General features: G+C 39.4%; 345 protein-coding genes, 3 tRNA genes and 1 riboswitch (1 of these 349 cut by a window edge). Of the genes, 194 read left to right on the forward strand and 154 right to left on the reverse strand.

The genetic code is table 11. The annotated features are described in order from the left end of the window. Positions 1–528, forward strand: partial view of an McrC family protein gene (locus NE848_RS05935; protein ID WP_252111422.1) — the 3' end only. 723 nt of this gene lie to the left of the window's left edge; the window shows 528 of its 1,251 coding nt (coding positions 724–1,251); its start codon lies off the left edge, out of view; the stop codon is at positions 526–528. Positions 529–667: 139 nt separating this feature from the next. Continuing rightward, a complete protein-coding gene (locus NE848_RS05940) occupies positions 668–1,198 on the forward strand; it encodes a CIA30 family protein (RefSeq protein WP_252111424.1) in 531 nt (176 codons plus the stop codon). A 77-nt stretch (positions 1,199–1,275) separates the two neighbouring features. Here NE848_RS05940 and NE848_RS05945 read toward each other — a convergent pair whose 3' ends face one another. Then, positions 1,276–2,391, reverse strand: a complete 1,116-nt coding sequence (locus NE848_RS05945; protein WP_252111426.1) for a DUF2914 domain-containing protein — start codon at positions 2,389–2,391, stop codon at positions 1,276–1,278. 377 nt (positions 2,392–2,768) lie between these two features. On the opposite strand from NE848_RS05945, the gene NE848_RS05950 reads away from it, so the two are divergent. The 3 genes from NE848_RS05950 (at position 2,769) to NE848_RS05960 (ending at position 7,400) form a co-directional block, all read left to right on the forward strand. After that, entirely contained in the window at positions 2,769–6,179 is a 3,411-nt protein-coding gene (locus NE848_RS05950; RefSeq protein WP_252111429.1) for a T9SS type A sorting domain-containing protein, read from the forward strand. Continuing rightward, a complete protein-coding gene (locus NE848_RS05955; RefSeq protein ID WP_252111431.1) occupies positions 6,176–6,871 on the forward strand; it encodes a glycoside hydrolase family 78 protein in 696 nt (231 codons plus the stop codon). Before NE848_RS05950 ends, NE848_RS05955 begins: the two co-directional genes overlap by 4 nt. 178 nt (positions 6,872–7,049) lie before the next feature. Further along, positions 7,050–7,400 (forward strand): hypothetical protein, encoded by a 351-nt coding sequence (locus NE848_RS05960; RefSeq protein ID WP_252111434.1) that lies wholly within the window; start codon positions 7,050–7,052, stop codon positions 7,398–7,400. A 475-nt stretch (positions 7,401–7,875) separates the two neighbouring features. Here NE848_RS05960 and NE848_RS05965 read toward each other — a convergent pair whose 3' ends face one another. Together NE848_RS05965 and NE848_RS05970 are read right to left on the reverse strand one after the other, a co-directional pair. Beyond that, positions 7,876–8,694 (reverse strand): helix-turn-helix domain-containing protein, encoded by an 819-nt coding sequence (locus NE848_RS05965; RefSeq protein WP_252111436.1) that lies wholly within the window; start codon positions 8,692–8,694, stop codon positions 7,876–7,878. 206 nt (positions 8,695–8,900) lie between these two features. Continuing rightward, complete coding sequence (locus NE848_RS05970; protein WP_252111438.1) at positions 8,901–9,749, reverse strand: universal stress protein; 849 nt, start codon at positions 9,747–9,749, stop codon at positions 8,901–8,903. Positions 9,750–9,967: 218 nt separating this feature from the next. On the opposite strand from NE848_RS05970, the gene NE848_RS05975 reads away from it, so the two are divergent. Beyond that, entirely contained in the window at positions 9,968–10,387 is a 420-nt protein-coding gene (locus NE848_RS05975; protein ID WP_252111440.1) for a Cif family virulence factor, read from the forward strand. Positions 10,388–10,423: 36 nt separating this feature from the next. On the opposite strand, the gene NE848_RS05980 is transcribed toward NE848_RS05975, so the two are convergent. Continuing rightward, complete coding sequence (locus NE848_RS05980; RefSeq protein WP_252111442.1) at positions 10,424–11,176, reverse strand: potassium channel family protein; 753 nt, start codon at positions 11,174–11,176, stop codon at positions 10,424–10,426. A 267-nt stretch (positions 11,177–11,443) separates the two neighbouring features. On the opposite strand from NE848_RS05980, the gene NE848_RS05985 reads away from it, so the two are divergent. Together NE848_RS05985 and NE848_RS05990 are read left to right on the forward strand one after the other, a co-directional pair. Beyond that, a complete protein-coding gene (locus tag NE848_RS05985) occupies positions 11,444–11,779 on the forward strand; it encodes a hypothetical protein (RefSeq protein WP_252111444.1) in 336 nt (111 codons plus the stop codon). A gap of 92 nt (positions 11,780–11,871) precedes the next feature. Beyond that, the gene (locus tag NE848_RS05990; protein ID WP_252111446.1) at positions 11,872–12,327 is read left to right on the forward strand and encodes a hypothetical protein; all 456 of its coding nucleotides are present in this window, start codon (positions 11,872–11,874) and stop codon (positions 12,325–12,327) included. A gap of 145 nt (positions 12,328–12,472) precedes the next feature. On the opposite strand, the gene NE848_RS05995 is transcribed toward NE848_RS05990, so the two are convergent. Continuing rightward, positions 12,473–12,835: a hypothetical protein gene (locus NE848_RS05995; RefSeq protein ID WP_252111448.1), complete on the reverse strand. Its 363-nt coding sequence runs from the start codon at positions 12,833–12,835 to the stop codon at positions 12,473–12,475. Positions 12,836–13,133: 298 nt separating this feature from the next. Between NE848_RS05995 and NE848_RS06000 the strand changes: the two genes are divergently transcribed. Continuing rightward, positions 13,134–13,472: a hypothetical protein gene (locus NE848_RS06000; RefSeq protein ID WP_252111450.1), complete on the forward strand. Its 339-nt coding sequence runs from the start codon at positions 13,134–13,136 to the stop codon at positions 13,470–13,472. A gap of 8 nt (positions 13,473–13,480) precedes the next feature. Here the strand turns inward: NE848_RS06000 and NE848_RS06005 are convergent, their stop codons facing one another. Next, a complete protein-coding gene (locus NE848_RS06005) occupies positions 13,481–14,251 on the reverse strand; it encodes a LytR/AlgR family response regulator transcription factor (protein WP_252111452.1) in 771 nt (256 codons plus the stop codon). Then, the gene (locus NE848_RS06010) at positions 14,232–15,401 is read right to left on the reverse strand and encodes a sensor histidine kinase (protein ID WP_252111454.1); all 1,170 of its coding nucleotides are present in this window, start codon (positions 15,399–15,401) and stop codon (positions 14,232–14,234) included. The genes NE848_RS06005 and NE848_RS06010 overlap by 20 nt, the downstream gene beginning before the upstream one ends. A 189-nt stretch (positions 15,402–15,590) precedes the next feature. Here NE848_RS06010 and NE848_RS06015 point away from each other — a divergent pair, with 189 nt between their 5' ends. The 7 genes from NE848_RS06015 to NE848_RS06045 all read left to right on the forward strand — a co-directional run bounded on the left by NE848_RS06015 (position 15,591) and on the right by NE848_RS06045 (position 25,121). Further along, the gene (locus NE848_RS06015; RefSeq protein ID WP_252111456.1) at positions 15,591–18,032 is read left to right on the forward strand and encodes a TonB-dependent receptor; all 2,442 of its coding nucleotides are present in this window, start codon (positions 15,591–15,593) and stop codon (positions 18,030–18,032) included. 253 nt (positions 18,033–18,285) lie between these two features. After that, positions 18,286–20,742 (forward strand): TonB-dependent receptor, encoded by a 2,457-nt coding sequence (locus NE848_RS06020; RefSeq protein ID WP_252111458.1) that lies wholly within the window; start codon positions 18,286–18,288, stop codon positions 20,740–20,742. A gap of 396 nt (positions 20,743–21,138) precedes the next feature. After that, entirely contained in the window at positions 21,139–21,336 is a 198-nt protein-coding gene (locus NE848_RS06025) for a hypothetical protein (protein ID WP_252111460.1), read from the forward strand. 108 nt (positions 21,337–21,444) lie between these two features. After that, positions 21,445–21,855, forward strand: a complete 411-nt coding sequence (locus NE848_RS06030) for a Fur family transcriptional regulator (protein WP_252111462.1) — start codon at positions 21,445–21,447, stop codon at positions 21,853–21,855. Between the two features lie 58 nt (positions 21,856–21,913). Next, a complete protein-coding gene (locus NE848_RS06035; protein ID WP_279343988.1) occupies positions 21,914–22,294 on the forward strand; it encodes a DUF3703 domain-containing protein in 381 nt (126 codons plus the stop codon). Next, entirely contained in the window at positions 22,281–24,269 is a 1,989-nt protein-coding gene (locus NE848_RS06040; RefSeq protein ID WP_252111465.1) for a heavy metal translocating P-type ATPase, read from the forward strand. Before NE848_RS06035 ends, NE848_RS06040 begins: the two co-directional genes overlap by 14 nt. An 84-nt stretch (positions 24,270–24,353) precedes the next feature. After that, positions 24,354–25,121, forward strand: coding sequence for a LexA family transcriptional regulator (locus tag NE848_RS06045; protein ID WP_252111467.1), 768 nt, complete (start codon positions 24,354–24,356; stop codon positions 25,119–25,121). Between the two features lie 172 nt (positions 25,122–25,293). On the opposite strand, the gene NE848_RS06050 is transcribed toward NE848_RS06045, so the two are convergent. The 3 genes from NE848_RS06050 to NE848_RS06060 form a co-directional block, all read right to left on the reverse strand. Further along, positions 25,294–25,605 carry a hypothetical protein gene (locus NE848_RS06050; RefSeq protein ID WP_252111469.1) on the reverse strand — a complete coding sequence of 104 codons (312 nt, stop codon included), beginning with the start codon at positions 25,603–25,605 and terminating at the stop codon, positions 25,294–25,296. Positions 25,606–25,638: 33 nt separating this feature from the next. After that, positions 25,639–25,872: a hypothetical protein gene (locus tag NE848_RS06055; protein ID WP_252111472.1), complete on the reverse strand. Its 234-nt coding sequence runs from the start codon at positions 25,870–25,872 to the stop codon at positions 25,639–25,641. 106 nt (positions 25,873–25,978) lie between these two features. Further along, positions 25,979–27,202 (reverse strand): 3-deoxy-D-manno-octulosonic acid transferase, encoded by a 1,224-nt coding sequence (locus tag NE848_RS06060; RefSeq protein ID WP_252111474.1) that lies wholly within the window; start codon positions 27,200–27,202, stop codon positions 25,979–25,981. A gap of 94 nt (positions 27,203–27,296) precedes the next feature. Between NE848_RS06060 and NE848_RS06065 the strand changes: the two genes are divergently transcribed. Continuing rightward, entirely contained in the window at positions 27,297–28,430 is a 1,134-nt protein-coding gene (locus NE848_RS06065) for a DegT/DnrJ/EryC1/StrS family aminotransferase (RefSeq protein WP_252111476.1), read from the forward strand. A gap of 3 nt (positions 28,431–28,433) precedes the next feature. Then, positions 28,434–29,717, forward strand: coding sequence for a metal-dependent hydrolase family protein (locus NE848_RS06070; protein ID WP_252111477.1), 1,284 nt, complete (start codon positions 28,434–28,436; stop codon positions 29,715–29,717). Positions 29,718–29,839: 122 nt separating this feature from the next. On the opposite strand, the gene fabD is transcribed toward NE848_RS06070, so the two are convergent. The 5 genes from fabD to NE848_RS06095 form a co-directional block, all read right to left on the reverse strand. Then, positions 29,840–30,721 (reverse strand): ACP S-malonyltransferase, encoded by an 882-nt coding sequence (gene fabD, locus NE848_RS06075; protein WP_252111479.1) that lies wholly within the window; start codon positions 30,719–30,721, stop codon positions 29,840–29,842. Between the two features lie 93 nt (positions 30,722–30,814). Continuing rightward, entirely contained in the window at positions 30,815–31,315 is a 501-nt protein-coding gene (locus NE848_RS06080; RefSeq protein ID WP_252111482.1) for a pyridoxamine 5'-phosphate oxidase family protein, read from the reverse strand. A gap of 96 nt (positions 31,316–31,411) precedes the next feature. Next, entirely contained in the window at positions 31,412–32,317 is a 906-nt protein-coding gene (locus tag NE848_RS06085; RefSeq protein WP_252111484.1) for a fructosamine kinase family protein, read from the reverse strand. After that, on the reverse strand, positions 32,259–32,741 hold the full coding sequence (locus NE848_RS06090; RefSeq protein WP_252111486.1) for a dihydrofolate reductase: 483 nt from the start codon (positions 32,739–32,741) through the stop codon (positions 32,259–32,261). Before NE848_RS06090 ends, NE848_RS06085 begins: the two co-directional genes overlap by 59 nt. Before the next feature lie 7 nt (positions 32,742–32,748). Then, positions 32,749–33,207, reverse strand: coding sequence for a 2TM domain-containing protein (locus NE848_RS06095; protein ID WP_252111489.1), 459 nt, complete (start codon positions 33,205–33,207; stop codon positions 32,749–32,751). Positions 33,208–33,269: 62 nt separating this feature from the next. On the opposite strand from NE848_RS06095, the gene NE848_RS06100 reads away from it, so the two are divergent. Both NE848_RS06100 and NE848_RS06105 read left to right on the forward strand, forming a co-directional pair. Further along, entirely contained in the window at positions 33,270–34,346 is a 1,077-nt protein-coding gene (locus tag NE848_RS06100; RefSeq protein WP_252111492.1) for an aminotransferase class V-fold PLP-dependent enzyme, read from the forward strand. Positions 34,347–34,547: 201 nt separating this feature from the next. Further along, on the forward strand, positions 34,548–34,838 hold the full coding sequence (locus NE848_RS06105) for an isoamylase early set domain-containing protein (RefSeq protein ID WP_252111494.1): 291 nt from the start codon (positions 34,548–34,550) through the stop codon (positions 34,836–34,838). Positions 34,839–34,899: 61 nt separating this feature from the next. On the opposite strand, the gene NE848_RS06110 is transcribed toward NE848_RS06105, so the two are convergent. The 11 genes from NE848_RS06110 to NE848_RS06160 form a co-directional block, all read right to left on the reverse strand. Beyond that, positions 34,900–35,181: a DUF427 domain-containing protein gene (locus NE848_RS06110; RefSeq protein WP_252111496.1), complete on the reverse strand. Its 282-nt coding sequence runs from the start codon at positions 35,179–35,181 to the stop codon at positions 34,900–34,902. A gap of 16 nt (positions 35,182–35,197) precedes the next feature. After that, positions 35,198–36,166, reverse strand: coding sequence for an L-histidine N(alpha)-methyltransferase (locus tag NE848_RS06115; protein ID WP_252111498.1), 969 nt, complete (start codon positions 36,164–36,166; stop codon positions 35,198–35,200). Positions 36,167–36,178: 12 nt separating this feature from the next. Then, on the reverse strand, positions 36,179–37,342 hold the full coding sequence (gene egtB / locus NE848_RS06120; RefSeq protein ID WP_252112113.1) for an ergothioneine biosynthesis protein EgtB: 1,164 nt from the start codon (positions 37,340–37,342) through the stop codon (positions 36,179–36,181). Positions 37,343–37,440: 98 nt separating this feature from the next. Continuing rightward, on the reverse strand, positions 37,441–37,851 hold the full coding sequence (locus tag NE848_RS06125; protein WP_252111500.1) for an energy transducer TonB: 411 nt from the start codon (positions 37,849–37,851) through the stop codon (positions 37,441–37,443). A gap of 22 nt (positions 37,852–37,873) precedes the next feature. Beyond that, positions 37,874–38,251: an energy transducer TonB gene (locus NE848_RS06130; RefSeq protein WP_252111502.1), complete on the reverse strand. Its 378-nt coding sequence runs from the start codon at positions 38,249–38,251 to the stop codon at positions 37,874–37,876. 27 nt (positions 38,252–38,278) lie between these two features. Then, positions 38,279–39,103 carry a thymidylate synthase gene (locus NE848_RS06135; protein ID WP_252111504.1) on the reverse strand — a complete coding sequence of 275 codons (825 nt, stop codon included), beginning with the start codon at positions 39,101–39,103 and terminating at the stop codon, positions 38,279–38,281. Between the two features lie 129 nt (positions 39,104–39,232). Beyond that, a complete protein-coding gene (locus NE848_RS06140) occupies positions 39,233–40,210 on the reverse strand; it encodes a YihY/virulence factor BrkB family protein (RefSeq protein WP_252111506.1) in 978 nt (325 codons plus the stop codon). A gap of 131 nt (positions 40,211–40,341) precedes the next feature. Next, on the reverse strand, positions 40,342–42,048 hold the full coding sequence (locus NE848_RS06145) for a NupC/NupG family nucleoside CNT transporter (RefSeq protein WP_252111508.1): 1,707 nt from the start codon (positions 42,046–42,048) through the stop codon (positions 40,342–40,344). 12 nt (positions 42,049–42,060) lie between these two features. Next, positions 42,061–42,687: a bifunctional nuclease family protein gene (locus NE848_RS06150; protein ID WP_252111510.1), complete on the reverse strand. Its 627-nt coding sequence runs from the start codon at positions 42,685–42,687 to the stop codon at positions 42,061–42,063. A gap of 84 nt (positions 42,688–42,771) precedes the next feature. Beyond that, entirely contained in the window at positions 42,772–43,740 is a 969-nt protein-coding gene (locus tag NE848_RS06155; protein WP_252111512.1) for an electron transfer flavoprotein subunit alpha/FixB family protein, read from the reverse strand. A 50-nt stretch (positions 43,741–43,790) separates the two neighbouring features. Beyond that, entirely contained in the window at positions 43,791–44,537 is a 747-nt protein-coding gene (locus tag NE848_RS06160; RefSeq protein ID WP_252111514.1) for an electron transfer flavoprotein subunit beta/FixA family protein, read from the reverse strand. 305 nt (positions 44,538–44,842) lie between these two features. On the opposite strand from NE848_RS06160, the gene NE848_RS06165 reads away from it, so the two are divergent. From NE848_RS06165 to NE848_RS06180, 4 genes are all read left to right on the forward strand, one after another. Further along, positions 44,843–45,820, forward strand: coding sequence for a pyruvate dehydrogenase complex E1 component subunit beta (locus tag NE848_RS06165; protein WP_252111516.1), 978 nt, complete (start codon positions 44,843–44,845; stop codon positions 45,818–45,820). Between the two features lie 59 nt (positions 45,821–45,879). After that, positions 45,880–48,372: a DUF5686 and carboxypeptidase-like regulatory domain-containing protein gene (locus NE848_RS06170; protein ID WP_252112115.1), complete on the forward strand. Its 2,493-nt coding sequence runs from the start codon at positions 45,880–45,882 to the stop codon at positions 48,370–48,372. A gap of 68 nt (positions 48,373–48,440) precedes the next feature. Continuing rightward, positions 48,441–48,953: an inorganic diphosphatase gene (locus tag NE848_RS06175; RefSeq protein WP_252111518.1), complete on the forward strand. Its 513-nt coding sequence runs from the start codon at positions 48,441–48,443 to the stop codon at positions 48,951–48,953. 132 nt (positions 48,954–49,085) lie between these two features. Continuing rightward, entirely contained in the window at positions 49,086–51,494 is a 2,409-nt protein-coding gene (locus NE848_RS06180) for a sodium-translocating pyrophosphatase (protein ID WP_252111520.1), read from the forward strand. Positions 51,495–51,549: 55 nt separating this feature from the next. Here the strand turns inward: NE848_RS06180 and NE848_RS06185 are convergent, their stop codons facing one another. Then, complete coding sequence (locus NE848_RS06185; protein WP_252111522.1) at positions 51,550–52,038, reverse strand: hypothetical protein; 489 nt, start codon at positions 52,036–52,038, stop codon at positions 51,550–51,552. Positions 52,039–52,319: 281 nt separating this feature from the next. Here NE848_RS06185 and NE848_RS06190 point away from each other — a divergent pair, with 281 nt between their 5' ends. Continuing rightward, positions 52,320–52,571 carry a DUF7218 family protein gene (locus tag NE848_RS06190; protein WP_252111524.1) on the forward strand — a complete coding sequence of 84 codons (252 nt, stop codon included), beginning with the start codon at positions 52,320–52,322 and terminating at the stop codon, positions 52,569–52,571. A 178-nt stretch (positions 52,572–52,749) separates the two neighbouring features. Then, positions 52,750–53,787: an App1 family protein gene (locus tag NE848_RS06195; RefSeq protein WP_252111526.1), complete on the forward strand. Its 1,038-nt coding sequence runs from the start codon at positions 52,750–52,752 to the stop codon at positions 53,785–53,787. 80 nt (positions 53,788–53,867) lie between these two features. Here the strand turns inward: NE848_RS06195 and NE848_RS06200 are convergent, their stop codons facing one another. From NE848_RS06200 to metK, 10 genes are all read right to left on the reverse strand, one after another. Next, the gene (locus tag NE848_RS06200) at positions 53,868–54,536 is read right to left on the reverse strand and encodes a sterol desaturase family protein (RefSeq protein ID WP_252111528.1); all 669 of its coding nucleotides are present in this window, start codon (positions 54,534–54,536) and stop codon (positions 53,868–53,870) included. A 13-nt stretch (positions 54,537–54,549) separates the two neighbouring features. Next, a complete protein-coding gene (locus tag NE848_RS06205) occupies positions 54,550–55,164 on the reverse strand; it encodes a deoxynucleoside kinase (RefSeq protein ID WP_252111530.1) in 615 nt (204 codons plus the stop codon). Positions 55,165–55,323: 159 nt separating this feature from the next. Next, positions 55,324–55,674: a DUF6122 family protein gene (locus NE848_RS06210; RefSeq protein WP_252111532.1), complete on the reverse strand. Its 351-nt coding sequence runs from the start codon at positions 55,672–55,674 to the stop codon at positions 55,324–55,326. Positions 55,675–55,686: 12 nt separating this feature from the next. Then, positions 55,687–56,022, reverse strand: a complete 336-nt coding sequence (locus tag NE848_RS06215; protein ID WP_252111534.1) for a DUF202 domain-containing protein — start codon at positions 56,020–56,022, stop codon at positions 55,687–55,689. A 2-nt stretch (positions 56,023–56,024) separates the two neighbouring features. Further along, entirely contained in the window at positions 56,025–57,833 is a 1,809-nt protein-coding gene (locus tag NE848_RS06220) for an SLC13 family permease (protein ID WP_252111536.1), read from the reverse strand. 88 nt (positions 57,834–57,921) lie between these two features. Further along, on the reverse strand, positions 57,922–58,857 hold the full coding sequence (locus tag NE848_RS06225; protein WP_423748001.1) for a threonine ammonia-lyase: 936 nt from the start codon (positions 58,855–58,857) through the stop codon (positions 57,922–57,924). Between the two features lie 62 nt (positions 58,858–58,919). Then, positions 58,920–59,369 carry a universal stress protein gene (locus NE848_RS06230; protein ID WP_252111540.1) on the reverse strand — a complete coding sequence of 150 codons (450 nt, stop codon included), beginning with the start codon at positions 59,367–59,369 and terminating at the stop codon, positions 58,920–58,922. 19 nt (positions 59,370–59,388) lie between these two features. After that, complete coding sequence (locus NE848_RS06235; RefSeq protein ID WP_252111542.1) at positions 59,389–60,318, reverse strand: 2-hydroxyacid dehydrogenase; 930 nt, start codon at positions 60,316–60,318, stop codon at positions 59,389–59,391. A gap of 21 nt (positions 60,319–60,339) precedes the next feature. Continuing rightward, positions 60,340–61,704: an acyl-CoA dehydrogenase family protein gene (locus tag NE848_RS06240; protein WP_252111544.1), complete on the reverse strand. Its 1,365-nt coding sequence runs from the start codon at positions 61,702–61,704 to the stop codon at positions 60,340–60,342. Between the two features lie 115 nt (positions 61,705–61,819). Beyond that, the gene (gene metK / locus NE848_RS06245; protein WP_252111546.1) at positions 61,820–63,082 is read right to left on the reverse strand and encodes a methionine adenosyltransferase; all 1,263 of its coding nucleotides are present in this window, start codon (positions 63,080–63,082) and stop codon (positions 61,820–61,822) included. Positions 63,083–64,033: 951 nt separating this feature from the next. On the opposite strand from metK, the gene NE848_RS06250 reads away from it, so the two are divergent. The 18 genes from NE848_RS06250 (at position 64,034) to NE848_RS06335 (ending at position 85,949) form a co-directional block, all read left to right on the forward strand. After that, positions 64,034–65,326, forward strand: coding sequence for an O-acetylhomoserine aminocarboxypropyltransferase/cysteine synthase family protein (locus NE848_RS06250; RefSeq protein WP_252111548.1), 1,293 nt, complete (start codon positions 64,034–64,036; stop codon positions 65,324–65,326). A gap of 67 nt (positions 65,327–65,393) precedes the next feature. Next, complete coding sequence (gene thrA / locus NE848_RS06255) at positions 65,394–68,774, forward strand: bifunctional aspartate kinase/homoserine dehydrogenase I (RefSeq protein WP_252111550.1); 3,381 nt, start codon at positions 65,394–65,396, stop codon at positions 68,772–68,774. Next, positions 68,774–69,937 carry a trans-sulfuration enzyme family protein gene (locus tag NE848_RS06260; RefSeq protein ID WP_252111552.1) on the forward strand — a complete coding sequence of 388 codons (1,164 nt, stop codon included), beginning with the start codon at positions 68,774–68,776 and terminating at the stop codon, positions 69,935–69,937. Before thrA ends, NE848_RS06260 begins: the two co-directional genes overlap by 1 nt. 33 nt (positions 69,938–69,970) lie before the next feature. Then, positions 69,971–70,387 carry an RrF2 family transcriptional regulator gene (locus NE848_RS06265; protein WP_252111554.1) on the forward strand — a complete coding sequence of 139 codons (417 nt, stop codon included), beginning with the start codon at positions 69,971–69,973 and terminating at the stop codon, positions 70,385–70,387. Positions 70,388–70,503: 116 nt separating this feature from the next. After that, positions 70,504–70,755, forward strand: coding sequence for a DUF2061 domain-containing protein (locus tag NE848_RS06270; RefSeq protein WP_252111556.1), 252 nt, complete (start codon positions 70,504–70,506; stop codon positions 70,753–70,755). A gap of 2 nt (positions 70,756–70,757) precedes the next feature. Next, positions 70,758–71,387: a phosphoadenosine phosphosulfate reductase domain-containing protein gene (locus NE848_RS06275; protein ID WP_252111558.1), complete on the forward strand. Its 630-nt coding sequence runs from the start codon at positions 70,758–70,760 to the stop codon at positions 71,385–71,387. 11 nt (positions 71,388–71,398) lie between these two features. Then, entirely contained in the window at positions 71,399–72,298 is a 900-nt protein-coding gene (gene cysD / locus NE848_RS06280; protein ID WP_252111560.1) for a sulfate adenylyltransferase subunit CysD, read from the forward strand. A gap of 58 nt (positions 72,299–72,356) precedes the next feature. Next, a complete protein-coding gene (locus tag NE848_RS06285) occupies positions 72,357–73,601 on the forward strand; it encodes a sulfate adenylyltransferase subunit 1 (RefSeq protein ID WP_252111562.1) in 1,245 nt (414 codons plus the stop codon). Positions 73,602–73,765: 164 nt separating this feature from the next. Beyond that, positions 73,766–75,859, forward strand: coding sequence for a HEPN domain-containing protein (locus tag NE848_RS06290; RefSeq protein ID WP_252111564.1), 2,094 nt, complete (start codon positions 73,766–73,768; stop codon positions 75,857–75,859). Beyond that, positions 75,825–76,643 carry a uroporphyrinogen-III C-methyltransferase gene (gene cobA, locus NE848_RS06295; protein ID WP_423747995.1) on the forward strand — a complete coding sequence of 273 codons (819 nt, stop codon included), beginning with the start codon at positions 75,825–75,827 and terminating at the stop codon, positions 76,641–76,643. Before NE848_RS06290 ends, cobA (NE848_RS06295) begins: the two co-directional genes overlap by 35 nt. Positions 76,644–76,727: 84 nt before the next feature. Beyond that, positions 76,728–77,321: a precorrin-2 dehydrogenase/sirohydrochlorin ferrochelatase family protein gene (locus tag NE848_RS06300; RefSeq protein ID WP_252111566.1), complete on the forward strand. Its 594-nt coding sequence runs from the start codon at positions 76,728–76,730 to the stop codon at positions 77,319–77,321. Further along, positions 77,314–78,378, forward strand: coding sequence for an NAD(P)/FAD-dependent oxidoreductase (locus NE848_RS06305; protein ID WP_252111568.1), 1,065 nt, complete (start codon positions 77,314–77,316; stop codon positions 78,376–78,378). Before NE848_RS06300 ends, NE848_RS06305 begins: the two co-directional genes overlap by 8 nt. Before the next feature lie 94 nt (positions 78,379–78,472). Then, positions 78,473–78,895 (forward strand): OsmC family protein, encoded by a 423-nt coding sequence (locus NE848_RS06310; RefSeq protein WP_252111570.1) that lies wholly within the window; start codon positions 78,473–78,475, stop codon positions 78,893–78,895. Between the two features lie 150 nt (positions 78,896–79,045). After that, positions 79,046–79,147: riboswitch (SAM riboswitch) on the forward strand. Between the two features lie 47 nt (positions 79,148–79,194). Then, complete coding sequence (locus NE848_RS06315) at positions 79,195–80,211, forward strand: homocysteine S-methyltransferase family protein (RefSeq protein WP_252111572.1); 1,017 nt, start codon at positions 79,195–79,197, stop codon at positions 80,209–80,211. 4 nt (positions 80,212–80,215) lie between these two features. Then, positions 80,216–82,894, forward strand: a complete 2,679-nt coding sequence (gene metH / locus NE848_RS06320) for a methionine synthase (RefSeq protein WP_252111574.1) — start codon at positions 80,216–80,218, stop codon at positions 82,892–82,894. Positions 82,895–83,083: 189 nt separating this feature from the next. Next, a complete protein-coding gene (gene metF, locus NE848_RS06325; protein WP_252111576.1) occupies positions 83,084–84,037 on the forward strand; it encodes a methylenetetrahydrofolate reductase [NAD(P)H] in 954 nt (317 codons plus the stop codon). 56 nt (positions 84,038–84,093) lie between these two features. Continuing rightward, complete coding sequence (locus NE848_RS06330; RefSeq protein WP_252111578.1) at positions 84,094–85,197, forward strand: acyloxyacyl hydrolase; 1,104 nt, start codon at positions 84,094–84,096, stop codon at positions 85,195–85,197. Then, a complete protein-coding gene (locus NE848_RS06335; RefSeq protein WP_252111580.1) occupies positions 85,194–85,949 on the forward strand; it encodes a head GIN domain-containing protein in 756 nt (251 codons plus the stop codon). The genes NE848_RS06330 and NE848_RS06335 overlap by 4 nt, the downstream gene beginning before the upstream one ends. 31 nt (positions 85,950–85,980) lie before the next feature. On the opposite strand, the gene gldA is transcribed toward NE848_RS06335, so the two are convergent. Continuing rightward, the gene (gene gldA, locus NE848_RS06340) at positions 85,981–86,898 is read right to left on the reverse strand and encodes a gliding motility-associated ABC transporter ATP-binding subunit GldA (RefSeq protein WP_252111582.1); all 918 of its coding nucleotides are present in this window, start codon (positions 86,896–86,898) and stop codon (positions 85,981–85,983) included. Positions 86,899–87,235: 337 nt separating this feature from the next. Between gldA and NE848_RS06345 the strand changes: the two genes are divergently transcribed. The 4 genes from NE848_RS06345 to NE848_RS06360 are packed head-to-tail and all read left to right on the forward strand — an operon-like array spanning position 87,236 to position 91,164. Continuing rightward, positions 87,236–88,063, forward strand: a complete 828-nt coding sequence (locus NE848_RS06345; RefSeq protein WP_252111583.1) for a prephenate dehydratase — start codon at positions 87,236–87,238, stop codon at positions 88,061–88,063. Continuing rightward, on the forward strand, positions 88,060–89,205 hold the full coding sequence (locus tag NE848_RS06350; protein WP_252111585.1) for a pyridoxal phosphate-dependent aminotransferase: 1,146 nt from the start codon (positions 88,060–88,062) through the stop codon (positions 89,203–89,205). Before NE848_RS06345 ends, NE848_RS06350 begins: the two co-directional genes overlap by 4 nt. Next, positions 89,202–90,086: a prephenate dehydrogenase gene (locus NE848_RS06355; RefSeq protein WP_252111587.1), complete on the forward strand. Its 885-nt coding sequence runs from the start codon at positions 89,202–89,204 to the stop codon at positions 90,084–90,086. The genes NE848_RS06350 and NE848_RS06355 overlap by 4 nt, the downstream gene beginning before the upstream one ends. Then, a complete protein-coding gene (locus NE848_RS06360) occupies positions 90,076–91,164 on the forward strand; it encodes a bifunctional 3-deoxy-7-phosphoheptulonate synthase/chorismate mutase type II (protein ID WP_252111589.1) in 1,089 nt (362 codons plus the stop codon). Before NE848_RS06355 ends, NE848_RS06360 begins: the two co-directional genes overlap by 11 nt. A 51-nt stretch (positions 91,165–91,215) precedes the next feature. On the opposite strand, the gene NE848_RS06365 is transcribed toward NE848_RS06360, so the two are convergent. Then, on the reverse strand, positions 91,216–91,863 hold the full coding sequence (locus NE848_RS06365; protein WP_252111591.1) for a hypothetical protein: 648 nt from the start codon (positions 91,861–91,863) through the stop codon (positions 91,216–91,218). 86 nt (positions 91,864–91,949) lie between these two features. Here NE848_RS06365 and rsgA point away from each other — a divergent pair, with 86 nt between their 5' ends. The 10 genes from rsgA (at position 91,950) to NE848_RS06415 (ending at position 102,504) form a co-directional block, all read left to right on the forward strand. Next, on the forward strand, positions 91,950–92,900 hold the full coding sequence (gene rsgA / locus NE848_RS06370; RefSeq protein ID WP_252112119.1) for a ribosome small subunit-dependent GTPase A: 951 nt from the start codon (positions 91,950–91,952) through the stop codon (positions 92,898–92,900). Next, positions 92,900–93,352 (forward strand): D-aminoacyl-tRNA deacylase, encoded by a 453-nt coding sequence (dtd, locus tag NE848_RS06375; RefSeq protein ID WP_252111593.1) that lies wholly within the window; start codon positions 92,900–92,902, stop codon positions 93,350–93,352. The genes rsgA and dtd overlap by 1 nt, the downstream gene beginning before the upstream one ends. 53 nt (positions 93,353–93,405) lie before the next feature. Next, the gene (locus NE848_RS06380) at positions 93,406–95,325 is read left to right on the forward strand and encodes a DUF3857 domain-containing protein (RefSeq protein WP_252111595.1); all 1,920 of its coding nucleotides are present in this window, start codon (positions 93,406–93,408) and stop codon (positions 95,323–95,325) included. A gap of 5 nt (positions 95,326–95,330) precedes the next feature. Then, positions 95,331–97,376: a DUF3857 domain-containing protein gene (locus tag NE848_RS06385; RefSeq protein ID WP_252111597.1), complete on the forward strand. Its 2,046-nt coding sequence runs from the start codon at positions 95,331–95,333 to the stop codon at positions 97,374–97,376. Further along, positions 97,342–97,668, forward strand: coding sequence for a nucleotide pyrophosphohydrolase (locus NE848_RS06390; RefSeq protein ID WP_252111599.1), 327 nt, complete (start codon positions 97,342–97,344; stop codon positions 97,666–97,668). Before NE848_RS06385 ends, NE848_RS06390 begins: the two co-directional genes overlap by 35 nt. Further along, positions 97,668–97,922 carry a hypothetical protein gene (locus tag NE848_RS06395; RefSeq protein ID WP_252111601.1) on the forward strand — a complete coding sequence of 85 codons (255 nt, stop codon included), beginning with the start codon at positions 97,668–97,670 and terminating at the stop codon, positions 97,920–97,922. The genes NE848_RS06390 and NE848_RS06395 overlap by 1 nt, the downstream gene beginning before the upstream one ends. Before the next feature lie 28 nt (positions 97,923–97,950). Next, a complete protein-coding gene (gene aroA / locus NE848_RS06400; RefSeq protein ID WP_252111603.1) occupies positions 97,951–99,177 on the forward strand; it encodes a 3-phosphoshikimate 1-carboxyvinyltransferase in 1,227 nt (408 codons plus the stop codon). A gap of 75 nt (positions 99,178–99,252) precedes the next feature. Continuing rightward, entirely contained in the window at positions 99,253–100,308 is a 1,056-nt protein-coding gene (queA, locus tag NE848_RS06405; RefSeq protein WP_252111605.1) for a tRNA preQ1(34) S-adenosylmethionine ribosyltransferase-isomerase QueA, read from the forward strand. Between the two features lie 117 nt (positions 100,309–100,425). Beyond that, a complete protein-coding gene (gene rlmN / locus NE848_RS06410) occupies positions 100,426–101,469 on the forward strand; it encodes a dual-specificity RNA methyltransferase RlmN (RefSeq protein ID WP_252111607.1) in 1,044 nt (347 codons plus the stop codon). Between the two features lie 57 nt (positions 101,470–101,526). Continuing rightward, on the forward strand, positions 101,527–102,504 hold the full coding sequence (locus NE848_RS06415) for a polyprenyl synthetase family protein (protein ID WP_252111609.1): 978 nt from the start codon (positions 101,527–101,529) through the stop codon (positions 102,502–102,504). A gap of 47 nt (positions 102,505–102,551) precedes the next feature. Here the strand turns inward: NE848_RS06415 and NE848_RS06420 are convergent, their stop codons facing one another. The 4 genes from NE848_RS06420 to NE848_RS06435 all read right to left on the reverse strand — a co-directional run bounded on the left by NE848_RS06420 (position 102,552) and on the right by NE848_RS06435 (position 105,313). Continuing rightward, the gene (locus NE848_RS06420) at positions 102,552–102,809 is read right to left on the reverse strand and encodes a hypothetical protein (RefSeq protein WP_252111611.1); all 258 of its coding nucleotides are present in this window, start codon (positions 102,807–102,809) and stop codon (positions 102,552–102,554) included. A 78-nt stretch (positions 102,810–102,887) separates the two neighbouring features. Then, positions 102,888–103,100, reverse strand: a complete 213-nt coding sequence (locus NE848_RS06425; protein WP_341482777.1) for a hypothetical protein — start codon at positions 103,098–103,100, stop codon at positions 102,888–102,890. Between the two features lie 84 nt (positions 103,101–103,184). Next, positions 103,185–103,436, reverse strand: a complete 252-nt coding sequence (locus NE848_RS06430) for a DUF4130 domain-containing protein (protein WP_252111615.1) — start codon at positions 103,434–103,436, stop codon at positions 103,185–103,187. Positions 103,437–103,615: 179 nt separating this feature from the next. Further along, on the reverse strand, positions 103,616–105,313 hold the full coding sequence (locus NE848_RS06435) for a sulfatase family protein (RefSeq protein ID WP_252111618.1): 1,698 nt from the start codon (positions 105,311–105,313) through the stop codon (positions 103,616–103,618). A gap of 93 nt (positions 105,314–105,406) precedes the next feature. Here NE848_RS06435 and NE848_RS06440 point away from each other — a divergent pair, with 93 nt between their 5' ends. From NE848_RS06440 to NE848_RS06490, 11 genes are all read left to right on the forward strand, one after another. Beyond that, positions 105,407–108,145 carry a helix-turn-helix and ligand-binding sensor domain-containing protein gene (locus NE848_RS06440; RefSeq protein WP_252111620.1) on the forward strand — a complete coding sequence of 913 codons (2,739 nt, stop codon included), beginning with the start codon at positions 105,407–105,409 and terminating at the stop codon, positions 108,143–108,145. 228 nt (positions 108,146–108,373) lie between these two features. Further along, positions 108,374–111,382, forward strand: a complete 3,009-nt coding sequence (locus NE848_RS06445) for a SusC/RagA family TonB-linked outer membrane protein (RefSeq protein ID WP_252111622.1) — start codon at positions 108,374–108,376, stop codon at positions 111,380–111,382. Positions 111,383–111,394: 12 nt separating this feature from the next. Further along, positions 111,395–112,975, forward strand: coding sequence for a RagB/SusD family nutrient uptake outer membrane protein (locus tag NE848_RS06450; RefSeq protein WP_252111624.1), 1,581 nt, complete (start codon positions 111,395–111,397; stop codon positions 112,973–112,975). Between the two features lie 11 nt (positions 112,976–112,986). Continuing rightward, the gene (locus tag NE848_RS06455; protein ID WP_252111626.1) at positions 112,987–114,717 is read left to right on the forward strand and encodes a LamG-like jellyroll fold domain-containing protein; all 1,731 of its coding nucleotides are present in this window, start codon (positions 112,987–112,989) and stop codon (positions 114,715–114,717) included. A 257-nt stretch (positions 114,718–114,974) separates the two neighbouring features. Next, positions 114,975–116,327: a glucoamylase family protein gene (locus NE848_RS06460; protein WP_252111628.1), complete on the forward strand. Its 1,353-nt coding sequence runs from the start codon at positions 114,975–114,977 to the stop codon at positions 116,325–116,327. Between the two features lie 30 nt (positions 116,328–116,357). After that, positions 116,358–117,737, forward strand: a complete 1,380-nt coding sequence (locus NE848_RS06465) for a glucoamylase family protein (RefSeq protein WP_252111630.1) — start codon at positions 116,358–116,360, stop codon at positions 117,735–117,737. Beyond that, the gene (locus NE848_RS06470; protein WP_252111632.1) at positions 117,727–118,527 is read left to right on the forward strand and encodes a carboxylesterase family protein; all 801 of its coding nucleotides are present in this window, start codon (positions 117,727–117,729) and stop codon (positions 118,525–118,527) included. The genes NE848_RS06465 and NE848_RS06470 overlap by 11 nt, the downstream gene beginning before the upstream one ends. Positions 118,528–118,531: 4 nt before the next feature. Continuing rightward, the gene (gene bglX / locus NE848_RS06475) at positions 118,532–120,778 is read left to right on the forward strand and encodes a beta-glucosidase BglX (RefSeq protein WP_252111634.1); all 2,247 of its coding nucleotides are present in this window, start codon (positions 118,532–118,534) and stop codon (positions 120,776–120,778) included. 20 nt (positions 120,779–120,798) lie between these two features. Continuing rightward, positions 120,799–122,604: a family 43 glycosylhydrolase gene (locus tag NE848_RS06480; protein WP_252111636.1), complete on the forward strand. Its 1,806-nt coding sequence runs from the start codon at positions 120,799–120,801 to the stop codon at positions 122,602–122,604. A 38-nt stretch (positions 122,605–122,642) separates the two neighbouring features. After that, the gene (bglX, locus tag NE848_RS06485) at positions 122,643–124,916 is read left to right on the forward strand and encodes a beta-glucosidase BglX (RefSeq protein ID WP_252111638.1); all 2,274 of its coding nucleotides are present in this window, start codon (positions 122,643–122,645) and stop codon (positions 124,914–124,916) included. A 245-nt stretch (positions 124,917–125,161) separates the two neighbouring features. Continuing rightward, positions 125,162–126,676, forward strand: coding sequence for a sulfatase family protein (locus tag NE848_RS06490; protein WP_252111640.1), 1,515 nt, complete (start codon positions 125,162–125,164; stop codon positions 126,674–126,676). Positions 126,677–126,723: 47 nt separating this feature from the next. On the opposite strand, the gene NE848_RS06495 is transcribed toward NE848_RS06490, so the two are convergent. The 3 genes from NE848_RS06495 to NE848_RS06505 are packed head-to-tail and all read right to left on the reverse strand — an operon-like array spanning position 126,724 to position 131,396. Beyond that, complete coding sequence (locus NE848_RS06495; protein WP_252111642.1) at positions 126,724–129,300, reverse strand: glycoside hydrolase family 2 TIM barrel-domain containing protein; 2,577 nt, start codon at positions 129,298–129,300, stop codon at positions 126,724–126,726. A gap of 9 nt (positions 129,301–129,309) precedes the next feature. Next, a complete protein-coding gene (locus NE848_RS06500; protein WP_252111645.1) occupies positions 129,310–130,491 on the reverse strand; it encodes a CehA/McbA family metallohydrolase domain-containing protein in 1,182 nt (393 codons plus the stop codon). Next, positions 130,488–131,396: an alpha/beta hydrolase gene (locus NE848_RS06505; RefSeq protein WP_252111647.1), complete on the reverse strand. Its 909-nt coding sequence runs from the start codon at positions 131,394–131,396 to the stop codon at positions 130,488–130,490. The genes NE848_RS06500 and NE848_RS06505 overlap by 4 nt, the downstream gene beginning before the upstream one ends. A gap of 104 nt (positions 131,397–131,500) precedes the next feature. Between NE848_RS06505 and NE848_RS06510 the strand changes: the two genes are divergently transcribed. Together NE848_RS06510 and NE848_RS06515 are read left to right on the forward strand one after the other, a co-directional pair. Beyond that, on the forward strand, positions 131,501–131,950 hold the full coding sequence (locus NE848_RS06510; protein ID WP_252111649.1) for a GatB/YqeY domain-containing protein: 450 nt from the start codon (positions 131,501–131,503) through the stop codon (positions 131,948–131,950). A gap of 13 nt (positions 131,951–131,963) precedes the next feature. Continuing rightward, positions 131,964–132,037: transfer RNA gene (locus tag NE848_RS06515), tRNA-Arg, on the forward strand. Positions 132,038–132,257: 220 nt separating this feature from the next. Here NE848_RS06515 and NE848_RS06520 read toward each other — a convergent pair. Further along, positions 132,258–133,850 carry a glycoside hydrolase family 32 protein gene (locus NE848_RS06520; RefSeq protein WP_252111651.1) on the reverse strand — a complete coding sequence of 531 codons (1,593 nt, stop codon included), beginning with the start codon at positions 133,848–133,850 and terminating at the stop codon, positions 132,258–132,260. A gap of 1 nt (position 133,851) precedes the next feature. Next, positions 133,852–135,174, reverse strand: a complete 1,323-nt coding sequence (locus NE848_RS06525; RefSeq protein WP_252111653.1) for a sugar porter family MFS transporter — start codon at positions 135,172–135,174, stop codon at positions 133,852–133,854. 254 nt (positions 135,175–135,428) lie between these two features. Between NE848_RS06525 and NE848_RS06530 the strand changes: the two genes are divergently transcribed. Further along, entirely contained in the window at positions 135,429–135,791 is a 363-nt protein-coding gene (locus tag NE848_RS06530; RefSeq protein WP_252111655.1) for a hypothetical protein, read from the forward strand. A gap of 59 nt (positions 135,792–135,850) precedes the next feature. Here NE848_RS06530 and NE848_RS06535 read toward each other — a convergent pair whose 3' ends face one another. The 9 genes from NE848_RS06535 to tamL form a co-directional block, all read right to left on the reverse strand. Further along, positions 135,851–136,846: a YpdA family putative bacillithiol disulfide reductase gene (locus tag NE848_RS06535; RefSeq protein WP_252111657.1), complete on the reverse strand. Its 996-nt coding sequence runs from the start codon at positions 136,844–136,846 to the stop codon at positions 135,851–135,853. Next, positions 136,833–137,495 carry a ribulose-phosphate 3-epimerase gene (gene rpe, locus NE848_RS06540; RefSeq protein WP_252111659.1) on the reverse strand — a complete coding sequence of 221 codons (663 nt, stop codon included), beginning with the start codon at positions 137,493–137,495 and terminating at the stop codon, positions 136,833–136,835. The genes NE848_RS06535 and rpe overlap by 14 nt, the downstream gene beginning before the upstream one ends. Before the next feature lie 55 nt (positions 137,496–137,550). Continuing rightward, positions 137,551–137,952 carry a BLUF domain-containing protein gene (locus NE848_RS06545; RefSeq protein ID WP_252111661.1) on the reverse strand — a complete coding sequence of 134 codons (402 nt, stop codon included), beginning with the start codon at positions 137,950–137,952 and terminating at the stop codon, positions 137,551–137,553. A gap of 202 nt (positions 137,953–138,154) precedes the next feature. Continuing rightward, the gene (locus tag NE848_RS06550; protein ID WP_072552879.1) at positions 138,155–139,018 is read right to left on the reverse strand and encodes a sigma-70 family RNA polymerase sigma factor; all 864 of its coding nucleotides are present in this window, start codon (positions 139,016–139,018) and stop codon (positions 138,155–138,157) included. A gap of 251 nt (positions 139,019–139,269) precedes the next feature. Continuing rightward, complete coding sequence (locus tag NE848_RS06555; RefSeq protein ID WP_252111663.1) at positions 139,270–141,486, reverse strand: polyribonucleotide nucleotidyltransferase; 2,217 nt, start codon at positions 141,484–141,486, stop codon at positions 139,270–139,272. A gap of 237 nt (positions 141,487–141,723) precedes the next feature. Beyond that, complete coding sequence (gene rpsO, locus NE848_RS06560) at positions 141,724–141,993, reverse strand: 30S ribosomal protein S15 (RefSeq protein ID WP_252111666.1); 270 nt, start codon at positions 141,991–141,993, stop codon at positions 141,724–141,726. A 110-nt stretch (positions 141,994–142,103) separates the two neighbouring features. After that, a complete protein-coding gene (gene accD / locus NE848_RS06565; protein WP_252111669.1) occupies positions 142,104–142,961 on the reverse strand; it encodes an acetyl-CoA carboxylase, carboxyltransferase subunit beta in 858 nt (285 codons plus the stop codon). A 79-nt stretch (positions 142,962–143,040) separates the two neighbouring features. Beyond that, positions 143,041–144,108: a class II fructose-bisphosphate aldolase gene (fbaA, locus tag NE848_RS06570; RefSeq protein ID WP_252111671.1), complete on the reverse strand. Its 1,068-nt coding sequence runs from the start codon at positions 144,106–144,108 to the stop codon at positions 143,041–143,043. 43 nt (positions 144,109–144,151) lie between these two features. Continuing rightward, the gene (gene tamL, locus NE848_RS06575) at positions 144,152–146,722 is read right to left on the reverse strand and encodes a translocation and assembly module lipoprotein TamL (protein WP_252111673.1); all 2,571 of its coding nucleotides are present in this window, start codon (positions 146,720–146,722) and stop codon (positions 144,152–144,154) included. A gap of 37 nt (positions 146,723–146,759) precedes the next feature. Here tamL and NE848_RS06580 point away from each other — a divergent pair, with 37 nt between their 5' ends. After that, complete coding sequence (locus NE848_RS06580) at positions 146,760–147,500, forward strand: TrmH family RNA methyltransferase (protein WP_252111675.1); 741 nt, start codon at positions 146,760–146,762, stop codon at positions 147,498–147,500. On the opposite strand, the gene porT is transcribed toward NE848_RS06580, so the two are convergent. Beyond that, positions 147,487–148,194, reverse strand: a complete 708-nt coding sequence (gene porT, locus NE848_RS06585; protein WP_252111677.1) for a type IX secretion/gliding motility protein PorT/SprT — start codon at positions 148,192–148,194, stop codon at positions 147,487–147,489. The two genes, NE848_RS06580 and porT, sit on opposite strands and share 14 nt — an antisense overlap. A gap of 4 nt (positions 148,195–148,198) precedes the next feature. Continuing rightward, the gene (gene ubiE / locus NE848_RS06590; protein ID WP_252111679.1) at positions 148,199–148,927 is read right to left on the reverse strand and encodes a bifunctional demethylmenaquinone methyltransferase/2-methoxy-6-polyprenyl-1,4-benzoquinol methylase UbiE; all 729 of its coding nucleotides are present in this window, start codon (positions 148,925–148,927) and stop codon (positions 148,199–148,201) included. Positions 148,928–149,059: 132 nt separating this feature from the next. On the opposite strand from ubiE, the gene trkA reads away from it, so the two are divergent. Then, positions 149,060–150,409 carry a Trk system potassium transporter TrkA gene (gene trkA / locus NE848_RS06595; protein ID WP_252111681.1) on the forward strand — a complete coding sequence of 450 codons (1,350 nt, stop codon included), beginning with the start codon at positions 149,060–149,062 and terminating at the stop codon, positions 150,407–150,409. Continuing rightward, positions 150,409–151,905, forward strand: coding sequence for a TrkH family potassium uptake protein (locus NE848_RS06600; RefSeq protein ID WP_252111683.1), 1,497 nt, complete (start codon positions 150,409–150,411; stop codon positions 151,903–151,905). Before trkA ends, NE848_RS06600 begins: the two co-directional genes overlap by 1 nt. A gap of 55 nt (positions 151,906–151,960) precedes the next feature. On the opposite strand, the gene NE848_RS06605 is transcribed toward NE848_RS06600, so the two are convergent. Beyond that, positions 151,961–153,151, reverse strand: a complete 1,191-nt coding sequence (locus NE848_RS06605) for a pyridoxal phosphate-dependent aminotransferase (protein ID WP_252111685.1) — start codon at positions 153,149–153,151, stop codon at positions 151,961–151,963. A gap of 163 nt (positions 153,152–153,314) precedes the next feature. Between NE848_RS06605 and rsmG the strand changes: the two genes are divergently transcribed. Then, a complete protein-coding gene (gene rsmG / locus NE848_RS06610) occupies positions 153,315–153,944 on the forward strand; it encodes a 16S rRNA (guanine(527)-N(7))-methyltransferase RsmG (RefSeq protein WP_252111687.1) in 630 nt (209 codons plus the stop codon). Between the two features lie 2 nt (positions 153,945–153,946). On the opposite strand, the gene NE848_RS06615 is transcribed toward rsmG, so the two are convergent. The 3 genes from NE848_RS06615 to pruA form a co-directional block, all read right to left on the reverse strand. Next, positions 153,947–161,410, reverse strand: a complete 7,464-nt coding sequence (locus NE848_RS06615; protein ID WP_252111689.1) for a LamG-like jellyroll fold domain-containing protein — start codon at positions 161,408–161,410, stop codon at positions 153,947–153,949. A 136-nt stretch (positions 161,411–161,546) separates the two neighbouring features. Further along, positions 161,547–171,749: an Ig-like domain-containing protein gene (locus NE848_RS06620; protein ID WP_252111691.1), complete on the reverse strand. Its 10,203-nt coding sequence runs from the start codon at positions 171,747–171,749 to the stop codon at positions 161,547–161,549. 297 nt (positions 171,750–172,046) lie between these two features. Then, on the reverse strand, positions 172,047–173,690 hold the full coding sequence (gene pruA / locus NE848_RS06625; protein ID WP_252111693.1) for an L-glutamate gamma-semialdehyde dehydrogenase: 1,644 nt from the start codon (positions 173,688–173,690) through the stop codon (positions 172,047–172,049). A gap of 138 nt (positions 173,691–173,828) precedes the next feature. On the opposite strand from pruA, the gene NE848_RS06630 reads away from it, so the two are divergent. Further along, positions 173,829–174,548: an NRDE family protein gene (locus tag NE848_RS06630; protein WP_252111695.1), complete on the forward strand. Its 720-nt coding sequence runs from the start codon at positions 173,829–173,831 to the stop codon at positions 174,546–174,548. Here the strand turns inward: NE848_RS06630 and apaG are convergent. From apaG to NE848_RS06645, 3 genes are read right to left on the reverse strand one after another with little or no spacing between them, the layout of a single operon-like run. After that, entirely contained in the window at positions 174,533–174,919 is a 387-nt protein-coding gene (apaG, locus tag NE848_RS06635) for a Co2+/Mg2+ efflux protein ApaG (RefSeq protein ID WP_252111698.1), read from the reverse strand. The two genes, NE848_RS06630 and apaG, sit on opposite strands and share 16 nt — an antisense overlap. A gap of 1 nt (position 174,920) precedes the next feature. Next, entirely contained in the window at positions 174,921–176,009 is a 1,089-nt protein-coding gene (locus NE848_RS06640; protein WP_252111700.1) for a DUF3667 domain-containing protein, read from the reverse strand. 14 nt (positions 176,010–176,023) lie between these two features. Further along, positions 176,024–177,277 (reverse strand): type IX secretion system plug protein, encoded by a 1,254-nt coding sequence (locus NE848_RS06645; protein WP_252111702.1) that lies wholly within the window; start codon positions 177,275–177,277, stop codon positions 176,024–176,026. A gap of 160 nt (positions 177,278–177,437) precedes the next feature. On the opposite strand from NE848_RS06645, the gene NE848_RS06650 reads away from it, so the two are divergent. Genes NE848_RS06650 through NE848_RS06685 form a run of 8 tightly spaced genes read left to right on the forward strand, consistent with a single transcriptional unit; the run spans position 177,438 to position 184,833 of the window. Further along, entirely contained in the window at positions 177,438–178,781 is a 1,344-nt protein-coding gene (locus NE848_RS06650; protein WP_252111704.1) for a Na(+)-translocating NADH-quinone reductase subunit A, read from the forward strand. A 14-nt stretch (positions 178,782–178,795) separates the two neighbouring features. Beyond that, positions 178,796–179,977: an NADH:ubiquinone reductase (Na(+)-transporting) subunit B gene (locus tag NE848_RS06655; protein ID WP_252111707.1), complete on the forward strand. Its 1,182-nt coding sequence runs from the start codon at positions 178,796–178,798 to the stop codon at positions 179,975–179,977. 2 nt (positions 179,978–179,979) lie between these two features. Next, positions 179,980–180,723 carry a Na(+)-translocating NADH-quinone reductase subunit C gene (locus NE848_RS06660; protein ID WP_252111709.1) on the forward strand — a complete coding sequence of 248 codons (744 nt, stop codon included), beginning with the start codon at positions 179,980–179,982 and terminating at the stop codon, positions 180,721–180,723. Between the two features lie 2 nt (positions 180,724–180,725). After that, positions 180,726–181,472: an NADH:ubiquinone reductase (Na(+)-transporting) subunit D gene (locus NE848_RS06665; RefSeq protein WP_252111711.1), complete on the forward strand. Its 747-nt coding sequence runs from the start codon at positions 180,726–180,728 to the stop codon at positions 181,470–181,472. 30 nt (positions 181,473–181,502) lie between these two features. Next, positions 181,503–182,117, forward strand: coding sequence for an NADH:ubiquinone reductase (Na(+)-transporting) subunit E (gene nqrE, locus NE848_RS06670; RefSeq protein WP_252111713.1), 615 nt, complete (start codon positions 181,503–181,505; stop codon positions 182,115–182,117). Positions 182,118–182,132: 15 nt separating this feature from the next. Further along, on the forward strand, positions 182,133–183,419 hold the full coding sequence (nqrF, locus tag NE848_RS06675) for an NADH:ubiquinone reductase (Na(+)-transporting) subunit F (RefSeq protein ID WP_252111715.1): 1,287 nt from the start codon (positions 182,133–182,135) through the stop codon (positions 183,417–183,419). A gap of 44 nt (positions 183,420–183,463) precedes the next feature. Then, on the forward strand, positions 183,464–183,820 hold the full coding sequence (locus tag NE848_RS06680; protein ID WP_252111717.1) for a Na(+)-translocating NADH-quinone reductase subunit F: 357 nt from the start codon (positions 183,464–183,466) through the stop codon (positions 183,818–183,820). A 2-nt stretch (positions 183,821–183,822) separates the two neighbouring features. Then, complete coding sequence (locus NE848_RS06685) at positions 183,823–184,833, forward strand: FAD:protein FMN transferase (RefSeq protein ID WP_252111719.1); 1,011 nt, start codon at positions 183,823–183,825, stop codon at positions 184,831–184,833. Position 184,834: 1 nt separating this feature from the next. Here NE848_RS06685 and NE848_RS06690 read toward each other — a convergent pair whose 3' ends face one another. The 7 genes from NE848_RS06690 to NE848_RS06720 form a co-directional block, all read right to left on the reverse strand. After that, the gene (locus NE848_RS06690; RefSeq protein ID WP_252111721.1) at positions 184,835–185,602 is read right to left on the reverse strand and encodes a class I SAM-dependent methyltransferase; all 768 of its coding nucleotides are present in this window, start codon (positions 185,600–185,602) and stop codon (positions 184,835–184,837) included. Position 185,603: 1 nt separating this feature from the next. Further along, positions 185,604–186,167 carry an HNH endonuclease gene (locus NE848_RS06695; RefSeq protein ID WP_252111723.1) on the reverse strand — a complete coding sequence of 188 codons (564 nt, stop codon included), beginning with the start codon at positions 186,165–186,167 and terminating at the stop codon, positions 185,604–185,606. Beyond that, a complete protein-coding gene (gene map, locus NE848_RS06700) occupies positions 186,160–186,975 on the reverse strand; it encodes a type I methionyl aminopeptidase (protein WP_252111725.1) in 816 nt (271 codons plus the stop codon). The genes NE848_RS06695 and map overlap by 8 nt, the downstream gene beginning before the upstream one ends. 8 nt (positions 186,976–186,983) lie before the next feature. Continuing rightward, positions 186,984–187,388 carry a BT0820 family HAD-type phosphatase gene (locus NE848_RS06705; protein WP_252111727.1) on the reverse strand — a complete coding sequence of 135 codons (405 nt, stop codon included), beginning with the start codon at positions 187,386–187,388 and terminating at the stop codon, positions 186,984–186,986. Between the two features lie 52 nt (positions 187,389–187,440). Next, the gene (locus NE848_RS06710; protein ID WP_252111729.1) at positions 187,441–187,995 is read right to left on the reverse strand and encodes a TlpA family protein disulfide reductase; all 555 of its coding nucleotides are present in this window, start codon (positions 187,993–187,995) and stop codon (positions 187,441–187,443) included. 5 nt (positions 187,996–188,000) lie between these two features. Beyond that, positions 188,001–189,518: a 2,3-bisphosphoglycerate-independent phosphoglycerate mutase gene (gene gpmI, locus NE848_RS06715; protein WP_252111731.1), complete on the reverse strand. Its 1,518-nt coding sequence runs from the start codon at positions 189,516–189,518 to the stop codon at positions 188,001–188,003. Positions 189,519–189,601: 83 nt separating this feature from the next. Then, positions 189,602–190,372 (reverse strand): M48 family metalloprotease, encoded by a 771-nt coding sequence (locus NE848_RS06720; RefSeq protein WP_252111733.1) that lies wholly within the window; start codon positions 190,370–190,372, stop codon positions 189,602–189,604. 229 nt (positions 190,373–190,601) lie between these two features. Here NE848_RS06720 and NE848_RS06725 point away from each other — a divergent pair, with 229 nt between their 5' ends. Further along, complete coding sequence (locus NE848_RS06725) at positions 190,602–191,339, forward strand: murein L,D-transpeptidase catalytic domain family protein (RefSeq protein ID WP_252111735.1); 738 nt, start codon at positions 190,602–190,604, stop codon at positions 191,337–191,339. Here NE848_RS06725 and NE848_RS06730 read toward each other — a convergent pair whose 3' ends face one another. Genes NE848_RS06730 through NE848_RS06740 form a run of 3 tightly spaced genes read right to left on the reverse strand, consistent with a single transcriptional unit; the run spans position 191,340 to position 193,828 of the window. Then, positions 191,340–192,968, reverse strand: coding sequence for a L,D-transpeptidase family protein (locus tag NE848_RS06730; protein ID WP_252111737.1), 1,629 nt, complete (start codon positions 192,966–192,968; stop codon positions 191,340–191,342). Between the two features lie 24 nt (positions 192,969–192,992). Next, positions 192,993–193,274, reverse strand: coding sequence for a GNAT family N-acetyltransferase (locus tag NE848_RS06735; RefSeq protein ID WP_252111739.1), 282 nt, complete (start codon positions 193,272–193,274; stop codon positions 192,993–192,995). 2 nt (positions 193,275–193,276) lie between these two features. Continuing rightward, positions 193,277–193,828, reverse strand: coding sequence for a ClpP family protease (locus NE848_RS06740; protein ID WP_252111741.1), 552 nt, complete (start codon positions 193,826–193,828; stop codon positions 193,277–193,279). Positions 193,829–194,053: 225 nt separating this feature from the next. Here NE848_RS06740 and NE848_RS06745 point away from each other — a divergent pair. After that, positions 194,054–194,126: transfer RNA gene (locus NE848_RS06745), tRNA-Gly, on the forward strand. A 298-nt stretch (positions 194,127–194,424) separates the two neighbouring features. On the opposite strand, the gene rho is transcribed toward NE848_RS06745, so the two are convergent. Further along, complete coding sequence (gene rho, locus NE848_RS06750; RefSeq protein ID WP_252111743.1) at positions 194,425–196,053, reverse strand: transcription termination factor Rho; 1,629 nt, start codon at positions 196,051–196,053, stop codon at positions 194,425–194,427. A gap of 195 nt (positions 196,054–196,248) precedes the next feature. On the opposite strand from rho, the gene NE848_RS06755 reads away from it, so the two are divergent. After that, the gene (locus NE848_RS06755; RefSeq protein WP_252111745.1) at positions 196,249–196,659 is read left to right on the forward strand and encodes a DUF4293 domain-containing protein; all 411 of its coding nucleotides are present in this window, start codon (positions 196,249–196,251) and stop codon (positions 196,657–196,659) included. A 59-nt stretch (positions 196,660–196,718) separates the two neighbouring features. On the opposite strand, the gene NE848_RS06760 is transcribed toward NE848_RS06755, so the two are convergent. After that, positions 196,719–197,207, reverse strand: a complete 489-nt coding sequence (locus NE848_RS06760; RefSeq protein WP_252111747.1) for a metallophosphoesterase family protein — start codon at positions 197,205–197,207, stop codon at positions 196,719–196,721. Positions 197,208–197,316: 109 nt separating this feature from the next. Here NE848_RS06760 and truA point away from each other — a divergent pair, with 109 nt between their 5' ends. Together truA and NE848_RS06770 are read left to right on the forward strand one after the other, a co-directional pair. After that, the gene (truA, locus tag NE848_RS06765; protein WP_252111749.1) at positions 197,317–198,063 is read left to right on the forward strand and encodes a tRNA pseudouridine(38-40) synthase TruA; all 747 of its coding nucleotides are present in this window, start codon (positions 197,317–197,319) and stop codon (positions 198,061–198,063) included. Further along, positions 198,064–199,830: an ABC transporter ATP-binding protein gene (locus NE848_RS06770; protein ID WP_252111751.1), complete on the forward strand. Its 1,767-nt coding sequence runs from the start codon at positions 198,064–198,066 to the stop codon at positions 199,828–199,830. A gap of 2 nt (positions 199,831–199,832) precedes the next feature. Here the strand turns inward: NE848_RS06770 and cdaA are convergent, their stop codons facing one another. Together cdaA and folP are read right to left on the reverse strand one after the other, a co-directional pair. Beyond that, positions 199,833–200,606 carry a diadenylate cyclase CdaA gene (gene cdaA / locus NE848_RS06775; RefSeq protein ID WP_252111754.1) on the reverse strand — a complete coding sequence of 258 codons (774 nt, stop codon included), beginning with the start codon at positions 200,604–200,606 and terminating at the stop codon, positions 199,833–199,835. 37 nt (positions 200,607–200,643) lie between these two features. Then, the gene (folP, locus tag NE848_RS06780; protein ID WP_252111756.1) at positions 200,644–201,468 is read right to left on the reverse strand and encodes a dihydropteroate synthase; all 825 of its coding nucleotides are present in this window, start codon (positions 201,466–201,468) and stop codon (positions 200,644–200,646) included. 87 nt (positions 201,469–201,555) lie between these two features. Between folP and NE848_RS06785 the strand changes: the two genes are divergently transcribed. From NE848_RS06785 to NE848_RS06805, 5 genes are all read left to right on the forward strand, one after another. Next, complete coding sequence (locus NE848_RS06785; RefSeq protein ID WP_252111758.1) at positions 201,556–202,113, forward strand: DUF1599 domain-containing protein; 558 nt, start codon at positions 201,556–201,558, stop codon at positions 202,111–202,113. 17 nt (positions 202,114–202,130) lie between these two features. Continuing rightward, positions 202,131–203,222: a BT_3928 family protein gene (locus NE848_RS06790; protein ID WP_252111760.1), complete on the forward strand. Its 1,092-nt coding sequence runs from the start codon at positions 202,131–202,133 to the stop codon at positions 203,220–203,222. Between the two features lie 146 nt (positions 203,223–203,368). Beyond that, positions 203,369–204,121, forward strand: a complete 753-nt coding sequence (tpiA, locus tag NE848_RS06795) for a triose-phosphate isomerase (protein WP_252111762.1) — start codon at positions 203,369–203,371, stop codon at positions 204,119–204,121. A 1-nt stretch (position 204,122) separates the two neighbouring features. Next, positions 204,123–204,956, forward strand: coding sequence for a 50S ribosomal protein L11 methyltransferase (prmA, locus tag NE848_RS06800; RefSeq protein WP_252111764.1), 834 nt, complete (start codon positions 204,123–204,125; stop codon positions 204,954–204,956). A 55-nt stretch (positions 204,957–205,011) separates the two neighbouring features. Further along, a complete protein-coding gene (locus NE848_RS06805) occupies positions 205,012–205,287 on the forward strand; it encodes an ATP-dependent Clp protease adaptor ClpS (protein WP_252111766.1) in 276 nt (91 codons plus the stop codon). Between the two features lie 158 nt (positions 205,288–205,445). Here NE848_RS06805 and NE848_RS06810 read toward each other — a convergent pair whose 3' ends face one another. The 3 genes from NE848_RS06810 to NE848_RS06820 form a co-directional block, all read right to left on the reverse strand. Then, positions 205,446–206,114: a class I SAM-dependent methyltransferase gene (locus tag NE848_RS06810; RefSeq protein WP_252111768.1), complete on the reverse strand. Its 669-nt coding sequence runs from the start codon at positions 206,112–206,114 to the stop codon at positions 205,446–205,448. A 73-nt stretch (positions 206,115–206,187) separates the two neighbouring features. Further along, complete coding sequence (locus NE848_RS06815) at positions 206,188–207,519, reverse strand: RagB/SusD family nutrient uptake outer membrane protein (RefSeq protein ID WP_252111770.1); 1,332 nt, start codon at positions 207,517–207,519, stop codon at positions 206,188–206,190. Between the two features lie 18 nt (positions 207,520–207,537). Beyond that, a complete protein-coding gene (locus tag NE848_RS06820) occupies positions 207,538–210,510 on the reverse strand; it encodes a SusC/RagA family TonB-linked outer membrane protein (protein ID WP_252111772.1) in 2,973 nt (990 codons plus the stop codon). 186 nt (positions 210,511–210,696) lie between these two features. Here NE848_RS06820 and NE848_RS06825 point away from each other — a divergent pair, with 186 nt between their 5' ends. The 10 genes from NE848_RS06825 (at position 210,697) to NE848_RS06870 (ending at position 224,808) form a co-directional block, all read left to right on the forward strand. Continuing rightward, positions 210,697–211,446, forward strand: a complete 750-nt coding sequence (locus NE848_RS06825; RefSeq protein WP_252111774.1) for a DeoR/GlpR family DNA-binding transcription regulator — start codon at positions 210,697–210,699, stop codon at positions 211,444–211,446. Positions 211,447–211,560: 114 nt separating this feature from the next. Continuing rightward, positions 211,561–211,634: transfer RNA gene (locus NE848_RS06830), tRNA-Arg, on the forward strand. 323 nt (positions 211,635–211,957) lie between these two features. Beyond that, on the forward strand, positions 211,958–214,468 hold the full coding sequence (gene nirB / locus NE848_RS06835; RefSeq protein WP_252111776.1) for a nitrite reductase large subunit NirB: 2,511 nt from the start codon (positions 211,958–211,960) through the stop codon (positions 214,466–214,468). Positions 214,469–214,489: 21 nt separating this feature from the next. After that, positions 214,490–214,867 carry a nitrite reductase small subunit NirD gene (gene nirD, locus NE848_RS06840; protein WP_252111778.1) on the forward strand — a complete coding sequence of 126 codons (378 nt, stop codon included), beginning with the start codon at positions 214,490–214,492 and terminating at the stop codon, positions 214,865–214,867. A gap of 15 nt (positions 214,868–214,882) precedes the next feature. Then, positions 214,883–215,464 (forward strand): DUF4202 domain-containing protein, encoded by a 582-nt coding sequence (locus NE848_RS06845; RefSeq protein WP_252111780.1) that lies wholly within the window; start codon positions 214,883–214,885, stop codon positions 215,462–215,464. A gap of 11 nt (positions 215,465–215,475) precedes the next feature. Then, the gene (locus NE848_RS06850; protein WP_252111782.1) at positions 215,476–217,302 is read left to right on the forward strand and encodes a sensor histidine kinase; all 1,827 of its coding nucleotides are present in this window, start codon (positions 215,476–215,478) and stop codon (positions 217,300–217,302) included. 38 nt (positions 217,303–217,340) lie between these two features. Further along, positions 217,341–217,994, forward strand: coding sequence for a response regulator (locus NE848_RS06855; RefSeq protein ID WP_252111784.1), 654 nt, complete (start codon positions 217,341–217,343; stop codon positions 217,992–217,994). A 171-nt stretch (positions 217,995–218,165) separates the two neighbouring features. Then, on the forward strand, positions 218,166–219,584 hold the full coding sequence (locus NE848_RS06860) for an MFS transporter (RefSeq protein ID WP_252111786.1): 1,419 nt from the start codon (positions 218,166–218,168) through the stop codon (positions 219,582–219,584). Between the two features lie 125 nt (positions 219,585–219,709). Next, positions 219,710–223,231, forward strand: a complete 3,522-nt coding sequence (locus NE848_RS06865; protein WP_252111788.1) for a nitrate reductase — start codon at positions 219,710–219,712, stop codon at positions 223,229–223,231. Between the two features lie 134 nt (positions 223,232–223,365). Next, complete coding sequence (locus NE848_RS06870) at positions 223,366–224,808, forward strand: rubredoxin (protein ID WP_252111790.1); 1,443 nt, start codon at positions 223,366–223,368, stop codon at positions 224,806–224,808. Positions 224,809–224,922: 114 nt separating this feature from the next. On the opposite strand, the gene moaA is transcribed toward NE848_RS06870, so the two are convergent. The 21 genes from moaA to NE848_RS06975 form a co-directional block, all read right to left on the reverse strand. Next, the gene (moaA, locus tag NE848_RS06875; protein WP_252111792.1) at positions 224,923–225,930 is read right to left on the reverse strand and encodes a GTP 3',8-cyclase MoaA; all 1,008 of its coding nucleotides are present in this window, start codon (positions 225,928–225,930) and stop codon (positions 224,923–224,925) included. Then, positions 225,923–226,837 (reverse strand): bifunctional molybdenum cofactor biosynthesis protein MoaC/MoaB, encoded by a 915-nt coding sequence (moaCB, locus tag NE848_RS06880; RefSeq protein WP_252111794.1) that lies wholly within the window; start codon positions 226,835–226,837, stop codon positions 225,923–225,925. Before moaCB ends, moaA begins: the two co-directional genes overlap by 8 nt. Position 226,838: 1 nt before the next feature. After that, positions 226,839–227,279 carry a molybdenum cofactor biosynthesis protein MoaE gene (locus NE848_RS06885; RefSeq protein ID WP_252111796.1) on the reverse strand — a complete coding sequence of 147 codons (441 nt, stop codon included), beginning with the start codon at positions 227,277–227,279 and terminating at the stop codon, positions 226,839–226,841. After that, the gene (locus NE848_RS06890) at positions 227,251–228,312 is read right to left on the reverse strand and encodes a ThiF family adenylyltransferase (RefSeq protein WP_252111799.1); all 1,062 of its coding nucleotides are present in this window, start codon (positions 228,310–228,312) and stop codon (positions 227,251–227,253) included. The genes NE848_RS06885 and NE848_RS06890 overlap by 29 nt, the downstream gene beginning before the upstream one ends. 2 nt (positions 228,313–228,314) lie before the next feature. Beyond that, complete coding sequence (locus NE848_RS06895; protein ID WP_252111801.1) at positions 228,315–228,551, reverse strand: MoaD/ThiS family protein; 237 nt, start codon at positions 228,549–228,551, stop codon at positions 228,315–228,317. Between the two features lie 97 nt (positions 228,552–228,648). Beyond that, positions 228,649–229,449, reverse strand: coding sequence for a uroporphyrinogen-III C-methyltransferase (cobA, locus tag NE848_RS06900; RefSeq protein ID WP_252111803.1), 801 nt, complete (start codon positions 229,447–229,449; stop codon positions 228,649–228,651). Further along, positions 229,433–230,026 (reverse strand): molybdenum cofactor guanylyltransferase, encoded by a 594-nt coding sequence (locus NE848_RS06905; RefSeq protein WP_252111805.1) that lies wholly within the window; start codon positions 230,024–230,026, stop codon positions 229,433–229,435. Before NE848_RS06905 ends, cobA (NE848_RS06900) begins: the two co-directional genes overlap by 17 nt. Beyond that, entirely contained in the window at positions 230,023–230,361 is a 339-nt protein-coding gene (locus tag NE848_RS06910; RefSeq protein WP_252111807.1) for a winged helix-turn-helix domain-containing protein, read from the reverse strand. Before NE848_RS06910 ends, NE848_RS06905 begins: the two co-directional genes overlap by 4 nt. Then, positions 230,354–231,532 (reverse strand): molybdopterin molybdotransferase MoeA, encoded by a 1,179-nt coding sequence (locus tag NE848_RS06915; protein ID WP_252111809.1) that lies wholly within the window; start codon positions 231,530–231,532, stop codon positions 230,354–230,356. The genes NE848_RS06910 and NE848_RS06915 overlap by 8 nt, the downstream gene beginning before the upstream one ends. A gap of 386 nt (positions 231,533–231,918) precedes the next feature. After that, the gene (locus NE848_RS06920) at positions 231,919–233,187 is read right to left on the reverse strand and encodes an alginate export family protein (protein WP_252111811.1); all 1,269 of its coding nucleotides are present in this window, start codon (positions 233,185–233,187) and stop codon (positions 231,919–231,921) included. Between the two features lie 23 nt (positions 233,188–233,210). Continuing rightward, positions 233,211–234,047 carry an ABC transporter ATP-binding protein gene (locus NE848_RS06925; protein WP_252111813.1) on the reverse strand — a complete coding sequence of 279 codons (837 nt, stop codon included), beginning with the start codon at positions 234,045–234,047 and terminating at the stop codon, positions 233,211–233,213. A 17-nt stretch (positions 234,048–234,064) separates the two neighbouring features. Beyond that, positions 234,065–234,904, reverse strand: a complete 840-nt coding sequence (locus NE848_RS06930; protein ID WP_252111815.1) for an ABC transporter ATP-binding protein — start codon at positions 234,902–234,904, stop codon at positions 234,065–234,067. A 17-nt stretch (positions 234,905–234,921) separates the two neighbouring features. Continuing rightward, positions 234,922–236,028 (reverse strand): ABC transporter permease, encoded by a 1,107-nt coding sequence (locus tag NE848_RS06935; protein ID WP_252111817.1) that lies wholly within the window; start codon positions 236,026–236,028, stop codon positions 234,922–234,924. A gap of 11 nt (positions 236,029–236,039) precedes the next feature. After that, positions 236,040–237,434, reverse strand: a complete 1,395-nt coding sequence (locus NE848_RS06940) for a CmpA/NrtA family ABC transporter substrate-binding protein (protein ID WP_252111819.1) — start codon at positions 237,432–237,434, stop codon at positions 236,040–236,042. Between the two features lie 205 nt (positions 237,435–237,639). After that, positions 237,640–238,356 (reverse strand): Crp/Fnr family transcriptional regulator, encoded by a 717-nt coding sequence (locus NE848_RS06945; protein WP_252111821.1) that lies wholly within the window; start codon positions 238,354–238,356, stop codon positions 237,640–237,642. A 287-nt stretch (positions 238,357–238,643) separates the two neighbouring features. Further along, positions 238,644–239,144, reverse strand: coding sequence for a RidA family protein (locus NE848_RS06950; RefSeq protein WP_252111823.1), 501 nt, complete (start codon positions 239,142–239,144; stop codon positions 238,644–238,646). 77 nt (positions 239,145–239,221) lie between these two features. Next, positions 239,222–239,761: a GNAT family N-acetyltransferase gene (locus NE848_RS06955; protein WP_252111825.1), complete on the reverse strand. Its 540-nt coding sequence runs from the start codon at positions 239,759–239,761 to the stop codon at positions 239,222–239,224. A 30-nt stretch (positions 239,762–239,791) separates the two neighbouring features. Then, positions 239,792–240,391 (reverse strand): GNAT family N-acetyltransferase, encoded by a 600-nt coding sequence (locus tag NE848_RS06960; protein ID WP_252111827.1) that lies wholly within the window; start codon positions 240,389–240,391, stop codon positions 239,792–239,794. 55 nt (positions 240,392–240,446) lie between these two features. After that, positions 240,447–241,655 carry an MFS transporter gene (locus tag NE848_RS06965; protein WP_252111829.1) on the reverse strand — a complete coding sequence of 403 codons (1,209 nt, stop codon included), beginning with the start codon at positions 241,653–241,655 and terminating at the stop codon, positions 240,447–240,449. A gap of 130 nt (positions 241,656–241,785) precedes the next feature. Next, complete coding sequence (locus NE848_RS06970) at positions 241,786–244,995, reverse strand: TonB-dependent receptor (RefSeq protein ID WP_252111831.1); 3,210 nt, start codon at positions 244,993–244,995, stop codon at positions 241,786–241,788. A gap of 200 nt (positions 244,996–245,195) precedes the next feature. After that, positions 245,196–245,540 (reverse strand): hypothetical protein, encoded by a 345-nt coding sequence (locus NE848_RS06975; RefSeq protein ID WP_252111833.1) that lies wholly within the window; start codon positions 245,538–245,540, stop codon positions 245,196–245,198. Between the two features lie 182 nt (positions 245,541–245,722). On the opposite strand from NE848_RS06975, the gene NE848_RS06980 reads away from it, so the two are divergent. Further along, complete coding sequence (locus NE848_RS06980) at positions 245,723–246,376, forward strand: DUF2461 domain-containing protein (RefSeq protein WP_252111835.1); 654 nt, start codon at positions 245,723–245,725, stop codon at positions 246,374–246,376. Between the two features lie 9 nt (positions 246,377–246,385). Beyond that, positions 246,386–246,901, forward strand: a complete 516-nt coding sequence (locus tag NE848_RS06985) for an adenine phosphoribosyltransferase (protein WP_252111837.1) — start codon at positions 246,386–246,388, stop codon at positions 246,899–246,901. Here the strand turns inward: NE848_RS06985 and NE848_RS06990 are convergent. The 3 genes from NE848_RS06990 to NE848_RS07000 form a co-directional block, all read right to left on the reverse strand. Next, complete coding sequence (locus NE848_RS06990) at positions 246,898–247,050, reverse strand: SsrA-binding protein (protein WP_252111839.1); 153 nt, start codon at positions 247,048–247,050, stop codon at positions 246,898–246,900. The genes NE848_RS06985 and NE848_RS06990 overlap by 4 nt on opposite strands. Before the next feature lie 93 nt (positions 247,051–247,143). Beyond that, positions 247,144–249,231 (reverse strand): M56 family metallopeptidase, encoded by a 2,088-nt coding sequence (locus NE848_RS06995; RefSeq protein ID WP_252111841.1) that lies wholly within the window; start codon positions 249,229–249,231, stop codon positions 247,144–247,146. Next, on the reverse strand, positions 249,228–249,590 hold the full coding sequence (locus tag NE848_RS07000; RefSeq protein WP_252111843.1) for a BlaI/MecI/CopY family transcriptional regulator: 363 nt from the start codon (positions 249,588–249,590) through the stop codon (positions 249,228–249,230). Before NE848_RS07000 ends, NE848_RS06995 begins: the two co-directional genes overlap by 4 nt. Before the next feature lie 130 nt (positions 249,591–249,720). On the opposite strand from NE848_RS07000, the gene NE848_RS07005 reads away from it, so the two are divergent. Beyond that, positions 249,721–250,665 carry a calcium/sodium antiporter gene (locus NE848_RS07005; RefSeq protein WP_252111845.1) on the forward strand — a complete coding sequence of 315 codons (945 nt, stop codon included), beginning with the start codon at positions 249,721–249,723 and terminating at the stop codon, positions 250,663–250,665. 55 nt (positions 250,666–250,720) lie between these two features. Here the strand turns inward: NE848_RS07005 and NE848_RS07010 are convergent, their stop codons facing one another. Then, positions 250,721–251,749, reverse strand: coding sequence for a glutamine synthetase beta-grasp domain-containing protein (locus tag NE848_RS07010; protein ID WP_252111847.1), 1,029 nt, complete (start codon positions 251,747–251,749; stop codon positions 250,721–250,723). A 306-nt stretch (positions 251,750–252,055) separates the two neighbouring features. On the opposite strand from NE848_RS07010, the gene NE848_RS07015 reads away from it, so the two are divergent. Next, complete coding sequence (locus NE848_RS07015) at positions 252,056–254,242, forward strand: glutamine synthetase III family protein (protein ID WP_252111849.1); 2,187 nt, start codon at positions 252,056–252,058, stop codon at positions 254,240–254,242. A gap of 122 nt (positions 254,243–254,364) precedes the next feature. Next, entirely contained in the window at positions 254,365–255,543 is a 1,179-nt protein-coding gene (locus NE848_RS07020; protein ID WP_252111851.1) for an AIR synthase related protein, read from the forward strand. Here the strand turns inward: NE848_RS07020 and NE848_RS07025 are convergent. Next, entirely contained in the window at positions 255,540–256,190 is a 651-nt protein-coding gene (locus NE848_RS07025) for an ATP-binding cassette domain-containing protein (RefSeq protein WP_252111853.1), read from the reverse strand. The two genes, NE848_RS07020 and NE848_RS07025, sit on opposite strands and share 4 nt — an antisense overlap. A gap of 617 nt (positions 256,191–256,807) precedes the next feature. On the opposite strand from NE848_RS07025, the gene NE848_RS07030 reads away from it, so the two are divergent. From NE848_RS07030 to NE848_RS07045, 4 genes are all read left to right on the forward strand, one after another. Beyond that, positions 256,808–257,344, forward strand: coding sequence for a hypothetical protein (locus tag NE848_RS07030; protein WP_252111855.1), 537 nt, complete (start codon positions 256,808–256,810; stop codon positions 257,342–257,344). Positions 257,345–257,406: 62 nt separating this feature from the next. Next, a complete protein-coding gene (prfA, locus tag NE848_RS07035) occupies positions 257,407–258,483 on the forward strand; it encodes a peptide chain release factor 1 (protein ID WP_252111857.1) in 1,077 nt (358 codons plus the stop codon). Positions 258,484–258,583: 100 nt separating this feature from the next. Further along, entirely contained in the window at positions 258,584–259,402 is an 819-nt protein-coding gene (pyrF, locus tag NE848_RS07040) for an orotidine-5'-phosphate decarboxylase (RefSeq protein WP_252111859.1), read from the forward strand. A 5-nt stretch (positions 259,403–259,407) separates the two neighbouring features. After that, positions 259,408–260,193: an ABC transporter substrate-binding protein gene (locus NE848_RS07045; RefSeq protein ID WP_252111861.1), complete on the forward strand. Its 786-nt coding sequence runs from the start codon at positions 259,408–259,410 to the stop codon at positions 260,191–260,193. On the opposite strand, the gene NE848_RS07050 is transcribed toward NE848_RS07045, so the two are convergent. The 3 genes from NE848_RS07050 to purU form a co-directional block, all read right to left on the reverse strand. After that, positions 260,172–260,357: a Lacal_2735 family protein gene (locus NE848_RS07050; RefSeq protein ID WP_252111863.1), complete on the reverse strand. Its 186-nt coding sequence runs from the start codon at positions 260,355–260,357 to the stop codon at positions 260,172–260,174. The genes NE848_RS07045 and NE848_RS07050 overlap by 22 nt on opposite strands. Before the next feature lie 155 nt (positions 260,358–260,512). Further along, the gene (locus tag NE848_RS07055; RefSeq protein WP_252111865.1) at positions 260,513–261,211 is read right to left on the reverse strand and encodes a DUF4197 domain-containing protein; all 699 of its coding nucleotides are present in this window, start codon (positions 261,209–261,211) and stop codon (positions 260,513–260,515) included. Positions 261,212–261,311: 100 nt separating this feature from the next. After that, on the reverse strand, positions 261,312–262,163 hold the full coding sequence (purU, locus tag NE848_RS07060) for a formyltetrahydrofolate deformylase (RefSeq protein ID WP_252111867.1): 852 nt from the start codon (positions 262,161–262,163) through the stop codon (positions 261,312–261,314). 143 nt (positions 262,164–262,306) lie between these two features. On the opposite strand from purU, the gene NE848_RS07065 reads away from it, so the two are divergent. Then, the gene (locus NE848_RS07065; RefSeq protein ID WP_252111869.1) at positions 262,307–265,762 is read left to right on the forward strand and encodes a methylmalonyl-CoA mutase family protein; all 3,456 of its coding nucleotides are present in this window, start codon (positions 262,307–262,309) and stop codon (positions 265,760–265,762) included. A 400-nt stretch (positions 265,763–266,162) separates the two neighbouring features. After that, complete coding sequence (locus NE848_RS07070) at positions 266,163–267,959, forward strand: hypothetical protein (protein WP_252111871.1); 1,797 nt, start codon at positions 266,163–266,165, stop codon at positions 267,957–267,959. A 1-nt stretch (position 267,960) separates the two neighbouring features. Here NE848_RS07070 and NE848_RS07075 read toward each other — a convergent pair whose 3' ends face one another. Continuing rightward, the gene (locus tag NE848_RS07075; protein ID WP_252111874.1) at positions 267,961–268,389 is read right to left on the reverse strand and encodes a hypothetical protein; all 429 of its coding nucleotides are present in this window, start codon (positions 268,387–268,389) and stop codon (positions 267,961–267,963) included. An 83-nt stretch (positions 268,390–268,472) separates the two neighbouring features. Here NE848_RS07075 and NE848_RS07080 point away from each other — a divergent pair, with 83 nt between their 5' ends. The 3 genes from NE848_RS07080 (at position 268,473) to NE848_RS07090 (ending at position 270,874) form a co-directional block, all read left to right on the forward strand. Next, positions 268,473–268,922 (forward strand): Lrp/AsnC family transcriptional regulator, encoded by a 450-nt coding sequence (locus NE848_RS07080; protein WP_252111876.1) that lies wholly within the window; start codon positions 268,473–268,475, stop codon positions 268,920–268,922. A 212-nt stretch (positions 268,923–269,134) separates the two neighbouring features. Beyond that, positions 269,135–269,335: a DUF1328 domain-containing protein gene (locus NE848_RS07085; RefSeq protein ID WP_252111878.1), complete on the forward strand. Its 201-nt coding sequence runs from the start codon at positions 269,135–269,137 to the stop codon at positions 269,333–269,335. A gap of 108 nt (positions 269,336–269,443) precedes the next feature. Beyond that, positions 269,444–270,874, forward strand: coding sequence for a hypothetical protein (locus NE848_RS07090; RefSeq protein WP_252111880.1), 1,431 nt, complete (start codon positions 269,444–269,446; stop codon positions 270,872–270,874). Here NE848_RS07090 and NE848_RS07095 read toward each other — a convergent pair. The 7 genes from NE848_RS07095 to NE848_RS07125 form a co-directional block, all read right to left on the reverse strand. Continuing rightward, positions 270,871–272,076 (reverse strand): MFS transporter, encoded by a 1,206-nt coding sequence (locus tag NE848_RS07095; RefSeq protein WP_252111882.1) that lies wholly within the window; start codon positions 272,074–272,076, stop codon positions 270,871–270,873. The two genes, NE848_RS07090 and NE848_RS07095, sit on opposite strands and share 4 nt — an antisense overlap. 262 nt (positions 272,077–272,338) lie before the next feature. Next, on the reverse strand, positions 272,339–273,439 hold the full coding sequence (locus NE848_RS07100) for a porin (RefSeq protein ID WP_252111884.1): 1,101 nt from the start codon (positions 273,437–273,439) through the stop codon (positions 272,339–272,341). A 141-nt stretch (positions 273,440–273,580) separates the two neighbouring features. Then, a complete protein-coding gene (locus tag NE848_RS07105; RefSeq protein ID WP_252111886.1) occupies positions 273,581–274,810 on the reverse strand; it encodes an ammonium transporter in 1,230 nt (409 codons plus the stop codon). A gap of 32 nt (positions 274,811–274,842) precedes the next feature. Then, positions 274,843–275,181, reverse strand: a complete 339-nt coding sequence (locus NE848_RS07110; protein ID WP_252111888.1) for a P-II family nitrogen regulator — start codon at positions 275,179–275,181, stop codon at positions 274,843–274,845. Between the two features lie 168 nt (positions 275,182–275,349). Beyond that, positions 275,350–275,718, reverse strand: coding sequence for a fluoride efflux transporter CrcB (crcB, locus tag NE848_RS07115; protein WP_252112121.1), 369 nt, complete (start codon positions 275,716–275,718; stop codon positions 275,350–275,352). Continuing rightward, positions 275,714–276,769 carry an SRPBCC family protein gene (locus tag NE848_RS07120; RefSeq protein ID WP_252111890.1) on the reverse strand — a complete coding sequence of 352 codons (1,056 nt, stop codon included), beginning with the start codon at positions 276,767–276,769 and terminating at the stop codon, positions 275,714–275,716. The genes crcB and NE848_RS07120 overlap by 5 nt, the downstream gene beginning before the upstream one ends. A 70-nt stretch (positions 276,770–276,839) precedes the next feature. After that, on the reverse strand, positions 276,840–277,028 hold the full coding sequence (locus NE848_RS07125; RefSeq protein WP_252111892.1) for a hypothetical protein: 189 nt from the start codon (positions 277,026–277,028) through the stop codon (positions 276,840–276,842). Positions 277,029–277,074: 46 nt separating this feature from the next. On the opposite strand from NE848_RS07125, the gene NE848_RS07130 reads away from it, so the two are divergent. Both NE848_RS07130 and NE848_RS07135 read left to right on the forward strand, forming a co-directional pair. Continuing rightward, positions 277,075–277,461, forward strand: coding sequence for a nucleoside triphosphate pyrophosphohydrolase family protein (locus tag NE848_RS07130; protein WP_252111894.1), 387 nt, complete (start codon positions 277,075–277,077; stop codon positions 277,459–277,461). A 64-nt stretch (positions 277,462–277,525) separates the two neighbouring features. Next, positions 277,526–278,542: a Gmad2 immunoglobulin-like domain-containing protein gene (locus NE848_RS07135; protein ID WP_252111896.1), complete on the forward strand. Its 1,017-nt coding sequence runs from the start codon at positions 277,526–277,528 to the stop codon at positions 278,540–278,542. Between the two features lie 47 nt (positions 278,543–278,589). Here NE848_RS07135 and NE848_RS07140 read toward each other — a convergent pair whose 3' ends face one another. Then, on the reverse strand, positions 278,590–279,639 hold the full coding sequence (locus tag NE848_RS07140; RefSeq protein WP_252111898.1) for a branched-chain amino acid aminotransferase: 1,050 nt from the start codon (positions 279,637–279,639) through the stop codon (positions 278,590–278,592). A gap of 114 nt (positions 279,640–279,753) precedes the next feature. On the opposite strand from NE848_RS07140, the gene NE848_RS07145 reads away from it, so the two are divergent. From NE848_RS07145 to NE848_RS07155, 3 genes are all read left to right on the forward strand, one after another. Further along, positions 279,754–280,266 carry a DUF4920 domain-containing protein gene (locus NE848_RS07145; protein WP_252111900.1) on the forward strand — a complete coding sequence of 171 codons (513 nt, stop codon included), beginning with the start codon at positions 279,754–279,756 and terminating at the stop codon, positions 280,264–280,266. 1 nt (position 280,267) lies between these two features. Beyond that, positions 280,268–280,942 carry a tRNA (5-methylaminomethyl-2-thiouridine)(34)-methyltransferase MnmC2 gene (gene mnmC2 / locus NE848_RS07150; protein ID WP_252111902.1) on the forward strand — a complete coding sequence of 225 codons (675 nt, stop codon included), beginning with the start codon at positions 280,268–280,270 and terminating at the stop codon, positions 280,940–280,942. Positions 280,943–281,015: 73 nt separating this feature from the next. Next, positions 281,016–281,918: a TIGR01777 family oxidoreductase gene (locus tag NE848_RS07155; RefSeq protein ID WP_252111904.1), complete on the forward strand. Its 903-nt coding sequence runs from the start codon at positions 281,016–281,018 to the stop codon at positions 281,916–281,918. Between the two features lie 52 nt (positions 281,919–281,970). Here the strand turns inward: NE848_RS07155 and NE848_RS07160 are convergent, their stop codons facing one another. After that, complete coding sequence (locus NE848_RS07160; protein ID WP_252111906.1) at positions 281,971–282,639, reverse strand: YceI family protein; 669 nt, start codon at positions 282,637–282,639, stop codon at positions 281,971–281,973. 152 nt (positions 282,640–282,791) lie between these two features. Here NE848_RS07160 and NE848_RS07165 point away from each other — a divergent pair, with 152 nt between their 5' ends. The 7 genes from NE848_RS07165 to NE848_RS07195 all read left to right on the forward strand — a co-directional run bounded on the left by NE848_RS07165 (position 282,792) and on the right by NE848_RS07195 (position 289,944). Next, positions 282,792–283,385 (forward strand): nucleotide exchange factor GrpE, encoded by a 594-nt coding sequence (locus NE848_RS07165; RefSeq protein WP_252111908.1) that lies wholly within the window; start codon positions 282,792–282,794, stop codon positions 283,383–283,385. Positions 283,386–283,416: 31 nt separating this feature from the next. Then, complete coding sequence (gene dnaJ / locus NE848_RS07170) at positions 283,417–284,529, forward strand: molecular chaperone DnaJ (RefSeq protein ID WP_252111910.1); 1,113 nt, start codon at positions 283,417–283,419, stop codon at positions 284,527–284,529. 210 nt (positions 284,530–284,739) lie between these two features. Further along, positions 284,740–285,669: an ABC transporter ATP-binding protein gene (locus tag NE848_RS07175; protein WP_252111912.1), complete on the forward strand. Its 930-nt coding sequence runs from the start codon at positions 284,740–284,742 to the stop codon at positions 285,667–285,669. Beyond that, entirely contained in the window at positions 285,662–286,954 is a 1,293-nt protein-coding gene (locus NE848_RS07180; protein ID WP_252111914.1) for an ABC transporter permease, read from the forward strand. Before NE848_RS07175 ends, NE848_RS07180 begins: the two co-directional genes overlap by 8 nt. A 2-nt stretch (positions 286,955–286,956) precedes the next feature. Then, the gene (locus NE848_RS07185; protein ID WP_252111916.1) at positions 286,957–287,889 is read left to right on the forward strand and encodes a mechanosensitive ion channel family protein; all 933 of its coding nucleotides are present in this window, start codon (positions 286,957–286,959) and stop codon (positions 287,887–287,889) included. After that, positions 287,882–288,778, forward strand: a complete 897-nt coding sequence (locus tag NE848_RS07190; protein WP_252111918.1) for a DUF6268 family outer membrane beta-barrel protein — start codon at positions 287,882–287,884, stop codon at positions 288,776–288,778. The genes NE848_RS07185 and NE848_RS07190 overlap by 8 nt, the downstream gene beginning before the upstream one ends. Next, complete coding sequence (locus NE848_RS07195) at positions 288,778–289,944, forward strand: sigma-54-dependent transcriptional regulator (RefSeq protein WP_252111920.1); 1,167 nt, start codon at positions 288,778–288,780, stop codon at positions 289,942–289,944. Before NE848_RS07190 ends, NE848_RS07195 begins: the two co-directional genes overlap by 1 nt. 29 nt (positions 289,945–289,973) lie before the next feature. On the opposite strand, the gene NE848_RS07200 is transcribed toward NE848_RS07195, so the two are convergent. Next, positions 289,974–290,582, reverse strand: coding sequence for a hypothetical protein (locus NE848_RS07200; protein ID WP_252111922.1), 609 nt, complete (start codon positions 290,580–290,582; stop codon positions 289,974–289,976). A 76-nt stretch (positions 290,583–290,658) separates the two neighbouring features. Here NE848_RS07200 and NE848_RS07205 point away from each other — a divergent pair, with 76 nt between their 5' ends. The 5 genes from NE848_RS07205 (at position 290,659) to NE848_RS07225 (ending at position 295,283) form a co-directional block, all read left to right on the forward strand. Then, on the forward strand, positions 290,659–291,543 hold the full coding sequence (locus tag NE848_RS07205) for a PPK2 family polyphosphate kinase (RefSeq protein WP_252111924.1): 885 nt from the start codon (positions 290,659–290,661) through the stop codon (positions 291,541–291,543). Between the two features lie 58 nt (positions 291,544–291,601). Continuing rightward, entirely contained in the window at positions 291,602–293,023 is a 1,422-nt protein-coding gene (locus NE848_RS07210) for a M20/M25/M40 family metallo-hydrolase (RefSeq protein ID WP_252111926.1), read from the forward strand. Between the two features lie 76 nt (positions 293,024–293,099). Next, positions 293,100–294,461: an MATE family efflux transporter gene (locus tag NE848_RS07215; RefSeq protein ID WP_252111928.1), complete on the forward strand. Its 1,362-nt coding sequence runs from the start codon at positions 293,100–293,102 to the stop codon at positions 294,459–294,461. 10 nt (positions 294,462–294,471) lie between these two features. Beyond that, positions 294,472–294,702 carry a hypothetical protein gene (locus tag NE848_RS07220; protein ID WP_252111930.1) on the forward strand — a complete coding sequence of 77 codons (231 nt, stop codon included), beginning with the start codon at positions 294,472–294,474 and terminating at the stop codon, positions 294,700–294,702. Continuing rightward, entirely contained in the window at positions 294,702–295,283 is a 582-nt protein-coding gene (locus NE848_RS07225; RefSeq protein ID WP_252111932.1) for a phosphatase PAP2 family protein, read from the forward strand. Before NE848_RS07220 ends, NE848_RS07225 begins: the two co-directional genes overlap by 1 nt. Here the strand turns inward: NE848_RS07225 and meaB are convergent. Continuing rightward, positions 295,269–296,345, reverse strand: coding sequence for a methylmalonyl Co-A mutase-associated GTPase MeaB (meaB, locus tag NE848_RS07230; RefSeq protein ID WP_252111934.1), 1,077 nt, complete (start codon positions 296,343–296,345; stop codon positions 295,269–295,271). The genes NE848_RS07225 and meaB overlap by 15 nt on opposite strands. Before the next feature lie 100 nt (positions 296,346–296,445). Between meaB and NE848_RS07235 the strand changes: the two genes are divergently transcribed. Beyond that, positions 296,446–296,874, forward strand: coding sequence for an Ohr family peroxiredoxin (locus NE848_RS07235; protein WP_252111936.1), 429 nt, complete (start codon positions 296,446–296,448; stop codon positions 296,872–296,874). Positions 296,875–296,880: 6 nt separating this feature from the next. Here NE848_RS07235 and NE848_RS07240 read toward each other — a convergent pair whose 3' ends face one another. Beyond that, the gene (locus NE848_RS07240; protein ID WP_252111938.1) at positions 296,881–297,471 is read right to left on the reverse strand and encodes a DUF2911 domain-containing protein; all 591 of its coding nucleotides are present in this window, start codon (positions 297,469–297,471) and stop codon (positions 296,881–296,883) included. A gap of 170 nt (positions 297,472–297,641) precedes the next feature. Between NE848_RS07240 and NE848_RS07245 the strand changes: the two genes are divergently transcribed. From NE848_RS07245 to NE848_RS07260, 4 genes are read left to right on the forward strand one after another with little or no spacing between them, the layout of a single operon-like run. After that, entirely contained in the window at positions 297,642–298,187 is a 546-nt protein-coding gene (locus NE848_RS07245; RefSeq protein ID WP_252111940.1) for an RNA polymerase sigma factor, read from the forward strand. Further along, positions 298,171–298,782: a hypothetical protein gene (locus tag NE848_RS07250; protein ID WP_252111942.1), complete on the forward strand. Its 612-nt coding sequence runs from the start codon at positions 298,171–298,173 to the stop codon at positions 298,780–298,782. The genes NE848_RS07245 and NE848_RS07250 overlap by 17 nt, the downstream gene beginning before the upstream one ends. Further along, entirely contained in the window at positions 298,763–300,148 is a 1,386-nt protein-coding gene (locus NE848_RS07255; RefSeq protein WP_252111944.1) for a hypothetical protein, read from the forward strand. The genes NE848_RS07250 and NE848_RS07255 overlap by 20 nt, the downstream gene beginning before the upstream one ends. Before the next feature lie 39 nt (positions 300,149–300,187). Continuing rightward, the gene (locus NE848_RS07260) at positions 300,188–300,865 is read left to right on the forward strand and encodes a peptidoglycan DD-metalloendopeptidase family protein (protein WP_252111946.1); all 678 of its coding nucleotides are present in this window, start codon (positions 300,188–300,190) and stop codon (positions 300,863–300,865) included. Positions 300,866–300,961: 96 nt separating this feature from the next. On the opposite strand, the gene NE848_RS07265 is transcribed toward NE848_RS07260, so the two are convergent. From NE848_RS07265 to NE848_RS07275, 3 genes are all read right to left on the reverse strand, one after another. Then, a complete protein-coding gene (locus tag NE848_RS07265) occupies positions 300,962–301,258 on the reverse strand; it encodes a GIY-YIG nuclease family protein (protein WP_252111948.1) in 297 nt (98 codons plus the stop codon). 172 nt (positions 301,259–301,430) lie between these two features. Further along, a complete protein-coding gene (locus NE848_RS07270) occupies positions 301,431–301,904 on the reverse strand; it encodes a DUF4199 domain-containing protein (RefSeq protein ID WP_252111950.1) in 474 nt (157 codons plus the stop codon). Between the two features lie 113 nt (positions 301,905–302,017). Then, a complete protein-coding gene (locus tag NE848_RS07275; RefSeq protein WP_252111952.1) occupies positions 302,018–302,368 on the reverse strand; it encodes a DUF6249 domain-containing protein in 351 nt (116 codons plus the stop codon). 138 nt (positions 302,369–302,506) lie between these two features. Here NE848_RS07275 and NE848_RS07280 point away from each other — a divergent pair, with 138 nt between their 5' ends. Beyond that, positions 302,507–303,094 (forward strand): RNA polymerase sigma factor, encoded by a 588-nt coding sequence (locus NE848_RS07280; RefSeq protein ID WP_252111954.1) that lies wholly within the window; start codon positions 302,507–302,509, stop codon positions 303,092–303,094. Further along, positions 303,078–303,464, forward strand: a complete 387-nt coding sequence (locus tag NE848_RS07285; protein WP_252111956.1) for a hypothetical protein — start codon at positions 303,078–303,080, stop codon at positions 303,462–303,464. Before NE848_RS07280 ends, NE848_RS07285 begins: the two co-directional genes overlap by 17 nt. Before the next feature lie 377 nt (positions 303,465–303,841). On the opposite strand, the gene secA is transcribed toward NE848_RS07285, so the two are convergent. From secA to NE848_RS07310, 5 genes are all read right to left on the reverse strand, one after another. Continuing rightward, complete coding sequence (gene secA, locus NE848_RS07290) at positions 303,842–307,198, reverse strand: preprotein translocase subunit SecA (RefSeq protein WP_252111958.1); 3,357 nt, start codon at positions 307,196–307,198, stop codon at positions 303,842–303,844. A gap of 89 nt (positions 307,199–307,287) precedes the next feature. After that, positions 307,288–307,509 carry a DUF2795 domain-containing protein gene (locus NE848_RS07295; RefSeq protein WP_008272287.1) on the reverse strand — a complete coding sequence of 74 codons (222 nt, stop codon included), beginning with the start codon at positions 307,507–307,509 and terminating at the stop codon, positions 307,288–307,290. Positions 307,510–307,661: 152 nt separating this feature from the next. Continuing rightward, positions 307,662–308,234 carry a cob(I)yrinic acid a,c-diamide adenosyltransferase gene (locus tag NE848_RS07300; RefSeq protein WP_252111960.1) on the reverse strand — a complete coding sequence of 191 codons (573 nt, stop codon included), beginning with the start codon at positions 308,232–308,234 and terminating at the stop codon, positions 307,662–307,664. 283 nt (positions 308,235–308,517) lie between these two features. Beyond that, the gene (locus NE848_RS07305) at positions 308,518–308,697 is read right to left on the reverse strand and encodes a hypothetical protein (RefSeq protein ID WP_252111962.1); all 180 of its coding nucleotides are present in this window, start codon (positions 308,695–308,697) and stop codon (positions 308,518–308,520) included. 236 nt (positions 308,698–308,933) lie between these two features. Continuing rightward, positions 308,934–309,641, reverse strand: coding sequence for an ABC transporter ATP-binding protein (locus tag NE848_RS07310; RefSeq protein ID WP_252111964.1), 708 nt, complete (start codon positions 309,639–309,641; stop codon positions 308,934–308,936). Between the two features lie 100 nt (positions 309,642–309,741). Between NE848_RS07310 and NE848_RS07315 the strand changes: the two genes are divergently transcribed. Together NE848_RS07315 and NE848_RS07320 are read left to right on the forward strand one after the other, a co-directional pair. Continuing rightward, the gene (locus NE848_RS07315; RefSeq protein ID WP_252111967.1) at positions 309,742–310,461 is read left to right on the forward strand and encodes a glycosyltransferase family 2 protein; all 720 of its coding nucleotides are present in this window, start codon (positions 309,742–309,744) and stop codon (positions 310,459–310,461) included. Between the two features lie 2 nt (positions 310,462–310,463). Next, positions 310,464–311,747 (forward strand): ArnT family glycosyltransferase, encoded by a 1,284-nt coding sequence (locus NE848_RS07320; RefSeq protein WP_252111969.1) that lies wholly within the window; start codon positions 310,464–310,466, stop codon positions 311,745–311,747. Here the strand turns inward: NE848_RS07320 and NE848_RS07325 are convergent. From NE848_RS07325 to NE848_RS07340, 4 genes are read right to left on the reverse strand one after another with little or no spacing between them, the layout of a single operon-like run. Next, positions 311,734–312,549: an O-methyltransferase gene (locus tag NE848_RS07325; protein ID WP_252111971.1), complete on the reverse strand. Its 816-nt coding sequence runs from the start codon at positions 312,547–312,549 to the stop codon at positions 311,734–311,736. The genes NE848_RS07320 and NE848_RS07325 overlap by 14 nt on opposite strands. Before the next feature lie 37 nt (positions 312,550–312,586). After that, positions 312,587–312,832: a four helix bundle protein gene (locus NE848_RS07330; protein WP_341482781.1), complete on the reverse strand. Its 246-nt coding sequence runs from the start codon at positions 312,830–312,832 to the stop codon at positions 312,587–312,589. Further along, positions 312,808–312,939, reverse strand: a complete 132-nt coding sequence (locus NE848_RS07335) for a four helix bundle protein (protein ID WP_252111973.1) — start codon at positions 312,937–312,939, stop codon at positions 312,808–312,810. Before NE848_RS07335 ends, NE848_RS07330 begins: the two co-directional genes overlap by 25 nt. A 53-nt stretch (positions 312,940–312,992) precedes the next feature. Further along, on the reverse strand, positions 312,993–314,858 hold the full coding sequence (locus tag NE848_RS07340; protein WP_252111975.1) for an ABC-F family ATP-binding cassette domain-containing protein: 1,866 nt from the start codon (positions 314,856–314,858) through the stop codon (positions 312,993–312,995). A gap of 467 nt (positions 314,859–315,325) precedes the next feature. Here NE848_RS07340 and NE848_RS07345 point away from each other — a divergent pair, with 467 nt between their 5' ends. Together NE848_RS07345 and NE848_RS07350 are read left to right on the forward strand one after the other, a co-directional pair. Continuing rightward, positions 315,326–316,114 carry a polysaccharide biosynthesis/export family protein gene (locus NE848_RS07345; protein WP_252111977.1) on the forward strand — a complete coding sequence of 263 codons (789 nt, stop codon included), beginning with the start codon at positions 315,326–315,328 and terminating at the stop codon, positions 316,112–316,114. Next, on the forward strand, positions 316,115–318,583 hold the full coding sequence (locus NE848_RS07350) for a polysaccharide biosynthesis tyrosine autokinase (protein ID WP_252111979.1): 2,469 nt from the start codon (positions 316,115–316,117) through the stop codon (positions 318,581–318,583). 8 nt (positions 318,584–318,591) lie between these two features. Here the strand turns inward: NE848_RS07350 and NE848_RS07355 are convergent, their stop codons facing one another. Further along, complete coding sequence (locus tag NE848_RS07355) at positions 318,592–319,338, reverse strand: hypothetical protein (RefSeq protein ID WP_252111981.1); 747 nt, start codon at positions 319,336–319,338, stop codon at positions 318,592–318,594. A gap of 170 nt (positions 319,339–319,508) precedes the next feature. On the opposite strand from NE848_RS07355, the gene NE848_RS07360 reads away from it, so the two are divergent. From NE848_RS07360 to NE848_RS07370, 3 genes are read left to right on the forward strand one after another with little or no spacing between them, the layout of a single operon-like run. Further along, entirely contained in the window at positions 319,509–320,369 is an 861-nt protein-coding gene (locus NE848_RS07360; RefSeq protein ID WP_252111983.1) for an ABC transporter permease, read from the forward strand. 2 nt (positions 320,370–320,371) lie between these two features. Then, complete coding sequence (locus NE848_RS07365; protein ID WP_252111985.1) at positions 320,372–321,187, forward strand: polysaccharide pyruvyl transferase family protein; 816 nt, start codon at positions 320,372–320,374, stop codon at positions 321,185–321,187. Between the two features lie 12 nt (positions 321,188–321,199). Beyond that, on the forward strand, positions 321,200–322,048 hold the full coding sequence (locus NE848_RS07370) for a class I SAM-dependent methyltransferase (RefSeq protein ID WP_252111988.1): 849 nt from the start codon (positions 321,200–321,202) through the stop codon (positions 322,046–322,048). A gap of 13 nt (positions 322,049–322,061) precedes the next feature. Here NE848_RS07370 and NE848_RS07375 read toward each other — a convergent pair whose 3' ends face one another. After that, a complete protein-coding gene (locus NE848_RS07375; protein ID WP_252111992.1) occupies positions 322,062–322,955 on the reverse strand; it encodes an alpha-1,2-fucosyltransferase in 894 nt (297 codons plus the stop codon). Between the two features lie 167 nt (positions 322,956–323,122). Here NE848_RS07375 and NE848_RS07380 point away from each other — a divergent pair, with 167 nt between their 5' ends. The 9 genes from NE848_RS07380 (at position 323,123) to NE848_RS07420 (ending at position 332,053) form a co-directional block, all read left to right on the forward strand. Continuing rightward, a complete protein-coding gene (locus NE848_RS07380; RefSeq protein ID WP_252111995.1) occupies positions 323,123–324,097 on the forward strand; it encodes a glycosyltransferase family A protein in 975 nt (324 codons plus the stop codon). 228 nt (positions 324,098–324,325) lie between these two features. Continuing rightward, positions 324,326–325,075 carry a class I SAM-dependent methyltransferase gene (locus NE848_RS07385; RefSeq protein ID WP_252111997.1) on the forward strand — a complete coding sequence of 250 codons (750 nt, stop codon included), beginning with the start codon at positions 324,326–324,328 and terminating at the stop codon, positions 325,073–325,075. Next, entirely contained in the window at positions 325,072–326,343 is a 1,272-nt protein-coding gene (locus NE848_RS07390; RefSeq protein WP_252111999.1) for an ABC transporter ATP-binding protein, read from the forward strand. The genes NE848_RS07385 and NE848_RS07390 overlap by 4 nt, the downstream gene beginning before the upstream one ends. A gap of 16 nt (positions 326,344–326,359) precedes the next feature. Beyond that, the gene (locus NE848_RS07395; RefSeq protein ID WP_279343996.1) at positions 326,360–327,304 is read left to right on the forward strand and encodes a sulfotransferase family protein; all 945 of its coding nucleotides are present in this window, start codon (positions 326,360–326,362) and stop codon (positions 327,302–327,304) included. 1 nt (position 327,305) lies between these two features. Then, a complete protein-coding gene (gene gmd, locus NE848_RS07400; protein WP_252112001.1) occupies positions 327,306–328,418 on the forward strand; it encodes a GDP-mannose 4,6-dehydratase in 1,113 nt (370 codons plus the stop codon). 61 nt (positions 328,419–328,479) lie between these two features. Beyond that, positions 328,480–329,418 carry a GDP-L-fucose synthase family protein gene (locus NE848_RS07405; RefSeq protein WP_279343997.1) on the forward strand — a complete coding sequence of 313 codons (939 nt, stop codon included), beginning with the start codon at positions 328,480–328,482 and terminating at the stop codon, positions 329,416–329,418. A gap of 4 nt (positions 329,419–329,422) precedes the next feature. Then, positions 329,423–330,259, forward strand: a complete 837-nt coding sequence (locus tag NE848_RS07410; protein ID WP_252112003.1) for a glycosyltransferase family 2 protein — start codon at positions 329,423–329,425, stop codon at positions 330,257–330,259. A gap of 10 nt (positions 330,260–330,269) precedes the next feature. Further along, entirely contained in the window at positions 330,270–331,115 is an 846-nt protein-coding gene (locus NE848_RS07415; protein ID WP_252112005.1) for a glycosyltransferase family 2 protein, read from the forward strand. Positions 331,116–331,120: 5 nt separating this feature from the next. Next, complete coding sequence (locus NE848_RS07420; protein WP_252112008.1) at positions 331,121–332,053, forward strand: glycosyltransferase; 933 nt, start codon at positions 331,121–331,123, stop codon at positions 332,051–332,053. 17 nt (positions 332,054–332,070) lie between these two features. Here NE848_RS07420 and NE848_RS07425 read toward each other — a convergent pair whose 3' ends face one another. Both NE848_RS07425 and NE848_RS07430 read right to left on the reverse strand, forming a co-directional pair. Beyond that, positions 332,071–332,949: an alpha-1,2-fucosyltransferase gene (locus NE848_RS07425; RefSeq protein ID WP_252112010.1), complete on the reverse strand. Its 879-nt coding sequence runs from the start codon at positions 332,947–332,949 to the stop codon at positions 332,071–332,073. Between the two features lies 1 nt (position 332,950). Then, the gene (locus NE848_RS07430) at positions 332,951–333,688 is read right to left on the reverse strand and encodes an FkbM family methyltransferase (RefSeq protein ID WP_252112013.1); all 738 of its coding nucleotides are present in this window, start codon (positions 333,686–333,688) and stop codon (positions 332,951–332,953) included. 148 nt (positions 333,689–333,836) lie between these two features. On the opposite strand from NE848_RS07430, the gene NE848_RS07435 reads away from it, so the two are divergent. From NE848_RS07435 to NE848_RS07560, 26 genes are all read left to right on the forward strand, one after another. After that, on the forward strand, positions 333,837–334,874 hold the full coding sequence (locus NE848_RS07435; RefSeq protein WP_252112015.1) for a glycosyltransferase family protein: 1,038 nt from the start codon (positions 333,837–333,839) through the stop codon (positions 334,872–334,874). Beyond that, positions 334,871–335,710, forward strand: a complete 840-nt coding sequence (locus tag NE848_RS07440; RefSeq protein ID WP_252112017.1) for a glycosyltransferase — start codon at positions 334,871–334,873, stop codon at positions 335,708–335,710. The genes NE848_RS07435 and NE848_RS07440 overlap by 4 nt, the downstream gene beginning before the upstream one ends. Positions 335,711–335,714: 4 nt before the next feature. Beyond that, positions 335,715–336,656, forward strand: coding sequence for a glycosyltransferase family 2 protein (locus tag NE848_RS07445; protein WP_252112019.1), 942 nt, complete (start codon positions 335,715–335,717; stop codon positions 336,654–336,656). Then, positions 336,653–337,762 (forward strand): non-hydrolyzing UDP-N-acetylglucosamine 2-epimerase, encoded by a 1,110-nt coding sequence (gene wecB / locus NE848_RS07450; protein WP_341482779.1) that lies wholly within the window; start codon positions 336,653–336,655, stop codon positions 337,760–337,762. The genes NE848_RS07445 and wecB overlap by 4 nt, the downstream gene beginning before the upstream one ends. 20 nt (positions 337,763–337,782) lie before the next feature. Next, positions 337,783–338,706 (forward strand): class I SAM-dependent methyltransferase, encoded by a 924-nt coding sequence (locus NE848_RS07455; protein ID WP_252112021.1) that lies wholly within the window; start codon positions 337,783–337,785, stop codon positions 338,704–338,706. Between the two features lie 188 nt (positions 338,707–338,894). Then, on the forward strand, positions 338,895–339,527 hold the full coding sequence (locus NE848_RS07460) for an FkbM family methyltransferase (protein ID WP_252112023.1): 633 nt from the start codon (positions 338,895–338,897) through the stop codon (positions 339,525–339,527). Between the two features lie 82 nt (positions 339,528–339,609). Next, positions 339,610–340,893 (forward strand): glycosyltransferase family protein, encoded by a 1,284-nt coding sequence (locus tag NE848_RS07465; RefSeq protein WP_252112025.1) that lies wholly within the window; start codon positions 339,610–339,612, stop codon positions 340,891–340,893. Further along, positions 340,886–341,992, forward strand: coding sequence for a glycosyltransferase (locus tag NE848_RS07470; protein WP_252112027.1), 1,107 nt, complete (start codon positions 340,886–340,888; stop codon positions 341,990–341,992). Before NE848_RS07465 ends, NE848_RS07470 begins: the two co-directional genes overlap by 8 nt. 30 nt (positions 341,993–342,022) lie before the next feature. After that, positions 342,023–342,673: an acylneuraminate cytidylyltransferase family protein gene (locus NE848_RS07475; RefSeq protein WP_341482782.1), complete on the forward strand. Its 651-nt coding sequence runs from the start codon at positions 342,023–342,025 to the stop codon at positions 342,671–342,673. Then, a complete protein-coding gene (locus NE848_RS07480) occupies positions 342,651–343,295 on the forward strand; it encodes a class I SAM-dependent methyltransferase (protein ID WP_252112031.1) in 645 nt (214 codons plus the stop codon). Before NE848_RS07475 ends, NE848_RS07480 begins: the two co-directional genes overlap by 23 nt. Before the next feature lie 10 nt (positions 343,296–343,305). After that, on the forward strand, positions 343,306–344,346 hold the full coding sequence (locus tag NE848_RS07485) for an N-acetylneuraminate synthase family protein (protein ID WP_252112033.1): 1,041 nt from the start codon (positions 343,306–343,308) through the stop codon (positions 344,344–344,346). Beyond that, a complete protein-coding gene (locus tag NE848_RS07490; RefSeq protein WP_252112035.1) occupies positions 344,339–345,136 on the forward strand; it encodes a glycosyltransferase family 2 protein in 798 nt (265 codons plus the stop codon). The genes NE848_RS07485 and NE848_RS07490 overlap by 8 nt, the downstream gene beginning before the upstream one ends. Positions 345,137–345,142: 6 nt before the next feature. Further along, positions 345,143–346,276 carry a UDP-N-acetylglucosamine 2-epimerase gene (neuC, locus tag NE848_RS07495; protein ID WP_252112037.1) on the forward strand — a complete coding sequence of 378 codons (1,134 nt, stop codon included), beginning with the start codon at positions 345,143–345,145 and terminating at the stop codon, positions 346,274–346,276. A 6-nt stretch (positions 346,277–346,282) separates the two neighbouring features. Next, complete coding sequence (locus tag NE848_RS07500; protein ID WP_252112040.1) at positions 346,283–347,683, forward strand: UDP-glycosyltransferase; 1,401 nt, start codon at positions 346,283–346,285, stop codon at positions 347,681–347,683. Between the two features lie 24 nt (positions 347,684–347,707). Next, entirely contained in the window at positions 347,708–348,859 is a 1,152-nt protein-coding gene (locus NE848_RS07505; RefSeq protein ID WP_252112042.1) for a glycosyltransferase family 4 protein, read from the forward strand. Continuing rightward, complete coding sequence (locus NE848_RS07510) at positions 348,856–350,397, forward strand: glycosyltransferase family 2 protein (RefSeq protein WP_252112044.1); 1,542 nt, start codon at positions 348,856–348,858, stop codon at positions 350,395–350,397. Before NE848_RS07505 ends, NE848_RS07510 begins: the two co-directional genes overlap by 4 nt. 5 nt (positions 350,398–350,402) lie before the next feature. Continuing rightward, positions 350,403–351,413, forward strand: coding sequence for a glycosyltransferase family 2 protein (locus NE848_RS07515; RefSeq protein ID WP_252112046.1), 1,011 nt, complete (start codon positions 350,403–350,405; stop codon positions 351,411–351,413). Between the two features lie 14 nt (positions 351,414–351,427). Beyond that, on the forward strand, positions 351,428–352,498 hold the full coding sequence (locus tag NE848_RS07520; RefSeq protein WP_252112048.1) for a glycosyltransferase family 4 protein: 1,071 nt from the start codon (positions 351,428–351,430) through the stop codon (positions 352,496–352,498). A 70-nt stretch (positions 352,499–352,568) separates the two neighbouring features. Continuing rightward, positions 352,569–353,405 (forward strand): FkbM family methyltransferase, encoded by an 837-nt coding sequence (locus tag NE848_RS07525; protein ID WP_252112050.1) that lies wholly within the window; start codon positions 352,569–352,571, stop codon positions 353,403–353,405. Positions 353,406–353,416: 11 nt separating this feature from the next. After that, positions 353,417–354,217 carry a class I SAM-dependent methyltransferase gene (locus tag NE848_RS07530; protein ID WP_252112052.1) on the forward strand — a complete coding sequence of 267 codons (801 nt, stop codon included), beginning with the start codon at positions 353,417–353,419 and terminating at the stop codon, positions 354,215–354,217. Between the two features lie 3 nt (positions 354,218–354,220). After that, positions 354,221–355,330, forward strand: coding sequence for a glycosyltransferase family 4 protein (locus tag NE848_RS07535; RefSeq protein ID WP_252112054.1), 1,110 nt, complete (start codon positions 354,221–354,223; stop codon positions 355,328–355,330). Beyond that, complete coding sequence (locus tag NE848_RS07540) at positions 355,327–356,382, forward strand: glycosyltransferase (RefSeq protein ID WP_252112056.1); 1,056 nt, start codon at positions 355,327–355,329, stop codon at positions 356,380–356,382. Before NE848_RS07535 ends, NE848_RS07540 begins: the two co-directional genes overlap by 4 nt. Further along, a complete protein-coding gene (locus NE848_RS07545) occupies positions 356,376–357,743 on the forward strand; it encodes an O-antigen ligase family protein (RefSeq protein ID WP_252112058.1) in 1,368 nt (455 codons plus the stop codon). Before NE848_RS07540 ends, NE848_RS07545 begins: the two co-directional genes overlap by 7 nt. Before the next feature lie 34 nt (positions 357,744–357,777). Next, positions 357,778–358,713, forward strand: coding sequence for a glycosyltransferase family 4 protein (locus NE848_RS07550; protein ID WP_341482780.1), 936 nt, complete (start codon positions 357,778–357,780; stop codon positions 358,711–358,713). Beyond that, positions 358,710–359,720, forward strand: a complete 1,011-nt coding sequence (locus NE848_RS07555) for a glycosyltransferase family 4 protein (protein ID WP_252112062.1) — start codon at positions 358,710–358,712, stop codon at positions 359,718–359,720. Before NE848_RS07550 ends, NE848_RS07555 begins: the two co-directional genes overlap by 4 nt. A gap of 41 nt (positions 359,721–359,761) precedes the next feature. After that, on the forward strand, positions 359,762–361,156 hold the full coding sequence (locus NE848_RS07560; RefSeq protein WP_252112064.1) for a sugar transferase: 1,395 nt from the start codon (positions 359,762–359,764) through the stop codon (positions 361,154–361,156). Between the two features lie 305 nt (positions 361,157–361,461). Here the strand turns inward: NE848_RS07560 and lnt are convergent, their stop codons facing one another. Further along, positions 361,462–363,057 carry an apolipoprotein N-acyltransferase gene (lnt, locus tag NE848_RS07565; RefSeq protein WP_252112066.1) on the reverse strand — a complete coding sequence of 532 codons (1,596 nt, stop codon included), beginning with the start codon at positions 363,055–363,057 and terminating at the stop codon, positions 361,462–361,464. A 220-nt stretch (positions 363,058–363,277) separates the two neighbouring features. On the opposite strand from lnt, the gene NE848_RS07570 reads away from it, so the two are divergent. Beyond that, positions 363,278–364,024, forward strand: a complete 747-nt coding sequence (locus NE848_RS07570) for a CDP-alcohol phosphatidyltransferase family protein (RefSeq protein ID WP_252112068.1) — start codon at positions 363,278–363,280, stop codon at positions 364,022–364,024. Here NE848_RS07570 and NE848_RS07575 read toward each other — a convergent pair. Both NE848_RS07575 and lptB read right to left on the reverse strand, forming a co-directional pair. Further along, the gene (locus tag NE848_RS07575; protein ID WP_252112070.1) at positions 364,021–365,868 is read right to left on the reverse strand and encodes an asparagine synthetase B family protein; all 1,848 of its coding nucleotides are present in this window, start codon (positions 365,866–365,868) and stop codon (positions 364,021–364,023) included. The two genes, NE848_RS07570 and NE848_RS07575, sit on opposite strands and share 4 nt — an antisense overlap. A gap of 35 nt (positions 365,869–365,903) precedes the next feature. Beyond that, positions 365,904–366,644, reverse strand: coding sequence for an LPS export ABC transporter ATP-binding protein (gene lptB, locus NE848_RS07580; RefSeq protein ID WP_252112131.1), 741 nt, complete (start codon positions 366,642–366,644; stop codon positions 365,904–365,906). A gap of 77 nt (positions 366,645–366,721) precedes the next feature. On the opposite strand from lptB, the gene NE848_RS07585 reads away from it, so the two are divergent. Continuing rightward, positions 366,722–367,522: a sulfotransferase gene (locus NE848_RS07585; RefSeq protein ID WP_252112072.1), complete on the forward strand. Its 801-nt coding sequence runs from the start codon at positions 366,722–366,724 to the stop codon at positions 367,520–367,522. Here NE848_RS07585 and NE848_RS07590 read toward each other — a convergent pair whose 3' ends face one another. From NE848_RS07590 to NE848_RS07600, 3 genes are read right to left on the reverse strand one after another with little or no spacing between them, the layout of a single operon-like run. Next, the gene (locus NE848_RS07590; RefSeq protein WP_252112074.1) at positions 367,523–367,876 is read right to left on the reverse strand and encodes a carboxymuconolactone decarboxylase family protein; all 354 of its coding nucleotides are present in this window, start codon (positions 367,874–367,876) and stop codon (positions 367,523–367,525) included. 3 nt (positions 367,877–367,879) lie between these two features. Further along, on the reverse strand, positions 367,880–368,713 hold the full coding sequence (tatC, locus tag NE848_RS07595) for a twin-arginine translocase subunit TatC (RefSeq protein ID WP_252112076.1): 834 nt from the start codon (positions 368,711–368,713) through the stop codon (positions 367,880–367,882). Then, positions 368,713–369,678 (reverse strand): KpsF/GutQ family sugar-phosphate isomerase, encoded by a 966-nt coding sequence (locus tag NE848_RS07600; protein ID WP_252112078.1) that lies wholly within the window; start codon positions 369,676–369,678, stop codon positions 368,713–368,715. The genes tatC and NE848_RS07600 overlap by 1 nt, the downstream gene beginning before the upstream one ends. An 85-nt stretch (positions 369,679–369,763) precedes the next feature. Between NE848_RS07600 and recQ the strand changes: the two genes are divergently transcribed. Further along, complete coding sequence (recQ, locus tag NE848_RS07605; RefSeq protein WP_252112081.1) at positions 369,764–371,959, forward strand: DNA helicase RecQ; 2,196 nt, start codon at positions 369,764–369,766, stop codon at positions 371,957–371,959. A 70-nt stretch (positions 371,960–372,029) separates the two neighbouring features. Here the strand turns inward: recQ and NE848_RS07610 are convergent, their stop codons facing one another. The 3 genes from NE848_RS07610 to NE848_RS07620 form a co-directional block, all read right to left on the reverse strand. After that, on the reverse strand, positions 372,030–372,632 hold the full coding sequence (locus NE848_RS07610) for an outer membrane beta-barrel protein (protein WP_252112083.1): 603 nt from the start codon (positions 372,630–372,632) through the stop codon (positions 372,030–372,032). A 121-nt stretch (positions 372,633–372,753) separates the two neighbouring features. After that, positions 372,754–373,707, reverse strand: coding sequence for a transketolase family protein (locus NE848_RS07615; RefSeq protein ID WP_252112085.1), 954 nt, complete (start codon positions 373,705–373,707; stop codon positions 372,754–372,756). A gap of 34 nt (positions 373,708–373,741) precedes the next feature. Next, positions 373,742–374,587 (reverse strand): transketolase, encoded by an 846-nt coding sequence (locus NE848_RS07620; RefSeq protein WP_252112087.1) that lies wholly within the window; start codon positions 374,585–374,587, stop codon positions 373,742–373,744. A 170-nt stretch (positions 374,588–374,757) separates the two neighbouring features. Between NE848_RS07620 and tgt the strand changes: the two genes are divergently transcribed. The 6 genes from tgt to NE848_RS07650 all read left to right on the forward strand — a co-directional run bounded on the left by tgt (position 374,758) and on the right by NE848_RS07650 (position 381,515). Then, positions 374,758–375,888, forward strand: a complete 1,131-nt coding sequence (gene tgt, locus NE848_RS07625; protein WP_252112089.1) for a tRNA guanosine(34) transglycosylase Tgt — start codon at positions 374,758–374,760, stop codon at positions 375,886–375,888. Positions 375,889–375,897: 9 nt separating this feature from the next. Continuing rightward, positions 375,898–376,974: an LptF/LptG family permease gene (locus NE848_RS07630; protein ID WP_252112091.1), complete on the forward strand. Its 1,077-nt coding sequence runs from the start codon at positions 375,898–375,900 to the stop codon at positions 376,972–376,974. A gap of 97 nt (positions 376,975–377,071) precedes the next feature. Further along, positions 377,072–378,025 carry an acetyl-CoA carboxylase carboxyltransferase subunit alpha gene (locus NE848_RS07635; protein WP_252112093.1) on the forward strand — a complete coding sequence of 318 codons (954 nt, stop codon included), beginning with the start codon at positions 377,072–377,074 and terminating at the stop codon, positions 378,023–378,025. Between the two features lie 169 nt (positions 378,026–378,194). Further along, positions 378,195–379,751, forward strand: coding sequence for a replicative DNA helicase (gene dnaB / locus NE848_RS07640; protein WP_252112095.1), 1,557 nt, complete (start codon positions 378,195–378,197; stop codon positions 379,749–379,751). Then, complete coding sequence (locus NE848_RS07645) at positions 379,723–381,075, forward strand: asparagine synthetase B (RefSeq protein ID WP_423747999.1); 1,353 nt, start codon at positions 379,723–379,725, stop codon at positions 381,073–381,075. Before dnaB ends, NE848_RS07645 begins: the two co-directional genes overlap by 29 nt. A gap of 17 nt (positions 381,076–381,092) precedes the next feature. Continuing rightward, complete coding sequence (locus NE848_RS07650) at positions 381,093–381,515, forward strand: secondary thiamine-phosphate synthase enzyme YjbQ (RefSeq protein WP_252112099.1); 423 nt, start codon at positions 381,093–381,095, stop codon at positions 381,513–381,515. 53 nt (positions 381,516–381,568) lie between these two features. Here the strand turns inward: NE848_RS07650 and rplT are convergent, their stop codons facing one another. The 4 genes from rplT to thrS form a co-directional block, all read right to left on the reverse strand. After that, positions 381,569–381,913, reverse strand: a complete 345-nt coding sequence (rplT, locus tag NE848_RS07655) for a 50S ribosomal protein L20 (protein WP_131399570.1) — start codon at positions 381,911–381,913, stop codon at positions 381,569–381,571. Positions 381,914–382,045: 132 nt separating this feature from the next. Continuing rightward, positions 382,046–382,243 carry a 50S ribosomal protein L35 gene (gene rpmI, locus NE848_RS07660; RefSeq protein WP_011708523.1) on the reverse strand — a complete coding sequence of 66 codons (198 nt, stop codon included), beginning with the start codon at positions 382,241–382,243 and terminating at the stop codon, positions 382,046–382,048. A 75-nt stretch (positions 382,244–382,318) separates the two neighbouring features. Next, positions 382,319–382,867 carry a translation initiation factor IF-3 gene (gene infC, locus NE848_RS07665; protein WP_341482783.1) on the reverse strand — a complete coding sequence of 183 codons (549 nt, stop codon included), beginning with the start codon at positions 382,865–382,867 and terminating at the stop codon, positions 382,319–382,321. A 21-nt stretch (positions 382,868–382,888) separates the two neighbouring features. Further along, positions 382,889–384,841, reverse strand: a complete 1,953-nt coding sequence (gene thrS / locus NE848_RS07670) for a threonine--tRNA ligase (RefSeq protein ID WP_252112101.1) — start codon at positions 384,839–384,841, stop codon at positions 382,889–382,891. Positions 384,842–385,725 lie beyond the last annotated feature (884 nt).

The raw sequence follows: 385,725 nt of genomic DNA on the forward strand, positions 1-385,725 counted from the left end.
AAATTTATAATTCTTCAGTATGCCCCAAATATTTCATCCGGAGATGAAAAGATGCTGGCACTTCTTTTCGATATGAATTCCTTATGGGAAGAATATGTTTTGGCAAGATTAAAAAATGAAGCTAAGAACCATCCTAATCTGGATGTCTACGGCCAAAAATCTAAGAAATTCTGGCAGGGAATAACTATTAGGCCAGATATAGTAGTAAAGCTTAATGAGGATATTTTCATTATAGATACTAAATGGAAAAACATAAGGAATTCCAAGCCTTCCACTCAGGATCTTAGGCAGATGTATGTTTATAATGATTACTGGAAATCATTTAAGGCAGTATTGTTATATCCAACGGATGAAAATAGTAAAACACCTGTTTTTTCTACTTACCACGACAAAGACCATGAATGCGGAATAGGAAAGGTAAATGTTTTACAAGGTGAAAAGTTGAATCCTGAAATAGGTGAAGAAATAATTAACTGGTTTAGAATCGAGAAGCAAGATTTTCGAAAAATCACTTCTCAAATGTTGTGAACTGGATACCCTCGCCATGGTAATGATCTACGAACACCTCCTGGAACTGGTTAAAGAGCACTGACACAAAAAATTAATCCTTCCATCCCAGGATTATATTGCTTAAATTATCAGGATTGCTTTCTAAAAAAATAAAACAATGAAATACCTTTTAATCATGATCATCTTGTTTTCTGCCAGCTCATCCCTAATGCTCTTCGACTTCGGTAAGAACTCAGATCTTAGCAACTGGAGGGTGGTAGATGATGTGGTGATGGGCGGGCGATCCTCAGGGCATTTCAGTTTAAACGAGGAAGGACATGCTGCTTTTCAAGGTGAGGTTTCCCTGGCGAATAACGGAGGTTTTTCCTCTGTAGATTATAACTTCAGGAAGATAGAGACTTCCGATTATTCCAAAGTAGTGATACGGCTTAAAGGTGATGGCAAAAAATACCAGTTCAGGTTAAAGGCTGATTCTAAGGAGTATTACTCTTATGCAGCCGAATTTGATACTTCCGGAGAATGGGAAGAGGTCGAGATCGATTTTGAGGATATGTATCCCACCTACCGCGGCAGAAACCTGGACAAACCAAATTTTGATGGAAAATCCATGACCCAGGTTACATTTCTTATCGGCAACAAAAAAGAACAGAATTTCAAACTGCTACTTGATAAGATAGAATTGAAATGATCTGTATTAATTACTTAAGTTAACATGTATTTTAACTCAACGGCTGGAAAAACCCCGATAAATTGAGGAAACAGTTGTTAAAATGATTTCTTTACCATTCCTCTTTTATTAGGTTCAGCAGTGTTTTTAATCTCAAAATCCACAATACCAAGTATTAGTTCCTCTTCCGTAATCACTTCAACTTTCCATTGGCCTTCCTTAAGGTTATTTTTATAGGTATATCCACGGAAACCACGATCACGCCCACCGGCAACTTCAAAATCAATATCATCGGTAACTTCCCATTCCCCGGTTTCAGGATTGTACCATTTCCACCTGTGAAAAATGGACTTTTTTAGATCGGTAGGTGCAAAAACAGAAGTGAACACATAAACTCTTTCATCTGCCTGGCGATGAAAAGTGACGTGATGTTTACGCCAGAATACATACCATGGATTCCTCTCGTAAGTAACGATGTATTCGTTATTTATTTTTCGCACATCATGAGCCACCAAACCATTATCCATAGCTAGCGGCACTGGTGGAATAAGATTGAAATAGTAAAAAACATTGATCGTTATATAGATAGAAAGGATAAGACTGATCAGTTTTTTTAGACTTATCTGAGCTCTTGTGCCCGGGCTTGAACTGTAAATAAATGTGATGAGTGCCAGCGTACACCCCAAACTTATAAGCCCCGAAATGATAAAAATAAAGGTATTCATTTCCTTGATCAGCGTGGGAATCATAAAGGCGAAAAAGGTGAAACTTATAAAAAAATAAATACTGAACTGAAGGTATTTATTGGAGATTTTCCTTTTAAGAAACTCGTTTGCAAATAAGAGCAGCACCAGCAGTATGAAAAAAAACAAGGTTTTTGACATGGACACACTTCTGAAAAAGTAGATGACAAAAGCACTTGAAAGTGCGCCAAAGAAGAACTGTATGGCTAGCGGAAGATATTCGGAATAACGTTCGATAAAAGTACCTTCCCACTTGTCTTCATCCACGGTATTATACAAATAAAGCGTTATGGACAATAAGCTCATATGCGAGCAAAGTACCACCGTATCATAAACACGATCTATTCGGCCTAATGTCAACGTATCAAAAATAAAACCACCCATAAAAAAAAGAACGGGAGCGTACTTTTGATTGCGATAAACAAACCTTCCAAAAGCAGTATTTCTATATCTTACTAAAGTTCTTTTCATCATGTATTTAGTAGCGCCAAATTTAAGGTAAAAACTTCATCCGGATATTTGCTTTGCCTTTAATAAGAAAAACTGGACGCGACATTTTCAGAAATGGAAAATATCGCCGATGGTGGCGCTGCACTCACCGCCTATGAAAAACTTTAGTATACCGATATGCCTGAAGAGGAACGGCTGGAGATAAAAAATCCACAATAAATATAACCTGAGCTATTTAAGTTTTATTAGGCTGTGATTTTATTTTTATTCTCAACCGTAATTTAATTTTGAGGGTGAATATTTCATTTTTTATTTAGAAAATCTTAACATTTATTTATATTTATCCTGAATTAAACTTCTGCAGGAGTAATAACACCCAAACTCATTTTTAGTATGTTATGAAATATTACTTTTATCTTATTTATTTTCTCCCATTTTATCTCTTTTCCCAAAATGCAATATTATTAGAAACCAATTTGGCTAATAGCAGTACTCCGAATGATTTTGTGATGACTGACACAGGGTTTTACTTTTCGGCTCAAGATCCCGTATACGGTCGGGAATTGTTTTTTTCAGACGGTACCGTTGAAGGTACAAGAATGGTGGTAGATATTTTTGAAGGCAATCGTAATGGCCATCAGAAGAATCATGGTATTTTAAACAATAAATTGCTTTTCACAGGGAGTCCTAACTTTTCCTCTTCAAATAATTTATACATAACTGATGGGAGTGAAGAGGGTACTACTTTACTCGTTGAAGATATGCAAATACTTGAGTGGTTGGAGTATAATGGCAAAATCTATTTCAGCGGAAATTTTCAAAATACTGGATACAAACTTTGGGTCACAGATGGTACCGCTAATGGTACGCAACTTGTCATTGATCTGAATTCTGAAAATGGTGGCTCGAATCCTAGTAATTTTAAGATTTTCCGGGAGAAAATTTTCTTCACTGCTAATACCGTAGAATTAGGAAGAGAAATTTGGTATAGTGATGGAACTGGCGAAGGGACTGAAATGCTAAAAGATATAGGTCAGAATGGGAATGGGGTTTTGGAATCTCCTTTGTATGTTTTTAATAACGAGCTATATTTCATGGGTAAGGGTGCTAACAATTATTTTCAATTATTTAAAAGTGACGGTACTAGTGATGGTACGTATGAGTTGAAGACCATAAACCAGAGAGATAATGCTACACATAAACTTCAGGGAGTGGTATTGAATGAAGGATTTTATTTCAAGGCTGATGATGGCCTCCACGGTACCGAATTATGGAAAACTGACGGCTCGGAAGAAGGCACACAATTGGTAAAAGATATCTACGAAGGTTCGGGGTCTGGCTTACCTTACTCAGGCTACATGGGTGTCGATTTAATTGAATTTAACGGAAAAATTTATTTTACCGGTAGTGATAACATACATGGAGATGAGTTATGGCAAACTGATGGCACAGCAGAAGGTACAAGTTTAGTAAAGGACTTAAGCCCTGGTTCATTAGGCACCTGGCTTCCACAATTTTATAAAGTTGATGATAGATTATTTTTTGTTGCACAAGCCAGTGGGGAACCAGAATTTAGTTTATACGAAATAGACCAGAGCCATTCACAACCTGAAAGAATTAGTGAAGAGATAGTACCCTGGAATTACTCTGATGTAAACATAGAGGTAGTAGGTTTTGAATCTAAATTTTACTATGTTACAAAAACCGAAAAATATGGAAATGAACTTTTTAGATATGATCCTGTAACAGGTAAATCTTCCCTGTTTAAAGATCTTAACTCCAGATATCCAGGCTTTCCAATTGGTTTTGAATCAATAAATAACAACTTGTATTTTTCCGCTTCAAATCATTTGTTTTTAACTAACGGTTCTAAGGAAAACCTGAGGAAGATTGATAAAGTTCGATCTTCATATTACCAGCGCCAATCAGAAAAGATTGAATTCGAAAAGATGAATAATGAATTATACTTTAATGGTTTATCTGAAGGTTCTGGTATAGAACTCTGGAAAACTGATGGCACTCAAGGCGGGACGGTAATGGTTAAAGATATAAATCCCGGGCAGGAGAACAGCGTATATGAAGAGTATTTCTATAATAACTTTAAAGCGGTAGATGGTAAGTTGTTTTTTCCGGCAGATGATGGTGAGCACGGATTGGAATTGTGGATAACTGAAGGGACTGAGGAAACCACCAGAATGGTAAAAAATATCAATAGTGGCTCTTTAAATTCTTTTCCAAGCCAAATGGTCAATGTGGGGCAAACCGTCTACTTTAAGGCAAAAGACGAAAGTGGGCCGGGTTTATGGAAGACTGAGGGGACAACTGCGAGCACATCTAAAATAATTAACCTGCAAGATATTCGTTTAATGAGAGCTGTTAACGATAAGATTATTATGGCTGCAGACTATGATAATGGTCGAAATGAACATCATAATGACTTGGTAACTTCAGATGGAACCGCAGAAGGAACATCCCTTCTAATGTCCTTTCCAAACTATTTCGATACCCACGCCAGGTACTGGGCAAATAAAGGTGATTATATTTATTTTGTTCAGAGACACCCCAACACTTTGAAGCATTCTATTTATAAGACAGATGGTACGGCAGAAGGGACGGTTTTGGTTTATAACGGGGATGATCATGAAAATAGCACTCCGGAAATAAATTGGTTGAAGGTTTGTGGGAATAGCCTGTATTTCGCGATCGAAACTATTAGTCCCTATTCGGGAGTCGAACTATGGAGATTGGATGATCAGGGAGAAGTTGAAAAAGTGAGTGTTGAATCAAATAACCTTAAAAGCACTTTGGAGGGGATTGAATGTTTTGATGAAAAACTATTTTTTGCAGATAATCTCCGGGCACATGAGTTATGGTTCCATCAAGCCGGAAAAGCTACTACAGAAAGATTAGATTTTAAGGTAAATGGTAGTGTTCCGGATTCCGAATTTAAAATCTGGAATTTAACTTCAGCAGGGAATGTTCTTTATTTAATTGCACACACAGATAGATATGGGCAAGAGTTATATTCACTGGCTTTTGGTGAATTAACCAGTCTTCCCGATGAGACTTCCAATGAGTCTGAAGAACAAGAGGTGGTGAATTATAATTTATTCAGCCTTCAGGTATTTGCCGAAAGTTGTGCGGGTAAAAATAATGGAAAACTTCAAATTAAGGCTAATGAGACTGGGAGTTACCTGGCAGTATTTGATGGTCAGGAGATTGAATTTGATAACGAATTAAGCTTAGGGAGTTTAAGTCCTGGAGTATATAATATCTGTGTAAAATTCGGGAATGAATTTCAGTATTACCAATGCTATGAATTTACTATCGATGATGGGGTAAGTCTTCAGGGGGAGATTTCTGCAGTTCAGGAAAGAAATAGTAAAGAGAATAAATTTTCGGTAATAATGAGCAACGGATTAGCACCCTATACTGTTAAATTAAATAATCAAGTGTTAGGTGTATATTACTCCAATGAATTTGATCTGGGAATAAAGCAGTCTGGTGTTTTAGAAATAATCTCTAGTAAGGCCTGTGAGGGAACTTTAGAATTTCAAGTTAAAGCAGACAATAAAATTATAGCCTATCCTAATCCCGTAGAGAATATTCTTAATTTGGTGCTGCCTCAAGAGGTTTCGACAAAATTAAAAATAGAAATTAACTCAAGTTCTGGCCAGTCGCTAGAAAATTATACCATTATGCCTAATTCAAACGCCATTGAATTAAATTTTGAGCATTTAAATCCTGGAATTTATTTTATAAAATTAAAAGGCGGGGTGAATGAAACAATTAAGTTTATAAAGAAATGAGAGTAAAATTGACCTATACCATCATCGCATCTTTGTTAATATCTTGTAGCCCGTCTTCGACAGAAGATGATACCGTTGTTGAAGAAGAATCAAATTTGCCACCTACAAGCCCCACATTAATTTCTCCTGTGAATAACCTGTTGTGTACAGATGAGGTATTAAACTTTGAATGGAATATATCTTCAGATCCTGAAGATGATGCGATACAGTATGAGATTGAAATTGGCACAGATCAGCAGTTTTCAGATTTATATATGGAAAAATCTATTTCTGGCCAGAGTACAGAAGTGGAGTTGAATTCTTTTGAGAATTATTACTGGCGGGTTAGGGCAAAGGACATTAAAGGTAATGTAAGTGAATTTTCTGAAGTACGCACTCTGTCAACAGATGGAGAGGCTGAAACGAATCATCTTCCGGGTTCTCCGGAACTCATTTCGCCGGAGAATGGCACGAAAATAAGTGATAATGATATAGAACTATCTTGGGATTGTACGGACCTGGATGATGATAGTTTAACTTTTGATCTTTATCTGGGGACTTCGGAAAATCCTGATATAAAAGAACAAAATTTAGAAGGTTATTCAATTATTATCAGTTCACTACCTCCAAATACCTATTATTGGAAAGTAAACGCTAAAGATGGGAATGGCGGGATAGCTGAAGGACAACTTTGGAACTTTGAAGTGGAATAAAAGCTTTTTTACATTTCTAGTGGTAATAGTTAATTTCCCATACGTGACAGATTCTCAAAAATTCTTTTTTGCTAATCATCAATTATCATTTCCAGGTTGACCTCAGAAAATTCCCGCCATAAAACGTTAAATTTTTAACAGTATTGTTATATTTGGTAGGCCAACCAAAATTTAAACCGTGAACGACCAGAAGCTCACCCAAATGCTGCTGCATTTCAGAAAGACCAGTCTGCTTCCTGCCCTGGAAGCTGAAACCGATAAAAGGATATTCAGGGAATTGCAGCGATATTATCTTGTAAGGCTTAACTCCAGGGGAGAATGGATCATTACCAGGAAGGGGGAGGAGGCCCTGAACATGGGTGTGAAAAAATTTATCAAGGCAGAGAAATTTGAAAATCAGCTTGCAAAAGAGGCTCCCCGTCTTAAAAGACAGAAGAATATTCTCATGTTGCTGGTTGCCCTTCTATTATGCTTTTTTGTATTCCTGGTGGTAAGCAGTCCCCAAACTCTTATTGGCCTTCTGGATTAAGTGATACCGGGTTTGTCATAACAAGAGGCTGTCTAAAAAGTCTTGTGCCTGTCATTGCGAGGCACGAAGCAATCTCATGATGGTAACCAAAAGGCAGATTACTTCGCTTTGCTCGCAATGACGTCTGGAATTACTTTTTATCCAGCCTCTTTATTATTGGTGATGAATTGATGACTAATGATGAATGACCCTATTCCGAGTTTTAATTTGGTTGCACAAATTCCTTTTCATAAAACTGAAGTTGCTAACCGTAACAACAGCTTAACATTCCAGTTTATAAGGTTCAAATAAAATAATCGAAGCAATTTATTTCGGGGAGTTGCTCGCAAAATACCAGCTAGAAGGGTTTTGGAGGTATCTTATTCTAATTGGTTAATATCGAAATCAAAAATAGGGACTCTCTGGGAATAAGTCTTGTATAAATGCGACATTGTTCACTGATAATCAAACACTTATGCGTGCATAAGTATTGCTTTTATCGATTCAGCAGGTAATTGATATAGTCCATATCTAAAGTTACAATACTATTAGGGGATACCTTTAAATACTCTTTTACATAACGAGACATATGGGATTGGTCAAAATACCCGGTTTGGCTGGCAAGCTGTGACCAGGTAGTCTCCGGATTGTGTTCCAGGAAGTTGATAAGACATTTAAACCGGTAGATCTTTATATAAACCTTAGGAGACAGGCCTATCTTTTTCCGGAAGTGACGCTCAAGGCTTTTCCTGGGGTAATAAAAGCTTTCCAGGATTTCTGTAATATTTACATTCCCTTGTTTTTCATGTATATAATCCAGTACCTTTTCTAATTTCTTATCCTCCTCCCTGTGGGTGATATGTTTTCTGAAAAAATCGTTGAGTATATTTATTTGCTGTTGATTATCTGGCTGCGCTTTCAGGTTATTCCATAGAAGATCAGCTTCTTCCGGGCCCAGGAATTCAGTTAAGGCTTTGGAACTATTGGTGAGTTGTGAAAGATCATTCCCAAAAAACCGGTGCATTCCCATAGCTTTAAAGAAGACCATAATAGATTTGACTTCTCCTACCAGTTCGCCATATACGGGAGCCGTAACCTGCCCCCCTGCCACCGCATTTGCCGTAAAAAAATCCCTGTCTTCGATCCTGGCGATCACCGTGCCTTTATTTTTACCTATGTTGATTATAAAACCGCTCATTGCCAAAGGCGGCGAGAAATAGGTTTCAGTTTGGCCGTCAGGGATCTCCAGAATCCCGTAGGACGCAATAAATTCCTGAAGATCAGTTGGTGGTGTAAAAGCTAAGGGTCTTTTCATAGTATAATTTAAGCATAATCAGGATAACTCTTATTAAGATCTTCAAATTAATCTGGCTTATTATTCTTGTATAAATTGCCAGGAATGTATGGGAAGGAGGTTTTGGAACTTTAGGCTAATAGCCGTCACTTTTACAGAACCTTATGAAAAAATCATCCCGTGCTATGGTCACGGGATGATTTGAATGCTTCCGGTTTTTTGGCCGACTAGGATTTTTCCGGAAGTATAAGAAATGGAAATGAAAGATGCCTGTCTATATTCTCTACCACGGGTTCGCGGAAGATGCTTTCGGTAAAACCGTGTTTATAGTAGATCATACTTAACAGGTCCATATTATTGTTCTTTACGAATTCGGCAAGGGTACGCGAGATCTCTATATGAGTAAAGGAATACTCAAGATGTACAGGAACTTCTTCAAAATAAGATTTCAGCTCATTGAAATTTTTCCACTGTTCCTTGCTAAGGCTCCCCTCTTCACCGTCATAGACCACGGTGATCCTGGAACCAAGGCTTTTCGCTAACTGCCTTAAAAAACTGAAACTGCTCTCTTCAAACTTTCTGCTAAGATCGCTCGCGAAAGCGATATTCACGGGAGGAGTATAATCCAGTTCTCTCGGGATCACCAGGATTGGCCGGGAGATAGCCCTTTCAATCAGTTTGGTGGTATGGGTGCCATAAATACTTTGCAGCGTTCCCCTGTGTTTTTTAGTGCCCATGATCACCAGGTCTATATCCCTTTCTTTTATGAGGTTCTCTATGCCCTTTATGAGTTTCTGTTCAGAGCTTATGATCTCAAACCTTTCCTGGCCTAATTCTGAATCACGGATTATTTTATGAAGAGTTTCAGTGCAGCCTACCTGTGAACTTATCTTTAGCAGAGGTGCTTTCTTAAACTCCTCTTCATTCACGATGCTGTATACCGAAGTATGGATCTCGTCCCCATAGAAATTGGCGATATGAAATGTCGCGTCTTCCTCCTTAAAAAGTTGGGTAGCGTAATAAAGAGCGCAGTAGGCCTCTTTGGAAAAGTCGGTCGCAATAAGGATATTTTTCATGATCAAAAAGCTTAAAAAAATTAAAACTCTTCAATGATTTTCATTTTCAGCAACAAAATTAGTAGTGAAGCTCCTTTTAAAAAATGATGTTTATCATAATATTCCAGATAAATAAGGTGCAGGAAGGAGTAAAGGCCAAAAAATGAAGGTGATAATCCGATTTGTTTTAATCATTTGAAAATTAGAACTTTAAAAAGTCTGACCAATACTTTTTAAATATGAAAATGATCGTTTGTTCCCTGATGTTACTTTTAAGTTTGAGTGTTTATTCACAGAGCCGAACCACGCAAGATGTTTACAGGCATCACGAAGAAGCCCTTCTGAATAAGAATAAGACTGAAATTATGAAGGATTATGATGAGAATTCTGTAATGATTACCCCGGATGGTAAGGTGTATAAAGGATTGGAAGAGATTAGTAAAACCTTTGATTATGCCTTTGCTGAGTTCTTCCCGCAAAAAATAGAGATGCAAAAATTACATGAGGTGATTAAAGAGGAAGTTGTTTTTCTTGTGTATAAAATAATCGATGGAACTTCGGGTGAGGTAGTAACGCCATATGCCGTGGATACATTTGTTATCGAAGCCGGAAAGATAAGATATCAAACGATTGCCAGCCAGATGCCTGAAGTGGATTAAGATCATTTTTTAGTTACTGGAAGAATTTTACTCATGTCAGTTTTTCTGGTCTTCCTTCTTTTTGTTTTGTTCGCTTACAGCATCGTCATGCTCTTCATCACCGCTGGCTCCTTTTTTACGCTCTTCAAGGTTTTTTAAACCCGAACTTTCACCATAAAGAATGAGAATATCATCAACTCTTACCATGGTTTTTCCATAGGGAGCTCCTATATATTCTCCATCGGCTCTTTTGATTCCCAGAATAAGCACTCCTTCTTTATCTAACTGAAGTTCCTTTAGGGATTTCTGGTTCACCCAGTCTCCTTCTTCTACCTTTAATTCTGAAACACGGTAGTCACCTTCCAGGTTTAAAAGGCTGTAATAATCCTTTACATCCAGGTAGGTGTATTTTTTCAGAAGCTTTTCTATAAAACGGGAAAGTCTGCGATCTACAAAATCGCTGTAGGCCAGAAATATGAGAAGCCCGAACCCGGCCGCCAGCACCAGCATTTCAACCGAAAAGAAACCGGTTTCCTGCAGCGACAGAAAACTGAAGATTACAGAGGAAATAGTAGTAATCACCCCGGCATTCCCGGTAAAGATAAGGAAGGTAAGGATCTTCCTGCGAACCGGGTCCTTTACCATGAGTTCAGATTCCTTGGTGGTAAAACCTACACCCAGATATGCTGAACGTGCCTGGAATTTGGCAACCTCCTTGGAAAGCCCTGTATGTACAAAGGCAATGGTTCCAATTCTGGTAATAAGCAGGGAAATTGAAATGATGATGAGTAATGAGATTACCGCAGCCATGATCTTAATTTTTCCTGATTCTCTTTTTTAATTTAATCATTTTTTGGGAATCAGCGATCAGGGCTAAGGCACCACATTTCGTAATGCCATTTCGGGTTGAAAATAGTGGTCTGATACTTTCATTTATAGGTTTTTATATGCTTGAAACTATACAGGGGTTTTTTCCTAATTAAAGTATTTGTTTTAAATAACTGCTTTTCAGTAGTTTAATATAACTAACCAAAAAATGGAATTATGTAATATTTATTGTTTGGGTTGTTCTTATCCATGTCTTTTGGCATGACTGCCCAGAATCTTTCTGAAGACTCCGAAAAACTAAAAGCAGATCAACCTGAAATATACGAATCTATTGAGAAATATGCTTCCTCCAAGTGGTGGAACGATCCTTCAAAGAAAATTAATGAGATCAACCAGCAGGCTGAAGCATTCAGCGAACTGTGTCAGCTGGTAAAAAGGGGTTTTTCCAGGAACAGGTATTGTCTGGAAGCATTAAAGCAAAGAACAGAAGACGGAAAAAATATGAGCTTTAAAGAGGCCTCTGTTAACTGGAAAGAAGTGTTACTGGAGGCGAGACAACAGGTAGAAGTAAAGACGGCGTATTAAGCCATTCCTTCTTTAGTTAATTTCTTCACAAAGAAATTCCGGGAATCTGATTTTTAGCTTATTTAGATGCGTTTTTCTAAACCATAAATTAAATGAAAAAAGCACTTCTAATTGCCGGATTTTTTCTGCTTACCGGTAGCTATTCTTTTGCTCAGACCTTTGAGTACAAAACCATCACCGTGGTGGAATCTATCGTTCCAAACGGACTAGGACGTTCAAGAATGATAAGTTCTGAAGAAGAGCGCAATTACAAAGAATTTACCTCGCAGCGAAGCGAAGAGAACGATGAGAGAAATAAATCTGATCGCGGAGACATCAGGCTTAAGAACTTTGAAGAAACCAAACTGCTTAACTTTTTCAATATGGGCGGGATCCGGTTTCAGAACATCGCCGCTAATGATGCAGTTGTGACATCACGGCTTAACGATCTCGCCGAACAGGGATGGGAACTGGCTTTTGTGAATAGCGGTGTTGAAAGTTATAGCGGTGAAGATGATGATGGGGGTATTTATATTACCCGGTATATTTTTAAACGCTCTAAAAACTAGAAGAAGGCTGTTTGAAAAGTACGTCACTTGTCATTGCTAGGAACGAAGCAATCTTTACATAATAGGGGGTAATCTAGAAACAGATTATTTCACTTCGTTAGTAATGACATCTTGAGGTATTTTTCAAACAGCCTCTATAATATTTTTATTTCCGGTCCTTAACCTGGTGGTAGGCCATTTCATAACGGGCCATGATATCCCGCTGAACAAAATCGCCCGGTGTAAAATCTAAAAGATTAGCGGTAATAATATTGGTTTTCTCTCTCTGTCTCGGTATCTCCATAGTTACATCGTAGAACATCCTCTCCGTTAACCTGGTGTTTACATGGTACCAGTCATCATAGCGGCCGGCAGAAACAATAGAGCCTGTGGAGTCGGTTTTTACCACCACGACCCGCTCTTTTATTGTTCTCATTTTATTGCTGGTAATATCATTGCTGGTCTTTTGAAGGTTGCAACTTGTAAATACGAAAGCGGTGAAAGTAAAAAGTAATAGTAGTTTTCTCATAAGATCGGTTTTATTAAATTTTGTGAATTATTATAAAATTCCCAAAAAACATGCCGTATTGTGAATAGTTGGTGGAAATGTGGTAAATAAGATTTAATATTTCTAAAAATACCCATAATTAGGTATCGATAATTCATTTTTTAAATTAGTTTCCAGGGACTCATTTTTAAGTTTTGAAGGTCTTGTTTGCCTGAATCAGGGCATCTAAATTTTAACAAAATCAGCGATAAACAAATTTTGACACCACATTAAAAATTTGTTAATTGCCAGCCTGTTAGAGAGTTAAAATTGTGTTAAGGTGAATGCGGAAGATAAAATCTATCAGGTCTGTAGAGACGGGATGTTGGTAGCCGATGTAAGAAAAAGGTCCTCTGTGAATTTTATTAACGAACTCAGGGAGAACGAGCTTATCGTGATAAACCGAAAGGGAAAAATAAGGCTCACATCCAAAGGGAAGGTCGCCCGGAATATGGGGCTTTCAAACTACCTGGAAATGGATGAGCTGGAAAGGGAACTCCTAACCCGGGAGGTTTCTGAAATAAGATCGGAGAATAAAGGCCTTATCATGGTTCTTGGCGGATTGCTCATATCCTTTATATTTTTCCTGGGATACTGGTTTGTGAATTTCCAGAACTAAAATTTCCGTTAAAGATCCAGCCATTCTTTGAAAGCTGAAGCTTTACTGCTGCTTATAATATGATCTTTTTCTGAAGCAGGATCCAGTTTTAGCTGAAGCCTTCCCTTGAAGTAGGGGTGTACCTCTTTTACTGCCCGGATATTTACAATCAACTGACGGTTAGCCCTGAAAAATGTCTTATGATCCAGTTGGTTTTCTAATTGATCTAAAGTATAATTAACCGCAAACCTGTTACCCTTGAAGTTTACAAGTAACACGATCCCTTCTTCTGCCTGGAAATAGGCCACGTCTTTGCTGGAAATGGTCTTTATGCTCTGCCCGCTTTTTACCATAAAACGGGATTTTGTGTTATTCCCTGAATTACTCCCCATTTGGGTTTGAAGCAGGTTCTGCAGGTTCTGAAGTTCCTCACTCAGTTTATCCTGTTTTAGTTCTTCATATTTTTCGATGGCCTTTAAGATCTCTTCCTTTTTAAGAGGTTTCAGTAAATAATCAACACTGTTCACCTTGAAGGCTTCAATAGCATATTCGTTGTAAGCGGTGGTAAAGATCACGGGGGATTTTATCTCTATTTCTTTAAAGATCTCAAAACTGCTGCCGTCAGAAAGGTGGATATCACAAAATATTAGTTGCGGCATTTCATTACTGCCAAACCATGCTACTGCTTCTTCTATAGAAGCAAGTCTTGCCATTATTTTTGTGTCGGGGCGTAACTCTAAAATGATTTTCTGCAGGGCTTCTGCCGCAAAGATCTCATCTTCAATGATCACTATTCTCATAATCTTCTACTTTAAGGAGTGGAAGTTCAACCACGAATTCGTTTTCAGATTTTTGAATTTTTACCTTCTTATCGGTTAAATACTGGTACCTGTTTTGGATGTTCTCCAGTCCGGTTTTGGTGGAACTAATATTTTCTTTTCTGGGATTCAGCCCATTACTTACAACCAGGTAATCATTTTTAGTAAATATTTCGACCTTCAACGGATTGGAAGGTGTTGACCCGTTATGTTTTACGGTATTTTCTATAAGCATCTGTACTGAACCCGGTGGGAGTTGCAGGGCTAATTTATCCTCTGGTATATGAAAACTGAAATTTACCGCATCTCCAAAACGGGTTTCAAGCAAATAGGTATAGGCCCGGCAAACCTCTATTTCTTTTTTCAGGCTTATAAGCATCTCTCCACCATGGTCCAGGTAAGAACGGTAGAGGTCTGAAAGTTTTCTTATAAAATCAACCGCCTTATCCTGATCGCTGTAAACCAGTGATCCCAGTACGTTCAGGCTGTTAAAGAGGAAGTGAGGGTTTACCTGTTGCTTCAGGCTCTCCAGCTGGGCCTGGAAATTTTCTTTCTGTAACCGGGCCGAATTAAGTTTTTCTGCCTCTAACTTTCTTTTGCTTCTTTCCCTTTCCACAAAAAAATAGAAGAACAGCGCCACAATTATCTGTACAAGAAAGGAAGTTCTTAAACGTACAGGATTAAATGCATCCCAGGAAAAAAGAAAGGTGAGGGGTAAAATATTGATAAGGAAATGTAGGATTATCGCACTCGTAATAACAATTATCATCTCTATCGCTACCTTCAGAAAATGATTTAGATGGGACAGGCGAGGAGAATTGATTAGTTTGGAGAACTGCCGGTGCAGCCAGAAAAGAATGAGAAGAAAGATAAACTCTAATCCAAGTTCTGTCCATTCTAACCAGCTTGGAATTATAAGCCTGCCTAAATTATTGTAAACTACTGAAAAATAAACGATAAAAGTCGTGATAGCTGCTATCCCAACTTTTTCCAGTATCGTGCGGAAATTGGATCTCAACTTTTTTCCTTCCGGAGAATCTTTATCTGAAAGCTTTTCTTTTATAGTGTGAATTTTTCTTACCGGGTAAAAGTAAAAAATAAAATGTTTTTTATCTACTCCTGGTCTCTTCATGTGTTGCAACTTAATAGAAGGCAATTTTGTGATTTTTCATGGAATCCCTTTCCATTTCATTTATCCCAAATCCCAATTCAATAGCCTAAAATCCCGATTCATCTTTTTACGGTTTCTCACGGCGTCATCAGTGCTCATATTTGCGCCGTTAGCCAACGAAAAAACTATTAACCATAAAAATTTAAAGTGATGAAGTTGTATCAAAAAATACTATTTACGATCCTGATCTTTTTTACAGGATATACTTCCTCCGCTCAGAGTTCAGAAAGAGGAACACTTAACGGAACCCTTCTGGATCAGGAAGAAGTGACAATACCATTTGCTACCGTAGCAGTGATGAAAGCACCAGACTCTACCATTGTAACCGGATCTACGACCGATATAGATGGAAAATTTGAATTTAAAGCTCCCGAACCCGGCGATTACTTCCTTAGATTTAGCGCAATTGGTTACTCATCAACATTTAGTAGTAGGTTTCAGGTTGATGATGCCAGTTATAGCCGGGATTTTGGGGCTGTTCTTATGAAAGAAGAATCCACCATGCTCAATGAGGTGATGATTGAAACCTGGAGGCCTAAGATAACAATGGAAGGCGGGAACCTGAATGTAAGAGTGGAAGGTACTGCGCTTGCTGCGGGAAGCACTGCTTTTGAAGTTTTATCAAGGGCTCCCGGGGTGGTGGTAGACCAGGATGGGAATTTTCAGCTTAACGGAAAGAGCGGCGTGACGGTTCTTATAGATGGAAGAGAAACCTATCTTTCCCAACAGGAACTCAAAACCCTTCTTGAAAGTATGTCTGCAGAGAATATCGAAAGTATAGAAGTGATCACCAATCCGTCTGCGAAGTATGATGCCGAAGGCAGCTCCGGGATATTAAACATCAAATTGAAGAAGAATACGTTAAGCGGACTTAACGGAAGCATTTACGGTGGTTATAAGTATAATGAGATCCACGGTTACAATGTTGGTGCGAACCTGAATTATAAAAAAGGTAAATGGAATTCTTTTCTGAATATGGACCTGAGAAGAACTGGAAGGATAAGGGATCAGTACTTCGAACGTGGATTCGCGGCCGAAGGGGGGCAAACGGCTTTCCTGGCACAGGATGCAGTAGATAATAAAACATTTCTTACACCTAACTTTAGGTTGGGAACAGAATATAGTATCAATGAGAATCATACGGTGGGAGTGATGGCCGATCTTACTTACAGGGAAATGGAAAATAACTGGAATTCTGATGGGATCCTGAATGATTACATTGCGAATGAAACCACAGATATCATCGCGCTTAACAATATTCAGGAAGAATTCACCAATAAACGATTGAATGTTCATTACGATGCTAAACTGGATACTACGGGAACCAGCCTTTCTGCCAATTTAGATTATGTAAGCCTCAATAAGAGTTCGGAATCCAGCTTTAATAATACCTATTTATTCAATCAATCGAATAACGAACAGACCGAACAATTATTCAGCAACAGTATTTCAGATTACGAGATCTTCTCAGCCAGGATCGATTTCAGTACGTCATTATCTGAAAGATCAGGGCTTGAACTGGGCCTAAAGGCTAGTGATGTGGTTTCCAAAAGTGACCTGGATTTCTTTATCGAGGAGAATGGTGCCCCAACCCCCGATCCTTCAAGGAGTAATGAGTTCAGGTATAAAGAGAGCATTTATGCGGCCTATGCCAGCTTTAATAGTAAGCTAAGCGATAAATTTAATCTTAAGGCGGGGCTTAGGCTGGAGCAAACTGAAGCGAAGGGAATTTCGGCCAGGATGGATCAGACCGATGAAAGGGACTATCTGGAACTATTCCCAAGTATAAACCTTGAACAAATTGTAAGCAGGAACTATAAACTGAACTATTCATACAACCGAAGGATCCTGAGGCCCGATTATGACAGGCTTAATCCGTTTATTTTCTACATAGATCCGTATACCTATATAAATGGTAACCCAGATCTTAGGCCCCAGTTCACCAATTCTTTTCAGCTTACCCAAACCTTTTTCAGCAAATATAACCTGATCCTGGGCTATGATGTGGTGAACGATTATATAGGAGAGGTCCCAATCCAGGACCCGGAAACCAATGAGACCGCGTTTGCGATTAGGAATATGGAAAACTATACCAGTTTTAGCGCTATCCTTGTGGCTCCCTTCCAGATCCTTCCGGAATGGAACACTACGAACACAGTGATGCTTGCTGATAATCGCTACGACATAAATATTAATGGGGTAGAAGCCGAAAATGATCAGTTGTACTATATGGCCCAGTCCACCCACAGAATAAGTCTTCCGGCAGATCTAAGTCTGGAACTCAATGCTCAGTATCAGGGACCGGTAGCTTATGGGCTTTACCGTATAGAAGACCGGTTTGGAATGGACCTGGGAGTAAAAAAGAGTTTTATGGACGAGAGGCTGGATGTGACCTTAAGTGCAACTGATATATTTAAAACCATGGATGTGACAGGTGACTCTTATTTTAATGGAAATACCACGTATATCGAGAATTATATGGGGAACCGTAGTATAAACCTGAACATTCGATATAACCTCACCGGCGAAAAACCTCAGGCACAGGCAAGACCGTCTGATCTAGAAGAACTGAACAGGGCCGGAGGACAATAGATTACAAATTTGAATTAAGTCAGAGAAAGATCCCGGTAATGACCGGGATTTTTTTATGGAAGGTTTCGGGATCTACAAAATGATCAGATTGAAATACTCTTCCATATTGCTAAAGGCCTGATATTTCATTCATTAAATATCCCGGTTCATATATCATTATTCCCGCTTCATCTCTTTGGCCTTTCTCCCTGGCGGGCTTAGCTACATATTTGTGTTGTTAGCCATCAAGATTATTAACCAAAAAATTAAAAAGATGAAGTTGTATCAAAAATTACTATTAGGAATAGTTGGATGTTTGATTAGTTCTGCAGCCTTTGCCCAGGGCGGGCAGAGTAGCAGAAGACCGGTAACCGGAGCTTTAAAAGGAACTCTTATAGATGAGAAAGAGGTAAGTGTGCCATTCGCTACGGTGGTGGTTATGAGCCTCCCCGATTCTACTGTAGTAACAGGATCTACCACCGATATGGATGGTGTTTTTGAACTTAAAGCTCCGAAAACCGGAAAGTATTTTCTTAAGTTCAGTTCTATTGGATATACCACAAGCTTTACCCCTGCCTTTGAGGTGATTGGCCCGGTATTCAATAAGGATTTTGGTAAGGTGCTCCTCAAGGAAGAGGCCACTATGCTTAATGAGGTAATGGTGAAGAGCTGGCGCCCGCAGGTGAAGGTAGAGAACGGGAAAATGGTGATGAGAGTTGAAGGAACTGCTATAGCGGCCGGTAACACCGCCTATGATATGTTGTCCCGTGCTCCGGGGGTCACCGTAGACCAGTCAGGAGGATTCAGGATCCACGGAAAGAAGGGAGCATCCGTTATGCTGGATGGCCGTCTTACTTATTTAAGTTCAAAAGAACTTCAGACATTGCTGGAGGGAATGCCCGCAGAAAACATCAAGGAGATCGAGGTTATCCACACTCCTTCTGCAAAGCAGGATGCCGAGGGTACCTCGGGTATCCTTAATATCGTATTGAAGGAAAATACCATGCAGGGTTTTAATACCAGTATCTATGCCGGGTTTCGCTATGGAAAACAGAAGTTTCCAAATGCGGGAGTCAATCTGAGTCACAGAGCCGGCAAGTGGGACTCCTTTTTCAATTTAGATCTTTCTTCCAGGGGAATGTACAGGACCCAGGACGTGGTAAGAACCTTTCCGGGAACCGAAGAAGCATCGGTTTACCGGCAAAAAGGGGTGCAGGAAATCAGGAATCTTGTTCCAACCCTTCATTTAGGCTCCGATTATGAGATCACAGATGATCACAGTGTTGGGTTTATGGCAAATCTCACCTACCGGGACACCGAAAGTGACTGGAATACAAAAAGTACTCTTGGAGATCCTGTTGAGGGAGATTTTGTGAAAATTGATTCAAAGAATCATATGGATGACGTCTTTAAGAATGGCCGTTTCAACCTTCACTATACCGGAGAGCTGGATACCATTGGAACCACGCTTTCGGCCGATCTCGACTATGCCCGTTTGGAAACCGATTCAGAATCAGGTTTTACGAATCAGTACTTTTATACAGCCGATGACCGTGAGGAACAGGAAAGACTAGCCAACGATAAGTTTTCCTTTTATGATATCTATGCGGCCAGAATAGATCTCAAACTACCATTCTCTGAATCCTCTTATTTAGAGACCGGGCTTAAGGCCAGTAAAGTGGTTTCTGATAGTGATCTGAATTTCTTTCGATTTGAAGAAGGAAACTTTACACTGGATCCCGCTATTAGCGACAGGTTTAGATATGAAGAGAATATTTATGCGGTTTATGCGAGCTATAGCAATAAGATAAATGATACCTGGGATATCAAATTAGGTTTGAGAGTGGAGCAGACCGAAGGTGATGCATTATTATACAGTTCAGGTGAAACCTCTGAAAGAGATTATCTCAAATTTTTTCCCAATGTGATGATCGAGCAACATATTAGCGAGAACTACCAGTTGAACTACTCTTATAACCGAAGGATCACCCGCCCGAATTACCAGTTCCTGAACCCAGCTATTTTCTACCTGGATCCTTACAGTTATGTTCTTGGGAATCCCGATCTAAAACCTCAGATCACTAATTCCCTGAAGATCACACAGACCATCTTTAAAAAGTTCAATTTACTGCTTGGCTACGATTTTGCCCGGGATTATATGAATGAATCGCCATCTACCAATCCTGAAACTGGAGAAACTATCTTCACCACAAGAAACCTTAGACATTACAGAAGTTATAATGCAACCCTGGTAGCACCGGTGACTTTCGCTTCCTTCTGGACTTCAAATAACAATCTTGTGGTAACCCAGGAGGAATATAATATGGATATTGACGGGGAGAACCTGGATAACGATAATCTTTTTTATATGCTCCAGTCCAATCATCAGCTTAGTCTGCCAGGTGAGCTTAGCCTGGAACTGAATGGAACTTTTAGAGGTCCCGTGGCCTCAGGTATATATACCGTAGATGGTATGTGGTGGGTGGATGCCGGATTAAAGAAGTCATTTCTGGATGATAGATTAAATGCCAGTCTGAGTTTTACCGATGTTTTTAGAAGCAGGAAAATGCACGTTGAAGCCGAATATGTTGGCAATACATTTACTCTGGACCAGTATTTCTTCAACCAGGCTGTAAGCCTAAACCTGAGATATAGCTTTAATAAAGCTAAAAAAGCCGAAAAGAAATCCCGCCCGCAAAGTCTGGAAGAATTGAACAGGGCGGGAGGCTAACACATCAATTCTTCCTGATACATCTATCATCTTGAAAATCCCGGGTTTTACCCGGGATTTTTTTAAGAATTGTTTATACTTGAAATCCCCTATTTCCTGTAGCAGATCATACTTCTATATTTGGTAGCAGAAGTGTATTGATTATTATTCCAAATCCCTCCCGATTATGGTAAAAAGCTATTCAAAAATATTTCAGTTCATTTGGCTTTTATGTAGTATTCTTCTGGCAGTTTATCTCGTGCTTAAATTCAGTTCATAAGAATGCCTGTAAAAACTTTCCAGATGACGATTAACCGGCCTTTCTTCCGGCTGTATTTTAACATGCCTTAATTAAAAACATTAAAATTTTGTTGAAATGTATTACCAGCGTATTTAGCCTGGAACCTAAATTGCGGCATGAAATTTTATTATTCTGGTAAGAATCCTAATACACAAGGTGTAATTATGGTTCACGCAGACGATTGTAAGGCCCTTCCCGATGTTTTGGAGAGAATATATATTGGAATATTTGCCAATGGAAATCTTGCCATAGCATCAGCAAAGGAAAGATTTCAGCTTACTAAAGTTAAGCTATGCCAGTGCTGTAACGAATAGGCTCTATTCGATAAGATGTGGAATATTTCTTTAAATGGCCTTTTAAATAGCTAAGCTTTTTATTTTATTTCCGCTTTTCGTCCTAACTTTGTTTAACTTCTTTAAGGTATGGATGAAATAGAAAAACTTCTTAAAGAACATCATGTTCGTCCTACGGCAATGCGGCTGCTTATGTATAAGTTTTTGCATGAAAAAAGTGTTGCCGTTACCCTGAACGATATTGAATCGGGTTTCGATAAGTCTGAACGTACCACCCTTTACCGTACTATAAAAACTTTTGAGAAGAATGGTTTGGTTCATCAGATAGATGACGGAACTGGAGTTGCCAAATATGCACTTGACGAACCTGAAAAAGGAAAATCTCAGGATCTTCATCTTCATTTTCACTGTACCATCTGTAACGAAACGATTTGTCTTACCGATCATAAGATTCCACACATAAGTTTGCCAAAGGGCTTTATCACCGAAGACATGAACCTTGTACTTAAAGGGATCTGTGATAAATGCAGCGGGGATTAATGCACTTAAGTTGCATTTTTTTCAGCTTATCTTAGTCAAAAATAAAAAGAGGATTAAGATGGCTTTCAGAATGCCTGTCACTATTAAATTTCATTATCGTAAGGAAATACAGGACCATCAGGAGTATTTCAGAAAAAAGGATTATATCCGTTCCTGGAATTCTCTGGAACGAAGTCATGTACTGGGTCAGGCCTATCCTTTACAGCATACTTATTCCCACTGGTTAATGCTCAGGTTTGGATTTAAGATCAGAAATTTGAGAGAAGTGATGGGCCAGATACCAAGGTTGCTGGTGGGCGGTATTAAATCTTTCGTAGGAGTGATCCCAGTTGGAAATACAGGAGGTGCCAATGTGCCTCCACTCAGGCCAATGGAAATTGCGCCAGATCTAAAACAAATACTTAATATCAAAACAAATTCAAGCAATGTCCAATCATAATCATGGCTGCTGTAAACACCATAACGATGGTATATTTGGCGAAAGAACCGAACTGATCTTTGCTATTCTTAGCGGAGTGTTTCTTCTCACCGGTTTTTTGCTGGATACCTTTGCTGAACTCGCCTTTGTATATGTACTTATTCCTTATGTGATATCATATGGGTTTGGGGGATATTATACTCTTAAGGAAGCGATAGAGGAGGTCTCTCATGGCCGGTTCCAGATAGATTTTCTCATGCTGGTTGCGGCTATTGGCGCTGCTTTTCTGGATAAGTGGGCTGAAGGAGCCTTGCTTTTATTCCTTTTCAGCCTTGGGCATTCACTCGAACACCTGGCGATGGATAAGGCCAGGAAATCTATTGAATCCCTTACCAAATTGTCGCCCAAGAAGGCGCTTAGAAAAGAAGGAGAGGATTATGTGGAGGTTAGTATCCAGGAACTAAAGGTAGGCGATATTATAAGGATTAAGCCTAATAGCACGGTGAGTGCCGATGGCGTTATCCTTAGTGGCAAGGCGAGCATTAACCAGGCGCCTATTACGGGTGAGAGTATCCCGGTAGATAAAGAACCGGTAAAGGATCCTGATAGGGAATATGCCTCAGATCAGGAAATTCCGGAAAAGAGCAGGGTGTATGCCGGTACTATAAATGGGGATAACAGTATAGAGATCAAAGTGGTGAAAGAATCACAGGACTCAACGCTTAACCGGCTTATTACCATGGTGCAGGAGGCGCAGGATAAAAAGTCACCTACCCAGTTGCTGGCCGATAATTTTGAGAAATTTTATGTCCCTGCAGTGCTTATTCTTATAGTGCTTCTCAATTTCGCCTTTCTGGTGATTGATGAGACCTGGGGTGAAAGCTTCTATCGCTCTATGGCGGCTCTAGTAGCTGCAAGCCCCTGCGCACTTGCCATTTCTACACCTTCGGCTGTTTTAAGCGGAATTGCCCGGGCGGCCCGGGGAGGTGTTCTGGTAAAAGGTGGTAAGCCGCTCGAGGATCTGGGAACCTTAAGAGCTCTGGCCTTTGATAAAACTGGTACTTTAACCGAAGGTAAACCAAAGTTAACCGATCTGGTTCTTCTTAACGGGCAGTCCAATGATGAGTTTTTAAGAACGGTGATCGCGCTGGAAAGTTCGAGTAATCACCCTCTGGCCAAAGCCGTGGTGCGGGATGGAAAAGAGAGAATGAAGGTTGAGAATGGTATTCCTGAAGTGAAGAATTCTGAAGCTATTCAGGGTAGGGGAATCAAAGGAGAAGTAGATGGAGAACTTGTGAAAATTGGAAATCTTGAACTCTATGATCATTCCGGAGGAGTACCTTCAGAAGTGAAACAGAAAGTAGAAAGCCTGGAGAAACAAGGGAAGACCGTTATGCTCGTGCAGAATAAGGATGAATTCAGTGGAATACTTGGGCTGATGGATACTCCCCGCGATGCGGCCAGGTCAACTCTGGCTAATCTGAAAAAAATAGGGATCCAGAAAATGATCATGCTTACCGGTGATAATCAAATCGTGGCCGATGCGGTAGCTTCACAAATAGGAATCACTCAGGCATATGGTAGTTTATTGCCTGAGGAGAAGGTTGAACGTATAAAAAGACTTAAAAAGGAAGAATCAAAGATCGCCATGATAGGAGATGGGGTGAACGATGCCCCGGCTATGGCCAATAGTACGGTGGGGATCGCCATGGGAGCCGCAGGTAGTGACGTGGCACTGGAAACAGCCGATATTGCTTTGATGGCCGATAAACTGGAGATCCTTCCATTCGCCATAGCCTTAAGTCGGAAAGCACAACAGATCGTGCGCCAGAATCTGTGGATAAGTCTGGGCGTGGTAGCCCTTCTTCTCCCGGCCACTATCTTTGGATGGGCCAATATAGGTATTGCGGTGGTCTTTCATGAAGGCTCTACAATAGTAGTGGTCCTCAACGCACTGAGACTTCTTGGTTTTAAGGATCGGTATAGCAACTCATAAAAAATTTTCAGATAATTTAGTTAAATAGGATTAAATCCAATATTTTTGATTAAATTTTGGAATAATTCCTAATCATTGATATTTATGGGCACACCGGGATCTATTGAAATTAAGCACTTTAAAGAGGTGCGTGAGGAAAATAATTACACTCAGGCCGACTTCGCATCCCTTCTTGGAATCAAGAATTCTACAGCCGATATTGAAAGGGGGAGAACCAAACTATCGGGAAAAGTGGTTGCCGAATTACTGCGACAGTTTGGGATTAACCCGCTCTGGCTGTTTGGCGAAAGTGGGCAGAAATACCTTAAAATATCTAAGGGAGATGTAAGTCCTAAGGTGGTAACGGTTGACAATTCCGATAACGAGAATATCGTCCTGGTAAACCAGAAGGCTGCGGCGGGATATCCACATAATGTGCAGGATGTGGAGTGGTATAACCAACTGCCGGCATTTGATATACCCTTGCCTGAATTCCGGAATGCGACCTATCGCGGATTCCAGATAGAAGGTGATAGTATGCTTCCCGACTACAGGCCTGGGGAATGGGTGATGGGAAAGGCGGTCCCAAGTATTGAGGAAGCCAGTAATAACAGGGTGTATGTTGTTGTAATGTATGATTCGGTGCTGGTAAAGAAACTCCAGAAACTTCCTGATTCTTCTAAGGTTCTATTAATATCCTTAAATGAAGAATATCTGCCGCTCGAGATCAATGTGCACGATATTCAGGAAATATGGCAGGTGAATTCCAAGCTTACCTTTAATCTTGATAATCCATCCAATAGTGGGCTTTTCCAGGAACTTCAGCATTCTATGGAAGAACTGAAAAAGGAACTCAAATCATTTAAAAAATAAAGAGGTTGTCTAAAAAGTCTTTTACCTGTCATTGCGAGGAACGAAGCAATCTTTAAATAATTGTTGTAATCAAAAATGAGATTACTTCACTTCGTTCGTAATGACCTATGGTATTACTTTTTAGACAGCCTCTTTTTAATATAAAAGCTGTATGCTGTAAAGACGCTGCTTTTTAATAGTCGTCAGATGTCTCTTCTTCGATCTCACCTTCAACTTCTTCTGCTGCACCTTTTACAGCTTCTCCGGTTTCCTTGGCGGCATTTTTAACCGCGTCACCGGCGTCGTTGGCTGCCTGTTCAATATCTTCTCCAAGATTATTATCATCATCTACTTCATCCATGGCATCGCTCTGGTCATCCATATCGTCTGAAGCTTCTTCCATTGTATCTTCCATATCATCAGCTTTATCCTCAGCTGTTTCCCTGCATGACTGGAATATGCTAAAAGAAAGAATTAAAGTCAGCATTAAAAATAACTTTTTCATAATTGAAGTTTTAATTTAGTAGTTTGTTGATTTTTAGTTGTCGTCGCCTATTTTCTCTATTTCCTCATTGATTTCCTCATTCACTTCCTTGTCAACTTCTTTGGCCGTTCTTTCAAGGATTCCTTCTCGCTCCTCTTTAGGAGTGTCAACTTTTTTCTCAACTTCCACCTCTTTTACAATGGTTTCTTTCTCCTTGGTTTCCCGGCAGGAAGTAAGAACAGAAGCGACCATGATAAGCATGCTTGCTAAAATTGTTATACGTTTCATCTTAGTAGTTTTTGGTTATTATAGACCGAAATTACAACTAAAAGCTATTGAACGTTCTTATTTTAAGGTTTTTTAGCAATAAATGTTAATTTTTCGAAAATCCTTTTTATAGGTATTTTTCCAGAATGCGGGTGGCTCCTGTATTGCTGTTTATGAAGTGTCCGGCGATCATTCCGGTTTTTCTTCTGAAGTCTTCGTTGGTGTATAATTTGGTCATTATCGCCGAAAATTCATGCGAATCTTTCACTGAAAAAAGTCCGGCCAGTTGCCTAAGTCGCTCTGCTTCCGGAAATTTTTCAAAATTCTGGCCTATGATTATTGGGTTCCCAAATGTGGCAGGTTCAAGGATGTTATGAAGCCCTGTTGTTCCTGCGGCACCTCCTACATAGGCGATATTCGCATAGCTATAGGCCCTCCCAAGAAGACCTATCGTATCAAGAATGAGTACATCGTAATTTTTAAGGTCCTTTCCTTCTTTCTTTGAATATTTAATGAGAGGCAGTTTGATGCGTTCTTCCAGTTTTTTGATCTTTTCCGGTTTTATCTCATGGGGTGCAATAATGAACTTAATATTGTGGGATCGGTTGATAAAATCCAGGATTAGCTCTTCATCCTCCGGCCAGGTACTTCCGCAAACCACCAGCAATTTATCTTCTTTGAATTCTTCTATGAATTCAATTCGGTTATCGGCTTCTATCTGTGCAGCCACGCGATCAAAACGGGTGTCGCCAGCTACTGTCACGTTTGTGAAACCTATTGAATTCAGTAATTCTTCCGATTCTTTATTCTGAACAAAGAAATGTTCAAACGTCTTCAGGGAAGATCTCATCCATTTTCCGTATGGCTTGAAAAATGCCTGGTCTTTCCTGAAAACCCCTGAAACCAGAAAAGTTCTCACCTTTCTGGATTTCAACTCATTTAAAAAATTTGGCCAGAAATCATATTTGATGAAAAAGGCCATTTCAGGCTGAATGATATCCAGGAACTTTTTTGCATTCTCTTTTGTATCTAACGGGAGGTAAGTAAAATGATCTACTAGAGGATGTTTTTTCTTGTTCTTAAAACCTGAGGGAGAAAAGAAACTTACCACAATTTCGGAATCGGGATATTTATTTTTCAGCATTTTCAGCACCGGAACGGCCATTTCAAACTCCCCAAGTGAGGCGGCATGCACCCAGATATAATCATGGGATCGATCTATGGCTTTTTCCAGTTTCGGAAAAAGATCCTTTCGACCTTCGGTAAAATCCTTAAGCTTTTTGCTGAAATAGGATGCCGATTTAAGTACGGCACCGCTTAAATTGACCAATACGTTGTATACTCCCTGCACTCTAAAAAACTTCTGGTTGCTAAAATAGGCCTTTCAAATGGATTGTTAGTAGGGCCTATATTTTGTATTTTCGTACACCTGAAAAATATTGTAAATGAAAAAGATTCAAATGGTTGACCTTAAGGGTCAATATGAAGGTATAAAAAAACAGGTTAACGATTCGTTACAGGAAGTTCTTGAAGATACTTCTTTCATAAATGGGCCTCAGGTCCATGCTTTTCAAAAGGAACTGGAAGACTACCTGGGTGTTAAGAATGTGATCCCATGTGCCAATGGAACCGATGCACTGCAGATAGCCATGATGGGACTTGGCCTGAAACCTGGCGATGAGGTGATAACGGCCGATTTTACCTTTGCGGCGACGGTTGAGGTGATAGCCTTGCTTCAGTTAACTCCTGTTCTTGTAGATGTAGATCCACAGACCTTTAATATAGATCCTGAAGAGATCAAAAAAGCTATTACACCTAAGACGAAGGCTATAGTTCCCGTTCATCTTTTCGGGCAGACTGCCGATATGGAGGCGATCATGGAAATTGCCAGGGAGCACGATCTTTATGTTATTGAAGATAATGCACAGGCTATAGGAGCCGATTTTCACTCGAAAGATGGAAGAACAATGAAAGCCGGAACCATTGGTGATGTGGCTGCTACTTCCTTTTTCCCTTCCAAAAATCTTGGCTGTTATGGTGACGGTGGAGCGATCTTTACCAATAATGATGAGCTGGCACATACCATAAGAGGTATTGTGAATCATGGAATGTATGAGCGTTATCATCACGATGTGGTGGGAGTTAATTCCAGGCTGGATAGTTTTCAGGCAGCCGTTTTAAGGGCTAAACTTCCAAATCTTGATAAATACAATGACGCGAGAAAAGAGGCTGCCCAGAAATATAATAAGGCTTTTGAGGGCCAGGAAAATATTGAGACCCCGGTACAGGTTGGTGACTCCAGCACGCATGTATACCATCAGTATACTCTAAAGATCAAGGATGGCAAAAGGGACGCACTTGCAAAGCATCTTCAGGAAAAGGGAATTCCATTCGGTATATATTATCCGATTCCGTTACATCTTCAAAAGGCCTATGCCGATGATAGATATAATGAAGCAGATTTTGAAGTGACCAATCAGCTGGTGAAGGAAGTTATTTCCCTCCCTATGCACACCGAGCTGGATGAGGATCAGATCGACTACATTTCAACAAGCATTATAGACTTTTTAAATAAATAAATCATGAAAAAACTGTTCTTAGCCCTTCTGGCCATCTTTATCTTTTCAACTGCGATGGCACAGGATATTTATATCCATGCCGGGAAACTTGTCGATACAAAAAATGGAAAGGTTCTCAATGATAAGACAATCATTGTGTCAGGGGATAAGATAAAAAGTGTTGAAGATGGATTTATGGATCCGGCATCGGAAGAAGACAGTTTAATTGATCTTAAAGATAAAACTGTATTACCCGGGCTTGCTGATATGCATGTGCATATTGAGAGTGAATCGAATCCTTCGGAATATCTGCAGCGGTTTACGAATAATGAAGCCGATAACGCATTCAATTCGGTTGGCTTTTCTGAAAAAACGCTGATGGCCGGTTTTACGACAGTTCGTGATCTTGGTGGTACGGGAATTAATATTGCTTTGCGGGATGCGATCAATAAGGGGAAAGTAGATGGGCCCAGGATATTTACCGCGGGAAAGATCATTTCAACTACCGGCGGGCATGGTGATCCTACCAATGGGATGAACGATGAGATGATAGGCAATCCCGGACCTAAAGAAGGTGTGGTGAATAGCGTGGAAGACGCAAGAAAAGCGGTAAGGCAGCGATATAAAAATGGAGCTGATCTTATCAAGATCACTGCCACGGGAGGAGTTTTGAGTGTTGCGAAAAGTGGTTCCAATCCACAGTTCTTTAAGGAAGAGATAGAAGAGATTGTAAGAACAGCCAAAGATTATGGGTTTCATGTGGCAGCCCATGCGCATGGAGATGAAGGGATGCAGCGTGCCGTGAGGGCAGGAGTGAAGACCATTGAACATGGTACCTTAATGAGTGAGGAGACCATGGAATTGATGAAGGAATTTGAGGCGTATCTTGTGCCTACAATCACAGCCGGAAAAGAAGTGACTCAAAACGCCGAAATTGAAGGTTATTATCCTGAACTCGTGGTACCCAAGGCGAAAAATATCGGACCTAAGATCCAGAACACTTTTGCAAAAGCATATAAAAAAGGCGTGCCAATCCTTTTCGGAACTGATGCAGGTGTGTTTAAGCATGGGGAGAATGCTCGTGAGTTTGCTTATATGGTGGAAGCGGGAATGCCTGAGATTGAAGCAATACAGTCAGCAACTATAACACCCGCGAAGATCTTAAAAAAAGAATCTGAAATGGGACAGATAAACCCCGGATTCTTTGCAGATATCATTGCGGTAGATGAAGACCCCACTCAGAATATCGAAACACTTAAGAAGGTGAGATTTGTGATGAAGGAAGGAAAGATCTATAAGTCTGAATAAAAAATAAAAGAGGTCTAAAACTGTTAGTAGGTCATCCTGAACTTGTTTCAGGATCTTTTAGAAGCTGAACCTGGTTCAGCTTGACGAAAATTGGAAGTTTAGACCTCTTTTTATGTCGAAAATTAAATCCCGGCAGAAGAAGTTTCCATTCCTCTGTCTATTTTCTTTACCAGTCCCTGTAGAACTTTTCCGGGGCCCACTTCGATAAATTCCTTAGCTCCGTCTTTGATCATATTCTGTACAGACTGTGTCCACTTTACAGGCGCGGTAAGCTGAAAAACCAGGTTTTTCTTGATCTCTTCAGGATCGTTCACCGCAAAAGTGCTTACATTCTGGTATACCGGGCAGATAGGATCACTGAACTTTGTATTCTCAATGGCCGCAGCAAGATCTTTTCTGGCTGGTTCCATGAGAGGGGAATGAAAGGCTCCGCCTACCGGAAGTATCATGGCTCTTTTTGCTCCTCTTTCCTTCAGGTTCTCGCAGGCTCTTTCTACCGCGTTATATTCCCCTGAGATCACAAGCTGACCCGGGCAGTTATAATTTGCCGCGACGACGATTCCTTCGGTCTCTGAACAAACCGATTCTACCATTTCGTCTTCAAGTCCCAGCACTGCCGCCATGGTAGATGGCTTGATCTCGCAGGCTTTCTGCATTGCCTGGGCTCTTTGAGATACAAGCTTCAAACCGTCTTGAAAACTCAGTACACCATTAGCTACCAGGGCAGAGAACTCTCCAAGGGAGTGGCCCGCTACCATATCTGGTTTAAAATTATCTCCAAGAACCTTGCTTAAAATTACCGAGTGTAGAAATACTGCGGGTTGGGTAACCTTGGTTTCCTTGAGATCTTCGGCAGATCCCTGGAACATAGTATCTGTAATGGAGAATCCAAGAATATCGTTAGCCTGGTGAAAAAGATCCTTTGCTTCAGGAGACTTTTCATATAGGTCTGCTCCCATACCTGGAAACTGGGCTCCCTGGCCCGGAAAAACATATGCTGTCATAATTTGTTGGTTTAGTGTCCCAAAAATAGTTATAATAAAAAAGACCTCATAACAAAAGAGGCGCTACGAGGTCTTTTCCGACAAATACAGTCTTTATAGATTTAACTTTCCTTTTTCTCCTATGTCTTTATCACTTCCCATCGCGGCCATCCCTATCTTGAAAAGTGTGACATATTTATTCGATTTGGTGTCCCAGTAATAAGCTTCTTTAGGATTCACCTTTATCCCGGTTAATTTGGGATCGTCTTTCCCATCTTCAAACCATGCATCGTCTACCTTGGAATACAGATCTTCAAGTACCTCCCGGTTGGTTTCTATAAAAGCTTCACCATAGATGCTTACATATTCCATTTCGGAATTATCGGTGTATAGCAACTGGACATCCTTATCTTTTTCAATATTTTTATTATGCTCACTGTCGCTTCGGCTCAAAAACCAGATGGCTCCGTGGTCATCTACCTGTTTGGTGGTCATCGGGACCGCACTCAGTGGTTTGGAGAGCATATCGGTCACTAGAATACCCGTTTTGATATCCTCTACCAAAGATTTGATCTTTTCTCTTGCTTCCTTATCATATAAATTCTTCGTACTCATAATCAATTTTATTTGTTATGAATATACTTTACGTAGACTGGCTTTTGCGCTAATGAACTCCTAAAAAAAGAATTAGCGATGTTAAGAATTGTAAAATCAGCTGAAGCTTTTGATGATCGAAGTGACCTGGGACCTGTAACCTGCACCAAAAATATTGAGGTGAACCAGCAAATAATAGAGTTGCCATAGCGGAATCCTTTTTTCCCAGTCTGATTCCAGAGGGAATACTTCGTTATAAACCTGGAAAATCCGATCGTTGAATCCGCCGAAAAGTTTCATCATTCCAAGGTCCATTTCCCGTGGAGCGAATGCAATAGCGGGGTCGATAAGGCAGGGAAGACCTTCTGAATTCACCAGGTAATTCCCGTTCCAGAGATCGCCATGAACCAGCGAAGGCCTTTCATCAGGGATCAGCAGTTCACAGTTCTTAAAAAAACTATCGGATACATTAAGATGAAAGCCTTTTTCTTCTGCCATCTTTATTTGTGGCTGAAGTCGCATGTTGATGTAGAACTCAGCCGCGGAATCCTTACTTTCATTATACTGTGGAAGGCTTCCTATATAATTATCCTTTTCCAGTCCGAAATTTTGGGCCGTAGTTTTATGTAATTCGGCCATTTGTTCTCCGAAGCTTTCCCAGAATTTCGCATTTCTCTGTGCCGAATCTTTATGTTCTAAAATCAGATAAGCCATTTCATTGGCTATGCCGGTGGAAAAGGGTATAGGGATATCGATCACCTTTGGTTCTGCCAGCTTTTCCAGGCCAAATTTTTCTGCATCGAACATTCCAGGGAAACGGCTCGCGTTATTAAGTTTAACCACAAATTTTTCTGACTGGCCTTCCAGAAGATAGACTTCATTGATATCACCACCACTTAAAGGAGAGGAGTTTTTGTAATTTATCCCGTTTTCTTCTGCGATTTGTTTTAAAATATCTTCCAGCCTATTTCCGTTCATAAGTGAGATAAGTGAAGGCATATTTATGCTTTTCATCTTTTTCATGGAACTGTTCTTTTACCAGTTCCCATTCATTTTCATCGACCTCGGGAAAATAAGTGTCGGCATCAAAATCACCATGAACACGGGTAAGTTCTATTTTATCGGCCACATCCATTCCCATTTTATAGATCTCACCACCACCAATAATAAAAGGCTGTTCATCCAGTTTTGAAACCCGTATTGCTTCTTCAAGGGAATGTACTACGATAGTACCTTCAGGCTTATAATCATCTTTCCGGGTGATTATGACATGTGTACGGTCTGGTAGCAATTTAGGGAACGACTCGAATGTCTTTCTTCCCATGATAATATGGTGGCCAGAAGTAAGTCTTTTAAATCTTTTGAAATCGTCGGGGAGGTGCCAAACAAGATCGTTGTCCTTTCCCAGAGCATTATTTTCTGCCGCTGCGGCGATTATTGTGAGCATTTAATATCTAAGAGTTTATCGGTGTATCCGGATCTTCCGGTTCAATTCTTTTCTTGGGTTCAATTGGTTTCTGCGGGTCTTTTTTCATAGGCGATGGGTGTTCTCTTTCCACCTGTTCCTGCAGCCTGGCGATCTTCTCCTTTTGTTTTTTTACCAGCCTGTCTACCTGCTTTGCTTCCCAGTCCTTTCCCATAAAACTGTTTACTATAAAAACGTTGAAAAAATGAACCAGGAAAATAAGCAACCAGATCAGTACCGCCCACACGAACCAGTTATAACCCAGGGGTTGGAAATCTTCCTTATAGCCTATAACTACATTGAGTACAATCAGAAAAACAGCTCCGATAAGAAAAATCACAAAATGCTGAAAAAGCCTCTTTTTTTCTTTAGTTCTTTTTCTTGCATTCTCGTATAATTCGCGCTGTTCGTAATCTATTTTGGAAGTGTTTTTCTTTTTAGAAAACATAATAACAATTACATTAGTGTACTATCAAATTTACATTTTATAAAAAGAACTCCCTAAAGCTTATGGATAATTTAAGAAAAGGCTTCCCCGTCCTTGAACAGTATACTTATTTAAATACGGCCGCATCTGGTCTTTTGCCGGAAAAGGTATGGGAATTTCGCCAGGAACACGATCTTGATTTTCTTATTAAGGCAAGCCTGCTTAAGGAGAAAATGGGGGAGATCCTTACCGGCGTTAGGGAGAGCGTTGGGGATTTCTTTAATTGTGCGCCTAACCGTGTGGGACTGGTACCCAATTTTTCTTATGGCTTCAATTCGGTGCTTGAAAGTATTGACAAGCCTTCTAAATTTCTCCTTCTGGAAAACGATTATCCTTCTATTAACTGGGCGGTAGAATCCCGTGATTTTAAGGTAGTCTATGCAAAAATCGATCGGCATCTTGAAGACAATATCCTTCAGCAGATAGAGAAGGAAAAGCCAGATTTCTTTGCTTTTAGTATTGTTCAGTATATTAACGGAGTCAAGCTTGGAATTGATTTTCTGAAAAAGCTCAAGGACAAATTTCCTGATCTTATCCTTATCGCTGATGGCACTCAGTACTTTGGAACAGAAGAATTTCATTTTGATGATTCGGGAATCGATATCGCTATAAGCAGCTGTTATAAATGGATGAATGGCGGTTACGGAAATGCTTTTATGCTGTTCAATGAATCTATACAGGGTAGGATATTTCCCAAACATCTCGGTTTTGGTTCGTTGCAGGGAAAGTATAAGGCGCATGAAGGAAATTTTATCGGGAAGTTCGAGCCGGGGCATTATGATACCCTGAATTTTGGAAGCCTGAAGGTGGCCATAGATCTTATTAAGGAAAAGGGAATGGATGCAATAGAGGAGAAAATAGATCTTCTTAAGAATATGGCCCGTGAAAGATTCAGCGCTGCCGGGCTCCTGGAGGAGTGGACGGCTACCCGAAATGATTTTGCCCCTCTTTTCAATATAAAAGGTGATGACAGGCTTTTTGCCAGATTAAGAGAAAATGATATCATCACCTCACAAAGAGGTAATGGGATAAGGGTTAGTATGCATTATTTTAACTCTGAAGAGGATCTTAAACGCCTTTTTAAGGTTCTAAATATCTGATTTTCAAAAATTTTATCAGGCTTTTATTGATGAAAAATTGAAGATTTAATCCCTGATAACGTTTGCGTATTTTAAAGTCTTCCTATAATTGGCAAATTATTTTTGATATTCGAAAAAATGACTATAACTAACTGATTTTTATTGTTTTATAACTCTATATTATTTTAATTTGGAGCTTGAATTAGTATAAAAAATTAAGTCATGTCTATCACAAAACAATACCTTAAGTCTAAGCCTGAGTGTAAGATAACTTTTTGTGTTCCTGCAAAGGATGCAAGCAAAGTTGAAGTAGCCGGAGATTTTAATGGCTGGAATTCAGCTGAATTAAAAAAATATAAGAACGGTAATTTTAAGGCCCAGTTCAACCTTCCTGTAGATAAAGAATATCAGTTCAAATATATAGTAGACGGTGAATGGGTGAATGAAACGGAAGCTGATGCTTATCAGTGGAATGATTATGCAGCTTCAGAAAACTCTGTCTTAGTGGTTTAGTTAAATGGTATAATCGGAGAAGGGCCGATTTTACCAGAAATGGGTAAAGGTTACCGGAGTTTTATTCGGTAACTTTTACCTCATTGCAGAAGGCTACATGATTTTCTATGGGCCTTGCAGCATAACTTGTTTTCGGATAGTACCATGCCGCATTCCGGTTGAATTCACTATCAACTTCAATGTGAAAATAGGAAGCTTTGCCTTTCCAGGGACAACGGGTATTATGATCGCTTTTTACGAAATATTCTTTCTCGATATCGTCCATGGGAAAATAATGCTTGTTTTCAACGATGAGCGTGTTAGCACTTTCAGCAATAACGGTATCATTCCAGACGGCTTTCATGGGATGTATTTAGAGGTTACTTCCTTCTAAATATATAATTTTTAAAGCAGTTTTCCTTATCACTGAAAGAGCGTTCCACTACCAGTCCGGCTTCATCGGCCAGCCAGTTCACAATAGAATCGTCATATTTCTGAGAGATCTCGGTATGAATACTCTCCCAGGCATCAAAATTCACTTCCAGTCCCAGTTTTTTGATATTCACCTTTTGCGGAGTTTTACTAACCAGAAAACTTTTGGCAGTACCCGTTTCAGGATTGTAGGTTTCCCAGTGCAGGAATTTATCAGGGTCAAAGTTCCCACCTAATTCATTATTGATACGTACCAGCAAGTTCTTATTGAACTCTTCTGTGATCCCTGCAGGATCGTTATAGGCATCGAGTATGGCCTGAGGATGTTTTTTCTGATCAAAGCCCATGAACAGCATATCGTCCCTACTCATTGCCTTTGCAATGTTGGCCAGGAACTCCACGGCTTTTTCATGTAAAAGATTGCCAATATTACTTCCAAGGACAAGGATCACTTTTTTACGTGAATTATATTCTGAAAGCTTTTCAAGGGTTTTGAAATAAGTACCCTGCTGAACTTTTACATTTACCTGTGGAAGCTCTTTTTTTAATGAGAGCTCCAGTTCATCAAGAGCATGCTGACTAATGTCTACGGGCAAGTATTCGAATTTATATCCCTTATTTAACAGTTCCTGTAAAAGTACCTTGGTCTTTTTACCATCCCCGACTCCAAGTTCTATTAGGTCAAATCCTTTTTCACTGCTGAAGGATTCCGCAATGGCAGTCGCATTTAGCCTGAGAATATCAAATTCGCAGGCCGTAAGATAGTATTCGGGCATTTCCATGATCTTCTGGAAGAGCTTATCACCCTTCTCATCATAGATATACTTAGACAGCAGATATTTAGGATAGCTGGTAAGCCCTTTATAGGTATCCTCAGCAAAGGCCGATTCAAACATGGTTTCTGTTGGGTTTTTCATTTGATATTCAATTTATTTTACCAGCCTGAAGCCTGTAAACTGCCATCTTAGCTGTGGATGAAAAAAATTTCTATAAGTGTGCCTGGTATGCTTCGCAGAGGTGGCTACCGAGCCTCCTCGTAAAACTTTTTGATTTACCATGAACTTGCCATTGTATTCGCCCAGGGCACCATCGGGTTTAGTGTAATTAGGGTAAGGGGAGTAGGCACTTTCAGTCCATTCCCATCGGCTTCCCCATTCAAAATACTGTTGAGCGGTTTCCCATTCCTGTTCTGTAGGCAGGCGCATTCCCTTCCACTGTGCATAGGCAAAAGCTTCGTAATATGAAATATGGGTAACGGGCGCATCCGGGATCAGCTTTATCAGTCCGTTCAGGGTGTACTGATGCCACTTCCCATCTATTTTATGCCAGTAAAACGGGGAGTTTATATTGTTCTCATTTACCCAGTCCCATGCTTCTGCATGCCATAGGAGAACATCTTTATAACCACCGGCTTCTATGAATTCTATGAATTCCGCATTGGTGACAAGTTTGTTTGAGACTTCAAAGTCACAAAGGAACGTCTTATGGGCTCCTTTTTCATTGTCATAACAAAAGTCATCCGATTTATTGCCAATTTCATAGACTCCTTCAGGGACCATTAACCATTCCCTTTTAAAATCCTGGATGGGGTTTTCCTCGAACTCATCGTTATATTTCGGGAAAAGAGGATTGTTACCCAGGATGTATTTAATGTCTGTATATAAAAGTTCCTGATGCTGTTTTTCATGATGGCATCCAATTTCCACCACACTTAGTGCTTGCTCGTCCAGTTGTTGGGAATTAAGGAGTTCCAGCATGGCATTGGTAACATATTTCCTGAAATCATATATCCACGCAACGGTAGGCCTTGAAAGATTTCCGCGGTTGGTGCGTATCACTTTATCTCCCACGCTTTCATAGTAACTGTTAAACACATAGGCCGTATTATCATCAAAAAGTTTATGGGAGTCGGCGTATTTTTTTAGCACAAACTCTTCAAAGAACCAGGTGGTATGGCCTAAATGCCATTTTGGAGGGGAAACATCCACGATGGGCTGAACCACATAATCTTCGGTCTCAAGAAATGAGCATATATGTTCAGAATCTTTTCTGGTCTCTTGAAAGAGTTGGATTAATTCCTGTTGTGAAAGCATAAAAAAAGAGTGATACTTTTGGGTATCACTCAAATTTACAATTTTTTAAAAATGACCTTCCTAATCAGTAGTTAAGGTCAAGTTAAATGTATTTATGCCTAAAAAGTCAGCGGGATGGTATATTTAACCGACCTTGGCTTTCCGGCAGCATGACCCGGAGTCATTTGCGGGATTGCCATGATCATTTTTTTAGCTGCTGCGTTCACTTTCGGGTTAGCGCCTTCAACTTTTGTGACCACTACATTGCCTTTTTCAGTAACTTCCATAGAAATAGTGGCCTTTCCACGAATGTATTCTCCCTTTTCGTTTTTAGGGTACTTATAATTTTCTTTAATATGCTGCATCAGCATTTTGTTGAAGCAGGTCTTTTTATCATCACTGTCTTCACAACCCGGCCAAACAGGTGCCGTTTCCTTAATAGTTATTGTGTTACCCTTTACTTCCACATCTTCCTGGGCGAAACCGGTAATTCCTGTTAGCATTAAGGCAATGATCAAAAACTTTTTCATAACAATTCTTTATATTTTAGGTTTAGAAATTGAAGGGAACCGTAAAATTTCTCGCGTCTGGCTCACCATTCAATGTTCCTGGTTCCATTTCAGGAATCTTAAGGATCATTTCTTTGGCCGCCTGATTCACTTCTGGTTTGGCTCCTTCCACAGAATTAACAACAACCTTTCCATTCTCGTCTATTTGAAAAGAAATTGTCACTTTTCCGCGAACATACTCGCCGGCATCATTTTTTGGATATACATAATTCTCCTGTACGTGTTTTGAAAGTTTCTGGTTAAAACATTTTTTCACATTGTCGGCATCCTCACAGCCCGGCCAAACCGGAGAGGTTTGCTGTGCATTTGCGATTCCCATACCACCAAGTAAAAAACATGTGATAACTAATAACTTCTTCATAATCTTTGAAAATTTTAAAAGGTTAAACTATACCGCAACCTTGGCTTTAATGCCTGGATACGGATCATAATCCTCTAAAATAAAATCTTCAAACTTAAATCCAAAAATATCTTTGACTTCGGGGTTGATTTTCATCTTTGGAAGTGGCCTTGGTTCCCTGCTAAGCTGAAGTTCTACCTGCTCCATATGATTGCTGTATATATGCGCGTCCCCGAAAGTATGTATAAAATCTCCTGGTTCATAGCCGCAAACCTGGGCCATCATCATGGTAAGAAGAGCATAGGAAGCAATATTGAACGGAACGCCAAGGAAAATGTCGGCACTCCTTTGATATAACTGGCAGGATAACTTCCCATCAGCCACATAAAACTGAAAAAAGGCATGGCAGGGGGGAAGGGCGGCTTTTCCATTGGCTACATTCTCTGAAAATGAAACGGAAGTATCCGGTAAAACTGAGGGATTCCAGGCCGACACCAGCATTCTCCGGCTATTGGGATTGTTCTTCAGGGTATCTACCACTTCCTTGATCTGGTCTATGCCTTCGCTGTTCCAGTTTCTCCACTGGTGGCCATAAACTGGACCCAGATCTCCATTCTTATCGGCCCACTCATTCCAGATACGAACACCATTCTCCTTTAGGTATTCAATATTTGTATCTCCTTTAAGGAACCAAAGCAATTCGTGTATTATGGATTTTAAATGCAGTTTTTTGGTGGTGACCATAGGAAAACCTTCGCTCAGGTCGAACCGCATCTGGTAACCAAAAACGCTTTTTGTTCCGGTAAGTGTTCGGTCTCCTTTCTGTGCTCCATTCTCCAGTACGTGCTTCAGTAGATCGTGATATTGTTTCATTGGAAAGGCCTTTTTGCTATGAAAAATTCGAAAATTAAATTCCAATAAAAATAATAAAACATGTAAAAATTGAAGGCTGAAATTGAATGGAAAAGGGAATAGTTATCAACTTAGTATCAACGAAAATACTTAATCTTCGCAATCCTGGTCAACAGCGCATCTGTCGGCATGATAAGCCCTGCGTTCTCCCATTGGCCTTTGTTCACCGATGGTGGTGTCATATCTGGTTTGATGTTCCATTTCAGAATTTACCTCTGCTCCCATTAGAACGATAAAAGCGGTAAGGAATAGCCAGAGCATTAAGATAGCCACCGCTGCAAAGCTTCCGTAAAGGTCGTCGTAACTCCCAAAATTACTCACATACCACGAAAATAGCATTGAACCCGCAAGCCATAGCAGAGTACCCAGGATAGCTCCCCAGCTCACCCACCTAAACTGGGGACTTCTCCTGTTGGGAGCGATTTTATAAACTATACTTAGCGAAGTAATTAGGATGAGTCCGAGTATTACCCAGCGAAGCCAGGTAAGGGTTCTTTCAAGCATCTGTGGAAGACCAAGTTTATCAATTAAAAGAGGGAAAAAGATCACGATTAATAGACTTATAAGTCCAAGTACAAGCCCGCAAAGGGTAAAAAGAAGAGTGATGAGATTTTTTTTGAAAATATTACGGGTCTCTATTTCATCGTAGGCAATATTTATTCCCTGGAAAAGAGCATTTGTACCTTTATTGGAACTCCATATACTTATAAGAACACTCACTACAAGTCCCCAGCTGATCTCCTTTCTGGACTGCCGAATAACCGGATGCAGAAAGTCACTGATCATTCCAAAGGCTCTTTCAGGCAGGATGAGATTAAGCCTGGAGATCTGCTCCTCAATTTGTGAAGGATCTATAACCAGAGTATAGATGGAAATAGCAGCTACAATGGTTGGGAAAATGGCCAGGAAGAAATAGAAAGCAACTCCTGCAGAAACTATCTGAACATGATCGGCCTTCATTTCGTGCCAAACACGTTTAGCGATATCAATCCAGCCCTTAGGAGGGATCTGGTGAGGCCATTGCGCCTCTTCACCGCGGTAGAACGATTTATTTCGGTTTTCTTCCATTTTCTGAAGACAAAAAATTCTTAGTCTTAAGCCATTTTCAATATTGAAAAAAATGCTCAGGGCAATTTAGAATTTATCTACTGCCTTAAAGAAAATCAAATTAGAAAGTTTTCTAAAAACTTTTGAAAAACCTAGCCTATGATCATTCCTGCGATAGTTGCAGAAAGTAAAGATGCGAGAGTTCCCCCAATAAGTGCTTTCATTCCGAATTCTGAAAGTGTCTTTCGCTGCCCGGGAGCAAGAGATCCAATTCCACCGATCTGGATTCCAATGGAAGCAAAGTTCGCAAAGCCGCAAAGCATATAGGTAGCCATGATCACTGATTTCTCGTAAGTAAGGCTTAAAGCGTTGGCGGGATTCTTAAGATCTGCAAGCTGAACGTAACCAACAAATTCACTGGCAGCCAGTTTAATTCCCAGCAATTGCCCCATCAGCATCATGTCTTCTCTTGCTACACCTATCACCCACATAAGTGGAGCGAATATCAGCCCTAAAATAGATTCCAGGGAGAATTTGGAATAGGGGGTGTGTTCGGCCATTAAAGAGTTAAGTGATGTCCAGCCACCTATCCAGCCCAGGATGTAATTGATCATGGCGATAAAAGCGATGAAAACTAGAAGCATTGCCGCAACATTCGCAGCCAGCTTAAGGCCTTCGGTAGTTCCATTAGCGATGGCGTCTAGAATGTTTGATCCTATCTTTTCAGAAGAAACCTCCACATCGGTATTTACAGATTGCTGCTGCGGATATAATATTTTTGATACCACGATGGCCCCCGGTGCCGCCATTACTGAAGCAGCCAGCAGGTGTTTCGCAAACTGTAGGCGCATTTCTGGATCATCGCCTCCCAGGAAGCCTATGTAAGCCGCAAGCACCCCTCCTGCAACGGTGGCCATTCCGCCTACCATGACAAGAAGTATCTCAGATCTGGTCATTCTTTCCAGATAGGCCTTGATCATAAGAGGAGCTTCAGTCTGACCAAGGAAGATATTCCCGGCAACACTTAAACTTTCAGGCCCCGAAATTCCTAATAATTTGGTGAGTATCCAGGCCATTCCTTTTACAACGATCTGTATCAAACCTATATAGAACAATACAGAGGTAAGCGCCGAAAAGAAAATGATGGTTGGTAATACCTGAAACAGGAAGATAAATCCGAAACTGTCTACATCCATCATTCCACCAAGAAGAAACTCACTTCCTGCTGCTGTGAAATCAAGAATAAGAACAAAGATATTTCCAACGAATTCAAAAACCTTTTGAACGATTGTGATTTTGAGTACCCCGATTGCCAGCAATAACTGGGCGGCTAGGCCCAATCCAACGGTCTTCCAGTTAACTGCCTTACGGTTGCTACTGAAAATAAAGGCTATTACGATAAGAAGTATCATCCCTATGACACCTCTAAAAATGCTGGAAGAAGTTATTCCCTGGCTCGGGACCATGGTTTTAGCAGTCTTTGCAGGGATAACTTCGTCTGCCGACTGGTCTTTCACCTTTAGATCGAATACCAACTTATTGGAGGCGATGGTCATGGTAGAGTCGCTAAGACCGGTTACTCGAAGGTTTTGTATAGTATCTTTAGGGGTATTGTAAAATAAAACCAGAAGTTTATTCTGGTAAAGATAATCTCCTGAAGCAAGGGTGTCCTGGCCGGAATCACTTAAAAAATGAAATCTTCCTTCTTTGAAATTAATTTCTCCAGCATTGCCAAATATAGCCTGTTGACTAAGGCTGTCTGCCTGAGGTTCAAGTTGCCAGTTTTTTGAAATACTTTGAGAGAATGCTGATGTAATAGAAAATAGGATCAGCAATAGGCAACACCAGAATTTGTTCATTTTCGGGGGGAATTATTTTCTTTTAGAAATCTCGTCCCTGATTCGGGCCGCTTTTTCATAATCTTCCTGACTTACAGCTTGCGAAAGTAATTCTTTTAATTCTTCCAGCGACATTTTTTTATAATCGGTGGTGTCTTCAGACTTCATTTCGATCTCTTCTTTTAGAAGCTCTTCCTCTATGATGTCCTCTTCTTCTTTTTCCTCTTTTTCGCGTTGTTTTTCTTCGGCCTTCAGATAGATACCGGCCTTGTCAAGAATATTTTTATAGGTGAATATTGGCGCATTGAATCTTAGAGCCAGTGCAATGGCATCACTGGTTCGGGCATCGATGATCTCTTCAATTCCATCTCTTTCGCAAATAAGGCTGGAATAAAAAACACCGTCTACCAGTTTATGTATAATAACTTGTTTTACCACAATCTCAAACCTGTCTGAAAAGTTCTTGAACAGGTCATGAGTAAGTGGCCTTGGCGGTTTTATCTCTTTCTCCAGGGCAATGGCAATAGATTGTGCTTCAAAAGCCCCGATCACAATTGGCAGCTTTCTTTCGCCTCCTACTTCGTTGAGGATTAAGGCGTAAGCACCGTTTTGTGTTTGACTATAAGAAATTCCTTTAATATTCAGTCGCACTAAACTCATACTACAATAAGTTAAAAAGGCTGTCTAAATAAGGACAATTCGCCAGATTTAGACAGCCCTTTTATGGGGCACAATTTATGAAAATTATGCGTTTTTCTCTTTAAATTCCCTCAATTTTTCATTCAGTTTAGGCACAACCTCAAAGGCATCTCCAACCACCCCGTAGTCTGCCGCCTTAAAAAACGGGGCTTCCGGGTCGTTGTTGATCACAACTTTTGTTTTTGCCGCATTGATACCCGCCAGGTGCTGAATAGCTCCTGAAATACCAACAGCGATATAAAGATTGGAGGCAACTGGTTTTCCGGTCTGGCCAACGTGTTCGCTGTGAGGTCTCCAGCCCATGTCGCTAACCGGCTTGGAGCATGCGGTGGCAGCACCAAGAATTTCGGCCATTTCTTCGATCATTCCCCAGTTTTCAGGTCCCTTTAATCCTCGACCTCCTGAAACCACTACTTCGGCATCTGCAATGGTCACCTTATTGGTGGCCTTGTCCACAGATTCAACATTAACTGAAAAGTCTTCATCAGACAGCTGAGGGCTGAAGTCTTCCGCTGCCGCATCTCCCTGAGTTTCCTTAAGTCCGAAAGCATTCTTCGCCAATCCTAAGATCTTAACATCGGTATTGATCTTGGTGAAGTTAAAGGCCTTATTGGTAAACGCGTTTCTTTTTACAGTAAAGGGATCGGCGCTTTCTGGTAAGGCTACTACATTGGAAGCATAACCTGCTTCAAGCTGAACGGCTAAAAGAGGAGCAAGGTATTTACTGTCTGCGCTCTGGCTTAGAACAACTACTTTGCTACCTTCTTTCTCTGCTGCCTGTTTAATAGCATCGGCATATGCTTCAGCATTGAAGTTTGAAAGTTTATCATTGCTCACTTTAAGCACTTTATCCACTCCGTAAGTTCCCAGTTCAGAGATGTCTTCAGCATTGAAAGTGATCGCGGTCACACTGGTTCCCAGCATTTCTGCAACTCCTTTCGCATATGAAGCCACTTCATACGAAGCTTTTTTAAATTTTCCTTCTTCTGATTCTATATATACTAAAACTGACATTTTTCTTCTGATTTTAGGTTTGAAATTTAATGAGCCTTGTTCTTAATTACTTAAATAACCTTAGCCTCGTTATGAAGCAGGTCTATGAGTTCATCAAGATTTTCTGGATCCACTAACTTAACCTCTCCTTTTGGAGCAGGTTTTTCAAATTTCACCGCTTCAGTTTTGGGAGTGGTCTCAGATGGCTCAACCACGTTCAACGGCTTTTTACGGGCCTGCATGATCCCTCTCATATTTGGTATGCGAAGATCGCTTTCTTCTACCAGTCCTTTCTGTCCGCCAATTACAAGAGGAAGTGAGGAAGTTAAGGTTTCCTTTCCGCCATCTATCTCACGAATGGCTGTTGCCTTGTCTCCTTCAACTTCAAGGCTTATACAGTTGTTTACAAAATTAGCATCTATAAGCCCTGCAAGCATCCCAGGAACCATTCCTCCGTTATAATCAATAGACTCTCTGCCGGCGATTACAAGATCGTAGCTTCCTTCTTTAACTATTTTCGCAAGTTCCTTTGAAACCTGGAAACCATCTGTTGGTTGAGCGTTCACTCGAATAGCACTGTCGGCACCTATGGCCAGAGCTTTTCTAAGGGTAGGCTCGGTTTCAGCACCACCAACATTTACAACATCTACGCTTGCGCCTTGTTTTTCCTTGAACCACATTGCTCTGGTAAGACCAAATTCATCGTTTGGGTTAATTACAAATTGAACTCCGTTAGTATCAAATTTGCTATCCCCGTCGGTGAAATTGATTTTTGATGTAGTGTCAGGCACATGACTAATACATACTAAGATTTTCATATATAAAGTTCTTTTTTTAATAAAACGATTTCGCTGACGAAGGTAAGTAATTTTAGTCAAAAAAAGCTATGCATGCATAATAAATTTTACATTGTTCCCCAATTGAGTTTTAATATGATTCTTAGCGGATTATCTCTTTAATTTATTATTAATAGTGCGAACATTTGAATGTATAATTTATCCTGATACGTCGCGGGCCCCCTTAGTTCTTTGGCAGTTGGGAAAATTTTAATCGGCAAATATGGTTTTTACCTTATTGAATTACTATTTTTGCCTTGCAGGAATAAAAAATAACATAATACATAATGAGGACAATTCAATTTAGAGAGGCTGTTGCCGAAGCTATGAGCGAAGAAATGCGTCGTGACGAAAGCATCTATTTAATGGGAGAAGAGGTAGCCGAGTATAACGGTGCATATAAGGCTTCTAAAGGGATGTTAGACGAATTCGGTCCGGAACGCGTTATAGATACTCCAATCGCTGAACTTGGTTTTGCAGGTATAGGTGTTGGGTCAGCTATGAATGGTAACAGGCCAATCATTGAATTCATGACCTTCAATTTCTCTCTGGTTGGAATTGACCAGATAATTAACAATGCTGCTAAAATGAGGCAGATGAGCGGAGGGCAGTTTAATATTCCTATTGTATTTCGTGGACCTACAGCTTCCGCGGGTCAGTTAGGAGCAACTCACTCTCAGGCCTTTGAAAGCTGGTTTGCGAATACCCCTGGATTAAAAGTGATAGTGCCTTCAAATCCTTATGATGCAAAAGGCCTGCTTAAAGCAGCGATCCGTGATGACGATCCGGTGATCTTTATGGAAAGTGAGCAAATGTATGGGGATAAAGGTGAGGTTCCTGAAGATGAATACGTGATCGAAATTGGAAAAGCCGATATAAAAAGAGAAGGGGATGATGTAACCATCGTATCTTTTGGAAAGATCATTAAGGAAGCATACAAGGCTGCAGATCAACTTGCGGAAGAAGATATCTCCTGTGAGATCATAGACCTTAGAACCATTCGTCCGATGGATCATGATACCATCCTGGAATCTGTGAAAAAGACGAATCGTCTGGTAATTCTGGAAGAAGCATGGCCATTCGGAAATGTAGCTACTGAAATCACCTATCAGGTTCAGTCAAAAGCATTCGATTACCTGGACGCTCCAATTGTAAAACTTAATACGGCCGATACCCCGGCGCCATATTCTCCGGTTCTTCTGAAGGAATGGTTGCCAAACAGCGATGATGTTGTTAAAGCTGTTAAAAAGGTAATGTACAAGTAAGACTATTCAACTTATATTTGAAACTTCATCTTTATGGTGAAGTTTTTTTTTATCCATATATGAACAGGCGTTTCTCTTTATTTCTTCTTTTAAGCTTTTGCTTGAACCTTGTTCATGCCCAAACCAAGGTTGGTGGACGGGTTATTGATAATAGCGGCAAAACGGTTCCTTTCGCCAATGTGATCTTTGAAAACTCTTCTTCAGGAACCACTACCAATGAAATAGGCGAGTTCTATTTGCAGTCAGATAATGACTATGAAGCCATAGTGGTTTCATTTCTGGGATACAAGACACAGAGGGTTCCCCTGGAATCTTCAGTAAATCTTGATCTGGAAATTATCCTTGAGGAGGAGGCCTCAAGTCTTGATGAAGTTTTTGTCTACCGCGGCAAGACCTCCAAAAAGAATAACCCCGCAATTGATATTCTGAAAAAAGTATGGGCAAACAGGAGAAAGAATGGAGTGAAGGCCTTTAAGCAATATTCATATAAGGAATATGAAAAACTTGAATTCGATCTTAATACCATAGACAGCGCGGTTATTAATAACCGGATCTTCAACGGGATGGAATTTATCTTTAATTATGCCGATACCAATAATGTTACGGGGAAGACCTATTTACCGGTGTTCATTAATGAATCGGTCTCGAGGATCTATGGTGATAATGAATTAGGAAGAAATAAAGAAGTTCTCATAGGAAACAAGAATTCTGGTTTTAGTCAGAATCGCAATCTGATTGATGCGGTAAAGGATATCTATGATGACTACGATATTTATAAAACCTATATCAAATTCTTCGATAAAAGTTTTGTAAACCCAATTTCGACCACGGGAATCGATACTTATAATTATATACTTTCAGACAGTGCTTATGTAGATAATAAATGGTGCTATAATATTATCTATTATCCCCGCCGTGAGAATGAACTAACTTTTAGAGGAAATTTCTGGGTGAACGATACTACCTGGGCCGTAAAACATATCAATCTGGAGTCATCACGTGATGCCAATATCAACTGGGTAAAACAAGTGTATATAGAACAGGATTATGAAGTGCTGAATGATTCGATTTTCCTTATCACCCGTGATTTCTTTATGGCCGATTTTGGGCTTACTAAAAAGAAAGGTTCCAGGGGAGTCTATGCCAAAAGAACGATGCTTTTTGATGAATACGAATTCAATAAAGAAAAGCCGGAATCATTTTACCAGCAACAGGTATATGATCCCCGCCCCCAGGTTTATGATAGAAGCGAGGAATTCTGGGAGGCTAATCGGCTTGAAGAACTCAATAAGGATGAGCAGGGTATCTATGTAATGCTGGATAGTTTAACCAAAACTAGGGCTTTCAAAAGAATCTATGATATCGCGACCATTGCAGAATCTGGTTATGTGGAATTTGATGGATGGGATTACGGTCCTGTATATTCCACCTTCGGATTCAATGATGTGGAAGGCATGCGGGTGAGATTTGGCGGAAGGACATATTTTGGACAAAACGATCCATGGAGGATCGAGGGCTACGGAGCTTACGGATTTAAGGATGATAAATTCAAATATGGTATTTCAGGGAAGGTATTGATAGATCCTAAGTCCAGGCTTATAATTTCGGGAGGAAACCGGAGGGATGTGGAACAACTTGGGACCAGTCTTACAAATTCCACCGATGTGCTTGGTCGCAGTCTTGCTTCTTCATCGCTCATTAATGTTGGTGATAATGATAAATTGAGCTCTATCAACCTCAGTACATTCTCCATTTCTATGGAGCCGGTTAAAAACCTTACTTTCAGGGTTGGTGCAAATTACAGGGAGATAAGTCCCGCTTCTCCGGGCTTTAGTCTGGATTATTATGTAGATGAAGAGAGAACGGTTACCGACACTGAGATCAATCAAACGGAGCTTTCCACCATTCTCACTTTTACCCCGGGCAGAAAGGTTTCAGGCTATGGAGTGGAGCCTAATGTGGTTAACGAGGAAGACTTTCCTACCTTTTTTCTGAATTACAGTTTAGGCGTAAAAGATGTTTTTAATAGTGATTTCAATTATAAGAAATTACAGTTCTTTTATAATCAGCCTTTGCTAATTGGGGGGTTAGGGAGATCCAATCTGAGCATTGAATCGGGCAAGACCTTCGACCCGGTACCCCTGGGATTATTGAGTGTAGTACCTGGAAACCAGACCTATTTTGGTATTTACAATACATTTCCCACGCTGGATTATTATGAATTTGTGACCGATTCGTATGTTTCGGCACATTTTCACCATAATTTTAATGGCAGGTTCTTTTCCCGAATTCCGTTGCTCAGAGAACTCAATTTAAGGGAGCTGGTAGGGATTAGTGCAGTATGGGGGGATATATCGGAAGAAAGCAAAAAGCTGGATGCCTCAGGAATTCAGCTGCGAGCTCCCGATTCCGATCCCTATTATGAATATTATTTTGGTATAGGAAATATTCTTAAAATTTTACAGATCGAGGCTCACTTCAGGGGGAATTATTTTCAGAATCCCGATGCAAGGTCCTTCGCCATTATCGCCGATTTCGGATTTCACTTTTAGTTAAGGAATTTAAAGGTTGAAATTCACTATCTTTGCAGCCCTAAAATTAATGTTGTAAATAAAGAAAAATGTCTGAGACTTTTGATGTAATGATCGAAATCCCAAAAGGGAGTAGAAATAAATACGAATACGATTTTAAACTAAAGAAAGTTCGTTACGACAGGATGATCTTCTCTTCGATGATGTATCCTGCAGATTATGGTTTTATTCCAAATACACTTGCGCTTGATGAAGACCCGCTGGATGTACTTGTGTTGGTATCAGAGCCTACATTCCCGGGAATAGTGATGGAAGTAAAACCAATTGGGGTTTTTCATATGGCCGATGAAAAAGGACCTGATGAAAAGATCATCTGTGTCCCGGTTTCCGATCCTATCTGGAACAGGCTTAACGACCTGAAGGAGCTTAACGGTCACATGCTTAAGGAAATTGAGCATTTCTTTAAGGTATATAAGGATCTTGAAAGAAAGAAAGTTGATACCGGAGATTTTGGTGATGCCGGTGAGGCTAAAGAGATCATTAGACAGTGTGTAGAGCGCTTTGAGAACTTTGAAGGAGATAAATCCCGGTTCGGTATATAATCGGAATTTTTACCAGAATATTTTAATACTCTAAAAGCAATAACCTTAAAAAGTTATTGCTTTTTTAATTATTGCCGATTTTACTACATTAGCGGGCATTAATAATTTATTAACATAATTAACCTAGCTAATATGGAAGCAATAATGATTTATATGCCTGCTGTTCTGGCAATAATCGGACTCATTTTTATGTGGGTCAAAAGATCCTGGGTGATGAAACAGGATGCCGGTGACGGAAAAATGAAAGATATTTCATCGCATATCTATGAAGGCGCGCTCGCCTTTTTAAAAGCAGAATATAAATTATTGACATTTTTCGTGATCGGTGCGAGTATCGCTCTTGCGGCGATCGCTTATTTTGTTCCAACTACTCATTATCTAATTATTGTTGCCTTTATTTTCGGGGCATTCTTCTCGGCTCTTGCCGGAAATATGGGAATGCGAATCGCAACCCAGTCAAATGTAAGAACAACCCAGGCTGCCCGAACAAGTCTGCCAAAAGCGCTTAATATTTCCTTTGGTGGTGGAACCGTTATGGGACTTGGTGTTGCAGGTCTTGCGGTTTTAGGTCTAACCGGTTTTTTTATTCTCTTCTTTAATTATTTTATGGGAGGTGAGTGGACGAATACAGAGCAAATGACCATTGTTCTTGAAACCCTTGCCGGATTCTCCCTTGGGGCCGAATCTATTGCTCTTTTTGCCCGTGTAGGAGGAGGTATTTATACAAAGGCGGCCGATGTGGGTGCTGATCTTGTAGGTAAAGTTGAAGCCGGGATACCTGAAGATGATCCGCGTAACCCCGCCACTATTGCCGATAACGTTGGTGATAATGTTGGTGACGTTGCGGGGATGGGCGCCGACCTTTTTGGAAGTTATGTGGCAACTGTGCTTGCCGCGATGGTTCTGGGTAACTATATCATAGAAGATATGGGAGGCGATATCACTTCATCAGGTTTTAATGGAATCGGTCCAATCCTATTACCTATGGCTATTGCCGGGGCAGGGGTTATCATTTCCATCATAGGAACCTTACTTGTAAGAATAAAATCAAACGACGCTAAAGAAGCTGAGGTTCAGAAAGCTCTTAATATTGGTAACTGGTTCTCTATCTTTTTAGTGGCTGTAGCCAGTTATTTTCTGGTAACCTGGATGCTTCCTAAAGAAGCGATGACCATGGGCTTTTTTACAGGCGGGGAGGCCGGTTTCGAATTTAAAGAAATCGAAGCTATAAGAGTGTTTTATGCCACGCTTGTAGGTATTATCGTTGGAGGTGTAATATCTGCGGTGACCGAATACTATACTGGACTTGGTAAAAAGCCTGTTCTGGGCATCGTTCAAAACTCCAGTACGGGAGCTGCCACAAATATAATTGCCGGTCTTTCTACCGGGATGATCTCAACTTTTTATTCAATTCTATTATTTGCCATAGCCATCTGGGCTTCCTATGCATTCGCAGGTTTCTACGGGGTGGCACTTTCAGCTTCGGCCATGATGGCCACAACGGCTATGCAGCTTGCTATTGACGCGTTTGGACCTATTGCCGATAATGCTGGTGGAATTGCTGAAATGAGTGAACTGCCACCGGAAGTTAGAGAAAGAACCGATATTCTTGATTCGGTAGGAAACACGACCGCAGCTACCGGTAAGGGATTTGCGATCGCTTCAGCGGCGCTTACCTCGCTGGCCCTTTTTGCGGCCTACGTGACTTTTACTGGAATAGATGGGATTAACATCTTTAAAGCACCGGTACTTGCAATGTTATTTGTTGGTGGAATGGTGCCGGTGGTATTCTCAGCCCTTGCAATGAGTTCTGTGGGTAGAGCTGCGATGCAAATGGTTCGCGAAGTGAGAAGACAGTTCAAGGATATTCCGGGAATCATGGAAGGAACAGGAAAACCGCAGTATGATAAATGTGTGGAGATCTCTACTCAGGCAGCTTTAAGAGAGATGTTATTACCTGGAGTAATAACAATAGGTTTCCCTATTCTTATTGCATTCCTTCCAATGCTTTTTGGATACGAAAAAGTGCTAATTGCTGAAATGCTTGGAGGTTATATGGCCGGTGTAACGGTTAGCGGTGTATTATGGGCTATTTTTCAGAATAATGCCGGTGGAGCATGGGACAACGCAAAAAAGTCTTTTGAAGCTGGTGTGATGATCAATGGAGAGATGACCTATAAAGGTTCTGATGCTCACAAAGCGGCGGTGACCGGTGATACGGTTGGAGATCCGTTCAAAGATACTTCAGGGCCGTCTATGAATATCCTTATAAAGCTTACCTGTCTGATTGGCCTTGTGATCGCTCCGATCCTTGGTGGACATACCGAGGGCGATATTCCTCATGATTCTGAGGCTACAGCCGTGTATGAAAACCGGGAGGAACATAGCAAAGAAATTAAGGTGGAAATGTCTTCTGAAAATGATAAAACGGTTGCGCATGTTGAAGTGATCACTACCAAAAATGGTGAAACGAAATCTGAAAAAAATACTTTTACAGGTACCGAGGCTGAAGTAAAGGCTAAAATAGAAGCTTTGAAGTAAATTTTTGCTTTAAACACTTAAAAATAGAATCCCCCGCAATGCGGGGGATTTTTTATTATCCTACAGGAAATTTCATCACTCCTGTATTATTCATTTCACTAAGGTTTGTCTTTACCTTATGTTTGTGTGCCAGTAATACCTCTCTTACGCGGGCGTGATTTATTCTGGAAAGATATTTATGATATTTTTTAAAACTCTTTACTTCCCTTTTATATGCCCTCGCATATGTGTGTTTCATTTTGTACTTCAGATATAATTGGGATAACTCGCAACGCTGGCGTTTATAAAATGCCAGAAGCTTAGGATCCTTTATAGGTGAAATCTCAATCTTTACCTGCTCGATCTTTTCATCGATATCTTTAAGGAACTTTTGCTTTTGCTGGTGTAGTTTGCGATAAAAGTTTTTTAAGATCAGCCGATCCTCTTTATCGAACGCGATTTTATATATAAATGCGCTCTTATAATTCATTACTCTTAATTTCTCCAGATATTCAATGGTCCTTTTTTTCTCATGTAAACGCATACATTCCCCCCTACTTTTCAATTTTGCGTTAGTGAATTTTTTGGAAAATTAAATTTATAATACAAGTACATAATTCAATAGGATTTTAACTTATTTAACCCCTTATTATCATAAAATGCTCATGTGTCTAAATTAATTATTAATTAACTCATTTAAGAAAAATTCTTATAGATCCTTTTTATTCATAATGAAGACTTAATAAAGATGAATTCTGGCGTTAAAAACCAGTTAATCGGTCCTTTATTTTTTAAAGTATCTGGCCTAAATCGTAGCTTTAAGAGGATAACCATAAAACAGGAATTATGAGTAAAGATCATGGGCCACAGATTAAAAATGATGAGCAATATGAAGAATTGCGTGATAAGGGAATGAGCAAGGAAAAAGCAGCTCGAATTGCAAATGACCCGAAATCTGGAAAGAAAGGAGGCCGCGCCGATAAGTATGAAGAAAGGACCAAAGAAGAGCTCTATCAAAAAGCCAAAGAGGTAGGAATAGAAGGGAGGAGCGAGATGAGTAAAAAGGAGCTTATAAAGGCTCTTCGTGACCGGAATTAATATTGTATAGGAAAGAGAAATCATCCATGTTCAAAGTCGCACCTAAGAGTTTTAAAGTGGCAAAGTGCTCGAGTCCGTCCCTGAATGAACTTTAGATATTAAAAAATTTATAAAACTCAGCCCGAAAACATTCCCTCTTAGGAATAAAAACTAACTTGAGCTCAAAGCTTGTGTTTTAATGATCAAACGTTTTAAGAAAATCATTGGCCGGTACCGTAATCTGGAACAGGTCTATGTGGTCCCTTATCGAAGTTACGGTACGTTTTCTCATCTGTATGTAAAAGGAAGAGCTCTTGACAATGAACCTCTAAAAATTGTAAAAGACCAGTCTTTTTTTAAAACCATAAAGAACACCTATAAGCAGTTCGATAGTTTTGAAATTCCCGATGCTTTGATTGAACTTATTGTTCCGGGAAAGACCAATCTAAAGGAATTGACCAATGATGAAGGTTATTTTCTATTTGATAAGACCATAGATGAAAACCTTTCTGAATATGCTAATGACGAAGGTTGGGTGGAATATGAAATTTACTATCGGAACGAATTAGAGAAACGAACCGAGCTTCTGGCTAATCCATTCAGGGGTGAATTCCTTGTTCCCCCGATCGATGCCGAATTTGGGGTGATAAGCGATATAGACGATACCATCCTCCACACCGGGGTGACCTCCTTTTTAAAATGGCGTTTGCTTAAGAATTCACTTCTGACCAATGCATACAAGCGTATTCCGTTAAAGGATGCACCAGATCTGTATCAAAAACTTCATAAGGGAAAGAGCGGGAAAAATAAGAACCCGATGTTTTACTTAAGTAACAGTCCGTGGAATCTATATGAATATCTGAAACTTTTCCTGGATTATAATAAATTTCCAAAAGGCCCTATTCTACTAAGGGATCTTCGAACACCTTTTGAAAGTACGTTAAAACCTGAAAAACCGCATAAGCAAAAGGAGATCACCAATATCCTCAAAACATATCCTGATCTTAAATTTATTCTTATTGGGGATAGTGGAGAGCATGATGCCAGTATCTATACCGATATCGCAGCCCAGTATTCCGATCGTATCCTGGCCATTTATCTGAGAAGTGTAAAGCACAAAAGAAGAATGGGGCGGGTGAGAAGTCTTATTGATAATTTTGATACCGTTCCTGTTCTGCTGGCCGAAAACTCAAATGAGGCCGAAATGCATGCTCGTGAAAACGGATTTATTCAGTGATATTAAAAAAAGAACCCGGAAATTCCGGGTTCTTTTTTGTCTGAAAATTGTAATATTTTACTCGATCGAAGTTGCAATGACTAACTAGGATCTATACTCGTTCCCACTTTAGCGCGTTCACTTTTGGGTGACTTCCTGGGCATGGTTCTGAAAATATGATCCCACAGAGGGGAAGATACTCCAAAAGCCCTGTCTGGCTCCCTGTAATGATGAATGCTATGATGATGCCATAAGGTCTTTAAAAAGTTATTAGGCACCTTGAATGCATGCACCGAATAGTGTACAGCAAGATAGCCGGCGTAGCCGATAAGAAACCCTGCCAAAAAACCGAAAACATAATCTCCAAGTACAGCACGATAAATGATAAAAAGTACCGTAGCGATAATAAGACTTAATACCGGCGGCATGGCCAGTCTTGATTTATCCTTTGGATAATCATGATGCACACCGTGCATGGTATAGGATATCTTTTGTCTTCTGGGTGTTGTTGCAGGAATATGGTATAGATATCTGTGCATTACATATTCCACAAGGGTAAAAAAGAAAAGACCAGCAAAAAACAATAGAATCATTTCAGGCACTTCAAAACCCTTTTCTATGATCCCGTAATAGATTAAGGCGGCGGCAATTGCTCCGAAAATTATTAACGGGATAGATATATGGGTACGTGTTAGTTTTTCAAGGATGGGGTTGTTAAACAACTTTGGGGATCCTTTATGCTTTGGTCTTTTTAGTTTTGTAGATTCCATAATTTCAGTACGTTTAAAAAAGTCCGTGTAGCTCTCCATCGATTCGGCTAATGATATCACCAAGATCTTCCGGTTTATCTACAAAGTTAATATTATCAACATCAATAATGAGCAAATTTCCTTTATCATAATCATGCACCCAGGCTTCATATCTTTCATTAAGACGGCTCAGATAATCTATAGAGATCGAATTCTCGTAATCCCGGCCACGGCTATGAATCTGTGATACCAGGTTAGGGATACTGCTTCTTAGATAAATAAGAAGGTCGGGCCCCTGAACCACACTTTCCATGAGATCGAACAGAGATTTATAATTCTCAAAGTCCCTGTTTGTCATTAGTCCCATGGCATGCAGGTTGGGAGCAAAGATATAAGCGTCTTCATATATGGTCCTGTCCTGGATTATCTTTTTTCCACTCTCTCTTATCTGAAGAATCTGCCTGAATCTGCTATTAAGAAAATATATCTGAAGATTAAACGACCATCGCTCCATTTTGTTGTAAAAATCCTCCAGATAGGGGTTTTCAAGAACATCCTCGAACTGGGGCTCCCATTTGTAATGTTTTGCTAGTAATTTAGTTAGAGTGGTTTTTCCTGCACCAATGTTTCCTGCGATGGCTACATGCATAATAAATATTTTACTGCCCTGGTTAGATTAGGTTGATTGTAGTTTAGGTTTTTTGCGGGAGTAAAGATAATAGATTTAAGATAAAACATGGGTTCAAGGGAAAGGCAGAATAGTTAAAAATAGTTATTTTTTGCCATTACAAATTAGGTATGCCACTTCTTAAAATATATCCTGAAGACAGGGTGCGCATCGGGCATAGGTCCAGATACAATCAACAAAATCGGTAAACATATGAAAGAAGAGACCTATGAATATTATTCTCAGGACTTTGTGTTTTACGAAGATCATTCCCAGAACATACGCGGTAATTGCCAATTCGGAATGCAGAGGATGAAATCCAATTCCACATCTTTCCGGATCAAAAATGGGATCGGCCAGCAGATGATCAAGATCTACCAGCATGGTAGCTGCCAGGATTAACCAGTATTTTAGCCAGTTTTCTTTATCATAAACATAGGCAATGATTCCAATAACCAGAAAGTGAAGAGAGTAGTGAACTATTTGCTGCACCTTATCTGGTTTTTATTTTTTATTTGAATCATCCTCATCATTATTGTCGTCCCGCAGTAATTTATTAAGTTTTCTTTCAAGGGCAATATATCTGGAAACACCTACGAGCAGGAATAGAACACAAATAAATAAAGCTAAATAGCCTACCCACATTAAACTGATGCCCTGATACTGCTTAATTTGAAGTAAAGCAAGGCCGCTTATCAATAAATATATGGAAGCCCTTATGTATGAGAGTAAAGTTCTTTCATTTGCAAGTTTCGTACGCTCCAGAGCCAGATGTTCCCGGATGATTTTTTCATCTATAAGTCTTGTTTTGAATGGGTTATGTAGTTTTACTTTTCTCATAATTAAAAAGGAAAAAATATTGGGATCAAAAATGATGCTGCGATCCAGACTATAAAGTTAAGAGGTGTTCCGAACTTTAAAAAATCCCGGAACTTATAATTTCCCGGGGCGTATACCATTGTATTCACGGGATAGCTCACGGGAGTCATAAAAGTAAGGGAACAGGCAAACATGACTCCTATAAGAAATGGCTTCTCGCTAACCTGCATTGCGGCAGCCAGACTTATCACAATGGGCGTCATTAAAGCCGCCGCAGCTTTGCTGGATAAAACGTTGGTAGAAAGAAATGTGAACAGGAAAATCAGGCTTAAGGTCCATCTAGGATCCATACCTCCCAGTGACTCATAGATATATTGCGAAATAATATCAGAACCGCCAGTTTTTTCCAGTGCTTTTCCCATTGAAAGTACCCCGGCCACCATAAAGATCACTTTCCATTCTATTGCTTCATAGGCCTCCTGGGGTTTTAAGATGGTAAGTGTGACGAGTAAAAGACTCCCAATCATGGCACTTATCAATATCGAGGTAATATTGAAAGCGGCAGCACTTACAACACCTATAACAATTAAAAGCGCGGGAATTGCCTTTTTATAGTTCACTCTTCTTCCCTGGTATTCGGAAAGGGTGACGATAAGTTTTTCTGAAGTGAGCAGGGAAATAGCTTTTTCAGAAGCAAAGAGCAGCATCATATCCCCTTCTTTTAAAACAACATTTGAGACGTCTTCGGTAATGGTTTCTTTTCTATGCCTTATAGCCAGGACCGATGCATAATAGGTGCTCCTGAAATTGAGTTGTTTTATGGATCGCCCGGCCAGTTCTGAGCCATAGGGGATCATTACCTCATAGATCTTCTTTTCTTCATTAGGAGTGGGTACTTTTTTAGGATCTATCTTATCATTAACTTCAGCTTCATGAATATTCTCCTTATCTCCTTTTACCGAAAGTCCTCTTTGCATTTTTAATTTGGCAAGGTTCACAGGGTCTACCAGAATCCTTAGAAGGTCGCTTTCCCTAAGTACTGTTTCTCCATTGATCTCATAAACGCGGTAATGTTTCCTTTTGATCCGCAGTATCTGGACCTTATAATCATTCACCAGTTTAGATTGCGAGATAGATTGATCTACATCAAGACTATCCTTATTCAGCTCTATTTCGGCCATATATTTTTCAGCCTGTTTTTTTAAACCCACGCCTTCCGGCTGGCTGCGTTTTGGAAGAAATAAAGGAGCCAGTAGGATAATGTAGGTCATTCCAATAGCCAATAAACAAAGTGCCAGGAAAGAGAACTCAAACATCCCGAAGCCTTCAGAACCAAGCTTTTCGGCATAACTACTAACAAGGATATTTGTGGAGGTTCCTACGAGGGTGCAGGTTCCGCCAAACAATGCCGAGAAAGAAATGGGGATCAGCAATCTCGAAGGACTTATCCCAGCTTCCCGGCAAACCAGTAGTGCAACGGGGATAAGTATAGCCACTACCGCAGAATCATTGATGAAGGCCGACAAAACTGCCGCGGTACAGCAGAGCGACAGAAGGGCTAAGAAATAATTGATCCGGGCGATCTTTATAAGCTTGGCACTTAAACCGTCAATGATACCCGATTTGAATACACCTGCGCTTACAACGAACATACAGCCAAGTGTAATAGTGGCAGGATGATTAAAACCCGAGAACCCCTCTTCAGGACTTAGCACTCCTGAGACAATGAACAGCGCCATGATGATAATGGAAGTAGTATCTATCGAAAAATAATCGCGAACAAAGAGAATGATCCCAATGATAATTATCGCGACGGTTAGATAGAGCTCCATTTAAACCAAGTTTAGTTTAAATATACAGTAAGTTTCTATCCAATAAAAGGCCTGTTATTCAAAAAAGTCTAAAAACTAGGAGGTTATGTTAGAATTCTAATCTTTGAAGGTCTACATTTCCTCCAGAGATTATGATGCCTACTTTTTTGTTTTTAAAATTTTCCTTTTCCCTTATAATTGCGGATAGAGCCACTGCGCTTGAGGGCTCCACGATGATCTTCATCCTTTCCCAGATAAGTCTTAGAGCCGATTTTATTTCATCTTCGGATACTCTGATGATTTTGTCCACATTTTCCAGGATGATGGGAAAATTAATATCTCCAAGATTGGTCTTAAGACCATCGGCTATGGTATTAGCGGTTTCATTGGTTTCAATTTTTCCACTTTGCATGGACCTCCAGGCATCATCAGCCTCCATTGGTTCGGCCCCTATACATTTACAGCTATTGCCAAAATATTTTACGGCAAGAGCACTTCCGGCAATGAGTCCGCCACCGCCTACAGGAGTGATCACATAATCAAGGTCGGGATGATCCTGTAGAAGTTCAATGGCCGCGGTTCCCTGTCCCAGGATCACTTCCAGGTCATTGGAAGGATGTATAAAAGTTGCGCCTGTGCTTTTTTCAATTTTAGAAGCGGTTTCTTCCCTGTCTTTTAAGGTAGATGGACATTCTGTGATCTGCCCGCCATAAGTTCTTACGGCAGCTTTTTTTACTTCAGGAGCATTGTTGGGCATCACAATATAAGCCGGCACATCCAGGCTTTTGGCAGCAAGGGAGAGTGCCTGGGCGAAATTTCCTGAAGAGTGAGTGACCACGCCTTTTTTTCTCTTCTCCTCGCTCAGACTCATAATGGCATTTGCCGCGCCTCTCATCTTGAAGGCGCCCATCCTCTGAAAGTTTTCACATTTAAACCATAGCTCAGCCCCCGTAATTTCATTTAAAAGGCGTGATTTCATTACAGGAGTGCGGTGAATATAAGGCTGCAGTTTTTGCTGAACATTCTCCAGCTTAAGCTTAGTGATTTCCAAAATTCTTAAGTTTTGGATGAAGTTAAAAATTCTGCTGAATATCCTGGAATTATTTTTTAACCTTCATCTATAGGAATTGTAAGCATTGGAATCTCGGCTTTTTTGATAAGCTCCATGGAGACACTCTCCTGAAGGAGATTATGAAGAAAACTATGTTTATGTGTTCCCACAATTAACAGGTCTATATTCAGTTTTTTAGCCTCTTCCAGAACGGTTTCTACCGTAGATCCCTGGATAAGCAAGGCTTCCGATTCTATATCTTCATTGATGAAATTTTTGCATACTTCCTGCAAATTTTGATGCTCTTCACGATACTCCTCGGCTTTGATGTCTCTTATGTACTGTGGCCCTGGCTCGTAACCAACAAAATCGGGTTCAGGATCTGCTACATGCAGCACCCAGATCTTGGAATTGAATTTTTCAGCCAGACCTTCAGCATAGACCATTAGTTCACCTATACTGTCATTAAAATCGACAGCCACCATGATGTTCTTTAACGTATCCATCCTTAAAAAGTTTTAATTATCAATAACCTTTATCTATTTCGACCCTGTATTTCAGGGGCTCGTCCTCTTTCATTCTTTCGTAATTCTCTACGATTTGAGGCACCACAGACTTAGGATTGGTAAGGCTGGCAATATGAGGCGTTATGTTGATCTTTGGGTGTTCCCAGAAGGGATGTTCATCGGGTAATGGCTCTTCCCGGAATACATCCAGCGATGCTCCCGAAAGATGGCCACTGTCTATCATTTCCATCAGGTCATGCTCTACAAGATGCTGACCTCGAGCTACGTTTATAACGTAAGCACCTTCAGGAAGCATATCAAACAAATCGGCATTGAGTATATTTTCGGTATTCTTGGTTAATGGGAGCAGGCATACCAGGATTTCAGAATTCTGGAGAAAATCTTCGAGCTGTTCTTTGCCATGAAAGCTGGTTACATTTTCACAGTCTTTTTCTGTTCTTGACCAACCATGGATTTTGAAACCATTTTTATAAAGTTTATCGGCTACCGCATTTCCCAGGACTCCAAGTCCCATAATACCGATTTTTGTATCCTTTGGCCGTTGATACTGGAAGCGATCCCATTTCTTTTCTTTTTGTGATTTGGTATAGTAGTGCAAGCCTCTTATATGATTCATTACCTGGCTAAGTACAAAATCGCTCATGTCTTCGGTAAGCATATCATCAATAACCTTGGTGACCTTTACACCATCGGGCAGGCCACTGTCGCTTAAAATATGATCTACCCCTGCACCCATACTTGCGATTACTTTTAGATTCGGATAGTTTTTGAACAACCCACGCGGATGATTCCAGGTGAGCGCAAATTCCACTTCTTCATTATCATGATCCTCAGGATAGACATAAATATTCATTCCCGGATGCTGGTTCCTCAATTCATTTACCCAATTCTCCGGATCCTTTCCGGGACATACAATTAATACTGACATAAAATTTCTTTCGTTTTCATTTTAACTAACAAAGGCACTGTAGCCTGTAATGGCACGGCCCACAATTAGTGAGTTTATTTCTTTCGTTCCTTCATAACTATAGATGGCCTCGGCATCTGCCACGAATCTTGCGACATCATATTCGAGTAGAATTCCATTGCCTCCCATGACTTCCCTGGCACGGCTAACAATATCTCTCATTCTCATACTGCAATAAACTTTGGCAAGGCTGGCATGCTCATCGGTTAGCATTCCCTGATCCTGCATTTCAGAAAGCCTGAAACATAGGGTTTGCATAGAAGTGAGGTTAGATAACATCTCTACCAGATGGTCCTGGATCAGTTGAAATGAGGCTATTGGCCTACCAAACTGCTCTCGTTTTTTAGTGTATTTCAAAGCGCTCTCATATGCCCCCCTTGAGCATCCTACAGCCTGCCAGGCTACACCAGCTCTCGTCATACGAAGTACATTGGCGGTGTCTTTGAAGGAGTTTGCATTCTGAAGACGATCACTCTCCGAAACTTTGCAATCTTTTAAGGTAATAATGGCATTCTGAACTATTCTCAGCGCCATTTTATCCTTGATCTTTTCGGTTTTAAATCCGGGATTTTCCTTCTTTACAAGAAAGCCTTTCACCCTGTTCGAATCCAGGTCCCTCGCCCAGATGATAGTTACATCGGCGAAAGTGGCATTCCCTATCCATTTTTTCTGGCCATTCAAAATCCAGTTCTCACCATCAAATTTACAGGTGGTCTCCAGTCCGCCGGCCACTCCTGAACCTACATTTGGTTCGGTGAGCCCGAAGGCTCCTATTTTTTCCAGTTTCTGCATTTTAGGCAGCCATTCCTGTTTTTGTTCCTCACTTCCACAGAGGTAGATTGACCCCATTGCCAAACCACTGTGAACGCCAAAAAAAGTAGATACTGAAACGTCTACACGTGCTAACTCCTGAGCGACAATTCCCTCCATTAAGAAAGGAAGATTAGGGCATCCATATCCTTCATAAGGCACTCCCACAATATCTATTTCTCTGAATTTTTCTATGATCTCAAAGGGGAATTGGTCTTTTTTCCAGTATTCGTTTACCAGAGGTCGAATTTCATCTTCCATAAAATTTCGGACCTTCATCTGGATTTCCCTTTGCTCCTCGGTTAATTTCAGATCAAGATTATAAAAATCACCGTCGATGGGAGGGAGGTCATGCTGACCTTTTCTACGTTTGGTTTTTAACATTTTCATCAAACCAGCCAGTTGGCGGTCATCTAATTCTCCAAGCGTTTTCATAGCATCGGCCAGATCTATTTTTTTATTGATCTTCGCCAGCTGATCCATGTCTACCGACTTTAAAAGGCTGATGGTGTTTTTTACTTTTTTGAATAAAGACATAGGAAAACCCTCTTGGTGAGTTTTAAAAGTAGGAATTAATAAAGCTCACAGCTGTTAAGGTTTTCCGAAGAAATGATAAAAAAAGGCCGCACAGTGGCGGCCTTAAGAAATTTTATTAATTGTTGAGGGGAATGACCTCCTTTATTTTATCTACATAGTCCAGTTTCTCCCAGGTAAATAATTCCACATCTTTGGTGATCCTTCCGTTATAAGGACTTTCAAATACCTTGGTTACCTTTCTTGGCTCTTTTCCCATATGGCCATAAGCCGCTGTTTCGCGATAGATTGGACTTCTTAGCTTTAAGCGGTCCTCGATAGCAGCCGGTCTCATATCGAAAATTCCCCTTACTTTCTCAGCTATCTGCCCATCTGTAAGATCGGTGTTCTTTTTTCCGTAAGTGTATACCGAAATAGAAGTAGGTTCAACTACTCCAATCGCATAGGAAACCTGAACAAGTATTTCGGGAGCCACTCCTGCGGCTACAAGGTTCTTGGCAATATGCCTGGAAGCATATGCGGCCGAGCGGTCTACTTTAGAAGGATCCTTTCCTGAAAAAGCACCACCACCGTGAGCTCCTTTACCACCATAAGTATCCACTATGATCTTTCTACCGGTAAGTCCGGCATCTCCATGCGGTCCTCCTATCACGAACTTTCCGGTTGGATTGATATGATAAACAATATCATCATTAAACAATTTCTGAACATATTCAGGTAATTGCTCTTTTACTCTGGGAATCAGGATCTCGATTATATCTTTCTTGATCTTTTTCAGCATGGCCTCATCATCCTTATCAAAATCATCATGCTGAGTTGATACTACTATAGAAACGATTCGCTGAGGTATATTATCGTCGCTGTATTCAATAGTAACCTGGCTTTTGGAGTCGGGACGAAGATAATCTATCACCTTTCCTTCTCTTCTCAGTTTCGCAAGCTCAATAAGTATCTTATGAGAGATATCAAGAGCCAGAGGCATGTAGTTTTCAGTTTCACTGGTAGCATAGCCGAACATCATTCCCTGATCACCGGCACCCTGCTCATCTTTATTACCACGATCCACTCCCTGGTAAATATCCTGGGACTGTTCATGTATCAAAGAGATCACCCCACAGGAATCACCGCTAAACTTATAGGTTCCTTTCGTATAACCAATATCATTGATCACATCTCTCGCGATATTCTGAACATCCAGATAGGTGTTGCTTCTAACTTCCCCGGCAAGTACAACCTGCCCTGTAGTTACAAGGGTCTCACAGGCTACCTTGGACTCTTCATCAAAGGCCAGGAAATTATCCAGTAAGGTGTCGCTTATCTGGTCTGCGATTTTATCGGGATGTCCTTCAGATACACTCTCCGAAGTAAATAAATAAGCCATTCAATTCCTTTTTTTAAGTTTATACGAACGGAGAAATTTGACGTGAAAGGCTAATTAGGAGTGTAAAAAACTACTGCTTTAGCATTTTAGCATGTACAGCAAAACTTTGCTGTACATTTTAGGGTTGCAATCAGTCAAATCTGTCCCTTTCAATATTTCGCTACAAATGTATGAAAATTAGTATGACAGCAAATCGATTTAACGCCAAATTATATAATCCTTTTTTCCAGATTAATTATTTTTACATCACTACGCTTTAAATTATTAATGATAATGGCGTTGCGCTTTGCCCGTAATGGGCTCGCTTCGGGCTTTCGGGATTCGCTTCGCCTTTACCTCCCAGGAATTGGGAGGTCGGAATTTCAATTTTAAAATTCGCGGGAGCGAGGGGGAGAGCTCAAACAATTCGCTCAATCCCTAAAGCAATCCTTTTGAAGAAAAATAAAAAACCTTGGGCTAAATTCCGAAATTCTTGAAATATCGATCAAAAAATTAAATTTCAATAATTCTTTTGTAACCGCTTGGAAATTAAAAATCTGTGTCGTTATCTTTGTAAAGACAAAAAAAAGAAAATGGTCAGAATTATGTGTAATATGATGTGTATGATGGGGACAGGGTCCGCAGCGCACTCTATTACATGAATCTGAAACAAGATAATACTGTAAAAAGCCGCTGCCAACCGCAGCGGTTTTTTTATTGAATACCGAATACTGAAAAAGAAAAATTGCAAACCAGCCGAAAGGCCTGAAAATTTAAAATGATGGTAACAGCTAAATTCCAAAATATGATGATCTGTCGCATGATGATGCACATGTGTATGTGTCAAATGGAAAGCTATTACCAAAAACGAAGAATTTAATTAGTTATAGAGTTCAATTCTGGTCCCCTTGGTAATAGCAAATAATCAAGGGGACTTTTTTTAACCAATAACAACATTAAATTTTTCAAATCATGAGTACACAAAAATTTTCAACAGCAGCATTACATGCAGGACACGATGTAAAGATCAACGGTGATACCAGAGCCGTCCCTATCTATCAATCCACATCATATGTTTTTAAGAATTCAGATCACGCGGCCGATCTTTTTTCCCTGGCCGAACCTGGTTTTATTTATACCAGAATAAATAATCCTACGAATGACATTCTGGAGCAAAGACTGGCAGCCCTAGAAGGTGGGATCGCTGCCGTAGTGACCGCATCGGGAACAGCTGCGACAAATACAGCTTTATTAACCTTACTGAAAGCAGGAGATCATATCGTTTCATCTAACAGTTTGTATGGTGGAACCTATAACCTGTTTAAGAATACACTCCCACGATTAGGGATTACTACAACATTTGTAGATCCTTCAGACCCTTCAAATTTCACCAAAGCAGCAAAAGATAATACACGTGTATTCTTTGCCGAATCTATAGGTAACCCAAAACTTGATGTACTCGATCTTAAAGGAATTTCTAAGGAAGCTAAGGCATTTCAGGTTCCTTTTATTGTAGATAATACGGTGGCAACTCCTTATTTACTGAACCCTATAGAGCATGGAGCCGATATTGTGATTCATTCACTTACTAAATACATCGGCGGGAATGGAACATCTTTAGGTGGGGTGATCATTGACGCTGGGAAATTTAACTGGGCAAACGGCAAGTTTCCTGAATTTACCGAGCCTTCACCCGGCTATCACGGGATAGTTTATCATGAAGTGCTTGAAGAAGCGGCATTTATTGCAAAGGTTCGTATTGAAGGTTTACGTGATCATGGGGCGGCACTTAGTCCGTTCAATGCCTTTCAGATTCTTCAGAGTCTGGAAACATTAAAGGTGAGAATAAAAGAACATAGTAGCAATGCACTGAAGCTGGCTAAATGGCTGGAGAAACAGGAAGAGGTTGAATGGGTTAATTACCCCGGTCTTGAAAGCAGTAAATATCATGAGCTTGCTAAGGAATACCTGACTGAAGGGCAAAGCGGGGTACTTACGTTTGGAGTAAAAGGTGGATATGAAGCAGCCAAAACAGTGGTTGATGAAACCGAAATATTCTCGCTTCTGGCAAATATCGGGGATACAAAATCCCTGATTATTCATCCGGCAAGTACCACACATCAGCAGCTGACTGAAGAGGAGCAAGCCTCAACCGGGGTTACTCCAGATCTTATAAGGCTTTCTGTTGGGCTGGAAGATATAGAAGACCTTCAAGATGATCTGAAGGAGGCCTTCTCAAAAATTAAGAAAAAGGCACTGGTATAAATTGTTGGTTTGGTTAGTGAATCCGGGAAGAGAACAAAAGGCTCTTCCCGGATTAAATTAAAAGAATATGCTCGATAAAATAGTCATAGAAGATTTTAAAAATTCTGCCGGAACGGTTCAGGATATTAAGCTTTCGTATGAGGTCTTTGGTCAGCCTTTGTATTCGGCGCCGGTAGTACTGATTAATCATGCCCTTACCGGAAATTCAAATGTGGCTGGAGATGACGGCTGGTGGAAGGAAATCGTTGGTGAGAAAAAATGTATCGACACCAGTAAATACACCATTCTGGCTTTCAATATTCCGGGAAATGGCTATGACGGATTTATCATTGAAAACTATAAAGATTTTGTCGCCCGTGATATCGCGAGTATTTTTCTTCTTGGCCTGGAAGAATTGAAGATCCCAAAACTGTTTGCCCTCATTGGTGGTTCCCTTGGAGGCGGCATTGCCTGGGAAATGGCTGCGATCAATCCGTCGATTACTGAAAATTTAATTCCTATCGCTACCGACTGGAAATCTACCGACTGGCTGATCGCTAACTGCCAGGTGCAGGAGCTATTTCTTAATAATTCAAAAAATCCGGTTCATGATGCCAGGATGCACGCAATGTTATGTTATCGCACGCCCGAATCATTTAAGACCCGCTTTAAACGTAGTACCAATGAGGAGCTGCAGGTTTTTAACGTGGAAAGCTGGTTACTGCATCATGGAAATAAACTGCAGGAACGTTTCCAGATAGGGGCGTACAAATTGATGAATCAGCTGTTGAAAACTATCGATGTTTCTCGTGGCAGGCCGGAACTGGATAAAATTCTGGAGCAAATTCAGGCTAATATTTGCATTATCGGGGTAGATTCCGATCTATTCTTTACTGCGGAGGAGAACCGTGAAACACATCGTCAATTAGCGCAAAGCAGCAATAAAGTGACCTATAGTGAAATTCATTCTGTGCATGGTCATGATGCTTTTCTCATTGAAGCTAAACAGGTGGAGCAGATCATTTCGGGAATTTTTCAGCAGGGCAGTAAGTTGAAGATCGTGAAATTCGGTGGGAAATCCCTGGCTAACGGAAATGGAATCAACGCAGTTCTTGATATCATCGAGAATAAAATCGAAAACCAGGAACGAATAGGAGTGGTGGTTTCGGCGAGAGGAAAAACGACCGATCAGCTGGAAGACCTGCTGGAACTGGCTGCCTCAAATCATGATTATAAGGCGGCCTTTCAAAAATTTAAAAAATATCAGACAGGCGGTTATGAGGCATTAGATTTTTCCGAAGAATTTAAAAACATTGAAAATATCCTGGAAGGTGTTCGATTGCTGGGTGATTATAGTCTTAAAGTAAAAGATCAGCTACTGGCGCAGGGAGAAATCCTGGCGGCCAAATTCATAACTGAGGTACTACGGCAACGAGGCCACCAGGCGCATTTTACCGATTCCCGTAATCTATTAAAAACCGATGATAAATTTGGAAGTGCCCAGCCACTTGAAGCGATTTCCAAAGAATATTTTCTGAAACATTTTGAACTGTATAACGGGCAAACGGTGAATATCATTACCGGGTATATCGGTTCCACAACGGATGGTGAAACCACAACTTTAGGTAGAAACGGAAGCAATTATTCCGCAGCACTAATTGCCAATTATCTGGATGCCGAAGAGTTGCAAAATTACACTCATGTTGACGGGATTTATACTGCAAACCCAGACCTGGTTCGAAATGCGCAACGTATCGAAGAACTTTCCTATAGTGAAGCCAACGAACTGGCCAATTTTGGAGCAACGATTCTTCACGCTAAAACGATTATTCCGCTAATTGAAAAGAATATTCCGCTCCGAATTTTAAATACCTTCAATAACGATAATCAGGGAACTTTAATTACCGCCAAACCCACAAAAGAAGGGATCAAGTCGTTATCGGTTTTGGAGCACACTTCATTGCTCAACCTGGAAGGCCGTGGACTTTTGGGAAAACCAGGTGTCGATGCCCGGATTTTTCGAGCGCTTGGAGACAACGGGATTAGCGTTAGCATCATTTCACAGGGCTCTTCAGAAAGAGGTATCGGCCTTGTGGTTGACGCACAAAATGCGCATCGTGCGGTGAAAGCGCTGGAAAGGGAATTTGAAAGTGATTTTTATTCTAAAGACGTCAATAAGATCTCGGTTGTAGATGATGTTTCTGTAATATCTATCGTGGGGCAGGACCTGAGCACTTTTCACAAACCTTATAACGCGCTTATCCGGAACCAGATCGTGCCGCTACTTTTCAATAATACTGTTACCGGAAACAATGTGAGCCTGGTGGTGAAAAAAACACAGCTACATAAAGCGCTGAACGTTATTCACGGGGAGATTTTCGAGGTATATAAAAAGATCAATATAGCCATTTTTGGCCATGGAAATGTGGGCGGAACCCTTATCGAACAGATTCTGGATTCGGCGACTTCGATCGAAACACGCAAGAAGATAAGACTGAATGTTTTCGCAGTGGCCAATTCCCGAAAACTAATACTGGATTCCGAAGGAATTTCTACAGACTGGAAAGAAAGGCTACAGGTTTCAGAAGAAGAATCTTCGGTATCTGAAGTTATTGATTACTCGAGGCTGCATCACCTGGAAAATCTAATTGCGATTGATAATACGGCCAGCAGGGAATTTGTCAGGCATTATCCGGAATTGGTTAAAAATGGTTTCGATCTCATCTCATCCAATAAAATAGCCAATACTTTAGATATACAGTTTTATAATGATCTGCGGGAAGATTTAGAGAAAAATCAGAAACGATATTTTTATGAAACCAATGTGGGGGCGGGGCTTCCACTTATAGATACCATCAGAATTCTGCATCTATCAGGAGAAAATATTACCAGAATCAGAGGTGTCTTTTCGGGAACCTTAAGTTATCTTTTCAATACTTTTTCTTCAGAAGACCGGCCTTTTAGCAGTGTTGTGAAAGAGACGATCGAAAAAGGTTTTACTGAACCCGACCCGCGAGAAGATTTGAACGGAAATGATGTAGGCAGGAAACTGCTTATTCTGGCAAGGGAACTCGATTTGCAGAATGAATTTGAGGATGTAAAAATTAAGAATTTAGTGCCGGAACACTTAAGAGGTGGAGATGCCGATGACTTTATTTTCAATTTGGAAAAACTGGATGAAACCTATCAAAAAATAAAAGAACAACAGGAACCTAATCATGTTTTGCGATTTATAGGCGATCTCTCCGGAGATTTACAACAGGATAAGGGCGAGCTGGAAGTCAAGCTTGTCTCTGTTCCGGCAGATAGCACTCTCGGTCAGGTGAAGGGAGCCGATTCGATCTTTGAGATTTATACCGAATCTTATGGAGACCGGCCAATTGTGATCCAGGGAGCAGGAGCAGGAGCCGCCGTTACCGCAAGGGGTGTATTTGGGGACATTTTAAAATTATCAGAAAAAATAGCTTAATGGAAAACTTTGAAACTATAGCAGTAAGAACGCAGACTGAAAGAACGCAGTTTCTGGAGCATTCAACTCCTTTATATCTCACTTCAAGTTACGTATTTGAAGATTCTGAAGATATGAGGGCAAGCTTTGCCGAGGAGAAAGAGCGTAATATTTACAGTCGGTTTACCAATCCCAATACTTCTGAATTTGTGGAAAAGATCTCGAAAATGGAAGGAGCCAAAGCGGGTTATGCGTTTGCCACGGGAATGTCGGCTGTTTTCTCCACCCTGGCAACACTGCTAAATAGTGGAGATCATATCATTTCGGCGAGAGCTGTCTTTGGTTCAACTCATAGTCTGTTCACCAAGTTTTTTCCGAAGTGGAATATTTCACACAGCTATTTTAATGTGAATGAAGTTGACAGGATTGAGAGCTTGATCAGGCCTGAAACAAAAGTGATTTTTGCGGAAACTCCCACCAATCCGGGTGTGGATATCCTGGATTTGGAGGTACTTGGAAAAATTGCCAAAAAGCATGATCTGCTATTGGTGATAGATAATTGCTTTGCGACCCCATATCTTCAGAATCCGATAAAATTCGGAGCTGACCTGGTGATACATTCGGCAACCAAACTTATAGATGGCCAGGGAAGAGTGCTTGGAGGAGTTACTGTAGGAAGTGAAGAGCTGATTAGGGAGATCTATCTGTTCAGCAGGAATACCGGGCCGGCGCTTTCACCCTTTAATGCATGGGTTTTGTCTAAAAGTCTTGAAACCCTGCCGGTAAGACTGGACAGGCATTGCGAAAATGCATTAAAAGTTGCAGAATTTCTTGAAACTGAAAATAACGCAGAAAATGTAAAATATCCTTTTCTGAAATCGCATCCGCAGTATGAGATCGCGAAAAAGCAGATGAAACAGGGAGGAAATATCGTTTCATTTGAAATAAAAGGAGGAATTGAAGCCGGGCGAAGGTTCATCGATAAACTTGAGCTTTGTTCGAGATCGGCAAACCTGGGTGATACCAGGACGATAGTGACGCATCCGGCATCTACAACTCACAGCAAATTATCTAAGGAAGAACTGGAGGCCGCAGGGATTTCTGAGGGTTTGGTGAGGGTTTCGGTAGGGCTGGAATCTGTAGAAGATATTATTAACGATTTAAAAAACGCATTGAACAATTAAAGGAAGCAGAAGGAATATTTTTATATTCGTCTTATGCTTTCAAAAAAGACCAAGTACGGAATTAAGGCGCTGGCCTACATTGCCAGAAAAAAGGACAGGAAACCGGTCCAGACTTCAGAGATCTCCGAAAGTGAGAATATTTCACAGAAATTCCTGGAAAGTATTCTGCTTGAATTAAGAAAATCGGGGTTCCTGGGATCAAAAAAGGGTAAAGGAGGAGGTTATTATCTCATCAAAGAACCGGAAGAGATAAAAATGACCGCAGTTATCCGGGTTTTGGAAGGGCCAATCGCGATGGTCCCCTGTGTAAGCCTTAATTATTATGAGAAATGTGATGATTGTCCAGACGAGAATCTCTGTGCGGTTCACAAGCTCATGATCCAGTTAAGAGACGCTTCTTTAAACATACTTGGCGAAAATACATTGAAGGATATTGCTACTCCTCAATAATCCGAAATGTTAAAATAAGATATTTATTAGTGAAATAGTTGGTTGTTAGGTAATTCAAGTATAGTTTTGTCTAAAACCTAGTAAACCGATAGGGTAATAGAGAAATGATAACAGGAATGTTTATAAACCAGTCAAAAGCCACGGATACTTTTAAGAAAGACAGAGCTTCAGAGAAGCCTCTTAGGAGTATAGCCAAGACAGTGAGCTGGCGAATCGTGGGGACTTTAGATACTATAGGAATATCCTGGTTGCTTACAGGACAGATAGAAACCGCACTGGCAATAGGTTCGGTAGAATTGGTGACTAAGATGATCCTGTATTTTGCTCATGAAAGAGTTTGGAACGTGATAAATTTTGGGAGAGATTAGTTATGAAAAAGTATACAGAACAGGAATTAAAGATATTAAATGAAAAATTCAGGCAATCGAAGCCTGAAGAGATCATAAAATGGGCTCTGGCCGCAAGTGATAAGCCGGTGGTAACAACTAATTTCAGGCCTTATGAAGCAGTTATTCTCCATGCCTGTGTAAGTGAAGATCCTTCCATTAAAGTGATCTGGTGTGATACGGGTTATAACACCCCACAAACTTACAGGCACGCCAGCGAAGTTATAGAGCAATTACATTTAAATGTGAAGCTTTATATACCAAAGCAAACAGCGGCGTACAGGGATGCTTTTTTTGGAGGAATTCCGGAAATAAACAGCCCAAAACATGAAGAGTTCACTCGTCAGGTAAAACTGGAGCCTTTTCAAAGAGCTATGGCACAACAGCAGCCGGATCTTTGGTTTACCAATTTGAGGAAAGGCCAGACAGCTTTCAGGGACAGTATCGATATCCTTAGTTACAGTAAAGATGGTTTGTTAAAGGTTAGTCCTTTTTATCACTGGAGTGACAAGGAACTGGATGTATACTTGGCAGAAAAAGGATTGCCAAATGAATTCAAATATTTCGATCCAACTAAAGTATTAGGAAACAGAGAGTGTGGTTTACACGCTTAAAAAAGAATAAAATGGGAGCAGTATTAAATCAAAATACCTTAGAAAGCGAAGCGGTCTATATCTTTCGTGAAGTGGTGGCGCAGTTTGAGAATCCCGTGCTGTTATTTTCTGGAGGAAAAGACTCTATCACGCTCGTAAGACTGGCGCAGAAGGCCTTTTTTCCGGCTAAGATACCTTTTCCGCTTCTGCATATAGATACCGGTCATAACTTTCCTGAAACCATAGAGTTTAGGGATAAACTGGTAGAAGAACTGGGGCTTCAGCTTATAGTTAGGCATGTGCAGGATGATATTGATAGTGGGAAGGCGATCGAAGAAAGCGGAAAATACTCCAGCAGGAATTCCTTGCAAACAAACACGCTGCTGGATGCCATCGAGGAATTCAAATTCGATGCCTGTATAGGAGGAGCCCGTCGTGATGAGGAAAAAGCCCGAGCCAAGGAAAGGATCTTTTCAGTAAGAAATGATTTTGGAGAATGGGACGAGAAGAACCAGCGTCCAGAGGTATTTGATATGCTCAACGGAAGGATAGAAATTGGACAGAACGTAAGGGTCTTCCCGATTTCCAACTGGACAGAACTGGATGTATGGAGTTATATAGCCAGCGAAAGGATAGAAATTCCATCCATCTATTATGCTCACGATAGGGAGATTTTTGAACGGGATGGTCTTCTTTGGTCTGCCTCTGAATTCGTTTACAGGGAAGAGAATGAGATTCCTGTAAAAAGAAGGGTTAGGTTTAGAACAGTGGGAGATATGACGTGTACCGCGGCGGTTGAGTCAAATGCCGATAGCATAGACAAGATCGTGCAGGAGATAAGAGAATCAGCGATCTCTGAAAGAGGAGCAAGGATTGATGATAAACGATCTGAAGCCGCAATGGAAACCAGGAAACAACAGGGTTATTTCTAGGGTAAAAAAGAATATCAGCCTGAACACGGTTCAGGATATAATTCGATAAAAGAACAAAATGGAAGTTTTAAAAATAGCAACAGCAGGAAGTGTAGACGACGGGAAAAGTACCCTCATTGGGAGACTGCTTTACGATACCAGATCGCTTACATCAGATAAGCTTGAATCAATAGAGGTAAGTAGCCGTAAGAAAGGGCTTGATTACCTTGATTTCTCCCTTGCCACCGATGGACTGGTGGCCGAAAGAGAACAGGGAATCACTATAGATGTAGCTCATATATACTTTTCAACCAAAAAGAAAAGCTACATCATCGCCGATACTCCAGGACACGTGGAGTATACCAGGAATATGGTTACGGGAGCATCGACTTCTCAGGCATCCATAATTCTTATCGATGCCAGGAAAGGTGTGATCGAGCAGACTTACAGGCACTTCTTTATCAATAATCTTTTAAGGGTAAAAGAAGTGATCGTAGCTGTGAACAAGATGGATCTTGTGAATTATTCAGAAGATGTTTTCAATGAGATCGTTGCTGATTTTCAGGAACTGAGAAGCCGAAGTGAATTCAGGGAACAAAACGTCACATTTATTCCGGTAAGTGCTCTTTGGGGTGAAAATATAGCAGAGAAGTCTTCAGCAATGTCATGGTACGAAGGAGATACGGTACTAGAGCATCTTGAGGCAGTCAAAGCTGAAGATTTTGAAGAGGAAAGTCAGGCAAGGTTTGCAGTTCAAACGGTGATTAGGCCAAAAACTGATGAATACCATGATTATCGGGGATATGCAGGCAAGATAAGTGGTAGTAGTTTAAAAGTTGGCGACGAGGTAACCGTTTTGCCTTCCCTTACAACTTCAACGATCAAGGATATTCACTTCTTTGATGAAAGTTTTGAGGAGGCTCCCGCCGGTAGTTCAGTAACTATTAGCCTGGCCGATGATATCAACGTGGCTCGTGGAGATATGTTGGTAAAGTCTGGCGAGGTTCCGCAGCAAACAAAATTGTTGGATGCTACGGTTTGCTGGATGGATAATAAAGCCCTGCTTCCTGGAAATAAATATGTGTTACAACATAATACCAACGGAATACTGGCGAAAATTGACCGGATCGAAGGTCATGTAGAAACCAATTTTGGGGGAGTAACCCAGGCCGATTCTCTGAAACTGAACGAAATTGGCAAGGTGAGCATTAAATTAAGTAAGCCAATCTTTGCCGATAATTTTGAAAAGAACAAAGCCAACGGAAGATTCATTCTGGTAGATACACAAACAAACACAACTGCCGGAGTAGGATTTATAAAATAAGAAAAAGAAACAATAGTGAACTGGTTGATTATGAACATCATGCAAATTATGTGTATGCGCTATTCGCCTCACACTTAGAAGTCTTATTTATAAAACGAATTATAAAAAAGTCCTTTTAAGTGCGATACCTAAAAGGACTTTTTTCATTTAAACAATTATTAACCATGCAAAGTTTTAGAACCGAAATTGAAAACCCAGTTGTTGAACAGGACATTCTGGATTTAGAGAAAAAGATCAGGTTGTTCCGGGAAGGAAAAGCCGATGAAGAGAAATTCCGAAGCCTTCGTCTTGCGCGTGGGGTTTACGGACAGAGACAGGCTGGTGTACAAATGGTTCGTATAAAACTGCCGTTTGGAAAAGTGACTTCAGAACAGTTACACAGAATTGCCGATGTTTCTGATGAATATTCCAAAGGGAGGTTACATATTACTACCCGGCAGGATATCCAGATCCACCATGTGAGTCTGGACCGCACACCAGAGCTGTGGGCTCAGCTGGAAAAGGATGATATCACGCTTCGTGAAGCTTGTGGAAATACTGTACGAAACATTACAGCGTCTCCTACAGCCGGTATTGATCCAAAAGAGCCTTTTGATGTGTCACCATACGCTCATGCGGCTTTCAGTTTTTTCCTTAGAAATCCGATCTGCCAGGAGATGGGAAGAAAATTCAAAATCTCATTTTCTTCATCTGAAGAAGATACGGCGTTGAGCTATATCCATGACCTTGGATTTATTGCAAAGATCAAGGATGGAAAACGAGGCTTTAAAGTATTACTTGGCGGCGGACTGGGTTCACAGCCAAGACACGCAGATAAACTTTATGATTTTCTCCCCGCAGAAGAGATCATTCCGCTGATCGAAGGAGTATTGAGGGTATTTGACCGACACGGGGAAAGAGCAAAAAGATTGAAGGCAAGAATGAAATTCCTTATAAAGGATATTGGAAAGGAAGCTTTTATGGATCTGGTTGCAGAACAGCAAACGGCCCTGTCTAAAAGACAGCCTGAGTTCGAAATTGAAAAATTCGAGGTGGAACCTCCTTTACAGGATGTTGAGGTGCCTGCAGTTGAGATTGAAGACGAAAAAGAATTTGAGCTTTGGAAAAGTACGAATGTTATTTCTCAAAAGCAGGAAGGATTGTTCGCGGTAGGAGTTCGAGTTCCGTTAGGCGATTTTTATACCGGGGGAGCAAGACAACTGGCCGATCTGGTTAAGAAATATGCCGGAAATGAGATAAGGCTTACTCTTAGACAGGATATTCTAATCCGTCATGTGAGGGAAGAATTTTTGCCATTTTTTTACTCTGAACTTAAAAAGCTTGGCTACGCCGAGACCGGTTATAATAAGACGGTAGATATCACCGCCTGCCCCGGTACCGATACCTGTAATCTTGGAATTGCGAGCAGTACGGGAATAGCAGATGTGCTGGAAGATGTGCTTAAAGAAGAATATCCGCAATTTGTGAATGGTAAGGATATCACTATTAAAATAAGCGGATGTATGAACGCCTGCGGCCAGCATAATATGGCCGAGATCGGATTCCAGGGAATGTCAATAAAAGTAGGGAAGACAGTCGCTCCTGCACTTCAGGTATTACTTGGAGGGGGAACCCTTGGTGACGGGAAAGGGCGTTTTGCCGATAAGGTGATAAAAATTCCTAGCAAAAGAGGCCCGGAAGCTTTAAGGATCCTGCTCGATGATTTTGAAGTGAATTCAGGAAGCGAAGAGAAATATGCTGATTATTATGATCGTAAGGAAAAGACCTATTTCTATGATCTTTTAAAAGACCTGGCAGATACTTCCAATCTCACCGAAAGCGATTTTGTGGATTGGGGTCACGAAAAACCTTACATCAAAGCCGTGGGAGTAGGAGAATGTGCGGGAGTTGTGATAGATCTTATTTCAACATTGCTTTTCGAAAGCGAGGAGAAGATAGATAATGCGAAAAGTGCTCTCGAAAGAAAGGCCTGGGCAGACAGTATTTATCATTCCTATACATCTATCGTGAATTCAGCCAAGGCATTATTACTGGCTGAAGATGTGAAGACCAACACTCAGGCCGGGATCATTTCACAGTTTGATGAATTGTTCGTGGAGTCTGGTAAAATTGAATTGTCAACTTCTTTTAAGGAGTTCGCATATCAGTTAAATGAAAATGAGCCTACCGAGGCTTTTGCAAAAAAATATTTAGAAGATGCGCATGTATTCTTAAAGAGAGTAGATGCATATAGAACGAAGGAGGTACAACATGTATAGTATACCAAGATTAAGTGTAGTAGGGGCAGGTCCGGGAGATCCTGAACTAATTACCATAAAAGCTGTGAATGCCTTGAAAAGTGCAAAAGTGGTACTTTACGATGCTTTGATCAACAGGGAATTGCTGGATTATGCACCGCAGGCCGAGCATGTTTTTGTAGGGAAACGAAAAGATAAGCATCGTTATTCTCAGGATGAGATCAACGAGTTGATAGTTAAATATGCCCTGGAAAGAGGCCATGTGGTAAGATTAAAAGGGGGTGATCCTTTTGTCTTCGGTAGAGGATCAGAGGAAATCACCTATGCCAGAAGTAAAGGTCTGGAAACCGAAGTGGTTTCAGGGATCACTTCTTCTGTGGCTGTTCCTGCAAATGTGGGAATCCCATTAACGCAAAGAGGAACCTCAGAAAGTTTCTGGGTCATCACCGGTACTACATCTCAAAGGAAACTTTCGGATGATGTCCGCCTGGCCGCCCAGTCCACAGCAACAGTGGTCATTCTAATGGGAATGAGTAAGATCGCTGAGATCGCTGAGGTTTTCAGCCGGTGTGGAAAAGAAGATACCCCGGTTGGAATTATCCAGAACGGAACTACGGTGAATGAAAAATCGGGCTTCGGTACCATCCAGAATATTGTGGAGGTTGTAAATAACAAGAAGCTCACCGCTCCGGCAATAATTGTCATTGGAGAGGTGGTGAAGGAGGCGAATGCCTTACAAAAGGTATATCAGAATGTGAATACCATTCCGGGGCAAACAAAATTTCTAAATGCCCGAGCTGTATAAAATAAAAAAACGTCATCCTGAACTTGTTTCAGGATCTATTAGAAGCTGAAACAAGTTCAGCTTGACGAGATGAGAAAAATTGCTATGAAAGAGAGAAATGAATTATATCCGGTTTTTTTAAAGGTCAGCAAGCTCAATATTCTGGTAGTGGGCGGTGGAAATGTGGGGCACGAAAAGCTACATTTTTTACTAAAATCCAGCCCGAATGCCAATGTTGAAGTCGTCGCCAAATGGTTTCTACCAGAAACTGAAGAATTAGCACTTAAACATGGGGTGAAGCTGACCAAAAGCCGGTATAAGCGAAAATTTTTAAAGAAAAGGCACGTGGTCATCGCGGCCACCAATGATGCCAAGCTTAATAAAAGAGTGCACCGGCATGCTAAAAAACGCTATTTACTGGCCAATATAGCCGACACCCCAGAATTATGTGATTTCTACATGGGTGGAATAGTAAATAAAGGCCACGTCAAAATAGCGATCTCTACCAATGGGAAATCGCCAACTACAGCCAAGAGGTTACGGCAGTTCTTTGAGGAAGTGATCCCAGAGAATGTGAACGAAATGGTAGAGAACCTGAATGAATATCGAAAAACAATAAAAGGCGATTTTGAAGCCAAAGTAAATCAGTTGAATAGTTTAACAGAATCCTTAATCGAAAAAAAAGAAAAAGATGATTAAAACAGACATCCTGATCATAGGAGCAGGACCAACGGGATTGTTCACCGTATTTGAAGCGGGACTTTTAAAGTTGAAGACACATTTAATAGATGCCTTGCCACAGCCTGGTGGGCAATGTTCAGAAATATATCCAAAGAAGCCCATTTATGATATCCCGGCATTCCCGGAGATACTTGCGGGAGACCTTGTTAATAATCTGATGGAGCAGATAAGACCATTTTCTCCAGGCTTTACTTTAGGCGAACGTGCAGAGACCCTGGAAAAACTGGATGATGGAACTTTTATCGTTACAACGAATAAAGGAACACAGCATCATGCACCGGTGGTTGCAATAGCAGGCGGACTGGGATCTTTTGAACCGAGGAAACCCCCTATTACGAATATTGCCGATTATGAGGATAAGGGAGTTTCATATTTCATTAAAGATCCTGAAGTATATCGTGATAAGAGAGTGGTGATCGCCGGTGGAGGTGATTCTGCTTTAGACTGGGCAATTTACCTCGCCGATGTTGCGGCTGAAGTTGCTCTTGTGCATAGAAGAAGAGAATTCAGAGGAGCTTTGGATTCTGTTGAGCAGGTTTCAGAATTAGCTAAACTTGGTAAGATAGATCTTATCACCAATGCCGAGGTAGTTGGTCTAAGAGGAGAGGAGAAACTTGAACAAGTGGTGATTCGTCATAAAGATGAAGCCCGTGGAGAGGAATTCAGAGATGTTGATGATTTCATTCCTCTATTCGGCCTTTCGCCAAAGCTGGGACCAATAGGAAGCTGGGGACTGGAAATTGAAAAGAATGCCATCAAGGTGGATAATTCTTATGATTACCAAACCAATATTCCCGGGGTGTATGCCATTGGAGATGTGAACACCTATAAAGGAAAACTGAAACTGATCCTGTCAGGATTTCATGAGGCGGCGATCATGTGCCAGAGTGCTTACCAGAGAATCCATCCAAACAAGAAATTTGTATTGAAATATACTACTGTTGGTGGGGTGCAGGGATTCGATGGAAGCAAAAAGGAAGCAAAAAAAGAAGTTGTACAGAGTATAGGAGTCTAAATAATTGGGGTTATTTTGAGAATTTCCCTCCATTATGGAGGGAGAGGCTCCTGTTCGGCAAGGATTTTTTCTAACTTTGCCAAAAATTATTTCAATGAAGATCAGTTTAAGAAGAATCAATGACAGCTACCTCTTTGAAACTAAAAACGAAAGAGGGGATATTGTATTACTGGATAATAAATCTGAAGAGGATCCGAGAGGTTCAAGTCCTATGGACATGATACTTCGGGGAATCGCAGGTTGCAGTAGTATAGATGTGGTCATGATACTTCGTAAACAACATCATGAACTACAGGATCTCCGGGTTGAGGTAGAAGGTTTCAGGGAAGACGGAGCGATCCCAAATGTCTTTAAAAAGATACATTTAGAATTTATCCTGGAAGGTGATGTACCCCCTGCAAAAGCTAAAAGGGCTGTGGAACTTTCGATGGATAAATATTGTTCGGTTGCAAAGATGCTTGAAAAAGCGGCAGAGATCAGTTATTCAGTTCAGCTGAATGGAGAAAAAGTGGATTAATAATTTAGTTAAAGAGTAAAAAGGGAAGAGTGATTAGAAAATTTAATTTTATGCGGTAATTTTTTACTTCTTTAACTCATTTCCTCTTTAACTTATTTGCATTTCGCCTGCTTCGCCCTATATTTGCTGTTATAAGTTCATTGTTTATTACCGTTATCAAGAAAGGTTGAGGGAATAGACCCGTTGAAACCTTAGCAACCCTCCTGAGTGAGAAGGTGCTACATTCTACCGATGTAATTGGATAGATAACACAGACTTCTTTTCTGTCTTCTTTTTTTGATAACGTTATTCAAGTAAATATGTCAAAAATAGAAGAGTTACTCTCAAAAAAAATATTGATTCTGGATGGTGCCATGGGGACTATGCTTCAGGAATATAAATTCTCTGAAGAGGATTTTCGTGGAGAAAGATTTGCTGACTGGCCCGTATCACTGAAGGGTAATAACGACTTACTGTCAATTACCCAGCCTGAAGCTATTGCTGAAATCCACAGAAAATATTTTAAAGCTGGTGCCGATATTGTGGAAACCAATACATTCTCTAGCACTACAATTGCCATGGCCGACTATAAAATGGAAGAACTCGTGCATGAGCTCAATTATGAATCGGCAAGGATCGCAAAAAAAGTAGCTCAGGAACTTACTGAAGAAAATCCTGATAATCCAAGATTTGTGGCCGGAGCGATGGGGCCCACCAATAAAACTGCCAGCATGTCTCCAGATGTAAACGATCCCGGTTTTCGTGCTATTTCTTTTGTTGAATTACAGGAAGCGTATAAGCAACAGGCAAAAGCGCTGATCGAAGGAGGTGTGGATGTTCTACTAGTGGAAACTGTTTTTGATACGCTGAATGCCAAGGCAGCTCTATTTGCTATTGACGAACTTAAAGAGGAACTCAATACTGATATTCCGGTAATGGTGAGTGGTACCATCACCGATGCTTCGGGTAGGACACTCTCGGGTCAGACTGCTGAAGCATTTCTGATCTCGATCTCCCATGTCCCGCTTTTAAGTATTGGTTTTAACTGTGCTCTGGGCGCTAAACAGCTAACACCTCACCTGGAAGCGGTTGCCCGGAATACCGAATTTGGTGTTTCTGCATATCCTAATGCAGGGCTTCCAAATGCTTTTGGGGAATACGATCAGGATGCCAGTGAAATGGCGGCACAGATAAAAGAATACCTGGAAAAGGGACTGGTTAATATCCTGGGAGGTTGCTGCGGAACGACTCCAAAGCATATCAGCGCGATCGCTGAAATCGCAAAAGATTATGAGCCCAGGCCGATCAAAAAGAATCCTGAACTTCAAAGCGCTTAGGTATATGTCACAAATAAGACCATTAAAGTTATCGGGGCTGGAACCTCTTGTGATCACTCCTGAAAGCAACTTCGTGAATGTAGGGGAGCGTACCAATGTCGCAGGTTCAAGAAAATTCCTTAGGTTAATTAAAGAGGAAAAATTCGATGAAGCTCTTGATATAGCACGTGAACAGGTGGAAGGCGGAGCGCAAATCATCGATATCAATATGGATGACGGGCTTATAGATGGCAAGGAAGCCATGGTTAAATTCCTGAATCTGGTGGTTGCTGAACCTGATATTGCACGTGTGCCTATTATGATAGACAGTTCTAAATGGGAAATTATAGAGGCAGGACTCCAGGTGGTTCAGGGAAAATGCGTTGTAAATTCGATCAGCCTTAAGGAAGGAGAGGAAGAATTCATAGAACATGCGAAAAAGATAAGACGTTACGGCGCGGCCGTGATCGTAATGGCCTTTGATGAGGTGGGCCAGGCCGATAATTACGAGAGACGTATAGAGATAGCGAAACGCTCGTACGATATACTTACCAAAAAGGTGAATTTTCCGCCCGAGGACATCATTTTTGACCTGAATATATTCCCGGTGGGAACCGGAATGGATGAGCATAGGAGAAATGCCATCGATTTTATTGAAGGTACGCGCTGGGTGAAAGAAAACCTGCCTTATTGCAGTGTTAGCGGGGGAGTTAGTAACGTTTCTTTCTCCTTCCGCGGCAACAATCCCGTTCGGGAGGCAATGCATTCGGTATTCCTTTATCATGCGATAAAGGCAGGAATGAATATGGGAATCGTGAATCCCAGCATGCTGGAGGTGTATGATGAGATCCCGAAAGACCTGCTGGAGCATGTGGAAGATGTGATATTCGACAGAAGGGATGATGCTACAGAGAGGCTACTGGCATTCGCCGAGAATGTAGTTGGCAAGAAAAAACAGAATAAAGTTGATCTTTCCTGGAGGGAGAATCCTTTGCAGGATCGAATCACCCATGCCCTGGTAAAGGGAATTGACACTTATATAGTCGAGGATGTTGAAGAGGCCCGCCAAAGATCAGACAGGCCTTTGGATGTCATCGAAGGGCCTTTAATGATAGGAATGAATGTGGTGGGCGACCTGTTTGGAAGCGGGAAAATGTTCCTGCCCCAGGTAGTGAAATCTGCCAGGGTGATGAAGAAAGCGGTGGCTTATTTGCTGCCATATATCGAGGCTGATAAATCTAATGTTCGCCAGTCTGCCGGAAAAGTTTTAATGGCCACGGTAAAAGGTGACGTACATGATATTGGTAAGAATATCGTAGCCGTGGTACTTGGTTGTAATAATTACGAGATCATAGATCTCGGGGTAATGGTACCACCGGAAAAGATCATAGAAACTGCCAAAAAGGAGAATGTGGATGCCATTGGGCTTAGCGGACTCATAACACCTTCTCTTGATGAAATGGTGTACCTGGCCAAAGAGATGGAGCGGCAGGAATTTTCGGTGCCCTTGCTTATAGGTGGAGCAACGACTTCTAAAGCTCATACCGCGGTGAAAATAGATCCGCAATACAAACATGCGGTGGCTCATGTGAATGATGCTTCTCGTGCCGTGACCGTTGTGGGTGATCTTTTAAAAGAAAGCACCCGAGAAAAATATAAAAGCGATCTGAAGCTTGAATACGATAAATTCAGGGAGAATTTCAAGAAGAGAAGTAAGGTTAAATCTTTTCTGAGTATAGAAGAAGCAAGAAAGAATAAATATCAGATCGACTGGGAAAGCACCTCAATTGTGAAACCTGAGAAATTAGGGATTCAGGTAATCGAGGATTTTGACCTTAAAAAACTTGAAAATTATCTGGACTGGTCTCCGTTTTTCAGAAGCTGGGACCTTCATGGTCGTTATCCCGACATTCTTAAAGATGAAAAGGTGGGCGAACAGGCACAAAGTCTGTTCAATGATGCCCAGGTGCTTTTGAAAAAGACTCTGAACGAAAAATTATTGAAAGCCAAAGCGGTCTACGGACTTTTTCCTGCGAATTCTATAAATGATGATGACATTGAGATAAGCTATCAGGATAATTCAGAGGAGAAGCAGGCAATTTTCAGAACACTGAGGCAGCAATTGAAAAAGCATGGTGGAAAGCCAAATTTCGCGCTTTCCGATTTTGTAGCTCCCAAAGAGAGTGGAATTCAGGATTATATGGGTTGTTTCTGTGTGACCACAGGTTTCGGGACCGAAGAGCTTGCTGCAAAATTTGAAAAGGATCATGACGATTATAATTCGATTATGATCAAGGCACTTGCCGACAGGCTGGCTGAAGCTTTTGCCGAATATTTGCATAAAGAGGTAAGAACTGAGAAATGGGGTTATGCGGCAGATGAGAATTTAAGCAATGAGGAGCTTATTAAGGAGAGTTATAAAGGAATTCGACCGGCGCCGGGTTATCCTGCCTGTCCCGATCATCTTGAAAAGCTCACGATCTGGGATGTCCTGAAAGTGGAAGAAAAGATAGGAGTGAAGCTTACGGAAAGCTTGGCCATGTGGCCCGCAGCCAGTGTAAGTGGATATTATTTTGCGAATCCTGAATCGAGATACTTTGGAGTCGGAAAGATCAAGGAAGATCAGGTGAAGGACTTCGCCGAAAGAAAAGGAATAAGCTTGGAGAAAGCCGAGAAATGGCTGAATCCGAATATAGCTGATTAAGTTCGGAAGCAGACCTCACAGGTTTTCGAAACCTGTGAGGTCTAAGAAAAAGATAGAGAGTAAGAGCGTTAGGGATTGCAGCGGCATCCTTTACCTGTAATGCTGAGCTTCACGAAGCATAAGGTAAAAGATACAGCGAAAAGCCCGGGCCCGCAGGGCAACGCCCATAAACAAAGAATTATAGTTTTAATGAAAGTAACAGAACACATCAAAAAAGCCAACGGTAAAACCTTATTTTCCTTCGAGATCATTCCGCCGAAGAAGGGGAAGAATATCCAGGAACTCTATGATAATATAGATCCTTTAATGGAATTCAAGCCGCCTTTTATAGATGTGACCACTTCACGGGAGGAGTATGTATATGTTGAAAAGGACGGGCTCCTTGACAGGCAGATCACGCGTATGCGTCCCGGGACCGTGGGTATCTGTGCCGCGATAAAACATAAATATAATGTAGATACCGTACCCCATGTGTTATGCGGTGGTTTTACCAGGGAGGAGACAGAATACCTTCTTGTGGACTGTCATTATCTGGGTATCGAGAATGTGATGGCTTTACGAGGGGATGCGATGAACCATCAGAAATATTTTGAACCTTCTGAAGGAGGACATAATTACGCCTGTGATCTAGTAAAGCAGATAAAGAACCTGAACGAGGGAAAGTATCTTCATGATGTGATCGAAGCCGATCATAAATCGGATTTCTGCATTGGGGTGGCAGGTTATCCGGAAAAGCATCTGGAAGCACCCTCCTTACAATCAGATCTTAAGCGATTAAAGGAAAAGGTAGATGCGGGTGCCGACTATATAGTAACCCAAATGTTCTTCGATAATTCGAAATTCTTCCAATTCGTAGAGGAAGCAAAAAATATGGGGATTGACGTGCCAATAATTCCGGGTATCAAGCCTATAGCGGTAAAGAGACATTTGCAGGTCTTGCCCCAGGTTTTTAAAATAGATCTACCTGAAGAGCTCATCCTGGAAGTTGAAAAGTGCAAGAACAATGCAGAGGTCAGGCAGGTGGGAGTTGAATGGTGTATTAAACAATCCAAAGAACTTGTGGATGCTGGCGTTCCAACGGTTCATTATTATTCCATGGGAAAAAGCAGCAATATAGAAAAGATAGCGGCGGCGGTTTTTTAAGCCTGATATCAAACCAAAGGTGATTTTTTTCGTAAATATGTTAGATTTGCTTTCGTATGAAAAGAATTGCCCCATGCCTGTTTTTCCTTTGCAGCCTCTTTCTTCAGGCCCAGAAAGAAAAAACTCCTAAATTTTACTCTTTTGATGGTAGTTATTTCTATGGTACCATCATGGAACATAACCGGGATATAGGGCACCTTATTACGGGGCATCCTACCGGTGTAATACTGAGCTGGAATCAGAAAACCTATGGTTTAAAGGAGTGGGAGCGACGTTATAATTATCCTGATTTTGGATATTCTTTCACCTACCAGGACATGAAGAATCAGTATCTGGGTGAGACTTATGGATTGTATGCTCATTTCAATTTCTATTTCTTTAAGAGGAATATGATGTTCAGGATCGGCCAGGGACTGGCCTATAATACCAATCCCTATGATCAGGATCGGAATTATATCAATAATGCTTTTGGCTCTCATCTATTGAGCACGACTTACCTGATGGGGAATTATCATAAACAGGATATTATTGATGGGCTTGGTTTGCAGGCAGGTATTTCGGTAATCCATTATTCAAATGCCGATTTCAAATCGCCGAACAATAGTACCAATACTTTTACTTTTAACCTGGGAGTGAATTATCTGCTTGATCATGAAAAGCATCCGGAATATGTTCCGAAAGATGAGGAAGGAAAGTATAAAGAACCGGTGCATTATAATTTTGCTGTTCGAAGTGGAGTGAACTCAACCGGGGTTGTAGGTTCTCCGCAATTGCCATTTTTAACGATTGCCGCTTATGCTGATAAGGTGATAAACCGAAAAAGCACCCTTCAGGGAGGTGCCGAGCTTATTATGTCACGTTCCCTGGAAGAATTTATCGCCTATAAAGCGGTTGCATTTCCACAACAGAATAACGATCCTGATGCGGACGCTAAACGGGTAGGGGTATTCGTAGGTCATAAACTTACTTTTAATAAAATGTCTTTGATTACCCAGCTTGGGTATTATGCATATTATCCCTACAAAAGTTATGTGGAACAGGTGTATAACAGAATAGGCCTGCAAAGAGAGATCACAAAAGACTGGTGGGCATCGGCTACCGTGAGGTCTCATGGAGCAAATGCTGAGGCAGTGGAATTTTCAATTGGGTACAGGTTATGAGAAAGTTCTTAGGATTTATAATGATATTATTGATTTCAGGTTGTAGTTCTGAAGAAGCGCCTGATTGTTTCCAGACTTCCGGGGCTATTATTCAGAAGGAAATGGAGCTCGATCCTTTTACTGAAATCATGGTGTATGAAAGGGTGAAACTTTTTATCGAACAGGGCGATGAACAAAAAGTTATTATTGAATCAGGTAAAAACCTTATCAATGATGTAAGTGTACGGGTTCAGGACGGCCGCCTTATGCTTAGAAATGAGAATGCCTGTAATCTTTTCAGGGATTATGAAATCACTAAAGTCTATGTGACCAGCCCCAATCTAACCTGGATTCAAACCAGTACCGCCAGCGCTATTGAAAGTATAGGGACTTTAAGTTATCCTGAATTATGGCTGAGATCCCTCAACCAGGAAAAGGATCCAGATATACATACTGATGGAGATTTCATTTTAGATCTCGATGTTCAGAACCTGCGAATCACAACCGATCATATTTCCAATTATTTCCTTACCGGAAAGGTTGAGAACTTCAACGCGTTCTTTGCCGCAGGGGACGGAAGGCTGGAGGCCCGGGATCTTATCGTTCAGCATTACGATATTTTTCATCGTGGAACCAATAAACTTATTGTGAATCCGCAGCAAAGTCTTAGGGGAGATATTTATAGTTATGGGGATATTATCTCAGTTAACCGACCGCCGGTTATAGATGTTACCGAACACTTTAAAGGTCGGCTTATTTTCGAAAACCCCTAAATCCCCTATAAGGGGACTTGCTTTTGATAAGTCAGGAAGAAGTTAATTCGGCAAAAAGGCTTTCCAGGTTCTTAGTTTTTTGATTAAGCTGAAGTGTTTTTAAGCCGTTATCATGAGCAAAATCAAAAACTTCAGGTCTCATATCCTTGTTTGTATTGAACAATAATTCATAAGTGAAACCTCCGGTATTTTTCGCCGAAACAAGATTAGGGATCTTCTTAAGTGCAACTTCTTCTATGCGATAGTCGAATTCAACAAAAATGATCTGTTCATTTTCGTCTCTGAGATCTTTCATTTTTTTATCGGCTACGATCCTGCCTTTATTGATAATGATCACGCGGTCACAAATCGCTTCCACTTCCTGCATGATATGAGTAGAAAGGAAAACGGTCTTCCCCGGTTTGCCATCTGGCCGGTCTTTCCCGATATTCTTTATGAGGGTCCTTATTTCTACCAGCTGATTGGGATCCAGACCTGTGGTTGGTTCATCCAGTATCAAAACCTCGGGATCATGCAACAAGGCGGCGGCCAGGCCAACGCGCTGACGGTAACCTTTGGATAATTGTTCAATTTTCTTATTGGCTTCGGGAGTCAGCCTGGTAAGTTCTATGACTTCTTCAACCCGTTTCTTCTCAATATTATAAACGGAAGCACAAAACCGGAGGTATTCCCGTACGAACATTTCAGTATATAAAGGATTGTGTTCTGGAAGGTATCCAATACGTTGCTGAATCTCAGAGACCTTATCCTTCAGATCAAGACCGTTAATTTTAGCTTCTCCTTCATCTGCAGATAGATACCCGGTGAGGATCTTCATCAGGGTCGATTTTCCGGCTCCATTCGGTCCCAAAAAACCGACAATTTCACCCCCGGAGATGTTGAAATTGACTTCATCAAGCGCTTTTTGGCTTCCAAAGTGCTTGGAAATGTTAGAAACGGTGATAGACATACGTCAAAATTAGGAATAATTATCAGGCTTACCGCTGAAAACTTTTCAATCTTCCAACGAAAATTTATATGTCCAAATTGTAATCCTCAGTAAAAAGCTATGGATTTTCCGAATATCAGAAAACTGCAAAATTTCAGAATAAAATATTTTGAAACTGAAATTTAAGCACTACTTTAGTCACTCATAATTATTGATAATGATAAAGTTAATTAGCTGGAACGCATTCTATTATTTTTATTTCTATTCTAGAGATAGGGTCGGGAATGCTATATGATTAACTGAAATAAAATTATATAAAAGTCTCGATCAAAAATCGAGACTTTTTTTTGATAGCTATATGAATAAAAAAATAGGGATTCAGGGCATTAAAGGCTCCTTTCATCATCTGGTAGCCATGGATTATTATCACAAAGATGTAGAAGTGATGGAGCATTTATCATTTCAGGAGCTTGCTCAAAAACTGGCCGCGAAAGAATCTGATGAAGCCGTGATGGCAATAGAGAATAGTATCGCCGGGTCTATTTTGCCTAATTATGCTCTTATAGATGAGTACAACTTAAGCGTGGTGGGTGAGCATTATACACCGGTGAATATGAATCTTATGGCGCTAAAAGGTCAGGAGATAGCCGATATTAAAAAGGTGTTTTCACATCCAATGGCCCTTTTGCAGTGTAAGCAGTTCTTTAAGCAGTATCCTCATATAAAACTGATAGAGGATGCAGATACAGCCGAGGCTGCTAAAAGAATCCATAATGAGGGGCTAAAGAAAGTAGCTGCAGTGGCAAGCCCCGCGGCGGCTGAAATGTATGATCTGGAGATCCTGGCAAGAGAGATACACACCATAAAGAGTAATGCGACCCGGTTTCTGGTACTGGGAACCGAACCAAAGAAACCGAATGGAGAGAAGCTGGATAAGGCCTCTATTAAATTCGATCTTAAAAGTGAAAGAGGGAGTCTGGTTTCAGTACTTAATATATTAAGGGATTGTTACCTGGATATGACTAAGATACAGTCTTTGCCAATTATTGATGAGCCCTGGAAATATTCATTTTTTGTGGATGTGACTTTTGAAAGACCGCAAGATTTTGAAAGAGCCATCGATGTTCTGAAACTAATGACCGAAGGATTAAGAATTTTTGGAATCTATAAAAACAATTTGTCATGATAACGGCAAAAAGACTTGATAATGTGCAGGAATACTACTTCTCAAAAAAACTGAGAGAAGTGGCCGAGTTACGTTCCAGGGGAAAAGATATAATCAACCTGGGAATCGGGAGCCCGGATCTTGCTCCGCCACCACAGGTGATCGAAGCATTGAATAATGCGCTTAGTTCTAATGGTGCTCACCAGTATCAGCCATATAAAGGGATTAAAGACCTAAGGGATGCGATTGCTGATTTTTATAAAGAATTTTACAACCGATCACTGAATCCTGAAACTCAAATACTACCGCTTATGGGTAGTAAGGAAGGGATCATGCATATTTCCATGGCTTTTTTAAATCCCGGAGATGAAGTGCTTTTACCAAACCCGGGTTATCCAACCTATAGTTCGGTGTCTAAACTACTTGAAGCCACTGAAAGAAATTATGAACTGAGTGAAGAAAATAACTGGCTACCCGATCTGGAAAAATTATCGAAAGAGGATTTGAGCAATGTGAAACTGATGTGGGTGAACTATCCGCATATGCCAACAGGCTCTGTGGCCCCAGAATCATTCTTTGATGAGATTACAGCCTTCGCCGAAAAACATGAAATACTGGTAGTAAATGACAATCCGTACAGTTTTATACAGAATGATGAGCCAAAAAGTATTTTGAATGAAGACAGTCTGAGCGATTATGTGATGGAACTTAATTCCCTTAGTAAAAGTTTCAATATGGCGGGGTGGCGAGTTGGTATGCTGGTAGGAAGTGAGAAGAATATCAATTCTGTGATTAAAGTGAAATCGAATATGGATAGTGGAATGTTCTATCCTGTACAGAAAGGAGCTGTTGAAGCCTTAAAGCTTTCGCAATCCTGGTTCGATGAGCAGAATAAGATCTATTCCAGGAGAAAGGAGATGATCCTTGATTTGATTGAAGAGCTTGGTTGCAAGGCTGCAGAAGATCAGGTAGGCCTGTTTGTATGGGCGAAAGTGCCTGAAGGAAAAACTTCGGAAAATATTGTGGATGAACTTCTTTATAACAAGGATGTATTCATTACTCCTGGCTTTATTTTCGGATCCCAGGGAGAAGGATATGTAAGGTTTTCCCTTTGTGCTTCAGAAGAGTTGATAGAAACGGCATTAAACAGAATAAGAAGATGAAAGTTTTTATAATAGGAACCGGGCTCATAGGAGGATCTTTCGCCCTTGACCTCAGGGAAGAGGTGGAGAAGGTGGAGATCTTCGGGATTGACCATAATGACCAGCATCTAGAGGAAGCTTTGAATGCTGGCCTCATAGATAATAAGGCAAATTTTGAGGACCTTGTAAATGCCGATCTTGTTTACCTGGCAATCCCGGTAGATGCTTCCCTTGAAATTCTTCCAAAAGTGCTGGACACCGTGAATGATAATTGTGTGGTGACCGATGCAGGATCTACAAAAGAGCAGCTTTGCAGGGAAGTGGCTTCACATCCAAAACGCCGAAACTATCTCGCAGGGCACCCCATCGCTGGTACCGAGTTTTCAGGGCCTTCAGCGGCAATTCACGGCCTTTTTAAATATAAGACCAACATAATTTGTGAAATAGAGAAGACGGCTTTTAAGCTTCAGGAAAAAGCTCTTGAAGTCTTTAATGCCATAGGAATGAGAATAAGATATATGGATCCGGTATCTCACGACCGCCATATTGCCTACGTGTCTCATTTATCTCATATAAGTTCTTTTATGCTAGGGAAGACTGTGCTAGAAAAAGAGAAGAACGAAAGAGATATTTTTGACCTGGCGGGCAGTGGTTTTGCTTCCACTGTAAGACTGGCTAAAAGTTCACCCGGGATGTGGACTCCTATCTTCAGGCAGAATAAGAAAAATGTGATGGAAACCCTCGATGAATATATTTCCAATCTGAAACATTTCAGACAATTAATGGAGACCGATAATTTTGAAGAGGTCTTCCAGGAGATGGAAAAGACGAATCATATAAAAGATGTATTAAACGGAATAACTCAGAATGAAAATTTAAAAATACTTGAAAATGGAAAATAGCAGAGAACTCAGAAAATGGCTGGATGATTTCAATTTATCTCATCCACTGGTAATTGCAGGCCCTTGTAGTGCCGAAACAGAGGAACAGGTCTTAACGATTGCACATCAGTTAAAAGACAGTGATGCAACTGTGCTTAGAGCCGGTATCTGGAAACCAAGAACAAGACCCGGAAACTTTGAAGGAGTAGGGGCTCTTGGATTAAAATGGCTTCAGAAGGCCAAGGAGGAAACGGGAATGCTGACTACTACAGAGGTGGCGAACCCTAACCATGTGGAACTGGCTTTAAAACATGATGTGGATATTCTCTGGATCGGAGCCAGAACCACCGTTTCACCTTTTATTGTTCAGGAAATTGCCGATGCTCTTAAAGGAACCGATAAGGTGGTGCTTGTGAAAAACCCGGTGAACCCGGATCTTTCTTTATGGCTTGGAGCGGTTGAAAGATTATATACAGCCGATATTAAAAATCTAGGAGTGATACACCGTGGTTTTTCGGCCTATGAAAAGACCAAATACAGAAATAATCCTGAATGGCAGATTCCTATCGAGCTTCAGAATAAGTTTCCTGATCTCCCACTAATTCTCGATCCTTCTCATATAGCAGGAAGAAGGGATATCATTTTCGATCTTTGCCAAACAGGTCTTGATCTTAATTATGACGGAATTATGGTTGAAACACACCATACTCCAGATAAAGCCTGGAGTGACGCCGCACAACAAATAACTCCTGAAACACTTATTCAAATCATGAATGATCTACAGGTTAGGAAAGAGGTTTCCGCCAGCGAGGAATTTCAAAATAAGTTGAACACGCTAAGGTCTAAGATCGATATAGCCGATAGCCAGATACTGGATGTACTTGCTAAAAGAATGAAAATTTCAGAAGAGATCGGTCAGGTTAAGAAAGACCAGAATGTAGCTATTCTGCAAACGAAAAGATGGAATGAGATTCTTGGGAAAATGGTGCTCGAAGGAGAGGAGAAGGGACTTAGTGAAGAGTTTGTATTAAGATTGTTCAAGGCTATCCACCAGGAATCTATTAACCACCAGCAAAAGATACTGGACGGTATCGGTTAGGAATAAAAAAGCTGTCCAGTACGGACAGCTTTTTTGAAGTTGAAAAAGAATTTAGTCTGTGTATCCAAGTCTTCTGGAAGCTTTTCGCATCAATTTATTGATGAGTTGGTCTGTATTGCTGCCAAGGCTTCCTGCGACTCTTTTGTTGTAATTCCATAGCAGCTCCCCGTCAGATCCATCATTAACGCTCATATTGAGGGTGGCCGCATTAGTACTTCCCCAAAAACCTACTAAAAGCCCTAATGCAATGGAAGCGCCGTCAGACATTGGTTTGTCGGTTTCGAAAGTGCCGGAGATAACGGCATCCACTCCCAGAATGGATGCAAGTGCTTCAGGCGTCACGGTTGCAGGGTCTGTTAAATCATTTTGATTCAATAAGGCATTCGTTCTCTTAGGGTCCTGGATATCAACGAAAAGGTCTCCTCTTTTCTTTCTTTTTAGAAACCAGGAGTACATAGCTGACTGAACTGATAGGCCTTCGTTCTTTTCAAGTTCTTTCAGTTGTTCCTGGCTGATCTCTTTCATTTGTTTAGGCCGAAGGCTTACATTTGCCTTAAATGGCAAAATAGCAATTACCTTATGATCTGCTGTCTTGCTTTCAAAATCGGGATGTTGGTAAAGATTGGTTTGGGCATTCAGGCTGCTCAAATTCATGGTGAATAAGATGGCCATGAACAATTTAAAAGTAAATTTGTACATAGTGATTGAAATAATGAATTAAAGCAGTAAATATATTCTTAAAAATATTAAGAAAATAATTTAAATTTTTGTTTTTATTTAACATAATGCAGGGAACGGTTTATAAATCTACAGGAAGCTGGTATCAGGTCAAGGCAGAGGATGGCGATTTTTACGAATGCCGCATCAAGGGAAAATTCCGTATTCAGGGGATTAAGAGTACCAATCCCGTTGCTGTTGGAGATAAAGTGATTTTTGATCCCGAAGATGGAGCTGAAGTGAAGACGGGCGTCATAAAAAAAATACTTGAACGGGATAATTATATTATCCGGAAATCGGTCAATCTTTCCAAGCAAACCCATATCATCGCGTCTAATATTGACCAGGTGTTTCTGCTTATCACATTAAATAATCCACCTACCTTGACCACCTTTATTGACAGGTTTTTGGTTACGGCAGAAGCTTATGATATTACTGCCATTCTTCTTTTCAATAAAGTGGATACTTATTCAATTGATGAGCTGGCCGAGGTGAAATATCTTGCTGAAATGTACAGGAATGCCGGGTATGAATGTATTGGGATTTCGGCAAAAAAAGGTAAGAATGTAGATAAGGTAAAGGAGAAAATGACCGGAAAGACAAGTATGATCTCCGGGCATAGTGGCACGGGTAAATCCACGCTTATTAATGCCATTGAACCTTCATTAGACCTAAAAACCGCCGAGATTTCGAGACAGCATAGCCAGGGGCAGCATACCACTACTTTTGCTGAAATGTTCGATCTGAGTTTTGATGCACGAATCATTGATACCCCGGGTATAAAAGGCTTTGGAGTTGTTGATATGGACAGGGAAGAGATAGGTGATTATTTCCCTGAGTTCTTTGAGCGGAAACAGGAGTGTAAATTTCATAATTGTCTGCATCTGGAAGAACCAAAATGTGCTGTAAAAGAAGCACTGGAAAATGAAGAAATAGCCTGGTCCAGGTATAAAAGTTATCTTCAGATCATGGAAGGAGAGGACGATAATTACAGAATCGATCAATATCAAACCAAATAATGAGAGCAGTATTACAAAGAGTTTCAAAGGCATCGGTAACTATAGATCATAAAGTATGTGCGGTAATACATGAGGGTCTTTTAATATTGCTGGGGATAGAAGAGGAAGATAATGAGGATGATATTGACTGGCTATGCCGAAAGATCATTAATATGAGGATCTTCAATGATGAGAATGGGGTTATGAATGAATCTCTCAAAGCGATTGATGGAGATGCTATCGTTGTGAGTCAGTTTACTCTTCATGCCAGCACAAAAAAAGGCAATCGTCCCAGTTATATTAAAGCAGCCAAGCCTGAGGTTGCAGAGCCTTTATATCTTAAATTTATCGCCAGCTTTAAAAAGGCGCTCGGGAAGGATGTGGGAGCAGGAAGATTTGGAGCAGATATGAAAGTTTCTTTGCTAAATGACGGACCTGTTACGATTATTATAGATTCTAAGGAAAAAAGTTAAAATATAGTTAATTTTTTATATATTGCGCTAGACATTTTTCCCAATTCTATTCAATGCGCAGTAAAATATTCTTCTTTTTACTGACTGTATTCTGCCCTACCATTTACAGCCAGGAAAATTATCCGGTAGATAAAATTGATTCCTCCCTTCTTGCTAATGCTGATGCCGTTATCAGGCATAATAGCCGTATAGTGGAGATAGAAGATGTTGATAAGGTCGTTGAACGCACTCACAGAGTGATCACCATACTTAATGAATCCGGAAATTCGTATGTGAGAGCGTTAGAGCATTACAATGAGAGTATAAAGATAAAAGAGCAGGAAGCGATCATTTATGACAAAAACGGCAGAGAGATAGAGAAGTACAAAGAAAAAGATTTTAAGGATCAGAGTAATTTTGATTCTTACATACTTTTTGCGGAAAATAGAATAAGTTTTCTTGATTATACTCCCAGAGAATATCCATATACTGTAGAGTACCGCAGCGAAATTGAAAGTTCTAATTCTGTTTTCATATCAGACTGGTTCCCTGTTGAAGGTTATGATATAAGTGTGGAAAATTCATCTTTTCAGTTAATTAATCCTGAAAAAATAGCCTTGAGGTACGAGGAAAGGAATTTTGATGATGCCAAAGTAGAGAGGCAAAATTCGGAATACGATCTTGATTATAGTCTGTCCGGATTTCAGGCCTATGAATACGAGATACTTAGTCCATCATTTAGATCTTTTGCTCCCCAAGTTTTAATGGCTATAAATGACTTTAATCTGGAAGGTGTAAGTGGTCATGCAACTGATTGGAAACAATTTGGCAAATGGATGCATGATAATCTGGTGGCTGGACATGATGAAATTTCATCTCAAACAATTAGTAAAATTAGCAGTCTTACAAAAGAGGCGAAGACTCTTGAAGAAAAAGCAAGAATCATCTACAAATATGTTCAGGATAATACCCGGTACGTTGCCGTGATGTATGGTATTGGAGGCTGGGAACCTGCCATGGCCAGCGAAGTGGATGAACTCGGATATGGAGATTGTAAGGGTCTTACCAATTATACTAAAGCTTTGATGAAGTCTCAAGGCATAGAATCGTATTACTCGGTAGTATATGGTGGAGAAAAGCGAAATATTGATCCCGATTTTACAAAAATGCAGGGGGATCATGTGATTCTAAATATCCCGAAAGAAGATGGTACAGATTTATGGTTAGAATGCACCAGTCAGAGAGACCCATTTAACTACCTGGGAGATTTTACCGATGATAGATATGTTTTGCGGCTCAAACCTGAGGGTGGGGAAATTATTAAAACCCCAGAGTATTCTGAGGTAGATAACATACAGAAGATCAATTGTGATATTCAGTTAAATGGGATTGGGGGCTTTCAGGCAAACTTTAGCCGGATAAGCAAAGGGGTTCATTACAATGAAATCAATCAACTACAAAGGAAACTGGAAAAGGAACAGAAAAGATATTACAAAAATGAATGGGGTAGGTTGCAAAATCTTCAGTTTAATGATATTAAATTTAAGGACGACAGGGAAAAGATAGAGATTGAAGAAAAGCTGACATTTTCAGGAGATCGCCTGGCAACTAAAGCAGGCAACAGGTTTTTGATCCCGCTCAGTTTTATCCAGCAAGGAACTATTCCGATTTCCAAGAATGACAAACGGCGTAGACCTTTTGAAATTAAAAGAGGTAAAACTTTCGAAGACAGCTTCACTTTTATACTTCCAGAGGGATTCAGTATTGAAACCTTACCGGAAAACAAGCTTTTTGTAAGTGAATTTGGCTCAATTATTTTCAAAGTTGAGGCTTCCGGAAGCGAGGAAAAGAATGAAATAAAAGTCACAAGACAATTGATTTTTAAAAAGGGAGAGTGGTCTCCCGAATCTTATCTGGATTTCCAGAATTTTATCCGGCAGGTCAATCATACTAGCAATATGAAAGCCGTAATCTTAAATACCAGTAAAACCTAAAACCCATGATCAAATTTTACATTTATTTATTCCTGATTTTTGCGGGCACTTCAGTCCACTCACAAAATTATAAGTTCGGAAAAGTATCCAGGGAAGAATTAAAATCAAAAGAACATTCGACTGATAAGGATGCAGATGCGGCTATTCTATTTAAAAAGCAGGCTATCTATTATGATTTTAACCAGAATACTGGATTTGAAATGGTTACCGATGTACATGAAAGGATAAAAATATATAATAAAGAAGGATTTGACTGGGCTACTAAAGAGATTAGCATATTTACTGGCCAATCTGATGAACATGTACAAAAAATCAAGGCGGTCACCTATAATTTGGTGAATGGAAAAATTGAAGAGGTTAAACTGGATAAGGATGATATTCATGAGGAACAGAAGAATAAGTTCAGGAAAATTACGAGGTTCACTATGCCGGCAATAACCGAAGGAAGTGTTATTGAGATCGAATACAGGATCGTTTCTCCCTATATAACACAAATTGATCCTACGCCCTTGCAGTATACTATTCCTATTGATAAGCTGGAACTGGATGTAACGATCCCTGAATTCTTTGTCTTTAGTGTTTATAATAACATGAAGGCCCCTTTCTATGTAAATATTGAACGTTCTAAGAAAGGCTTCCAGCGTACTATTAGCAAAACGGTAAGGACAGGTTGGGAAGTGGTTAAGCATGAGCGTAGAACTGGTACCTTAGACTTTATTCAGAATGTCTATTCAGTAAATAAAGAGAATATCCCGGCATTAAAAACCGAACCTCATGTAGATCATTTGCAGAACTATGCAGCTTACCTTAACTGGGAATTGCAGTACACCAAATTTCCTAACAATCCTATAGAGAATTATTCACAAACCTGGGAAGGTGTCGCCAAATCTATTTATAATGATGTTGGTCTTAAAACAGCGTTAGATAGGACTGGTTTTTTTGAAGAAGACGTAGATGCTCTTATTACTGGTATTTCAGACCCAATTCAGAAAACAGTAAAAATATTCCAGCTTGTAAAAGATAAAGTGAAATGGAACGGTTATGCGGGATTTGTGCCTGATGAAGGTACCCGGAATACCTATAAAGATGGGATGGGGAATGCTGCCGATATTAATCTTCTGCTCGCCGCTATGCTCCGATATGCCAAAGTAAATGCCAATCCGGTGCTTTTAAGTACTCCAGATAATGGAATTCCATTATTTCCAACAAGGAATGGATTCAATTACTTAATTACTGCCGTGGAACTTCCAGAAGGAATAATTCTTTTAGATGCTACTGATCCAACAGCCGGGATGAACCAATTACCCAAAAGAGCACGAAACTGGCAGGGTAGAATAATAAGGAATGAAGGAAGTTCTGATTGGGTAAATGTATTTCCATTCAATATTTCTGAAACCAGTAGCAGGATGAACGTTCAGATATCCCCTGAAGGGATCAATGGTCTGGCGTATGAAGATTTTAATGGCCTGTACGCAAAGAAATACAGAGAAGAGAACTCTTCTAAAACAAAAGAAGATATTCAGGAAAGTCTTTCAGGTAGGCATTCAAATGTAGATATCACAGATTTTAATTTAAAGAATTTTGAGAGCGTTGGATCCGATATTAATCAGAATTATAAATTTAAAATATCGAACGGGGTGGAGGTGATCGGAGATAAGATATACCTTAAACCTTTGTTTTTTGAGACTCTCAACGAGAATCCATTTAAAGCCGATGAGAGGATATATCCAGTGTTCTTTGATTTTCCATTTAGAAAAAAGCATCTGATAAATATTATGGTTCCAGAGGGATATAAAGTTGTTTCTGTTCCCGAAAGTATAATTGTAAAACTGGGTGAAGATGGGGGTGAATTCAAATATAGTATTTTGTTGAATGGAGGATTTTTAAGAATAGATTCTCAGGTTGAAATGAGCCGGGCTATTTTCAATAATGAGGAATATGAAATTTTGAAAAACTTTTATAATAAGATAGTAGAAAAACAAAATGAAACTATAGTTTTGGAGAAAACTTCTAACGATGGATCTAGCGAACGCACAGAAAGCGGTAGATAAATGGATAAATGAACACGGAGTTCGTTATTTTAATGAGCTTACCAATATGGCGCAGCTTACCGAAGAAGTAGGTGAAGTCGCCAGAATAATTGCCCGTAGATATGGTGAGCAAAGTGAAAAAGAGAGCGATAAAGATAAAGACCTGGGAGAGGAGCTGGCAGATGTTGTTTTTGTGGTTCTATGTCTTGCGAACCAGACTGGTGTGGACCTCCAGGAAGCTTTCAACAGGAAGCTGGACCTAAAGACCAAAAGAGATAAAGACAGGCATAAGAATAACGAAAAACTCAAATAATGGGCTTTAAATCTATTATTTCTCAGAAGAGATTCTGGAAATCAGTTCTTTGGCTCGGTCTTACTTTCCTGGTGTTGTACAATGTGATTTCCATGCTTTTTGAATATGGGGGCTTCGCATTTGCGGAATTTTTTGAAGAAAGAACTTCAGATGGCAAATTATTCAGGTTTATATTTGCTCAAATCCTTGCCGCATTTCTTTACGGATTCATTTTAGCCTTCGGACAGTTTCGGAGTAAGGAAAAGAAAAAGTAAATTAGCATTTCATTTTTTATCTTTTCAAATGACCCTATCAGTTTCACATACCGAACGAGACTTAAAAGGTGATTTAAAAATCACCGGTTCCAAAAGCGAATCCAACCGATTGTTGATCCTTCAGGCTCTTTATCCTGATATTCGTATCGAAAACCTTTCTAATAGTGATGATACGATAGTTCTAAAAAAAGCCCTTGAGAAGGGTGACGGAATTATTGATATACACCATGCCGGGACGGCTATGCGTTTTCTTACAGCTTATTTTGCTTCAAAAGAAGGTTGCGAAGTAGAGGTTACCGGTAGCAAAAGGATGAAAGAACGCCCTATTCGCTTACTTGTAGATGCACTGCAGCGAATGGGTGCAGATATAAAATATAAAGATGAAGCGGGTTATCCACCACTTAAGATCAGGGGCAAAAAGCTTCATGTAGATTCAATTAAACTTCAGGCGAATGTAAGCAGCCAGTATGTTTCAGCTCTTATGCTGATTGGAGCCTCTTTGCCCAACGGGCTTGAGATTATACTTGACGGAAGAATCACGTCTACACCTTATATATTAATGACCCTTGAGATTCTCCAACATGCCGGGATCAAAGGTAAATTTGATGAAGACAGGGTTTACATAGAACCGGCCGAGAAACTGGAGCCGGCTACCATTGCCGTGGAATCAGACTGGAGTTCTGCTTCTTATTTTTACAGTATTGCCGCCATCTCTGATTCTGCAGAAATAAAACTTTCCAATTACAGGGAAACGAGTCGGCAGGGAGATTCCTGTCTGGCAGAGATATACAAGCATTTTGGAGTGAGAACGGAATACGCTGGTGATAGCATAACCTTGAAAAAGAATGGGACACCACGCGCAATAAGGATTAATGAAGATCTTATAAATTCTCCCGACATAGCACAAACTATAGCTGTTACCTGCCTGGCTCTTGGAGTAGAATGTGAGTTATATGGACTGCATACTTTAAAGATCAAAGAAACCGATCGATTACAGGCCCTTAAAAATGAAATGGAAAAGTTTGGCGCAAAGGTTAATATAACTAATGATTGTTTACAGCTTTTCCCGGTAAAGAACTTAAATGAAGGCGTTCATGTAGAGACCTATAATGATCATCGAATGGCCATGGCGTTTGCTCCCCTGGCATTGAAGGTGCCATTGTTTGTGGAAGATGCAGATGTGGTCTCGAAATCTTATCCAGATTTTTGGAAAGACCTGAAAAAATTAGGCTTTAAGACTACGAAAACTACATAAATCCCAAATAAGTAGTCATTTACTTGACAACCCCTGTTTTGAGATTGTATATTTGCAGCTTTTAAAACTGGAACTATGGGAATGAAACTATCACACTTCAATTTTGATCTGCCTAAAGAACTTTTGGCTGAATATCCATCTGAAAACAGGGATGAAGCCAGGCTTATGGTTCTTAACCGGAAGGAGCAGACGATTGAACATAAAAAATTTAAAGATCTAATCGACTATTTTGAACCTGAAGACGTGATGGTTCTTAATAATACTAAAGTATTTCCTGCCAGGTTATATGGTAATAAAGAAAAAACCGGTGCAAGAATTGAGGTTTTTCTTTTAAGAGAATTAAATCCTGAAACCAAATTATGGGACGTGCTTGTAGATCCCGCCAGAAAGATAAGAATTGGCAACAAACTTTATTTTGGCGAGGATGAGAGCCTCGTAGCTGAAGTTATTGATAATACTACTTCAAGAGGTAGAACACTTAGATTTCTTTATGATGGATCTTACAGTGATTTCAGGAAAAAATTAAAGGAACTTGGACAAACCCCGCTTCCTAAATATATAAAAAGGGATGTAGAGCCTGAAGATGAAGAGCGTTATCAAACTATCTATGCTAAAAATGAAGGAGCTGTAGCTGCTCCAACGGCCGGACTTCACTTTTCTAAGCACCTTTTGAAGAGACTGGAGATCAAAGGTGTTGATTTTGCTGAAGTAACTCTTCATGTTGGGCTTGGAACCTTTAGTCCTGTTGAGGTTGAAGACCTTTCAAAGCATAAAATGGATAGTGAGGAAGCATTCATCACTAAAGACGCAACCGATGTGATCAATAAGGCAAAGCTGGAGAAACGTAGGGTTTGTGCAGTGGGAACTACCGTGATGAGAGTTTTGGAAAGTGCTGTTTCTTCTAATCAGACGCTTAATGAATTCAGCGGTTGGACGAATAAATTCATTTTTCCACCGTACGATTTCAATATCGCAAATTGTATGATCACTAACTTCCATACACCAAAGTCTACTTTACTAATGATGGTCTCGGCATTTGCAGGCCACGATTTTATGAAGAAGGCTTATGAGGAAGCTGTAAAGGAGAAATACAGATTCTATACTTATGGAGACGCCATGTTGATCTTATAATCAATGTTTTGATATACTAAAGGCCATAAGCTGATTATTCCGGTTTATGGCCTTTTTTGTAAGCATCTGAAAATAATAAGACTGAAGGTTTCCATATTAACTTCGTAATTTAGCAGCGTGAAGGAAAAGAAAAAAGATATACGGGCATTAACCAAAGAGCAACTGCAGGAATTTTTTGTATCGAAGGGGGATAAATCCTTTAGGGGTACCCAGGTTTATGAATGGTTGTGGAACAAAGCTGCACATTCTTTTGATGATATGACCAATATCTCTAAAGATACACGGCAGATGCTTAAGGATAATTTCGTTATAAACCATATTCGGGTAGACAGGATGCAGCGTAGCAGCGATGGAACCATCAAGAATGCTGTTAAACTTCATGATGCCCTAACTGTTGAGTCTGTTTTGATTCCTACCAGGTCAAGAACTACGGCATGCGTCTCTTCTCAGGTAGGCTGTAGCCTGGATTGTCAGTTCTGTGCTACCGCAAAACTCAAAAGAATGCGTAACCTGAATCCGGATGAGATCTATGATCAGGTAGTTGCAATAGATAATGAAAGCCGGTTGTATTTTGATCGCCCACTTTCCAATATTGTTTTTATGGGAATGGGTGAGCCTTTGATGAACTATAACAATGTGATGAAGGCAATTGAAAAGATCACTTCTCCGGAAGGATTAGGTATGTCACCCAAACGTATTACCGTATCCACATCGGGTGTGCCTAAAATGATCAAAAAACTGGCTGATGATGAGGCTAAAATAAAACTGGCCGTTTCTTTACATTCAGCAAGAAATGAGGTGCGTTCTCAAATTATGCCTTTTAATGAAACTTTTCCGCTGGAAGATCTTCGGGGGGCTCTGGAATACTGGTATTCAAAGACCAAAAGCAGGATCACCTATGAATACATTGTCTGGAAAGATATCAATGATACTATTGAAGATGCCCGGGCTTTGTTGCAGTTTTGTAAATATGTTCCCTGTAAGGTTAATCTCATAGAATATAATCCCATAGATGATGGTGATTTTCAGCAGGCTGCTTCAGAGGCTACAAATATGTATCAGAATATCCTGGAACAAAATGGAATCACGGTTACAGTAAGACGTTCCAGAGGAAAGGATATTGACGCGGCTTGTGGTCAGCTTGCAAATAAATCAGCTTAATTCATTATTTTTTTAGGGGCTTATCCTTCGGTATAAATATGTATATTTACGGCCTTTATGAAGGTTATCTCCCAAATAAAGCTTCCGGTAGAGAAAGAGATGGAACTTTTCGAGAAGAAGTTCTTCGAATCCATGTCTTCTAAAGTGGCACTCCTTAACCGAATCACTCATTACATTGTGAACAGAAAGGGAAAGCAAATGAGACCCATGTTTGTCTTTCTTGTGGCCAAAATGGTTTCCGATGGCAGTGTAAATGAAAGGACATACCGTGGCGCATCGGTCATTGAGCTTATACATACTGCAACCCTGGTTCATGATGATGTGGTTGATGATTCTAACCGAAGACGTGGTTTTTTCAGCATAAATGCTTTATGGAAGAATAAAATCGCGGTTCTGGTTGGTGACTACTTATTATCTAAAGGTTTGTTATTGTCTATAGATAATAATGATTTTGATTTGCTGAAGATAATCTCTGTTGCGGTAAAGGAGATGAGTGAGGGAGAATTGCTTCAGATAGAGAAAGCCAGAAGGCTGGATATTACCGAAACAGTGTATTACGACATTATCCGACAGAAAACCGCAACTCTTATTGCTGCCTGTTGTAGCCTTGGTGCGGCTTCGGTAAAACCTGAAAGCAACGAGATTGCGAAGATGCGGAGATTTGGGGAACTTATTGGAATGGCATTTCAGATAAAGGATGATCTATTTGATTACGGAACTGAGAAGATAGGGAAGCCAACAGGAATCGATATCAAGGAACAGAAAATGACGCTCCCTCTTATATTTACACTCAATAAGGTTTCCAAAAAGGAAAAGGACTGGCTGATAAATTCCGTTAAAAATCACAATAAGGATAGAGCAAGGGTAAAAGAAGTAATAGAGTTTGTTAGGAATAATGGGGGGCTTGAGTATGCAGAAAAAAGGATGAAGGAGTTTCAACGGGAAGCTTTGCTTATCCTTGAGGATTACCCTTATTCATCCTACAGGGAAAGTCTTGAGTTAATGGTGAATTATGTAATAGAAAGAGAGAAATAAAAAAAGCGAAGTTTTAACTTCGCTTTTTTTACAGGACTATATAATGCTTACGCAGCATCATCTGTTGCTTCTTCGCCATTCACGTCATCCGTTTCGTGAATCTCTTCATCTATTTCTTCTTTTACTTCCTTTTCTACTTTTTCGGCACCCTTTTTAATTTTTTCACCTGCTTCTTCAGCGCCGGCTTCAATATCCTCACCTATGGCTTTAGCAGCTTCTTCAGTTTTTTCCTGAGTGGTTTCGCGGCAGGAATAGATAGAAAGGCTAAAAATCATAGCCAGAATTAAGATTACTGATTTTTTCATTTTATTCGGTTTTAGGGTTAATTAAAAAAAGCCATTCAGAAGGTGAATGGCTTTAATTTTTATTATGCACGAAGATGATTAATTATCATCAGTTTCGTGTACTTCTTCTTCTACTTCTTGTTCCATTTCATTTTCTGCATTCTCAGCGGCATTTTCTACCTCTTCACCGGCCTCTTCAATTTCCTGACCAGCTTCTTCGGCACCGCTTTCGATATCTTCACCCATAGCCTCTACGGCATCCTCGGTTTTTTCTTCTGTAGTTTCTCTACAAGAGTAGATTGATAATGACATTGTTGCTACGGCAAATAGTAAGAATAATTTTTTCATTGTTAAAATGTTTAATTAGTTGAAGAGACAAAGTTAAACAATTTTTGATTATGCAAAAGGACTCTTTTCACTTAAATATTTCCAGTAACGTTTGGGTCCATGTTTAAGGTGAAGCCCCATGTTTGCCCGGTTTTTAATATTTATGTTATTGAAATACTCGTACCAATGCTTTCGAAAATAGGTTTCCGGTTTTTCAAAATAAACCTCATTTGCGCCTGAAATTCCCATATCATTCGGTAACTCCAAAGACACATATTCTGTTTTCATCTTGTTGTAATAGATGCCGAATTTCTTTTTCAAATTATAGGTAAGCTATTTCTGATCCTGTCAGGAACAGTAAACTTTATGTTTACGGCATCGGCAAGGGTGCTTAACTTCCCTTTGATTCTATCGAAATCCATAAAAAAAATGGAGTTTTTCCTAATTTTGGAAAAACTCCATTTTATTGCTTTTTATACAAAAGTTAATTTTAATCCGTACTATTCTTCTAAAGCAGTTTTCTTCTCTTCAGGATAGGTGTCTGGATCTTCACCGGCCAGTCTTGCAAAATTCCTGTATGCTCTTTCGACTTTCTCTTCAGGTGTAGTTTGAAATTCCTCTTCAGTAACTTCATATTTTTCCTGAAGTGATTTTAGTTTTTCATGCAATTTTTTCTGTACCTCTGCATATTCCGGATCTCCGTATAGGTTTTTTTCTTCCTGAGGATCCTTTTGCAGGTCATACAGTTCCCATGTATCAATATCATCATAAAAATGAATTAATTTATAACGGTCTGTCCTTACACCATACTGGCGCTTTACCATATGGAAAGCTGGGAAGTCATAGTAATGATAATAAACAGCATCCCTGAATTCATCATCATCTGCTTTTCCTGTCAATAAGGGTTTTAAAGATTTTCCCTGCATTTCTGAAGGTATTTCAACTCCGGCAAAATCTAAAAAGGTAGGGGCGAAGTCCAGATTTTGAGTAAGGGCATCTATAGTAGTACCCGGTTCAATCACTGGAGGATACTGCATCAATAATGGCATTGCAAGTGATTCTTCGTACATAAAGCGTTTATCAAAAAATCCTTTCTCTCCTAGATAGAAGCCCTGGTCGGTAGTATAAACAATTATAGTATTTTCTGCCAAGCCTTCATTTTCAAGGTAATCAAGAATCTTACCTACACCTTCGTCTACAGCCGTAATAGTGCCCATGTAATCATTTAGATAACGCTGACCTTTCCATTCGGCTAGCTCTTTTCCCGATAGGTTTGCATTATGGAATGCGTCATTCTTAGGACGGTAAGCCTTATTCCAGGCGTCTCGTTGCTCTTTAGTCATTCTTTGAAAGTCGCTTTTCCATGGATTATGGCGTAATGAATCACTTCCTTTAGCTACAGTCATTTTTAAATCATGACCTTCGTACATATCCTCATATATGGTTTGCAGTTGCTCCTGCGCAGCTACCTGGTTTTCATGTTTAGAAAAGTAAGTATCAGGTAATGGGAACTCTATAGAATCGTATGTGTTTATATGTCTTATAGGCGGCATCCAGTTACGGTGAGGAGCTTTATGGTGTACCATAATAAAGAAAGGCTTGTCTTGTTCGCGTTTGTTCTTTAGCCAGTCTATTCCCATATCAGTTATAATATCGGTAGTGTAACCATTTACTATGGTGGTATCATTCTTATGAATGAATTCAGGATTGTAATAGTTTCCCTGGTCATTTAAAATATTCCAGTAGTCAAATCCCTGAGGTTGTCCATGCAGATGCCATTTCCCAACAATAGCTGTCTGGTATCCCACTTCTTTCAAATATTTAGGAAGGGTGGGTTGGGAGCCGTCAAAAACTTCACCGTTCATCCGGAACCCGTTAATATGGCTGAATTTCCCTGTCAATATCACCGCCCGGCTGGGTCCACATATAGAATTAGTACAGAAGTTGTTCAAAAACTTAGCACCATTCTGCGCGATACGATCAATATTAGGTGTTGGTGCTAACTGACTAACCGGGTGACCATATGCGCTTATGGCCTGTTCTGCATGATCGTCTGCCATTATAAAAACAATATTAGGTCTTTCCTGTTTTGAAGATTCTTTTTCATTCTTCTTATCCCCTTTACAGCTAAGAATTAAAAAAGGGATGATTAGTAAATATTTTAAATAGGATCTTAAGAAAACTGATTGGCTACACATAAATTAAATTTTTTAGGAAGTGAAAATACGAAACTTTTCGTATAAAATTGTTACTTTTCACCTGCACAATAATTGCACAATCTGGTATACAATATGAAAGTTTATTCTTTTAAAAGTCTGATTTTATTGGTGTTGATGGTGAATTTTTCCCATTCGCAAGAATTGGTACCACCTATACAAAACTATACGCCGGCAGAATATTCCGCTGCAAGTCAAAATTGGGATATTTCAGTTGACGAAAGAGGAGTTGTTTATACTGCCAACAACCAGGGGTTGATGGTTTTTGATGGCTTAAGCTGGGAGCTTTTCCCATTAGAGAGCCAGTCTATTATCAGGTCGGTTTATCCTTATAACGGGAGAATATATACTGGGTCTTTTCAGGAATTCGGATACTGGGAAACCACAGAGGAGGGTTGTATGATATATAATTCGCTTACCCCGCTTATGAAGGGCCTGGACATGAATAATGATGAATTCTGGGAAATAACTTCATATCAGGATGCGATTTACTTCAGGTCTTTTGGGGGAGTATATAAATATAAAGACAATAAAATAACAAAAGTCAGGGATATGGTGTCCACAGCCCTGGCGAAATTTAATGGCAGACTCTTATTTGCGCAGCGTAGAAATGGACTGGTTTATCTTGATGATTCGGGAGCTTTACAAGCTTTAAGCGGGAACCTTGATTTAATTAAAGATGAGAGTATTATAGATATGGAGGCTTCCGGAGATACCTTATATTTAGGAGCAAGGGAAGCCCTTTATTTTTATTCAGATAATCGTTTAAAAAAGTTCTGGAACACAGCCTTAAATGCTCTAATCGCAAAGTGGGAACTCAACAATATTATAAGCGTTTCTGAAAACGAAATTGTATTTGGAACTATCAAGAATGGAATAATTCATTATAACATTAGAGAAGACCAGTTTCAGGTCTATGACCGTACCTCGGGTCTTCAAAATAATACTGTTTTAGGAGTTGCATATGCCAAAGATAGGCTGTGGCTTGCCCTGGACAAAGGGGTTGATCAGATAGACCTGAACGCTCCTATTAAATTTTACACTGATAACACCGGTGAATTAGGTGCGGTATATGATCTCCAGATTTATAAGGGTAATTATTATCTGGCTAGTAATACAGGTGTTTACATGTTTTCTGGTGGTAAACTTGAATTAATTGAAAATGCCGCTGACCATGCCTGGAGTCTGGAGGTGATTGATGATGTGCTTTACGCTAATCATAATACTGGTATCTATAAAATAGTAAACAACAAATTCATTCCGGTAGAATCTCGTACCGGAAGCTTTTCGATAAAAAAAGTTGATGGCCGTGATGATTTGTTGGTGAGTCATTACACAGGATTAAGTCTTTATAATCCTGGAAGTGGTGATATAAGAGAACTTCAAGCTGTCAATTTTCCTGTCAAGGAAGTAGTATTTGATGGTAAAGACAGAATTTGGGCGGCTCATCCTTACGAAGGTATTTATAAGCTTAATCCTAATGATTGGGAAGATATTCAGGTAGAAAAGATTCCTCCTTTAGGGAGTAATGAGAATTATAGTCCTAAGATATACAGAATCAACGATCAGGTTATAATATATGTTGATGGGGAATGGTATAAATATAACCCATTCAAGGATGATTTTGAGGATTTTGAAGAGCTTACGGCGTATGATGACTGTAGTCTTATTTTCAAAGGAGGTTCCGATTATGTGTTTATTGATTCGGAAGATGGTTCCTTGATTATTACAGATCTACGGGATAAAAAACTTTCTATTTCGGAAAAGAAGTTTAATAACAGACTGGTAAAGGGAAACGAGAATTTTATTAGGCTAAATGACTCTATTTCCTTTGTGACCTTAAATGATGGATTTGCCCGGGTTAATCTTGAGAAGCTTCAGAAAGAAATAGAAGATCAATGGATTAGCACTCCTTTTCTAAAGGAATTTTCTGATGAGGTTCAAAGATACTCACTGGATGAATCTCCTGTTATCCCTTTCCAGAATGCTAAAAATATTATTCTGAAAGCGGGGTTGCCGGTTTCGGAAGCTACTCAATTAAGATATGTTCTGGATGGGGAAGAAAAACTAACAGGTTCCTTAAATGGTGGACAGGTAAACTTTAGAAATTTGAGACATGGAGATTATGATTTACGTTTAAGTGCCATAGGTGGGCCTCTTAATCAGGTTTCAACTGAAAATTTTCATTTTACGATTGCACCGCCCTGGTATTTTTCAACCTGGATGAAGGCGATCTATGCCTTTCTGTTTATTTCGATTTTCTTTTTGATTTACTGGCTTAATCAACAAAAGCTTAAAAAGCATCAGCTTCAATTAGAAGAGAAGTTTGAAAAAGAACATACTGAAAGGTTAAATAGACTTGAAAAGCAGCAATTGATGAATGAGATTGATCTTAAAAGAAAGGAATTGGCTAATACAACGATGATGGCTGCCAAGAAAAATGAAGTCCTTATGGAGATTCAAGGGGAATTAAATAAGGATAAGAGTAAGTTCTCTAATCAGTTTCGAATAAAACACATCATGAATAAGATAAATAGTGCGGTCAAAAATAAGGATGAATGGAAGGTTTTTGAAACTAACTTTAATGAGGTTCATGAAGATTTCTTTAAGGACTTATTAGATCAATACCCTAAACTTACAAGCAAAGATTTAAAGCTCTGTTCATATCTAAAAATGAATCTTAGCTCAAAAGAAATTGCCCCACTTATGGGAATATCGGTTAGGGGTGTGGAGGTTCACAGGTATCGATTAAGGAAGAAGATGAAGCTGGAAAGTGATGTGAACTTGACAAAATTCCTAATAAGAAATTTCTAAATTAATAAGATTTTCGCTAAATAATTCCTAAAAATTACTACTACATTACTACATCATTAATAAAAAATTATCATAAAATTATACTTCAAAATAATTTTAAATATTTGATAATCAACAAATTAAATTGTACTTTCACTTGAAGTAGTAGTTGTGTACTACAACGTTTGCGTGAAAATGAGGATTGGACGTATCTTTCTAAGACAAATTAAGCAAAAACACCCAACGAGTATGAAAGTAAAATTATTCTTGGCTTGTGCAATTTTTATGGCTTTTGTGAGTCATAGTTATGCACAGCAAACTAAAACTATTAATGGTGTTGTAACCGATGCCAATGATGTACCCTTACCAGGAGCCGAAGTGAAGGTTATTGGTAAGGATATTTTTGATGTGACCGATTTCGACGGAAATTTTTCTTTGGAGAACGTTGAAGTTGGAGATGTGTTCAGAGTAACCTTTCTGGGTTTCGCTCCACAGGAAATTGAGGTAACTACAAGTTCAGATTATTCAGTAAGCCTTCAGGAGGATGCAGGGCAGCTGGATGAGGTGGTAGTTGTAGGTTATGGTACGCAGAAGAAAAGGGATTTAACCGGTTCCATATCTACCGTGGATGCTGAACAAATTGAGAAAACTCCAACCTCTAATGCTATGCAGTCTTTGCAGGGTAGGGTATCTGGAGTGCAGATTGTTAGCTCAGGATCTCCTGGTGGTTCTCCAACTGTAAGGATTAGAGGTTTAGGAACCTACCAGAACGCGACAAACGTTCTGTATGTGGTTGATGGTACCTTATATGACAATATAGATTTCCTTAATACTAAGGATATAAAGTCTATCAATATATTAAAGGATGCTTCTTCATCAGCAATTTATGGTGTAAGAGCCGCAAATGGTGTTGTGATCATTGAGACAAAATCTGGTAAACTTAATCAGAAGCCACAATTCGAATATGATGGCTATACTGGTATTCAACGTGCTCAGAATATGGTTAAAATGGCAAATACCGAACAATTTGTGACGATGGCACAGGAATCGGGCTCTCAGCCTGATGTACAGTTCGTAATGAACGCGATGCAGCGATTCGGAAGAAGCCGTATAAATCCTAATGTTCCCGCGGTAAATACAGACTGGTATGATGAGATTTTACGTGATGGTATAATTCAGAGTCATAGTATTGGTGTTACTGGAGGAGGTGACAGGGTCGCATACTCAGTGGGTACCAACTATTTTGCGGAAGAAGGTATTCTTGATATGAAGAATGAATATGAGCGATTCAATATAAGATCTAAAGTTGATGTAGACATCTCAGATAGATTTAAAGCTGGAGTTAATTCTCTTTTCAGTAATGCTACAAGATATCTTCCAGAAAATGGAGCATGGTTCCGAGCTTATCATGCCGTGCCATTGATGCCGGTAATAGACTCTCTTAATACAGAGGCTACGCCAATCCGATATTCCAATGCACAGCTGTTAGGATATAGGGGGACCCAAAACCCATTTCAGGATTTATCTTACAATGAAAACAGACAAAAGATCAGGAAACTATTAACTAGTTTATATCTTCAGTTTGATATTATTCCAGAGAAGTTGGATTTCAAAACAACTTACAGTCACAACTTTACTGCATTGGAAGCGCGAAATGTGAATCTTCCTTATACTTTGGGTAATAACTTTGAACGTAGGTCCAGTATTACCAGAACAGATAATAATATTTCCAATCAGTACTGGGATAATATTTTAACCTATAATGATGAATTTGGAGATCACGATGTAACTTTAATGGCCGGTGCCTCATATAGAGATGAAGCTACCAATTCTTTTTCAGCGACCGGGCAGGATATTGCCGGAATTCGTTTGGAATCCAGTAGATTCTTGAATTTTGCCGATCCTGAGTCGTTTAGTAATAATGTAAGAGAGATTGGAAGAAGATTCTACGGTATTTCTTATTTTGGAAGATTAGCTTATAATTTTAAAGATAAATATTTATTATATGGTACATACAGGGCTGATGGTTCTTCAAAATTTACTCAGAACCCCTGGGGTTATTTTCCATCTTTAGGTGTAGGATGGGTGATCTCGGATGAAGAGTTCATGCAGAATAACGGCGTTTTTGATTTCCTTAAGTTAAGGGCAAGCTGGGGTAAGCTGGGTAATGATAACGTTGCTGCCAGTTCTGGAGCCAATACCATTAATGTTGTAACCGCTGCCTTAGGTGATGTGCCGCGTACGGGAATAACTTCTACAAGTGTTTTCTCAAATAATACATGGGAAGTTATTGAAGAGAAGAACTTTGGTATCAATATTGAGACATTTAACAATAGACTTTCACTAGATGCCGATTATTATATAAGGGATACTGAAGACGCAATTTTACCTGTGTTTATTCCTATAATTAATACAAGCATAGATAGGAATTCCGGGGTTATCAGGAATCAAGGGCTCGAAATAAGCGCTACCTGGAAAGATAATATTTCTGAGGATTTCAGTTATACCATTGGTGGTAACTTCACTACGGTAGATAATGAAGCAATAGAAATTGAAGACGATAGAGGATATATTGATGCCGGAACTGCGGAATTCAGACAAAGAACCATAGAAGGAGAGCCACTTTTCGCTTTTTATGGTTATGAAAGGATAGGAGTATATCAGAATCAGGCACAAATTGATGCCGATCCTATTGCCGTAGAGAATAATCTTGTGCCTGGAGACCTTATTTATAAGGATCAAAATGGAGATGGAGTGATAGATGATGCCGACAGGGTAATTATAGGTTCTTTCCTACCAGATTTCACATATGGTGGTAATATTGGAATTACCTTCAAATCATGGGATTTTTCTATGAATTTCTATGGTCAGGCTGGAAATAAAATCCTGAATAGGAAAAGAGGAGAAATTATATTCACTCAGGACACCAATTTTGATGCTGATCTTGCTATTAACAGATGGCATGGAGAAGGAACAAGTAATACCTACCCTTCTTCAGCAGGATTAAGAAAAGCCTGGAACCAGAGATTAAGTAATTTCTGGGTGGAAGATGGAGACTTTTTCAGGATTCAGAATGTTCAGTTGGCCTATACTATTCAATCTGAAAAGTTGCCTACGACCAGACTTTATTTTACGGCAGAAAAACCATTTACATTCTTCGATTACAACGGATTTAATCCTGAAGTTCCAAATGGTGTAGATAGACAAACCTATCCTGTGCCGGCTACCTATACAGTAGGCGTTAACATTAAAATTTAAAAAATTTGCAAAATGAAAAAAATTAAGAATTTATTATTCCAGTGTGCATTTGCACTGTTTATGGTGGCAATGCTAAGTTCATGTCATGATAAGCTGGAAACAAGAGAGGGTCAGCTTAATACGGCTGATATAGATTATACCGCGACCGAGGATATGATCTCACCACTTATCGGTGCTTATAATGAATTTGCAACCCGGGGATGGGAGGAGCCATTACTTCTGGGAGTTCGCGGAGATGATGTGAATGCAGGTGGACTGGGAGATCAACAACCCTTCGCAGCTACCGATAAATATGAGTATACTAAGGATTACTGGATGTATAATTCCCTTTGGAATATACATTATGCAGATATTATTGATATGAATACCGCGATACTCCAGATAGAGAATTACATGGAGTTTGCTGAAGGGGATGATATTGCTCGTGGTGAGCAGTATATAGCGGAAATCAAGGTATTTAGAGCATGGTTTCATTTTAACCTTGCCAGAGTTTGGGAAGATGTATTCATAATTACATCCAATCAGCCCGAAGAAGAAATCGAAGCAGGTGTATCTACTAAAGCTGAAATCATGCAGTTCATCTCAAATGAGATGGATGATGCTATTCAACATCTTCCGGATGCCAGGCCTAATGAGCGTACTGATATTCCTGGTGGAGTTACCAAATACACCGCCTATGCTATGAAAGCATTGGCTAACCTTGAACTTGGTAATTATCAGGCAGTGGCCGATGCTACGGGTGCAATCATCAGTTCAGGTAAGTTTTCACTTTATCCAGATTTTTATCAGCTTTTCAAAAAACCTGGAGAGTTGAGTGATGAGAGTTTACTTGAAATGCAATATTCTGATTTTGGATCGGAAACAGGGGATGCTTTTTACCATTTATATGCGCCTTTTGGACCTCAGGGTTGGACTCCGGCAAGAGAGAATGCTAGTAGCGGATGGGGATTCTATGAGCCAAGTTTTAAATTCATAGAGTTTATGCTTGATCGTGATGAAACTGTTCGCTTAGAAACCAGCGTATTGTTTACCGATAGAGGTATAGCCGAAATTGAAGCTGACGGATACACAAACCTTCCATCATTTGTTTCAAATACCACAAGATCTGGTGATGTTATCAATGATTACGCACGTGCATATTTTGCAAGTGGTAAGCATTATCTGCCATCCGTTCAGTTGACTGATGGACGAAACAACTATGGAGCTGGTAAGAATATGATTGTTATCAGATATGCTGAGGTATTATTAATGTATGCAGAGGCTCTTGTTCAAGGTGCCAGTGGTGCTGGAATGTCTGCTGATGAAGCTGTTAATCTAGTTAGAGCCAGAGCTGAGTTAGACCCACTTACCGGGGTAACTCTGCAGGATGTGATGGATGAGAAATTTGCCGAGCTAGCAATGGAATGGGGAATTCGTTATTACGATATGATTCGTTTAGATATGTATGACGAATTGAGCTATGATGGCCGAACCTTTAGCGCAGATAAGGAATACTTGCCTTATCCACAGGCTCAGGTAGATGCCTTACCATTGGAAGCAACTTCAGTGGATATGAACTCTGAAATGAATACCATATTACACGAATTAAATTAATAAGAGAAAACATGAGAAATATTAATATAAAACTTTTAGGATTGTTTTCCTTCATTTTACTCTTTGCTGCTTGTGAATATGAAGGGATCGATCCTATAACACCGGTTGATCCCGGTGCAGATGCCGCAAATCCGGAAGTGACAATTTCCTCACCAGTTGAAGGTGCAACTATAAATGTATTGGAAGAAGTATCCTCTGTGACTATAAAATTTGAGGTTGAGGATGATATTGAAGTAGCCAATATTGAAGTAGCTGTAGATGGAAATACCATCGCAACAATGAACGATTTCCTTGATTATAGAATTGTAAAGGATCAGGTTGTTTTTGATAATGTTACTAATGGTGAGCATACTGTGACTGTTACTGCCACAGATATGGAAGGAAATACAACTTCTAAAACTGTTAGTTTCAGTAAAGAACCTCCTTATACTCCTAAGTTCGACGCATTGGGAGAATATATCTATATGCCTTTTGATGGGGCTTATATAGATCTTATGACCCTAAAGGAAGCCGATGTGGTTGGCGATCCTGGATTTACTAATGATGCCTTCTTAGGTAGTGCAGCATATAAAGGAGCTTCTGACGCTTATCTTAATCTTCCGTTTGATGGATCTATAGGAGAGGAGTTTACTGCTTCTTTCTGGTATAAAGTAAGCGGAGATCCTGGCAGAGCAGGAATTCTGGTGGCAGGCGATGATGCTGATGATCGTCAGCAGGGATTCAGGTTATTCAGAGAAGGAAATGCAGATGAACAGAGACTGAAATTGAACGTTGGTACCGGAACTGGTGAAAGCTGGAACGATGGAGGCGTATTAAAGGCCGATTCAGGTGAATGGGTTCATGTAGCTTTTACAGTAACTTCTTCTACGTCTACGATTTATTTTAATGGAACACCAGTTAATACAGGAAACCTTTCAGGCCCAATAGACTGGAGCGGAGTAGAAGAATTAACTATCGGTCATGGTGGAGAGACTTTCAGCTACTGGGATCATTTGTATGATAGCAGTCCTATTGATGAATTAAGATTTTTCGATCAGGCGCTTACCCAGGAAGAGATCCAGGGCCTTATCAGTGCTTCTTCTGTGACCTTAGATATGCCGTTTGATGGACAGTTTAAGGATATGGCATCTAATAGAGATGTAACGGTGGTTGGAGATCCAGGATTTGCCGGAGAAAGCAAAGAAGGTTCAAATGCCTATGCCGGAGCTGCAGGTGCTTATCTAACCTTGCCCTCTGCAGGTTTAACTAGTGAAACCTTTAGTGCTACTATGTGGTATAAATTAAATGCCACTCCAGATAGAGCAGGTATTTTAGTCATGGGACCAGAAGATACAGAAAATGCCGGGTATCCCGAAACACAAAATAAAAGAACCTCTGGATTTAGGTTTTTCCGCGAAAAAGGTGCTGATGGACACCAGAGATTTAAATTGAATGTTGGTAACGGTACCGCCGATGCATGGGTTGATGGTGGAACAGCAGCAGATGTAGCTAATGATGCGGGCTGGGTACACTTAGCATTCACAATATCTCAGAGTAAAGCCATCGTATATATAGATGGTCAGGTTGTAAAAGATGCTGATATTTCAGGTCTAGACTGGACTGGTGTAGAAATAGTTTCTGTGATGTCTGGAGCTCCTAGATTTACTGCATGGGGACACATGTCTGACCAGAGTTATCTCGATGGATTGCGTTTTTATAATAAAGTGCTTACCCAGGAAGAAATTCAGGCAATGATTCAATAGAAGAATATTAGGCTCCGGAACCATTAGGTTTCGGAGCTTATTATAATTTTCATATCAGCCTAATTACGCTCTAATTTTTTGGAAGGTTACTATTTCAAAATAGGCCTAATCCTTTAACGTCATTTTAACTGTCTATTATTTTCAATCTATTGGAAAAGGGAAACTATTGTCTTTTCTCAAGCACGAGCCAGTAAGTAAGTTTATGCTATTTTCTGAATAATGAAGAATATTATTTGGTAAGAAAACTGCAGATGATAATGAATAAAAAACCAGACATGTATAAATATCTTTATTTATTCGGATTAATACTATTTTTTTCTTGTTCCAATGATTCTGGACCGGGATATCAGGAACCTTATGTTCCCGATCCTACAGATGATGGTCAGAGCGAGGTTCCTTCCCTTAGCGATGAAGAACTTTTAGATCTCGTACAGGAAACAACATTTAACTATTTCTGGGATTTTGCTGAGCCTACTAGTGGTATGGCAAGAGAAAGATCTCAGGATGGTGCTTATGGAGGGCAGTCACCAAACCTTGTCACAACGGGAGGAACTGGTTTTGGTCTTGCCTCTTTTCCTGCTGCAGTAGAACGTGGATGGATCACCCGCGATGAGGCGGTAACAAGGCTTGAAAAAATTCTCGATTTCCTCGAGAAGGCACCTACCTATCATGGTGCCTATTCTCACTGGTATCTGGGAAGTACTGCTCAAACCAGGCCATTTAGTCAGTATGATAATGGTGGAGACCTTGTTGAAACAGCTTTTCTTATTCAGGGATTGCTTATTTGCAGGGAATATTTTGATGAAAATGATATTCAATCCCGAATTACGAAGATCTGGGAAAATGTTGAATGGACATGGTATACCAATGGAGATGATGTACTATACTGGCACTGGTCTCCCGACTACGATTTTCAAATTCATCTGCCTATTAAAGGATGGAATGAATCGCTAATAGTTTATGTTTTAGCCGCTTCATCACCTACTTACTCTATAGATAAAGTAGTCTATAAAAGCGGATGGGCATCGAATGGAGATATGGTTAAAAATAGAACCCATTATGGGATCGATCTTCCCTTGGGGCCTGCATATGGAGGTCCATTATTTTTTAGTCATTATTCCTTTATTGGCCTGGATCCAAGAACGCTCCAGGATGACTATGCGAATTACTGGAAGCAGAATACTGCACATACAATGATCAATTATGAATACTGTGTAGATAATCCTAAGAATTATCTGGGATATGGAGAAAATTCCTGGGGCCTTACCGCTTCAGATAGTCATGAAGGCTATGCGGCACATAGCCCTACTAATGATCTTGGAGTGATCACTCCAACAGCCGCATTGTCTTCTTTTCCCTACACCCCCGATAAATCCATGGCTGCTTTAAGACATTTCTATGAAGATAAGAAAAGTGAATTATGGGGGGAATATGGCTTTTATGATGCCTTTTCAGAGGAACACGACTGGGTGTCTAATGGCTGGCTTGCAATAGACCAGGGACCCATTGTAGCTATGATAGAAAATTATAGAACTCAGTTACTCTGGGATTTGTTTATGAGCAATCAGGAAGTCAAGGATGGCCTGGAAAAACTGGGATTTCTATACTAACAATTAAACATTTACTTCAATAAAATTCAAATGTTAAATAAATCAATTTCAATATTAATACTTTCAATATTCATACTTGTTGGCTGTAAGGACAATAAAAAGGGATCATCAGACTCTGATCAGGATAAATCAGCTTCAGAAATCGAAATGTCTGACGAGGCTTTGTTGGATACCGTCCAGAAACAGACATTAAAGTATTTCTGGGAGTTCGCTGAACCTAACAGTGGCATGGCCCGGGAACGTTATCATCCTGATGGCAATTACCCAAAAAATGATGAACACGTTGTAACCACTGGTGGTTCAGGGTTTGGATTAATGGGAATTGTCGCTGGAGTTGAAAGAGGTTTTATCCCAAGAGACTCTGCGGTAGCAAGACTGGATAAGATAGCCAATTTTCTTTCGAATGCACCAAGGTTCCATGGAGCATGGTCTCACTGGCTTAATGGGGAAACCGGTGGAGTTCAGGCATTCAGTGAAAAGGATAATGGTGGAGATATAGTAGAAACCTCTTTTTTGGCACAGGGCTTTATTGTAGTTAGAGAATACTTGAAAAATGGTTCAGCAAAAGAGCAAGAAGTGGCTCAAAAATATGATGAGCTTTGGAAAGGTATAGAATGGAACTGGTATACAAATAACAGGAATGGGATTATATGGCACTGGTCTCCGGAATATGAATTTCAAAAGAATTTCCTTATTCAGGGATATAATGAATGCCTCATCACTTATGTGATGGCTGCTTCATCTCCCGAGCATTCCATAAAACCAGAAGTTTATCACGAAGGCTGGGCTCGTGGTGGAGATATCACAACTGATGTAGAAGCATATGGAATTCCGCTGATCCTTAAGCATAATACCCGTGGTGATAAAGGCGGTCCTTTATTCTGGGCGCATTATTCCTATTTAGGCCTGAATCCAAAAGGCCTTACAGATAAATACGCTAACTACTGGAATCTTAATGTCAACCACACTAATATCAATTACGAATACTGTCAGGAAAATCCTGAGGATTTTGAGACTTATTCGCCTAATTCATGGGGACTTACTGCCAGCTATACTCGCAAAGAGGATGGTGGTATAGGTTATGCAGCTCATTCGCCTGATGATGATAGAGGCGTTGTTTCACCTACCGCAGCAATTAGTTCGATCCCTTATACTCCTGAGAAATCCTTGAGAGCCATGAGGTATTTCTTTACAGATCAGAATGATCTTTTATGGGGTCCTGCTGGATTTTATGATGCATTCAGTCTTGAAGGTGAACCGTGGGTGGCCGAACAATATCTGGCAATAGATCAGGGACCAATGGTTGTAATGATCGAGAATTATCGTTCAGGCCTTATCTGGGAACTTTTCATGCAAGCTCCCGAAGTACAGAAAGGACTTGAAAAACTCGGTTTTGAATATGAAAAATAGAATTAAATATTTAATGCTAATGTTTGGATCTGTCTTACTGACATTTCCACTGCTATTAAATGCCCAATCCAGGGAAGAATTTAAAAAGGAACATTTTGTTGCTGAAGGGGATACTCTGAATTACAGGATACTTTATCCTGAAGATTTTTCTATGGATGAAGAATACCCGCTGCTGCTTTTTCTTCATGGCGCTGGTGAAAGAGGAAATGACAATGAATCTCAACTGGTACATGGCAGTGATCTTTTTCTTAATAAAGAAAACCGGGAAAAATTTCCGGCCATTGTGATCTTCCCTCAGGCCCCCAAAGAAGATTACTGGGCTAAGGTAGAAGTGAAAAGGGATACTACGCCTTTTCAGTTTGATTTTAAGAATAAGGAAAAGCCCACCAGATCCCTTGATCTTGTAATGAAATTAATGGATTCTGTAGTTTCGAAAGACTTTGTGAATCAGGACCGGGTATATGTTGGCGGCCTTTCTATGGGAGGAATGGGAACTTATGAGATCATTTTCAAAAAACCTGAAATGTTCGCCGCGGCATTCGCAATTTGTGGGGGTGCTAACGAAGAAATAGCTGAAAAATATCCTAAAGGATTTAATATCTGGATATTTCATGGGGAAAAGGATGACATAGTACCACCTCGATTTTCAAAGGCCATGGCCAGAAGTATAAATCACAATGGAGGTAATGCTAAATTATCCCTTTATCCTGATGATAACCACAACAGCTGGGATTCAGCTTTGGCTGAGCCTTATTTATTGCCCTGGTTGTTCAGTAATTCGAAAAATTAATACGATGGCGCTAAAAAAGATATTAGTATTATTCCTGATATTTCTAAGCGGGTTTGCTGTTGCTCAAACGAAAAGCAGAATTCCAGAAGTGGAAGAATTATTGTCCAAAATGACCCTGGAGGAAAAATTGGGTCAGCTAAACCTGTCATCGGGGGTCGGCGATTTAAAGGTAGTTACTGCAGGAGAAGGGCCCATTGAATACATTAAACAAGGATTGATTGGAGCTTCAGGAGGTTATGAAAGTCAGAAAGCAGCAGTAAATGACTCCAGACTTGGTATTCCATTGATTTCAGGAAGAGACGTGATACATGGGTATAAGACTACCTTCCCTATACCTTTGGCGATGACCTGTATGTGGGATGTGGACAGAATTGAAAAAATGGCCCGTATTTCGGCTATTGAGGCCAGTGCGGGAGGTATCAGCTGGACTTACTCTCCTATGGTGGACATCACCCGCGATCCCCGATGGGGACGGGTAGCTGAAGGAGCCGGGGAAGATCCCTATCTGGGAAGTAAGATTGCCCGTGCATACGTGAGAGGTTACCAGGGGGATGATCTTTCAAAAGAAAATACCATTATGGCATGTGTGAAACATTTCGCGCTCTATGGTGCAGCCGAAGCAGGCCGGGATTACAATACTGTAGATATGAGCAGGATCTCGATGTTTCAGAATTATCTGCCTACTTATAAAGCTGCATTCGAAGAAGGAGCAGGTTCGGCAATGACGTCATTTAATGTTATAGATATGGTTCCCGCAACCGGGAACAAATGGCTGATGACAGATCTCCTTAGAGATCAATGGGGCTTTGATGGTTTTGTCGTGACCGATTATACAGCTATCAATGAAATGATCAATCACGGCCTTGGTGACTTGCAAACCGTTGCGGTAAAAGCACTGAAAGCCGGTGTAGATATGGATATGGTGGGACAGGGATATATAGGGACTTTAGGAAAGTCCCTTAAGGAAGGTAAGGTAACCGAGGCCGAAATAGACCAGGCCTGCAGAAGGGTTTTGGAGGCTAAATATAAACTAGGTTTGTTCGATAAGCCATTTCAGTATTTTGACGAAGAACGGGCCGAAGAGGTTTGGTTGAGTGAAGAACACCAGGCATATGCCCGGGAATTGGCGGCCAGATCTTGCGTGCTGCTTAAAAACCAGAATAATGTCCTTCCTTTAAAGAGAGAAGGAACCATTGGGGTAATAGGTCCATTGGCAAAATCCAAAGACGATATGCTGGGAACCTGGGCAGCCACTTCAGATACTACAGATATTGTGACTATTGTTGACGGGATAAGGAATGTCGCCGGGGATAAAGCTGAGGTTCTTTACGCTAAAGGTGCTTATTATACCGAAGACCCTTTCCTGATGAACAGGAAAAGAGCAAAAGACGATCAGATCTCAGTTAGTCCTGAAGATTCAAAGAGATTACTGGAAGAGGCTTCTGAAGTTGCACAAAAATCTGATGTAATAGTTGCCGTGTTGGGAGAACCCAGAAGCTGGTCTGGCGAAGCCTCCAGCCGTGCCGATATCAGCCTGCCGGAGTCCCAGAAAAGACTTCTTAGAAGGCTTATAGAAACCGGAAAGCCAGTGGTGTTGGTATTGAGTAATGGCCGGCCTTTAACTTTAAGCTGGGAAAACGAGAATGTAGCTGCAATGCTGGAAACCTGGCACGCGGGAGTGCAGGCCGGGAATGGTATAGCGGATGTGTTATTTGGTAAATACAACCCTGCCGGAAAACTTACTATGACCTTTCCACGGGAAGTAGGCCAGATCCCACTTTATTATAATCATAACCGTACCGGCAGGCCGGAAACTGAGTCTTCGAATTTTACATCACGATATCTGGATGTGCCTAATTCCCCATTATTTCCTTTTGGTTATGGTTTAAGCTACACCACCTTTAAATACAGCGAGCTTAGGCTCAATAAAAAGGAATTAAAAGCTGATGAGAGCTTAACGGCAAGCGTCACTGTAACCAATACGGGTAAATACAAAGGAGAAGAAGTGGTTCAGTTATATATCAATGACCCTGTAGCTTCAGTTTCCAGACCGGTGAAAGAGTTAAAAGGCTTTGAGAAGATTGAATTGCAGCCAGGAGAATCAAAACAGGTGGAATTCAACATCTCCACCGAAGACTTAAAATTCTATAACAGCGCTTTAAAATATGACTGGGAACCGGGGGACTTTAATATTTATGTTGGAACTAACTCCAGTGAGCTGCAGTCAGGAAAAGTAAATTGGCAATTATAAATCTGATAAGACAAAAAGAAATGAATGCTTCAAAATATATATTCGCTTTAGTAGCCATATTATTCAGTAGCCTTACAAAAGCCCAGGAAATAGTGCCTGAAACTTATATAAATCCGCTGGATATAGATTATTCCTATATGGTTTATAATTCAGCCAATAATATTTCTTATCGTTCCGGAGCAGATCCGGCGGTAATTGAATATCGCGGGGAATACTTCATGTTTGTGACACGTTCTTTTGGGTACTGGCATTCCAAGGATTTGATCAATTGGGAGTTTATTAGGCCAGAACAATGGTTCTTTGAGGGATCTAATGCTCCAACCGCTTTCAATTATAAAGATTCGCTGGTATATTTTGCTGGTGATCCCGCGGGTTATGGTAGTATTCTTTACACCGATGATCCCAAAAAAGGTGAGTGGACACCCACTGCATCAATTTCCAATAATATCCAGGATTCTGAATTATTTATTGATGATGACGGGAAAACTTACCTGTACTGGGGCTCGTCTAACGTCCATCCCCTTCGTGTGAAAATGCTGGATAAAGATGACCGTTTTCTTGAAACCGGCGTTAAGAAAGATCTTATTAACCTGGTAGAAGAAGAACATGGCTGGGAACGTTTTGGTGAAAATAATTTCCATCCCACCTTAAAGGAAGGATACATGGAGGGAGCCTCCATGACCAAGCATGATGGCAAATACTATTTGCAATATGCGGCGCCAGGAACACAATTTAATGTGTATGCAGATGCTGCTTATATTGGTGAAACTCCCTTGGGGCCTTTCAAATACATGAAAAATAACCCTATGAGCTTTAAGCCGGGCGGTTTTACTAATGGCGCAGGCCATGGAGTTACAGTGAAACAGACCAATGGTCAGTACTGGCATTTTGCGACTATGGCGCTGGCTTCTAATTCTCACTGGGAACGCCGTTTATGCATGTTTCCAACTTATTTTGATGACGAAGGCCTGATGTATACAAATACGAGTTATGGGGATTACCCTTTGTTTGGCCCCGATCATCCTACCAAAGCGGGTCAGCATACTGGTTGGATGTTGCTTTCCTATAAGGGGAAAGCCACGGTTTCTTCTTCCAAAATGCAGGTGCGGAAGAGCACCGCGACAGATGGGGATTATGATATCACCGAAATGCCTTTGGAAAAAAATAGCGAAGGTGAAATCATCTCAAAGTTGCTTACTGACGAAAGTCCTAAATCCTTCTGGGTCGCTGATGCCAATGATGATAAACAGTGGGTCGAGATCGAAATGCTGGCGCCTGGAAATATCTACGCTTTTCAGTTGAATTTTCATGATCAGGACTCAGAGATTTATACCCGTATCGATAGTTTACGACACAGGTTTACACTGGAAATCTCAGAGGATGGTAAAAATTGGAAGACAGCTGTAGACAGAAGTAATAGTTACGAAGATGCACCTAATGCCTATATCACACTTAACGAACCGGTAAAAGCAAAATATGTTCGCTATAACAATGTGAAAGTTCCGGGAAATAACTTGGCCCTATCCGAAATAAGGGTTTTCGGTAAAGGATTGGGTAAAAAACCTGCAAAAGTAAAAGGCTTCATGGTGACACGAGAGGAAGATAGAAGAGACGCTTCCTTTGAGTGGGAACCGGTTAAGGGAGCTCAGGGATACAACATTCGCTGGGGCATTGCACCAGATAAGTTGTATCAGTCCTGGTTGATTTATGATAAAAATGAACATTTTATGCGCAATCTTGATCGTGATACAAAATATTATTTCAGTATTGAAGCATTTAATGAAAATGGGATCTCAGAAAGAACTGAGGTTCAGGAAGTGAAATAAAGAAAAAACCAATTACCAATTTTTAAAGTTTAACTAAAATGAAAAATTTTAATCTGTCAGTTGCTCTACTGTTTTTTTTAGGGCTTTCCTGCCTTCAGGCACAGGAAAGAATTCCGGAAGTGGAAGAACTGCTTAAAAAAATGACCCTGGAGGAAAAAATAGGTCAGCTTAATCTTTTAACTCCAGGTGGAGGTGTGGCCACAGGTTCTGTTGTAAGTGAAGGTGTGGAGGCTAAAATAAAGGCTGGTAAAGTTGGAGGAGTTTTCGGAGTTTCGAGTCCTGCAAAAGTGAGACAGGCTCAGGAATTAGCCGTTAAAAACTCCCGTTTGGGAATCCCGCTACTTATCGGGTCTGATGTTATTCATGGATATAAAACCACTTATCCAATTCCACTTGGACTTTCTGCCAGCTGGGATATGGACCTGATCAAAGAGGGCGCCCAGATGGCCGCAAAAGAAGCTACGGCTGACGGGATTAACTGGAACTTTTCTCCAATGGTAGATATTGCCCGTGATCCAAGATGGGGTCGTATTGCAGAGGGAGCAGGTGAAGATCCATACCTAGGATCACAAATTGCAAAAGCAATGGTCCAGGGATACCAGGGAGAGGATCTTACACAGCCACACACTATGATGGCAACTGTGAAGCATATGGCATTATACGGAGCACCTGAAGCCGGTAGAGATTATAATACTGTTGATATGAGCCGACTTAAAATGTTCAATGAATACCTGCCTCCTTATAAAGCAGCGGTAGATGCCGGAGTGGGAAGTGTAATGACTTCTTTTAACGATATTGACGGAATCCCAGCCTCAGGAAATAAATGGCTTTTAACCGACCTTTTAAGAGATAGATGGGGGTTTGACGGATTTGTGGTATCAGACTATACCTCGGTCAACGAAATGATCGCACATGGCCTTGGAGACCTTCAGGCGGTTTCTGCCTTGGCAATTAACGCCGGACTGGATATGGATATGGTTGGAGAAGGCTTTTTAACTACCCTGAAGAAATCGGTCGAAGAAGGAAAGGTTACCGAAGAACAGATCACGAAAGCGGCGAGAAGAATTCTGGAGGCAAAGCATAAGATAGGCCTGTTGGATGATCCTTACCTGTATTCTGATGAAAGTAGACCTGACAAAGATATACTTACCGAAGAGAACAGGAAACTGGCACGTAAAGCCGCTACCCGTTCTTTTGTGCTGCTTAAAAAGCACAATAATACACTTCCGCTGGCCAAGGATGCCAATATTGCACTCATTGGTCCATTAGCGAATAATAAGAATAATATGCTGGGAACCTGGGCACCTACGGGAAATCCCCAATTGTCAGTTCCAATTCTTGAGGGACTTAAAAATGTTGCACCAAACGCAAATATCACTTATGCGAAGGGAGCTAATATCTCTGATGATAGCACTTTTGCAAAAAAAGTAAATGTGTTTGGCCAAAGAATACAGATCGCTGATGAGTCTCCTGAAACCCTACTAAAGGAGGCTCTTGATCTGGCTAAAAGTTCAGATGTGGTCGTGGCAGTGGTTGGTGAAGCTACTGAAATGAGTGGAGAGGCGGCCAGCCGAACCGATATCACTATTCCTGACAGCCAGAAAAAACTGATCCGTGAACTTGCAAAAACAGGCAAGCCAGTAGTATTGGTCTTAATGAGTGGTAGACCGCTGGATATTTCAGAAGAAATGGCCCTGTCGGTAAGTATTCTTCAGATCTGGCATCCTGGAGTTGAAGCAGGAAATGCAGTAGGTGATGTTTTATTCGGAGATTATAATCCCTCAGGAAAACTTACCAATAGCTGGCCTAGAAGTGTTGGACAGGTTCCAATACACTACAGAATGAAGACTACTGGAAGACCGGGACCTGAATCAGGTGAATTCCAGAAATTCAAGTCCAATTACCTGGACTCTCCTAATACTCCGCTACTTCCATTTGGTTATGGTCTTAGTTATACTACTTTCGAATACAGTGATGTTAAAGCCAGTTCTAAAGAGCTGAATGCCGATGGTTCAATAGAGTTAAGTGCTACTGTCACCAATACTGGAAATTATAATGGAGAGGAGATAGTTCAGCTTTATATAAGAGATGTAGTGAGAAGTGTAACTCCTCCCGGGAAAGAACTTAAAGGTTTCCAGAAGATAGCTCTCAAAAAGGGTGAATCTAAAACGGTAACTTTTACTATCTCTCCCGAAGACCTTAAGTTCTATAATTATGATATTGAATATGTGTATGAACCCGGTGAATTTGAATTTTTCATCGCGGGAAGTTCAGATTCTGAATTTGATGGCACTTTCACATTGAAAAAGTAATCCTTTTAGTTTTAGTTTGTTGAGCCCCGGTTGTTGATTGTGACGCCGGGGTTTTTTGTAATAATTAATATCAATAAAGGAAAAGTTATATTTATATAATGCACTTAAGCTGGCTCAGATAACCATAAGGAGATAAAACAATTTATATGAAAAATGTCCCTTCCTTTAAAATTTTGATTTTTGCGTTGATTTTAACTCTTAGCTATTCCAATAAAATATTTGCGCAAAAACAGCCCAATATTTTATTGTTAATTGCTGAAGATATAAATCCATATCTAGGATGTTATGGAGATTCAATAGCAAAAAGTCCAACCATCGATTCGCTGGCTGCTCAGGGAATAAGATTTGATAGAATGTACTCTCCTGTTGGGGTTTGTGCTCCTTCACGTTCAGCTTTGATGACTGGTATGTTTCCTACATCCATAGGGACAAATCATATGCGCACAGGAGGTGGACCGCTGGCACATCCATTCCGGATGCCTTCATACCAGGTGATTCTGCCTGAAGGAATGAAAGCTTTTACTGAATATATGAGGGCTGCGGGATATTTCTGCACCAATAACCGCAAAACAGATTATCAGTTCAAGAACCAGTTAAGTTTTTGGGATGAAAGTAGTAATGAAGCCACCTGGGAGCATCGACCTAAGGATAAACCTTTTTTCTCTGTATTTACTTATCTGGAGTCCCATGAATCTAGACTTTGGGAAAGCAAGAATGATACATTATGGGTGAAACCTGGAGAAGTGACTCCGCCACCATATTTACTGAATGATTCCATCGGGAAAAGGGATTATGCCATCATGTACAGCAATATCTATCGTATGGATCAAAGGGTGAGAAGTGAGATAGACAAAATAAAAAAAGAGGGGTTGCTGAATAATACTATTATCATCTTCATGTCAGATAACGGAGGGCCGATGCCACGGCAAAAACGTTCTCTTTATGAGAGAGGAACCAGGATCCCCTTTGTCGTGGTTTTTCCTGATGGGAGCCAAGCCGGAACTAATGATGATCGAATGTTGAATATGGCTGATATTCCGCCAACCATTTTGTCTCTAGCAGGAATTAAACCGCCAGGTCATATGGAAGGTAAGGCCTTCTTAGGTGATTATGCTGAGAATTCTGGGAGGGATTATGTGTTTTCCATCAGAGAGCGAATGGATGCTGATTATGACAAACAAATAAGTGTTCGCGATGAAAATTATCGTTATGTCCGTAACTATTTACCTCACCAGCCCGAGTATCTGGACATTGGATATAGACTGAATCTCGCCTCAATGCGTAAAATGCTGGAGATCAAAAATGATCTGAATAAGGCTCAGGCTTCCTGGTTTACTTACCCGCGACCTAAAGAAGAGCTTTATTATACTTCTGAAGATGAACATGAAATGACAAATCTGGCAGGAGATCCAGATTATAAAGATATACTGGATGAGATGCGCTTACTTGCCGATGAGGTTGAAGAAGAATATTGGCCATACAAGGATTTAACAGAGTACGAGCTTATCGATAAAATTGGCAATACCGGAGATATCCAGGTGGCTAAACCTTCTGTCAATATAGAAGGTAACAAAGTGACCTTATCTTCTTCAACTGAAGGAGCTTCATTTGTTTATCAGATAAATGGAGATGGAAATAAAGATTCATACTGGGGTTATTACATAGAACCCATTTCATTAAAAAAAGGGGATAATCTCAAAGTTATCGCTACACGGGCAGGATATGAACAAAGTGAGATGTTAGATTTCACCTTTCTCTAAATGAATCTAATGGTCTTCAACAGGAATTGATTTATCTGAAATTTTATTTATAACTTTTCCAGTTTTATTCCTGAAAGGATGGGCTTGCCACTTTCAGGATTGAACTGGATATTAATTTCATCTTTCGTGCTTATTTCATAATTCAATTCTACTGCCTGCAGGATTCCGTAATCTCTTGCAAGGTTGAGGTCCTGTTCCGCCAATTCACCATTTATAAGAATATCAAAACTTCTTACTTCGTCTGAAGTTTTATTTTGATCAGACCCCAGGTTATAGATGTTCTCTGTGGAGGCTCTTCTATTAGGTTCTGCCATTAAAAGGGAGATCCTGTATCTTCCCGCCGGGACATCAAATTTATAGGATTTCAGTCCTTCCCTCATGGTTTGATACAGAGGTTCCTTGGTGGTAACCTTGATATTGGAAGCAGTTCCCTGGAATTTACTTTTGGACTGCTGAAATACTTCGCCGCTTACATAGCCAAAGGAGTTTTCTGAAAAAGCCTGGTCGCTTATCCAGATCTCACCGGTTTCCTCATCTACAAAATCACTGTGACTGCCTACATTGATCCTAATAGGTTTATTTTGAATATTTTTGATAAGGTTGTTTCTGAATTTAACTTCAATATTTCTATGGTAATCAGCACTTCCTGAAATTGCTTTTATTGAATGCTTTCCTTCTTCCAGGTTGAGATCGAATTCAGCAATATTGTCCTTTACAATAGCCTCTTTTTCGATATTATCATCAATCTGAAGCTTTACCTTTTTGGAATTTGAGAAGACTTTCAGTTTTACCTTTTCATTTTGATCTATAAACCGTGTAGTGAAATTCTTACCGGCGATATAAACATAATCCTCTTTATTTAGCCTCGCTTTGTAGTAATGATAGATGTCTTTTGGTTCCCGGTTAAAATTCACAAGGCCTTTCTGATTGATATATGGCCGACTGTCCTGCCTGCCGGAAGAACCAAAATCGGCAAAATTCCAGGCTGCCATTCCCAGCATATAATCCCGTTCCATGATCTGATTCAGGTAACTAACATGGCTTTTTAACTGATAAGCTTCACTAAAATCCCAGGGTTTTGGCTCGTTGGTCTGTATCCTGGAATCACTTCCCGGTCCATATTCAGAAATAAGTAGTGGTCTTTCCGGATATCTATTGTGCTGTTCATCCAGGAATTTTCCAAGGTTTTCCAAACCAGGTGTATACCATCCAAAGTAGAGATTCCATCCTATTACATCTGGAATGTCGGCGATCTTAGATGTATTATATATTTCATTTTCATGAAGAGCCATTACACTTAACCTGGAAGTATCGAGTTCTTTGGTGGCAGCTTCAAGTTTTTCAGCCAGTTCCACGCTGGTCTTGATCTTAGCATTCTTATCGGCTTCACTCATGTCTCTGGTAAATACCAGTCTGATAAAGATCTCGTTCATATAACCCCAGAACACGATCGAAGGATGATTATAAAGCTGAAGTATCTGTTCCCGCTGCATGTCTATGGCATTCTGGTGATAGGCTTCGGTATCTGTCACATCATTGATCACCGGAACTTCTGTCCATACCAGTAATCCAAGTTCATCACATATTCTGTAAACATCGGGATCCTGAGGATAATGAGCCGTTCTTATGAAATTACTCCCCATATCCTTGATCATCTGGTAATCTTTCCTGTGAATTGAGTTAGGAACGGCGTTACCCATATTCTCGAAATCCTGGTGTCTGTTCGCTCCTATAAGTTTGATGGGTTTTCCATTCAGAATAAACCCTTTTTCAGGATCGGCTTTAAACCAGCGGCACCCAAAACTTGTAGAATAACTGTCCATTATTTCTCCGGAATCCGGGTCTTTCAGGTTTGCGGTGATCTCATAGAGATGAGGCTGCTCAGGAGACCAGAGTAGGGGGGCTTTAATTTCAAAATCTACAGAAAAATTAGAACCATTTTTAATATCTGGAGTCAAAGTCTTTATGAGCTTTCCATTAGGATCGGTGACTTTGATTTCAAGTTTCGGGTTCTTTTTTCCCGATCTGACGATTTCTCCGGAAAAATTCAATTTAGCAAGCTTTTCAGAGACTTCGGGAGTTTTTACCAGTAAATTTCCTGCAGCTTCTCCTTCAAGTTTAAAATGATCCTTTCCGGTAACTATTAATTCCACATCACGATATATTCCACCATAAAAATTGAAATCGGCTTCCAGTGGAGGGATATTCTGATTATGGGAGTTATCAACCAGGATTCTTACCTGATTGGCTTCTCCAAAATTCAGGTACTCCGATAATTCAAAAATAAAGGCTGTATAACCTCCGGTATGTTCACCAACCGGTTTGTCATTAATAAAAATCTGGGTATGTTGATTGGCTCCTTCAAATTTCAGGAATACAGATTTGGCTTCCCATTCTTTGGGGATAAAAACCTGTTTCTCATATGTTCCTGTTCCTCTGAAATAGTCACCTTCATTGAAAGCATCCTGAGAGTTCCAGGTATGCGGGATATTTACGGTTTCAATTTTCTCGCTATTCTCCTTCTGAAATTTCCAGCCTGAATTAACTGTTTTTACCAGGCGCTGTGCCTCGGTGCTGAAACTTACGAAGAGAACTCCGGCTAATATGATCTTAAAAATCTTCATGTTAATATTTTAATTTTTTGAAACTGGTTGGGTCCATGCTACTTCAGTATCTCCTTCCCGATAAGGATTTTTCTTAGCTTTATCTGAGATTATCTTCGCTCTCACGAACAGAACGTCATCCGGAATTTCAAAACTGGCTTTGGTTTTACTGGTCTTTTTTAATACTTCACTTGTCGTAGTACCTTTTTTCACACCAATGAACTGGATCTTATAATTCACACCAGCCTCTTCTTCAATATCTATAAAAAGTTCATTGTTTTCAAACTTCATCTCGGAGAGTTCAACACCGGTACTTGCGTAGAAATCACCTGCTTCCATAGCTTCAATGATAGAACCCGGACTAAGTTCTTCAGATCTTACTACCACCCAGCCTCTTCCGGCATTGCTGTATTTTTCTCCGAATTTATGATAGTGATGGCTATCATCTGTGGCAATTCCCAGCAGCAGTGGTTTATTCATGGAATGATAAGCGATATTTACCTGGTCCCACATCTGTTCGGTACTATCATGAATGCTATCCCCGTAATTATTCACATGGGGATGACCATTGAAAACCTCAAAGAATCTTTCACCGTCGATTTGAATGATATCTTCAGCTTTAACGGCATAAGTAAAGTTGGGATGGTTAAGGTGTTGTAAGACAGGCTCACCAGTCTCTTCTTCCTGAGCCATAATTGCATCCAGATTATTCTGAATAAGTTCAACAATTGTATTTCCTTTTTCAGGTTTAATGACCTCCTTAATGTTTATGGCGCCCATATGAACCGCTTTATCCTCGAGGTACGAGGTGACTTCTTCAGCCTTGAAGATCATGAATTTCTCAGGTTCTTCAAAAAGAGGGCGGAAATCCTTCAGCGTTTTTAGCTGAACATGTAGTCCTTTCTCATCCCTTTTTTGATTGACCCAGTCTTCTCCGTATTTATTCAGATAATCCTTAAAAGCATTTTGGTAAAGGGAGTCATTGGAAATGGTCTTCCATTTCTCTCCTTCGGCTATAATATTGTGATCTGAAAGTGCTACGAACTGATATCCATTCTTTTTATACCAATCCATGATCATTTCAGGAAATTCGTCACCATCACTCCAATATGAGTGCGTGTGCAGATTACCTTTGTACCATTGAGTATCCTGGGCTTTAAGGCCGGAAATCAAAAAGCTTATTAGTAGAAATGTTAGTAGGGGCTTTTTCATTTGTAAACAGTTGACTGAATTTTATTATTATTAAAAACAACTTCTTTGAGGAATTCAAAAACCTTAGGCAGGTGGTCAAATGGCATTCCTGAAATCTCATGACGTGCATCCTGAAAACTATAGAATAGATAAGATGCGTTTAATTTATCAAGTTTTTCCACTATGGTTTTGGAACCGTCAAGGATAATATATCCGGATTTTGAATTTTCGCAATAATGATGTGCAGCCGTCGCATATGGAACAAGAATATCATCGGTGCCATGAAAGAAAAGCCCGGGAATCGCATTTTCTTCTCTTAAATATCTTACGTCTACGATCGCCCCGGCAAGAGATATAACCGCTGAAAATTCGATATCAGAATATTTTTCTGAATCCTCAAACATAAGGTCAGGGTTATATACTGCGTTAAGAACTGCTTCCGCTCCTGCGCTGCTTCCTCCTACAATTATTTTTTCAGGATCTATATTGAATTTATCTGCATTAGTCTTCATGAATTTCGCAGCATCCATAAAATCCTCAGCGGCAAGCTGAAATGTCTTCAACTTTCCTGCGGCGTCAAAATCACATCCAAAGCCAGTTTCCTTCCCTTTCCTTATCAGGCGGTAGGAAATAAGTCCCACGGTATAGCCTTTAGCAGCAGCTATTTTTGCGAATTTTACTTCCTGTGGATTCTTAGGGCTTCCGCCCGCAAAACCTCCTCCATGCATAAAGATGATTAGCGGAGTTTTTTCGGAGTTCTTTTTTTCGGGTCGGTATATATCAATAATTAAATCTTCCCCATCTTTGGAACTGTAGATCTCCGTTTGAACAGAGCCTACTGTGTATAGACTATCAATGTATTTCTCCTGAGCTGCAATGCTTTGCAAAGTCAAAAAAGCGATGCAATAGAATAGGATCTTTTTCATGCCGTAATATAAAGTTTAGGCTTTGAATATACTTAATTTTGAAGGGATAAATAAGTGGTAATTTCAACCAGAAAATTTTATCTTCGCAACATAATTTTTGAATTATGAGTTTACAGGATAAAGTAATGGTAGAAATGAAAGCAGCGATGAAAGCTAAGGACAGTGCTAAACTGGAAGCTTTAAGAGCTGTAAAGAGTGCCATACTGTTAGCTAATACCGAATCTTCATCGAAAGACGGCCTTACAGAAGAAGAGGAACTGAAACTTTTACAGAAGCTGGTAAAGCAGCGTAAGGAAAGTGCTCAGATATATAAGGAGCAGGGCAGGGAAGACCTGGCTGAGCCTGAAATGAGACAGGCTGAGGTTATTGAGCAATTTCTCCCTGAACAGCTTAGCGAAGCTGAAATCGAAGCAAAAGTAGATGAGATCATTGCGAAGACCGGAGCTTCAGGAATGCAGGATATGGGCAAAGTTATGGGCATGGCGACCGGGGAGCTTGCAGGAAAGGCTGATGGTAAGACCATATCTACCATAGTAAGAAAGAAATTAAGTTAAGAATTTATAGAGCGGCCCAGTAGTTCAACTGGATAGAATATCAGATTTCGGCTCTGAGGGTTGGGGGTTCGAATCCTCCCTGGGTCACAGATGAATAAAAAGTCTGCAGCGAAAGCTGCGGACTTTTTAGGTTTAAAAAAGCTCCCAAAGCTTGCTTGAATGGAGTTTATTTAATCAAAAAATGCCAAACATAGTTTGGCAGACTTTGTATTCCCGAAATGGAATTTAACAGGAAGGGCGAAGCCAACTCTCCCTGGTTCACATATAAATGAAAAGTCCACAGTGAAAATTGTGGATTTTTTTGTTTTTAGTCTAATTCAATCCGATTGATCTCGAACTCCTCAATAGTAAGGTTAGCGTTTGAACTGATCGTAAACCTGGTGTAAGGCTCATTCGGAAAGAAAATTTCACTCATTACCGTAGCTCCATCATCATAAAATATTTCAATTGACGTCTTATCCAGTATGAAATGGACTTTTAGCGTATCAGATTTTGAAATCCTTGGAGCTGTAGAAGTTTTCTGAGTGAACTTTTCGTTGAAGTCTGTGATTCCCGATTTTTTTCTATTGATATAAAACTGATGATCGATCCTGTTCAAACCGAATTTCAGGGAATCATTTTGAGAATTACTAAGTATAAATTCTAGTTTATTGATCTCGTCCAAAGGTAAATTAAGAGAGAATTCATTATTCATAAGATCCTCCTCTTCTGAAGAATAAGTGTAAGTTTTTCCAGTATTCAGCTTATTTTCGGCAAAGATCACCGTTCTGTATTTATTCAGTTCTCTTACAGGTTTTGATAAGATCCTGTATTTCTCATCCATCTTTTTGAGTTCTAATTCTCTTGCAATCGTCATGGTACTTCTCCATTTTTCGGTTGGAACTTCCTGAGCGTAGAGCCAGTTGGACATCCAGCCTATAAACAGGCTACGCCCATCCTTTTGTGGAATATTAGACCAGGTAACTCCCGCATAATTGTCTTTGCCGAAGTCGAGCCAGAAACTGTGCTTTTCATCAAGATTCTGCATATACTCTTCTGGAGTGAATATGGTGCCATCAAAATCTCCGACAAAATACTGCGTGCCTGAACCACCATTATACCCTCCGGGATTAAGACTTTGAATTAATACCCATTTAATTTCATCACTTCCTTTAACCTTCATCGGGAAAAAATCGGGACATTCCCATACTCCGTTATGTGCTCCTGTAGTTTCGCCAAATTCTGAAATTTTTTCCCAGTCCTTCAAATTTTGAGATGAATAGAAATAGCTTCTATCTCTGGTAGCAAGAACCATCAGCCACTGATCGTTGATGGTATCCCTTATTACTTTAGGGTCTCTAAAATCCTGTATTCCAGGATTGGGGATCACCGGATTCTTTCTGTATTTGGTCCAGTTAAAACCTTCATCCAGGCTATAGGCTATTGCCTGGGACTGGTAATCTTTTTCTCCCTGTTTCTCTCTTTTGGGGTCATGGTATGTGTACATGGCTATTACCGTAGTTTTACCGTCTTCACTAAACCCGGAGGTGTTTTTGGAATCAACTACGGCGCTACCAGAGAAGATATAACCTTTTTCATCTGGCTTAAGAGCAATTGGCTGTTCTTCCCAAACGATCATATCTTTACTCGTAGCATGACCCCAGTGCATAGGCCCCCAAACGATGTCTTCAGGATAATATTGAAAATAGAGGTGATAAGTTCCATTTAGATAGAACATCCCATTGGGATCGTTCATCCAGTTGTTCTTCGGAGTAAAATGAAAAGACGGGCGAAATACTGATTCCTCCTCGTTTAGAGTGATTTCATTTTCTTCTCTTGTTTTATCTTCTTTGTTTTTACAGGAGATGAGAAATGCAGGTATGCAAAGGGTAAATAAAATAATTTGAAAATAATTCTTCATCTTAGTCATTATTTAAAGCTAATTCAGCCGATAATTCTTCCAGGGATTTGCCTTTGGTTTCCGGCATCATGAAAATGACGAATAATAACTGAAGCACCATCATAAATGCGAAGAAAGCAAATACGGCTCCGGCCCCGACGGTTGAAAAAAGATATGGAATTAGCGAGGGAATTATTGCGGCAAGTAACCAGTGGGTTGAAGAACCGAATGCCTGACCTGAAGCTCTGATATGATTAGGAAAAATCTCTGATATAAAAACCCAGATGACAGCACCCTGTCCTATGGCATGCGAAGCGATAAAAATGAAAAGGAATATCGGCACAAAATAACCACCCCAATTAAGAAAGAAAGCTGCAGCTACCAGGGAAAGGGATATGATATACCCGGCAGAACCTATGTACATTAGTTTTTTTCTTCCCAAACGGTCAATCAGGAATACTCCAAAAAGAGTAAATATTAGATTCACTACTCCAATTCCAATACTGCTGAGTAAGGCCGTGCTTACTCCCAGTCCGGCCTCTTCAAAGATTCTTGGAGCATAATACAGGAATGCATTGATTCCTGATAGCTGGTTAAAAAAGGCAATCAGGAAGGCAAGGATGAGTGGGAAGCGATATTTTTTCATGAAGATGTTCTCTCCTGAAATATGATTCTCTGCCTGAGTTCTGATTTCCATTATTTTATCCTGCACATTTATATCGGGATTAATAATTTCAAGCGTGGCTTTTGCTTTTTCAATTTTACCTTTAGAAATCAGCCAGCGAGGACTTTCCGGAATTGTTAAGACAAAAAGGAAATAAATAAATGCTGGAATCGCTTCAACCCCAAGCATCCATCTCCATGGTTCACTTCCTGTATTTCTTAATAAATAATTAGATAAAAAAGCAATTAAAATTCCCAGGACAATATTGAATTGATAGAGTGATACCAGTCTTCCCCGGTCTTTCTGTGGGGCTATTTCAGAAACATAAGCCGGTGCGGCAATTGTTGAGGCACCCACACCCAGACCGCCAATAAACCTGAATGCGGCAAAAATATAGGGACCGTTTACTAGAGCCGATCCAATAGCCGAGATAAAATATAAAGCTCCGATTATTAATAAGGTATTCTTTCTGCCTAAAGCATTGGTAGGAATTCCACCAAATATAGCTCCTATAACAGTTCCCCAGAGAGCCATGGCCATTACAACTGATCCGTGGATGGCGTCACTGGTTCCCCAGGCAGTCTGTAATTGTTGATCGGCGCCCGAGATAACTACAGTATCGAAACCGAAGAGAAAACCCGCCAGAGCTGCGCATATGGACCAAAGTAGAATTTTGTTCATTAACTATTGAGTATGAGTGAATTGGGTTTTAAAGGAATTATTTCAGTTAATATATGAATTATTGATAAATATTTCTATTTTTATCATCAGTCACTAATAATATTGTTGTTTGTTTGAAAAAATGAAAATAAACTTAATATTATTGCCCTACATTTTTGGTTTTTTTTAAACCTTCGCGTTAAATCTTGTATAAATAGTTTTATCAGGATGACTTAACTTCTAAATTAGCTCTCACAGTAAAAAACCTAACACCTATGGCAGCATATTTTAATACAAATCAACTAAGGAGTTCACTGCAGGAATTAGTGAAAGTATATATTTCTGAATGTGAGGAATGCAAGGAATTATCACAGGATTGCATCGATCTGATAAGGCATAATTTTCTGGCGGAGTTTGTAGTCTATAATAAAAAAGATAACACAATTGAAGTAGGAATAAATGAAACAGAAAAATTTGATGGCTATCCTGAAATTAAGATATATACTTTTCCTTTAGAGGATATTGGAAAAAAAGTAGATCACTCATTCAGGAATAATACAGAAGACCTGGAATTCTACGGAAAACTTGTAGGAAGAAGGAAGGGTATAGGTTCTAACTCTGTAGTTGTATTTGAATAAAGATAAAATGTTATTATATGAAAAGCGGTTTTAAGATATATTAAAACCGCTTTTTTTAATTAATTTATTTGATGCTTTTCTTTTTTACTGAGATGATCCATAATCATTTTCGCATGAATACGGGAATTCTCAATAAACCATTTATGGGTTTCAACTCCCCCGCATATAACGCCTGCTAAAAAGATTCCCGGAATATTGGTTTCCATGGTATCTTCATTATACCGAGGAATTTTACGACCATCTGTAGATAATTTAATTCCCATATCCTGAAGAAATCCAAAATTTGGTCGATAACCTGTAAGCAAAAGAACAAAATCATTTTCAAGGATATCTTCGCCATCGGGTGTGTCTATAACTACTTCACTCTCTTTGATTTCCTTAAGATTAGAATTGAAATAAGCTTTTATACTACCTTCTTTAATCCTGTTTATAATATCGGGTCTTACCCAGTATTTTACCCTTTCGCCAATTTCAGGTTTTCTAACCACCATGGTCACATCTCCTCCTTTGCGATAGATTTCTAAGGCAGCGTCCACAGCAGAATTACTGGCACCAACTACTAGTGTTTTTTGAGTAGCATAATAATGTGGATCATTGTAATAGTGCGAAACCTTGGGCAGATCTTCACCCGGTACACCAAGATAATTGGGGATATCATAAAATCCTGTAGCCACAATCACATTTTCAGCTAAATAATCACCTTTCGTAGTAGTAACCGTATGGGTTTTATCTGAATGTGTTTTTACTGAAGTGACTTTTTCGAATAACTTGATATTGATACTATTAGAGGTCGCAATTCTCCTGTAATATTCTAAGGCTTCTCTTTTACCAGGTTTAGGGTTATTGCTGATAAAAGGAATTTCATCCAGTTCCAGTTTTTCTGAAGTTGAAAAAAAGGTCATATTCGTTGGGTAGTGGTATAGTGAATTTACAAGGCAACCCTTTTCAAGGATAATGTAGGAAAGCTTCTTTTTTTGAGCCTCCAGGGCACAGGCTATACCAATAGGTCCTCCTCCAATAATTACGACTTCATATTTGTTTTCAGGAATTTGCAAGCTGTTTTAGGTTTTTTATGGTTTGGGGCTGGTCTTCTGCTTTAAATACAAAGCTTCCGGCTACCAGAACATCAGCTCCGGCCTTTGCTAGTTGTGCCGCATTTTTATCTGTAACACCTCCGTCGATCTCGATAAGGGTTTTAGCGTTACTCATAGAGATGATCTCTTTTAGTCTCTGGATCTTATTATATGTGTTTTCAATAAAGCTTTGACCGCCAAATCCCGGATTTACACTCATTACAAGTACTACGTCGATATCACTGATAATATCTTTCAAAAGATCTACACTTGTATGTGGGTTGATCGCCACGCCCGCTTTCATACCTTCGGCCTTGATCGCCTGTAAAGTTCTATGTAAATGCGTACAGGCTTCATAATGAACAGTGAGAATATCAGTACCTAGCTGGGCAAATTCCTTGATATACCTGTCTGGATCAATGATCATGAGGTGAACGTCGAGTGTCTTTTGTGCGTGTTTTGCAATTGCTTTTAAAACGGGCATTCCATAGGAAATATTAGGAACAAATACTCCGTCCATTATATCAATATGAAACCAATCTGCTTCACTATTATTAACCATTTCTGTATCCCGCTGAAGATTACCAAAATCGGATGCCAGCATAGAAGGTGCGATCAATTTTTCTTTCATTATTCTTTTGCTATGATTTGTGCAAAAATAGGAAGAAAATAATGTTATCTATAGCTTAATAGATAAAAGCCCTTAGAACATTGTTTACTGCATGTCGGGTTTTAGAGTCCAGGACCTCCAGGTGAAGATGGTAATCCTTGAGTTTTGCAGGATTGTATTTTGTGTTTTCGGTTACATAATCACTTATGTATCCATCAAAAGCTGGCTTATAGATGGGTTTTTCAAACAGTTTTATAACATTGGTGTGTCGCTCATCATGTTTAATTGTCTCGAAAAGATCTTTAACTTTTTCTTCTTCACCTTCGATTACCTGAAAGAAATTACCATCGGAAAATAAAAGGAGGCCGGTAATGTTTTTCTCGTTGTTATATTCCTCAGAACTGGTTAATATTTCCCCAACTTCTTTTTCCGACATTTCTTTTTTGGCCGTACTTACGTAACTAATTGCGTAGCGCATAACTAAGGAATTAAGGCTTTTGGGTAGGGTCAAAGCGGTTATTATATTTTGAAATTAAAGAAAATCAGATGAAAAAAAGTTAAGATAATGACAAGAAAAAACCCCGGTCATCACTCCGGGGTCATTCATCAATCAAAAAACGAACAGTTATTTTCATGACGGTTCATCACGCCGTCACTAAACTGTTGTTGCTTTAAATATTTTAACCAAGATACGTTTTTAAAATTTTACTTCTAGACGTATGCTTCAATCTTCTTATAGCTTTTTCTTTAATTTGTCTAACTCTTTCTCTAGTTAGATCAAAAGTCTCGCCAATCTCTTCTAAAGTCATAGGATGTTGGTCTCCAAGACCAAAATACAGCCTAATAACGTCAGCTTCACGAGGTGTTAAAGTTTCTAGTGCACGCTCTATTTCTGTTCTAAGAGATTCGTGCAACAACTCCTTGTCTGGGTTTGGAGACTCACCTGAACGTAAAACATCGTAAAGGTTAGAATCTTCTCCTTCCACAAGGGGAGCATCCATAGATACATGACGCCCGGAGTTCTTCATGGATTCCTTAACGTCATTGATCGTCATGTCAAGTTCTTTCGCAATTTCCTCAGCACTTGGCGGACGCTCATGTGACTGCTCTAAAAAAGCGAAAGTCTTATTAATCTTATTTATTGAACCAATTTTGTTCAATGGTAAACGAACAATTCTTGATTGTTCTGCCAATGCCTGTAGAATGGATTGACGAATCCACCATACAGCATATGAAATAAATTTAAAACCACGTGTTTCATCAAAACGTTTAGCCGCTTTGATCAAACCTAAATTACCTTCATTTATAAGATCAGGCAGGGTTAATCCCTGGTTCTGATACTGTTTTGCCACTGAAACCACAAAACGAAGGTTCGCTTTTGTAAGTTTCTCCAATGCACGGTTATCACCGGCTTTGATCCTCTGCGCCAGTTCTACCTCTTCATCAGCGGTGATCAAATCTACTTTTCCAATTTCTTGCAAATACTTGTCTAACGAAGCGGTTTCACGATTGGTTACCTGCTTCGTAATTTTCAGTTGTCTCATCTATCTTCTACTTGGATTTTAATGGTGCATAGCTCCTTGTATTTGTTTATACGTAAGAAGTGGTGAAAATGTTACAAAAACATTTGACTTTTTCTTTGATAATCAAAAATACTAGTGTTTTTTGATGCTTTTAGGAGTGTTGATTTTCTATTGGACTCCTTTAGTCGCATAAATTATAATTCCATACAAAGTTTTTTAATAAAAAAGGGCCGCTACATGGCGGCCCTTAATATATCTACAGTAACTAACTTTTAATTTCTATGCTTATCCCCGCGATTTCTGTTATCACGGTTTCGGTTGTCTTGGTTCCTGTCTGAATTTCTGTTATCGCGATCGCGATTCTCACTTCTTTCCGGTCTTGGTAACAAAGCCTTTCTGGAAACCTTCTCTTTGCGTGTTTTAGGATCGATGCCGAAATATTTCACATCGATTACATCTCCAAGGTTAACCACATCGGTCACATTATTGGTGCGTTCCCATGCCAGTTCAGAGATATGAAGCAATACTTCATTGCCCGGAGCATCCATAAATTCAACAACAGCCCCAAAATCAAGAATCTTTATCACCTTCACTTCATAAACGCTGCCTTTTTCAGGCTTAAAGGTAATAGCATCAATTTTCGCAAGGACTTTATCAATTCCTTCCTGATTTGTACCAAGAATTTCAACGATACCTTCTTCAGTAACCGGATCTTCATTGATCACGATTTCAGTTTTGGTTTCTTTCTGAAGTTCCTGAATCACTTTACCTCCCGGACCAATTAACGCGCCAATGAATTCACCAGGAATCCTTCTGGTGATGATCTTTGGAGCATGGGCTTTAACGCCTACACTTGGCTCAGAAATAGTATCGGTAAGCTTTTCAAGAATATGGAGTCTTCCATCACGCGCCTGCTTAAGAGCTTTTACTAATATTTCGTAAGAAAGCCCTTTGATCTTTATATCCATCTGGCAGGCAGTAATTCCATCGGCAGTTCCGGTTACTTTAAAGTCCATATCTCCAAGATGATCTTCATCACCAAGAATATCTGAAAGTACCGCGAAATTATCTCCGTCAGAGATCAATCCCATTGCAATTCCGGAAACCGGTTTTTTTAGCTGAACACCAGCATCCATTAATGCCATGGTTCCTGCGCATACGGTAGCCATGGAAGATGAACCGTTAGATTCTAGGACTTCTGAAACTACACGTACAGTATAAGGACAGTCTGAAGGGATCATACCTTTTAAGGCACGCTGTGCAAGGTTTCCGTGTCCTATTTCACGTCTTGAAGTACCTCTTATTGGGTAAGCTTCACCGGTTGAAAAAGGAGGGAAGTTATAATGCAGATAGAACGTTTCTTCACCTTGTTGAGTTGGAAGATCTACCTGATTTGCTTCTCTTGAAGTACCTAATGTAACGGTAGCAAGAGCCTGAGTTTCCCCACGTGTGAAGATCGCTGAACCATGAGTTGATGGCAGATAATTTACCTCGCACCAAATTGGTCTTATTTCATCAGTCTTCCTGCCATCAAGTCTAATTCCTTCCTGAAGGGTTAGATCACGGACTGCTTTTTTCTGAGCATCTGCAAAATAGCCGGAGATCATTTTGCCTTTATCTTCTAGCTCTTCTTCAGAGAACATTGCAAGGACCTCTTCTTTCAATTGAGAAAATGCCTCACTTCGTTCTTTTTTGCTAGTTCCGCTTTTAGCAATATCATAGGCTTTCTGATAGGTAGCGTCAAGAATTTTCTTTTCAACCTCTTCATCGGTTTCTGCTACTTCATACTCACGTGTTTCTTTTTTACCGAATGCTTCAGCAAGTTTCACCTGTGCTTCACACTGAACCTTAATAGCTTCATGTGCGAATTTTATAGCTTCAGCCATTTCTTCTTCTGAACATTCGTCCATTTGTCCTTCAACCATCATAACAGAATCTGCGGAGGCGCCTACCATGATATCCATGTCAGCCTCAGCTAGTTTCTCTCTGCTTGGGTTAAGAACGAACTCTCCATTGATTCTAGCTACGCGAGCTTCAGAAATTGGAGTTTCAAAAGGGATGTCAGATAATTGAATAGCTGCAGAAGCGGCTAATCCTGCCAAGGCGTCTGGCATAACTTGATCGTCATGAGACATTAACTGGATCATTACCTGAGTTTCAAACTTATAATCTTTTGGGAATAGTGGACGTAAAACGCGGTCTACTAAACGCATTACCAGTATTTCTTCACTGCTAGGTCGAGCTTCTCTCTTGAAGTAGCCTCCAGGGAACAGGCCTGCAGCGGCAAATTTTTCACGGTAATCCAGTGTTAATGGAAAGAAATCCATAGTGGTAGGAGTGTAGGAAGACACTACCGTACAAAGTAACATGGCATTACCCATTTGAACAACAACCGACCCGTGAGCCTGTTTTGCTAATTTTCCGGTTTCGAGGGAGATGGTTCTGCCATCGCCAAGATCGATAACCTCTTTAAATGTTTTTGGAATCATAATAATTTTGAATTCTAGATCTGAATAACTTCAACCAGATCATATTTAGTTAAACAAAGGTCTCCGCCATCCGGACGGCCGGGTTGTGTGTTGTGTGTAGTTGTTCGTAGGACCAATGAAAAACTATCCGCTTTAACGGATGACAATTTTATTCTGCCAGAGCAGAAAGTTTTGATAATATGCCTGAAACAGGCGAAATAAATATATAAAAAAAGGGGGCATATAGCCCCCTGAAAATTATTTTCTTAATCCAAGCTCTTTAACGATGGCACGATACCTCATGATATCTTTCTTCATCAGATAGTCTAAAAGACTTCTTCTTTTTCCTACCAGTCTAACAAGTGAGCGCTCAGAGTTGTAATCTTTACGGTTTTTCTTCAGGTGTTCAGATAAGTGAGCGATTCTGTGAGTGAACAGGGCTATCTGTCCCTCGGCAGAACCAGTATCATTCTTACCGTTACCATGCTTTTCGAAGATTTCTTCCTTCTTTTCTTTAGTTAAATACATTCCAATATTATTTAAATGATTTTTATGTATTGACAGTTTTTCTGTCAGGCGGCAAAGATACTACTAATTTGAATAATACCTACTTGAACCGCAAATTTATTTTATGTCTGTTATTTTCTTACTGGCTGATTCTGAATAAGATCCAGATAGAGGTTTACTTTGTCCTTCAATTCAGAGCGTTTAACGATGAAGTCCAGAAAGCCTTTTTCCTTTAAGAATTCAGCGGTTTGGAAGTCTTTTGGAAGGTCTTTTCCGGTTGTGTCTTTTACAACTCGTGGACCTGCAAAACCAATCAGGGCACCAGGTTCTGAAATATTAATATCTCCGAGCATCGCAAAAGAAGCAGTGGTTCCACCAGTTGTGGGGTCGGTACAAAGAGATATGTAAGGAATCTTTGCATTGGCAAGCTGGGCCAGCTTTACCGAAGTTTTGGCGAGCTGCATAAGGGATAATGCCGCCTCCTGCATTCTTGCTCCTCCAGATTTTGAAATGATCATGAAAGGAAGTTTGTTTTTAAGAGCGTAATCTGCAGCACGGGCTATTTTTTCTCCGACCACAGAACCCATACTTCCTCCTACGAATTTAAAATCCATACAGGCTATCACCAGTTCTTTTCCTTTTGATTTTCCAACCGCGGTTCTTACGGCATCCTTTAAGCCTGTTTTTTCCTGCGCAGCCTTAAGACGATCGGTATATTTTTTAGTGTCTTCAAAATCCAAGGGATCCTTCGCTGTCATTCCTTTATCAAGCTCCTTGAACTTATTGTCGTCAAAAAGTATTTTGAAATATTCGTTACTTCCAATTCTTACATGGTAGCCGTCTTCCGGACTTACATAGAAATTGCTTTCCAATTGCTCGGCATCAACAATTTTACCTGTTGGAGATTTATACCATAAGCCTTTTGGAACATCTTTTTTCTGTTCGGTAGGAGTTTGAATTCCTTTTTGTGTTCTTTTAAACCAAGCCATTTGCTTTTAATTTTTGTCTCCCAATCGTCATTTAATAAAAAAAACAGCCTTTCGTTTAAGAAAGACTGTTCTATAATTATTAAAGTGTGTTTACATTATTCAGATCTTCAAAAGCCTTTTTAAGACGGGCTTTAAAAGTTAATTCTCCTTCACGTAGCCATTTACGTGGATCATAATATTTCTTGTTTGGAACATCTTCGCCCTCAGGATTACCAATCTGAGTTGCAAGATAATCTTTTTTGCTAGCCATATAGTCGCGAATACCTTCAAGGTAAGCATACTGGAGATCGGTGTCAATATTCATTTTGATTACTCCATAGCCAATTGCTTCACGAATTTCTTCAACTGTAGAACCGCTACCTCCGTGAAAAACAAAATCGATATGATTTTTCTCCACATTGTACTTTTTAGTGATGTATTCCTGAGAATCTCTAAGTATGGTAGGCGTTAATTTTACATTTCCGGGCTTATATACACCATGTACATTTCCAAAAGCGGCAGCAACCGTAAACTGATCACTTACTTTACTAAGTTCTTCATATGCGTAGGCAACTTCTTCTGGCTGTGTATACAATTTAGAAGAATCTACGTCTGTATTATCTACTCCATCTTCTTCACCTCCGGTAATTCCTAATTCAATTTCAAGTGTCATGCCCATTTTTGACATTCTCTGAAGATATTTCTTACAAATCTCCATGTTCTCTTCAATAGATTCTTCAGAAAGGTCGATCATATGTGAGCTATAAAGAGGCTTTCCGTGTTGCTCGAAATGCTTCTCACTTGCATCCAACAATCCGTCGATCCATGGAAGAAGTTTCTTTGCGCAATGGTCAGTATGCATTATTACGGGTACCCCATAAGCTTTCGCCATTTCATGTACATGCTTTGCACCAGCTACACCACCAGCGATAGCAGCTTTTTCATTATCATTTGACAGTCCTTTCCCAGCGTTGAATTGTGCTCCTCCATTCGAAAACTGAATAATAACAGGGGAGTTCAATTCTGCAGCCGTTTCCAGTACAGCATTGATGCTGCTTGAACCAATTACATTTACGGCCGGGAGTGCAAATCCCTTCTTTTTAGCGTAATTAAATATTTCCTGAACTTCTTTTCCTGTGGCAACGCCTGGTTTAATGTTATGACTCATAGTTTTTTTGATTAGGCTTACAAAAATAATAAAATAAACTGGCTTAGAAAGGATAATTGATGCCTACATTGTAAACGGCATGGTTAAAATTGTAGTCCTTAAACCATCGATGCCCTAAAGGTTTGGCAGGATCATAGGTTTTGAATCCGATATCAAACCGGAGAACGAAAAAGTTAAAGTCGTACCTCAGGCCAAATCCCGATCCAACTGCAATGTTTCGCAGGTCTGAAAATGATTCAAAAGTGGAGGCTTCGTCTTCCACAATATCTGCCACATTCCAGATGTTGCCTACATCAATAAAAAATGCGCTGTTAAGGGAGCCCACAAGATTATACCTGTATTCAAGGTTAAAGGCAAGTTTCATGTTTGCCTCGTTGAATTCATTTCTTCCTCCGCTACTTCCCGGGCCAAGATCGTAGGCCTGCCAGGCTCTGTTATCATTAGGTCCACCTGCAAAAAAACTTCTGGCAAAAGGGATGCTGTTTGCGTTCCCGTAAGGGATTGCAATACCCGCAAATGCTCTTGCTGCAACAATATTATTGCTTCCAAGGTCCCAGTGTTTAATAATATCGATTTCCGTTTTTGCGTATTGTGAAAAGGCTACACCAAGAACTTCATAATTATCGCTTTCATTTCTATTGAATCCTGCCACCCCTGCAATAGCCGATAGAAAATTCCCGGCAGTTTCTATTTTAAAACGAAAGCGCGAGAATTCCTGATCGTAAAGGTTCTGTTTGGTGTTCCAGAGATAGGTGTAATTACTGGCAAAAATCAGGTTGTTCTCTGTTAGCCTATTTTTTCTTTCCCGTATGTTAATGATATTTTGCCTCTGATCTGCCGTAAGTCCTGTAGTACTGCCATCATTGGCATCTACTCCGTCTATAAAGTCATCGGCTCCTTCAGGAATAATAAGCTCGCCTTCTTCATTTAAAAATTCCGGCTGTGTATTTACATTACCGGTTTGTACTATTTCATTGAGTTCTTCATATGAATTTCGGTAGACATTAAAATAATTGCCTACATTCAAATTCTTTACATACTGAATATTTAAGAGGTCCAGACGATTAGTGAGTTGCTTTGAAGGGGTCCACCGGTAGTTTATAATACCAGAAAAATTCTGCTTATCCAGTCCAATATTATTCTGAGTACTAACACCTAAACTCAGCGTCGTAAAAGGGGACATATATTTCGGGATGAACTTTTCTGTGTTAAATGGAAGGAATATCCGGGGAAAGGTGAGTTTCATATCGGCTCCGATTTCTGAAATATCAAAGAATCGATTGTCGTCACTATTTCCTGCTGCATCGGTAGAAGATCCTATACTTCCACGGCCTGAAATTTCGAAATTCTCGGCTCCCCTGAAAATATTTCTTATAAGCAGAGATCCTCCAAAAGCGATCCCAAACTCCTGAATATTACTCTGTGAGATATCAAAATCAAAGCCTAAAGAGTATTTTGGTAATGGTGTTAAAAATACGTTGGTCACCAGATCGGTAGAAGTACTGTCTTCAGGATCTGGTGTGAATTGAATATTTGGATATTTAAAAATTCTGAGAGAATTCAGGCGATTATAGGTTCTGGTCCTGTTAAGATCGCTATAGATCTCCCCGGGTTTGATAAAAATTGCATCAGTTATTGCGTCCGGCCGGTAACGCATTTTGTCGAATCCGTAAAGGGTATAGCCTTCATGTCGTGCGCTGTCGGTTAAGGGGCGGTTGCGGTTTGCGTAAGTGTAATCTGTGAAGATGTTAACCTTGCTGATTTCATGTATTTTAAAAGGTACGCGTGAAATACTGTCACCAATATTATTTCTTCGATTTTTAATGATTAAAGTAGTATTAACCTTGTGATCTGTATTCACAGTATCAGCATCAAAGCTTATGTATTCCTGATCAAAATTATAGACTCCATTATTTCTGAACAGCTGAGAGAGCCTGTCTCTTTCTTCATTAAAATCAATGGTGTTGTACTGTTCCCCTGACTTTATTTCGCTACTTTCTTTGTTTAACTGATACAGGGAGTCTAAGGGTTGTGAAGAAATAGAAGTATTAATAGAGTCAATGATATATGGAGTATGTGGGGTTACATAATATTCTACCTTAGCTCTTTTATCTTTGTCCTCTAAAGGAATAATCTTGTAATCGGTCTCCACATTAAACCAGCCATTATTCCAGTACCATGATTTTAAACGGTTTTCAGATTTTTTGGTTTCTTCTTCATTTACAATTACAGGCGCCTCACCGGTTCTTCTTATCCATTCATTGAATTCTTTTCTTGAATGAATGAAACGTTCAAACTGTTTTTTTGACAGGATATTTATTAAACGTTCCTTTTTTCTTTCATTCTCCAGGTATTTTACCGTAAGGATGCTATCAATATCAGGTCTTGCAAGATTATAGAAATGAAGTCTCAAAGGAATCCCAAGGAAACTTGTGTTAGGTTCCTGGTAGAGCTGGCTGTAGATTCTGGAATCCTTTACTTCCTCGCCATTGCTAAAGATCTCATTTTCGACCAGCAGGTTTTCGTTTGGTTCCAGTCTTTTTACGGCATTACAGCTTAAAATTAAAAAGAGGGTTAAAAAAAATAATAATATTTTTGCGAAATGCCGTTTCAAATAGTAGCTATTAGAGGCTCAAAAATACATTTTTTGGATGGTTAGTAAAAACCAGATTAAGTTAATAAAAAGTCTTTCTCAGAAAAAGTTCAGAAATAAGTATGGACTATTTGTGGTGGAGGGATTAAAAGGTGTTAGAGAATTCATAAATTCTGATTACGAACTGAATTCCCTGTATACCACAGGCGAAATTTTTAATGTCCCCGGGGAACTGAGTGATAAAATCAAAGAAAAAGACCTAAGAAAAATAAGCTTTTTAAAAACTCCACAACAGGCTTTAGCGGTTTTCACAATTCCTCAGCAAAAGAATATAAATTTAAATGGGTTAGTTTTGGTTCTTGATGGTGTAAGAGACCCTGGGAATCTGGGAACTATAATCCGCCTTTGCGACTGGTTTGGAATTGAAAGTATTGTTTGCTCTGAAGATACAGTGGACTGTTATAATCCTAAAGTTGTGCAGGCCAGCATGGGCTCTCTTACCAGGGTGAATGTTTCTTATACTGATTTAAAGGACTTCTTTTTGAATAATAGAAATGTTCCGGTATATGGCGCTATGCTGGATGGTGAAAATATTTATTCAAGCAACCTTCCAGATTCTGCGTTTATTGTTATGGGAAATGAGGCTAATGGAGTTTCAGAAGAAGTGAAAAAGCTGCTTACCCGAGAAATAAATATTCCTCAATTCGGACAGGATCAGAATACGGAGAGCCTGAATGTGGCAACTGCAACTGCTATAATCCTTAGTGAGTTTAGGAGAGGAAATTCTATTGGAAAGTGAAATTTATAAAAACAGCCCGGGAAGACATTTTATCCACATTTCCAGTGTAAATACTGTTAGGGTCAGCATCCCTTATTAGTTCGTCATTAATGGCAAAGACACCTCTTATAGAAGGAGATAATTTAAAGTAGTAAAGATATAAGTCTATACCAAAGCCGATTTCATAATAATATGAATTGGTAGTCATCCTAAACTGGCCTGCACTATTATCATCCGGATTATTTTCATTGCTACTTAAGTTAAGTGAAGTCGAAACTCCTCCAACCACAAAAGGTTTAAAGTTATTCAATCGGTTAGCACTAAATTTTAGAAGCAAAGGGATATGTACATAAGTAGAGCTAATTTCCCTATATGTGTTGGCATCAGCTTTCACCGCCTGAAATCCCCTGGTATTAAAATTCACCCCCGGTTCAAGACGCAGATCAAGATTGTGGCTTAGTTTTAAATTTCCAAGTAAACCAACATTAAAACCAACTCTTTTTTCAACCCTGAAATCCTGACCTGTTACTGGGCTTGGGTTGTAGTTTATATAATCAAAATTGAAATCATAGCTGTTGAATCCCAAAAAATATCCCCAGGACCAGCGTTGCTGATCGAAATTTTGTTGATTCAATACGCTTTCACCTGAGAAAATCTGGGCGTTTGCGGCATTAAAACATAATGCCAGAAAGGTGATCATCAATATTTTTTTCATGGTATTACTTTGAAGCAATATAAATGGTTGAAACGCCAAATGTTTGAGGCAAATCTTTTACATCTATAAACCCAATTTTTTCCAAAATATTGTTGAAAGCTATACCATAGGGAAAATTTGCAGCACTTTCGCTCAGGTAAGAATATGCATTCTTGTCTTTAGAAAATATTTTGCCAATAATGGGTAAAATAAAATTTGAATATAGACGGTAGCCTTGTTTGTAGGGAAATTTTGCGGGTACCGAGGTTTCCAATACTACGAAAATACCTCCAGGTTTCAAAACTCTGAATATTTCTTCAAGTCCTTTTTCCAGGTTTTCAAAGTTTCTAACACCAAAGGCGACCGTAATTGCATCGAAAGAGTTTTCTTCAAAGGGTAAATTTTCAGAGTCTCCCTGCATCATTTCAATTCGGGAATCAAGATTCCTTTCAGAAATCTTTTTTCTGCCAACCTTCAGCATTCCTTCAGAAAGATCCAGGCCTACTATTCTGGTTGCGTTGGTCTGAGCCATTTGTATTGCAAGGTCCCCAGTGCCGGTGGCGATGTCTAAAATACTGTCAGGATTCTTTGCAGAAACAGCTTTGACCACCTTTTTCCTCCATTTCACATCGGTTCCAAGCGAAATAACCCTGTTCAGGCCATCATAATTGTCCGAAATATTATCGAACATCTGCTCAACCTGCTTCTTTTTGGAGAGTTTGGAATCCTTATAAGGCGTAACCTTTTTATCCATAAAAAAACTTTGCGCCAAAGATAACCTATATGCTTAAAATACCTTACTGATCATTAAATTTTTATCTCGAAATTGAAATTTTTCGTTTCTTGAAAATACCTTAACTTTGCCCTTTCAATTTGAAGCTGTTATATGAAAATAATTATCGCCGGTGCAGGTGAAGTAGGATTTCATTTAGCTAAATTACTTTCCTTTGAATCTCAGGACATCACGCTAATTGATCCAAACAGGGATAATCTGGCTTACGCTGATACTCATTTGGATATAAAAACGGTTAAGGGTGATGCGAGCTCTATAAAAATTCTTAAAGAAGCCCAGGTAAAGCATACCGATATGGTGATAAGTGTTACTTCTAGCGAGGCGACTAATATTACCGTATGTGTCCTTGCTAAGCAGCTTGGGGCTAAAAGAACTATCGCCAGAATTTCCAATACGGAATTTCTTGAAAATCAGGGAGAGCTTGGGTTTACACGTTTTGGGATTGATGAACTTATTTCTCCGGAGGCACTGGCCTCCCGTGAAATTGAACTTCTTTTGAATCAGTCTGCTTTTAATGACAGCTATGAGTTCGAAGATGGTGCTTTGACCATGATAGGAGTTAGTCTTTCCAGGACTGCCACTTTTGTTGGGAAAACTGTTAAGGAGGCTGCTAAGATATTTCCGGAATTGAATTTTGTTCCTATTGCTATCCAAAGATTTGGAACTCAATATACTTTAATACCCAGGGGAGATACTCAGTTTAAGGATGGTGACCAGGTGTATTTTATTACCTTGAAGAATGGGGTAGAGGAGCTCTATAAGCTTACTGGAAAGATAAGACAAGACATTAAAAATGTCATGGTTCTTGGTGGAAGTAAGATTGGAAGAAAGACGGCTCAGGATCTGTGTAGAAATAATTTTAAAGTTAAGCTGGTAGAGAAAGATCGTGAAAAAGCCTATGAGCTTGCAGATGAACTTCCAGAGACTTTGATTATAAATGGAGATGGTAGAAACGTAGAATTGCTGGAAGAAGAGAATATCCATGATATGGATGCATTTATTGCGGTTACCGGTAATTCTGAAACAAATATCATGTCCTGCCTTGTAGCTAAATCCAAAAGTGTTAAAAAAACGATCTCCCTGGTAGAGAATATGGATTATTTTCAATTGAGCCATTCTATAGGGATTGATACGCTTATAAATAAAAAACTCCTTGCCGCGAATAATATTTTCAGGTACGTTAGAAAAGGTGAAGTAGTAGCCATGACGAAACTGAACAATATGAATGCGGAGCTTTTAGAGTTTATTGTGAAACCCGAGTCACAGGTAAGTGATAAAAGAATTAAGGATCTCGATTTTCCAAGATCTGCGATAATTGGTGGAATCATTAGAAATGGCAAAGGGATGATTGCTCTGGGAGATTTCCTAATTAAACCCGGTGATAGAATAGTAGTATGTTGCCTACCCCGTTCTATCAATAAAGTAGAAAAACTTTTCTTGTAATGCCCAGACTGAATTATCAAATAATTCTTCATGTAATGGGCTTATTGCTGCTGTGTAATGGCGGCTTTATGTTACTTGCCACTTTAGTGAGCTGGTTTTACCAGGATGGAGTTACCCTGGAAATATCTACTGCAGCCCTAATCACTCTATTTGTAGGGACACTCCTAATGTTCACTACTCGAGGTCACAGTAAGGAAGTGAAGATTAGAGAAGGTTATATCATTGTAACTTTTGGTTGGATATTTATGGCGCTTAGTGGAGCTTTGCCATATGTGATAAGTGAATCTATTCCTCGCTTTACAAATGCCTTTTTTGAAACGATGTCTGGTTACACTACCACAGGGGCTTCCATATTAAATGACATTGAAACCATTCCAAAAGGGATCCTGTTTTGGAGAAGTCTTACCCACTGGATAGGTGGAATGGGAATCATTGTGCTTGCGATAGCTATTTTACCACTTTTAGGTATTGGGGGAATGCAGCTTTTTAGTGCTGAATCTCCCGGTCCCAGTGCCGATAAATTAAAACCAAGAATAACAGATACGGCGAAAAGGTTATGGTTAATCTATGTTTCCTACACACTTGCAGAAACTATTTTATTGTGGGTAGCTGGAATGACATTCTTTGATGCTGTAAATCACGCCTTTAGCACGCTTTCTACGGGAGGTTTTTCTACCAAAAATGCAAGTATTGCTTATTGGAATGATAATCCCGCAATTCAATACATAATAATCGTTTTCATGCTACTTGCAGGTAGTAACTTTGTTTTGAGTTACTTTGCATTTAAAGGAAAGATTAGCAAAGTTCTACATGATGATGAATTCAAATGGTACTTCCTCTTTATTGCAGGATTTACCGTAATATCGGCTCTGGTTGTTTATTTTCAGGCAGATGTTAGTATTTCCTCAATAGATCATCCAATGGTTTTTGGTAAATGGGAAAGCGCTTTCAGACATTCTTTGTTTCAGGTGCTGGCGGTGATTACTACGACAGGATTTGTGACTGCCGATTATACGATGTGGACTCCATTTCTTACTATACTATTTTTCGGCTTGTTCTTTCTGGGCGGCTCTGCTGGCTCTACTGCAGGTGGAGTAAAAGTGATGCGTCATCTTATCATGATCAAAAATGGTTTGATCGAATTTAAACGTACTCTTCATCCAAATGCCATTCTACCTGTTCGTTTCAATGGAAAATCGATCAGTAAGGAAATAGTCTTCAATATCCTGGGATTTTTTATCCTATACATGTTAGCTTTTATCATAGGTGCGGTAGTTCTTGCTGCTTTAGGATTGGATTTTGAAACAGCTATAGGGGGAGCAGCTTCTTCATTAGGGAATATAGGTCCTGCTTTCGGAGGTCTGAGTCCTGTTAATAACTTTGACATGTTGCCCGACTTCGGAAAATGGTGGTGTTGTTTTCTAATGCTAATAGGAAGGCTTGAGCTATTTACGGTGTTAATTATACTTACTCCGTTTTTCTGGAGAAACAGATAATAAAAAAACCGGCATTGAAGCCGGTTTTTTATTTTTTCAGTTTATCTGAATAATTCTATTCAGTCACTGCTTCTTTAATTCTTTTTAATGCTTCTTCTATCTGGGATTCACTTGCAGCGTAAGAAATCCTGATACATTCCGGATTACCAAAGGCATCACCCGTTACTGTCGCTACATTTGCCTCCTCGAGAAGGAACATACTAAAGTCGGTTGCATTAAGTATTTCATGGCCTTTTATCGTTTTGCCAAAAAATGAAGATATATTAGGAAAAACGTAGAACGCACCTTCAGGTTCAGGTGTTACGAAGCCCTCTATTCCGTTTAGAAGGTCGATAATAAGTTTCCTTCGGCTTTTAAAAGTATCGATCATATGGCTGATCTTACTTACCGGTGCTTCCAGTGCTGTGATCACTGCACGTTGAGCGATACAGTTAGCGCCACTTGTTATCTGGCCCTGCATCTTATTACAAGCCCTGGCGATATATGTAGGAGCGCCAATATATCCTATTCTCCAGCCAGTCATAGCAAATGCTTTTGAAACCCCATTTACAGTAACCGTACGGTCATACATATCTTCAAATTCAGCCATTGATGCATGTCCGCCAACAAAATTTATATGCTCATATATTTCATCGCTTACTACAATGATATCCGGGTATTTTTTCAGAACATCAGCAAGAGCTCTTAATTCCTCCCTGCTGTATACCATACCACTGGGATTACATGGAGAGCTGTACCATATCATTCTGGTTTTTGGAGTGATGGAAGCTTCTAATTGTTCAGGGGTTATCTTGAAATTGGTCTCTACAGTTGTAGGTATCTCAACAGGAACTCCTTCAGCGAGCTTAACAATTTCAGCGTAACTTACCCAATAAGGACAGGGGAGCAGTACTTCGTCACCCGGATTAAGGATCACCATAGCCACATTGGCAAGTGATTGTTTAGCTCCGGTAGAAACGACAACCTGAGACCTGTCATAAGTGAGGTTGTTGTCTCTTTTAAACTTATTGATGATCGCATCCTTTAATTCTACATACCCGTCAACCGGGGTATAGGAATTATAATTGTCATTAATCGCCTGTATCGCGGCTTCTTTTATAAAATCTGGGGTATTGAAATCTGGCTCTCCCAGACTAAGCCCAATAATATCTTTTCCTTCTTCTTTAAGTTCGCGCGCTTTCGCTGCCATAGCCAGCGTTTGCGAGGTTGCCATTGATTTGATGCGATTAGATAATTGTTCCTGCATGATTCTAAATTATTTAAATATTGCTAATGCAACTGTTTTTTTGCGCGTGCTTTACTATACTGAAAAGCAGCCTCAAAGTTAAAATATTATAAATTTCCATAGACTTTTTTGAAAAAAAATAACCATAAAAAATACCTACTTTTGAACCAAAAATTTGAGCAATTTGGAATTAATCAAGAAATATTTTCCGGAATTAACAGAAGAGCAACTTTTCAAATTTGAAAAGCTGGAAGAATTATACAAGGACTGGAATCTCAAGATCAATGTAGTATCTAGAAAAGATATTGATGAGTTATACCTGCGACATGTACTCCATTCTCTTGGAATCGCTAAAGTGCAGCAATTTAAACCAGGGTCTAAAATACTTGATGTAGGAACAGGGGGAGGGTTCCCTGGAATTCCTCTTGCTATAATGTTTCCAGAGTGTGAGTTTCACCTTGTAGATTCCATAGGAAAGAAAATAAAAGTGGTAAATGAGGTTTCTGAAGGACTTGGTCTTGAAAATGTCAAGTCGTTTAATGAAAGAGTAGAAGATCTGGATGGACAATATGATTTTATCGTTAGCAGGGCTGTGGCAGTAATGCCCACTTTTGTGAGATGGATAAAAGGGAAAATCAAAAAGACCAGTAAACATGACCGAAGGAACGGGATTCTTTATTTAAAGGGAGGAGATCTAACCGAAGAGCTCAAAGATTACCGCACTGCGGAGATCTTTGAGCTTTCCGATTATTTTGAGGAGGATTTTTTTGATACCAAAAAGGTGGTATACCTTCCATTAAAATACAAGCCTTAATTTTATTCTTTGATAATAACCTTTCTGGAGTACTGGTTTTCTCTTGTAAACACTTTTACGATATAAATTGCTGAGCTAAGTGGTCTTTCCACTTTTAAGCGAATGCTTTTTTCAGCTGGAACATCCTCAAAACTTTTAATAACCTGTCCACTCATACTGAAAAGCTGGATCTGTTCAATTTGAAGGAGATCGGGATTTGAAATGGCGATCTCTTTGGTGTCTCTTAAGTAATCTACCATTATCCGCGGATTTTCCGTCAATAAAGGTTTGTCTTTTCCAGTTTCGTCTTCAGTTCCTGGTTGGGTGAAGACGATCTCGTATTTATCATTATAAGAACCTGGAGCTTCTGTAGCCTTGAACTTTTTATCACTGAGATTATGATAAGTATCGTCCTCCTTATTATGCAGATAGATATTCACATCTTTTGTGAAATTCTCTAATTTTTCTATTTCGATGGTAAATTCATCTTCCTGTGCAATTTTGATTCCTAAAGGTAAAACCTGATTAAAATTAAAATTTGGAACTGCTTGGATTACAAATTCTGATTCTCCAATCATCCAGTACATATCTTCAGGGATATTATCTATTAGAGGAGCGTCATAACCAAGGTCAAATTCATTTGTTGTCTTGGCGTCTGCCGTTACAAGAATATGACGATTATATCCTTTTGGGGAGCTGAATTTTAAACGAATCTTATATCGGCTATCCTTGGAAAAAATTGCCTGCTTTTCCTTGGTAGGGTATTCCTGAGCTAAAAATTGTGAATTTCCAACAGATTCTTTTACGAATGCTCTTTGCTCATTTTTAAAAGTAATTGTACTCGGATTGCTGACTCCCAAAGAATTTACGAAGAAGGCCTGTGCTACCGGAATATAATTTCCTGGAATTTTGTCTCCTGTAGCTCCGTTATTATTTATTCTGGCATCACTTGAAGTAGCTGCCTGGATACCTCCAGATAAGTTATAGACGGCATAACCTCCAACATATTCCACTAAATAATGCGAGTTTTCCGGGCCAAAATGATCCCAATAATAGATGCTTCCATTGAAACTATCCAGATTTTCCTGAATGAACATGGTTGCATCTATGGCTGAGGGATATGGGTTTCCTAAAAGAAGATTCTGGCCCGAAGAAATATTTAGCGAAATATCCGCATTATTGGGTTTTCCTCTGAATGTATAATTCTGTCTGTTTGAAACAGGAACCCATCCATGGGTGCCTTTCATGGTATAACCAACTCCCGGAGGCAGAAGGTCATTTTCACTAAACCGGTGCCATTCACTATAATCATCGGCCACTCCCTGAAAAGTATAAAGCCAGTAAGTACTGATCCGGGTGTTTCCGGAGTAATTACCATCTGCCCAGTGATATTGTCCGTTAAAGGATATGGCTGCAGGAGTTTGGCCGCTACCATCCCACAAAACCTCCTTAAGCTTATAGCCTGTATTATTTGCAGTGCTGTTCCGAAGACTAACGGGCGAGCTCCAGTAGTTATAATTGAAACTGTTTTCTGTTCCCTGCTGATCTATATCAATATAACCTGTACTTGCTTCTTCCAGAATACTGCCTTCGGTTTGAACTAACTGGGACTGACCTTCCAGGTTGATATAACCGTTCAGCTTCAGGTAAGTAGTTACAGTAAGGCCCTGACCGGTACCGGAGGAAACGTTTCCATCTACTTTTAACTCTCCAGAATCAGAAAGTAATCCGAGCAGATAAATGTCTTCTGAACCAGAGTTAATGTTATGGGAGATTCTGGCGATATTCCAGTTAATATATTCACCATTAATACCCTTACCATTTGGAACATCCCACCAGTTCTCATTTTCATTGCCAATATTGGTGTCCCATGTAGATCTGCTGCGCCAACTTCCTGTCGTTTCCGAAATATAGGGAAGGGGTGCTGTATTTTTTTGGTTTGTTTCAATATTCTTTAAAATTCCATTCACAGGGGTATTTGAAATATCCGGGGTTTCACCGTTAATTATTTCGCTTGGGAATAGGCGATAGTAGCCTTTTAGGTTTGACCATGATAGGGAGTTTGGAACGTCCATAGGCAAAACTTCTCCTTTTGTATTTCCTCCATTGTTTTCAACCCTTTGGTTCATCATGAATCTTAGCTGCTCAACAGTTAGAGCAGTATTCCAAATTCTTAATTCTTCCATCCAGCCATGGAAGTAGTTTTTAGGCACATCGGGAGTTGCAGAATCGTAAATCGCTCCAAGTATAAAGGATGCTGAAGTTGATGCTGGATTGGAAGCTGAACTGTTGCCAACCCTGATTCCATCCACATAAAGTTCTAAACTGGAATTTTTGTAAATCACCGCTAAATGATACCACCTGTCAGTTCCAACCTTGCTGGAGGTAGAAACCGAACTACTTCCCCATCTAAAGGTTGGGGCACCGTTGTTAATAATGAGATCAAAACCACCATTATTCATATTTGAATAGTCCCTTTTGGAAAGGACGGTTCTAACTCCATTTACAGATTTTGGTTTTACCCAAACTTCAATGGAAAATGAGCCTGAAGATAGAGGGTAATTATCTCCCATGATAACATGATCGTCTACTCCATCAAAATCAAGGGTGCTACAGTCAGCGGCAAAAGTAACCGTCATATCACTTGTGGTGGCACAGGTTCCATCTGGATGAGAAATCGTCCACCTTAGGTTATAAGTGCCATTAGTTCCGGTAAATTCAGAATTAGGATTGGTGGGTTCTGCTATGGTACCTCCTGTTCCGGAAACAATTGTCCACTCACCGGTTCCTGTCACAGGAGTGTTTGCTTCAAGGGTGGTTGTATTGAATCCACAACCATGTGTTTGATTTTCTCCTGTCTCGGCTACCGTTAGTTCTTCGGGTTGAGTGATAGTCACAGTTTTAATAGCCTGGCATCCATTGGCGTCAATTACTGTAATAGTATAATCACCAGCAACCAGACCGGTAGCTGTAGAGGTAGTTTGTTCAGAAGCATCATTCCATAAATACTGGTAAGGTTCACCAGTTTCAAAAGGAGTTCCTCCTGTTGCAGTGACTGAAGCCTCCCCTGTATCTCCGTAACAAGCAGGTGTAATTACACTTGTCTCCAGTGATATTGGATTGTCGGGTTGAGTTATCGTTACTGTGGGAACCTGGTACACTAGCCCGTCATAATCTTTAACCCATACATTATAATCTCCTGCGGGCAGATTGTTAAAGGTACTTTCTGTCTGGTATCCTGAAGTTGCAGAGGTGATGCTATATTGATAAGGAGCCCTTCCTCCAGAAGCCTGAACTTCAATAGTGCCAAATTCATCTCCATAACAAAGGATCTCATTAGGAGTCGCAGTGGCATATAGTGGAGACTCAACTGTTTCCTGATTATTGGTAGAATAACATTTAGGATTTGGCCCCTGGCCACAGGACCATTTAATGTTGTTGGAAAAGGTAAGATAAATATTGTCTACAGTGATAACTGAACCACAGTCCCAATCTATAGGAATCGTTCTGGAGTTATCAGGGACTGCCTGATTTTCATAAAAACATCCATTTTTAGTATAAGTATTACTTTCTCCGGTAAGAAGGTTCGTAACTGTATATGTTAATTCAGCATATAGAGAATAACGTTCTGTCTGGCTGCTCAGATTCATATGAATATACTTCTGTACGCCATCGCTACAGTTTGTTACCGTTGTTCTGTTGCCGTCATAGTCTCCTACGTAGTATGAGTTAACCACAAAATCGTCTGATCCACAGTTATCCCTGTAACATTCTCCAACGAATTGTGTGTAATTGAATTCCTTGGAAACATTTTCAGAATCGGTAACCGTCAGTATAATATCTTTATTTCCGGTAGTGGCATATTTAACCTCGTGTGAACCAGGACCGGTTGCGGATGAAGGAGTGGAATCGCTTCCGAAGCTCCATTGGTAAGTATATGGGCCTACACCGCCACGAGCGGTTAGGTCTTCTACTTCAAAATATGAAGTTCTGATAAGGTCTTCCTCATTGTCTGAACAAATAGAGGTAGGGATTATTGTGGCATCTATAGTTTCAATAATCGTAAATTCTTCAATATAGGAACAACCCTTGGTATCGGTTATAGTTAATTCATAATCTCCCGCCGGCAAATTGGTAGCGGTTTTGGTGGTTTGCAGCACTGTCGAATTACCTGAAGCTCTCCATTCATAGGTATAACCTGGGGTGCCACCTGAGCCATTAGCAGTAGCGGTTCCTGTAGCAGAACCATAGCTTGTAGTTCTGGTTGTAGTTATGGTTGCGGTTACTGGAGCCGCGGGTTGTGTGATTTGTACTGAGCTTAAAACAACTTCGCAATCAGTATAATCTGCATCTCTTACGTATATGCTGTAAGTACCACTGCTTAAATTTTGTATAGTTGTGTCTGATTGCCATGAGGTTCCATCAACACTATATTCATAGTTTCCATGTCCCCCTGTAACCTGGGATAGAGTTACACTTCCATCTGATCCTTCAAAACAGCTAACATTCGTTTTACTAATAGAAGCACTTAACTCATTTGGTTGTGATACTGAAATTGTTTTTTGCAGGGCACAGTCCTTACCGTCTTTAACAAAGATTGTATAATTTCCTGCTGTTAATCCGGTAAATGTAGTTGAAGTGGTAAAGTTTGTGTTATCCAGGGAATATTGATAATTACCATTCCCTCCAGACATTGTCCCTACCGTAATGGTTCCGTCAGCTCCTCCAAAGCAGGTAGCCTCGGTGCTGCTAGGATCTGTCATGCTTAAGGGGTCAGGCTCTGTAATTTCTATGGTTTGTACTGTTTCACAGTTTTTGGCATCCTTTATTTTTAGATAATGAATTCCAGCACTTAGGTTGTTAAATGTTTTTGAAGAAGTAAAAGTGCCTTCATCCAAGGCATATGAGTAAGAGGCAGTTCCTCCCGATGGAGTTCCTGCTATAATTGTTCCGTCATTGCCTCCATTACAACTTACATGAGTAATACTGGCTTCAGTAAAAATTAAAGGTTCTGGTTCACTAATAGTGATAGTTTCTGAAGCTTCACAGCCTTTGTTGTCCCTTACTGTGACGGTATGATCCCCAGCTGAAAGCCCTGTAAAGGTTTTTGAAGTTGAAAAGGTTCCCCCGTCTATGCTGTATTGAAAACCAGAGTTACCTCCTGAAACTGTTCCTGCGGTAACGGTTCCATCTGAACCTCCATTACATGATACAGAGGTTGACGTGGAACCTGAAATACTTAAAACGTCTGGTTGAGTTACAGTTACTTTTTCTGTAGTTTCACAGCCCTTATCATCTTTAACTGTAATAATATGGTCGCCTGCTGTTAGACCGGTGAAGGTCGTGGTGGTTGAAAAAGACCCTCCATCAATACTGTATTGATACCCTGAGTTACCTCCTGAAACATTGCCAACGATAACAGTTCCATCTGAACCTCCATTACATGAAACAGGAGTGGAAGTGGATGCTGAAAGGCTTAATACCTCTGGTTGAGTTACAGTTACAGTTTCAGTTGATTCACAACCTTTGTTGTCCCTTACAGTAATTATATGGTCACCCGCGGCAAGACCAGTAAATGTGGTAGATGAGGAAAAAGCTCCGCTATCAATTTTATATTGAAACCCAGAGTTACCTCCAGTTACTGTACCTACTGTAATTGTTCCATTAGATTCTCCATTACATGATACAGGAGTGGAAGTGGAACCTGAAAGGTTTAAAACTTCCGGCTCAGTAACCGTAATGGTTTCAGAGCTTTCACAAGAATTATCATCAAGGACGGTAATAGTATAAGTTCCTGCTGCTATATTTTCAAAGGTCTTAGAAGCCTGGTAACTTCTTCCTGTAATCTTATACTGATAAGGGGATGTTCCCCCACTTATATCCCCGGCAGTTATGGTTCCTGTACTTTCACCAGAACAATCAGGTTCCTGAAAAGAGGAATTGGAAATTTCCAGTGGATCTGGTTCGGTTACGGTAACGCTTTCTGAAGCCGTACAACCACTGGCATCTTTCACTGTAACTGTATAGCTTCCGGAAGAAAAACCAGTAAATGTCTGCTCAGATTGATAACTTCTACTATTTACTTTGTACTCATAAGGAGGAGTACCTCCAGTTGCCGTACCGGCAATAATTTGGCCGTCTGAAAGTCCATTGCATCCGGGTTCTACCACTGAAGATCCGGTCAAGGCCAGGGCTTCAGGTTCTGTAATTGTAATAGTTTTGGATGCAACGCAATCATTTGCGTCTTTTACATAAATGGTGTGGTCTCCTGCACCGAGACCATTGAAATTCTTTCCATTCTGATAAGAGCCATTATTTAACTTATACTGATAACCTGAAGTGCCACCTGTAACATCTATAGAAATAATAGACCCATCCCTGTTTCCTTTACAGGTAGGTTTTGAATAATCGGTATTATTAATGACTAATTCATCAGGTTGTGAAATGGTTAAAGTCTGAGAAGTTGTCTGGCAGCCTTTATTATCCCTTACAGTAATGATATAATTACCAGATGGAAGATTATTGAAAGTTGTGGATGTTTGCCAGGAAGTTCCATTAATGCTGTATTCATATCCTGAATTTCCTCCGGTTACGGTTCCAGCAGTTAAAGTACCATTACTTTCTCCATTACAAAGTACATCAGTGACAGTTGATCCAGATATATTTAAAGACGCAGGTTCATTAACAGTAATGTTTTCTGAAGCCTCACATCCTTTTGCATCTCGCACTTTTATTGTATATGAATTAGCTGAAAGGCCGGTAAAAGATTTTGAAGTTTGCCACGAAGTACCATTAATGCTGTATTCATATCCTGAATTTCCTCCAGATACTGTTCCTACTGTAATTGTTCCATTGCTTTCCCCATTACATAAAACATCAGTTGATGTAGATCCGGATATTGTTAATGGTGCGGGTTCCTGAATAGTTATTATTTCTGAAGCTTCACAGCCTTTACTGTCGCGAACTCTGAGGGTATATGAATCAGCAGGAAGATTATTGAAAGTTTCGGATGCTTGCCAGGAAGTTCCATTAATGCTGTATTCATATCCCGAATTTCCTCCGGTAACGGTTCCGGCCGTTAAAGTACCATTACTTTCTCCATTACAAAGTACATCGGTAACCGTTGAGCCTGAAATTTGAAGTTCATCCGGTTGACTGACTTCAATAGTGATTTCTCCGGTATTCCCATCATTATCACTAACCTGAAGAGTGTATGTTCCCGCATATAAATTGCTTATATCTTCAGTAGAATTACTGTAAGAGTTAGGCCCAGACCAGGTATAAGAATAACTAGAATTACCACCGGTTACTGAAACTTTTATAGCACCGTCATTTCCACCAAAGCATGAAACTGGCGTGATCTCATCAGAAGTTACTGTAAGACCAGCCGTTGAACTTTTGGTTGAAGCTATAATAAAGCTAAGCGTGAAAACAAGAAGAAAAATTAATAATCCCCCGGTTTTCACCGATGAGGTAATTTTATGCATAGGCTACCAATGGTTTGATTTTCATCGGTAAAAATACACATAAAATCGATAAACGGTAAAAAAATCAAGTTTTTTTTAAATTAAACCGCTATAAACCAGTAAAGTAATTCTGATTGTAGGAAATTACCTCAATATTTTATTTTACAATGATCTTTTTATCGCAATATGCATTTTCGCAAAATACTTTTACGATATAGATTCCAGACCTAACAGGTCTCATTCCCAATAAAATTTCTTTTTCGGTTGGAAGCCCGTCAAATTCCTGGATGAGCCTTCCATTCATGTCAAAAATCATCACTCCCGATACCTCCAGTAGATCCTCGTTACTGATCTTAATTTGTCTGCTAAAATGACTGTAACTAACTCCAACCAGACCATCTACCAATGGAAGATCAGTTGGGATTTCAGTTATAGGATCTGGATTAGAGGCCTCCTCTTTCTCATTGAAGAAGACTATCTCAAACCTGTCATTGTTCTTTCCTGGCTCTGCAGTGCTGATATAGGGACTTGTGATTAAATCATGAATTGTATCAAGTTTTTTATCTTTTAAATAGATTGGCTTACCTGCCGTCCAGTTTTCAGTACTGTCCAGCTGAATTGTAAATTCTCCTTCCTCATCAATCTTAACTCCCAGAGGTAATACCTGATCTTCTTCAAAATCGGGGACTGCCTGGATAACATATTCCCGCTCATTAATAATCCAGTACATATCTTCTATATTATTATCTGCCAGGGGAGCATCATAACCTATATCATAACCATTCGTAGTTTTATCATCTTTAGTTACCAGGATTTGCCTGTGAATAGATTTAGGAGATTTAAATTTCAGCCGGATCTTGGCGCGGGAATCTGTGGTTGTAAATTGCGTTCTTTCTTTAGTGGATTGTGTTGCACTTTTAAAATTGTTATCGGCAATCATAAAAGTGGACGGATCCTCACCATTAACTGACACACCTTCTCTTACCCCAATACGTTGACTATTCTGAAATACAACAGGCCCTGATTGAGCAGCATAATTATCGACTTCAGAATTTGTGTCTCCATTGGTTAAGAGGAAGAATCCCTGCGCCACAGGAATATAGCGACTAGGTATTTTTGTGCCAGAGCTATTGTTGTCGTTAATACGAGGATCAAGTGCTACACCAGGAACGCCCCCGGCCAGGGAATATGCAGCATAACCTCCAATATATTCTTCCAAGTAGTGGGTCTGCCCTGCAAAGTGATCCCAGAAATATAATACTCCGTTAAATATATTTTGAGTATTATTTCCGGTTGGAGCTGCTAAATTGTCTAATATGAAACTGTCGGCATCCATTGCGGATGGATAAGGATTTCCCAGTAAATAATTCATGTTAGGATCTATTTGCCGGGTAAAACTGCCATTATGAGGTTTGCCTTTAAAAACATAGTTCTGGGTGTCAGTGACCCCAGCGGTACCTGAAGTACCCTTCATTGTATATCCCTCTCCGGTTTGTATACTTCCGGTATTGTCAACATGTCTCCATTCGCCATAGACATCAGCGGTTCCTCTAAAGCGCCACATCCAATACGTACTTAAAATAATGGGACTTGTCCTTGGTCCATGATCTGCAGCATGATATGTTCCCTGCCAGTTGGGGGTCACCGGATTTGAAGAATCTGTTCCATCCAATAGTATACCTCCAATCGTATAATCTTCATTAACACCACCAACTCCCTGTGGGCTTACCGGGCTACACCAATAATTATAATTATAACTGCTTTGGGTTCCCTGTTGGTCCCTTTCCAGCCAGCCTGCGCTTGCAGGCTCCAGAATACTTTCCTGATCCTGCAGTAATTGAGACTCTCCCACAAGATCCATATTTCCATCCAGAAGTAAGTAATGAGTAACCCTTATGAATTGCCCGGAATTTGTTTCATCTTGAGGTCCTGCCGGATTTGCAATGGTTAATTCTTTGTCTACTGTTTCAGATTTGAGACCTAAAACAGTTATATCCTTGGCCTGAGAAGTTATGTTATGAAAGGTTCTCACAATATTCCAGTCAATAGGATCACCTGTAACGCCATTCGCATTTGGAATATCCCAAACAGTTGGACGTAACCATGTAGTTACATTTGTCCACTGGCCATCTACAGCTGATAAATATGGTAAAGGAGCGGTATTCTTTTGATGAGTCGTCATATTTCTCAGTATTCCTGAAATGGAGTTAATAGCCAAGTCGGGAGTTTCACCATTTTGTGGCATCAATGCGGGATCATATGTAATTGGACTTGCTGCCCCAAGTGGATCGGGTTGGGAAGATATGAGCCTGTAGTAACCCAGTAAGTTATTATAAGTTAAACCTCCGGGAACAGGTATTGGAATTTCAACTCCCATATTTCCTGCATTCTGCAAGTGCTGATTCATCATAAACCTGATCTGGTCCTCTGTCAATTGAGTATCCCATATCCTTAGTTCTTCAATCCAGCCTGAAAAGTAATTGTCAGGCTCTGTGGTATCTCCGTTATACCTGCCACCTATTATAAAGTTGTTTCCTGTTCCAGTAGCACTTCCTGTACCGGCAGTTTTGTCTGTAATTTCAATTCCGTCTATATAAATAGTTGCGCCATTGCTGTTAAAAACAACTGCCAGGTGGTACCATCTTCCATCAGGGCTAATTCCTTTATTAGAAGTAAGGGTCTTACCATAATATTTTAATACAGGTCTATAGTTTGCGTTAAGGAATAATTCATAATTCTCTGTTGAGAAAATAGTAGCCACTTTTCCAGATCCGGGTCCATTTTCTGATTCAGGTCTTACCCAGGCCTCTATCGTTTGTGCTGTTGAATAACTGTCACTAATTACTACATGGTCATCCACCCCGTCAAAATCAAGGGTAGTACAGTTATCTGAATAGAACGAAACATCTTCATATGTGATTGTACATGGATTGTCTTCATCAGGTGTGATTTCCCATCTTAAGGTATAATCTCCCGCCACCGGCGGGTCGAATACGACGTTGGCATCGTTAATAGAGGGTGAAAAATGACTAGGGTCGAATGTATAACCATCGGGCGACTCTATTACTGCCCACGCAAGTGTCGATGAGTCATCGGCCGGGAATTCTGTAATCTCACCCTGAACTCCTCCGGTAAGGGTACCCGTTAACTGGATTTCACTATAACCACAACTTCCTACAACTGCAGTAGCGGTTGTGGTATAACTGTCAAATGCGTAGACGCTGATGGTTTTCCAGTTTTCAACTACAGGGCATTGCTGGCCTGTACTGTCAAAGGTAAGTCTAGTACGTATTTCGAAATCATTCCACCCTATCAGAGTTGGAGTCCATTGCTCAGTATCATTTGTTCCAATTACAACAGGATTTTCAGGGTCAGTATAGTCTGTCCAGGTTAAATCTACATTGGTGGGTTCAACAGGAAGACTAATTGCGTCAACTGCCCATACATCCCCGGGGTTGATTCCCTCGTATCTGAATCTAATTCTCAAATTGTCAAGGCTTTCATATGCAGTTAAATCTAGAACTATCTTATTTTTAGGCCTGGAGCTAACTGTACCATCACCAAAACTTTCATAGTTTCCGCTTGATCCATCCTGCGCATCTGTAGCTTCTAATTCAAATAATATATTTTCTTCATTATAAGTTTCACCTCCATCTGTAGATATCTCTACATAGATGGCGGCTCCTGGAGTGAGGTTATATGCTGTATCAAAAGTGAGAACAGGACTGTCTACAGCAAATAAATTGAAAACAGAAGTTTCGAGAGTGGATGGATTCGGACCTGAAACTATCGCAAAACCTTTGTTTCCTTCATCTCCGGCACTGGAATCCCAGTTTTGGGTGTATAAAGATCCGGTATTAAGATTAGCAGTAGTCAATGGTAAAGGATTCGTTCTAAGCCATATTGCGGCTACCCCGTTATCGGCACTTGAATCAAAATTAGATTCTACCCCATTTTTATCTTTAATCCTCCAGCCTTTGTTGGTAATTGAGGAGTAATCAAAAGCTCCTGCTTCCATTCCTTCACCGGTTCCATAACCTGTACTTCCGCTAAGAGTAACTTCATCCCCTATACATACCACCCCTGGAGTCACTGTTACAGGATTAGGAGCGATGTCTGAGGATACAATACCTAAAGTGGCGCTTTGGGAAATGGCATTAGGGGTACAGGCACCGCTTGATATTTCTACTTCGAAGATGGTAGATTGATTAATACCAAGGCTTCTTATTATATCGGGGCTTAAAGTAGTACCGGTAAAGGTTGAGCCTCCGGCTGTGACCGTAGACCAATCAGTGGCAGAACCTTCTTTATATCTCCAGCCTACTATTTCACCTACCTGACCCGTAAGGCTTAACGGAATATTATAATCCGGTCCAGGGTTCGAACAGGTTTCTACCGTTCTTCCAAAACCATCAAAAGCTAATTCGCCTCCAACCGGTACGGGATCTAGGTTTATACTCCATTCGTTTGAAAAAACTTCATCACAAACACCATTGGTAACTACAACCCGATAAGAGGTAGGCTCAGTTAATCCGCTAAATTGATGATTTGCATCAGGCGTATCTTCATTTATCGCAGTCCACGTAGTTGAAGATTCGGGTTTATATTCCCACCTGGTTATTGTGCCTGAATATCCTGTTAAATTTAAATCACCTGTAGGATTGCTAAAGCATACGCTTTCTGGTCCGTCTAAAGTACCTGCAATGGGTTGAGGATCTACATTTATGGTAATTTCTTCCGTGTTTACACATCCCTTGCCACTGGTAGCTGTTACAGTATAAGTAGTGGTTTCTGTAGGGCTGAAGTTTTGTGCTGGCCCGGTTAAAGCAGATCCCGTATTACCGGTCCAGTCCCAGCTGTAAGTAGTGGAGGAATCGCTATCATTCGCATCTGAAGCCGTCAATGTTATTTCATCCCCTTCGCAAATAGTATCGTTTCCGGAATTAGTGATACTTATATTCGGAAGATCATTAATGCTAACAATAATTTGTACTCTATCACTTTCGCATGTGGTGATGTTGTTTGTTTGACTTACCCAGTAATTTATAGTTCCTGCCGCAGTGGTTTGAGGCGTGGGAGCAGAATCTAAGGGTGTGGAACTGGTTTCAGAATCGTACCATACAATTGTATGGTCGGAACTTGCGGTTGCGCTTAGGGCAGAGGCAGTTGCTCCCAGGCAATACTCTACATTCAGTTCTTCTGAAGTAAGTGGAGGAGTAACAGGAAGATCGTGAACTGTAACGACGATTTGAGCCTGCTGACTTTCACAATAAGCGTCTTTTTGAGTTACGAAATAAGAAGTGCTCCCCACAACATCCGTGGCAGGTGTAGGAGTTTCGCTTAATTCATTACCCAGGCTATCATACCAGGTTAAAATGGCTCCTTCTTCTGCCGTGGCGGTTAAAGCTTCTGCAGTATCTCCAATACAATATTCTATTGGGGTGGAGACAATTGGAGCATTTGGTAATGGATCAACGTCCAGATTGAATGAATTGGATATAGCTTCCGGACAGGTAAAGTTATTTGCACTTCCATCTATTCTAACCGCATAGGATGCCTGATCGGCAGAGGTAATATTATTTATGGTTAGAATTCCCTCATAAACCTTTTTGCCTTGTAAACCTGGGTCGTTTGCAAGTTCTTCTGAAGTGGGGTCTCTTTCGATAAGGCTGGGTTGCATATTGCTTTGGTTAGCCGGATCTACCGGAGTGCCATCTGCATATATCCATTCAAAGGTGAGAGGGTCTCCATAGGCGTGTGCCACAAATTTAAAATCCACACTTGCATTGGTATTATCACATACTCTTACGTCTTCTGCGGGTTCTATAATTTTGATATCCTCATCTACATTTAAAGTTACCGTCTCAGACTGAACCTGAGTACTTTCAGTTGGAGTACATGCATTTGTTCCTCCTACCATTACATAATAGTCACCTGCATCCTCTGAAGTGGCTACAGGCAGAGTTAGTGTAGCCGAGGTAGCTCCTGTTATTGGACCTCCATCTTTGTACCATTGGTAAGTTAAGCCGTCGCCGGTTGCGGAAACCGAAAACTCTGCATCATTAGTAGAACAAATACCCAGGTTAGAAGGTTGTGAGGTGATTAGGACTTCCTCATAAATAGAAATACCCAGTGTGGTTACTTCCTCTTCACATCCTCCATAGGCGGGAATGGTATAAGAAATAGTATACTCTCCGGCGGTTTCATTGCGGGGAGTAAATTCCCCGGTTGTAGCATCTATATTTATACCATTAGAAGTAAATATACCTCCAGTATATACACCGGTTCCAGTAAGCTGAGGTGTGTAAGACTTGTTATCGGCTGTACAGAATTCTGTTTGATTATCAGTAAATGATAAACTCACGTCTGGATTTGCTGCTACTGTAATTATTGCTGATGGCAATGGTGCTGCAAAACTTTTCGAACATGTTGGGTCATCAGGATAAGCCACCGATATAAGTTCATAGGTGAAATCTGTATCTGAATTATTTGTAGCATATAAAATGCCGGTATCTAAAGTGGCTGCTCCATTTGAATCCAGTGAAATGGTCTGTGGATTAGTATTGTTGTTATTAAGAATATAGGTAACAACCGCATTGGCCGTACCATTGGAGAAGTAGATCTCGGCACTGCTACCTTCACAGATCTGGGCATCACCGCTAATTTCAACTGTAGGAGTTTCTCTAACAACTACACTGGCAGCTTCTGAGATAGTAGTAGCACATTCATAATCAGCAGGCCCGCTGATTTCCACGTAATAGTCTCCGGAATCCCCTGGAGTTACATTATTAAGTGGGAGACTGCTCGAATTTGCTCCGGAAATAGCGCTGCCAGAACCGGTAGTTCCTTTGAACCATTGATAGGAATAGGTATTGTCAATGGGAGATCCACCTACTGTAGCTACCACGTCTATGGAGGTTGATCCGTTTTCGCATAAAGTTATTGATGCTGGCTGAGTATCTATTACAATGTCCTGGTCAACCGTCAAAGCAACGGAGGTTGAACTTACTGATGAGCAGGGAGAAATCCCGCTTACTACAACAATATAATTTCCGGCATCAGACGTGTTGACTCCACTGAGGTTTAAGATCGAATTAGTTTCGCCGGCAACTTCGTTTCCCTGGCTGGCAGTTTCTTTATACCATTGGTAACTTAAACCATCTCCTGTAGCGCTAACTTCGAATTGGGCATCAGAGCCCTCACAGACACGAATGGCTTGTGGCTGGGTGGTGATATTTACCTGCTCATAAATTGTAACATCTGTGGTTACAGGAACATCTGAACAGCCACCACTTCCTGTAATAGTGTAAGTGACAGTATAAGTTCCCGGACTTACGTTCTGAGGAATGAAAGAACCATCTGTGCTTATTTTGGTTCCAAGGTCACCGGTTGCTGAGAAGGTTCCTGTCTCCCAGCTTCCAATACCATTAGAATAAGTGACTGTTGCAGGTCCGGTTTCGGAATTACACTGCTCGGCATAGCTTATATCCACTGATGGAACTGGATTAACAATAATAGTTGATGATCCCGATATAGTTTTTGAACAATTGGGTGCTGCAGTATATTGCACACTTACCAAGGAATATGTGGTATCCGAACTAAGATTCGCAGTGGTTATTGTTTGGCTACCTGAATCTCCTATCTGGATAGTCTGGTTACTCCCGGACCCAATCTTATAGGTAACTGTGGTGTTAGGTGTAGCCGTAAATGTAACTTCAGCAGTCTGTCCGTCACAAACCTCAGTTGTCGCCGAAATTGAAGCAGTGGGATCGGGTCTGAAATTAATAATCATTTCATCTTCTCCCGGGTCACAAGCTCCTACGGGGGCTTCTGTGTTGATAGTAATTACTACCTGGGATAAATTGTTAATATCAGCCTGGCTGGGAGTGTATGTGATGCTGAAGTTACCTACCTTTCCATTCGGAACACTACTGAATGTACCTGAACCGGAAGTGGAAGGGAATATTTTTAGTTTACTTCCGTTAAAGTCAACATTACCGCTAATGGTAATTGGGCTTATCTGTTTACAAACAGTCTTATCTTCTCCTGCATTGGTCACTACATAATCAGATAGGGTAATATTATCATAGCTTTGAGCTGTGCTATTTCCACAAATATTTACAGCCTCAACATATATAGATTCGTTAGTAGCATAATCTGCACTGGCAGTTACTGTAACTGTAATAGCCTCGGTGCCTTCTCCGCTTGTTATTTCCCAACCTGTTGGGAGTATCCAGTTATAAGTGTCAGCTCCTGTAACGGGGTCTATATTAAAGGTTATTCCTTCTGCCGGGGGACAAATAGGGGTGTTACTGGTTCCATCCCATAAGCTGGAACTTATATTTCCCGGTTGAGGTGGAACATCATCAATACTTTCTATTGCAAGGACAATAGTGGAACTTTGTCCACAGTCATTTTCAGCATATACACTAATGTTACCATTGGTTGTTCCTGCTGATACCGTAATTGAGTTGCTTCCCTGTCCTGTATCAATATTCCAGCCTGAAGGGACTGTCCAGGTATAGGAAGTAGCATACTGGATGCTTGGAATTGAATATATAAGACCAGTTGCATTATGACATACGCTGGTTTCCCCTGTAATGGTTTCACTTCCTGTAATTGGAGCAGGATCTTTCACAAAGACATCATATGTGGCCGTTACACTACCACAGTCATTACTTGATCCTGTGAACTGCACCTGTCCGTCATTTCCTATTTGCCCGGCGGTTACGGTAATCTGGTTGGTTCCGCTTCCGGCTGTAATACCCCAGCCTGAAGGAACCTGCCAGCTGTATGTATCAATTTTAGTATCTGTTGGGACGCTAAATATTATTCCCGTTTCTCCGGGACAAAAATTTGCTGAGCCATTAGTTTCGGTGATAGCCGTTGCATCCGGAGTACCATTATCAACGCTAATAGTTTTAGACGAAGCGGTACTTGATCCGCATTCATTTTTGGCAATCACTTCCAGGATTTGATCTCCAACCGTAGTAGAATTAAAGATAAAACTTGTGCCTGTTATTCCGTCTGCTGTATTTCCATCCAGTATCCATTCATAACTGTCTGCATACTGTACATCAGCGATACTATAAACAGCATCTACCCCGGGACAAACCAGGGCATCGCCAGATATGCTTGCAGGCTGGCCTGGTGTAGGTTCATTAATTGAAAGGCTGGTTGAGGATTCATCGCTATCAAGACAGTCGTTTGTTGAGTAAACGCTTACTGTTCCATTTTGTCCATAGTTGCCAGCGGTCACGGTAATCTGGTTGCTACCCTGCCCATTAGTGATGGTCCATCCGGAAGGAACCGTCCAGGTATAGGAATTTACATTTGGATCGTTGGTTACCGATAAAGTGATTTCATCCCCTTCGCAAATGAGACCGGGATCTGAAATTGCACTAGGAATTGTAGGTTTGCCTGGCCCGACATTTACACTTAAGCTGGCGTCTGAACTCTCCCCACAATCGTTGACAGCTCTAACCTTAATTATTTTATTATTTCCTACTGCTCCAGTGTTAACATCAATACTGGTAGAAGTACTTGATCCGGTCCATCCTGAAGGAAGAGTCCAGATATAAGAGGTCGCTCTGTCTACAGGAGCTATGGAGAAAGTTGATCCGGATGTGTTCGGACATATTTCGGAAGGTCCGGTTATAGCTCCAGGCTGAACTGGGATAGCGTCTTTTACTGAAATATTGATAATATTACTTTCAACGGTATTATTTGCATCGGCATCTCCATCTATAGCACAGGCTTTGTTAGATGTCATTAATAGCTGGATGCTGTCTCCATCATTGAACTGATCCCATGAAAAGCTTGATGAGGTACCTCGTTCTGTACCATTAACTGTCCAGCTATATCCAGGGTTGCTTCCCTGGTTTGAGAGAGAGGCGGTAAAATTTATTGTTTCATTTGGGCAAATCTCTGTTTTGTTAGAAGATATTGAGGCGGTAGCAGTTACCACCTGGTTTACGGTTATGGTTTGAGATGTATTACTGTAATATATTTCTTCATTTCCACCCTGACAGAAAATAATACTAAGTCGGAATCTGGAATTGTTCTGAACGTTTGAATAATTGTTTAAAATTGCTGAATTTGCTCCTGGTAGATCGGTCCAGGATCCTGAGCCCACCTGTACCTGCCATTTATATTTCTCACTGGTTCCTCCATCGAGATCTACAGTGGAAGTGAAAGAGATAGTTTCGTCTGAACATATATTACTTGATCCCTGGAGGCTAATAGAAGCCGTAGCAGAAGTATTTGGTCCTGTAGCGCACTGAGCATTAGCTTTAAATGCATTAAAGCCAGTCGTGGTGAAGATTATGTAGACTACTAAAAAAAGTAATTTTTTCCCCATAGTTGCCAGGTTTAAATAATACAATAGTCATGTAGGGGTAGAATGGTGGGGGCTAAAAAAATTGTTGGGGCAATAATTTTGGCTAAGACATATAAACTGTTGGGGAGTAATGAATTAGCAGATAAATTTAAATGAAAAAACCGAATAAACGCTAAATTTTCGCTGAAAAACAGGATTACTCGGTGAAATTGTAGGAAAATTCTATAAACTAATTTATGAGGCTGATTATTAGTGTATAACAAAAAAACCGCCGGATATCCGGCGGTTTTTTTGTTAATTAAGTAGGATTCCTACATTTTATTCACCCAAAAAAGGATAACGATAGTCTGTTGCAGGAACAAATGTTTCCTTGATCAATCTTACCGAAATCCATCTCATTAGGTTCATTTTAGATCCGGCTTTATCATTTGTACCACTGGACCTTGCTCCTCCAAAGGGCTGCTGACCTACAACTGCACCTGTTGGTTTATCGTTGATATAGAAATTACCTGCAGCATTTTGTAGCAGATCGGTTGCCTGCGCAGCAGCATAACGGTCGCCAGATAAAATCGCACCCGTTAATGCATAAATGCTTGTGTTATCTACAGTTTCGCAAATATCTGCCCACTTCTTCTCATTAAAGTTCTTATCGTCATAAACATAGATAGTAACTACCGGTCCAAAAAGTTCGGTTTCCATGGTAGTATAATGAGGATCTGTAGTTAGAATAACTGTTGGCTCTATAAAGTAACCCTTGGATTTATCATAATTTCCTCCAACTACGATCTCAGCATTTTTATCTTTTTTGGCCTTGTCAATATAGCTGGCAAGTTTGTCGAAAGCACCTTCGTGGATAACTGCATTGATGAAATTACCCATATCTTCTGGCGATCCCATTTTGAAGGACTTAACATCCTCTACGACGAAATCCTTGATCTGTGGCCAAAGACTTTTTGGAAGATAAACCCTTGATGCGGCACTACACTTTTGTCCCTGGTATTCGAATGCACCACGTGAAATAGCTGTAGCAACCTGTTTAGGGTTAGCAGTTGGATGCGCAAGGATGAAGTCCTTACCACCTGTCTCTCCTACAATTCTAGGGTAGGATTTATATTTTCTAATGTTCTTTCCAATCTTCTCCCAGATACCTTTGAATACATCTGTACTTCCTGTAAAATGAATTCCGGCAAAATCAGGGCTTGCCAGAACCGTATCGGTTACCATTTCAGGATCTCCGTTTACCATATTGATAACTCCGTCAGGAACGCCAGCTTCTTTGAAAACTTCCATAAGAACCTGAGCTGATAGCATCTGGCTGTCACTAGGTTTCCATACTGTTACATTTCCCATAAGGGCTGCACTTGATGGCAGGTTTCCGGCAATAGCTGTAAAGTTGAAAGGTGTAATGGCATATACGAAGCCTTCAAGCGGCCTGTATTCTACACGATTCCAGTTGCCGTCTGAAGAAATTGGCTGTTCATTGTATAGTTCACTCATGAACTCTACATTGAATCGCAAAAAGTCACAGATTTCTGCAGCAGAATCGATCTCAGCCTGATAAATGTTCTTTGACTGACCAATCATGGTCGCGGCGTTCATCTTTTGTCTGTAAGGTCCTGAGATTAAATCGGCAGCTTTTAGAAAAATAGCAGCACGTTGTTCCCATTCTAGCTTTGCCCATTTTTTTCTGGCTTCCAAAGCTTCTTCAATGGCTTTTTCTACATGCTTTTTCTTTGCAAGATGGTAGGTTCCGGCTACATGTTTATGATCGTGTGGAGGGTTGATAGTTTTTGTGTCTCCGGTCTTTATTTGTTCAGATCCAATATAAAGAGGAACTTCAGTATTGGCATTCCAAAGATCTTTGTAAGTAAGTAAAACTTCTTCTCTTTCTGGGGTTCCCGGTGCGTAACTTTTAACTGGTTCGTTAACGGCTACGGGAACGTGAAAAAATCCTTTTCCCATAATATAAAATTTGCTTTTTTCGTTTGTTTTTAATTCCGCTAAAGGTAAAAAAATTAAGTGGTTTTGAATAACAAGCTAGACCTCTTCACGAAAGCTTAACTTTTTTCGTAATTTTCCTTAAAATTTTGACCTTTATTCATGTGTACCATCACTTTAATACCCCATCCTGACTCGCTGAATGGTTTTGTTTTAACATCTAACAGAGATGAGTCTGTAAGTAGAATTTCATTACCGCCCCAAATGGAAGTCTACAGATCTAATAAATTATACTTTCCTAAGGATAAAAAGGCAGGGGGGACCTGGGTAGGTGTGAGCGATAATTTAAGATGTGTCTGTCTCATGAATGGAGCTGAAAAGCCTCATATAAGAGAAAGTAATTATCGACAGAGCAGGGGAGTGGTTGTAAAGGAATTCCTGGCGGCAAAAAAGTTAAAAAAGATTTTGAAGGAATACGATCTGGATAATATAGAACCTTTTACTATGATAATAGTAGACTGGTATAATGGTTTGGTTTTTAATGAGCTTATCTGGGATGGTAAGGAAAGAAAGATTTCCAAACTTCCTATAAAGGAGCATATCTGGTCTTCTTCTCCTCTTTACACTGAAGAAATGAAAAGTTTACGTAAAGAATGGTTTGATGAACTTAAACAATCCAAAGGCTTTTCAGCTGAATCTCTACTGGATTTTCATCAGAATGCCGGCGAGGGGAATAAGGAATCTGATCTTATTATAGATCGTGGTTTTTTGAAAACACAGAGCATTACCCAGGTGCATAATACCCGAAACGGAATCAAATTCTGGTATAAGGATCTTATACGTAATGAAATTACCGAGGAATATATTCAGTTCAGCGCATAAGGAGCACTCAATTTAAATGAAGGGATCTTTACTTTGAAATTACGTGTAGAAGTGAAATTTATCATATTGTAGTGACCGCTCATTGCTCCAAAAGGGCCGGTAAGAAGACATCCACTTTGATATGTATGGGATTCCCCCGGTTTTAGCACTGGTTTTTTTCCAATAACTCCTTCTCCTGATACAGTTTCTGTTTCATTCAAGGCATCTTTGATCTTCCAGAAACGGGACTTTAATTGCACCCAGTCGTTACTTTGATTTTCAATGGTTATCTGGTAGCCAAAGGCAAAATGCATCCTGTAGTTCTTATAGAACATTCCTTCAAAGTGGGTTTCCACTGAAATCTTAATGCCTCTCGTAACTTGTTGAATCATATTAGTATATGGAAAAAGATGCGAGCAAAGATAATATTGCAGCTATTATCGCTAAAATAAAAAATATCAGGTTTAGTAGTATAAATTTTAGAATGGTTTTAACACGGCCCTGCCCATAAAAATTTCGCATTCCTTTATATAGATAGAACAGAAATATAAAATTGGCAGCAGTAACGGCCCAGTTCCCTCCTACTATCATTTCAATAAGTAAAGCGATTCCATATAATACAAAGAACATGGTTTGAATATGGAACGCAAAGATGAGATGTTCCATATAATTGAAAGAGCGGCGTAAATATAAAAGCCATATAAATAAGGCAAAAACAGGGAGATAGAAGAAGATTATAAACGGGAGCTTGCTCACGAAATAATCAAAGAACAATCCTGGATTATCCCTGAAGGTTCCGGCGTCAACCGCTTTTTTATAAAGCCAGTGATTGTATCCCGAATGTTCGTGATGTAAACTGTCCATTGCTCTCTCGGGATTACGGATTTCGGTTTCGTCCTGGAAGGCATAATAGAGGTCTATCTTTTTTCCCAATGCGCTATATGCGCTCATGGTATCAATTTCTTCTTGAGACACATATTTATCTTTATATGTCTTTGGAGTAGTGTCTATTTTGATGCTATCCAGGCCTACTTTAGGAGAGGTTACTATCTTATTTATGGAATCAAGCCCGGCCTGGGGAGGGGTCGGAATAATAACTCCGGGCTGCTGATTAAGATTGTCCCTGTTCAAATCGTTTAGTTCGTTTCCAAAATTGAAGGTGATCCCAAAAAGTAAAAAGAAAAGGATCGAGGCGCTCAGGTAGAAACGGAAAGGATTCGCATAATGCATTCGCCTTCCGTTTATATAATCCTTGGAGATTTTTCCGGGCTTAAAAAGCAGGACTCGAAGTGTTCGCTGAAATCTTGAATCATAAGCAAATACCCCCGAAAAGAATTCTGTAAAAAGATCATTGAAACTTAATTTCTTGGTGCTGTTCATCTGTCCGCACCTTGAGCAAAACCGGTCGGTAAGTTTCAGGGGATGACCGCAATTAAGACATTCGTCACCCCTGTATTTCATTAAAGAACGTTTGATCTTCATTCTTTTGATATAAGTTAGTTGGTAATAGTTCTTGAATTAGCCGCTCCTGCACCTATCAATCTGTCGTAGCGAGCCCCGGGATTATGATAGTAAACAAGGATAATATAGACATTTTCGGTCTCATCAAAATTTCCGCTTATAAAGCCCTCATTAAGGCTGCCGTCCTTATTTAAAAGTACATATTTATAATTATAGAATCCCTGCTTGAATAAACGAGCTGTTTCATAATAGCCGGTTGCCTCATTATATTTCATCAGGGTGCTTTTATCAAGTTCAAAATTATTGAAGCCTCCATAGAGATGTATTTCTGCTTTGTCTATAGGGTCATAATTTTTTAGCCGGAAGTGTATCCAGACATATTCGGCCTCAATATCAGAATTCTGCGCCTGGATGTTCCTCACTACAAAGCCCCCGTTAATATCGGGATTGTAGGTGTAAGGCTCATCACTCCTGGTGAAATCTGTAAACAGGAAGTGGTGATATAATTCATCCATTTCTACAGCAGCTATATCTGCCGATGTAGACCTCAGGTCTTTATTATCGAATTGAAAAAATTCGTTTCCACCCCAAAAAGATGATTCTGTATCGTACCTGTAGATAAGTTCATTCCCGATGGTGTATTGTGGTTTTAGATCATTTATAGCCAGTTTTAGATTATAATTCTGAATGACACTAACTTTTACATTTTGCTCGGGATTCTTTAATAATAGGTCTGGAGAATTTATGCTGAAATTTACTGTTTGTTTTTCATCTATATATTTAATCTCTCTCGAACGTTTTACTTTGGCACTCACCTGAGCTATAGGTTCATAAACCATAAATTTTCGGGAAAAAACCAGTTCACGATTAGAATTAAAAATACTTATAAGATAGTTTCCTGAAACCTTTAATGCCTTTACATTATTATTGGGAATTGCTAATTCATAATGTGTATAAGGTTGCAGGGTGTTATAGGCATTTGTGTACTGGGTTATTCTTACATCATCAAACCCATCGATATATTCATTTTTTGTGAGCTGGCTGGGTGTCCAGTCAAAATTGAAATGCTGAATTGTATAATAATAATCTGCTTCGTCTCCAATAACATCATCAAAACTTAAGCTAAGTCTACCTCCAAGTCTTACGATGGGGTTGCCCGAATTTTCATTTGAGTCACCGTTAAAAATAACCGTCCTTATAAAAGTTGGAGGAGGGGTTTCTTCGATAGCTTGAGCAAAGATCGAGGGAGTTGCAACTCCTAAAAACAAGAATAATATAAAAGCTCTCATATAATGTATAATGAACAAAGTTAGAAGAATTATGCTTTTTTTGTGAATTTATTTTAACAGTTACCCTCCGTAAAATTCTTACAATTGTTGGGATAAATGGAGTGAAAATTCATAAATTTGCACGACTTTAAACTAAAAATTTTAACATACACTCCATCCTATGTCAAAAGACATTCGAATTAAAAGAGGATTGACTCTGCGATTAGAAGGGGAGGCGGAAAAAGAGCTGATCAAGGCTCCAAGATCTAAAACTTACGCGATCAAACCGCCAGATTTTCACACTGTAGTACCGAAAATGGTTGTAAAAGAAGGAGCAAAGCTTCTTGCCGGTGATGAAATTTTCTATTCAAAATATACAGATCAAATTCGCTTCACTACACCTGTTAGCGGTGTGCTAAAAGAAATTAAACGAGGAGATAAAAGGAGAATTCTGGAAGTTATTATCGAAGCAGATCCTGAAAATGTTTACCGTGATTTCGGTAAAATGGATGCGGCGAAAGCCGATGCTAAAGATGTAAAAGAAAGGATTCTTGAAAGTGGTTGTGGTGCTTTTATTTACCAGCGACCTTATGATATAGTTGCAGATCCGGCAGATACGCCAAAGGCGATCTTTATTTCTGCAGCAACTACCGCTCCTCTAGCCGCAGATAAAGGTTTTATAATTAAAGATAAAATTGAAGCTTTCCAGGAAGGGATCAATGCGCTAAGAAAACTAACCCCAGGGAAAGTTCATTTATGTGTTGACGATTCTTCTGCTGAATACCTGAAAAATATCCAGGGGGTAGAGCTTCATCATGTTAAAGGTCCTCATCCGGCGGGCAATGTTGGTATTCAAATCCATAAGATCGATCCGATTAATAGGGGAGAGCGTGTATGGACTGTTGGAGTAGAGGATGTTGCCATAATTGGTAATGTATTCCTTACTGGGGAATACAGAGCAGAGCGAACCATTGCTGTTACTGGAAGTGAGGCGGAAAATCGTAAATATTTCCAGGCGATTATCGGAGCCAATGTAGCTGATTTTATCGGAGAGGTTTCAGACAGTGTTCGTATTATTTCTGGTGATGTTCTAACCGGGACACAGCTTTCTAATGGTCAGCATATTTGTTTCCATGATAACGAAGTGACCATGATCCCTGAAGGTGACAACTACAGGTTATTTGGTTGGTTGCCTTTTACCTATAATAACATACATTCAAATTCAAGAACATCTCTTTCCTGGTTATTCCCTAATAAAAAGTACACACCTACCACAAACCTTAACGGTGAGGAGCGTGCTTTGGTTGTGACTGGTGAAATGGAAGAGGTTCTGCCAATGGATGTTTATCCTATGCAGCTTATAAAAGCCTGTATGGCTGGGAATATCGAAAAAATGGAGAATCTCGGAATCTACGAGGTGGCTCCTGAAGATTTCGCATTGGTAGAATACGTTAATACTTCAAAACTGGAGATTCAGGAAGTTATTAGACTAGGTTTGGACTTAATGATCACCGAAGTAGGTTAAAAAGCTGAAGAACTATGGAATGGATTAGACAAAGATTAGATAAAATAAAGCAACCTTTTCAGAAGGGAAGAAAATATGAAAAGTTCGCTCCGGCCATCAACGCCTTGGATACTTTCTTATTTACTCCTAATCATACTACTAAAAAAGGTGCACATATTCGAGATGCCGTAGATCTTAAAAGAACCATGATCACTGTAGTACTCGCTCTGGTTCCTGCCCTTATTTTTGGAATGTGGAACGGAGGTTACCAGTATTACACTCAGCTTGGAGAGTCTTTTACTTTCTGGGATGCGATTGGACATGGAGCCTTAAAGATTATACCTATGATCGCTGTTTCTTACGCGGTGGGTCTGGGAATAGAATTCGCATTTGCGATTTTCAGGGGTCATGAGGTGAATGAAGGTTACCTGGTAACGGGACTTCTTATACCCATGATCATGCCTATAGATATTCCACTTTGGATGGTGGCTTTATCTGTGGTTTTTGCAGTGCTTATCGGAAAAGAGGCTTTTGGAGGTACTGGAATGAATATTCTTAACCCTGCACTTACAGCACGTGCATTTGCATTCTTCGCATATCCTACCTATATGTCTGGTAACACGGTATGGGTGAGCAATGCGTCTGAAGTAGATGCAGTTTCAGGGGAGACCATTCTGGGTAAACTGGCTGCAGGAAACGAGGTGGGTTATTCAGCAATGGATATGTTCAATGGGGTAATTCCGGGATCGATAGCCGAAACCTCTGTAATATGCATCCTGGCAGGAGCCCTGCTACTTGTGCTTACTAAGGTGGGGAGCTGGAGGATCATGCTTAGCGCTATTCTTGGTGCGGCTGCAATGGGACTTATCTTCAATGCACTACCTTCGATGGGGCTTGAAGGAAATGATCTTACCAATTTCCCTTGGTACCTTCATTTAGTAGTGGGTGGACTTGCCTTTGGTATCGTGTTTATGGCAACCGATCCTGTATCTGCGGCTCAAACCATGAAAGGTAAATGGATCTATGGGTTTTTGATAGGTTTCTTCTCGATAATGATACGTGTATTCAACCCTGCATATCCTGAAGGAGTGATGCTTGCGATCTTATTGATGAACGTATTTGCGCCGACAATTGATCATTATGTGATTGAGGCTAATGTGAAAAGAAGAAAGAAAAGACTTGAAAAAGCTAATACTCAGGTAGAAACAGCAGTTTAGTTATGGAAGAGAAATCAGTAAACAAAACGAACAGTAACGGTTATACATTCATGTTTGCCGTCATTATGGTAATTGTGGTGGCTTCGGTGCTTGCATTTGCTGCTACCTCACTGCAACCTACCCAACGTGAGAACGTTCGTAAAGAAAAGATGCAAAACATCCTTGCCACCGTTGGTATAGAAACCGATCGCGATGGAGCGCAGGAGTTATATGATAAATATATTGTAGAAGAATTGGCTTTAGACCAGAATGGTGAGGCTGATGAATCTATAAACGCATTTGAGGTAGATCTTGCCAAGGAGTTGAAAAAACCAGTGGAAGAACAGGTTTTTCCGCTTTATGTAGCTGAAGTGGAGGGAGAGAAGTACTACGTAGTACCTCTTAGAGGAAACGGGCTGTGGAATGCCATCTTCGGTTATATCTCTCTCAAGGATGATGTGAATACCGTTAAAGGTGCAACCTTTGATCACCTTGGAGAAACTCCTGGTCTTGGTGCCGAAATTACCAAAGAATGGTTCAAGGAATCTTTTGAAGAAGAAAAGATATTTGATGAAAACGGAAATCTTGTAGGAGTATCGGTTGTCAAAGGTAATATCGATGCGTCTGATAAGAATGATAATAAGGTTGATGCTATCTCTGGTGCGACAATTACTGGTGATGGAGTTTCAAATATGATTTCAGAGAGATTGAAAAGGTATCTGCCTTACTTCAAGAAACAAGGAGAAATTAAAGTAGCAATAAATTAATTATGGCTAAAGAGAAAAAATACAACTCTGCAAAAGAGGAAGAAAAGAAGCAGGAGATGATCCTTTTTCTTTCAGATTCTGAAGAAAAAGAGAGCTTTCTTTCTAAGGCGAACAGAAAGTTATTATCAGATCCTTTAGATGACAATAACCCTATTACAGTACAGGTTTTAGGTATCTGTTCTGCGCTTGCGATTACGGTTCAGCTTGAGCCGGCAGTGGTTATGGCAATAGCGGTAATGGCAGTAATGGCTTTTAGTAACATGATAATTTCCATGTTGCGGAATATGATCCCGAGTCGTATCAGGATCATCGTTCAGCTGGTTGTTGTGGCATCGCTGGTAATTTTGGTAGACCAGATCCTGAAGGCTTACGCTTATGATGTGAGTAAACAGCTTTCGGTTTTCATCGGGCTTATCATTACTAACTGTATAGTGATGGGACGTCTTGAAGCTTTTGCTCTTGGTAACGGTGTTTACAAATCTTTCCTTGACGGAATCGGGAATGCTGCCGGTTACGGTTTGATCCTCATTATCGTTGCTTTCTTCAGAGAACTTTTAGGTTCCGGAAAATTATTCGGATTTGAGGTTCTTGGTCACCAGGGAGCGACATTAGCTGAATCTACCGGGCTTTATGCTCTGGGTTATGAAAATAACGGTTTAATGCTCTTATCTCCAATGGCACTTATTGTAGTAGGTGTTATCATCTGGGTGCAGCGTTCAAGAAACCGTAAACTAATCGAAGAAAACTAACAGCTTCACGGCTAAAAAGTATATTAAGAAATGGAATTAGTTAATCTATTTGTTAGAAGTATATTCATAGAGAATATGATATTCGCCTATTTCCTGGGAATGTGTTCCTACCTGGCGGTATCAAAAACTGTAAAGACAGCTGTTGGTTTAGGTGCTGCGGTGATTTTCGTACTTGCGATCACTGTACCAATTAACTTTTTACTGGACAATTATTTGTTGAAGCCAGGAGCCTTAAGCTGGCTTGGTGCAGAATATGCCAATATTGACCTTAGCTTCCTTAGTTTTATCATGTTTATTGCAGTTATTGCATCTATGGTTCAGCTGGTAGAAATGGTTGTGGAAAAATTCGCACCGGCATTATATGGTGCACTGGGAATATTCCTTCCGCTTATTGCAGTAAACTGTGCCATCCTGGGTGGTTCTCTTTTCATGCAACAGAAGGATTTCGGAGGAATATCAGAAGCCATAACATATGGTCTTGGTAGTGGAATTGGATGGTTCCTTGCTATTCTTGCGATCGCTGCCATTAGAGAAAAAATTGCATACTCAAATGTTCCTGCACCTTTAAAAGGTCTTGGTATTACCTTTATCATTACCGGATTGATGGCGCTTGGATTTATGAGTTTTATGGGAATTAAATTATAATCGAAAAGAAGGATTATGACAGTTATTATAGCGAGTGTAGTAGTATTCTTAGTTCTAATTTTGTTATTGGTATCCGTGCTACTTGGAGCCAAGGCAAAACTGGCACCATCTGGTCCTGTAACTATTAATGTTAATAATGAAAAAGATATTGAAGTAGGTTCAGGTGGAACTTTACTTTCAACTCTTGGAGATAATAAACTTTTTCTTCCTTCTGCCTGTGGTGGAGGTGGAACCTGTATCCAGTGTAAGTGTATCGTAAAAGAAGGTGGTGGAGCAATCCTTCCTACCGAAGAGCCGCACTTTACTAGAAAAGAGATCGCTGATGGTTGGAGACTTGGATGCCAGGTAAAGGTAAAGCAGGATATGAAGATCCAGATTCCGGAAGAGGTATTTGGTATCAAGAAATGGGAAGCTACCGTAGTTAGAAATTATAACGTGGCGTCGTTCATCAAGGAATTCGTTGTTGAGATTCCTGAAGATATGGACTACAAAGCGGGTGGATACATTCAGATTGAAGTTCCTAAGTGTGAGGTGAAATTCGAAGATATGGATATCACTGCGCACCCAGAAGAACATGATACTCCAGATAAGTTCCAGGCCGAGTGGGATAAATTCAAATTATGGCCACTTGTAATGAAGAATCCTGAGACAGTGGAGCGTGCATACTCTATGGCTTCTTACCCTGCAGAAGGGCGTGAGATCATGCTTAACGTGCGTATTGCTACTCCACCATGGGATAGAGCAAAAGACACCTGGATGAGTGTAAACCCTGGTGTTGCTTCTTCTTATATCTTTAGTTTGAAGAAAGGTGATAAAGTTACAATTTCAGGACCTTACGGTGAATTCTTTATCAACGAAAGCGATGCTGAAATGCTTTACGTTGGTGGTGGAGCCGGAATGGCACCGATGAGATCTCACCTGTACCATCTGTTCAGAACTTTGAAGACCGATAGAAAAGTTACTTACTGGTACGGTGGTCGTTCTAAGCGTGAATTGTTCTATACTGAGCACTTCAGAGCTTTGGAAAGAGACTTCCCTAACTTTAAGTTCTACCTGGCCCTGTCAGAGCCGATGGAAGAAGATAACTGGAAAGTAAAATCCAGTCTTGATGATGAGGGAGATGGATTCGTAGGCTTTATTCACCAGGTAGTAATAGACAATTACCTGTCTCATCATGAAGAGCCAGAAGAGATCGAACTATATTTCTGTGGACCTCCATTGATGAACAAAGCTGTTCAAAAAATGGGAGAGGATTTTGGAATCCCACCAGAGAATATCCGCTTCGATGATTTCGGAGGATAATAAAAACAGAATCCCGCTTCGGCGGGATTTTTTATCTTTGAGCCATGCCTAAACTTAATAGACAGGAATTGCATAATCTGGCGATGAATATCGTTGGGAAGGATCTGGAAGATCATGGTTATGAATTTCTAGGAGTTAATTCAGAACTCAAGAAGAACCCCCAGTTCGTTGCCTTAAAAGATCAGAAACTTCATTTTGTGATCGTAAGGGCTATTGAATATCCTGATGATCCATCTGCATACGATCCGGTATTCTTTAAAGAGATCAAGGAGCACGCCGATAAATTCAACGCTCGTACTTTTTATGCCGCGGTTGGGCTGGCAAATTCCAGTGATTATGATAAGCCAGTGACCAGCGAAGAAGATTACGTGGTTAACTATTCCGGTTGGAAAGAGATCTAATTATGAAAAAATTATCAGGCTTATTTATTGTCATCATCTTATTGGTTTCGTGTGCCAAAGAAACTGAACAAGCTAAAAGGTTCAGCGGTGAGGCCCTGGGAACCACTTATTCTGTTCAGTTTTTTTCAGAAAATGATTTGAATTTTGAAAAGGCCATGGATAGTATAATTGATGAGATCAATACTTCCATGAGCACCTATACCACGAAATCTGATATTTCCAGGATCAATCGGGGCGATTCTACGGTCAAGGTGGACGAACATTTCAGGAAGGTCTTTAAGGCTTCAGAAAAGATATTTAAGGAAAGCAATGGTTTTTTTGATCCTACTGTAGGTGTGCTTGTAAACGCCTATGGTTTTGGTCCGGAGAAAAGGCTGATGGAAATTGATAGTGTCACTCTTGATTCTTTACATGCTCTTGTAGGCTTTGATAAACTAACTTTAAATGCAGACAACACTATTGGCAAGGAAAACCCTTTAATTTATCTGGACTTCAATGCAATTGCGAAAGGATATGCTATCGATGTAATTGCTGAATATTTAGAGAAGAATGAAGTTGAGAATTACCTGATAGAACTTGGAGGGGAATTAAGGGCAAGAGGTAATAATCTTACTAATTCATCAGAGTGGATTGTCGGGATTGATGATCCATTACAAATGGAAGGGAACAGAAGTTTATACGCGAAGTTAAAACTTGAGAATACCGCGATGGCTACTTCAGGAAATTACAGAAAATACAGGGTAGATTCTCTGAGCGGTGAGCGATATGTTCATACAGTCAATCCATTAACAGGTAAGGCTGAAAAGAGTAATCTGCTAAGTACTTCAGTGCTTGCAGAAAATTGTATGCTGGCCGATGGCTATGCAACCGCTTTTATGGCACTCGGTCTGGAAAGGTCCAAAGAAATGTTGAATCATTTGAATGGAGTGGAAGTTTATATGATCTATTCCGCAGAGAATGGGGATGTGGAAGTATTTTCTAGTCAGGGCTTCGAAAAACAGCTTGTAGAGTAAACTATTTCTTTCTGCACACAGGAATTATTTCTCCAGCTGCCAGTCTGTAATGATCAATCTGTTCTGGGGTAAGTTGCGAGGTGTAATCTACCTCTTCAACGTCAAAACCTATTTGTCTTAATTTCTCAAAGTAGTCTCTTCCGTAGACTCTTACGTGGTCATATTGACCAAAGATCTTTGCGCGTTCCCGGGGGTCTGTAATGGAATCGTCCTGGAAAGTCTTTTCTCTGTTAAGGTCCTGTGGAATCTGTAAAATTGCGGTTCCTCCCGGTTTCAGGATACGATATAGTTCCTCCATGGCCTTACGATCATTGGGAATATGTTCCAGAACGTGGTTGCATAAAATAAAGTCGAAACTCTCATCTTCAAAAGGAAGATCGCATATATCTGCCTTTACATCGGCTAACGGAGAATTGAGATCCGTGGTAGTGTAATTCAAATTCGGAAGCTTTCGGAAGCGCTTATAAAAAGCCTGTTCCGGTGCAAAATGTAGCACTTTGAGATCACTACTGAAAAAAGCGGTTTCGTTCTTCAGATAAAGCCATAGGAGTCTGTGCCTTTCCAGTGAAAGGGTAGAAGGGGAAAGAACATTTTCCCGCTGTTCCTCGTAACCATAAGGTAAAAACTTCCTGAAACCGCTTCCATCAATAGGATCGGTATATCGTGTACCCTTAAGATAAATCTTTAAAAACGGCCTTACCAGGTAACTAATTCTTATAAGAACCGGCCTGGGAATACTATTTAAGGCCAGTTTAAAAAGATTACTCATTCTATACTTCGATATCTCCCCAGTTTTCACCCGATTTGATGCGATACAATTGCATCTCGGAAACGCCGAATTGTTTGGCGAGTACTCTTATACGGGTCTTTCTTTCGGGATCTAAAAGTTTTTTCTTTAGGATAACTGCCTGAGCATAGGTCAACTTGGAATAAGAAGTGACTTTTCGAAGTTTTCTCTTCCTTTTGTTCTCCTTTACTTTAGGACTGTTGTACTGATGTTGGACCCATTCGTCTTTGGTGGCCCAAGCCAAATTAGATACGCGATTGTCGTTTTTCACGAAGTTCTTGTGAATTACGTACTGATCGCCTTCTTTCTTTTCTAAAAACATCTCTGCGATGACACGATGAATGTAATACGTTTTGTGTTTTCCATTCTTCAATTTAACCGCGAAGTTTAAATATCCACCTACTTTTCCGCCTTTCATTAGTTCGCCTTCCGGATTTTTCAGATAACTGATCATTCTTCCGAAATTTGAGACTTTGTAGACAAAGCGGTCTTCCCAGGAATCTTTGTGTAGGGTCTTCCAGATTTCCTGTCTGTAACTTTTAATCATAAACTTTTGCTCTAAATTCGTCTTCTTCTTTGGTATTAATTTTTAATGATTCATAAATGTATTTAAATGTAGATAGTAATTCGGGTTTACCGTCTACAAGAGCCACATTATGCTCAAAATGAGCACTTGGCTTGTTGTCGGCGGTTAGTATTGTCCATCCGTCAGGTAGTTGCTTTATCCGTTTTGTTCCCATATTGATCATGGGTTCTATGGCAACAACCATCCCTTCGATGAATTTTTTGCCTCTCCCACGTCTTCCGTAGTTAGGCATTTCAGGGTCTTCGTGCATGGTGCGACCAAGGCCGTGGCCTACAAGCTCTCTAACCACGCCATACCCGTGTTCTTCTGTGTACTTTTGTATGGCATAGCCTACGTCTCCAACACGATTTCCCGCTTTGAACTCTCTCATTCCAATATAGAGAGATTCTTTAGTAACTTCCAGTAATTTCTTTACCTCAGGAGCTACCTCGCCTACTTCAAAAGTGTAGGCATGATCGCCGTAGAAACCATTCTTTATTGCACCACAGTCTATAGAGATAATATCTCCTTCCTTAAGTGGTGTTTTGTTCGGGATACCATGTACTACCTGGGCATTCGGACTCATACAGAGTGAGTTGGGGAAATCGTAAAGTCCTAAAAAACCAGGTTCGGCTCCGTGGTCACGAATAAATTCTTCGGCCATTTTATCCAGTTCCAGAGTCGTCACTCCCGGTTTGATCTCAGGAGCTAATATTCCAAGTGTTTTGGAAACGATTAGCGCACTTTCGCGCATTAATTCTATCTCTTCTCTGGATTTAGGTATAATCATATTCTTCTCTAAAATCTTCCAAATAAACCGGATCTTTTCTTTTTCTTTCCGTTCTTCTCCGGTTTGTTATTCGTTAAACTCTGGTATATTTCTCCCCAGCCTTTTAAGCCTCCAAGATTACGGTCATCGATAAAAATATCAGCCAGGATTTTTCGGCTTATTGTTTCATCATATTCCTCCTCTGGATAGCTTTTGTTCACCGCGTAGAATTCAAGTCCATTCTTCTGGCAGAATTCAACGGCTTCTTCCAGCCGATCACCATTCCGATAGGTCCATAAGATAAGGCGATGCCCTTCATCCTGCAATTTTTTTAAGGATTCAAAAGCAAAAAGTATAGGCTTTCCAATTTCGGGGAATCTGTTCTCTACTATAGTCCCGTCAAAATCAACTGCTATCGTAAGAGAATTGGGCATAATGCGAAATTAGTTAATATTTTCTAATTTAAGTCTTTAGCTTTGATATAACTTAGTCTGCGTAGGAATTTTTGTACTTTTTCCCGCTAACGATCCTTGCGATATCATCTTCTATACTTTCTTCCTGCGGATATTCCACAAACCGGTTCACTTCCTTTCCATCTTTATAGAAAATGATAGTTGGTACATGATGCACATCGAGCTCTTTCTCAATGTTAGAAGGAGTGGCTTTATTGTGATCTACGGCCACCATTTCGAGCTTATCGTAATTATAATTGGCCTTATCAAGTAGTTTCAGGAATTTTGGAACCTCTCTTCTGCTATCGCCACACCAGGTTCCCATAAGTAATTTTATATCATAATCACTTATATTCTCCTTAATACTGTTCATTGAATCATCATTTGGCGAAAATCTTTCATATTCTGGTTCAAACCAGGTGACAAAAGGTTTTTTCTTCAGGTCTTCCTTCTTGAATTCTCCAAGAAGCATATCCTTCTGGATTTCGCTCACTTCAATTTCCTCAGCTTCATATTCACTGGTATTTTTATTTATGGTATTTCCACAGCTTAGGGTTATGACCGCAAGCAGGATTAGAATCTTTTTCATAAATCTTAAATTAGAGGATCTTCGGTCATTAAATCTGGTTTCTCAATGCCCATTAACTTAAGAACGGTTGGGGCAATATTTCCTAGCTTGCCATCCTTAATGCTTTTCACATCCTTGTCCATAAGAATTAACGGTACCGGGTTGGTTGTATGTGCGGTATTAGGACTTCCGTCCGGATTTTTCATTACTTCACTGTTCCCGTGGTCTGCAATAATTATAACTGAATATCCTTTTTCAAAAGCGGTTTCGGCAACTTCTTTTGCACAGGTATCCACAGTTTCACAGGCCTTCACAGCTGCATCAAAATCGCCAGTATGACCCACCATGTCTGGGTTGGCAAAATTAAGGCAGATAAAATCAGCCGATTCTTTTTCTATTTCAGGAACAATCTTATCCTTGATTTCAGCAGCACTCATTTCTGGCTGAAGATCATACGTAGCCACCTTTGGCGAATTGCACATGATCCTTTTTTCTCCTTTGAATTGTTCTTCCCGCCCGCCGGAAAAGAAGAAAGTCACATGAGGATATTTTTCTGTTTCAGCGATCCTTATCTGTTTCTTTCCTTCATATTCAAGCACTTCTCCAAGAGTAGCCTTAATATTGGACTTTTTGAAGATGATATTAATATTTTTAAAAGTGTCATCATACTTTGTCATGGTAACATAGTATAATGCCAGCTTCTTCATATTGTATTCTGGAAAATCATCCTGAGATAGTGCCTGGGTAAGCTGTCTACCTCTGTCTGTCCTGAAATTGAAATAGATCACCACATCCTTTTCACTCAATTTGGCCACAGGTTCTCCATTATCATCGGTAAGTACTATTGGTTTTATGAACTCATCGCTTACATTATCGTCATAACTCTCCTGGATTGCTGCAAGCGGATCGGTGGTTTTCTTTCCTTCACCGTGAACAATCAGGTCGTATGCCTGTTTCACACGTTCCCAGCGTTTGTCACGGTCCATCGAGTAATATCGGCCTATTATTGACGCTAATTTCGAATTTGTTTTTTCAAGATGTGGAAGAAGGTCTTCGATAAAGCCTTTACCCGAATGTGGATCCACATCCCGTCCATCTGTAAAGGCATGCACATATTTGTTCTTTACACCCAGTTCTTCGGCAGCAGATAAAAGGCCTTTTAGATGATTTATATGAGAATGTACACCTCCATCGCTAACGAGTCCCATGAAGTGCACAGGTTTATTATTCTTGACCGCATAATTAAAGGCTTCTTCCAGAACGGGTTCATCCTTCAAAGTATCTTTCTCTACGGCCATGTTTATTTTTACCAGATCCTGGTAAACCACACGTCCCGCTCCCAGATTCATATGTCCAACTTCACTGTTTCCCATCTGGCCTTCAGGGAGGCCTACGTTCATTCCATCTGTTCTAAGTGTGGCATGTGGAAATTTCTCCGGAAGAGAATCCATAAAAGGAGTGTTAGCCTTTGCAATGGCCGAAACTTCTTCATTTTGAGTAATTCCCCAGCCATCCAGTATCATTAAAAGGACTTTCTTTTTCATTATAGCTAAAACAATTTTGGGCGTTAAAGATAAAAACATTTCGCCGCAATGCCAGAATCCGTTTCTATAATCTTTTATTAAAACTAGCGATAATGCTCTATGGCTTCCCGAATTTTTTCAATTCTGTTCTCTGGATCGGGATGGGTGCTTTGAAATTCGGGAACCCTGTTAGGTCCAGCGGCCTCTTTCAGGATCTCCATAACCCTGATCAGAGCTTCGGGTTCAAAGCCTGAGTCCAGCATAATCTTTACTCCAAGATTGTCACTTTCAAGCTCATCACCACGCCCGTATTTCATGTTGACCAAATTGGCGAAGACTGCTGCAGCCTGGGTGGCCTCATGGCTATCAGAGCCTATCGCAACCCCGGTAAGTACGGTATTGGTGAAACCCTGTTGGGCCATTCTTTCAGCCGAATGCCGACCTATTACCTGACCTATCTCATGAGCCAGCACACCAGCCAGCTGATCTTCATTCTGTAATCTTGAATAAAGGGCATAGGTTATAAAAACAGGTCCTCCGGGCAGGGCAAATGCATTAATTGTTTTAGGATCTGAAAGTACATAGAATTTAAATTCATAAGGAGCGCTGGAAGCTATGCTGTTCTGCACCAGCTTTTGCCCTACCTCCCTAACAGTTTGCTGAGCCTCATTATCTGGATGCAAGCCTCCGTATTCATCTAACATAATAGGGGTGCTTTGTGCACCCAGAGCGATCTCTTCTTCCGCCGTTATATCCACATACTGGGTTTCGCCGGTATAAGGATTTTCTTCTGCCGAAGAACAGAATTTGATGATCCCGAAGATCACTATGGCGGCTCCAATTCCTAGTCTTAACAAATTTTTTCCAATTCTCATATAGGGTATACTTTAAAACTTTAACATTTATATTTTCCGAAAAGTAAAATAATAGGTGGTTTGATGCGTTGATGGAATACACCTGATTTTTGCCTTAGGTAGCTTATAAAGAGCCTATTAAAAGTTCAAATTGTTAAAATTCATGATTTTTTCAAATTAATCCCGAATTTTTGTATGTTGGCAGGACTTTTGGTTTTTATTAACAAAAAATTAGATAAAGCTGAATTATATGAAGTACCGAATCCTTACTGTTGTTGGAGTGTTAATTTTCTCATTCGCCTTCAGCAGTACCGATGAAATCAATTATTCTAACAATTCCGAAATCACTACGGAACTCTCTGTTGAAACCAAAACTGAAAAGACCTTTAAGGAAAAAGTCGCCGATCTGTATCAGACTTTTTCATTAAATAATTCCGCTATGCCGAAGCTTCCTGTATTTGAAAAGGCAATGAACGGATATTTAAAACTGGAAAAAGAAGGTAGAGTTTCTAATCCATTACTTACTATTATTGACTTCGATCTTTCTTCAAAGCAAAAAAGAATGTGGATCCTTAATATGGATACACAGCAGGTAGTGTTCAATACTTTTGTAGCACATGGAAAGAATACAGGTGTTGAATTCGCTAAAAATTTCTCTAATAAAGTGAATTCACATCAAAGCTCTCTTGGGTTCTATGTAACCGGAGAAACTTATTATGGTAAGAACGGACTTTCTCTGTTTATCGATGGAATGGAAAAAGGATTTAATTCTAATGCACGTAAGCGTTATGTTGTGATCCATGGAGCCAATTATGCAGAGCCTGAGTTCATTCAAAGAGTTGGGAGGCTTGGAAGGAGTTATGGTTGCCCTGCCGTTCCAAATAAAGTGGCGAAGAAACTCATAAATACCATCAAGGGAAAATCTGTGGTTTATATCCACAAGAATAACGAGAATTATCAGAAAACATCTGAATACCTGAATAGTTAATTAACCTGCTGGTTTTAACTGTTCCCACAACTTGTTGTCAAGATTATAGATATCATCGATAAATTTGGTGGTATCTTTTTCATTTATAACGGTCCAGTAAAAATGATGGACCTTTACCACCTGGGTTACGGGAATCTCTGTGATCTTTCCTGATTTGATGATCTCTTCTATCTTTTCATCATCATATTTTTCCTGGTCGCTTAAAAGATATTTTGCAAGGTCAAGAGCATCCTGCACTCTAACACAGCCTGAGCTTTGGGCTCTCGCATTTTTCTGAAAAAGATCTTTTGAAGGGGTGTCGTGCAGATAGATCATATACTCGTTAGGATAGATGATCTTTACCACCCCGAGTGGATTGGATGCACCGGGTTGCTGACGGTAGGTGTAGGAAAGAGGTTTTGATGATGACCAGTCTACAGTAGAAGGATCCACTAAATTTCCATCAGAATCAAAAACTCTGAGGCCTTTTTTTCTAAGGTAGTTTGCATCTCTTCTCATTCCGGGGATCACATCGTTCTTTTTAATAGTAGGAGGGATGGTCCAGGTGGGATTGTAAACTATGTAACCCACCTCATCTGAGAAGACCGGGGTTTTTCTTACCTGGGTGCCCACCATGGTCCTGTGCGACCTAATTGTATCTCCATTTTTAACCACACTTAATTTATAGTGCGGGATATTTATGATAATATAATGCTCTCCCAGATCTCTTGGGTACCATCGCCATCTTTCAAGATTTACAAGTATTTGGTGGTATCTATCCCTACGTGTAAGATTGAGATTTTTAATGGTAGTGCTGCCAAGTAGCGCATCGACCTGTAAACCGTGATCCTGCTGAAAGGCTTTTACGGCATCCTGTAATTTTAGATTGTAATTGGTGTTTGTGGAGTCTACATTCTCCTTAAAATATCCAAGCTCGGCAAGGCGTTTGGCTACCAGCTCAATCCTTGCATCTGATTCTCCCGGTCTGATAAGCTTTCCATCGGGTATTTTGGTGATAGAATCTTCTTCGATACCCGCTCTTTTGAATTTTTTCAATGCTTTTTTGAGATCGTGATACACTATATGCTTAGGCCTTACCGAATCGAGGGCCTTCTGGATATCTCCTTCAGAAATAGCCTTTTTTAATAGTTCTTTGGAATCTATTTCATTTAAAGGTGTTCCCCAAATTTCATATAGGTCTTTCGGGTTAAGTTTTCCTGTTGCCAGGTCTTCTGAAAGTTTAAGGAAAGCATCTGTGAGTAGGATTTCCAGGAAGGTATTTTCCTTTTTTGAATTAGTGTCCAGCGAGCTAAGCAATTCCTGAAGGATATCCCCATGATAATCTTCGAAAAAAAGACCTTCGTTTTCTATATTTTCTATATTTCTGTACAGATCTTCCCTTAATTCCCTTTGATTCCAAACAGGACTATAATCGTTTTCCTTATAGAATGATGCTACTGCAGAGAGATTATATAATTCCGGTTCAGCTTTGTCTTCATCAAAAAAATCCTCAATTCTGCCAGGTTTGGTAATAGAGGTGATTTCTTCTACTTCATTTCTTTCCTCAATGCCTGGAGCTTTCTTTTCATTTTTACATCCAGATAGCAGGATTAAATAAAAAAGACAGGATATTAAAACCGGGGCTCGCATATAATATTTTTTCAAAAAAATATGCTATGAGGCCCTTACGTCCTGGTAATCATTCTCATCAAACTTGATCTCGGCAAATGGACAGAGCGGATCTATTTTTAAACTGTGTTCCCTTGCAAACTCCACGCTTCTTTCCACCAGCCTGGAGCCAATACCCTGGTTTTCCAGCTCCCTTTTAACTTCGGTGTGGTCTATAGTGAGAACATTATCTGAGTTCTTATAGTAAGTAAGTTCGGCGATAAGGCCTTTGTCATTTTCAATATAGAACATCCCTCGCCGGTTGTTTTCTTTATGTTTAATTTCCATTTCTATTTCTTAAAAATCCCATCAACAATTCCATAATCCATAGATTCTTCAGCATCCATCCAGTAATCCCGGTTAAAATCCTTAAGCACTTTTTCTACGCTTTGTCCGCAGTTTTCAGACAGTATCTTTGCGCTAAGGTGTTTGGTCTTCAGGATTTCGTTTGCTGCGATCTCGATGTTAGAAGCCTGACCTCGGGCCCCTCCGCTTGGCTGATGTATCATCACTTTTGCATGAGGCTGAATGAACCTTCTTCCTTTCTTTCCCGCGGAAAGGAGTATGGAACCCATAGATGCAGCAAGTCCTGTACATATCGTGGAGACCGGTGAATCAAGGCTCATGATGGTATCATAGATAGCAAAACCATCTGTCACAAAACCTCCCGGGCTGTTTATAAAAAGCTGAATTTCGTCATTTCCATCCAGGTCTAGATATTCGAGGCGGTCTATCACGTATTTTGCCGTTTTATCATTAACCTCTCCCCACATATAAATCTTTCTTTTCTCTAATAATTTATTGTCGATTAAATCCTGAATCTTTCCGGTTTTATTTTTCATGAAATCCATTTATATGTTTTTAATTTTCGAAGTCGTAGCTAAAAATAGGACTATTTTGTTAGAAAATAGAAAGGAATAACCGCCATTTAACAAGATTTTAAATGAAGAAAATATTTATGAGATGACCCTGGTTTTGGAAACAATTTTTCATTGCCAGACATTTTGAAAAAAGCTGCAAAATTTTTTGGAATTTGAAAAAGTTTCAGATTATATTTGCAGGCACAGGCGGGAGTAGCTCAGTTGGTAGAGCGTCAGCCTTCCAAGCTGAATGTCGCCGGTTCGAACCCGGTCTCCCGCTCTAAAGACTTCATTGCGAAATGAGGTCTTTTTTTATGCCTGAATATCAATGAAAATTGGGGTTAAGGGTGAGAAGCCTGTCCTGAGTGAAGGCGAAGGGAACCCGGTCTCCCTCTCTGGATGGCATCTCAAAACACTGGATTTCGTCAAGCTGAACTTGTTTCAGCTTCTAATCAATACTTATTTTCAATTTTTTGAGATTCTGAAATAAATTTTGAATGACGTTTGAAGGTGATTATAGAAAATAACAAAGCCACGCTTTTTGGGCGTGGCTGTCAAAGTAGGGTTTAACAGTCTATCTAACCGTTCATGGAGATTAGAAACTCTTCGTTATTTCGGGTGCTTTTGATCTTATCATTGATAAATTCCATAGCTTCCACAGGATTCATATCTGCAAGATATTTTCTAAGTACCCACATACGTTGAATTGTGTTGTCGTCTAAAAGAAGATCGTCTCTACGCGTGCTTGAAGAAACAAGATCGATGGCAGGGAAGATCCTTCTGTTGGAAATTCTTCTGTCTAACTGAAGTTCCATATTACCGGTTCCTTTGAATTCTTCAAAGATGACTTCATCCATCTTCGAGCCTGTTTCAGTAAGCGCAGTGGCTATTATAGATAACGAGCCTCCGTTCTCTATATTACGCGCAGCTCCAAAGAATCTTTTTGGTTTGTGCAATGCATTCGCGTCTACACCACCACTCAATACCTTACCACTGGCAGGTTGTACGGTGTTATATGCACGTGCAAGTCTTGTAATGGAGTCAAGTAGGATCACCACATCGTGACCACACTCAACCAGTCTTTTTGCCTTTTCAAGTACGATATTCGCTACTCGAACGTGCTCATGAGCTTCCTTGTCAAAAGTTGAAGCTACAACTTCACCTTTTACATTTCGCTGCATATCTGTAACCTCTTCAGGTCTTTCATCAATAAGCAGGACGATCTGGTAAACTTCAGGATGGTTTGCTGCAATAGCGTTCGCAATATCCTTAAGCAACATGGTCTTTCCAGTCTTTGGCTGGGAAACGATCATTCCACGCTGTCCTTTTCCTATAGGAGCGAAAAGATCCATTACCCTTGTGGAAATTGAACTTTGCTTTTCGGCAATATTGAATTTGTCCTTAGGGAAAAGAGGAGTAAGGTGCTCAAAAGAAACACGATCTCTCACTACCTGCGGATCAAGGCCGTTGATCTTATTTATCTTGATAAGAGGGAAATATTTTTCTCCTTCCTTGGGAGGTCTTATCTGTCCCTGAACTGTATCACCTGTCTTAAGACCGAAAAGTCTTATCTGAGATTGTGATACATAAATATCATCTGGAGAAGTAAGGTAATTATAGTCTGAACTTCTCAGGAAACCGTAGTTGTCCTGCATGATATCCAGTACTCCCTCACTTTCTATGATGGCGTCAAATTCATAATCGGGCTCACGGTAACGGTTTCTGTTGTCGCGATTCCCGTTATTCTTTTTATCGTTGCGGTTGTCGTTGCGATTATCGTTGCGGTTATCGTTGCGGTTATCATTTCTGTTATCGCTTCGTCCCCGATTGTCTTTTTTGTTGGACTGACTTCTGTCACGGCCACTTTTGCCTGAACCCCGGTTGTCATCTTTTTGAGAAGGATGAGAGGTGTCTTTTCCTGAAGGCTTAGTAGATTGAGAGGACTTGGAAGAATCTGCAGACTTTGGAGGTCTTTTGTCGCTACCAACTTTTGCTTTGGCTGGTCTTTTCGGCTTCTCATTCGCCGATCCCTCATTTTCTTCGGTGAGTACTTCTTTCACTTTTTTTGGATTTGATGCCTGGTAATCCAGAATCTGATACACCAAATCTAATTTTTTTAAAGTCTTGTACTTAGGAACGTTAAGCGTTTGAGCAATTTCCTTAAGTTCAGGAAGCTTTTTAGCTTTTAATTCTGAAATTTCAAACATGAATGCGTTAAAATAATTTTTTTCGTTTGGGTTGATTTTAAAACTTCTCGAAGAAGAACAAAAAGTTTTGGAGACTTAAGTAACCAACGTTGAATGGGTTACGAAATGTTCTTGCAATAATACAACTTTATTTTAAACTTTTACACAGGAATTCTAAAAAGAATCTTTTATTTTTGTGCCGCAACACTAAAAACTATGCTTCAAAGAATACAAACTATTTACTTGCTTTTAAGTATCATAACGAGTGCAGGACTTATATTTGTATTTTCACTTTGGGAGAATTCTGCGGGTGAGCCTGTTTATGCCCAGGACCAGCTAATCGCGTTTGGGATGTTTCTTGCCTCTGCAGCAATTTCATTAGTGAGCATTTTTATGTTTAAGAATAGAAAACTCCAGTTTGTACTGGGGCGTCTAAATATAATATTGAACCTTTTTTTACTAGGAGTGTTTGTTTATTGGTCTCTAACTTTACCTGGAGAAATAGATATTTCAGAGAAGGGTATTGGGATGTTCATCCCGGTTGTTTCTATCGTTTTTCTTGTTCTGGCTAACAAGGCCATCAAAAGGGACGAAGATCTCGTAAAATCTGTAGACCGATTACGATAAGCCTATCATCTTAGTAGTATTAGTGCGTGAAAAACCCGAAGTTTTAGCTTCGGGTTTTTTTATTCCAGTTCTATAACTTCAAGGTCTTTTATATCCTTTCCCTCAATTTTAAATCGGAGCATTGTTCTTTTTTTATGAAAACCCTTTTTGCCTGCCGCTCCAGGGTTCATATGGAGCAGGTTTAGGTTCTTGTCATTCATCACTTTTAAAATATGTGAGTGACCAGAGATAAAGATCTTTGGAGGGTTTCTTTTTATTTCCTCTTTAATCGCCGGGGAGTATTTTCCGGGGTAACCGCCAATATGGGTGATCCACACATCCACATCCTCACAGTTAAACCTGTTATTCAGCGGAAATTCTTTTCTAATGGTCGCATTGTCAATATTTCCGTATACAGCCTTCAAAGGTTTTAATTCCTTTAGCTTATCGGTTACATCCAGACTTCCTATATCGCCTGCATGCCATATTTCATCTGCTTCACCGGCATAATGCAGTATCCGCTCATCCATATGGCCATGAGTATCACTTAGGAGAAGTATCTTTTTCAAATCTCAGATATTTTTAAATTTCGTTTAACAAAGGATGACTTTGGAAAGACTTTTTCCTTGGCATAATTGCCTTATCTTTGCATTTCGCTAATATAAAAATAAAGCGGACTTGAGGTATTTTATAGAACTCTCATATTTTGGAAAGGCTTATCATGGGTGGCAGAATCAGCCAAATTCGATAAGCGTTCAGGAGGTTCTGGAAGAAAACCTTAGCAAGGTCCTGCGTAAGTCGGCAGAGATCGTTGGAGCTGGAAGAACAGATGCGGGAGTGCATGCCAAACAGATGTTTGCTCATTTTGATCATAATGAAGTCCTGGATGAAGCATTACTGAAGTATAAGCTGAATTCCATGCTTCCTAAAGATATAGCCATTGCTGATATTTTTAAGGTTAGGGAAGATGCCCATGCCAGATTTGATGCGATATCCCGAAGTTACGAATACCATATTGTACAGGAAAAAGATGCTTTTGAGCAGGATTTCGCCTGGTTATTGAGACAGAAGATTGACCTTAAAAAGATGAATGAAGCGGCTTCAATATTGAAAGCTTATACTAATTTTAAGTGTTTTTCAAGGAGTCGTACAGATGTAAAGACTTATAATTGCAGGATTGAGCAGGCCGAATGGAAAAAGGAGGATAATAAGTTGGTTTTTCATATTACTGCCGACAGATTCCTAAGAAATATGGTTCGGGCTATTGTAGGGACACTTATCGAGATAGGCCAAAACAAATATCCTGTATCTCAAATGCACAAGATCATTGAGAGTGAAGACAGGGGAGAAGCGGGAGCGTCAGTCCCTGCTCATGGATTGTATTTAACCAGGATCATATATCCTGAAAACATTAGATTGAAATAGATGGCATCAAAAACCGGAAATGCGTTCGATATGGATCTGTTTAAGCGTTTGCTTAAATACACCAATCCTTATAAACGAATCTTCTATTTCGTTGGGATTGCCGCAATTCTGGTTTCCCTGTTTGCAGTATTGCGCCCCATACTTCTGCAACAGGCCATCGATGAGGCCCTAATGCCTGCCGATTTCGATAGTTTGATATACTATGTTAGCCTGATGCTTGGCGTACTGATGCTGGAAGTGCTTTTTCAGTTCTGTTTTATTTATTACGCTAACTGGCTCGGGCAGGAGGTAGTACGTGATATAAGAGTGAAGCTCTTCAAGCATATGCTTGGCTTCAAGATGAAGTATTATGACAAGTCTGCCGTTGGCCGTCTTGTTACCAGGGCGGTGAGTGATATTGAAACAATCGCCAGTATATTTAGCCAGGGGTTATTTATGATCATAAGTGATCTTCTCAAGATGCTTGTGGTGCTTGGAGTAATGTTCTATAAGAGCTGGGAGCTTACTCTGCTTGTTCTTACGGTTCTTCCTTTCATTTTGTATGCTACACGCGTGTTTCAGAAAAAAATGAAACTGGCTTTTGAAGAAGTAAGAACTCAGGTGGCCAATCTGAATACTTTTGTTCAGGAACGAATCACCGGGATGAAGATCGTTCAGCTCTTTACCCGGGAAAAAACCGAATATGCTAATTTCAAGGAAATCAATGATAAACATAGAAAAGCCTGGGTGAAGACGGTTTGGTATAACTCCATATTCTTCCCTATAGCTGAAATGTCAACTTCTATCACCATAGGTTTGATCGTATGGTTTGGTGGATTAAGAGTAGTGGCCGGGGATGAAATGTCGCTGGGTATCATAGTTGCTTTCATCGAGTTATCCCAGATGCTTTTCAGGCCTTTGAGACAGATAGCAGATAAGTTTAATACCCTGCAAATGGGAATGGTGGCGGCAAATCGTGTTTTTGGTATCCTTGATACAAAAGCCAGTATTGAAGATAATGGAAATCTTGAGGTGGATAATCTTAAAGGTGAAATTGAATTCAGGGACGTCAGGTTTAGCTATGTGGAAGATGAAGAAGTTCTGAAAGGAGTCTCCTTTAAAGTTTATCCGGGAGAAACGGTTGCTATTGTTGGAGCAACGGGTGCAGGTAAATCCACGATCATCAATCTGCTTAGTCGTTTTTATGAGATCAACAGTGGTTCTATACTGGTTGACGGTATTGATATTAAGGATATCCAGCTTAGATCACTGCGTGCTCAGATAGCGGTGGTATTGCAGAATGTATTCCTGTTTGCAGATACAATTCTTAACAATATTAATCTTGATAACCCGGATATTTCTGAAGAGGATGTGATCACTGCCGCTAAACAAATAGGGATTCATGAGTTCATAAGTTCACTGCCTAATGGATATCATTATAATGTAAAGGAAAGAGGGGCGATGCTTTCTTCCGGACAGAGGCAGTTAATATCTTTCCTGAGGGCTTATGTTAGTAATCCCAGTATCCTGGTTCTGGATGAAGCTACATCATCGGTAGACTCATATAGCGAGCAGCTTATCCAGGAAGCTACCGATAAAATTACTGAGGGACGAACTTCTATAGTAATTGCACACCGTCTTGCCACGATCAAAAAAGCCGATAAGATCATCGTGATGGATCAGGGAGAGATCGTTGAAATTGGAAACCATCGTGAATTACTTCAAAAAGCTGATGGTTATTATAAGAAATTATATGAGGTGCAGTTTAAAGCTGAAGAGGCTTTATAGGTTTAGTTAACGTCTTCCTTGATTTTTTCCTTCAGCTCATCTAAAGTTTCAAACATAATGAACTGTCCATCCTTGATATAGGAGGTCTGTCCGGTTTCTTCACTTACCACCAGGGCCAGTGCATCGGTTTTTTCGGTAATTCCAACCGCGGCTCTATGTCTTAAGCCAAATCTCAAAGGAATTGAACGGTCATTAGATACAGGCAGAATAACTCTTGTAGCTGTAATTTTATTTTCCTCGATGATCATTGCTCCATCGTGCAGCGGACTGTTCTTAAAGAAAATTGACTCGATAATGGGTTGGTTGAGTTCTATTTTCATTTTGTCCCCTGTATTCTTTACAAAATCGAGTTTGCTACTCTTTTGAATTACCATTAAAGCACCTGTATAGGTTTTTCCCATGGCCTCGCAGGCATTCACAATGGCATCGACATTTGTTTTAGAATCGAAATCATCACGACTGAACTTAAAACTTTTGAAGAACCTGCCTTTCTGGGTGAAGTTCGTAGAGCCAATCATTAAAAGGAACTTCCTGATCTCCTGCTGGAATACCACAATAAGTGCAAATACACCAACCCCTATGAATTCACCAAGCACACTGCTTAATAATTCCATCTGGAGTAACTGGGTGAGTAAGAATGCAAGGTAAATAACTACGATACCTATAAAGATGTTCACCGCTGCCGTACCGCGCACCAGTTTATACACATAGTATAGCAGGAGGGCTACAAAAACAATATCCAGGATATCGAGAATTCGAAGATCTATGATGTCCAAATTGCTGGGGTTTTATGTAAAAATAGAAAATCTAAAATTAGTTTGTCAATTCACTTGTTATTTTGATGCATTCTAGGGCTTCTTTCACATCGTGAACTCGTAAAATATTTGCTCCTTTCATTAGCGCGATGGAATTTAAAACCGTTGTTCCGTTTAATGCTTCAGCGGCAGAAATACCTAGTTTTTTCCAGATCATACTTTTTCTTGAAATTCCTACCAAAACAGGTAAGTCAAGATTTTTAAAAAGTTCCAGTTTCGAAAACAGTTGGTAATTCTGATCTATATTTTTAGCAAAGCCGAATCCGGGATCTATAATTATATCATTGATACCTAGATCTCGTGCGGCTTTGATCCTTTCCGAAAAATAGAACAGGATATCGTTTTCCAGGTCTTCATACTGATTGAGATCTTTCATTGTCTGCGGGGTGCCTTTCATATGCATCATGATATATGGAACTTTATGTCTGGCAATTACGGACAACATATCTTTATCTAACCTGCCCGCAGAGATATCATTGATAATATCCGCACCCGTCTCGATACTTTTTGAGGCAACTTCAGCCCGGAATGTGTCGATAGACAGTAAAGCTTCCGGGAAATTTTTCCGAATCAGTTCAAGGGCGGGAATCATTCTTTTCAATTCTTCTTCAACCGGGATATCATCGGCTCCCGGCCTGGAACTGTAGGCTCCCAGGTCAAGAAAATCAGCGCCTTCATTCAGCATTTTTTCAGCACTCTGAAGAATTTCCTTTACGGATGTAGATCGGCTTCCGCTAAAAAAAGAATCGGGGGTAATATTGATTATTCCCATGATCCTGGGTTGAGAAAGATCTACCAAATTTCCTCTGCAATTGATAAACATGCTAATTATCGAGTTTAGGACAGCCGGAGAAATAACTTTGACTATCTGAAATATTTGCCCGAAATTTACGCAAATTAGAACTACTTCATGCAGGATACCTCAAAACAATATGACGCGGTAATTGGAGTTTGCCGCAGTTTGTTCCTAAATAAGATGAAAGATTATGGCTGTGCCTGGAGAATTTTAAGGCTGCCGTCACTTACCGATCAGATCTTTATAAAAGCTCAACGTATAAGACAGCTTCAGGAAAGCGAGGTGCGCAAAATTGAAGAAGACGAAAAATCAGAATTTATCGGTATCATCAATTATTCGGTAATGGCTCTTATCCAGTTAAAGAAAGGAATAGCCGATCAACCGGATCTTACTCCCGATGAAGCCATTTCCCTGTATGACGAAAATATAGCCGAGACCAAGGAATTGATGATGAACAAGAATCACGATTATGGAGAGGCCTGGCGTGATATGCGTATCAGTTCTCTGACAGATCTCATTATTCAGAAACTTTTAAGGGTAAAACAAATTGAAGATAATAAAGGTAAGACCCTGGTTAGTGAAGGGATCGATGCTAATTACCAGGATATGATAAACTATTCGGTCTTCGCGATGATACATTTTATGGAGGCTGAGGAAAAAACAGCTACTTAATAAATTCAAAATAACAAATGAAAGCGATTGTAAGTATAGCCAGGATTCTGGTAGGAGTTCTTTTTATTTTTTCAGGCTTTATAAAACTGAATGACCCAGTAGGTTTTTCTTATAAGCTTCAGGAATATTTCAGCGAACCGGTACTGGATATACCATTTCTGATTCCCTTTGCCCTTATCATCGCTATCGTAATCGTGATCTTTGAACTCGTTTTAGGGATTATGCTTTTGATTGGCTATGCACGCAAATTTACCAGCTGGAGCCTGTTGCTCATGATTATTTTCTTTACTTTTTTAACCTTTTACTCGGCATATTTCAATAAGGTAACAGATTGTGGTTGCTTTGGGGATGCTATCCCTTTGACGCCCTGGGAATCCTTTTATAAGGATGTGATTCTATTCATCCTCATCCTAATCATATTCTTTAATCAAAAGCTGATCAACCCTATTTTTAATCCCAAATATCATAAATGGGTGATCTTCGCATCTTTCATAGCCTGCTTTGCTTTCTGCTATTATGTGCTGATGCATCTACCTGTTTTTGATTTCAGGCCCTATAAAGTGGGAAATAATATTCCTGAAAAAATGAAGGTGCCCGGAGGAGAAAAGGCAGAAGTGACCTATACCTGGAAATTTGAAGTTAATGGAGAAGAAAAACTTATTAAAAACAAAGGAGCTTATCCACAGGTAGATGGTGAATTTATAGGGGTTGAAACTTCACAGGAGGGAGAGAATATTATCCCGCCAATTCACGATTTTGTAATAGAGGGCGAAGAGGGAGATATTACTCAGGAGGTTCTGGAAGAGGATAAGGTCTTTTTGATAGTTGCATATAATTTAAGGTCTACGGAACTTGAGGGATACGAAGCAGTAAAGTCTCTTAGTGAAGAAGCTCTTCAAAAGGGTTATAGAGTTATAGGTTTAACCGCATCGGGTACTCAACTTCAAAATACTTTGAAGCGGAAATATGATCTCAATTTTAATTTCTATCAAACCGATGAAACTGCATTAAAAACTATCGTACGCTCAAATCCCGGTTTACTCACACTAGAGAAGGGATCTATTACCCAGAAAAAACACTGGTTTGACGCTTCTGATATTGAATTGTAAATAATTTCTGCCCGTCGTTGAAAAATCCTTAAAATATAAAGGTTTGGCTTTGGTTTAAGAGTCAGTCAGTACTCCTTTACTTATATTTGTGGTGAAGGCCGTGGAGGTATATTTCGGCCTGAGAACTTACAACCAAAATTAATATCATGAGAAAAAACATCGTAGCCGGAAACTGGAAAATGAACAATGATCTTTCGGAAACCGAAGAACTTATTAGCCATTTAAAACTTCAAATGGTGAAAGAGCCGGAGGCTACAGTAATGGTGGCACCGTCTTTTACAAATCTTTATCCCACTTTTCAGGCCTTAAGGGACACTCCCATTATCGTTGCAGCGCAGAATATGCATGAAAGTGAAAAAGGAGCATTTACTGGAGAGGTTTCAGCCTCTATGCTTAAAAGTGTGGGTGTGAATACAGTGATTCTCGGCCATAGTGAGCGCAGGGCTTATTTCAATGAAACCAATGAATTGCTTGAGAAGAAAGTAAAAGCAGCTATTGATAATGAAATGACGGTGATCTTTTGCTTTGGAGAAGAGCTTGAAGACAGGAAGAATGATAAGCATTTCGATTTAGTAGAAACACAATTAAAAGAAAGTCTTTTTCAGCTTCCAAAAAGCGCATGGAACAATATCATCCTGGCATACGAGCCGGTTTGGGCCATAGGAACCGGAGAGACGGCCAGTCCCGAGCAGGCGCAGGAAATGCATAAACACATCAGGCAACTTCTGGAAAAGAATGTTGGAAAAGAGGTAGCCGAAAATACTTCGATCCTTTACGGAGGTAGTGTAAAACCAAACAATGCCAAAGAAATTTTCGCGAAAGAAGATGTTGATGGGGGGCTTATTGGTGGCGCCAGTCTTAATGCGGTAGATTTTGTAGAGATCGTAAATTCATTCTAAAATGGGTGGGAATTACCTTGAATTTCAGTTCAAAATAGAACCGGTGCAACCGGCTTCTGAAATCCTGATCGCTGAACTGGGATATCTGGGATTTGAAAGCTTTGTTGAGAATGATGATGGTATAACCGCTTATATTCCTGTAGAGGAATATGAAGATGATCTGCTCGCAGGGGTTCATATACTACAGTCTGAAGAATTCGAGATCAGCTACACGATGAACGAGATCGAAAGATTCAACTGGAATGAAGAATGGGAGAAGAATTTCACTCCTATTCTGGTTGACGAACATTGCAGTGTAAGAGCACCTTTTCATCCTAAAACAGAAGCCGAATTCGATATCGTCATAGAACCGAAAATGTCATTTGGCACGGGTCATCACGCAACTACTCATATGATGATTCAGCATATCCTCAAGAATGAGTGGGAAGACAAAACGGTATTGGATATGGGCTGTGGAACAGGAGTACTTGCTATCCTTACGGCTATGAAAGGAGCTTCAAAAATCGATGCGATAGACATTGATAACTGGTGCTATTTGAATACACTGGAAAATATTGCCCGTAATGATTGTGAGCATATAAATGTAGAAGAAGGCGGGGCTGAATTACTTGAGGACAGGAGCTATGATATGATCCTGGCCAATATTAATAGGAACATTCTTTTAAGGGATTTGCCGGTCTATGAAAAAAGTCTTAATCCTAATGGGAGTTTATTTTTAAGCGGTTTCTATAGTGGGGATCTGCCCGTAATTGAAAAGGCCTGTAAAGAGCTTGGCTTATATTTTGTGGAAAATCTTGAAAGGAACGATTGGATAGCCGCAAAGTTTTCACGCTGAGGTTTTTATCATAATTTGTATCTTTGAATCTAAGTTGCATGAGAAAATTTTGAAGATGAGCACGAAAGAAGAATTATTAGAAAAGCTTGAAGTAAAGACGAAAGAGAAGAAGCAAAATGAGATCGTATTGTATAATGATGATTACAATACCTTTGATCATGTAATAGAGACCCTTATTTATGCCTGTGATCACACTCCTGAACAGGCCGAGCAATGTTCCATCCTGGTTCATTACAAAGGAAAATGCACCGTGAAGACCGGACCTTATGAAGATCTTAAGCCTCGTTGTTCAAAGTTACTGGATGCGGGCTTAAGCGCAGAAATACTTTAAAATCAATTTTAGTCAGATATATAAAAGAGGCTGTCTAAAAAGTAAATCCAAACGTCATTACGAACGAAGTGAAGTAATCTGTCCTTGATTACCAATTGGTAAAGATTGCTTCGTACCTCGCAATGACAGATAAATGACTTTTTAGACAGCCTCTTTTTTTAACTCTTTTTCAGAACGAAGATAATTGACGCTGGAAGATTCTGATCATTAAGTGGTTCATATAAATTTTCCAGGATAAGATCTGAACTTTTAAAGTCCGCGTGCCAGTCCTCTATTGTTCGGGCATACCAGGAATGGGAATTTCTAAAATTACCTTTCAGGCCTTTCCATGAATCCTCTATCCACTTACTTTTATAGGTTAGATCATTCTGAATAAGAAAATATGGATGAATGCTCTGGATAAAAATTTTTCCATCTTTTACAAGAGCATTTTGAAGTTCTAATAATAAGCCTGAAATATTCTTTTCATAAAGGCAGAAATTTAAAACTACCGAATCAAAAGGGGAGTTAGGAATATTTTTCCCCGATTCTATTTCTTCATAAGATAGCTTGTAAAAAGTGCCTTTGCCTTTCTTTTCGGCTTCTTTAAGCAAAGCTTTTGTAGCGTCCACTCCCGTTACCTTAAAACCCTTATCCATCAACTCTCTCGTAAGCCAGCCTTCACCGCAGCCAAGATCGAGTATTTTTGAAGCGCTATGTTTTTCAATGGTTTCAACAATAGCCTTATTTGTGATCTTTCGGGATTCGATAGCTTTATTGTCGAGTATTTTAATCCATTCTGCGGAGTTTATCTCCCACGATTTTAGTATTTCTTCAGCTTTACTCATAATCACCTAAATTAAAATAAAAAAGACCTGCTTTATTGAAAACAGGTCTTTTTCATAATCAATTAAATGAAGATCAGATTGCGGGATCTGTCGGAGTATTAGGATTGCTATTCCTTTCACTTTCAGGGAAAGGATAGAAGTTCCTGTTACGTTCTTCATCGTAATTTCTGGCAGCACCACTTGGTTCTGGTCTGTTAAACCTTCTACTGTCTTCCAGGCTCATTCCTGTAAGGAATAATTCAGCTCTTCTGTTGGTATATATCTCATCCAACAAAGCGTCCACTTCAGCAGGTCCGGAATATCCATCAAGATTAGCATCTACTTCTAAAGCGTCTGTGCCAGTAAGTACCCTGTTCAAAGCCTCGGTAGCAGCTGCTACATCTGGAGATGATTTCCGCAGGTTTGCCTCTGCTATGATAAGATCCATTTCATCTGGTAAATAAACAGGAATTGGTTCTGTACTAACATCAAAGAATCCCGCCAGATTTTCTATTGGAAGACCATTTTGGTTAACAGTGTCCAAAGGAATAAGATAGAATTCCTTGCGGTCGTCATTTTCTTCTGGTTTCAATCCTTCAGGAAGGCCAAAGTTATCCCTTGGCTTAAAGTTAGGAGCGGCGTTCTGATAAACCCTGCTCCAAATCGGATTCAAATTCTGACTGTCATAAAGAAACATGGAAGTGGAACTTTGGTCAACACTATTTGCAGCTGTAATCGCTGCATCATAGTTACCTGCAAAGAGATTGTAACGTGCAAGCATGGCCTGAATAGTATTTTCCAGATCTATATTTCCCTGGGTAATTGCCGAATTGAATTCGGCCGATACAGGAGTAGATGAAATAAGGGAAGCTGCCTCATTTAATAAACTTATCGCTGCTGCGAAACCTTCCATTCTGGGTACAAAATTAGCATTATTCTCCTGGTTGGTTTGAATCACAACATCTGTATAATTCTGGGATAAACTTCCAATTGCCATCGCTTTATAAAGCTTGGCATAAGCTACTAAACCACTCTCGGTTCCGGCCTGAAGTTCAAGATTGGGAACATTGGCTTCAATATCCTCAGCTACCTTCATCACCCGAAGCATGGTTCTCCAAAGACCTTCAACATTCGAATTGAAGTTTGGCAATTCAGTACCACCATCTTCAAGCTCTATCATATTCTGAAAAGTTGTGGTGATAGCTGCTTCTCGGGTAGTGATAGCAGGAGTTTCAATGATCCATCTTAAGCCAGTAGTTGAATATAACTGCTGCATTCCTACCGTGGCAGCAAGTATACCTTCTCTGGAGGAATAGGTTTGCTGATCGGTCGGTGCATTTGGATTGTCAAAGTTGGTTTCACAAGCCACACCTGTGACCATTAAAACCAGGACAAGTAAAATCTTTATGTTTATATATTTTTTCATATTATTCATTCTTTTTCATTAGAAACTTACGTTAACGCCAAACTGATAGGTTCTTGGAATCGGAACGGCTGCAAAATCAAATCCGCGTACATTACTTTGTCCACCAGTATTGATCTCAGGATCCCATCCGCTGTAATCATCCCATGAAATAAGATTTCTGCCTACAAGGCTTAGCTTGATCCTGTCTATGTGCTCCCATGGTTCATTGATTGAATAGCTCAGGGATAGTTCTCTTAATTTTACAAAAGAACCATCTTCCACAAACTCTTCAAATATACCAGCCTGGGCACTTCCGTAACCCTTAGGCCTGTTTCCTAACAGTTCCTCACCAACATTTGAACCACCTCCAAAGATCACATTGTCCAGTAACCTTCGGTTCCAGTTAAATACATCGAAGCCCTGTACGGCGTCAAATTGTAGTCTTAAATCAAAGTTCTTATAGCTTAGTTCATTTATAAGAGAGCCGTACCAGTCTGGATTCGGATCACCAATAACTTTAGACGATGAGCCATCTTCAGTAGTCCCTCTTACAGGATATCCGGCATCATCAAGAACTATATCTCCATTTTCATCTCTTGCATAGAATTGGCGATAGAAAACACCAAGTGACTCACCTTCTATTACGTAGTTTGTCGCAAAACTTCCTGCCAGAGCAAATTGCTGTCCTGCTACATTGGTCACTTTATTTTCATTGCTTGTATAGGTTGCGGTAAGATTCCAGGTGAAATCATCGGTTCTTACCGGGATGGCTCTTAATAAGATTTCCACACCTCTGTTCTCAAGTTTCCCTACACTTTCAAAGCGAGAACTAAAACCTGAAGAAGGCGCGAGTTCTCTGTTAAGAAGTAAATCGGTAACGTCTTGCATATAGTAAGTGAACTCCATACCTAAACGGCCTTCGAAAAAGCCTGCATCAAAACCAAATTCGGTTTCCGTTTGTCTTTCAGGTGCAGCGTCAACATTTCCGAGTTGGGTTCCTAATAATAAACTGCTTTGTCCATTAATGGAACTTGGTGCAAAATTGGTGAATCGGCTAAATGCAGGTAGGGCATTAAGTCCACCAGATTGTCCCCAGGCCGCTCTTAGTTTAAGTGTATTAAAGATATCACCTATGCCTTGTTCCCAGAAGTCTTCTTCAGAGATGATATAAGAAATACCCGCCTTTCCATAAAGCTGATCTCTTTCATCTTTACCAAAAGCAGAAGAACCATCTGTTCTAATTGCTCCGTTTACATACAGCTTATCCTTAAAGCCAAAAGACTGCTGGATGAAGCCACCCCATAAAGAGAATGGAATTCTTGTTTCACCCTGTTCAAGAATACTACCGTTACTCGCAGTCTCTACCACTGGAGGAAGGCCGGTAGCCTGGATCCCGATCCTTTCCGCTTCCTGGAACTGATAAGTTCCTCCTACCGTAGTGGTGGATGAGAGGTCATCGGTGATATTTGCCTGGTACGTCAGGTTTAGATCACTGTTATACTGAAAGTTGTTGAGGTCTGATCTTCTGGCAAAACCATCGGCATTAGGAGAGGTGTTGCCTACAGGAATAAAAGCGGTAGCCGACTGGTTATAATAGTCCATACCAAAAACATAGGAGGCTGAAAGATTATCGGTGATTTCAGCATCGAGTTTAAAGCTTGTAATAAATCGGTTGGTTTTATTTCCAAATTCGAACCTTTCAACAGCCTCAGCAGGGTTGGTACGTGGTACCAGTAATGATGTCACTGGGTATACGCCTGACTCGTTAGGAGCCGGATTTATTGAGTTTTCACTGAAAAGAAATCCTGTAATGGCACCGTAAGCAGAATTAATACCTCCGTTAGGAATATCGTTACTTACGCTTCTGGCATAGTTGAAGTCTCCAGTGACCTTTAGCCAGTCAAAAGCATCCAATACCAAATTTGTTTTGAAATTGATCCTTTCAAAATCGGTATTTTTGATTATTCCTTCATTGTTAAGGTAGGCTCCAGATACATAATATCTCATATCTTCTGAACCCCCGTTTACTGAAAGGGCGTTTTCTATTCCATAACCGGTGTCGAAGAATTCTTCCTGAAGGTCATATCTTTCCACAGGCACCGTTTCAAGATTTGTACGGTCAAAAGGATCAACCCAGGCCAGGGGAGCGGTATTGTAGTCTATTTTCTTTCTTAATTCGCTCATCTTCACACTTGAAGTGAAGTTGAACTGGGCAGGGCCCACCTTTCCTTTTTTGGTAAAGATCTGTACTACCCCGTTGTTGGCTCTTGATCCATATATTGCTGAAGCGGCAGCACCTTTAATAACCTCGATCTTTTCAATATCATCGGGGTTAATGTCTGCAAGCCTGTTTTGAGTGTTTCCTCCAATATCCACAAGTTCATTACTCGCGTTGTTCAGGATAACTCCATCAAGAATATAAAGAGGCTGGTTTCCTCCTAAACTACTGGCGCCTCGGAGTAAGACCGAGATACCGCCTGCAGGATCTCCAGAGTTTTGGGTTACCAGTGCCCCGGTAATTTTCCCCTGTAATGCCTGATCTACCTGAACGGCTGCTGTATTAGCAAGATTTTCAGCGTTTACAGAAGATATGTTGTTACCCAATGCTCTTTTATTGATCCCAACTACGTTACCGGTTACAACCACCTCATCAAGGCTTAAAAGGTCTTCCACAACCTGGAAATCATTTTGTACCTGAGTTTGACCTCCTAGAGTAATGGTGATCTTTTGTGTTTTGTGTGCTACTGAGTTCACTACTAGAGTGTACTGCCCGGGATTCAAATTTGCCGTAAATCTGTAATTTCCGTCAAAATCTGTAGAAGCACCTCTGTTAGTGTTTTCTAGAAAAACTGATACCCCCGGGACGGGTACGTTTGAAGCTCGGTCTGTTACTGTACCAGTAAATACATAATCATTGGTTTGTGCCAGTAACCTGTTGTTCTGTCCTAAGAAAAACAACAGGAACAATAGTATAGGAGCTATTGTGGCTTTCTTAAAGAAGCTTTTCCTCATGTATCAATTATTTGTGGATTAATAATAATTTTTAACGTTAATAAGATTTTTATCTGACTAATCTACAATAAAAAACTATTCAAATTGCTGTTTATTGCCGTATTTAATGTGTTAAATTGCAATTATTTGTAGTTTTTATAATTTTTTCTGCAGCTTTTTGCAGTATTTTAGTGCAAATTTCTCATAATGCTAAAGGAAGAGCGTCACCAAATCATATTAAGAAAGGTATTATTGCATAACCGTGTGCTATTAGGGGATCTGGCGGAACATTTAAACGTATCGGTAGATACTGTGAGGAGGGATGTTAAGGAACTCGATCGTGGAGGTAAACTTAGAAAAGTTCATGGCGGGGCTGTGAGTCTGGGTTATAAAATATTTCCTTATGATGAACAGGAGTTTTACCTGCATAAGAAAAAGAAGGCCATTGCTAAGAAAGCGGTGAAACTGATAAAGAATAATCAGGTTTTGCTAATAGGAGGAGGAACCACAAGTTTGGAACTCATTAATGAGATACCCTCAAAATTAAGATTAACGGTGTTTACACCCAGCTTACCGGTAGCCTGGAAACTGATGTCTTTACCTAATATTGAAGTTATTTTTATTGGAGGTAAAATATCCAGGGATTCTCAGGTTAGTGTGGGCGGTAGTGCACTAAGGTTTTTATCTGATATTAAGGCAGATATTTGTTTTCTCGGAACGGGAAATATTGATGCCGGCTTTGGCATCTCTGAAATGGACTGGGATGTGGTGCAATTAAAAAAAGCTATGATCGATGCTTCAAAGAAGACTGTACTTCTTACTATTTCAGAAAAACTGAATTCGACACAGAGCTATAAAATCTGTGATATTTCTCAGCTGGATACTCTGGTAACTGAACTAAGCCCGGATTCTGCTATTCTAAAGGAATATAGAAACCAAAAAATCGATATTCTTTAGGTTGAATCACTGTCTCAGGTTTTCACAGGAAATTTTTAAAAAAGACTTTTTTTGAATTAAAAATAAAACTTATATTTGCACCCGCTTTGTGGGACACAAAGTGAATGATTATAAGGCCTCGTGGCGCAACTGAATAGCGCATCTGATTACGGCTCAGAAGGTTGCAGGTTTGAATCCTGCCGAGGTCACAAATCAAGAAAACCCCTTCGATATGAAGGGGTTTTTTTATTACTTCCATTTTTGATAATATCGACGGGATTCAGATTTCTTAAGCCCTCCCTCCTTGATGTTAAATGCTACCCTGGGGAAAAAATTACGGTCTGTCTTAAGGTCTGGGATAATTTTATAATTACAAATATGTAATGAATCGCTGTATTTTTTATAGTACCTGAATTTCTCCTGCATATTCATTACGAAATCAAAAAATCTTTCCTTGTCAGAGTAATTTTTCTTTTACTACGTATTATTAACTAAGTATAATTACATATATTTGTTTGGTAAATACGTAGTTATGGAAAAGATAATAGTAGTTGGTAATGGAATGGTGGGATACAAATTCTGTGAGAAACTAATTGCCTCACCTCGAAGAAAAGACTTTGAACTCGTTGTGTTTGGTGAGGAACCACGTTCGGCATACGACCGCGTTCACTTGAGCGAGTACTTTTCAAAAGAACAACCCGATGAGCTTTTAATGGCTCCATTATCATGGTATCACGAAAATGATATCGAATTACGTACTTCTGAACTTATCAGGGAAATAAGACCCGATCAAAAGGAGGTTGTTACTTATAAAGATGAGATTTTTAGTTATGATCGCCTGGTGCTGGCCACAGGATCATATCCTTTTGTTCCTCCAATCAAGGGAACCGATAAGCCCGGCGTCTTTGTATATCGTACCATCGAAGACCTGGATGCCATGCGTCATTATGCTTCCCGACTTAAAAAAGAAGGAAAGACCAGAGCAGTCGTCCTGGGAGGTGGGTTACTTGGACTGGAGGCGGCAAATGCTGCCAAGGAACTGGGAATGCAAACCGATGTCGTTGAATTTGCTCCTCGATTAATGCCAAGACAACTTGATGATTCTGCAAGTAATATGCTGGAGTCCAAGATCAAAAGTTTGGGGATAAATGTTCACTTAAATAAGGCCACTTCAGAAATTGCAGGAGAAGAAGGCGTTGAAAGTCTGAAATTTTCTGACGGATCTTCTCTTAAAACAGATATGCTTATCATATCTGCTGGAATAAGACCAAGGGATGAATTAGCTAAAAATGCCGGTCTTAAAACGGGAGAAAGAGGAGGAGTCTGGGTTGATAATAAAATGCAGACCTCTGCTAAGGATATTTATGCAATTGGTGAAGTGGCTTTTTATAATGGCGGTCTTTACGGACTTGTAGCCCCTGGTTATAATATGGCTGAAGTGGCTGTTGAGCAGATCACCGGTGGTGATAAACTGATGATCGAGAGCATAGATATGTCTACTCAGCTAAAATTAATAGGGACTGAAGTTGCCAGTTTTGGTGATCCTTTTATAGATAATGATGAGGTAGCTACCATTGTATACGAGAATAAACGCTCCGGAATCTATAAACGCATCAATGTCTCCCGTGAAGGAGAAAGACTTCTGGGAGGTATCCTTATAGGGGATTCTTCAGATTATAACAATCTTTTTCAGTTGTATATTAATGCGATGAAACTACCGGAAAATCCGGAAGACCTTATTATTCCGTCCAAAGACGGGAAAGAAAGTGCCGTGGGAAGTGCCTTGGATTATCCTGATACAGCCCAGATCTGTTCCTGTGAAAGCGTTACAAAAGGAGCGATTTGCGGTTCTGTGGAAAGTGGAGATTGTGAAAGCCTTGGAGATGTGATTAAAACCACAAAAGCTGCTACAGGTTGTGGAGGTTGTAAACCTATGGTGGCCGATCTTGTAAAAGCTTCTCTTAAATCTATGGGTAAAGAGGTGAAAGAAACCATCTGTGCCCATTTCAAATTTAGCCGTCAGGAATTATACGACCTCATTAAAATTAATAGGATTAAAGATTATAACGAAGCCCTTGATCTTTTTGGGCAGGGGAATGGATGTGAGATATGTAAACCGGCCCTGGCATCTATTTTCTCCAGTATCTATATGGAAACAGCCAATAAACAGGTCACTATTCAGGACTCTAACGACCGTTTCCTAGCAAATATTCAGAAGAATGGTAGTTATTCTGTGGTTCCCAGGGTGCCCGGCGGAGAGATAACCCCGGAAAAACTTATGGTTTTAGGTAGGGTTGCACAGAAATACGATCTCTATTCCAAGATTACCGGGGGGCAGAGAATTGACCTGTTTGGAGCTCAGCTACATCAGTTACCACATATCTGGCGGGAACTTATAGATGCCGGTTTTGAGAGTGGACATGCCTATGGAAAATCCCTGCGAACGGTAAAAAGCTGTGTGGGTTCAAGCTGGTGCCGATATGGAATGCATGAAAGTGTGAGTTTTGCCATCCAGATTGAAGAACGGTATAAAGGTTTAAGATCTCCGCATAAGCTTAAAGGAGGTGTTTCCGGATGTATAAGGGAATGCGCTGAAGCCCGCGGAAAGGACTTCGGAATTATCGCAGTTGAAAGCGGATGGAACCTTTATGTATGTGGTAATGGCGGAGCAACTCCAAAGCACGCAATACTTCTTGCCGAGCAACTTGATGATGAAACCTGTATCAAATATATCGACAGATTCCTGATGTATTATATAAGAACTGCACCTCCACTTACCCGTACGGCTCCATGGCTTGAAAAACTGGAAGGAGGGATAGATTATCTCAAAGATGTGGTTGTGAATGATTCTTTAGGAATTGCCGAAGAGTTGGAGAAAGAAATGCAGGAACTGGTAGATAAATATGAATGTGAATGGAAGCAGGCTATTGAAGATCCTGAAATGATGAAACGATTTAAGCATTTTGTGAATTCTGATGATGCTGATGATAACCTGGAATTCGTTCCTATGAGAGATCAAAAAAAGGCAAGAGTCTGGAAATAAAATTTTTAAAACTGAAAGATCATGCAAAATATTATAGAACAATACAATTCGGTGGCCGCTACAGATGTGAAAAAATGGTTTAAAGCCGGGAAAACCTCCGACTTCCCTACAGACGGAGGGGCCTGTGTGAAATATGAAAGCAAGCAAATTGCGGTATTTCATTTTACAAGAATATCCAAATGGTACGCCTGCCAGAATCTTTGTCCTCATAAGTTGGAAATGGTAATCTCGCGGGGAATGATCGGTGAAGATGAGGGGATTCCAAAGGTGGCCTGCCCAATGCACAAGAAGACATTTTCTCTGGAAGACGGGGGGAATCTCAATGGGGATGATTATAAGATCGCTGTCTATCCGGTTAAGATTGAAGATGAAAATGTGTATATTGGTTTTTCTGATTAAAGCACGTGAAAATCTATGAGCACAAAGTTTGAGGAAGCGATTCGTCGAATAGATTCCAGAAATTCGGAGGATCCTAATCATGAGATGTATATGGGGGAAAGTTTTCCCAAAGAGCTTTTATATTCTCAAAGGATGTCCCGGCACCTAGAAGAGTTTTCTCCTAATGCTCCTGAAGAGCTCAGGATCGCTGCACGTGCACAGCATATTTGCCGCTGGAAGGTAGACAGGAGTGAATATCCTTCTACACGGGTGGGATATTTAAAATGGAGAAACGAACTTAAAAAACTACACGCAAGCTTAACCGCAGAGATCCTCGAAGAAGTTGGCTATGATGAGGAATTCATAGAAAGGGTTAAATTTCTGATTCAGAAGAAAAAGATAAAGAAAGACGAGGATTCACAAACACTGGAGGATGTGATCTGTCTTGTATTTCTGCAATATTATCTCCATGATTTTGCTGCCAAACATGAAGATGATAAAGTGGTTGATATTATAAAGAAAACCTGGGCAAAAATGTCGGAAAAAGGGCATAAAGCGGCACTTCAGTTACCGCTGGATGCTAAAAGTAAAAATCTTGTAGAACAGGCACTGGCCTAAAACTCAAGCGAATGCCTAAGACTGCCGGAAATTCGCTGGATCAGCACACCTTTAAAAAGCTAAGCCGTCTTTACATAATTGCACTTAGCGCTATAGCGCTTTCAGTACTTATAAGCCAGATTCTTATTCATCAGTTTCTTGAAGATCAGGAAAGTGATTCCACGGTGGTTAATATCGCAGGACGACAGCGAATGCTTAGCCAGAAACTTACTAAAGAAACACTTCAGCTATTAATAGTTGAAGATCCAGCTGAAAAATCTCAATTAAAGGAAAATATTCAATCCACTCTGGAGCGATGGAGATTCTCCCACTATTCGCTTATAGAAGGCAGTGATAGTCTGGGGCTTCCTGGTAATAATAGTGCAAAGATCAGGGAAATGTTCGGAGAGATCCAGCCATATTTTGAGGAGATGGAAATTGCCAGTGAGGCCATAATTGTTCAATTGGAACAGGACCCCACGATGCCGGTTTCAGAACTCAGGGATGAGATCGTTAAGGTTAAAAGCAATGAGGCAGCCTTCCTGGAAGGAATGGACAGGATCGTAAATCAGTATGAACATGAGGCCAGTGAAAAAGTGGTGAGATTGGGAAATCTGGAACTTTTCATAATGGTCCTCACACTTTTGATCCTGTTATGTGAATTTCTCTTTATTTTCTGGCCGGCGGCTAAAGGTGTTAGAAATACTATTCATAAACTATTGATTGCTGAAGGGAACGCGAAGAAGATGGCTCATGATGCCGATCTTTTGAGCCAGGCCAAAGAGAAATCTGTCAAGGAATTAAGGGTACTTAATCAGGCAATGAATCAAACCCTTTTATTTGCCAGGGTCACCCCCGACGGAGATATTATTCAGTTGGGTGAGAAATTTTCGAGGCTTTTTAAAATCAGAAAGTTCAGTGATTACAGCAAATTCCAGGACTTGCTTTCAGGTAATGAGGAAGAGAAGAAGAATATCGAAAACCTGCTGGAGGAAAATGCGCGAAAGAGCTGGCAGGGAGAAGTAAAAGCTACCACCAGCGAGGGAGCAGATATTTGGATGGAAATGTCTCTCATTCCTTTTAATCCGGCCCAGGATAAATGGGAGATTCTGGTAATAGCCATAGATATTACCAGTAGAAAGGAAGCCCAGCTTGAAATAGAAAGGCTGACCCAGAAAAGCTTCGAGGAAAAAATGAATCAGCAAAAACTGATTTCCAGTAAGATCATAGAGAACCAGGAGAATGAACAGAATCGAATCGCAAAAGATATTCACGATGGGATCGGGCAAATGCTGACGGGTTTAAACTTTAACCTGGAGAGCATCGATGTAAATAATACCGAAAAAGCTGCGCAGAAGATCGAGAACCTTAAAGAACTTACGGCCAGTATTATCAAAGGGGTGAGGACAGCCACCTTCAATTTAATGCCTCCCGAACTAAGCGATCATGGGATTATCCCGGCGCTCACGAAACTAACCAGGGAGTTGGGGAAACTAACCGGAAAGAATATCTTACTATATGACAAGACCGGATTCAATGAGCGTATGAACTCGCTTACTGAGATCAATATTTACAGGATCACCCAGGAAGCCATAAACAATGCCATTAAATATGCCGATTCCACTCATATAATAGTTACGGTCTCTCATAGTTCCAGCATACTTAGTATCACTATAGATGACAATGGGAAAGGTTTCGATATGAAGAATGCCAAGACCAGGAAAGGTGATGGCGGGATGGGGATGACCTTTATGAGAGAACGAATCAAATATATCAATGGCCGTCTCTTTATAAATTCCGAACCAGGGAAAGGTACCAGAGTTACTCTTAATATTCCTTTGAATAAAGACAATACGTAAAAAATTACTAATTTTAGGACCTGAATTCGAAATAAAATATGGATAAAATACGTATAGTGCTGGCCGACGATCATGTGCTGGTTAGAGATGGGATAAAATCATTATTAGAAGAGCAACCGGATATGGAGGTAGTTGATGAAGCCTCAGACGGGGCTGAGGCTATTAAAATTCTTGAAAAAGACCTGCCTGATCTTCTCATCGTCGATATACGTATGCCTGAAATGAACGGGATCGAAGTTGTAAGGAAGATCCATGAAAATAAGTGGGATCTAAGGACCCTCGTTCTTTCCATGCATGACTCTGAAGAATATGTAGTGCAGTCTGTACAGGCCGGCGCAGACGGCTATCTTTTAAAGGGTGCCAGTAAGGATGAATTTCTTAAGGCTCTGCATAAAGTGGCTTCGGGCGGGAAATATTTTGCGGGTGACATTTCTGCTATTCTTATCAATAACTTCACAGATGGTAAGCCCTCGCAAAAGCAGAAGAAAAAGGAAGATCCATTTAATCTTACCAAACGGGAAAAGCAGATTCTTAAACTTGTATTGCAGGGAAAAAGCAATAAGGAGATCGGTAAGGAACTTGAAATAAGTAAAAGGACTGCAGAGGTGCATCGTTTCAACCTTATGAAGAAACTGGATGTGAAAAACCTTATAGAACTAACTAACAAGGCAAGAGAATACCAGCTTGCCTAATAGATTCCGATCAATTTTTTCTAATATAATCTGCTTTCCAGGCTAATTTCTATGGAATTTTTAAAATGAATACCCACTTATTCCTTAGTACGTAATTTTTGGTAAATACGTATATATTATAAGTATTAATTAAGTAAAAATACTTAATTTGGTCCTTGAAAAATATACGTTATGAGAAATTCAACTTCAAAAAAAGCAACAAAGTTAAATTTAACCAATATCAAAAGTGTTCCAATACGTACATTCTGGATCACCTCATTTGCATTTTTCCTTTGTTTTTTCTCGTGGTTCGGGATAGTTCCTTTTATGCCCGATGTAGTAAAGGATCTTGGTTTGAGCCCGTCAGAAAAATGGAGTGCAGTAGTTCTTGCAGTTACAGGGACCGTTTTCGCCAGGCTGTTCATTGGAAAGCTTTGTGATAAATACGGTCCGCGGCTTTGTTACACCTGGCTGCTTTTATTCGGATCTATACCTGTGATTTTAACCGGTTTTGTACAAACATCCGATCAGTTCCTTATCTGCAGACTGCTTACTGGCTTTATAGGAGCTTCTTTTGTTATTACCCAGGTGCATACTTCTCTGATGTTTTCATCTAATGTGGTTGGTACTGCCAATGCGACTTCTGCGGGATGGGGAAATCTTGGGGGAGGAGCTAACCGCCTGGGGATGCCTCTAATTGCGGCACTTGTTATCGCTTTAGGTGTGGCGGAATCTTCTGCCTGGAGATATTCGGTGATTATAGCAGGGGTATTGTGTTTTTCCATGGGAATTGTCTATTACTTCTTTACACAGGATACACCGGAAGGTAACTTTAGTGAGTTGGCTGAAAAAGAAGGTCTTCCGAAGATCAAAAAAGATAAAGAAGGTTTTCTAACTGCTTTAAAGGATTACAGGGTCTGGATTCTGTTCATAGTCTATGCCTGTAGCTTTGGAATAGAGCTCACCGTTTATGGTACTATGGACGATTATCTGCAGAATACATTTCAGCTTGAAAGGATCACCGCAGGAAATATGGTACTTTCATTTGCTCTTATGAATATTTTTGCCCGTACGCTTGGCGGTGCTTTTGGTGATAGGTTTGGCAGGTTGAAGGGGCTTCGAGGAAGGGTTTTATTCCTTTCATTTATTCTGGTAGTACAGGGAATAGTCCTTTCTTCCTTTTCCGGACTTACCAATCTGTATGTCGCGATAGGATTTCTTGTTCTCTTTAGTCTATCCTGCCAGATGGCTGAAGGAGCGACCTTTTCAGTAGTGCCATTCATAAATAAGAAAGCCATAGGCTCTATTTCCGGGATTGTTGGTGCCGGCGGGAATGTTGGAGCCTTTCTTGCCGCCCTGTTATTAAAATTTAAATCGGGTGCTGCAGAAAGAGCGGCAATTACAGCGAACGAGGGGCTTGGCCAGGAAGTTATACGCTCTGCGCAGGCTGCAGCTTCTTCACAAGCTGTTTCTGAAGGATATCTGTTTATTGGCCTTACCGTTATAGCATCCGGAATAGTTGCGCTTGGAATAAGATTCTCAGTAAAAGACGAGAAGTTGGCCAGGGAAGAACTAAAGGCCTCCCTGGATGTGGTACCGGCAAATGCTTAATCTATTCGTTTAAAAATCAATAAACTACAAAAAAAGTAAGGGTTCTTTAGAGTATCCATAAAAATACATTCAGGACTTTTATTGTATCATCAAAAAGACCAAATTTGTAAAGAAACATGGGGCATATGATCGGGAAAGAAGTGAAAAGTACATGTTCATACTGTGGAGTAGGATGCGGGGTAGTTGTTAAGAAAAATGCCCATAACCGGATTGAGGTTGAGGGAGATAAGAACCATCCCGTGAATAAGGGAATGCTTTGTTCCAAAGGGATGAACCTTCATTATGTGGTAAATGACACCTCAGACAGGATTCTGTATCCTGAAATGAGGTGGAGCCGTTCACATCCCCGTGAAAGGGTATCCTGGGATGATGCCATGAACCGGGCTGCCGGGGTTTTCAAGTCAATTATAAGAAAACACGGTCCCGATAGCGTTGGCTTTTATGTTTCAGGGCAATGTCTTACGGAGGAGTATTATATCGCAAATAAACTTACCAAAGGATTTTTAGGTACTAATAATATAGACACCAACTCAAGGCTATGTATGAGCTCGGCCGTGGTCGGGTATAAAAAAACCTTTGGAGAGGACTCAGTTCCCGGAAGCTATGATGATATTGAGCTTGCCGACTGTTTTCTGATCGCCGGAGCAAATCCAGCCTGGTGTCATCCAATACTATTCAGAAGAATAGAAAAGCATAAGGAGGAAAATCCCGAAGTGAAAATAATTGTTGCCGATCCCCGCAAAACCGATTCGGCTAATTTTGCCGATCTGCATCTTCAGCTGTTACCGGGTACCGATGTGATCCTTTATAACGCGATAGGACGACAGCTGCTCAAGAAAGGGCTTATAGATAAGAATTTCATAAAGAACCATACCGAGGGATTTAAGGAGTTTAAAGATAGGGTGATGGAATTATCCCTGGGCCAGTCTTCAAAATTATGCGGTGTTCCGGCCAGCGATATTAAAAAAGCGGCCAGCCTGATAGGGCGCTCAAAAGGCTTTATAAGTATGTGGGCGATGGGACTTAACCAAAGTGTGGTAGGATCAGACAAGAATTTTTCACTGCTGAATCTTTCTCTGGTGACCGGACAGGTTGGAAAGCCCGGTTGCGGACCTTTTTCCCTTACCGGTCAGCCCAATGCCATGGGAGGTCGCGAGGTAGGAGGGATGGCCAATCTTCTGGCGGTCCATAAAGATCTGATGAATGAGGAGCACAGAAAGGAAGTGGCGCGGTTCTGGGGCGTGGACGATATTTCTCCCAAACCCGGTTATACGGCGACCGAAATGTTTGATGCCCTGGAAGAAGGAAAGCTGAAGGCGATCTGGATTATTTGTACCAATCCCATGGTGAGCCTGCCAAATGTTAGAAAAGCCGAAAAGGCTCTGAAGAAGGCTAAATTCGTTGTGGTTCAGGATATCTCACATAAATCGGATACCGTAGATCTTGCCGACCTTGTCTTACCGGCTGCAGGCTGGCTTGAGAAGGAGGGGACTATGACCAATTCTGAAAGACGTATCTCTTATCTTGAAAAACATATTCATCCGCCTGGTGAGGCAAGGCCAGATGTAGATATACTCTGCGATTTTGCCCAGAGAATGGGTTTCAGGGGCTTTAATTATAATAATACCGAAGAGATCTATCGGGAATATACCCAGATGACCAGAGGTACCAATATTGACATTTCCCATCTTAGCTATGACAGGCTTAAGAATGAGGGAACTTTTCAGTGGCCTGTACCCGAATATCGTCACGCCGGTACTCCACGACTTTTTCAGGACAAAAAATTCTATACACCATCGCAAAAGGCTGTTTTCAATATTCCGGTGAGTAACGGCAATAGCTTAACTAAACCCAATTCTGAATATCCTCTTATCCTTACCACAGGAAGGATCAGGGATCAATGGCATACCATGACCAAAACAGGGAAAGTCGCGAGATTAAAAACACATTATCCAGATCCCGTTCTGGAGATCAATCTGGTGGATGCCTATTTGAATAATATTAAAAATGGAGATGTCGCCGAGGTTAAAAGCCCCAGCGGAACCGTTAGGTTAAGGGCAAAAGTGACAGAGAATGTAAGGGAAGGTGTTGTTTTTATGCCAATGCACTGGGGTAAACAACTTAACCATGATCTTAACCGGGCTAATAATCTTACAAGTGATCGGGTGGATCCACTATCAAAGGAACCCGATTTTAAATATACTACTGTTTCAGTTCAGAAATTCAGGAAGAAGAAGGAGAAGATTCTTATTGTGGGAGCAGGTGCGGCCGCATTCCGCTTTATTCAGAATTACAGGGAACATAATAGCAGTGACCAGTTAGATGTGTTCTCCAAAGAAGAGAATCCTTTTTACAACAGGGTACTGCTTCCGGAATATATTACCGAGGAGCTTACGTGGGAACAGCTTCAGAAGATAAAGGAAAGAGAGCTGGAAAAACTGAAAATAAACCTTCATAAGGAAGCATTTATAACGGCTATTGATGCAGAAGCCAAGACAGTGACAGATAGTAATGGCAAGCTTCATTCTTTTGATAAACTTATCCTGGCTACCGGTAGCCGGGCATTTGCGCCAAAAGATGCACAGCTGCATCTGCCTGGCCGGTTTACTATGAGAAGTAAGAATGATGCCGATAGTTTTAAGGCTTACATGGATGCCACGGGACTGCCGCCAGAACAACAACATGTGGTAATCGTGGGAGGAGGGCTTCTTGGCCTTGAACTGGCTGCAGCCTTGAAACATAAAGAGGTGAAAGTTACTATAGTTCAACGTTCCTCAAGGCTTATGGAGCGTCAGCTTGATATCACTTCCAGTAAACTGCTCGCGCAGGATGTCTATGAAAGGGGCATACAGATCTATTTTGATAATGAAGTAAGTACTGTTTTTGATGATGAGGATTCTAACGATCTGAACATTACTCTTAAGAGCGGAAAGAATATTAATGCCAACGCCATTGTTTATGCTATTGGAACCCTTCCGAATATCGAGATCGCCAGAAAGAGTGGACTTGCCTGTGGTCGTGGGGTAAAGGTGAACCAACATCTACAAACTTCAAACCCCGATATTTTCGCGTTGGGTGAGATCGCTGAATTCAGGAATAAATTGTTTGGTATTACTTCAGCAGCCGAAGAACAGGCGACCATTCTTGCCAATTTTATGGCCGGAGACATTAGTAGTACCTATAATGGTTCTGTGTTGATGAATATTCTGAAATTCAATGACCTGGATGTTTGTAGTATTGGCGACATTAACGTGCCTGAGAATGACGATAGCTATGAGGAAATAATCTTTACCGATATCAAGAAACGATATTATAAGAAATGTATCGTGAAAGATGATCTGCTGGTGGGAGCTGTTCTCATGGGAGATAAAAATGAGTTCGCTGAATTCAAGAGTCTTATTGAAAGTAAGATCGAACTTTCAGACAGGCGGGAAACCCTACTTCGGGGTTCTGGCAATGATGAACCGGTGAAAGGCAAACTGGTATGTTCCTGTAGTCAGGTAGGTGCTGGTAATCTTGAAGAGACCATTGCCAATGGTTGTACCGATTTCACCGAGTTGTGTAAACAAACCGGAGCAGGACTTGGATGCGGTAGTTGTAAGACAGAGGTGAAAGAGATATTAAACACATCAAAGGAACTGGTATGAAATGAGCATAAACAAATTTAATTTTTTGAATACCAACTGAAATAATTAAATTTTTTATGCGAAAGCGAAACGGTTGATCGATGCAAAAAATTTTTATTTGTTTGATTAGCAGTTGAATAAAAATTTTTAAATAGATGAAAAAGATTCTTCCAAGATTAATAGTTAAGGGCGGTGTGTTATCACCTGCAGAGCTTAAAAATATTGCTGAAACTGCAGAAAATGCAGGACTCAGTACGATCTCCTTTGGATCGAGGCAGGACATTCTTTTTCCTGATGCACTGGAAAAGGACGCTTTGGATGGTTTGAAAGCTCTCAACATTATAGAACCGAATTCAAATCCGGTGGAAAATATAGTTTCATCTTATGTGACTACCGATATATTTCCCACTACCGCGTGGCTGACGGGAGACAGGTATTTGTATATTCTTGAACAGATACGTTATGAACCATCTTTAAAGATCAATATTACGGAGCCGCGACAAAGGTTGGTTCCTTTATTTACCGGCCATTTGAATTTTATTGCTTCGGAGCACGAAGATTACTGGTATTTATATGTTCGTTTACCGGAGTGGGAAAATACAGAGATGTATCCGGCACTAATATACAGCTGGGATATTGCCAAAATTGGAGAGGCCATTGAAAATATTCTGATGGAGGAGCCGGGTGATATAGAAATGATCTTCGAGCTTGTGAATGATGCCGTTGATACCGATAATCGCACCGTAGATAAACCCCTGGAAGTGCCGTTCTATCCATTCCCTTATTATGAAGGGATGAACCGCATTGGTACAGGGGAATACTGGCTCGGGCTGTACTGGAGAAATAACAGGTATGATCTCGAATTTCTAAAGGCCATGTGCGACCTGTGTGCAGAACTTAAGATTGGAAGGATATGTATTACTCCCTGGAAATCCTTCATAGTTAAAGGAATTCCGCAGGAGTCTAAATTGCAGTGGGAGAAGCTTCTGGGTAAATTCGGGATTAATGTACGGCATTCCATGCTTGAGCTGAACTGGCATTTACCTGTGGCTAATGATGAACTTCTCAAACTCAAAAAATACCTGGTCGCGAATTTCGATCAGAATGATATTAGTACCTATGGCCTTACCTTTAGTATTGCCAATTATACCAGAAGGGTCTATTATTTTACTTCTATAGTGATTGAAAAGAATACCACTCCTCAGGACCTTTCGGAATTTGAGATAAGGGATACCTTCAATTTGCTATATGCAAAAGACTTTGATCCTAATACCAGAAAGTATATCACCCATGTGCAGGATGTAGACCAGGTAGAATTACCCGGACTTTTGATGGAACTTAGCCAGATGTATTTTGCACAGCTGGGGCAGAAGAAGGAAGAGGAAAAATCAGCGGGTCCCAAAAAAGAGATCATTCAAACAGAAGTATACCAGTGCCAGGAATGTTTTACCATTTATGATGAAGCCTACGGTGACATTACTCAGGATATAGAGCCTGAAACTACTTTTAAGGATCTTCCTGAAGATTATAGCTGCCCTGTTTGTGAGGCTCCAAAAACGAGTTTCAAGAAGAAGGTATTTGAAAAGCAAAAGGAATAGGTTTTACAATGAGGTCATTTCAACGAAAGGAGAAATCTCATATTTATTGTAGATTCTTTAGCACAATTGTGGTCATGATCCCTTAAATGCACTTATGATTTAGGTTTTGGTTTTTCATCCTCCAATAGTTATCATACTCCGGTTATTGCTATGTTTCTTAGGATCGTTCAATTTCTCAAAACTATTCATACCGGCACGTACCTTTTTCTTTTTGTGAAGTGAATTCGAGATAAGTTCTTCCAGATCATTTCCTTCTCTTAAGGCGGAAAGCAGGTCGGTTTCATGGTTGGAGAATAGGCAGTTCTTGATCCTGCCATTTGCCGTAAGCCGTATACGGTTACAACCATCACAGAAAGGATTGCTTACGGAGCTAATGATTCCAAACTGGCCTTTAAAACCTTTTATTTTGTAATTCCTGGAGGTGAAATTCCTTTCGTCCTCCAGTTTTTCAAGATGTTCCTTTCCGAAGAATTCTTCGACTTTGTCAAGTATCTCCTCTTCAGTCACCAGTTTTGACCGGTTCCATCGATTTCCATCGAAAGGCATGAATTCAATGAACCTTACTGAAACAGTAAGATTCCTGGTGAATAGAATAAAATCATTGATTTCATCCTCATTGAAATCTTTCATTAACACCGCATTTATTTTCACGTTGAAACCTTCTTTGATAAGCAGGTGAATATTCTCCCAGGCTTTTTTAAACTGATCCCGGCGGGTGATCATATTGAACTTTTCTGGCAGTAAAGTATCCAGGCTAACATTGATGTCATTCAGGCCATATTTTTTAAAATCTTCGATAAACCTGTCGGCAAGTACGGCATTGGTGGTAATGGAAAGTCTTACGGGAAGTTTGGAGAGTTTTTTAAGAATGTCTGAAAAATCTTTTCTAACCAGTGGTTCACCTCCGGTAAGCCGAATCTTATCTACACCATTCTTTACAAATACCTTTGCGATCTCCAGGATCTCATCGGCCTGCATAAGCTGATGCTTTGGAGTAAGGGGGACGCCATTGGCTGGCATACAATAGGCACAACGAAGGTTGCATTTCTCTATCAGCGAGATACGCAGGTAGTTGTGTTGTCTGTTAAATTTATCGGTAAGTATTTTTGTCGTCTTAGTCATTATTATCGTGTTTTGCCCCTCTTAAGATCTTGAAAACATGCAGTAAATGGGGGAATACTGCGTCCATAGATTCGCTGGCACCTTTCGTGGAACCTGGAAGGCCCATAATCAGGCAATTTCCAATGGTCCCTGCAATACTTCGGGAAAGCATAGCATAGGGCATACGTTCCTGACCGTAATTGCGAATGGCTTCTTCAATTCCAGGGATTCTTCGTTCCAGAATTGGTTCCAGTGCTTCCGGTGTGACATCCCTGAATGAAAGTCCGGTACCTCCGGTAAAGATCACCAGGTTATCAGTTTCAGAATATTCCAGTGCCTTACTTCTGATGATCTCCAGTTCGTCCGGAATTATTTGATAAGTATTCACAGTTACCTTGCTTTCTTTGAGCTTTTTGATAATGGCCTTCCCGGCGCGATCTTCCTTTTTCCCTTCTGAAATGGAATCGGAACATACGATCACACTTGCACTGAGCCTGGAGGAATGTTTGTTGAAATCACTTTTTCCGCCTTTTTTTTCAACCAGTCTTATTTTTTCTATTTCGATATTCTTATCGATGGGTTTTAGCATATCATACATGGTTAGAGCTACGACAGATGCCCCGTGCATGGCTTCGACCTCCACCCCGGTTTTGTAAACCGTCTTAACCGTGAAAATGATCCTTACAAAACCTTCTTCGATCTCATAATTCACCAACGTAAATTCTACCGGTAGGGGATGGCAGTCAGGGATGGTGTGATGTGTGTTTTTAACCGCGAAAAGCCCTGCCGTTTTCGCCATTTCCAGGACATTACCTTTAGGTACTACATTGTTTTTGATCGCTGAAATGGTAGCAGGATCACCAACTTTCACAAAGGCTTCGGCCACGGCTATTCGGAGCGTTTTTATTTTGTGAGTGATATCAACCATCTTAAAATGTGTTTACTTTCCATTGATAATCCTGGTCTTCAAAGATCTCTTTTCCAAAGATGGGTACTTCAGTTTTGACCATATTCACTATGTCCTCGGTTGCGGCATATACCTGCTTTCTTCTTTTTGAAGAAACAAAGACAAAAAAACAGATATCTCCGGCCTTAATAGTTCCAAGGCTATGATAAATATGCATACAGGTGAGATCATATTTTTCGAATGCATTCTCTCTGATTTCGCTAAGTTTTTCCTCTGCCATAGCTTTATAGCAGGTATACTCAATGGCAGTTACTTTTTTACCTTCCACTTCATCGGCACGCACCTGCCCCAGAAAGATATTATGGGCACCAATGTTCATCTTTGTTTGATGTTTGGCGATAGATTCCGCTATAAATTCTGGGCTTATAGCGCCTTCAATAAATATATTCTTCTTCTTTTTCATTATTCAATATTTTAGAAATTTCTATGGCACCACCGCTGATGCTTTTCAGATTATGGAAACCCTTATTTTCCAATATTTTTAAAGCTTTCATACTTCTTATTCCGCTCTGGCAGAATAATCTGATTTCAGCTTTTTTATCCAGCAGTTGCATATTTTTCTCCAGCTCTGAAAGCGGAATCCTTATTAGGTTCTTTAATTCTATCTGAGGAGTCTCGTGCAATTCTCTCACGTCTACCAGCAGCTTTTTACCAGCCAGGGCCTCAGCCGGGGTGGTTTCTCGTATATATTCTTTTTGGTACTTGTTCCTGAAGAATTCATGGTCAATCTTCAGTTTTGTATTTTTTTTGAAGCTAAAATTATGCTGTTCATTCTTAAGTGTGTCATAAACCAGCAATTTTCCGGAAAGAGTCTCGCCGGTTTCGGTAATTATTTTCATCACTTCATTCGCCTGGAGCATTCCTATGAGCCCTACAGTGGTACCCATTACTCCGGCTTCCTCACAATTTTGCACAGCCTTTTCATTCTCACCAAAGAGGCAACGATAGGTTGGGCCATTTTTATAATTGAAAACCGAAACCTGTCCTTCAAATTTGAAAACAGATGCATAAACGAAAGCCTTTCCGGCTATCACACAGGCATCATTGATGAGGTATCGTATAGAGATAGAATCTGTGGCATCTACTACCAGGTCATACGCTGAAATGATTTCAATAGCATTCCTTGCATTGAGAAACTCCCTGAATATTTCTATCTCGACAGAACTATTCATTGCCCGAAGTCGATTCCTTGCTTCCTCTACTTTTAGCCTTGTAAGGGATCTTTCGGTATAAAGAACCTGACGATGAAGATTAGTTTCTTCAACCTTATCCCCGTCAATAATACCCAGGGTACCGATCCCGGCCGAAGCAAGGTAGGGCAGGACCGCACAACCAAGTCCGCCGGCGCCTATCACAAGAACCCGTGCATGCTTCAATTTATCCTGTCCCGTTTCACCAATCTGGTGAAGTTTCTTCTGTCTTGAATATCTGTTCATAATCATCCTCCTGCAAATGGCGGCAGTACCGCGATCTCATCATTTTCATTGATTTCTATTTCCTCTACCGCTTCAATTATGTTTTGATTCAGAGCAAATTTCAGCGGAATATGCTTCAGGTCGTATCTTGACTGTATATCCTGAATGATCTCCTTCAGGCTGGAATTACTTTTTTCAATTGTTTCTGAACTGCAATTCGTAACTTCTGCAATGGCTCCAAAATATTTTATACAGATCATATTTTCGTTTTTTAGCTTATCGTCAAGCTGAACTTGTTTCAGCTTCTTTTATTAATTCCATCTTTCCAATAGTTAAGGGAACTGACTTTCAATTTAACTATGCAGGGATAGCCTCAATCCCGAGATTCTGAAAGATAAATTCATCACTTAACAGATCGTTCATTCCATTTTTAGAGATTTCAACTACCTCTCCAATGATGATAATTGCCGGGGAACTCAATTTTTGTTCTGCTACCAGTTCTTCAATATTTGAGATTTTTCCTATGCAGCTTTTCTCATCCTCCCTTGTCCCGTTTTGAATTACAGAGATTGGCGTATCGTTTTTCCCTTCTCCTTTAAAGATCGAAACTATCTGAGACAATTTGCTCATTCCCATAAGTATCACCACAGTGGCGCTTGATCTTGCCGCCAGTCTTATATCATCTGATAAATGGCGGGATGAGGTTGTTCCGGTAATCACCCAGAAACTTTCTGCAACGCGCCGATGAGTTACCGGGATTCCTTTATATGCAGGTACCGCTAAAGCTGAAGAAATACCGGGAACTACTTCAGTGGAAATGCCAAAGTGGGATAAATGAGCTATTTCTTCACTTCCCCTTCCAAAAACAAAGGGGTCCCCGCCTTTAAGGCGAACTACATGGCCATACTGCAAAGCATGTTTAACCAAAAGCTCGTTGATCTGATCCTGGCTATAGGAGTGACATCCCTTACGCTTGCCCACAAAAAGCTTTACGGCATTAGGTGCATGATTAAGAATTTCAGGATTTACGAGAGCATCGTAAAGTACGGCATCGGCATTTTCCAGGGCTTTTACTGCTTTTAAAGTGAGCAATTCCGGATCACCGGGACCTGCCCCGACCAGGCTTACTTTTGGGAATTTTCTAACTGTATCTTTCATAGCGTGTTTTTTTTAAGATTTCTAATTCTTCGGGGGTGTTTATGTTATTGAGATTATGACTTTCAGAAAACGGAATTTCGATGCGTTCATAATTCAGTTTTCCGATAACATTCATCAGTCTGAGATCATTTTCCTGAATAGCTTCGGAAAAATATTTGCTGCAATTTTTGTGATATATCGCTACAAGCGGATAGTCATTCGATCCAGAGCTCAAAAATGCTATTGAAGTTTGTTCAGGTGTTCTTTCAAACAGATGATTCAAAAGTGAACCTGTAATGCCGGGAATATCACAGCTAAGAATTAAATTCCAGCCGGTAGCTGAGTTTTCAAGGGCCGTATAAATGCCTCCAACTGGCCCTTTATTTTTATGGATGTCTTCCACAAGCGGATATCCGAATTGAGCATATTTCTTATTAGCCGTAACCAGGTGAATATCCTTTGTAATCTGTCTAGCAGCCTCCAGGCACCAGTCTGTAAACGAGCGATCCCTGAATCTGACAAAGCCTTTGTCGGTACCCATTCTGCTGCTTTTTCCGCCACAAAGTATATATGCGCTCAATGGTGATTTAGTTTTCATAGCTCATACTTTTTTAATTGTTCTTCCAGGAAAAACATGCAGTTTTCATTGAGTTCTTCGAACTGGCAGATAAGCTCTTTGCCATAACTGGTTACAACTGTACCTCCACCATTTTTACCTCCGGTTCTTTTTATTGTGACAGGCTGTCTACCAGACTCATTAATACTGTTTATCATTTCCCAGGCTTTCTTATAGGAAATTGAAAGCTCCTTTGCCGCAGCATTTATGGAGTTCCTCTCGTCTATTTTCTTTAGAAGAAGGATCTTCCCATAACCCAGAAAAGGTTTCCCGTCTCTTTCTATCCATATTCTGCTTTTTATCTTTTTATCATTCATAACCAAGTTCCAGGTATTCTACTTTTTCTCCTTCTTCTATTATTTTTTTACTCTCAGGGATCAGGACTAATGCATTGGCTTGTGAAAAACTGTGTAGCATTGCTGAACTTTGCCCATCAAGGATTTCTACTGAAGTATTATTAACTTTTGCTTTAAGGAATAAGCTTTTACCGGATCTGTTTTCCTGAGCCCGACTTAATTTTCCGCTGGAAATTTTCAGGTCGCGATTGGTGAAGCCTTTTTGTCTTCTTAGTTCAGGCAATACATAAATATAAAAGCATACCAGGCTGGCCGCAGGATTTCCGGGAAGTGCAAAAACCCTTTTTTTATCTCTGGCTCCAAACCATAGTGGTTTACCCGGTTTCTGGTTGATCTTATAGAAGACCTCTTTTACTGAATTTGAAAGAAGGGCCTCCCGGACAAAGTCATACTTTCCAACCGAGATGCCTCCTGAAATAAGTAGTACATCATTTTCGGAAAGAGCTTTCTTAATTACTTTGTTGGTGTATGAAATATCATCCCGTACATTATAAATATTCGTGTTTCCAAACCCGTTCCTTTTCAGTGCTGACTTTAACATTACCGAGTTGCTTTCGTAGATCTTTCCGGCGATAAGGGGAGTTCCGGCCACTTGAAGTTCATTACCGGTTACCAGTATCCCGGTTTTTGGGGTTTGGAAAATTTTTAATTTCTGCACTCCTAAACCGGCAAGAAGCCCTATACTGGCTTCATTAATTTTGTGTCCTTTAGTCAGAACAAGATCGTTCTTAGAAAGTTGTTCTCCCTTTAGTCTGATATTTGCACCTTTAGCAGGTAATTTTGTAATGAATATATTGTTTCCCTTTATCTCTACGTGTTCCTGTATAACTACAGTATCGGTATATTCAGGGATTACTGCCCCGGTAAAGATCCTAACCGCCTCTCCTTTCTTGATCTCATAGCCTATATTGTCGCCCGCTTTTGATTCTCCAATCACTTTATACTTAGGGTCTGTACTTAGCCTTATAGCATAACCATCCATTGCTGATTGCGTAAACGGAGGCATTGCTATAGGGGAGAGGATGTCTTTGGCTAACACCTGGCCTAAGGCTTGCTCAATATGTACTTCAGTAGCTACTGGAGTTACAGTATGTTTCTGAATTAAAGATAAAGCCTGTCTTACTGAGATCATTTTTATGGCGTTATGTTTTTTCAAATATAACGTATAAATACGTATAAACAAATAATAAATAAGTAAAAATACTTAATTGTTATATTGTATGTAGTCATTTAGTGCGAATTTAGAGGCTGGAAGAGCTGTAGGATTCCGGTGAAGATCTAGGATTAGTGGATAGTTCGGGAATATTCAAATTATTTAAAGGTAGAATTTCAAAAAAGGAAAATATAGTGCTGCAATTTAAGTCAGGATAGGAATAATAATTTAGAAGTAAATAATGACTCAGAATTAGCTTGAGAGGTTCAAATTGAAGGTTAAATGAGGTATAATTTTAAAGCCCTGTCAAATATTAATCTGACAGGGCTTTTAGCATAAGTGTTAAGTAATATGGATAAATATTTTTAAAGAAATTTAGGTTTAAGAACCAGCATTACCCAGGCCCAGTTTTGTGAGGAAGCGGCATCAGCTTCCGGAACTCCCTTAAGTTCATACATCCCATCACTGGCAAACATCTGGGAATAGCCTGCCTTTAATGCATAGCCATTGAATTTTTTGGAATAGACAAGGTCAACTTCGGTACCTAATGATTTCTCTCCACTCGGAAGTTCCTGTTCTCCGGAGAAATTCAAAACCTTGACCAGAAGACCTGAATTATTTTTAAAGGTGAAGTTCGCACTGGCGTGAACATCTACCAGTCCAATTGAATTTGCGTGATTTCCCACATAGAAGTAATCCATGAATCCGTTGAATTTATGATTGGTTCCATATAACGGGAAGAATGCTCCGGTTTCGCCGGCCTCAGCATCATTACCACTGATTATTTCGGCGCCGACTCCAAAGCTAGTCTTTTCAGAAGCCTTAAGGTTTAGGTCAAGACTGGCTAAATAAGCGCCTTTTACATCGATCTCACCCTGTCTTTCTCCTGTTTGAAGGTACAGGTTACCGGCGACAGAAAATTTGCCTTTGCCATAATTTAAATGTGTTCCAAAAGTTTGTAGGTTGCTAAGCCCATCTGGGCTTGTACCATCATCCTCGAATTCCTGGAAGCCATTGTTCAAAGCTAACAGACTAAACGAAAATGCATCCCATTGCTTCTTTAAATATGCATACTGCATGGTTTTATAGGAAAAGAAGCCCATGGTGTTATATGCATTTCCTTGGGAAATAAAACCGGTTGGATTGCTAAAATCCTGATTATAGGCAAGGCCAAGATCGAACATGAACTTTGCTTTTTTGTAGCTCAATAAAATGGCGTCATGATTACGTCCTTGTTGCGCCCAGTCCAGTCCGCCAAAAATACGCTGGTCATCATAGGAAATCACCTGTCTTCCTAATTTGGCGGATAGGCTGTCACTTAATTTCAGTTTAGCCCAGGCCTGGAAAATAGCGAAGGAATTATTGAGGTCATAGGGTAATATTTGCCTGTTTTCCCCCCATACCATGACATCCTGAAGGCTTAAATAGAATTCATATGAATCGGTTTTATAGTCAGCATTCAGCCTTGCTCTTGCTGAAATAGCAAAGCCAGCATCGGCATCTTCCGGAAATATGGTTCCAAACCCATGCCGGTATTCCGTTCGGGGCCTAAATTCCCCATCCAGCGAGAATTGAGAGAAGGAGAACTGAGTTGCCAGAATGGCTGTGATTATTAGTAGATAATTCTTTTTCATTTTTTTTAGTTAAAGATTAATTATTAGTGTTCTAGGAAGTCTATAAGATGTTTTCTATATGTGTAATAATCTTCATGTTCCAGCACTGTTTTACGGGTACGTGGTCTCTGAAAATCAATTTTGAGGATATCGCCAATTTTGGCTCTCGGTCCGCTGGTCATCATCACCACACGATCTGCAAGAAAAATGGCTTCATCAACATCGTGTGTTACCATTACGGCGGTTATCTTTTCTTTATTCCATATTTCAATTAGGATGTCCTGTAACTCTCCACGTGTAAGGGAATCCAGCATTCCAAAAGGCTCATCCAGCAGCAAGACTTTTGGCTTAATGGCGAAGGCTCTTGCAATACCAACACGTTGTTGCATGCCCTGAGAAAGTTCAGAGGCTTTCTTGTCAAAAGCACCATCAAGCCCTACTTTCTGCAAGTAATATTTGGCAATCTCGTGCCTCTCTTTTTTACTAGCATGTGGAAAGACCTGGTTTACACCCAGTAGTACATTTTGAAGTGCGGTCATCCATGGCATAAGGCTTGGCGATTGGAAGATCACTCCGCGATCGGGCCCCGGACCCTTTATAGGATTTCCCAGGACGGCTATTCTTCCCCCTGAAATTGGGTTAAGACCTGCTATCATAGAGAGCATTGTAGTTTTTCCGCATCCGGAATGGCCGATAATGGTCACAAATTCTTCCCTCATTATCTGAAGGTTTAGGTGTTCAAGTACTACATAGTCACCTTTTGGGGTTGGATAAACCTTTTTAAGATCGTCAAGGTCCAGCATGATCTTTGACGATGGATAAAAAATTCCGTTCTCAGTGATCTCAGCCTTTTTATTGTCTTTTATAGTTGCTGTACTCATTTTATTAGTTTTTAAGGTTAGGCCACAAAGCCTTTCGGGCTTATATCTGGAAGGCTATATTCCTTTTGAGAAATGGCTTTACGTTGATCTCCTATATCCATCAGATATTCGATAATGGCGTTCCTTGTTTTCTTAAAGTTCGGGTTGTCGTTTAACTCAGTCTTATCTCTGGGACGTTCTATATCGATTCTGAATTCAGGTCCCAATGTGGCATTTGGTCCCGGTTTTAGGGGAATTATACGGTCTGCCATATAAATACCTTCATCAACATCATTGGTTATAAGAAGAGCTGTACGTTTATTTTTGCTCCAGATGTTCAGGATTTCGTCCTGAAGGTTTCCGCGGGTAAGTGCATCAAGGGCGCCCAGGGGTTCATCCATGATGATCATCTCGGGATTCATAGCCAGTGCTCTGGCCACTGCAACACGCTGACGCATTCCACCTGAGAGCTCCTTGGGACGTTTGTTATAGGCAGGAGTAAGCCCTACCATATCTACATATTCCTTTACCCTTTCGTGAAGAAGCTGTTTATTTTCTTTTGGAAAAGCTTCTTTAACGGCCATGTATACGTTCTGTCCAACACTAAGCCATGGGAGTAGCGAATAATTCTGAAATATCACTCCACGCTCATGACTAGTGCCTCTAACCGGCTTTCCTTTAAAGAGTACCTCTCCGCTGCTAGGTTCCAGTAATCCGTTGATTAGGTTTACCAATGTGGTCTTTCCGCTTCCGGTAAATCCTACTATGGCCACGAATTCTCCTTCCTCGATTTCCAGGTTGATATCAGAAAGCACCTGTGTACTTCCCTTACCCTGTCCATAAGTCTTATTTACATTCTTTAGTTCGAGATATGCCATTTTTTTATTCTTTTAGATTAAACTCCTTCATTCTTGTTGAATGATACCATGTTCTGAATGGTAAGCATGATCCTGTCCAGCAAGAAACCTATGATCCCTATTACGAACATCGCGACTATGATTTTTGAATTAGAATCTGTGGCACCGTTCTGGAATTCCTCCCATACGAAGGAGCCAAGGCCCGGACTTTGAGCAAGTAACTCAATGGCGATAAGCACCATCCAGGCGACTGAAAGGGTGATTCGCAAGCCCGTGAAAATCAAAGGAAGGGATGAGGGTAAAATCACTTTGAATACCTTTTGCAGAGATCCTAATTTCAGAACTCTGGCAACATTTATGTAATCCTTATCTACAGATGATACTCCCATTGCGGTATTCACAAGTGTAGCCCACATGGAGCATAGCCCTACGCTAATAAAAGAGATGATAAAGGCGCTATCAGAATTCGAGTCCTTGGTCATCGTTTTTACGATCATAAAGACCAAAAGCAGCCAAACTACCGGGGATACCGGTTTGAAAATCTGGATTAGCCAGTTAAATGAACTTCGCAGAGTAGGACTGAGGCCTATTATCACCCCGATGGGGATTGCTATGAACAGTGCCAGTAAAAACCCTGCAAATACCGTTTCTAAACTGGTAAGGATCTGGTCTACGAATGAAGGTCTTCCAGTATAGGTAATAGGTTCTTTTCCTTCTGCCAGACGTTTCTCGTTGAGTATCGCAGTTTTTTCCACAAAGGCCCGTTTGTCGGCCCTTATCGCTTTATGATCGGCAATAAGGGACTGAAATGATTCCCATACCTGCACAGGAGAAGGCAGGGTATTTGGCTGGCAGGCAATGTTACCCGATATTATACAGCTTTCAACTTCGGCTGCAGCTTCAGGTCCCCGCTCATTTAATGCCTTTTCAATTTTATAATCGGCTTCCATATTGAAGAGGGCTCTGGATCCCAGATGCCATACTCCTATGAATATAAGGATGGAAAATAATGGGATAATAATGTTCCTTAAGAACTTCTTCGAATTGAATTTCAGGGTCTTTTTACCTAAACTTTTAACGGATGATGTGAAAGCACCTGATTCTACATATTCAGTTACTTTGCCCAATGTGATGCTTTGTTTCATGATACGTTTTTTTAAAGTGAGGATTCGTCTTTGTTACCAATTTTGAAACTATTGATATAACCAATAGGATCTTTGGCGTCATAAGTGTTACCATCAATGAATTCGGAAGTGGCCGGTTTATATCCATCTGTTTCAGGAATATCAGAAGCCGGGATATGACCCTCTTCGGCCAATAGTTTTGCCGCTTCTTTCCATATATCGGGACGGTAGATATCTTTGATAGTTTCATCATACCAGTCAGCCGGTTTTGTTTCAGGGATCTGTCCCCATCTTCTCATTTGCGTTAGGAACCATATCCCGTCTGAATAGAATGGATAGGTGGCATTATACTTATAGAAGACATTGAAATCTGGCATAGAACGCTTGTCACCCTTTTCAAATTCAAAGGTTCCTGTCATTGAATTGGCAAGTACCACTTCATCTGCACCAACATACTGAGGCATTGAAAGGATCTTTACTGCTTCATCACGATTACCCGGTTCATCTAGCCACTTTCCGGCACGTATCAGAGCTTTTGTTACCGCGATAGCCGTATTTGGGTTTTCTTCCACAAATTTTTTGGTCATCACAAATACTTTCTCCGGGTTATTTTTCCAGATATCATAGTTGGTGACTACAGGTACACCTATTCCTTTAAAGACTGCCTGCTGATTCCAGGGTTCTCCTACACAATAACCATGAATGGTTCCTGCTTCAAGGGTTGCCGGCATTTGAGGTGGAGGAGTTACCGAAAGTAGCACATCGGCATCTATCTGCCCCTGGATGTTATCTTTTGTGTACATCCCCGGATTTATTCCCGCTGCGGCCAGCCAGTATCTTATTTCATAGTTATGGGTTGAAACCGGGAAGACCATTCCCATTTTAAAGGCTCTGCCCGTTTGCTTATATTCTGATATTACCGGTTTTAATGCTTCGGCTGAAATTGGGTGTGCCGGTTTACCCTCTTCGTTTAATGGAACATTGGGTTTCATTTTAGACCAGACGTCGTTGGAAACTGTAATTCCATTTCCGTTGAGGTCCATAGAGAACGGAGTCACTAGTTTTGCCTGCCTTCCAAATCCCGCTCCTGCCGCGATAGGCTGGCCGGCAAGCATGTGTGATCCATCAAGTTGACCGTCAATAACGCGATCCAGAACGTTTTTCCAGTTTGACTGAGCCTCTACAGAAACGAAGAGACCTTCATCTTCAAAAAAGCCTTTTTCCTTGGCGATGGCTAGGGGAGCCATATCCGTTAGTTTGATAAACCCGAAGGTTAGCTGAGGCTTTTCAATTTCAAGTTGTACTGTTTTACTGCTTGAAAGAGCCAGTTCGTCGCTTTCTTCGCCTGAAGATTTTTTGGTGTTTTCTCCGCAGGAGGCGATGAGAAAGAATATCATCAAGCCGAGTGATCTAAATAATGATTTCATAATTTTTCTTTTAAATAATTATACTAATACGTATTGATACGTAGTTTTGACAAATGTATAAGTATTAAAAGGAATGAATTATGATAAAAACTATGTTTGCCCAGTCTTTTTAGCACAAAAAAACATGCGAAAAAGCATGTTTTTGTTGTAAGTCTCTTTAAATCAGTGTTTAGCGGTGTTGGATGGGATTACTTAGCCTGGTGATTTAGCTGTCTATAAAGTAATTATGTTCGGAGATTTCGCGTTTTAATTTGTTCACATCTCCAATCGCAATTCTTTTACCGGAAGTATATATATGATTCTCTTTCTTTAGCGCAGAGATGGTCCTGATTACCTGTTCATCGGTTGTCCCGGCATAGTCTGCAATTTCCTTTCGGCTTAATAGGAGACTTAGGAATCCCTGTTTGTTTTCTCCAAATCTTCTATGTATGTAAAGTAGGGTGTCTATTACCCGTTCCCTAACGGTCATTTGAGCGAAGGCCTTTACCTTGGTTTCAGAGCGGTCCAGCTCCTCTCCGTAAAATAGCATCAGGTCATAGGTGAGTGCGGGAATGCTTTGGAGCATCTCATACAGGTTTTCGTTACTGAAATGGCATAGAATAGAATCTTCCATAGCCAGGGCGCTAATTGCATATTTTTTACTGGTTCCATAGCCCCGGTGTCCCATTATCTCCCCTGGTTTTACAAACCGAAGTATCTGTTCCTTACCATAGATGCCTGTCTTAAGAACCTTGGCTTTTCCTTTGTAAAGGAAATACAATCCATTCACCGGTGAACCTTCCATAATGAATTGCTGTCCTTTCTTACAGGCGATGGTAGATCGTCCTTCAACAGATTTCTGCATCAAGCTGGCTGAAAGATGTTTTTTTATCAGGCAGTTCTCATTCGAGCAAGTATTACAATCTATTCTTTCCTGTGCCATAATATTTTCATTTTACAGGAGATACTTTAATTATCAACCTGTTAGCACCAAAAATACATATTGAGGATTAAAAAAATGAATATTCTTCTGAAAAAATAAGTAAAAATACTTAGTTTTATTAAATCAGCATAAAAGAGTAAATGGAATGAAATTGTGATAAAATTTTTCCTTGGTAATTGAATATTTATAAATCTGAGATAAATGAAAAATGTAAAGAGAGGAATAAAATATTCTCTTAACGATTAAGATGAAGGCTTATGCAGTTATATATATTTTGACTTTACTTTCTACTCTTCTAATTCCACCACCACCTCTATCTCCACGACAATATTAGAAGGAAGAGAGCAATGTCCAACCGCGGCCCTTGCATGTTTGCCTTTCTCTCCAAATACCTCTACCATAAGGTCTGAAAATCCGTTTATCACTTTTGGCTGATCATAAAAGTCTGGAGTGGAATTTACCATTCCCCGAACTTTTACGAATTGCTTTATTTTACCAAAGTCGCCACATGCAGCTTTCAAGGTTGAAATGATATCAACACCGGTTTGTCGGGCGGCATCATATCCCTCTGCTACGGTCAGATCTTTTCCCAGTTTACCTTTCATTTCGCTTCCATCTCCGGCAAGGAAGAGCAGATTGCCAACCTTCCTCCATTTAACGAAATTAGCAGATGGCTCGGTGACTTCCTGGAGTTCAATGCCCATATCTTTAAGTTTTTGTTCAGGGGACTGGGCGAAGGAAATATTTAAAAAGAGCAGAAAAACTAAAGTAGAAAGAAGGAATTTCATGGGATTGATGTTGGTTAATTAAAGTATAAAAAAGCTGATCTCAGATCTATTTTCTAAAATTAAAGATTTTTTAATTCTTAATCAGAAATGATTGCATCTAAGCTTAGACGGAAACCAAAAACAGGGAGGGCCTCCTGCATGAAATCCAGATCTTCAGACCTTTTAAAACCGAGATTTTCATACATCTTCCAGGCGATTTGCATAGACATAGTGGTATGAATGACTACCTGATTATTGCCATCTTTTTTAGCTTTTTCTATACAGGCCCTGGTGAGGATTTTCCCGATTCCCTGGCCAAGGTGTTTAGTATCTACGGCTAGAAGGCGGAATCCCGAAGCATTTTTTTCCTGAGTGGCTGTTCCTCCGGATCCATAATATTGCATGTCGCTAAAATAAACCACCGCGCCACCAATTTCTCCTTCTTCAGAGACCGCCACCAAAACTTCTGTTTTAGGTCTTCTGGTAAATTCTCCAATATTGGCAAGCATTTTATAATATGCTGGCTGCTCGGTTTCTTTAGGGAATCCTTCCAGCTTTGAATAAGTGTTGACCAATAATCTGCCAATATTCTGAAATTCATCTGGCTTCGCATTTCTAACCTGAAATTCTTTTCGCATTGATAGGATGAGTTATTGCTGGCTAATTACCTAGTAGTTCTTTTCGTTGAATTCCTTAAAGATAGTTTCTTTTAATTTCTGCCATTCCTTTTTCAGAATACTGTAATAAACCGTATTTCTTCTGAATCCATCAGCCATAAGAGTATGGCTTCGCAGTTCACCTTCAAATATAGCCCCGATCTTTTCGACCGCTCTCCTGGATTGCAGATTCCGGCTGTCTATCTTAAATTCAACCCTTTCAAAACCTATTTGATCAAAGCAATACTGAAGCAGGAGGTGTTTGCAGGATTTGTTTAGTCCGGTACCCTGGACTTTTGGATCCAGCCAGGTCCATCCTATTTCCAGTCTTTTATCTTTTATCGAGATGTTTCCAAAGCTAGTGCTTCCTGTGAATCTGTTCAGTTTTTTATCAAATATCACAAACGGATATCTTCTTTGGTTTCTTCTCTCTGAGATGGCATTTTCAATGTACGCCTTCAGGTTTTCTTCATTTCCAAAGGGAGAAGGAGAATATTTTAAAAGCCCGGGATGATTAAGGGCTATAGGCTTGAGGTCGTTGAAATGCTTTATTTCAAGAGGTTGAACATAAAGCCTTTCGTTTTCAAGTAATATGGAGGTTTTAAAGTTCATAGAAGTCTTCCAGTTTTAATGTTTTCATCATGCATAGTAGATGATAAAAGGACATTTAAATTGAAGGCATTCTTACCTTAATAATAATTGAGGATATTATTGTAATTACTCCTATTAATAAGATGGCATAGGTAACTCCGAAAAAGTCTGCCGTGATCCCCGATATCACTGCTCCAATTGCATATCCCAGGTCTCTCCAGAGGCGAAATGTACCAATGCTCTCTGCTCGTTGATTCGGACTAGTTGCCTGGGCGATCGTAGAAAGAAAAGTAGGGTATACCAGGGCCGTACCTAATCCTAATATTGCCGAAAGGGAGGCCAGCAGGAAAAAACTGGAGGTAAATGGAATTGCTAAAATGGCGATTCCCTGTAGTAGCATTCCCCAGAATAACATGACTTTTTTAGAATAGATATCAGACATCTTCCCGGTGAACAACTGCCCGATCCCCCATACCGTTGGGTAAATCGCGGCAATGATCCCGATATTGTCAGTGCTATAATTTAAGGAAAGCAGGATTATTGGGAGCAGTCCCCAGATCATTCCATCATTCAGGTTGTTTACAAGACCTGCCTGGGTTACAGTACTCAGGGTCTTATTGGTAAAGGTGGTTTCTTTGAAGACATTCTGAAGATCCCCGGTTGTACTTGTGGAATGTTCCTTATGTACAAAGTGTTTGGTGTCTTTCACCCAGAAAATCGTCATGATTAAGCCCAACACCGATATAATTATTCCTAAATAGAAAGGGTAGGGGGTGATGCCATATCTGTCGGCAATAAAACCGGAAAGAAAGGCCACTACGCCTACTGCAAAATAGCCTGAAAATTCATTGAGTCCCATCGCCAGGCCCCGATTCTTTTCTCCCACCAGGTCTATCTTCATCACCACTGTACTGCTCCAGGCCAATCCCTGATTGATCCCAAGGAGAATGTTCGCGAATATCACCCAGTTCCAGTGGGATGCATTAATTAAAATTAAGGGAACGGGAATTGCTATTAACCAGCCAATAATCAATAAAGTTTTCCGGCCCGTCTTATTGGCAAGTTTTCCGGCGAAATAATTTGAAACTGCTTTGGTAATTCCAAAAGCTATGATAAATGAAAGAATGGCTGTTTTGGAAGCTATACCAAATTCTGAAGAGGCGAACTCGGGAAAGATCGTTCTTTCAAGGCCTATCATTCCTCCAACAAAAGCGTTTATTATTACAAGTAGAACGAACTGACGCCAGTTCTCTTTAAGACCCAGCTGTACGGATTTTTGTGCCATTGGTATTGGTTAGGAAGGCAAATTTAAGGGGAATCATTTTATTTTCTTGGTAATGGAACAAACATTACCAGTATAGACAAAAAAAGCAGCCTTTAAAAGGCTGCTTTTTTATATACCATTGAGGTAAGTATTAGAAAATATATCGTAATCCTACCTGAGCCTGCCATCTTGATGTCAGACTGAAATCATAGGCAAAGGTTCTTGTTTGATCTGTTCCAAAAGTATAAACCGGTGAATTGTTCTCATCCACTGTAACTCCGATTGGCTGATCGTTCACCGGGATCTGTACAACTCCCCAGTCAGAGTTGAGAAGGTTTCCGAAGTTAAGAATATCAAGACTTAACTGAATGGTGTTGGTCTTGTCACCACCAACCTTAAAGTTGTAATCCTGAAGGATCTTTATATCCCATCTGCCTCTCCATGGGCTGAGAATACCATACTTTTCGGCATAGTTTCCACGGTTTTCACTCAGGTAATCATCCTGCTGAATGTAAGCTTCAAAGGCCTGTCTTTGTGCTTCCTGTTCAGAGGTGTCTCCACTGAACGTATATTGTTGCAGTTCAGACTGGGTAGGTATATAGATCAGGTCATTCAAACCTGAACCGTCATTATTGATATCCCCTGAATAGGTATAAGAAAATCTGGCTCCCTGAGCATACTCATAGAATGCACCGATAGAAGTTCTCCAGCGGTCATCTTGCCCGTAAGTAAATTGCTTGTTCAACTGACCAACGATCCTGTGTTTATCCCCGTATTTGGAAGGAGTACTTACTGCTCTGTTCGCATTTCCAAGAATAGGATTTCTGGCGTAGGCATCACTTGAGATCTCAGCTTCAATTGAACTGGCATCCTCAGCCTTTAAGTAGTTATAGGCAATACTCGCGTAAAAATCCTTTTCGAAATTCTTCGCAAGTTTAAAAGACCAGTTAAATGAATACCCAACATCAGTATTAGTGAAAACATATGCGTTGGCAGGGCCGCCAAATTCATTAAGAGCTCTGTCTTCAGGCAGATAAATAGCCCTGTTATCTACTCCGTTTAGAGTTCCACTTGGAGTAGCGAGACCGTAATTTCTAACCATTTGAGCATTGATGTCTTTGGTATAGATAAGGTCGGTAGTGGCAACAAGCCCGTTCTCAAATCTGTAATCGGCACCTAAACTGTTTCTCCACACCTGCGGGAACTGAAAGTCAGGGGCAGTGGTTTGATAGAAATAGAATGCCGGGTTGGCAACCTGGTTTCCAATCCATACGAATGGAAGTCTACCAGTAAAAATTCCAGATCCACCTCTAAGCTGTAGGGAATTGTCTCCCATTACGTCCCAGTTGAAGCCTAATCTGGGAGACCAAAGAATATCTTTCGAAGGCAGGTCTAAACTGTTAAGTTTAGTAGGCTCACCATTCTCATTGTAGTAAGTAATCTCTGGCTGATAGTCTCCATCAGGGAATGTTCCTCCCGCCAGGCGCTCAATATTCTCACGGATCTTATCCTGTGTATCAAAATATAAAGGCTTGTCTACCCTTAATCCGTATGTAAAAGTAAAGTCATCGGTGATTTTCCATCTGTCCTGAGCATAAAAGGCAAGCTGACCCACATTGGTTTCAGCAAGTGCCCAGCTGTCACTGGCATTTCTTGTATCGAATACATTCTGAGCATTGGCAAGTGCCTCGGCAATAAGACCATTTTCTATGGCTTCCTGGAAACTGCCTCCTGGATTCGCCGGATTGGTTCTTACGCTAGTAAAATCGGGCGCAAAAGCTCCAACACCTCCGTTATCATTAAAATAGGTATAAGCTCCAAGGTTAAAGGAGTTGTCAAATTCAAATTTTTCTAAGCTACCTCCAAAGGTGAAGGTGTGGTTTCCAGCTACCAGGTTAAGATTATTTGTGATCTGGTAAACATGTTGCTCCAGTCTGTTGTTTATAGAGAATGGTTCATGACCAGCTACAATGTAACGAACTCCATCTTCCTGAATGCTGATTGCAGGAGCAGGAGCTGAGAAAGGATCACGGCTGTCGTCAAAGAAAGTATATCCTGCCTGGAATTTATTGGAAATGTTGTTTCCGAAACTTGAGTTAAGCTCTACCAGCCATGAGTCTATCTTATTATTGATGGTATAACCTGAGTTTCTGAACTGAAGGGTAGTAAGGTCTGGCCCTCGTCTTCCAAGCGCTTCCGGGTGTGCCGGCAGGTCTCTGGAAGCATCCAGAAAGTTGTAGATGAATGCAAGACGGTGATCCTGGTTGATGTTCCAGTCCAGTTTTAGTATACCTTTTGTTGAAGCGGTCTCGTGTGTATAACCTTCATAAGGACCTGTTTCATATCCTAAAGAAGCCAGTGAACTTGAAACATACTCAAGATCTTCGGCAGATACTCTTGAAACATTTTCGCCGGTTAATCCAGGTCTGCTTGCTACGAAGTTTGCTCCAAGATCCTTTCGGTCATCTTTTTCAAAATTGGCAAAAACGAATAGTTTGTCCTTAATAATCGGGGCACCAATACTTACTCCGTACTGGGCCTGTTTCAGGTCTGGAACGATGATGTCATCACCTTTAACCTTAGACCCGGTCATGTCTTCATTACGATAAAATCCGTAAACAGTTCCTTCAATATTGTTTGTACCACTCTTGGTTACGGCATTTACAGAGGCACCTGTAAAACCTGCCTGAGTAACATCGTATGGTGCTGTAGATACCTGGATCTGATCAATAGCGTCAAGGGAAATTGGCTGCGCATTGGTTTGTCCACCTGGAGTTGCAGCGTCCAGTCCGAACGGGTTATTGAATATGGAACCATCAAGGCTAAAGTTGTTGAACTGGTCATTTCTTCCTCCAAAAGATCCGTTGCTTGATGCTGTTGGATCCAGTCTGTAAAAATCTGAAGCCGATCTCGAAATGGTTGGAAGGGTCTTTAGTTCCTTTCTTCCAATGTTGGTTTCGGCTCCGGTACGATCACTATTGATGATCTGATTTCTCTGTGCAGTGATCACCACTGCATCAAGCTGGGTTTCGTCTGAGATCATTTCGATCTCTACGTTGTAAGTTTGTCCCAGGTTTAATTCAATTCCTTCAAGAACTGAAGTTTTAAATCCTACATAACTTACCGATATTTTGTAAGGTCCACCTACCCTAAGGTTTAGTAGGTTAAATCCTCCGTCAAAATTAGTAACGGCTCCGTAAGTGGTTCCGGTTGGTGTGTGTACGGCTGTTACATTGGCACCGGGGAGGGGAGTTCCCTCTTCGTAAAATACTTCACCGGTGATTTCGGCTGTTGTAACCTGTGCATTTACAGATACAACACTAACAATTGCTACGATTAATAGCAGTAATAGTCGTTTCATGTTTAGTTTTTTGTGTTGCTTTAAGTGAGCGTTAAATTTTTGCAAAAATAAGCTTTCCTAAAATATTGACAAGGCTAAATTTCATATAAAACAATCAAGTGTAAAACTCTGTTAAACAGGGTATTGACTGTTGTTGTCGGGTTTGAAAATAAAAAAGCCCGATCACAGGGACCGGGCTTTTTTACCGAAGGATGTTTAAGTTAATCACTGAAAGCGCTTTGATTTGTAGTCTTTTTGACCCGACTATAACCGGGTGCCATAAGTGACTCTGGAATGTTGCTTTCATCCATTCCCAGGCTTTTCATATGATCTATTAAGTTCGCCTTTACACAATTCTCAATCTCTCCAAGTTTTACCCTGTAGCAGGCTTTACGGATATACATTTGATCCTGATCGAAAAGTTTGGTGGTAATGTCGAGATCTATAAGTTTGCCATTAACCCTGCTGGAAAGATAGTAATTGAATTTAATGTTCTTTTTACCCTCAAGTGGGGTGCCGGTGAGTTTAGGGATGTATATAAAATCCCCCAGTTTCTCAAATTTCATTTGGCTGGGTTTTTATGATTAGGCTGTTCTAAATATAATAAAAAACATTCGGCTATCTTGACTCAATCAAATTTTATATGGATTCATTTGATTGTAAATCAGGTTGTTCGAATATCTGATTATTAAAATCAGTCCTTAAAGTCTAATGTTTACAGAGTGTTTAATATCTTTAAAAATAAATGATGAGCTTCAGAAAATTATTTGAATTTCTTCGGGAACTTAACCGGAATAATAACAAGGAGTGGATGGATGAGCACCGGGATGAATATCATGAGGTTCGCGATTTTTTTATTGACTGGCTCAATAAAATGGATATCCGTCTTGCCGGGATAGATCCCGATTATTCTCCCACTACGGGAAAACAGGCGATAAACCGAATAAATAATAATTTGCTGTTCCATCCTGATAAACCAGTCTATAAAGATCATTTTGGGGCCGGCCTGGATAAGGAGAAGGGAAAAGGAGATTTTTATATACATATAGGAATCAATGAAAGCTTTGTGGCTGGAGGATTTTACCGGCCTAAGAAAAGTACCCTGGACAGTATTAGAGCGGCAATCGATTATAACGGGGATGAATTCAAAAAGATCATAAACAAAAAGACCTTCAGGCAAACATTTGAAGACCTTCTGGAAGATGATAAATTGAAGACATCACCCAAGAGCTACTCCAAAGATCATAAGCATATAGATCTATTGAGGAATAAAAGCTTTGCGGTAATGCACAGGTTTACCCAAAAAGAAATTCAGCAGGATGATTTTCAGGAAAAAGTGATAGAAGTGTATAAAGAAATGTTACCCTTCCGAAGATACCTAAACAATGCAGTAACAGTATAAATGTAATAAATGAATTTAAAATCATACGTTAGGGAAGTACCCGATTTTCCAAAAAAAGGAGTCAGTTATAAAGATATTACACCGCTTCTGCTTGATCCGGAGGCTATGGATCTGGCAGTAAAACTTTTTATGCAGAATTTGCCACATACCAATATAGACAAGGTGGTTGGAATAGAGTCACGCGGATTTTTCTTTGCTACTTTGCTGGCTGAAAAACTTAAAGCGGGTTTTATTCCCGTTCGGAAACCCGGAAAATTACCTCATAATACACATCGCGAAGATTATGAACTGGAATATGGTACCGATACCCTGGAAATACATGAAGATGCAATAAAAAAAGGCGAAATGGTATTGTTGCATGACGATGTTCTGGCTACGGGAGGAACGGCGGCTGCTACCTGTAAGCTGATAGAGAAATGTGGGGGAGAGATAGTTCAGTGCAATTTCCTGGTGGAGCTTGCTTTTCTAAATGGTGTCGATAAGTTGAAAAATTATCAGGTGAACTCTCTGATTAGTTATTCCTAGTCAAGAGAATTCTTAGTGACCCATAATTTCCAGCCGATAATTGCCATCTGCAGTTTGCTGGCTTTTCGCAGATCAAGCCTTTTCTTTGAATAGCTCGGCAGGACTTTCTTATTGAGCCTGGCTAGCATTTTAAAGAATTTCTTTTTCATTGGTTGGTGGTAGTTTACTCAAAGATAGAGATTTTATAAAATAAAGAAGGATCCCATGCGGAATCCTTCTTTACTGGCTGATTCTAATTTAAGTTAATCCCTGGTACTTTTCACCACGGCTTTACCATTTACTAATCCTACATAGATATTAGGAATGCTGTTGGTATCTTCAAAATGCCCGTTGCTTATCTGTTTACCGTCCAGTTCGCTTCGAACTCTTATAGAGGTGATAAGCCCGTCATTTCTCGATATATTATCGATTGTGAGCTCTATCCCTGTCATTTCTTTTAATTTGGTTTTGGTAGCTTCCAGTTCAGAGTCGCTCATTTGCGCATGTATTTTAATGAGCTTCTGGGTGCTGGCTGAATAGTCACTGTCTTTTGTATGTATCTCAATAACACCGTCTTTAGCCTTCTTTCCATATTTTTCAATGGCAGCTTTTCCTTTTAAAACATTTATATGAGCAATATCGTTAGGTTTCAGGCTGTTCTTGTCAAAATCTTTATCCTGTACTTCTCCATCAACTACATAAAGTGGTTCTCCATCCTGAGTAATGATATTTACATTTGATCCAGCCGAATATGTGACAGGCGCATTTCCTGAAAGACTATAACTCATTGTTTTGGTGTTGCCAGACCTGAATTCATAAGTATGGTTCTCGTCCGAATTAGATTCTGTAGACCGGATATTTCTTACTACGTAGGTGTTTTTAGCATTAGGGACTGTTCTGGTTTTCCAGGTTCTTACATTCCTGACCGCGTAAACGGGTTTACCTGAATTCGTTGAAGCAAAATGGACGGCTCGGGGAGGAGAAAGCCTGTTGCCTGCATTGAGATTTACAAAATTTGGTTTTCCATCATTTCCTACCAGGATATAGCGGCCATTAAAATGGTCTTTTTCCCGAATATCTTTCATCTCTTTGTCAAAATTCCTGATAATTTCTGCATTTGGAATAATGATCACACCATTTCTGGCGTCCTCACCATAGCGGTTTAAGGCCTGCTCTCCAATCAGAACCTCCAATTCTGAATCCAGGCCAATATATTTATTGCTCAGTTTGGAGGCTTTGAACTGCTTGCCATTCAGAACATAAAGCGGATTGTTCCCAAGCTCCCTGGTAGGCTTGTGTCGGGGAGCGTTTATAACCTCCCGCTCTACCTCTGGAGCTTCCACAACCTCTACTTCAACTTCTTCGGGCTCTTCGATCTCTTCCTCCAATTCTATCTCTTCTTCGGCTTGGAATTCCAATTCATGCTCGGGTTCCTCGGCCTGTACCTGTTCGGGCGTGGATTTGGACTCTTCATTTTCTACTACCTGAGCTTCGGTTTTTACATTGAAAAAAAGCATAAAGGCCAGTAGTAATGGCATTAGAAGGCCTAATTTCCAGGCCGGGCTGTTTGTAGATGATTTTTTGTTTAACATAAGGATTCGTTTTTTGATAAATGATTGATAAAAATGATTAGTAAGGGCCGGTTTTAAATCGGCGATTGAAACTTTTACCAGCGCATGCTGATACTCTTTAATTTGTGCTTTATTGTTTACAGTTTCACGATCTGCTATGAATTCCAGGTTTTGCTCTACAGATCGTTTATAAAACCACGCAAATGGATTGAACCAAAGAATGCAAGAAGCCAAATTGACCAGTAAAATATCTGCGGAATGCCACTGCCTCGCATGAACCTTTTCATGCTCAAGAATAAGATCGAGCTCTCTGGCTGAATGATTCGCCGGATTGAATACGATGAAATTGAAAAATGAAAAGGGTAATTGATTTTGTTTGATCTTCAGATAGTTGAAACCTCCTTGTTTCACCTTTTTATTGGTAAGGATCATATTTAATACTGAAGTTAACTGAAGGCTTAACCTGAGTAAGAAGAATCCCGTAACTAAAAGGTAAACGATGCCGGAGATCTGCCACCAGTCAATTTGGGTTTCAACAGGAGTATTCATCATTTCGCTGGTGTCCGGGATAAAGTCCAGGCTGGAAGTGCTGGCCTGTATATAGATCACTTTTGTAAAATAGATTGAAGGGAGTACGGCGGCCATTATGATTCCGGCGATCAGGAACTTTCTGTTCAGCTGGAAGGATGTTTCTTTTTTCAGCAGGAACAGGTAGCACAGATAGAATATGCCTAGAAGGGCAGAGGTCTTAAATATATAGATCAGCAAATTTTCCATCATTTTTTCTCATTTTCTATTATTTCAAGAATCTCTCTTAACTCCTCGGCACTTATTTTTTCTTCTTTGGCGAAATAAGACACCACGTTTTTGAAAGAATTATCAAAGAAACGTTTAGTGGCCATGTTCATAAATTGTTTCCGGTATTTTTCCTTGCTTACCACAGGATAGTACTGATGGGTCTTTCCATAAGCCTTATGAGATACATATCCTTTTTCTTCGAGATTTCGAATAATCGTGGAAACCGTATTGTAATGGAGCTTCTGATCTTTTAGCTCGGCCAGTACTTCTTTAACAAAAGCCTTTTCGAGTTGCCAGAGCACCCTCATAATTTCTTCTTCTTTATTGGTTAGTTTTTCCATGATAACACAGGATTATTTTGTTCGGTTTTCAAATATAACGAAAAAAATAGTTTAAAAACTACAAAAGTAGTTGATTTTTTATTCTGGGGTATATTTAAGGCAATCCCTATCTTCGCCAAAAATTGTTTCTATGAGCGTTGTTTTTTTACTCATCGGTTTTGTCCTGCTGGTAATAGGAGGTGAGTTTCTTGTGAGGTCTTCTGTTGCACTTTCCCTGAAGCTTGATATTTCACGAATGGTGATAGGGCTTACGGTGGTGTCTTTCGCCACCTCGGCTCCTGAGTTACTGGTGAGTCTCCAGGCTGCCATAGACGGTTTTTCGGATATTTCTTTGGGTAACGTAATAGGATCTAATATTGCCAATATCGGACTTGTTCTGGGTCTTACGGCGATGATTTCGCCATTGTTTGTAGATCGGGATTTCTTTAGGATAAACTGGCCCGTAATGATGGTCTTCTCTATAGCTCTTTATTTCTTTCTTTTAAGCAATGCTGAATTAACCCGTATAGAAGGAGGTGCATTATTGCTTGGTCTTCTATTATATCTTGTCATTCTGATAGGCCGCTCCCGAAAAAAAGATGTTATTATTCCGGAAGAAGTGGATGTGTCACTGCGTTCGGTAAGCGGGTTCAAAATGAGCATCTGGCTGCTTATAGGTATTTTTGCACTTTGGGGAGGTTCCGAACTTCTTGTGAAAGGAGCTGTTGATCTTGCAACTCAATTAGGAGTAAGTGAGCGGGTGATCTCGGTTACGGTGATCGCCATTGGAACAAGTGTTCCTGAACTAGCTGCCTCTCTAATCGCGGCGGTAAAAAAGGAAAAAGCGATATCCCTTGGAAATCTAATCGGCTCCAATATTTTCAATATAGGATCTGTTCTCGGGCTTACTGCTATTATTACACCAATAAGTATTCAGTCAGAGAAGATCCTCACAAACGATTTATTCTGGATGCTTGGTATAGCCTTTATCCTTTTACCCTTACTTCTAATTCCAAAGTTTTCCCGCATGGGTCGCAAGGAAGGGTTTGTTCTGCTAATTGGTTATTCAGTATTTATCGTTTTAACCATAATATAAAAAAACCACCCGGATGGGTGGTTCTTTCTTTTTCTCTTTCAAAGCTTAATTTTCCCTAAGCAGATACCGGTTCAGCTTTTACACTTTCTACGGTTTCAATTATTCTGGCTGCGACCTTATATGGGTCTGCATTAGAAGCCGGTCTACGGTCTTCAAGCCATCCTTTATAACCTTTTTCTACGGTTATAATCGGGATACGTATGGAGGCTCCACGATCAGATACTCCGTAGGTGAAATCGTTGATAGATGCGGTTTCATGTAACCCGGTTAACCTTTGATCGTTGTATTCTCCATATACTGCGATATGCTCTTTAGTAACAGGTCTGAATGCCTCACATACCTGGTCGTACACCTCTTTAGAACCAGCCGTACGTAAAAGAGTATTAGAGAAGTTACAGTGCATACCAGAACCATTCCAGTCACCTTTTACTGGTTTTGGGTGGTATTCAATATAGTATCCGTATTTCTCGGTAAGTCGATCCAGCAAATAACGTGCTACCCAAACTTCGTCTCCAGCCTTTTTACCTCCTTTAGCAAAAACCTGGAATTCCCACTGTCCGCTTGCTACTTCCTGATTGATTCCTTCAAAGTTAATCCCTGCTTCCAGGCAAAGGTCTGCATGCTCTTCCACAAGATTTCTTCCGTGAGTGTTAAGTCCGCCCACCGAACAATAATACATTCCCTGAGGTCCTGGATATCCGCCCATAGGGAAACCTAGAGGCAGCTGTGTCTTGGTGTCCATAATAAAATATTCCTGTTCGAATCCGAACCAGAAATCCTCATCCTCGTCATTAATAGTCGCTCTTGAATTTGTTTCATGTGGAGTTCCATCTGAGTTCAGAACCTCAGACATTACCAGATAACCATTTTTACGTGCCGGATCGGGATAGATCGCCACCGGCTTCAATAGACAATCTGAAGATCCTCCTTCGGCCTGCTTGGTTGAAGAACCATCAAAAGACCATATTGGACAATCTTCCAGCTTACCACTGAAGTTATCTTCAATTTTGGTTTTGCTCCGCATGTTTTGGGTAGGGTAATAACCATCTAACCAAATGTACTCAAGTTTTGCCTTGCTGCTCATAATTCATTATTGTTTTAATTGAAAATTGTAAAGCACCAAAAATATTAATTAAATCTTAAACCCCTTTAATTACGGGGTGTTAAAGTGTAAAATTGAGTTAATTTTTATGTCAACCCTAAAAAATAGGGGGTTAAAATTGGAATTTAGTATTTTTTAAGGCTCTATTTTTTAATTATTCAATTCTTATACCCTATATTCGCAACTTCAGGCCGGTGTTTTTTATTAAAATCGGCTTTCTGATGAAGAATTTGAGCAACAAAAAGCTAATAAAGAGATTATCAACAACTTAAATTTTTAAAAATTAATATGTCAACTTTACGATTTCAAGCAATCAAGGAAACTTTGAACCGAAAGGCTGTCAAGGTAGATGAGCCATCCAGAAGATCCGATATCTTCGGAACTAACGTGTTCAATGAAACTGTAATGAGACAGTTTCTTACTAAAGAAGCTTATAATAATGTGATCGAGGCTATGAAAACAGGCAAAAAAATAGAGCGCTCTGTTGCCGATCATATTTCTACCGGGATGAAAGAATGGGCGATCTCTAAAGGAGTTACCCATTATACTCACTGGTTTCAGCCTCTTACCGGAGCCACTGCAGAGAAGCATGATTCATTCTTTGAACCTCTTGGTGAAGGTCTTGCCATAGAAAAATTCGGAGGTGGTCAGTTAGTTCAGCAGGAGCCTGATGCGTCCAGTTTTCCTAGTGGTGGAATAAGAAATACTTTTGAAGCTCGTGGATATACCGCCTGGGATCCTACTTCTCCGGCATTTATCTGGGGAACTACGCTTTGTATCCCAACTGTATTTGTTTCTTATACAGGAGAAGCTTTAGATAACAAGACACCTTTATTAAGAGCTTTGCAGGCTGTAGATCATGCAGCTACCGATGTTGCTAAATACTTTGATAAGAACGTAAAGAAAGTAAATGCCACTTTAGGCTGGGAGCAGGAATATTTCCTTATAGATTCTGCACTGGTAGCTTCAAGACCAGATATAACTCTTACCGGAAGGACTCTTTTAGGACATTCACCTGCCAAGGGGCAGCAGCTTGATGATCACTATTTTGGATCTATACCTTCAAGAGCTATCGCTTTTATGATGGATCTGGAGATAGAGTGTATGAAATTAGGTATTCCTGTAAAAACCCGTCATAATGAGGTTGCTCCAAATCAGTTTGAGCTTGCCCCGATCTTTGAAGAGGCGAATCTTGCAGTAGATCATAATTCATTGATCATGGATGTGATGAAAAAGGTTGGAGAAAGACATAATCTTAGTGTGTTGATGCATGAAAAGCCATTTGCTGGTATAAACGGTAGTGGTAAGCATAACAACTGGTCTCTTGCGACCGATACAGGAGTAAATCTGCTGTCTCCCGGTTCTACACCAATGAAGAATCTTCAGTTCCTGACATTCTTTGTAAATACTATCAAAGCGGTTTACGATCATGAAGAGCTGCTTAGAGCTGCTATTGCGAGTGCATCAAACGACCACCGTTTAGGTGCGAATGAGGCTCCACCGGCAATTCTTTCAGTATTTATAGGATCGCAGTTGACCAAAGTTCTTGATGAACTTGAAAAAGTAACTGATGGTAAACTTTCTCCTCAGGAGAAAACAGACCTTAAACTGAATGTGGTTGGTAAGATTCCAGAAATACTTCTTGATAATACCGATAGAAACCGTACTTCACCATTTGCTTTTACAGGAAATAAGTTTGAATTCCGTGCAGTAGGTTCTCTTGCTAACTGTGCTAATGCCATGACCGTACTTAACAGTATTGTTGCCAAGCAGTTAAAAGAATTCAAGGTAGAGGTGGATAAACTTATTAAGAACAAGAAGATGAAGAAAGATGATGCTGTCTTCAACGTTCTTAGAGAGTATATCAAAAAATCTAAAAAGATCCGTTTTGAAGGGAATAACTACTCTGATGAATGGGAGAAAGAAGCTGAGAAGCGTGGCCTAAGTAATAACCGCACCACGCCTAAAGCACTTAAAGCTCAGGTAAGCAAAAGCACTGTCAAGTTATTTGAAGAACTTGAGGTGATGAACAAGACCGAGATAGAAGCCCGTCACGAGATCGAGCTCGAGGAATATGCCATGAGAATTCAGATTGAAGGCCGTGTGCTTGGAGATATCGCCAGAAATCATGTTATTCCTACCGCGATAAAATATCAGAACATCCTGATAAGAAACGTACGTGGACTTAAGGATATCTATGGAGAAGACTTTGCAAGACATTCTAAAGAACAGCTGGAAATAATCGAGAGTATATCAGCTCATATTGCAACTATCAATTCCAAAGTAAATGCAATGATTGAAGCCAGAAAAGTTGCAAACAAGATGGAAGATGTAGAAGAAAGAGCCTTTGCATATTGTGATGATGTGAAGCCTTACTTTGATGAGATAAGATATCACTGTGATAAACTTGAGATACTTGTAGATGATGAAGTTTGGCCACTAACCAAATACAGAGAGTTATTGTTTACAAGATAATTCGCTATGAAAAAGAATTTTTCAAGCCACGCCCAAAAGCGTGGCTTTTTTCTTTAAAATCCCTTCAATATTTACAAGAACTGTTTAAACTAATTATCTTTGACAACTCTAAGAAATAATCCATGAGTAAGGAAGTAAGCAAAAGATATTCAGGTCGCGGTGTTTCAGCCGGAAAAGAAGATGTGCACAATGCAATTAAGAATGTAGATAAAGGGCTTTTCCCTAAAGCATTCTGCAAGATCGTTCCCGATCATTTAACCGGGAGTGTTGATCATTGCCTTATAATGCATGCCGATGGTGCCGGAACCAAATCTTCTCTTGCTTATATGTACTGGAAAGAAACGGGTGACCTTTCAGTGTGGAAAGGGATTGCCCAGGATGCGCTTATCATGAATATTGATGACCTTCTATGTGTTGGCGCGACAGATAATATTCTGCTTTCTTCTACTATTGGAAGGAATAAGAACCTGATTCCCGGCGAGGTTATTTCAGCCATAATTAATGGTACCGAAGAACTTATTTCTGAATTAAAGGAATTTGGAGTGGAGATACATTCCACTGGTGGTGAAACTGCCGATGTAGGTGATCTTGTACGAACAATCATTGTTGACTCCACGGTTACGGCCAGGATGAGGAAAGATAAAGTGATTGATAATGCCAATATTAAACCTGGGAATGTAATCGTTGGACTTGCGTCTTTCGGACAGGCTTCTTATGAAAAGGAATATAATGGGGGGATGGGAAGTAACGGACTTACTTCTGCACGCCATGATGTATTCTCGAAACTGCTGGCCGACAAATACCCTGAAAGTTTTGACAGTTCAATTCCTGAAGAACTGGTTTATTCCGGAACCAAAAAACTTACCGATGCTGTGGAAGACAGTCCAATCGATGCCGGAAAACTTGTGCTTTCTCCTACCAGGACATATGCGCCAATCATAAAAAAGATTCTTCAGCAAATTGGAAGTGAAAAGATAGATGGGATGGTGCATTGTAGCGGAGGGGCTCAGACCAAGATCCTACACTTTATTGATGAGCTTCATATTGTAAAGGACAATCTGTTTGATACTCCGCCATTATTCAAACTTATTCAGCAGGAAAGCAAGACCGACTGGAAAGAGATGTACCAGGTCTTTAATATGGGACACAGAATGGAGCTTTATGTAGATGAAAATATCGCTTCCGAAATTATTGAAATCTCCAAATCATTTGGTGTGGATGCTCAGATCATTGGCAGGGTAGAAGCTTCAGATTCTAAAAAGCTTAGCATTAAGAGTGCTCATGGTGATTTTGAGTATTAAGGAGTGGTTACATAACCCAATTTCTCGAGTTCATCTGTGGTGCTGACAGCCCTGGAACAACCATCTTTGATAAAATACAGCTCATCAGATATTTCCATGATATCTTTGTATAAATGATCGGTTAGGAGAATTGCCTTATTTTTCTTTTCATTAATGAGTTCTTCCTTTATAATTTCTGTGTACACAGGGGTGAGATGAGTAAAAGGTTCGTCAAGTAGTACCAGTTTTGCGTCACTTTTTATGGTTAACCAGATAGACACCATTCTTTTTTCTCCGCCGGAGAGTTCATTCAGTTTGAAATTTTTATAAATCCGGAAAGAGGGAAGTTTTTCTGTAAACTCTTCAAGGGAAACTCTGTAGATATTAAAAAGTTTCTTCAGTGAAATATTTGGTAGAAAATTGGTTTGAGATAAGAACTTTACATTTTCAATAGAATACAATTTCTTCAGGGTTCCTTTATTGTTTATCCTTACCAGTTTGTTATTGCAGGAAAGGTTCCCGAAGAATATTCTTAATAAACTCGTTTTTCCACAACCGTTAGATCCAAGTATGCCCGTAATTCTGCCGGTTTCAGCTTTTATATAAAGACCGTAAAGTATTTGTTTTCCGTTAAAGCTCAATTCCACGTTGTCCAGTTCAAATATCATATCAACATGCTAAGTTTATAAATGATCACACTTAAAAAAAAGTCTGTAAATACACAGTAGGTGAATAGGAAAGAAGGACTGACCCCAAAATTTTTATAAAAGAGAAGGCTGTCTTTAGCCTCAAAAAAAGCTTTCTGTAGAAAGATCAATCCAATTAAAAAGAGTTTAACAAGAAGGATAGCTTCTAAAGCATTCCCTAAAAAGATAAGTATTAAACATAGGCTGGTAGAACTAATGATCAGTTTCCTGTAGAATTGGAAAGATAATTTTAATCTGAATAAAAAGTTTTGGATGAAGGTCATAAGTCTTTCAATTTAGGAAAAATAAATATTCATTATGTTATTAGAAATTATCAATGAATCTTATAATGTGGATTCCCGAAGTCTTTTTATTGATCTTTTTTAAAACCATTTCGTTCCTTTTCTCGTAAGTTTTTTAAACCAATCAAAAAAATAATGTTACCCAGGTCTTTCTTGTCGGTGGTTACACTGATTTTGTTAGTGGCGAACTGTTTTGTGATATATGAGTATGATCAGGATGCGAACAGGTGGGCGCGCTTAATTAGTACGTTTATATTCTTTCTCATTTTACTTTGGCAAAATTTTTCCGGTAAAAGAATGATTGGCGCATTTGCCTTTCTGCTTATTTCTGATCTTCTCTTATTCCATTACGAAAATACCACGGGTAATGCCTTTGCCTTTATATCCAGAATTTCTGCCTATGTCTTGTTTGTTATGGTGATCGCACCCGAACTAAAAAAGCTTAAAACCAACCTTTTTCAGAAATTCATATTTGTAATGGTTTTGGGGCTAAACCTGGCAATGCTGGTAATGCTGGTAGACATGGTGCCTGAAAGATTTAAATATCCATATCTGGATGTTCTCTTTTACATCTACGGAATGTCAATGATAATTATGGTTATTGCTTCTATCTCCTATAGTAATCGTTATTCCAATAACACTTCATTTTTCTATACTGCAGCAACACTTTGCCTGGTGTTTTCAGACATAACCTCGTTCATAGCCTATTATCTTGAATTCTCGGAGTTCTATTTTCCAGATCGGGTCTTTTATATTATAGGTATTGCCGGGCTGGTGAAATTCTCTTCCCTTTCCAGAAGTCATGAGGCAGTAAGTGAATTGGAAAGCCTTTAAAGCTTTCTCTTACAATTCATCCAAATTATCGTAAATTTGCTTCCTAAAATCAGCAAGATTATATGATTGAGAAGCTTAATATCGTAAAACAGAGGTTTGATGAGGTGAACGATTTGATTATTCAGCCGGATGTGATATCAGATCAGAGGCGATATATTGAATTAAATAAAGAATATAAAGACCTTAAGGCTTTGATGGATGAGCGCGAGAAATATATGCGTTTGACCGAAAATATAAAGGAAGCCGAAGAGATCATATCAGATGGCAGCGATCCTGAAATGACTGAAATGGCCAAACTTCAGCTTGAAGAAGCAAAGGAACAGCTTCCCGAACTGGAGGAAAAGATAAGAATGATGCTTATCCCTAAAGATCCTGAAGACGCCAAAAACGTGGTGATCGAGATCCGTGCAGGTACTGGTGGCGACGAGGCCAGTATCTTCGCAGGGGATCTTTACAGGATGTATACCAAGTATGTTGAAAGCAAAGGCTGGAAGCATAATATTGTTGATTTTAGCGAAGGTACCAGCGGCGGATTCAAAGAGATGATCTTTGAAGTAACTGGGGAAGAGGTTTATGGGACTATGAAATTTGAGGCCGGGGTGCACCGTGTACAGCGTGTACCACAAACCGAAACCCAGGGCCGGGTTCATACTTCAGCTGCTACTGTAATGGTCCTGCCGGAAGCTGAAGAATTTGATGTGGAGATAGATCCTAAAGATGTAAGAATTGATTATTTCTGTTCTTCAGGTCCCGGAGGTCAGTCAGTGAACACTACTTATTCAGCTGTACGTCTTACTCACGAACCTACGGGATTAGTTGCCCAGTGTCAGGATCAGAAATCACAGCATAAGAATAAGGAAAAAGCTTTCCGTGTACTTCGTTCCAGGCTTTATGAAATGGAGCTTGCCAAGAAGCAGGAAGCCGATGCTGCCAAGCGAAACTCAATGGTTTCAAGCGGTGACCGTAGTGCGAAGATCAGGACTTATAACTACCCGCAGGGAAGGGTGACCGATCACAGGATAAACCTTACACTTTACGATCTTTCAAACATCGTTAATGGTGATATTCAGAAGATCATTGATGAATTGCGATTAGCTGAAAACACTGAAAAACTTAAGGAAAACTCAGATATTATTTAATTGGGAAGCTTAAAGCTATAAGCTGAAAGTAGAATTTTGAATTTTTGAAAGAAAACCTTTTAAGTTTATATTTCGATTTTTAATTACTGAATACTGATAAATGACTTCTAAAGAGCTGACCCAGCAAATTTTCAAGAAAAAATCTTTTTTATGTGTAGGTTTGGATACCGATCTTGACAGGATCCCTACCTACTTGCTTTCTGAAGAGGATCCGGTGTTCAGCTTCAATAAGGCAATCATCGATGCTACTCATAAATATTGTGTGGCCTACAAGCCAAATATCGCTTTCTATGAAGCCATAGGTGTTGATGGCTGGAAAGCTTTAAAAAAGACGGTCGATTACCTGCATTCCGAATATCCTGAAATATATACTATAGCAGATGCGAAACGAGGAGATATAGGAAATACCTCGCGTATGTATGCGAAGGCTTTTTTCGAGGACCTGGGCTTTGATTCTGTTACTGTTGCCCCTTATATGGGGAAAGACTCGGTGGAACCCTTTCTGGAATTCACCAATAAACACACAATTTTGCTAGCGCTAACTTCTAACGAGGGCGCGTATGATTTTCAGACTTTACAGACCGATAATGAGGAGCTTTATAAACAAGTGATCAAAACTTCTAAAGGCTGGAATAATTCTGAAAATCTGATGTACGTGGTTGGTGCCACCAAGGCTGAATATCTTGCTGATATCAGAAAGATAATTCCAGAGAACTTCTTACTGGTTCCGGGAGTAGGCGCCCAGGGAGGAAGTCTTGAGGAAGTTTGCAAATATGGGATCACTAAAAATGTTGGATTACTGGTAAATTCTTCCAGGAAAATAATCTATGCTTCAGATTCTTCAAATTTTGCTGAAATAGCCGGTGCCAAGGCAGAAGCATTACAAATCCAGATGGCTCAGGAGCTGGAAAAATTATAAATTTTATGGAAATACGCGATCAATTAGGACGTAATATCAAATTTGAATCTACGCCTAGAAGGATCGTTTCTCTAGTTCCCAGCCAGACAGAACTTCTTTTTGACCTTGGTCTGGAGAAATTTATAATGGGGATTACACGGTTTTGTATTCATCCTCCATTTTTAAAACAAATTAAGGCAAGAGTAGGAGGGACCAAAAAGGTCAATTTTAGGAAGATTAAAGAGCTGAACCCCGATATTATTCTATGTAATAAGGAAGAGAATACAAAAGAGATGGTTAAAGAGCTTGAAAAGATCGCTCCCGTTCATGTCTCGGATGTAGCCAATCTCAATGACTCATATGCCCTTATTTCGCAGTATGGTAAGATCTTTAACTGTGAAGCTTTGGCAATAACTCTTGCCGATTCTATCCGGAAAAAAGCGGAAGTTGTTGAAAAACTAGCTACTGCCTCTCCCAAACGAAAAGTCGCATACTTCATCTGGAAAGATCCTCTGATGGTATCAGGAAAAGGAACTTTTATAGATTCTATGCTATCGCTTAATAATTTCGAGAATGTGTTTACCCAGGAGCGGTATCCTGAAACAAATTTTGAAGAGCTGAGTAAAATGGAAATCGATATTTGTATGCTGTCTTCAGAACCTTTTCCTTTTAAAGAAGAGCATAAAGAAGGTTTTAAGCCTTATTCCAGGCAGGTTCAGATTGTGGATGGGGAATACTTCAGCTGGTATGGTAGTCGGCTCTTAGAAGCTATGGATTACTTCAAGAGGTTTCATTTGGAGTCAACTAATTGACAGTCCATACGGTGGAGTTCGTCGAGAATTTTTTTTGCACGTGAGTTAAGCCGATCGCTTTGTTCCTTATCGGTCAAAGCTAATTTGTATGCACGCTGCATTAGCCTGGAATATTTTTCACACAGGCGTTCTTCTCTGGTCTTATTTTCAAAAATTCTAAACATAATTTTGTAGGGTCTGCTTCATTTAATCATTCAACATTGCTACAAAGCTAAGCAGGCAGTAGCTTATATAATGATAATGCACAGTTAAGCTTATTTTAAAATGACCGGGTGTAAGCCGGGAAAGTGTTAAAATATTAAAAATTAGAGGAAAAATCTTACTGATCCTGAACCGCGAATACTCTCCTTAGAAGGTCGGTAGTTCTTGCTGAAATATTGTTTCTTATTTCCTTTTCTTCCTTTGCAATCATTAAAAAAACCCCATCCAGAGCTTCATTAGTTACATAATCTGGCAGGTCTGGATTTACATTGGAAGTTACAGGTAGAGAATTATATTTCTCAATGATATTTTTCCATACCTGGGTGGCTCCTACCTTATCCAGTGAATTGCTAATGATTGGATTGAAACGATTGTATAATTCCTGTTCAGTTCTATTGTTGAGGTAAACGGTTGCGGCATCTTCCCCGCCCATAAGAATATTACGGGCATCGGCAAATGTGATTCCTGTAACTGCATCGGCAAATACCGGGATCGCTTCGCTCACCGCGTCTTCGGCTGCACGGTTAAGAACCTTTAAACCTTCATCAGCAAGGGCATCGAGGCCAACATCTCTTAGGGTTTTATCCACTTTCTGGAGTTCGGGCGGCAGACCTATTCTAACAAGTTCATTGCTGAAAAAACCGTCTTCCTTGGCCAGTTTGGTAACTTCTTTATCTATTCCAAATTGCAAGGCCTGCTTAAGACCTGAGCTTATTTCAGCATCGGTAACTCCCTGGGGAAATTGTGAAGCAATAGTCTGTAGTTCGGCGCAGGAGGTTAAAATTAATATTCCAAAAAGGGCTAGTAGTTTTTTCATGAGGATCTTGTTTCCTCAAATATATAGATCGGGAATCTAAAAACAGATCGTCAAAAGTTATAATAATACTAAAACAATCAATTTTGATTATGAGCCTGGCTTAGGTGAAGACAATTGTCTTGTTATTAAATACAAGGGTTTTACGTTCAATATGAAGCTTGATTCCCCGTGCCAGGACTATTTTTTCCAGGTCCCTGCCCTTCAGGATCAGATCTTTTACCGAGTGGCTATGAGAAATTCGTGTGATATCCTGTTCTATGATGGGGCCCGCATCCAGTTCTTCTGTTACATAGTGAGAGGTTGCTCCAATGATCTTTACACCTCTTTTATAAGCAAAGTGATAGGGTTTGGCTCCCGCAAATGCAGGAAGGAATGAGTGATGTATGTTAATGATCCTGTTCGGAAAGGCCTTGATCATTTTAGGAGAGATGATTTGCATGTATCTGGCTAAAACAATAAAATCGATATTCTCTTTTTCCAGTAACTCCTTCTGCTGTTTTTCGGCTTTATCTTTTTGTCCCTTTATTACAGGAATATGATAAAATGGAATATCAAAACCTCTGGCGATATGTTCCAGGTCCTTATGATTGCTGATTATTACAGGAATATTTACATCCAATTCACCAGATCTGTACCTTCCCAGAATATCATAGAGACAGTGGTCGTATTTAGAAACGAAAATCGCCATATTCAGTTTACTGCTGGCAGTATAAATATGCCAGGACATTTGATATGGCTTACCAATAGTTTCTTCAAACTCTTTCTTTAGCTCCTTGATTTTTACAGGTTTGGCAAACTCACATTCAAGACGCATAAAAAAGATCTTATTTTCTACATCAACATACTGATCGATATAGATTATATTACCTTTATGCTTATAAAAGAAGGAAGTGACGCTTGCGATAATTCCGGAAGTGTCCGGGCAATGAATTAGCAAAGTGAATTTGGACATGCCATGTTGATTTTGCTGACTAAAATTAAACATTTAAAAGCATTTTGATCTGCCCGGAAGGATTATTATACTATTACTAAATAAGAGCTTTAAATTTTACAATTTTCGTAAATTGCACCTCCAAAAAACTCCAATAATTAGAAATGGAACAACAAAATCCCTATAAACCTAAAAATAAAATAAGAATTGTAACCGCAGCATCTCTTTTTGATGGGCACGATGCGGCCATTAATATCATGCGTCGTATTATTCAGGCTACCGGAGTGGAAGTGATACATTTAGGTCATGACCGAAGCGTGGAAGAGGTTGTGAACTGTGCAATTCAGGAAGATGCACATGCTATAGCCATGACTTCCTATCAAGGAGGGCATATAGAATATTTTAAATATATGTATGATCTCCTGAATGAAAAAGGAGCAGGCCATATCAAGATCTTTGGAGGTGGTGGTGGAGTGATCCTTCCTGAAGAGATCAAAGAACTGATGGATTACGGGGTAGATCGTATTTACTCTCCCGATGATGGACGCGAGATGGGACTCCAGGGGATGATCAATGATATGATCAAAAGAGTGGATAATGAAGTTCCTTGTTTGAAAGAACCTGAAAAGGTTCAAAAGAACCTGGAAAACAAAAACGTCAATACCATTTCCAGACTCATCTCTCTGGCCGAGAACCGACCAGATGATTTCGAAAAGTCATTCAGAAATGGGGGTATTAAAACAAAAGAAGTTCCGGTACTTGGAATTACTGGAACCGGAGGTTCAGGAAAATCAAGTCTGGTAGATGAACTGGTGAGGAGATTCCTGATGGATTTCTCTGATAAACATATCGGGATCATTTCGGTAGATCCTTCAAAGAAAAAGACCGGTGGAGCATTGCTTGGTGACCGGATTAGAATGAATTCCATCAATCACGAGCGGGTATATATGCGTTCGCTTGCAACCAGACAAGCCAACCTGGCGCTTTCAAAATATGTAGCCGAAGCAGTTGAAGTACTTAAAGCTGCCGATTATGACCTTATTATTCTTGAGACTTCAGGAATCGGGCAGAGCGATACAGAGATCCTTGATCATTCCGATGTGTCATTATATGTGATGACTCCTGAGTTTGGAGCTGCCACCCAGCTTGAAAAGATAGATATGCTGGACTTTGCCGATCTGGTAGCTATCAATAAATTTGATAAAAGAGGCGCCCAGGACGCTTTGCGAGATGTTAAGAAACAGTACCAGCGTAATCATGGCTTATGGAATGAAAACCTGGATAATTTACCTGTTTTTGGAACCATTGCTTCTCAATTCAACGATCCCGGGATGAACACCCTCTATAAGAGTATTATGGATAAGGTAGAAGAGAAGACCAATTCGGGTCTTTCTTCCACTTTTGAGATCTCCAGGGAAATGAGTGAGAAGATTTTCGTGATCCCACCTAAGCGTACTCGCTATCTTTCGGAAATTGCAGAGAATAACAGAAGTTATGATGAGAAGGGAAAATCCCAGGTGAGCGTTGCTCAGAAATTATATGGAATTTATAAGACTATAGAATCAGTAGCCGGGATCGATACTGAGTTCGGGAAGAATCAGACCAAATATTTGGACAAAAACGGCATTGATCAGGATGAGATTTTAGAGCTTGCTAAAGACTCCCAAAAGGAATTCCTTGATTTGCTCTTCGCTGAATTTGATAAAATTAAAATGGATCTTGACCCCTACAATTGGGAGATCATTTTGGGCTGGAATGAAAAGGTGACTAAATATACCGAGCCAGTCTATAGTTTTAAGGTTCGCGATAAGGAAATAAAAATAGAGACTCATACAGAATCTCTTTCTCATACTAAAATTCCTAAGGTTGCTCTTCCAAAATATAAAGCCTGGGGTGATATTCTTGCATGGTGCCTTCAGGAGAATGTTCCAGGGGAATTTCCGTATACTGCCGGTTTGTATCCGTTTAAAAGAACAGGAGAAGATCCTACCAGGATGTTTGCCGGGGAAGGTGGTCCGGAAAGGACGAATCGCCGATTCCATTATGTAAGCCAGGGATTACCTGCTAAGCGCTTGTCTACGGCCTTTGATTCGGTAACGCTTTATGGAAATGATCCCGATCATCGCCCTGATATTTACGGAAAAGTTGGTAATTCAGGGGTTTCCATCTGTTGTCTTGATGATGCCAAGAAATTATATTCAGGTTTTGATCTTGCTGACCCTATGACTTCTGTAAGTATGACGATCAACGGTCCTGCACCTATGTTACTAGGGTTCTTTATGAACGCGGCTATAGATCAGCAATGCGAAAAATATATCAAAGAGAATGGTCTTGAGAAAAAGGTTGAAGCTAAGCTGAAAGAACTCTATGACGATAATGATATAGAACGTCCGCAATACCGTGGAGAATTGCCGGAAGGGAACAATGGCCTCGGTCTTATGCTATTAGGGCTTACCGGAGATCAGATCCTGCCTAAGGATGTTTATGAAAAAATAAAGGCCGAGACTATCAGTGTGGTAAGGGGAACGGTTCAGGCTGATATTCTGAAAGAAGACCAGGCTCAGAATACCTGTATATTTTCTACAGAATTTGCCCTGAGGCTGATGGGTGATGTTCAGGAATACTTTATTAAAGAGAAGGTAAGGAATTTCTACTCTGTTTCCATTTCGGGTTATCATATTGCCGAAGCAGGTGCAAACCCAATTACCCAGCTTGCCTTTACACTTGCAAACGGATTCACCTATGTGGAATATTACCTGAGCAGGGGAATGGATATCAATAAATTTGGTCCCAACCTTTCGTTCTTCTTTTCCAATGGTGTGGATCCTGAATACGCAGTTATTGGACGTGTAGCCAGAAGGATCTGGTCAAAAGCATTGAAGCACAAATACGGAGCGAATTCAAGAGCTCAGATGTTGAAGTATCATATCCAGACTTCCGGTAGATCGCTTCACGCTCAGGAGATAGATTTTAACGATATAAGAACGACTCTTCAGGCGCTGTATGCGATTTACGATAACTGTAATTCTTTGCATACAAATGCTTATGACGAGGCGATCACCACACCAACGGAAGCTTCGGTGAGAAGAGCGATGGCCATACAGCTTATCATCAACAAAGAACTTGGTTTAGCTAAGAATGAAAACCCAATCCAGGGATCATTTATCATAGAAGAACTTACCGATCTTGTTGAAGAGGCTGTGCTTACTGAATTTGACCGTATCACAGAAAGAGGAGGAGTACTAGGTGCAATGGAAACCATGTACCAGCGCGGAAAGATCCAGGAAGAAAGCCTTTATTATGAGACTTTAAAGCATAGTGGAGAATACCCGATCATTGGGGTGAATACTTTCCTAAGTTCTGAAGGTTCACCTACAGTAACACCGGGGGAGGTGATTCGTGCGACCGAAGAGGAGAAAGAACATCAGATCAAAACACTTCAAACCCTTCATAAGGCTAAGGAAAGTAAAGCTGATGAGGCCTTGTCCAGAATTCAAAAAGCCGCCATTCATAATGAAAACCTTTTTGAAGAACTGATGGAGGCTACCAAAGTATGTTCTCTTGGCCAGATCACACACGCTTTGTTTGAAGTAGGAGGACAGTATAGAAGAAATATGTAAGCAAAGAGCCAACTTTTCCTCATACGGAGGGAAAAGTTGTGCGAATCGCTTATCCCGATGAGTGAAGAGATATCGGGATCTTTTTAACTTTAATAAACCTCACAGCTCTCTGAGACCTGTGAGGTTTTATCTTTTGGTAGCTACTTAAATATTTTTTTGAAATCAAACTTTTAGGAGAAAAACTCCATCAAGTCGGCTCTAAATAATCTCAATGTTTCAGCATCTGAATATTTTTTATAAAAGAATCTTTTTTAGATGATGCCGTTACTATGGTTGTTGCTTAAGTTCCTTTTTCATAATAGGTGACTTAAAAATTATTAGTGGCTGATTTTGTGGTAATTGTATAAATCACTACTTTTCACTATCCCTACGATTTTGCGCTAAAAATCTGAGATATCGTTTGAATTTTAAGAATCACTTTGAGGAATTAAAACGTCGAAACGTTTTTAAGGCTGCTCTTGCCTATCTGGTGGTTTCCTGGGTGATAGTCCAGGTGGCCTCCATAGTTTTTCCTGCTTTCAAGGCAACTCCCGGCGCCTTACGAACCCTTATACTGGTATTAGTCATTGGATTTCCTGTCTGGTTAATCTTCGCCTGGGTTTATGAAGTGACGCCTGATGGGTTAAAAAAGACTAAAGCAGTAGCCAGGAATGAGTCCATAACAGGCGAGACCAGTAAAAAATTCAATCAGATAATTTTAGGAGCCCTTATTGTCGCAATTGTCCTTCTTGCGGTTAATGTATATGGTACCTACACCCGTAATGGTCCGGAAGTTTCTGATACAAAACCTGATAAATCCGAAAATATTCCAGCAATCGATTCTGAAAGTGATCAGGAAAAATCGGTAGCGGTTCTGGCTTTCGCCGATATGAGCCCTGAAAAAGACCAGGAATACTTTTCAGATGGGATTAGCGAGGAGATCTTGAATTACCTGGCAAAGAATCCTGAGCTATCTGTGATTAGCCGTACATCTTCCTTCTCTTTCAAAGGTAAGGATACTGATATACGGGAAATAGGAAAGAAGCTTAATGCCAATTATGTTTTAGAAGGCAGTGTTCGTAAGGCCGACAGTACCCTGCGTATAACTGCCCAGTTAATCCATGTAGATGATGGAGCACACCTGTGGTCTGAGACCTATGACCGTAAGATGGATGATATCTTCAGTATTCAGGATGAGATAGCCGAAGCGGTCACAAAAAATCTTGAAGCAAGTCTTTTGGGAAAAGAAATTGCTGAAGTGGATACTGAAGCTTATAACAAATACCTGCAAGCGAAACATCTTTGGAATCAATATACCCAGGAAAGCTTGGAAAATGCCGATAAACTCATTAATGAATCTATAGAGATAGATGATAATTATGCACCTGCCTGGCTAATGCTGGCTATAATTAAGGATAGCAGGAGGAATATGAATTTTATCAATAGGGAAAGTGCGGCAAAGGATATTGATAAAGCAATTGATAAAGCCATTTCCCTGGACCCAGAATATGCCGAAGCTTATGCTTTTGCCGGAAGAATCGCACTTAGGAATATAAATTATACTAAGGCAGAAATTAATTTTAAGAAAGCATTGGAACTGGCTCCAAGAAATCCTGATGTACTTATTCTGGTATCTCAGTTGCCTACTCTCGACATTAAGGTCAGAATCAGAATCGTCAAAAAGGCTATTGAACTGGATCCTCTGGAATATATAAATTATTACAGACTTTCGTATCTCTACTTTCTTGATGAACAATACGAAAAAGCTTTGAAGACACAGGAGAAATATATGCTGTATTATCCAAATTCCATGGGAGATTATGCTGGTAAAGCTGAAATCCTGGCTCAATTAGGAAAGGAGCGGGAAGCTCTGGAAGCCCTGGAAAAAGAAAAGGATGAATTTTTAAAAGCTTATGGCAATGCTATGGTCACAATGATATTATATGCGGGAGAAAAAACAGACCAGACGATCGAAACTTTTAAGACTAAATATGGGCAACAAGATCCGTATATGGTGGCGCAGATGTATGCCTGGCAAAATAAAAAGGATAAGGCCTTTGAATGGCTGGGTAAAGCTTATAAAGTGGAGAGTGTTAATTTAGTGCAGATTATGGATGATCCATATATGAAAAACCTAAAAAATGACAGGCGGTGGGAAGAATTCGTGGAAAAAATCGGTTTTCCGCAGAAAAGCAATCTTGAAATTAATTTAGATTAGGTTACAAAGTTAGCTTCCAGATCCTTTGCAGTTTCCTGAACTTCTGAAGTTCGTGTCTTAAGATCTTTAGAAAGTCTCTCCCGTTGCTATTTGTGTATTCCAGTCTCTCGCAGATTCTATACAACCTTTCGGTTAACATACTTACACTAGCTACATATTTCATTCGACTATCCTGAAAATATTCTGTTTCAGCCTTGCTTATGTTGGTTACCAGGGAATTTGAATGTCGCACGATATCACCCGTAAAATACACGCTTTCGTTTTCATTTCCGGAGTCGTTCAACACGGCGAGATCAGGCACAAGGTAGTCAGAGATCCTTCGTGAAATGCGCATGATCTCCTGGGCTTTTGAATATAAAGCTGAACGACGATTTTCGTGATTTCTGGAGAAATAAGCCATGCTCAATTTTTTCTCTAAATTACTACTCATTTCATTCACATTAATTTAAAATTTATGTCTGATAGATTATTTATATTTAAATTTAAAGGAAATTAGTATTTTAAACTTTAAAAATGCATATAGACGATTTAAGCTGGGCTATCCTTGAACAATTACAGGAAAATGCCAGGATTTCCTTCTCTGAAATTGGCAGAAAAGTGGGACTTACCTCTCCCGCCGTCGCAGAGCGAGTTAAGAAAATGGAAGATGCAGGCATTATCCAATCTTACCGAACGCATTTGTCCCATCAAAAATCGGGTTATCAGCTACGTGCTATTATTACTTTAAGGGCATTTACCGGGAGACTGAAGGCTTTTCTGGAAACCGTAAAAACTTTCAAAGAGGTCATAAACTGCTACCGTATTACCGGGAATGAAAATATAATTATGGAAGTGGTGCTACATGATCAGGTTCACCTCGAGAAACTTATCGATCAGTTAATAACTTATGGCGAAACCAGAACCCATATCGTTTTATCAAATGTAATTGAGGATGCCCCGATCAGGCAGAAGTTGAAGACTTAGCAAGCTGGGGATAATACTTAAAATATTTAAAAATGAATTAAAAAACAGGAGCAAAGGCTTTGTTAAAATGGGTGATTTTTAATCTTAATATTAACACCGAGTTACCAGCTGGTTTTATTTTCGTTAAATGAAATTAAATTGTAATTCTTTTATGATATAGTCGTCTAAATCGTAGTTAGATTTGCTTTAGAAAAGAAAGTAAAAATCAAGTTATGAAAAGGAAGACGTTGTTATTTTTAGTACTTGCATTAATTACAGGTTTAATAGGATTTACCGGGTTATCATTTTCCGGGATTGAAGTGGTTCGAGTGATGTTCCTGATTTTTGCAGATCTGGTGATAGTTTCCCTCATGGCCAAATTGTTTTTTCCAGATAAGCCAAAGGTGAAATATCAGCCTGTTAAGAGTGAGTAATTTGAAAATCATTTAAAAGAATAAAACCCGCCAGTTGTTACTTGCGGGTTTTTTTATGGAATAATTAATGATGCAATTCATTATATTTAGACTTATTCTTACATAATTATGAAAAAACTACTATTGGCATTTTTTGCCTTCTTTAGCTTTTGTAATATACAGGCTCAGGAGTTCAGGATAGTTAAGGGGGGCGTGACAGATTCTTTGCCCATTCCGGGAACCGGTAATAAAACATATGCATTTTATGCTCCAACCAATTATTCTGTAGAGCGGAACTGGCCGGTAGTGTTCATCTTTGATCCTAAGGGAAGAGGCTCTACTACTGCTAATCTTTTCAGGAAAGCAGCTGAAGAACAACAGTATCTCGTCGCTTCAGCAAATATCGATCTTAAATCGGAACCTATAGATAGTATCATAAAAACGGCAACCTCCATGATGAATTCCATATTCAGCGCTTTTCCGGTAGATCCTGCCCTGGTATATACTGCAGGAATGGGGGAAGGAGCCCAGGTGGCTTCTGCATTGCCTATGTTTTATCGTAAAATGGCCGGAGTAATGGCTATTGGGAATTCATTTGTCAATCAACAATATCTTGATAAAAGCAATCCATATATGTTTATAGCCGTAGCTGGCGATAAAGATTATATGGTATATCAAATGGAAGATTACCTTAGGTTCTATGATGATCTGGACTTTAAGACAGATGTTTACTATTTTGCTGGAAAGGAGGATCAGTGGCCCGAGGCCGCAGTTATCTCCAATGCCATGACAGGCTTTAGCCTTGAAGCTATAAAAAAAGGGAGTCGCAGTGCGGATAAGGATTTTATTCAGAAACTCTATCAGAATGAAATTGCATATACCGAACAGTTAGTTCGTACCCGTAATTATTATGATGCCTATGAAAAGCTGGATCGGATGGAAGATAAGTATGAAGATTTCGGCTTTGAAGATGATATTGAAGAGCGTATGAAGGAGCTGAAAAAGACCAATGGATACAGGTCCCAGCGTAGGGATTTCAGGCAGGCAACCTCATTTGAAAAACAGCAGATAGAGGAATATGAATATTTGCTTAGGAGTGATATCATGACCGCTAATTTTCAGAATATAGGCTGGTGGGCTTATCAGGTAGATGAACTGGATAAACTGAAAAAAAGTTCAAATGAAGCCAAATCCAATATGGCCTACAGGCTGCATGGTTACCTTGATTTTCTTACTAAAAAGCAGTTTGATCAAATAGTAGAGGCTAATATTCCAATAGATACTAAAATATTCATAAGTGTTTTGCGCACTGCCATCCGTAAGGATGATCCGGAAGCTTATTTGAAGATCATCTCACTTGCCGGTGCCGATGGGGATTACGAGACAGCCCTGCTTTACCTTGAAGATCTTCTCAAAACAGGATATTCAGATATGGAAAGCCTTTATAATATTGAAGGAATACTGGATCTTCAGTTTACAAGGGAGTATAACCAGATCATTAAGAAATATCTAGGAGAATCTAAGTTCTATAATGATGAAATAGAGCCGGAAGAGAATTAAGCTATTTCTTTTCTTAATAATGCTTTTAAAATATATAGTAGTAAACAGGCAAAAAGTGCCAGTGCCAGCATGGTATACCAGGTAAACTCAAAGCCGAAATTATCTATAAGCTGCATCCCGGAATTATGTCCAAAAATATGGCTTATGGAAAATGAGATACTGTATAAGGCCATATATGAACCTCTTTTCTTGCCGTCAGATCTGGAAAGAGCAAAAGTGTTTGAAAAAGGGAAACCTATCATCTCTCCAACGGTTGCTAATAACATTCCTACTGCAAGAACTCCTACCCAGTCAGTCAGGTTTATAACAAGAAAACTGAATCCTGTGAGCAGGGTTCCAAGAATTACATAGCCAATTGCGGAATGCCTTCTGGATTCCATGAATTTGATAAGAGGCATTTCAAAAAGAAAGATCATCAGTCCGTTAAGGCCAAGAAGGAGGCCAATCTCAAATTCGTTCAACTTATGAGATTCCGAATAATAAAGCGGCATGGTAGAGAAATACTGAATAAAGATCAATCCGAAAAGCATCATGGCGAAGATGAAGATGAGATAAAGCTTGTCGCTCATGGCAGATTTTGCATTTGCTACAATATCTTCGGGTTCGGTAGTTGAGCGTTTTGGATGTAGGAGCCTTAGTAAAAGGATACCCGCTACCAGACATGTAAGACCGTCTACCCAGAAAAGTCCGCTATAGCCGCCTGTTTCAATAATAATTCCTCCAATTGCCGGCCCTGCTGAAAATCCCAGGTTTATTGCGAGCCTGATTAGTGTAATAGACCGTGTTCGGTTTTGAGGTTTGCTGTAAGCGTTTATGGCAACAAAAACTGCCGGCCTGAAAATGTCAGCGACTGTCATCACCAGATATATCCCAATACAAATAGACCAGAAAGATGCAGGAAATTGTAACAATACAAACAAAATGGAGGAAAGTATAAGGCTTCCCGCCATGGTTTTATAATGTCCTATTTTGTCTGTGAGTAGTCCGCCAAGCCAGGAGCCCGTTACAGAACCGAGACCAAAGAAGGTGAGTATCCAGCCCACTTCCTCAAGGGTAAATCCCCTGTTTTTTGTAAGATAAAGAGAAAGAAAAGGGATAACCATCGTTCCCGCCCTGTTAATGAGTGTGATTAGGGATAGTAACCAGATTTCTTTTCTTAATCCGCTAAAGGATTCAAAATATGATCTAAAAAGTCTTTGCATGCCCAAAAATGAGTCACCAAAATTAAATTAAATTTTAAGTGTTCTGGATATTAATTTTTGATCACCTGGAAAATAGGGGATAACCGGTTGCTGTAATTTTAAAAAAATATCTGTCTTTATTGCGAAGCTGACTAAGGAAGATGTCAGGTGATGAAAGTGACTGCCTAAAGGAATCAATTAGGCAGATTCAGAAAACCAATAAAAAAAAAACCCGGCTGATATCAGAGATACCAGTCGGGGTATAATTCAAGTAGGAAAAGTTTTAGAATGCGTAGATAGCCGCAACCAAAAATGAAGCAAGTTCACTTGAAGGGTTTAAGTCACTATCAAGAAATGCAGGATAATCGTCTGAAACACTATCAAGTCTGAATTCAGGCTTAATTATCAATCCACCGGTTTGATAACTTCCGGTCAGGGTAAATGCAGTAACACTGGTATCGGCATCGTATACAATTCCGCCATCCTCAAGCTCCTTGAAATATTCGGCTCTCAGTCCTATACCGAAACTGTCTGAAAGAGCAACCTGTGGATACAATGCGGCACCATAAAAGCCAACTCCTTCAGTATCCTGATAGGTGGTATTTAGACCAAGGTAGAAGCTTTCAGTAAGATCCCAGCCTGTGGTAAGGTCTATCTGAAATAAAGCATCGTCAGAGAGGGATTGCTCCCCGTATAATAAATTCAGATAAGCGCTTCCTGCATCATTGGAATAACCCAGCTGACCACCAAAAGAATACTTTCCTATAGGATTGAATTCAGTATAATCTGTAGGGTTCATTATTGCTAACATACCGGTCCAGTTATCATTAAAGCTGAAATCGGCCTTGATCCCTGTATGAGAAAACGGACCGTAGGAGAACATATACGAGGTGGAATAATTGAAGTTAGCTGCGGGTGAGATCACCTCATAACCGAGAAATGTGTTCCAGTTACCCAGCGTGAACTTCAGAGCATCGTTCACCTTATAAAATGCATATAGCTGGTTTACAATGTTTGTAGAAGGCGCCGATAAAAATACGGCATCTTCACCACGGGGTCCAAAGACCAGGTCGGCAACGAAACCTACCTTATCACCTTCGTATCCCAGGATCACATTGGCCATTCCTATGGCAAAACCAGGGTCATTGGCAAATGAGGTGGCAGGTGCAGCAGGTGTGAAACTTTGAACATCCCCGCCAACAATCTCTTCAGACTTATTCAGTCCATTAAAGTTTGTACGGAAATAAGCATCCACGCTACCACTTATGGTAAATTTAGGGGTTGCATCTTCTTCTTCCTCTTGTGCAATTAGCGTTGAGGTCATAAGAGCTACGGGTAGTAAAAAGATAAATTTTACTAATTTTGATGTTGTAATTGCTTTCATAATGAAAATGGTTATTTGTTTGATTTAACTAATGTTTGGCGACTCAGTTAATCAGATATTAATCATATAGAATTATAAGCGGTTATTTTATACGGAGCGTTCCTCCAAACGCTCCGTTTTTTGTTTAACCAACAAATTTGTTTAAGAAGATTGTTTTAATCCGAAATCAGGATAGGCATCCATACCGTGCTCATAGATATCCAGACCTTCAGTTTCTTCTTTGGCTGATACCCTGATGCCAATGGTAACCTTCATGATATAGAATATTATAAACGATCCCACTATACATATAGCACCGTAACATGCAACTCCTATAAGCTGTGTAATAAACTGGTCAAAACCGGCCAGGTTTCCAAAGATACCTACGGCCAACGTCCCCCAGATTCCACAAATAAGGTGAACTGCCACGGCTCCTACTGGGTCGTCAAGTCTTATTCTGTCTATCAAGGCAACTCCGAATACCACTATAGCTCCTGCTATGGCTCCAATCATTACAGCATCGGTTGGAGACATCTGGTCAGCTCCTGCTGTTATACCTACAAGTCCACCAAGGATCCCGTTAAGGAACATGGTAATGTCATAATTCTTATAAAGAATGGAAGAGACTAAAAATGAGCCTACTCCTCCGGCTGCTGCTGCCAGACAGGTGGTCACAAGAGTTAAAGAGGTTAATTCAGGATCGGCTGAAAGTACAGAACCTCCATTAAATCCAAACCATCCTAACCATAAGATGAGTACTCCTGCTGTTGCAAAAGGCATACTGTGTCCTGGGAATGCCCAGATCTTTCCATCTCTGAATTTTCCAATTCTTGCACCCAGCAACCAAATGGCAACCAAAGCTGCCCATCCACCAACAGAGTGCACAAGTGTTGAACCTGCAAAGTCATAGAATCCCATTTCATCAAGGAATCCACCACCCCATTTCCATGATCCGGCAATTGGATAAACTATTCCTACATATAGAACCACAAAAATGAAAAAGCTGTTTATTTTAATACGTTCGGCTACAGAGCCTGATACGATTGTTGCTGCCGTAGCGGCAAACATACCCTGGAACAGGAAGTCTGTCCAGTAAGTATAGCCTTCATTATAGGCCAGGTCCAGCGATCCATCCACAAGCGGACTGTCAAGCCCAAAACCTGCAAATCCTATAAATCCGTTGAATTCCCCTGGATACATTAGGTTAAAGCCAAGGAGGCAGTATAATAGCAATCCAACAGTAATAATAAACACGTTTTTGAATAATATGTTCACCGTATTTTTCTGTCTGGTGAGACCGATCTCCAAAAATGCAAAACCAAGGTGCATAAAAAATACCAGTCCCGTACAGATCATCATCCATACATTATTTACAGTAAGTAATCCTTCCATAATTTTTCTTAGTTAATTGATTCTTTGATAATTTATTTTAGGGATTCTGCGCCTTTCTCTTTTGTTCTGATACGGTAAGCTTCCTCTATAGAAGAAACAAAGATCTTTCCGTCACCTACTTCCCCTGTGTAGGCGGCCTTTAGTAAGGCTTCAATTGTTTTTTCCACAAAAGAATCTGTTACTACAATAGAAAGGTATCGTCTCTGAATATTCGAGGTGCTGTAACTAACGCCCCGGTAAACATGACCTACTTTCTCGTTACCTACCCCGGTAACGTCCCAATAACTGAAAAAGGTAACTCCTATAGCATGGAGTGCCTCTTTGGTTTCATCGAACTCTGACTTCCGAATGATTGCTTCAATTTTTTTCATAATTTATTATTAAGAATTGGTCAAAAATATAAAAATATGTTAACCACCCCTAAAAAAATAGGGGGTATGATGTTATTTTTACGAAATAAAAAGTAAATACCCCTAAAAAAATAGGGGTATGTATTTTAAAAACATATTTTTGAGGATTTGATACCCTATTTTGGTAATTTAGAACAGTTTAGAGATCAAAATGCCAAAAAGGACTGCCAGGATTCCTAAAATTAAACTTCCAAAAAAGTAAACGGAGAAGCTTAAATAGTCTCCAGATTTGATAAGAGAGTAGTTTTCAAATGAAAAAGTGGAAAAAGTAGTGAAGCCTCCACAAAAACCTACTCCAAGGATAAGATTGGTAGGATTGTTAAGCGTATTTGTTTTAATAGCATAGCCTAAAACTGCTCCAAGTAGAAGACTGCCAAGAATATTTACAATAAAAGTACCATAGGGAAGAAGACTGGATGCATTTAAATGTTTGCTTATAATATATCTCAGGCTGCTGCCTAATCCCCCTCCTATAAAAACAAGTATTAGGTTTTTAATCATTAGTCCTGGAATTTTCCTGCGTAATAGGAATATATATCTGTGTGATCCATTCTGCTGGATTCGGATTATCTTCCGGTCCGCTCACATACACCTCAAACGGCTGGGAATTTTCATCTGCTTTAAGTCCATTCTTCTGCAGATATGCATAAGATGAGTCCCAGGCTTCCTTGAGATTCTTATAATCACCTTTTAATGTGGTCTTTAAAGTTCGTTGCTTGGGCATATAGCCATTGAGTACGTTACTTTCTGCAGGTGTTACCACCTCACTGGGCGTAAAATAGGCGGCTGAATAGATGGCGGTTCCCTGGTCTTCGTTCCACTGATTATAAAGAACGAAAGGATTGCCAATCTTCTCGATATTATTGTTTTCCATATAAGTGCCCACTTCGTTGATCATGTTCCCCATTCTTTCGGATACCTGACTTATCTTGCTGGCCGTGGTTATATACATATAGTAACCTCCTCCATGCTGGGTGACGCCATCTATATTTACAGAGTAAGTCTCCATTTCTTCCTTGATCTTCGCCTGAAGATTGTCAAGACCTTTTTTGAACATAGGCAGCATCATTTCACTAAGGCTTTGATCCTGAAAAGTAAAAGCGGCCTTTTCCATGAAACTTTGTTCCCCTTTCATTCCCCAGGTAACAAGGGTACTGTCTCCTTGTTTATCGAATTGCCAGTAAATATCACTTTTAGAATCCCCGAATGGGGTTACAAAGCTTATTTTTTGATCAATACTTGAATATGGATTTGCCTTAACCGTGGTAATTTCACCTTCTCCCATTTTTTCACTTTTCCAGGAATATGAAGCACCTTCTCCTTTGGTCTTGTCTCCGTAATTAATGATCATATCATCGGTTTCCTGGGACCATGGTTCCCAGTCTTTCCAGGTTGTAAAATCGTTCACTTCATTAAAAACTACCTCCTGAGGTGCGGCGAGCATCTGTTGTTGTTCTATTTGAAACTCTCCATCTTTGGTAGCTATATATATTGAAGCGCCAATGATAAAAATTAGGAATAAAAAGAAAAGATATTTAAGGATCTTCATTGTTGGTGGTGATTAGTTTACGCTAATATAAATAATTTAGCAGACCAATTGTAGGTCAATTCTTATGAAACTAATGCTTAAGCTGAGTTTTGATCAGAAAGAGAAGCAGAATAAAAAAGATAAATCCTATTAATACATAGATGCTTCCTTTGTAATATTTCTTATGAAGTCTGGTGTCTTTTCTATAACTGAATATCATAACTATGATAAAGGCTATCAGAAAAAGCCCGGCGAAGATCAATTGTCCTGTAGAAAACATTTTGGTTATTTTTACGCAAAGTTAACTTTTTAAAGCTTGAAATAATATGAAGAAAAGAATTGCCGCTGTAAAAGAATTTCATTCGGCTTTTGGCCTTGGGATAAATGAAAAACCTGTTGCTAACCTGGGAAGGAATAAAAATATGCTTCGCTTTAACCTAATGAAAGAAGAAAATGAAGAGTATCTCGAGGCTGCCAATAATGATGATCTTGCAGAGGTTGCCGATGCGCTGGGTGATATGCTGTATATTCTCTGTGGAACTATTATTGAGCATGGAATGCAGCATAAGATCGAAGAGGTTTTTGATGAAATACAGTCAAGCAATATGAGTAAACTTGGAGCTGATGGAAAACCGATCTATCGTGAAGATGGTAAGGTGCTTAAAGGGCCTAACTATTTCAAGCCGGATATCTCCCGTATATTAGAAGAATAACCTCCAGATTTTTAGAGAATTTTAAAATAATCCGGGTTCCAGTTTTTTATCTTAAAAATAAAAAATGAGACCGATTGTTTTTTTACTGGTTTTATGCCTTATTATTTCCTGTAAAAATGATCAGAAGAACACAGATCAGGAGGCCAAACAAGATGATACAGGCATAGAGTACAATCAAGAGCCTTCCGGCAGGATATATAATAATGAAAAATGGAGTTTTTCCCTGGAGTATCCCGAAAGCTGGCAGTTGCAAGAGTCTAAACTCCCCGGTGATGTGCCTGTGATAAATATGTATACGGCTAAGGCCGGTTATAATCCACCTTTTACCATTCACGAAGAACCGGGAAATGCTTACCTGGCGATTCTTCCAAGCGGATTTGGGGTGGATGGTCCTTCGGGAAAACGGATGTCACTCCCTGAATGGAATGGCAATATTTCATTGACTCCTGAACTAAATAAAAAGGAAAGCCTGGTTTACCTACTTGAATCTGGTGAACCCTGGGCATTCTATTTAAGATTTGTGAATCCACCTTCCAGTTGGGGCAGGTCTGCAAGTATATTTGTTCATTTCAGGGTTAAAGACTTTAAAGCCGAATGTTACTCAGATTCAGGGAAGCAGAAGGATATAAAGAATTGTGACCCGATGGGTTCTGATGAGGTTAGATATTCAGGGATTGTGGATGCTTCCAGCAAAGATGCTTTGATGAAGGCGATGGAATCCTTCAAATTTGAGGCAAATAAAGAAGTACCGATCTCAGATCTTATCCAGGTTGAAACACCTTTACCTAATAAAGAAGTGAGTTCTCCATTGAAGATAAGAGGTAAGGCAAGAGGGTACTGGTTCTTTGAAGCCGATGCGCCTGTGGTCTTACTCGATAAGGATAATAACCAACTTTCGGAAAGCTATATTAAAGCTGCTGGAGAATGGATGACCGAAGACTTTGTTAATTTTACCGGCAGTATGGAATTTGATCCTCCAGATGATGAAAGGGGATTCCTTGTTTTTAAAAGGGCGAATCCCTCAGATAAAAAAGAAAATGACAGGGAATTTCGGCTACCTGTTATTTTTCCTCCTAAATAAAAAAAATCCCGGTATTGCCGGGATTTAATTTTACAATTATAAAGATATTATTTTACCTCGTATCTCCAGCCAAATTTATCTTCAGCTTCATTATACTGGATCTTCATAAGTTTGTCTTTAAAGAAACTCGCATAAGAATCTTCCATTTTAGGCAATTCAAATTTTTTGCCCTTATGTCCAAAACCTACTATTGGGTTGATCACTGTAGCAGTTCCTGATCCAAACATTTCTTTTAGCTCACCTTTTTCGGCTGCTTCAACGATCTCCTTGACACTAACCCTTCTTACTTCAAGGTCTATATTATATTCTTCGGCGAGTGTGATCACACTTTTACGCGTCACACCGTCCAGGATCCTGTCGTTGGTAGGAGCCGTGATAAGTTTATCTCCAATCCGGAAAAAGATATTCATGGTGCCGGCTTCTTCAAGGTATTCATGAGTATTGGCATCGGTCCAGATGATCTGCTGAAACCCTTCTTCCTTTGCCAGATTGGTAGGATAGAACTGCGCACCGTAATTTCCGGCTGCCTTAGCATATCCAACACCTCCATCTGCTGCACGGCTGAATTTCTCTGAAAACTTTACTCTAACCTCTCCGCTGTAATAAGCCTGGGCAGGAGAGCAAATGATCATGAATTTATATTCGCCAGATGCTGAGGCTGAAACCCCGGCTTCGGTAGCGATCACGAAGGGTCTTATATAAAGGCTGTTTCCAAAACCTTTTTTTATCCAGTCTTTATCAAGTTTTAAAAGTTCCTCGAGACTGTTGAAGAAATATTCTTTTGGGAATTCTGGAATGGCCAAACGCTTGCCAGATCTGTTGATTCTCTTGAAATTCTCGTCTGGTCTAAAAAGCCATATCCTGTCATCTTTATCCTTGTAGGCTTTCATTCCTTCAAACACAGCCTGCCCGTAATGAAAAACCCTCGCTGAAGGATCAAGAGTAAGAGGTCCGTAAGGTTTAATTACGGGTTTTTGCCATTCACCATCGATATAATCGCACTCCATCATGTGATCTGTGAAAACCTTCCCGAAAACAAGATTGTCAAAATTGGTATTTTCTATTTTAGATTTGGGAGATTTTTGTATGTCTATCATCGAAGTGAGATTTTGATTGTGAGAATTAAGTCAACAAATTTACCTAATTAAAAGAAGAATCAAAATCTAAAGTTTTGGTAAATTTGAAGCTTTCAGCCATTTATATAATTTGTTATGAGAACTTCTGTTTTGCTTCTTGTTTTGTTCCTGGCGTTCATTTCCTGTAAAGAGAAAGCACCTGATAAGAATTCAGAACTTACCCTACTGCAGACAGACCAGCAGGAATATGAAAGTTTCGGTGAGAAGATTTCAGCAAATAATAGCCTTTCTGCGCAAGCGATGAAACTGCAATATGAGAAACTGGAATTAGGCGATACCATTTCGGTGAAATTTACAGCAAAGGTGAACAGTGTATGTAAAATGAAGCGATGCTGGATGAAGCTGGAGCTTCCCGAAACTGAAGAGGACCCCATGGTTAAATTCAGGGAATATGGTTTTTTTGTTCCAAAGGATATTGAAGGGAAAGAGGTAGTTGTTGAAGGAATTGCCTTTATAGAAGAGATTTCAGTGGAAGACCAGGAACACTTTGCCAAAGATGCCGGAAAGGCTGTTGAAGAGATTGAAGCCATAGTAGAACCAAAAAGGTCCCTGGGATTTCTTGCCCATGGGGTCCTGGTAAAAAAATAGTTTGGAAAGAAAGATTATAAAGACTGCCGACGGTTCTATTACCATACATCTGCCAGAATGGAATGAGCAATACCATTCCAAGCACGGAGCGGTACAGGAGGCAAGGCATGTATTTCTGAAAATGGGCCTCTTCCATCTGCTTGAAAAAGAGAAGCCTTCAGAGCTTTCAATTCTTGAAATAGGCTTTGGTACAGGCTTGAATGCGTTTCTCACTTTTCTGGAGGCTGAAAGACTTGAAATGAAAATCAATTACACGGGGGTTGAAGCTTATCCGGTACCTTCAGAAGAAGTGAAGCTTCTCAATTATCCCGAGGTGACTCAGGCTTTAGAGAAAGCAGATTATTTTCAAGAATTACATGCAACTGAATGGGAAAAAGCTCATAAGATCTCCGAGTACTTTAGCCTGTGTAAACAAAAGAAGAAATTCAGCGAAATCAGGGATCAGGAGTTATATGATCTTATCTATTTTGACGCATTTGGAGCAAGAGTGCAACCCGAACTCTGGACCGAAGAGATCTTTGCTTTAATGTTTCAGGCCATGAAAACAGGAGGAGTGCTGGTGACATATGCCGCTAAGGGTAGTGTAAGGCGGGCCATGCTGTCTTCAGGTTTTCAGGTAGAGAAACTGCCTGGCCCTCCCGGAAAACGGGAAATGTTAAGGGCTGTTAAATTATAAGCTTATTGCCGTTAAACCTCTTTTAAAAATGAGAAAGGCCGTTTAGTCTTATGTATCTTGAAAAGAAAAAAGTATGCGCGTATTAATTACCGGTGCAACAGGACTTATTGGCTCTCAACTAAGCAATCTGTGCAGGGAGAGAGGGATACGGGTTAACTATCTTACCACTGATAAAGCTAAAATAGAGAAGCAGGAAGATTATCAGGGGTTTTACTGGGATCCAAAAAGCCAGGAGATAGAGAAGGGCTGTATTGAAGGAGTGAAGACCATAGTCCATCTTGCCGGTGCGAGCATTGCCGAACCCTGGTCTAATTCTTATAAAAAGAAAATCATCAGAAGCCGGGTAGATACGGCAGCTTTACTTTTTAAAACTTTAGAGGAAAATCCACATCAGGTGGAAAATTTTATTTCGGCAAGCGCCATTGGTATCTATCCCAGTTCTCTTGAAAAGTTATATTTTGAGGAAGGCAAATCAGTAGCCGATAATTTTATTGGAGAAGTTGTTCGTAAATGGGAAGCTGCTGCTGATGAATTTGAAAAGATAGGCCTGGATGTGGCCAAAATACGTGTAGGCCTTGTGCTTGCCGAAGATGGCGGAATGCTTGAAAAGATCAAAAAACCTATTTCCTTAAATATGGGAGCTGCACTGGGAAGTGGAAAGCAGTGGCAGTCCTGGATACATATTGAAGATCTGACAGAGATCTTTCTTTTTGCTATTGAGAACGAACTTACTGGGGTTTATAATGCCGTAGCGCCAAATCCTGTTACCAATAAAGAACTTACCAGGGAACTTGCCAAACAGATGGGGAAATCGATATGGCTGCCTAATGTTCCGAAATTTGCATTAAAAACTTTGCTGGGAGAGATGTCCCAGATCGTTCTTTCCAGTCAGCTTGTAAGCTGTAAAAAAATAGAAGAACAGGGATACAATTTCAAATACACGAATCTTTCAAGGGCCCTCGCCGATCTTACCTAAAATAAAAAAGCCCCGCTTCACGCGAGGCTTTTCATTAAAATTCAATTATAAACTAAGCCTTTTTGGCTTTCAGGTTTATTTTCAATTCAATTTCGTCATTAATGAATTTATCACCCAGCCCGTCAAATACAGATTTTGAACCGTAATTCACGTTCCATTTTGTTCTGTCTATCGTGAATTCTTCACTGGTGATCTGGATGTTCTCACCATCTTTTGTAATGTTTACCGGGAAAGCGATGTTCTTGGTCTCCTCTTTTATTGTAAGGTTACCCTGTAACATTTGCTGACCTTCCTCTTCAGTGATTCCGGTCACTTCAAAAGTAGCCTGAGGGTATTTGGTAACATTAAAAAAGTCACCTTCTTTTCCTTCTACAGTACCTTTTAAGTGAGCCTCAAGATCTGCTTTCTTATCTCCATCAAGATCGGTCACCTCAATGGAATTCATATCTATAACAAAAGTTCCACTTTCGATCACGCTGTCGTTTGCCTTGAAGGTTCCTTCTGCAACCTTGATGGTTCCGGTATGAGTTCCGGTAGGCTTTTCACCCTGCCATTCAATTACAGATGTGGCAGTGTCTACCTTAAATTCTGAAGCATCAGCCTGCGCTGTAGCAGTATCTTTTGCTTCAGCCATTTCGGCTTCATTATTATTGTTCTTACATGAAGTAAAAGCAAGTCCCAGACCTGCAATAACTAATGCATTTAGAAATAATCTCTTCATTGGGGATTAATTTTTAAAGTTCGGGGCAAAAGTAAAAGGAAAATCATTCCTTGCGTCCTAAAGTTTTACTAAAATAATCTTGTGACATTTTGACATTTTAACCGAATTGGCAATGAATTTGACTAAATGTGGCTGAAAGTAAATTTTAAGTAATGAGCGAAAAAAAGGATAAAGCCAAAAAACAGGATAAAGAGGTTAAAGATCAGGTAGAAGAAGTATTGGATAATGCCATCGAGGAAGTTGACGGAAATGGCGAAAATAAAGAAGAACAGCCTGAAACCAAGGGAAATGAGCTTACCGAAGAAGAGCGCTTAAAAGAAGACCTTCAAAAGGAAAAGGATAAATTCTTAAGGCTCTTTGCCGAGTTTGAAAATTATAAAAGACGCACTTCAAAGGAGAGACTCGAGTTATTTAAAACTGCCAATCAGGAAGTAATGACAGCTATGCTGCCTATTCTGGATGATTTTGACAGGGCCTTAAATGAACTGAAAAAATCTGGTGACGAAAATCTTTTAAAAGGAGTAGAGTTGATTCACAATAAGCTTAAGGAAACCCTTAAGGCCAAAGGGCTTGAAAGAATGAAGGTGGAACAGGGAGAAGACTTCGACTCTGAAGTGCATGAAGCTATTACACAGGTGCCTGCCCCTTCTGATGATCTTAAAGGCAAGATTGTTGATGTAGTAGAACCCGGATACAAGCTGGGCGAGAGGATTATTAGATATCCAAAGGTAGTTACCGGCCAGTAAACCGCTTTTGCAAAATTTGTAAAAACCCGACATGAAAGAAGATTATTACGAAATATTAGGCGTAAGTAAAGACGCTTCAGCAGCAGATATAAAAAGAGCATATCGTAAAATGGCTTTGAAATACCACCCCGATAAGAATCCGGGTGATTCTAAAGCCGAGGAGATGTTCAAGAAATCTGCTGAAGCTTATGAAGTTTTAGGAAATCAGGAAAAGAGAGCCAAATATGATCGTTTTGGTCACCAGGCCTTCGAAGGTGGCGGATTTGGCGGAGGTGGCATGAACATGGATGATATCTTCAGCCAGTTTGGTGACATCTTTGGCGGCGGATTTGGTGGCGGATTCTCCGGCTTTGGAGGATTCGGCGGAGGCCAGCGCCGCAGTAAAGGAAGCAATCTCAGGATCAGGGTTAGTTTGAATCTTGAAGAAATTGCCAATGGTTGTGAGAAGAAGATCAAGGTGAAGCGAAAGGTCAAAGCTCCAGGTACCACTTATAAGACTTGTTCAACCTGTAATGGTACAGGACAGGTTACCCGAGTAACCAATACAATTCTGGGTAGAATGCAAACTGCCTCTCCATGTGGAACCTGTAGCGGGACAGGGCAGATCCTTGATCATAAACCTGAAGGAGCCGATTCGCAAGGTCTAATGATGAAAGAGGAGACCGTTTCTATTAAAATACCTGCGGGTGTTGAAGATGGAATGCAGCTGAAAGTAGCAGGAAAAGGTAATGAAGCCCCTGGAAATGGCATTCCCGGAGATCTGCTGGTAGCTATCGAAGAAAAAGAGCACGCAAGTCTTCAGCGAGAGGGAGATAACCTTCATTATGATCTTTATATCAGTTTCTCTGAAGCTGCTCTGGGAACTTCAAAGGAAATCGATACAGTGACTGGTAAGGTTCGTATTAAGATCGAGGAAGGTGTTCAATCTGGTAAGATCTTGAGATTGAGAGGTAAAGGTATTTCCAGTATTAATGGTTACGGAAAGGGAGATCTTCTGGTCCATGTAAATGTATGGACTCCTAAGGCCCTGTCCAGAGAGCAAAAGGAATTTTTTGAAAGGATGGCCGATGATGAGAATTTCAGGCCAAACCCCGAAAAGAGTGATAAATCCTTCTTTGAAAAAGTTAAAGATATGTTTTCTTAAAAAGCCGGTTTTAAGAAAAAATTTATATATTTGATTATCACTAAGTCTTTTAGTGATAATTTTTCTTTTTCATAGCAATTTTTTTCCCATCCTTAATCCTTTTAAGGGTGGGTTTTGTTTTTACGGAGGTTTCGGAAATTATAAAATCTTCTTAATCAACTACCACTCTCTGGTGATTTCTCTATCTTTAACCTTCCTATAAAATACTATATGGAAAATCTTTTGGTTGCGGAGAATATCTATAAGCGATTTGGAAATTTTACTGCACTCAACAATGTTTCAATAAATATCCCCAGAGAAAGCATATTTGGCCTTTTAGGGCCAAATGGTGCGGGAAAAACCACACTTCTTAGAATCATAAATCAAATTACCATGCCTGATGAAGGCAGGGTATATCTTGACGGGAAACCTCTGCATCCAGACGATATAGCACATATTGGCTACCTTCCTGAAGAAAGAGGGCTTTATAAATCAATGAAAGTAGGGGAGCAGGCTCTTTATCTGGCAAGACTGAAAGGCCTCAGCAAGACTGAAGCTAAAGAAAGGCTTAAGTACTGGTTCCGGAAGCTCGAAATCGAAGGCTGGTGGGATAAGAAGATACAGGAACTTTCCAAAGGAATGGCCCAAAAAGTACAATTTGTGATTACGGTACTGCACCGGCCAAAATTACTGATCTTTGATGAACCTTTTAGCGGATTTGATCCTGTGAATGCTAATCTTATTAAAGATGAGATACTTCAGCTAAAAGAAGAAGGAGCCACCATTCTTTTTTCCACCCACCGTATGGAAAGTGTTGAGGAGCTTTGTGATTATATCGCCCTTATCCATAAGTCGAATAAACTGCTGGATGGAAAGGTTTCAGAGATCAAGAAGGAATACAAATCCAACACCTTTGAAGTGGGACTCGATGCGGTAGACGAGGCCACCCTGAAACAGGAACTTAAATCGCGTTTTCAGATTGGCCCCGCCAGATTTAAAAGTATACAGGACGACCTTAAGCTAACAATCAAACTTGGGGAGCACGAATCTTCCAATGAACTGATCAGATTTTTGCTCACCCGGGCCAGAATAAATCATTTTGTTGAGGTGATTCCTTCAGTAAATGATATTTTTATAAAAACGGTAACTCAAAATGCGTAACCTAAGGCTTATTATAAACCGGGAGTACCTGGCAAGGATAAGGAATAAGACCTTTATCATAATGACGTTTATGAGTCCGCTTATCTTCGTTGGTATGATCCTGCTCATTGCTTATTTGAGTATGCTGAACAGTACCGAGCAAAAGATAATAGGTATTCACGATGAAAGCGGAATGTTTGCTTCAGAGTTCAAAGATGGTGAACAGGTGCAATACCTTGATTATTCAGGTAAATCCCTGCAAGAGGCCAGGGAAGAGGTTCTGGATAATGAATATTTCGGGCTGATACATATAGCCAATGTTGCTCCCGGAGAAAACGCGAAAATTGAGTTCTTTGGAAAGGATACTCCCGGTTTTGGTACTATTGAGAATATTGAAAAGACAATTTCAGATAAACTTACCCGGGAACAGCTTATCGCAAGAGGAATAGATGTATCTGAAATTGATAAGGCACGTGCCGATGTGAGTGTGGATATCCAGAATTTTGCGGGTGAAAGAAGTTCAAAAATGTCAAACTACATCAAAATGTTCTTTGGTGGAGCTGCCGGTTATCTTTTAATGATGTTCATCATTATTTACGGGAATATGGTAATGCGTAGCGTGATTGAAGAAAAGACCAATCGCATTATAGAGATCATTGTCTCTTCAGTAAAACCCTTTCAATTATTACTGGGTAAAGTGCTGGGTACCTCCCTGGCTGGGATCACCCAGTTCACGATTTGGGTCATTTTGGGAACTGTACTTTTATTTAGCATTTCTTCTTTTCTTGGTATAGATCCATTGGCTGCACAAATGCCAGCTTCTAATGTGGTGAGTGAAGTGGCGAAACCTGAAATAAATCAACTGGTTATAGATATACTGAATTTGCCTTATGCCAGCCTGTTAGGCTTCTTTGTTATATACTTTATTGGAGGGTATTTTCTTTATAGTGCCATCTACGCGGCGATAGGTGCCGCGGTAGACAGCGAGACTGATACTCAGCAGTTCATGTTTCCCATTATTTTACCACTTATTCTTGGGATCTATGTGGGATTCTTTTCGGTAGTCGAAAATCCCCATGGTACGGTCTCTACTATATTTTCAATAATCCCACTCACTTCTCCTATTGTGATGCTGATGAGGATCCCGTTTGGAGTTCCGTGGTGGGAAATAGCAACTTCAATAATTATCCTGATTGCAACAAATTTTGGAGTGCTATGGCTATCGGCAAAAATCTACAGGGTGGGAATACTTATGTACGGTAAAAAACCTACTTATAAAGAACTGTATAAATGGCTTAAATATTAATTATGCAGGATCAAACAGCTAAAGAAAAGGTTACTGAGGTAATAGAGCAGGATATCTGGGGTCTTATCAAGGAGATCTGGAATGCCGGTTTTAGTTATTCTATAGGTGGAGAAGAAATTAAAATTACTGTAGGCCTGGTTGTTTTAATCATTCTGGCCTTTTTGGTAACCAGTGTTGTTCTAAGGATTGTAAGATCTTTTATCACTTCAAAACTGATGGAAGAAGACAAAATGAAGTTCATAAGTGTCTTCAAATTCATTAAGTATTTTGTGTATGTGGTAGTGATTCTTATCACCTTAAGTTCTACCGGAGTGGATGTCACAATACTTCTAACCGCTTCAGCAGCTTTATTCGTTGGTCTGGGTCTTGCCTTGCAGGAATTATTTCAGGATGTAATAGGAGGAATATTTATAATCCTTGATAAATCCCTTCTCGTAGGTGACGTTATCGAAATGGAAGGCAGGGTAGCAAGGGTATTTGAAATAAAGCTTAGAACCACGCGGGCGCTTACAAGGGATGACAAGGTAATGATCATTCCCAATCACAAATTCATAAGCGATACTGTTTTTAATTATACCCAGAATCATAAAACTACCCGGGAAGTCGTTAAGGTAGGGGTCTCTTATGGGAGTGATGTTGAGAAAGTGAGAGAAGTCTTGCTTGAATGTGCACGTGAGCAAAAGGGCATACTTAAAAAGCCTGAACCATTTATTTTATTTGAAGATTTTGGAGATTCAGCCTTACTTTTCGGGCTTCATTTTTATGTTTCCGACAGTTTTGTAGATCCTAAAGTAAAAAGTGAATTAAGGTTTAAGATCAATAATAAGTTCAGATTGAACAATATCACCATACCTTTCCCACAAAGGGATGTGCATATGTTCTATCCGGCTAACAATACCAATTCTAATGAATTAACCGATGACCAGGATGCGTAAACTGATATTAACGGGATTAATTCTTTTTGTTGGATTAATAGCATCTGCTCAGAATACCGATCTGGCCAGACTGGAATACACCTATTTTCCACAGAAGAATTCTGATAACTCCTTTCGCAGGTTTAGAACCTCCCTTGCTTTTCCCATCAGGCTGAAAAATGAAGGTTCGTACCTTGTGCCGGGCCTTGAATACAGGAATGTGCATTTTAAATATAATGATCCGGAGGATTTTAATACCAAGGTACTGGACAGATTTCAGTCTTTCACTACAACGCTTGGTTATACATTTAAAATAGATGATGCCTGGCGGTTCGGGGCGCAGGGAGGACTTAAAATTGCCTCGAATTTCTCAAGGAATAAAATATTGAATGATGATCTCATATATACGGGGACATTATTCTTTATGAAAACCTGGGAAAATGAAGATGAAGTGGATACGAAAAGGCTAATCCTGGGGCTTCAGTATTCAACCACTACCGGGTTCCCATTTCCGTTACCTATTTTGAATTATTATAAGCGATGGGATGAAAACTGGTCTTACATGGTTGGTACCCCAAAATCCAATATAAAGTATTATTTTAACAATAAACATAGTCTGGAAGCATTTGCAATGCTGGATGGATTTTTTGCTAATGTTCAGAAAAATTTTGATGCGACCCCTTCAGGTTCGGTTGCCGATGAACTGGCGGAAAGTATTTCGATGACCGTATTACTGAGCGGACTGGAATACCAGTATAAGATCACTGAACATCTTAAGTTTTACGTTTATGCTGGACACACTATATTAAATGATATCAGGCTGCGTGATGCTGATAAGAATGACGTTTATACAATTAATGAGACTAATACTTATTACGCTCGCAGCGGATTAAAATTTTCAATATTCTGATGGCAAAAATATTATTAATAGAAGACGAGGCAGCTATACGAAGGGTTCTGAATAAAATTCTTACTGAAGAAAGTAAGGATTATGAAGTTACGGAAGCCGAGGATGGTCTTGAAGGAATGGAACTGGTTAAGAATGAGGATTTTGATCTTATTCTTTGCGATATAAAAATGCCAAAAATGGATGGTGTTGAGGTTCTGGAAGCGGTTAAAAAGGTAAAACCTGAGGTTCCGGTAGTGATGATCTCCGGCCACGGTGATCTGGACACTGCAGTGAACACCATGAAATTGGGAGCATTCGATTATATCTCCAAACCACCAGACCTTAACAGGCTTCTTAATACGGTTCGTAACGCTCTGGACAGAAAGGAGTTGGTAGTAGAAAATACCAGGCTTAAGAAGAAGGTGAGTAAGAACTACCAGATGATCGGTGAGTCAGACGCAATCAAAAGGATCAAGGAGATGATCGAGAAGGTGGCGCATACTGATGCACGTGTACTTATTACCGGCCCGAATGGTACGGGGAAGGAGCTTGTTGCCCACTGGCTGCATCAGAAGAGCGATCGTTCCAAGGGGCCTATGGTAGAGGTTAACTGTGCAGCGATCCCTTCCGAACTTATAGAAAGTGAGTTGTTTGGGCATGTTAAAGGTGCTTTTACTTCAGCAAATAAAGACAGGGCAGGAAAATTTGAGGCTGCGAACAAAGGCACGATATTCCTGGATGAGATTGGAGATATGAGCCTTTCGGCACAGGCCAAGGTGCTTCGTGCGCTTCAGGAAAACAAAATTTCGCGGGTGGGTAGTGATAAGGATATTAAGATAGATGTACGTGTTATCGCGGCTACCAATAAAGACCTTAAAAAGGAGATAGAGGAAAACAATTTCCGGGAAGACCTTTATCACCGGCTTGCGGTAATTTTAATAGAAGTACCTCCATTAAAGGAAAGAAAAGAAGATATTCCGCTGTTGGTGGATTACTTTAGTGAAAAGATCGCACAGGAACAGGGAACTAATAAAAAGGAGTTTACTAAAGAAGCCATTAACGTTCTGAAAGAAAATGAATGGCGTGGAAACATCCGTGAATTACGAAACGTGGTAGAACGTCTTATCATCCTTGGAGGAAAAGAAATAACCGATGAAGACGTTAAGTTATTTGGCAGTCGTTTTTAAATGATTGTCAATGATGGAAGCTTAGATGCTTAGACATCAGCAGGCCTTTTATTCTTTTTAGGGTCGTATTTTAAGAAATACATGGTGTCTCCGCTGGGATGGTCCCATTCATGGAATAATTCGAATCCAACCCTTTGGTAGACAATAGAATTAGTCCTGCCACGGGTTTCAGCGTAAAGAGTAAGGCCTGTATCATGGGAAATTCTGAAAAACTCATCTTTCATTTCCTTTCCAACCTGGGTTTCGGCTCCGCGATACTCTTTTAAAATTCCCCAGAACCAGCAATAAAGATATTCACCCTGCTGTGGTCTCTGGTTCTTTATATAATTCTGGGTTTTGATAATGTTGAACGCATTTTTAATCCCGGTAACATTTACCACTAAACCAAGTTGCGTCCACAGGTCTTTCCAGATATTATTGTCCTTTTTACTGGTCTTAAATAGAATTGCGATTCCCTGACCATTTTTTGAAACTATCAAAGCATCTTTTTCAATGGCTTTTTCAACCATATGGTTAGCGAGGTAACGGAATCGACGATCACGGTTTCCCCCTTTTCTAACCACATCCATGGAGGAAGGGATTTCTTTTAACAAGGTGGTGACCTTATCTATAATCTCTTGTTTTTCCAGTTTATCCAAGGTGAATTATTTGTGTACGAAGATAAAAAAATTAAATCTCTTAAAGGTTGTATATTTAATGGCAAAGCCTAAAAAAATGCACAGCAAAGACCTTCAGGACCTTAAAGTGAGATCCAGAATATCACTCTCTGGTATAAAAACTTCTCTGGACCTTGGAATGAATGAAGAAGAGCTTGAAAACAAACTCAAAGAAACCAGGGAAAAGCTGGGCGACTGGCAGGATACTTTGTATGCTTATGGCAAATACTCTGTACTTATTTGTTTACAGGGAATGGATACGGCTGGTAAGGATAGTCTTATTCGTGAAGTATTTAAAGATTTTAATAGCAGGGGAGTAGTTGTGCATAGTTTTAAAGTGCCTACTGAAAGAGAACTTAAACATGATTTTCTCTGGAGACATTATATTGCTTTACCTGAACGTGGTAAGTTTGGGGTTTTTAACCGAACGCACTATGAAAATGTACTGGTTACGAGGGTTCATCCTGGATATATTCTGAACGAGAATTTGCCAAATGTAAACAGTGTTGAGGATATAAACGAAAGATTCTGGGAGCATCGCTTTGAACAGATCAGAAATTTTGAGAAACATCTCGCACAGAATGGAACCATAATTTTTAAATTCTTTCTCCATATTTCAAAAGAAGAGCAGCGGCAACGGCTTTTAAGAAGACTTGATAAGCCAAATAAGAACTGGAAATTCTCTCCCGGCGACCTGAAAGAGCGAAAACTGTGGGAAGAATATCAACATTGTTATGAGGATGCCATAAACAGAACTTCTACAGAAAATGCTCCATGGTATGTTATTCCATCTGATGATAAATCGATGGCCCGGTATTTGGTTGCAAAGATACTTTATGATGAACTAAGCAGTTACAGAGAGGTGAAGGAGCCGGAATTAGCTCAGGAGATTCGCAAGAATATTGATGAATATCGTCAACAACTCAACGAAGAAAAGAATTAAAAGTATAGTTCGTATAAATGAAATTTTTGCTGTTATTTAGCACCCAAATTTGTATTCTATGAAGTCATATTTTATTGCCCTTATTTTACTGTTTACAGGTATCTCGGTTTCAGCACAGGATCAGTATATAAACGATTCCCTGAATATCCGCAAGATCTACGATATGTCTCTTCTTAATGGTAAGAGTTATGCATGGCTGGATCATTTATCCAATGAGATTGGAGGCAGGTTATCGGGTTCTTACAATGCGCAACAGGCCGTAGAATATACCAAAGCTGAAATGGAGAAGCTTGGTTTGGATAAGGTATGGCTTCAACCTGTGATGGTTCCTAAATGGACCAGGGGAGAAAGGGAGTTTGCTTACGTGCAAACAGGTCCGGGCTCAACGCGAAACGTAAATATTACGGCTCTTGGAGGTTCGGTCGCTACTCCCGCCGGAGGGACCAAAGCCCAGGTGATAGAAGTACAGGGACTGGAACAACTGGCCGAATACGGCCGTGAAAATATAGAAGGAAAGATTGTCTTTTATAACCGCCCGATGCGGGCCGATCTGATCCATACTTTTGAAGCTTATGGAGGCTGTGTAGATCAGCGTTATTCCGGAGCTAAGGAAGCGGCAAAATATGGTGCAGTTGGTGTGATCGTGAGATCAATGAATCTTAGGCTTGATGATTTTCCACATACTGGTTCCATGAGTTATGGAGATACCCCGGTAGATAAGAGAATACCTGCGGCTGCTATCTCAACCAACGATGCTGAATATTTAAGCAGCATCTTGAAAATTCAGAAAGACCTTGAACTTTATTTTAAGCTCAACTGTGAGCAGCATGAAGATGTGCAGTCTTATAATGTAATAGGAGAGATCACCGGTTCAGAATATCCTGATGAGATAATGGTTGTTGGTGGGCACCTGGATTCCTGGGACCTGGGCGATGGCGCACATGATGATGGGGCCGGAGTTGTACAATCTATGGAAGTGCTTCGCCTGTTTAAGGAAACTGGCTATACTCCAAAGCGAACAATTAGAGTGGTTCTTTTTATGAATGAGGAGAATGGTCTTCGCGGTGGTAATAAATATGCAGCCGTTGCGAAGGAAAAAAATGAAGACCACGTTTTTGCCCTGGAGAGTGATTCCGGAGGCTTTACCCCACGAGGCTTTAGTATTACGGCTAATGACACTCAGTTCAACAAGATCCTTTCATGGAAAGAGCTTTTTAAACCTTACCTGATACATTATTTTGAGAGAGGTGGCGGTGGCGCCGATATAGGCCCGCTTAAAGGAGGAGATATCGTTCTTGCCGGGTTAAGACCCGACTCCCAGCGTTATTTCGATTATCACCACGCTTCCAATGACACTTTTGAGCAGGTGAATAAACGTGAGCTGGAACTTGGAGCAGCCACCATGGCTTCATTGATGTACCTGGTTGATAAATATGGGCTGGAAAATATCAGTAATGATATGGTTGAAATGCCCGACTAGTTCTCCTTAAAGAAATTTAGTTTATCCCTTTAAAAGATAAGTAAAGCGGCTACCTTTGCAATCCTAAATTTTAGTTTTGCAGCTATCGGCCTATACCAAAGAATTCGGTAAAAATCTTAATATAGCCTATCCCGTGATGCTTGGCCAGTTAGGTCACGTTATGGTGGGACTGGTGGATAATCTGATGATCGGTAGGCTTGGTGCCGCTCCACTGGCCGCAGTTTCGTTGGGGAATGCCCTCGTTTTTATTGCCATGTCTCTGGGTATTGGCTTTTCCTTTGCCATCACTCCTCTCATAGCCGAGGCCGATGGAGCTGAGGATATTGAAGGAGGGAGAAGCTTTTTTCACCACGGTCTTATTCTAAGCACCCTCAACGGCATTTTTCTGTTCATAGTTCTCCTTATTGCAAAACCTGTACTTTATTATATGGATCAGCCACCTGAAGTGGTGGAGCTAGCCATACCTTATTTGAATATAGTCGCGTTTTCCATGCTACCCCTAATGGCATTTCAGGCATTTAAGCAATTTGCCGATGGACTTTCGCAAACGCGCTACGCCATGTATGCTACTTTACTGGCTAATGTGGTAAATGTGGTGTTCAACTATTTACTCATCTATGGAATATGGATCTTTCCAAGGCTCGAACTTGTGGGTGCGGCCTGGGGAACACTGATCTCAAGATTTTTTATGCTTTGGTTTGTTTGGGAAATACTTCGCAGAAAATCCAAGTTTGTTGAATATTTCAAATGGTCTAAAAAGGAAATGCTGAAATGGGATATTTTCAAACGACTCCTGTCTTTAGGTTTTCCCACCGCATTACAAATGTTTTTTGAAGTGGCTATTTTCACGGCGACCGTTTTCCTCGCGGGAACCCTTGGAACCAATCCCCAGGCGGCGAATCAGATCGCGCTTAACCTTTCTTCCATGACCTTTATGATAGCCGTTGGTCTTGGTGTTACGGCAACGATTAGAGTGGGGAACCAGGTGGGACTAAAGGCATACAGGGAACTTCGAAGAATCAGTTTTTCGATCTTTCTGCTCGTGTTTTTCATAATGGGCATTTTTGCTATTCTTTTCATATTGCTCAATGATATTCTGCCAGGCTTTTACATTGATAATTTTGAGGTGGTGAGCCTTGCCGCACAGCTACTTCTTGTAGCGGCTGTTTTTCAGTTAAGCGATGGAATGCAGGTGGTGATCCTCGGTGCTTTGAGAGGACTTCAGGATGTGAAACTTCCCACACTTATTTGCTTTATCGCTTACTGGATTATTGGTTTTCCTGTAAGTTTCTATTTTGGTCAGCCTGAAAGAATGGGTAGTATGGGAATCTGGTTTGGTTTACTTGCCGGCTTGACATCCTCGGCATTATTACTATATTTCCGTTTTAATTACTTAACTAAAAAGCTTATTCATTTAAAAGAGAGTTTAAAAGTTTAAAATATATTATATGGAGCTTCCAAGATTTATACTGGGTGATAATACCGATTTTCCCGATTCCATTTTTGTGATACATACCGAATATCCTCGATTCATTATCGATCTGAAGAACGATGAGGTGGAATGGCTGGAAGATTTTGACAAGGAAGACGAAAAGGAACTTAGCAGCGAAGCTGAAGGCCTCATCACCCAGGCGAATGAGTTCTACGATCGAGAAGTTGCCCGATACGAAGACGAATAATGGAGAAACTGGCCGAATTAGACAGGGAACTTTTTCTATTTCTGAACAATCTGGGTTCAGAACAGTGGGACTGGCTGTGGCTCGCGATCAGTGATAAGTGGATGGCTATTCCGCTCTATGCAATATTGCTTTTTTTTATCTTTAAAAAGTTCGGATTAAAGCCAACTCTCATCACTCTGGTTGTGATAGCACTTCTAATTACGGCCACCGATCAGTTGGCGAATCTATTCAAACATGGATTTGAAAGACCACGGCCATGCCGGCAGGAAGGTGTAATGGAATATGCCCGGTTTATTGCCGTAAGATGTGGCCGATTCGGATATTTCTCTGCTCACGCTGCCAACTCCATGGGTGTAGCGGTATTTTTAAGTCTTCTATTTCAGAAACATTATCCAAAACTTTTCGTATTTCTCCTGTTTTGGGCTGCCATAGTCTCATATAGCAGAATCTATCTCGGGGTGCATTACCCGGGAGATATTATCACAGGAATGGTGATAGGTGGAATATTTGGTTTCGGGTTTTACAGGTTAAGACAATTCCTCGTGGCGAAAATACTTAAAGAACAATCAGGCCAGGCTTAATAGGTGTTTGGCCGCGGCAAATGCTGTGGTCTTATTATCTTCTATTAGTTGCAATTGCTCTTTTAAAGCGGTTTTTACTTTAGGATCATCATAGAATCTGCTTTTCAGGTATTCATTTACGGTCTGATACAGCCAGAATTTATTTTGTTCCTGCCGGTTATGCTGAAAGAAACTATTATTTTCAACCTTTTCCTTAAACTCTGATATCATTTCCCAGACATCTGAAACCCCTTCATTATATAGTGCACTACAGAGTTTTACTTTGGGTTTCCACTCGCTTTCCTTTGGAGGATATAGTTGAAGGGCCCTGTTGAATTCGAGTTTTGCCTCTCTGGCATGTTTTTGATTATCACCATCGGCCTTATTGATCACGATCGCATCTGCCATTTCCACTATCCCACGTTTTATTCCCTGCAATTCGTCACCAGCCCCGGCCAGCTTTAACAACAGGAAGAAATCGGTCATGCTATGTACAGTGGTTTCACTTTGGCCAACCCCAACCGTTTCGATCAGGATTACATCAAATCCGGCGGCTTCACATAGAATGATGCTTTCCCGGGTCTTTCTTGCGACGCCACCCAAAGATTCACCGCTGGGGGAAGGTCGTATAAAGGCGTTTTTTTCCTTTACAAGGTTTTCCATTCTGGTTTTGTCACCAAGGATACTACCATGAGAAACCGAACTACTGGGGTCTACTGCGAGAACTGCCACTTTTTTTCCCTGCTGGATAAGATATGAGCCAAAACTTTCAATAAAGGTGCTTTTACCTACTCCCGGTACTCCTGTAATTCCGATTCGTATCGATTTATGGGCGTATGGCAATGCTCCTTCAATAAGGTATTCAGCCTGCTTCTGATGTGTTTTCTGATTGCTTTCTATAAGGGTGATCCCTCTGCCCAGGGCAGTCTTGTTTCCCTTAAGCAGTTCTTCTAGAAGTTCTTTTTCAGAAAATTTATTCTTTCTGAAACTCCTTATTCTCTTTGCAGATTCAGAACTCACGCTCTTTGAAGAGGGATTGCTTTCAGACTCACTTAAAGCCGATTTTTGATTTTCGTTATTCAAAATTGAGCGGAATGTTTATGACAAATTTATGAATTAAGGTCAAGGGTGTTTTTAATTATGTATATTGAGTTCAACTAAATTACTTAAATTATTTCACGCAATGAAAAACCTGTATAAAACTGCCGTTACTACGAAAGGAGCAAGAGATGGTCGCACAACCAGCGACGATGGCATTCTTAATATCAAGCAATCAACCCCAAAAAGTATGGGTGGTGAAGGTGGAAATTATACCAATCCGGAACAATTATTCGGTGCAGCATATTCGGCCTGCTTTGGAGCAGCGCTTGAAGCAGCTGCAAAAAACCATAATGCCGATCTCGGGGATTACAGCGTAACCGCAATTGTAAAATTAGGCTTGACCGAAGATGAAGACCTTCAGCTTTCGGTAATATTAGATTGTTATATTCCAGGAGTGGATGTTGAAACCGGAGAAACACTGGTTAATGAAGCCCATGAAATATGTCCGTACTCCAGGGCGACAAGAGACAATATTGACGTTACACTAAATTTGCTGCTGGAAGAAGATTAAAAAAGATCAATTATTCACTGAAGAGGTGCCTGTAGGTGCCTCTTCTTGTTTTATAGGAACACTAACGCTGGTATTATCCCAGGCAAATACAAGATTGACAAAATCTCCCGATTCTTCAAAAAGTATCGTGAACTGTTCCAGGTTGGTTGGGAGTTCTTTTACTGGCCTTTCTAGTACAAGCTCATCAAATTTAGGATTTCGGTAGGCTTCCTTATCAAGATTTATTCCCCAGGGATACATTTTTGAATTGAAGATCACCTTCCAGCTATCCTTCATAGGAATCGTCCATAAAGTATATTTTCCGGCTTTCAGCAAACTTCCATCAACCAGTATATCCTGGTTAGTATTAAAAGTAGTGGCCTCATTGGCCCCCGTACGCCATACTTCGTTGTAGGGTACCAGTCCACCGAATATTTTACGCTCTTTCTTATAAGGGCGATTGTAGAAGACCTTAAGTTCAAGATCATTTTTCTGATAGGTCACCGTATCTTCAGGACTATGGGCTTTAGTGGTATACCTGAGAATAAGGATAAGCCCAATTCCAAGGAACAGAATTGCTCCCACTATCTTTAAGCCTGTTTTTAAACTTTTGTTCATAGCGTTTCCTTTATAAAGAAAAGCTTTTCAAAAATTCAGCCATAAACTTCTCTGTTTGAGTACTAAAAATAAGAATAATGAAGGAATTTGAATTTTTTTTCGGAATTTTTGCAACGCGGGGCTTTTTGTCTCGTCATTAAAGTGAACTAACCCATCAAAAACTGATTAAATTGATACAGCATAAGCTAATAGAAGCTTGTAAACAGAACAGCCGGAGGGCCCAGCTCAAGCTGTATAACAAATATTGCGACGGGATGTATTACGTGGCCTTAAGATTTATGAAAGATACGATGGAGGCTGAAGATGCGATGCAGGAAGCTTTTATAAAGGCTTTTACCAAGATACATCAGTTTAACGGAGAGGTAACCTTTGGGGCCTGGTTAAAAAGGATCGTCATCAATAAATGTTTGGATAAGCTAAAAGCAAAAAAACTTGAACTGGTAGCGATTAATGAACAGGTTCTGGGAACCGTGGAAGAGGAAGATAACTGGCAGGTGGAAGACGGAATTGGAGTGGAAGAAGTGAAAAAAGAGATAGAGAATCTGCCTGAAAAATATAAATACCCGCTGATGTTGTACCTCATAGAAGGATATGATCACGAAGAGATCAGCGAAATACTGGGAATAACCCAGGTAGCATCCAGAACATTGGTACACAGAGGCAAGAAAAAATTACAGGACGAACTAAAAACTATGAGCAATGGGACAGGATATTAGAGAAATGTTCCGCAACCAGGAACATATAGGAAAAGAAAAACTGAACAAGGGGCATCAAAGGAGATTTGAGGCCAGGCTGGATGAGGCATTTCCGGTTCAGAAAAAGAAAAGCAGTTATTATCAGGTCCTTCAGATCGCAGCCTTGTTTGTGGTGGCCCTTGGAGTTGGAGCTTTCTTCTACTTCAATAATCAAGAGGTGCCTGTTGAAGAGAACAACCAGATCGTGGAGACTCCGGTTAAAGAAGAAGCTGATGAGGAAACAAAAACTACCGAGTATAGACTTAGTGATGTTTCTCCTGAATTCAAAAAGATAGAAGATTACTATATGGCGAGTGTGAATATTCAGCTTGCCAAGCTGGATATGACTCCAGAGAATAAAGAACTTATAGATGCATTTATGAATAAACTGGAAACCCTGGATGAAGAATATATAGCGCTGAATGCTGAAATCCAGGAGACCGGTCTCAATGAAGAAACAGTGGAGGCTATGATCGCGAACTTACAGCTAAGACTGGATCTTCTTAAAAAGTTGAAAGTCAAATTAAATGAAATTAAACAATCAAAAAACAACAAAAATGAAAACTATCAGGCTTAAATATATAATGCTTTGCCTGCTGTTCATCACAGCAGGAGGTTTTGCCCAGACCAAAAAACTGAACAAAAATTACAAGACATCGGCAGATGTGAATGTAGAGATAGATTCCCGGCATACTAATATCATCATAGAGAACTGGGATAAGAATGAGGTTGAGATTCAGGCTTACCTCGAAGGAGATACCGGCAACAAAGAGGAGACACAAAAACTTCTGGATGCCTGGAACCTTGAAACTTCTTCCAACCCTGGAATGGTAAGGATAAAATCGGGTGGCGGTATGAGCATGAATGTAGATATTGACATGGCACGTTTGGAGGGTTCATTATCTAAGTTACCTGAGATCATGGAGCCTTTAATGAATAACCTTGTAGGCCCCATTTTATCAAATATTGCAGAAAATCCACTTCCTCCTGAATTTGCGGATAATATGAGAGAAATGAAATTCGATTATGAGGCATATAAAAAGGATGGGGATAAATACTTAGAGAAATGGGAAGCCAATTTTGAGAAGAAATTCGGAAAGGAATTCGAGGCCAAAATGGAAAAATGGGCCGAAGAAATGGAAAAGAATTCCGAAAAGTATGAAAAGGAATATGAAGCCAAAATGGAAGTCTGGGCAAAAGATTTTGAAAAGGATATGGAAGCCTGGGGCGAAGAATTCGGAAAGAAAATGGAAGCTTGGGGCGAACAGTTTGGTAAACAATTCGAAGCCAGTATGGAGAATGGAAACAAAGTGTTTATTTATGAAGGTGGAAAAACCATTAACTCTAAAAAGACCATTAAACTAAAGGTTCCTAAAGACGCTAAACTTCACCTTAATGTTCGCCACGGAGAGCTTAAACTGGGAAGTACCATAAAAAACCTGAAGGCCGATCTGTCTCACAGTCGGCTTTCAGCTAACCGTCTAACTGGGAAGAACACGAATGTAAAAGTAGCCTATTCACCAGTAAATATTGGCTATTGGGATTACGGGGTTCTTTCAACCGAATTCGTTCAGAACTGTAGTATAGATAAGGCGGTAAGTATAAAACTGAATTCAAATTCCAGTGATATCAGGATCAAGGAGCTTCAGAAAACAGGAGTGCTTAGCGGATCTTTTGGTAAGCTTGATATAGATGATCTTGGAGCCGGTTTTGAAACTCTTAATATAACTCTGGAGAACAGTGATCTTAAGCTCAATGTGCCAGAGACCGCTTTCAATTTTACCTTTAACGGAATGCAGAGCTCTATCAAATATCCTGATAATATGAAACTTAAATCCACCAAGTCTTATGATAATGAGATCCTGAATGGTTATAACAAGTCAAGGGATGGTAGTGGAAATATTTCAATTAAAGCAAATTTCAGCGATGTATTGATAAATTAAATCCTAGCGATTACATTTGGCTTCCTTAAGTTGAATGAGATGCAGGATTTTGCTGAATTTGTAAATGAACTAACCTCCGGTTTCACACCGGTAATAGGTGGGGATTATAAGCATGATGACTATACTTATATAGATCTTTCGGAAAATAATCGGGAATTATTGAAACTTGAAGTTGCTTCTTCGGAAGCATTTTCTGCTTTTATCTTCGAATTCCTGAAGAATAAGAATGCAAAAGCGGCTTATGGCGGTTATAATGAACTTAGGACCTTATACAACCGGAGTGAACTTTTCAATAATAGAGAGGCTAACAGGAATATTCATATTGGCCTGGATATCTGGGTACCGGCCTTCTCCGAAATTATTAGTCCGTTAGATGGTAAAGTTCATAGTTTTAAAGACAATGCTAATTTTGGAGATTACGGCCCCACGCTGATCCTTGAGCATTCTGTACAAGGTCGAAAATTCTATACTTTATACGGACATTTAAGCAGGAGATCTTTGAAAGGACTTAAGGAAGGTGACCAAATAAAAGTTGGTGACAAGATCGCTGAGCTGGGTGATTTTGATGAAAATGGAGATTATGCACCACACCTTCACTTCCAGGTGATTGAAGATCTGAATGGAAATATTGGGGATTTCCCTGGTGTTATAAAAAAAGAGGACCTGGACAATTTTTTAAAGAACTGCCCGGATCCTAATTTGCTTTTGAAAATTTAGATTCCTTTCAGTGACTAAAATTGCGATCAAGTAGATTTAGTTCAAAGTCATTTCGAAGGAGCAAAGCGACTGAGAAATCTGAACCAAGGAATCTCCTTATAAAATATCCTTTTCTAAAAACTCCCAGTCAGGATTGAAGTCCTGAATTAATTTTACTTTTTTCTCCCTTCTCCATTTTTTGATGGTCTTCTCCCTTAAAATTGCTTCGGAAGGATTTTCAAATTTTTCGTAGTACACAAGGTGAAAACAATTGTATTTCCCAGCAAAAGACTTTTTAGTATTCTTACTTTCCTGAAAATGCTGGTCTATTCGACATGAAAGATTATTGGTGATGCCAATATAAAGCACGGTCTTTTGAATATTCGTGGTTATATAGACAAAATATTCTTTCATAAGTTAGATTTCTCCCTACGGTCGAAATGACTTCTGGAGTATAATTTATTTCTTTTTAAGTCATTTCGATAGAGCGAAGCGACTGAGAAATCTCTATACAGTTTTTTATAAATATAGAGCATTAGGTGCATCCACAGATTTCTCCCTACGGTCGAAATGACTTTACAAATTTTTATTTTCTTCTAACAAAAAGAGCTACTATCGCTGAGGTCACGACGCCAGCAACCAGTGCAAAGAAAAAGGACTGCAGCATATAGGATTTCAGGTTAAAATAGGCTTCCGCATTTTCCCTGGTATTTCCATTTAGAACAGAATTTTCTATTGCATTCTCGAAATAATCAGGAGTGATAAATTCATGTGTGATATACTGCGCTAAAGGTGAGAGTATGGCTACCACTACACTAATAATGATCCCGGAAACAAATCCCTGCGTCCAGGTCATCTTATCATTATAGAAATTCTTTCTTTTATCGAGGAGTGCAAAAACATAAAGTATAATGGCAACAATAGCGAAAAGGTTGGTATAAATGGCATGTACAGCGATGTTCTCATCATGCCATCCCAGACCTTTTTCGAGGAACATCCAGAGTAGTGAAACGATACTAAAGATGACTCCCCATTTGATTTCTATAGAGAATTTTTTCATTGAAACGTTTGATTGGTTACAATGTTAAAATTAGTAAAATTCCATTACTGACAATCAGAAATAAAAAATCCCGAATGGAACATTCGGGATGTGATGATATTTTTGAATAGAACCTATGCGTCTTCGTTCAACTTTTTGGTGGCAAAGTAGCCGGCAAATAAACCTAAGCCTGCCAATAGGAAAATAGTTCCAGGATAAGCTACATCCTCGTCTACTCCCATATTATAACTTAGCAGGTTGGCGATAAAGATTCCCAGGCCAATACCTACTAAAAGCAATGCCAGGTTGATCACTATAACTTTCCAGATTGGAGTTACACTTTTCTTTTTGCTGTAAAATATACTTGCATCTGCTCCTTTTTCAATAAGTGCAAGACGCTCGCGGTTTCTGGCCGAAATGTATAAGTAGAACATCCCGAATATAACCCCGAAAATGATTGGCATAATAATTACTTCTGATCCCATGATTTCTAGTTTTTAATGTGAAAATAAATGTTCGTTTGCTATTAGGACGCCACGATTTCATATCCGGTTACAAAAAAGTGTAAATTTATTTGAAAATATTTTGTAACCGATGATCTAAAATGATCGTCACATGGAATAATGAACAAGTGCACTGACCAACAACTGATCGATAAGATCCTTTCCGGGGATAGCTCTGCTTTTGGAGAGCTGGTAGATCGTTATCAGAATTTTGTGTTCACTATTGCCATCAGAATGCTCAAAGTAACCGAGGAAGCCGAGGAAGTGGCTCAGGATAGTTTTATAAAGGCCTTCGATTCATTGTCAGGTTTTAGAGGTGAGGCTAAATTTTCAACCTGGTTATACAGGATAGTTTACCATAAGGCACTGGATAGAATAAAAAAGAATAAGAGGGAGCAGACCTATGAGATTATTGAAGAGATAACAGATGATAGCCTGGACCATATAGAAAATGGACTGGAATATATGCTTTCGGAAGAAAGAAGCCAGGTGATCAACAACTGTATTAAAATGTTGCCGGAAGAAGAGGCTGCTATAATAAGTTTATATTATTTTGAAGAGCAATCGGTAAAGGAGATAGCGGAGGTGACAAATTTGACCGAAGACAATATTAAAATTAAATTGTACCGTAGCCGGAAAAAACTGTTTTCTTTACTGGAAGGCTACATCAAACCAGAAATATCAGATAGAAATGGAAAAGCAATTTAACAGAGAGGAAGAACTGATGAAGAGGTTGCTGAATGAAGCGGGAACTGAAACGCCTTCAGCAGATTTCAAAAAAAGGATAATGATGGCTGTGGAAAACAGGAATGTTACTGTCAAGCCTTATCAGCCACTTATCCCGAAATTCATGTGGTACATAGTTGCAGCATGTATGGTATCTGCGGTTGCCGGACTATATGCAATGTATGCTGATATTTCATTAAGCTGGTCTTTTGATCTTAAAATTCCACAGTATTTAGATATGCCCAGGATAGATCTTTCCAGAACCATGCAGTATGCGATTGCCTTTGTAGCTCTGTTCTTTTTGGAAATCCCTTTTCTTAAGAGGTTTGTGGACAGGCAGTATTCATTATAGTAATATCGCAACTTAGCCTGTTTTGAGTGTAGGCGATAAGCTCGAGGTAATTTTATTTGTATATGAGTAGTTATCAATTACCAATAAACAATGATCAATTATTGTTTTGATGTTCATTGTGGGTGAAGGCGAAGCAATCTATATATTTTAATTGGTAAAGATGCTGAAACAAGTTCAGCATGACGAAATATCTATGATTGAAATATTATAAAAAAATCCTGAAGTTTTAACTTCAGGATTTTTAATTTCGTCTAACGTCTAACGTCTAACGTCTAACGTCTAACGTCTAACGTCTAACGTCTAACGTCTAACGTCTAACGTCTAACGTCTAACGTCTAACGTCTAACGTCTAACGTCTAACGTCTAACGTCTAACGTCTATTCATCAACAAGCACCCAGTCTCCTTTATCAAGAAGCGGAATAGCCTGTTTGTATTTCATGGTTTTGTTCTCGCCACTCATTACATTCTTGATGGTCACTTTATCGTTCCTTCCAATTTTAGGACGTTCACGAACAATAGTCTCAGTGACTTCCTGCTGCTTCTGAGTGTTCCCTGCTGCACGGCTTTGGGCCGCTCTTTCATCCAGGTTAGGGATCTCTTCTTTTTTAGTTTCAACCTTTTCCTTCTGTCTGGTCTGGCGGGCTTCATGTATGCTTGGCGCACCGGCAGAAGGGATCTCTCCTTTGAAAAGGAAGGATATCACATCGTGGTTCACATTTTCAAGCATTGCCTTGAAGAGTTCAAAAGCCTCGAACTTATAGATAAGAAGAGGGTCTTTTTGCTCATGCACGGCAAGCTGAACACTCTGTTTTAACTCATCCATCTTACGAAGGTGGGTCTTCCAGGCATCATCGATAATTGCAAGGGTAATGTTCTTCTCAAAATCCTTGATCAGCTGTTTACCTTCACTTTCGTATGCCTTTTCAAGGTTGGTAACCACCTGAAGCGTCTTATTTCCGTCAGTAAAAGGAACTGATATTCTTTCGAAATTATTTCTTTCGTCCTCAAAAACCTGCTTGATCACCGGATAGGCCCTTTCGGCATTATTGGCCATTTTATCATCATAATGCTTATAAGCGGCTTTATAAACTTCACCTGCAAGCTTCTGAGAATTCATTTTTTTGAATTCTTCTTCATTTACCGGCGAACTCATAGAGAAGTTCCTGATAAGTTCAAATTCAAAGTTCTTAAAGTCTTCTGCTGCCTTGTTAGTTTCTGTAACAGACTCTGCAATGTCGAAGATCATATTCGCGAGATCTACTCTCAATCTTTCTCCGAAAAGTGCATGGTAACGACGCTTGTAAATTACTTCACGCTGGGCGTTCATTACGTCATCATATTCAAGCAGTCTTTTACGAACTCCAAAGTTGTTCTCCTCAACTTTTTTCTGTGCTCGCTCAATAGACTTGGAAATCATGGAATGCTGAATTACTTCACCTTCTTCAAGTCCCATGCGGTCCATCAGTTTTGCGATTCTTTCAGAACCGAACAAACGCATCAGGTTATCTTCCAGAGAAACATAGAACTGTGAGCTTCCCGGGTCTCCCTGACGTCCGGCACGACCTCTTAACTGTCTGTCTACACGCCTCGAGTCATGTCTTTCGGTACCAATTATGGCAAGACCACCGGCCTCCTTTACTTCAGGGCTTAATTTAATATCGGTACCACGACCGGCCATGTTTGTTGCGATGGTAACTACACCCGCATTTCCAGCTTCCGCGACAATATCGGCTTCTTTCTTGTGGAGTTTCGCGTTAAGTACATTGTGTGGTACATTCCTGAGTTTCAACATGCGGCTTAACAATTCCGAAATCTCAACCGATGTAGTACCAATAAGAACCGGTCTTCCTGCTCTGGAAAGATCGGTCACATGATCGATTACCGCGTTATATTTTTCACGTTTGGTCTTGTAAACCAAATCTTCTTTGTCGTCTCTTGCAATTGGACGGTTAGTTGGAATTTCAACCACATCCAGTTTATAGATTTCCCAGAATTCTCCGGCTTCGGTTACCGCTGTACCCGTCATACCCGATAGTTTGCGATACATTCTGAAGTAATTCTGAAGTGTAACGGTCGCAAAAGTCTGGGTAGCATCCTCAATTTTCACATTCTCTTTGGCTTCGATCGCCTGGTGAAGTCCGTCACTATATCGACGGCCTTCCATGATACGTCCAGTCTGCTCATCAACAATTTTAACTTTATTGTCGATCACCACATATTCCGTATCCTTTTCAAATAGGGTATAGGCTTTTAGTAATTGCCTAAGGGTATGTATTCTTTCACTCTTAACGCTATAATCGCGGTAAAGCTCTTCTTTCTTTTCGGCTTCTTCTTCCTTTGATAGACCTTCCTTTTCGATCTTTGCGATCTCCATCCCGATCTCGGGCATTACAAAGAAGTTAGGGTCGTCCTTTCCTGAAAGGTATTCAATTCCTTTATCGGTGAGATCTATCTGATTGGTCTTTTCATCAATCGTGAAATACAGCTCTGCATCAACCTTCGGCATTTCGCGATTGTTATCCTGCATGTAATAGTTCTCGGTCTTTTGAAGCAGCTGTTTTACACCTTCCTCACTCAGGAATTTAATTAAAGCTTTATTCTTTGGCAGACCACGATAAACTCTAAGCAACTGGAAACCTCCCTCTTTGGAATCTCCTTCTTTGATGAGTTTTTTGGCATCTGCCAGAACCTTGGTAAGGTATTTACGCTGAACCTCTACGATATTGGCGATTGCAGGTTTCAGTTCCATGAACTCATGGGTGTCACCCTTTGGTACAGGACCTGAAATAATAAGCGGAGTACGGGCGTCATCGATCAGTACCGAATCCACCTCATCCACTATCGCATAATTATGAGGTCTTTGAACAAGATCATCGGGAGCATGAGACATGTTATCCCTCAGATAGTCAAAACCAAATTCATTGTTGGTTCCGTAGGTAATATCGGCATTATATGCTTTTCTACGCGCGGCAGAATTAGGCCTGTGATAATCTATACAATCAACACTTAATCCATGGAATTCAAAAATTGGTGCCATCCACGCGCTGTCACGCTTGGCCAGGTAATCGTTTACCGTTACAAGGTGAACACCACGCCCGGTAAGGGCATTAAGATAAACAGGAAGAGTTGCAACTAAGGTTTTACCTTCACCCGTTTGCATCTCGGCGATCTTACCCTGGTGCATGGCCACACCCCCAATAAGCTGAACATCATAATGGATCATATCCCAGGTGACCGGTTTACCGGCAGCATCCCAGGAATTACTCCAGATCGCATGTTCATCTTCGAGTGTGACATAATCTTTTTCAGCAGAAATCTCTCGGTCGAATGCAGAAGCTTTTACTTTCAGTTCAGTGTTGTGAACAAAACGTTTTGCAGTTTCTTTCACCACCGCGAAGGCTTCCGGAAGTATTTCGTTAAGGATGCCTTCTGAAATTTCATAAGACTTATCCTTTAAGGAGTCGACTTCAGCATAGATATCTTCCTTTCGAGTGATATCATCAATCTCATCGGCCTCTTTATTTAAACTTTCAATCTTATCTTTTACTTCTTTTGTCGCTTCGGTAATTTTAGCTCTGAATTCGGAAGTTTTAGCACGAAGTTCATCCAGGCTCAGGGCTTCCATTTCTGGTTCAAGAGCCTTGATCTTATCTACTATAGGTTGTATTTCCTTTACATCTTTCTTCGACTTATCACCTACGAAAGCTTTTAATACAGAATCTAAAAAACTCATATTGGTTTTTTTGTTTAAGGGGGTTCAAATTTAAGCAAAAAAAAAGCCTCATGAATGAGACTTTTCCCTATTTTTTGCGTGTTGTCAATTTAATATTCATCCTCATTCCAGAGGTAATCTTCATCGGTTGGATAATCAGGCCAGATTTCCTCAATAGAATCATAAGAGTCTCCCTCGTCTTCAATGGCCTGCAGATTTTCCACAACCTCAAGCGGAGCTCCGGTTCTAATTGCGTAGTCTATTAACTCGTCTTTGGTGGCCGGCCAGGGGGCATCACTTAAATAGGATGCTAATTCTAAAGTCCAATACATTGATTAATCGGGTTTTAAATTTTGGCAAAAATAATTTTTTTGCCGTAATAGCCAAGAAAAAAATCTATTATTTCAACAATAATATTAAGAACGTAATAATTTCTTTAATTCTTTGCAAGTATCACAAAGGATATTTCAAAATTAAATTGGATTCAGGATTTTTTTGGAATCCACTGAATTTCTTCAGCCTGTAGTTGTTTAGACAACATCCGTGCCAGCACAAATAGATAGTCTGAAAGCCGGTTTAGATAGACAAGGACCTTATCGTCAAAGGCCTCTATGTCATATAAAGCACTGGAGAGTCTTTCAGCGCGACGGCATACACAGCGTGTTATGTGACAGAATGACACGCTTTGGTGCCCCCCGGGCAAGATGAAGTGTGTCATTTCGGGTAGATCATCGTTCATACGGTCTATTTCTTTTTCCAGTTTTTCGATATCTTCTTGAGATATCTTGGGTATATTAAGCCTTTCCTTTCCGTTTTTAAGGGTGGCTTTTTCAGGATCAGTTGCCAGAACTGAACCAATGGTAAATAATCTATCCTGTATTTCGGTGAGAAATTCTTTTGTGTCATTGTCGGTATCCTGGTCACGGAGAAGCCCAATATATGAATTAAGCTCGTCTACGGTGCCATAACTTTCTATTCTTATGTGGTGCTTGGGTACACGAGTTCCTCCAAATAGAGAGGTAGTTCCCTTGTCACCGGTTTTGGTGTAAATTTTCATGTTTCAGCGTTTGTGCTAAAATACGAAGTTTGAATCGGAATATTGGATTGTTGGATCTTTGGATCTTTGGATCTTTGGATTTCTGGATTTCTGGATTTCTGGATTTCTGGAATTTTGAATTTTGAATTTTGAATTTTGAATTTTGAAAAGAAACTTTCCAAGTTAAGACATAATTTTTAACTTCTCACAACTCACAACTCACAACTCACAACTCACAACTCACAACTCACAACTCACAACTCACAACTCACAACTCACAACGGTTCTTCCGATACCTTTGAAATTAGTGGAGCCCGGAATTAGCCTCGTTTTCCTGTTTTCTTTCGAAGTATCTTCTTCTGAAGTTTCTGTTTTTCCTGTCTTTTCTCAGTTTTTTAGCCCTGCGGGAACTCCACAGAAAATAGGCAAGAAATACGGCAATAATGGCAAGATAAATCCAGGTTTCCTGGTCTAAATCGATCATTGTAAATGACTTATATTAGGTACAATATAGGAAAGATTATGTGAAGTTCAAAGTTCATTGTTGGAAGCTTGGATTGTTGGATGGTTGGAGCCTTAGATGTTGGATTATCGGATTTTGAATGATGAATTTTTTAAAAAGGCCTTCTTAAAATTAGACTTAAATTCTCAAAACTCAAAACTCAAAACTCAAAACTCAAAACTCACAACTCACAACTCACAACTCACAACGGCCAATGCCTACTGCTCCTGAAAACTGCCTACAGATTTCTTTTCGTCACTAGCCACGGTACCATCCATTAGTCGGATGATCCGATGCGCATGCTTAGCAATATCCTCTTCGTGTGTTACAAGAATAACTGTATTTCCTGCTGCATGTATCTCATCGAAAAGGTTCATGATCTCCACTGAGGTTTTTGAATCCAGGTTTCCTGTTGGCTCGTCAGCAAGAATAATTGAAGGCTTATTGACAAGTGCCCGACCAACAGCAACGCGCTGTCTTTGCCCACCCGAAAGCTGGTTAGGTTTGTGGTCCATACGGTCCCCAAGTCCTACGCTTCGAAGCACTTCTTTTGCCCTGTCAATTCTATCTGTTTTGGAAGCTCCTGCATATACCATAGGTAAAGCCACATTATCCAGCGCCGTGGTTCGTGGAAGCAGGTTGAACGTCTGAAATACAAAGCCTATTTCTTTATTTCGTATTTCGGCAAGTTCATCATCACTCATCTTACTAACATCCTTGCCATTTAGAACATAACTGCCCGATGTAGGCGTGTCCAGGCATCCCAGGAGGTTCATCAGTGTGGATTTTCCGGAACCCGAAGGTCCCATAAAAGCAACATATTCTCCTCGCTCTATATCAAGATCAATTCCTTTTAAAACTTTAACTACTTCCTGGCCCAGGGGAAAATCCCTGGTAATATTTCGGATCTCGATTACTTTGCTCATTCAGACTGAATTTTCACTTGTATGACGTGAATTTAGTTTTTTTGTTACAAACAAATTATCTTTCAGCAGAATTCTTAGATTTACATTCAAAACTAACCGATTGACCAGAAAACTCTCAATTCTTATTCCTGCCTATAATGAAGAAGATACCATTCTTGAGATCCTGAATGTTCTTAAAGATTTGGACCTGGGTCTTGGATTAAAAAAGGAAATAGTTATAGTTGATGACTGTTCTACTGATTCTACCAGATCTATCATAAATCAATTCGTTGAAGATAATCCAACTTCAGATGTTCAGATATTCAATCAGGAAGTTAACCGCGGTAAGGGTGCCGCATTACATAAGGCCATAGAACTTTGTACAGGAGATATAGCGATTATTCAGGATGCCGATCTCGAATATGATCCTGAAGAATATATCAATCTTTTGAAACCAATTTTAAAAGGTAAGGCAGATGTTGTTTATGGCTCAAGATTCATGGGAGGCTATGCTCATCGAATTTTATTTTTCTGGCATTCTATCGGGAATAAATTCCTGACTACATTGAGCAATGCTTTTACTAACCTTAACCTGACCGATATGGAGACCTGTTATAAGATGTTCAGGACTGATATTTTAAAAAGTCTGGATCTGAAAGAAAAGCGTTTCGGCTTTGAACCGGAAGTTACGGCTAAGGTGAGCAGAATCCCAGGGATCAGGATCTATGAAGTAGGAATTTCCTATTATGGCCGGACTTACGCTGAAGGGAAGAAGATCAATTGGAAAGATGGTATGAGGGCTTTATGGTGTGTTTTTAAATACAATACATTTTCAAGATAGAAATGTCAAGGATAAAGACACTTATCATAATTGGTTTAAGCTTTGTGATACTGACGGTCCTGGGTTATAATTTTCATGTTGCAAATAGTTTGAAATATGATTTTGGAGGTGACGCTTCAGATTTTATTCATTTAGGTTTAACTCTAGCCAAGACCGGGAAATATGGTCATCTCGATCTATCACATACAGATTTAGTTCAGGGTTTTAAAAATGGAAATCATAAAACAAAAACTTATAAGTTTTCTGGTCACTCTACCTGGCGGCCGCCAATTTGGCCTGCGATCATTGCTTTTTGTTTCCTTATTTCGGGATATTCTTTAGGTTTTCTAGTCGCATTTAAAATTTTATTGCATTTACTGGGGGGGCTGTTCTTTTACAAAACCCTTGAATATTTTACAAAACGAGTAATATTTATATATGCTGGAGTTTTTTTGTATCTGGTGAATCCGGCATGGCAAATATATTCCCGGGTCTTTCTCTCTGAGCCTATAACCCTTTTTTTTATGACCCTGTTCATCTGGTCTCTGGTCAGATATTTAAAAGAAGGGAAGTTGCTTTGGGCCAATGGAATATTTGGAGGTATTCTGATACTTGCTCACCCATATTATATTTTCCTTCCATTTTCATTATGGTTCTTTCTTTTTTTATATAAGAGGGTGAGCCTGAAGAATACTTTGCTGCTAGCAATATTTACTGTTTGTATAGTATCAATTTGGGTTATTAGGAATTATATCATTCTTGATGGCAATAAAGCTGTGATAACCACCTCCTCGGGAGCAGTGATGGCAAAAGGCTGGAATCAGGATGTACCCGATTTACATACAAATACAAAAGGAGATCTGGCTGATGAATCACTTGTTCTGCAGACTTTTGATTATGATAAATCGGATTATAGAGGTGAAGTAGGAGGGATGATGCTTTATCGGGATGCAACGATAAATTTTATAAAATCAAATCCAGACCTAATACTTCCAATTATTTTTAAAAAACTAAAGAGCGCTTTTAATCCTTTTCCAGAAACCCCAAGGCCGGGAATTTTGGAGACAGGTAGAGTGATCTTTCAGGTATTGGCTCTGGTAGCTGCCTTATTTTTATTGCTCAGAGGGTCAATTATAACAAAAGCTATGGTTTTGGGGCTGTTTCTATCTACAGCTTTGATTACTATCATCACCTATTCAGGTTTCCGTTTTCGTATGCCTCAAACAAGTCTGGAGATTATGTTTATCATTTTGGCTGTGAATTTTCTGATACAAAAATATAGAGCAGTTCAAATCAAACCCGAATAGTAAAATCCTGCTTTGCCTGTTCCTGTCTAAAGAAGACCAACCCCCATTTATAGGTGTCGATTGTAACCCGGACTTCAGGATGTTTTTTGATCTCTTCCCAGGCCTCTTCCATTCCCGGTGACCAGTGTATATCATCGAAAATAAAGACTGAATCGTTATGGGTAGTAGGTAATAATTCTTCGAAGTATTTCAGGGTCGCATCTTTCTGATGATTCCCGTCAAATAATACCATGTCGAATTTTTGAGTTCGGGGTTCGGAGTTCGGAGTGGTTCGTTCGAAGTTTGTGGTCGACGTGATTAGAGAAAGAGCACTGTCAAACGAATCGTTTACTAATCGAATATTAGTCATTTCATATTTTTCGAATTGCATTTTTGCAATATTCGCTGTTTCCTTACAGCCTTCAATGGTGGTAAGTTCTGTCTGTTTATTGGCAGCAATAGCTGCAGAGGCAATTCCCAGTGAAGTTCCAAGTTCCAGAGCGTACTCAATATTGAGATATTTGGTAAGCCTGAATAATAATTTAGCCCGGTGAAGTGTAATACCAGCATTTTTAGCGATCGCAAAAACCGGTCTTACATCTGATTTGAAAACCCGACTTCCTGCCCCAAAGTCGGTTACCTTTATTTTTTGCCTGTTCCTTAAAAGATTATTTCTGTAACTTTTTATCAAAGCATATTCAGGATGAGAGGTCTTATCATAAAAACATTTTGTCACCAGATCATAGATAAAAGGGGAGTGCAGGCCATGCTGGTTCTGGCTCCGAGAGAGGAATTTCAGGTATGATTTTAATTCGAAAAACATGTTCTATGTTGTGGGTTATGGGGTGTGCGTTAGATTTTTATCTCCATTCTTTTTCAACATATTTGATGAAAGTATAGATTTTTGCACCAAGAATTTCATATTTCTCTTTAAGTGGTCGAATTTCTGAAATGTCATATAGTTGATCTATCATCTCTAGCTGAGATAAACATTCCAGTAGTGAGGCATGTGAGTAAACTAGATATTTTATGAAATCCTGTTTATAGTTTCTTCTGCCGTATCCTTCTACGATATTGTCTTTTATGCTTTTTGAAGATCTCCGAATCTGACTTCCCTGTTCTCAAATTTTGGAAGTTTCATCGAGACTTTATGCACTTCTAATGCATACTGAAAAGCAAGATTATAAGTATCGAGATCTTTATAAGATTTCATAATGTAATATTATAACTATTAACAGACAACTCACAACTCACAACTGAGAAAGTCTAACTCTCCATTTTTTCCATCAGCTCAAAATAACGCATGGTTTTTTCTTCAATTTCATCCTCAACCGATTGCAACTTCACGGAAGCTTTTTTGATCTCATCTCCGCCCAGGTCTTTTAAGAACTCTTTCTGAATTTCTTCTTTTTCCTTTTCTAGTTTAGTGATTTCCTTTTCCAGTTTTCCGAATTCTTTTTGCTCTTTATAGCTTAGTTTTGAACCGGTGGACTCGTCGCGCCAGGTGTTATCTTTGGCTTTCTTTTCAACTGGTTTAGGCTCCGAATTTTTTTTGCTTTCAGAATACTCCCTGTAGTCGGTATAATTCCCGGGGAAATCTGTTATTTCTGCTTTGCCCTCAAAAACAAAAAGGTGATCTACGATCTTATCCATAAAATAACGGTCGTGGGATACAACGATAACGCAACCTGGGAAATCCAGTAAAAAATTCTCCAGCACGTTCAGCGTCAGAACATCCAGATCGTTGGTGGGTTCATCCAGAATTAGGAAATTGGGATTCTGAATAAGCACCGTACATAGATAAAGTCTTTTCTTTTCCCCACCGCTTAGTTTTTCAACATAATCATATTGCTTCTTTCGGTCGAATAAAAACCTTTCCAGTAATTGTTCGGCAGAGATTTGCCTACCTTTTTTAAGTGGAATATAATCGCCGAATTCCCTGATGACTTCAATTACTTTTTGCCCTGGTTTTATTTCGATTCCTTTCTGGGTATAGTAACCAAACTTTACGGTTTCGCCCACCACAATTTTCCCTGTGTCGGGTTTCAGATTGCCTGTGAGCATATTCAGGAAAGTGGATTTCCCGGTGCCATTTTTCCCAATGATCCCCAGTCGTTCCCCTCTTTTAAAAGTATAATCAAAATTCCGGATCAGCTGTTTACCTCCAAGTTCCTTGGAGATATTATGAAGTTCCACGATCTTACTTCCGAGGCGTTCCATATTCAGTTCCAGCTGGACCTTATGATCTTTCCGGCGCTGACTTGCCCTGTGCTTTATTTCGTGAAAATCATCGATACGCGATTTGGATTTCGTAGTTCTGGCCTTCGGCTGCCGGCGCATCCACTCCAGCTCCTTTTTGTATAGTTGCTGAGCCTTGTCGGTATTGGTTTGGTCCAGTTGATGCCTTTCTTCCTTTTTATCAAGATAATAGGAATAATTTCCTTTATACGTATACAGTTTACCTTCTTCCAGTTCTATGATCTCATTACAAACCCTTTCCAGAAAATAACGATCGTGAGTGACCATGAAAATTGTGAAGTCTTCTTTTCTGAAATATTCTTCCAGCCATTCTATCATATCCAGGTCTAGGTGGTTGGTAGGCTCATCCAGGATAATGAAATCTGGTTTCTTTAATAGCATTCTGGCCAGAGCCAGTCTTTTTTTCTGTCCGCCGGAAAGATTCTTTACTTCTGCATCCAGATGCTCAAGGTTTAGCTTGAATAAAATCTGCTTATAAGTAGTTTCAAAATCCCAGGCATTATTGCTTTCCATCTCATCCATGGCTTTCTGAAGAGCATCGGCATCCTCAGGATTCCTTAAGGCCTTTTCATAGTTCTCGATGATCTTAAGGGTAGGGTTATCACTTGAGAAGATAGTCTGTTCTATGCTAAGATGTGGATCAAGGTTCGGTTCCTGTGAAAGAAAGGCGACCCTTATATCATTTCGGTAGATCACCTTGCCCTCATCGGGAGCATCAGCGTCTGAAAGGATATTCAATAAACTCGTTTTGCCGGTCCCATTTTTTGCGACAAATCCAACTTTCTGGCCTTCATTTATACCAAAGGAGACATTGCTGAAAAGCTCGCGCTCTCCATAAGATTTGGCTATATTTTCTACTGAAAGGTAGTTCATACTATTAGTTCGTAGTCTGTAGTTCGTAGTTCAGAGTCAAAAGTACGAATTAACAGCGATCAGTAAACAATATGCAATACTCAGTAAACAAATTTTCAGTTTGAGCTTCGGAGTTGTGTGTTATGGGTTGTCTGTCATGATTTTCCAAAAGCTGGATAGTATTGCCATGTTGAGCCTGTCGAAGCATGGGCATATTTATACTATTAATAAGCAATGAAAGGTTCTAAATGCTGAGATGCTGAAACAAGTTCAGCATGACGAATTTAATATTTAGTTTGAGCGTCACCCTGAATCTGTTTCAGGCTATTTAACCCACAACCCACAACCCACAACCCAACACGCACAACGAAAACGCAAAACCGCTAACTCTCCACTCTCCACTGCAGACGATGAAATCATAAAATTCCCGGATTATTTTATTATTAGCCTGTAAAAACTATATTTGTTAAAACTATGTGAAGCCCCCTATGCGATATAGATCATTACTGTTTTTATTCGCTACCCTGCTAGCCTTAAGTTCCTGCGTGTCTACCAAGCAAATGTCCTATCTTCAGGAACATGAGGAAGAGGTTGACAGTATCATTAAGGTTGAAAGATTACGCCAGCCTTATCGAATCCAGGTAGGGGATCTGCTAAGTATAAGGGTTAAGGCTCTGGATCAGGAACTGGTAGGGATGTTCAATCCCGTGGGAGAAGCCAATCCAAATGCAACTACCGAGGAAGCGGTTTATTTTGATGGGTTTACAGTAGATGATCATGGAAATATCAGGGTTCCCACCATGGGCGAGATCAATGTACTTGGTTTTACAGAAAAGGAGGTACGGGAAAAGATAGAACAGAAATTACTGGATGAATATTTTAAAGAAGAAGCAAATATATTCGTTACAGTTAAATTGGCCGGGATACGTTATACTACGCTTGGGGAGATAGGTCAGGGTAGCCAGGTTGTTTATAAAGACCAAGTTACTATTATGGAAGCAATTGCTAATGCCGGAGGTATAAATGATTATGGAGATCGTGAAAATGTCCAGATCATCAGACAATATCCACAAGGGGAAGAAGTTCATACTGTAGACGTTACAGATATAGATATTATGAAAAGTCCGTACTATTATATCCAGCCTAATGATATGATCGTGGTAAATCCATTGCCAAGAAAAGCTCTGGGACTGGGAACTACAGGACTTGAAGTTTTTAGAACAGTGTCCAGCCTTATTGTTTTAGCTACTTCAATTTATTTCCTAACTACAAGATAAATGGCGCATGAAGATGATCACATATCAGATGTAGGCTCAACCTTCGATTTTAAAGGTTTTATTCTTAAGGTTATTAGCTACTGGAAGTTAATACTGCTTTCAGTAGGAATAAGTCTTGCAGTAGCCTATTATAATAATGTGCGTAAATTACCTGTATATAGGCTGGGGAATACCATATCAATTAAAGATGACCAAAATCCTTTTTTTACCTCCAACACCAGTCTGACTTTTAACTGGGGAGGAACTTCCGATAAGGTTAATACAGCTATTACTATTTTAAGGTCTCGTACACATAATGAAGAAGTTGTGGAGAAGCTGCAATTCTATATTAACTATTTAGAGGATGGGGAGTATCAAAGAGTAGATGCTTATGGTAAAACGCCATTTAGGATAGTGGCGGACACTGCCGCTTTTCAAGCCAATAATGTGACTATGAATATTAGCTTTATAGATGAGCTTACTTTTAATATTAAAGCTAAAATTCCAGAAAATCTCTCCAGAACTAATTATAAAACTAAAGAAACTGATAGTCGTATTGTAGAGACCAGGGATTTTGACAGGAATTTTAAAGTTGGGGAACATATAGTTCTTCCATTTTTCTCAGGTTATTTTCAAAGAACCGGACAACCCCTCCAGGTAGGAAAGGTCTTTTATGTGAATTTCACACCCTTTGATGGAGCTGTAGGAAGATATAGAAGCGTGAATGTGTATCCAGAGTCCCAGGGTTCTTCTGTACTCAATTTAAATCAGACCGGGCTAAATAAAGCCAGGATTGTTGATTATCTGAATGGTTCGGTAGCCGTGCTTAGTGAGAATATGCTGGAAAGGAAGAACCTTTTTGCCACTAAGACCATTAGATTTATAGATAGTAGTTTGGCAGTGCAATCGGCAGCACTGAAGGAAGTGGAGCAGGAGCTTAATGATTTTAGAAATGAGAATTCTATACTTAATATTTCAGCAGAAAGTGGAGAATTATCCAGCAAATTAGCCAATCTTGATATTCAGAAGGAGGATATTAAAAGGCAGCTTTCTTATTATGATAATTTAGAAACCTACCTTCAAACCCGTGATGATTATTCGAATGTTCCCGCTCCCTCTGTTGCAGGAATAAATGAAAGTAGTATTGCCGGAGGGGTGGGAAAGATCATTGAACTTGCTGAGGAACGTAGTAATTATCAGTACACATTAAAAGAAAACTCTCCTGTATTTGATGATATAGATCGACAGATTAACTCTGTTAAATCTATTCTTTTGGAAAATATTCAGTCTTCAAAGGGACTTTTAAGGACTGAACTTAATGATATTAACCGCCAGATGGGGCAGCTGGAGACTGAAGTTAAAAAATTGCCTCAGGAGGAGCAGGACCTGTTAAAGATTCAAAGAAAATATAATTTAAACCAGGGCACTTATAATCTATTTCTGGAAAAGCGAAGTGAGGCAGGGTTGATCAAGGCTGCGAATGTAAGTGATGTGTTGATAATTGATAAAGCTAAAGATACTGGTGGTGGAAGAATTGGTCCGGATACTCAGCTAAATTATGTAATGGCGGTCATGATTGGAGGTATAATCCCATTGACATTCGTTTTTCTACTGGTATTTCTAAATACAAATATTCATAATGCCCAGGAGATTACCAGACTTTCACCTATCCCTATTCTAGGACTTATTGGAAGAAACAAACTGGATTCAAATCTAGCGGTTTTTAATTCCCCAAAATCTTCTATAGCAGAGAGCTTCCGGGGGTTGCGTTCAAGTCTGCAATTCATGTACAAAAGGCAGGGGGTTACAGGTTCTAAAACGGTATTGATTACCTCTTCAGTTTCCGGAGAAGGAAAAACCTTCTGTGCCATGAACCTGGCCACAGTATTTGCTTTAAGTGAAAAAAAGACAGTACTGGTTGGGGTTGACCTTAGGAAACCTAAGATATTTGATGATTTCGAATTGAATAATGATCTGGGTATCGTTAATTATCTAATTGACCAGGCATCCGCGAAAGAGATCATTCAGCAAAGTAAGATCCCTTATCTGGATGTAATTACTTCCGGTCCCGTTCCCCCCAATCCATCAGAATTGCTAATGACCGAAAAGATGAATTCTTTGGTGGACAGACTCAAGGAAGAATATGATTATATAATTCTGGATACACCCCCAATTGGAATGGTAGCCGATGCCCTGAATCTTGTTAAATATGCAGATGCAACCCTATACCTGGTTCGGCAGGATTATACAAAGCGAGGGATGCTGGAAACAATCAATGAAAAATATAAGAAGCAGGAAGTAAAGAATATAAGCTTTGTGTTAAACCATTTTGTCCACCGGGCTAAATATGGTTATGGATACGGTTATGGATACGGTTATGGATACGGTTATGGATATAACAGGTATGCTAAAGGCTATTATGGTGCTGCACCCAGTAGATGGGACCAATTAAAAATGTCCTGGAGAAAATTTATGAGAAACTTTGAGTAAGAAAATGGTTAGTTAGAACAATCTAATTCCTTATAGTTTTTCCTGAAGAATTCTAAAGATTTTTCTAATCCATTTTCTTTTCCTTGTTCAGTTCTCTTAAGAAATTTACGTCCATATTTCCTTATTTTTTGGGTTAATTTGTACCTTTTTCTGGCCAGGGTGTGGGACTTTAAATACTTTTCCCGCAGTATTCCTCCACTGTAGTGCTGAATATAACTTGTGGGGTCTAAATAATGATTGTTGTTCCATTTCTTAAAATCCAGAATCTCAACATCGGCATTATTTTTTCCGTAATGTATCATATGACCATTTTCATATAGAGCCTTATCTTCTTCAGGTACTTTTTTATGACGGTTGTCCAGAACAGTTTCTAGATAGGTATGGGCTTGAGGTGTATTTTTCAAAAATATCACTCCCGAATTTATTCTGCCTGAAAAACCATGGCACATAAATATATGTTTGGATGGCTTCTTCCTGAGAACCTCCACAAAAGAAGGAGCATGTTTTCTTATCTCACAATCGGCATCTACAAAGGCTATATAGTCATAATCACATGAAAGAGCTTCCCTTAATAAAAAAACTTTGAGCCAGGCTGCTTCGGCTGGAGCCAGAACATATGGAGATTTTTTTAAATTTATATACCCGAAATCAAATCTGGAACAATATTTCTTTTGTGACTCAATGCAATCTCTGAAAAGAGAAGCGTATCCGCCCAATGCGATCGAAAAGACCAGTACCCTATTTTTATTAGCCATAAACGTATTTCCTTACGTTACAAATATGAGAAAGATTTTAAAATTGGGAGGATCATTAAAATGTGATATGATTTTCCAGATAAATGTTAAAACATGAATTTATTTTTTCCTCTGGGATAAGGATTGTTCGGGTATTCTTTTAAATTCGTAGATCAAAGTAATTCTATAGTTTGAGCGATTCCAATTCTGACTGGTTATATGAGATCTCCCCCAAGCGGAAGCTGATCGATTTGAATTTCAAAGAGATATGGAGGTATCGTGATCTTCTTATCTTATTTGTAAAAAGGGATGTGGTTACTGTATACAAGCAAACCATTCTGGGTCCCTTGTGGTATTTTATACAGCCACTCTTTACTTCCATTATCTTTACCCTGGTTTTTAATAATATTGCCAGTATCCCCACAGGAAATATTCCACCATTTCTGTTCAATCTTACCGGAATAACTGCATGGAATTATTTTAACCAGTGTTTGAGCAGGACCTCCAATACTTTCAGGGCCAACGCCGGAATCTTTGGGAAGGTTTATTTCCCCAGAATTATTATGCCATTGAGTACCGTAATTTCCAATTTACTGAAGCTTGGGATACAACTTCTTATTCTTATAATCTTCTATCTTTATTATATATATCAAGGCTATGAAATTTCTCCTAATGCTTTATTGTTCCTTTTACCAGTGTATGTTGTTATTATGGCACTTTTAGGACTGGGATCGGGAATGATCATTTCTGCCTTTACCACTAAATACAGGGATTTGACAATCTTAGTGGGTTTCGCCACTTCTCTCTTATTATATATATCAGCAGTTCCTTATCCTTTAAGTGAAGTGACACAAAAAATGCCGGAATATGCGTGGATAGTAGAAGGGAATCCGCTTACTCATGTGATTGAAGGTTTTAGGTATATTATACTGGATACAGGAGTCTTTAATTTATATACCCTTTTATATCCACTGTGTTTTGCGATAATTTTATTTCTTACTGGCCTGATAATTTTTAATAAGACCGAGAAAAACTTTATAGATACGGTATAGTGATGGGAAGAAACAGAGAAAAGATACCTTTGTTTTGGTGGAGCGAAATAAAATTCCTTTTTAAGGAAAAGGAAAATTATGGGGATTTACTTTCTGCATACATAGTAGAAAAAGTATCGGGTAAGGAGGTGAAATGGGTGAACCCCAGAAAGAAATGGTTTCAAAAAACGCGCTTGAATTATCTGGCGGCAGGCAGTATTATCCATCATGCTAATAGCAAAAGCATTGTATGGGGAAGTGGAATTATTAGCTGGAATATTGATTTAAAACCAGCCGATTATAGACTGGTAAGAGGTCCGGAAACATATAGGAAAATTAAGGAGGCGGGTATGGATTGTCCCAAAATGTATGGTGATCCCGCCCTGGTTCTTCCGAAATTCTTCAGACCTAAAGTTGATAAGCAATTTAAGTTAGGAATTATTCCTCATTATAATGACTATATGATTGTCAATGACATGTACCAGAATATGACAGATGTTAAAGTGATAGATTTAATGACACTAGATATCGAAAAAACTACACGGGAGATACTGGAATGTGAGCATTGTATCTCTTCCTCTCTTCATGGAATTATTGTATCACATGCGTATGGCATACCGACAGTATGGGTGAAATTTTCAGATAATGTATTCGGGGATGATATAAAATATCGTGATTATTTTCAGTCGGTAAAGATTCCCCAATATTCTCCCTTAAGAATGGAAAAAATGATAGCTAAAAAAGATATCATTAATTTTATCAATAATTCTCCTTCCAGGATTTCAGAGGAAATTTTAAGGACAGTTCAGGATGATATTATAAATACAGCCCCTTTTTAAAAAGGTTTATATATGAAGGAGTATGAGCAAAATCAGCAGAAGAATAAGGAGCATTACGAAAAGGTATATGCAAATTATAATTTGAATAATATTCTTTACTGGTTAAACAATCTTGAGGGTTATCTCGACTTCGTAACCAATTATGAAACCAGCTGGTCTGCTCTCTATCAAAATGATTTTAGAAACAGAATAAAGGGGAAAAAGGTGCTGGAAATGGGCTGTGGAGATTGCAATAACGCTGCAATTATGGCTGCTCTTGGAGCACGAGTCTATGCGAATGATATTGCCAGTACAAGCGGAAAAATTGTAGAACAACTTAATGGATCCTTCGATTTTTCACATCCAATCGTCTTTGTGGAAGGCGATTTTTTGAATAACGATTTGGCTTCAGGTTCTTTCGATTTTGTAATAGGAAAAGCTTTTTTACATCATCTTAGCCTCCCGGTAGAACGGGAGTTCCTTAAAGAAACAGCTAGACTGTTAAAAACTGATGGAGAGGCCCGTTTTTTTGAACCTGCGGTAAATTCAAAATTGCTCGATGAGTTAAGATGGTATATCCCTATTGGAAACCGACCTTCAAAATTCAGGGGAGAAGCCTTTAGAAAATGGAAGGAAGAGGATCCTCATCCCGATAGGTCATTCAGTTCAGCCCATTTTAAGAAAGCCGTAAATGAATTCTTTGAAGAATGTCTAATAAAACCTGTAGGGACATTGGATAGATTTAGAAATCTGATAAAAAACAGGAAGTGGAACGGGAGGTATGCAAAGTGGGCACTTAAAAACGAGCAAAAACTTCCACTTTTTTTAAATAGTAAATTTGCGCGGAGCCAATTGATAGTAGGTAAGTTACCATTAAAATAAAAAAATGATAACTTCAAATCCCTTTAGCTAATAGTTTGTTTATTCGATTTTTAAGTCCGTTGGTTTTGTTTTTTAAAAACTTTCGAAAAAGATAAGTATCTCCTTTTAAGGCCATCTTGATATATTTTAAAGGAATTGCTTTTTTTCTATGGTCAAAAACTTTCCATCTCTCGGGAAAGTAGTCTCTATCATCAAATTGAACATATTTCGTATTTCTATGATTCTTTACGGGTCTTACTATAACAGAATGCTCTTTTTCTCCAAGCCAGGCCTGCCACCAGGAAAATGTAGAATTGCTAATGATAAAATGATCACAATGTGAGCTAATGATAAGTTGTTCAAACGGCCCATGGTTTTTCAGAAAATATGCATTTGGGAGATGTCCAAAATGAAATTTACAATAATCTATCTCGTCACTAGTGAAGATTAGTTGAAAATCCCTCCAGTCTGGAAAGAATTTTAAGAGCGCTAGAAAATAGTATTTATAGGAAAGTTGAAAATATAAAGGGTGATTTACGAAATCCCCTCTTCGCACGCTGATTAAAATTGTTTTTTTCTCAAATAATGTTTTGAAGCTATTTAAAAGTTCATTTTCTATTTTCGGATGAAAGGCAAGCAGGTTCCGAACTCCTTTATCAAAATACTTCTCTGTTTGTAACCATGCATTTAAATCATAATTACCAGTTTTAAGATTCCATTTATGATAATAAAAATGTTCTTCAAAAACTTCGTTGTAAGCTAGGGATGGGTTTATTTCAGGTAATTGATTTTTGAGAAAGCCGGAATATTCCCAATCAGGAAAGCCGTATTTTTGTTTGTTCTCCGCAGCGATTCCTGCGGTAGAAGCTATTTGAAACAACTGGTTTCCCAGATTTCCTTTTTTTCCTAGTTTGGAAAAGATAATCATGTTAGCAATAGCTTTTTATTTTTTAAAAAGTAGGTTAAAGTTATAAGGGTGTGCTTTAGTGCAATTTAAAATTAATTAGGATATTTGGAAGTGAAAATATATTAAGTGAAATTTTGCCTATTAAACAGGAATTCAATTTTTTATTTTCTGACCTATTAAATAAACCTATGATAAGTAATTCGGAACCTTTAGTAAGTATAATTGTTCCAAATTATAATCATTCACCTTACCTCAATGAAAGATTAAATAGCGTCTTTAATCAAACGCTTCAGGACTTTGAAGTTATATTGTTGGATGACGCCTCCGATGATGGTAGTTCGGAAATTCTTAAATTATATTCATCAAATCCTAAGGTAAGTTATTGTCTAATAAATAAGGAAAACAGTGGCTATCCATTTAAGCAATGGAATAAAGGTTTGAATTTGACAAAGGGAAAATATATTTGGATTGCGGAAAGTGACGATTATGCGGACCTTGATTTTCTGGAAAAAATGGTGGGGTTTCATTCTAAATATAAGGATCTGGCTCTAGTCTTTTGTCAATCTCACCGGATAGATTCTACTGGGAGGATAAATGGCAGTTGGATTAAACATACTTCAGATTTTCAGAGTAAGATTTTTATGGAAGATTTTATTATGGATGGAAACTTATTCATTGAAAATTATCTTATCCATAAAAATGTAATTCCTAATGTTAGTGGAGTGATTTTTAAAAGAGATAGTTTGCAAAAAATACTCCCTCTAGAAATTAAGCCCTATTTTCGTTTGATCGGAGACTGGTATTACTATATTCAATTGCTCTGCAATTCCAAAGTGGGTTTTTTTTCGGAGCCTATAAATTATTTTAGAGAGCATTCTTTAAGTGTGATCGCAAGAGCTGGTCGGGAGAACCATAGATATAGAATTGTGAAAATGGAATTCTTGGGAAGAAAGAAAATGATGAAGTATATTTCAGAATGCCGACCTTGGAATTTAAAGAGCATCAAAAAAGCATGGCGAATAAGAACTGAAAAGTTAAATTATGAGTTGATCATATATCGATTAAAAAAAGGTGATATACTAAACTTTATGATACAATTTATTTTCAATCCAAAATTTGCAAAACACTTAATAACTAATCTTAAAAACGGTTTGATTAAATAGTTTGATGATGGAGGTGGTGCAGTTAGTTTCGTCCAATGATTAGAATTGGGAGAGATATTGGTAGGTTCGGGAAAGTGAAAAAAGTTATGAAAATAGTAATAATTAGAACTATTTAAATACATTGAGAAAATGAATTATAATATCGTATAATAAAAATTACATATTATATAATATTTGGAATATATGCATAACTCTAATAATATCTCATCTGTAAAAAATCAGGAATCATTGAAACAAATTTTTGAGTTACATGAAGGTAGATGTATAGATAAGTGGGAACATTATTTTGAAATTTATGATTTCTGGTTTCAAAAATACCGCGGCAAAGAGGTGCATATTCTCGAAATTGGTGTGTTTCAGGGAGGATCTTTACAAATGTGGAAGAAATACTTTGGAGAGAATGCCAGAATTTATGGAATAGATATTAATCCTGATTGTAAGCAATTCGAGGAAGAAAATATTAAGATCTTTATTGGTTCCCAGGAGGACAGAAATTTCCTAAATGATTTAAAACAGAAACTTCCGAAGGTAGATATTTTAATAGACGATGGAGGACATACCATGAATCAACAAATAATTTCTTTTCAGGAACTTTTTGATCATGTGAAATCTGATGGAATTTATTTGTGTGAGGATCTACATACCTCTTACTGGCCTAATTATGGCGGTGGTTATAGAGAGAGTAAAACTTTTATCGAATATAGCAAAAACTTAATTGATCATATAAACGCATGGAATTCCAGAGAAGATAACTTCAGGCCGACTGAGGTTACGAAATCTACATATGGCTTGCATTATTATCCAAGTATGCTCATAATTGAAAAAAGACTTATGCAAAAACCAATGTCAGTCACCAATGGTTCATATGTTTTAAAAATTAAGGACTTTCCTTATCCAGATTTTAAACTTTCTCTTATTAAAAGAATTATCAACCGTATAAAGCGATCTTTTAGAAAACCAAATTACAAATTAAAATGAGCATTATTTTAACAGCGGATAATATCTCAAAGCAATATCGTCTTGGGGAGGTAGGGGTCGGTACTATAGGTGACGATCTAAAACGCTGGTGGTATAATATAAGAGGAAAGGAAGATCCGTTTCTAAAGGTAGGTGCCATGAACGATCGTCGAGCTATGGCCGATCAAGACTATGTATGGGCTTTAAAGGATATAAGTTTTGAGGTAAAACAAGGTGAAGTTTTGGGAATTATAGGAAAGAATGGAGCCGGTAAATCTACCCTTTTAAAGCTTTTATCCCGGGTTACTTCACCTACTACTGGTGTTATCCGTACAAAAGGGCGTATTGCTTCATTACTGGAGATCGGGACGGGTTTTCATCCTGAGTTAACAGGGAGGGAGAACATTTTTATGAATGGAGCTGTTCTTGGAATGACCCGCGATGAGATAAAATCTAAACTTGACGAGATCATAGCCTTCTCCGGCTGTGAAAAATATATAGACACCCCGGTAAAGAGATATAGTAGTGGTATGACTGTAAGGCTGGGCTTTGGCGTTGCTGCTCATCTGGAACCCGAAATCCTGGTTATAGATGAGGTTCTTGCAGTTGGCGATGCCGAATTTCAGAAAAAAGCAATAGGTAAAATGCAGGATCTTTCTACAGGAGAAGGCAGAACTGTTCTTTTTGTAAGTCATAATATGGGAAGTATCCAGCAATTGTGTTCAAGAACCCTGGTGTTAGAGAATGGAAAACTTTCATTTACTGGAGATGCTAAAGACGGTATTGATTTCTATTTAAATTCAGGTATTCAAAGATCCAGGGAGTTATTATCAACCAGAGAGGACCGCCATGGCAGTGGGGAGTTTAGGTTTTCAACTATTAATGTGTCCATCCCGGAAGGTGGGGTAATGAGTACCCTCCTTTCAGGAGAGACATATAATTTTGAGATCACTTACAAGGTTAATGTTGACCTTTATTCGGTCCAGATCAGACTTATGTTTATGGATAACAGGGGCATCGTAAGGTTTCTTTGTAACAATGAATTCTCATCTAAGGCACAAAATCTTATGAAAACAGAAAGAGGTACAATTGTTTGTACAGTCCCAAAATTTCCTCTGCCTAATGGAAGATACTCTATTCGGCTAACTTGTTTTTCCTCTGGTCACATAATCGATGATATTGAAAATGCCTTTGAATTTGAAGTAGCAGGAGGGAATTTTTTTGGAACTGGAAAAGAACAGGGATTGAAAGAGGGCGTTTTGGTTCCAAATTCCTTTACTTTTTCCTAACATAAATTTCAAAATTTTGAAAGAGGAAAATCTAATATTCATAATATCTCTTCCCCGGAGCGGTTCGACATTCTTGCAGGCTTTACTTTCCAATAACCGCGATACAAATACCTGTAGCGAATCTTGGATACTACTTAATTATGCTAATCAAATTAAACCGTCTTTAATTCATTCAACTTTTGATAATAATTTGGCGAAAGACGCTTTTGAGGAATATTTGAACAAGCACAATGATTTTAATTTTCTCGAACATCAGAAAAAATTTCTCCTTGACCTATATCAGCCATTGGGGAAAGGTTATAGATATGTTATTGATAAGACGCCAAGATACTGGGAAATTCTTCCTGAAATTAGGGAGCTTTTTCCCAAAAGTAAAATTATTGTAATAAAGCGAAACCCAATTGAAGTAGCTCGTTCTATTTTTAAGACCTGGAACGTGGAACAAATGCAGGCTCTCACGGCCTATAAAAGAGACTTACTTTTTGGACCGGGACGTATAACTGAATTTGAGAAAAATAATAAGGATAATTCTAGGAATTACTTTCTCCGGTATGAGGATCTTTTAAATAATACTGAATCTGTAGTCCGAAATTTGTATTACTGGATGGATGTCACATTTACAAGTGATATCTTGAAGATAAATAATAATGTAAAGTACAAGGGGAAATTTGGGGATCCTTACCTGAATTCTAATAAGGATTATCAGAAGATTAAGGCTGAATCCAGGATTCTGGAATTGTCAAAGCTCCAAATGGAATTTCTCGATGGATATGCCAATTTTTTAGGACCTGAATTCTTAATGGAATATGGAGAATATAAATATGATATGGGAACAGCAAAAAAAACTTTGGCGTTTTCTCATTTTATTCATCTTAATAATAATCAATTTGAAAATTATAACTTTAAGGAAAGAATGAAGGCTGTTATAAAGGAGAAAATTTTTAGGTTATTGAATAAATAATATGAAAAAAGCACTGATTACTGGAGTTACGGGTCAGGATGGAGCTTATTTAGCCGAATTTCTCCTGGAAAAGGGATATGAAGTCCATGGCATAAAAAGACGGTCCTCTTTATTCAATACCAACAGGATAGACCATTTATACCAGGATCCTCATGAAAAGGATCTACGGTTCAGGTTGCATTACGGGGATTTGAGCGATTCCATGAACCTTACCAGGATCATCCAGGAGGTGCAACCCGATGAGATCTATAATCTTGGAGCCATGTCCCATGTTAAGGTAAGCTTTGAAACTCCAGAATATACTGGAAATGTAGATGGTCTCGGAACCCTTAGGTTACTGGAGGCAGTACGTTTACTGGGCTTAAGCAAAAAAACCAAGATATATCAGGCCTCTACGTCAGAACTCTATGGGAAAGTACAGGAAATACCACAAAATGAGAATACACCCTTTTATCCAAGAAGTCCCTACGGAGTTGCCAAACTATATGCATACTGGATCACAGTGAATTACAGGGAAGCATATAATATGTTTGCCTGTAACGGAATACTTTTTAACCACGAATCGCCTATTAGGGGCGAGACCTTCGTAACAAGAAAGATTACTCGGGCTGCTGCACGAATAGCCCTGGGAATGCAGGATACTTTATTTCTTGGGAACCTTGATGCCCGAAGGGACTGGGGACATGCGAAAGATTATGTGCAAGCCATGTGGTTAATGCTACAGCAGGATGAGCCGGATGATTATGTGATCGCGACTGGTATAACTACTTCTGTAAGAGAGCTGGTGGTTAAGGCATTTGCAGAACTTGGAGTTGAGCTTGAATTTAAAGGAAAAGGTTTGGAGGAAACAGGAAAAGTAATATCCTGTTCCAATCCTGAGTTCCAGTTGGAGAAAGGAAAAGAAGTGATCAAAATAGATCCGGATTATCATCGGCCTACTGAAGTAGATCTGCTTATAGGAGATGCCTCAAAATGCAGAAAAAAACTTAAATGGTCACCCAAGTATTCATTTACGGACCTTATAAAAGAGATGGTGGAAGCCGACCTGAAACTTTTTGAGAGGGAGAAGTATTTAAGGGATGGCGGGCACGACACTCTGAATTATAATGAATAAGTTTTAAGTGAAAAGTGAAAAGTGAAAAAGTGAAGAGTGAATAGTAATAGATAGTGATATTTTGGAAAAAGGATCAAAAATATATGTAGCGGGACATACCGGGATGGTAGGATCGGCGCTGGTCCGAAAACTAGAAGGAGAAGGTTTTTCGAATCTTGTATTAAGAACTTCAAAAGAACTCGACCTTACCGATCAGAGGGCAGTTGCAACTTTTTTTGAAAATGAAAAACCGGAATACGTATTTCTCGCAGCGGCAAAAGTCGGAGGAATTGTTGCTAATAATACATTCAGAGCGGATTTTTTGTATGAAAACCTGATGATTCAGAATAATGTGATTCATCAGAGTTACTTACATGGAGTAAAAAAACTTCTGTTCCTGGCTTCCTCCTGTATCTATCCGAAAATGAGTCCCCAGCCCATAAAAGAAGAATATTTGCTTAGTGGAAAACTTGAACCCACGAATGAACCTTATGCTATCGCTAAGATTGCGGGTGTGAAGATGTGTGAGAATTATAATCTGCAATATGGTTGTAACTTCATATCGGTAATGCCAACAAATCTTTATGGTCCGAATGATAATTACGACCTTAATACCTCGCATGTTCTTCCTGCATTGCTTCGAAAATTTCATGAAGTGAAGATTGATCATGAAAGAACCGGTCACAGTAAGCCGGTTGAACTTTGGGGGACAGGGGAACCCAGACGTGAATTTTTACATGTGGATGATCTGGCAGAAGCTTGTTATCACCTCATGCAAACTTATGATGGAAATATTAGTTTAAATATAGGAACAGGAAACGATCTTTCAATAAAGGAACTTTCCGGGATTATAAGAAAGATTGTTGGATTTAAGGGGGAGGTTATTTGGAACAGGGATAAGCCTGATGGAACCCCAAGAAAACTTCTGGATGTTTCTCGTATCAATTCCCTGGGATGGAGTTATAGTATTGAGTTGGAAGAAGGAATAACCAGGGTTTATAAAGATCATTTCCTAAAATAAAAAAATGACCACACAGCCCCTTATATCTATTATTACTGTTAACCTGAACAATTTGGAAGGTCTGCGAACCACTGTTAATAGTGTTTTGGCCCAGAAGTATAAGAATTTTGAATATTTAGTAATTGATGGAGCATCAAATGATGGGAGCAGGGAATTCCTTGAAAAGCACAATGAACAAATTGATTATTGGATAAGTGAGGAAGATCTTGGTATTTATAATGCTATGAATAAGGGGGTTAAAAAAGCCAATGGGGTTTATTTATTATTTTTAAATAGTGGTGACCATTTTTTTGATAACGAGAGCTTAAAAAAAAACTATGGCTATTTAAAGGTCCAGGATATAATATATTTTAACCTTGTAATGGTAAAGCAAGGTGTGAGTGAAATTGCCATTTATCCCAAAAATCTTCGTTTTTCTCATTTTGTAGAAGATACTTTGCCTCATCCTGCTACATTTATTAAAAAAACACTTTTTGACAAACTGGGATTTTATGACGAAAGCCTTAAGATAGTATCGGATTGGAAATTTTTTATTAATAGTATATGTAAGTATAATAGCTCCTATTTAAAAATTGATGAGACTTTGTCAGTCTATTATTTAGATGGTATTAGTTCTAGTGTTAAAAATGAAAAATTAATTAAAGAAGAAAGACAAAAAGTTTTAAGTGATGATTTTTCTCCATTCATGGAAGATTATCGCGAATTAATGAAGGCAAGAGCTTCTCTGAATTCTAGCAGATATAAAATGTGTACTGAACTTCAGAAAAATTTCCTGGCACGTAAGATTAATAATTTTATGCTTCGGATATTAATCGGTAAAAAATCAGGAGACTCAAAATGATAAATTCACCATGCAAAATCCCTTGGTATCCATAATAATTCCCACGTACAACCGGTCAGAACTTATACTACAAACCTTAAAGTCGGTGGTGGGTCAATCTTTTCAAAATTGGGAATGCCTTGTTATTGATGATGGATCTACTGATGCTACAAAGGAAACGGTACTTTCGATTAAAGATGAACGTATTAGGTATTTTTACAAAGATCACGGAGAAAGAAGCCGGGCCAGGAACTTTGGCCTGGACCATGCAAAAGGGGCATATATCCAATTCCTTGATTCGGATGATCTATTGGATGAAAGAAAACTTGAACTTTCGGTCTCAAAATTAGAACCGTCAGGTAAACAATTGGTGGTCACCAATTTCAAAATGTTTAAAAATAAAGGAGATGAATTATTACCTCCATATTGTGAGCTAAATGAAGATCGGCTTACATTTGATAGTATTTTGAATGACTGGGATGATGTCTTTAACATTCCAATTCATTGCGGATTATTTGACCGCTCTACTTTACAAAACTTTAGATTTCCTGTCGAGCTGGATTCCAAAGAAGACTGGTTTTTATGGCTTCACGTAACTCAACAAAATGTTGAAGTAAAATTTATAGATGAGTCTTTGGTTTATAATCGCACTCCTTTCTCAAACTCAGATGTAGAACTTAATGATGAACATGAAAATGAAGTGTACCGGATACTGGCAAATTATATAGCTATTGATAAATTAATCGAATTTTACCATTGTCAACTCGAGAAAAAAAATCACAAAATCTTGCAGCTTGAAAACTCTCTAAAAAATTTAAGGAATACTCGAAGTTATAGAATAATAAGCATTTTAAAAGGATTCCTCAATAAAAAGTAAACCATATGGAACCTACAAATATTAAGGTTTATGCTTTGATATTAAATTATAACACGGCAGAAGAGAGTATTAAGCTTTATAATAACCTGGCAGATTTTTCATTTTATTTTCTGAAAATACTTATTATCGATAATGCATCGAATAATAACGATATAAATAGACTCAAAGAACATATTCCGGAGGATCAGCTGATTCTTAATAATAGTAATCTGGGTTATGCAGGTGGTAATAATGTTGGTTTAGATATAGCGCTCAAGAATAATGCGGATTATGTTTGGCTTCTAAATCCGGATATAAGGGTTGATGTACATGCTCTTCCTTTATTAATTGAAACTTTTGAAGAAAATGACATGCTGGCTGCTGTTGGTCCAAGGATAATCAGAAGGGAGAATAGGGAAAGAATCTTCACCGATGGCGATTATATTTTAATGGATGAAAATTGCAGTACCATACAAAAAAACTTTAATAAGCCGGTGGCTGAAGTTGGAAGGGAAATTAATTTTGAAGTAGATTATATAGATGGTAGCTGTGTGATGTTCAGTGCCGACGCACTGAAAAAATTAGGAAGGTTGCCTGAAGAATATTTTCTTTATTTCGAAGAAACCGACTGGTGTTTTAACGCAAGGTCTCATGGATGGTATTTAGGGGTGAATACCTTTGCTGTGGTTTATAATAAAACAAGTAAGAAAAGAGAAAACTTCCACTATTATTTTAACCGCAATAAACTGATTTTTTCTAAAAAATACCATCCTAACTATAAACAAGTTAGAAATTACTATATCAAAGAAATCTTTAAAGAGTTTATAAACTGGTTAAAGCATGGCCGGTTTCGACCATTTTTCAAATATTATGTAAAAGGAGTGCTTGCTGGAATATATAGAAATTGTTTCGTTTCCAGAGTTTTAGATAGAATCAATTTTTCTATTAATTCCCGGTAGTTAAGCGGATCTCCTATTTATAATTGTATCCAGCCTTTTGGGATAAGATCTGAAATATTGAAATTTTGCTTTGCAAACCATTTTTTTGGAGCAATGACCAGTTTTTCAGAATTCTTATTTAACCAGGCGCTCCACCAGCTATAGGAACTATTGGCGATTATATTGTGCTTGCATGTTTTCATTAAGAACATGTCTATCCATGCTTCTTCAGATGTATTTTCAATAAAAGTCTTTTCGCAGGCAAACTCCTTAAATTCATTTCTTACCCATTTTGGATCATCTGAAAAGAAAAAGAAATGTGGATTTTCAATTTTTTCTTTCAGAAATTCAATTGCTTTTTGGTAATAAGATCTATTACAGTTTCCGTGAAATTCCTGGGTAAGCCTGTTTTGCACATAATCGCCCCGTCTTATATGAACTGCTACAGAATTAACAGCTTTAATTTCCTGTAAATAAGATTTATTTATACTGTTTAATGTATGCGATGGAAAAGAGAAGATTTCATCTATTAAATTCTCGTAACCTTTAAAATATAAATAACTCTGAAAGTATCCAGAAAGGTATATAGGGGGCTGAAAGTTTAATACATTCTCATTATAACCAAATTTCTTTTCCATGAAGATCCTAGGATAATTGATTCCCATTTTTCTTTTTATCTTGCTTAAAATAGTTGGACTAAAAAAAAGATCAATCTTCGCTTTATCAGCAAATTTGTATGTATTAGGAAAAACATCTAATTCAAAACTTCTAGCAGTAAGACCAGAGATTTTAGATTCCTGCCTAAAAAAACGATTATCAATAAAAAGATCTGTCCCTTCTTTTTTTTCTATAATTCTGCCAAGGGCATATTGGAACATTTGATTTCCGAGACCACCTTTCAGTTTTATACAGATCATATCAGTTTTTTTGCCAGAATTCCTTTTTAACAAATATGGAGTTGATGTTGGTATCTGCATACAGAATATATCCCTTTTCCTCAATATACTTAACCAAAGTAAGGTTCTTTTTACCTTTGCCGGATGTTGAAAATGAAATTGTTTCTATGCAAATTACAATGGGAAAATTGGAAATAAAGTCTATTTGGTTTATTATTTGTTCTTCCATGCCTTCAGCATCAATATTTAAGAATTGTGGGAATTTCCCATTTGCATAGTTTTTTAAAATATCTCCAATAGTTCTTACCTCAATTTTCTTAATCTCCTTGATTTTAAAATTGCCTTCCGTTGAATATCTCTCTGCTTCATTTTTTGAAAAGGTATTTAAGGTTGCTGAGGAAATAATGTAAAAATCCAATAAATCATTAGTCCCTCCAATGCCAATGTTAAGATTGGTGTCTTCTTTACGGTGTATAGGAAATTTCTGAAATAAATAAGGATCAGGTTCAATATTTATGCCTCTTGAACCATTTTTGTAAAAAAGAGCAGTATTACTGATAAAAAAGGGATGATGGGCTCCTATGTCTAAATAGGTTGGTTTTTTTATGCCTATATAATCAAATATAAATTTTACTATCAGATCTTCCCCACTTTGAGAATAGGATATTTTCCTATTACTAAGGTCTTCTCTATTGCAAAAAGTAGTAATGTATAATTGTTTAAAACTTGTTTTTATTTTTTGGATCATTTTTCCTTCCATTCAATCATGGATTTTGGAATAAAATAAAACAAATTAATTTAAAATATTAATCGAGGGAGGTTTAAAGAAATTTATTCTATCAACAGAATTCTATAATTATGCCTTAATTTTGGATTCGAAAATATTTTAAAAGGTAAAAAATTATAATTTGAAAGTTTTCCTGCCATTTATTAACAAATATACTTACCTCAATGAAATAGAGAAGTTCTCGGACTTCCAATTTGAAAAAAATCATTTTTTAAAGTATGACGATTCCTTTAAAATTATAAATATTCACTGGCCCGAGGCTATTTTTAATTGGAAAGAACCTTCTAATTCTGAACTGGATCAATTAGAAAAGGAAATTGCTAACTGGAAGAAGCACTCAAAACTTGTTTATACCAAGCATGATTTGGAAAGGGTTAAAGGTACTACTCCTAATTTCAAGAGACTGTTTAGGATTATCGAAAAAAACACAGACCTTTTTATTCATCTCGGAGATTATAGTAAAAAACTATACAAAGTTCTGTATCCTGAGACTACACATATAGTAATTCCGCATCCATGCTTTGAACAGAGTTTTGAAAAGATCCCAAAGCAGGAGGCGAGAAATAGGTTGGGTATAGATAAAGAGGCTCTGGTGATCATAGCTCCGGGGCAAGTAAGGACCTTCAAGGAGAGAAAACTGATACTTGATTCTTTTAAAAAAATAAAAGAGGAAAATAAGGTTCTTATAGCTACCAATATGCTCAATGAACTGAAATATGATTTTAGAGGTAGAGTGAAAATGCAGAGATTCTTTGACGTTCAGCAATACCTGAAAATGCGGTTTCGTAAAAAATATCAGCCTCCAGAATATCTTTTTACATATGAGAGTATAAGTAGTAATGATTTTTCTATAAGATTATCGGCAGCTGATATTGTGCTGGTCCCGAGAACTGACCTGCTGAATTCAGGGAATGTTTTATTGGGTTTATCTTTTGGAAAAGTAACAGTAGGTCCGGCAATCGGCAATATTGAACAACAGTTAGTTGACCATAAATTACCCCTGTTTGATCCTAATTCCATAACTTCAGTGGTCGAAGCTTTGGAACAGGGAATTGAAATGTATAAGAAAGGCATATTCCCGAAACCTTTGGAAAAATATCTTCCTGAAAATGTGGCCAAAGAATATGACAGGGTTTTTAAAGAATTATTGAAAGAATGAATCAGAAGGTTTCTATAATTATAGCATGTTATAATGATCCTGATATAGCCACAGCTATAAATTCGGCATATGAACAGGAGTATAAGGATAGAGAGATCATTGTGGTAGATGATGGGAGTAATTCAATAATTAAATCAATTATAGAAGCAAACAGCAATAAAATTGATATTTTACTTTCCCAGGAAAATAAAGGTCAGGCAATGGCCAGGAACTCAGGAATAGAGAAAAGTTCGGGGAAATTCATACTGAATCATGATTCCGATGATTTTTTTGAAAAGTCATTTTGTTCAAAGGCGGTAGAAGTTTTTAATAAGGAAAAAGATGTAAAAATAGTAACCTCCAAAATCAAGAGATTTAAGAAAGATGGCAACAATGATATTATTGTGCCTGAAGGAGGAAGCTATGAAAATTTTTTGTTTTCTAACGGGGCTCCCGGTAGTTCAATGTTTCTTAGATCGGAATGGGAACGCGTGAGTGGCTATGAGGAAATACTTCCCATTCTTGGTTTTGAAGACTGGGAACTTTATTTGAATATGCTTAAAGACGGGGGACGTGCTTATGTTATTGATGAAGTGCTTTTCCATTATCAGGTCAGGGAAGGGTCAACCACCCAGCTTATAAAAAATGAAAAGGATGAAAAATTCAGGCATATAATTCTTAAGCATCGCGATTTGTACTCCAGTTCAGATCATTTTGCATCCCTGGTGAATACTCTCTTTAAAAGGGTTGAGAAAAATAAAGCAGCCCAGGGAAGGATTCTTGACCGACCTGAGTACAGGCTGGGAAAACTGTTTCTGAAACCCATGCGAACAATCAAAAACCTATTTAAAAAATAATTTTGTGACAAACGAGCTTGTTTCCATTATTATGGCTACTTATAACAGAGAGAGCTTTATTAACGACGCTCTTAATTCCATAAAGGAACAAACTTATTCCAACTGGGAATGTATCGTGGTTGACGATGGAAGTGCAGATAATACCCGGGAAATTTTGAAAGGATGGACGGAGAAGGACAATAGGTTTAAGTACGTCCAGCGCCCGGATGACCATAAAAAAGGACTTCCAGGGAGCAGGAATTATGGCTTATCTCTCGCTTCAGGAAATTATATCATCTTCTTTGATGATGATGATATTGTTCATCCGGCCAACCTTGAAACCTGTGTATCACTTCTTAAAAACAACTCTGTTTTTTTCTGTAGATATGATAAACAACCTTTTAATGAAACAAGTGATTTAGGAGCATTTGCTACTACAGATGAAATAGTTTTTCAAAATTTTGGAGTTGATCGAATAGATGAAATGATTACCGGGGAAGTTCCCTTTGCCTCTTGTGGGGTAATGTGGAAAAAAGATTGCTTTGAGAATTTAAGGTTTAATGAAGACCTGATGTATGCCGAAGAATGGGAATGCTACACCCGCATACTTATTAAAGGATTTCAAGGCGTTTCCATAAATGAGGTCCTGTATTATAACAGGAAACATTCAAACTCCAATACCGGGCAGTTTTATAAAAATGACCCTGTGAGGAGAGGCTCTTATATTAAAGCGATTAAAATGGTTATAGACCATTTACAACAGGCAGGCTTGCTTTCAAGGAAGCTTGAAATCTTCTTTTTAAGAATGGGCTTCTTCCTGAAAGAATATTCAGTTATTAAATATACCTTGGACAAATCTGAGGCTGGGAAGCTTAGGAGGATTAAATTTAGTGCAGGGTATAAGCTCTATCCAGTGTTAAGGCCTGTTTTTATATTGAAGAAAAAGTTAAAAGATCTTTTAAAGTGAGAATTCTTGTTTGTTTTGGAACCCGTCCCGAAGCCGTTAAAATGGCTCCAATATGTGCAGAATTGGATAGGAGAAATATGTCATATGCTATTTGTGTAACTGCACAGCACAGAGAAATGATGGACCAGGTACTGGAATTTTTTGAGATGGAACCAGATTACGATCTGGATCTCATGAGGGAAGATCAATCCTTAAACAAATTAACTTCGAGTATCTTCACTGAAATTGATGCTGTTTTTGATGATTTTAAACCGGATACGGTTTTAGTACAGGGTGATACTACTACGGCAGCAGCTATTGCAATGGCGGCCTATTACAGAAAAATAAAAGTTGGGCATATAGAAGCGGGATTACGAACCTATAATAAAGACGCCCCTTTTCCTGAAGAGGTGAACAGACAGGTTATTTCCCGAATAGCGAGTTATCATTTTGCTCCTACCAAAAAGGCAGCTTTTAATCTTATTGAGGAAAGGATACCTGAAGAAACTATTCTAATTACCGGAAATACAGTGGTTGATGCGCTGAAAATAAGCTTAGAGAAGGTGGGTACATCTACTTACTCTAGTGAGATAATAAGTGATCTAAAGTCCAGGCTGAATCCAAAAAATAAATTAATACTTGTCACCGGCCACAGAAGGGAAAATTTTGGCGAGGGACTAAAAAATATTTGTGAAGCCCTTCGGAAACTGGCGAATAATGATCCTGTAGATATAATTTATCCCGTACATCTCAATCCCAATGTATCAGTTCCTGTCTACTCAATGCTGGGTAATAGGCCTAATATTTTTTTAATTCAGCCCGTTATTTATCCAGACTTTATATGGTTAATGAAAGAGGCTGATATTATAATATCTGATTCCGGAGGAATTCAGGAAGAAGCTCCATCCCTTAATAAACCTGTACTGGTTACCAGAGAATTTACTGAAAGAACGGAAGGGGTTGAAGAAGGTTTTTCATTCCTGGTGGGAACCAATAAAGAAAATATTGTACTTAAAACCAGAGAAATTTTGAGTAAACCTAGGCATAATGCTAATGTGTCGAATCCATATGGAGATGGTAAAGCTGCTGAACATATAATCTCATTTCTGGAGAACCAGGAATTATGAACTTTCATTGAACACTTTGGATGAGAAGATTAAAAAAAGAGCTAATTAGATGGATTAAAGTTATTTTAAATAAACTACCTTATATAAGTACCTTACACCGTCTAAGTTCTTATTCCAAGTTTCCTGCTGGACATTACTATTCTCCTGTGGTTTCTCCAGAATATATTTTAGAAAAAGAAGACCTGATATGGCCTTCCCATAAAAATCATGAAATAAACGGATTGGATTTAAATGCGGATAGACAGTTGCAACTTGTCAAAGAATTTATGGTTTTTTACGATCAAATCAATTTTAAAGAGCATTGGCAGGATACAACCGGCTATTTTCTGAACAATAGTTATTATGGTCATAGTGATGGGATAATTCTGTATTGCTTTTTAAGATTTTTTAAACCTAAAAGGGTGATTGAGGTTGGATCGGGATTCTCCTCTGCTTTAATGCTTGAGGTAAATGAAGGTTTTCTGGATTATTTAATAGATTTTACTTTTATCGATCCTTATCCTGAAGCCCGGTTAATTAAATTATTTGAAAAATATAAGAATTCAATCAAAGCAGAAATACTAAGAAAAGAAGTACAGGAGGTAGATATTAATAGTTTCGGGCAACTTGAATCGGGAGACATATTGTTTATTGATAGTTCTCATGTAGTAAAGACGGGTAGTGATGTTAATCATCTTATTCTTAACGTGTTGCCATTGTTGCAAAAAGGAGTGATAATTCATTTCCACGATATTTATTTCCCCTTTGAATATCCCAGGTCTTGGGTTCTTAATGGTTTTGGATGGGCCGAAGCTTATCTAATTAAAGCTTTTCTTATGTACAATAAAGATTTTGAGATCCTATTTTTTAATGATTATCTGAATAAATTACATAGTTCATGTTTCGATGATATGCCTCTGGTAAGAGATTATAGTGGTAGTAGTCTTTGGTTAAGAAAGCTCTGAAATGAAGTATAATAATCGAAATATTTAAATTATTAATGAAATTTCTTCAAAGCAATTTTATTTCTCCTCAAGTAAAAAAAATTATTAAGAGAATACCATTTCTACAGTCTATTCTTCTAAGAAACATTTACAGAAATAAAAATTCTATTAGATATTGGATAGACAGATATCTTCCAAACAGGAATTTTATGATTGTTCAAATAGGATCCAATGATGGTGTAACAGGTGATCCGTTACATAATATAATTCTTCAGAAATCTAACTGGAGGATATTATTTGTAGAACCGGTTCCTTATCTCTTTAAAAAACTAATGTCAAATTATCCGAAAAGTGACAGGTTTCTATTTGAGAATGTAGCTATTAATGAAGGAAAAAAACAGCGTTTTTATTATGTAACTAAAGAAGCGAATAAAAATTTAAGTCTGCCTGTATGGTATGATCAGTTAGGCTCTTTCAAAAAAAGCCATATTCTTAAACATTTAGACGGTATTCTTGAGCCGTATATTAAGGAATTGGAAGTAGAAGGAGCTAAACTTGAAATTTTACTTAAGAAACATAAGGTTAGAAACCTGGATTTTCTTCATATAGATACTGAAGGCTACGACTGGAAGATACTTTCCCAACTTGACCTGGATATTTTTCGACCTCGCCTTATCCTTTTTGAATTTAAACATTTAAGTAAAAAGGATAGGCAAAATGCTGTTTCTTTTCTGGATAAGGATTTCAATATATATGTATTTGAATTCGATTACTTGTGCATAAGGAAAGAAATCATGAAAAGAAAGGATTTGAAAACACTGATCGGTTATAAAATTAATTAAACCAATATGACCAAACGAAAGATTAGTTTCATTTTCATGTTTTATTAAAAGCTATATTTTAGCTTAAATTTCTAAGAGCTAAATGTCACAGAAAATATTAATCATTTCAGAATCCATTGATGTGGAAGACAGTAGTGGCTCTAAAGCTAATGTGGCTTTAATAAGAAATTTGAGAAAGGCCGGGTTCGAACTTAGAGTCTATCATTACACTCGTAGAGAAGTTCAGTGGGATGACATAGATTGCGTTTCAATTGAGGAGAATCGCCGCAGTCTTCTTTTCCTTTTAAGTAGAACAGAACGTTACCTCAGGTATATCTTCAAAATACGTCTAAATAAAACTTTAGAAAGGCTGTTTGGCTTTTCCTTCACTCTTTTAAATGACCGAAATAGTATAATTACAGCACTGAGAAATAGTAATGATTTTAAGCCCGATCTTGTTCTAACATTAAGTAAAGGAGGAAGTTTCAGGCCTCATCATGCATTATTGGGCTTGCCGGAATTTCACGATAAATGGATGGCATATATTCATGATCCGTATCCTATGCACTGGTATCCGCCGCCCTATCCCTGGTTTGAACCTGGTTATCATCAAAAGGAGGATTTCATGAAAAACGTGGCTTCCAGATGTACAATAACAGCATTTCCTTCAAAAATTCTTATGGAATGGATGGGATCTAAATTTGAGGAATTTAAGAAAAAGGGAGTCGTTATTCCGCACCAGATAGATCATGAAAATCAACCCAAAGCCTCCCAACTTCTGGCGAAAGATTTGGTTGTGAAACCTGAAAAGTTTACGGTGTTACATGCAGGTAACCTTATACAAGGCAGAGAACCATTCGGTCTGCTTGAGGGATTTCGGGAATTTCTAAGTCAAAGTGAGGAAGCAAGGCAATCTGCCGAGCTTGTTTTTATAGGGGGGGAGAATTATTATTCAGATATTCTTAATGAGTTTGAAAGAGAAGTATCCCAGTTTAAGAACAGCAAGGAAAAACTGGATTTTGATACCGTCCAGGTATTACAACATAATGCATCAGTAAATATTATCCTTGAAGCCAAATCGGAGATCAGTCCTTTTCTTCCGGGAAAGTTTCCTCATTGTATAGCTGCAAATAAAAAGATCCTTTTATTAGGGCCTCCAAACAGCGAAAGTCGAAGATTATTAGGATTCGAATATCCTTATTGGTCAGAAATTGATGATAAAAGGAAAATAACCTTACTTTTAAGTGAACTTTTTGAAAACTGGAAAAAAGATAAGGCCTCTATGGAGTTAAATCGACCTGATCTGGAGGAGTACCTCTCAGTAAACCAGTTATCAAAAACAATGGATTCAATTTTCCAGCCCAAAAAGGAGGAAAGTCATGAATAAAAGTATTAGCCTGTTATTCGCGTATAGAGATCGTGACCATTCCAGGGTATTCCATTCAATGAAAAGTCTGGAAAAACAGACCGATAAGGATTTCCATGTAATTTTCGTCGACTATGGAAGCTCTGAAAAGAATTCACAGACTATACTCAATACTCTTTCCGAATTCAATTTTGTAGATTATCACTATGTAGCTCATCCAGGGCTTTTATGGAATAAGAGCAAGGCTTTCAATTATGGGATCTGGAAATCGAAATCGGATTATATAATTACGGCAGATATTGATTTGATCTTTCATCCTGAATTTGTTGCGTCTGCAAAAAGACTTGCTAAACCTAATAATTATACAGTGTTTAGTTATGCTTATTTGCAGAAAGAAGAGACTACTTCAGATATCTCAAATCTCAAATTTTCTGATCTAAAACCCAGCCATACAGGTTATATTACTGGGTCTGGACTTTATCCCAAACCTTATCTTGAAAAGATCCACGGATTTGATGAATTCTATCATTTTTACGGATCGGAAGATGAAGATCTCTTCATTAGATTAGAGAATGCGGGGCTTTATAAAAAAGAGGAGGAAAGAAACATGCTTGCTCACCAGTGGCATCCAAGATATCCTTTTGAAGAAAACAATGAACTCAGCGTTCAACCAAAGGTCAGTAATATTAGAAGGATTAATCTTAGACATTATCAAATTGCCCGGGAAAGAAAGAAAGTTATTCCGGATAACCAGGAAAAATGGGGGGTATGCTACTCAAAAGAAGATTTAAATGCTTTACTCTCCCCGGATGTTGAATATGATCTTTCTAATTTATCGGCACTAGTGGATCATTTTATTAATGAGGAATTACCATCTTATAAAAATAAAGTTGTTTCCGTAACTTTTAGAAAGGATAAAGATCAAAAAAGCCTGAAGTTCTTCTTAAGGAAAATGCTTAAACAGAACTATCAACCATTAATAAGTCTTAAGGAGATAAATGATAAGATCTTAAAGAAAATAATTTTTGAATACAGGCACCATAATTATCTTTATAAGATCGAAAATGATTTACGGTCAATTAAATTTATTATCGATTTACGTAATTCAAGTAAAAATTAAATTCTGGATTCAAAAGGTAACATAGCTATTATTCCAGCCAGAGGAGGTTCAAAAAGGCTTCCGGGTAAAAATATAATGAAGCTGGGTAATATCCCTTTAATTGGTCATAGCATTAATTATGCTTTAGCGAACAGTACAATCATTGATAAAATCATTGTTTCTACAGATGATATAAAAATTAAAGAGGTGGCTCTTTCTTATGGGGTAGAGGTGGTTGACAGACCCACCAAATTTAGTGGGGATAAATCGCCTACTTTGGAAGCAGTGAAGCATGTGCTGGATACTGAGAAGACTCTTTGGAAAAATGTCATTTTACTTCAACCTACCAATCCCTTGAGGCCGGAAATACTTTTAAGTAAGGCATATGATAAATTTATTTCAGGAGACTTCAAGTCTTTATTTACAGTGTCCAAAACTTGCAGAAAGTTTGGAATTATTGAAAAGGAATCATTTAAACCTTATAATTATAAATTTGGAGAAAGATCCCAGGATATCGAAAAGCTATATTTTGAAAATGGACTTCTATATATTACTAAGACAAGCCTGATCCAGCAGAATATCCTAATAGATGAACATGCATTTCCATTTGAAATTAGTCATTCCTTTGCTAATGTAGATATCGATACTAAAGAAGATTTTGAATATGCCGAATATTTATATGGAAAATATAACGGATCATAAGGCCTTTGTTGAGACAAATTATAGAAAATTCTGTTTCTTAAAGGGAAACGAATTCATAGCAAGTGAATATGCAATTTTTGTAATAATTGAACTTATAAAAAGATTTAAGGTTCATTCTATTCTGGAGTTAGGAGCAGGAATAGGTACGATTGCAGATACTGTTATTTCCTATTGTGGGGAGATTAATCATTCTATGGATTATAGCGCAACGGAGTCAAATCAATTTTGCCGGGAAGCTCTTAAGACGAATCTAAAGAATTTTGAAGCTCTCAAATTATATGACGCTCTTGATGAGTTACCCTCAGATGAAAAATTCGACCTGATAATTATAGATGGAAATGAAGATCTAAATCTCGTTTCCCAATTCTGCAAACCTCAATCAATTCTCTTGGTAGAAGGTGACCGGTTTGACCAAACCAAAATTATTTTATCTAAATTTCCAAATAACAAATACGTAAATGTTACCACCCTAGCTAAGAAGAAAGAATATGCACCAGGTAAAAAAGGTATTTACCAGGGTGGGGCCAGGATAATATTTTTAAATCCGGATTTAAATAAAATATTATTCTGGTTTAAACATAAAGTTCATACTTATTTAATAAGATATATTAGAACCTATTAGAATTAATTGAATGTCATATATTTTTGAAATCGCAGGCAGGAAGATAGGCTATAATTTTCCCCCCTTGGTTATAGCCGAAATAGGTATCAATCATGAAGGTTCCCTTGAAGTTGCAAAAGAAATGGTAGATGCCGCTAAAAGAGCGGGGGTAGAGGTTATAAAACATCAAACCCATATAGTGGAAGATGAAATGAGTCCCGAAGCGAAAAAGGTGGTTCCGGGGAATGCAGATGTTTCCATATATGAGATTATGGAACGTTGTGCCCTAAATGAAGACGATGAACTTTCATTGAAAAATTATGTTGAGGAGCAGGGAATGATCTTTATTTCAACCCCTTTTTCCCGTGCGGCTGCCGAAAGGCTGAAATGTTTTGATGTTCCTGCATATAAGATTGGAAGTGGAGAATGTAATAATTATCCGTTGCTTAAACATATCGCCTCGTTTGGAAAGCCGGTGATACTAAGTACAGGGATGAATTCGATAGAGAGTATTCAAAAAGCGGTATCTATTTTTGATTCGAAAAATGTACCGGTAGCACTGCTTCACACCACGAACCTTTATCCTACTCCACCTCATCTGGTTCGTCTGGGGGCTCTGGAAGAACTTCATAATGCTTTCCCCGATAAAGTTTTCGGATTGTCAGATCATACGCTGAATAACAATGCCTGTCTCGCAGCAACTGCCCTTGGAGCCTCCATCCTGGAACGTCATTTTACAGATCATATGAACAGAACAGGGCCCGATATTGTTTGTAGTATGGATGAAAAGGAGTGTGGTAACCTTATTAAAGCAAGTGCTGAAATAGCCATTATGAGGGGTGGAGCAAAACTTCCTGCTCAAGAAGAACAGGTGACCATGGATTTTGCTTTTGCCACCGTTTGTACTATTAGGCCTGTCAAAAAAGGAGAAGTATTTACAGCTGAAAATATATGGGTGAAAAGGCCTGGAACTGGTGAAATTACAGCAGAGAATTATGAGAATGTGCTGGGGAAAAAGGCTGTTAAGGATATACCAGAACAAAGACAGTTAAAATTTGAAGATTTTGAATAAGGTATCCATCGTTATCAGGAACAAAAATGAGGCTTCTTATCTTGAAACCACCCTCAGGATCTTAACCGAAATATATTCGGAAGATATTCAGGAAATTATAATAATAGATAATGAGTCTACAGATAATAGTATAGAGGTCGCTGAAAATTATGGCTGCAAGATCTTTAATATTACTGATTTTACTTACGGGAGAGCCATAAATATGGGAATCGAGAAAGCGACTTCAAATTATGTGTTGCTATTAAGTTCTCACGCGGTACCGGTGGGAAATAGTTTTTTTCGAAATACGATCAGTTTCGTTACCGCTAATCCCGGTATCGCAGGGGTAAGATATATTAATAGTATATCAAACTATAAGCGAGCAGTCGAAAATAATTTCAGGGTAAAGGAACCGCTTCTGTATGGTTTGATGGCGGGTTGCTGTCTTATCAATAAAACTGCGTGGGAAGAAATAAGATTCAACGAAGAGCTTTCCTTCAGTGAAGATAAGGAATGGTCAGTTAGAGCGATTGAAAGTGGCTATGAGATTGCAGATATGAATGAAAGTTTTTTCTATTTCATAAACAGGTCAAAAAGCTCACTGGTAAACCGGTACAGGAACGAAACCCTTGAAGAATACAGGCTTCATAATAAAAGTTTTCCTTCTTCATTACATATTGCAGGATCCTTTGTTAACGCAGCATTTTTCAAAAATTTCCTATCCTTTCTTGATAAGATAAGTTTTGAATATCAGCTTTTGAAAGCAAAGCTTTACATTCGAAAAAAATTAAATAATTCTAGCAAGACTTAAAGTTTAATGACAGAAACCAGAAAAATATTATTTATAACCGGGACCCGGGCTGATTTTGGGAAGCTAAAGAGCTTAATGCAGGTAGTAAGGGAAGAACCGGGTTTTGAATATATAATATTCGCTACCGGAATGCATCTGCAAAGAAAGTATGGTTACACGGTACTGGAGCTTGAAAAAGCAGGGTTTAAGAATATAAAGACCTTTGAAAACCATACCAGCGAGATGACCATGGATCTAAGCCTGGCGAAAACCATAGAAGGACTTTCTTCCCATGTAAAAGAAGAGAGTCCCGATCTGATAGTGGTTCACGGTGACAGGATAGAGACATTAGCCGGAGCCATAGTGGGATCTCTCAATAATATTCTGGTGGCACATATAGAAGGTGGTGAACTTTCCGGAACCATTGATGAACTCATTCGACATAGTGTAACCAAACTTAGCCATGTACATTTTGTTGCAAATGACCAGGCAAAAAGAAGACTCATTCAAATGGGGGAACTGGAAAGCTCTGTTTTCAAAATAGGCTCACCAGATATCGATATCATGTTTTCAAAGAATCTGCCAGCTTTAGAAACGGTCAAAGAATATTATGAAATCAATTTTGAGGAATATGCAATCGCCATGTTCCATCCGGTCACTACGGAAGCGGCCCTCATGGAAAAGCATGCTTCGAATTTTGTAAATGCCCTCCTGGAGGATAATCACAATTATGTGGTTATATATCCTAATAATGATCGTGGCACGGGGATAATCCTGCAAGAGTATAAACGACTTGAAAATAATTCGAAATTCCGAATCATTCCGTCCTTAAGGTTTGAATATTTCCTGAGTCTGCTTAAAAATGCACAGTTTATCATTGGGAATAGTAGTGCGGGAATACGTGAAGCACATTATTATAAGATTCCATCTGTGAATATAGGTACACGCCAGAAGAACAGGTCGGCAAATGCCCAGATTATAAACAGTGATTATTCCGTGGAAAATATTCTAAAGTCGATAGACAGAACAAAAGAAGTTACATTTTCTGAGGAAGGTTTTGATTTTGGGAACGGTGACAGTGCCAAAAAGTTTTTAAACCTGCTCCAAAAAGGGGATATATGGGATATAGTGCATCAAAAACAGTTCAGAGATCTAAATTAATCACCCTTGAATAAGAAGATATTTGTTTTAATACCGGACGGGGTTGGATTGAAGAATTTCGCGTACGGAACATTTCCCCAAATTGGGAAGAAGCTGGGATATGAAATCATTTTCTGGAACCAGACCTCCAAAGACCTTTCTGAAAATGGACTGAAACAGATCAAACTCAAGGCCAGACCAAGGGCTGTGACCGATCTTTATAAAAGAGCTAAAATAGAAAGTGAACTTGATTATTTTACTGATAAATTCAATGATCCTGTCTACCAGACCTATAAATTTCCTCCTTCGGGAACCAATCTTAAATCACGTATAAAAAATTCCTTTGTGAGGATGCTGGTAAATACTCATTCGGGAGAAAGAGGAGTGAAGCACCTTCAGAGAAGAATGGAAGAGGCTGAAAGAAAATCGAAATATTATACTCAATGCTTTGACCTACTACAGCGGGAGCAACCAGAATTTCTATTTTGCACCAACCAGCGACCCTTAACTGCGATAGCTCCGATGCTTGCAGCCAGGGATCTTGGGGTCCCCACAGGTTGTTTTATTTTTTCATGGGATAATTTACCTAAGGCAACTAAAGTGGTAGATGCCGATTTCTATTTCGTTTGGAGCGATCATATGAAACAGGAACTTCTAAAGTATTACCCCCATATTTTAGCGGAAAAGGTTATCATCACCGGCACTCCGCAGTTTGAGGTGCATTTTGACAGGCAGAAAAGGCTGGAAAGGGAAGAATTCATTAATAGGTTTAGATTGGAGTCTTCCCGAAAATATCTCTGTTTTTCTGGAGACGATATTACCACTTCCCCCCATGATGAGGTTTATCTGGAAGACACAGCTCAGGCAGTAGAAAGCCTTAATTCAAAAGGCTATGATATAGGAATTATTTTCAGAAGATCACCGGTAGATCATTCCAGCCGTTATGATAAGGTTCTGGAAAACCATAAGCATATCATTACTGAAATCAGGCCAGAATGGTATAAAGCAGGAGAAGCCTGGAATGAGATCCTGCCAAAAGAGGAGGATCTGGGATTACAAACCAGTATTATTTCCAACACTTTTATGGTCATCAATCTGGGCTCGTCTATGGTTTTTGATTATGCCAGTTATAAAAAGCCGTGTGCATTTATTAATTATGATCCGACAGACAGAAAAGCTTTAAAGGATGTAGCTATTATATACGATTATGTACATTTTAGGAGTATGCCTAACAGGAATGCTGTTCTTTGGATAGATAATAAGGATGAAATATCAGGTGTGATAAAGAAGGTTCTTGAGGAAGAGGTTTCATCAAATGTGGAAAATGCGCTTGAATGGTTTAAAAAGATAAATATTCAACCTGTGGAAAAGGCTTCTGAAAGATTCTGGAATTTTATTTCTAATTTGCCTTCTCGGAACGTGTCATAAGTTAAAAAACAATCCCACTCTGAAATGCACATTGCTTTCCTAACACCAGAATATCCCCATGAACTAACAGGCCCTTCAGGTGGATTGGGAACCAGTATAAAGAATCTGGCAGATAGCCTTGTAAGGAATAATATCAGGGTGAGTGTAATAGTATATGGACAATCCCTGGCCAGGGAGCTGGAAGAAAATGGCATTCGATTTTATCTTCTGAAACATCAGCACTATGCGTTTGGAGGATGGTTCTTCCACAGAAAATATATACAGAAATTTCTGAACAGGTTAATTGAGGAAGAGAAAGTTGATCTTATAGAAGCAACAGACTGGACAGGTATCACTGCATTTATGAGGATAAATTGTCCGGTAGTGATAAGATTGAATGGTTCTGATGCATATTTCTGTGAACTGGAGAACAGGAAGCAGAAACTGAAGAACAGGTTATTTGAAAAAGTGGCACTTAAATATGCTGATGGTCATATTTCGGTAAGTCAATTTACGGCAATCAAAACGAATGAGATCTTTAACCTGGAACTCCCTTTCAGCATTATACCGAATAGCATAGAAATTGACAAATTCTTACGGGCAGTAAAGAAGCCAGTAGAAAACAGGATCCTTTATTTTGGAACGGTAATCCGCAAAAAAGGTGTTCTTGAGCTTAGTAAGATCTTTAATGAGGTTGTAAAAGAAAGGCCTGATTCTGAGCTGGTAATTATTGGTAAGGATGTTATTGATATTTTTGAGAACAGATCTACTATTGAATTGTTCAGGCAGAATTTGTCCGAAAAAGCAACAGAAAGATTTAGTTATCTGGGAGCCGTAGATTACAGTGAGGTCAAAACCCATATAGCGGAAGCGGCTGTAGTGGTATTACCTAGTTTCGCTGAGGCCCTGCCCATGACCTGGATAGAAGCTATGGCTATGGAAAAGGCTGTTGTAACTTCCAATATTGGTTGGGCTCCTGAAGTAATGGTAGGTGGAAAAACAGGATTTATGGAAGACCCTCGTTCCCATAAAGCCTATGCTCAAAAAATAATCCGACTTCTGAATAATGAAGATTTGAGGATGTCTTTAGGGAAACAGGCAAGAGAGCAGGTGAAGAAAAAATTCTCTTCCGAAGTCGTAGTCAAAAAGAATATTGAATTTTATAAGTCGGTCATCAACGAAAGCTCCGAAATTTGATCTGGATCCTCCATAGTAATGCTGAAATAATACACTCCGTACAGAGGGATGAGATTGATATACCTGATATTTCAGGAAATCCTGTAAAAGTGTTCTGGCAGGTTTGTGAAAAATATCCCGATGAGTTGATAGGTTGGATGGATGTTGACCTGGATATTGAGGTGACCTCCAATTGGAATGAAATATTTCATCATGATTTGATTATGGCTTCTTTTCCGGTAAAATCAAAATATATTCCTGATGAAATAGGTTATATTGATCAGCTTCCGTTTATTAACCCTGATTATTCAGTAAGATATCCTACCTGGCAAATGAGTACCGATGTAGGAGGTATTGCTGGCAAAGTAGCTCTGAGATTTCGGGATATATTATATGGCATTAAAGACTTTGGTTACTTACTTAACTCTATTGCTAAAATTGGTCAGCAGAACTCATTATTCTGCTACAGCGTGCCCGAATTGGTAAAGGATACAAGTTTTGAAAAGAAAGTTCATTCCGCTTCCACCCAGGAATTATTTGAATTTGTAGGCCAACATTACAAAAGGATCAGGTTATTTCTGCTTATCTTTTGCCTGATCAGGTATGAAAATAGATTTCCTTTATTTAGTTTTTTTAGTTCCTTATTTAAGAAATCATATTTTAAGCAAGAGATCGATCTTTCTTCTCTTCAGGTTAAAACAACCTCATCTTCTAAGGATCAAAAAAGTATAGATGTTATAATTCCAACCATGGGCAGGCCGGAGCATTTACATAATGTTTTAAAAGATCTGGCCAGTCAGACGCTGCTTCCGCAAAAGGTGATTATAGTGGAGCAGGATCCAAATGAGAATTCTAATACAAAACTGGATTTTATAAAAACCTCTGAATGGCCATTTTTAATAATTCACCATTTTATTCACAAAACCGGAGCCTGTAATGCACGTAATCTTGCTATGAAAGAGGTGAAATCAGATTATATCTTTTTTGCAGATGATGATTTACGCTTCTCTGAAGATCTGCTTAAACGTTCACTGAGCGAAATGGAAAGAATGAATGTGGACTGTTTGAATTTAAACTGTATACTACCCGAAGGAAAAACCATATTTCCCAGGATCAAACAATGGGGAGCTTTTGGATCGGGAACTTCTGTGGTAAGATCTGAATTTGCATTAAAATGTGAATTTTCAGAACTTCTGGAACATGGTTTTGGAGAAGATATTGATTTTGGAATGCAATTAAGGTCCAAAGGCTGCGATATAATATATCACCCTGATATTACTACGATTCATTTAAAAGCACCGGTAGGCGGTTTTAGATCTATTTCAAAAGACAAATGGAAAAAGGAAGGTATAGAACCTAAACCTTCACCTACTATGATGATCCTTATAAAAAAATACTACAACCCATATATGGGCAAAGGTTATAAAGCCGAACTGTTTTTTAGGTTTTACGCAAAACAATCTGTGAAGAATCCATGGATTTATATAAAAAAAATGAAGGAAAGATGGCAATTAAGCGATAAGATTGCCAGCCAATTGCTAACTCATGGAAAGCAATAATCGAAATGACTGAAAGTAAAGCAGATATAAAATTCAGTTTGGTAATCTGTACCTATTCCAGGGCCGATTCTGTTATTCGCTTAATGGAATCTGTTAAACGGCAGACATTGTATCCATTTGAGATATTAATAATTGATTCATCAGAAGATGAGAAGACAAAAATAAAACTGGATGAAGCGTCTTATTCATCTCTGTCATACTATAAAGTAGAAGGGAAAGATAAGGGTCTTACCAGGCAAAGGAATTACGGAATAAAAAAGGTTCATCAGTCATCAGAAATAATATGTTTTCTGGATGACGACATAGTGCTTGAGCCAGAATATTTCTTTCAGCTTATAAGAACTTACAAGGAAAAACCGGAAGCTGTAGCTGTGGGAGGGTGGATAAAGGAGGAAATAAGCTGGAAAAAAGTAGATGAAAATTATCAACCAGCTTATAATGAGTTCCTAATTGATGGTTATGTAAGGAAGCTTGGTCAGAGAAACGTATTAAGAAAAAGGCTGGGCCTTTTAGCAGATAAGCCACCTGGTTATATGCCGGAGTTTTCCCATGGATTTTCTACGGGGTTTTTACCTCCTTCAGGAAAAACTTATGAGGTAGAATATTTTATGGGAGGAGTATCTTCCTACCGTAAGAGTCTTTTCAATAAAATAGGGTTTTCTTCTTTTTTTGAAGGTTATGGTCTTTATGAGGATATGGACTTTTGTCTGAGAGTTTCAAGTATTGGAAAGTTATATGTACATACCGGAGCTAGAGTATTCCATTTACATGAAGAATCGGGACGGCCTGATTATTTTAAATATGGGAAGATGATGATCAGGAATGGTTGGTATGTATGGAGGATGAGGTATCCTTCTCCTAAATTTAAAGCTTGGCTCAAATGGATTTCTATTAATATACTTCTTCTCGTAATCAGGATCTTTAACGGGTTTAGGAATACCAATGCTTTTGCCGATAGTGCAGGAAGAATCTATTCCTTATCAGTATTAATTTTCAAAAAACCTGAGCAAATTTAAGATTCAAATTAGGTATGAGAACATTTTTTATTTGCTTTAGCCTTAAGAACTCTTCGGTTGCTGAATTTTTCATAACCTTGAGCAATAAGCTTGTTCGTGATGCCAGGGTTATTATAATAAGTTACGATGATCATCCCCATCCATTTGAAATCAGACCTGAAATTACCGTATTGAATTGGCCATCCGGTAGGCCAACTAAGTGGAAAGATTTTATTTTTCTTGCTGATCTTATCCGAAAAGAAAAACCTGATACTATAATTTCAAACTTTGGAGCTGTTAACCTTTGCCTGCTGGCAGGTTATCTATTAAGGGTTAAAAATCGCATCGCATGGTATCATACTCATTCTTCAGCTCATTCTCAGGAGAAAAAAATCTTAAATATCCGAAAGAGTTTAATCTATAGATTATCGACATTAATGATAACAAATTCCATGGCTGCCAAAAGCGATTTAATAAAGCACTATGGTGTTCCAGAAGATCGTATTGAAGTATTCCCTAACGCTGTGCATATTCCATCTTTATTAACGAAATGCAAAGTGAATAATCATAAAATTGTATATGCCGGCAGGTTGCACCCGGTTAAGGGCTTAAAAGTTTTACTTGAAGCATTACCCAGGGTGATTTCGAACTATCCGGACACAGAAGTTCTAATTTTTGGGGGAAATCCGGGAAGTGAAGAGATACTGGCTTATAAAAATATGGCTCGGAAACTAGGTGTTGAAGGAAATCTGGCATTCAAGGGATTTGCTTCAAGAGAGAATGTACTAAGAGCTCTTGCAGAAGCTTATGTATGTGTAGTTCCATCTTTTTTTGAGGCCTTTTGTTATGTGGTAATTGAAAGCTTTGCCGTTTCCACACCTGTCATCGGGTCTAATACAACGGGGATAGCTGAAATAATTCGAAATGGTGAAGATGGTTATTTGTTTGAAACAGGAAATTCATTAGAACTGAGTCACTGCATTTGTCAAATATTTAGTGATAAACAAAAAAGAAATGAGATGGCACAAAATGCTCATCAACATTTTTTGGAGAATTATGAGTTGAGTAATGTTGTTAATAATCTAACCAGGAGACTGAATGCTTAAGCTGTCAATAATAAGATTCTTCTGCCAGTTCCTACCACCTTTACTGGCACATAGGGTTCAAAATAGGTTGATGCCAAATAGTGAGGTGCAAAGAAGAGCGATTTCTTTTTCTAAGAGATCTATAACTGGAGGGACTTTATCGAATAATACCCGGGATTTTATAGCAGAACAGTTTTATTTTCACGGTTATTTTGAATGGAGAAATATTGTTTTAATTAAAAGGATGCTGGAAATTAAAGAGGGTTCCATTATAGAAGTAGGAGCTAATATAGGAACAGAAACAATTTCATATGCCAATTTGAATAAGGACAATGTTTACGCATTTGAACCCGATCCTGTTAATTTTGAATGCCTTGAGGTTATAAAGAAAAAAAATAATCTTAATAATCTGTTTGTATATAAAACTCTTGTTGCAGAGAAATCAGGTTTTGCATATTTTGAGCCTTCTCCACCTGAGAATTCAGGGGTTGGATTTATGAGTAATAATAAAAAGGCAAGCACTTATAAGACTAGAATAGTTAAATTAGATGAACAGTTAATCGGAATAAAAGCATGTTCAAGTATTATTATAGATGTAGAAGGCTTTGAATTAAATGTGCTAAAAGGAGGATCCGGAATAATTAATAAATTCAGACCTTTTGTAATTCTCGAAGTAAATCCTGAATTAATTCATAAGAGATCTGGCTATGCAGTTAATGATGTATTTTCTTTTATCCAAGAAAATAATTACCAGTGCTATTTAATTGACAAGTATTCTTTAAAAAGGATTGATTTGGCTTCTTTTGAAAAAGGTTCTCTTGTTAATTGGGCATGTATACCAAATGAATTAGATAAATATTCGGCATCTTTATCCAGAAAATTATTTATGAATGGGATAAACCCTCTAATGCAGTATAAAATCTTCTAACTAAAATTCAGTTGAAAGATCAAAAGGAAGTAAACAAACGTCAAAAGGAATTTTATCAAAGTTTTAAAAAGAACTTTGCAACAAAGCTTTGGTTTTCACTCAGAAACGGAATCCTGACGAATTTTCGAAAATCAGTGGGAATTGAAGGAATAATTATAAATCAACATGCCGAGTGGATAGGAGATCTTAAAGGGAAGAAAGTTCTGGACCTTGGTTGCTTTATCGGGAACTCTTTAAGTATGTACCTTGCCGAGAATGCGGCTGAATATGTAGCGATAGACCTAAGTGATAATGCAGTGCAACAGTTTAATAGGAGATTAAAGCATATCCCATCAGCAAATGCGTATGCCGTGGATTTTCTTGCGGAGGAATTTAAAGAAAATGATTTTGATCTAATCTATGCGTATGCCGTATTACATCATTTTAAAGATGTGGACGGCCTTATTAAAAGGCTTAACGAAAAGCTTAGTGATAAAGGCAGGATAATAAATTATGACCCTACTAAAACCAGTTTACCGGTAAGACTTGCAAGATCTTTATATAGACCATTCCAGTCTGACCGGGATTGGGAATGGCCATTTGATAAAAAAACTATCAGGAAATTTGAAAATTCTTTTAATATCCTGGAAAGGCATGGGATTTTAGGAAAATCTAAATGGTTTTTCTTACTTAATCTATTACCTATCGGAGAGAAAAAAAGAATTGAAATAGGTAGGAAATGGTTAAAAGAAGACTGGGAAAAATCGAGAATTTCGGATGAGCGTCTGTATAGTTGCATGCAATTGACCATGTTCATGGAGAAAAAAAAGTAGATCATGCGATTTTCGGTCTTTACTCACGTTGTTCATAAAAAAAAGACTCAAAAAGTCTTCGCGTATGCTCCATATATCAGGGAAATGAATTTGTGGATTTCAAAAGCCAGCGAGGTAAGAATTATAGGGCCGTTAGAAGACTCGGAACTGGACTCAATCGATTCTCCTTACAAACACTCTAACTTGAACCTTGTAGAAGTACCTTCTCTTTATTTTAAAAGTTTTTTAGGTGTTATTCGAAGTCTGGTAATGATGATTCCAGCCATAATTACAATTTTCAGGGAAATGAGGGCAGCTGATCATATACATATTCGTTGTCCCGGAAACATAGGCTTACTCGCTTGTATAATCCAGATATTTTTTCCCGGTAAAAATAAAACGGCAAAATATGCAGGTAATTGGGATCCAAATAGTAGTCAGCCATGGACATATAATCTTCAAAGGAAAATACTGAACAGTCCTTTTTTCAGTAGGAATATAAAGGTATTGGTTTATGGAGAATGGAATTATAGCAGTAGGAATATTGTACCTTTCTTTACTGCAAGTTACAGTAATAAGGAAATAAAGAGTTTCTCTAAAGACTTTTCGCCTCCTTACAAATATGTCTTTACGGGAACATTGGCAGAAGGCAAAAGACCTCTTCTGGCTGTAAAAGTGATTCAGGAACTAATAAATAGAGGATTTAATATCTCACTGGATGTATATGGTAAAGGAGATAAAAGTTCAGATATTATAGAATATATAAATGAATATGGATTACAGGATAAAATTAAGCTTTATGGAAATCAAAAACCTGATGTTATAAAAAAAGCCCTTAGGAACGCCCATTTTGTGATCCTGCTTTCCAGGAGTGAAGGTTGGCCTAAGACTTTGGCGGAGGGTATGTTTTATGGATGTATACCAATTTCAACGAATATTTCCTGTGTGGAATGGATGTTAGGAAAGGGAGAGAGAGGTATATTAGTTGAGCCGACTGTTGATAAGGCAGCCTTGGAAATTGAGACTTATTTGCATTCTTTACAAAAATTAAATGTTATGTCGAAGAAGGGCCAGGAATGGTCACAAAAATATACACTGGAGGTTTTTGATAAGGAAATTAAGAAATTAATATGAAGATACTTCAGCTTATAGATACACTGCATCCCGGTGGAGCTGAAAGGATGGCGGTAAATTATGCTAATGCTCTTTATGATAAAGGGCATGATTCTCATTTGATCTGTACAAGGGAGGAGGGTTCATTCAAGGCTCTGTTGAATCCAGGAGTATCATATTTACTTCTTAATAAAAAAAGCGTGTTTGATATTCAGTCTTTATTAAAATTGAGAAAATATATTTCGTTGAATAATATTGAGGTTGTACATGCACATGGGAGTTCATGGTTCTATGCAATTTTATGTAAAATCATCAGAAAAGATTTTAAGGTTATTTGGCATGATCATTATGGGAACAGTGAATATCTTGAAAAGCGCCCAACCCAATATTTAAAGTGCTTCTCGCAATTTTTTGATGGTATTATATCTGTGAATAAAAGGCTGGAAAAATGGGCAATGGATAATCTAAGGTGTGAAAATATAACTTTCATAAATAACTTCATTTATCCAAATGAAAGAGAAAAAAATAAAATTCATATAGATAATGAAGCTTTTAATATAGTATGTTTAGCTAATTTAAGGATCCAGAAGGATCATTTGACATTGATGAAGGCCTGTGATATTATTTCAAAGAAACATTCAATAGTCCTACATATAATAGGAAAGGACTTTAGAGATGAATACTCTAAAATGATAAAGAGGGAATTTAAAAAAAGATCTTATTTGGTGTATCACGGGGAAGTTAAGGATAGTTTTTCTTTTTTGGAAAATATGAATCTTGGAGTTTTAAGTTCACGATCTGAAGGTTTACCATTGACATTACTCGAGTACGGTTTGGCGGGTTTAAGTGTTGTTTGTACTGATGTGGGTGAGTGCCGAAGAATAGTGGGAAATAATGGCATTTTGATCCCACCAGGTGATGTTAGAGCCATGAGGGAAGCTATTTTAAAATTTATAAAAGACCCTTCATTATATTGTATCGAAACCAAATATTTAAAAGAAAAGATAAGGAATCATTATTCCTATGAAGCGGTTTTACCAATTTATGAGAGGTTTTGTGAAAAATTATGTTAAGTAGTGATCAAATAAATAACCAGTTTTATATTAGAATGCTGCTATTGCATTTTGGGTATGGTTTTGTTATTTATTTATTTCCTTCACTAGCTAAGATAATTCTCTTAGGTATTATGGCTTCTTTTGTTTTTGTGATCCTGGATCGAAAAAACAGGGGGAATGAAGCCTTAATGGCTGCGGCATATATTGCAGGGGGAGAAGTATTTTTTAGGCAAACTGGTGCGGTAATTTTCTATGAGACCGGCAAATATGCTGTAATGATCTTTCTGCTAATCGGAATGTTTTTTAAAGGAGCAAGCTCCAAAACAATTCCTTACTGGATTTATCTTCTAATCCTTTTTCCCGGTGTTATTGTAGCCTCAATGACGATTAGTTATGATTCAGATTTTAGAAAGCTAGTAGCATTTAATATAACCGGCCCCGTTTGCCTTGGAATATCGGCTCTGTATTGTTATTACAAAAAGATTAAAAAAGAGGATTTTCAGAGAGTAATATTAATGTTACTCATGCCTCTGATAGCTCAGACAGTATATCTTTATTTGTATACTCCGAGTATGGATGAGGTGAAAATTAGTTTAGCCGGGAATTACGCGGCAACAGGTGGTTTTGGTCCTAACCAGATATCGACGGTACTTGGTTTGGGTTGCTTCCTGATATGTACACGGCTTTTCACAATCCGGAATCTGAAAATTAATCTAATAGATATAAGCTTATTGATCCTAATGGGGTACAGGGCAGTGATAACCTTTTCGAGAGGAGGGGTTCTTACCGCTATACTTTGTATAATTGCTTTTCTTATATTCTTCTACTATAAGCAGGATGCAAAACGTATGGAAGGCACCAATTTTCGTATTCTAGGCATGATACTAGTTTTTACAATTGTTTGGTTTTTTTCATCAATCGAAACTGGCGGTCTAATAGGCAATCGCTATGCCAACAAAAATGCTGCGGGTGAACTAAAAGAGGATATTACAACGGGGAGAGTAGAACTAATAGAGACCGAATTGACGGCTTTTTACCGTAACCCCGTCATTGGAATAGGAGTTGGTAAAGGTCGAGAATACAGGCAGGAACATCTGGGAATTGGAATTAATACCCATAATGAGATAAGCCGGCTACTTTCTGAACATGGGATTCTGGGTATTTTTGCCCTTTGTATTCTTATATTTGTCCCGATGGTTTTCTGGTTTAAATTCAAGAATAATTACTTTTTTCTTGCCTTTGTTACCTTCTGGTTTATGACCATCAATCATTCGGCTATGCGTATTGCCCTGCCGGCGTTCGTGTACGGACTAGCGTTATTGTATATTGTAGATGAGAAAAAGAATACTGTACATAGGAAACGACTTGCAGGTCAATAGTTTTACGGCGACTTATATTTCATTTTTTAGTAAGATGCTGAAAAAGGAGGGGTATAAAGTAAGGACTGCTTCCACCCGGAATAATAAAGCTCTCCGCCTGGGAGAAATGCTCTCTATGATTATTCGTTATAAAGACTCTACCGATATTGTTCTGATAGATACTTATGGAGCGATGAATTTCTATTATGCATATTTTGTAGGTAAAGCCTGCCAGATACTTAATATGGAATATATACCCATTCTTCATGGTGGGAATCTGCCTGAGCGTTTAGATGGCTCAAGAAAACTAAGTGCAAGCCTTTTCGGAAATGCTAAAATAAATATCGCACCCTCAAAATTTTTGTATGACAGTTTTAAGTCCTATGGTTTTGACAATCTTCAAATAATCCCTAATTCTATTAATACTGAAAACTATCCTTTTAAGGAACGATCAGCATTTCGACCGAAATTTTTATGGGTAAGACGTTTTCAGAAAAGATATAATCCTTTGATGGCCTTAAAGGTCCTGCAGATGATCAAAAAGAAATATCCTGAAGCCAGTTTATGTATGGTAGGACCGGAGAAGGATGGCAGCATGGCTACCTGTAAAAAGCTTGCAAAAAAATTTGATCTTGACGTGAGGTTTACGGGAAAACTCAAAAAGAAACACTGGGCACAGCTTGCTTCCAATTATGACTTTTTCATCAATACCACCTCAGTAGATAATACTCCCATAAGTGTTATTGAAGCCATGAGCCTTGGCCTGGCGGTGGTGAGTACCAATGTAGGGGGGATGCCGGTACTGATCCAGAATGGCCATGATGGAATCCTCGTACCTGAAGATGATGAAAGAACTATGGCCTTAAAAATAATTGAGCTAATCGATAATCCGGTTGAGGCAAAAAGAATATGTGAAAATGCAAGGGAAAAAGTAGAGCTTTTCGACTGGAGTCTTGTTAAAGAACAGTGGAACAAGGTACTGGCTTCATGAAAAGAATCCTTTATATAGGTAATAAACTTTCAAAACATGGACTATCCCCAACCAGTGCTGATATTCTTCCAGATTATCTGTCGCAGGAAGGTTATAAGGTTATGACGGCCTCTTCATTAAAAAATAAAGCCTTGCGTCTCTTTCATATGATCTGGATGGTACTTTTCAGAGCTAGGACAGTAGATGTGGTAGTAATAGACACCTATAGTACTTCAAATTTCTGGTATGCTGTTACTTGTGGAATGCTTTGCCGTATTCTTGGCGTCCATTATATATTTATTCTTCATGGAGGAAACTTGGATCAGCGTTTCTCTCAGGTATCTGAATGGATCCTGGATGTTTTTAAGACTGCTTTTGCAAATGTTGTACCCTCCAAATACCTTCTGGAAAAATTGAATACATTTAATTTTAACAACATACATCTTATTCCTAATTGGATAGATCTTAAAATTTATCCTTTTAAAGCGAGATCTCATTTAGACCCAAAAATTTTGTGGGTAAGGGCGTTCGATGAAGTCTATAACCCGGAAATGGCTTTAGAGGTAATCGAGGAATTACAAAAAAATCATCCCCTTGTTAAACTTTGCATGGTGGGACCTGAGAAGGATGGTAGTCTGGAAAAGTCCAGAGCAATGGCGAAAAAGAAGAATTTATCAGTCGAATTTAAAGGAAAACTGAGTAAAAAAGAATGGATCCATTTGTCAAATGACTTCGACGTGTTTATAAATACTACCTCTGTGGATAATACTCCCATTAGTTTACTGGAGTCTATGGCTTTAGGATTGCCAGTGGTTTCTACTAACGTAGGAGGTATTCCCTATATGATAGATGATAAAAAGAACGGAATTTTGGTGGAGCCAGAAAATCCTAAAGAAATGGCTATAGCGATTAGTGATCTAATACAGGATCCCCAATTGGCTGAAACTCTAAGCTGTAACGCGCGTAGGGAAGTGGAAGAATATGACTGGTCAAATGTAAAGCCTCTCTGGTTAGAATTGCTAAGCTAAAAATTATATATTTAGCGCCTAGTCCGGAATGCAATTTAACCATGTCTCAAAAACCCCTCTTTCATTTCGAGATCTCAGAACGTAAGATCCTATTGCGTTTGTTTGATATGTTAGCCGTGCTTCTTACACTTGCAGTTGTGGGGGTGGTATTTGAATTCGATTATTTTAAAATAAATACCGATTACTGGAACTGGACACTGGTTTTTCTGATTTATCTTAATCTCTTTGCCAGTGTTTTTGAACTGTATGATCTACATAAAGCCGATCGATTTGATAGTGTGATTAAGAATGTGCTTCTTACTTCCAGTCTTACTGTTCTTTTTTATATTCTAACACCATTTTTTACTCCAAGTCTTCCGGCAAACCGCTTGCAAATACTCTTTTTCTTTCTTTCAATAGCAGGAGCGCTTCTTATGTGGCGTTTTTTATATATAAACCTTATATCTTCTCCCAGGTTTTATAAAAGAGTCTTGGTAGTGGGAGATTCATTTGACATCAAACTCATAGCCGAAGCCCTTCAGAAGTCAGACCCTAATTATGTGGTGGCGGGTTATGTAAATACAGATAATAAATTAAAAACTGAATTTAAAAAGGAGAACCTTATACGTTTTGAAGTAGATGAGTTGCAAGGAGCTATAAAAGAATATCATATTAATGAAATTGTTGTGGCCAGTGCCTATCAGAAAGGCCTGATGCTTCCATTATACAACGAATTAAGTGAGCTTCTTAAGAAAGGTTTTCCTATAAGGGATTATACGCAGGTATATGAAGAAATTACCAGGAGGATACCGGTACAAAATGTAGATAAGGATTTTTATAAATATTTTCCTTTTAGCAGAAGTAATCAGAATAAGTTCTATCTTTTTGTTTTCAGGATATTCGATATTTTGGTGTCATTCTTCGGACTTCTTTTCTGCCTGTTTATCCTGCCTTTTGTAATAATAGGAAATCTTTTAGGGAATAGAGGTAAACTCTTTTATACGCAGGAACGGGTAGGTAAGAATGGAAAGATCTTCAATATTGTTAAAATGAGAACCATGATACATGATGCTGAAAAGGCTGGTCCTCAGTATGCTCAAAAGAATGATTATCGTGTAACTAAATTTGGCAGGTTTTTAAGAAGATCAAGAATTGATGAAATCCCACAATTCTATAATGTTCTTAAAGGTGATATGAGTCTGATTGGACCCCGACCTGAAAGGCCGGTTTTTGTAAAAGAGTTATCTGAACTTATACCTTTTTACGAAACCAGGCATATTGTAAAGCCGGGATTGACTGGGTGGGCACAGGTGATGGCTAATTATGGGGATTGCCACGACGACAGCCTTGAGAAACTGCAATATGATCTTTATTATATAAAGCATAGGGGAATATTCCTTGATCTTAGTATCCTTCTCAAAACACTGAGTACAGTAATTTTCTTTAGGGGACAGTGATTTTAGTTTGCAGTTTTCAATTGGCAGTTTATTTAGATCCTTCAATTCGTTCGAGATGACTAGTGAAGGACTCAGGAGAAGAAAGCTATAAGCACTAAGCTTTAAGCCTGATCTTAGCAGGTATGTAGCTTCTGGAGTCTGCTAGTTTTTAATATTCCTGCTGCGCTGAGCTTGTCGAAGCGCGCTATGATATGAATGCGGAAATAGGCCTTCGTCAGAAACTAGGTCCGGCAATCTTCGGAGCAGATAAGAAAACTCATTTAACATTCAACATTCAAAATTTTTAATAAGGCATAATCATTTGATCAAGCCGGGCGTTTCCTTCTAAATTTGATAATAGAAAAAAGGAAAATAAATAAGGCCAGAAATTGAGCGATTCTCGCAATATAATCTCCATAATTCACATAGAAGGTCTTTCCGGAAGCTACCCCTACCTTGCCCTTTATTGTACCTCTTTTCTCATATCCAAGACTTTTAACGATATCTCCCCGTGAGTTAATGATTGCAGAGATGCCCGTATTGGCGCTTCTGGCTACATATCGCCTACTTTCAACAGCCCTAAGCTTTGCATAACTTAAATGTTGTTTATGGCCCTGTGTGTTTCCCCACCAGGCATCATTAGTAATGATACATAAAAAATTCGCTTCGTTCTGAACATATTCGGTGACATATTCGCCGTAAACAGATTCATAGCAAATTATTGGAGCAGTACCAGTGCTATCATCTAACCAAAGAACTTCGCGATCTTCCTGGGTTGTTTTCATAGCCACCGTCCCACCCAGATCTATCATGATATTTCCCAGAATGGGCTTTAAAATATTCTGATAAGGAAAATTTTCTACTCCTACCACTAATTTTGATTTATGATATAGCTGGGTGCTATCTACCGATGATTTTACCAGAAATGCAGAATTATAATCATCATACCAGTCTGCAGGACCTATCTGGTTGGTTTGTTTTCTTACCTTTTCGGGATCACTGAATCTTTCATAAAGACTAAGTCCTCCTAAAAAACTAAGATTGGAACTCTTTCGACTTATCTGATTTCCATAAAAAACAGCTTCAGAATTTTCCAGATTGTTCAGTCTGGTTCCATCCGCAAAAACAGTTTCAGGAGCCAGAACGAGGTCTGTAGAATCATTCACCGATTCCTGACTCAGGTTCATTAAAAGCTTTCCTATTCGTTCATCGGTGGTGTTATATTTTTCAGTGTAGGGATTGATATTAGGTTGAAGAATGACAACATTTATATCATCTTCAGGCTCTTCATGATTATAGTACATTAACAACGAGACTGTGATTGGAATACTTAATAGTAGAAAGACTTTTAATGCCGACCTGTATATAATACTTTTTTCTTTGAATTCACGGTATTGCAGAATGGCTTTGAAAACGGCTATGTTGACCAGCATTATCCATAAAGTTCCACCAAAGGTTCCAGTAAATTCATACCATTGTACCCAGCTTATATATTCTGAAAAAACATTTCCCAAGTTCAACCAGGGCCATGAAAAGTCCCAGCTGAGATGTATTTTTTCAAATACCATCCAGATACTTACCAGAAATGCAGCTGCAGCGCTGAAACCGGTTCTTTTTGCTACAACATGATATAATAGAAAGATCAGGGACATTAATAGAGAATTCACGAGAATCGCAAAAGCGCCCCCAAAAGGTGTAGAGAAGTAGATCCAGTAGGTTGTGATGAGATTCCAGATAAAAAAGCTTAAATATGCCAAACCAAAAACCTTGGATTTATTCCAGTTTTTAGAAAAATTCCTTATATGAAATTCTACCAATAGTAAAGGCACGAAAGCAATAAAAATGAATAGGGGAAAACCATAGGTTGGCCAGGCGATCGCCAACAAAACTCCACTTAGTAAAGCGTAGAAAAAATTCCTCATAAATTTTGGGTCTTATCAAAAATAGCAAACTTCCTTATCAATTATCAATTATCAATTATCAATTATCAATTATCAATTATCAATTATCAATTATCAATTATCAATTATCAATTATCAATTATCAATTATCAATTATCAATTATCAAAAGACATTAAAGAAATATTTAGAGCTTTTTCATTTCAAAATAGTAGTTTAGTAAATTCTAAATAAAATCGATCTATGGGAATTAAAAGGCATATTCCTAATCTTATCACTCTTTTGAATCTGTTTAGCGGAAGTCTTGCCGTGATATTTGCGGTAAAGGGTAATTTAGTGCTGGCTGCAATCTTTGTGGCAGCAGGTATTTTCTTTGATTTTTTTGATGGACTGGCCGCCAGACTACTTGATGTTAAAAGTGAAGTAGGATTACAACTGGATTCCCTGGCAGATGTTGTGACCAGTGGCGTTGTTCCGGGAATTGTCATGTATCAGTTACTTACCAAAGCCTTACCGGCAGACGGAGGACTTGGAACTGACTGGAATTCATCGGTATTCGACTTTCAACTGAAACCTTTTGCTCTTTTAGGACTACTAATTGTTCTTGCTTCGGCATACAGGCTGGCTAAATTCAATGTGGATGATCGCCAAACAGATTCCTTTATAGGCCTCCCTACGCCTGCAAATGCACTTTTAATTCTTAGTTTACCACTAATTTTGACCTATCAGCCGGGGCCGTTCATCTCCGGACTTTTACTAAATGAATGGTTTCTATTAATTCTTACCGTTTTGAGTTGTTTTCTTCTTAATGCTGAATTACCTCTTTTTGCTCTAAAATTCAGTGACTGGGGTTTTAAGGAGAATAAGCTTAGATACTTCTTTATTCTTAGTTGTATACTACTGATAGTATTTCTGAAGTTTATAGCAATACCAGTGATTATATTGCTTTATGTGGGCTTATCACTTTTTACACAGCGAGCAAATACTTAATCTTTGTATTTCTTAATTAGTCCTAATTCAGTATTTAAGGTAGCGCCACTAATGATATCCATGTTTGCGAAAGGCCAGCTTTTTAATGTCTTTCTTTTTTTTGCCAGATTGAAGAAGGTTTCAAAATATGCTTTTGAAAGATTATTGTATTCATAGTAAGCTTTAAGATTATCTAGCATATCCTTTTGTTGATATACTTTTGCCCAGTTAATTGATTTAAAAAGCCTGTATCTTTTCTGAATATCTTTCGATTTCATCATTCTCTTGATGAGCCAGTCATCTATTTTAGACCTTAATCCCCATACAGGAATTTTAAATATATTCGACCATGTTTGAGGAATGATTGGGATCTGACTGGTCGGAATGTTTTTAAATTTTTTTAGCTCCGGAGTTTCTTTTAAAAGTTTATTGGCGAAGCGATAGTATAGTCTAAGATTAGGATGAATATTACTGGTTCTTTTTAGCATTTGTATGGACATTCCCGGACTATAGGCATAAAATTTCTCATTGCAAATATTTACCTGGCGGGACAATTCCATTCTGGTGAAAGTATACCATGAGAATAATTCATCATATAATTCAGTGTAAGGAAGATTATGCTCTTCTATTCTATCAAAGATTTCTTCAGTATTAAATAAAGTGGCTCTAATGATCTCTTTCTTTTGATCTATCAGGTCCAGTTTTTCGAACCAAAAATCCACATGCCAGGACAGGATAAAATCTTTTTTGGTTTTCTTCCAGTTTTCAAAAGATGAAGGATTAGAAGGGGTCAGGGGTATTCTTTCCTTTCTGATATAATATTTAATAAAATTTTTCTTCCTGAATTCAGTACTGTTAAACTTCGTTATATTTCTGGCGGGTAGCCCTTCACATAACTCTCCTAATAGAATAGGGTGCTTGGAGGAAGGTTGAACATTCTTTAAAATCTCAAGCCATGAATTCAATTTAACCGATTCCGTGTCTTTGGTGTAAGTAACCAGTGTTTCTTTTTCTGGGAAATACTGTCCAGGGTCAAAGAAAACAGAATGGGAAGCGTGCCGGGTTGCTGCCAATTTTTTTGCGATCTTACTCTCATAATTTGAGGATTCCCCATATGTATAAGCAGATATCCTTTTACCTTCAGGGATTGCGCCTAATGCAATTCTACTATCGATTCCTCCACTAAGTGCAATACTCACATCTTTACTGCCAGCAGTACAAAGCTCTACTTCTTTTTTATAATGAGACCAGTATGTTTTAATTTGATTTTCTTTTAACTCGGCGGAGCCAATATTCTGGTAAAGAGAATTATCAAATTTCTTAAGAAGTAATTTGCCTTTAGAATCAAATCTAACCCACTCACCGGGAAGCAGGCTTTTACAGTTTTTTAGAATAGTTCTTGAGCCAATATTCATAAAACTAGGACCAACTGCTCTCTGAAAAATACCAGCCTTATCAAATTCGGTATTTGAATACCTACCCAGTAATATAAGACTGTTCGAAATGAAAAAATCTTCTCCCTCTTTTAAATAATATAAGGGATAAATATTTGCAGGATCTGTGGCAATTACAATCTCAGAATTTTTCTTATCAAAAATAATACTGGAAAAGCTTCCGGTGATGTTATCACATACCGGCCAGTTTTTTAGAACATGTTGAGCGGCAGATATCTTTTGCTCGGTTTCAATTTGCAGACTGAAATCTTTAAGATAACCATTCGTAATAGAAAATTCATTTTCGGTTTCAGTGATGGTGTTCTTATCATTGATAAGAATGTCGAATGAATTTTGCCTAAGGGAATGAAGATTATTAAAATCTTTAGCCAGTTCAGGATCCAGTTTTTTATTTGAAAAGATGAATTTCATATCTAATCCTGATTTCTGACCTAGAGAAATTGTATTTAATTAAATAACTTTTTCTTCCTTAATTCAAAGTTCTGTCCAAGGTAAACTTTTCTTACCATTTCATCCTCTGCAAGTTCTTCAGGGATTCCATGCTTTAGAATACTTCCTTCGAACATTAGGTAAGTTCTGTCTGTAATAGCCAGGGTTTCCTGAACGTTATGGTCTGTAATAAGAATGCCGATATTCTTATTCTTAAGTTGAGCTACTATTCGCTGAATATCCTCTACGGCGACCGGATCTACTCCAGCAAAAGGCTCGTCAAGGAGAATAAAATTAGGATCAGTTGCCAGGGCTCGGGCTATCTCAGTTCTTCTTCGTTCACCACCACTTAAGAGGTCTCCTCTGTTTTTCCGGATATGGTTCAGGCCGAACTCGTCTATAAGCGATTCCATTTTCATGGTTCTTTCTTTTTTAGAAAGTTTTGTGAGTTCCAGGACGCTCATAATATTTTCTTCTATACTGAGTTTCCTAAAAACCGATGCCTCCTGAGCCAGGTATCCAATTCCGTTCTGCGCCCTCTTATACATAGGATATTTGGTGATATTCACTTTATCCAAGATGATATCCCCGCTATTGGGTTTTATAAGGCCGACGATCATATAAAAAGAAGTGGTTTTACCGGCTCCGTTAGGACCTAATAATCCTACAATTTCACCCTGATTCACCTCGAGTGAAATACCCTTAACAACATCTCTTCCTTTATACGTTTTTACAAGTTTCTCGGCGCGTAATTTCATTCCAGTGTCAATAATAAATTCTATAATTGTATTTTCAGCGGTAATTGGAAAACCCAAAGATAGAATTATAAGCTTAAATGAAAATAATCTTTTTAAATTCATATTCTCCCCGAACAGGGCATAATTTTGTAGCTCAGGTTTTAAAAATTGTTTCGGATGCAGAAATAATACCTCATAACCAGGCAGAGACTAGATTATCTCTCTTTTTAGAGTCTTATCATAAATTACAGCAACAACATTTTATTAAAGGAAGCGTCAAGGATTTTTTAGATTCTATTTTTGTTAAGAATGCACGGGAACGAATTTTAAAGGACTATACAGCATCTTATTTACTTATTAAAGATACAAATCATCAGGGTGTAAGTTTTCAGAAAAAATCATTTCCTGATGATATTCATTTTCTGATGTTCAGAGATCCGAGGGATACTTTAATCTCCATTTTTAAAGGGATGAGGTTTTACAATGAGAAAGGATTTAAAGCAGCTCTAAAGAAAATTGGGTTTTGGAGCGGGCTTTACTCATATTACTACAGTTGGAATTATAGCCGTCATTTTATAAAAACAATTCCAGGTGATCTTGAAGGTTTTTTTGTAATTAGATATGAAGACCTTGTAAAAAGGGATAAGGAAACATTGAAAAGACTAATTCAGATATTCAATTCAAACATGGGTGTAGAAGGATTCATTACTCGTATTAATGAGATTTCAGTTATAAATACTTCTTTTCATAAAGAAGAAACAGGTGGTAAGCATATCTGGGATAGTCAAAATGCGACATCAAAATTTAATCCTGTGAATCGAAAAAATATACCCTTTCTTCATAGAAAGGGTATAGAATTGGGTTCTAAAAAATTCAGAAAAAAATTAGGGTATATTTAGTTAAGACTTAGAGTCCTCTAATGCCTCCCAGTATTCAAAGGCTCTTCTTAAATGAGGAATTACAATGGTCCCTCCAATAAGGGTTCCAATGCTGAGGGTTTCCATGATCTCCTCACGTTTAGTTCCTTCTTTATGACTGGATTCCAAATGGTACTTTACACAATCATCGCAACGCAGTACAAGGGAAGCTACCAATCCCAATAATTCCTTTGTCTTTTTGTCAAGAGCTCCCCCCTCGGTAAAAGCATTAGTGTCAAGATTAAATATACGTTTTAGTACTTTGTTGTTTTCAGATAATATCTTGTCGTTCATCTTCGCACGATACGAATTGAACTCATCTACCTTATCTATCATAGCTTATTTTTTTAATTTTTCTTCTTCTTTTCTATACATGATCTTCGAAATGATAATACTCACTTCATATAGTATCAATACCGGAATAGCAACAATAATCTGGCTCACTATATCTGGAGGGGTGATGATAGCTGAAAGTATCAAGACGATAACCAGTGCATATTTTCTGTATTTCTTCAGAAAATCCGGAGTAACCAGGCCTACTTTTGTAAGGAAATAAATAACGATTGGCAACTCAAAAATAAGTCCGCTGGCCAGAACAGATGCTCTTACAAGACTAATGTAACTGCTCAGATCGAAATCATTAAAAACTGTTTCACTTACCTGATACTTACCAAGGAAATTAATGGATAAAGGTGTAACTACATAATACCCGAATAATACTCCAAGGAAAAATAATAACGAAGTGATAAAAATGAAGCCTTTTGCATACTTCCTCTCATTTGTATGCATTGCGGGAGCTACAAATTTCCAGAATTCATAAATTACATATGGGAAAGCGATAATGAAACCCGCTGTTATCGAGGTCCATACATGTGCCGAAAACTGTCCACCCATCGTTCTACTCTGAATCCTGAAAGGCATTTCCTGGTCACAAAAACCACCATCAATTCCAAAAATTCCTGATAACCTGCATAATACCTTATAGGAAAAAAAATCACCATTAGCCGGCCCAAAAAGCAACACATCAAAGATGAAACCTTTCAGAATAAATGCAATTCCACCCGCAATTACCACTGCAAGTGTAGCCCTTATTAAATGCCATCTCAGTTCTTCAAGATGATCTAAAAATGACATTTCATTAGCCGGATCTTCCTGCGGGGCTATCTTTTCCATTATAAAATTCCTTCTCTAATTAAATTGTGCAAGTGAACCACACCTGTGTATTTTCCATTTTTTACCGCCAGCAGCTGGGATATTTTATTTTTTTCCAAAACCTCAAGTGCTTCAACAGCAAGTTCATTGTGGTCTATGGTTTTAGGATTTTCACTCATGATATCCCTGGCTTTTAAACCTTTGATCTCAGAATGATCCTTCAGCATTCTACGAATATCTCCGTCTGTAATGATACCAACGATTTTATCATTTTCCAAAACAGCGGTAACTCCCAGCATTTTTTCAGAGATCTCGATGATCGCATTGGCAATATCGGTATCCGGGTTTACTTTTGGTATCATGTTTTGTGAGGTAATATCGCTTACTCTTAAATAGAGTTTTTTTCCTAACGAACCTCCGGGATGATATTTTGCAAAATCCTTGCTGCTAAAACCTTTCAGGTTTAAAAGACAGATCGCGAGTGCATCTCCCATAACCATTTGTGCCGTAGTGCTTGTGGTTGGTGCGAGATTATTAGGACAGGCTTCTTTGTCCACATGACAATTCAGAATATAATCTGCTTCTTTTCCGAGGAAAGACTCCTTATTGGCGGTCAAGGCTATAAGGGTATTATGAAAATTTTTTATGAGAGGTACGAGAACTTTAATTTCCGGACTGTTACCGCTTTTAGAGATGCAAATTACCACATCATCCTTTTGCACGATCCCCAGATCACCATGTATGGCATCTGCAGCATGCATAAAAATGGAAGGGGTCCCCGTTGAGTTAAGAGTAGCAACAATTTTATTGGCTATAATAGCGCTTTTTCCAATTCCGGTGACCACAACACGACCTTTGGAACGATATATGATCTCAACCGCTTTGGTGAATTGTTCATCGATGAAATTTTCGAGGTTCGCAATTGCTTCTGCTTCGTTGGAAATTGTTTCTTTTGCAGTAGAAATGATTTGATCTCTAAGTTTCAAATTTGATTAAATTATGAATTGCAGGTACTAAAGAAATATGTATATTTAGTTAATGCAAATGTATGTAAAATTGTAACACAATTGAATGGGTTTGACCGAAATTGATTTACACAAAGAACTGAAGAGGTACTTTGGATTTAGTCAGTTTAAGGGGCTTCAGGAAGAAGTAATTACCAGCATCGTGAAAGGAAATGACACGTTTGTGGTAATGCCAACTGGCGGAGGTAAATCACTATGTTACCAGCTCCCTGCACTTATATCAGACGGTACTGCTATTGTAGTGTCGCCCCTTATCGCATTAATGAAGAATCAGGTAGATGCCATCCGTGGCATATCTTCAGAGCATGGCGTAGCTCATGTTCTCAATTCCTCTCTTAATAAAACGGAAGTTAATCAGGTGAAAAGTGATATCAGGAATGGCATCACCAAGCTCCTTTATGTTGCACCGGAATCTCTTACCAAGGAGGATTATGTAGATTTTCTCAGGAATCAGAAGATTTCCTTTCTAGCCGTGGATGAAGCTCACTGTATAAGTGAGTGGGGCCATGATTTCAGGCCTGAATACAGAAACCTGAGGCATATTCTGAAAAGAATAGGCGACAATATCCCGGTTATTGGTTTAACGGCTACGGCTACTCCTAAAGTGCAGGAAGATATTCTCAAGAACCTTGGGATAACCGATGCTAAAACCTTTAAAGCCAGTTTTAACAGGCCAAATCTATATTATGAGGTAAGGCCCAAGACAAAGAATGTGGATGCTGATATCATTCGTTTTGTAAAGCAGAACGAAGGGAAATCGGGGATCATTTATTGCCTTAGCAGGAAGAAGGTTGAAGAGTTAGCGCAAACCCTTCAGGTGAATGGTATAAAAGCCGTGCCTTATCATGCGGGGCTGGATGCCAAGACCAGGTCTAAACATCAGGATATGTTCCTTATGGAAGATATAGACGTTGTTGTGGCTACAATTGCCTTCGGGATGGGAATCGACAAACCTGATGTTCGTTTTGTGATACATCATGATATACCCAAGAGCATTGAAAGTTATTACCAGGAGACAGGTCGCGCCGGAAGGGACGGGGGAGAAGGTCATTGTCTCGCGTTCTACTCATATAAAGATATTGAGAAGCTTGAGAAATTCATGAGCGGAAAGCCTGTTGCCGAGCAGGAAATTGGCCATGCACTTTTGCAGGAAGTCGTTGCTTACGCTGAAACTTCGGTTTCAAGGAGAAAATTCATCCTTCATTATTTCGGGGAAGAATTCGATTCTGATACCGGTGAAGGAGCAAGTATGGACGATAATGTAAGCAATCCCAAAAAGCAGCATGAAGCTAAGGATGATCTGGAATTGCTCCTGAGAACAGTTGATGAAACCAATGAGTTATATAAGTCCAAGGAGATCGTTAAGACTTTAATTGGCAAATCCAATGCAGTGATCCTTTCTCATAAAACTGATGAGCATCCATTGTTCGGGAAAGGTAGTCATAAGGACAGTAATTACTGGATGGCTTTGTCCCGGCAGGCCTTGGTGGCAGGATATCTTCGAAAGGATATAGAAACATACGGAGTGTTGAAGCTTACTAAAAAAGGACGGGATTTTCTGAGAAACCCGGTTTCCTTTATGATGACCGAAGATCACATTTATGATGCTTCTACTGAAGAAGCGGTTACTGCTAATAGAGGAGGAGCTTCCGTAGATGCTCAATTAGTGAAAATGCTTAAAGAGCTTCGTAAGAAGGTAGCTAAGAAAAAAGACCTTCCTCCATTCGTGATCTTTCAGGATCCTTCGCTTGAAGATATGGCTCTTAAATATCCTATTACACTTGATGAACTCGGTAATATTCATGGAGTGGGAGAAGGAAAGGCGAAGAAATACGGAAAGGAATTTGTCGAGCTTATTTCGAGGTATGTAGAGGATAATGATATTTCAAGACCTGATGATTTTGTGGTAAAATCAACTGGAGCTAACAGTTCTTTAAAACTTTACATTATTCAAAATATTGATAGAAAATTGCCGCTTCCAGATATCGCTTCTGCCAAGGGTATGGAAATGACCGAATTTATTAAAGAAATGGAAGCTATTGTTTATAGCGGAACCAAGTTGAATATTGATTACTGGCTGGATGATATTCTTGATGAAGATCAGCAGGAAGAGATACATGAGTATTTTCTGGAAGCAGAGACTGATAAGATTGATGAGGCTATGGAGGAATTTGATGGGGAATATGATGATGAAGAATTGCGTCTCTATAGAATTAAATTCATAAGTCAGGTTGCAAATTAAGACTAGAACAACATTTATAAATTAAAAAAAGCCCGGCATCCCCGGGCTTTTTTTAATAATAAAATATTTTTTATAGACTATAAGATAAACTTAATATCCACTGTGAAGGTCTGGAATCGATTTTAAATCCTGAATCTGTAGCAATTTCTCCTCCCTGGGCAAAGTTGTCCTGAAACGAACCTTCATGTCTAAGGTCAAATCCTAATCTTCCGAGGTCTATACCGGCTCCAAGCTGATAGCCTACTGTGATATCCCTCTCAACGTCTTCAATTTCATAACCCGCATCTTCAATCTCGTTTTTCAGAACATATTGAAAGGATGGGCCAGCCTTGATGTTCAAAGGTCCTAGCACGTTAATTCCTAAAAGTACAGGGGCATCGATTTTGCTTAGTTTATAATCAAAATCTGAATATTCGGTGTTCAATTCAGTATACATCAGTTCTGGCTGGAGAAAGATTCCGACTATTTCGAATTGCGCAAAAAGCCCGGCATGGAAACCGGTTTTGTTTTCCCCGTCCTCGAATGAGGAAGTAAAATCTCCGGAAACATCACTAAATGATTCATATTCACCCGTAGCTCCATAATTTAAGCCTCCTTTTATACCAAACTCTGCAGTTTGAGCAGACATGCTAAAGCCAGTAAAAATAAGGGCTATCAACATTAACTTTTTCATATTGTTCTGTTTTATTGTTAGGCTAATATAACGTTGATATTTTTTACTTATTTCTGTTTAACAAAAAAATAGCCTTTCAGCAATAAAGCTGAAAGGCCTTTAAATATAAGTAATAGAGTTCTTATTTTCTTTTTAGAACTTTTTCTGTAGCCTTTACGATGGCAGCGGCATTTAAACCATATTTATCCATCAACTGTGCAGGAGTTCCACTTTCACCAAAAGTATCCTGAGTAGCTACAAATTCCTGAGGCGCAGGGAAGTTTTCAGCCAGTGTTCTGGCAACGCTTTCTCCCAATCCGCCAAGGAAATTATGCTCTTCGGCTGTTACCACACATCCTGTTTTCTTTACAGATTTTATAATGGCTTCTTCATCAAGAGGCTTGATGGTGTGAATGTTTATCACTTCAGCACTTATGCCTTTTTCATTAAGCTCTACGGCTGCCTGGATAGCTTCCCAAACCAAATGACCTGTAGCGATAATTGTAACATCGCTTCCTTCATAAAGCTGAACTGCTTTTCCAATTTCAAACTTCTGATCTTCAGGAGTGAAGTTAGCAACTTTTGGCCTTCCGAATCTTAGGTATACAGGTCCGTCATGTTCTGCAATTGCAAGAGTTGCGGCTTTGGTCTGATTGAAGTCACAGGTGTTGATAACCGTCATTCCCGGTAACATCTTCATAAGGCCAATGTCTTCCAGGATCTGGTGAGTAGCACCATCTTCCCCAAGAGTAACTCCTGAGTGAGATGCGCATATTTTTACATTTTTACCGGAATATGCAATGCTCTGGCGTATCTGGTCATATACCCTCCCGGTAGAAAAATTAGCGAAAGTTCCTGTGAATGGAATTTTTCCTCCAATGGTAAGACCGGCAGCTATTCCCATCATGTTAGCTTCGGCGATTCCAACCTGGAAAAATCGTTCAGGGTTTTCTTTTATAAAATTATCCATTTTCAGGGAGCCTACAAGGTCTGCGCATAAGGCAACAACATTAGGGTTAGTTCTTCCTAATTCAGTAAGACCTTCTCCAAATCCTGATCTTGTGTCTTTACTTCCTGAATTCTTATATTCTTTCATTGTGTTTTTAATTTGAAGTGAGAAATTGAAGAGATTAGTAGTCTCCGATGGTTTCCGGGTTTTGTGATAGGGCATTTTCTAACTGCTCATCGTTTGGTGCCTTTCCATGCCACGCGTGGGTGTGCATCATAAAGTCTACTCCGTGACCCATAACCGTATGCATAAGAACACATACCGGTCTGCCTTTTCCGGTACGGGATTTAGCTTCTTTCAATCCGTCGATGACCTGTTGCAGATCATTTCCGTCTTCAATTTCCATAACATCCCAGCCAAATGCTTCGAATTTTGCTCTCAGATTACCCATAGGCAAAACGGTTTCTGTGCTTCCGTCTATCTGTTGCCCGTTAAGGTCTATTGTAGAGATCAGATTGTCTACGTTATTACCCGCAGCATACATGATCGCTTCCCAGTTCTGGCCTTCCTGAAGTTCGCCATCACCGTGAAGAGAATAAACAATGTGCTTATCATTGTTCAGTTTTTTAGCCTGGGCCGCACCAATTGCAACACTCATTCCCTGTCCTAAAGAACCTGAAGCGATCCTTACACCTGGTAAACCTTCATGAGTGGTTGGGTGCCCCTGAAGACGCGAATCTATAAGCCTGAAAGTATTGAGTTCATCTACAGGGAAATATCCGGTACGGGCAAGAACGCTATAATATACTGGTGAAATATGTCCGTTAGAAAGGAAGAAAAGGTCTTCATTTTTTCCGTCCATTGTAAAATCGGTGTTATGGTCCATAACAACTTTATAGAGAGCTGTGAAAAATTCGGTACAGCCTAAAGATCCTCCCGGGTGACCGGAATTCACCTTATGAACCTGCCTTAAAATATCCCTGCGAACCTGGGTAGCAAAATCTTGTAATTCGTTGATGTCTGGCATTTTAAATTGTGTTGTTTTTTAAAAGGCCAAAAATAACTCTTTTAAAAGCTTTGACAAAGTAAGAATACATCAGTTATTAACTTTTTAGGTAAAATACTAACAAGGCTTCCTTATATTATGACTTCCATTTGAGTTTTAGTTGAGTATCTTTGCACCGATTAAATTGAACTATGAAATTTGAACATATAACTACCGACCCCGGTAGTAAAGCCCGAGCGGGAACTATAACTACCGATCATGGAGAAATAGAGACTCCTATTTTTATGCCGGTTGGCACGGTTGGATCGGTTAAGGGAGTGCATCAGCGCGAGCTTAAAAATGATATAAATCCTGATATAATTTTAGGGAACACCTATCATCTATACTTAAGGCCTCAGACCGATATTCTTAAAAAAGCAGGTGGTCTTCATAAATTTATGAATTGGGACCGTAATATACTTACCGATAGTGGAGGCTACCAGGTCTACTCACTTTCAGAAAGAAGAAAAATCAAGGAAGAGGGGGTGAAATTCAAGTCACATATTGATGGTTCGTATCACACTTTTACCCCCGAAAATGTCATGGAGATACAGCGAGCGATTGGCGCGGATATCATAATGGCTTTTGACGAGTGTACTCCTTATCCCTGTGATTATAATTATGCTAAGCGTTCCATGCATATGACGCATCGCTGGCTGGACAGGTGTATTAATCACTTGGAAAAGACTCCCGAAATTTATGATTATAAGCAAACCCTTTTTCCAATTGTTCAGGGAAGTACTTATAAAGATTTAAGAAGACAGAGTGCTGAATATATTGCTAATGCAGGAGCTGAAGGAAATGCGATTGGCGGATTGTCGGTTGGTGAACCGGCTGAAGAAATGTACGCTATGACCGAGGTGGTTACCGAAATTCTTCCTGAAGATAAACCGCGTTACCTTATGGGTGTTGGAACGCCAATCAATATTCTCGAAAATATAGCGTTAGGAATAGATATGTTCGATTGCGTAATGCCTACCCGGAATGGAAGGAATGGAATGTTGTTCACCTCTCACGGAACCATCAATATCAAGAACAAGAAGTGGGAAGCCGATTTTTCTCCGATAGATGAAGAAGGAATAAGTTTTGTGGATTCGCAATATTCAAAGGCATATGTGAGACATTTGTTTTCAGTAAATGAAATGCTAGGCAGGCAAATTGCCAGTATCCATAACCTGGGATTCTACCTGTGGTTGGTAAGAGAGGCGAGAAAGCATATCTTAGCCGGAGATTTTACCTCATGGAAGAACAAAATGGTAAAACAAATGGATAAACGACTTTAATCTGGAGAATTGAAGATTCTTGACTGGTACATACTCAAGCGATATTTGGGAACCTTCATTATGATGCTGGTTCTTTTTATTCCTATTGGAATTACCGTGAACCTTGCTGAAAAGATAGATAAGATCCTGGAGAACGAAGTTCCGTTTATCGAGGTGGTTTATTATTATGTAGATTTTACCGTTTATTTTGCCAATCTCTTATTTCCTATTTTCCTTTTTCTTTCAGTGATCTGGTTCACTTCCAAACTGGCTATGAATACGGAGATCGTCGCCTTTTTAAGTAGTGGAGTTTCTTTTTATCGCTTCTTAAGGCCTTACCTGGTTGGAGCTACCATCGTTTGTATAGGTGCGCTAATTTTAGCGATGTACCTGGCACCTCAGGCCAGTAAGGGATTTAATGAATTCAAATACCAGTATCTGAAGCGGGGAGCTCAAACACAGGAAACCAATGATGTTTACAGGCAGGTAAATGACAACGAATATATTTATGCCAGCCATTTCCAGCCAAAATCGAAATCGGCCAGAAATTTCACCCTGGAGCATTTTGAAGGAAATGAACTGAAATTCAAGATCAGTGCCTCCAATCTGCGATACAATGAAGAGGATAGTACCTACCAGTTAACCCGTGTAAACAAAAGAATAGTACTAAATGAGAGGGATAGCCTTCTAACCATGCGTACCCTGGACACTATCCTTCCTTTTGAATTTGATGAGCTTACTCCGGAATCATACATAGCCGAAACTTTAAATTATACCGAGTTAAACGACTTTATTGAAAAGGAAAGGCGGCGTGGTTCAGGGAATATTAATCGTTATCTTGTAGTAGCTTATAAGAGATGGAGTATTCCAATTTCTGCTTTCATACTTACCATTATCGCAGTGGCGGTAGCTTCATTTAAAAGAAGAGGTGGTATGGGAGTGAATCTTGCTGTTGGTATCACCCTGGCATTTATCTTTATTTTCTTTGATAAGGTCTTTGGAACTATGGCAGAGCAATCTACCTTTTCACCTTTAATCGCAGTTTGGTTTCCCAATGTGGTTTTTGGAGTTCTGGCGGTGATCCTGCTCTACCATGCAAAGCGATAATTACCAAATTCCTATAAAATTTAAAGCTTTTGCGGGAATTCTATCCTTTCAAAGTTCTTATATTTGTAAGCTATAAAAAATAAATACCATAACCCGTATGGAATATTTAGATTTTGAACAACCCATCAAAGAACTTGAAGAACAATATGCTAAGGCATGCAATATTGGTGAAGAAAGTGAAGTTGATGTGACCGCCACCTGTAAGCAGATCGAGAAGAAGCTTATTGAAAAGAAAAAAGAGATCTATAAAAATCTGACTCCCTGGCAAAGGGTTCAGCTTTCAAGACATCCCAACAGACCATATACTTTAGATTACATTAACGCCATTTGCGGTGATACTTTTCTAGAACTGCATGGTGACCGTAATGTAAAAGATGATAAGGCCATGATCGGAGGCCTGGGAAAGATCGATGATCAAAGCTATATGTTCATTGGTCAGCAGAAAGGTTATAATACCAAGACCAGGCAGTATAGAAATTTTGGAATGGCAAATCCGGAGGGTTATAGGAAAGCCTTAAGATTGATGAAATCTGCAGAAAAATTCGGTGTTCCCGTAGTATGTTTTGTAGACACTCCCGGCGCCTATCCAGGGCTTGAAGCAGAAGAGAGAGGACAGGGGGAAGCCATCGCCAGGAATATCCTTGAAATGACAAGATTAAAAGTGCCGATCATTGTAGTGATTATCGGTGAAGGAGCCAGTGGTGGAGCATTGGGAATAGGAGTAGGCGACAAGGTAATGATGCTTGAAAATACGTGGTATTCGGTTATTTCGCCAGAATCCTGTTCTTCCATTCTTTGGAGAAGCTGGGAATATAAGGAGGTTGCAGCCGAAGCTCTGAAGCTTACTGCTTCTGATATGAAAAAACAAAAACTTATCGATGAGATCATCCAGGAGCCTTTGGGTGGAGCTCATAGCAATAAAGAGGAAACTTATAATAAGGTAAAATCTTCGATTTCCAAAGCTTATTCTGAATTTAAAAACTTATCACCAGAAGAACTGGTTGAAAAAAGAATGGATAAATATTTGAACATGGGTGTGTTCAAAGGATAAGTTCTTTATTTATACAACATCGTTAGAAAATCCGGAAGAATGTCTCCGGATTTTTTTATCTTATTAACAAGAAAATATACTTATCAACAGGTAAATTGTTCATTACCTGTTAAGTAAGAAAAGCTAAATTTTTTAAGACTGTCTTAACAAATTTTTTACTTTCGTTACTATGGAAAAAATCACCTCCCCCCAGAATATATCATATAAAAAATCTAATGTTGTAAGTCTAGAAAAAGGAAAGGTTCCGCCGCAAGCTGTTGATTTAGAAGAGGTTGTGCTTGGAGCTATGATGATAGACAAGAAAGGTGTAGATGAGATCATAGATATTCTGCATCCTGAGGCCTTCTATAAAAACGCACATAAGCTCATATACGAGGCGATTAAAAAATTATTCGATAATTCAGAGGCGATTGACTTATTAACCGTTTCCAATCAACTCAAGAAAGATGGCTATTTTGATAAAGTAGGTGGCGATTACTATCTGATTCAACTTACTCAAAAAGTGTCGAGTTCGGCACACATCGAATTCCATGCGCGTATCATTCTGCAAAAATATATTCAGCGTAGTTTGATAAAGATTTCCAACGAGATCATCGAAGAGGCTTTTGATGAAGGAACTGATGTTTTTGATCTTCTGGATAATGCTGAAGCCAAGCTTTATGAAGTAACCCAGGGGAATATTAAACGTTCTACCGAAACTGCTCAGAGTCTTGTAATCCAGGCTAAGAAAAAGATACAGGAGATCTCAAATAAGGAAGGTTTGAGTGGGGTGCCATCAGGTTTTGAAAAACTGGATGAACTAACTTCAGGATGGCAGCCATCAGATTTGATTATCGTTGCTGCACGTCCGGGTATGGGTAAGACGGCCTTGACCCTGTCTATGGCAAGGAATATTGCGGTAGACCAGGGTGTTCCGGTAGCTTTTTTCTCCCTGGAGATGTCTTCGGTTCAGCTTATCACCCGTTTAATATCTTCGGAAACAGGGCTTTCTTCGGAAAAGCTCAGAACGGGAAAACTGGAGCAACACGAATGGGAACAGCTTAACGTTAAGGTGAAGGACCTTGAAAAGGCTCCTTTGTTCATTGATGATACTCCTTCGCTCTCGATCTTCGACCTTCGTGCAAAGGCACGCCGACTTGCTTCGCAGCACGGGATCAGGATGATTGTGATAGATTACCTTCAGTTGATGACGGCCGGAGGAAGCCAGAAAGGCGGTAACAGGGAGCAGGAAATTTCTACAATCTCGCGTAACCTTAAAGCCCTTGCAAAGGAATTAAATGTACCGGTAATTGCACTTTCACAGCTTTCACGTGCGGTTGAGACCAGGGGAGGAAGTAAGCGCCCATTGCTTTCAGATCTTAGGGAATCAGGAGCGATCGAGCAGGATGCCGATATTGTTTCGTTCATCTATCGTCCTGAATATTATAAGATCGAAGAATGGGATGATGAAGAAAGAACTCCTACACAGGGGCAGGCAGAATTCATCGTGGCCAAGCACCGTAATGGTGGACTTGAAAATATCCGACTAAAATTCATTGGAGAACTCGGTAAATTTGATAATTTAGAAGACTTTAGTTTCCCTTCAGAAATTCCTTCGAGCATGAATAGTGCTGAGAATGATAATGATTTCGGAAACTATAATTTACCTAATCCAAGCGCCGATGAGGCTTTTGGAAGTTCAATGAACTCTGATTTTGATGATGACGATAATGATGTTCCGTTCTAATGAAAACAAGCTGAATTCGGCTAGGGAAAACACTATATCTAAAAATATTCCAAGCAGCAAAGTATTGAAGAATGCCTTGCTGCTTTCTTTTTTATTCCTTTTCAGCACCCAGTTATTTGCTTCCAGGATCCTGATCCCAATGGATGCCGAATCTCAAAGCAATCATTTAAAGGCCTATGGAATTGTTTATTATTCGCTCGAGAATCAGTTGAGTGTGAACTGGCTTCTTAATTACCGGGGTGGTTCTTTTCTGATCTCAGATTCTGAAAAACTTCAGAAAGAATGTCAGATAAGAGGTGTAGACTTCGAGGTGATAAGCGATAATATGGCTGAAAGTATCCTGGAGGAAATTAGCAGTCCTTCCAGGAATATGGAATCTGTAGCTCTTGAAAAAGCTCCTAAAATTGCAGTTTACAGTCCCAAGGGCAACAAGCCATGGGATGATGCCGTGACAATGGCCCTCACATATGCTGAGATTCCTTATAAAACTATATATGACAGGGAAGTTCTTAATGATGCCTTACTGCTATATGACTGGCTGCATTTGCATCATGAAGATTTTACCGGGCAGTATGGTAAATTCTATCGTGCTTTCCGTACAGCTCCATGGTATATTGAGGAGAAAAAGAAAGCTGAAGTTCTGGCGAATGAGCTAGGGTATTCGAAAGTTTCTGAAGAAAAACTGGCGGTAGCACTCAAGATTAGAGATTATGTAGTTGGTGGTGGCTTTATGTTCGCGATGTGTAGCGCCACAGATAGTTTTGATATTGCTTTGGCTGCAGAAGGAGTTGATATTGCTGAAGCTATGTTCGATGGAGACCCAAGCGAACCTGGTTACCAGGCGAAAATAGATTTTAATAACACCTTCGCTTTTACCGATTTTGAATTGGAAAGAAGCCCGATGGTATATGAGTTTTCCAGTATAGATATGACTGCAAAACGGCAAATCCCAAAGGAAAGTGATTATTTTACTCTTATGGATTATTCTGCGAAGTGGGATGTGGTGCCAACCATGCTCACTCAAAACCACACCCGGCTGGTAAAAGGGTTTATGGGACAGACTACAAGTTATGATCCTTCGACTGTAAAACCTGGAGTTCTCATTATGGGTGAGAGTAAGCTTAATGGCGAGGCAAGATATATCCACGGAATTAAAGGCAAAGGTTTTTTTACTTTTTATGGAGGTCATGATCCCGAAGATTATCAACACAGGGTAGGTGATCCCAAGACAGAGTTGGAACTACACCCAAATTCTCCTGGGTATAGACTTATACTCAATAATGTGTTGTTTCCGGCTGCCAAAAAGAAGGAGCAAAAAACTTAAAATGGAACTTATTCTTTATGAAGATTTTTCAGAAGGAAATAAAATTAAAATCAAGGAGTAGGGGTTTTCATTTGATTACCGATGAAATCCTTAGTCAGTTTTCTGAATTAAGAAATATTGAAACAGGCTTTTTACAGGTTTTTATAAAACATACTTCTGCCAGCTTAACGATCAACGAAAATGCCGATCCTACAGTCCTTGAGGATTTTGAAAGCCATTTCAATAAAATGGTGCCAGAGAATCAGCCATATTATAAGCATACATTGGAGGGTCCTGATGATATGCCAGCACATATAAAATCTGCTTTAACTGGCACTTCAGTTCAGATTCCTATAACTGGAGGAAAATTAAATTTAGGAACCTGGCAGGGCATTTACCTTTGCGAACATCGTAATCATGGAGGTTCGCGAATACTGGTGCTCACTGCTTATGGCCAGTAATAAAAAAAATCCCGCCATTTGGCGGGATTCTTATATAAGAGAGTGTAATCGTTTTATTTTACTTTTTCAACAATCGCTTTAAAAGCCTCTGGGTTATTCATTGCCAGGTCGGCAAGAACCTTACGGTTAAGACCTATATCACTGGCTTTAAGTTTCCCCATGAATTGTGAATAAGACATTCCATTTTCTCTGGCAGCTGCGTTAATACGCATAATCCAAAGTGAACGGAAATTACGTTTCTTGGCTTTACGGTCTCTGTATGCATAAAGCATAGCTTTTTCAACCGCATTTTTAGCAACGGTCCAAACGTTCTTACGACGCCCGAAATATCCTTTTGCTTGCTTTAAAACTTTTTTTCTACGTGCCCTTTTGGCAACTGAATTTACTGATCTTGGCATATTTTACATTTTTTTGTAGCAGGCGGTCGCTAAACGACACTTTTAACTTAAACTTCAAACTGTCACACTGAGCGCAGTCGAAGTGTTGCCCGACTCCATGGTTAAAAATTTAATTAAACCGAAAACTTCAGTTTACTTTAAACGTAATTGAAGTTTTACATTGTCCTTATCTGCATCATGTACCAAAGTACTGTGAGTTAAGGCTAGCTTACGTTTCTTAGACTTCTTTGTTAAGATGTGACTCTTAAACGCGTGCTTTCTTTTAATTTTACCAGTTCCTGTAAGCTTAAAACGCTTTTTGGCGCTGGATTTCGTTTTCATCTTAGGCATTGCTGTCCTTTTTTATAATTAACTCTCTTATTCTCTTAAATATCTATAAAACCTCTAATTTTTCTTGAGAGGTTATTATTTCGTTTTCTTAGGAGCCATGAACATGGTCATACGTTTCCCTTCCAGTTTTGGCATTTGCTCTACTTTACCATATTCTTCAAGATCCTGTGCTAGTCTTAGAAGTAGAATTTCTCCTTTATCTTTAAATACAATAGATCTACCTTTAAAGAATACAAAAGCTTTAAGCTTTGCTCCGTCCTTCAAGAATTTCTCAGCATTTCTCTTTTTGAATTCGTAGTCATGATCGTCTGTGTTTGGTCCAAAACGGATTTCTTTCACTACTACTTTGCTGGCTTTAGCCTTCATGGCTTTTTCGCGTTTCTTTTGTTCATAAAGAAACTTCTTATAGTCCATGGCCTTAACCACCGGTGGCTTGGCATTTGGTGAAATCTCTACGAGATCAAGCCCCATTTCCTGAGCTATAGAAAGGGCTTTTTTGGTTGGATATACATCCATTTCTACATTGTCACCAACCAGGCGTACTTCGTCTGCTTTGATCTTCTCGTTGATTCGGTGTTGTTCTTCTTTTTGTCTTCCGAATCTGTTCGGTTTTTTTCTACGTATTGCTATGGCTAAAAATTTTAATTAAACTTCAGTTTTAAAAGGCTTTAAGGTACTATTGATTTCTGTATTTATCAAATTTGCGAATTCATCTATCTTCATTGTTCCCAAATCACCTTCACCATGTTTTCGTACAGAAACTGTACCATCCTCTGCCTCCTGCTCACCAACTATCAGCATATAAGGGTATTTGTTGACTTCTGCTTCCCTTATTTTCTTCCCAATAGTTTCGTTTCTATTGTCTACAAGGGCGCGAATTTCGTGATTTTCAAGTAAACTTAAAACTTTTTGGGAGTATTTTTCATATTTCTCACTGAGTGAGAGAATAATAGCCTGCTCTGGCATAAGCCAAAGCGGGAAGTTACCTCCGGTATGTTCCAGCAGGATGGCAACAAACCTTTCCATACTTCCAAATGGAGCACGGTGGATCATTACAGGGCGGTGAGACTCATTGTCACTTCCTTTATATGTAAGATCGAATCTTTCCGGTAAATTATAATCTACCTGAATGGTACCAAGTTGCCAGCTTCTTCCGAGGGCATCCTTTACCATAAAGTCAAGTTTTGGTCCATAGAAAGCGGCTTCTCCAGTTTCGATTACATAATTAAGGCCTTTCTCCTCGGCTGCGGTGATAATGGCTTTTTCAGCTTTCTCCCATACTTCGTCAGAACCTATATATTTCTCCTTGTTTTCAGGATCTCTTAAAGAAACCTGTGTAACAAAATCTTCAAATCCAAGGGAGCGGAATACGTATAATGTAAGATCAATAACATTTTTGAATTCCTGGTCCAGTTGCTCAGGAGTGCAGAAAATATGCGCATCATCCTGGGTAAAACCACGAACCCTGGTTAAACCATGAAGTTCTCCACTTTGCTCATATCTATATACGGTTCCGAATTCGGCAAATCTTTTCGGGAGATCGCGATAACTCCATGAAGATGAATTGTACATTTCACAGTGATGTGGGCAGTTCATTGGTTTTAGCATGAACTCCTCTCCTTCATTAGGTGTGCTTATAGGCTGAAAACTATCTTCACCATATTTGGCATAGTGTCCGGAAGTTACATAGAGTTCCTTACTGCCAATATGCGGGCTTACTACCATTTCATATCCTGCCTTCTTCTGGGCTTTCTTCAGAAAGTTTTCCAGTCTTTCTCTTAGAGCAGCTCCTTTAGGAAGCCATAAAGGAAGGCCCTGACCTACTTTCTGTGAAAAAGTGAAAAGTTCAAGTTCTTTACCTAATTTTCTATGGTCTCTTTTCTTGGCCTCTTCAAGTAGTTCAAGATGTTCCTTTAGTTCCTTCTGCTTAGGGAAAGATATTCCATAAACTCTGGTTAACTGTGGGTTGTTTTCATCTCCACGCCAGTATGCCCCTGCAACATTCATCAATTTTACCGCTTTTATAATCCCGGTATTTGGAATGTGTCCTCCTCTACAGAGATCGGTAAAGGTGTCGTGGTCGCAAAAAGTAATATCTCCATCTTCAAGGTTTTCAATTAGTTCTACCTTGAACGGATTGTTTTCATTTTTGTAAAAATCAAGAGCTTCCTGTTTTGAAACCTCTCTCATCTGGAAATCATGTTTGCCTCTGGCAATTTCCAGCATCCTGTCTTCAATTTTCTTGAAGTCGGTTTCAGAGATCTTTTGGTCTCCAAAATCTATATCATAATAGAACCCCCTTTCAATGGCTGGTCCAATGGTCAATTTTGCTCCAGGGTATAAATCCTGGATGGCTTGTGCCATAACATGTGAAGTAGAGTGCCAGAAAGCTTTTTTTCCTTCGTCATCCTTCCATGTATAGAGTACAAGATCTCCGTCTGTATTTAAGGGGGTGGTGGTTTCAACTGTAGTGTCATTGAATTTTGCTGAAATCACATTTCTGGCAAGGCCTTCACTAATGCTCTTTGCCACCTCCATTGGAGTAGTTCCTTTTTCAAACTCCTTAATACTACCATCAGGCAGAGTAATCTTGATCATTTTGTATAGAATTTTAAGGCCACAAAGATAAGATGTTGAAATTGGTTGCGCAATACATATATACATATATACATATAGGTAATTATAATATCTGTATTTTAGAATTGTAGATTAATAAGTCCTGTTTTTCTGTTTGGGTTTAATTTTTTTGACGGCTGAAACAGTTGAAGAGCAGTAGCTTATGTTCTTGCATGAAAATGCCGATAAAAAAACCTTTTAAAAAGTTTGGTCAAGAGAAAAAAGTAGATGTATATTTGCAGCCGCTTTCGCAGAGAGCGCATGTTCACTGACAGTACTGAGAGTAGGCGATACGGGCTAAAACACGCTTAAAGATTTTCAAAATTTTTCTTTGAATTAATTTGGATTGAAGCGGGGAGTCGTTTTATATTTGCACCCGCTTTGGGAACGAAGCGATGTTCATTAGGGTGTTGAAAAGAGCGATGGAGTTGGAGTTGAGGCTTTTAAAGAGAAGCTAAAATTTTTTATAAAAAACTTTTGGTGGGGAAGAAAAAAGCGTTGTATATTTGCACCCGCTTTCAGAGCGAGCAGCCGTTCATAATTACAGACTGATAGAGTAAGAGAGACCGCCGGATGGGGCGTAGTATAAGGGTTCGACTCCCTGGGTTTTAACGAATCAGTATGCAGTAGCAGTAAGCGGTAGGCAGTGATAAGACTGCCAACTGAGACTGGGAACTGCCAACTGAAAAAGAGTTCATTGATATATTGAATTGACAGGGATTACATTTTTTTTATTAAGGATGTGATCCAGTGTATAAGAATTAAGACTAGAAGAAGTCAACCTGAGCAATTTCTTAGTAGTTGTTAAGTATATTTAAGATTTAACGATGAAGAGTTTGATCCTGGCTCAGGATGAACGCTAGCGG

Origin of the sequence: Gramella jeungdoensis, from assembly GCF_023805255.1 — a bacterium.
In the GTDB taxonomy this organism is placed as follows: Bacteria; Bacteroidota; Bacteroidia; order Flavobacteriales; family Flavobacteriaceae; genus Christiangramia; species Christiangramia jeungdoensis.

Coding starts and splice junctions, on each gene's coding strand:
- NE848_RS05940 (WP_252111424.1), top strand. CDS start 668: ATGAAATACCTTTTAATCATGATCATCTTGTTTTCTGCCAGCTCATCC.
- NE848_RS05945 (WP_252111426.1), bottom strand. CDS start 2,391: ATGAAAAGAACTTTAGTAAGATATAGAAATACTGCTTTTGGAAGGTTT.
- NE848_RS05950 (WP_252111429.1), top strand. CDS start 2,769: ATGAAATATTACTTTTATCTTATTTATTTTCTCCCATTTTATCTCTTT.
- NE848_RS05955 (WP_252111431.1), top strand. CDS start 6,176: ATGAGAGTAAAATTGACCTATACCATCATCGCATCTTTGTTAATATCT.
- NE848_RS05965 (WP_252111436.1), bottom strand. CDS start 8,694: ATGAAAAGACCCTTAGCTTTTACACCACCAACTGATCTTCAGGAATTT.
- NE848_RS05970 (WP_252111438.1), bottom strand. CDS start 9,749: ATGAAAAATATCCTTATTGCGACCGACTTTTCCAAAGAGGCCTACTGC.
- NE848_RS05975 (WP_252111440.1), top strand. CDS start 9,968: ATGAAAATGATCGTTTGTTCCCTGATGTTACTTTTAAGTTTGAGTGTT.
- NE848_RS05980 (WP_252111442.1), bottom strand. CDS start 11,176: ATGGCTGCGGTAATCTCATTACTCATCATCATTTCAATTTCCCTGCTT.
- NE848_RS05985 (WP_252111444.1), top strand. CDS start 11,444: ATGTCTTTTGGCATGACTGCCCAGAATCTTTCTGAAGACTCCGAAAAA.
- NE848_RS05990 (WP_252111446.1), top strand. CDS start 11,872: ATGAAAAAAGCACTTCTAATTGCCGGATTTTTTCTGCTTACCGGTAGC.
- NE848_RS05995 (WP_252111448.1), bottom strand. CDS start 12,835: ATGAGAAAACTACTATTACTTTTTACTTTCACCGCTTTCGTATTTACA.
- NE848_RS06005 (WP_252111452.1), bottom strand. CDS start 14,251: ATGAGAATAGTGATCATTGAAGATGAGATCTTTGCGGCAGAAGCCCTG.
- NE848_RS06010 (WP_252111454.1), bottom strand. CDS start 15,401: ATGAAGAGACCAGGAGTAGATAAAAAACATTTTATTTTTTACTTTTAC.
- NE848_RS06015 (WP_252111456.1), top strand. CDS start 15,591: ATGAAGTTGTATCAAAAAATACTATTTACGATCCTGATCTTTTTTACA.
- NE848_RS06020 (WP_252111458.1), top strand. CDS start 18,286: ATGAAGTTGTATCAAAAATTACTATTAGGAATAGTTGGATGTTTGATT.
- NE848_RS06025 (WP_252111460.1), top strand. CDS start 21,139: ATGAAATTTTATTATTCTGGTAAGAATCCTAATACACAAGGTGTAATT.
- NE848_RS06030 (WP_252111462.1), top strand. CDS start 21,445: ATGGATGAAATAGAAAAACTTCTTAAAGAACATCATGTTCGTCCTACG.
- NE848_RS06035 (WP_279343988.1), top strand. CDS start 21,914: ATGGCTTTCAGAATGCCTGTCACTATTAAATTTCATTATCGTAAGGAA.
- NE848_RS06040 (WP_252111465.1), top strand. CDS start 22,281: ATGTCCAATCATAATCATGGCTGCTGTAAACACCATAACGATGGTATA.
- NE848_RS06045 (WP_252111467.1), top strand. CDS start 24,354: ATGGGCACACCGGGATCTATTGAAATTAAGCACTTTAAAGAGGTGCGT.
- NE848_RS06050 (WP_252111469.1), bottom strand. CDS start 25,605: ATGAAAAAGTTATTTTTAATGCTGACTTTAATTCTTTCTTTTAGCATA.
- NE848_RS06055 (WP_252111472.1), bottom strand. CDS start 25,872: ATGAAACGTATAACAATTTTAGCAAGCATGCTTATCATGGTCGCTTCT.
- NE848_RS06065 (WP_252111476.1), top strand. CDS start 27,297: ATGAAAAAGATTCAAATGGTTGACCTTAAGGGTCAATATGAAGGTATA.
- NE848_RS06070 (WP_252111477.1), top strand. CDS start 28,434: ATGAAAAAACTGTTCTTAGCCCTTCTGGCCATCTTTATCTTTTCAACT.
- fabD (WP_252111479.1), bottom strand. CDS start 30,721: ATGACAGCATATGTTTTTCCGGGCCAGGGAGCCCAGTTTCCAGGTATG.
- NE848_RS06080 (WP_252111482.1), bottom strand. CDS start 31,315: ATGAGTACGAAGAATTTATATGATAAGGAAGCAAGAGAAAAGATCAAA.
- NE848_RS06085 (WP_252111484.1), bottom strand. CDS start 32,317: ATGAAAAAGATGAAAAGCATAAATATGCCTTCACTTATCTCACTTATG.
- NE848_RS06090 (WP_252111486.1), bottom strand. CDS start 32,741: ATGCTCACAATAATCGCCGCAGCGGCAGAAAATAATGCTCTGGGAAAG.
- NE848_RS06095 (WP_252111489.1), bottom strand. CDS start 33,207: ATGTTTTCTAAAAAGAAAAACACTTCCAAAATAGATTACGAACAGCGC.
- NE848_RS06100 (WP_252111492.1), top strand. CDS start 33,270: ATGGATAATTTAAGAAAAGGCTTCCCCGTCCTTGAACAGTATACTTAT.
- NE848_RS06105 (WP_252111494.1), top strand. CDS start 34,548: ATGTCTATCACAAAACAATACCTTAAGTCTAAGCCTGAGTGTAAGATA.
- NE848_RS06110 (WP_252111496.1), bottom strand. CDS start 35,181: ATGAAAGCCGTCTGGAATGATACCGTTATTGCTGAAAGTGCTAACACG.
- NE848_RS06115 (WP_252111498.1), bottom strand. CDS start 36,166: ATGAAAAACCCAACAGAAACCATGTTTGAATCGGCCTTTGCTGAGGAT.
- egtB (WP_252112113.1), bottom strand. CDS start 37,342: ATGCTTTCACAACAGGAATTAATCCAACTCTTTCAAGAGACCAGAAAA.
- NE848_RS06125 (WP_252111500.1), bottom strand. CDS start 37,851: ATGAAAAAGTTTTTGATCATTGCCTTAATGCTAACAGGAATTACCGGT.
- NE848_RS06130 (WP_252111502.1), bottom strand. CDS start 38,251: ATGAAGAAGTTATTAGTTATCACATGTTTTTTACTTGGTGGTATGGGA.
- NE848_RS06135 (WP_252111504.1), bottom strand. CDS start 39,103: ATGAAACAATATCACGATCTACTGAAGCACGTACTGGAGAATGGAGCA.
- NE848_RS06140 (WP_252111506.1), bottom strand. CDS start 40,210: ATGGAAGAAAACCGAAATAAATCGTTCTACCGCGGTGAAGAGGCGCAA.
- NE848_RS06145 (WP_252111508.1), bottom strand. CDS start 42,048: ATGAACAAATTCTGGTGTTGCCTATTGCTGATCCTATTTTCTATTACA.
- NE848_RS06150 (WP_252111510.1), bottom strand. CDS start 42,687: ATGAGTTTAGTGCGACTGAATATTAAAGGAATTTCTTATAGTCAAACA.
- NE848_RS06155 (WP_252111512.1), bottom strand. CDS start 43,740: ATGTCAGTTTTAGTATATATAGAATCAGAAGAAGGAAAATTTAAAAAA.
- NE848_RS06160 (WP_252111514.1), bottom strand. CDS start 44,537: ATGAAAATCTTAGTATGTATTAGTCATGTGCCTGACACTACATCAAAA.
- NE848_RS06165 (WP_252111516.1), top strand. CDS start 44,843: ATGAGGACAATTCAATTTAGAGAGGCTGTTGCCGAAGCTATGAGCGAA.
- NE848_RS06170 (WP_252112115.1), top strand. CDS start 45,880: ATGAACAGGCGTTTCTCTTTATTTCTTCTTTTAAGCTTTTGCTTGAAC.
- NE848_RS06175 (WP_252111518.1), top strand. CDS start 48,441: ATGTCTGAGACTTTTGATGTAATGATCGAAATCCCAAAAGGGAGTAGA.
- NE848_RS06180 (WP_252111520.1), top strand. CDS start 49,086: ATGGAAGCAATAATGATTTATATGCCTGCTGTTCTGGCAATAATCGGA.
- NE848_RS06190 (WP_252111524.1), top strand. CDS start 52,320: ATGAGTAAAGATCATGGGCCACAGATTAAAAATGATGAGCAATATGAA.
- NE848_RS06195 (WP_252111526.1), top strand. CDS start 52,750: ATGATCAAACGTTTTAAGAAAATCATTGGCCGGTACCGTAATCTGGAA.
- NE848_RS06200 (WP_252111528.1), bottom strand. CDS start 54,536: ATGGAATCTACAAAACTAAAAAGACCAAAGCATAAAGGATCCCCAAAG.
- NE848_RS06205 (WP_252111530.1), bottom strand. CDS start 55,164: ATGCATGTAGCCATCGCAGGAAACATTGGTGCAGGAAAAACCACTCTA.
- NE848_RS06215 (WP_252111534.1), bottom strand. CDS start 56,022: ATGAGAAAAGTAAAACTACATAACCCATTCAAAACAAGACTTATAGAT.
- NE848_RS06220 (WP_252111536.1), bottom strand. CDS start 57,833: ATGGAGCTCTATCTAACCGTCGCGATAATTATCATTGGGATCATTCTC.
- NE848_RS06230 (WP_252111540.1), bottom strand. CDS start 59,369: ATGGATACGTTAAAGAACATCATGGTGGCTGTCGATTTTAATGACAGT.
- NE848_RS06235 (WP_252111542.1), bottom strand. CDS start 60,318: ATGTCAGTATTAATTGTATGTCCCGGAAAGGATCCGGAGAATTGGGTA.
- NE848_RS06240 (WP_252111544.1), bottom strand. CDS start 61,704: ATGTCTTTATTCAAAAAAGTAAAAAACACCATCAGCCTTTTAAAGTCG.
- metK (WP_252111546.1), bottom strand. CDS start 63,082: ATGGCTTATTTATTTACTTCGGAGAGTGTATCTGAAGGACATCCCGAT.
- NE848_RS06250 (WP_252111548.1), top strand. CDS start 64,034: ATGAGTACACAAAAATTTTCAACAGCAGCATTACATGCAGGACACGAT.
- thrA (WP_252111550.1), top strand. CDS start 65,394: ATGCTCGATAAAATAGTCATAGAAGATTTTAAAAATTCTGCCGGAACG.
- NE848_RS06260 (WP_252111552.1), top strand. CDS start 68,774: ATGGAAAACTTTGAAACTATAGCAGTAAGAACGCAGACTGAAAGAACG.
- NE848_RS06265 (WP_252111554.1), top strand. CDS start 69,971: ATGCTTTCAAAAAAGACCAAGTACGGAATTAAGGCGCTGGCCTACATT.
- NE848_RS06270 (WP_252111556.1), top strand. CDS start 70,504: ATGTTTATAAACCAGTCAAAAGCCACGGATACTTTTAAGAAAGACAGA.
- NE848_RS06275 (WP_252111558.1), top strand. CDS start 70,758: ATGAAAAAGTATACAGAACAGGAATTAAAGATATTAAATGAAAAATTC.
- cysD (WP_252111560.1), top strand. CDS start 71,399: ATGGGAGCAGTATTAAATCAAAATACCTTAGAAAGCGAAGCGGTCTAT.
- NE848_RS06285 (WP_252111562.1), top strand. CDS start 72,357: ATGGAAGTTTTAAAAATAGCAACAGCAGGAAGTGTAGACGACGGGAAA.
- NE848_RS06290 (WP_252111564.1), top strand. CDS start 73,766: ATGCAAAGTTTTAGAACCGAAATTGAAAACCCAGTTGTTGAACAGGAC.
- cobA (WP_423747995.1), top strand. CDS start 75,825: ATGCATATAGAACGAAGGAGGTACAACATGTATAGTATACCAAGATTA.
- NE848_RS06300 (WP_252111566.1), top strand. CDS start 76,728: ATGAAAGAGAGAAATGAATTATATCCGGTTTTTTTAAAGGTCAGCAAG.
- NE848_RS06305 (WP_252111568.1), top strand. CDS start 77,314: ATGATTAAAACAGACATCCTGATCATAGGAGCAGGACCAACGGGATTG.
- NE848_RS06310 (WP_252111570.1), top strand. CDS start 78,473: ATGAAGATCAGTTTAAGAAGAATCAATGACAGCTACCTCTTTGAAACT.
- NE848_RS06315 (WP_252111572.1), top strand. CDS start 79,195: ATGTCAAAAATAGAAGAGTTACTCTCAAAAAAAATATTGATTCTGGAT.
- metH (WP_252111574.1), top strand. CDS start 80,216: ATGTCACAAATAAGACCATTAAAGTTATCGGGGCTGGAACCTCTTGTG.
- metF (WP_252111576.1), top strand. CDS start 83,084: ATGAAAGTAACAGAACACATCAAAAAAGCCAACGGTAAAACCTTATTT.
- NE848_RS06330 (WP_252111578.1), top strand. CDS start 84,094: ATGAAAAGAATTGCCCCATGCCTGTTTTTCCTTTGCAGCCTCTTTCTT.
- NE848_RS06335 (WP_252111580.1), top strand. CDS start 85,194: ATGAGAAAGTTCTTAGGATTTATAATGATATTATTGATTTCAGGTTGT.
- gldA (WP_252111582.1), bottom strand. CDS start 86,898: ATGTCTATCACCGTTTCTAACATTTCCAAGCACTTTGGAAGCCAAAAA.
- NE848_RS06345 (WP_252111583.1), top strand. CDS start 87,236: ATGAATAAAAAAATAGGGATTCAGGGCATTAAAGGCTCCTTTCATCAT.
- NE848_RS06350 (WP_252111585.1), top strand. CDS start 88,060: ATGATAACGGCAAAAAGACTTGATAATGTGCAGGAATACTACTTCTCA.
- NE848_RS06355 (WP_252111587.1), top strand. CDS start 89,202: ATGAAAGTTTTTATAATAGGAACCGGGCTCATAGGAGGATCTTTCGCC.
- NE848_RS06360 (WP_252111589.1), top strand. CDS start 90,076: ATGGAAAATAGCAGAGAACTCAGAAAATGGCTGGATGATTTCAATTTA.
- NE848_RS06365 (WP_252111591.1), bottom strand. CDS start 91,863: ATGTACAAATTTACTTTTAAATTGTTCATGGCCATCTTATTCACCATG.
- rsgA (WP_252112119.1), top strand. CDS start 91,950: ATGCAGGGAACGGTTTATAAATCTACAGGAAGCTGGTATCAGGTCAAG.
- dtd (WP_252111593.1), top strand. CDS start 92,900: ATGAGAGCAGTATTACAAAGAGTTTCAAAGGCATCGGTAACTATAGAT.
- NE848_RS06380 (WP_252111595.1), top strand. CDS start 93,406: ATGCGCAGTAAAATATTCTTCTTTTTACTGACTGTATTCTGCCCTACC.
- NE848_RS06385 (WP_252111597.1), top strand. CDS start 95,331: ATGATCAAATTTTACATTTATTTATTCCTGATTTTTGCGGGCACTTCA.
- NE848_RS06390 (WP_252111599.1), top strand. CDS start 97,342: ATGGATCTAGCGAACGCACAGAAAGCGGTAGATAAATGGATAAATGAA.
- NE848_RS06395 (WP_252111601.1), top strand. CDS start 97,668: ATGGGCTTTAAATCTATTATTTCTCAGAAGAGATTCTGGAAATCAGTT.
- aroA (WP_252111603.1), top strand. CDS start 97,951: ATGACCCTATCAGTTTCACATACCGAACGAGACTTAAAAGGTGATTTA.
- queA (WP_252111605.1), top strand. CDS start 99,253: ATGGGAATGAAACTATCACACTTCAATTTTGATCTGCCTAAAGAACTT.
- NE848_RS06415 (WP_252111609.1), top strand. CDS start 101,527: ATGAAGGTTATCTCCCAAATAAAGCTTCCGGTAGAGAAAGAGATGGAA.
- NE848_RS06420 (WP_252111611.1), bottom strand. CDS start 102,809: ATGAAAAAATCAGTAATCTTAATTCTGGCTATGATTTTTAGCCTTTCT.
- NE848_RS06425 (WP_341482777.1), bottom strand. CDS start 103,100: ATGTCATTATCAATCTACTCTTGTAGAGAAACTACAGAAGAAAAAACC.
- NE848_RS06435 (WP_252111618.1), bottom strand. CDS start 105,313: ATGTGTAGCCAATCAGTTTTCTTAAGATCCTATTTAAAATATTTACTA.
- NE848_RS06440 (WP_252111620.1), top strand. CDS start 105,407: ATGAAAGTTTATTCTTTTAAAAGTCTGATTTTATTGGTGTTGATGGTG.
- NE848_RS06445 (WP_252111622.1), top strand. CDS start 108,374: ATGAAAGTAAAATTATTCTTGGCTTGTGCAATTTTTATGGCTTTTGTG.
- NE848_RS06450 (WP_252111624.1), top strand. CDS start 111,395: ATGAAAAAAATTAAGAATTTATTATTCCAGTGTGCATTTGCACTGTTT.
- NE848_RS06455 (WP_252111626.1), top strand. CDS start 112,987: ATGAGAAATATTAATATAAAACTTTTAGGATTGTTTTCCTTCATTTTA.
- NE848_RS06460 (WP_252111628.1), top strand. CDS start 114,975: ATGAATAAAAAACCAGACATGTATAAATATCTTTATTTATTCGGATTA.
- NE848_RS06465 (WP_252111630.1), top strand. CDS start 116,358: ATGTTAAATAAATCAATTTCAATATTAATACTTTCAATATTCATACTT.
- NE848_RS06470 (WP_252111632.1), top strand. CDS start 117,727: ATGAAAAATAGAATTAAATATTTAATGCTAATGTTTGGATCTGTCTTA.
- bglX (WP_252111634.1), top strand. CDS start 118,532: ATGGCGCTAAAAAAGATATTAGTATTATTCCTGATATTTCTAAGCGGG.
- NE848_RS06480 (WP_252111636.1), top strand. CDS start 120,799: ATGAATGCTTCAAAATATATATTCGCTTTAGTAGCCATATTATTCAGT.
- bglX (WP_252111638.1), top strand. CDS start 122,643: ATGAAAAATTTTAATCTGTCAGTTGCTCTACTGTTTTTTTTAGGGCTT.
- NE848_RS06495 (WP_252111642.1), bottom strand. CDS start 129,300: ATGAAGATTTTTAAGATCATATTAGCCGGAGTTCTCTTCGTAAGTTTC.
- NE848_RS06500 (WP_252111645.1), bottom strand. CDS start 130,491: ATGAAAAAGCCCCTACTAACATTTCTACTAATAAGCTTTTTGATTTCC.
- NE848_RS06505 (WP_252111647.1), bottom strand. CDS start 131,396: ATGAAAAAGATCCTATTCTATTGCATCGCTTTTTTGACTTTGCAAAGC.
- NE848_RS06510 (WP_252111649.1), top strand. CDS start 131,501: ATGAGTTTACAGGATAAAGTAATGGTAGAAATGAAAGCAGCGATGAAA.
- NE848_RS06520 (WP_252111651.1), bottom strand. CDS start 133,850: ATGAAGAATTATTTTCAAATTATTTTATTTACCCTTTGCATACCTGCA.
- NE848_RS06525 (WP_252111653.1), bottom strand. CDS start 135,174: ATGAACAAAATTCTACTTTGGTCCATATGCGCAGCTCTGGCGGGTTTT.
- NE848_RS06530 (WP_252111655.1), top strand. CDS start 135,429: ATGGCAGCATATTTTAATACAAATCAACTAAGGAGTTCACTGCAGGAA.
- rpe (WP_252111659.1), bottom strand. CDS start 137,495: ATGAAAGAAAAATTGATCGCACCTTCTATGCTGGCATCCGATTTTGGT.
- NE848_RS06545 (WP_252111661.1), bottom strand. CDS start 137,952: ATGCGCTACGCAATTAGTTACGTAAGTACGGCCAAAAAAGAAATGTCG.
- NE848_RS06550 (WP_072552879.1), bottom strand. CDS start 139,018: ATGAGACAACTGAAAATTACGAAGCAGGTAACCAATCGTGAAACCGCT.
- NE848_RS06555 (WP_252111663.1), bottom strand. CDS start 141,486: ATGATTCCAAAAACATTTAAAGAGGTTATCGATCTTGGCGATGGCAGA.
- rpsO (WP_252111666.1), bottom strand. CDS start 141,993: ATGTATTTAACTAAAGAAAAGAAGGAAGAAATCTTCGAAAAGCATGGT.
- accD (WP_252111669.1), bottom strand. CDS start 142,961: ATGGCTTGGTTTAAAAGAACACAAAAAGGAATTCAAACTCCTACCGAA.
- fbaA (WP_252111671.1), bottom strand. CDS start 144,108: ATGAGTCATAACATTAAACCAGGCGTTGCCACAGGAAAAGAAGTTCAG.
- NE848_RS06580 (WP_252111675.1), top strand. CDS start 146,760: ATGGTTAGTAAAAACCAGATTAAGTTAATAAAAAGTCTTTCTCAGAAA.
- porT (WP_252111677.1), bottom strand. CDS start 148,194: ATGAAAAAAATATTGATGATCACCTTTCTGGCATTATGTTTTAATGCC.
- ubiE (WP_252111679.1), bottom strand. CDS start 148,927: ATGGATAAAAAGGTTACGCCTTATAAGGATTCCAAACTCTCCAAAAAG.
- trkA (WP_252111681.1), top strand. CDS start 149,060: ATGAAAATAATTATCGCCGGTGCAGGTGAAGTAGGATTTCATTTAGCT.
- NE848_RS06600 (WP_252111683.1), top strand. CDS start 150,409: ATGCCCAGACTGAATTATCAAATAATTCTTCATGTAATGGGCTTATTG.
- NE848_RS06605 (WP_252111685.1), bottom strand. CDS start 153,151: ATGCAGGAACAATTATCTAATCGCATCAAATCAATGGCAACCTCGCAA.
- NE848_RS06615 (WP_252111689.1), bottom strand. CDS start 161,410: ATGCATAAAATTACCTCATCGGTGAAAACCGGGGGATTATTAATTTTT.
- NE848_RS06620 (WP_252111691.1), bottom strand. CDS start 171,749: ATGGGGAAAAAATTACTTTTTTTAGTAGTCTACATAATCTTCACCACG.
- pruA (WP_252111693.1), bottom strand. CDS start 173,690: ATGGGAAAAGGATTTTTTCACGTTCCCGTAGCCGTTAACGAACCAGTT.
- NE848_RS06630 (WP_252111695.1), top strand. CDS start 173,829: ATGTGTACCATCACTTTAATACCCCATCCTGACTCGCTGAATGGTTTT.
- apaG (WP_252111698.1), bottom strand. CDS start 174,919: ATGATTCAACAAGTTACGAGAGGCATTAAGATTTCAGTGGAAACCCAC.
- NE848_RS06640 (WP_252111700.1), bottom strand. CDS start 176,009: ATGAAGATCAAACGTTCTTTAATGAAATACAGGGGTGACGAATGTCTT.
- NE848_RS06645 (WP_252111702.1), bottom strand. CDS start 177,277: ATGAGAGCTTTTATATTATTCTTGTTTTTAGGAGTTGCAACTCCCTCG.
- NE848_RS06650 (WP_252111704.1), top strand. CDS start 177,438: ATGTCAAAAGACATTCGAATTAAAAGAGGATTGACTCTGCGATTAGAA.
- NE848_RS06655 (WP_252111707.1), top strand. CDS start 178,796: ATGGAATGGATTAGACAAAGATTAGATAAAATAAAGCAACCTTTTCAG.
- NE848_RS06660 (WP_252111709.1), top strand. CDS start 179,980: ATGGAAGAGAAATCAGTAAACAAAACGAACAGTAACGGTTATACATTC.
- NE848_RS06665 (WP_252111711.1), top strand. CDS start 180,726: ATGGCTAAAGAGAAAAAATACAACTCTGCAAAAGAGGAAGAAAAGAAG.
- nqrE (WP_252111713.1), top strand. CDS start 181,503: ATGGAATTAGTTAATCTATTTGTTAGAAGTATATTCATAGAGAATATG.
- nqrF (WP_252111715.1), top strand. CDS start 182,133: ATGACAGTTATTATAGCGAGTGTAGTAGTATTCTTAGTTCTAATTTTG.
- NE848_RS06680 (WP_252111717.1), top strand. CDS start 183,464: ATGCCTAAACTTAATAGACAGGAATTGCATAATCTGGCGATGAATATC.
- NE848_RS06685 (WP_252111719.1), top strand. CDS start 183,823: ATGAAAAAATTATCAGGCTTATTTATTGTCATCATCTTATTGGTTTCG.
- NE848_RS06690 (WP_252111721.1), bottom strand. CDS start 185,602: ATGAGTAATCTTTTTAAACTGGCCTTAAATAGTATTCCCAGGCCGGTT.
- NE848_RS06695 (WP_252111723.1), bottom strand. CDS start 186,167: ATGATTAAAAGTTACAGACAGGAAATCTGGAAGACCCTACACAAAGAT.
- map (WP_252111725.1), bottom strand. CDS start 186,975: ATGATTATACCTAAATCCAGAGAAGAGATAGAATTAATGCGCGAAAGT.
- NE848_RS06705 (WP_252111727.1), bottom strand. CDS start 187,388: ATGCCCAATTCTCTTACGATAGCAGTTGATTTTGACGGGACTATAGTA.
- NE848_RS06710 (WP_252111729.1), bottom strand. CDS start 187,995: ATGAAAAAGATTCTAATCCTGCTTGCGGTCATAACCCTAAGCTGTGGA.
- gpmI (WP_252111731.1), bottom strand. CDS start 189,518: ATGAAAAAGAAAGTCCTTTTAATGATACTGGATGGCTGGGGAATTACT.
- NE848_RS06720 (WP_252111733.1), bottom strand. CDS start 190,372: ATGAGAATTGGAAAAAATTTGTTAAGACTAGGAATTGGAGCCGCCATA.
- NE848_RS06725 (WP_252111735.1), top strand. CDS start 190,602: ATGAAGTACCGAATCCTTACTGTTGTTGGAGTGTTAATTTTCTCATTC.
- NE848_RS06730 (WP_252111737.1), bottom strand. CDS start 192,968: ATGCGAGCCCCGGTTTTAATATCCTGTCTTTTTTATTTAATCCTGCTA.
- NE848_RS06735 (WP_252111739.1), bottom strand. CDS start 193,274: ATGGAAATTAAACATAAAGAAAACAACCGGCGAGGGATGTTCTATATT.
- NE848_RS06740 (WP_252111741.1), bottom strand. CDS start 193,828: ATGAAAAATAAAACCGGAAAGATTCAGGATTTAATCGACAATAAATTA.
- rho (WP_252111743.1), bottom strand. CDS start 196,053: ATGTTTGAAATTTCAGAATTAAAAGCTAAAAAGCTTCCTGAACTTAAG.
- NE848_RS06755 (WP_252111745.1), top strand. CDS start 196,249: ATGCTTCAAAGAATACAAACTATTTACTTGCTTTTAAGTATCATAACG.
- NE848_RS06770 (WP_252111751.1), top strand. CDS start 198,064: ATGGCATCAAAAACCGGAAATGCGTTCGATATGGATCTGTTTAAGCGT.
- folP (WP_252111756.1), bottom strand. CDS start 201,468: ATGTTTATCAATTGCAGAGGAAATTTGGTAGATCTTTCTCAACCCAGG.
- NE848_RS06785 (WP_252111758.1), top strand. CDS start 201,556: ATGCAGGATACCTCAAAACAATATGACGCGGTAATTGGAGTTTGCCGC.
- NE848_RS06790 (WP_252111760.1), top strand. CDS start 202,131: ATGAAAGCGATTGTAAGTATAGCCAGGATTCTGGTAGGAGTTCTTTTT.
- tpiA (WP_252111762.1), top strand. CDS start 203,369: ATGAGAAAAAACATCGTAGCCGGAAACTGGAAAATGAACAATGATCTT.
- prmA (WP_252111764.1), top strand. CDS start 204,123: ATGGGTGGGAATTACCTTGAATTTCAGTTCAAAATAGAACCGGTGCAA.
- NE848_RS06805 (WP_252111766.1), top strand. CDS start 205,012: ATGAGCACGAAAGAAGAATTATTAGAAAAGCTTGAAGTAAAGACGAAA.
- NE848_RS06810 (WP_252111768.1), bottom strand. CDS start 206,114: ATGAGTAAAGCTGAAGAAATACTAAAATCGTGGGAGATAAACTCCGCA.
- NE848_RS06815 (WP_252111770.1), bottom strand. CDS start 207,519: ATGAAAAAATATATAAACATAAAGATTTTACTTGTCCTGGTTTTAATG.
- NE848_RS06820 (WP_252111772.1), bottom strand. CDS start 210,510: ATGAGGAAAAGCTTCTTTAAGAAAGCCACAATAGCTCCTATACTATTG.
- NE848_RS06825 (WP_252111774.1), top strand. CDS start 210,697: ATGCTAAAGGAAGAGCGTCACCAAATCATATTAAGAAAGGTATTATTG.
- nirB (WP_252111776.1), top strand. CDS start 211,958: ATGGAAAAGATAATAGTAGTTGGTAATGGAATGGTGGGATACAAATTC.
- nirD (WP_252111778.1), top strand. CDS start 214,490: ATGCAAAATATTATAGAACAATACAATTCGGTGGCCGCTACAGATGTG.
- NE848_RS06845 (WP_252111780.1), top strand. CDS start 214,883: ATGAGCACAAAGTTTGAGGAAGCGATTCGTCGAATAGATTCCAGAAAT.
- NE848_RS06850 (WP_252111782.1), top strand. CDS start 215,476: ATGCCTAAGACTGCCGGAAATTCGCTGGATCAGCACACCTTTAAAAAG.
- NE848_RS06855 (WP_252111784.1), top strand. CDS start 217,341: ATGGATAAAATACGTATAGTGCTGGCCGACGATCATGTGCTGGTTAGA.
- NE848_RS06860 (WP_252111786.1), top strand. CDS start 218,166: ATGAGAAATTCAACTTCAAAAAAAGCAACAAAGTTAAATTTAACCAAT.
- NE848_RS06865 (WP_252111788.1), top strand. CDS start 219,710: ATGATCGGGAAAGAAGTGAAAAGTACATGTTCATACTGTGGAGTAGGA.
- NE848_RS06870 (WP_252111790.1), top strand. CDS start 223,366: ATGAAAAAGATTCTTCCAAGATTAATAGTTAAGGGCGGTGTGTTATCA.
- moaA (WP_252111792.1), bottom strand. CDS start 225,930: ATGACTAAGACGACAAAAATACTTACCGATAAATTTAACAGACAACAC.
- moaCB (WP_252111794.1), bottom strand. CDS start 226,837: ATGGTTGATATCACTCACAAAATAAAAACGCTCCGAATAGCCGTGGCC.
- NE848_RS06885 (WP_252111796.1), bottom strand. CDS start 227,279: ATGAAAAAGAAGAAGAATATATTTATTGAAGGCGCTATAAGCCCAGAA.
- NE848_RS06890 (WP_252111799.1), bottom strand. CDS start 228,312: ATGAACAGATATTCAAGACAGAAGAAACTTCACCAGATTGGTGAAACG.
- NE848_RS06895 (WP_252111801.1), bottom strand. CDS start 228,551: ATGATCTGTATAAAATATTTTGGAGCCATTGCAGAAGTTACGAATTGC.
- cobA (WP_252111803.1), bottom strand. CDS start 229,449: ATGAAAGATACAGTTAGAAAATTCCCAAAAGTAAGCCTGGTCGGGGCA.
- NE848_RS06905 (WP_252111805.1), bottom strand. CDS start 230,026: ATGAAAACTAAATCACCATTGAGCGCATATATACTTTGTGGCGGAAAA.
- NE848_RS06910 (WP_252111807.1), bottom strand. CDS start 230,361: ATGAATGATAAAAAGATAAAAAGCAGAATATGGATAGAAAGAGACGGG.
- NE848_RS06915 (WP_252111809.1), bottom strand. CDS start 231,532: ATGATCTCAGTAAGACAGGCTTTATCTTTAATTCAGAAACATACTGTA.
- NE848_RS06920 (WP_252111811.1), bottom strand. CDS start 233,187: ATGAAAAAGAATTATCTACTAATAATCACAGCCATTCTGGCAACTCAG.
- NE848_RS06925 (WP_252111813.1), bottom strand. CDS start 234,047: ATGAGTACAGCAACTATAAAAGACAATAAAAAGGCTGAGATCACTGAG.
- NE848_RS06930 (WP_252111815.1), bottom strand. CDS start 234,904: ATGGCATATCTCGAACTAAAGAATGTAAATAAGACTTATGGACAGGGT.
- NE848_RS06935 (WP_252111817.1), bottom strand. CDS start 236,028: ATGAAACAAAGCATCACATTGGGCAAAGTAACTGAATATGTAGAATCA.
- NE848_RS06940 (WP_252111819.1), bottom strand. CDS start 237,434: ATGAAATCATTATTTAGATCACTCGGCTTGATGATATTCTTTCTCATC.
- NE848_RS06945 (WP_252111821.1), bottom strand. CDS start 238,356: ATGGCACAGGAAAGAATAGATTGTAATACTTGCTCGAATGAGAACTGC.
- NE848_RS06950 (WP_252111823.1), bottom strand. CDS start 239,144: ATGAAATTCCTTCTTTCTACTTTAGTTTTTCTGCTCTTTTTAAATATT.
- NE848_RS06955 (WP_252111825.1), bottom strand. CDS start 239,761: ATGCGAAAAGAATTTCAGGTTAGAAATGCGAAGCCAGATGAATTTCAG.
- NE848_RS06960 (WP_252111827.1), bottom strand. CDS start 240,391: ATGAACTTTAAAACCTCCATATTACTTGAAAACGAAAGGCTTTATGTT.
- NE848_RS06965 (WP_252111829.1), bottom strand. CDS start 241,655: ATGGCACAAAAATCCGTACAGCTGGGTCTTAAAGAGAACTGGCGTCAG.
- NE848_RS06970 (WP_252111831.1), bottom strand. CDS start 244,995: ATGAAACGACTATTACTGCTATTAATCGTAGCAATTGTTAGTGTTGTA.
- NE848_RS06975 (WP_252111833.1), bottom strand. CDS start 245,540: ATGAAATTTGAGAAACTGGGGGATTTTATATACATCCCTAAACTCACC.
- NE848_RS06980 (WP_252111835.1), top strand. CDS start 245,723: ATGAGCTTCAGAAAATTATTTGAATTTCTTCGGGAACTTAACCGGAAT.
- NE848_RS06985 (WP_252111837.1), top strand. CDS start 246,386: ATGAATTTAAAATCATACGTTAGGGAAGTACCCGATTTTCCAAAAAAA.
- NE848_RS06990 (WP_252111839.1), bottom strand. CDS start 247,050: ATGAAAAAGAAATTCTTTAAAATGCTAGCCAGGCTCAATAAGAAAGTC.
- NE848_RS06995 (WP_252111841.1), bottom strand. CDS start 249,231: ATGATGGAAAATTTGCTGATCTATATATTTAAGACCTCTGCCCTTCTA.
- NE848_RS07000 (WP_252111843.1), bottom strand. CDS start 249,590: ATGGAAAAACTAACCAATAAAGAAGAAGAAATTATGAGGGTGCTCTGG.
- NE848_RS07005 (WP_252111845.1), top strand. CDS start 249,721: ATGAGCGTTGTTTTTTTACTCATCGGTTTTGTCCTGCTGGTAATAGGA.
- NE848_RS07010 (WP_252111847.1), bottom strand. CDS start 251,749: ATGAGCAGCAAGGCAAAACTTGAGTACATTTGGTTAGATGGTTATTAC.
- NE848_RS07015 (WP_252111849.1), top strand. CDS start 252,056: ATGTCAACTTTACGATTTCAAGCAATCAAGGAAACTTTGAACCGAAAG.
- NE848_RS07020 (WP_252111851.1), top strand. CDS start 254,365: ATGAGTAAGGAAGTAAGCAAAAGATATTCAGGTCGCGGTGTTTCAGCC.
- NE848_RS07025 (WP_252111853.1), bottom strand. CDS start 256,190: ATGATATTTGAACTGGACAACGTGGAATTGAGCTTTAACGGAAAACAA.
- NE848_RS07030 (WP_252111855.1), top strand. CDS start 256,808: ATGATTGGCGCATTTGCCTTTCTGCTTATTTCTGATCTTCTCTTATTC.
- prfA (WP_252111857.1), top strand. CDS start 257,407: ATGATTGAGAAGCTTAATATCGTAAAACAGAGGTTTGATGAGGTGAAC.
- pyrF (WP_252111859.1), top strand. CDS start 258,584: ATGACTTCTAAAGAGCTGACCCAGCAAATTTTCAAGAAAAAATCTTTT.
- NE848_RS07045 (WP_252111861.1), top strand. CDS start 259,408: ATGGAAATACGCGATCAATTAGGACGTAATATCAAATTTGAATCTACG.
- NE848_RS07050 (WP_252111863.1), bottom strand. CDS start 260,357: ATGTTTAGAATTTTTGAAAATAAGACCAGAGAAGAACGCCTGTGTGAA.
- NE848_RS07055 (WP_252111865.1), bottom strand. CDS start 261,211: ATGAAAAAACTACTAGCCCTTTTTGGAATATTAATTTTAACCTCCTGC.
- purU (WP_252111867.1), bottom strand. CDS start 262,163: ATGTCCAAATTCACTTTGCTAATTCATTGCCCGGACACTTCCGGAATT.
- NE848_RS07065 (WP_252111869.1), top strand. CDS start 262,307: ATGGAACAACAAAATCCCTATAAACCTAAAAATAAAATAAGAATTGTA.
- NE848_RS07075 (WP_252111874.1), bottom strand. CDS start 268,389: ATGAGTAGTAATTTAGAGAAAAAATTGAGCATGGCTTATTTCTCCAGA.
- NE848_RS07080 (WP_252111876.1), top strand. CDS start 268,473: ATGCATATAGACGATTTAAGCTGGGCTATCCTTGAACAATTACAGGAA.
- NE848_RS07085 (WP_252111878.1), top strand. CDS start 269,135: ATGAAAAGGAAGACGTTGTTATTTTTAGTACTTGCATTAATTACAGGT.
- NE848_RS07090 (WP_252111880.1), top strand. CDS start 269,444: ATGAAAAAACTACTATTGGCATTTTTTGCCTTCTTTAGCTTTTGTAAT.
- NE848_RS07095 (WP_252111882.1), bottom strand. CDS start 272,076: ATGCAAAGACTTTTTAGATCATATTTTGAATCCTTTAGCGGATTAAGA.
- NE848_RS07100 (WP_252111884.1), bottom strand. CDS start 273,439: ATGAAAGCAATTACAACATCAAAATTAGTAAAATTTATCTTTTTACTA.
- NE848_RS07105 (WP_252111886.1), bottom strand. CDS start 274,810: ATGGAAGGATTACTTACTGTAAATAATGTATGGATGATGATCTGTACG.
- NE848_RS07110 (WP_252111888.1), bottom strand. CDS start 275,181: ATGAAAAAAATTGAAGCAATCATTCGGAAGTCAGAGTTCGATGAAACC.
- NE848_RS07120 (WP_252111890.1), bottom strand. CDS start 276,769: ATGAAGATCCTTAAATATCTTTTCTTTTTATTCCTAATTTTTATCATT.
- NE848_RS07125 (WP_252111892.1), bottom strand. CDS start 277,028: ATGTTTTCTACAGGACAATTGATCTTCGCCGGGCTTTTTCTGATAGCC.
- NE848_RS07130 (WP_252111894.1), top strand. CDS start 277,075: ATGAAGAAAAGAATTGCCGCTGTAAAAGAATTTCATTCGGCTTTTGGC.
- NE848_RS07135 (WP_252111896.1), top strand. CDS start 277,526: ATGAGACCGATTGTTTTTTTACTGGTTTTATGCCTTATTATTTCCTGT.
- NE848_RS07140 (WP_252111898.1), bottom strand. CDS start 279,639: ATGATAGACATACAAAAATCTCCCAAATCTAAAATAGAAAATACCAAT.
- NE848_RS07145 (WP_252111900.1), top strand. CDS start 279,754: ATGAGAACTTCTGTTTTGCTTCTTGTTTTGTTCCTGGCGTTCATTTCC.
- NE848_RS07155 (WP_252111904.1), top strand. CDS start 281,016: ATGCGCGTATTAATTACCGGTGCAACAGGACTTATTGGCTCTCAACTA.
- NE848_RS07160 (WP_252111906.1), bottom strand. CDS start 282,639: ATGAAGAGATTATTTCTAAATGCATTAGTTATTGCAGGTCTGGGACTT.
- NE848_RS07165 (WP_252111908.1), top strand. CDS start 282,792: ATGAGCGAAAAAAAGGATAAAGCCAAAAAACAGGATAAAGAGGTTAAA.
- dnaJ (WP_252111910.1), top strand. CDS start 283,417: ATGAAAGAAGATTATTACGAAATATTAGGCGTAAGTAAAGACGCTTCA.
- NE848_RS07175 (WP_252111912.1), top strand. CDS start 284,740: ATGGAAAATCTTTTGGTTGCGGAGAATATCTATAAGCGATTTGGAAAT.
- NE848_RS07180 (WP_252111914.1), top strand. CDS start 285,662: ATGCGTAACCTAAGGCTTATTATAAACCGGGAGTACCTGGCAAGGATA.
- NE848_RS07185 (WP_252111916.1), top strand. CDS start 286,957: ATGCAGGATCAAACAGCTAAAGAAAAGGTTACTGAGGTAATAGAGCAG.
- NE848_RS07190 (WP_252111918.1), top strand. CDS start 287,882: ATGCGTAAACTGATATTAACGGGATTAATTCTTTTTGTTGGATTAATA.
- NE848_RS07195 (WP_252111920.1), top strand. CDS start 288,778: ATGGCAAAAATATTATTAATAGAAGACGAGGCAGCTATACGAAGGGTT.
- NE848_RS07205 (WP_252111924.1), top strand. CDS start 290,659: ATGCACAGCAAAGACCTTCAGGACCTTAAAGTGAGATCCAGAATATCA.
- NE848_RS07210 (WP_252111926.1), top strand. CDS start 291,602: ATGAAGTCATATTTTATTGCCCTTATTTTACTGTTTACAGGTATCTCG.
- NE848_RS07220 (WP_252111930.1), top strand. CDS start 294,472: ATGGAGCTTCCAAGATTTATACTGGGTGATAATACCGATTTTCCCGAT.
- NE848_RS07225 (WP_252111932.1), top strand. CDS start 294,702: ATGGAGAAACTGGCCGAATTAGACAGGGAACTTTTTCTATTTCTGAAC.
- NE848_RS07235 (WP_252111936.1), top strand. CDS start 296,446: ATGAAAAACCTGTATAAAACTGCCGTTACTACGAAAGGAGCAAGAGAT.
- NE848_RS07240 (WP_252111938.1), bottom strand. CDS start 297,471: ATGAACAAAAGTTTAAAAACAGGCTTAAAGATAGTGGGAGCAATTCTG.
- NE848_RS07250 (WP_252111942.1), top strand. CDS start 298,171: ATGGGACAGGATATTAGAGAAATGTTCCGCAACCAGGAACATATAGGA.
- NE848_RS07255 (WP_252111944.1), top strand. CDS start 298,763: ATGAAAACTATCAGGCTTAAATATATAATGCTTTGCCTGCTGTTCATC.
- NE848_RS07260 (WP_252111946.1), top strand. CDS start 300,188: ATGCAGGATTTTGCTGAATTTGTAAATGAACTAACCTCCGGTTTCACA.
- NE848_RS07265 (WP_252111948.1), bottom strand. CDS start 301,258: ATGAAAGAATATTTTGTCTATATAACCACGAATATTCAAAAGACCGTG.
- NE848_RS07270 (WP_252111950.1), bottom strand. CDS start 301,904: ATGAAAAAATTCTCTATAGAAATCAAATGGGGAGTCATCTTTAGTATC.
- NE848_RS07275 (WP_252111952.1), bottom strand. CDS start 302,368: ATGGGATCAGAAGTAATTATTATGCCAATCATTTTCGGGGTTATATTC.
- NE848_RS07280 (WP_252111954.1), top strand. CDS start 302,507: ATGAACAAGTGCACTGACCAACAACTGATCGATAAGATCCTTTCCGGG.
- NE848_RS07285 (WP_252111956.1), top strand. CDS start 303,078: ATGGAAAAGCAATTTAACAGAGAGGAAGAACTGATGAAGAGGTTGCTG.
- secA (WP_252111958.1), bottom strand. CDS start 307,198: ATGAGTTTTTTAGATTCTGTATTAAAAGCTTTCGTAGGTGATAAGTCG.
- NE848_RS07295 (WP_008272287.1), bottom strand. CDS start 307,509: ATGTATTGGACTTTAGAATTAGCATCCTATTTAAGTGATGCCCCCTGG.
- NE848_RS07300 (WP_252111960.1), bottom strand. CDS start 308,234: ATGAAAATTTACACCAAAACCGGTGACAAGGGAACTACCTCTCTATTT.
- NE848_RS07305 (WP_252111962.1), bottom strand. CDS start 308,697: ATGATCGATTTAGACCAGGAAACCTGGATTTATCTTGCCATTATTGCC.
- NE848_RS07310 (WP_252111964.1), bottom strand. CDS start 309,641: ATGAGCAAAGTAATCGAGATCCGAAATATTACCAGGGATTTTCCCCTG.
- NE848_RS07320 (WP_252111969.1), top strand. CDS start 310,464: ATGTCAAGGATAAAGACACTTATCATAATTGGTTTAAGCTTTGTGATA.
- NE848_RS07325 (WP_252111971.1), bottom strand. CDS start 312,549: ATGTTTTTCGAATTAAAATCATACCTGAAATTCCTCTCTCGGAGCCAG.
- NE848_RS07335 (WP_252111973.1), bottom strand. CDS start 312,939: ATGAAATCTTATAAAGATCTCGATACTTATAATCTTGCTTTTCAGTAT.
- NE848_RS07340 (WP_252111975.1), bottom strand. CDS start 314,858: ATGAACTACCTTTCAGTAGAAAATATAGCCAAATCTTATGGAGAGCGC.
- NE848_RS07345 (WP_252111977.1), top strand. CDS start 315,326: ATGCGATATAGATCATTACTGTTTTTATTCGCTACCCTGCTAGCCTTA.
- NE848_RS07350 (WP_252111979.1), top strand. CDS start 316,115: ATGGCGCATGAAGATGATCACATATCAGATGTAGGCTCAACCTTCGAT.
- NE848_RS07355 (WP_252111981.1), bottom strand. CDS start 319,338: ATGGCTAATAAAAATAGGGTACTGGTCTTTTCGATCGCATTGGGCGGA.
- NE848_RS07365 (WP_252111985.1), top strand. CDS start 320,372: ATGGGAAGAAACAGAGAAAAGATACCTTTGTTTTGGTGGAGCGAAATA.
- NE848_RS07370 (WP_252111988.1), top strand. CDS start 321,200: ATGAAGGAGTATGAGCAAAATCAGCAGAAGAATAAGGAGCATTACGAA.
- NE848_RS07375 (WP_252111992.1), bottom strand. CDS start 322,955: ATGATTATCTTTTCCAAACTAGGAAAAAAAGGAAATCTGGGAAACCAG.
- NE848_RS07380 (WP_252111995.1), top strand. CDS start 323,123: ATGATAAGTAATTCGGAACCTTTAGTAAGTATAATTGTTCCAAATTAT.
- NE848_RS07390 (WP_252111999.1), top strand. CDS start 325,072: ATGAGCATTATTTTAACAGCGGATAATATCTCAAAGCAATATCGTCTT.
- gmd (WP_252112001.1), top strand. CDS start 327,306: ATGAAAAAAGCACTGATTACTGGAGTTACGGGTCAGGATGGAGCTTAT.
- NE848_RS07410 (WP_252112003.1), top strand. CDS start 329,423: ATGACCACACAGCCCCTTATATCTATTATTACTGTTAACCTGAACAAT.
- NE848_RS07415 (WP_252112005.1), top strand. CDS start 330,270: ATGCAAAATCCCTTGGTATCCATAATAATTCCCACGTACAACCGGTCA.
- NE848_RS07420 (WP_252112008.1), top strand. CDS start 331,121: ATGGAACCTACAAATATTAAGGTTTATGCTTTGATATTAAATTATAAC.
- NE848_RS07425 (WP_252112010.1), bottom strand. CDS start 332,949: ATGATCTGTATAAAACTGAAAGGTGGTCTCGGAAATCAAATGTTCCAA.
- NE848_RS07430 (WP_252112013.1), bottom strand. CDS start 333,688: ATGGAAGGAAAAATGATCCAAAAAATAAAAACAAGTTTTAAACAATTA.
- NE848_RS07440 (WP_252112017.1), top strand. CDS start 334,871: ATGAATCAGAAGGTTTCTATAATTATAGCATGTTATAATGATCCTGAT.
- NE848_RS07455 (WP_252112021.1), top strand. CDS start 337,783: ATGAGAAGATTAAAAAAAGAGCTAATTAGATGGATTAAAGTTATTTTA.
- NE848_RS07460 (WP_252112023.1), top strand. CDS start 338,895: ATGATTGTTCAAATAGGATCCAATGATGGTGTAACAGGTGATCCGTTA.
- NE848_RS07465 (WP_252112025.1), top strand. CDS start 339,610: ATGTCACAGAAAATATTAATCATTTCAGAATCCATTGATGTGGAAGAC.
- NE848_RS07470 (WP_252112027.1), top strand. CDS start 340,886: ATGAATAAAAGTATTAGCCTGTTATTCGCGTATAGAGATCGTGACCAT.
- NE848_RS07480 (WP_252112031.1), top strand. CDS start 342,651: ATGGAAAATATAACGGATCATAAGGCCTTTGTTGAGACAAATTATAGA.
- NE848_RS07485 (WP_252112033.1), top strand. CDS start 343,306: ATGTCATATATTTTTGAAATCGCAGGCAGGAAGATAGGCTATAATTTT.
- neuC (WP_252112037.1), top strand. CDS start 345,143: ATGACAGAAACCAGAAAAATATTATTTATAACCGGGACCCGGGCTGAT.
- NE848_RS07505 (WP_252112042.1), top strand. CDS start 347,708: ATGCACATTGCTTTCCTAACACCAGAATATCCCCATGAACTAACAGGC.
- NE848_RS07515 (WP_252112046.1), top strand. CDS start 350,403: ATGACTGAAAGTAAAGCAGATATAAAATTCAGTTTGGTAATCTGTACC.
- NE848_RS07520 (WP_252112048.1), top strand. CDS start 351,428: ATGAGAACATTTTTTATTTGCTTTAGCCTTAAGAACTCTTCGGTTGCT.
- NE848_RS07525 (WP_252112050.1), top strand. CDS start 352,569: ATGCCAAATAGTGAGGTGCAAAGAAGAGCGATTTCTTTTTCTAAGAGA.
- NE848_RS07535 (WP_252112054.1), top strand. CDS start 354,221: ATGCGATTTTCGGTCTTTACTCACGTTGTTCATAAAAAAAAGACTCAA.
- NE848_RS07540 (WP_252112056.1), top strand. CDS start 355,327: ATGAAGATACTTCAGCTTATAGATACACTGCATCCCGGTGGAGCTGAA.
- NE848_RS07545 (WP_252112058.1), top strand. CDS start 356,376: ATGTTAAGTAGTGATCAAATAAATAACCAGTTTTATATTAGAATGCTG.
- NE848_RS07550 (WP_341482780.1), top strand. CDS start 357,778: ATGCTGAAAAAGGAGGGGTATAAAGTAAGGACTGCTTCCACCCGGAAT.
- NE848_RS07555 (WP_252112062.1), top strand. CDS start 358,710: ATGAAAAGAATCCTTTATATAGGTAATAAACTTTCAAAACATGGACTA.
- NE848_RS07560 (WP_252112064.1), top strand. CDS start 359,762: ATGTCTCAAAAACCCCTCTTTCATTTCGAGATCTCAGAACGTAAGATC.
- lnt (WP_252112066.1), bottom strand. CDS start 363,057: ATGAGGAATTTTTTCTACGCTTTACTAAGTGGAGTTTTGTTGGCGATC.
- NE848_RS07570 (WP_252112068.1), top strand. CDS start 363,278: ATGGGAATTAAAAGGCATATTCCTAATCTTATCACTCTTTTGAATCTG.
- NE848_RS07575 (WP_252112070.1), bottom strand. CDS start 365,868: ATGAAATTCATCTTTTCAAATAAAAAACTGGATCCTGAACTGGCTAAA.
- lptB (WP_252112131.1), bottom strand. CDS start 366,644: ATGAAATTACGCGCCGAGAAACTTGTAAAAACGTATAAAGGAAGAGAT.
- NE848_RS07585 (WP_252112072.1), top strand. CDS start 366,722: ATGAAAATAATCTTTTTAAATTCATATTCTCCCCGAACAGGGCATAAT.
- NE848_RS07590 (WP_252112074.1), bottom strand. CDS start 367,876: ATGATAGATAAGGTAGATGAGTTCAATTCGTATCGTGCGAAGATGAAC.
- tatC (WP_252112076.1), bottom strand. CDS start 368,713: ATGGAAAAGATAGCCCCGCAGGAAGATCCGGCTAATGAAATGTCATTT.
- recQ (WP_252112081.1), top strand. CDS start 369,764: ATGGGTTTGACCGAAATTGATTTACACAAAGAACTGAAGAGGTACTTT.
- NE848_RS07610 (WP_252112083.1), bottom strand. CDS start 372,632: ATGAAAAAGTTAATGTTGATAGCCCTTATTTTTACTGGCTTTAGCATG.
- NE848_RS07615 (WP_252112085.1), bottom strand. CDS start 373,707: ATGAAAGAATATAAGAATTCAGGAAGTAAAGACACAAGATCAGGATTT.
- NE848_RS07620 (WP_252112087.1), bottom strand. CDS start 374,587: ATGCCAGACATCAACGAATTACAAGATTTTGCTACCCAGGTTCGCAGG.
- tgt (WP_252112089.1), top strand. CDS start 374,758: ATGAAATTTGAACATATAACTACCGACCCCGGTAGTAAAGCCCGAGCG.
- NE848_RS07635 (WP_252112093.1), top strand. CDS start 377,072: ATGGAATATTTAGATTTTGAACAACCCATCAAAGAACTTGAAGAACAA.
- dnaB (WP_252112095.1), top strand. CDS start 378,195: ATGGAAAAAATCACCTCCCCCCAGAATATATCATATAAAAAATCTAAT.
- NE848_RS07645 (WP_423747999.1), top strand. CDS start 379,723: ATGATGACGATAATGATGTTCCGTTCTAATGAAAACAAGCTGAATTCG.
- NE848_RS07650 (WP_252112099.1), top strand. CDS start 381,093: ATGAAGATTTTTCAGAAGGAAATAAAATTAAAATCAAGGAGTAGGGGT.
- rplT (WP_131399570.1), bottom strand. CDS start 381,913: ATGCCAAGATCAGTAAATTCAGTTGCCAAAAGGGCACGTAGAAAAAAA.
- rpmI (WP_011708523.1), bottom strand. CDS start 382,243: ATGCCTAAGATGAAAACGAAATCCAGCGCCAAAAAGCGTTTTAAGCTT.
- thrS (WP_252112101.1), bottom strand. CDS start 384,841: ATGATCAAGATTACTCTGCCTGATGGTAGTATTAAGGAGTTTGAAAAA.